Origin of the sequence: Photobacterium piscicola (assembly GCF_046058925.1) — a bacterium.
In the GTDB taxonomy this organism is placed as follows: Bacteria; Pseudomonadota; Gammaproteobacteria; order Enterobacterales; family Vibrionaceae; genus Photobacterium; species Photobacterium piscicola.
In genome coordinates this window covers 288,357-749,729 of record NZ_CP175535.1, presented here as the reverse complement: position 1 = coordinate 749,729, position 461,373 = coordinate 288,357, and the positions used below count along the sequence as shown (strand labels likewise).

Here is a 461,373-nt window from a genome sequence, read left to right as displayed (position 1 = left end):
GAATACGATCCAACCGCGTTCTCATCAAAAATTCCCTCAGTACATGTATTTTTATAATCGATAGCTTTTCTGTATACGGACTATAAATGTTTTTTTGCTATTAACAAGCTAGAACCTATCCGCAAAAGAGATAGATTAACTATTTGTCTAACAATTCCGAAGCCTTATAGCTGCGCTGAGTTACCATAGTTGACGACGATAGCATATTTAAATTCATGGATTGTTGTAACGCTTTTTTATCCGCCTGTAATAGCATGACTTGCTGGCGAAGTTGATCAATAACTAATTGAGAATTATGTTGTTTTTCAGCTTTCTCTTCTAATTGTTGAAATAAATCTTCAACGTCAAGCACACTTGTTTCGGTTCTATTTTTTGATACGATTAATGCTTGTTGTCGTTGCTCAGCCTCAATAGCAAGCTGTTTTACAAACGATCCCATTTCATCAGCAGATCCAACAAGACGATTAAATATTAATAAAAAAGAACAAATTTCTGCATCAGTAGAAAAATTGGGATAACGTATTTTATGATCTATTTCTGTCCATGCTTCTTCAAAAATAGTTCTCACTTGTACTTCAGTAAAAATACGTCGGTGTTGTAGTTCACTACCAAACACATAATGTAATGATCGATAACCTGCTGGATGTATTTTTACTGTAATATCTGCGGGTAATTCAGCCGACACTTCATCATCACCATTTCGAACATAATAAACCGGTGGCTCTTCATATTGCCACTTACTCATTAAATAATCATGAATAGCTAACCCATCATCTTTAAATAAATGTAGCGCACGTACGCCAATAAGATCAGTAACAATGGCGTCATAATTATACTGATTAATACCGAGATATTTAGCTTTAAACGTCGCACTATTAGGTTGTGTTTTTCGAACAATTTTCTCCATCAAATGCTGTGGTTTTTTCACTCGCCAACGAACAGAATGAACATGAGAACATTGCTGAATAATGCGTGCATATGATTCTGCGGTAACATTCAATGCCTCGGTTCGTTGTTCATGACACAAACCAATTGCTTTTAATGTCGACCATGAAATTTGGCTTGCTTGCCACTGCTGTTGACTAATTCGATTCTGGTAAAGAAACTCATCTTCTGTCAAAGAAGCAATACTCATGTTGACTCACTTATTGATAAATAACATTACAGATAAAAACGAACGAACAATTACTTATTGTTGTGTTTGTTATTTTAATAAATGCGTTAAATTATGCTTTTTACATATATTTTTCAACTTAATACGAATATTAAAATGATAACAAAGTTACCACTAATAATATTAAGACTGCAGTGAATAACTTGACCGAATAACCTGCTGGTAATACTCATCAATCGATGTGGCTAACGAAAAATGATAAAAAGCATATAGAGATACATTAGTATAAACTTCGTATTCACCGCGCTGGCCAAAATCAATATAAAGGCAGTCATTACTCACATCATGCCCTATTTTTTTTATCACATCAGAACTCACAATAAACCAATTAATCATTCATATTCACTCGTTATTATTTGAATAATTAATCATGCCAAAAACGTTATAACATACCTACTTTTTTTTGCTTTTCATCATTTTTGCAGCCAAAAACGGCACTTAACTAACGCTTCTCTCAGTTATACTAGTCACTTTAGGGCTGCTCACGTAAACTGACCGTATTATTTTGGTACTTAATCGTTTAGGAATTGAGTAAAAACATGAAACGTATTCCAACAAATATTATTACTGGCTTCTTAGGTGCAGGGAAAACGACCTCTATTCTTTCTTTGCTCGCTCGCAAACCTGAACATGAAAAGTGGGCCATTTTAATTAATGAATTTGGTAATGTTGGTGTCGATGGTGCTATTTTAGAACAGCAAGGGGCAATTATTAAAGAAGTCCCTGGTGGCTGCATGTGTTGTGTGGCAGGTTTACCTATGTCTGTAGGTATTAACGCATTACTCGCACAAAAACCTGACCGCTTATTGTTAGAACCAACAGGCCTCGGTCATCCCAAAGAAGTCATCAATAAGTTAACCTCTGAAAGCTACCGTAATTATGTTGATCTTCGAGCAACCATCACAGTGGTTGACCCTCGCCATTTTGCTGACAGTATTTATACTGATAACGCTAATTTCCAAGATCAACTTGCATTAGCTGATGTTGTTGTTGCCAACAAAATCGATCAGTGTGACGATTTTGATTTATACACATTCCAAACCGCAATGGAAAAAGCAGAGCCTAAAAAAGCCCTAATCGCAGAAGTAGATCATGGTCGTCTTGAACTTGAGTGGCTAGACATTGAACGTATAGAACGTCAGGCACAGCATAGCCACCACCACCATCACGATAATCAAATGGAACCATTGCCAGAATTAGAGCTCGCTCCTGGTCAGCAGTTTATTCGTAAAGAAAACCATGGTCAGGGTTATCACAGTTGCGGTTGGTTCTTCGCAGCTGATCAATTATTTGAATTTTCAAAACTATTTAGTCTATTTTCTAATCTTAATGCTAATCGTGTTAAGGCTGTAGTGAATACTGAAAATGGCTGCTTTGCCTTTAACGTGGTCAATCAAGTGGTATCGGTTAATGAACTCTCGCTAGAAGGCTTTGAATCACGCATTGAAGTGATCGATAGTGAAGTTCTACCGTGGGATGAACTAGAGAATATTTTATGTTCAATCACTGAAAACACAGTAGCTAAATAACCCTATTGATCCGTACTTATCGATTCATTGCTCATACCGATTGCAGTAATAGTGAGAAATTTTATCACTTTACTGCTAGGTTATAAAATAGAGCTCATAAAAAGAAGGGAGCACAAATGCTAAACCCTAATACTGCTAAAACCGTCATTGATCACGCGCTATTTCTTGGTGCCGATTTTGCTGAATTATTTGTCGAACATCATCAATCAAGTTCAGTCCAACTTATCTCGGCTGAAATTGATAAAGTTAACTCAGGCATTGATTTTGGCATTGGCATCCGCCTATTCTTTGGCCATAAAGTCCTCTACGGTTACACCAATAGCACCGATGAAGAAGAGTTAAAACGTGTTACTTCTTTACTGGCTGCAAAAGATAAACGCGACCAAATATTAACGGCGGGCTCTTTCGATTTAAGCCGTTATGACAATAAACATAGCTGTCAATTACCGCTAAGCCAAGACACCAATATGGCGGCTAAAATTGCCTTCTTACGCCAAGCGGATCAAGCTGCTCGCGCTGAAAACGAAAAAATCGCCCAATTTATCGGTAGTGTTGCACAACGTGAACAGCAAATTGAGATCTTCAATTCCGATGGCCTTCATATTGGCGATACTCGTCATTACACCCGTATTTCTGCTAATGCTGTTGCACAAAATGGTAGTGAGCAATCAACAGGTTACGAAGCACCTGGCGCATTTACAGGATGGGAATTTAACACCCATCTAGACGCACAAAAACTGGGACATGATGTGGCACAACAAGCCATGGTTAAACTGTTTGCTGACGCCTGTCCATCTGGTGAAATGCCTGTCATCATTGGTAACGGCTTTGGTGGCGTTATCTTCCATGAAGCCTGTGGTCACTTACTTGAAACCACTTCTGTTGCTAAAAAAGCCTCGGTTTTTTACGACAAAATGGGCGAAATGATTGCTAATTCTGTTGTTAGTGCTGTTGATGATGGCACCATGACCAATCAATGGGGTTCCATCAATATTGATGATGAAGGCATGGAAACCCAACGCACTCAATTGATTAAAGACGGTAAGCTAACTAGTTTTATGGTCGATCGTATGGGTGGGCTAAAAACTGGCTTTGAACGTACAGGTTCCGGTCGACGCGAGTCTTATAAGTTCGCCCCTACTTCACGAATGCGTAATACCTTTATTGAACCGGGAACAAGCACTCTTGATGATATGCTTGCGGGCGTTGAACGTGGTATTTATGCTAAGAAAATGGGCGGCGGATCAGTACAGCCAGGTACGGGTGAGTTTAACTTTGCCGTCCAAGAAGCATATTTAGTTGAAAACGGTAAAATCACCAAGCCACTAAAATCAGCCACATTAATCAGCACAGGCCCTAAAGTACTAAAAGAAATTAGCATGATAGGTAATGATTTTGCCCTTGCCGCTGGCATGTGCGGATCTGTAAGTGGCTCAGTGCCAACAACCGTCGGTCAAGCAGCATTGAAAGTGGATAATATTCTTGTGGGAGGTGGCAACTAATGACAGATCAAAATGCACTACAACAGGCCATCGATTACGTCCTTGATCGTGTTAAGGCACATAATGCCGAAGCTGATGTTATTGCAAATCGCAGTAACAATTTTTCATTAAAAGCCAACCAAGGCGAACTGGATGAATATAAAGTAACATCTGGTCAAGTCATTGGTGTACGAGTAGTTAAAGATCAACGTACGGCCACCAGTTACTCAGAATCACTTGATATCGCTAGCCTTGATTTAATGGTGAATAATGCGCTAATTAATGCTGAATATTCTCAACAAGATCCCCATCAGAACATCAGTTGTCTTGATAGCCGATTAGCGACAATTGAACCTGAAGTGTACCAGATAGAAACGGCAACTGTTGATGACAAAATTGCACTTGCGTTATCATTAGAGCAAGGTGTAGTGAGTAAGCCTAATGCGACCAGCGCACCTTACAATGGTTTTGCTGAATCAGATAGCCATGTCATTTTAGCCAACACCCAAGGCACATTATGCAGTCATAATGAACGTTCAACATATTGCTATGCTTATACTTTATATGAAAAAGATGGTAAACAAGCCATGCATGGTGGTATGTCATCAGGACGTTTATTTCATCAGCTAGATTCAACATATTGTATTAACCACGGCTACGACATGGCACAAGCACTATTAGATGGTGCTCCCATTGCCAGTAAGCACTACTCGGTAATATTTACCCTTAGTGCTTTGAGTAACCTCTTTTCTGCTTATGGCATGTGTCTATCAGGACAAGCAGCAATGAAAGGGATAAACCCTTGGCGTGATGCGCTTCATACTCAAGTTGCAAGCCCACTGCTAACTATTACTGATACCGCGTATGTAAATGGCGGCTTTGCAATTAAAGCATTTGATAGTGAGGGATTTGCAACCCGTGACACATTATTAATTGGTGAAGGTAAGCTTCAGAGCTTATTACACAATAGCCACACTGCGAGTTATTTTGGCATCGAGAATACAGCCAATGGTTCCCGTTCAGCCAAAGGTGGATTAGGTGTCGGTGGTTCTCATACCGTTATTCAAGCAGGCAGTAGTTCCGAAGCAGATATTACCGCTGGTGAATACCTTGAATTAGTTGAATTACAAGGCGTTCACTCAGGTGCTGATGCCGTAAGTGGTGACTTCTCATTTGGTGCTAGTGGTTTTCTCTGCCGTGACGGACAACGCGTACAAGCGGTTCGTGGTATTACTGTTGCCGGTAATTTCTACCAAATGATCAAAGAAATTGATGCCGTAGGAAACCAACTTGATAATGACTATAGCCGCAGTTTCTATGCTCCTAAAATACGCTTCTCTCGCTTAAATATTGCAGGGAAATAATACAATTTAACCTGATTAAACCTTACTGATGTTTTTCATCAGTAAGGTTTTTTTTTGCGCCAACTCAAATACTTGTCCATTATTATCGTTACAACTAACAATCCCTATTATTAGATTTAAAATCTTTCACAAAATGCGATAACATAGAAAAAACACCTAATAAGAATGAGAATAAGACCATGAATCTTACTGCCATTGCAACACTACAAATGAATAATAAAATGTTTGCTAACCCACGTCGTATTGCACTCTTAAAAGCCATTGATACAACGGGTTCTATCAGCCAAGGAGCTAAATTAGCAGGCATTAGCTATAAAGCCGCCTTTGATGCAATTAAAGATATGAACACCAGCAACGAACAACCGTTAGTTAACTGTGAGAAAGGTGGTAAAGGCGGTGGTGGCGCAACCCTAACGCGATTTGGTCAACGTCTGATCCAGATGTATGATCTGTTAAATAAAATTCAAGATATGGGCTTACAAGCGCTTAATGATGAAAATGCACCTCTTGATAGCCTGCTCGGCGTTATGAGTCGTTTCTCACTACAAACAAGCGCGCGTAATCAATTATTTGGGCATATTAGCGCCATTGAAACCCATGACCTATATGATGTGGTCACTATTGCGATTACTGAGCAGCATCAGATTCAAGCAACAATCACCCATGGCAGTACCTTGCGTTTGCACCTTAAGCCTAATAAAGATGTGGTGACATTAATTAAAGGGCCAGCAATTACGGTCTGTAGTGAAGAAAATCTTATTCATGGAAAGCGGGATCGGTTTGATAACCAATTGCTTGGTACACTTACCGCAATGAAACAAGATAAGCAATCAACTGAAATCACAATTAGCTTAACTGATGAAATTAGCATTTGTGCTTTCGTTGACAACCAAGATTTAATGGATGAAACGTTACGGTTAGGTATGCCTATTTACGGCTTATTTCATTCAACTCAGGTTATTGTTGCGAGTATGTGCTAAAGAATAAATTGATAATAATAACCTTATGCTCAAAGGAATGAGCTTATTATCAATCCTCATTTTATATCTTGTACACCCACACTACATTCACCTGAAAATGCATTGTAGTTAAAACCTTTTCTTATACAGTCAGTAAAACGTGCATAATCTTCATATTGCTGAACAACGATCAATCCGCAGGCAATAAAGACAAACGCTAATGTCGTCATATTCCACCAAATTTTTTTCTGTTTAAGTGAACATAAAAAAAAGGTGACGGATAATGGAACGCAAGCAATACTTATAAACCATAGTGTAGCCGATGAAAATATCATTATGAAATACCAGTAAAGTGCAATTTACGCTACTAGCATTTTAACGCTTTTTATTAATTAAACCTTCACTTTAATTTCAAAAATATACTAATTTTACCGTAAACTAACATAAACAAAGAAACATTGATAAATATGATGCTTATATAACCATACCCTTAGCGTGATAAATATAAAAAGCATTGCATCTATTAATATTAACAATCAATAGACACAATGGTTTTAAAACAACGCTTAATCATAATCAATCACTAAATAACCAGTCCACCATCGACTTTTAATACTTGTCCCGTAATAAAACTTGATTGTTTACTCGCTAAAAATAATGCGCAATTCGCAATATCTTGTGCTTTACCCATACGCTTTAATGGTGTTTTTGATGTCATATGATCAATCACCTTTTCAGGTAAGTCGACTGTCATTGGTGTTTCTATAAACCCAGGAGCAATACAATTTGCACGTACTTGTGCACCTTTACGCGCAAACTCTTTTGCCCATGACTTCGTCATTGCAATCACACCAGCTTTAGTGGCGGCATAGTTAGTCTGACCTATATTACCGTCGGTTCCCACAACTGACGACATGGTAATAATTGAACCACTGCCTGTTTGCATCATCGTAGGTGCAATCGCTTGGGTCATATTAAATACCCCTTTGAGATTAACATCCATGACTAAGTCCCAGTCAGCCTCTGTCATTTTATCGATTAAATTATCACGTGTGATGCCAGCATTATTCACTAAAACGTCAATATGCCCATATTGTTCTGTTAACTGCTTCACAGCATCTGCAACCCCTTGTCGATCACAAACATTAAGCTCTAAAGCGGTCACATTAGGAAACTGTTGTTCTAGATCCGCCATCATGCCCATATTCATATCACAAGCAATAACACGGGTTGCGTTTTGACGAGCAAAGGTTTCAACAATACAACGGCCAATTCCTTGAGCCCCACCTGTTACAAGACATACTTTACCTGCTAACATATTTTTCCCCTCTTTATATTTATTATCATCCTATTACACAAAGTAAAACTAAGTGCTTAATCTTCATTCTAGATAACTCTAGCGAGAACATTAGGCCTAATATCACAAGACACAATTGCATAAACAAGATAATCGCCATTATTACCACTATTACTAAGTGCAACACGAGGCATATTAGTATACTTTATTCATAGCTTATTTTTACTTTTAATTGTTGTCGTAAGGAAAACGATGCTAAATAAAATTATCTTTTTTCTGCATGTTGTACGGTGCCAATCTGTCACAGAAGCAGCAAAACAATATGGTATTTCAGCATCAGCAGGAAGCCGTTGGATCACTGAACTTGAAGAAATGATGGGCATCAGTCTGGTAAAACGAACTACGCGCAAAATTTCTGTCACACAGGCTGGACAACACTTATTTCAACGTTTCACGCAGATTAATAATCAAATCACCGATGTACTTAATGAAATACAAAACCTCAGCCAAGAAGATAGTGGCACCATAAAAGTCGCCTGTACTCCACTGTTTGCCAAGCATTATTTAAGTGTCATTATTGGTGAATACGTCAGTGATAACCCCAACATTAATTTTGTCGTTATTGAAACGGCTTTTGAAGTCGACAATGTGCATGAAGTTGATTTTGCGATACGCGCGAATGCGACTTATCGTGGTTTTCAAGATAAAGACAGTTTATTGGTAAAACGAACCCTATTCCGTGAGCCACTAAAAGCATGTTGCTCACCTGCTTATATTGTGCGTTATGGGCAACCCGTTATTCCTAACGATTTAAAAAATCATTTATGTTTATTTGCAACCACGCTTGTTGGTGGAAACCGTTGGATTTTTGAACAAGATGGAGAATATAACTCAGTACAGATTTCACGTACCGTCGAAGTTGATGACAGTGAAATTTTAAAAAGTATTGCACTTTCTGGTGGGGGAATTGCGTATTTGCCTTACAGCTTGATTCAAGAGGATTTACAGCAAAACAATTTAGTATCAGTGCTTAATGACTATATTAGCAGTGAGTTTGAACTGAGCTTATATTACAAACCCAGAAAATACATGCCAGCTCGCTGTGCTAATTTTAAAGAATATCTATTGAAACGCGTCGCAGACATTAACCTTAGCCGTAATGTAAGTTGATACCCTCAAAAAAAAGACATAAAAAAGCCAGACTTTCGTCTGGCTTTTTTTATTACGCTAGCGCAAATTAAGCGTCAGTGCGTGGCTTACGGTCGCCCGCTGGACGTGCTGCTGCACCATCACGGTTGCCACGGTAGCCACCACGGCTATCGTTGCCACGGTTGCGATCGAAACGACGCTCGCCACCGCGCTCACCGCCACGGTTGCCTTCGCGATTGCCGTCACGGCTACCACGATGACCAGTACGCTCACCGCCACGGTTACCGTCGCGATTACCTGTACGTGGACGATGTTCACGTAGTACTTCACCTTCAACAACAACTGCTTTAACGTCATTCTGGCGAATACGTAGTTTCTTCAGTTGTGCTGCAACTTCTGCTGTCATCTTTTTAGGAAGTTGAACAAAAGTATGTGAAGGAGCAAGTTTAATTGCACCGATGAACTCTTTGCTTAAGCCAAGTTCGTTTGCAATTGCGCCAACGATATCTTTAACTTGAACGCCTTGCTCACGGCCAACTTGTAATTGGTAAGTATCCCAATCAGCGCTGTTGAAAGTGCGACGTTCGCCACGCTCACCACCACGCTCACCGCGACGTTCGCCACGATCAGGACGGTCACCACGACGATCACTACCACGGTCATCACGATCACCACGACGCTCACGACGTTGTGATTCACGCTCGATAGCTGCGATCATTGGATCTGGACCTTTATAGAATAAAGGACGATTACCTTGTTGGCGTTGAAGAAGCATTGCTGCTAGTGTTGCTGCGTCAACATCGATTGATTCTTGTAGTTTTGCTACTAGTTCAACGAATGCATCAACATTTGTTTGTTCTTTCTGTGCAGCTAGTTCTTCACCTAAACGGTTTAGACGAGATGCAGCTACTAGATCACGTAGAGGAAGTTGGATTTCTTCCATACGAGACTTAGTAACACGCTCGATAGTACGTAGCATGCGGATTTGGTTAGTACGAACCAATAGGATCGCTTTACCTTCACGTCCAGCACGACCAGTACGGCCGATACGGTGGATGTATGACTCAACATCAAATGGGATATCGTAGTTGAATACGTGTGTGATTCGTGCAACGTCAAGGCCACGAGCAACAACGTCAGTTGCAACTAGAATATCGATCACGCCACGTTTGATATGGTCAACAGTACGCTCACGTAGCGACTGAGGAATATCACCGTGAAGTGCCGCAGCTTTAAAGCCACGAGAAGATAACCAATCAGCTAGACGCTCAGTATCTTGACGAGTACGAACGAATACGATTGATGCATCAGTATCTTCAGTTTCAAGAAGACGGCTCATTGCTTCGTCTTTCTCTACGCCTTTAACAACCCAAAATTGTTGAGATACTTGAGATACAGTACGGTTCTCACCTGCAACGTCAATGCGTGCTGGATCACGTAAGAAACGATCAACGATTTCTTTAACGATTGGAGGCATAGTTGCAGAGAAAAGTACACGTTGTGCAGTTTCTGGTGCTTGTTCCATGATCCAAGTAACGTCGTCAACGAAACCCATTTTTAGCATTTCATCAGCTTCATCAAGAACGAAAGTAGATACTTCGTCTAGGTGAAGTTGCTTACGTGAAATAAGGTCTTTAACACGACCAGGAGTACCAACAACAATGTGAGCACCATTTTTTAGTGCACGCATTTGATCAACGATTGAAGCACCGCCGTAAATTTCAAGAACCTTAAGGCCTTTGATATTTTGACCAAGTACTTTAATTTCTGCAGCAACCTGAATTGCAAGCTCACGTGTTGGAGCCATAACAATAGCTTGTGGCTTATGCTGAGAAAGATTTACTTTGTTCAGTACAGGCAACGAGAACGCTGCTGTTTTACCAGTACCAGTCTGTGCTTTACCAAGCGCATCCGTACCAGTTAAAAGTAGAGGTATTGACGCCGCCTGGATAGGTGTAGGCGATACGAAACCCATAGAGTCTAGTGCGGATAAAAGCGTGTCGGCCAAATCTAATTGGCGAAATTCTGTAACAGTTTCTTGCATTGGGATCCCAATATATGATCAACTTAAAAACGGGGCCCCTTTGCTACAGAGGGTTCTGCAACAGCAACCACTAGCACGGGCCTCGACTAATAGGGGGCGTATTGTGGGCTAATACTGGATAAAAAGCCAGAAAAAATTGAACAACGTCACAAAATAACTCACAAACAACCATTTATTGAACAAATAGTACATCTGATAAACATTTTAGAACTTTTCATCGATTACCAATTAACTATGTTGTTGAAAATAAGAGCAATAGTTAACCTCGCTACCAAACTTAATCTATTAAACTGAGTTTTGACATTAGATTAGGGTAATCTTTTATTAGCATTTTTATATTGCCGTTTTTTTTGTTCCTTCTTTATATAAGTGTTCTTTTTGATTTTTTATGCTTAGCGAGCACTCTTCGACAACACTCACCTTTAGTTATTGTTTTTTAATGAATTTAAACAAACAAATTAACATTGCTTTATATAAATTTAGTGCTACCAAAATATAAAAAAGCTATATATGCCGTTTTAAGGTTCTTTTCTGTTTCTAGCCGATATTTTCTTTATTATTTATATTTATCATCATATGTTGTTATTAAATATTTACTTTATGACACAAACTGCAAAATATGAAACGTAACTCATTGATTGTAAGATAAATCATGATGTAAGATGAAAATTAAAACAGTCAAATCTTGGTTTTAGATGACCAAAAACGTATAGTGTCTATGTCGATAATCTGAGACCAGACATAATGTTTCAAGATAACCCGCTGTTAGCACAGCTAAAAAAGCAAATACAAGAAACACTTCCTAAGAAGGAAGGTTACATCAAAGCGACCGATCGTGGCTTTGGCTTTCTAGAAACTGATAACAAAGAAAGCATCTTCATTCCACCGGTATACATGAAAAACGTTATGCACGGTGACCGTGTTATCGCCGTTCTTCGTACCGAAAAAGAGCGCGAAGTTGCTGAGCCACAAGAGCTTGTTGAACAATCTATTACACGCTTCATTGGCCGTGTAAAACTGATTCGTAATCGCCTACATATCATTCCAGATCACCCACAGTTAAAAGAAGCGATTAGAGCACGTGCCGCAAAAGGTATTAATCCCGAAACCTTAAAAGAAGGTGATTGGGTTGTTGCTGAACTAACTCGCCACCCTCTTGCTGGTAGTAATCAACCATTCTTCTGTGATGTCACTCAAAAAATCACTGACAGTAATGACAAAATTGCACCTTGGTGGGTGACACTTGCTCGCCACCAGCTACCTAATGCAGAGCCAGCACCACAAGATAGCTGGACCATGCTTGATGAAGGTATTGAGCGCCAAGACTTAACTGATTTGCCTTTCATTACTATTGATGGTGAATCAACCAAAGACATGGATGATGCCTTATATACTGTCGCTAAAGATGACGGTAGCTATGAAATCACCATTGCGATTGCTGATCCTACCTCTTACATTGCCGTTGGCGATAAGATGGATGATGAAGCGCGTGAACGTGGATTCACTATTTATCTTCCAGGCCGCAATATTCCAATGCTGCCACGTGAGCTAAGTGATGAGTTATGCTCACTTATCGAAAATGAAAAACGTCCAGTTCTATGCTGCCGTGTTTCTATCGATAATACGGGTGTTATTCAGAATGACATCACTTTCTTTGGTGCATGGATCAAATCTCAAGGTCGTTTATCTTACAACAATGTGTCTGATTTCCTTGAAAATGGCCATTGTGATGAATGGACACCAAGCGCTGTTATCGAACAACAAATCGTTGCTCTACAAGGTTTTGCAACGTTACGTTCTGATTGGCGCATGGCAAATGCCGTGGTATTCCCAGATCGTCCCGATTACCGCTTTGAGTTAAGTGAAGATAACGATGTTGTCGCTATTCACACCGACTTACGCCGTATTGCTAACCGCATGATCGAAGAAGCAATGATCACCGCCAACATTTGTGCGGGTCGTGCTTTACAAGAGAAATTTGCAACGGGTGTGTTTAACGTTCATAGCGGCTTCAATCAAGAAAAACTTGATGCTGCAATGGAGTTCATCACCAATGCAGAAGCACCGTTTACTAAAGAAGAAATAGTTACTTTAGAAGGCTTTAGTGCATTACGTCGTTGGTTAAACACGCTAGATAGCACCTATCTTGATAACCGCCTACGTAAATTCCAAGCTTACAGTGAAGTGGCTAATACACCTGCGCCTCACTATGCAATGGGTCTAGATGTTTACGCTACATGGACATCACCTATTCGTAAATACGGCGATATGATCAATCACCGTTTACTAAAAGCATTAATCACAGGCAATGAGCCAACACAAAAGCCTGATGATAATGTAGGTGATGAGATTGCTAATCACCGTCGTCACCATCGCATGGCGGAACGTGACGTGTCTGATTGGCTATACGTGCGTTTACTTAAAGATGCAGTGAAGAACGAAACCGTCTTTAAGGCTGAAATCTTTGATATTAACCGCGCAGGTATGCGTGTACGCCTACTTGAGAATGGTGCCGCAGCCTTTATTCCAGGTTCGCTAATTGTTGATAATAAAGAGCGTATTGTATGTAGCGGTGAACTTGGCATTATCAGCATTGATGGTGTTAAAGAATACCAACTAGGTGATACTTTTGAGGTGAAACTAGCGGAAGTTCGCGCAGCAACACGTCAATTAGTAGCAAAACCTGTACAACAGTACCCAGCACCAGAAGTAACATCAGTACCGGAACAAGCAACAGACGCACCACAAAAAGCATAACGATGTAAATCGGCTTTATAACAAAACAAAAGGCCAGTGAATGCTGGCCTTTTTTACATCTTACACACTATTATTCCAATATAAATAATTCATAGAAGTCAGCTCTCAATGTCAAATCATACTCCAGCAAGCGATAACAAAAAAAACAACGCGCCAGACCAATGCCAACTTATCGAACAGCAAGTAAAACAATGGCTTGAAGATGTCGTCATCGGCCTTAATTTATGCCCTTTTGCCGCAAAGCCTAATCGCAATAAACAAATTAAGATCTTTGTGAGTGAAGACGATAACGAAAATGATCTGCTTGAAACAATTTATATGCAGTTCAAAGAATTAGATGAAACACCACCCGAAACACTAGAAACGATTCTAGTGGTCGCCCCCTACTTATTTGAAGAATTTGATGACTACAATCAATTTCTTGATCTTGTTGAAGGCTTAGTGGTTCAATTAGGAAAAAGCGGCACCTATCAAATTGCCAGCTTCCACCCTGATTACTGCTTCTATGGTGCAGAACCTGATGATGCAGAAAACCTCACCAACCGCTCACCCTACCCAGTATTTCACCTTATCCGTGAAGAAAGCATGGCTAAAGTGATCAAGCACTACCCTAATCCAGAAGCAATCCCTGATCGTAATATTGAATGCGTTGAAAATTTAACGCCAGAACAAATGCGTCAGTTATTTCCTTATTTAATCAAATAATAGATCGCTTTTTCTTAACGTTATAACCTTAAACGTCGAAGTCATAAAATAGCGACAATATTCAATTATTGTCGCTATTTATTTGTTATCTTAATAGCTCATTACATCTTCTGCTTAGGGCTCATTGTTAAATGCTGTCATTGTTTCGTCTACACTCACCCAATTCACGCTTTATACTGCCCTTGCTTATCACTGCACTCATGGTTATTTGTTACCCTTTATTCACCCCTTTTGTAGTGAGCTACTCACAACTGTGGGTTAATCTTCCTTTTATACTACTGGGTGCGGTTATTATTCTCAGTAACAAACAACCTCAAGCGCAAAGTGGGTTTATTGCTATCGTTATGTTGGTTGCTTACTGCGTTATTTTATATTGGCTACAAACGTCATTAGCAAATACCGACACTAAGTTAATTTTTTGTTTGTTAGCGACACTATTACCCATTAATCTTTTATTGCTGCGCTTTATTACCCTACCTAAATTACTGTCTTGGGGTACTGCGGCATTATTGTTATTGGTGATGATTCAATGCAGTATTGGTGCAACTATCAGCTATTTTTATCATACTGATTTTGAAAACTGGCAACAGATCCACCTTTTTACCTATCACAATATTTCATCACTGCCGTTAATTTTAATTCTTTTTAACCTTGCTGTATGTTGTAGCACAGGAGCATTAGCCGTTAAATATCATCGTCGCATTGATCGTCATATTTTTGTATGCAGCTTATTAGCGACCACCACTTTTATTTTTTTTCATTATCCATTTATATCAAGCAGTGCTTTTATTCTATGCGCTGTATTTCTGTTAATTGATCTTGGTTATAGTCACTACCAACAAAGTTTTCGCGATCCACTCACTCAATTAGCAGATCATCGCGCCCTTGCACAAGCGCTCCCCCTATTACACCATGATTGTACGATTGTAGTACTAGATATTGATAACCCAACCGCCATCATTGATAAACATCACCCACAAGCGATAAGTGATATACAAGCTTCTATTGCCGCCATCTTAACGGAGCAAATTCAACTATCGCCACATCTCTATTTTGTCGCACAGCAATTTATTGTGATTTTTGAGCATAAAAAAATAACCGACTGTCAGGCCATAATAGAACAACTGCAACACGCTATTGGCTCAGAAAAACACACGATAGCGCCCATAATAATTGAACCTCAGCCACAACAAACAGCAACAAAAGTAAAAAAACCACGAAAAAAAGCCATCAAAGTCAGTGTTAGCGCAGGGATGTGTAGTGCGAATACCGAGCAAACAGCCGCAGTAGTATTACAACAAGCCATTGAGGTATTACGCATAGCACGCCAAAAGAAGAAAAAGCAGCAAATCTACATCGCAGAAAATAATGATGACACATTATGTTAACGATAAAGATCACATAATAAAAAGCCCGATAGAAATCGGGCTTACTAAGAATTTACGAGTATTGGCGTAAAATTAGTTAAGAGGAAAGCGCAAGAATAAAAGTAATGTTAGCGTTTTCAGCGGCCATACTCATGCTAACAACTACATTCACCGTTATTTATAGCACAATGTTCACACATAAACGCATCATTTAGTTAACAAGACACCGCATAGCCACTAATCTAAATAATATGAGCGAAAACATAAACCACTCGATAAAAACAGTACAATAAACACCTACTTATTTGCATCAATTCATTGTTTTACATTTTGGTATAAAATAATAAGAGGCAGTATTGAACCGTCACTTAATGGGAGGATTAAAATGAACAACCAAGATAGAATCGAAGATATGGAACAGAAAATATCTATTGCCTACCAAGAAGGTCATTTTGAGCAAGCAAAAGCCCTTGAAAAGACACTCAAGCGTGTTCGAGGTCATCATAATTTATACGATGAGAACGATCCATACTCCCTAGAAGGCCGAATATTTAACGATGACGAATAGCATATCAATGGATAAGTAAGGACCATCACCATTACTTATCCATTGCATACTTTATGACACATAAAAAACTCACTTTGATTTGATATTGAAGCAGCAAATCATCAGTATTCTGCAACACAGAAATAGACGATTGTTATGGTGTTTCTACTCCATGTCTTTTCTCATGCAAAATCACACCAGTATATAAATCCATCTCTAGTTCAACCGATTCACCTATTTTGTTACGCGCTTTCACTGCAATTTCATTATGCTTTCGTTCGATCTTGATCATTCTAAAATCATAATAACCGTCAGATTCAAGTTGCTTCATGGCACTCGGCACACTTAGCATATTAGCCGCGCTGGTATCTACAGGATCAGCATGAGTAATATAACTTTGTAATAAGCAACACATGCTACTACTAATAAATAACACCTTAACACTTCTGATCACTTGTCCCCCTTAATAGCACACTTGCTAAAGTTAACATTAACCTTCTCAATATTATCTCTCTTATGTGAGAAGCAAGAATTGCACCAATAATTATAAAATGACTTATCTGTTACTGTTATTTACCTTAGTGAAACTATTATAAAAAGCGCCTAATAATAAAAACAATAGCTGTGTATTCGCAAACTATGATATCAATAAAAATTCGACCAAACAGTGGCCTATAATAACTTATCGTCTCATGGTAATAAGTAACGATAGTGTCAGAACCACATCCATTACCGTTTTGGAGCATCATCAATTTAAAGGATAACATTATGTCAGAATTACATCGTATCGAAACTGATAGTATGGGTGACGTTGAAGTCCCACAAGACGCGTTATACCAAGCTCAAACACAACGTGCTATCAATAATTTCTCTATCAGCGATTTAACCATGCCAGATGCTTTTATTCAGGCACTCGCCTATGTAAAGCAGGCAGCAGCACGTACCAACCTTGAACTACAATTAATTGATGATAAAACAGCCCATGCCATTATTGACAGTTGCCAGCTAATTATTGATGGGGCTCACTCGGATCAATTTCCCATTGATATATTCCAAACCGGATCGGGTACCAGCTCTAATATGAATGTTAACGAGGTGATTGCAACACTAGCCTCACAACAATTAGGCATAACAGTCAGCCCTAATGATGATGTTAACCGTGGTCAAAGCAGTAACGATGCCATTCCAACAGCCATTCAAGTCAGTGCCGCTATCACTTGCCACCAGCAACTATTACCCGCATTAAAGCATTTAGAACAAGTACTAGCACAAAAAAGTCAGCAATTTAGTCATTGTGTGAAAACAGGTCGTACCCATTTAATGGATGCAATGCCGATTACACTAGGACAAGAATTAGGTGGATGGCAAAGCCAAATTGAACATGCGCGTAATGGTATAGAACAAGCATTAGACACCGTTTCTGCACTTGCGCAAGGAGGGACAGCTGTTGGTACAGGTATCAACACCCATCCGCATTTTGCAGCCATATTTACAAAAAACATTGCAATTGCAACCGCCGTGCCTTTTGCAACCAGCAGCAATTTCTTTTATAGCATGAGTAGCCAAGATGCTGTGGTTGCTTTATCGGGGCAGTTAAAAACCCTCGCAGTGGCAATCATGAAAATATCTAATGACCTACGTTGGATGAATTCAGGCCCTCTTGCTGGCCTAGGTGAAATTGAGTTAGAGCCATTACAACCCGGTTCATCGATTATGCCGGGAAAAGTAAATCCAGTGATCCCTGAAGCTGCGGCAATGGTGGCAGCACAAGTGATTGGTAACGACGCCACAATCACTGTCGCGGGTCAATCAGGCAACTTTCAGCTCAATGTAATGCTGCCAGTTATTACCTATAATTTACTGCAAAGCATTAGTTTATTAGCAACCACTGCCGTTCAACTAGCAGATAAAGCAATAATGACCTTCACTGTCCGTGATGAACATATCAAACAAGCATTGAGTAAAAACCCAATTCTTATCACCGCGTTAAATCCTGTTATTGGTTATTTAAAAGCGGCAGCCATTGCCAAAAAAGCCTATAAAGAACAACGTCCTATTATTGATATCGCAGAACAAGAAACAGATTTAAGCCGCACTGAACTTGAATCATTGTTAGATCCTAAAAAGCTTACCGAAGGCGGTATTGCGAAATAAGTTCCTTTTAATTAGAAATATAAAACATTGTTCAGTTTTGAAATGTTAGTATAATGAATGTTAGTCTTAAGCAATTAATCATTGCCGCTACTTGTCCATGTGTAAAACTGGATGTAACGTATAATATAAATAGACGCCAGTTCAACACCTTGTGCTGGGTATCTCTGACAAACAAAGAGCATTATTAATGAAAAAATTTGTTTTAGCCGCAGCTATCGCGTCAACACTATTTTTAGCAGGTTGTAGTGATAAAGTTGACGAGTCCACAATTACTAATGTTGTTCAAACAAGCCAGTACGAGCAGCCTAATCTAGGTATTACTGCAAAAACAACGCCTTTTGAAGTAAAAAACCTCAAGATTACTAAAGTATTGCTTGATACTAAAACAGACTACAAAGCAGAAGTAAGCTACGACTTAGTTGCAAATAAGAGCTTAGACGAGTTTAAGAGCTCAATGAAAGCACTTGCTGCTAAACCATAAGCACCAGCAGCAAATACGACCGATACTACTGCTGATACGACAAAAGATGATATGACATCAGCACTGCATACATTAAAAAATAATCTAGCAGCAGAAGTAATGGTTGTTGCATTTAGTGCTAAATACGGTGATTTCAAAGCAGGACAAACCGTTGATACGATTAATGAAACCGTATCAATGAAGAAAGTAAATGATCAATGGGTTAAAGATTAATTCTCTAACCATAAATCATAAAAAACCGCCTCTTTGAAGGCGGTTTTTTTATCGCTTTTATTTATAACTGTACTTTTTATTAAGTACTATAAATTAAAGCTCTTCTTTCAAGATCTTCATCAATAGTTATTTATCAATTGGAAATAATTTCCCTTCAAAAACAGTACCATAAATAGGAATATCTTTTAGCTTTTTCAACTCAACTTTATAAGGGTCTTGTTCTAAAATGGTAAAGTTTGCAATCTTACCTGTTTTGATACTACCCAAGTTCTGTTCTTGTCCCCAAGAGTAAGCCGCTTCAATCGTAATACCACGCAATGCTGCATCACGAGATAAAGCTAAATCAGGACGCACGACGTTCCCTGAGTTGGTAATACGTGTGGCAGCGCTCCACGCTAATAGTAATGGATCAGACGGTGCCATTGGTGCATCAGAATGAAGAGAGACTGATATGTTCTCTTTCTCAATGGTGGCTAAACGTACCATCGCATGAGCACGTTCTTTACCTAAACCAACCTCACCAAATTTTTCACTAAAACCTGTCACGTAATAAGGATTTACGCTAATAATTGCGCCAAGGGATTTTAGCTTCTTAATTTGTGCATCAGTTGAGTTAGCAAAATGAATAATGGTAAAACGGTGATCTTTACGTGGATATTCTGCTTGGCGCTTTTCTAAAATACCAATAAGCTTCTCAACCCCAAGATCACCATTTACATGTACTAATACTTGGTAATCATTTTCCCAGAAGATCTTGGTAATCGCTTCCACATCTTCTGGTGTTTGAATCCATTCACCATGATGTCCATCTTGATAGCCGTCTTTCATTTTCATTAATTGTGAAATGATCGCACCATCAAATAACAATTTAACTTGTTTATCAAAATAACGAACTTTACCCGTTTCTGGTAGTGTCGTTGTAATACGCTCCACTTCTTTTAATACACCCTCTTTTCCTTTTGTGAAATAAGGTGTTTTACTCTCAGGTGTAAAAAACGAATACATAGGTGTTGATTCACTGCCTAACACATCAAGATAAGTGTCAATCATATAATCAGGAATAAAAGCACCAGGCTCATTATAAGCCGTCACACCTTTTTGGTGTAACATGGTTACCATTTGCTTTAATCCAACAGTAAAACGTTCTTTATTGGCAAGATCTGTTGCAATGCGTGGTAATAAATAAATTAATGCGCCACCTTCTAAGAAATGTCCTTTCTCTAAATGAACTTGATCCGCGACTTCTTTTCCTAACTTATCTACGTCCGCTTGGTTTAACTTATATTTTTCAATAAAAGCTGAATTGACATAAAACTCATGCGCAGAGCGATGCCATACACCAATCGGACGGGTGCTTGAGATCTTATCCAACTCTTGACGTGATAATTCGCCATGGAAATAGTTATTAAAACCCCATGTCCATAATGTTTCATTAGGATCTTTTAATGCTTTTTCTTGAGCCGTTAGCGCAGCAATATAATCCTCATGATTGGTTACTGCTGGCCATGTTTTATTAGGTAACTGCCACTCTTCTGGCGCAATAACGGGCATGTTTAATGTCAATGCACCTAAAAATGGGTGTAAATGCTGTTCAATAAAGCCAGGCATTAGCACTTTGTCATTCAAATCTATCTTTTTAGAATCTGGATATTGTTTTAGTGCATCTTTCTCAGAACCAACATAAACAATTTTGCCATATTGACTCGTTACCACAGCTTCTGCTGTTGGTTTTGCCTTTTCCATTGTAATAATTGGACCGCCATAAAAAATGGTTGTCTCAGGTGTTGTTGATGGGGCAGCAAATGCCGAGAAAGAAATAACTGAAGATAAAAATAATAAAGACGAGGCTATTTTAGTCTGTTTCATACACATGATTTATCCTTAAATCTAACGTGTATTAAACATATACTATCTCATTCAAAAAAACGAATAATTAATTGATTTTAAAACATTGTTTACAGTTAATTATTCCCGTCTTATATTAAAGATGCCTGTACTATATTGCGTATGATTATTTATATTTAAAACTAGAGACAAGTGACAAACTCAGTTAAAGTTATTTATAGATAGATTAGTATTATAAGGAAGAATATACGATGAATCTTGCTCAAGCTGTATTGACTGTACCCTCACATATGGTACCTGGTGGTATGCCGCATCCAAATCTTAAGCAACTAGGGTTTAAAGATTTTGAGCGTTGTTCTATCGTCGATAAAACAAAGCTAACGCAATTTAAATTTTCAGTGCCCGCCTTAAATGCTACCGAAGACCAATTTGACGAAGCTATTGAGCAATTTATCTGGCTTTTTGCCAAAGGCACGCCTTATGTTATCGATAAAGAATTTAACGATAATACACCTGACAGCCACCACCGTTATTACTACACCAATAATAAACGTGTTTGCGAAGTAATCCGCTAATTATATCTGTTAATGGCCAATCTATCGTATTGATTTAGATTGGCCACCCCGCCTTAGGCCATTACAACTGTGCTAAGGTGCCATTATCAGATTGCATTCGTAGCCAATCACCGTCAGCTTTTAATAATAGTAGCGTGCCATCTATATTGACTGACTTTTCAGTTAAGTGATTAAGTTGATGGGTATTATTTCTAAATACACGCTTTAAATTTGTTCCTAAAAGCGTGTTCATATAATGTTGTAAAGCAGCGTCTTTTTGAAACACCACGGTGGTATTATCCGCTAATTGAATCTGTATTTGCTCAATATCAGTAACAACAACCTGCTGTTGTGCCAATTCAGAGGCAAGATCTAGATTATTAATACAACTCGTTGTAATAATCACTACAGTATTACTCATCGCCATTTCCTATTGAAGAGACATCTATCGTTAACGATAAATTACACCCACCACTACAAAAATAACATAAGATCATTTTTATATTGCATAACCCTGTAGTACTCAGAAAATGCTCGCCACGAACAAGTTACGTAATCAAATGTAGTAAAAACAACATCGGAACATCATAAAAGTGTCATCGTTATTTCCTACTCTGATGGCTAATTACACACTAACTATAAATATAACAACAAAGAAAGAAGGAATTACACTTGTCATTTACCACTCAGACGATAACCAATAACAACATAACGATGCCATCTTACCTTGCTATTTTTGACTTAGATGAAACCCTTATTGCAGCAGACTCAGCCCGCCTATGGAGCCATTTCCTTGTTGAGAAAGGGCTAGCGCCTGTTACATTACTCACACATGAAGCCACCATGATGATCGCCTATGCTAAAGGCACGCTAGATATGAACAGTTACATGACCACGACACTTGAACCACTAAAAGGGAAAAGTCCTAACGAGATAAAACAACTGGTTGATGACTTTATTCAAGACATTATTATACCAGCAATATATCCACAAGCACTTGATCGTATCGCATGGCATCGCAAACGAGGAGATCATATTTTGATTATTTCTGCGACAGGCGAGCATCTGGTAAAACCAATAGCAACCGCCCTTGGTATTGATAATGTTATTGCAATTGAAATAGAACAAAATCAAGGGGTATATACTGGAAAAACAACCGGAATATTAAGTTTTAAAGAAGGAAAAGTTGAACGTTTAAAGTTATGGTTACAACAACAAAAACACAGCTACAAAGGCAGTTATGGCTATAGCGATTCAATCAATGATTTACCATTACTTAGCTTGGTAAATAAGCCTTTTGCTGTTAATCCTGATCCAATATTAGCCATGCATGCTCAGATGCAAGAATGGACGATCATGGATTGGCGTCACGACAACAATATTCTTCGTTAACGGCGTTCTTCCCCTTTCGTTATATTAGCGCCCACCTTCTCAAAATAAGCAACACGATCACTATAAAAAACGCACAATAATGAGAGCCGATTGCTCATCAAACAATAAATAGTATCATTATGCTTGATAATACATTTATCAGTACCCATTTACAGATAGTAACAAACTAAATTAAATTTCTTGTAGCAAACTATAGATGTAGTACAGCGAACGTAATACAGTATTCGCGCATTCTATTTCGATTTACAAATTATGATGGTGTATTCATCACCTATTCAACATCGGTATGGGAATACTATAATTTGTGAATAATCTTATTTAGCAAGGCTGATGTTAGCGAAACGACCATCAACCAAGCAACGGTACACCCTACCACTGACAGGGTATTGAGAAGGTAATTATAATGACTCCACAAGAAAAAGAACTTATTCAAAGCGTTGCTGCTAAGCTTCAAAAAAGCCCTGAAAGCAAGAAAGATGCAGAAGCAGAGCAATTTATTAACACTGAAATTGGCGCACAGCCTGATGCTATCTACAAACTAACACAAGCGGTTCTTGTGCAAGAAATGGCATTAAAGCAATTAAAAGAAAAGAACGATTACCTAGAGAAAAACGCTGAATATTATAAAGAAGAATCAAACCGTGGCACCATGAGCCGTATGTTTGGTGGCTCTCGTCAAGCGCCTCCACAGCCTCCACAACCCCCTGTTCGCCAACCAAGTGCTTTTGGTGGTTTCATGCAAACAGCAGCGGGTGTCGCGGCGGGTATGGTTGCAGGCAGCGTGATCAGTAATATGCTGTTTGATGATAAACCAGCTGAAACAGCAGCGGCAGATCCAGCACCAGCAGCTGACGCGGCAACAGATACTTCAGCAACAGACACAGCACAGACGGATACAGCAGCTGACGCAACGACTGATCCACAAGCTGATAATGAAAGCTTCTTAAATGATGACTCAAACAGCTTCGCTTCTGACTACACCGGTGGTTTTGGTGATGCAGGCTTTGGCGATAACAATGGCGGCTTTGGTGATTCAGGCTTCGGCGGTGATGATAACGGCTTTGGTAACTCAGGTTTCGGTGACGACAGTGGTTTTGGCAACGACGACACCTTTGCTAACAATAGCGGTTTTGGTGATACCGACGGCGGCTTTGGCGGTGATTTTGGTGGCGACGACGACGATTTCTAATCGCTTTGTCCTGACCTACAACAAAGAGCGCTTATGCGCTCTTTGTTTATTATATAAGCCAGCTCTCAATCTCTCGCCATGCTTATTTCACCACCCTTCTGCTGCAAGCATTACCTCAGTATCCTGACACCAGCTTACAAAAAATATTGCGTTTATTTTAAAATTTCCATCGTAACGTTTAATACGCCAGTGCGAGGATTACCAATGGCTTTAAATGCAGAACTTGATAAATCAATCATACGCCCACGAATAAAAGGCCCACGATCATTAATAGTAACAATCACACTTTTATGATTACTGGTGTTGGTTACTTTTACTCTTGTACCAAAAGGCAATGTACGGTGGGCAGCGGTAAGCTTACCTTGATCAAAAATTTGTCCATTCGCTGTCTTTCGCCCTTGAAACATATTGGCATAAAAAGACGCTTTGCCATAAATCACCTTTGATGAAGATGTTGGTGCTGATATTTGTGTAACCTCTTTCTTATACTCAACAGGTTTTACGATCAACACTGGTCGTTGTGGTTCAACCTTTGCTGTTTTATCAGGTATATCTGATGTTGCACACCCAGACACTATAATCAAAAGAACCGAACTTAAACCCCAATTTCGTATCATAGACCTATTCATACTAATGACCTCCACCGAACATTATGATTCAGCTGTTTAGTTATACATCAATATAAAACAGCCAGTGCTTACTAAATTCTATCACCAAATGTACGTAAAAATGGAACGAATTAAAATTTACGATTTTTAAATAAAAAAAACCGACATTATTGATAATGTCGGTTACAAAAAGGAAATAATAAAACATACTGTTCTCGCACCATCTTTTATTTCTACGTCCATTGTAAAAATAAGCAATGACAATATATACAGAGCAAGCTGCATGCCAACGTCTATTTTTTAGTGATATAAATAAAATAGCCACTAATAATATCCATTACCGCCATTGTCATAGTATTAATATCCTTTATGCGAATATAATTTATATGTAACCGTGCAAAATGCATTGCATAACTCTGTGCATTATTGAAACAAGGTAAATATAAATTACGTAACTTTACCCTAGTCGCGCACCACAAAGCCTTTTAAAATGCCCGTTTTCAATCAATACAGATATATTTTATGTTTAAGTTATTAACGTCAATGCCACCATTGGTCGCATTATCAATTGCCATCATTTTTGAAGTCATTGCCACTTCGTTTATACCCAAAGCAGAGCAATTTACGAAACTGGTACCCAGTGTGATTATTATTACAGGTTACGCGATTGCGTTTTTCTTATTATCTGTCACCGTAAAAACCATGCCAGTGGGAATTGTATATGCAATCTGGAGTGGTTCAGGCATTGTTCTGGTCGCAACCATTAGCTATTTTGCTTATGGTCAACGCTTAGACTTACCCGCTATTATTGGTATTGGATTAATTATTGCGGGTGTATTAGTGGTTAACCTTTTATCAAAAACTGTTTCGCATTAACCCTCTCAATTAAACCTTTATCGTTGTTTTCATTTAAAACTAAACAGGAGAAGCCTTAACTTCTCCTCTGTTTTTAACACCAATACAGCAACCACCAACACCGTGGTAGTTAATACCCAATAGAAGCAATAACGTTATGTAGCCAGTGCTGCCCTAGTGGCGTAAATACAATAATAAAAACACTGATATTAATAAAAATTGTTAGCCATAAAATAGCTTTAAACGGTTGTTTTTGTGATTTATGCCGCAGGATTTTCTGCGCCCATAACGCACCAGGCCAACCACCAGCTAATGCTAATAAATGCAAGCTCGCTTCTTTGGTTCGCCATGCCTCTTTGCGTGCTGCTCGTTTATCATGGGCATACACAGCAAAAGTCACAATACTTAAACAGACATAACCAATTAATACCCAATACGGGCACTGAAATAACCATACACACAGGCTAACCAATCCAAGGAACAACACACTGAATCCTTGGGCCTTACTCATTGGAGCCGTATATTTATCTAACCCAGAATGAGGCTTAACAAATTCAACAGCTTGTGCAGCTTGCTTACCTTTATTATCCCGACCCAATTGATAATGTACACTTTCATTCACTCTAGGGTGGCTTTGGCGATCCACTAGTGCGCTGATATGAAAAAACACATTCTCACCACCCGTTTGAGGTTGAATAAAGCCAAAGCCTTTTTGATGATTCCATTGCACAACCGTGCCTTTATATTTCATGTTTTACCTATTGTTTTACACTGTAAACAGAACGAAGATTAATTAACGATGAATAATAGATAACACCATGAATTACTGATGCTTTATTATAACAATTATCAATGAATACTTTGTTTAATAACGGCTATAACGACATTACACTGCCGTAAACCTTTTTTTGCTATCAAGTTAATACTTTCATCATTAAAAATATCACAATTGTTGAGTGCAATTAAAGTAATGCATACAATAGCAACACACCCTCTTCCATTATTGTTATTAAAATAATTGTCGTAACCACGGCTTAATATTCATCTATACATCTCGTTAATTTGCTTATTGCGCCTTTCATCAAATTAGGTGAACCATGTTTAAACGCTTTGAAAATTTCACGGAAGCATTTCCCAAACAAGACCCTGAGCAACCACCACAAGGTATTATTGCTTTTTGTCGTTACTATAGCCGAGGCTTTGAAAAGCCATTGCTTATAATGGCAATCCTTAGTGCAACTGTTGCTATTCTCGAAGTTGTGTTATTCGGTTTCATGGGAAAACTGGTTGATTGGCTGACAGAAAGTGATCCACATACTTTTCTGGCTCAAAATGGTACGAGTCTGTTTTGGTTAGGGTTGGTTATTTTGGTCTTAATGCCAACACTGGTATTAATTTCATCATTAATTACCCATCAATCATTACTGGGTAACTATCCGATGTCAATTCGATGGTTAGCACACCGTTACTTGCTCAAGCAAAGTGTGTCGTTCTATCAAGATGATTTTGCTGGTCGTATCGCGACCAAGGTCATGCAAACCTCACTTGCGGTGCGTGAAACAGTAATGAAAACCGCTGACGTATTTGTCTATGTCTCGGTATATTTTACGTCATCGTTAGTCATTCTAGCCCAAGCTGACTGGCTATTAATGCTACCAATGTTATTTTGGTTAGCCGCTTATGTGTGTATTCAACTTTATTTTGTACCTAAACTTAAACACATTGCAGCAGAACAAGCAGACGCACGTTCAACCATGACGGGCTCAATTGTGGACAGCTACACCAATATTTCCACAGTTAAATTATTCTCTCACGATCAACGTGAAACCGAATATGCCGAAAAAGGCATGAAAGGCTTTTTAAGCACGGTTCATCAACAAATGCGGTTAGTAACAGGGTTTAACTTCTGTGTTCAATTAACTAACTATACCCTGCTGTTTGCTATTTCTGCGATCTCGATTTATCTATGGATGCACAGTGCAATTCAAGTGGGTGCGATCGCGATTGCTATCAGCCTTGCATTACGCATCAATGGTATGTCGATGTGGATCATGTGGGAAGTGGGCGCATTATTTGAAAACATCGGTACGGTTGTGGATGGCATGAAAACTTTATCAAAGCCAATTGCGATTGAAGATGCCCCTGATGCTAAACCATTAGATGTCACTCAAGGTGGTATTGAATTTGATGATGTTAGCTTCCATTATGGCGAAAATAAAGGCGTGATCAGCCATCTTAACCTCAATATTAAACCCGGTGAAAAAGTGGGTTTAGTCGGGCGTTCTGGCGCAGGTAAATCAACCTTAGTTAACCTATTATTGCGCTTCCATGATGTTGAAGGCGGACAGATACGTATTGATGGCAAAGACATTACCTCTGCCACTCAAAATTCGTTACGTTGTAACATTGGTATGGTTACCCAAGACACCTCATTGCTGCATCGCTCTATTCGTGAAAACATACTCTATGGCGCCCCTGATGCTGGTGAAGAACGTTTATTAGCGGCAACACATCAAGCACATGCCCATGAGTTTATTGAAACGCTCACCGATTCTTTTGGTAATGTCGGCTATGATGCTCAAGTGGGTGAACGTGGCGTTAAACTTTCAGGAGGACAACGTCAGCGAATTGCTATTTCACGGGTCTTACTTAAAAACGCTCCGATATTGATTCTAGATGAAGCCACATCAGCGTTAGATTCTGAAGTTGAAGCCGCGATTCAAGACAGTCTTAATAAATTGATGCAAGGTAAAACCGTCATAGCCATTGCCCACCGTTTATCGACCATTGCCGCGATGGATCGTTTAATTATCCTTGATAAAGGCCAAATCATTGAGCAAGGCTCCCATGCTGAGTTATTACAGCAAAATGGAATTTATGCACAATTATGGGCGCATCAGACGGGTGGGTTTATTGGCGAGCAGGATGTTTCTGACAGCGCTGATGATTTGAATCGGAATATATAGAGATATTACCACTACAATGAAGCCGCTTTTTTAGCGGCTTAATTAGATGGTCCGCCTCACTCTAAAGCCGCTAGGCTTTAGTTGTGAGTATCTAGAGAGGCGAACCATCATGTTAATTAAAGTACTTGGTATTGATTTAGGCAAAACTTCATTTCATCTAATTGGGCACGATTATGCGGGCCGTGAGGTATATCGCAAAAAATGTAACCGTGCTCAACTATTAAAAATATTGCTTCAACTTGATAAAACTACTGTTGCGATGGAATCTTGTGCTGGATCTCACTGGCTAGCAAGAAAGTGCCAATCTTTTGGACATAACACCAAACTAATCCCTCCTCAATACGTTAAACCCTATGTAAAAACTAACAAAAATGACTACATTGATGCTGATGCTATCGCTGAAGCTTCTGCTAGACCTTCAATGCGTTTTGTTAGTGTCAAAACTGAAGAATCCCAAATTTTATCTGCAGTACAACGTATCCGTTCTGGGTTTATTAAAGAACAAACAGCAACGATGTGTCGCATTGGTGCACTACTACTTGAATTTGGTATCAATTTTCCTCGTGGACACGCTGCCATGGGAAAATTATTTCAATGGCTTGCCGATAAAAATCACACCTTACCACCACTTTTGCTTCAAGAATTAGCTGTTCTTTATGAGCATTATCAATATTTACATCAAAAGATTGCTGAGCAAGATAAAAAGATAAAAGCAGTTTTGAAAGAATCAGAAATGGGTGAATTATTACAAACTATCCCAGGTATTGGACCGATGATTGCGAGCGCATGTTTATCAGAAGTACCATCACCAAAAGATTTTAAAAATGGACGACATTTAGCAGCATGGGTAGGCTTAGTTCCTCGTCAATATTCAACAGGAGGGAAATCCACACTGCTGGGTATCAGTAAACGAGGGAATAAGTCATTAAGGACATTATTTATTCATGGAGCACGAGCTTTGATATCAAGGCCAAAAATAGCTGAAGCTATTTTTGGGGATTGGATAACAGAATTATTAAAACGAAAACCATTTAATGTTGTAGTTGTGGCGTTAGCTAATAAGTTGGCAAGGATCGCTTGGTCAGTAATGGTAACTGGATTGCCATTTAGAAAACTAAATTAATCAGATTTGCATGTGTAGAGAGATAACAGAACGGTTAAACCACCAGATAAAGGACCTGATACAAAAAACAGTGATTATACACTTTCGGCTTTTTAAGGATTATCTGGCGCGGAGCTTATCGTGGAGATGAAGTTTAAGTAAGTTAACTTCAATTAAACTCCGAATACATTAGCGCAAACCAACCTCGTTATCGAAATTTGCACTTGCAATAACGAGGCGGACCATACATTTTTTATATGCTTTATGGTGATCACAAGTCAGCGTAGATCTCACTGACTCGAAGGTGGACAGAAACGAGTCAGGGATTTTATTAATTTAGTAATCTACGAATAACTTTAGTTATTGCAAATGTCCAATCAAGTGGTCAAATTCACTCGCCCACTACACGGCTAGTAATCCTGAAAATTTACAGGAACTCAGTTTTGATGAAGACAATAATTGGTTACGATGCAATTCGATTAATCTCTTTTTAGAAAGTACAAATATCAGATCAGCCATTCGACACATAGCATTCATTTTTCCTAAAAACGGCTGTATTTAACAGTAAATATATTTATACGCACTAATAATAAGCAGTGCTTTACTCCGTAAACATAAAACTTAATTCTTAATCGAATTTTCCAAACATTGAGTATCTGTTATAACCGCGTTATATACTTCTTCTTGATGTATGGCAATCTCTTTGTAAGCTGTAATACCAATAGATATAGCGGATAAAATAATTGCCATCGAAGAGAGAAAAACCGTCCACCTAAAACGCTTATGTTCCAGTCTAAGGTCAGCTAGAACAGATGCTAAGTATGGAAAGTGTATACATTTATTTTCATTGCCAACTTTGAAAGCAAAAAAGTGAACATTTGAACCATCATCTTGTTTATAGCCGTACTTTTTTTCTAAATGATAGTAAAGCCGACCAAAAACCACATCTCGATCTATACCAAAATGTTTAGCGATCAACTGGCAATCAATTGGGACGTATATTTTAGATTGGCGCTCCTTACTCTCTTCTTTGTCCCACTTTGCGTACGACTCGTAATAATAATTGTAAATGTAGTTTAACAACTCTAGATCTGTTGGTGTTTTTCTAGTTTTCATTCTAAATCTCAACATATTGATACATATAACATTAATATGCATTCTGACTTTTACGCAAAAGTATATTTATCAAATGAAGTTATACTAATAAGTTAAACTTATATATCATGATGTTAGTTCACATCTCCATTTTTTAATAAACCATGGGACAGCCATAATTTTTCACGAGGACTATCCATGATTTATTCAGCACGTGTTTGAGCATTACAAACACTAACGAAAATAATAGCTCTACAACACGTGAATAGTAGAGTTCCCTATCGCCCTCGCGGGCATTCACTGTAGGGAATAACGACATTTGAACACGGCATGTGTTGTTGAGAATGGCAGCAGCGAGAAAAAAAGTTATGTGCGTCCATAATTTCTCGATAATCTCTTACTTTATGGGACTGGAATATATTTGAATGTTTGTAGCCCTAACCGTTTAGCATTCTCTTTTGCTGCTAATTTACTCTTATAAGGAAAAACATCATGTGTACTAAGCTTAACTAATGACTTTTCAATTGAATCAACCATCCAGAGATTTCTAACGGTAGGCGGTGTCCCACCAAAAATTGTATAAGAAAGCACGCCTTCTTCATCTATTTCAGCAACAATTTTTGACTCAATGTAATTGAGCTCTACTTCTACAACCTCACCATTAGCTTTATAGAACTTTGGTAAACGATGGCCTGTAACTAATAAACATCTCATATTATGAATATCTCATGATCATATGCAGTAAATTTATTAATCATAAGTCACAACTGGGTAAATACATATTATCTCTTTAATTTTTAAAACTATTTTGTGATGATTTCCAAACATTTCTTAAAATGAAAGCAACATGCGGCAGCCATATTTATTTGAGGGCTACCATGATCTATTCATCACACGTTTGAGCATTACAAACACCAACGAAATAATAGCTCTACAACGCGCAAATAGTAGATTCCCTATCGCCCTCGCGGGCATTCACTGTAGGGAATGACGGAATTTAAACACGGCATATGTTGTAAAGAATAACGAAGTTTGAACGCAGGCATTGTTGTTGAGAATGGCAGCAGCGAGAGAAAAAGTTATGGGTGTCTATTATTTTTCTTCACATTACGATCAAAACTTAAAATAATTATACGGTAAACTATTAATTCTCATAAGATATTACTAATACAAGGTCACTTGGACTTGTCCAACACTTTGGATAGGTGTCAGCTCCGCGACACATACCCTTATTGTTATAATCCTGATGCTAACTCATACAAGTAAGCTTCCTATTTATATTCGAGGCTACAAAGCGCATATCTATATTTTTGAAGAACGGATGCCAAGGTCGTGGGGCAAGAAAGTAAAAGCAATTTCCGTATTCCCATACCAAGCACACCTCTCCAGATAAACCAGCATCATTGGCATAATACTGAAGCGATTGATTTAATTCATTTTGCTGTTGGCTGGACATTGATTGAACTCGAGAAGACACAGGCACGATGATCATATCTTGACCTTGCTCTCTAATATGTGCGACGTCGTATGTTTGGCTAGCCATTAATTACCTCATAAGACTATTAGCAGAAGCCATTAAGAAACATAGGACAGCCATAAATTTATGAGGACTAACCGTGAGCTATTCAACACGAGTTTAAGCATTAGAGAAGCCAACGAAAAAATAACTCTACAACGCGCGGATAGTAGATTCCCTATCGCCCTCGCGGGCATTCACTGTAGGGAATGACGGAATTTGGACACAGGTATGTGTTGTTGAGAGTGGCAACAGCGAGATAAAAGTTATGGGTGTCCATTATTGTATAATTCACAAGATATAGACATTAAAAAAACTAAAACACAATATATGGGGACTTAGCAACTAAAAATAGTGACCAATATCAGATTCAAAATATGCAACACATGTAACTGTATATGTACACAGCAAAAGCAATTGACCTTACTTTTATCAAGGTTTAATTTTCACTGTATACAATTCGTACAGGATAACTGAGGAAATAATATGCCTAATTATGGTGTCTCTGAGTTTTCATCAATATTTGTTACAACAGGTACACCAAAAATTACAAAGATTCATCGTATTGCCAATCGAGGTGAATACCAATTTTTCCGTGATTACTACCTACCTCTTCGTACTGCAATAAAAAGCCTTTTTATCCATAAACGCCATATTTCACATTTGTATGAAGTTGCTCGCAAGCAGAAAGACAATGGTAAAAAAGTTAACTTTGAAAAAGTAGCTAATAATTTTAAAGACTGGCAGTCCGGAAAAAATATTACTGCATATACTCCACCTCATGGCCATTTCAACTATCTTCAAACAAGTATCAACTGCAACCCTGAGCTAAATGTTGTTGTCAATGGTTTACCGAGGCTTGTAAAACTTCACTTCAATGCAAGTGATAGAATGACTCAAGAACGCGCAAACATTATTTGTTATTTAATATCTGACGTCATAAGTGACGATGACTTCACTTATTCAGTTTTAGACCTAGCCACTGGACAAGAGTTTTTCTTTAATGATAATCCAGATCGAATGCATCACAGAATCCAAGATGAGATTGAAGTAATACAATCACATTGGGCATAACCTCACAAACAAGGTTCCTACCAATGGCAAGGATGCCATTATCTCAATTACTCGAAACATAGGACTGCCATAATTTTTCACGAGGACTATCCATGATTTATTCAGCACGTGTTTGAGCATTACAGACACCACCAAAAATAATAGCTCTACAACGCGCAGATGGTAGATCCCCTATCGCCCTCGCGGGCCATTCACTGTAGGGAATGACGTCATTTGGACACGGTATGTGTTGTTGGGAATGGCAGCAACAAGATAAAAAGTTATGGGTGTTGATTTGTTATTTATATAAGAAAAATGCAATATCTCTGGTTTTACCCCTTTTTTATTTCATTATTTTAACTTTTTATTTTTAATGTTAAAAATTCCTTCTAAAATAAAGGTTAGCTTTTGAGGGAAGTACGCATAAAATCTTCCATGTTAAATACCGCCCATCGTGACGGTATTTTTATATCTGTTAATTACAGTGCACAAAAACGTCTTCTGGGCCAATTATTGCCCAGCTATATATTGTTGTATCATGACTTAAATCTAGATAAGGAGTATTTCATGAGTAATGATGTGATTACTGTTGGTAGTAAAACTACAACAGGAGGCGCTGTAATATCTGGTCATGATGGTGTTGTTATTAACGGGAAAAAGGTTGCACTTGTTGGAGACATCGCAACTTGCCCTTGTGGTAGTAAAAGTTGTCGAGGTCAAGGTCCCATTGTTGCCCAATCCCCAAGGGCTGCAAATGTGTTTGGTACAAATTTAGCACGAGTAGGCGATCTGGTTGATACCGGTTGTGGTAGCTGCTTTCTTAACACAAGTTCTCATCAGGTAAGCTTGAGCACATCCACTGCCACCAATTTAAATATGGGAAGTGGTGTCCACATTGGTAATGGCGTCCATATTAATGGTGGCGGTGTTAATTTCAGCTCCAATGTGAGTACCACAAACGCTGGAACTAATAACTCTGTTGCACCATCTCAATCTTCCTCTAGCAAAGCGGCACAGGCTGCTTACAATCTGACAGAAAAAGAATGGGATCAAGATTTAAAAAAACTAGCAAAAAATTATCAGTGGGATACTTCTCAGCAAAAAAATAAAAGTCTAGCAGTACTCATTATTGAAGAAGCAAATGAATATTTAGATTTGCTAAATAAGGATACTCATGGAGTACTTTCTACAGGGAAAGACTACACGGGCATATCGATGGGACTAAAAGGCGCTTACGATGTCGTAAAAGAGCTTAATGGTTTGGGAGCAACGGCTTCAGCCGTCAGTATCTACGGCGTTATGCATATTGTTATCGAAAACTACAAACCCCGATATTTAGATTTAGGTATTCGTTGGCAGAAAGCGACTCCTCAAATGCTAAAAATAGGTTATGCCCTAAATACAGTTAGTGGAAATGTTAATTTCTTAAAAGGGAATATTTATGTTGAGCTTGTGTTTAGTGGCGCAGTTAATGCTGTTGATTACATGTTACACGACGAAAAAACATTAGGAGAAGTCGTTGGAGAGCTATTTTCTGATGTTGCTAAAGGTGTTGTGGCGGGCGTAGTTGCTCAAGGATCTACTTTGATATTAAGAGCCGGATTAACTCTCGCTTTTGCCGCACCTCCGACAGCATTATTGCTTGGTTTCTTTGTCATAAGTGCATTCTATATTGGTAATCAGATATCCCAATTAGATGAGCAATATAACTACACCGACCCAATGAAAAAAGAAGTTGAGAGGTTAATTGATGAAAATTAGTCGTTTGAAGGCGTTTTTTTTCTTTTTAATTTTTTCATCACTTTTCTTTCTATCTATCCATGATGTTATGGGTGTTTTTGATGTTTATAAATTACTTAATGATAGGGTTATAGTGAGTGGACCAATCAACGATGCATCAACATTTGCTTTTGCTTGGTCAATGTTTGTTGCGTCTGTATTTATGATTATCTGTTTGATTACGGGGAAAAAACTTCTCTGGATACCCAAAATATTTCTAATCATTCTTGGGTTGATAACTGTATTAGCTTTCCTATTTGGTTGGAGAATAAATACAGCATTGAAAATAAAACTTCATGAAAAAAACTATATCGAGTGTATATCTAAACGAGAGCTTGCATTGAAATATTCAAGTCGTACTTACGTTCTACCTCCTAAAAGATGCGACTTTACTACACATAAGTAGAAATAATGTTAAATGACCGCCCTTTTGTGGCGGTTTTTCCAAGAAACATTGAATAGCCATATTTCTTTGAGGGCTAACCGTGAGCTATTCAACACGAGTTTAAGCATTAGAGAAGCCAACGAAAATAATAACTCTACAACGCGCGGATAGTAGATTCCCTATCGCCCTCGCGGGCATTCACTGTAGGGAATGACGGAATTTGGGTTGGGAATTCATTTAACCCATTATCCGTGATCTATTCACCACGTACTTGAGCATTAAAGAAACCAACGAAAACAATAGCTCTACAACGCGCGGATAGTAGATTCCCTATCGCCCTCGCGGGCATTCACTGTAGGGAATGACGGAATTGGGGCGCAGGCATTGCTGTAAGGAATAACGACGTTTGAACGCAGGCATGTGTTATTGAGAATGGTAGCAGCGAGATAAAAAGTTATGGGTGTCCATTATTTTATACGCGGGTAGTAGATTCCCTATCGCCCTCGCAGGCATTCACTGTAGGGAATAACGACGTTTGAACGCAGGCATGAGTTGTTGAGAATGGCAGCAGCGAGCGAAAAAGTTATGGGGGTCCATTATTTTGTGAGCATTGTTATACCTAAATAAAAGCCAATACCTTATTCACTTTCGACTAAGAGTATTGGCTTTATTTGTATGATGGCTGTTGCGGTTGTTTTAACGTTTACAGACCGTAAGATGCTAGCAAGTTATGGAAATACAGTGAGATACTTGCCCAAGTTCGAGTGAACCAGCCGCCTTGTTGAACGCTATTGAGCGCGACAAGTGGCTTTGATTGAATAACGTTGTCTTTATAGGTTACGGTAATTTCACCTAATTTCTCACCCTTATCAACCGGGGCTTTGATATCACGGTCAATTTGAAACTTAGTTACCAAACCTTTCTCATCAACACTAGAAGGAAGAACCAAGGTTAGTGGCTTATCAAGGCCTAAAGAGACAGTATCTTGTTTTCCTCCCCAAACGTTTTGTTCAGAAAGTTTGCTGTTTGCAGCATACAAGGTGTCTTGCTTGAAGAAATGGAAGCCGTAATTGAATAGTGCCTTACTTTGAGCCGCAACATCATTCAATGATTTTGTGCCTAGAACAACGCCAACCAACTTCATTGGGTTATTTGGTATCTCAGCAGAGCTTACCAGTGAGTATCCCGCAGCTTCTGTACTGCCTGTTTTCATGCCTGTCGCATATTGGTAAGTGAACAATAAGCGATTGAAATTTGGTTGACGGATATGATTGTATTCAAAATACTTTTGACTGAAAAAATGAAAGTATTGAGGGTAGTCGTTCATGATGTGCTGTCCAAGCAGCCCAAGATCATAAGCGGTTGAGAAATGTGCTGGCGCAGGCAGACCCATGACAGTTGTGAAATGGGTATTGTGCATACCTAACTTAACGGCAGTCGCGTTCATCATTGCAACGAATGAAGATTGCGAACCCGCTATGTAATTTGCCAGAGTGACAGCGGCATCATTGCCCGATTCAACAATGACACCTGAGATAAGATCTTTTACTGAAACAAAAGAGCCAGGCTTTAAGAACATTCTTGATCCACCCGTGCGCCACGCGACTTCTGGTACTTGTACTTTTGAGTCTAGTGAGATTACACCGTCAGCCAGTTTTTGCTCAACAATGTACATTAGCATTAACTTGGTGGTGCTGGCTGGGGCCATACGCATGTTGGCATCGTTAGCAGCAATAATCTGTCCCGTATTGGCATCCATTAAAATGAAAGCGCGTGCTTCAACTTGAGGTGAGAATATTCCTGCCTGAGCCCATTTTTGCACCAGTGTTTCTGGAATCCCATTATTGCCACCAGCTTCTACGGGTGCAGAAGGCACTTGTATATTTTCTGGAATACTGGTTTTTACATCAATAGCACCAAAGCTATTAAGTGGAGCTTGAGCTGCTTTGTATTGCGTTGCCGCGAAGTACTCACTATTAGGCATAGTATTCATTGCATCGTTACTAGGTGCGGCAAATACGGTACTGGAGGTAAATAATGCAGCGATGGTTGCTGCTAATGAAAGCTGTTTGATTATTATCATAAGAGTATTTAATTTACAGTTACTTACTAAAAGCGCGATATAAAAAAGCGACTAGATAGAATACTGACTTCGCTGAGTAATTAATGCCCTGCAGAGTCTATCCATCACGACCACAAAAATGGTGAGTGCTTTTTCGTTCTTGATCAGCGTTGCAATGACTTTGGTTACAAGTCGTATTTCTATAATGATGTTCCGATCATTATACCTATATGACCTTAATCCCGTTGATAGCTATACCCAAATGATGGTGCGTAAGTTCTGCTTTCTCTGCAGATCATTTGAACCTCATGTTAGTTATAGCCTCTCAATATATTGTCTATTTCCATCTTACCAGCAGATCCTTTATAGAAACCTGAACGGTAATGATGTTTATACTGAATAAAATTCGGCAAGTCATTCCTTTAGGCTATCACTTAGGTTTTGTGGGAAATAACGACATTTGAATACTGCCATGTATTGTAAAGAATACTGAAGTTTGAACACAGAAAAGCGTTGTAGAGAATAAAGGTCGTTAAATACCGCGTAAGAATAATAAAACGCTATAAAAATAAATGTATCTACAGAATCAAGAATTAAAGTAATCCACTAAAAAATCAATAAAAGCACGAATCCGTTGGGGTTGCTGTTCTGCGTCTTTATAGACCATATACATGGGTAATTTTTGAGTTTGATATTGTGTCAGTAATAAAACCAACGCACCAGATTGTAGCTCTTGTTCTACCATCCATCTTGGCATCGCCGCTATGCCTTGACCTAATTTAGCCATTTGAACTAACATCTCAGGATTATCACTTCTAATTTGCTCATTAACCTTTATTTTTACGACTTCTTTGCCTGTATTGAAACGCCATAGATTTGATGGTGTCGATAAAGAATAAGTTAAACATTTATGCTGACGTAAATCGTCGATATCAACAATGGCTGGAATCGTTTTTAAATAATCAGGAGATGCAAAGTACACCAATTCATTATCCAATAACCATTTGGCTTTTAAACCTGAATCTTTAAGGTAAGCAGCACGTATGGCTATATCAATATTGCCTTCAAGTAAATCAACAAATTTATCAGACACTGAAACATCAACGGTAACTTGTGGATGTAAATTTAAAAATTGATTAAGAGGCTGAGACAGTAATTGGGTGCTAAAAGCACTTGGCACTGAGAGCTTTAGTACCCCAGAAATGGTTGCCTGTTCTTGGCGTAAATTAGATTCAAAGCAATCCATTTCATGGGTAATATTCAACGCTAAACCTAAATATTGTTGCCCACTCTCAGTAAGGCTAATCGCACGGGCATGCCGATAAAATAAGCTTACGCCTACTTGTTTTTCTAACCAAGCGATTTTCTTACTTACCGCACTTTGCGTCGTATTGAATTCATTCGCTGCAGCGGTAAAACTCCCTAAATGAGCAACTCGAGTAAAGACTTTTAAACAATCAAATTTATCCACAACACATTCCAGTTTGGAATCATAATAAGCGAAATACTACCCTTCTTAATCTCCAATTGGAATGCTTTAATAAGCTTATCGTTTATCAAGGAGTTTTCATCATGCTATTTATTCAAGGTCTACTCATCGCATTTTTCTTATTTGCAAGTTCAGTTAAAATGTTTGGTTGGGTAAAAGTCATCTTTGAACCGCAATTGGCCTTTTTTCGTCGTTATGGACTTAACCGTAGCATAATGTTTATTGTCGGTATTATTGAAGCAACAGGGGCAATAATGCTGTTAATCGGAATGATAATGGTCAGCCCATTAATCAGCACTATCGGGGCTACTTTTATTATATGCGTATCAACGGGAGCAATGTTCTTTCACTTTAGATTTGATACCGTAAAAGATGCTATCCCTTCAATAATAACGTTAATATTATCTGTTATTGTCGCCATATCTATGATTTCAGGACCGATTTAACATCAGAAATTATATAAGTAAAAATAACCGAAAATTAATGTAGCTTATTATTAACGGTTATCAAAGCACCACTTAAATAGGTTTTATTAGGTTGGCTCAAATCAATCATCAAATCTGCAAGATCTGATGGGTGTACCCAAGTAGTAGGATCGGCATCAGGCATAACTTCACGATTTATAGCTGTATCAACAATCGTAGGTAAAACTGCATTTACACGCACATTTGATGATGCCCCTTCTGCGGCCAAGCTCTCTACCAATGCATTCAATGCGATTTTTGAAGCCATATAAGGTCCAAATCCTGCGGGTATATTACGTACAGTATCTCGAGCTGATACAAACATTAAGCAACCGTCACCTTGAGCCTCCATTAATTTAAACACTTCACGTCCAAAAACGAATGCGGTCATAAAATTAACATTAAATAGATCCACTACTTTATTAACATCAATATCTTTCCAGTAGCTCCATGTATATATTCCAGAACAATGAAAATAAGCATCAACATGGCCCAAAATATCAGCAGCTTTTGCTACCAATGTTTGACTTTGCTGTTCATCAGTCAGATCTCCCAATAAAACCGTAATTTTGCCCGAGTATTTACGTTCTAAATCTTTGGCTCTATTTTCATCACCAATGCGGCCAATCGCTACGATATGGGTTCCTGTCGCGGTCAGTTTTTTAATTAATTGTTGTGCCGTTACAGAAAAGCACGATGCAATAATAGCGGTATTTATAGAATTCATTTTATTCTTCTCTCAATTAATCAGAATCTGCATATTAATGAGAATAACCAAAGACATGAACCAACGTTCAGGCAATATAGTTTTGCTTTAAAAGCAATTATGTAAGCATTAATGTTTAAAAAGTGCATCAATAATATAAGATAAACATGTACTATCTTGGTGATGAACAGTATTTCGCCCCTAAAAAAATCAACTTTATTATATGAGTCATTAATATGAGCCTTTTCACTCGCCTTGCTTATTTCAATTGTGTCGTAGAACAAGGTTCCATATCCAAAGCAAGCCAAGTTTTCGATGTTCAACCCTCATCTATTTCAAGACAGCTTTCTGCTTTAGAAGAAGAATTAAATGTTCGAATATTAGATCGGACAACACGCAATGTTGGCGTAACTGAAGCTGGATTGGTATTTTATCAATATTCCAAACGTATCATCGCTGAATTTGACGAGGCGAAACGTGCGGTAAATATTGTGCACAACTCACCTAAAGGTCGACTTAAAATCAGTGCAACGGTGGCGTTTAGTGAAAGTAAAATACTGCCACTTTTACCTTTATTTAGAAACGCATTCCCTGACATAAAAGTTGAGATTGAAATTACTGAAAGGATCGTTGATCTAATTGAAGAAAATGTCGATGTCGCTATTCGTAGTGGTCGATTACCCGATTCTAATTTAATCGCTAAAAAACTCATGAATAATCATTTTATACTTTGTGCGAGTCCAAGCTATTTAGCACATCGAAGTATGCCTAAAACAGCCGCAGATTTAGCCCAACATGATTGCTTGATCTATGGATTTAAAGGTTGGCATAATTGGTATATCTTAAATAATAAACCATCAAAAATAGAGATTCCCTATTACATGGAGATCAACTCTGTTAATGGCCAAAAGCAACTCATATTAAACGGAGGTGGTGTCGCTCTACTACCACAATGGGCGATAGATGAAGAACTAAATAATGGCAAACTAGTACAACTGCTCCCTCAATCGACATTCAGTCCATGTCACTATGAAACAAGCACCTATGCGATTTATCAACATCGGCAATTAATCTCAAGTAAAGTACGCGTCTTTTTAGATTTTCTGACTGAACATTTTAGCTAAATGCTACGCTTAGACGGATATTTAACCTTTAATAACAATAACCCTACTTAGTTCCACATTTCATCACGCAAAACAACAATATCTTATTATAATTAATTAAACAGATGGTTAATAAACCTTAATCGTACATGAATGGAATTTTGTCTTAACACACCGAGAAGAAAATCTAATGTTGCAATAGCGTAACTTGAACCCTTTTCCAGTCAGACGTAACATGCGCACACCATTATTTAGAGAGGACACCGCTTTGAACACACCCAGTCGGTACTGGAATGAGATTTTTCCTCGTTAATCTGCCCTCTCTCGCTTTTGCATGTGAGTTGGCAATCTTTAACTGCCAGCATGCGCAATCCCTTATGTTCATTGCTTCTGTTTAAATCTTATTATTCCAGTTTTGTATTGGTAGATCCTGTATTTATCAGTTTCAAATCGTGTTTTAAAGTGTTCTTTATATCATCGCCATTAGTGGAGATATGAGACATGCTGAACGCATACACATTAAACGACCTACGTTTACAACGTTTAGATTTAGACGCCCAAGATCCTATTTCATCAGCATTATGGGTTGATCTCATCGAGCCCAATGAAGCAGAACGAGAACGCGTTCAAGAAGAGCTAGGTCAAGGTCTTGCTACACGTCCAGAACTAGAAGACATTGAAGCCAGTGCGCGTTTTTTTGAAGATGAAGATGGCTTACACATTCACTCTTTCTTTTATTTTGAAGATCTGGATGATTATGTAAGTAATGCGACAGTCGCTTTCACCATTCGTGATGGTCGCTTATTCACCTTACGCGAACGTGAATTACCAGCCTTTCGTCTTTATCGCATGCGTGCTCGTACACAACGTTTACAACAAGGCAATGCTTATGAATTATTGCTCGATCTATTTGAAACAAAAATAGAGCAACTTGCCGATGTTATTGAAGATATTTACAGCGAATTAGAATCGATTGGTAAGACCATTTTAGGCGGCAACAAACCCGGTGCTAATTTTGATCAGGCTTTATCACATCTTGCAAAACAAGAAGATGCGGGATGGAAAATACGCTTGTGTCTAATGGATACTCAGCGAGCACTAAGCTTTTTAGTACGCAAAGCGCGTTTACCTGAAATTGAATTAGAACAAGCTCGTGAAGTGTTACGCGATATTGATTCTTTGCTACCGCACAATGAATCTTTATTCCAAAAGGTTAACTTCTTGATGGATGCGGCAATGGGCTTTATTAATATTGAGCAAAACCGCATTATTAAAATCTTCTCAGTAGTATCGGTTGTATTTTTACCACCGACACTGGTTGCATCAAGTTATGGTATGAACTTTAAGTTTATGCCTGAGCTTCACTGGGAACTGGGCTATCCCTATGCATTAGGGCTGATGGTGTTGGCGGGGTTTGCACCTTACCTATTTTTCAAACGTAAGGGTTGGCTATAAGCCACTATTTATTCTTGCGACACGACTGATTGTTTATAAAAAAAGAACCCTACTTCAAAGCAGGGTTCTTTAGTATTTATCGTCAACCTTCACTGACTGACAGTCTAAAATAACTGTTATTTGCTAACCGTTATAATTGTGGGTTTAGACCTAACTTTTCTAACACTAGCTTAAAGTTAGCTTGACGCTCTTTCGCATTATGCACTTCGCCAGTCGAACAAACAGAATCTGGGCAACCACGGTTCACAATACCTGAAACATCATCAATAAAATCAGTCCCTTTTAAGCCACCATCAACGTACTTTTTCAATTCGTTATAGTAATTCCAATCTGCATATTGACCACCTTCATCAGAATATGCTTGAACCGATGTTACCCAGTAGAATAAACCTGCAATCCATTTGATTTCTTTGTTCTCTTCAGAGCTACAAATTAAGCCTGGGTTCGAACAGAAATCCAGATCAGCATACAATGGGTTTGCCGGTGGTGCTTCAACTGTTACGCCATCAATTGTTTGACCAATCGTTGCAGGATCAACATGTGAGCGACCTAAGTAATGGTTAAGCGTACCAAAGTTCTGGCGACCCGTAGTTTGAATAACACCACGTCCCCACCAGCCACAACCTTCAACACTTTCTTGGCTACTACCATCCCAAAGGAATGTACCTGCTTTTTGACCAACATACGTTTTACACGTATCGCGTTCCCACACTTGCTTTGAGGTATCCACTTTCTCTGGTACATCATTACAGTGACCACTGTTAGTCCAGCGACCAACACTGCCATTAACAAGCAAACCACGCTCTTCTAATACAGCATTAGGCGCTGCAAATACTGGAGCTGGTGCGCCATACCACTTAGCATGTGTTAACGCGCTCACTTCCATCTTGTTATCACGAGGACAAGAATATGCGTAATCTAAGCCTGAATTAGGGTTTACACCATAATCTGCATATTTCTGACCTAGCTGACCACAACTTGCTGACATCGGATAGTCTGCGGGTGCACCGTATTTAACTTCAGACCAGTTATTCTCATCACACGCATTGTAACGAATAGTTTCTTGCATGCTTTGAGCTAAGAATGCAGCAATCGCAACTTTGGCGTAAGTGATATTCGTTGCATCATCTGCTTCATCATTTAATAGCCAGAATTTATTACCTGCAACACCAATGTTATGCATTGCATTTAGGCCATCAAGGAAATCATCCCACTTATAAACGGTAGATGGAATCCACTGTGATTGTGGGGTTTCATAAAGGAACGCTTCATTATTCATTACATCAGCAGCGTTAGTTAATTCACGGTTAAGTGCTTCAATACGCGTTAACGAACCTTTTTCTAACTCTTTACCGACATAATATAGTGGCACTTTTGTTTCTTGGTAACGTTCAATTTGAGCGGTTAAGTTAGTGGTATTTTTATCAAACAATAGCGCAAAAACATTACTGTAAGCTGCTTTACGAATTTGTGCTTTATGTGTTGTATCACCCATAAAGTAGTTAGCGGCTTGATCTGTTGGTATATTCGCCAGCATAGCCGGTGTCTTTACGTAATCAGTAACTTGCTTCACATACTCTAACGCATTATGCCATTGATCACTTGATAATGGCGCTGTTGTACTTGATTTAGTAAACACAACAAAATCAGCTTTAGTTGCGCTATCAGCTTTATAAAGTGCTAACTTATCTAATAGATCAGCCGTATGATTAGACGCTGCATCCCATACTGACTGACGGCCTGAATGAGTATTAAAGGCAAAATCACCAATCGTTAAAGACCAACCAAATGTCGCTTCTGGCGCAAGTGTAGATACAATCAAATTGTACGCTTGTGCCCAGCCTTTTAGATCATTGCTCAGAGCATTGATAGCATCAATATCAACTTTGCTGCCCGTACTATCAACGGCTTTGATTAGTGCTTCTTTAACCGTAATATTTTGTGATGATAAAGTCTTATCTTGTATTGCCTTATCAAGCACATCACTACTGATAATAATCGATGCAGAATCCGTTTGAGTCGCTGTTTCAATCATCGATACAAACGATGCTGCTAGCTTATCAACATTGGTTAAATCTGCACTACTGCTTGCTTCAAAAGTTAATGTCGCAGGAGTCGTTGAAGATGGACTTGCAACGACAAATGTATTTGGCCAACCAGCAACTTCCAAACGAACAGGATCCATCGGGTTTGGTAGCGAAAGTAATGGCGCAGTGCCGGGCTCTGAACCATCACAGTTTAGGTGCAGCGTCCATGAAGCATCACTGCCTGGTGCTGTTTGCGTCCAGTAAATAGCAGAGTAAGCGATATTGTTATGAACCATAATGTCGCCCCCTGTCGCGTGATCGCCACGCGTCCAATCAGGGTAAACATTAAACTCTTCACATAATCCACCTGGTGGTGTTACTGGTGGCTCTACTGTTTCTTCTTTAACGGTAATAGTTAAACTTGTGTTTGAAGAAAGAGCTTGTGCATCCGTTGCAATAGCATTCAGGGTTACGCTACCTGTTTGAGTCGGCTGCCAGTCACAACTAAATGTACTTGCTACAGCGGCATCAAAGGTACAAATTTGTTGGTTATTCGCATTAACAACCAATGTCGTTAGATCTTTATCTGCATCTGACGCGCTAATAGAAATAGAAACTGTATCCGTTTTATTAACGGTTGAACCATTAGCTGGAGAAACAAAGCTCACCACAGGTGCGGTAAAATCTTCATTAGTTTCAGCGTCGATTTTCACAGAAACCGATTGCTGTTCTATTTTTTGGTTATTTTTATCAAACACAAAAACATTAATTACTGCACTACCCGCTTCATTTGGCGTCCAAGTTTGCGTGTAAAGCATATTACTTTGATCAATTGCTTTTTCTGCTAATTTAGTACTATTAACCCAAAACTCAACTTTAGATGCTAACTCACCCTCAATGTTGGCTTTGATTACAATCGCTTCATTAACCTTCAGCAACTGACCCGCCATTGGCGATAAAATAGATACTTCTGTTACATCAGGCTCAGGAGACGGCTCACCAGAACACTCAGTTAAAGCCCAAAACCATGAATCAGCACTTGGTGCTTCCCAAATACCTGGGTTATTTTGAGCAATAAAGCACTGGCCGTCATAGGAGACAACATCGCCATTTTTGACTTGTGTTGTGCCAGGAATGAAAGGAATAATACCGTCAAGATCTGGGTTCGGATTAGGTTCAGGCTCAGGATCTGGAGTCGGGTTTGGATTGGGCTCACCAGTACATTCAGCAGACTCCCAAAACCATGAATCAGCACTTGGAGACTCCCATATTCCAGGGTTATTTTTGGCAATAAAACATGCGCCATTATAAGAAACCACATCACCATTTTGAACTATTGTTTCTCCAGGAACAAAAGAAACAATACGAGCGTCAGCTGCATAAACATTACTACTAAGAATAGCGCTAAATAGAGCTGCTGTTATTTTATTTATTTTTTTCACTTAACTTCCTAAGTATGTCCACTCGTTTTAACAAATCTAAAGCTCTCATCCTCATAAGTACCGATTGTTGTATTCCATACAACTTACTTATATTTAGCCTTTGTTTTCACTAATGAAGCGTTACTAACCAATATAATTTTATACATTGTACAATTAAAAATTATAGCTATCACTAGATTAACTAATAGATTATGTAACAAACAGTTAAAGTGTTGCACTAAATGTAACAGCCGCTATCCATATCCTTTTTAAGCAATTATCCCTATCTAATAAAAGGCTTACGTGGAATAAAACGGGATTTTAAAATATCCTTTCAATTAATAATTGGTTTTTATTTTTAGTTAAAATATGAAATTATTTAATTTTTACTGCTGAATAATACATCTGACATCGATGCCAATTGCTTAATCTCATTTGATAATGAATAACGTATTATTAAAGATTAAAGCTTTTTGTCGGTTGGAAATGAGGTAACATAGTGCCATCACTGCTAACGTATTAGATAGCAATTTTCTGAATGAGATTAAGGTAAAATCAATGGATTACCAACATTACTATGAAGCTATGATCGAAATATTGGTTGATAATTTTGATACGGATATTGGTGAGTACAATGGTAAAATTGAGCTGTCTGTTGATGAATATAACGACAGTTGCACCATTGCCAAAGAATTTAATGTCGCTTATAACCCAGAACACACAGTATTAGAAGTGTTACAACAATCAACGCCTGAAGTCGCTGAAATAACATCTTATATTGTTTCAGCCCCTGCATTAGGTTGCCTTATTGATTATTTAGAAGATGAATTGATTGTTGATTTTGAAGATTAATCCTCTTCACTAACACCTTATTTTAAAAAGCTAACAGTTATTGCTGTTAGCTTTTTTATTAGCTCAATACTTATATAGCCACAATGACTATCCTTAGGCACATAGTTAATGTCTTACAGGTAAATTTATCATTAAAGGTCTTAATTATTATAAATATCAATTGAAGATTAATTTTTGTTCGATACCATAAGACAACCAACTACTCATAATTGCTATCCCATGACAAATAGCATAAGGCAAAGGATGCAGCCCAAAATCTATATCAAACTAGAAGGTATTACTTGGAAAGTGACCACGAATGGCCAATGGCTACCACTGAGTCCATCTGAAACGATTGATATTGAATTACCTTTCATTTGTGAGCACACACATTTTAACGATATTATCAGTATTCATTTTAATGAAAGCGAGATCTTGACGGACTAAGGCTAGCACATTTCCCCTAACTATCACTCAATATTCATACCGTACTCGCTGTTACTACAGCGGGTTTGAGAAAAAATAACATCTAACGCTTTTATATCCACAACGTCTTTATATATCCCAATGATTGATGTAATTAATCTCTTCACAGCACTAATAATGTAGCTAGCTTCTCTATTCACATACCGGCACCTAATATAAAAAGCTCACCTCTTATAATAACCATGACTTTCACATTTTCATGGATAAATTAATGTTAGATTCTGATCTTAAAATATCTCAATGGCGGCAACAACGTAAAAAAGGGCTATTTCATTTTATCATAAGCCATTATTTTTTAGGATGTTTAGGTTTCTTAGGAGGAAAAACACTGGAAAGATTATCATTCTCTGATGATGATTTAGATTTACTGTTCGCCAAAGAATTATTAATCACGTTTATGACTCTTAGCATTATAATTCCATTAGTTGGCCTTTTTTTTTGGTACTGGAATGAACGTAAATATCATCGCCATAATGAAACATACAATTCACATACTACCGAAAAAAAATCATGACTAAAAAAGGATTTTAATAATAAATACCCGACAAAAAATTGCTCTCGGACTAGGCTCAGGATTACTTATCGGTTCCGTTGCAACAGTATTGCCCACTTTTCAATTTGGTTGTTTTGTACTCGGATTAATCTTATTCAATTACGTTATTCTTACTAAGAAAAACTAACGTTTAGCAATAACAGCAAATTTATATTGGCACAACAATATCACAGGCATAACGCAGGCAGTAGTCGTAATAATATCACTTAACGTATGGTACTTCTGATACATCATTAAAGCGGCATAACCCACCATAGAAAGCACCATCCCCCCTCTTAATTTGGGGGTATATACAAGAAAGTAGCCAATAAAAACAAGCGCAATGGCGGTATGGGTACTGTAATCCAAATTAAATGCAGGCCAAATCCCCAACGCATTATCAAAAAACATAACTGCATAAATAAAAGCCGTTGAGAGCAAGACTCCACTCAGCGCGAATAACCCACTTCTCATCCCCTGCTCACGTCCTAATTGCACCATGCTAATAACGCATATAATGACGATCATTGGAGTATAAATATCAGCAACAAAAGCCCATTGTTCAAAAGTCATTATTGGTATTTTCCAAATAAATAATACCTATATTCACATAGATAATGAGGTATTTCATCTGTTTTAAGTGCGAGGTGCGAGGTGCGAGGTGCGAGGTGCGAGGTGCGAGGTGCGAGGTGCGAGGTGCGAGGTGCGAAAATTTAAGTTAACTTTATAGTACCAGTCAAATAATCAAGTTATTTAATAGGGTTGGTTTGGACATTAGTGGATTTGAACCCGCTTTTATTGCACCAATTAAATACATCACTATTTTATTCATACGAAAAAAAGCCAACATCTAAATGTTGGCTTTTTAAGAATTTGGCGGAGAGATAGGGATTTGAACCCTAGATACGCTATAAACGTATGCTGGTTTTCAAGACCAGTGCTTTCAACCGCTCAGCCATCTCTCCATGCGACGTATAATACAATTCACATTAGCTACTGTAAACTAAAAAACGGTCAACTGATTAATTTTAAAACGTTTTTTAATGTATTTTACCTAACAGATACAGTTAGATAACTAAAACCATTCATCTGTGGTTATTAAATGCACACTTTCTATATTTCTCTATTTAGCGTTGCTATCTTTATTTTCGTTATCTCAGTAGTGATCCGTTATAATAGAAATAGTTATCGCATTATTAGACTGAAAAACACATGGCAAACAAACCAGACTTTACGGAAGAAGAATACCAAGCTTTTGCTCAGCTAATGGATTCCTATAATCGAACCTTTGCAATTTCACTCACCACCCTCCTTTTGTCTATTCTAGGTTTTATTATTGCTGAAACTCAAATAGGTTACGCCATCACTGATACTATTCGATGGGTATTTGGCTTATTGGTTGTATTACCTTTAACGATTACCGTTATTGGCTCAAAACGGGATTTTAATAATTTGGCATTTAGCATGCTAAAAACAATTCTCTATTCAGCACTTAATGCAGTAAGCCTAATTACTATCGTTGCGCTGGTTTTTAACCTTAATTAACACTTCTCATCCTCTCCTCCATTTATTTGATTCCAATAATGAACCGCCAACTCACTGACGGTTCAAAATAAATAAACCACTAATACAATGATAATAAACAAATAAGTCATAACATGCATTTTAAATGACTCTTTTGCATTGACAGATATTTCTTCGAGGCATAACATGTATTCAAAATACAACTTAAAGCGTTAGAGGAATTTTAAAATGGCTGTTCATGTTAAAAACAATATTACTTGGGTTGGACAACGTGATTGGGAAGTACGTGATTTTCATGGCACAGAATATAAAACAACCCGTGGTACGAGCTATAATAGTTATCTAATTCGTGAAGGCAAGAATGTGCTCATCGATACCGTTGATCACAAATTCACATTAGCTTTCCTACAAAATTTAGAACAAGAAATTGATCTTAACGACATTGATTTTATCGTTATTAACCATGCAGAAGAAGATCATGCTGGTGCGCTAAGTGAATTAATGAGCCGTATTCCTAATACACCGATCTATTGTACTGAAAACGCAATTGACTCAATCGTTGGTCATCACCACCACCCAGAATGGAACTTCAATACCGTAAAAACGGGTGACACGCTTGATATTGGTAATGGTAAGGCATTAGTGTTTGTTGAAACGCCAATGTTGCACTGGCCTGATAGTATGATGACTTACATGACCGAAGATGCCGTTCTATTTAGTAATGATGCTTTTGGTCAACATTACTGTGATGAGCGTTTATTTAATGACGAAGTTGACCAAAACGAATTGCTTGATCAGTGTTTACGTTATTACTCAAATATTTTGACGCCATTTAGCCCACTTGTTACCAATAAGATTAAAGAGGTTCTAAGCTTTAACCTTCCAGTTGATATGGTTGCCACTTCACACGGTGTCATTTGGCGTGATAACCCAACTCAAATTATTGAAAAATATCTTGAATGGGCTAATCAATATCAAGAAAACCGTATCACTATTTTCTATGATTCTATGTCAAATAACACCCGTATGATGGCTGATGCTATTGCCCAAGGGATCACCGAAGAAGATGATCAAGTCATTGTGCGTATTTTCAATGTTGCTCGTCATGATAAAAATGAAATTCTTGCTAATATGTTCCGTTCTAAAGGGGTACTTGTCGGCTCATCAACAATGAATAACGTCATGATGCCTAAAGTTGCTGGCCTACTAGAAGAAATCACAGGCTTACGTTTTAAAAATAAAAAAGCAGGTGCCTTTGGTAGTTACGGTTGGAATGGTGGTGCTGTTGATCGTATTCACGCGCGTTTAACTGATGCTGGTTTCTTCACGACTATTGGTCTTAAAACCAAGTGGCGTCCAGATGGCAAAGCATTACAAGAGTGTCGTGATCATGGTAAAAAAATCGCTAAAGAGTGGGCTCAAAATGAACGCCCTTATGATCATTACACACCTTTCACTACCGAAGTAACGCCAGCAGCAACAATACAAGTCGCGATTGATGCTCCTGAAATAATCGAACAAGCAAGTGTTGTTGAAGTAGAGCCAACAACAGAGACGGCAGTTAAATGTTGTGCACAAGCTACAGGTGGTCAGAAAATGTTATGCACGGTTTGTCAGTGGGTTTACGATCCTGCACTTGGTGAACCAAATCAAGATGTTGCCCCTGGTACTGCTTGGGAAGATGTGCCAGATAGTTTCCTATGCCCTGAGTGTGGTATTGGTAAAGAAGTATTTGAACCTATTAACTAAATGAAATGAGAGCTAACAATGTCAAATCCAATTATTGTCATTGGTAGTGGCTTCGCTGCTTACCAATGGGTGAAATCGTTTAGAAAACTGGATCAACATACTGCTATTACTTTAGTGACGGCAGATCAAGGTGCTGATTATTCGAAACCAGAACTAAGCCATGTATTTAGTCGTAATCAACAAGCGACAGATCTTATTAAACAAACGGCTACTGAGTTTGCAGCAGAGCATAATATTGAATTAATAACAGAAACAGTTATTAACGAAATTAATACTGCACAACAATGGGTTTATTTTAATCAGCAACAATTGCATTATTCTTCATTAATAATTGCAACTGGTGCTACTTCATTTATACCAACATTTGCAGGTAATGCGACAGATAAAATCATCACATTAAATAGTCTGTCTGAATTACAACAAAATCAATCACAAATAAATGCCGCAAAGCATATTACTATTTTAGGCGCGGGTTTAATTGGTACTGAAATCGCGATTGATTTAGCCACCGCTGGTAAACAAATTACATTATGCGATAAAGCCGCTGCCATGATGCCCGCTTTACTGCCAGAATTTATTGCCGCAGAGTTGTATCAAATATTAAGTCAAAAAGAAATAGATCTTCAGCTAAACGCTACCATAAATGAAATTAATTCTGATGGCAAAAAGATGATAATTTCACAGCAAGGTAGAGAAGATATAAATACAGATATCGTTATTGCAGCGATGGGACTAGCACCAAGAATTGATTTAGCAAAACAAGCCGGAATCAGTACTAATCGAGGCATTATAGTTAATAATATGCTACAAACCTCCGCTAATAATGTATACGCTATTGGCGATTGTGCTGAAATCAATGGTAAAATTAGTGCGTTTATTCAACCCATCATGTTATCCGCGATGGCACTGGCTAAAACATTAGCAGGAACACCGACGTCATTATCACTACCACCAATGTTAATTAAAGCAAAAACGCCATGGTTGCCATTAAGTTTAGCGGGGATCACAACCGCTATGGATATCCATTGGCAAGTTGAACGAGATCATGAAGGATATATTGCAAAGGCACATACAGCAGATCAGACTCTTATTGGATTTATCGCTTCTCATAATAAACAAAAACAAGTATTTGCATTATTAAGACAATTACCGCCTGCATTATAAATGTAATGGCAAGCAGCATTATTGTTGTTTGCCATTTTTATACTTGATATATACTACTTACTATTGTTAATCATCCATTCTATTTTTATAACTATCAAACTTATCTATCGTTGCAATGTAATGACTCAAGCATTTCACCATGAGGTAAACCGTGGTACTCAATATGATAAGATCGCTTATGTTCATCAAGATTATTCTCTAAGTTTTTTAACATAAGAAGTGCCGTATTTCGACTACAAAAAAATGCATCGACAAAAGTAAGTAGTTCACCACACTTAAGTTTTATCAGACATAATGTCAAGGAAGGTAACTTATCAATCATTTTTTTTATGGAATCACTAGGATCATTACCAATTGCTGTTTTCACATCATAAATATGTATTTCTGGAAATAGTATTGTATCTTTAGCAATTTCTTGTTCAAATAAACTTTCTATAATAAAAGCCGCATCATTAATATGTACGGTTTTTATACATTCATCAAACTCAGATAAATAATTTATTAACTTATTGGGCTCTTTAATGAATGAATTAATACAATCTAATGTATCATGATGGCTATGATTAAAATTTTTCATCATTTTGTCCTTATATTATTCTTTCTATATTAAATACCTATATTTAATGAATTGATAGTAACTAAAATGGAAATTACCTTTAGAAAAAATAAAATATCAACGACACTAGTTGATAGTAAAAATTATTTTAGCAATAACAATACATAACCAATATTATCTACTGTGAAGTCTCTATTTGGCTTCACTCTACTGGACTTGAACCAGTGACATCTGAATTAACAGTCCGCTAATCTTCCAATAAAGAAGCACCAACTGAACTAAGAGGGAATTGTATGGTGGTGGATCAAGTACCCTGCACTGTCGCAACCTCAAAACCTAGCACCTAGCACCTAGCACACCAAAATCCAGACGTAAAAAAGCCCGCAATTTCTTGCGGACCTCTCTATTTGGCTTCACTCTACTGGACTTGAACCAGTGACATGTGAATTAACAGGCCGCTAATCTTCCAATAAAGAAGCACCAACTGAACTAAGAGGGAATTGTATGGTGGTGGATCAAGTACCCTGCACTGTCGCAACCTCAAAACCTAGCACCTAGCACCTAGCACACCAAAATCCAGACGTAAAAAAGCCCGCAATTTCTTGCGGGCTTCTCTATTTGGCTTCACTCTACTGGACTTGAACCAGTGACATGTGAATTAACAGGCCGCTAAGCTCCCCAATAAAGAGTACCAACTGAACTAAGAAGGAATTATATGATGGTGGGAGTTAGCTTCACACTCTCTCGCATTCTCGAAGCATCAAAATCCAGACGTAAAAAAGCCCGCAATTTCTTGCGGGCCTCTCTATTTGGCTCCCTCTACTGGACTTGAACCAGTGACATGTGAATTAACAGGCCGCTCAGCTCCCCAATAAAGAGTACCAACTGAACTAAGAAGGAATTATATGATGGTGGAAGTTAGCTTCACACTCTCTCGCATTCTCGAAGCATCAAAATCCAGACGTAAAAAAGCCCGCAATTTCTTGCGGGCTTCTCTATTTGGCTTCACTCTACAAGACTTGAACCAGTGACATCTGAATTAACAGTCCGCTAATCTTCCAATAAAGAAGCACCAACTGAACTAAGAGGGAATTGTATGGTGGTGGATCAAGTACCCTGCACTGTCGCAACCTCAAAACCTAGCACCTAGCACCTAGCACACAAAAATCCAGACGTAAAAAAGCCCGCAATTTCTTGCGGGCTTCTCTATTTGGCTCCCTCTACTGGACTTGAACCAGTGACATACGGATTAACAGTCCGCCGTTCTACCAACTGAACTAAGAAGGAATTATATGGTGGTGGGAGAAGGATTCGAACCTTCGAAGGCAGTGCCGGCAGATTTACAATCTGCTCCCTTTGGCCACTCGGGAATCCCACCGAAATTTAATGGTGCCGACTACCGGAGTCGAACTGGTGACCTACTGATTACAAGTCAGTTGCTCTACCTACTGAGCTAAGTCGGCACAAAATTTCGTTACATAGCATGTTAATATTAATCAACACTATGTCTTTATGTTGGCGGAGCGGACGGGACTCGAACCCGCGACCCCCGGCGTGACAGGCCGGTATTCTAACCAACTGAACTACCGCTCCAATTCTTTATGAAATTCAATTTAAATCAAACTTCTAGAATATGGCGGAGAGATAGGGATTTGAACCCTAGATACGCTATAAACGTATGCTGGTTTTCAAGACCAGTGCTTTCAACCGCTCAGCCATCTCTCCAATGCCGCGTATAATATAGTGCGACCCTTTCCTTGTAAAGCAATAATATTAAAAAGCTTTTTAAGTGATCACCGATTAATCAAAGCTTATTAATATCATTCAATTTGGTGTTTTATACAACAAACCACAAGCCAATATAATGGGGTGACTCGATTTCAAAAGGATCACCCTCCATAACAAATGACAGCAAGATCTCGCCAATAAAGAAGCACCAACTAAACTATGCCACTTCATGGTGGGATCTAGCACTTTACACTCTCGCAGCCTCGAAACTCGAAACTACATTGACTAAGATCCAGACGTAAAAAAGCCCACAATTTCTTGCGGGCTTCTCTATTTGGCTTCACTCTACTGGACTTGAACCAGTGACATCTGAATTAACAGTCCGCTAAGCTCCTCCAATAAAGAGTACCAACTGAACTAAGAAGGAACTATATGGTGGTGGATCAAGTACCCTGCACTATCGCAACCTCAAAACCTATCACCTAGCACACCAAAATCCAGACGTAAAAAAGCCCGCAATTTCTTGCAGGCTTCTCTATTTGGCTTCACTCTACTGGACTTGAACCAGTGACATCTGAATTAACAGGCCGCTAAGCTCCCCAATAAAGAGTACCAACTGAACTAAGAAGGAATTATATGATGGTGGGAGAAGGATTCGCTTCTTTATCATTCAACAGTTGCCAAATTTCAAACGTAAAAAAGCCCGCAATTTCTTGCGGGCTTCTCTATTTGGCTTCACTCTACTGGACTTGAACCTGTGACATCTGAATTAACAGGCCGCTAAGCTCCCCAATAAAGAGTACCAACTGAACTAAGAAGAAATTATATGATGGTGGGAGAAGGATTCGCTTCTTTATCATTCAACAGTTGCCAAATTTCAAACGTAAAAAAGCCCGCAATTTCTTGCGGGCTTCTCTATTTGGCTTCACTCTACTGGACTTGAACCTGTGACATCTGAATTAACAGGCCGCTAAGCTCCCCAATAAAGAGTACCAACTGAACTAAGAAGAAATTATATGGTGGTGGGAGTTAGCTTCACACTCTCTCGCATTCTCGAAGCACCAAAATCCAGACGTAAAAAAGCCCGCAATTTCTTGCGGGCTTCTCTATTTGGCTCCCTCTACTGGACTTGAACCAGTGACATCTGAATTAACAGGCCGCTAAGCTCCCCAATAAAGAGTACCAACTGAACTAAGAAGGAATTATATGATGGTGGGAGAAGGATTCGCTTCTTTATCATTCAACAGTTGCCAAATTTCAAACGTAAAAAAGCCCGCAATTTCTTGCGGGCTTCTCTATTTAGCTTCACTCTACTGGACTTGAACCAGTGACATCTGAATTAACAGGCCGCTAAGCTCCCCAATAAAGAGTACCAACTGAACTAAGAAGAAATTATATGGTGGTGGGAGTTAGCTTCACACTCTCTCGCATTCTCGAAGCACCAAAATCCAGACGTAAAAAAGCCCGCAATTTCTTGCGGGCTTCTCTATTTGGCTCCCTCTACTGGACTTGAACCAGTGACATACGGATTAACAGTCCGCCGTTCTACCAACTGAACTAAGAAGGAATTATATGGTGGTGGGAGAAGGATTCGAACCTTCGAAGGCAGTGCCGGCAGATTTACAATCTGCTCCCTTTGGCCACTCGGGAATCCCACCGAAATTTAATGGTGCCGACTACCGGAGTCGAACTGGTGACCTACTGATTACAAGTCAGTTGCTCTACCTACTGAGCTAAGTCGGCACAAAATTTCGTTACATAGCATGTTAATATTAATCAACACTATGTCTTTATGTTGGCGGAGCGGACGGGACTCGAACCCGCGACCCCCGGCGTGACAGGCCGGTATTCTAACCAACTGAACTACCGCTCCAATTCTTTATGAAATTCGATTTAAATCAAACTTCTAGAATATGGCGGAGAGATAGGGATTTGAACCCTAGATACGCTATAAACGTATGCTGGTTTTCAAGACCAGTGCTTTCAACCGCTCAGCCATCTCTCCAATGCCGCGTATAATATAGCGCGACCCTTTCCTTGTAAAGCAATAATATTAAAAAGCTTTTTAACTGATCACCAATTAATCAAAGTTTATTAATATCATTCAATTTGGTGTTTTATACAACAAACTAAAAGCTAATATAATGGGGTGACTAGATTTCAAAAGGATCACCCTCCATAACGAATGACTGCAAGATCTCACCAATAAAGAGTACCAACTGAACTAAGAAGGAATTGTATGATAGTGGGAGCTAACACTCTTGCGATCTCGATTCGTCAAAATACAAACGTAAAAAAGCCCGCAATTTCTTGCGGGCTTTTCTATTTGGCTTCACTCTACTGGACTTGAACCAGTGACATGTGAATTAACAGTCCGCTAAGCTCCCCAATAAAGAGTACCAACTGAACTAAGAAGGAATTGTACGATAGTGGGAGCTAAAACTCTTGCGATCTCGATTCGTCAAAATACAGACGTAAAAAAGCCCGCAATTTCTTCAGGGCTTTTCTATTTGGCTTCACTCTACTGGACTTGAACCAATGACATCTGAATTAACAGTCCGCTAAGCTCCCCAATAAAGAGTACCAACTGAACTAAGAAGGAATTATATGATGGTGGGAGAAGGATTCGCTTCTTTATCATTCACAATTAACAAATTTCAAACGTAAAAAAGCCCGCAATTTCTTGCGGGCTTCTCTATTTGGCTCCCTCTACTGGACTTGAACCAGTGACATGTGAATTAACAGGCCGCTAAGCTCCCCAATAAAGAGTACCAACTGAACTAAGAAGGAATTATATGATGGTGGGAGAAGGATTCGCTTCTTTATCATTCACAATTGACAAATTTCAAACGTAAAAAAGCCCGCAATTTCTTGCGGGCTTCTCTATTTGGCTCCCTCTACTGGACTTGAACCAGTGACATGTGAATTAACAGGCCGCTAAGCTCCCCAATAAAGAGTACCAACTGAACTAAGAAGGAATTATATGATGGTGGGAGAAGGATTCGCTTCTTTATCATTCACAATTGACAAATTTCAAACGTAAAAAAGCCCGCAATTTCTTGCGGGCTTCTCTATTTGGCTCCCTCTACTGGACTTGAACCAGTGACATACGGATTAACAGTCCGCCGTTCTACCAACTGAACTAAGAAGGAATTATATGGTGGTGGGAGAAGGATTCGAACCTTCGAAGGCAGTGCCGGCAGATTTACAATCTGCTCCCTTTGGCCACTCGGGAATCCCACCGAAATTTAATGGTGCCGACTACCGGAGTCGAACTGGTGACCTACTGATTACAAGTCAGTTGCTCTACCTACTGAGCTAAGTCGGCACAAAATTTCGTTACATAGCATGTTAATATTAATCAACACTATGTCTTTATGTTGGCGGAGCGGACGGGACTCGAACCCGCGACCCCCGGCGTGACAGGCCGGTATTCTAACCAACTGAACTACCGCTCCAATTCTTTATAAAATTCAATTTAAATCAAACTTCTAGAATTTGGCGGAGAGATAGGGATTTGAACCCTAGATACGCTATAAACGTATGCTGGTTTTCAAGACCAGTGCTTTCAACCGCTCAGCCATCTCTCCAATGCCGCGTATAATATAGTGCGACCCTTTCCTTGTAAAGCAATAATATTAAAAAGCTTTTTAACTGATCACCAATTAATCAAAGCTTATTAATATCATTCAATTTGGTGTTTTATACAACAAACCACAAGCCAATATAATGGGGTGACTAGATTTCAAAAGGATCACCCTCCATAACGAATGACTGCAAGATCTCACCAATAAAGAAGCACCAACTGAACTAACTGGGGATTATACGGTGGTGGGATCTAGCACTTACACTCTTGCAGCCTCGAAACTCGAAACTACATTTACTAAAATACAGACGTAAAAAAGCCCGCAATTTCTTGCGAGCTTCTCTATTTGGCTTTACTCTTCAGAGGTTAAACCAGTGACATGTAAATTAACAGACCACTAATCTTTCCAATAAATATCACCAGCAGAACTAAAAATATGGTGGTGGGAGAAGGATTCGAACCTTCGAAGGCAGTGCCGGCAGATTTACAATCTGCTCCCTTTGGCCACTCGGGAATCCCACCGAAATTTAATGGTGCCGACTACCGGAGTCGAACTGGTGACCTACTGATTACAAGTCAGTTGCTCTACCTACTGAGCTAAGTCGGCACAAAATTTCGTTACATAGCATGCTAATAAATAGCACTATGTCTTTATGTTGGCGGAGTGGACGGGACTCGAACCCGCGACCCCCGGCGTGACAGGCCGGTATTCTAACCAACTGAACTACCGCTCCAATTCTTTATGAAACTCGATTATATCGCATTTCTAGAATTTGGCGGAGAGATAGGGATTTGAACCCTAGATACGCTATAAACGTATGCCGGTTTTCAAGACCGGTGCTTTCAACCGCTCAGCCATCTCTCCAATGCGGCGAATGATATAGTTGGTGAAGCTAACTGTAAAGTAAAAATCGTAAAAAAAACATCAACTGCACTTTTATCAATCAATCATGACTAAAAACAATCAAAATAAGATCAATAAGCTCATAATCCTAGAATTTCATCTATATTTATCGATGATTTAATGATTAAGATTCACTAGAGTTACACAATAGATAACGATGTAAAAATCGTTACACAACATAATAGTTAAAATTTACATCCTTGTTACTTATTAATGATGCAGGTAAACTTAACCTCATTGTTACTCATTCTGGTCTTATAAATGATCACCATAAAAAACATCGCTGCTTTAATACTAATCTCTATAGCGATCAGCGGCTGTTGCCAATCTCAAGGTACAGTTATTCAAGCCCATGGTAATATTGAAACAACACAGAGTATTCACCGTTAACTACCCTTTCGAGCCCTATCACTAAAATCATTATTTAACTCAATAATTAATACTTTGATCTTGCTCCAAATTTAAATCAAAAAGCAAACGTTTGCTTTGTTGCGTATCACACTTCCATTCGATATATGCATTTGACATCATTAATTACTACATCAAGGTTATTCCTTGGGGGTATTTTATTCGCAGAAATTAATCTGTGAGTAAATCAAATGAAAAAAGAAATATTGGCGATTGCTATTTCATCCCTGCTTATGAGTAGCTTAGCTCATTCTGCAACTATTTATAAAAAAGATAATGGCGATAGATTAGATATCTATGGTGGCGCTGAAATTGGCGGAACCATTGTCACAAATAGAGATAAATCCCCTTTTGGCGACAAATCTAAATCCTATGTTGATGACTCTTTTGGAACTATTGGTATAAAAGGACAAACTAATAAATTTTATGCCAAATTAGAAATTGATGCAGAACGCACTGATTGGACTTATGAAAATAATTTTAGATTAGTCATTGATAAAGCTTATGTCGGATATTTCTTAACAGATAAACAAACAGTCGAATTTGGACGAACAGATACAGCCTATGATCACTATGATGCTTTTGGCGATTTCTCAAATGAATTAGCCGACGAAGTATCAGAAGCGGGAGATCAAGATAATACGATTAAATACCGTGGTGAATTTGGCGCTTTAAAAGTTGGAATTTCATATTCAGCAAAAGGTTGGGATTACGAACAAGACGCGCAATCAATGTATGATGAAAATGGCATATTTTTAGGGAAAAAAGGATCGTACGTAACTGATTCTCGAGAAGGTGAAGTTATAAATGGCTATGCTGGCTATTTTACTAACAATCTCACCATTATAGCTGCTGCTGAAACAGTCCATAATCGTGGTGAATTATATTCATTACACGGCAAGTATAAAATTAACAAATTTGCTATTGGTGGGTTTACCTCTTATTCCGACCGTGATGGTGTAAACAAAAATAGCATGACCTATGTATTATCGGGTTCTTACGACATTACAAGCCAATTAACAGGTTATATTGTAGGTAATATTTACAATGACGATAATAACGACAAAGATGACCAACATGTTGTCGTTGGTACGCAATATATGTATGCCAAGAATGTAAAACTCGTTGCTGAAGCTGCAATGGGGGGTAATACAGGTACACTAGGTTATTTAAAAGCATATTATTGGTTTTAAATAACATCAGATATTTTAACTCATTGAATGATAATTATATATTGTTATACACATGGAACGTAACTCATGAAAAAAAATATTTTAGCGATAATTATTGGTGCCACCATTTCATCATTTAGTTTTCAACTATGTGCTGCTGATAATCAAAATGAACTAAAAACATTATCCATTCAACAGATTCAAGGTAATGACGAATACTCTCCTGTTGACGGCATTGATGTTCCTAATAAACAACATGTATCCACTTACCGTTATAACGTTAAAGGGATTATTACTGCTATTCAGCAACACAATTTAGGTAAAGATCTGCAGCAAGGCTTTTTCATGCAAGCCATGACGGATAATAATCCTGCAACTTCTGATGGTATTTTTGTTCAAACAACAGCAATTAATAACTTAAAGGTAGGACAAGAGATAAACCTTACTGCCAGAGTTAGTGAAGATTATCATTGGACTAAATTAATTGATGTTGCAGACATCCAACTAAGTAAAGTTGATAATAAATTACCACCAGTAACCGTTTTAACATTTGATGATGCCAATAAATTTGATTTAGAACGTTACGAAGGAATGCTAGTACGCATTAATGAGAATTCAGATCTAAACGTCACAAAAAATTATGGTTTTGATTTTAATTCATATCGTAACAACATGTTACTTTCACATGGGACTGTAAACGTACACCCTAATCAAACACAAGCACCAACAACCTCTCATACATACCAGTCCAATGATTTATTAGTTATTGAGTCTTTTACCAAAGCTGCAAACGGTAATATTCCTTGGTACCCAACCTTTGGTAAAGATAACGGCACCGGAACAACTGATAATTATATTCGTATTGGTGATGTCGTTAATGGCTTAGAAGGTGTAATTGGTTATTCTTATGGTGATTACCGTTTCTATGTCACGAATAAAGCTGATACAAATACATTTATTCATACAAATGATAGAACCTACGCGCCAGAATTAAAACAAGGCGGTGATTTACGTATTGCTAGTTTTAATGTTCTGAATTACTTCAACTCTCCCTTTACAGGTGAAACTCAAAACCCGCTAAAACAAAATAGAGGGGCGACAACTCAAACCGAATTTGATCTTCAAAGCAGTAAAATAGCCAATGCCATTGTACGTATGAATGCTGATATTGTCGGTTTAATGGAAATTGAAAATAATGGCTTTCAATCGGATTCTGCCGTTAATGATCTCGTAACTAAAATTAATGATCGCATTAAAGATCCCACTGAGCATTATGCGTATGTAAAACCTAATAATGATGAAAAATTTGTTGGCGGTGATGCCATTTCAAGCCAAGTAATTTATAAACCAAGTAAAGTCACATTAGAGCAATACCGTATAATAAAAATGCCAGAGCAACATGCTCCTGAAGTTAAATATACCGATGAAAAAGGTAAACAAAAAATAGAAAGTGGTAGTAATCATCAACGTGATACTATTGCTCCAACCTTTAAAATCAAAGGTACAGATAAGACGTTAACCATCTCTGTTAACCATTTTAAATCCAAAGGTTCTACTTGCTGGGAAGATGTTAACACTGGAAAACAACTTGATGCAGATAAACAAGGCTCATGCGAAAACTTGCGGGTTGCTGCCGCAGAACATTTAGGTGAAGTATTAGCTAAAATTCCAGGATCTAAAGTTATTATTGGCGATCTAAATTCGTACGCAAATGAAGATCCTGTAATAATATTAACTAATCGTAATAATGTACCTAAAGATCATACTATCAAAGCTGCAGGGTATACCTATATTGGTGGTAATCAAGAAACTGGAACACCATTATATGGACCAGAAGGTAAAGTGATTAATAAAAGTTATGGTTACACTAATATCATCCGTCAATTACATCCTGATTCATACAGCTTCTCATATCAAAATAATATTGGTACATTAGATTATATTCTATTATCACCGGATCTAAAAAGTAAGGTTATCGATGCTAAAGATTGGAATATTAATGCTGGAGAAACTACGTTATTAGAATATGCAGATAAAAATAATTGCAATAAAGGCACATGTTCTCCTCGTTATAAAGATATTTACCGAGCATCTGATCACGATCCGGCTGTCATGGATTTAAAATTTACAAAACCAGTAAAAGATGAAACAAAAGATAAACACTCAGGCGGTTCAACAGGTTTAATGGGACTAATCTCCTTATTTGGAATATTTCTATTAAGAAAAAAGAATAATAAATAACCAATATAAAAAGAGGCTGAGTAAGCCTCTTTTTTTTGGAAAGTAATATTACTGATAATTCTAATAATTATTGATTTCTTCATACTTGCAATGTGATGCTTATCATAAAATCAAATCCTACATAGTGATGTAATCATGCTTCGTCTATTTTAGGATACTAATTACATGCTGAGTTCTACAAAATCACTTTCAATATCATTAAATAAAGCATGGATAAAACCTTTTCTTTATAAATCTGATGTTGAAAAAAGAATTCGTTCCTGGTTTGAAAAGTATAAAACAACCTGTATTCTTGAAATTGAAATAAAAGAAAAAATAATTTCAAGCCCTAAAGTTAGAGTTACAATTGAATATAATAAAATATCAAAAGACACTCATATTGATAGTGAAAAATTAGCAAATATGATTGAAGATCAACTATTCGATTTCTTTGAATATAGAAATATAATAACAATTGATGAAATCATTAAAAAAATACCATTCGAAGACTCACCACAAGATTATTGTCATTCATTAATAATGAAATCATTAAAAAAAGAAATAATTATTGATGACCAATTTAATTTATTGGATCTTAATCATAAATATCCATCAGAATATGATTTACATCGCTTAACTGACTTAAAAGTTGAACGGTTATTATTTCTATCACATATTATAAAATACAATATCAATGTGCATAATGCGTTAGCTATTTAATACACTCAACCACCATCAAATACAGACTAGCCTTCAACATTTTCTCATCTCGATGGTCGATATATCAAAGCCTCGTTATCATCAACGAGGTTATTCTACAACATACTGATAATCACTCCCCTATTACGCAAATTAAATACATCACTATTTTATTCAGACGCAAAAAAGCCAAATTCTTAACGGCTTTCTTAAATTTGGCGGAGCTGATTTGGGTATTAGAGGATTTGAACCCGCTTTTATTACACCAATTAAATACATCGCTATTTTATTCAGACGAAAAAAAGCAAAATTCTTAACGGCTTTCTTAAATTTGGCGGAGCTGATTTGGGTATTAGAGGATTTGAACCCGCTTTTATTACACCAATTAAATACATCGCTATTTTATTCAGACGAAAAAACGCTAAATTCTTAACGGCTTTCTTAATTTTGGCGGAGCTGATTTGGGTATTAGAGGATTTGAACCCGCTTTTATTACACCAATTAAATACATCGCTATTTTATTCAGACGCAAAAAAGCCAACATCTAAATGTTGGCTTTTTAAGAATTTGGCGGAGAGATAGGGATTTGAACCCTAGATACGCTATAAACGTATGCTGGTTTTCAAGACCAGTGCTTTCAACCGCTCAGCCATCTCTCCATGCGGCGTATATTATAGTGGTCAGTATTATCTGTAAAGGCTTTATTCTCTAAAGGAATTTAAGCGAGCGTTTATTACACTGATAATTGAATTTTAGCTGTTTTATCACACCATGACTATTTCAAAATGTTCGCTATAATTTAATTTAGCAGCCATTGTTACAATATTGATAAATAATAATATTACGATTTCAAGGAAGATCTGATGAATGTATTAGTTCTTGGTGGCACAGGTGGTATAGGGTTAGCGATCGTTCAACAATTGTTACTCATTAAGCCACATGCAAACATCCACGCGACATTTTTTCGCCACCAGCCTCAATATCAACATTCGCAGCTACATTGGCACTATTGCGATATTACACTAGAGAATCATATTGCAGCACTTGCAAAACAACTACCTCAACTTGATATCGTGATCAATGCTGTCGGTATGCTCCACACCACTGAACATCAACCTGAAAAATCTATTCAACAATTTGATGTGAATTTTTTCCAAACCAACATTCAAACGAATACACTACCCAGCTTATTAATTGCTAAACATTTCATGGCGGCATTAAAAACATCGTCACGCAGTTATTTTGTGACTATTTCAGCCAAAGTTGGCAGTATTGAAGATAATAAATTAGGTGGCTGGATCAGTTATCGTAGCTCAAAAGCCGCACTTAATATGGCTATTAAAACTATTAGTATTGAATGGCGCACCAAACTTCCCCATTGTTGTGTTATTGCTTTTCACCCTGGCACAACCGCAAGCCCACTCTCAAAACCATTTCAACGTAATGTTGCGCCCCACAAGTTATTTACGCCCACTTATACTGCACAATGCTTATTGAGCTTATTGGCACGACTCACACCACAAGAAACGGGGCAATTTTTAAGTTATGACGGTAACACCCTTCCTTGGTGATAGCTTTTAAGCATAAACAATACCGATAGAACACATTTTATATTATTATACATAATGTGAAATTCATCATAATATACAAGCTTATTAATGCTGTTATTTGCGTTTCTTAACCTCAATCAGTACCACTTATTCTCCTTGTTTATTGCGGTAGGTATAATGAAAAAACGTTCTGTTGGCTTTGCTATGACCATTTTAATTATTGGTAATTTGGTCGCTGTACTTTCTGATGCACTAATAAAAACCATGGGCAAAGATGCCGCAGTATTCCAATTTGTCTTTTTCCGCCAATTATCAGCGGTAGTGATCCTGCTTCCTTTTTGTTTACGCGCAACCAAACAAAGTTTTTTAGTCGGCTTAAAATGGCATTGTATGCGTGCTCATGTGTGGTTATTAGGCGCAATATTTATGGTTATTTCTTTAAATACGCTACCACTAGCGACAGCCAATGCTATTTTCTATGCTGCACCCTTGATCATGCTTCCGTTAGCCGTCATGGTTTACGGTGAAAAACTCAGTCATTATTCTATTGCTGCGGGGATCATCGGTTTTGCTGGCGTGTTAGTTATTGTACGCCCAACAGACATTAGCTGGGCAGCATTAGCCGCGCTCGTGGTTGCATTCACGATTGCTGTAAATAACCTTTTTATTCGCAAACTACCAACCCAACAAAGCGTAGCCCAAACATTGTTGCTCACAAACTTAATAGGTATGCCTGCATCACTCGCACTAGCATTATGGGAAAACAAACCATGGGATTGGTCACCTTTGATTACCGCCTCTGGTTCTAGTGCATTAATTTTAGTGTATGCCGCCACATGCGTAGTGGCTTATCGAGCAGCAGAAAGTAATAAAATCGCCAGTGCTGAATATAGCGGCTTAATTGGTGCCGTGATTGTCGGCTATTTCTTATTTAATGAAGTGCCAGATGTAACAACCTTAGTAGGAACAGTAATGATAATTGCGCCATTATTGTGGTTAGCTAAAGTTGAAAGAAAGCAGCATAAAAAAGATTCAATTCAAGCGATTGCTGTTAACGAATAATACAATCTTTCATTGCAGAACTTTCTGCATACAAAGGCTAAGACTCGGAATATGCTATTTTCAGCCACAAGTTATATGTGACTTTAACGTTACTTACATAGGATATCAGTAATGAAAAAAGCACTAAAAATTAATAATATTTATATCAATATGGAAACGATTGTAGCCTTTGATTTAAATTATAAAATAGATGGTCATCGAGCTCTATATCTATTAACAAATAGCACTGAATTGCCTTTTTTAGAAATTGAAGAAAACGATATAGCAACCGATGATGGTACTGACTATCAAGCTCAGAAAGTCATATCAAGTGAATATAACCGGATTAAGCGTGAGTTATGCGTTTATATGGGGATTGTTTTATAAATAAAAAAGCGATAGCCATTCGACTATCGCTTTTCATCTTGCATAATTTTAGATTACGATAAACTTAAACGAGTGCTTTATTAAATCCATCAAGGACGGCAACGGTATTATGGCCTAAGTCATCAACCGCGTAGCCCCCTTCAAAAACAAAAAGTGTTGGAATATTTAATAAGCCAATCATCCAACCAATATTTTGATAATCATTACGCATCAATTTAAAGTAACTAATAGGATCATCGGCGAAGGTATCCATACCCAATGATATAACTAACGCTTCAGGTTTATAGTCTGCAATGCGAGTTAATGCTTGCGCTAATACTGGCTCATACACCGACCAATCAGTTGTATGTAGCGGTAATGGCAAGTTTAGATTAAAGCCTAATCCCTCGCCTTCACCTTCTTCATCAGCAAAACCTAGATAATGTGGATAATCATAATCAGGATCGCCATGAATAGAAGCAAATAACACATCATTACGATGATAGAAAATACTTTGCGTACCATTGCCATGATGGTAATCAATATCCAGGACTGCAACTCGCTTCGCGCCTTGACGAATAAAGCTCTCTGCTGCAATAGCCGCATTATTAGCGTAGCAATAACCCCCCATCAAATCAGAAGCCGCATGATGACCAGGGGGACGACATAGCGCAAACGCGGCATGCTCACCTTGTTTAATTAAATCAACACCAGTTAGTGCACATTCAGTTGCAGCAACAATTGCTTTCCAAGATCCAGCAGTAATAGCAGCGGTCATATCAAAGCTGTAATACCCTAATCGACCTTCGATATCTTTTGGAATACGGTTACGTAAATGACGTGCAGGTGCAAAACAGTATGGCGACGCATCATGTACATCACCAAACGCTTCTACCCACTGATCCCAGCAGCTAGCAAGAAAATCAACATAATCATCAGTATGAACCCAACGCAGTGGCGCATCACCATAACTATTGGGTTCAACCATCGTAAAACCACCGTGGTTATTTAGCGCACTCAGCACCATGTCGGCACGTTCTGGTTTTTCAAAACACGGCGTCGCTTCACCATTTAAAAATTCAAAACGTACATGGTGCAAACGTTGTTTTTCAGTGTAGATAACTTTCATTATTTCTTTAACTCCATCCAGTAACGCTGGTAGAGTGCCGTCGCATCACCAACATCCGCTAGAAATTGACCTTTTTGCTTAATCGCTTTTGGTGGAAAGATAATCTCACTTTGACGAATAGTATCAGGAAGATTATTTAATGCTTCTAAATTAGGCGCAGCATAGCCAATTTCTGTGATAATTTTAGCTTGGTTCTCAGGCTTTAATAAGAAATTAATAAATTGGTAGGCCGCATCTTTATGCTGACTGGCTGCGGGAATAACCATGTTATCCATCCAGAAAATAGTGCCTTCTTGAGGATAAGCAAATTTAAGTGCTGGATTTTCATTTTCAGCACGTACCGCAGTACCGTTCCATTGCATTCCAACTGACACTTCACCAGCAATATAAGGAATGTGTGGCGCATCTGAATTAAATACTGCCACATTTGGCATCAATGTTTTTAATGTTTCATAAGCTTGTTTAATTTCAGCTTCATTACGGCTATTAACACTATGACCATTCATAATCAATGCCATGCCAAATACATCACGAGGATCATCAGTTAATAACACGTTACCTTTAAACTCAGGCTTCCACAGATCTTTCCAGTGTGTAATCTGGTGGCTATCAATGCGATCACTATCATAACCTAATGCAGTACTCCCCCAAACATAAGGCAATGAATATTGGTTATTGGGATCAAAAGGTTGATTTAAAATTGTGCTATCTAGTTTAGAAAATGCGGAGATCTTGCTATGGTCTAATGTTGCTAATAAGCCTTCATCAGCCATTTTAGACACGTAATAAGTGGATGGGAAAACTAAATCATACCCTTTACCGTCGATCATTTTGATCTTGGTATACATCGTTTCATTACTTTCAAACGTTGAATAGTTAACCTTGATATCGGTTTCTTTCGTAAACTGTGTCAATAATTCTGTTGGTAGATATTCTGACCAATTATAAATATTTAATGTTGTGTCAGCGAGAGCGGGTTGAGCAACGAAAGAGCTAAGTAGAAGCGATGCAAGTAGATTCTTTTTAAACATTTCACCTATTACCAATATTCAAATAAAGCTCGAAATAAGCTTTTCCAATTGACAATAACATAAATAAATTTAAGCAGTTATTTAGAAATTGTATGCAAATGCTACATAGATATGATGGCAATAATATAAAAAAAGACGCTAATGATTAAACAGTTAGCGTCTTATTAACTTAATTGCATTTGTTATTTTGGCTTAAGAATACCCCTTCGAAGGTTAGCTATTCTTATTCGCCTGCATTTGTTCAGCTTCTTCTATAAAGTTTTTCGGTGGCGGTGTCCAACCACGTTCTGATTTAGTGTGTTTATCTGTACGCTCTTGTTTCATCGCTTCACCTAACGTTTGTTCTAATTGTCTAAACAGCTCGACATAAGAGGCATTGAAACGATCTTCTTCGGTACTATCACGCCATGTTTGATACAACAACTCTTTACTCTTTGCTTCAGTCTCAACAAACATTTCTTTTTGTTGCTCCGCTCTAAACGGGTGTACGCCGAGCTCTTTTAAAGCTTGTGCACCCATCGCTAATGCCGAACGGTAGGTTTCACTAATAACATAATCAGCACCAGCACACCGTAATGAGTAATGATGACCTCTATCATAAGCACGCGCTAATACACGAACATGCGGGTAAGTCTGTTTAATATAGTGCACTAACTCTGTCGCACGTTCTTGATCGTCAATCGCGACAACAAACACTTTTGCATCTTCAATACCTGCGGTATGCAATAAATCATGTCGCGTCGCATCCCCAAAGAAGCTCTTAATATCAATTTGACGCATATTATCAATTTGAGTCACAGAGTGATCGAGTACCACGGTTTGCATGCCATTTGAGGTCAATAAGCGATTCACAATCTGACCAAATCGACCAATACCCGCAATGATGACTTTTCCTTGTTCATCAATTTCATCCGCTTCGCGTTCATTTTTAGCCGCACTAAATCGGGGTAAAATGACTTTATCAAATAATATAAATAACCCAGGGGTTAAGAACATCGACAATGCCACAACTAATGATAATGTTTGACCCAACTCAGCAGGTAATACATTGTTTTGGACGGTGTAGTTCAATAATACAAACCCAAATTCACCCGCTTGTGCCAAACTAAGTGCAAATAGCCATCTATCACTGCCTTTCACTTTAAAAACAAATGCTAATATTAGTAATACCAACGCTTTAATCAGCATTACACCCAAAGTTAATCCAATAATAGTGCCAAACTGATCAAACAAAATGCTAAAGTTAATACCGGCGCCAACAGTAATAAAGAATAGCCCCAGCAATAAGCCTTTAAACGGCTCAATATTCGATTCTAATTCGTGGCGAAATTCACTGTTGGCCAGCACTACACCCGCAAGGAACGTACCCAACGCTGGCGATAATCCAATTAAACTCATTAATGTGGCAATACCAATCACCAACATTAATGCTGTAGCTGTAAAAATCTCACGCAAACCAGACGCAGCAACAAAGCGGAATAGTGGTCGGCTAAGATAATGCCCACCAACAACAACTCCTGCAATGGCAAGGATCACCACAATGGCATATCCCCATCCGGGCAAACCTGCGACTAAACTCAGTTCTTCATGATGTTCAGCAGCGGTCGCCATGGTTGATTGTGCTTTTTCAACTAATTCAGGCAATGCCAATAGCGGAATTAATGCCAGCATCGGAATAACGGCAATATCTTGAAACAGTAACACTGAAAACGCACTTTTTCCGCCTTCAGTTTTACTTAACCCTTTTTCATTAAAGGTTTGCAATACAATCGCCGTTGATGACAATGAAAAGATCAAACCAATGGCTAAGGCATAAGTCCAACCAAGTCCTAATGCCATAGCGATTCCCATCACAACAGCCGCGGTCACCACAACTTGTAGTCCACCTAACCCCAATAAGCGATGGCGCATACCCCATAGCATTTTAGGTTCAAGCTCAAGACCAACGATAAAGAGCATCATCACCACCCCAAACTCAGCAAAGTGCTGAATAGTAGTGGTTTCACTGCCAACCAATCCAATTACAGGGCCAATAACGACACCGGCAATTAAATAGCCCAGCACAGAACCAAGCCCAAACCGTTTCGCAATCGGCACCGCAATCACAGCTGCGACTAAATAGATAAATGCTTGTAAAAATATTCCCGTCATAGCTACTCCGTGATCACAATATCAAGACTATGATTTAATTTTGATAATTTACTCGCAACGTCATAATCAAGCTTGTTCTCTGCTATTGCGATTAATACGCGACGCCAATTTTGTAGATGTTTGGTGATCCGTTGTTCTTCCGTAGCTGTGCCTGCACCAAATAACGCAAACGGAGCCAAAAACTCCATCCCCGTTAATTCAGCCATTTGTTCTAACGGCTGTAACAATTGTCGAATCGTAAAATGGTTAAAACCTTCTTTGCGATAACTTGATTCAGAGCCACCAGCAGTTAGCGCACAAAAGAATTTTTTACCTATTAATTCTTTACCTTCACTGCCATAAGCAAAACCATATTCCAACACCAGATCTTGCCATTCTTTTAATAACGATGGCGTGGAATACCAATACAATGGAAACATAAATACAATCACATCATGATCGCGTAACCGTTGCTGCTCTTTATCGATATCAATACGGAAATTGGGGTACTCTGCATATAAATCTACGGTAGTAACGTGATCAAAACCTTTAGATGCATTAAATAACGGTACATTGATTTCAGAACGGTTTTGTGACGGATGAGCAAATAGAATCAGCACTTTTTTTTGAGAAGCAGACATTATTTTCCTTATTATTGTTGTCTTATCATTGATAAATAGTACGCTAATAAAACATTATATTATAAAAATCTATCATGATTGCATATCAGCGATACTATTTAGACATACTACCGAATAAATCCTGCATTTTCATGAATTTTACTTGGCGGTAAACCAAAATACCGCTTAAATTCACGGCTAAACTGCGCAGGACTCTCATACCCCACCAGTCCCGCTGCAATATTAGCAGCCATACCTTGTTGTAAGATTAACGTCTTGGCATTATTTAACCGTATTTTCTTAATGTATTGCAGTGGTGGATCGGTCACGACCTGTTTAAACACTTTATGAAAAACAGACACACTCATTCCAGCCATTGCCGCTAACTCATGCACTTGTAATTTAGTATCATAATGCAATTGTACATAATCTATTACCGATGAAATTTTAGCTAACGCACTATCTTGTTCACAATATTGCGCTAATAAATACCCTTGATCGCCTTGCAGTAAATAATAAAACAACTGCCGAATCAGTGATGGACCAACAACCATCGCATCAAGAGGATCGTGCAATACTTCTAATAATTGCTCGACACTGCGATACATGCGTTCTGTCATCTTTGCGGTTGCCACACCACAACTGCCTTCATAATTAAATGGATATTGCTGCTCAGATTCAATCATGGTGACTAACTGACGAATAACAGTTAGATCAAAATCGATATTAATTCCAATCAATGGCTGTTGTTGTGAGGCAAAGGTCTCACAAACAATAGGATAAGGTGTCGTAACTAATAAGCATCGTTGTGGATCGTAATTAAATTGGTGTTGATTTAAATGACCAGTTTTGTGACCTTGAATAATAATAACAATACCTTGCTCATACATTTGTGGGCTATGTTTGTGATAACTATCAATTCTAAATAACCGTATTCCAGCAAGATTGGTGTCTACACGACCAGATTGATGCGCTAAGCCATAATACTCACATAACGAATAGGCCAAGGTAATTATGGATGTTGGTATGGTGGTCGGTTGGGATGCGGTTATCTTTGCAATGCTTCCACTTTTCATGGTTATCTACTCACAGAATCATTTCAGTCACCTTAGCAGACATTTACTATTAATAGCAGCAACAAAAGAGAAATAGGCAAGCATTAAAGAGAATTATGTATTAAGTAAATACGTATTATCCCCTAGACTGGAGACATCTAAGGTACTCAGTATCTGATAACTAAAATCATTATAATAATCAGCTCAGTTTGCTGTTCTAAGGAAAATAAAATGGATAAGTTTACCTATCAAAGCCCTACAAAAATTCATTTTGGTGAAGGTCAAATTGCTGAAATTGCCAATGACATTCCGAAAGATAAGAAAATCTTAGTTATCTACGGTGGCGGCTCAATTAAAAGTAACGGCGTCTATGAACAAGTTGCCGCAGCACTAACAGGCTTTAATTGGAGTGAGTTTTCAGGCATCGAGCCAAATCCACAATATGGCACCCTAATGCAAGCCGTTGCTAAAGTGAAAGCAGAAGGCTATGACTTCTTATTAGCTGTTGGTGGTGGTTCAGTGGTTGATGGCACTAAATTCATTGCCGCAGCAGCATGTTATGAAGGCGCAGATCCATGGGAAATTTTGCATGATCAAGCACCAATAACAGCTGCGTTACCTATCGGTTGTGTATTGACATTACCAGCAACAGGCTCTGAAACTAATGGCGGTGCTGTGGTTTCTCGTGGTCACGATAAGCTGTTCTTTGGCTCAGCATTAGTGAAGCCTACGTTTGCTATCTTAGATCCACAAACCACATTAAGCCTATCACCTCGCCAAGTGTCTAATGGTGTTGTAGATGCTTTTGTTCATACCATGGAACAATACTTAACTTTCCCTGTGAATGCTAAAGTTCAAGATCGTTTTGCTGAAGGTCTATTGTTAACGCTTATCGAAGAAGGCCCGAAAGCACTAGCAACTCCAGATGATATCGCGGTTCGTGCCAATATCATGTGGTCTGCAACGCAAGCGTTGAATGGCTTAATTGGTGTGGGTGTTCCACAAGATTGGGCTACACATATGATTGGCCATGAACTTACTGGTAACTACAGTATCGATCATGCCCGTACATTAAGCATCGTGCTACCTGCGGTAATGCAAGTTTGTCGTAAAGAGAAACAAGCAAAATTAGTTCAATATGCAGAACGCGTATTTGGTATTACTAACGGCACAACTGACGAGCGTATTGATGCAGCAATCGCACGCACGATTGCTTTCTTTAAAGAAATGGACGTTCCAACCTCACTGGCTGATGTTGAACTAGGCACTGCTGATATTGATGTATTAGTTGCTAGCCTTGAAAAACATGGCAGAACAGCACTAGGTGAACAAGGAAAACTAACGATTGCAGACAGCCGCAAGATTTTAGAAACCGCGCTGTAATCATTACCCAATATTATTACCATAAATAAACCATAAATAAAAAGGCTAGGTATTTTATATCTAGCCTTTTTATTGGGAACTTCAATATCACTAACCTTTTACTAACGGTTAGTGATAGAAGATATCAGCGGTTAAATTTACTGACAAGCAAAGCACTGCAATATCTTTAATTTGAAAACTATTACCATGTTCAATTAATTGCCCTTCATCTTTTAAACGTTTAATCGTTCTTGATAATGTCTCAGGGGTCATACCTAATTGCGTAGCTAATAATTTTTTTGTTATCGATAAGCTGATTTTATTATCTTTGGTTGATTGCTTTTTATATATCTCAGCCAGTTTCATCACAAACCGTTGATTCGCATTTACTTGCGTTAAAATATTAATCTCATTGACTAAACTATGAATTTTATTGGTCATATACTCCATAACGCTGACAGCAAGCTCTGGTGTTTGAGAGACTATTTTTTTTATATCAGTATGTTTATATATCGCTAAAACAGAATCTTGCTCTACCCTTGCCGTCATTGGGTATTGACGAGGTGACATAAATATCGCCATTTCAGCAATCACATCACCCGCAAGAAAAACATTGAATACCTTCTCTTCGCCATTAGGCATTAATCGATAAAGTGTCACTTTCCCTTTTTCAATTACGTACATACGATTAGCTTCTTTGCCTTGATGAAACAGTATCGTACCAGCCTGATAAAATCTTTTCTCTTGCAGTAATGCCAACGAGGCAAGTTGTGTTTTACTCATTAAAGAGATAATGGAAAAGTTCATCTTACCGTCCTCTACTTGATAATTATCAAGATGTATTTTAAATGCATCATTGTATGATAATGATTATCATTTTAGATTCAACCTTAGAAAGGAACTTTTTATGGATGACATTAGTGTAACTTTTCGCTGGATAAGTTTTATCTCAATACTTCTACTTTTTGTTCCTATTCTTTTTCATTAGGATACTAAAAATATGCCGAATAAACTTATGATGCCAGGTGAAAACCAACAACCTGAAAAACGACCAGGCCATTGGTTACTTGCGCAAATAGGAAAAACAGTACTCCGCCCAGGTGGACTATATCTCACCAATAAAATGCTCACTCAACTTAATATTACGACAAGTGATGATGTTATCGAATTTGCGCCAGGGGTTGGATTAACGGCACAAATAACGCTAGCGAAGCGACCTAAAACTTACATCGCAGTAGAGCAAAATGAGCAAGCAGCAGAAATTGTCCGTTCTTATCTCAATGGCGATCATCAAACCTGCCATATTAATAGCGCACAAGAGACTCAATTGGACTCAGAAATTGCTTCAATTGTATATTGTGAAGCAATGTTAACCATGCAAACAAGTACCCGTAAAAAGCAGATTATTGAGGAAGCCAATCGACTATTAAAAACTAATGGCCGCTTTGGTATTCATGAAATGTGCATCATTCCCAGTGATATTGATAGTAACAAACAGCGTTATATTCAAAAAGTATTAACAGAAACTATTCAACATCCAGCGAAACCACTTACTCCGAAAGAATGGGGGCAGCTTCTTAATGAGTGTGGCTTTGAAATAGAATATGAAGCGATTGCTCCGATGCATTTATTGGAGCCGGCTAGAATGCTGCAAGATGAAGGGGTTATTGGGTGTTTTAAGATTTTTAAAAATTTAGCCACAAAGCCTGATGTCAGAAAACGGGTTTTAAATATGCGAAATGTTTTTCGACAGCATAGTGATAACTTAGCAGCCATTACTTTTGTAGTTAAAAAGAAGCCATTAATTTAAATATATAGTTAAAAAAAGCCCCCCTATCATTGAATAAATAATAGGGGTTTTATTTAATATATTACTATTTAAGCAACTGCGAATTAAGCGGTGGTTTTAAAACATTGGCGGGTGACATCACCCCAGTATTCATCGTGATAAATGTCTTCGACAAATACTTCATTGGTGTAACTACCAATCGCGCGTCGCCAAAAAGCAATCGCATTATCAGCGCCTGCAATCTGCTTACTTTGCCATAGACCCGGCATCATATCAAATAGCGTATGGGCAAAACGTTGACCAGCTTTGTTCTTACGAAATACGGGTACAACGTAAAAATCACACACTTCGTAATGATCAACACTCTCGTTAGCAATAGCAGCTAATCCTGCGGGTTTACCTTCGATATACAATAAATAGCCAGTGACATTACCCTCAATTGGAGTGTCTAAAGCAAACTTACCCTCATCATCAGGCATTTTCTTCGTTAACGGTGAAAATTCAGCTTCATAAGCTTGAGTTAAATTTAAATAGATCGCTAGATTGCTGGTATTAACTTTTACTAATTCCACTGTGTATCCTTTTTTGTTGGTAAATCCTCGTCATAGAATACCGCATATAACAAAATCAAACAGCTTCATCTGCTCACGTCATAACATATCTGATCAATTAACATTCATATTCATCAAGTTCCTGATGCTTTATTTATTTAGTGACATACATCAAAAGCAAAAGCACAAAAACAACAAAACGAAAGATTTATATTTTCGAATAACTTCGAATTGTGACTTGAAATACAAAATATGATTTAAAAACATGTTTTCATAAAAATAAGAAAGAAAGTGAAAACCAAAATAACAGAGGTCTATATATGCCAAATATAGTGTTAAGTCGTATCGATGAACGTTTAGTTCATGGTCAAGTGGGTGTGCAATGGGTTGGATTCGCTGACGCAAATATTGTTGTTGTTGCCAATGATGAGGTTGCCAATGATGAAATACAGCAAAATCTGATGGAAATGGTTATTGCTGATGGTATCAGTATTCGATTCTGGACCCTTCAAAAAACAATTGAAACCATTCATAAAGCTAACGATAAACAAAGGATTTTACTTGTTTGTAAAACACCAACAGATTTTCAGCATCTTATTGAAGGTGGTGTACCCATTGCTGCGATTAATGTCGGCAATATGCATTACTGTGCCAATAAAAATCAAATAGCGAAAACAGTCTCGGTTGATAGCGATGATATTGCCGCGTTTCATTACCTTAAAGATCATCAAATTGCATGTTATATCCAAGGTGTTCCAACAGAAACAGCAACGGATATTTTTACTCTACTGTAAAAGGATAACGTCATGGAAATAGGATTTCTACAAGCAGTACTACTCGGTATTCTGGCCTTTTTCGCAGGGCTAGATTTATTTAATGGCTTAACACACTTTCACCGTCCCGTTGTTCTTGGGCCTCTTGTCGGACTGATACTTGGCGATCTTCAAACAGGTATTTTAGTTGGCGGTACTTTAGAACTGATTTGGATGGGATTAGCCCCACTCGCAGGCGCGCAACCACCAAATGTCATCATTGGTACTATCGTGGGCACAGCTTTTGCTATTACAACAAAGGTTGAACCCAATGTGGCCGTTGGTGTAGCAGTGCCTTTCGCGGTTGCCGTACAAATGGGAATCACTTTACTGTTCTCAGCAATGTCTGCCGTGATGTCAAAATGTGATCAGATGGCAGGAAATGCAGATACTAAAGGAATTGAAACTGTTAACTATTTAGCATTATTAGTGCTTGGGTCTTTCTATTTCCTATGTGCATTTTTACCTGTGTACTTTGGTGCTGAACATGCGGGAACTATGGTGCAAATGCTACCTCAACAACTGATTGATGGTTTAGGCGTTGCAGGAGGCATCATGCCTGCGGTTGGTTTTGCAGTATTGATGAAGATCATGATGAAAAATATTTACATTCCTTATTTCATCCTTGGATTCGTTGCCGCAGCTTGGCTACAACTGCCTATTTTAGCCATTGCCTCTGCCGCAACAGCGATGGCAATTATTGACTTCATGCGTAAACCCGAACCAGCACAACAAACTAAACCACAAGAGGATTGCGAAGATGGTATCTAATGCTCACACTCACCCTGCAACTTCTATTCCTGCCGAAAACCCTGATGTACGTCCAGCACCTGGTATTGGTGAAGATGAATACGAAGATAAAAGCACAGGCGCAGAACTCACCTCTGCTGATATAAACCGTATGGCATGGCGTTCAATGCTACTCCAAGCATCATTTAATTATGAACGTATGCAAGCTTCTGGTTGGCTATATGGCTTATTGCCCGGTCTATCTAAAATTCATACCAATAAAGCTGACTTAGCCAAATCAATGAAAGGTCATATGGGGTTTTTCAATACTCACCCATTTTTAGTGACATTCGTCATGGGTATTATTTTGGCAATGGAGCGTTCAAAACAAAACGTTAACAGTATCCAAAGCACGAAAATAGCCGTTGGCGCACCGATGGGAGGTATTGGTGACGCTATGTTCTGGTTAACTTTATTGCCTATTTGTGCAGGTATTGGTGCCGATCTCGCTTTGCAAGGCTCAATCATGGGGGCTGTTGTATTCTTATTGTTATTCAATAGCGTACATTTTGGATTACGGTTTGGACTCGCTCACTATGCTTACAAAATGGGGGTGGCTGCAATTCCAATGATCAAAGCAAATACTAAAAAAGTAGGTCATGCTGCCTCTATTGTCGGAATGACCGTTATTGGTGCATTGGTTGCCACTTATGTTCGTCTATCAACAACTGCTGAAATTGAAGCTGGCGATGCCGTTGTGAAATTACAGGCAGATGTACTGGATAAGTTAATGCCTGCATTTTTACCTTTGCTATACACCTTACTTATGTATGCCTTAGTCAAACGGGGTTGGAGTCCATTAAAACTTATTGGTGTAACAGTTGTAATAAGCATAGCTGGTCGTTTTAGTGGCATACTTTAAGGAATAAACCATGATATCTATAATTATTACAGGCCACGGCGCTTTTGCATCCGGTATGGAACAAGCCTTAAAGCAAATCATTGGTCATCAGCCTCAACTTATCTGTATCAATTTTTCAGAATCCATGAGCACTGCATAATTAGATAAAGAAATAAAAATAGCACTCAGCCAATTACCACTCGATGATGGCGTTGTTTTTATGACAGATCTCTTGGGAGGCACGCCTTTTAGATGTGCATCACTTCTCAGTCAGCATAATGAAAAGATAAAAGTATTAACGGGCACGAATCTACAAATGGCAGCAGAAATGCTACTTGAGCGAGATGAATATACTTTAACTGATTTTTGCCAACAAGCATTAGCATCAGCACATAGAGGAATAACAAGTTTAGATGAACAACTTCAGCAACAAAAGAAACCCAAATTAATTCCTGAAGAAGATGGTATCTAAAAACATTAAAAAAAGCACCGATAATTCGGTGCTTTTTTATAGTGACGGTCTGCTCTGAAATATATTTACTTCGTTTCCGGTAATAATTTGGTTTTAACTTGCTGAGATTTAGTTCCCGTCGCCTTCATAAACTGCGCTTTAAGATTATAACTGATGGTATTGGCGCGAATAATATTCCCATCTTGGGTTATTTTAGCGTTTTTCTTTAATACCATCATGCTATCAGAAGGAGTATAGATGCCATAACTCGATTCACCATTAATGACTTTGCCATCTTTCATTACACGTTTGAAGTGAGCAGGCTTGCCATACACTTCAATCGTTTTTAATTCTTTAGTTTTCGCATTAAGTTTAATCACCGCTTTATCTGCTTTAATGGTGATGCCACCTTGAACAATATCTACTTTGCCGATTAGTGTTGTCGTATTATTTTCAACATCAACATCTTGAGTAACAGATGATAATTGGATAGGTAGTGCTGTTTCTGCCGTAGCAGCCAAAACAGAGGTACTCAAAAGTAAGAGTAAAGTCGCAGTAAATAGCTTTTTCTTCATTATTTATTATTCTCATCATGTGATGCTAATTTTGCCACGATAATACCAAGGAATTAAAGACGCTATTGCTTCTCTTCTTACGCACTTAAAATATATCGCTCTTTTTATATTCTAACTTATTTTTACAGTTTTATCTTAAAGCTATTTGTTTGTTTCACTTCATGCCTTATCGCTAAATATATATTCCATATAATCAATACGTTATAAATACACACCAAATTATTGTTGCACATACAACAAAATAAGATTAAATTACATCTATTATTGTTGTATAGGTCACAAAAAAAATGAAAGAAAAATTTTATCAATACCTTATTTATAGCGTACTCACTATCATTGCGTGTTTTTCCCTCTTTTTATTGATTAGTGATAACATTGCGCCCTTTACCACTCAATCAACTTTATACCGTGCTGTTGCCAATATTTCACCGCAAGTTTCTGGTGTGATCACCAATGTGGCGGTTAAAAATGGCCAAACAATCGATAAAGGAAAGCTACTGTTTAACATTGATCCTGCCCCCTATGCACTTAAGGTGCGTCAGGCTCAAGCAGATTTAGCCCAAGCAGATCAAAACTATTCCGCACAAACACAGCAATTAGTCACTGCAAATCAGCTGTTAAAACAACGTCAATTACAATCACATAATGCCGCTATTTCACTCACTAGATTTCAGCAGTTAATTAATAAAGGCTTGGTAACTCATCAACAATTTGATGACGCACAAACACAAGCAGCAGTTGCAAATAGTGCTTATCAAGGTGCTAAAGCTGATGTACTACGCATAAAAGCCCTGCTTAATGGCAAATCTAACAATGCTGCAGTTGAATTAGCTCAGGCTAAGCTAGCTCAAGCTCAATTAGATTTAGCACATACCCATGTGATCGCCCAAACCACAGGCACAATCACCAACCTACAACTACAGGTGGGAAGCTATATTAATCAAGGTACGCCTGCTCTGTTTATCGTTAATGAAAACAATGTCTGGTTAAGCGCCGATTTTAATGAAAAAGGAATGACCCAATTACAACCTCAACATATGGTTTATATTGCGTTTGACGCCATTCCAGGCAAAGTATTCAAAGGTGAGATAAGCAGTCAAGATCGGGCTGAATTTGATGCTGAAAACCCCAATAACCAACTATCAACAGTAGCAAATGATAAAAATTGGATCCGTGAATTACAAAAAATTCGCACTCGTATTACGGTTAATGATCTTGATCCTGCTTTAATTTCAGGTGCCAGGGCCAGTGTTATTGTTCAAAGCAGTAACCCAATTATCAATACAATAGCGCAAATATGGATCAAGCTAGTCGCTATTTTTCACTATATTTATTAGTGAGTAAGGCATATGACATTTAATAAAAGTGATACCAATAATGCGTTACGAATTGCGTTAACCATCACCTTTTGTATGTTAATAGGTAAATTAGCCAATTTTAATTCGCCAGTTTATTTTGCACTTTATCCAACACTGTTAATGACCAAAGGGCGTCAATTTTCATGGGTTGGTATTGGCCGAATGTTCTTACCTACGTTTATCGCCGCTAGCACAGCGTTAATTGTTAGTAACTTATTTTATAACCATCCTTTTATTATTTGGACGATCAGCTTATTTTTCTTTGATTTTATGCGGCGTCGAGCCAATACGCCTGCAAAATTAAATCAATTATTAATGCCAACGTTTAATTGGATTTTAATCATTATTTTTGCTCAACATACTGATATGAATATGGCAATGAGGATCCATGAAATATTATTAGCAATGATCATTACCGCTGTAATAGCAAAAATAATGATAGGGCTATTTCCTATCACGGCCCAACAACAACCATTAACTCCTATGCCCATGTTTAATGTCAGTTATCGACACCGATTTATCACATTAACTTTACTGGGGATCAGCGTTGCGTTTCTTATGATCGTTGACTTAATTTCAGCCACATTTTGCCTAGTACCCGTTATTGCTGCGGTTACACAGTTAAACCGAACTAACTATGTAAAAACGGTAAAATTACGTTTTATCACTCAAATTGGAGGTTGTGTGATTGCTCTGATTTTTTCAGTTTTGATGATGGGACATCAAACCATTATTCCTTACTACGCTTTTATTCTTGGGGGGTTGATATTTGTTCTAGCATTGATGATGACTATAACTAACGGTATTGCGCGTGACATTCATGCTGATACCATTTTAGCGACAGTATTACCGATCCAACTCTATTTAGGAAATAATAGCTTTAATTTGAACAGTACCTTTCTACGCGGGTGGGAACTGGCGGTAACTTTAGGTATATTGTTTTTAATCCATTTATTAAGTTCGACCAAGAGATCCTAATGAATTCTGTTATTACTAATATACCTGAATTGGATAGTAGCCTAAGTTTTACCATTGGAATTACTTACAAACAATTTAGAACCATTGCTAATCAATCACTTAATTCAAAATTTGATATCACTTTAGAAATGCTAGGTGCATTACGAGTATTAGATCATTTAGGTGAAATACCTCAACAGACCGTCGCAGAAGCATTACAACGAGAGCGATCAGTAACAAAACGTTTAATCGATAACTGCATTAAACGAGACTTAGTTGAAGCAAAGAAAAGTGTCGATAATAAAAAAGCACGGTACTTGGTGCTTACTCCTAAGGGATTAACGGTCAAGCAGCAAGCTGATATTGTCATTAAAGCCATTACACTTGATTTTTATGCTCCCCTTAATGCACAAGAATGTGAACAGTTATTATCTCTTTGCCGTCGACTAGTAAAACCTGATTTTATTTTAGGCAGTGACAATTAATCTACCTAATAAAGCAATGAGCTGTTAGTACTCTATAGTTAACAGCTCAATACTCTTCAAATAATGCCCATATCTTCACCTAGATTCATTAATAGCTCTATGTTATAACATAACAAGAATATTGCTATTTACCAGAATTATTGTCACTCATCAAATGATAAATATGGAGCCTACTTAGATGCGTTTGAATGCCTTACCCTGTTTTATATTATCCATCGCTGCATTATTACCCCTAACCAGCCAAGCGCATCCCCACTCTTGGATTAATATGAAAACCTACATAGAGGGAAGTAGCACTCAAATTACAGGGTTTAAGATGGTATGGACATTTGATGCCATGACGACTGCTTATATGCTGGATGGCGAAGACATGTCGCCAGCAAACAAGCAGCAAACACTGAAAGATACAGCCCAATCAGTGATGGAAAACATGAAAAATGCGCACTATTTTACTTATTTTTATGATAATGAAACGCCAATTAAATACCATATTCCAGCCGGTGGCGAATTGGTTAAACCCCGCGCAAAAGCAACACTGACTTTTGAGTTACCTTTAGCAAAGCCAAAAGCTATCACCAAAGATTCGTTGAAATTATTAATTTTTGAGCCAAGTTATTATGTTGATATGTCATGGGGTAATAAAAGTGACATTATCCTTTCTCCAGAACTAGCAAAAACATGTCGGTTTACATTAGTAGAGCCAAACCCAACGCCAGAACAAGTAACTTTTGCCATGTCACTTCCAGCAGATGCTGATCCTGATAATCAATTAGGGCAAGTGTTTACGCAAACAGTAAAATTACACTGCGATATCAACACCACTGCGCCTTCCACCAAATAGTTTTAATTTAGGATCTATCCAATGAAATCCGACTATCATTCCCCTGTAGAGGTTGATAATAATCCTCCACTATCATCTTGTGCTCATCATCAATCGCATGAACACGCTAAAATTCATCCAACACCTGTCTCATGGTTAGCCCGTATAAGTGTGTTACTGCTGTTTGTGGCTAGTGGCTATATGTTATGGCAGCAATGGCCAGCACTACTGATGGAAAGTATTAAATGGCAACGCGATATTAATGGTCAGTTAAGTGATTTACTCTATGATGCACAACAAAACATAACCGCCGCTTATTCATTAGCAGGCTTGAGCTTTCTGTATGGTATTTTTCATTCGCTAGGCCCCGGTCATGGAAAAATGATTGTCACCACTTACCTCGCCACTAACCCTGCAAAAATAAAGGCCAGTTTAGTAATGACAGTGGTATCAGCATTTGTACAAGCGCTGGTTGCCATTACGTTAGTCAGTATTTTATTAATATTTTTTAAATCCTCAATGCGACAAGTCAACGATGCCGCAGATCAATTTATTAGCTATAGTTTTATGGCCATGCTGTTACTTGGAGCAATCGTTATTTACCGCAGTCTAAAACAGGCATGGCAACTTAGAATGCAACAACAGCACCATAACCATAACCATAACCATAACCATAACCATAACCATGGTAGTGAATGTGGTTGTGGTCATAAACACTTTGCTAGTGCAGATGAAATTAATAACGCGACCAGTTTACGAGAATATATTGTCATCATCTTCAGTATTGGTATCCGTCCCTGCACTGGTGCTATTTTAGTGTTGTTATTTGCTAATATGGTTGGACTGTATTGGCTTGGCGTTATAAGTGCAATACTCATGGCAGTGGGAACAGCACTGACCACATCAGCCATTGCATTATTGACCTTATCTGGTAAGAAAATCGTCAGCCGCTATTTAGCCACCAACGAACGCCAACGAACAATGACTGGTATTATTCTAAAATTATTCGGGGGCATATTGTTGGTGTTGTTAGCCATCATACTACTTAACGGTCACAGCTATGGTATGTCGCCCGTCTTATAATCAAAAGATACCCAACAGAGCGACTAAGTTGATCTAGAAAATAAAAAGGTTGAGTGGTGGTCACTTTCAATAAGAAAGAAATAACAATACACTCAACCTTTTTTATTGGCTCACATCAGGAGATTTAATCACTCAATCAACACTAACACCTTGGCGTCGATATTCACGTAAAATCTGCTGCTCTGCCACGGTCGATAAAATAAACATCATCACATACCCAAAACCCAGCGCCACAATAATTGCTACCACATTGGCAGTAAACAGTGCCAGCAGATAATAACTTACCACCAAAGTAACGATGCCACTTAATCGAATCATTAAACTCAATGTAAATTTACCATGAGCTTTGATATACGCTAACTGGTAAGCATTAAGCATCATGAAAATAAAGAAAATAGAGAAATGAAATAATACAATCTCTGCACCTTTATATTGTGTAGGGAAAATAAACCCAACAATATCTTTACCACCAATAAGCATAACTAAGAAAAAGCTCACACTCACAATGACAGCTAATCGGTATACCCAACGACGAATAGCACGTATTTGAGCATGCTCACCTTTACGTACACTTTGCGATAATTCAGGTAATACAAATCGATAGATAGGAAATACGAATAACATTGTCATATAAGTAAATATCGGTCTAACAACCACTTGAAAATCACCTAACTCATCTAAACTAAAATGGGTGATCGTTAGTAGAACCGCCGCATAAATCATTAAAATACTGGCTCCGGCTTCTAAAGATGCCGTGAAACTTTTGCGGACATAATTACGCATATTCGGATCAAGCTGCACCGTCGTTAACGGTTTTGTCGCTATCTGTTTTCTACGTTTCCAATACATGAAATGAGCAACAATCAATGAAGAAACCATTACACTATAAAAAAGAGAAGCTAACGCAGTAAAGTGTAAAATATAGTAACAACACACAAAGGTAATAACATTTGATGTCGGTTCAATCCATGTCACTTTATTTGAAACATCGTATAAACGGTACATAGCGATTAAATTGGTAAAGTATATTTTTAACCCCATACCAAAAATAACGCCAACCATTTCAAAATAGCCAACATTTATATGTAATTCATGTTTTATATAGGGTAAAACTAAGCCCCATGTAATAAGTACAACGATAATCAAACTGAAGCGGAATATATTGATAATATCATGATCATTGTGTGTCTGACTGTAAGTAACAACCATTGATGATCGAAAGCCCGTCATTAAAATTAATGATAATGACACAATATCAATAACACTATTAAATAGTGCTAAATCATCTTTTGCTACCCACTGTGCCAACCAAACTTTAAACAAAAAACCAATCGAAATACTGGCTAATGTTGCCCAAATACCCGCAACAAATGCTTTTTTTAATCGTGTCAATGTATCAACATCATCAACTAAAGGAATGGCCTGCGGCTCTTTCATACGTAATAACTGTAGAGAAACATATTAATATGATACTGGATTTTTCAAATGAGATCTAAAGCGAATAACGGATTTAATAATTACCGCTTAAAAAACATTATTATTAACTGATTTATAATGGTTTTATTTCACCAACTAACGCATAAATCATTTCAAATTCAACACAATATCGATCTAACTGATGTAATAAGAAATTTAGGTTTTTATTTAACCCATGACTCACACAATAACGAATCGTTTTTTCCGTGCCTTTGATTTTAAATCGAGCAATAATTAATCGATATTTTAATTGTTGGTGTGGTAATAAGAAAAAACCTACGAGGGAAGCCATCTTGAATCCAAAGAATAATATAACGTAATATCTCTCTGCATTCTAACAACTTTTAGAATATAATTAATAAGTTAAAATGAAATCAAAATTCTTAAAAATATATTATAAGTTCACCTAAATATTAACTTCGATATCAGCGTATTAAAATCATCCATTCAATTTTGGTTACAATTTATTCCATATTAAGTAAGATGTTCGGATTGTAATCATAACTATGGCTAGGTATAAGTAGTGCTTATTCTAACTATGAGAAACTTATGAAAATAATCCCCATCCAGACATCACATTGGCAGCAAATCGAATATATTCAACATTTAGCCTATGGCGATGATTTTTCAGAAACTATTGAAGTGTTAAAAAGCAAAGTTACAATATCACCACAAACATGCTTTGTATGTATCAATGAGCAACAGCATGTCCTTGGGTATCTCATTAGTCACCCTCATCATAAAGGTTCAACACCTAGGTTAGATCAATTAAGTACACCAATTGAGAGTAATCACCTACACCTACATGATTTAGCAATCATTACCTCGGCTCAAGGACAAGGATTACCAAAATTATTGCTTAGTCATCTATTTACTGTACTTGAAAATTTGGACTATCAGTCTATTTCATTAGTTTCAGTTCAAAATTCCGCAGCATTTTGGCAACGACATAATTTTAGTACTGATAACAACTTAACTACACCTATAAACTACGGTGATAATGCAATATGTATGTCTCGCTATATATAAATATATTTTATAATTATTATTTTTGAATTTTATATAGTAGTAATTCGGTTACGGCCATTATTCTTTGAATGATAAACAGCTTTATCAATATTTTTAAGCACCATCTCAATTTGATCATTTTGTGGTGAGAATGAAGTTAACCCGATAGAAACAGTAATATGAATAACTTGGCCGTCATATAAAAAAGAATGCTTATTCACAGCCCTTAAAATTCGATAACAGACATCTTCAGCATGAATGTTACTGGTTTTTTCCATAAATAAAATAAACTCTTCACCACCCCAACGAGCAATAACATCTGTTTTTCGTATGTTATTTGAACAAATACTAGCAAATACTTTTAATATTTCATCACCTGCATCATGTCCATAAGTATCATTAACCCTTTTAAAATGATCAATATCTAAAAAGGCAATACTATGTGTTGCTGTAATATTTGAAAAAAATATTTGCCTCAGTACGTTATTCATATACCTGCGATTATAAATATTAGTCAACTCATCAATAAAAATAGCAAGCTTCAATATGTTATTCGCATCATTCATATGACTATTCGTCAATAAAAGCTGCCGCTCTCGCTTGTAAATATAAAAGAAAAAAGACAACACCGTTAAATATAATACAATACGAATAATGAAATGCTTTTTCTCATTATACCTGTCATTTTGTATTGAAAACAACCAGTTACCATTAGGGACTGGTACATTAAAAACAGATATTGGCCCCTTTTCCATATCAATAATATTATCAAATATTGTTAACATTTCACCATCAGGATCAAACCCTTGAATTTTATAAGATAATTTTTTAAAAGGTAACTTATCACTGATACCTTGAAGATCACTAATCGCAATAATAAACCCTGTAAATTGGGACTTTTCATTAAAAATAGGTAATCGTAAAATAAAAGATAAACGATTATTTTGAATAAGTTTTATCGGTCCAATTAATGTAAGAGATTGATTATCAATTGATAATGAGACGCCTTTATGTCTGTTCTTTAACCGATTTAAGTTATGACCAACTGCTGAGTTATTTTTTGAATAAGGATATGTAAGTTGAATAATCCCCAATGGTGCAAATTGTAACTCAGAGACACTACTGTTGGTTGTCATAACCTCTTTTGCTAATATATTGAATTGAGAAGAATCATAATTTGTTGATTTAAATAACAAATTAAATGTTTTTAACGTAATAACCATATTATTGATTTCATTGTTAATAATCTTTGATACGTCTTGTTCAAAGACTAAATCATTTTTCTTACTCAATAGCTCAAATTGTTTTTTTTCATTTAAAAAAAACATTTCAACAACGATCAACGTTAACAATAAAGAAATAACTATTGCTACACTCGATGGGGTAATTTTTAACTTCATTATTAATACTTCAGGATGCATTAAAAACTAAGATGAAATCATCACATAGCTATTAGCTTATGTTTATAATTACATTCATATGCTTGTATCAGATATACTATCCCATATACAAGACAATGAATATAAAATACTACTAAAATACATATTTCGTTACAATTTAAACATATTATGATAAAACTTTAGGTGCGATATTCTTTAAAGACATAAAAATGCAGCATAATTTATAAAAATATAACTTTACATTAAATTCATTTATTGATGTTATTTTAAACAGTGAATATTAGATATCATACATTTTGTTCATATATTTGTACTAATTACACTAATTACCATGATTTCTATTGACCTCATAACAACAAATGTTTATTGTTTTCATATCAAGCGGATATCGTATAATGGTATTACCTTAGCTTCCCAAGCTAATGACACGGGTTCGATTCCCGTTATCCGCTCCAATCTTAATTTTATTTCTACTTGTTTTATTATTATAAGAACAATTATTCCTCTTCCTTCCTAAAATAGAACCTCTTAAATAATCATTAAATTTACTCGTACTCCTATATAAAATAAATCACCACTAATCTTATTAATAAGCAGTAATAGTATACTTATTTCGCCCTGTTTTTTTTGATTGATAAAGAGCATCATCAGCATATTTAAAGGCCTCAGATAATATAATATTACTAGATGATAAAAAAGATCCGATAGATATCGTAACATCTATATCACATATTTTTTGATCACTTACAGCATGTAGCAGCGCATTTAATTTTAAATGTAACCGAGTAATATTAACAATATCATCTACTAAAATAACAAATTCTTCCCCACCCCATCGAATCCCAATATCTGACTTATTAATAGTAGCCATAATTCGATGAGATACTTCAGTTAACACATAATCGCCCATTTGATGACCATAAGTATCATTTATTTTTTTAAAATAATCTATATCGATAATAATCAAACAACTGACAATACGATTATTATCATTAAAGCAATCTTTCCTATAAAATCCCGTTAGTTTGTCTTTTTTATTTTCATTGATATTCTTCCGTAAAAATAATATGAACTCATACACTACAGATAAAAAAGTAAAAACAACTAGACAGATTAATGAAAAAAACCAATAGCTTCTTTTTATTGGAATTTTCATTGCCTCAAAATATTTTTGTTTCGCTATAATATTATAAATAAAATCATCTATTTTTACTGTTTTATCTAACTTAAAGTTAGTCATATTTTTATGATTAAAATTTCTGAAAAAATCATTCAAAAAATCAGCCTTTATATCTAATAACAATATAGAATCTATTTTTCTTTCTAAATATAATGGATAATATATTGTTATTAATTTTTCATTTGTTTTACATTGAAAGAATGGTCCTTCAACTCTCATTGTTCTATATATAATTAAATTATAACGCTCTAAGTTACGTTTAATATTTTCTTTTTTTAATAAAAAATTAAAATATTGATTACCTATATTCTTTCTTTCATCTACTTTACTCTTACATTCATTTCTATATGGCTTAATGTACATATAATTAGGATAAACATTTGCGACAGACCATAAATTACCTTTAATGATGCTATTTTCGTTAATCATATAAAAGAAGTTATCAATCGTTTCAGAAATATCTTTTACTTTATTATCAATAGGTTGCTTATTAAAAATCAATAGCTCTTTGGAATTCTCACCTTTTATTAACTTAGAATTAAATACATTAATTTGATACGTATAAATCGTATCTGTTAAGTATCTAAAATATTCTTCAACTTCATTTTCAAGTTTGGCTTTTTTTATCGCTGTAAAATTAAAAGTAATAAAAAAAGAAACTAATAAAATCAAAAAAAATCTATACATTTTAATCATAATAACTCATATGTAACAATGAAACAAAATTACCATATTAATTTTTACATCTTTTCAATATGTATTGGTATACCCTAAAAATTATATTAATATAGGCTATTACCTATATTATCTAACAAATATAATTAAACGCATTAAAAACAAAACATTTAATTAACAATAACATTACTTGTAAAATATATATTATTGCCTTTATGATTAAGGTTAGTACGTATGTATTTTAACATTTCGTTTTTTAAAATAGATTAGAATTTAAGAAAATGATAAGGATTAATATGCATAAGCAATATCTTCCACATCTTTTTATCAAAAGTAATATAACTTCAATATATTAACTTAATAGAAAAACACCTGATTCTGACTAATAATATATTATTTATAAATTAATACCTATATCAATTTTACATATATTAAAACCAACCTTATCATAAAAATGAATTATACAAGCTAAAACAAACGCTTATATAATGTATTGTACTCTCTATTATTTTTCTTATCTGTTTATTATTCCAGCAATAAACGATAAATATTTCAATATAATGATAATAATATCAATTAACAATCTCATTATCAAAATACAGAAACCAATAAATGAAAAAGCGATATCAATATAATTAATATCGCTCTTGATCTTCATTTGATATGCAACGGCACGTGTAAATTAAAATATAGGTTCTGTTTTATTCCACGATTGCACAAATCCTTGAGCTGAAATCTTAAAATCTAATTCTGTTTTTTGGTTATATATATTGACAAAAATTTTATGAATCTTGACTGTTTCTGTATATTTAAACTGCGTAATTAAAAAAGCAAGTCCTTCATTTGTCGTGGGAGTATAAACCCAATAATTTTTACCATCTTTCGGTCTACGACAAATCTTATCCATTTCTACTTTTTGGCCATTAATCGTCATTAAGACAATTTTATCTAACCCATTTTTATTACATTGGCTCAAAAATCGCTCAAAGCCATTATTATTATACTTTGCCTTATAAAGCGAAAAGAACACTTTTTGTTGTCCCCTTTGCTCATCAATTAAAGACGATAAAACATAATGCCCATCAATCCCTGAAGAATTCCATTCTGATGCATTTGCATGAACAGGCAACATTGTGGCACAAGTCCAAGCAAACCAAAAAAATTTACTCATATTATTCCTTTAACATCAATAAAATAAACAATACCAGCACGACATTGTTTTATCCAAAATTAAATCTTATGGCATCAGTATTTAAAAAACATATCAATATAATAACGACTAATAAAATAATGAGAATAGTTAATGAAAACGAATCAGGCGCGATCACAAATATATATTCAACACTATTTAAAGCAGCATTATTTTTGCGATGAATGACAAAATTGAAAACGATAAACAAGGATACAAATCTTATTGCAATCGTATTCATTTATCGATTTGATAAAAAATAAAACCCCATCAAAAATACTTTTACAACATACAAGTATTGCTTATTAATACTAAAATGGCGCATAATACACAAATGGAAAAACAGACATCGATTTTATTTGATGATAGTCACACTATATACATATCGATGCATTAATTGATAAATGAACACCTTATCATTCATCTATAAATTATCTTTATTAAGTCGGTTATTGAATGTACACAAGTGTAATCAAAAATTTAGCTATTCCTTTAGGCTCACAGCCACAAGAAATATTGCAGAACAATTTTCTACAATTCATTGATGAGCATATCCATTTAAATGGTGATAGTAATTTCTTTGCTACATTAGTCTCAGCTCGTATACAGACGATTAATCACTTAATGCCGTTACAAACCGATAATCTATACCACTGTATTACTAGTGATTATGCCCAAGCTATAAATGGTGTAGTGCCACTGGAAGATCTTGCACCACATTATATTGAAATAGAAAAGCAAGCCATTTCGTTATTCGGCAATATTTTATGTTGTTGGGCTGAGTATGAGCATTACTGTATTATTCAACGGGTAATTAAATACCCATTAACAAAAAACAACCCACCACAGGTGGTAGATAACAATGATAAAAATATAGTGGAAGTTGTTGCTAACATAGAGAATGATACGCGCTTGTTTATCACGCCGTATTGTGACCTTCCAATGACGTTAAGTAATGCGATTGCATTAAAAACCATTGAAAATTTCGTGAAGAAAAAACAATGTTACGAACTACTTTATTTTTTAGCGCTCTCGGTTAATGGTGAATATATGATTCAATACTATTATGAAAAAAATACGTTGTTTCCCACCCTACTAACAACAACACATGTCTAGAGCATAATACATACAAAAAATGCTCATACTGATAATAGTACGAGCATCTTAATTTTCACTTACAGGCCAGTCCACATCGCAGCACCTGCGGCCCAAACTTCAACATAGTTGGCATTGCATCGAAACTTTAAATAACCACGATTATTATCTTTTTGATAATTAACATATACCCAACCACGGTTATCTTTCGACTTATTATCCACACTGTTATCAGACATTGCGCTAACGATATAATTTGTTTTAACAGCGATCCGTTGTTGACACATTTCAATATCTTTAACTGTCGGCGGTTGACGTGTTTCAGTCGTAATATCACAGCCGGCTAATAATAATAATGCGGTCACAAAAGCGTATTTTTTCATTGGCTACTTACGTTGTTTATCATCAAGATTATTGCTAATGAGAGACATAACGTAGGTGCACGCTTAGGCTCTGTTAGCTTGTTTGCGCGGGATTCTATAGATAAATAAGAAAAATGATAGTAATACTTTGTCTGTTTGGAAAAATTTTTGAACATTATCACTAATTAACTTTAATTCATGCTTATCGACAGATAATATTTAAAATGCTGCCTGTATATAAAATATATTTACAGCATTTTAAAACAAATAATATTCGCGAAATAATTACAGTTGTTGTCGGTTTTCGTTTAACCAATTAAACCATGCATCCATTCCTTCACCTGTTTTTGCTGACAGTTTAATAACTTGAATTGTAGGATTCACTTTACGTGCATTAGCAATACAATCATCTATATTGACATCAACATAAGGTAATAAATCAACTTTATTGATAATCATTAAATCAGCAGCTGCAAACATATTTGGGTATTTAAGCGGTTTATCCTCACCTTCCGTCACGGATAAAATCGCAACTTTAGAGGCTTCACCGAGATCAAAGCTTGCAGGGCAAACTAAATTACCGACATTTTCAATAAACAAAAAACCAGGTTCATTAATCGCAAGCTGATGATAGGCATCATGGATCATTTGTGCATCAAGATGGCAACCTTTACCGGTGTTAACCTGAATAGCAGGAACAGCGGTTGCTCGAATACGATCAGCATCGTTGCTAGTTTGTTGATCACCCTCGATCACAGCACAAGCACACTGATCTTTTAATGTCATTAATGTTTCAGTTAATAAGGTTGTTTTACCTGAGCCTGGACTTGATACTAAATTTAGTACTAATTGGTGGTTTTCAATAAAATGCTCACGATTATGTGCTGCTAATTGATTATTATTACCTAGAATATCCATTTCTAATGTTAATAACTGTCGTTGTGATACACCAGCAACATGCACTTCAGCTTCACCCTTACCATAATGTAAATCACCAGAATCTAAACACTCAGGTTGATGATCTGCATGATGATGATCATGACTATGGGCGTGGTGATGATCGTGGTCATGCGAATGTATATGACCCTTTTCATGCTCATGATGATGCCCATCCACATGTTGCTGCGGCATAACGCCCGCAGGCAATGTATAATGAACATGATGATGAACATCACCCTGATGGTGATAGTGGTGGTGAATCACAACTGATTGTGGTACTTCTGCCGCTAATTGATCGTTATGCTGGTGTGGATGTTCATGGTGATGATGATCATGGTGTTCATGAGCATATTCGTGAGAATCCTGTTCGTGAGAATGACCTTCAATTCTGCTATCACCGCAGCCGCATACGTTACACATATTATTCAACCTCGATATGTTTAATCATTAATTCTTCTCCAGTTTCAACATTAAGTTGATAACCGTGACAGCGCGGGCAACTCACCCCTCGCTCAGGAATTTCTACATGTTGCTGGCAATCTAAACACCATACACGAGCAGCAACAGATTCAATCTTCAATTGGGCGCCTTCCGCAATCGTGTCACGACAAGCAAATTCAAACCCTGTTGCTAATGCTTGAGGTTCAATACACGACAAAGTACCAATGGTCAGGGTTACACTAACAACACGCTTAAACCCTTGTTTCTCTGCTTGTTCAACCACGGTATCAACCGTATTTATACTTAGTGATAGTTCATGCATTTTAGTGGCACCTATGGGGTAATAGTTGAATCTAGTGGATGGTGAAGCGCATACCATAACTGTCCCGCTGCGATTGCACCGTCATTTGATGGCAGTTTTTCACCACAATATAACGGTTGCGATAGGACAGAGAACTGGTGATAAATTTGATCCATCAATACTCGGTTTTGAAAAACACCACCACCAAGAACAACTGCGTGGTGAGGATGTTGCTTCGCAATCGTGACAATCATTTTAGCAATAGCCATAAACACACTATGTGCTAAGCTATTAATCCATATTTGATGCTGTATATCATTGATTTCACCAACAAGCGGCACTACATGTGCAAATAATGGCTGCCAATCAAAGATACCGCTGTCTGTGATCTGAAAAGACAATGGAATATGGCATAGATCTTGTTTAGCCGCTTGTTCTAATAACAGCCCACATTGACCTTCATAATTAACCTTATCAATCAACCCAAGTAAGCAAGCCCAAGCATCGATAAATCGTCCCATTGATGAGGTATAAGGTGAACGACTACCACTTTGCCACAACCGATATAAATTATTGAAATAGCTATCATTCCAAGAAGAAAAAGCATTTAACTGCATCGCTTTAATATCATCAAGACAATAGCATTCAAGTAACATTGCAAATAATAGTCGTGCAGGCTCTTTTATTGCTTTTTCACCACCAAGAAGACGGAAAGGACGTAAATAACCGAGACGTTGATAGTCTTGGCACGATGCTAGTAACACTTCACCTCCCCAAACCGTATCATCATCACCTTGACCTGTGCCGTCAAAAGTAAAACCAATCACCGGTTTGGTTAAATTAAATTCAGCCATTACAGCCAAAATATGCGCATGGTGGTGCTGTACTTGTAATAAATTTAATGGGATTTTTGATTCAGAAATCAATTTCTTGGCGTAGATTGATGAAGAGTAACCCGCATGTTTATCGCACACAAGTTGTGGTGCCGTCACTTGATATAGCTCTTGTAACTCAGTCACAGCTTGTTGATAACGCTGCTCAGTATCAAGATTGTTAAGATCACCAATATAAGGTGATAAAACCCATTGTTGAGGTAAAGCTAAAGCTATCGTAGATTTTTGTTGTGCGCCTAAAGCTAATGTCATCGTCTCAGCTTTATGACCAAAATGGCTATAGGGCGCATAACCACGCGCCATACGTAGAGTACGTATTTTTCCACCAGCATAATGAACGACACTATCATCACAGGCATGAATAATGGAACGATTATGATCAAGTACACTATCAATAACCCCCCAAAATTGGTGTTTAATTTGCTCAATATCTGTCGCAATTGGCATGCCAGAAACATTCGCACTGGTCATGACTAACACGGCGGTTGCATTAATGTCAGCTAACGCGGTAAACAATAAATAATGCAAAGGAGTATAAGGTAGCATAACCCCTAAATAAGGCACATTAGGTGCAACATTCGCAGCAACACTCACACCAGACGGGGTGCCATGAATAGTTTGATATTTATGCATTAACACGATCGGGCGAGCCTGAGCATCCAATGCTTGCCACTCCATCGCATCACCAATGACTAATTGTTGTGCCGACGTAATATCTGCAACCATTACCGCTAATGGTTTTTGTTGGCGATGTTTAATATGGCGCAATTGTGTAACAGCATCAGGATTGGTGCCATCACAAACAAGGTGAAAACCACCTAATCCTTTAATCGCAACCACCGCCCCAGCTTGAAGACGTTTGGCTAATTGATTAATGGCCGCTTGCTGGGTTAATTCATCTGATACAGCGTTATCATGATAATCAATAAACCGTGTCCATGGTCCGCAAACTGCACAACTTATTGGCTGAGCATGGTAACGACGATCAAGGGGATTTTCATACGCTTGTTGACAATCATGACATAATGCAAAGCTTGCCATACTGGTTGCTACGCGGTCATAAGGTAATGATCGCGTAATACTGTAACGAGGGCCACAATGAGTACAATTGGTAAAAGGATAACGATAATAACGCGAAGTAGGATTCATAATGTCTTGTTTACAGGCATTACAAAGCCCTTGATCGGGAGAAACACACACTGTAGTACTATCACAATGCTGGCTTTTCTCGATACTAAATAATGTTGGCTTTTCTGCGTTGAACCATAATGATAATGGCATCACTGTCATTTGATCTATACGACTTAATAGCGGTGCTTGTTGCTGAAGTTCAATAATAAATTGTTCAAGGTTTTCAATCTTACCTTGAGCATCTATCTTGACGCCTTCTGAATCATTAATTACCCATCCAACAAGCGCATATTTCAGCGCCAGTTGGTAGACAAAGGGGCGGAAACCGACCCCTTGTACAATGCCGGTAATATGAATATATTGTCGTGCAAAGTTGTCTTTCACTGCGATTTTCCAGCTAAATTACGACAGCATTAATATGCCACCAAAGGCTGCCATAACAACACCAACTACACGCATTAAACGTTGGTTGATTGTTGATGTCATGACGAACTTACCTAATGCAATACCTGACACATGTAAGATTGCCGTTGCTACAATAAAACCACTGAAGTATTCCAGTGCTTGTGCGTCAAGCGGCATTTCCATGCCATGTGCCATACCGTGGAATAGTGCGAAAGCCATTACTAAGCCCGTTGCCACTTTCTCTGACATACGGCCACCAGCTAATAACATTGCCCCCATACCAATAACAGATAAAGCAATACCCATTTCAATGCCCGGTAATACCATGCCCGCAACACCTAATGCACCACCGATAACCATAATTCCAATAAATGCCATAGGTAAACGTGATACTGCTTTACCGCCCATTAATGCAGCTAATAGACCCACACCAATCATTACGGATAAGTGATCAAGACCTGTAAATGGGTGAACAAAACCGGTCATAAAACCCGTTGTTGTATGGGGACCTATGTGACCTGGGTGTGCTAAAACGAGGGGTGAAAAAAGAGTAAGCGCACTGGCAACAATATGTTTAAGTTTCATTTATTTTTGTCCTTAGTGTAATAGAATGAAAACCCGACCTAACGGGGATTTATTGCTAATGAATAATAAGCTTATTCATTAACATTAAATTCAATACCTAAGCGTGATTAAATCATTCCTATAATGCGCTCAGAATGCGTATAAGCATCTGCACGGCCATTACGACAATGACCCAATAACGTCAGGTTAAGTTTTTCCGCTAAATCAACGGCCATTTTGGTCGCTGATGAAATCGCTAATAATACTTCAACGCCTGCTGCCGCTGCTTTTTGAACCATTTCAAAACTGGCACGACTTGTGACCAATACAGCGCCACCGGTTAGCTGTTGTTGATGAATACACCCCACCAATTTATCTAATGCAATATGACGACCGACATCTTCAAAAATAGCAGCGACTTGACCTTGGTTATCGATATACACCGCAGCATGAGCAGAGCCTGTTAGTTGATTCAATTGCTGCTTGCGTAATAATTGTTGTAAGACAGGATCAAGATGACTTAAATCAAATTGCACCGATGACGGCACAGGTGCTAATACACGGCATACCGTTTCTAATTTTTCTTCACCACAAATACCACACCCCGTCAGCCCTGCTAATGAGCGACGTTTTTGCTGCAAACGTACAACACAACGGTTAGCAATGGTAACGTTAATATTGATGCCATCGCATGTGGGTGTCATCTCAATATCATGAATATCACGATGATGATCAATGATCCCTTCTGATAACGAAAAGCCAATCGCAAACTGTTCTAAGTCATTAGGCGTGCACATCATGACGGTGTAAGCAACACCATTAAAAGCAATGGCAACCGGCGTTTCTTCAATAATGTAATCAAGTTCATTGCAATCATTTTTGCCTTTACGGTAACGTACAATAGGACGTTCACTTGCATTACAAAACATCGATTCCGGTAACGCTTCAAAGGTGTTCAACATCTTTTTCCTTTACTTATCTATTACGATATTTATTTTTTATTTATAATATTCAATTAATTAAACGAAAATCTTGACTATTCAAACCCATTTTTTGCATGCGTGATAACAATGTAGTTCGCTTTAAACCCAACTGATTCGCCGCACCATTAGGACCTGCAATAACACCACCACAATGAATTAATGCATCGACTATCATTTGTTTATCAATCATCGGTGACGGTAATTTAACATCAGCGGGCAATACAACATCTTGTATCACAGGCTCGACTGGCGTAAGAGTTAACATTGATGGTGATGAAACCAATTCTTGGGTTGGCACGTTAAGCACATGACCTCGTGTCAAAATAACTGAACGTTCGATCACATTACGTAACTCACGCACATTACCGGGCCATGAGAATTGCTGCATAATATGCATATCTTCAACCGCAATAGAGGTAATATTTTTACCCATTTTTTTTGCTAACTCTCGCGTAAAATGTTTTACCAATAAAGGAATATCTTCTGCTCGTTCTCGTAACGGCGGAATCTCAATTGGAAAAACATTTAAGCGATAATACAAGTCATTACGAAATTGTTTTTGTTGTACCATGTCTAATAGGTTCACATTAGTCGCCACCACAATACGAACATCAATACTGATCAACTGATTTTTACCAACACGCTCAATTTCATTTTCTTGCAAAACACGTAATAATTTAGGCTGTAACTCCAATGGCATATCGCCAATTTCATCTAGAAATAGTGTGCCTTTATGCGCTTGTTCAAATCGCCCCACACGTTGAGTTACAGCACCTGTGAATGCACCACGTTCATGACCAAACAATTCACTTTCAAACAAACCACTCGGGATCGCCGCACAATTCATCTTTACCATGTCAGTTTTACTGCGATGACTCATTTTATGGATCGCACGTGCAATCAACTCTTTACCTGTACCAGATTCACCTAAAATTAATACGGTACTGTCACAGCTTGCTACTAATGCAACTTGCTCTAACACTTTATTCATCACTTCACTTTGACTAATAATGTCATCGAAAATAGCATGCTCGTCATAGCTCTCTTCAATGCTGATAAACTTAGTCTGTAGTCGATGCGGTGTTGCTGATTGATGCACTTTTATACTGTGTATAGCCAATGCAACACGGGCTGATATTTGCTTAAATAACTCAATCTCCGTCTGCTGAAATTGTGTTTCTACTGCCTTGACATAACAGATATAACCGATCGTTAACCCTCTAAATATCATAGGTATAATACAAGCACTTTTAGCCTGTGATGAAAAATAGGGACTATTATCATCATGGTTTAATTTATAAATATCAGCCGCAGTCAAAATAACAGCTTGGTTATTTTGAACCGCATTCTTAATCATACTGTCATCGGTAAAAAAATGGCATTGATAATCCATTTCACCATTAATATCAACATCACCACCAGAATATTGATTATAGTGGCCGTCTTGAGACTGTATAATTGATAGTTCATTCATTCCAAAACGTTGATATAAAAAATGCAATAATGAACCAATCAGTTCTTTTTTTGAACTCTGATTAATAACCGCATTTGTAATATCAACTAAAAACTGGAAATCTTTATGCTCATTACTTAATTGCTGAGTGAGCGATGATGCAATTTGATGTTCAAGAATATGTTCGATCATTGCAGCAACCATATTATTGAACAGTTTAAATTGTTTTTCTACATCATCATGATTAGGTAGACGAAGGTTAATATATTCAATAGCACCTAACTGTTGGTTTGCTATTAGTAGCGGTATTTTACAGTATGTTTGGATATTAGTGTATGCCGGATGAAGAGATAATTGAGGAAAAGTACGATAAAGCTCTTCACCATTAATGTAATGGCTATATTCACACGATACAACATGATGAAGACTTAAACTATCTTCTGAATAATCATAACGTTGGAACTCTTTATCTGCATTTTGATAATATAAAATTGATTGAGCACTTATGTCATCTTTTAAAATAATATTAACACGATCAGCATCGATAAATAATAAACGTTCATTATTTAGAAAATTAATCACACCTGAAATGTCATTTATAGACAATAATGCCTTAGAAAAGATCATTAAATCGCTTTCAAAGTTTTCCATGCTAACATTAACTCTTACTGATAATATGGCTCGAATAGCGAATAAAAATCCAAGCATTTATTATACAATTCTCAATCATTTTAATAACCAAGTATTGATCCATATCAATCAATAATTATTAACAACAGTATCTTTAAAATAAAACGAATAAAAATTAAAATATTTGAGCTGACAAATAAATTAAAACAATGATTTTTAATAACAAAAAACACAAGGAACCAAGATAAAAATAATCAATCTTTTATCTTGGAAACCTTATTTTCATTTATGATGCTATATATTGTATATCAAACATAACAAGTCTTATTTACACAACATTTTTATGCATTAGCAACATGGTTTTTCAAACGTGCTTTTAAATTACTGTATTCAGTTTGTACATAATTTTCAGCCCATGGCTGATCATCAATGTTCTCTACTTTAACCGCACAGTATTTAAATTCAGGCGTATTTGAAATAGGATCGACATGCTCAATGGTTAATTCATTACATGCGCCAATCCACCATTGGTATGTCATGTAAACCACACCTCTGTTTACACGCTCATTGTAGTTAGCACGCGAGATAACTTTGCCGCGACGAGAAGATACCCACACTAATTGTTGATCATCGATCCCCAATGCTTTGGCATCATTCGGGTGCATTTGCACATAACCAGGTTCATCAGCCAATGTTTGTAGTGCAGAACAGTTACCTGTCATTGAACGACAAGAATAGTGGCCCACTTCACGTACAGTTGACAATACCAATGGATATTCGGCATCAGGTTGCTCTAGCGGCGGACGCCAATCAGCACCAATGAAGATACCTTTACCCGAAGGTGTAGTGAACTTGTTGTCTTTAAATAAGTAAGACGTACCTGGGTGATCTTCTGTTGGACAAGGCCATTGTACAGATTTTAGATCAGCCATTTTTTCATACGTCACACCGGCATAATCAGGACATAACGCACGTAGTTCATCCCAGATTTCTTCAGTGTTATTGTACGACATAGGGTAACCCATGTACGTTGCTAACAAACTAAAGATTTCCCAGTCAGGTTTCACATTACCGGTCGGAACCACTGCTTTATAGAAGCGTTGGAAACCACGGTCAGCACTACTGTACACGCCTTCATGTTCACCCCAGCTTGTTGCAGGGAAAATAACATCCGCAAATTCCGCTGTTTGAGTCATGAAGATATCTTGAACGATAACCAATTCCATTTTACGCATAGTCGCGCGCATGGCGGCAAGATCAGCTTCAGTTTGTGCTGGATCTTCACCAAAGATATAAAACGCTTTACAAATACCTTCATCAGCCTTGTGGCCAACTTCAGTCAGACGGTAGCCCGGCTTACCTGAAAGCTCAACACCCCACGCTTTTTCAAACTTTTCGCGGTTTGCATCAATGTTTACGTCTTGATAGCCAGGGAATTGGTGCGGCAACATACCCATATCACAGGTACCTTGAACGTTGTTTTGACCACGAACCGGACCACAACCTACACCAGGACGGCCAAAGTTACCGGTTAACAGTGCAAGACCCGCTAAACCACGAACCACGTCAACTGCCTGACCGTACTGAGTAACGCCCATACCCCATAGAATCATAGCTTCAGGTGCCGCAGCGTAAGTACGTGCAGCCAAACGGATATCCGCAGCTTTTAGACCTGTTACTTCTTCCACTGTTTCTGGCGTGTAACGTGAAGCAATTTCACGGAACTCATCAAAACCTTCAGTGTTGTATTGTACGAACGCTTTATCGTAAAGATTTTCTTCGATAATCACATTTGCTAACGCATTAACAAGTGCCATGTTCGAGCCGTTCTTTAACGCTAACCATTGATCAGCAACACGCGCAGATTCGATCTTACGTGGGTCACATACAATAATTTTAGCGCCATTTGCACGGGCTTTTAAAATATGTCGTGCTACAACTGGGTGAGAATCAGCCGCGTTGTAACCGAAGATGAGTAAGCATTTAGTTTGTTGAATTTCGGGAATCGCGTTACTCATTGCGCCATTACCTACTGTTGTCTCCAGACCGGAGACTGATGGTGCGTGTCACACCCTAGCACAGTGGTCAACATTGTTGGTTCCGATCACCGCCCTTGCGAGTTTTTGCATCACATAGTTGGCTTCGTTACCCGGACCGCGGGCTGAACCTGTTGTCATTATCGCATCTGGACCATACTGCTTTTTAATTGCCATTAGCTTATCGCCGGCAAATTGAATAGCTTCGTCCCAAGACACGGCTTCTAAGGCTGACTCACGTGTACGGCGAATCATTGGTTGCTTCAAGCGTGGCGTTAATAAGTTGGTATCGTTGAGGAAATCCCAACCATAGTAGCCTTTCAAACAAAGTTGGCCTTCATTGGTACGACCCATTGCTGGTTCTGCTGCCACGACTTTGTTATTTTCGACAACCAACTTTAGTTTGCACCCAGTACCACAGTAGGGACAAACAACAATTGATTTTTTCATACTAACCTTTTTGGCTATAATTGTTATTAATGCGTATTTTAAACCAAGGGTTTATAACACTAACGAATGATTGCTACAGCATCATTGAGCGCTGCTGCTTCACGTTTTTGCTTGCTGGCTTCGGTCAATGTTTCAGGTTCAATAATCTGAATCGCGTTTGTTGGACAGACTTCCACACACGCAGGACCAGCATCACGATGGGAACACAAGTCACACTTTAATGCTTGAGACTGAGGAACCATGCGCTTAAATAACGACGCGCCTTTGGACTCTTCAACCATTTTAGTCACAACATTCATTGCGCCGAAAGGACAAGCGATGACACAGGTTTTACACCCGATACAACGTGACTGAATCACTTTCACATAACCATCTTCTAAAACGATGGCATTATTAGGGCAAACCTGAGCACAAGGTGCATCATCACATTGACGACACATAACTGGTGTTGTTACATGCGCATTTTTCACCAAGGTCAAACGAGGTGTAAATTCTACTGCATCAACACCAGTAAGCATTCCGTCTACTTGGTGAGAAACAACACATGCAATTTCACAGGTTCGACACCCAATACACAGATTTGGATCTGCAAAAACAAACCGGTTCATGGTCTATACCTTGTTAATGTCGATACATCACAGCATAGTGTTATGCTACGATACTTTATAAGCATTTATTGTACCAAAAATATCCACAAATCGAATTTATTTTTAAGCCAATGAAATATAGTTAAAAAAAAAGAAAGTGCGAGCACTGTCACGCTTTCTTTTTTTAGAGTGTCGATAATCACTTTCTATTAATCAAATCCATCGTCATTTTTCGTCAATACTATCGACACTTTATCGACACCGACTAACAGCGATTACTTAGCAATGCTCAAAACCACCCGATCCTTGCCATTCAGGTAAACGCTGATAAATAGTTTCAACCGCGGTTTGCACCATCTCAGTTAATGGAAATGAAAATGCGACAATCGCAGGCTGAATACCCACAAAAATAACCTCAGGCACAAAGGTTTTTAAATCATCAATCAAAAAATTGAGCGGTAAACTATGGGTCGAGACCACATACATATCGACAATAGTTTCTGGATCAATAATTCTCACTTCTCCCGCCTGTTCACCGATATCAGCCGCATCCACCACAATCACTCGTTGCGGTTGAGCTTTACGAATAAGGTGCAAACAATCTTCAGGCATCGAGCCGCCTTCAAGTACACTCCAGCCTGTAATCGGATTATCTTTGATCATTTTTGCTAATAAGGGTCCAGCGCCATCATCTCCCATCATGCTATTACCCACGGTGAGTACAATATTGCTGACAGACAAATCAACATCATCGTTAGAGACACTTTCGCCCATCACTGTTGACAAATTCACTTCCTGTAACATAGTTAGCGTATTCCTCGAATCATCATATACATGGTCGGTTCACGGTGAATATCCCCAAGCGCGGTAATAAAATCACGAGTCAATTGCTGTGATCGCGCATTTTGAGTTGAACTATCAATCCGATCAAACGCTAATGCCAGCATATTAAGATGTTCAGGATAAATGGTGATTTCACCAAACACAAAATAGCCTTTCATTTTATTAAATGCTTCACCGTCTTGTGGTAAGCCACTGATCCAATCTAGGTATTTATCACCTTCACATTCAATTACGGCCTTTAAACAATCGACCACACCTAAATGGTGACCGATCGCCAAACTGTAATACATGATCTGCTTAGCTTCTTCTGGCACATCATAGCTCTCATCAACAAACTTACGTCCTAAGGTATAAAAGTAGACGTGGCCTTGAAAATGACACGACTGTGTTAATTCCACTAAAGCAGTACTCATTGGTGACAACCTTCACACGATGCTTGACCTTGTTGTGTGCTCGGACATGCTTCTGAACCTGTTAATGCTGTCATGGTTTTTGATAGCAAAATATTCACGATTTCAGTAAGTCGCGGATCATCTTTAGTTGCAAGGTAAGCACTGATTTTTTGATCAACGTCATCGGCACTACAAGTAGCGAGTACATTCATAACGTCATCAGCAATACGTTGTCCTTGCACATAACCTGCAAGTACGCGTGCTTGACGCTCAATCATCACTTTAATATCCAATGGAATTTCAGTGTGTTTTAAACTTGCCTTTTGTACTTCAGGTTGATGCACTTTGGCTTTTAATTTTTGATCAAGTAAACCCAGTGCAACCGCAAACCCATAAATGGTCGCCGCGGGGGTCGGAGGACAACCCGGAATGTAAACATCTACTGGGACAATTTTATCCGTACCACCCCATACACAATAAAGGTCGTGGAAAATACCACCATCACAACCACATGCACCGTATGAAATCACAATCTTAGGATCAGGTGCTGCTTCATAAGCACGTAATGCAGGTGCACGCATAGCACGAGTTACTGAACCGGTATACAGCAAAATATCAGCATGACGTGGAGACGCTACAATTTTAATACCAAAGCGCTCGGTATCAAAAATAGGTGTCGTGGCCGCAAAAATTTCGATCTCACATGCGTTACAACCACCGCAGTCAACTCGGTATACATACGCTGAACGACGAATCTCCTTGATCAATGCATCTTTTAGCTTTTGGCTATTCGGTGGCAATTCAACAGGTACGGTTTGAGTGTGGGCTGTGCCGACTAATTGTTTAATACCTTTCATTACTTTTGATCCCCAAGGTAACGTAGGTGACTGACATTTTCGCTATCTAGCATATTGTTACGACGACGACATTCAGGGCATGTTTCAATTTGCTTACGGCGCTCTTGAAGTTGCTCACCCGTTACACCACTGTGTGCTAACGTATCTAAAACATATTCAAGTAACTTACGTGCCACAAATGGACGTTCACATTGACGACAATTTGCTAACGTAAATACCGCTTCATCATAAAGATCGGCTTTACTGGTTACCGCTAACTCAAAATTCTGAGTCAATTTAATCGCATGAGTTGGACACACTTCTTCACAACGGCCACAGAAAATACAGCGAGCGGTTGACAGTTCCCAACGACGAGTGCCCGCTTTGGCATCTGTTTCCATGATCAAAGCATTGGCAGGACAAGCGCGCGTACATGCACCACAAGATAAACACTGATCAGCGTCTAATTCTGGCTTACCACGAAAATCTTCATTCACTTCCATCGGAGCAAAAGGATATTTGGTGGTAACTGACCCTGTTTTTATTACCGTTTTTAATAACTTAAACACATGACCTCCTAAAGCTTGAATGGCGAGTTCTTGCGGTCAATGCTGTATTGCTCAATCGCTTTATAAGGAACTGTTTTACTACGTTGTTTTTTAGTATCAACAATAGTTACACGGTCAGTACATGAGTAACATGGATCTAAGCTACCAATGATTAACGGCGCATCTGCCACAGTGTTACCACGTAACATATAGCGTAATGTTGGCCAGTTAGCATATGTAGCTGCACGACAACGCCAGCGGAATAACTTCTGATTATCGCCGGTCATGCTCCAGTGAACGTTTTCACCACGTGGTGCTTCAGTAAAGCCCAATGCGAATTTATTCGGTTTATAGTCAAAGCCTTCAGTTAAAATCGCACCTGGTGGCAAGTGATCCAAACCGTATTCAATCACATTTAATGATTCAAACACTTCGCGTACACGTACCATTACACGAGAGAATACATCACCATTTTCCATCACTTGAATATCAATCGGTACGCTACCGTATGACTCTAATGATTGGCCATGCACAATACGCACATCACGGTTAAAACCACTCGCACGGATCAATGGACCTACAGGGCTGTAATCACGTGCAATTTGCTTTGATAAAATACCCACACCTTCAGTGCGGCTACCGATATTTGGTGTCGCAAGTAGCACATCCACCAGCTCAGAGAACTTCTGATGGACTTCTTTCACCATCGCAATACCTTGTACGCGCTGCTGTTTTAGAAAATCACGACGTACGCCACCAATTAAGTTCATGCCATATGTTTTACGGGCACCTGTTAGTAACTCAGCCAATTCCATGGTCTTTTCACGCACACGGAAAAATTGCATAAAGCCAGAGTCAAAACCAACGAAATGGCTTGATAAACCAATGTTTAATAAGTGACTGTGCAGACGTTCAACTTCAAGTAATACCGTACGGATCATCTTGGCGCGGAATGGCACATCAACCGATAATGCATTTTCAATGGTATTGCTGTAACCGACACTATGAGTAAAACCACAGATACCACATACACGGTCAGTTAACTGTGCCACTTCATGGTAACCCATGCGTGTTTCAGCTAATTTTTCCATACCACGGTGAACATAGAACATACGGTAATCCGCATCAACAATGTCTTCACCATCAACGAATAAACGGAAGTGACCCGGTTCATCCGATGTAATATGTAACGGACCCACAGGCACGATACGGTTGCTGTCATTACCCAGTTGATTATCAAATTGGTACGTTTCAGTTTCTGTTGTTGGTTGTGGACGCTGACGGTAATCCATTGCATCTTTACGCAATGGGTGCAGGTTTTCAGGCCAATCATCGGGTAGAACTAAACGACGTTCATCAGGCAAACCTACTGGGCGTAGACCGTACATATCACGGATTTCACGCTCGCCCCATACCGCAGCAGGAATGGTTGGAGTAATAGAGATAAACTCTTGGCTATTAGCATCAACTAAGACTTTTACCGTTACCCAGCTTTTTACTTCACCTTCCATAGAAAGCGCATGATAAACCGCAAAGTGACCATTAAGGCTACGTTCATCATTACCAAAAGTAACCGTTAACCAGCCGCCTTGATCGTAGTAAAGCCATTTCATCACCTCAACCAACGAAGTCATTTTAACGGTGATAGTCACTTGGTTTTCGGTCTGCCACTCTTCATCAATAATTGCGGATGGAAAGAAATGATTCACACCATCGACATAATTTTTACCAATACGACCCGCTTGTGGCTGCGAGTGAAATTGTTGAGATGTATTGTTTGTCATATCTATTACTTACCAACCAAAAATTAAAAATATCAGTGCCAATACAGCCACTAAAAACGCAGGGAAAATCGTACGGTGAATTTGAGTAAAACGTACACGTGCCATGGTGTTTTCAACTAAACCAGCAATCAAGAACACCACAAACAATTTAATCAACAAAATGATGGAAGCTGAAAATAAGCCACCAAAACTTAAGCTGCTTGCTTTACCCCAAGGAATGAAAATCGCAAGGAATAACTGTGCAACAACAAGTTGTTTTAAACCTAAACCCAATTTCACCATCGCCAATGCAGAACCTGAGTATTCTGTTACTGGGCCTTCTTGAAGCTCTTGCTCTGCTTCTGCACTGTCAAACGGCACTTTGCCCATTTCGATAAACAATGCAAACGCACATACAAGACCTGCAAGAATAACGGTTAATGGATGCTGCCAATGGTTATTCGCTAACGCGTGGCTGATATAACCTAAGTCAGTGGTACCAACACTTAACGCAACCACGACAATTGCAAGAATTAGAATTGGCTCAACTAAGATACCCAACGTCAATTCACGGCTACTACCGATACCTGCAAACATACTGTTTGAATCGATACCTGATAATGCGAAGAAGAAACGGAAAATCGCTAACAAGTAAATATCGGTAATAATGTCACCCGAAATTGGAAACGGTGACACTTGAGTAACGGTAGGCAGTGCCATGCCAATTAATAGCATTGTCACTACAAGTACCCATGGCATTATCCAAAAAATAAAACCAGAGTTTGCAGGTGCTACCGATTGGCGACGCAATAATTTGGCAATATCACGGTAATCTTGTAATACACCAGGCCCTTGACGCGAATGAATTTTAGCGCGAATAACACGAGAAAAACCCGTTGCCAGTGGCGCTAACATCAGCATTAAAATAGCTTGGACAATCGCTAAAACAATCCAACCCGCTGTTGGCATTTCAAGTGGGGACATTAGAGACTAACTCCTGAAATGAGAGGAACAAACAACACCACAATCACCACCGCAATAACGCAGAAGCGACACACTTTACGACTATCGAGTGTTGGATTTTCACCACCTTCACTTAAATGAGGCAATACAAAACGCTCAGTCAATGATGCTTGGCGGTTGTTATAAATAAAGCCAAACATATTACGCATCGGACGGGTAATACTTGCAGCAGAAACCGTCATACGTTGTTCGTATTGGTAACCACACGCCCAAGGATCACCTTGATGACGACGAGCAAGACGACGTTGACGGAAAGCATAAAGTAACGCAGCAGGTACTAAAGTTAATAGTGCCAGTGCAATAGCGATGATAGGTGTTGAAAGGATCGCTTGATCAGCAACCGCAGGATATACCGTTAAACCATGAGCAACCGCTAATGGTGTCATATTTAACATTGATGAAGCAATTGATGAGAAGTAAGGTGCTATCCATGGTGCACACACGCCTAATACCACACACAATATTGCCAGTGATGTGGTTGCGGTGATCATTGCAGGACCCACTTCTCGAGTATTGGCTGCGCGTTCTGTTTTAGGTGCGCCAGTAAAACAAATACCGTATACCTTCACAAAACACATACATGCTAATGCGCCCGTAAACGCAAGCATTACCATACCAAATGGACCAAAGACTAGGTTTGCAACTGTGCCAACTTTACCCATGCTAAATAGCGATTGGTAAATAAACCATTCTGAGACAAAACCATTTAATGGCGGCAATGCACAAATTGCTAACGTACCAATCAAAAATGCGGCGGCTGTTTTAGGCATTGTTTTCGCCAAACCACCCATGTCATCCATTTCTTTGGTATGCATACGAAATACAATTGAACCAGAGCCTAAACATAACAGGCCTTTGAACACTGCGTGGTTTAATAAATGATATAGACCACCAAGAAGACCAAGCAATGCTAATACTGGATGATGTGAAGCAATACCAATCATACTCACACCCACACCAATTAAAATGATGCCGATATTTTCAATAGTATGGTATGCCAACAATCGTTTGATATCGTGTTCTGCTAGTGCGTACATTACGCCAAGCACAGAAGACACTGCACCAAAGATTAACACCAAGAAGCCCCACCATAATTGGGTTGCGCCAAGAAATAAAATCGCAAACTTCAAAATACCGTAAATACCAATCTTAACCATCACACAAGAAATCAAGGTTGAGCAGTATGACGGTGCAATCGGATAAGCTTTAGGTAACCAGCCATGTAAGCCAATACCAGCCGCTTTAATACCAAAACCAACTAAGGCTAATAAGAACACTAGAGATGCCGTTGCTCCAGTAACAGGGTTATGCATGATGGCACTAAACTGATAACTATCGGCATGAGAAGCAACGATCATAAATGCCACTACAACTAAAAAACTGGCTGCATGATCAGCAATAAAATATTGCAAGCCTGCTTTTTTACTTGTCGCACTACCATCACTAGTAACAATTAACCAAGAAGCCAGTGAAATGATCTCCATAAATACAATAAAGACCATTACATTGGCTGACACCACAAGCGCTGTCATCGCTGCGGCAAAAATATTGAACAGGACATTAACCTTCCAACCACCTTTGCCGTAGTATTCTTCTAAATAGTTAATTGAATAAACTGAAGCTGCCATGGTTACGACTGAAATGACCACCACCATTAGTGCTGATAGCATATCCATACTAAACCAATGACTGATCGCCGCCGTCGCATCCGCTGTATCGAAACCCGAAACAATCGTGCTTACCCCTGCAATGATGCCAAACAATCCACCAAATGCACTGATTACTCCAGCAATACGTAAACTTTCTTGCTCATGTTTACGCCCCTGATACGATAAAATCGCAGCCACGGCATAACTAATTAAAGCAAAACAAACTAAAACTAATGGGCTCATCGTGTTACTGCTCCACCTTTGGCTGACGCTGAACTATCTGCCGCGCACACACGTTTAATATCACGTGTTTTCGCGATACTTGCTTCATCAATCAGGATTATCGCTTGCGTTGGACACACTTCAGCACACGCGGGTCCTTGTTCTCGAAAACCACACAAATCACATTTAACCGCAATGCTTTTTACTCCTGGTTCCCAAGCAAGAATATCTTGACCAAATGTACTTGGAATAGAAGTTGAAGGATTACTTGAACGGATAGTGGAAGGGATATAAGTATCGTAGCTATTTGCCATCGCAATAGGTCGACTACCATCAAATGCGATTGCACCAAAAGGACAAGCAACAGCACATAAAGTACAACCAACACACAAGGTTTCATTAAGCATGACACGATCTTGTTGCTTGGTGATCGCTTGTACTGGACATACTGTGGCACAAGGTGCATCTTCACAATGACGACACATCACAGGCGCTGTGGCATCATCAAGTTTAACCACGGTTAGGCGGGGATGGCTTTGCAGTCCTTGTTGTTTATGTACTGTCGAACAAGCTGCCATGCAGGTGCCACAACCAATACACTTCTCAGGATCTGCAATTACAAAGCTTTTCATTGTCTACCTAGTCAATCGCAAAAAAACCTATTAAAGCAAGAAATATGCCACACAAGTATAATTTGAATAATAACTATAATATCAAAAGCTTAAAAATACATAATAGTAAAAAAATACTTTCTTAGATAACAATATATTGATTGTGGTGCCGTCAGCGGTAACTTCGACACAGCCATGTCGACACACTTCGACAGTCGAGTGTCGAACCATCATCTTAAAGAGCGGCGTCTATATCAGAAAAAGTACCATACGAAAAAGCCCTCTACCTATATTTCACATAAGTAAAGGGCCTTTATTGATACTCTAGATAGGATGCTGCATGGTATTAACAACGTTGCTTGCTAACCTATATTTACCGTTATCTGTTAATGCCATGCTTTTAAAATAATGCGCTCATCATCATCACGTTTAACCCAACCATCTTTTTCCATTCGGTTCGCTAGCGGAATAGAATATTTACGACTGAGATCGGTACGATCTTTAATATCCGTCATGGTAATACGATCATGGGGTTGATGATCTGCAATTACCGCTTTCACAAGATCTAAATATACCCCCATATCAAAATAGATATTTTCATCAAGCGCGGTAATGTATTTTTGGTGGCTTAATTGACGTAACCACTTTTTACCACCGACAATTTTGACTTTATTTAACTCAAGCCCAGCTTTGCCAAACTGACGAATTTGATGCAGAATATTAAGCGCATCTTGAGGTAAATCGTCTTCATTATCACCTTGTCCAACACACCATTTACCGTAACTTAAATGCACTTTCTGTTGTTGCTTTAAACGCTGCATAATCAGTTCAATCACGGCGTCATTGATCCGTAACCGACTGCATAATTCCGTCGAAGCCATAGAGATACCGCCACCCAGTAATGTTTCAACTTGTTGCGATATATCTGTTAGCCATTGGTTGTCAAAACAAAATGGTGCAATAAATGTTTGTTGTTCCGTTGGTTTAAAATCAACGTCATGACATTCAAAATAACCTTGTAACACTAACAACATCTGTCGTTGTGACTCTGGCTGTAATTGATGCGGTAAATTATTTAGCACGTCATATAGACGGCGTTTTTGATAACCAAAAATATAATCAGTCCACACCACTTCTGCGCCATGCTGTAAACCACTGCCACCTTTTTGGATCATCGCCAATCGTTGACCAAATAATAATGGCATTGGTTTTTCAAACACTAATCGAGCTAGCTCAGTATTGGGGATATAGCTCAGACGTGCTGTTCCGTGCCATGTTCCCATCGCCACTTCCACTTGGCGTTGTTTTTTAACTTTTAACTTTGTCGCTGTTTTAGTTAATCGTACAATACATTGATCACGCAAGGTGATGTGTTGATTGATACCGGTAATCAACTGCCCTCTACCAATATCCTTACGGCCAACCCCTTTAACATTCACCGCGACACGGCATGTTGCTGAAACTGAGGTTAATTGCTGGTGATAAGCCTGAATTGATCGCACTGTCCCAACAAGGTTTGATGGATGACACCGTACTTTATCGCCAATCGCTAATTGTCCTTGCGCGAGTGTACCCGTTAGCACCGTACCAATTCCGTTAACAACAAACACCCGATCAATATACATCAGAGGATCTGTCGCAGGCTCAAGCACTGCAATATCATCACTGTTTGCTGGCGCGATAACTTTATGACGTGCAATGTTGACCCGTACGGTATCAATTAAAAGTTGGCGCAGCGCTTCAATGTTATCTTTCTTTAATGCAGAAACAGTCACAATTTCAGGTAACAACCCGCTACGTTCCATGACTTGTTCTAACACTTGGTCTTCTATTTCAGCTAATTGCTCTGCATTGACTTTATCGCGTTTATTAATACAAACAACAATATCTTCAATCCCCATCGCATGTGCAACATCAAGGTGTGAAGTGGTCATTGGCATCCAACCTTCATCGGCCGCTACCACTAATAACAACACATTTAAATGCCATACGCCCGCGACCATATTACGCAAATAACGTTCATGTCCTGGTACATCAACCACACCAATAGTATTGCCATGATCATCTTGAAAATGCGCAAAGCCTAAATCTTGGGTCATGCCTAATTGCTGCTCATGAGGACGGGCGGTGATCATGCCTGTTAACGCTTCAATCAACGCAGTTTTACCATGGTCAACATGCCCAGCAAGACCAACTACGGCTTGATATTGTGTCGATATTACCGCCATTATTTAGCCTCAGTATTTTTATAAGATTGAATATAACCGTCAAGTTGAGCAATAAAGTCGATATGATCGCTATCTAATAAAGTCGCGACATTTAATAGCAACTGATTACTATTAACATAGCCAATTATCGGGATCGGTAATTCACGTAGCGCATCTAAATGCAGTTGTGCTTTACCGGGTAAGGTAAGTTTAAGACCATAACAAGGATAGGTTTCACTAGGAATGGCACCGCCACCGACTTGCATCACCAGAGGAACAGCCTGAGCATAAGATTTCCATCGTAGCGCCCATTGTTGAGCTAACGTTTGACTCACTTTAGCGCGATCTAACGCCTGTTGCGCGACACCAAAAGCCGCAGGATCACGGTTAAGTTTCTGGACTAATAATTGCTCAAGCATGGATAAAACAATTCGTCCCGGACGGAAGGTACGCATCATCGGGTTTTTAGCTAATTGTTGGCAAAGTTTTGGGCACCCTGCAATAATGCCCGCCTGCGGTCCACCAATGATTTTATCACCAGAGAAACAGACTAAATCAACGCCCATTTGCAAATAGCGTGGTAATGACACTTCACTTTGGGCATATTGTTCAGACGATAATCCAGAGCCTTGATCGATCACTAATGAAACATGCTCAGGTAGGCGTTCAGCCACATCCTGAATATCTGGCGATTCAGTAAACCCCTGCATTGAAAAATTAGACTGATGTACCATTAAGACCATCGCAGTATTTTCAGTGATCGCATTAATATAGTCATCACTGGTGGTAATATTGGTGGTGCCAACTTCAACTAACTTACAACCAGAAAGGGCTAGAATATCAGGGATACGAAAACCACCGCCAATTTGAACTTGCTCACCGCGAGAAACAATCACTTCTTTACCCGCAGCCAACGCATGCAGCACTAAGTAAACTGACGCAGCATTATTGTTTACAATTACACAATCTTCAGCGCCAATCCAACTCTGGATCAAGGTCGGTAATAAACCATTACGATCACCACGTTTACCATCAGCTAATTTCAACTCAAGGTTGTTATACCCCGTATTAACTGCTTTAACGCTGTCCCAAATTTGTTCGTTAATTGGAGAACGTCCAAGATTGGTGTGCACTGCTATACCGGTAGCATTCATTACTCGTTGTTGGCGACGACGATATAACTGACGGCAACTATCAAGCACTAAGGCCATAATATCGAGATCATTAACACCTTGAGTTTTAAAATCAGGGTGCTGACGGATAGATGCAAACAGTTGACGCAGTGTATTAGTTACAACTGGGCGACTTAATAAGCGCACATAATCAGTTAAATCTGAATGCTGAAGAAGTTGTTCAATTTGAGGAAAACGGTAGTTGATTGTTGGAGCGAGTGATGCAGAAGGTAGAGCTGGCGATGTTATTGTCGTCACGATAAGTTCCTTGGCTGAATTGCAGACAACAGCACTCATACCCTAGCCCAAATAGGCAAAGTAACGAGTGTCAGAGGAACCATTTAAACGCGCGAAAAATGGCGGAAGAGGCAGGAATTGAACCTACCAAAGCTTATACAGCTCACATCGGTTTTGAAGACCGAGAAGGCCACCAGACCTCATCTCATTCCGAAATTCTTTTGCATCATAATGTAACTATCATCGTTATTATTTGATTTATATCAATTCGTAGCACAAATACCACTATACCAATAAAGTATTTATTTGAACGTGTAATATTTCATCATACAAAAGTTAAATTCCGTTATCATTATGAACAAAAAAAGCCCTACGCTACCGTAAGGCTTAAACAAAAAAGATAATATGTTTATTAAGTTATCTTACAACCCCATTATCTTGTAGATTTTCAATTAGAATATGTGTTAATTCTGAAATAATATCGTTCATGTTATTAGGATCAACAGACTCTGATGATGTTGACCAAATAGGCTTATGGCTTTTTGTATCAAACAAGGTAAATTCAACATTCACAAATTCATAAGAAACCGTATAACTGTCATCATAAATATAGCTATACGAACTATTATAGTAATTATGGAATGATAAACCGCTGCTATATCCACCATAGCCATTACCTGGATAACGAATATTTTTATCTTCGATGTTAACTAACTTCGCAACAAAAACTGTTTGGGTGCCATTTTTCTGAATATAACTCGATAAATCCGCTTTTGATGGTAATTTATTAGGGTATATTTGAGAACTCGATACAGCATTAACCCCCTTACTTTGTAATTCTTTAACCATATCATCTTCAAATATTCGTCTAACACGTAAATTATCTGACATCGCAACCACTAATGAGCTTTTTATCGGAACATTTGAATAATTTCTATCTACCCACGATGAGGTTAAATTACTAGAAGCACATGATGTTAATAACATTGTTAATATAAAAATAAAGATTGAACGCATAATACATCCCTTTAAGTTATGTTCTAAAATTAACAATAGTACAGGGATAGGAGAAAGCAATAATGAAAAAAATGATAGTATCAAGTTTAATAATACTTTGTGGTTGTAGTGCTGAAAACAATGATTCAAGTTTAACAAACGGGCCTGAATTAAACAAACCAACCTCTATTTCAAAAAATAAAGCACTACAAACACTCTCACCATTATCTCAATCAATATTAAAGATTGAAAACACAGAAACATCTAAACCTGAGAAGGAGAATGAAATAAAAAAAATAGAATTTATGGCAGAAGATGATCCTGATGCAATGATTTATTTAGCCGCATTGTTCGAAGAAGGTGAATTAGTCACAAAATCAGAAAAGAAAGCACGTGAACTCTATAAAAAAGCAGCGGATAAAGATCATCTTCTTGCTCGCTATTATTATGCATTAATGCTTATTGATGGTAGAGGCGGTAGTGCAGATTATAAAGCAGCAGAATCAAATTTATTAATTAACGTTAAAAATCAGCACGATCCATCTTCCTATTCATTAGGTTATTTATATTTCATACAAGAAAGACATCAAGATGTAATTGATATTTTAAGTAAAAACGATAATGCCAATAATGAATATTCAAATTATTTATTAGCCATTTCATATCTAGAATTAAATAAAAACACACAACAAGCGATTAATTTATTACATAACTCAGCTAAAAAAGATCATCCTTATTCTCATTTAGTATTAGGTGACATCTATCGCCGAGGACTCTATGACATCGAAATCGATACAGCAAAGAGTTTTAAACATCTTAATATTGCAGCAAAGCAAAATAATCCTAAAGCCTTATTTGATTTGGCTACATTAAGTTTGGAAAATTTATCACTTATTGAAAATGATATTAATATTGCAATAGAGCAATTAAAATCGGCAGATAAGAATGGATACCCTTCTGCCAGTTTTGAATTAGCAAAGTTATATGATCAAGGAGATCTTCTCGAACAAAATTTTGATAAAGCTATTTATTGGTATAAACGTTCAGCTGCTCAAGGAAATAATAGAGCAATGTATAATTTAGCCAGTATTTATATAAATGGCGATGGTGTCGATATCTCTATTGAAGAAGCAAAATATTGGCTTATAGAATCAGCTAAAAATGGTAATAATCGCGCTAAAGAGATTCTTCAAAACGGAGAATAAATAATTTTTATTGCATGATAATAAAAGCCCAATAATTATATTGGGCTTTTATAGTTTTACGAATAAAAAAACTTGCTTGATATAACATCAAGCAAGTATTGCCGTCACAAGTAAACGATAACTAATTATCAATACGAACACTAAATATGAGTTCTTCTGACTCACCAGGAGAAACACTTCCTATTGTTCCTATAATTGCGCCTGTAGAACCATTTGCAATCGTATTGATTGAACCTTTTGAAATACTCGGTAAAGACCCAACTACATTAAATGTTGTATAAGCGGGTGTGGCATCGGTTAAGGTCACGTTGCGTGCCTCTTCAATGGCGATATTCTCTGTTGTTAACCGATACATAATGCATTGACCAGGTGCAACAGCAAAATTGGTCGTCACATAAGTACCAGAATCTGATACACCATTACAATCTAAATCAGGTGTTTGTTCTTTCGTTACTTTCATGTTTGTATTTGCAACTGTTGTTGTATCGATAATTTGCAATGTGCCACAACTTACAGTGGTTTCGACAGTCGTAATATTATCCGTTCCCTGTGGTGTATTCGCAGGCACAAAGACCTTGATAAATAAGACCTTCTGAGCACCTCCAGCAAGAGAAGCCACTGACGTTATCGCATTATCAGCCCCTGTCAGTATATTATCGCTATCAGTATCTTCATAAATAACTGTAGAAAAACCAGCTTCTGAATTCGCTACAGTTAGCACAATATTTAAGAATTCATCATTGGTGTTATTGTTTAAAATATGTTTATACACAATGCTTCCACCAGCAAACGTTACACCATTTGAATTTGGCGGACCAAAGGCCAGACATTGATTATTATTATCAACAGTCACTGCATCATATTTAATGTCTTCTGCGCCAGTTGTTGGAGAAAAGACTTTAAAATAAACATCTTGAGTGGCAGATTCTGCGTCTACAGGAACGGTCACGTCAGCATAAACAACGACCGCATCATCAGGACCTAATACTGGAATATTGGTAATAACTTCATTCTCAGCATTTTTAAACACAACAGTCCAATCTGCAGGCATGGTGTTAACAGCAAAATTTGAGCCGCTGTATTGCAACTCATAACTTTCAGCTGCATCTGACTTATTAGTTACGTATAAAGTAAACCGAGTGGTTGCACCAGGTATTGCAGTATTTGTTGTAACAGCCGCAGCTTCAGGACCTGCACCATAACCACAATTATCGTCAACGGCATCACAGCTATCCTCAACTGTTAGCCCTGTTTCTGCTCTCACATTATTGGTTAAATCAACGGTACTCGCGACTATTTCTCCCAAACGATCAATAACAGTATTTGTTTTCGAGGTATCGTTTGACGATCTTGCACGCTTAACCGTCTGGTATGGTCCACCTATAGCTGAAGCAGGGAGCGTTGCAACCAATATGACTTTATATCCACACACTCCATTACTGTCAGTCACTAAGTATGATGGACAGGTTTCGCCTGCAGCAGGAATAACGCCGGTATCTGGATTACTGTCATTATCAGTATCTATTAATGGTGTTACACCATCACTTTTATATAAGAAGAAGCTAGTACCACTTGGAAATGTGGAAGATTCAATAGTGACATTAAAAATATCTTCATCATTACCCGTATTCCAGATGTAATTGGTAAAACTAACCCGTGCACCTTGCGAAGCAGACGCTACTTCAACAATCTCATGATTGGTGTCATCAAGTGCATCACAATTATTATCGGTACCAACATCACAGCCACCATTGTTAGCAATAACCGCATAATTAGACGTAATTAGAAATGGCACTCTATTGGTATTGGTTGAATCTAACTCACCTGCATCAACAGTACCGTTATTATCTTCATCAAAACCATAAATACCTTGGTTATACAATGTGGTTGCAGAAAGGCCTGAATCGATATTAATTTCAAATGTTATCGTTGCTGATTCATCGGCAGCTAAACCATCCATTACAAATTGAATTTCATCATTATCAGAACAAAGCCCACTCGGTGCAATACAAGTTGTAAAGAGTAAATCTTGATCGCCTGTTGTTTCACTTCCACCGATTGTTGCACCAGAAGCTGTGATTGTTGTTCCTGATAAACTCCAAGATACCGCGCCATTAAAACGCATCCCTTCGGGCAGAACATCCTTTAAAATCACACCATTAGTCTGTAACGGATCCATATCCGTAAGACCCACATTCGTGTATGTAAATGTTACCGTATGTGGCCCACTTGGTGATGCACCGACATTGGCACTTAATGCTTTTGAAATTTCAATAATCGGTAAATTAGTTGCAGTTACAGTATCAGTATTGGTCTGTGTTCCCACGCCACCATTTGCCACAGAAATACCATCAACACTCACCGCTTGGCTAGTTGCTGTCACCGTTAGCGCATCCGATGAATTAATTGTCGCTGCAGCATCAATATCAGCCACAATAACAAATTCAAAACTTTCACCAGCCGCTAGAGGACCAATTACAGAACCTGACGCTATTGGTGATGAACCAGGATCAGCAATACCATCGTTATTTTCATCAGGATAAATAGTTGCAGCACTAATAACAGAAGCAGGTATCACAATATCAAGTACAAAAGAATCGGTGTTATTACCGGTATTCGTTAATACATGATTGAATGTCACCGTTCGACCCGGTGCGCCCAACTTAGATTGATCATTAATCAATGTCAGTGCCGCAACAGGCTGAACAAGGGTTTCAACTAAATTAGATGTTGTGCTACGTAAAATATTGGCACTATCACGATACGTAGCACCAGCTTGATTTTTAATCACTGTACCAGATTCAGTCAAAGCCATTACAGCGAAACTGGCACTAGCAACAACGGTTATACCTATTTTGGCGATTCCCTTGAAGACATTCATATGAAGCTCCCCCTTCCCTATTGTGCACTAGAATGACTAGCCACTGCGTTGTATTGCATACTAACCGGGTTAAAATCAGCATCTAAAAGAATCAGTTGCGTACGGCGATTTACTCGATTACTTATTTTATTATTTGAAACAATAAACGGTTCCCTTGATCCTGAACCTAATGTCACTATACGGTGTTCAGCAAGCCCTTGACGTTGTAAATAATTTGCAACAACGTCAGCGCGTGCCTTTGCTAATTGATCGTTATATCCTGCTTTTCCTGAATTATCAGCAGAACCAATAACAGCCACATTTAATGTTGGATTAGATTGCAATAATTGTGCCGCTTGATCTAATGCGTGTTGTTGTTGTGCATCTAACGATTTTTTATCAAAGTCAAAATTAACGACGGTTGGCCAATAATGGCCATCGATAACCGTTGTTGTATTACCACAAGCAAGATCACCATAGTCGGCATAAATAGCTTCATTAGAAACACAGCCTGAAATCCCTACACTTAAAAATAATAAAGAAGTTGTTAATAATTTCATGATTACATTCCTCACCGCTATTCGCTTAACCAACCAAATAAGTCTTCATCAAGCTTAAACATCATTTCAAAGTAAAAACCTTGTAAGTTATAACCTTGTGGATCGAGGTCATTATCATCAAAACCTATTACGTTATAACCAATACCAGCACGTAGGTTTTTCATAACAAGATAATTTAAACCAGCACCGAAAGAATAACGGCGGCTATCAAACCAATCAGTACCTAACATGCCACCATGGACGTCGATATCCCAACGACGGTTAATATAATAAATTACACGACCATCAATAATTGTTGCTACAGAATCATAGTCTTGCTCATATTCAGTGAAATCCTCCCACTTCAGCCCAACACGTCCCGATATTGTCCAATCTGGCGATAGTTGATAATTCTGGTGGGTAGATAAAATATGTGCGGTACGCGTGCTGTCATTACGCTCTGTTTTCCACTCATAAGCACCTAACATATGGTAACGATTAGTTAATCTAGGACGATAAGCAAAACCTAAACTGAAATGATTACTCCATGTATTTTGTGCATTTTCTTTATCAATATAACGGTACTCTTCACGTACAAGCCCACTCCAATCTTGACTTAAACGCGTGACCCAAGCACCCAAAATTCCATAATAATCTTCAGTATCACCGTGACGATATTCTATACGGCCCGTAGTTTTATAATTAGGATTACGTACATCAGCTAAACCTAATGACACCGCAACACCAGAGGTTCCTTCGCCTTCAATAACTTCAACATATTCAATCGCAGGATCAACACTGATACCGGGAATTACTTCAAACCGACCACGATAACCATTAGCTAGCTCAAGGCTACGACCATCTGATGCACCACGTTGTCTAAACTCATTAAACGTACTACCACCATGAAGCCAATCAACATCGATACCTGCCGTAAATAAGCTTGTTGAACCACTGCCTAAATTACTAATGCCGTCTAAAGAATCAATATACTCATATTGGGTATATATGCTGGCTTGCTTATGTACTTTCCAATCCGCTTTTACATTAAAACGACGCTTGCTATCATGACCAAAACTCTGCTCATATTCAGTGTCTAACCGACCTGGACGTCCCCACAAACTAAATGTACGACCCAGCCCCACAATTGCGGTGGTATATTCTTCTGAATCTGTTTCGGTTTCATTTTTAATATAACGAGAGCCTAAACGTGTTACCCATTGAGAGCCCAAAATCTTGCTATCTACCGTTGCCCCAATAGACTGTTGTTTTTCTTTATGAGCTAAAGATTCAGAGTGACTGGCTTCAATGTTTAGGTTCATTAAGCCTGTTAACTTCTGACGATGGCGAAGACGAAGTTCTTGACGAGCTGGCGTTACACCACCAGTAGTATTAGTAAACCCTTCTTCTGCATAAACATATTCAAGCTCAGTCGCTGCTTGAGCGTGCCAATCACGATTAAGTCTAAGTTTATATGCCATACCATTTTTAAGTTTTTCCTGAGTATCAGTAGTTAACGTACTGGCACTTTCATCACCCTTATGGGACATACTCGCAACAGAAGCGGTTATTTGCGTTTTATTATCAAAATCATAGTTAACCCAAAGGCTACCAATGTCATAACCTTCAACATCATTGTCATTATATTCGTAGCTCAGACCGGCAAGTAAATAAGGGGTGAATAAATAAGAAAGTCTTGCGCCTGCAACGGTATAGGCATCACCATCACCATCCACATCATAGGCGACTCTCACTTTGATAGGATTGAGATTAGGATCGTAACTAGGAATAACACGATTAAATCGCATATCACCGGTGAAATAGTCAATGGTGTAGTCAATATAACGGGTTAATAACTGCTGATTTAGAACAAGACCAGTATTATCTCTGTCATACGTAACCAAAGTTACCGTATCAGAATGACGCACAATGCGTGTGTCTCCGATACTATAAAACATTGCAGTACCGTTACCATTAAACTCAATCACTTTATGTAAATCTTCAGGACGCGCACCATATAATTGTGCGGTAATTTTCCCATCGTTATACATACTATTGAAGCCATTAAGAATCTGACTTGTACGTCCAATATCAGACTCATCAGTTCCATCTGCGGTACTATAATCGCCCCACATTGCGAAATGGCGTTCTTTTTCAAGTTTCACATAGAGCTTACTGGTACTACGAGCATCATAACCTTTAATACTTGCATCACCTGGAATTGGGTAATAGCTGTCTGGTGATATTTCGCGATAAAATTCTTCATCAGACTTGTCACTGTCATAACTTAACGTTAAATGCATACCACCTTTAATATTACCTTTAATAAAGGCGGCGGCTCTTTCGTCATGACTATAGGTTTTATTTTCATAACCGTCTAATTGAGCAGGCGGTCTTTCTCCACTAAAACGGCCATAACGTCCGGTATAATTTACAATACCTGAAACAAATAACGGACGTTTAGCGGCAATTTGATAAAGTTTGATTTTGTCAGAGAAGTCTTCAACTGACGCTTGGATATTAATTTGGCCCGTATTTTCAGTACTGCGTAAATAAACGGTTTTTTCACCATTAATAACACGAACTTGATGACCCGTTTCATTCTCTTGAATATCAGGGTCTAACCAAGTATCACCTTGATCTGTATCTAGCGTTACAAAGTAAGTACCACGTGCCAAATTATTATTTTCATCGTACAACTTAATAATAACAGGAATAACAGAACGACCACCGTCAGCACGTAACACATCACCATCAGCGACAACACTTATACGTTTTGCAGACTTTGGATGAGAGAACGTTTTTCCTAAAACAAGACGCTCATTACCAAATGGATCCACCGTTTTAATTTCAACAACGTTATCACCATCGTCTAATGGAATACCATACCAACCAACAATTTGAGCATTCTCACGTTTATTAATAATACGTTCGCCTAATTGATCAACATTGATTGCATTACCATTAACATACAATGTTGGTTCAATATCACCTCGAATAACTGCAATGAAACGGCCATCATAGCTATAATCATTGGTTGGCCAATACCATGCCCCTGATTCTGCTTCTGCTCGAGTAATATTTTTTGCTTCATCTTCAGGTAATGGGATTGCTTCTTGTAGAATATTATCAATTCTAAACTTGGCTTCTTTAGGAATATTATTGTATGCCGTTGGTACAATTTCAGTTTTAATTTTATAAAGCGATAATGCTGTTCTCAAATCATTCAGCTTTTCTTGTGAATCACTAAAACCAAAACGAATAGATGATAATTTATCAGAGCTTGGATAAATATAAGCTTCATCTTGTACGGCTTTTGGATATAACAAAATCATCTTAGCTAGGTCACCTTCATCACCTTTACGTGACTCTAACGCATAACCTTTAAATACAGTTAAAGAGGAAGTAGATGCTGTAGTTTGAGATACATTATCAGCAGCAGTTGACGGTCCACTAATGACACCTGACTGTAACTCATCCGCTTTTAATGCTTTTGGTTTAGCGTCATATTGTAATCCTTTAAAATTCTCTGATGTTTTAAATAACCAATCACCATTTATATTAGTGTTTCTTTCTTTTAATTCTTGATAAACCGCTTCTTGATTTTCTACCGGACATGGCGCGACAAAATCAGCACGATGCATTTCACCACGTCGCATATCAACAAATCGAGAATCACCTTTTCCTGCATTACGTGTATCTGTTGGTTCTAATTCAATACCTAAAGGCAGGGTTTGTTTGTCAACTTTCATGACATGATTACCCGCCTTAACGCCGAACATTGAATACTGACCATTTTCATCAGTGATAACATAATCACCGGTTTCTAAATATATTTTCACTCCACCAATAGGCCACATCTGATTTTTCATAATGTCGTTACACTGTGCATCGACAAAAACCTTACCAAAAATAATGCCTCTCTCTGACATCACGCCCGTTTGAGTAACCTTAACTTGATATTTATCGATATTAGAGGTGATACGAGAGTCTGTAGTTCCACCAAAAGTTGCAGCATTAACATAAACCGAATTAATACCATCAGAATCCACGGCACCAGCAGTTAATTGAAGAACGTAAGTTAATTTATAAGTACCATTGTCAGGAGGCTGTGTACTTCCACTTAATGTCCCAATATCAAAACGGTAAGTATAAGTATCAATACGCACTGGATCTTTATAAGGTTGATCATTTAATCGAGTACTACCTTCCATATATTTGAAACCATATGGCATAGAATCATAAACTTGTGCATCAAATAATTGACTATCTGGTAGATGATTTTTAATGGTTACTGAATATTTAACGAAACTACCAATTTCTGCGTTATCTTTATCTGCATCTTTTTGAATCGTTAATCTACGATCTAAATTTTTCGGATCCAAAGGTATATCAAATGTATCAACCCGATCTCTAACAGTTATCGGGAATAAACCTGAATTTTCAAGATCTTCATTACCATATGGGCCATATGACATAGGCGCAACATTGTGAATGTTAAAATTCGCTAAAGTTGTATAAGCAGATGGCCATACATGTGTCTGTGGTGGCTCAACCGAAATATAATATTGATTACCATTAATGGGTGCTAACTTAGGAAATAACACACGACCATCAACATCTGATACCACTTCTGCAACAGGTACTAAACCATCAACATTAGGCACTCGTACTTTCGCCGTCGGTGCTACATTATTTTCTGTTTGATAAAACTTCACTATCGCATTTTCTACACCATTAAAATTGGTCGCATCAAAAACAACAAATTGAGGGCTGATATAAGCTAAATCGGTCAGAATAATTCTATTGTTATTTTGAGGGTCAAAGACTTCAATCACTAATTCATCATTCGGATTTGATTGAATCTCACAATCATCGGCTGTTGAACCGTTTAGATCAAAGCCTTTAAAATTAATTGTATTATCAATATTAGATAATAACTCAGAGCGACTGATTTCACCGGTACGCCATGGAATAGAGATATCATCTAAGCAATGATTACCATCAGGACGGATATAATTGTCTTTCGATGATACGGCATGGGCAGGGATAACACTTCTGAAAATACCTGTATTAGGCCCTGTTTCGGCAAATATCCAATAAAAAGAATCACCTTCAGTTGAACGTAATGTTACCGGATAATTGGAAGAACTTGGGCCAATAATATCAATTGTTGATGCATGTTCGTTTCCTTGAGGAAGGATAATTTGAGCATGAATACCATCAAATTTCGAATCAAACCCAGCTGAACTTGAATGATAATAAAAGTTTGTAGGAATAAAATGTTCAGGGTTACTATATAAAATTGTAAAGTCATTACTTTGGTCTAATACACCATCATTAAGAATTTCAAAATCAATTAAATTATCATCTTCTTTACCCACTAGCGTATTACATACTTCACCACTTCTAGATATATTTTCATCCGTTGAGGATAAATTAACTTCGGCTTCACTGTATATTTTAAACGGTTCAGTTCCACGTACATCATTAACTTGAGCATAATATGTAAAATGTCCTGATGTATTTGGCTTCATATAATCAGGTTTAACAAGGAATCCTATTTTTTCCACATTACCTGAACCATCCCAAGAACTGTACTCATACCAATCTAAATTATGGTTATCTTGTTCAAATAAAAAATTATTATTAATCCCAACTAATACAACACCACCATCAAAATTATATTCAGGAGAAATTAAAGTTATTGGTGAATGATCTTTAGCAGGCTGCCCATTAACTACTTTATCTTGTAATAAAGAAATATTAGCAGGAAGCTTTACTGAAATTAACACACCAGTATGGCTAACTTTAACTTGTGAGCCTGCTGTTTCTGATTGAACGACAATATTATACGGCAGTGCTGCCGATTCAGGCTTGGTGCGACCAACACTGGTATAATTGACTCTAAAGTCAATTTCAGAAAGTGATGTCACTTGTTGCTGACAAATAGGTGAATTTTCAATAGTTAAATTAACAATTGGTCCATTAATCACGATAATTTTAGTCGTGCTTATTTTTTCAACTGAAGAATCATTGACTGATGTAACAACAGCAGCAAGATCATAGAAGTCATTGTTTTTATCTGTTGCTGGAATCTCAACCGTATAAACAAGATTAATAAACTCACCTGGTTTTAGTTGATCAATAATATATTTACCATCACTATTTTTATTAAGCTCAGGTTCACCTGGATCATGAATACCATTACCATTAGTGTCAAAATATATCTTTATATTGTCTGCATTCGGTGATGTAAGATTCCCATTATCATCAGCTAAATTATTAACATTAATAATATAACTATCTTTAATATTACCAGTATTAGTTACTGTGTGAGGAATACTAACAATAGAACCAGGTGAAACATTTTTTCCTGTCTTATTATCTCCCGATGTATCAGGTGATAATGAAACATCATATACTTTTTCAACTTTAATATAAGAGATATTCGAAAGCACTCGAATATTCTCTCCAGTATTAGAGTCAAAATAAGTCATGATGGCCTGGTTCGTTATTTTCACACCAGCATTAGTTAACCCAAAAACAGTTGAACTCACGCTAAACAATATAAAAACAATTATATATTTAATTTTAGTTATTACATCTAAGAGGGCCATAAGCACTCTCCAAAGGCTAATAATTCAAAGATATGGATATAGGCTTATTGAACTTACTTGGCTTAATTAGTTTTAAATATAATTAAAATAAGCTCAATAAGCCCCCCTACTTGGTAGGGAGGGCTAAGTTCTATTTACTCTTAATCAATTTTCACTACAAAGTTACCAACCGCTTTGTCACCAGGAACAAGTGTTCCAACAGTAAAGGTAACAGTGTCACCGCTTACCGCACCAATAACGTCAGCACCTGTAGTACCATCAGGATTACATAAAGGACCTAAGTCATCAGTCTCTAAAGGATATGTTGCATCAGCAAGTGCCACAACAGTGCCTGAATCGGTCGTATTACGACAACTTACTAAGCTACCACCCGCTTCGAATTGAGAGTACTCAGTTAATTGGTCTGTAATAATCGTATTTAGAGCATCAGATGTACCTTCATTGACAGCAATCAGTTTCCAAACAACACACTGTCCAGGTTCAACTTTCGTTGTTTGCTGCTTCAAGAACGTCTTATCTGTATCAGCTACACCATTACAATCAATATCTAAATCAGCATACTTATAAAGACGAACCTGACCTTTAACAACCTCTGAATTATCTTGACCTTGAGCTGTCACCGTTGGATCAGTCGTTGATACTGCAGTAATTGTTGTTAAGTTATTTGTACCAGATGTGGCATCTGTTGGTGCAAATACAGTAACTTCCATTGGAATGGTTTCACCCGGTTCTAACGTTAGTGTTGGGACTGTATCTGAACCATCCGTTGCATCACACGTTACTTCTACATTAGCTGTAGAACCATCCGCCTGTTGTACAACAATTGGCGTCGTTACAGGAGCATCACATAAATTACCCACTTCAGTATCTGGCGTACCATCACCATCAGTATCGACAGTAATTGTATTATTAAATCCAGTCATATTATTGCTTGAACTTAAATCAACAGTTTCAGTTGTATTACCATTGTTACCTAACGTGTGGTCATAAGTAACACTACCACCTGGTTCGATTTGGTTGCTTAATGATGCAGGCGTAATATCAATACTTGCATCAGTTGCGACATCAAATGCTTCAACCTTACGGTTAACAGCGCCAGATACGGTTGACTCAGCAACCAATGAAATGATGTAATCTATATCGCCATCACTATTAGCATCAATTGCTGCTGTTTGATCACTATCAGCTAAAGCTTGAGTTGGATCAGATGGGATTGTAATTTCAGCGTTAACCCATAATACAGCACCTGCAGGAATGGTTGGTGTCGATGTAATAACTGCACCCGTTGCGGCAATATCTACCGTACCATCAGCATTTGTATCAATACCATTATGCTTGAATACAACAGTCCAACCTGTAGGTAATGCAGTTTCCCAACTTGCGCCGTTATAACTACCTTCTGCACTTAATAGGAATGAATCTGAACTACCGCCTTCATTAGCAATATAAATAGGTGCTATAACTGTTGAACCTAAAGGCTCATCATTAAAGACCGTTGCTACATCTGCGCTAGTAAGAACGCCACCCGCAAGAAGCACAGGATCGACATCTACAGCAGGATCAATAGTAGTAATTGGTGTATTAGCAATATCAACAGTAGGACCTGTAATATTATCTAAACGCTCAGTTTTACTATCAGTCTTAGTTGCATCATTGAAAGAAGTTGCCGTTGTTGTTGCTTCAAATGGTGTTGGAGAATCAGCAGCATCTGATGGCAGGTTGGCAACAACACGGAACAATGTCTCATTACAATTGACAGTAATACCATCAATAGTTACAGCGGCATCGATACATGTTGAAGGATCAACAGGCCCACTATCAGGTGTTACATTACCATTAGTATCAACAAGTTGCGCTGTACCATCAGCATTCCAATATTCAAATGTTGTTCCTGTTGGGAAGCTAACATTTGCAGTCGAAAGATCAAAGCTATCGGTGGTATTACCGTTATTAATGATCTTGTTATAGAAGAATACTTCACTACCAGCAGCAGCTGAATCTACTGTCTGAATATTATCATCAGTACCATCAGAATCACCACCACCAGACGTTCCTGTTTCAGTACCAGTATCAGTAATACCTACACCAGTAGTCGTCGTTGTCGTGGTTGTGGTTGGGTTTGATGGATCGGGACCTGCCGTTGTAGGATCTGGATCATTACACTCTCCAGGGCCATCAAACAGACCATCACCATTAAGATCTGAACACGCATAAGCGACGTTGCCTATTTCAGTATCACCTTCCATTGTTTCAGGAGAATATGCTACATAAAAAGTCATTGAAATGGTTGTATTAGAAGCTAATTGACTATCCACAGCATATACACCAGGTACTGCGGTATCGGTTGTATTACCGTTACTGTTAAGATCTAAGCCACCATCAATTTGATTTTCAGCGGTATCATTAGTGCCATCTTGGTCTAAATCAACACCATGTGTAGATTCATCAACTAAATTAGCAGCAAAAGCAATAGGTGTATCGCCATTAACAGTTAATAAACCACTGCTTGACGCGTTATACAACCCACCAGTGCTACTCGCAACATATACTGTTCCATCAGGGATACCATCAAAGATAACAATATCTTTAGCATCAGTATTACCCGTATTTGAAACAGTTACTGTATAACGAATTAAACTTAACTCTCGGTCTGTACCGCCATCACCATCTAAATCAATACCTAAAGCTGTTTCCGTACCAACATTATCTAAATGCGTTGCTGATTTAGTGATATTAACAACGGCATCATTTGTTACCGTAATTAATGATGCATTCGTATCATTTGCACCATCATTATTATCACCAATATCAGTTACAGAACCATCAATAGGAGCAAGTGTACCATCATGAGCTTCAGCCTCCAATGTGACACCAAGAGTATCACCCGGGACTGCCGTCGTAGGAATAGCGGCGCCAAGCATTAGATTCATCTGCTCGCCAGCATTTAAGCTAACAGTATCACCAGAAGTAAATTCTGTTTCACCTGCATCTGGCTGACCATTGTTATTTGCGTCATCAAAGAGTTTTAATGTTGTCGCATCAATCGTATCCGTTCCTCGAGTATCAGTTCCAGGTAGATTCTGCGAAAATGTCAATGTATAAGTATCTGCACCATTACCTGTATTAGTTAACACATAAGGTAGATATACTGTTTGACCAGGAGAGCCCGTTGTATTGGTATCCTGTCCAATCGTTGCACTATAAATCTGAGCAACAGTTACGACCGCTTCATTAGATGTTGCGGTGTAACTATTTCCTGATTCATCTTCATAGGTTACTGTTGCTAAGTTTTTAATATCAGTTCCGGCGGCAGTAGCTGCAAGGGCTTGGCTAGATATAGAACCTGCACCTACAGTTATGAGTCCCGCCGCAACCCATAAACTAATAGGTTTTAAATGCGTCTTCATAAAGTGGTTACCTTTTAAGGTCATTAATTTAATTACTTATACCCTTGCAAAAGCACAGGGCGGTACATTTACTTAACGTTTATTTAACTTCGATGCGATAAGCAAAAACTTGTTTTTCCTTAGCATTAATAGGTGTTAATGGTATCCAGCGAACTGCGGTATATTTTTCAGGTGGAATAATAACCTCAACTTTTTTTCCATCTTTCATTATTTCGCGTTTCACTGGCTCTTCTTCAAATGTTTTACCTCCATCAATACTAACTAAAAAATTCGATTTAATTTTTGTGTTACTTGTATTGGCAATATAAAAAGTATTTTCAGGAATAGGTCCTGTAATAATTAAGCCATTCAAAGGCTTTTCGCTATTATTTGTGTAAGTTAACTTATATTCGATTTTATCTTTTGGTACAGCTTTCTCTGCTTTTACTAATTTTTCCTCTCCTTTATCATTTACTTCAACTATATATGCATCCATTTTACTTACTAGTAAGTTATCATCTTCCGCATAAACAGAAAAAGACATCATCAAACAGCCAATCACTATCAATAATAAATTTTTCATATTACACCTCATCCTTTATGATCCATGAAATATATATAATGCGATAAGCATGCCAATAATAAATATTTTTACATCATTAAAAAACAATGAGTTAATCACATACGTTTATTTAAAAAGCAAAATAGAAAATTAATTATAATTTTGCGAATCATTATTTAAATGCAAAATAAAAATCAAATTTAAAAATATAACGTTATAAACATCGAACTATGGAATAACATTTTCAAAGTAACTTATATGCTACAGCGCATATCACACAAATAAAAAATCACTTTCAAATGCATTCAATATCAATTATTTACGCAAAAATAATCATTAAACATTATTGCTATATTGGATGATTTTATTAATTAACTCTTAATTAATAAACAAATGTTTCACAATTAAGAAATACTACATTTATCAATATAAAAAAATAACCATGTCGATATTTTATCGCATGGTTATTTCCTAAAATATTAGTCAATGCCAATATTATTTTATTTTTATTAAATAAATAGCTGTTCCTTGATCTCCTGGAGATAAAGTGCCCGCCATATTCCAACGTACTTCGCCTTCATACCCCACCACATTTGTTCCATTCGCAGTAACAGTTGTACAAGTGAGCGACGTTGGCACATTACCCGAGGTACAATCTATTGCTTGGGATAATTCAGTATAACTTGGCGTACTATCAAAAATACTTACTTCAGTTAGATCACCATCCCCTACATTAGTAAAGGTTATAACGTATTCCAATATATCCCCAGGACGGCCATTATTACTCACTCCAACAGCCGTTCCTTGAGTAATATTTCGGACCGTTTTTTCAAGCTTTAATTCTCCTGCACCACGGAATGTTGCTCTGACAGTATCTTTATCTAGCACTTGACGCGTAATGCCGTGTCCCGTACCTGCACTGTCGGTAAAGATCATATCTGCAGCTATATCATAGTGATATTGACCATTAAGCAGGGCATCCTCTGGTACAAAAACTTTACTGAGTAAACACACGGCTGTATTTCCACTGACAGCTATTGGGTTAACAATTTGAGCATCTGCACCATCAATTATTCCATTACAATTACTGTCAAGATAAAGCACAGCATTCCAACCGTCATTAGCAGGAGCAACCTCTGGATTTATAATGGAAAAGTTCACACTCCCTGCCGTAGCTGCGGTAAACTTATGTGGGAATAACACTGCTTTTCCGGGTTCAACTTCACTGAAGTTATCGGGCTCCATCCTTGGCTCGCGTACCTTACCAAAATCAAGACCACTGATATCATCCCCCGCACTGGCATTAACTGCCATCTGGCTATCAACCACACTGGTACTGACCACTTGTGGGATTGCGATAACATTGGCTTCACTGATATCAATCCAATCCGCTTGTTTAATCACATCAAGTAATAAGTTTTTACCAGAGAAATCAACTCCTAAAATAAATTTATAACTACCATCTCCCGATGTAATATCTGTGGCTATCACATCCCCCGTCGTCACCCCTGTAACACCAGCATCATTGAAAGTAACAGTGACAGTAAAATTACCTAACCCTACTTCACTGCCTTCTTGTATACCATCATGCGCTGCCGTTGCACCACCGACGCCATTATCTTCAAACACCACCCCACTTAAAACAATACGATTGAGCAATTCAAATAAATGATCTTCAACCTCACCATCAACGGCTGTACCATCAAAGGTATTACAACTGTTTGCGGCTGAGCATAAACGCACCCGCATCACGGTATTGCCGTTAAACCCTTCAGCGCTGGCGGCATCTAACGTTATCGCTATATTATTATTGCCCGCAGTGACCGCTTGATCGTTGATCAATAACTCATTGCTATCGGCAAAATCACCGTCATTATTTAAATCGACCCAAATACTTACAAAACCATTGCCCACCACTTGAATCGGTAATGTGGTGCTGGTTTCTACAATGATTTGAGCGGGTATCACTAAATCTTCATCATCCTGACCATGGGTATCATCGCCCGTTGCATCAGCTGATGACCATTGTGTGAATTCAGGATCCCAACGCGCTCCTAAATATAAATCAGCCGTCCCATCCAATGCCGCATCTAAATAAGCATGACTCGCGACACCATAACTGGCTGCAGCATCACCATAATCCTTGGAATCATAACAACCTGCACCATCATTACCTTGTAAACTGCCTTGATCAGATGCGGTTACATACTCCACTTCTTGCGTCATCACATTAATACGATACACGACAGCACGTTCATTAAGATCAATGGTTCCATCTTGGTTTGCATCATGATTACCACCATTTGTCATCGCATAAAGGCTGATCGCGTCATCCATCACTAACGCCCCAGCTTGCAATTTACCATTGGTATCTAAGGTTGGCTCTGCACCAAAATAAGTCAGCGCTTGTGCCGTCACTGCCCCCGTAGATAAATTCACGGTATAAAGATTATCACCATTGAGATCAACCAAATAGCCCAGCCCCGACTGACTACTGATAGCTAAATCAGCACCGACATCTATTGAACCACCACCATAAGTACCGCCCATGGTGGCAATATCTAACGGCACCGTCGTGAATGTCTGCGTATTAAGATCTATCTTAACCAATGAATCCCATGAGGTACGCCACACAATTAAATGGTTACCGTCGGCAGTGACATCCCCAGCGGTTGGCGAGCTTAAAACCGTTGAGGTCGAACTATATCCAGTATGACGCAGTGAATCTCCTGCGGAAAAATCAAAACTTTCCCCATCTTGTAAACGACGAATTGTAGTCGCTGATTCAGCACGAATTTCACCTAAATCAATAAAGCTGGTGCCTGTTTTATCCGTCACAAACAAATGATGAATACGATCTGCTTGTGACATATCGGTGAAAGTACCGTAAACCAAACCATTAATACGATTAAAACCAATTGCATTAATGTTAGCGGCATTTGTTTGATTGGTAATAGTGATCGGATTAACAATGTCAGTAAACGTCATCGGATCAACAGTAACATCGAGTGAGTTATAACTGTAATCCGTTGCGGCTATTGGTAAACGCGTTTGCACAATGAGATCACACTGATTATTCCCCACCAGATCTGATATCAACACCCGATAATCTTCGACTTCACCGTCATTCGCTAAGCCTACGGGGCTATCACAACCAACATCACTGCATAAACGAACCCGTAAATAACTGTAACCAACGACGGCACTCGCGGGGATCGGTACACTGTAATTATTATTCCCTATCGCAGCACTGGCATCAGCAATAATTTGCTCCCCCGTATCATCCCAATCCCCATCAAGATTAAAATCAAGCCATGCATATAAACGTTGTCCAGTACTGGTGCGCGCCGCATCTTCAACAACATTCACTGTAATATCAAGGTTTTCACCTTTCGTTGCTGATAAAACAAGTGAGACTCCATCTTCATCATCAAAATTATTATTGTCATCAGCAATCGCACCAATATTTTGCAGATCACCTAAATCGGCATCCCACAAATTGCCCATTCGCAAATCGATAAAGCCATTATCATCACTATCAGCCTGTACATGCGCCGCACCATCATTTTCATAAGTAGTGGTGTAGTTATTTATTCCAGTACCAGCCGTTGTATCAGGTGCGTCACCTAAATCACTCCCTAATACATTGGGCGCTTTAGTGAAACACCCTTTTTGAAGGTTATAGCCATCACCAGTACTACCTGTAAAACCAAACCGCACCATGTTATTACCAATATCATTACGAATATTACGAGTGAATTGACCCACCATGATGCCATCGAGATAATAAGTAAATTGATTGGTCGTTGGATCCCATTCAAATTGCGCAATATGATAGCGCCCATCTTCTAACTCACCTCCAGCAACAGATGTGGCAGGAATAAGGGTATTAGCAGCATCTGGGGTATAGATATCGCCGTTAAGATAAACGCCTGTATGGTCAATATATTGCCCCCCCACAGCATCATCTGTCGCACCAATATACGTATTATCAAAGGTATCAAATTCAAACACGACCGATGGTGAAACAGGCGTTGCACCAAAAATATCACCAACCCCTAATCCACCACCAAAAGCACCAAAGGCATTCAGATCTCGTGAATCCGCAGATAGCACAAACGTCATGCCATCAGCACCACTTTCAACTCCATTGGGACATCCGGTATTACAGGTTCTATCACCTAAATACACCGCCAGTTCGGCATACATAGGTTGATTCAAATCAATATAACCATAACTCCATAAATATCCTTGCTGATTGGTAGTATTAGGAGTCACAATATATTCACCATTTGCGGCCAAATAAGCATCACCGCCTTCAAATACAACTGGCGCTTCACAAATATTAGGTTGGACTGTATTCGAAATAATAGGGATTACTATGTCGGTATCATCTTCACCATTACCAAACCCGTTATTAGGGGTTGAATCATTGTCATTGATACTGGTTTCTATAATCTCGGCATTGATTGCAGGTGCTGTAAGTGACTGAGGAGCTAAACGGATCACCGCATAATCATTAAACCCTAATCCTATTGCACCAAGGTCTAATATACCTGTCACTGGATCATAAGTAGATATTTCGGTGGTACCATCACCTGCATACGCCTTAACAAAACTGTATCCAGCTGGAATAGGAAGCGTTACTTTAGTATTAAGTGCTACCGTTGCACCCATGTTCTCAATACTAACAACAACGTTAAAGGGAATACCTAAAGTTACATTTACACTAGGATCCATCGCTAACATTAATGCCAAATCACCCAGTGGTTTTAATGAAATTAAATGATCTTCAACTTCACCATCCCCTGCACTACCTGTTGGTTGATTACACACTTCACCGCTAGAACAAATACGTAAACGAACAAACGTATCCATAATTTGGACATCGGCAGGAACCGTAAAATTTAAGGTGCTATTGCCTGATGCATTAACTGTAACAGTCGCTGTTTCATCGTTATCGAAAACACCATCCAAATCAAAATCAATCCAACCATATAAATTGTCACTACCCGATGTCACCACAGGAACAGTCAAAGAGAGTGTATCTCCAGCCACGAGAATGGTTGGAATGGATGGCTGAGTAAAGCCATCTTCATCATCAGGGGTTACACCATTGGTATCGTCACCATCCGCAGTGGCGGTTGGTTGACCATCATTTTCATTATCTGGCGTATTGCCTCCTAAATATGGCAAACCAACATCTGTTTGGTGACGAGGTCCGTTATTAATTAGTTCAGTAAAGTATCCACTCGTTGTTGGCGCATCGGCCCAATCTAGTGGTACTGGCGCATATCGACAACGGGCACCATCATTGCCAGCAGCAGAGGCATTGGTTTGAGAGAACAGTGTCGCGGTATAGCTGCCAGCAGGTTTTGAGCCATCTAATACATCGATACGGTAGATTCGACCTGGGGATGGATTTTCTGAGATATACATATACCCTTGGTCGTCAAAATACATAGCACCATAAGCCACACTAGGGATCCCGGCCAATACACCTAATGACGTTCGAACACCTGTCGCTGGGTCAAATCGATATAACGTTCGAGAGCCATCGCTCGGCACAGAGTAAATAAAACCATCAACAGGGTTAAACGCAATATCAGCATAATTTAAACTCGTCGTCGGTAAGGTTCCAACTTGAGTTAAATAAGTTTCACTGTTTGGATTGGTATCAAATAAATAGAAATTACCGCCATTATGCGCATATAAAATACCGTTATCATCAATGTCACCATTATTAGCATTACTTGGCATGGTTGAATTAGAGAGGGGTAATGAATAAGTATTATAAGCACTGTCAAATAAGTTAAGCGTATTTGTTCCCTGTATTCCGGCCAATGTATTTGTCACCATAGAATAACCCACAGCACTACCTGCAGTTACCGGGGAAACAAGGGCAGTCACTTCTCCTGTTGCTAAATTAATGGCATTTAGAATAGTCGAACCAGAACCATTGCTTTGGGTCAAATACGCTGGAGTAGAACACACATCAAAAGAGCTTACAGCAAAATCAGCAAAGTTAACGTCAGTTACAGCACCAGCACTAACTGTCACAATATTTGCACTACTCGATTGATATGTGGCAGGATCGCCCATGGTTCCACCGACATAACTTCCAGTGCTAATATCAAGTGTTGGTGCTGTAGGGGGACAGGTTGGAGAGGCTATATTGGTTTCATTAATAGCTTCATAAACTTTATAATTTCCAGAAGCGGGTAATGAGATTAAATATGCTCCTGTAGTAGGATCTGAAGTCGTCGCATGACACAGCCCAGTTGCCGTATTATAGGCAACAACAGGAACGGCAATACCTAATCCCGTTTCGGTTCCATCTTTAATACCATTTGTTGCCGTACCACCACCACTTCCATCATCATTAAATATAAAGCCTGATATAGAGGGTGGAGGATCGAAAGTATAGGTACAACTAATATTTGAGCCGTTAGATAACGTAAATGGACTAGAGCAAGATAAATTATTAAGCGTATATCCAGCAGGCCCGGCCCAACTCAGAGTATAATTACTCGGAGTCATCGCTTTCGTTTCACCCGAAGTAAAATTGGTTGCAACACTGCCACTGTCTGTTGCTATTAAAGTAAAGTCACCAGGAACTGCACTGCCCCCGAGATTCACCACAGCATTTAAAGTTAAACTACCTTGAGTAAAAGCATAAGATTCTAAAATAAGTTTATCTAATGCTGCTCCTGATCGCCCACTGAAACCAGCAAGAGCTTGTCCTGATGGTGAAATCACTCGATTATAATATGTCCCACCATAAGCATACCCAGGACCAATAATTCCTGTTGATGGAGAAGCTGGAGCTGATGCAATTTCTAATTTATCTGTCGTTGTATTATAACTAACCGCTGCGCAATAAAGTCGGAACCACCCCATTACAGGCCATGTTGTCGTCTGAGCATCAACACCAACGACAGCTTGATTTGCAGGACAACTACCAGTAAATAATGTACCAGATTGCGGCCCCCCCCATGCAGTCACACCACTAAAATTCAATGTAGCTACGCCTGAGGAAACCATAATATTAGAACATCTGCCTCTCACGGCTGTACCATCAAGATTGCCACCTGAATTAGAATTATAAAAATCAAATCCTGTTATTAATTGTCCACTAGGGCATGTTATTGAAGAAAAAGGAACGCCGCCATTCCCTCCAATTTCTAGTAAATTACTTTGAAAATTTAATCCAACACCTTCAGCGGAATATACTTTAGTTACGCATAAAAAAATGCTAATAAAAAAAGAAAATATTAACAATGATCGTTTTATTAAAGAAAAAATAAACATACTGAGTCATCCTTTTTAATTAACACTACGTATTATTATTAAAATAATAAGTGATAATTTTACCTAGCAAGAATCATTCCTAATAAAAAACGGGCAAAATAACTACTCAAATAAAAATTATAATGCTTTTTGCAATTAATTATTTTTTTGATTCGCAATTATTTAATAATAATCCGATAAATAACAGTCCCCAGATCACCAGCAACTAACGTACCCGTCATATTCCAACGTACTTCGCCTTCATACCCCACCACATTTGTTCCATTCGCAGTAACAGTTGCACAAGTGAGCGACGTTGGCACACTACCCGAGGTACAATCTATTGCTTGGGATAATTCAGTATAACTTGGCGTACTATCAAAAATACTTACTTCAGTTAGATCACCATCCCCTACATTAGTAAAGGTTATAACGTATTCCAATATATCCCCAGGACGGCCATTATTACTCACTCCAACAGCCGTTCCTTGAGTAATATTTCGGACCGTTTTTTCAAGCTTTAATTCTCCTGCACCACGGAATGTTGCTCTGACAGTATCTTTATCTAGCACTTGACGCGTAATGCCGTGTCCCGTACCTGCACTGTCGGTAAAGATCATATCTGCAGCTATATCATAGTGATATTGACCATTAAGCAGGGCATCCTCTGGTACAAAAACTTTACTGAGTAAACACACGGCTGTATTTCCACTGACAGCTATTGGGTTAACAATTTGAGCATCTGCACCATCAATTATTCCATTACAATTACTGTCAAGATAAAGCACAGCATTCCAACCGTCATTAGCAGGAGCAACCTCTGGATTTATAATGGAAAAGTTCACACTCCCTGCCGTAGCTGCGGTAAACTTATGTGGGAATAACACTGCTTTTCCGGGTTCAACTTCACTGAAGTTATCGGGCTCCATCCTTGGCTCGCGTACCTTACCAAAATCAAGACCACTGATATCATCCCCCGCACTGGCATTAACTGCCATCTGGCTATCAACCACACTGGTACTGACCACTTGTGGGATTGCGATAACATTGGCTTCACTGATATCAATCCAATCCGCTTGTTTAATCACATCAAGTAATAAGTTTTTACCAGAGAAATCAACTCCTAAAATAAATTTATAACTACCATCTCCCGATGTAATATCTGTGGCTATCACATCCCCCGTCGTCACCCCTGTAACACCAGCATCATTGAAAGTAACAGTGACAGTAAAATTACCTAACCCTACTTCACTGCCTTCTTGTATACCATCATGCGCTGCCGTTGCACCACCGACGCCATTATCTTCAAACACCACCCCACTTAAAACAATACGATTGAGCAATTCAAATAAATGATCTTCAACCTCACCATCAACGGCTGTACCATCAAAGGTATTACAACTGTTTGCGGCTGAGCATAAACGCACCCGCATCACGGTATTGCCGTTAAACCCTTCAGCGCTGGCGGCATCTAACGTTATCGCTATATTATTATTGCCCGCAGTGACCGCTTGATCGTTGATCAATAACTCATTGCTATCGGCAAAATCACCGTCATTATTTAAATCGACCCAAATACTTACAAAACCATTGCCCACCACTTGAATCGGTAATGTGGTGCTGGTTTCTACAATGATTTGAGCGGGTATCACTAAATCTTCATCATCCTGACCATGGGTATCATCGCCCGTTGCATCAGCTGATGACCATTGTGTGAATTCAGGATCCCAACGCGCTCCTAAATATAAATCAGCCGTCCCATCCAATGCCGCATCTAAATAAGCATGACTCGCGACACCATAACTGGCTGCAGCATCACCATAATCCTTGGAATCATAACAACCTGCACCATCATTACCTTGTAAACTGCCTTGATCAGATGCGGTTACATACTCCACTTCTTGCGTCATCACATTAATACGATACACGACAGCACGTTCATTAAGATCAATGGTTCCATCTTGGTTTGCATCATGATTACCACCATTTGTCATCGCATAAAGGCTGATCGCGTCATCCATCACTAACGCCCCAGCTTGCAATTTACCATTGGTATCTAAGGTTGGCTCTGCACCAAAATAAGTCAGCGCTTGTGCCGTCACTGCCCCCGTAGATAAATTCACGGTATAAAGATTATCACCATTGAGATCAACCAAATAGCCCAGCCCCGACTGACTACTGATAGCTAAATCAGCACCGACATCTATTGAACCACCACCATAAGTACCGCCCATGGTGGCAATATCTAACGGCACCGTCGTGAATGTCTGCGTATTAAGATCTATCTTAACCAATGAATCCCATGAGGTACGCCACACAATTAAATGGTTACCATCGGCAGTGACATCCCCAGCGGTTGGCGAGCTTAAAACCGTTGAGGTCGAACTATATCCAGTATGACGCAGTGAATCTCCTGCGGAAAAATCAAAACTTTCCCCATCTTGTAAACGACGAATTGTAGTCGCTGATTCAGCACGAATTTCACCTAAGTCAATAAAGCTGGTGCCTGTTTTATCCGTCACAAACAAATGATGAATACGATCTGCTTGTGACATATCGGTGAAAGTACCGTAAACCAAACCATTAATACGATTAAAACCAATTGCATTAATGTTAGCGGCATTTGTTTGATTGGTAATAGTGATCGGATTAACAATGTCAGTAAACGTCATCGGATCAACAGTAACATCGAGTGAGTTATAACTGTAATCCGTTGCGGCTATTGGTAAACGCGTTTGCACAATGAGATCACACTGATTATTCCCCACCAGATCTGATATCAACACCCGATAATCTTCGACTTCACCGTCATTCGCTAAGCCTACGGGGCTATCACAACCAACATCACTGCATAAACGAACCCGTAAATAACTGTAACCAACGACGGCACTCGCGGGGATCGGTACACTGTAATTATTATTCCCTATCGCAGCACTGGCATCAGCAATAATTTGCTCCCCCACATCATCCCAATCACCGTCGAGGTTAAAATCTAACCACGCATAGAGACGTTGTCCGGTGCTTGTTCTGCCACTGTCTTCAACCACGTTGACCGTAATATCAAAGTTTTCCCCTTTGGTCGCCGACTGTACAAGCGTCACACCGTCTTCGTCATCCAAATTGTTGTTATCATCAGCAATTGCGCCAATATTTTGCAGATCACCTAAATCTGCATCCCAGCCACTACCCATACGTAAATCGATAAAGCCATTATCATCAGTATCAGCCTGCACATGCATCGCACCATCATTTTCATATGTGGTGGTGTAGTTATTAATGCCTGTACCAACCGTTGTATCAGGTGCATCACCTAAATCAGTACCCAGTACATTTGGAGCAGCTGTGAAACACCCTTTTTGTAAGTTGTACGCTTCACCCGTACTGCCCGTAAAGCCAAACCGGACTAAATTTCCGCCTAGCGCTGTCACCAAATCACGAGTAAATGAGCCAACAAGCACACCATCCATGTAGTACATCATGGTATTGGTGCTTGGATCCCATTCAAACTGGGTTATGTGATAACGTCCATCTTCTAATTCACCATTAGCAACAGATGTCGCAGCTATCAGCGTGTTCCCTGCTGACGGAGTATAAACATCACCATTTAAATAGACGGCGGTATGATCGATATGTTGGCCGCCAACTGCATCATCTGTGGCGGCAATGTAAGTGTTATCAAAAGTATCAAATTCAACCACCACTGAGGGAGCTATTCGCGTTTGTGTTGAGCCAAAGATATTAGCATTTCCAATGCCATCGACCCCTAAATACCCGCCAAGACCGCCCTGTGCGTTCAACCCCCGCGGGTCATTTGAGAGTACGAAAGTCATACCGTCACCGCCCGCTTCAATATTAAAAGGAGGCACCACATTGGCACTGCGATCACCTAGATACACCGCAAGCTCAATATAAAACGGTTGATTTAAATCGATAAAACCGTAACTCCATAAGAAGCCGTATTGATCGGTTGCATTAGGGGTTACAACGTACTCACCATTAGTATCAAGGTAAGCATTTCCAGCAGCAAAGGCACGAGGTGCATCACAGGTTCCCGGCTGTACGGTATTGGAGATAATTGGCGTAACGGTATCGGTGTCATCTTCACCATTGCCAAACCCATTATTAGGGGTTGAATCAATATCATTGATGCTGGTTTCTATAATCTCGCCACTAATAGCAGGGGCAGACAAATCTTGAGGTGCTAATCGGATCACCGCATAATCATTAAACCCTAATCCTATTGCACCAAGGTCTAATATACCTGTCACTGGATCATAAGTAGATATTTCGGTGGTACCGTCACCTGCATACGCATTAACAAAACTGTATCCAGCTGGAATAGGAAGCGTTACTTTAGTATTAAGTGCTACCGTTGCACCCATGTTTTCAATACTAACAACAACGTTAAAGGGAATACCTAAAGTTACATTTACACTAGGATCCATCGCTAACATTAATGCCAAATCACCCAGTGGTTTTAATGAAATTAAATGATCTTCAACTTCACCATCCCCTGCACTACCTGTTGGTTGATTACACACTTCACCGCTAGAACAAATACGTAAACGAACAAACGTATCCATAATTTGAACATCAGCTGGCACGGTAAAGTTAAGCGTACTGTTACCCGAGGCAGCCACAGCAACCGTTGCAGTTTCATCTGCATCAAAGACACCATTTACGTCAAAATCAATCCAGCCATAAAGGTTATCACTGCCTGATGTAACCACAGGAACCGTCAAAGACAAACTATCCCCACCGACTAAAATAGAGGGGATATTCGGTTGAATAAATCCATCTTCGTCATCGGGTGTTACCCCATTAGTATCATCACCATCAGCTGCCGTTGTTGGCTGACCATCATTTTCATTATCAGGCGTATTAGCACCTAAATATGGCAAACCAACCTCAGTTTGATGTCGAGGTCCATCTTCTGTCAATTCAGTGAAATAGCCATCTGAAGTCGGTGCATCAGCCCAATCTAGAGGTACTGGAGCATAACGACAACGCGCACCATCATTACCAGCAGCTGATGCATTCGTTTGAGAAAATAACGTCGCCGTATAGCTACCTGCTGGTTTTGAGCCATTCAATACATCTATACGGTAGATTCGACCTGGGGATGGATTTTCTGAGATATACATATACCCTTGGTCGTCAAAATACATAGCACCATAAGCCACACTAGGGATCCCGGCCAATACACCTAATGACGTTCGAACACCTGTCGCTGGGTCAAATCGATATAACGTTCGAGAGCCATCGCTCGGCACAGAGTAAATAAAACCATCAACAGGGTTAAACGCAATATCAGCATAATTTAAACTCGTCGTCGGTAAGGTTCCAACTTGAGTTAAATAAGTTTCACTGTTTGGATTGGTATCAAATAAATAGAAATTACCGCCATTATGCGCATATAAAATACCATTATCATCAATGTCACCATTATTAGCAGCACTTGGCATGGTTGAATTAGAGAGGGGTAATGAATAAGTATTATAAGCACTGTCAAATAAGTTAAGCGTATTTGTTCCCTGTATTCCGGCCAATGTATTTGTCACCATAGAATAACCCACAGCACTACCTGCAGTTACCGGGGAAACAAGGGCAGTCACTTCTCCTGTTGCTAAATTAATGGCATTTAGAATAGTCGAACCAGAACCATTGCTTTGGGTCAAATACGCGGGAGTAGAACACACATCAAAAGAGCTTACAGCAAAATCAGCAAAGTTAACGTCAGTTACAGCACCAGCACTAACTGTCACAATATTTGCACTACTCGATTGATATGTGGCAGGATCGCCCATGGTTCCACCGACATAACTTCCAGTGCTAGTATCAAGTGTTGGTGCTGTAGGGGGACAGGTTGGAGAGGCTATATTGGTTTCATTAATAGCTTCATAAACTTTATAATTTCCAGAAACGGGTAATGAGATTAAATATGCTCCTGTAGTAGGATCTGAAGTCGTCGCATGACACAGCCCAGTTGCCGTATTATAGGCAACAACAGGAACGGCAATACCTAATCCCGTTTCGGTTCCATCTTTAATACCATTTGTTGCCGTACCACCACCACTTCCATCATCATTAAAGACAAAACCAGAGATAAATGGATTAACCGTAATTGGATGGTCTTCTACTTCTCCTAAACCACCATTACCAAAGGAACGAGGATCTTCATCACTTCCAGTGACGCTGTCTGTTAAGATTTGATCACTAATTCGAACACGTAAATAATATTCATCCATTGATGATAATGCAGGTAAGGTACTCCACAACATAGATGTTCCAACATTTGAACTTCCAGTCGGAATAACGATTGGATCACCTGCACTCACACCAGCTTCAACAAACTCATCTTTATCAAACGTACCACTATTGTCCCAATCCACCCATGCATATAAATAGGCATCAGAGCCTGATGAATTATTCACTAACTGGTTATAAGAAAAAGTCGTACTGGTTTCATAGAGTTGAGTGATACCTAAAGAATCTTCATCATCAGTACCATCTAGATCATCGCCATCGGCATTGGTTGAAGGTAAGCCATCTAAGTCTGTATCAGGGGGGGTAGTTCCTACATAGATATCAGTAGTACTGGTATCATGAAATGGGCCATTGTCAGCTAAAAGCGTACGGTAGTTTCCTGTTCCAATACCTACACCTGAATCAGGAGCATCACCATAATCTGCAACAGCTGGAGTAGCCAGTTCAGTAGATGAAAACTCAGAAGATGCGCCTACATATGCAGCACCTTTACTACTAGTTTCAACAATCGAAATAACACCAATATTCATTCCATAATAAAGAGAAGTAGATATTATCGAACCTGAAAACGTACCATTACTTTGTCCAACTAAACTGCCAAGATATTTTGTACCCTCACCATAACTTTTTCCTGTTACCGTATTAAGATCAGACGTCGTTTCAACGGTACTCGTGTCTCCATCGCCTGAAACAACTTCATAAATTTGTATCTCGAATTCACGAACTGCATCTGTGGGATTACACATAATGCCATCAATAGTTAATGACGAATCTAGAATCGATACTGATGTTACAACAGGCGACATTTGACTACTTATCGCAGGGGAGGCATGGTTTGTCCGCAAATAACATCCGGTTGGATCGTTTGGATGAGGTTCTGTTTCTATTCCATCATGTTCAATGGCTGGTGTAATATCAATAGCCTGCCCACCATTATTTCCAAACTGATTCTTACTTATACGAACGCCATTATCAATATGGCTATTTCCGTACGCAATACCATCAACCTCAGAAGGCCCATTGATGATTTTATTACTAAGAACATCAGAATGAGAGGGAACCATCGAAATTTGAGCATATTGCACAGTGAGACTTATAGTTGCATAATCGAATGCACTGTCTCTACTGGCTATGCCTACGTGGTTTCCATCAAAAGTATTTTGGCTAATAACGGTAAAGCGATTTTGTGCGCCCGCATGAAAACCTGAGACATAGGAGCCTGATATATAGTTTTTTGAATATGTGATAGCATGTGAACCTCTATCACTCACAATCCCCACACCACCGGAATTTAAAATATGATTTTCAGTAACAACAAAAATAGTAGGATCTGAACCAGACATATTAACATATATTAAATCAATTGCAGCATCCCACAGATTAGAGAAGTAGTTACCTATAACTTGGCCTGAATGTCCAACCCTAGGCTGTGTAATGTTATCATTAACTACATAGCCACGGTATAATTGATTATTGGCAAGGCTACCATCAGGAAATACACCTATTACATTATTTTCAAAAATGAAATTTGGTATGCCATCAGAAAACATAGCAGGACCAGAAATATTGGAATCACCATCATTCGCATAAACCCCGATATTTTTGATGGTAATATTGCTCGCACCATTGGCAACTTCAATTGCACCACACCCATGCCAACTTTTAGTGTCATTAAGGCTACTCTGATAGAAGGACCGGTTACAGTTATTTACACCATGATTTATTGCTAAGTTAGGTGTATCTACTTGACGAATTGGAGCCGAATCCCAATCGGCACCAACTGTAGTAACAACACCTAACGTAGAGGTATCCAAATCACGTAATGTTATACCATCAGAAAAATCGTAAGCAATACCATCAATAGTTGTATTATCGTCAGTTATTCTTGGAAAATTAGACCAAACTCCAGGTGTTCTCTCATTTCTTACTTCCCACCAAGTGCCATTTGTTGTTAGAACAGTAGGTACAAAACGCATTGTATTTGCACCATTATAAGCATTAGCGTTTAATAAAAATTGCTGATAAGAGCCAACACCATCAAATTCTGTGTTTACAACCACATTAAAGCTAAAGCCAAAACTTAAATTGCTAAGATTATAATCAAGATACAACCCCGTAATATGCTCACGAGTACCAGCATCTGTTGTAACATCAGGCCCCGTTGCTGTTTTACCACCATAACAAACATCAAAACTGTGAGTGGCATTCGTGGTTAAAACACTCCCCCCAATACCATCCGCACAATATGATTGTATGGCAAAAGAAGTCGGGATTGTGCTTAGAGCCTCCATACCAATGGTTTGTTCTGCAACCAAGCCACCGCTACCATTACTGGCGGTTGTCGGTGCATCAGCAGCAACCCAATACATCGCATTCGCTAATCCAGTAAAAGAATAGCTACCATTAGCATTAGTGATATCTGTTGCAACAACGGTATCTCCGCTATCGGGTAAATTATCGCCATCATCTAGATAAATCGTTACAGTAATACCAGGTAAACCGCGCTGATCTCCAGAGTTATCATTTAAAGTAACATCACCATCAGTTAATCCATCACCAGTGATGTCCTCAAAGACTGTTCCTGTAACAGAGGCTGCTAATGCACTATTACTAATAAAAAAAAGTAATAAAACAAAAACATTTATTATATTCCATCCTTTGAACATAAACACCTCAAAGTATTAATAAAGAAAACATACCTATAATTATTCAACCATTACAATCCAACAATCTCATGTCATTTATATGGATATAATGGAACAAAGAACAACTAATAAAACCAAGCATCATCCATGCCAAAAAAAAACCATTTTAAAACAAGCAATATATTATGCTTATTTCAAAATGGTTTTTATTTTTAGAATATTTATTGCATAACAAAAATATCAAATTAGAGCTGTACTTTAATATTAACAAGAGCTGTCATACTTTTAAATATTCTGAGAACTACGATAAAATCAAAATGCCGATAATAAAATATTCAAACGCCCAACTGCATTAATTAACATTTTTCTATCAGGCTAACGAGTATTAGTTACTTAAGGAATGAATGTGGTGAGATTAATCACCACAGCATTCTTATATAAGCCATTTACTATTGAATGGAAGTAATGACTAATGCTAGCAATTAGCTAACATGAGTACTGTTTCCACTATTTGATAGTAACTTGATAAATAACAGTTCCAGTTTCACTAGGATTTAAGGCTCCGGTCATTTCCCAGCGTACTTCACCTTCATAACCCGCAATATTTGCACCATTTGGTGTTAATACATTACATGTTAAACCAGCAGGTAGAACACCAGAAGTACAATCAATCGCTAGATTTAAATCCGTATAAACAGGTGTAGTATCGAATATTGTGACTTCTGTTATTGGTCCACTACCCACATTGGTAAACTCAATAGAATATTCTAAAATATCACCCGGTTTACCGTCATTACTGGTACTTACACCAGTACCTTGAGTGATATTCTCGACTGTCTTATTGAGTTTCAACTCACCAGCACCCGCGAACGTTGCACGAACAGTATCAGTATCTATCACTTGTCGAGTGATTCCATGCCCTGTTGCAACACTATCCTCAAACGTCATATCCGCTTGAATATCATAATGATAAAGTGCATTTAATGGTGCATCAGCAGGAACAAATACTTTACTGATTAAACAAACACTACTATCACCACTTACAGCAACAGGGTTAACTATCTGACTATCCGCGCCATCAATTGAACCATTACAGTCATTATCTTGATACAGTATTGCACTCCAACCGTCATTTGCTGGCTCAGTAGAAATATTCATAACAGTAAAGTTAACACTACCTGCAGTTTCAGCTGTAAATTTATGGCTAAAGAGGACTCCCTTACCCGGCTCAATTTCAGTGAAATTATCAGGCTCCATACGTGGTTCTTTCACCTTACCAAAGTTTAAGCCTGTTAAATAATCGCCTGCGGCAGCATTAATTAACATCTGACTATCAATAACACTGGTATTGGTGACTTGAGTAAGCGCTGACACATCCGCTTCACTAATATCAATCCAATCAGCTTGTTTCACCACCTCAAGTACAAGATTTTCATTGGCAAGTGATACTGGGACGACTAATAGATAACCACCATCACCTGATGTCACTGTTGTCGCAACGATGTCTCCAGTAGTAAATCCACCAGCACCTGTACCGTTATAAATAGCACGCACGACTGTATTGCCAATACCAACTTCACCACCATCAAAAATACCATCATGAGCCGCGGTTGCGCCCGAGATACCATTATCTTCAAACACAAAACCACTGAGTACAATCTGATTAATTAACTCAAATTGGTAATCTTCTACTTCACCATCAGCGGCTTCACCTGTTGGTGAATTACACGTTGCTGCCGTACTACATAAACGGAAACGAACAAAGGTATCACCGTTATAACCTGCGGTCAGTCCTGCATCTAAATTGAAATCAAGATTCGTTGTGGCAGCTGTAATCAATTGGTCTTCAATAATCATCTCGCCACTATCAGCAAAATCACCATCGCCATTGAGATCAATAAATACATTTAAGAAGCCCGCAGCTTGTGGCACTGATACGGTGACTGGTGTAGATGTTGCAACCGTAATACTAGCAGGAAGAGTTACGCCATCTTCATCATCAGAAGCTTGAAGATCATCGCCTGTTGCATCAAGGGAGAACTGACTAACAAACTCACTGTCCCAATTAGCACCCAACGTGAGATCTTGATCGCCATCTAAGGCAGCATCACCATCATTGCCTGTATCAGAGTAATTATGGAAAGCATCACCGTAAGAAATAGGTGCATCACCATAGTCTCGTGCGTAGTAACAACCAGCAGCATCATTACCTTGAACCGAGATATCAATACCTTCAGTTACAAACATCAACTCACCAGTAATCACATTCAATTGATAAACCGCCGTCTTATCAATCAGATCGTGGGCATTATCACCATCGGTATCGTGATCACCACCATTAGCAAAGGCATAAAGCATAATACCATCATCCATAATAGTACCACCTGAACCAGCAACACCTGTATTAGCAACTGGAAGTAACCCGTTAAAGTTCACTGGATTGGTTGTTACAGCCCCTGTAGTTGGATTAATTTGAACATAATTACCACCAGATAAATCGATACCATATAACATGCCATCATTCAAACTGAATGAGAAGTCACCGCCAATGGTTGGCATTGACGATAACGAAATTGTAGTAAACGTCTGAGTATTTAAGTCAATACGAACTAGAGAGTCCCAATTACCATTCATCACATAGAGGTATTGGCCATCTGGTGATACGTCACCTCTAACAGGGAATGCAATGTTAGTACCACTGCCTGTACGAGAGAATATTTGATTATTGTTAAAGGTTGCAGAACCATTAGATGAATGGATTAACGTTTGCGGACCATCAGCTCTAATTGTACCCAGCGAAACAAACTCTGTGCCATCACGATCTGTAACAAACAGCATAATGTTTTCACCAACACTATCTCTATCAATAAATACACCATAGAACAGACCATTGAGACGATTAAAACCAACTGCATTAAAGTATCCAGCATTTGGATAACCATTCACCGTAATCGGACTCACAATATTATTGAGCTGAGCAGGATTGGTGGTTGGATCAAATTCTGCAAAATCATAACCACTGACATTATCGCCTTTAGTTTCAACAATAATGTCACAAGTGTTATTGCCATTTAAAATTGACACTAATACTCGATAATCTTCGATCTCACCATCAGGTGCTGGCCCAATAGGATCTGGGAAGACATTACCATCAGCATCTAGTGGCGTATTTGTTGTTGTATTAAAATCAGAACTAATACGTAAACGATAACCCACCACACTGTTACTGATATTTGCCCCAGAAGTACCCACATTATTCCATGTCAATGTTGCTGATGTTGCACCATTTGGCACGATAACCCATGCACTTTCATCATCATCAAATGAACCACTATTATCAAAGTCAATCCAACCAGATAAATACGCATCACTGCCTGTTGTATTTACCACAGGAACGGTTTGCGTCACAGTAGGACTTGATACATCGGCAGTAATTAATGCACTTAATACATCTTCATCATCAGGAGCAGTACCGTTATTATCATCACCTGCATAATCAGCATCTGGCTGACCATCATTTTCATTATCTGCCGCTACCGAACCAATATATAACCCTGTTTCTTCAGTTAAATGACGAGGACCATCATTAACCAACGTTGTAGGGTAACCAGTAGTTTCAGGCGCATCACCAAAATCTAACGGCAGTGGAGCGAAACGACAACGCACACCATCATTTTGGCTGGTTGCAGCATTTATCTGAGTGAAGTTGACTGCACTATAACCACCAGATGGAAGACTTGGGTCTGAAATATCAATTCGAACAATACGGCCAGGATTTGGATTTTGAGCTGCGTAGAAGAAGCCTTGATCATCAAAGTATACCGCGCCCCATCCAGTGCCAGTTTCGCCATTAATACCAACGTAACCCAAATTAATTCGCGCCCCTGTTACAGGATCAAACTTCACTAAATTTCCCGTAGGCGTTAAGGTATAAAGCATATTGTCGATAGGATTAATCGCCATATCAGCCATCACTGGAGCAGAAACTGTAATTTCACCAATTTGCTGTAAGTAAGTACTGCTATTTGGATTAACATCAATGCGATACATACTGGTGCCGCTATTATGCATCAGCAATAGAACACCGTTATCATCGATATCACCACTGTTATAGTTATTGATTGCCATCGTACTTCCTGTAATTGGTAACACGAAGGCAGATCCTGCACCATCAACCATTAAAACAGTGTCTTTATTTTTAATGTTATCGCCGATGAGTGTATTGGTAATAAAGTTATACCCCGTACCACCAAAGACACCAGTGCCTGTTGGCAGAACATCATCATATAACGGTGTTACTGTCCCCATAGCCAAATTAATACTAGTAATATCGGTTGGGCTATTACGCAACAAATAACCATCACTACTACAAGTTGGGAACGTCACAATCGTGAAATCAGCAAAGTTAACATCACTCACATCCGTTGTTAACGCAACTGATTGAATGTTAGGTGAGCTAGAATGGACATTGATTGGATCACCAATTGTCGCACCAGCATAACCACCAGCATTTGGATCTAGCGTTCCAATGGTTGGTGGACAGGTTGGATTAACTAAATCAGTTTCAAGTGCTGCTTCATAAACTTCATAGTTTCCACCAGGAATAGTCATTGAGTAAGCACCCGTTATTGCATCCGCTGTGGCAACAAAACACTCACTGGTTGTGGTGTTATAAGCAATCACAGGAACAGCAATACCAAGACCCGCTTCTGCTACATCTTTAATGCCATTTAAAGTTGGGGCGGTACTGCTGTCATCAAACACAAAACCAGACAGTTCAAAGCTACACACGGCAGGCGCTGTTGGTAATGTCGCAGTATTGATCACTTGACCATCGCCACCGTCATCGCCACATAATAACTGCCCAGAACATGTTGCAGTACCTGCACTGACATTAGCAGTAGCACCTGAACTATTAAAGATAGCTGCACCACCACCGCCACCAGCAGAGCGACCATGACCACCAGATGAACTTGCACCATTACCACCGACAGCATTAACGGTTAGTGTTGATAGAGATGCACCATCGGTGTTGTATAGCAATACAGAGCCACCCGCACCACCACCACCGGGGCTATCGCCACCAGCATTTGGTGAAGTATTACCATTGGCATTAATAGTACCTGTTCCTGTCACTGTATTAGCTGTGATATATACGATACCACCACCATCAGCGCCATCACGACCGACACCATTATTTTCTTGACCTGCACCGCCACCGCCACCAAGAGTTAAACGAGTAGGATCAGCCAGCCCAATACCTGTACCTGGTTCTCCCGGATAAAAACTGGTTGAACTTGAATAATTGCCGCCTCTACCACCAGGGCCAACGTTACCACCACCACCACCACCAGAATTAAAGTTACCACCACCACCAGCATTTGCTGGCGCGCCGATACCATTATCACCATCGCTATAGCCTAAACCACCAAGACTCACTGGGGTTCCTGCAATACCTTCACCCTTACCACCATCGATATTGGTTACAGCCATAACGTAATTAAGTCCGGTCGCAATACCATTGGCGGTATTTTTTGTACCACCACGGAAGCCTTTACCGTTAACGTCAATAATATTGCCATTAAGATCTAGAGTGCCATTAATATAAAGCGACACAATACCGCCACTAGAACCATCCCAGTCAGCAGACGTAACCGTGCCAGTTAAACGTGCATCTTCATACATTGGAATACGTACAACTTGGAAAGAACTATTTCCGTCAGTAGTAAAGTTATTCGTTAAATTTTCACTTAATACTAAAGTCGGATCGGTAAAGCTAGCCACTGTCGCAAATTCATATTGACCCGTTGTGCCGTAATCAACCCAACCACTGGCATACCCACCTGCAACACCATTACCATAACTATCGGTATTAGTGGTATCAATTGAGGCATTTTGCATCTGAATGATCATCACCCGATCACCTGGATTTAAGGTCTCTGTCGTATTACCTGTTGCCGTACCAAGCGTAATACTATTCGTGCCCGTTAATGCATTTGCCGTTACTGGGTAATAAGTATTAACCACACCCGTAATATCAACAGGTGTACCTGAAACACCTTCAATATTGCCAGAGTTCAAACATTGCGCTATCACTACCGCAGGGGTTATTGGTTGAATTGGTCCTTTTAAAATTGGAATTTGATGATCTTCAACTTCACCATTAATAGCCGTGCCGTTGTAATCATCAACAGTTAATGTTTCAGATGTAATACGCAGACGCATGTAGGTTTCAGTTGCAACAGTAGTGGTATTTATTGAAGGGAAACTTAATGACGCACTACCATCAGTAACTGCATCGGCATCAGTACAAGCAGCTAGAGCAAATTCACCACTATCAGCAAAATCACCATCAGCATTAAAGTCAACCCAAGCATAAACATTTGCACCCATATCTGCGGTGCCATTATGATCATTACAAATCACATCTTGAGTAAAGCTTGTAGCACCTTGAGATAAGAAACCAACCGTAGAGATACCATCTTCATCATTGATATTTAACGTATCATCATCGGTTGCATCACCATTATCATCAACACCGTCACCAAAGCCGTCACTATCACCGTCACCAATAACAGAACCCAAGCTTAATGTCGTATTACCAATGCGATGACGCGCACCATTACTAGTAAATAAGGTGTTATATCCTAAGGTTTCAGGCGCATCACCATAATCATAAGCAACATCAAGAATGATACGATGATCTTCAACTTCACCGTCATTCGCTACATCATGAGGCGTTGAACATACCGTTGTGGTTGAACAAATACGAACACGAACATAACTACCGCCATCAAGCACATCATTCGGTGTCGTAAAGGTTAATGTAACGTCAGTATCGTCATTCACTGCCGTAATACTCACTGGCGTTGCTGCTTCAGTCACCACATCAAACACACCATCACGATCAAAGTCTAGCCATGCATAAATAGTGGCATCAACATCAGTATGTACCCGTACCGTTAAGGTTTCTGTGCTACTTGGCTCTGCCGACATTACAGCCGGAATAGTTACACCATCCTCATCATTAACACCCGCGAAGTCATCATCTTGAGCAAGGCCATTATCATCGATACCATCCACAAAGCCGTTAGCTTCAGCATCCGTAGCATTGGTACCAAGGAAAATGGTTGCACTAGGAATATGCATTGGACCGATGCCCTCACCACTGGCATTAGTACGATCGGTTCCATAGGTATCTGGCGCATCACCTAAATCAAATGTACCCATGACAATAAGATGATCTTCAACTTCACCATTAGTGGCGATTCCACCCATTGACGATGTTGTTAACACATCATTAGTAATACGAATACGTGAATAGGTAACTCCTGCCGTTAATCCTGTTAGCCCTGTCCAATTAAAGACATATTGCACTTCTGAAGAGGCATCAGGTACGATTTGAATTTGCCCTTCGCCAGCCTCAAAGGTACCACTTTGGTCAAAATCAATCCAAACAGCGAGATAAGCAACTGATCCTGAAGTATTTGACGCTTCAACGGTAAGACTATAATCACTCGCATTAATGTTTATCGGTGAAATGACATTAACGCCATCCTCATCATCAGGAGAGGCATTGGTATCATCACCATCTGCCGTTGCTGTTGGTATACCATCAGGCTCACCATCACTGGCTTGATCGCCAAGGAATAACGACGTATCACCATAATGGAATGGACCACCGCTTCCCGCTAAGGTTAAATACGTATCTGGCGCATCACCAAAATCAACATTGTCTGACACCGAAATCGCATACCCTTCAACTTCACCATTGGTTGCCTCACCAATAGCGGTGCTACAGTCGGTAGTGGTATTACAAATTCTCACACGTATATAAACAGTATCACCGTTAGTTATCGCGGTGGTAATTGGCCATGTCAGCACTTTTATAGTATCAGTTTCACCATCAGCAACAGCGATAGTCTGCATTTCAGATGCTTCTAGATCACCGTTTTTATTCCAGTCAGCCCACGCATATACATTACCATCGGTACCCGTAGTATTGGTGGTAGTAACACGCACCGAATATTGAGTAGCGGTACTCGATAACGGTAATATCTCGACACCATCATCAGTATCACCATTGGCTGCAACCGTTGCATAGGCGTCAGTTTCACCATCTGGCGCCGTACCCATAAAGATATTGGCACCAAGTTGGTGACGAGGACCATCAAATTGGAAGGCTGTTACATAATCACCTGTCGCAGTGCCTGCCCCTGAATCAGGTAAATCATCAAAATCAAGCTCTGTATTTGAACAATTGCCATTCACATTGGCATCATCTGCTAACCAATTATTACGCGCTAAGAACGCACTTTGATCTTCGTAGTAGTCATACACAAAATCCATTAACGCTTGGTAAGGCGTAAGATTGCTTGAATAGTAATTTGGCGTGAAATAGAACTGACGCTCACCAGAACCAACCCATGGACCTGTATGCGTACGAGGATATCCATAACCACCCGTTGTGGTTGGATCGTATGGAATCAACCACGCCATCGCATCAACATTATTACAAGAGCCTGTTACCGTTGGCAGCGTATAAATCACACTACGATGATCAATACCTGTAATGGTTGATAGCGTACCCGTCGTTGCTACTGTTGCTTGGGTTGATAATGCACCAGGGCCATCAGATGGATGGAAACGAGGTAGTGTTGTTGGTCCTGAATACCCAGCAAAACCCGTTGCACTTGTACCTGGGAACCCTACTTGTTGTCCCATGTATGCATTGATACGGGTCGTGGTTGCATCAGCGAACGTATCACCTTCAACAAGAGACAGCAGTACACCACCTTGATTTCGGTAATCAAGTAACGCATCAATTTCAGCGGTTGTATCAGGGCTAGTTCCACCCGCTAGATCTGATTGATAAAGAATAAATTGATAATCACGTAACGTGAAATCAGTGGTAATATTATCTGTCGGAACAAGAAGATCGTAAGTTACATAACCAACCCCATAATTATTTTCCATGAGAGCAACAGTATTATTTGCCGTATTGGGTAATGTATATTCAATCGCACCTGAATCTTGTTGAATTAACATATGGAAGGTGACTTTATGATAATGATCTTCTATCTCACCATCAGTCGCTGCGCCTTGTGAGCGTTCATCAATGGCTGTCGCGCCATCATCAACTAAGGTATCGGTTGTTAAACGTAAACGAACATAACTATCACCAACATTACCGCCTTCGGCGTTAGATAGATTAGTCCAAGCGACACTAATTGGAAGATCCGTTGCACCATTAGCAACCGCAACGCTGGTATACTCATCAAGTTGGAATTCGCCATCTAAATCATGATCAACCCATGCATGCAGTGTTGCTGCACCGCCAGTGTTATTTGTTACCGTGGTATCAAATGACCATGTTGTCATTGACGGAGAAAGTACAGGGAAAGTAGGGGCAGTTTCATCAGCCGTAGCATTATTATCATCACCATCAGCTGCCACACTTGGTTGACCATCAACATCAGCATCAGCCGCTGTCGTACCTATATAAAGGTTTGTTGAAGGCGCATGATTGGCACCATTATTTGTAGCTAAAGTATGATAACCATCTGGGGCATCACCCCAATCTTGGGCGGTTAATACTGAGATTCTAAAGTCTTCAACCTCACCCGATGTTGCGGTGCCACCAGCATCAGAAACCGTTAAACCATCACTATTGGGCGCTAAACGTGCTCGTCCAAAATAATAGCCCGCCGTCACAGGTGTTAAACTGTTCCAACTAGGGTTATAAACAGTATTGGTTCCGTTTGAAGTCGCACTAATCACTTGCCCTTCAGCAGCATCAAAGACACCATTTTGATTCCAATCAATCCATACAATAAGATCCGCATTTGCACCTGTATTATTAAGTACATTTGCATCCAATGTATAACTGGTTGCGCTTAAGGCTAATGTCGGTAATGAAATACCATCTTCATCAGCAGTGGCTGTAATATCATCAAGTAACGCATCACTACTTCCATCAGCATCTTCACCATCAGTGGTTGCTGTACCTAAACGTAGCGTAGTACTAATAGGATGAATTGGACCACCGTCAGCAAAACGAACAAGGTATGAATCAGGGGCATCACCACCATCATATCGAACGCTATCACTCAATAAATAGTGATCTTCTATTTCACCATTTGATACGCCACCATAAGAACGAGGATCTTCATTAACGCCTGTTGCACTATCGGCTAATAATTCAGAGGTAATACGCACACGCATATAGCGATTTTGACCCGCGGCTAATCCTGTTGTTGCCGTCCAATCCAACTCTACAGAACTATTTGTTAAGCCTGTTGAGGTAACAATTGCGCCACCAGTACCAGTACCATTATCAACAAATTCATCACGATCAAACCGACCATTACCATCGAAATCAATCCAAGCATAAATATAAGCATCACTGCCTGTATTATTCGTCACCATAGCATTTGCACTATAGCTACCTTGGGTTGTGGTTAATGGTGGTAAAATTAAGCCATCTTCATCATCACTAGCTGCAAGATCATCGCCTGATGCTTGAAGTGCTATCGTCGGTGTTTGAGCATCATTATCTGCATCTGGTACTGTACCCATAAACAGATTGCTATCAACACCATGGAATGGACCACTATCTGATTGGGTTGTACGGTAATTATTAGCGCCGACATTCGCAGCCTCATCAGGTGCATCACCGTAATCAAACTCACCCACAAAGACCATGTAATCTTCAACTTCACCATCTAATGCTTGGCCAGCCCAATCATTAGCGGTGAGATCTGTCAGGTAGCTAATTCGAATACGTAATGCCATCGAGCCATTTGTTAAGCCTGAAATACCATTCCATGTTAATACTGCAGTTTTAACGCCATTAAAGTATGGAATATTATCAGTGCTAAATGGCGCATCGCCTGTCGTATCATAATTAATGGTTGATACAACTTCAGCAGCACTAAATTCACCATCTTGATTAGTATCAAGCCATGCGACTAAGGTTGCCGGATTACTGGCAAGTTCAGAGTTACGTAAAGTAACAGGCACACTATAAGAGGTGGCTGCAATCGCGATATTTGCTAATGGTTGAGATAAACCATTCTCATCATCACTGCCATTGTTATCATCCCCAGAAGCATCACTGGTTGGTTGACCATCTATGTCTGCATCAATCGTTGCCGTACCAAGATAAACGGTGGCACTATTGCTACGTCCGTGGAATGGACCATCACTGGCACTTAAGGTTTGATAAGTATCAGGCGCATCACCCATATCTTGATCACCAATATAGATTAAATGATCTTCCACCTCACCATCGCTGGCACCAAATAATGAACGAGTATCTTCTGCTGCCCCCGTATTGAGATTAGCCAACCCATCGGTTGTTAAACGGAAGCGAGTTAACGTAAACCCTGAAGTAAGGCCGGTGAAACTATTCCATGTAATATCAATAGATCCACTGGTTCCTGTTGGCACAATGACTTCTGCCACCTCATCTGAACCGAATTGACCATTACGATCCCAATCAATCCAGCCATACAACGTTGCATCTTGTCCGGTATTATTGGTGACATTAATCGCAGCAGTATAGCTACTAGGTACAGGTGAATTATCTAATGCACGTAATGTAACGCCATCTTCATCATCACTTCCGGTAGTATCATCTCCATCAGCCTTAATTGGGCCACTACTTGGATTAGCATCTGCTTCGCTATCAGGCACACTATTACCAATGTATATATCTGCATCAATAACATGATATGGGCCATCATCAGCTAAACGAGAGCGATAATCACCCGCTCCTCCCGCGGTTCCGACAGATCCATCTTCTGCATCACCAAAATCTAAATTACCAATATAAATTTGATGGTCTTCTACTTCACCATTAATTGCTTCGCCACCCCAGTCATTAGCAGTTAGAACAGAGTTAGTTAAACGTAGGCGCATATAGGTGCTACCTGCGGTTAATCCACTGATCCCTGTCCACGTTAATTGGGTTGTTGGGGTTGCACTTGTACTGGTATTGGTTGCATTTACAATCGAGGTTAATTCAGTAAACTCGCCAGCATCAGCAAAATCACCATCTTGGTTAAAATCAATCCAACCATATAAATGTGCATCACTGCCTGTCGCATTATAAAGAGGAACACCAACAGTATAGGTGGTATCTGCAACGGCTAAAATTGGGAATGGCGTAAGATCATCTGCATTTTCATCATCAATACCGTCAGTATCATCCCCTACCGCACCATTAGATGGCTGACCATCTTGGTCATGACCGTTATCATGATTATTACTTCTGATATATAAGTTAGCGGTATTATGACGATGGTAAGGTCCACCACTGGTATATAGAGTGTCATAAGTATCAGGAGCATCACCACCGTCATAGGTTTCTACTCGAATATAATAATCTTCAACTTCACCATCACCCGCGCCACCATAAGAACGGGGATCTTCAACTAGGGTGCCTAGTTCAGTATCGGCTAATAAATCGGTAGTAAAACGAATACGAATATAAACATCAGTGCCAGTAGCGATACCTGGGAACGAATTCCAAGTTAAGTTTGTTGTTGTGTTAGTGTTACCGGTATTAATTTCTCTAGGCTCAGCGGTATTACCACCAAAGAATTCATCACGATCAAATCGACCATTGCGATCAAAATCAATCCAAGCATACAGGTACCCTTTACTGCCACTATTATTGGTTACCGTCACAGGAATATTGTAGGTCGTATTGGTGTTGTTTAATGGTGGAATAAACGCGCCATCTTCATCATTACTGCCCGTAATATTATCACCTAGAGCAAAGGCAGTGGTTGGGTCATTGGCATCACTTTCACTATCGAGTAAAGCACCCATCAATATCGTATTATCGATACCATGATAAGCACCGTTATCACTCAGAGTGGTTCGGTAGTTATTAACACCTATGTTAGCCGCACTATCAATGGCATCACCAAAATCAAATTGACCAACATAAACGACATAATCTTCAACTTCACCACCTTGGGCAATACCACCCCAATCGTTGGCGGTTAAACTGGTATTAGCAACACGAATACGCAGCCCCATTGAACCTTGTGTTAATCCTGAAATACCGTTCCAAGTCAATGTCACTTTATTGGTTAAGTTATTACTGCTGGTTGGCAAATTATCAGACGCAAATGTAGCGTTACTAAATGGTGTACTTGTCGCAACGACATTTAGATCATCGACAACCTCATCTGCACTAAAGCTACCATCTTGATTGGTATCTAACCAAGCGACTAACGTTGCATTAGAGCCCGAGTAGTTGTAAACCGCAAGATCAACACTGTAGCTAGTAATACTGGTAGCAACTGTGGTCAATGGCTCAACTAATCCAGTCTCATCATCAACACCCGTATTATCATCACCTAATGCCGCTGCATCTGGGTACGCTTGATCGTCATCATCAATATTATTAGCACCTAGATACAGGTTACTAACATAGTAATGCGCAGGACCACCGCTAACAGGTAAAGTTAAGTATGAATCAGGCAAATCACCTAAATCAGTATTCTCTGCCGTGACAAAGAAGTCTTCTACTTCACCATCTTGAGCTGCACCTAACGAGCGCTCATCAACAGTTGCTGTTGCATCGCCATCAGTGAGTAGCTCCGTTGTTAATCGTAATCGTACCCCATAAGTTCTTGCATCTACTAATGCGGTGTCTGTCGTAAAGGTAACGGTATAAGTTTCTGTACCCGTACTGGCTGGAATGGTTATCACGCCATTACTTATCGCTTGCGTTGAACCACTGCTATTAATAGATGCCTGTGCAATCTCATCATTTTCAAAACTACCATCGCGATCCCAATCAATCCATGCATATAAATATGCGGTAGAAGTTGAACTATTTGTCACCGTAATATTGGTGTCGTAATTATCACCAGCATCTAAATCAGGTAAGGCAATATTCGCTAAGGCATTTTCATCATCAATCCCCGTGATATTATCACCTGTCGCATCTGTACTCTGAGGGGTTGCGCCATCAACATCAGGTGCTACCGTGCCTAGGTATAAATTAGGCTCAGCGGCAACATTATGATAAGGCCCACCAAAGGTTAGATTCGTTTGATAATTATTTGCCGCCGTTGCTGAAGAAGTATCGGGTAAATCACCTAAATCTTGACCACCGATTTGAATCATAAAGTCTTCGACTTCACCATCAGATGCACGACCACCAGTATCAGTTGCTGTTAATGGATCGGTCGTTAAACGGAAACGAATAAAGGTATTACCAACAGAAAGGTTTTGCATCTGATTTGAATCGAAAGAATAAGTATAAACACCATTCTGAGCCGTAGGAATAATATCAACTCGACCTTCAATTTCATCAAAAATACCATTACGGTTACTGTCAATCCAACCCGCTAGATAGGCATCATTACCGGTTGTATTACGTACTGTGAGCTCTAAGCTATGGCTTGAACCGTTAATCGGAATTGAAGTTAATGGCTGGCTGGTACCATTTTCATCATCACTACCATTATTATCATCACCAAGAGCATCAACAGACGCTAATACAATTTCATCACCATCAATAGTTGAAGTACCTAAATATAAATTGGTGTTATTAGTAATAATATGGTGTGGGCCACCAAGCAGTGGATCAACTAAATAGCTCGCAGGCGCATCACCTAAATCTTGTAAGCCAAAGAAAATACTATGATCTTCAACTTCACCACCCGCTTCACCACCTAATGAGGAAATATCACTGATTTGCCCCACTAAACGGTTAGTTAAACGTAAACGCACAAATGAGGTTGTGTTGTTGGTAACAGCAGGAATCGTCGCCCACTCAAGTTCTACAGGCGTATTACTTGATCCCGTTGGCACAACTGCAATTTGTCCTTCACTATCATCAAATTGACCATTTCGATTGAAATCGATCCACACCGCCAAGGTAGCAATATTACCCGTCGTATTTGTAACTGGCACAGTAATTTTGTATGAATCCATACCATTAAATAATGGCGGTAATGTAATTGGTCCTTCATCATCAGTTGCATCAAGATCATCGGCAGTTGCGGTTATATCTTGTAATGTTCCATCATCAATATCAGGCGCCGTATTACCAATATACAAACCATCTACGAATAAATGATAAGGGCCAAAATAGTTATAGAGTGTTTGATAGTTATTCGCCGCCGTTGCTGAAGAGGTATCTGGCGCATCACCAAAATCGGGATCGCCTACATAAACATAATGATCCTCAACTTCACCATTTTTGGCAATTCCACCCCAATCTGTCGCCGTTAAAATATCAGATGTTAAACGAAGGCGTAACGCCATATCACCTGTTGTTTGCCCACTGATACCAGCCCATGTTAACTGAGTCGTTGGGGCTGTTTGTGCTGAAGTATTGGTTCCATTAACAAGCCCTTCAAGTGAAGCAAACTCGCCAGCATCATCAAAATCACCATCTTGATTTAAATCTAACCAAGCATAAAGATTTGCGTCAGCCCCTGTTGCGTTATAAAGCGGAACCCCTACGGTATAACTGGTATCCGTCAATGTTAAAATAGGCAGTGGAACTAAACTGTCAGCATTTTCATCATCAGTGCCATCGTTATCATCACCATTTGCAGCAGCCGTTGGTTGTCCATCTTCATCATGATTATTATCATGGGTTGCATCTCGAATATATAAATTCGCATTGGTATGATAATGAGCTGGACCGCCGTTACTGTATGATGTTTGATAGCTTTCAGGTAAATCACCACCATCATAGGTATCGACACGTAAATAATAGTCTTCAACTTCACCATCAACTGCACCACCAAATGAACGTGGATCTTCCGTTGTTCCTGTAACCGCATCACTTAATAACTCACTGGTTAAACGAACACGCACATAAACATCGGTGTTATTAGCAATACCAGGGAAACTATTCCAATTAATATTGGCGACAAAATTAGACACGCCTGAATTTACAACTATCGGCGCGCCCGCTGCACCACCCGCAAATTCATCACGATCGAAACGACCATTACGATCAAAATCTATCCATGCATAAATATATGCATCACTGCCTGTATTATTGGTTACAACCGAGCGCACCCCATAATTAGTCACTGAGTTATGTAATGGCATAATAAAGACGCCATCTTCATCATCACCATTAACATCATCATCGTCACCCAATGCCAGTATCGCAGGTGCATTGGCGTCATTTTCTGTATCAGGTGCCGCAGCGCCTAAATAAAGATTATTATTCAGACCATGATAAGGGCCGCCATCATTTAACGTGGTTCGATAATTATTAGCTGCAACGCCATTTGTAGTATCTGGCGCATCACCAAAATCATAATCACCAATAAAGATTTGATGATCTTCTACTTCCCCATTAAGAGCAAAACCGCCCCAGTCACTAGCCGTTAACGTGTCATTAGTTAAACGAATACGGACATAAGTACTGCCTTGGGTTAAGCCACCAATACCATTCCAAACTAACTCAGTTGTCGGTGCCGTTTGATTTAAGGTATTGGTACCATTAATGATGTTTTCTAGTGAGGTAAATTCACCCGCATCAGCAAAATCACCATCTTGGTTAAAATCAATCCATGCATAAAGATTAGCATTAACGCCAGTTCCATTATAAAGCGGAACTCCTAACGTATATGTCGTATCTGAAACACCGAGCAATGGAATCTTTGTTAAGGAATCAACATCTTCATCATCAACACCATCATTATCATCACCATTAGCGCCTACTGTTGGCAAACCATCGGTATCATGAGCATCATCATGGGTTGCACTACGAATATAAAGATTGGCATTAACATGATAATGGGCAGGGCCATCACTTAGGTATAACGTGTCATATGAATCTGGCGCATCACCACCATCATAAGTATCAACACGAATATAATAATCTTCAACTTCACCATCTGTAACACCACCATAAGAGCGAGGATCTTCCGTTGTACCGGTTACTGAATCGGATAATAAATCAGTAGTAATACGGAACCGTGCATAAACATCAGTATTCACCGCAATACCAGGGAAACTATCCCAAATGGCATCAAGTGTGGCACTTGTTGTTCCTGTTGCTATTGTGATTGGAGAACCAGCCGCGCCTCCTACAAATTCATCACGGTCGAATCGACCATTGCGGTCAAAGTCAATCCACGCATAAAGGTAAGCATTAGCGCCACTATTATTGGTTGCTGTTACCGGAAGAGCATAAGTCGTTGCGGTATTGTGTAACGGTAAAATAAAGACACCATCTTCATCATCACCGTTCACATCTTGATCATCACCTAATGCATATATGGCTGGTGTATTAGCATTATTTTCAGTATCTGGCGCGGCAGCACCTAAATAAACAGCCGCATCTAAACCATGGTAAGCACCTTGATCATTAAAGTTAGTCCGGTAATTATTCGCACTCACTCCGTTTGCAGTATCTGGTGCATCACCAAAATCAAAATCACCAATAAATATTTGATGATCTTCAACTTCACCATTTAAAGCGATACCACCCCAATCATCGGCCGTTAAAATATCACTGGTTAAACGAATACGAACAAAAGTACTACCTTGAGTTAACCCTGAAATACCCGTCCAAGTTAATTCGGTTGTTGGCGTTGTTTGTGCTGAAGTATTGGTACTATTCACAAGATTTTCTAATGATGTAAATTCACCAGCATCTGCAAAATCACCATCTTGGTTAAAATCAATCCAAGCATAAAGATGAGCATCGGCACCTGTTCCATTATAAAGTGGCACACCTAAGGTATAGGTAGTATCTAATACCCCTAATAATGGAATACGCGTTAGAGAATCCGCATTTTCATCATCTGTTCCATCGTTATCATCACCATCACCATTTGGCGTTGGTTGGCCGTCGGTATCATGAATATTGTCATGAGTCGCATCACGAATATACAAGTTGAGATTATTGTGATAATGCGACGGACCATTGCTGGTATATAACGTATCGTAACTATCTGGCGCATCACCACCATCATAGGTATCAACCCGTAAATAATAATCTTCAACTTCACCATCAGTGGCAATACCAAATGAACGCGGATCTTCGGCAGTGCCTGTCGCTGAATCAGTTAATACATCAGAGGTTAAACGTAAACGAATATAGACATCAGTATTAATGGCAATACCAGGAAAACTATTCCATGAAATAGTGACGTTACCATTGTTGGTGCCTGTCGGTACGGTTATCGGAACTCCCGCTGAGCCACCAGCAAATTCATCGCGATCAAAACCTGTTGTACGGTCAAAATCAATCCATGCATAAATATATGCATCACTACCAGTATTATTGGTAACCGTAACAGGTAAATCATATGACGTTGCACTTGAATGAAGTGGAATTAACAGCGCGCCATCTTCATCATCACCATTGGCATCAAGATCATCACCATCGGCACTGTTGGCGGGATTATTCGCATCTTGCTCAGCATCAATAGCGGCACCGAAGAACAGTTGGTTGTTAAGACCATGACGAGGGCCATCATCGTTGAGCAAAGTACGGTGATTATTAGCAGCAACACCTACACCAGTATCTGGCGCATCACCAAAATCATAGCTACCAACAAGAACATAATGATCTTCGACCTCACCATCAGGTGCTGCACCGCCCCAACCTGTATTAGCTAACCCTGCGGTGGTATAACGTAAACGCAGTGCTGCATTACCATCGCTTTGTCCTAAAATACCCGTAAACGTTAATGTAATCGGTGATGATACTGTTGTACCTGTTGGTACTGTTACTGCAACATATTCTGCCGCTTCAAACTGGTTATTTTGATTCCAATCTAACCAACCATAAAGGTAAGCATCAACACCAGTATTATTACGAACTGGCACTTGTACAGAATAATTGGTCGCTGTTAACGGTAAAATAGGGGTTGGAGTACTAAAGGCATTTTCATCATCACTGCCAGTGAGATCATCACCATCCGCATTTGGCGTTGGTTGACCATCCCCATCACTATCAATAGTCGCATTACCAATATAGAGATTACTAATATTACTTAGACCATGATAAGGACCGCCACTAAGACCTAACGTATCAAAACTATCTGGTAAATCACCAAAATCTTGATCGGCAACTTGTAGAGCATAATCTTCAACTTCACCGCCATCAACATAACCATAAGAGCGTGGATCTTCAACAGCCCCTGTCACAGCATCAGTTAGTGCAACCGGCGATAAACGGGTACGCAAATATACCGTGGTATTATTAGTCGGTGGTGTAATTGTCCCCCAAGATAATGGCATCGCAGTTGCACTTACGCCGTTTGCAACAACTATCGCGCCACCTGGACCTGCACCATTTGAAATAAACTCATCACGATCAAATTCACCATCACGGTTCACATCTAACCATGCATATAAATAAGCGTCAGCACCAGAAGTATTCGTCACCGTTGTTTGCGTATTATAAGCCGTTGCACCACTGGTTAACGGTTGAATCAATAAACTGTCTTCATCATCAATACCGTCTGAATTATCACCTGATGCGGTGGTATTTTGTAAACCATCAACTTCGGTATCAGTTGCGTTTGCACCTAAAAATAAATCATCATCAATAGAGTGACGAGGGCCATCATCAGCTAACGTGGTTCGATAATTACCAGTACCAATTCCCACACCAGTATCTGGCGCATCACCAAAATCAATACTGATGATCACTTCACCATAGTCTTCAACTTCACCGTCAATACTTGAACCGTTCGGTGTATTACAATCACCAGATGAACATAACCGGAAGCGTGCATAGGTATTGCCTAAAATAGCATTCACAGGCGTCGTTATGGTATAAGTTGTCATACCAACGGTGGCAGTTGTATTACTAATTATCTGTTCGTTTGCATCATCCCAGTCACCGTCTCGGTTCCAGTCAATCCAGCCATAAACATGGAAGCTAGTACCTGCATAATCAGGATCTTTACCAATTGTAACCTCAATATCACGGTCACGATTGAGCACATAAATACCATTCGCAGTCACGCCATCTTCATCAGCAAGATCAACTAAATTATCACCATCGGCGATAGTAGTAGGCTGCCCATCAATATCAGTATCTAATAACACCCCTAAAAACAGATCGGGGTTATTATCAGTATCACCATCAATAACAATATGGTTGGCACCACCATTAGCTCTTAATGTTTGGTAATCACCCATTGCGGTTGACATCGATGTATCAGGTGCATCCCCCCAGTCTTTATTATCAACATCAACAACAATATTGGCACTAAATTCTGAAGTATCTTGTAATTCACCACTCCCACCCGTTGTCGTACGTTGAGCAATGACAGTAATTTCATCGCCAACATTAATGCTCGACGTTGCAAATAAACTATCAAACGTTGAACCTGATTGGCCCGTAATGCTGCCTAAATATGTTAAGCCTTCACCTGCATTTAACCCATCACTACCCAATTCACCGGTACCAACACTCGCTTTATAGACTTCAAAAGTAAATTCACCCGAGGCACACATATCACCAATAACACGTAGATTTGCACCTTCTAAAAAAGCATAAGTAATTTGTGGGCGAGCTAAATTATTATTGGCACCTGTTCCGGTGTCGTTATTACATAAATCAGTATTTAATGAAACGCCTTCACCCGTTGCGAGATTATGAAGGTCAATGGCATTATCAGTATTATTATCAAAACTATTTTTAGTAATTAAATACCCTTCAATATTGGTATTACCATCAATAGAAACCCCTGAATCACCATTATTATGAATAATATTACATTCGATTATCGATAGCTGACCACTTTGGAAATGCACTCCATTATCGTCCGCATTTTGAATGTCATTACTGGTGATAGTTTGGAATAAATCAACATTTGATGTATTACGTTGATATATTGCATCACTGGTTGCATCACGCATTATATTACCAGCGATATTAAGATAAGCAGGCACACCGTAACGAATATAAACATTGTGATACGGTGTTGCAGTGGTCGAGGTTGAACCCAATAATTGATTTTGTATTACTTGCCAATTAACAACATTGGTTTGGCTATTTAGATTATTTAAGGTGATATTATTATGCGCTGTTTTTATTGCGTTATAACGAATAATACCACTGTCACCATTAAGCGAGCCATTACCTGCATTTGCAATCGCAATACCCGCACACCCTAATGATGTACCACAGGTTTCTTGGCCAATAACCGCATCATTACCCGCAGGATCAATACCAATTAAGTTTTGCTCAATTAAGGTGTCAGTAATGCCCGCCGAGTAAATATTAATACCTAAAGAACCACCCGTCAGAGAGACATTTCGTACTGTCGTATTATCCGCATTAATAATTAATAATTCAGCGGCATAAGCACTGGCGTTAGTTGGCATATCAATTTGTAATTCAGGTTTTGCTAATGCAGGAATGGTTTCAACACTACACCCATCAGAGCTACCGACGGTTTGCACTTCTGAATAATTACCTGAATTTGAATCGATGATCGTTGTACCGTCAGCATTGCTGTATGCCGTACCATCAATGATAGTATTTGCGCCATTAGTACCCGATATTGTAGTTAAAGAGGTCGTTGGAGAAACAACCCACCAATCGCCAGCAGGATCAGTATCGTTTGCAGGAACTGTTGGTACAAAACGCATTTCATTAGCGCCAACAATTCTGTTGGCATTAATAATAAATTGATTTAAAGAACCTTGCGTTGATGTATTGGTATTAGTAACAACGTTATATGAGAAACCAAAATCAACATTGGTCTGATTGGTTGAAGTAAATGATAAATCAACCTTAGATATGTGTTCGCGCGTAGTTGAGTTGGTGGTGACATCAGCGCGATCGCCATCGATACCACCATAACAAGCGCCAGAAGTGGTTAAAGGTGTATCGCCTGAAGTTGCATCACCATTGCTATCACAAAAAGCATTAGTGTAGGTATTACTGGCCGCATATGTTTGTTCAGAAACCGCAGTGCTATTCGTCGGTGGTGCAGTTGCGACAAAATAGGTATCAATCGGTAGCTCAGTGAAAGAATAAGCACCACTTGAGGTAGTCACTTGCTGTAGATAAGTATCGCCCGCACTCGGCACGCCATCATTATCATCATCTCGATAAAGTCTTACTATTACTTCATTTGGCGTTACGCTATCAGAGGAAATATCACTATCACCATTTTCATCTAAATAAACTGTACCGCTAATATCAAAACAACCAATACAGAATCGATAATCTTCCACTTCACCACTATCAACTGTGGTTGAAATTGTTGACGTCGTTAATGCCGCATTTGAGATTCTAAACCGAGAGAAAAAATATCCAGTATTACTTCGATCTGCCACATCAACAATATAATCGACATTACACGTAAAGTTAGATCCTGATGTATTAGTACAATCTGCATTAGAAGAGCCTGCACCAGGGACCGTTATTGCGACACCTTCATCAGCTTGAAAGGCATTATCTTGATCCCAATCAACCCAGCCTACAAAAGTACGCGGTGAACCGGTATTGTTATAAACGCTAGCAGAAACTGAAACGGCCCCTGTGCCGGCATCAATTTCAGACTGAGGAAAGCCCGTTATACCATCATCAAAGGAATCTGCATTTGCTAACGTACTATTGCGATTTGCAGTTTCAAAATTGACATTCGTCCCAAAACGCAAATTAATTCCGGTTAAATCGACATTATGACGAGCGACACCATAACTACTTGGTGCATCAGTCGCTTCAAAGTTACACGCGTAGCCTGATGTATTTACTCTTACGCCACCATCATCACCGGCTCCAGCTGATGAACCACCAGAGGCTGGTGTTTGGGTCCCTTCAATTTGAATACTGGTAATCGATGTCATCCAAGAAGGTAATAATATTTGTGAACCATGTGAATATTGATCAAATCCAGTGACACCAACATTGCCGCCACCGCTTTGCATTGATGCGCCACCCTGAGCCGATAAGTTGGCTGTATTTTGACTATCATTTGGCGTAACTAATTGCGCTACTGTTGTCCCATTAACTTTTAATCGAATGGTAATAGATTCAGTGTAGTCCCCGCGTCCCGTCCACTGATTACCGTTGTTCCACCCCCAATTGGCACTAATAATTATTCGACCACCAGAGCCAGTACCGCCGGTTAAATTAGTATTATAAACCCCGATATTTCGAGTTCCCCAGCCATTACCGCCATCACCATCAAAATAATATTGTCCGCCTGACGTTGTCGGTGAGGCATAGCTTTGAGAACACTGTTGAGCTTGAGCAATCGAGGTGTTGAACAACAACCCACCACAAAAGCAAACAAGTATTAATACTCTATGGATAATTTTGATCTTTTCCATAACTCAACCAACGTAGTTAATCAGGGAACGAAATAGAATGCAAAAACCACGCCTGTTATTTAAACACATTTATTGATAGGTATTAATGAGTAGCGGAAGGTCTAAAATAAGCAGAGTATCAATTAAAGAAACATCATAAAAAACATATAAAATATACTTTTTTAAAATAAAAAAGTTATCGATTATTTATAATAAGCAATGACACTATTCTATGAAATAATGTCATTGTTTAATTACATATTTAATTTGCACGTATTTCTCGCAAATAGCGATAAATAGTATGAATAGAAATATCTAACCCTTTAGCAGCAATTTGTGCACTGTCTTTGAGATCAAAAACCCCCAAATCATGTAAGCGTGTCACAATTTCTCGGCTTTTCTTTGAAGGCGGAATAGAAGTATCACTGGTAACCTGCTCTCGAACATTTTCAATGGAGCTATGCATCATTTCATCATTATTACGAGCAAACGTTTCTGCAGTAACACCATGATCACAATAAGTACCAATTGTTGGCATTAAACTATGGATCATAGACTGAAATGGTGCATCTAAATCAAAGTTAACACAGAGTAAACCAATCGCTTGCTGCTGCTTATTACGGATAACAGTTGTTAATGAACGTAACATTCTACCGTCAGGCGCTTTAGTAATATAAGCGTCAGAAACATCTTTACCTTCATTTAATTTAACTAATGCAATATTAGTGATCGGCGCACCAACTTCACGTCCCGTAATATAGCCATTGGCAATCTTCATAATTGACGGATTACGCGCGTCTAAACAATGCAATAAGACTTCGGTATGCTCCCCCCACATTGCTGCAATCCCATCAACAATATTTTCCATGGCACGAAGAATATCATAATCACTTTCTGTCAATTCATGCATTTTTTCTACCTTTTCTAAGCATCAAACCCTTCAACAAACAGCATTATTATCTTATCAATATTTCAGCAGACATAATATCAATGATTACAGTATATGTGTTTTCTATTCGATATATTAATATCTTACCAATATACATCAAAATGATACCAGCATTATAAATGCTAATATTTTAGTGACCTATTGTGATTAGTATTATCATGACTAAAATAAAAAAATCCCGACCTAGGCCGGGATTATTTATTTAATTATGGAAGAACATTTACATATAAAGTAAACATTCAACTCATTAACTAAATTAGATAAAACGGATTTTAACCGCTTTAAGCTTATTACTTGAATCATCTAACGTAAATTCAACCATGCTACCAGATGAAGGCTGTGAACGACTGCAAACTTGAGACGCGTCAAAACGAATATCGCCACCAAGATCGCTAGTAATTAAACCAATTTTTTCAACTGGGTTGAAGCTACGAATAATACCTGTTTGTGAAGTCATAGTTTATATTTCCTTTACGCCCAAATATTGCTTTCTTATCAGCATTTATATTTGAGGCTATCAATTTGAGTTTAAATAGTTATATACCAAATAGTTAATTAACCTTGGTATAGAGCTTTACTCATTGACCTACTACTTCTTAACTATAAGATCACCCTTCTTATAGCTTTGCACTGCTACTACGTTTGCAACATAAACGGATAACAATGATTAGAAATGACATTGTGGTTTTATTTAAAACACATTAGGTCTGAGTAACAGACGAATCGAACATTAACGCCAAATTATGATGCTGTAAATATTTTTTTAATCAAAAACGATAATAATTTGTGGATAACCACTGAACAAAACAATAAACAACTGTTTTAAAACAAAAAAATAACCAACAAAAAAATAAATAAAAACACTGAATGTGTTCAAAAAACACACAAAACCACTAATAAAACATATTTCAATTACATTATTATTTCTATTTAACCTAAAATAAAAGAAATTATCATTCTTTGTTGAACAATAAATAGTCTGCATTTTTGAAAGGAATAATTACGATATAAAATGACTAGGTTTCTGATATCAGCACATGTAAAGTATACCAATATACACGATGGTTATAAGGAACCTCGATGAAAGGTATTCTATCAATACAGTCACATGTTGTTTACGGTCACGCTGGTAACAGTTCTGCAGTATTCCCTCTTCAGCGTATGGGCTTTGAAGTTTGGCCATTACACACAGTACAATTTTCTAACCATACTCAATACAAACAAGGTTGGACAGGTAAAGCTTTCCCTGCCTCTGATTTGATTGAACTCGTTAAAGGCATCAACAACATTGATCAGCTTAAAAACTGTGAAGCAGTCCTTACCGGATATCAAGGTAGTGCTGATCAATGTTTAGCCATTATTGATACAGTTAAAACAGTAAAACAACAAAACCCTAATGCTATCTATATCTGTGATCCTGTTATGGGTGATCCTGAAAAAGGATGCATCGTTGCTGACGGCATATCAGAACACCTTATTAATGATGTAATGCCACTGGCAGATGTTATTGTCCCTAACCAATTTGAATTGAGTCAATTTGTTGGAATGACAATCAATACATTGGAAGATGCTGTTAAGGCTTGTCAGCACGCGCTAACACTCGGCCCTAAAATGGTGTTGGTAAAACATCTTCATAGTTTATCTACTGATAAATTTTCGATGATGCTCGCAACAAAAGAGGGCTGCTATCTAGCACAACGTCCACATTTGGCATTTGATAACCAGCCTGTTGGTGTGGGTGATTTAATTTCAGCATTATTTACTGGCGGTTTATTGAAAGGTTGGTCAGCAGAACAAGCCTTTGAGCATGCTCACAATGCTTGTTATGCAGTATTAAAAGAAACCCACCGCCGTGGCGAATGGGAACTGCAAACAATCGCCGCTCAAGATGAAATTGTCGCACCGACTGAAATTTTTCCAATTACAGAAATTAAATAAATAACCAGTCATCAGATTATAAAAAAGCAGCTTATAAACGCTGCTTTTTTGTTTTTATTCTTTTAAATTACAATACATTACCATAATCATCAAATGAACGACGTTTTACAAGTGTCAGTGTCGTCGCAACAGAAAGCACACCGGATACAAATATTGCCACCATGATCACTAACTGGTATTTAACGGCGACCAATGGCATTGCCCCACCTAAAATTTGTCCCGTCATCATACCCGGTAGGCTCACAATACCTAACGTTGCCATTGAAGCTAATTGTGGCGCTAATGCCGCTTTAAAAGCCGTACGAATAAAAGGCTGAGCAGGGTTAGGTGCTCCCATCGTTAAATAATATTGATATTCTTGATGATTCTCTTTCAGTAAACTTCCCCAACGAGACAATGCCAACACATTCGCGGTTAAACTATTACCTAACAACATCCCTGCTATCGGGATCATATATTGTGCTTGCCACCACGGTGAAACTTGAATAACCCCCGCCAAAACCGCAGGTAATGCCACCGATAATGCAATAACTTGCCCACAAATAACGGCGGGGATCATGCGAAATAGGTTTACATCAGAACGTTTACAAATGGTGTAGCTGGCAAACAATGCCATGACGGTTAACCAAACCACGTTAAGGCTAAGACTTTGCCAACCAAATAATGTATGTAAATAAATCCCAACGACGGATAACTGTAAAGTCATCCGTAATACAGACATGATCAGTGTGCGACTTAATCCCAATTGCCAACGCTGAAATAAAAATAATGGAATCAGTAATAATAGGTAAAACCCAGCCATAGCTGACCAATGTAAATCGATAGTATGATTAATGGTTGCGGTCATTGGTCTATTCCTGATTCAATATCCATATTGTGTACCTGATCAGCTGTCGCAAGCCATACCGGATCATGAGAAACCGAAATACAGATAACATTTAATGCTTTTACTAATGAAATAATTTTATCTCTCGCCATAGGATCTAATGCTGACGTAGGCTCATCCATTAACCACACCGAACGTTGCATCATCACTGCTCGTGCAATGGCTAATCGTTGCTTTTCACCACCCGATAATAATACGACATCTTTATCAAGCTCAACTATCAGTCCTGCATCAGTTAATGCTTGTAAGCAATCAGATTCCGTGGGTTTTACATGAGGTGATTGCATTGCCTTCATATGCCAAGGCAATAGCAAAACCTCTAAGACAGTATCCGCTCCCATCACTGGTTGTTGTGGCAAGTAGCATATTTGTTGACGCCAAAATGGTAATGACCCACTATCAATACCTTGTTGCTGATAATTAAAAGAGCCATTTTGTGGCGCTTTAAGTCCAGCAATAACTTGCAATAAGCTACTTTTTCCACAGCCAGATGCACCCGATAACGCTAAATGCTGGCCGGGTAATAAATCAACTGTTAATGGGCCTAATTCTGCACTTTCAAAACCGGAACGTAATTGAAAGAAGCGTAAAGCATCACTAGAGATAGCAGTAGATATTGAAGATGAAATTATCATGGCAATTAACACAAATAACGATTGAGAATAATAAGTGTATAAAAACCAAAAAATTACTCAAATGGTTTACGTTAATGATCGCTATGAATCAGATCGATACAGGCAGTATCAATGATATAGATGGGAGAATTACATTTGATGCGTAAAATACAAATAAAAAAATACCGACATAATGTCGGTATTTTCAAAACTTTTAACGTAAGTGCAAATTAAGCAGCTTCAACGTTTGCAGCTTGAGGACCTTTCTGGCCTTGTTCAACGTCAAAAGAAACCTTTTGACCTTCAGCTAAAGTTTTGAAACCTTCGCCTGAGATAGCACGGAAGTGAACAAATACGTCAGCGCCGCCATTGTCTTGAGTGATGAAACCGAAACCTTTCTCTTCGTTAAACCACTTAACGATACCAGTTGATTTAGACATGACTGTCTCCAATATTTTATTAAATAATTCGCAAAATTGCGCAATATAGCCAGAAAAAGAATTATTTATAGTTTATGAGTGGAAAGCTTCATGACACTGGTAAAGCGTTACAAAGAAAGTTTTCTAAAACATAATGTTACATATAAATAGGTCTGAATTACAGGCCGATGTATATACTAATGAAATAAATTTGATTGTATAGCCTTTTTTTTAATTTTTAACGTTCTACAAACAAAAATTTTATTTTTTAATGCTTATTCGAGATATTATATGCTAAAAAAAGCTGATTATTTGCACTAAAAAGCATCAACACCATGAAAATATTAATATTTAAATTTACCACTTATACTTACATGCCAATAGAACCTCAACAAATAAATATGAACAGTTTTTTACTGACTGTCGTTTACTATTTAAATAATCCACAAAAAAGGCAATATGTAGAAACATATTGCCCATGATTTGATCTTAAATAACGCTTATTTCGTTGCGATACGATCGAGTGTGACTACTGAATACGATAGTGGGACTAATTGACGGCGAGTTTGTCCAACATAATCAATAAAGGCTTGTGCATCGGTATCACAATCAGTGTTTGCCGCTTTACAATCAGGCGCTTTACCTTGATAAATAACTTGATATTTATCACCCTGTTTTTCAATCTTTTTAACCTTGTAACCTACTAATTTTCCATTCACATCAATAAGATCGATACGATTAGAATGTTTATTTTGAGCAGTAAATATCGGAGTCCAGCCATCGTTACCTGTCGCATTATAATTATTAATCACGACATTGTAGGTTTTGTTATCTTGTAATGGTGTCCATACAGGGTGTTTTTCAGTACCCGACATCACATCAACACTGGTTAAATGACCCGCTTTATGTGCCTTGGTTTCATCAAAAGTATAACGAATATGACCGCCGTATGGGTATTTACCCGCATGTGCGCCTTCAGGTAGCGTCGCGGTGATTGTATCTTGTAATAATTGCTTAACCGTTGAACCTTTTAATGACAACACTGATAAGTAATTAGAAAACGGTAACATTTCTAAACGGACATTACCTTCACGGTATTCGCCTTCATTAATATTAGTACGAATACCGCCCGCACCAATTAGTGCAAAATCAACCTTTTTACCTGTTACTTTTTGAACTTGCGGTAAATTAGCCCAATAATACTGGCTTTCTGCAATTAATGGCGCAACGGCTGAACCATGCTTATCCGCTGCACCACTATCTCCAGGGCGACGCTCATGTATAATTTCAGTCGGTACTTGAGCGATGATGCTGCCATAGGCTTTTTCTACAGCAGGTTTGTATTTAGTATCGATTTCATGACGAAGCTGACTATCTTCATTAATAATAACGATGTTCTTTTGCTTAGCGATAAACTGTTCTACTTGTGCCGTTTGTGCCGCAGTAAACTTGTCTTGTGGTTTACGATCTGATTTATGATAAAACACATCGTTACTTAGTAGCGTATTATGCCCAGCGCAGTTGGTTACTTCACCTTGACTGTTAAAGCTAACATTTACCTTACCGATAGCTTCTGCATATTTTCCAGCTTGCACAATACAGGTTGACGCTTTGCCATTTGGATTTTTCACCATTTGTGCATAAGGACCAAAATTACTCCAACCGATATTCGTGAAATCGCCTAATAATGTATGAGAGTGACCACCAACAATTAAATCAATGCCGTTCACATTTTCGGCTAAAGCAATATCCGTTGCATTACCAATATGAGTTAATGCAATAACGTCATTAATCCCTTTAGATTTAAGAAAATCAACCGTTGATTGTGCTATTTTTACTTCACTAAGGAATTTCACATCCCCCGTATGAGGGGCAATATTTGGCATGTCTTGCAAAGATAAACCAAATACAGCAACTAAATTTTTATGCTTTGGTAAGTTATTAATATCTTTTACAACAGTCTTATGATCACCATCAAAGGCAAAAATTTGATAAGGTAAAATATTTGTCTGCCCATTGAAATTAGTATCATGGCTAACATCAACATTTGTTGCAATAATAGGGAAATCTAAACTACTCACAAAACGATTTAATTTTTGATTATTAAGATCAAATTCGTGATTACCTAATGCCATGCCATCTAACCCCATTTGGTCAAGAAGATCAGCATTCATCGCACCTTGGTTTATTTTAAAATACGCACTCCCTTGGAAAGCATCACCTGCATCTAAAAACAACAAACTCTGGTTATTCTTTTGTGCTTGCGCTTTATATTGTTTAACCATTGCTTGTAGGCGAGGATAACCACCAAACTCATTAAAGACTTCAACACCGTTCGCAAAAAAACTAGACTTCACAGGATCAAAATGCGAGTGAGTGTCGTTAATATGAGCAACAGTAAGTGTGAAAGGTTGATGTTGAACGGCAGGTGTTGTAACACATCCAGAAAGAGCTAAAGTGATCGATAGTGCGATAAGTGGCTTACTAAACATACGAAATCCTTACTACGTTGTAATCGTTTGCGCCGCAGCATACTCCACATTAAATTCCTTTTCAGCATTATACGTCAAAATAATATTCTCTAAATTTGAATTTTTATTTTGACTGATATAAAACGGCTTCTTCACTAAGAAACCGTTTCTATAGCAAATTTATTGCAACAATTTACCGTTATACTCACCAGTTAACGTTTTGAGATAAGCCGTAATTTTATCAATCTCATCAGGGCTTAATTTCACACCAACTTGATACAACGCCATATCATTTACCGCTTGCTCTAATGTTTTCGCACTCGCATCATGGAAATAAGGGGCGGTTAATGCAATATTGCGTAAAGTTGGCACTTTGAAGCGATGCATATCGTTGTCATCTTTCGTGACGTTAAAACGACCACTATCAACGTCAGTAATATTACCTCGATCACCAAAGTAGTCATCTTTAAGGCCCATGACTTCAAATGATAAGCCCCCCATCGCCTGACCACTATGGCATGTTTGGCACTTATTCTGTTTAAACAGCGCATAACCTTGTTGTTCTTTTGTTGTTAGCGCGGTTTTGTCCCCTTTTAGATATTTATCAAACCGACTATTTGGTGTAACTAAGGTTTTCTCAAACTCAGCAATAGCATTAGTAATACTGTATTCACTGATCCCTTTTTGTGGGTAAATAGCATCAAATTGTGCTTTAAGTGCGGAATCTTGATCTAATTTGTTAATAATATTCGCCCACGACCCGGCTCCCATCTCAATCGGATTCATCGGCGGCCCTCCCGCTTGAGCTTGTAAATCATTTGCACGACCATCCCAGAATTGATGAATATTAAACACAGAGTTAAATACTGTCGGGGCGTTAATCGGTCCTTTTGATCCATTAATTCCCGTTGAGGTTTTTAGGTTATCAACCCCGCCAGTTGTCAGACTATGACAAGTTGAACACGCAACAGTATTATCACCAGATAAACGGGTGTCATGATAAAGCACTTTACCTAATTGTACTTTCGCCTGATTCACTTTAAATGTGGCAGAAATAGGCTGCACAGCATCATTTTGATACTCACTGCTCACGAGAGGATCTGAATAATATTGGCGACGTTCTTGCTTAACCCAGTCTAATAAAGTATTGGTTTCTTGCTGTGATAAATCTGAACGCCAATGCATTAATAAAAATTGTTTAGGTGGCATCGCATGATCATTTAACACTGACTCAAGCTTGGCTAATTCAACCTGAGAAACAGGGGTATTATGCTGTACTTGCTCCATAAGCATCGAAATATTGAACTGACGTAAAGCATGATCAATATCACGTTGCATCAACTGTTTAGCCCCTGGAACATTGGCATAAAATGGCATTTCACTATTTTTTGTATGGCAGTACTGACAACCATTTTGGTTAAAGATATTAAAAGCTTGCTGTGAAAGAGGATCAGCTTTAACCAAATTTGTTTGAGATAAGTATTTTTTATGCAGTGTTTCATCACCTTGATCAACGGCATATACCGTTGCTAAATAACCGACGATACCCGCACTGATCGCACTCGCAATATATGATGACTTTTTCATGAAGATTCCCTATAAAGATATTTTGAGAGAAAATAATAGCTTCTAAGGAAGAGTTCAAAACGAAAAAAACGGATGCTTTAATTGAGGAATTCGATTAAACATTATTTTATACCAAAATTTAAAATATATCCTTTTAATATCATAAAGATAATAATCACCATTAATAATTAACAAATAAAGCAGCTAAATTTAACTTATGGTTTTATTGTTTTAGATCAATTACTGAAATATTCATTATTTACTGTTTAGTGCTATTTATTTTTAAATATCATCACCAATAAAACATCCATTTTTTTACTGTTTAAATAACAATTTATTAAACAGTAAAATAAAAGAGCAATGACAATAATATCAATGCTCTTTTTTCAAGATAAATACTTATTTTGTTATTTTAAGATCTGTTTTAGGGATACAACAACACGCTAATATTTTACCTTGCTGCCTTTCTTGCGGTAATAACGCAGGGACATCAGGCTGTTCAACCTGCCCCGAAGTTAAAGTTACTTTACACGCGCCACAAAAACCAGCACGACAGCTATAATTAATTTCAACACCCGCTGTCTCTGCTTGTTCTAATAACGTTTGCTGATTATTACCCCTAAAAATATGACCATCAATATTAAGCTTTACAGCTTGTTTTGGTGTTGATGATCCACCTAAAGGACCAAAAGCTTCTTGATGATAACGCGCAGGAGATACGCCCATTTTCAATAATAACTTTTTAGCCGTATCCATAAAGGCATTGGGGCCACACACAAACACTTGGCGCTGATCTAAATCGCTGATCATGGCTAAATGACTCAGACTTAGTCGCCCTGACTCACCTTGCCAATCTCGGCGTGGCTGACTAAGCACAATCCGTAAATCAAGTGATGTGTGCATCTTTTCAAGTTGATGTAATTCTTGTAGCGAGGGAATATCCGCTTCAGTGCTGCATTGATGATAAAACACAACATCACGAATATTATCGTTATCAGATAAATACCGCAGCATAGATAACATCGGCGTAATACCACTTCCCGCAGACAATAATAATAACTTATCAGTATGAATCCCTAAGTGGAAATCACCACCTGGTTTATCAGCAGCAAGTACATCCCCCACTTGAAAATGCTGATGTAACCAATTAGATATTCGGCCATCATCAATTCGTTTTACTGAAATAGCATAACGCCCAGGGCGAGACGGACTGGAAGATAACGTATAGTAGCGAGTAATAAACTCACCATTAATCTCAAGTTGTAACGGCAAATGCTGCCCTGGTAAATAAGGCGGTAACGGTAATTGCTGATGAGACTCAAACCAAAACGTTGTAAAATCAGCGGCAATGTCTTCTCGTTCAACGCAAGTAAGTAATAACTTAGTTTCAGCATTATCAACATAAACTTGTTTGGGTTGCGTTTCTAAAACTTCAATGACATCCCCTGCGCGAATCATACCTTCATTTAAAGCCACTAAATTTTGTCCAAAAAAGACATCTCCTGCCGCATCAGCGCGAAACGTCGCCATGGTTTTTAATGGTTCTTTTAGCGCATTAAACTCGCCAGTTAGTGGATCTACAGTTGTTAGAATACACCGCGCACAAGGTTTAACAATTTCAAACTCAACCTCACCAATGCGGATCCGTTTCCATTCATCTTCAGCAAAGGCATCAGTATTAGACACCACTAAATTAGTTCTAAACTGCGCCATGGTGTGATGGTCACGACTACGTTCATTTAACGCAGCCAATGAGGCCTCACTGATGACCAATAATGGATAGCCATCGGCAAAACTAACATTATGACCAATTTTTGAGCGTACTCGATTAGATTGTTGACCACAAAAAAGTAACTGCACCGAATGACCAATAATATCGCTGAACCATTGATTCGCGATCATCGTTGTTGTGTAAGCACTAAAATTATCATTCCACACGGTTGCAGATGCATCAACCATTGCAAAATCAGCATACTGTAAAACTAAATCGGTTTTATTTGGGTATTGCAGCACTAATCCTGTCATCGTTAGTGTTGCAGTGATTTTTACCATTTGTGGATATTTACGGGCAGTGATCATCGCACCTTCGTCACTCGCTACCATAAAACGACGATCAAAGGCTAACCCTTGCTTTTCTACCCAAGCGTGAGATTGTGTTAATGCTGCTGTCGATTTTACTGGATAAACATGTATCTGTGATAATGTCGGTACGACTAAGGATTGGCTCACGGGAATCTCCATATATAAAAACAATATTAACAAAACCTAGAGTAATTATTTAATATTCACAGACAAATAGACACCCTTATCATTATTAATGAATAATTATTTTTCGTTATGATAGTAATTTATTACGTATACAATTTTACAGCTTATGCTAAATTTATAAAAATTCCGTTTGTATTATTCATACTATCAATATTGTTATTTGGAGACGCTATGCCCCTTTTACGTTCTTTTTGGCGTTATATTACCCACTACTTTCCTAACGTTGGTTTGCGTCATCTGCATACCACGCTTGCTGGATTAATTATTCTTCAAATATTAAACAGTAATTTAGTACATATGACGCATGCTGGTGCCGTAAAAGTAGGCATGTCTAATACTATTTTCTTGTGGGTGCATATTATTCTTGGCTCATTAACCGTACTTGCTACCATTGGTATGATTATTTTCATGCTAACTAAACAATCATTTAGACAATTTTTCCCGTATCTTTTCGGTGATAATGCTGTTTTAAAAGATGATATAAAGCAGATAATAAAAGGAAAGTTACCTGAACCTCGAGAAAAAGGCTTAGGTAATATTATTCAAGGTTTAGGTATTGGTGCATTAATCTTAATTGAAACGGCGGCATTAGTTTGGCTAGTGTTATGGCTAAACCACTCTCCTTATGCCAACGAAGCACGTGAAATACATAAATCATTAACAGGGCTAATTGAAGCTTATTTAATTGGTCATGGCGGCATGGCACTACTGCATTTCTTTGTGGAACGTAAACGCTTTAGTTAATGTTTAGAAGAAAGAAATAAAAAAGACAATAAAAAACGCAGAGCTTCTAGCTCTGCGTTTTTATTTAAGGTTTATTTGGCTTTTACCGCCCAACCACAGGGTTGAGGATATATTCGTTTAATTATTTTTTTATTCTGTTTTTTAAGCAAAATATGACAAGTTTCGATAATTAAACCAAAGGCCATCGCAAAATACACATATCCTTTGTTCAAGTGAATAGCAAAACCTTCCGCCATTAACATACCGCCAAGCATAACCAAGAACAGCAGTGCTAATGTTTTTAATCCCGGATAGCGCATCACATAATCGTTAATTTTCTCAGCACATAGCACCATAATAACTGCTGACGCTAAAATAGCGGCAACCATCAGTGGAACTTCACTGGTTAAACCCACCGCAGTGATCACAGAGTCCATTGAGAAAACCGCATCAACCGCGACAATCTGCAATAACACTAATGCTATACCGGCTCTGACTGTGCTTGCTTGTTGCTGGTGAGCATGACTAAAGCACATCCACAATTCTTTTAAGCTTTTCGCTAATAAGAAAGCACCGCCACCAATCATGATTAAATCACGTCCAGAAAAATCATAATTCAGCACATTGACTAATGGTTGGGTTAACGACATTACCCAGCTAATAGAGAACACTAAACCAATACGCGCAGCAACAGCTAATGCAATACCAAGATTACGGGCCATTTTACGTTGATGTACAGGTAGACGTTCACAAAGTACAGAGATGAATACGATATTATCGACACCTAAAACCACTTCAAGTGCAAATAGGGTCGCAAAGATCATTAACGCTTCAGGTTGAAGGAATAACTCTAGCATTGAACAAACTCCATAGAAAAGGAGTTAGGAATTAAAGAACAACTCGAGGGGTCGTCCATATGTGTTTTGATACCTCAATAAAGAATGAAGCTATATTTGAGCAGTAAATACAGTAAATGAAAACCTCTCAAATGTAACCAAATGTAATGGGTTTTGTTTATAAAACCCGCCTTAGTATGTGACACTTATTGATGATGAGTTAATATTAAAAATGTTCACTAAGTGTATAAAATTAATAAATATGCCTACCCGTTCACTTTTGCCTTATATGCAAAAGTCTTTTAGTTTCATCGTTATTGCATAATAAACATCAAAGGTTCATATTATACACATCTTATTAATTTAATAAAAATATCCACCTAAAAGTAATGTAAAGGATTATTTATGGAAGTTACATTTTTAGGATATATAGCGTCAGCATTCATTATATTATCGTTATTGATGAAGAATATAAAATTACTCAGATATGTAAATTTATTAGGCTGTAGCTTATACGCTATATACGGTTTAATCATACAATCATGGCCTGTATTTGCTATGAACTTCATCTGTGTAGGTATTAATTTATATAGAATATATACATTAAAATATGAGAATAAAAAACTGAATAAGGAGAACTACTTATGATTTTAATTACAGGTGCGACTGGTCATCTTGGTCAATTAGTCATCAAAGAGTTGCTAAATAACAAAGCTGAGTTTGTTGCTGGTGTTCGTAATATTAATCAATACAATGGCCATCATTGTAATCTAGAATATATTGACTATGACAACCTCAGCGTAATGAAAAACGCATTTAAAAATATTGATACTATCATCTTTATTTCAGGTAACGCTGAAACCGAGCATAGAATACAACAACATCGAAATTTAATTGATGCGGCCAAACAAGAAAACATTAAACATATTATCTATTTAAGTTTTATTACTGTTACTGATCCTCATTCCAAATTTTCATTTACACGCCAACATATTGATACAGAGAGCTATTTAAAAGCATCAGGTATAAGCCATACTATTGTACGTAGTTGTTGGTATATGGAAAACATTAAAACAGAAATAATCAATGCATTGGACAATCAAGTTTTTATTGATAACTCAAACACAGGTAAAATAAGTTTTATTTCTCGACAAGATGTTGCAAAAGGCTTAGCTCAAATTGCTATTAATGTAAATCTACAAGATAGAATCTACACCTTTACTGGCTCCGCTGCGTATTCTATGCAGAATATTGTAGATTTAATGAATGCCAATTGTCATAAACAAATCAAATATACACTTTATTCTGATAACGATTATAAAAAACGCTTAATTGATGCCAAATTACCCGAATTCTTAGCTGAAGCGATCACATTAAACCGTGTTGATATTGATAATGGTGATTATGCATTTATCTGCCAAGATGTTAATTTTATTAATAAAAAATCACCATTAGATATAAGCGACTATATTTTTTCTATTTGTTGCACACATTAAAAACATAACAATAATTACTAACAAAAACAGCTACCACTTATCACTTGAAAATTGAGGAGGTTTTAATATAAATCTCCTCAATTTTTTTGTTGTCCTTAAATAATTATTGGTTATTTTTAATATTTAAATAATGATAAGTATCCAATCCCTTTATTGTTTCTGGTCTCGCACAACATCGGGCAACCCAATCAGTAATATTTGAATAAATACTCATATCAATGACGTCTTCAATATTATAGAAATTAATGATCCAAATAATCCACGGAAACATTGCAATATCTGCTATAGAATATTTATTATCAACAAGAAATAATTTATTATTAAGTTCACTATTTATATAATTAAGAACAATAATAGTTTCTTTTAAATATCGTTCACGTGGATAAGGATCAATAATTTTATCATTATGATAAGTAGAAAAATGCCCATAAGCACCAAAAACAGTGCCTTCTGTACTTGCTTGATAAAAAAGCCACTCTATTGTTTTTGTTCTACTTATTATATCGTTAGAAATAAAATCATTATACTTATCAGCCAAATACAATAAAATTGAACACGATTCTGCAATAACATTCGATTCTCCATTAGGATATTCTTTATCTATTAATACCGGTATTTTATGTCGGGGATTTACAGCTGAAAACGCAGCCGAAAATTGTTCGTTTTTAGTAATATCTATATTAACCAAAGTATAATCTAGTTTTAACTCTTCAAGTAAAATAGGTATTTTTATCCCATTAGGAGAGCCAATTGTATAAAGTGTAAGATTTGTCATTAATTCACCTGTTTTTATAATCATACAGTAATTTAATTAAATTTTTCTTGTATAATCATATTTTAATTTTAAAAGTATTATCATAGTAATAAATTATGATAGTATTTTGTCATTATTCAATTTCTTTAAGGATTAAGTTATGGAACTCGATAAACTCCTGATTAATATACGTCAATGTGAAATTTGCAAAGGTAAATTGCCTTATCCGCCAAACCCATTATTACAAGTTGGTTATAAAGCTAAGATATTAATATTAGGACAAGCCCCCGGAGAAAAAGCACATTTTAAAAATACATTATTTGATGACATGAGTGGAGAAAGATTACGCTCATGGTTAGGGGTCAATAATGACGATTTTTATGATAAAAACATCTTTAATATTATTCCTATCGGGTTCTGTTATCCGGGAGTTATTATCGTGGACGGTAAGCGAAAAGGTGACAAGCCTCCCCGCCCAGAATGCAGAGCAACATGGCATCCGGTTTTATTACCAAAATTAAATAATGTTGAACTGGTTATTTTATTAGGTAAATATGCGATAGATTATTATTTAGGAAAGAAAACGGCGGTTACTACCGAAGTATTCAATCAAAAAAACCGTGATAATAATATTTTTGTCATTCCTCATCCTAGCCCAAGAAACAATATTTGGCTTTCTAAAAATCCCGCATTTGAATCCACTATCCTGCCAATTTTAAAGCAAAAAATAGCAACAATTATTGATCACCACCAATAAAAAACACATCTTTAATATTGTAAAATATGAGTACAATCATTTTTGCTATCATTTATTTTTATTCCATTTAAGTTTATATAGTAAACATGCTAAAAAAAGAGGTATTAAATTATAATACCTCTCGATAATAACTATTGAAATATCACTTTAAATCAAAACATTATCTTACATCGGCAACTTTATTTTGAAATATTAACTTAACTAAAAATAGTGCTAATATAATGCCCCCTAGACTAAATAAAAGATCGCCAGGCATTCTAGCCCATACTAAATGTTGAACTAATTCACTGTGTATTACCTCAGGGCTACGCGCATACCAATAACCATGATTAATAACAGCAAAGAATTGCACAATACCGACGGGTAACAACGAAAAGACCAACATCGCACCTAATCCTAAATTCAGTGTCCAGAATACATATTTTAAAAGTTTTTCACTCCACAGTTTTCGCTTACTACTTATACCACGTAAACAAATAAGCATTAAGCCGATACCCAGCATGCCATATACCCCCATGAAAGAACCATGTGCATGAGCTGCTGTCGTATTAAGACCTTGAATATAATAAAGTGAAATCGGTGGATTAATTAAAAAGCCTAAGATCCCTGCCCCCACTAAATTCCAGAACGCAGTGGCAACAAAAAACATAATTGCCCAATGATAGTTGTGTATCCAAGGTGTTGTTTTTAAATAACGATAGCTCTCAACCGCTTCAAATCCGATCAGAGCTAACGGCACAACCTCTAAAGCAGAGAAGATAGCACCCCATGCAACAATGGATGTTGGTGTGCCTGCAAAATAAAGATGGTGCAATGTACCTAATAAACCACCCGTTAAGAAAATGATAGTGGTAAAGACCACAGCACTATTTGCAGTTTTCGCTCTAACTAAACCAAGACGTACAAACATAAGTGCAATCACAGATGTAGCAAAGGTCTCAAAGAACCCTTCAACCCATAGGTGAACCACCCACCAACGCCAATACTCAGCCATAGCTAAATTAGTATGTTTACCCTGTAATAGCCCTGCGCCATAAAATAGGCCAATTGCTACACAAGATGAATAGAGTACTAAAATAACCGGACGATCATTGCTGTTTTTAACCAAACTAGGATAAATAGCGGCGGTGACTAACGCTAACCAAACTAACAAACCAATAAATAGCAATATCTGCCATACACGGCCCAGATCAATATACTCCATTCCCTGATGACCAATTAAGAAACTGGTATCTAAATTGAAGTATTGTTGAATAGCGAACCATTCTCCAGCCATCGAACCGAAAACAATAAAGACCAACACAACCCATAACACGTTCACACCTAATCGCTGATATTTAGGCTCATGTTTTGATAGTGATGTCGCAATATAAAGGCCAGTGCCTAGCCATATTGTTGCGATCCAAAAAACAGCCAATTGTGTATGCCACGTTCGAGTTAAAGAATACGGCAATATTTTAGCTAACGGGATACCATAAAAGTCTTGGCCTTCAACAGAATAGTGCGCGGTAATTCCACCTAATACTATTTGTAGTAAAAATAATGCAATCGCCGTAATAAAATATTTACCAACAGCCTTTTGAGACGGTGTAGGCTTGATATTAATTAATGGATCTTGCGATGGAATAGCAGGAAGCGGGTCATGACGTAGCGCTGCTTGATACCACGCAAGGCCACCAATCCCCATTAAAAGTACAACAAGACTTAACACTGACCACACGATATTATCAGAAGTGGGTATATTGCCTATACTAGGATCATACGGCCAATTATTAGTATAACTGTAGTTTTCATTAGGGCGATTTGTTACCGCAGCCCAAGCTCCCCAGAATAAAAAAGCATTAAGTTCTTCACGATGTTCACGCGATGGAATGGTGTTATTTTTCATTGCATAATCTTGGCGAAGCTTATCTAAGCTTTTATCATTACCAAAAAGTTTGATGTTATGAGCAATAACTTCATCAATAGCCAGCCCACGATCGTTCGATATGGTGATCACTTTTGTTGTTGGATTAAAGCTATTCTGCCTAATCTCGTCTCTTATTTGCTGCTGTAAAAACGCTTGCTTAGGATTTGCTAACGTCGCATATAATTGCCCAAACTGTTGTTTCGCTAAGATGTTAAGCCATGCTTGATTCTCACGGTGAAGCCAATCCGCAGTCCAATCGGGAGCCACATATGAGCCATGCCCCCAAACAGATCCTAATTCATGCCCACCCATAGAGCGCCAGACTAACTCACCCTGCTCTATATCTTTTTTAGTGAAAATTACCTTACCTGATGTCGTTACGACTTTTGACGGAATCGGAGGTGCTTCTTGATATATTTCGCTTCCTAAACTTAATAAAACAGCAAAAGAGATAAAACAAATAGCGAATAATACTATTACACTGGCCTTTAATCTGCTCAAAATGGTGTCCTCTAAAATCAAAGTAACCACTTATAGGCATAAGCCATGCCAATAATTAACATTATGATTTAAATGCAATTTATATCAATAAACAGTCATAAAGACCAAACAGCTCATAGTACTAATGACACCAATACGGTTATAATGACATTATAAATACATGTTATGGGTAAATGAGGAAATAAAACCTAGGTATGTCTAATATTGTTAATAAAAATCATATAGTTAAACATTCAAAACGGGAAATAATAGGATTTTCAACGGCAGCAAAAAAGCTAAAACAAGATATAGAAATAGTCTCTAACAGTGAATTAAATGTTTTAATTCAAGGCGAAACTGGCGTTGGAAAAGAATTAGTTGCCGAAGCTATCCATCAAAAATCAAATCGCTTTTTATCAAATATGGTATATCTCAATTGTGCAGCCTTACCTGAAAATATCGCAGAAAGTGAACTTTTTGGACATATAAAAGGGGCATTTACTGGTGCAATAAATAACAGAATTGGAAAATTTGAACTCGCCAATAAAGGGACTTTATTTTTAGATGAAATTGGCGATTTATCACTAAGATTACAAGCAAAATTATTACGAGTACTACAATATGGTGATATTCAACGGATAGGGGCTGATACCGTATCCCATGTCGATGTCCGTATTATTGCAGCAACTAATGTTGATTTAATCAAAGCAATTGATAACCATACTTTTAGAGAAGATCTCTATCACCGCCTAAATGTTTACCCAATAATAGTGCCAACATTACGCGAAAGAATGACTGATATTTTACCTATCGCTGAATATATTTTAGAAAAAATTAAGCATGAATTAGTTCTTTATAAATTATATTTGACGCCTCACTGTATTCATTTATTAGAAAGCTATAGCTGGCCTGGCAACATACGTGAATTAGAAAATAGCTTATATCGAGCAGCATTAGTGGCTAAATTTGAACAATGTAATAAAGATATCTGCATACATGCTAACAATATTTTAGTGAATAATGAGACAGATCAACCTTTAACTAACGTGCCAATTGAAGAAAATATTAAAGATAATAAAACACATTTATCACTGCGTGAAGCTACTGAGATTTTTCAATATCAATATATAAAGAAAACACTGGCACAACAAAAAGGAAATTGGTCAAAATCAGCATCAGTACTACAAGTTGATTGCAGTAATTTACATCGACTTGCTAATCGATTAGGGCTCAAGGATAAATAAATTATTTGTCCGTCGATATAGAAACAGAAAATATTAAGATTCGCGCTTGAAAATAAAAACAACCTCAAGGATGAGGTTATCCACATAGATTATATTCATAAAAAATAACGCTCTGATTATTCCCTTCCATTGCGACAAAACCCACTTTTTGAAGTAATTTCTTCGAAGCCTCATTTTTTACATCTACACCGCCAATCAGTTTTTCAATCCATTGGTTATCACGACAATATTGAAGCAAACCAATCAGTAATTCACTACCGTAACCTTGATGCCAATGAGATTCAGCTAATAAATAACCTAAATGGGCGGTAGCAACATCTGATTCAGAAAGGAAAACAAAGCCAATAATCGAATCACAACCTTTATGCTTAACTGAGCATAAATGACTTTCTGATAACATTCTCATAAGCCAAGTTTCGGCTTCTGATGTAGTATTAATTTCATGAAAATACGGTGGTAACGATTCGACAACCGAAGCAGAGAGTAAACTAATAATCTCTGATAATAAGGTTGATTTCATTAATTCTGACATCGAATAAAAATCAATATTTACAACCTCAAGTCTGGTTGTCGTAAATGCTAGAGATGTAAATTTAGATTTATTTATCACACTGCCACCATAATGAAACAAAGACTCGACAACTTAACAACACAACTTTGGTACACAACTTTGGACAGCCAAACAACCCAACTTGGGACAGCCAAATATTTTGTTATAAAATAGAGCCCCTAAAAAAATAAACTATTCCATCAACAACAAACTCTTTTACTATAAAAATTACGGCTTGCTATTTATATTCTTTTTTAAATCAATGCTGTTTCCATATTTCAGGATCAACAACGTCTACAATCCTGACGGTTATTGCAGTATTTTTATCTGATTATAAGAAACTATATCTATTTAGGGTGCAACTGATGACTCGCTGATTTCCCTTTGCACCAATGCTCACCTACATGTTGTTTAAATGCACACATTCGGGACCATTTTCCGCTTACATTGGCATAATGTTCCATAAATTGTTCACTATGCTCAAACCAAGCATCAGGAGTTATTCCCAATAGTTGCAAAATCTTTGGTTGGCTAGATGCAATAAATCCTTTTTTATCGTTACGAATACAGCGACCAGTCCAATCAATAAGTTCGAGATAATCAACAAAAGCAAAATTAATCCCTGCTATTTTTGCTTGATGTTCAGCACCAACAAAGGGTAACAATTGAAAGTGGCCTTTATTTGATAGTGATCGTTTAGCGGAGGCTTTCAGTTGCTTATATTCACGAATACGCTGCTGAATTGAAGTAAAATCAGACTGTTCGAGTGATGGTGTAACGCCAGCCCTAATCGGATTTAAATCAACATATATCATGCACGATAATAATGCTTGTTTATCCAGTAGTGCTTGAGATTTAAACCGTCCTTCCCAAAACGCCCCTTTACATTGATCTTCTTTATTGGCTTTGCGGGCGATTTCTTCATTAAGGCAGCGCATAAACCAGCTAATACTGCCTAATCGTTGTTGCCATTCAGCCACTAAATTTGATAATGCTTGTTGTTTATCTGCGCCTATTTGCCCTTCTTTTAAGAAATCGACCGCAATAGGATGACCATTAAATAACTGTAACCAACGCGATATTACCGCTTCTTGAGTTAGCTTTTGTTGTTGCTCTGTATCTATTTTTAGCACCAAATGATAATGGTTACTCATCACCGCATAAGCACAAACATCAATACAAAAAACAGCTGCTAATTGTTTGATTTTATTTACTATCCAACCACGACGATGGTGATAGTTTTTGCCGTTATACGGGTCGTCGCCGCACAAATATGCACGCCGCACACAACGATTAATTACATGATAAAAAGGCGTAATTTGAGGCTCTATCAATTTCCGTCTTGAGATTGTCATTGGCTTTACCATAAGCAACTTGAAGCTTAAGTGTAGTTACTCATGGTTGATGTGCAAGGATATGGCTGTCCTTTATTTTTCTATCACGTGATCGAGCTTAAAAGACATCAATGAAATAGTAATTCTACAACGCGCTGATGGTAGATTCCCTATCGCCCTCGCGGGCATTCACTGTAGGGAATGACGTCAGGTGGTTTGTATTCACTATAGGGAATGACAGTGGGTGGTTCGCATTCATTGTAGGCAATAAATACCGGGGGAAGTTTGATCGTTATAGTAGAAAAATAACGGAGTGGGCAACAACAAAATAACGCCCATAAAAAAAGGCGCTGATAATCAGCGCCTCTTCATTAAATATTATCGAGTAGTGATACTACCGAATTGTAACCTTATTTTTTAAGGTCAAAACGGTCAGCGTTCATTACTTTAACCCATGCATTGATAAAGTCATTAGTGAACTTATCTTCAGCATCAGCACAAGCATATACTTCAGCGATTGCACGTAGTTGAGAGTTAGAACCAAATACTAAGTCAACACGTGTTGCCATCCACTTCTGCTCGCCAGTCTTACGATCAGTACCTGCGAAGATATCTTGGTCAACAGAAGTTGGTTTCCATACTGTTGCCATATCTAGTAAGTTTACAAAGAAATCATTAGTTAATGTTTCTTTACGGTCAGTGAACACACCGAACTCACTACGTTGGTAGTTGGTATCAAGAACACGCATACCACCGATTAGTACTGTCATTTCAGGCGCTGTTAGGGTTAGTAACTGTGCGCGGTCAAGTAGCAATTCTTCCATTGCAACTGTGTATTTTGCTTTTTCAAAGTTGCGGAAGCCATCAGCGATAGGCTCAAGAACAGAGAAAGAATCTACATCAGTTTGTGCTTGTGTTGCGTCAGCACGACCAGGTGTAAACGGTACAGATACATCATTACCTGCTTTTCTAGCAGCCATTTCAATACCAACACCACCAGCAAGTACGATTAAGTCAGCTAGAGACACTTCTTTTGCGAAGTTTGCCTTAATGCTTTCAAGTACAGTTAATACTTTATCAAGCTGAGCTGGTTCGTTCACTTCCCAATCTTTTTGAGGCGCTAAACGAACACGTGCACCGTTAGCACCACCACGCATATCAGAACCACGGAATGTAGATGCTGATGCCCATGCTGTAGATACTAACTCGTGTACAGATAAGCCAGATTCTTCGATTTCAGTTTTTAATGCTGCGATGTCTGCATCATTAACAACATCATATTCAACTGCAGGAATCAGATCTTGCCAGATGAACTCTTGTGTTGGAATTTCAGAACCCAAGTAACGAGCACGAGGACCCATATCACGGTGAGTTAGTTTGAACCAAGCGCGAGCAAATGCTGCAGCGAATTGTTCTGGGTGCTCATAGAAACGACGTGAAATTTCAGCATAAACAGGATCAACACGTAGTGAAATATCTGTTGTTAGCATTGTACCTTTGTGCATACCTTCGCCGAATGCATCTGGGTATTCATCACGGCCGTCTTTAGCGATCCATTGGTGTGCACCTGCTGGGCTCTTCTCTAATTCCCACTCATGGCTAAATAAGCTATGGAAGAAGCCAGTATGGTTCCATTCTGCTGGTGTTGTTGTCCAAGTAACTTCAAGGCCACTTGAAATTGTATCAGCAGCATTACCACTACCGTAGCTTGATGCCCAACCAAAACCTTGTTGTTCGATACCAGCCGCTTCAGGTTCTGCACCAACGTGCGCTGCATCACCAGCACCGTGTGTCTTACCAAATGAGTGACCACCAGCGATCAATGCAACAGTTTCTTCATCATCCATTGCCATACGAGCAAATGTTTGACGAATATCATCAGCAGCAAGTAGTGGATCTGGGTTACCGTCTGGACCTTCTGGGTTTACGTAGATTAGACCCATTTGAACAGCAGCTAATGGATTTTCTAGCTCACGTACTGCATCATCTTTTTCGTAACGAGTATCATCAGCTAACCATGTTTTCTCTTTACCCCAATAAACATCTAGCTCAGGTTCCCAGATATCAACACGACCACCGGCAAAACCGATTGTTTCAAAGCCCATTGATTCTAGTGCAACGTTACCCGTTAGGATAATTAAGTCAGCCCAAGAGATTTTATTGCCGTATTTTTGCTTGATAGGCCAAATTAGACGACGTGCTTTATCAAGGTTAACGTTATCAGGCCAGCTGTTTAGAGGCGCAAAACGTTGGTTACCAGTACTTGCACCGCCACGGCCATCAGAAGTACGGTAAGTACCAGCACTGTGCCAAGCCATACGAACAAAGAAAGGACCATAATGACCAAAGTCTGCAGGCCACCAATCTTGAGAATCAGTCATTAAATCACGAAGATCTTGCTTAACAGCTTCTAGATTTAACGTTTTAAATGCTGCTGCATAATCGAAATCATCACCCATTGGGTTTGATTTAGTATTATGTTGGTGAAGTAAACCTAATTTAAGCTGATTTGGCCACCAATCGCTTGGAGAGGTACCATTACCTGGATTAATTGAAGGATTAACCGCTTGTGTATGATTGAATGGGCACTTTGACATTATTATTATCCTAATTTTTCGTATGATTACTGATAATCATTAAACATCATATTTTGTATAAACATAGCCTAATCAAATAATATAGTAACGTTATTTTTGTGGGTAAATTTAAAATCTAATAAATTAAATTTATCACTGAAGTAAGTGGCTTGTTTATTCGTTAGGTATAATTTATAGCACTTAAAGAATTAAAGACAATACTCCCTATCTATCAATTCAATAGACAATAGTTATCAAAAATAAACACCCCGTATATTTAAAAATTTCATCGCCACCATGAAAAAATTAGCCCCCAATACATGCAGAGCTTAGGTAAACTAACATCTTATAATTAATGGTATTTTTGGATCTCATACCACAAAATACCATTAATATTTGGAAGGAAGATCTATTATTTATAATAATTAGGGATAATAATGAAAAAAACTTGGCTTACAATCGTAGCGTGTTTATTTACAGTGTCGTGTTCAACATCACCAACACCTGATTGTATTTATAATTGTGCACCATCAACGAATATTGGAAATAATAACAACAATAATAATTTCGGTGCACTCACTGAATCACAACGCCAAGCATTACTGAACTACTTTGAAAGCCAAGTTAAAAAACAATGGGGCGACGATAATTATTTACAGGCGGGTAAACACCGTTATGTGAAATATTTTGATGGTTATCGTACCCGTGCACACATTGATTTTGATAACGGCAAAATTTATGTTTCAACGGTAACTCAACATGCACCGCAACACACCCTTAAAAAAGCGATTGAAGAAACATTATTAATGCCCGCAGATCCATCTCAAGTTGACATCTTTAGTGATAAATCCATTCCACTTAATGGTAAACCTTTTTTACTAGGCCAAGTGAAAGATCATCAAAATCAAAATATTCAATGGCCTTGGCGTGCAGGTCAATATGCTGACTACTTAATTGCAAATAAATTGAAGACCCAACAACTCCAACGCGGTACAGCATACTATGTTGAAATTAATATGGTCGCAGATCACCTTGAGCAACGAGAATATCAATATGCTGATCTGATTCGTCAAGCCGCTAAGCGTTACGATATTGATGAAGATCTTATCTACGCTATTGTAAAAACAGAAAGTAGCTTTAATCCTTATGCCGTGAGCCATGCAGGGGCTTATGGATTAATGCAGGTCATTCCTAAAACAGCAGGGGCTGATGTATTTAATCTGGTAAAAAATAAACCTGGGATTCCAACTAAAGAATACTTATTTAATCCAGCCAATAATATAGATACTGGAACAGCGTATTTTTATATTTTAAAAAATCGTTACTTAAAAGAGGTTCAGCACCCCACTACTAAACATTACACTATGATTTCTGCTTATAACGGTGGCACCGGTGGCGTACTGGCAACCTTTGATACCGACAGAAAACAGGCGATGGTGGATCTTAACCAGTTACAACCCAATCAAGTTTACTGGGCGTTAACCAATAAACACCCCAAAGCAGAAGCTCGACGCTACTTAGAGAAAGTACTCAATTTCCAAAAAGAATTTGAAGCAATGTAATGGATAGGATATGACATTACGATAACAATAAACTCATTGTCTATGTATACTGTATAAGCATACCTTTTTGATGTAAGTATTTAGGGATAAAATATGATCATTCTATTAGTACTATTCATTATATCGGCATTAACACTGGTTATTTCACTGCGTTTATGCCGATTTAACGATAGTCCGAACGAACAATCAGTCAATACCACACCAGCGTCACCACCGCCGATATTAGAACAAAAACAACAAATATCGGAACAATTATTATAATCAAAGTTAAACACACACAATGCTCAAGTGTGTGTTTATATAATTTCTCAGCCCAAAGCTATTTCATGATTTTAGCTTAGTTAAGTTCCGCAATTGCAGGGCGAATATAACCGTTATTGCGCTGTAAAAGTGCTTTCGCTGTCTCGCTATCAATCCCTGTTAATACCATCACAATCGCTGTTTTACAGTGGCCATCACATGCATCTAAGGCTACTTCTGCTTGCTCACGATCACATTCCGTCGCTTGCATTACAATCTGCTTTTGACGTTCAACTAATTTAGCGTTGGTCGCTTCTACATCTACCATCAAATTGCCATAAATTTTACCCATTCGAATCATTGCGCCAGTTGTAAGCATATTAAGCACTAACTTTTGGGCAGTGCCCGCTTTCATACGTGATGATCCAGTTACAACTTCAGCCCCCACAACAGGCGTGATCACAATATCAGCAGCAGTCGTCATTGGACTTTGAGGATTACAACTTACACAAGCGACAGTCGCCCCCACAGAACGCGCATACGCCATTGCCCCTAATACATACGGCGTACGTCCACTGGCAGCAATACCAACAAGTACATCTTTGGCAGAAAAATGGATGGCTTTTAAATCATCAGCGCCCATTTCAACATTATCTTCTGCATTTTCAACTGCTTTTAAAATCGCTTGATGGCCACCTGCAATTAAACCGACCACTTGTTCTGGCGCACTGCCATATGTCGGTGGACACTCACTTGCATCAAGAATACCTAAACGGCCAGACGTACCTGCACCAATATAAATTAACCGTCCACCTTGTGAAAATGCAGTAGCGATAGCATCCACAGCTTGAGCAATCGCAGGTAATGTTTGCTCAACAGCCAATGCGACTTTTTTATCTTCATTATTGATAACTTTCAGCATCTCTAACGTTGATAATGTGTCTATCGCTTCACTGGCATTATTGCGGCTTTCAGTAACTAATTTCGTTAAATCAATTTGCATGGTAACGCTCTAAAATCAATAACATTAGTGATAGCATAACGTATTCATGTTGCGATTAAATAATAATTTCACAATCAAGCGACGCCCGAGCAACAGATAAATACAAAATCATCATACTTTTATTTATGGCTATCGATTATGCTAATAGCATCACCTCAATACCAACCAAACCTATGACGATTCTTGCTAATATTGCCAATATCAAATCACAGTTATCACCTAGCGCCCAGAAAATTGCAGCTTTAATATTACAACACCCAAAATCCGTGGTAACGCTGTCATCGCAGCAACTCGCACAGCAAGCTAATGTTGGTCAATCAAGCATCGTTAAATTCACGCAAAAGCTAGGATTTAAAGGGTTTCCAGCGTTCAAAATGGCAATGATTGAAGAATTGGATCGTCAACAAGCCATTGGCAGTGATCCGCAACAGCTACCCAACCAAATTAGCCCCAATGATAGCGTTATTACTCTCGCGCAAAAATTAGCACATCAAAAAACTGATGCCATCATTGAAACGACAAATGCCATCGATGAAGCCTCATTTCACCATATCATTGCGCTATTTACCCAAGCGCAGCGGATTCAATTAATCGGTTTAGGTGATGCTGCAGGGATTGCGAAAGATTTTAGTACTAAATTACTGACACTAGGCATGGCAGTAATTACACAACAAGAGCCCTCACTTCAGATCATCATTACCCGCACACTACAGCCAAGTGATATGTTGTGTGTCATTGGTGAAGAGATCCACCAACCAGAGATCATTCAGGCTACACACCAGGCAACAACGAAAGGTGTACCATTAGTGACCTTAACTTCCCACGACTCCAGCACATTGCGACAAGTTGCACAATTTACACTGGATACCTTAGCGGTAAAGACATCAATGTGTAGTCATACTCAAAAATACAATTATTCAATTGCATTACAAGCAGCACAACAGACCTTAACCGATCTATTATTTATGGCTCTCGCGCAACAATCGCTTAAAAACTCGCCAACGAATAATCTTTAATCGTTTTTAAAATCAGCACTACGCTATTTTTTTGTTAAAAACGCGAAAGTTATGCATTTATAACCATGAAAATACGAAAAAAGAATGGAACCACAGACATTGCGAAATGTCACACTGTATAATGGCTTTCATAAATAACGCTCCAGCGATAACAAAAATAAAAGTAAAACACCATTTTTACGAATAACCGCTGCTGGATTTATCTTTCATGACTACGGATAGAAACTGAATAAGTAATGACTCAAGATACCCCCCAAACAACCCCAGTTGCCCATAAAAAAAAGACCGTAAAAAAAATGGCCTTATGGGCAATGATCGCATTCTTAACGCCCATCATCACCGTATCTGGCGTATTAGCTTATGGCGTTAAACTTGATCTGAGCTCACATCGAAATGAAATTAATCAATGGCTAACCAAGACCCTTGATAGAAAAACAGATATCAAAGGAAATATGGCTGTCACCCTGTCATTTAGCCCAGAGATTGAATTAAGTGATGTTACCATTGCGAATTTAACATCAATGCCATGGCAGCCCATGCTAAAATCAGGCTATATTGCAGCCAAAATTTCAGTATTGCCATTATTAAAAAACACACTGAAAATTGATTACATTAACCTTAAAGATATCTCATTAAACTTACTACGAGATCAACAAGGTAATGAGAATTGGTTGTTTAATCAGCCGACTACATCACCCAAAAACACCCAATCATCGTCACTTAAATTAATTTTAAGTAACAATATTACCGCAGACAAAATTCGTCTTAATTATGAAGACCAAGTTAAAGGAACCTATTACAGTGGTTATCTTGATCACCTTGCGCTAACCAAACCAGATAAATGGTTATTAGTCGCTAAAGGCGATGCTATGGGCAGTGAATATAACCTTTCACTGACGGGCGATTTACAAAAACTAATCAATAATCAACATGGTCAATTATTTGCCAAAGGCAGCTTTGCAGGTGCTGAAGTCGATATTGATGCCAACATAACCCCATTTAGTAGTGGTGATGATTCAACGGCTAATATCAGTTTACAGTGGAAAAATACTAACCAAATTTCAAACCTCTTAGATCTTGATTTAAAGCATGTTGCCCCTTTATCGATGACTACTGAACTCAGTGCATCCAATAAAGGTATTGCTTTTGAAAATATTCAAGTACACAGCCCTATTACCTCTGCTGAGGGATATATTAATGTTCGTTTTGCGCAAAATGCTCAACAGCTAAACATTATTAATGGCAAGTTAGATATTCCCATTATTGATCTTCGTCCATGGTTACAACCTCAGCCACAAATGATGCGTGGCACAATGTATGCGGCAGCACCACCACCGTCACCATTACAAAAAGCATTAGATCAATGGTTAGTAAAAACCCAAACTCATTTCGCCTTAACCATTGGTAAAATCAAAGGTCTTGGTACGCCTGTTAACACGATTTCACTTAACATTGATGGTGAAAAAGGCAAATTATCTGCACCAATGGCAGCCAATATTGCTGATGTTGCTTTTAAAGGCAATGCCCGTATTAATGCAACGCAATGGACATCAAAAGTAGATGTTACGTTAGGCGCTAAAGATTCACCATTAGGTGAAATGGCTGGTTGGATTTCAGGCTTACCCAATGCAACGGGACACCTTAAAAATGCGCAACTGAAACTCACAACGGAAGGTACTAAATTACAACAATGGTTAGATAACAGTCAGCTAGGACTTACTATCAGTCATGCTAATGTCAATTGGGGGGCAAAAGCGTCATTTGCCATTGATAAAGCACAATTACATTCCGGAATGTCACAGCCGTTCAGCTCAAATATTAACGGTAAAATCATGGATATTCCGGTCAAGATTACTGCCAAAGCGGGCACATTAGCCGATATTATTAATCATCGCACTTGGACACCATCACTGCACTTCTCAAGTCCAGTTTTAGATATAAAAGCACAAGGTAAGTTAGTCAATACTGACTGGCAGCAAGGCAGTTGGTTTGACATTAACGTTCACAGTAATGACGTTGGAAAACTAAGTCCATGGCTCAATACTCGTGAAACCATGCACGGTAAACTTAATTTCAAAGGTAAGCTAACCAATAACGGTCAATGGCTGGATCTTGATATTCCTGATATCACGCTACTTAACAGTCAGGGTAAATTAAATTTACAGTGGCAATCTTTACACGATCAGCCATTTTTAAAATTAAATAGCCAATTCAATACACTTGATTTTACTCAATTAAGTCAGTTTATTAATAAGACCAGCTTACCTAAAGTAGAACAAACGGTCCCTACCCAAGGCGTTAATCTTGATGTGCCTATTCTGAGTAACAAAATTATCATTGCAGATGCCGATGTGAATTTACGTGTTAATAAAATGCTGTGGGCACAACAGCAAGTTGATGATATGGCATTTAAAGGTCAAATCCGTAACGGTAAACTCAGTACATCACCGTTTAGTGCGCGTTATGCAGGCAGTGTTTATAACGGTGATATTGCCTTTGATATTAATAATCAAACCATTAACTCACAGCTACATTTAGCGGTAAACAAACCTAATATTGGCCGTATTTTACATCAATTTAATATCGTCAATAATCTCGGTATGAGCTTAGATAGTGCCAAACTTACTGTTTCATTATCAGGTCGAACATTGTTAGAGTTAATGGAACAAGCAAAGATAGATGCTCAACTCAATGGTGGTAAATTAAGCCTATCAGACAGCTACACTGGTAAAGCATTTGATATCGCATTGAACCAAGGCCACTTTATTACAGGGCCGAATACGGCGACTCATCTTACCCTTGATGGACAAGCGGCCAATAAACCCGTAGCAATCACGCTTAATTCAGTATCATTGAAGCAAGCCAATGATGGCCGTAAGTCAATTCCAGTTAAACTAAATGCCAATATTGGTGACATTACGTTTGATGCTCAATCACAGGTTGTATTACCGATTGATCCTAAAAAACTGAATCTAATCTTTGAGGCAACGACCCCAAACTTAAACCGCTTTGATGATTTCACTGGCATAAAATTACCCCCTTATGGACCCGTAAAAGTCGCCGCATCATTATCAATGGATAATATCGGTTACCATCTGCGTGACATGTTAATCAAGGTTGGTAGCAGCACCCTTAAAGGCCATGGTGACTTTTTACCACCGCTTAAAGGTGATGGTCGTCATCGTCCTGATATTAAATTGGCACTTAATGCACCGTTTATACAGATCAACGATTTCAAGCTCAAAAATTGGCAAGCATGGTTACCTGCTAACCAAAAAAACCATAAGCTTACCGTTAAAGATCAGCCCGTAAATGTTATTAGTCCGCAGGGATTAAATTTATTCAATGCTGATTTTAAACTAAACGTAGGCAATGTACGTTCAGGTAAAGATTGGCTAGGTGCAGGTCAATTGGATTGGACCTTACATAATGGTCTATTAACGCTGAAACCATTACATATTCAATTACCCGGTGGTGATATCAATATTGATGGTTCTGTTGCGCCTAAAGGTGATAAATTTGCTATCAAACTCAATGGACTGGTGAAGAATTTTGATTACGGCATTATCGCCCGCCGTATCGATCCTAAAACTGATATGCACGGTAAGATCAGTGCTAAATTTGATTTAAGCAGTGTTGCTAATACACCAGAAAGCTTAATGAATAATGCCAATGGTTTTATTGGGTTTGCGGCATGGCCTAAAGCCTATCAAGCTAATCTTATCGATCTGTGGGCGGTGAGTTTAGCTGATGCCGTATTACCCACCTTTACCACCAAAGATAACTCGGTACTTAACTGCGTTGCTGGCGGATTTAATATCCATAATGGCGATATGAAACAACGTGATTTATTACTTGATACCTCACGCATTCAAGTACATGGCGCATTTGATGCCAGTTATAAGAAACATGACTTTAACTTGTATCTATCACCACGATCTAAAAGAGCACAAATATTTAGCCTTCAAACCCCTGTAGAAGTGCATGGCACGTTTGAGAAGTTTAATCTTGAAATACCGCTCTCTGCCATTTTTGAGACCTCAATACGGTTTACAACCAGCCCTGTCGTCGCCCCTTTACAATGGCTATTTGAAAAACCTATTGCAGCAAATGGGAGCGCGGAATGCCAGCGAATTTGGCAGGCCCAATAAATTGTTAACCTAAAAAATACTCAATACTTAACATTAAAAGATGGATTTATAATCCATCTTTTTTTTATTTTGTTGTTTTAGAATAAAGAATCCCAATCTTTACTATGATGTAATAAAGACATCAAATATATTGTCATTCCATCATCAGCATCGACTAGGTTATTATGAATTCAAAACTCGATAATGTACTACTTAACATAGCCCTTAACCTCAGCGCTAACCTTGCGAGTAAACAGCATTATCAACATCTCATTGATGGTATCGATCAAGTCTTTCCCTGTGATGCCAGTGCACTCTTTATATTGGATAAAGAAGGTCTATTAACACCGGTTGCGGTTAAAGGTTTATCCCCTGCCGTATTAGGACGACGCTTTTACCCTCAAGCCCATCCGCGTTTAGAAGCAATTATGGCCAGTAAACAACCGGTCCGGTTTGATGCCGATTCACCATTGCCCGATCCTTTTGATGGCATTTTACTTAATGAACAACAACCCATTGATATTCATGATTGTTTAGGTTGCAGCTTGTATGTCGAAGGTCAATTAGTTGGAGTATTAACGTTAGATTCCTTAACCGTTGGCGCATTTGATGACATTGAAACCGTTGCTATTGAAACCTTTGCCGCTTTAGCAGCGGCAACATTACGTAATATTGCTCAATTTAATGCACTTAAAGATCAAAATAAAAAGCAAAAATCACTAACAAATACACTGATCCAACAAGCACGTTTACAACAAGGTGAAATGGTCGGAATCAGTGCCGTTATGCAACGATTACGAACTAATATTGCCACCGTTGCAAAGTCTGATTATGCAGTGCTTATTAGTGGTGAAACAGGAACGGGTAAAGAACTGGTCGCTCATGCTATTCATGCTCAATCTGCACGTGCTGATACACCAATGATTTATATTAACTGTGCCGCATTGCCAGAAGGATTAGCGGAAAGTGAGTTATTTGGTCATGTAAAAGGGGCATTCACCGGCGCAAATAGTCATCGAGCAGGTAAATTTGAATTAGCTGATGGTGGAACATTATTTTTAGATGAAATTGGCGAATTACCTTTAATTTTACAAGCAAAACTATTACGGGTGATCCAGCAAGGTGAATTACAACGTGTCGGCAGCGATCAACATTTACACGTTAATGTACGGATTATCGCCGCAACTAACCGACAATTAGAGACAGAAGTCGAACTTGGTCACTTTCGTGCCGATTTATATCACCGCCTTAATGTCTTTCCTATCTTTGTGCCTTCCCTACGTGAACGTCATGATGATATTCCCGTACTCGCTGGTTATTTACTTGAAAAAGTGCGCCATCAATTTAATATCCCTAATCTACATATTCATCCAAAAGTATTAAGTATGCTTGAAGCGAAGTCATGGCCGGGTAATATTCGTGAATTAGAACATACACTTACCCGAGCAGCATTACGTGCCATACAAGATGAACAAAAGACCATAACTAATCAATATTTTGATTTACCACCAACCACTGATGTTAAAAACACATCGCGATTTTTCCCTGAACAATCACAACCAATGCGGCAATTAGTTGAAGATTATCAAAAACAGTTAATTGAACACACGCTTGAAAAAACAAACAAAAATTGGTCAAAATCGGCAGAATTTTTACAAATGGATCGCGGTAATCTCTACCGAATGGGGAAAAAATTAGGTATTAAATAACAACGCCACCAAACCAACGATGTCATATTCACAACAGTTATGATGTATTTATAACATCATCGATAAATAAAAATATAAAAAAATCAATTAAAAACAATAATATAAAAAGTGGCACGGTTAATGCTATATGGCGAGGAGATAATATTTATAATTAGATAATCAAACGCTGGAGCTTTTTCATGTTTTGTATTCAATGCGAACAGACAATAGAAACACCCATTAAAAAAGGCTGTTCTTACGCCGCAGGTATGTGTGGTAAAACGGCTGAAATTTCAGATCTACAAGATGTGTTAGTTTATACCTTGCAAGGGGTATCATACTGGGCGGATCTTGCACAAAAGTTTGATATTGTTGATGATGAAATTAACCATTGGGCACCACGTGCATTCTTCTCGACCTTAACCAATGTTAACTTTGATCGTGATCGCATTCTAGCGCTAACAAACCTTGCTGCAAGTTATAAGGCACGTTTAACACAAGCCGTAACAGCAGCAATGACACTGACACAACAGCCATTACCGACCCTACCCGCAGTGGCTACATTTGAATTACCCGATAATATTGACGCTATCTTAGCGTTAGCGCCACAAGTTGCCGTTAACCGCGGTTATGAAACTATCAATGAAGATGTGATTGGCTTACGTTTATTGTGTTTATATGGCCTAAAAGGCGCAGCGGCTTACATGGAGCATGCGCGTGTATTAGATCAAACTGATAATGCTATTTATGCACAATATCATCACATCATGGGCTGGTTAGGTACAGATCCTACTGATCTAAATGCATTACTTGAGTGTTCAATGGAAATTGGTCTGATGAACTACAAAGTAATGGAAATGCTTGATTTAGGCGAAACCAATACTTTTGGTCATCCAGAGCCTAGCCAAGTAAACGTTAAACCAATTCAAGGTAAATGTATTTTAGTTTCAGGTCATGACTTGCACGATCTTGAAAAGATCCTGCAACAAACTGAAGGCAAAAATATTAACGTTTATACCAATGGTGAAATGTTACCTGCCCACAGCTACCCTGAACTGAAGAAATACCCTCACTTAGTGGGTAACTACGGTAGTGCTTGGCAGAACCAACAGATTGAATTTGCCAATTTCCCTGGCGCCATTGTGATGACATCAAACTGCCTAATTAACCCTAATGTAGGTCAATATGCAGATCGTATCTTTACACGTAGTATCGTGGCATGGCCTGGTGTGGCGCATATTGAAGGTGATGATTTCACTAAAGTTATTGATTGTGCATTAGCATTAGATGGCTTTCAGCACACTGAAATCGAACATATGATCACGGTTGGCTTTGGTCGTAATGCGCTAATGGCAGCCGCTCCTGCTGTTATTGATCAAGTTAAACAAGGTAATATTAGTCACTTCTTCCTTGTTGGTGGTTGTGACGGTGATAAAGCAGAACGTAGTTACTTTACTGATTTTGCAGCACAAGTTCCTCAAGATTCACTAATCTTAACCTTAGCTTGTGGTAAGTACCGCTTTAATAAAAATAACTTTGGCGACATTAACGGTATTCCACGTTTACTCGATGTAGGCCAATGTAATGATGCTTATTCAGCAATTCAGTTAGCCCTCGCATTAGCGAAAGAGTTCGATTGTGGTATTAACGAATTACCACTGACATTAGTGTTATCTTGGTTTGAGCAAAAAGCGATTGTGATTCTACTGACCTTGTTTGCACTAGGCGTTAAAGGTATTTATACCGGTCCAACAGCGCCTGCATTTTTAACCGATAACCTGCTGGCTATTATTGCTGAAAAATTCGATATGCGTCCGATCTCAACCCCTGAGGCAGATCTTAAAACTATCTTAGGCGCGTAATCTTACACGTATAGTATTGACGTATAACATTATTGCCCCTGTTGTTTATATAAATAATAGGGGCTTTATTCATTCATTTCGATTTTTTATAGGCATGATAATGTTAGAAAAATGGCACAATCACCAACCAGAAACCTTTGTTTGTATTAATAAATGGCAACAAACACCAGACACTGTAACCATCGAATTACAACCTCAGGTTGGTGCCAAAGCCATTGATTTTAAACCGGGACAATTTGTAAGTTTAGGCATTCATATTGGTGATGAATTACTTTTTCGAGCCTATTCCATTAGTTCAACACCGCTGCAATCAACCTTAGAACTCACGATTAAACGGGTGGATGGCGGCAAAGTATCAACTTACCTTGTTAACACTCTGACCATTGGCGATAAAGTACAATTATTAAAGCCAACAGGAGAATTTAACTGTGTTGATCACCCGCCAGAAAATCAAAGTGTATTATTGATCAGTGCAGGTTGCGGCATTACCCCTGTCTATTCCATGGCAAAATATTGGCTTGAACATAACGCGAATATTGATATTTGCTTTATTCATGTTGCCAAAAGCGCCCCACAGACACTCTTTTTAGATCAACTGATTCAATTAAATCATGATCATCATCACTTCAATTTACAGTTACTCTTAAAAGATAAAGCAAACACAGAGTTTCACCAAGGTCGATTAGATAAAATATGGCTAGAACAGCTTACGCCTAACTTACATCAACGAACGGTTTATTTATGCGGCCCTGAAGGGTTTATGGAAGATGTCAGTCAATATTTACAACAACTTGAATTTAATATGGCGCAATTTTTTCAAGAAAGCTTTACACCTATTGCCGCACCAGTCGCTGAAGTAACCACGCTAACTGCAGAAACAGCCACAACCGAATTAACCTTAACTGTTCCTGCTTTTGGCAAAACAGTAACGGTTAATCATGGTGATAACTTAGCAACCGCACTTGAAAATGCAGGGCTGCCAATTCTTGTTGCTTGTCGCAGTGGCGTTTGTGGCTCATGTCGTTGTAAAGTGACACCAAACAGCGTCAACTCCAGTAGTGATATGACATTAACAGCTGCAGATATTGAACAAGGCTATGTTCTTGCTTGTTCATCAACCTTACTTGATAGCACTGACGTGAGTTTTTAGTAATAGCGAGTACCGCTAAATAAAAACCCGCATATTCGCTCTCTATTTAATCGTAAAGATAGAGAGTAAATGCAGGTTTTTTATTATCTATTATTTGCAAATAAGGTTAAATTTCTTTCATCGCTGAAACGACTGATGGATCATTAATCAAGTTAAATAATAGGCTTTTAGCCGCTGTTCTCTGCGCATCAGACAACACTTTCTTTGGATTTTCTCGCGATTGAATCAGAATATTTGTAATGAATTTGCTGTTTGTGCCAGACAACTCATAAACAAAACGTAGCGTATCAAGCAATTCAGCCTGCGGTAAACTATAAACAGCCATTTCACAGCTAAGACCATCCATCGCAAGGAAGTTATTCACTACCGCCTTACGCTCAGCCTTAAATATTTCTTTTGCTTTAAACCCATCAATAAGTGCTTGCACTCTTTCAGCGATAGCAACAGGTACTTCCATTGTTTTAGTTTCATAAGTCATTATTGCTTCCCCTGTTTGTGTTCAGTTCTTTTATTAATATACTATTTGTATATCCCATAAGCACGAACGATTATGAATACTCCAAATCATAGTGTTATATTAGGCTTTGTTCTAAAAACTAACACACAAAATCAATCAATAATTGATACAAACAGCCATTGTTTTAATATTTTGTGATTAAGTTTTTTTAAAAAAAGACAAAAAGATGTGTACATCAGCAACACAGCTGCTATTATCCGTCTCGCTCTGTTGTTTAAGAGTTATTAAATGCAACACCAAGTAACAGTTAAACTAAAAGCTACAGTGACGTTTTCGTTTTGTATCTCTGTGTTTCCCTTGTATTGGCAGTAACATTAATAATTTAACCACGTAGCACATCGCATTTTAGCGGTTAATTAATCTCAACTAATAAGGGACATCTCATGTCTAACAAAACAACTGGTCTAGTAAAATGGTTTAACGAAGAGAAAGGTTTTGGTTTCATTACTCAAGACAACGGCGGCGCTGACGTATTCGTTCACTTCCGTGCTATCGCTTCTGAAGGTTTCAAAACTCTTGCTGAAGGCCAAAAAGTGTCTTTTGAAGTAGAGCAAGGCCAAAAAGGTCTTCAAGCTGCAAACGTTGTAGCTCTATAATTTATCTTTTTTGATAAATGAAAAAAATGCTGGCTAAGGCCGGCATTTTTTATGCCTGTTATTTGGCATTTATAAAAAGAAAAAGCCAACAATTCTCTCGTCGGCTTCAATATATATTATTTACAGCACATCATCGTTCACATCACGAACTATCGGCGCAGGGAATTAAGTTTACTTTGGACTAAACCAAAGACAGTATTTGATGGATAAAAACCGTGTTCAGCTTCAACACCTACAGCATTACCTGTAAATATTTCAATCGCTTGTGAAACATGATTAATCGCCCAAATAGTAAATTCACCTTTTTCAACTGCGTCAACAATATCTTTACGTAACATTAAATTATGTACATTTGACTCAGGAATAATCACCCCTTGTCCTGGCGTTCTCCCTTTGATGCCACACACATCAAAAAAGCCTTCAATTTTCTGATTCACACCACCGATTGGCTGAGCTTCACCAAACTGATTCATTGAACCTGTGATCGCGATATCTTGCCGTAATGGTAATCCAGAAAAAGCAGAGACTATCGCACACACTTCCGCCATGGATGCACTATCACCATCAACACCACCATAGGATTGCTCAAAGGTCAGATGGGTGGTTAATGGTATCTTAGCTGTTTTACCAAACACGGACGCTAAGTACGCCGATAAAATCATCACCCCTTTTGAGTGAATATTACCGCCTAATTCAGCACTGCGTTCAATATCAAACACTTCACCACTACCATAAGCCGTTGTCGCGGTAATACGACTCGGTGCGCCAAACTGATAATCAGAGGTCGCAATCACCGATAGCGCATTTACTTGCCCCACCGCATGTGAGTGAACATCTAACAAAGTAGTTCCGGTTACGAAACTTTGCATCACATGATCTTTTAAACGACTAACACGCAATTCTTGATTGAGCATCGCTTGTTCAACATGACTGCTGCGAATCATAGTGGCATTAGATGCTCGCGCAACGTAATTCGTTTCACGCAATAAATTGGCAATATCCGCTGAATGTAACGATAACTTATTTTGATCTTCCGCTTGGCGTGAACTGTATTCAATGATTCGCGCAATAGCCTTACGATCACAATGCAGCATATCGTTATCATGAACAATACTGGCGATAAAACGTGCATAATGCTCTTCTGAGTCATCATTACGCGGCATATCATCTTCAAAATCAGCCGTTACACGAAATAGCTCTTTAAACTCAGGATCATAATGTTGTAATAATTGATAAGTTTGATAATCACCAAACAAAATAATTTTCACATTCAGCGGAATGGCTTCTGGTTCTAATGAAATGGTTCCAGACAGTGTCACCTCTCGTTCAAGTGAGCTTAAGTTTAGCTTTTGTGCGCGTAAAGCACGTTTAAGGCCATCCCAAACATAAGGACGCTCAAGCACTTTCACCGCATCCATCATCAACACGCCACCATTAGCACGATGAAGACTACCCGCACGAATTAACGAAAAGTCAGTAAAAACAGTGCCTTTATAAGTCGCATTCTCCACATAACCAAAGATGGAATGATAACTTGGGCTTTCTTCAACTTCGACAGGAAATTTACAGATATCAGATTGATGTACCAACACGTTAACTTGATAACGACGCGGCATTTTTTTATCCAATGAAGCATAGGCGAGTGCCACTTGTTCTTCATTTTCTTCTAAGAAAATATCAATGTTATCTAAAATATCTGCATACATATCCGCTAAATAAGCTTTTACATCGACAACTTTTTTATATTTGAGCTGCAAATCTTTAATGCAATGACCCACAACTTCTTGAGCAATATTTTCATCCAGCTTTTGCTGTTTATCTGAATATTGTTCTTCCCATTCAGTCAGTTTTCGCACAATGCCACGTAGCTCAACTTCTAAATCATTAATGGTATTTTCAAACGTTTGCTGGTCATCAGCCGATAATGCCGCAAAGCTATCTTCGCTATGGGGCTCTTTACCGTTCATCGCCACTAATTGATAATCACCTTGGGTTGTGATTGAAACGCTAATACCGCGTTCTTCTGCACTTTTCGTTAATGATTTTAAGGTGGTCTCTTGTTTTGAAGCTAATTCTGATTTTAATTTTTCAGCACGCGAATAATAAAGTTCATTATCAAACGCTAAAGGAAACGCTTTTACTAATCGCTTCATTAGATTTTCAATGTCTTTTTTAAAGCTACACCCTTCCCCTGCGGGTAATTTTAGCACTTTCGGGCAACGTGTATCTCCAAAATTAGACACATAACACCAATCATACAGTGCATGACTATTACCATTTGGCTCATGTCGATTTAGATAACGCATCACCATGGTACGCTTACCTAAACCATTACGACCAATGGCATAAATATTGTAGCCTTTCTCTTTTATCGACATCGCGAATTCAACAGCATGTTGAGCGCGTTCTTGTCCTACTATTTCATCTAATGGTGTAAGGTGCTTGGTTGACTTACACACATCACTCAATCCGTTTAGGGCTGCAACTCGATACAGCTTGTCACTGGTTAGAGGCGCTAAAGGCATAATCGATCCCTCTCATTTATGACACTTATTCTAAGTTTACGCACAAATAACTGACTATTAGGTGATAGAAACTATATTTAGTGCGAAAGATCTCACTATTACACTGATTTTGCTTTAATTTTAACCAAAAAAAAGCCCAATCCAATATTTGTATTACTACAAATACCACATTGAGCTTATTTTTTATGCTTTATATCAACTACATGGTCAAAAGAGACCTCTAGCCTATGCTTGCCATCGCACCTTTACCTACACCTTCGTAAGCAAAAACATCCAAACGATCAGTTGCCGTTAATTGTGGCTTAATTTGCTCTGCAATATAGCTAGCAAGTAACTCAACGGTAGTGTCTGTGGCTAAAATTTCCGTCACTGATTTAGCAATCGCTAATTCAAATTCCCCTTGCGGCGCGGTATAACGAAAACCGTAATGGGTATCATCATTAATATTAACAGCACTGCTTAGCGTTAATTCGCTAACACTGATCACATCTTCTTGTGACCCTAAATAGATATCATGCCAGCGTTGCGCCCATTGCTGTTCTAATTCAGCATTGCGTTGACCATTAACCACTAACTCGACAGGTGAGCGGTGACCGTGAGCAATGCGTTGACAATTACCATCATGTTTTTTCAAGCCGTGGCTGTAATGATAAAACGCGCCGTCAATCTTTTCGTGACGTAAGGTTATTTCTAATCCTTGCACATTACTAGGTAAATGACCCAACAATAATTGCTGTACATACTCAGTCACACTTTCAATAGTGATTGCATCTGTATCAATAAAGCAAAAAGCTTGCTCAGGACTATGCAGATGAATAGCGTGCTGATCACTGACTAAATCAACCGTCATATAATCCGCTTTCGTTGCTGCGGCCTGAATAGCGGCAGAGGCTGAAGGGATCAATAATCGGTGATCAACATACTGATCAACAAGTTGCTTAATTTGTTTTTTTACGCGACTGAAATCAAGCACCATGCTCATTTCATTCAACTCACCCGACATCACCACATCAAGGATCCAGCTTTCACCCACCATTCCCCGTTGTGGACATAAGTAAGATGCGTCAATTACAGTGAGGTCTCTAACGAATAGCTTCAAGGTGAAGTCCTTTATTGATAATGGTTGTCGTTTACTAGGGGAATGCATTATACGCGGCTCAACGAGTGAGTAAACCTTCAGTTTTCTTACCCTTTAATAAAATGTCCCAGTACAGTGATAACACCCTTATATTGTCGTGATAGCCACACTGGAACATCAACAAGCCATGCTTTAGAAGCGATAATTTAATGAAGCATAACCTGTTAGCACACTTTTTATTTGTGACGCGGCTTTATTAGATGACCATGGTTTAATATCTTCACCTTGAGTCGCGGTATTACGCATCCCCATTTCGGCTGAAATATGATTTGAAATTCGCCAAGCCACACCCGCTTGAACACCAAGCACCTGCCCAGATTGACTATGCGAGCCATAATTTTGGCCTTTAAGATCTGCGGTCATGTACCCTAAATGCGCACCGATAAATGGATTAATCGCCTTGCCTGCACGGAAAAAATAATCGGCATTTAAAAGGTGTAATGTCACATCAGTTTCAATTGCCTTAGCACCCTCAAAATCAGATTGAGTACTCATTTTTTGCCAACTGTAATAAATACGGCCAGAGCCACCCGCGGTATAAAAACCAAGATCGACACCAATAAATCCAGCGGCATCAGGTGCTGAAAAACGATTGATCAGCGTTGTGTTATTACCATTAACACTACCCGCAGTCATGCTGATATCACTGCTACCGCCAGTTAAACCAACAAAGTAATGAGTGCTATCATCAAATTTAACTAACGGGATCGTCGAATTATTATCAGTAACAGGTTGTAATACAAAAGGTTCAGCAGCTTGAGCTGAGGTTGATAATAATAGCGAGGTGAACGCACTAATAATAAGTGTTTTATTGTTCATGACTTAGCTTTGTCCTCTTATTGTTATAGTAATGACATTATATCAATGATATTTAATGTAAATTTTCATTTTTATCATACCTGAATAATTGATCAATCCCGAGTAATAACATCACAACTAATAACCATAAATACTCTTACATTTATATTGCTAACACTAGAATAGGTTATAAAACTGAAAAATAATTATACCAATTAGAGATATTTAAAAGTGATATTCATCACAAAATAAAGGCAACTTTCCCCGTATAACAGATAAATTACCCATTTAACTAATGAATAAAATGAAAAAAATACCGTTTTTAGCATCAGCGATAACCACAGCATTGACCGCTGTTATCGCGTTTCCAGCAAGTGCTTGTACAACTATTCTTGTCGGTAACCAAGCCACAACTGATGGTTCTTACATTATTGCTCGTAATGAAGATTACCAAGCCACTAACGCTAAGCACTTTGTTTTCCATCCAGCAGAAAAAATGCAACAAGCTGACTTCCATGGTAATGCCAACAACTTTAGCTACCCAGCAGCTAAAAATGCATTGCAATACACCTCAATGTCAGACTTTGACACCAATAATAAGAGTATGGGCGAAGTTGGTTTTAACTCAGCAGGTGTCGGTCTTTCAGCAACAGAGACCATTTATAATGGCGTTAAAGCACTAAAGGCTGACCCATATATTACTCAAACAGGGATTGGTGAAGATGCCATTGAAAATGTGATTTTACCCCGTATTCACTCTGCAAAAGAAGGCGTAGAGTTACTTGGTAAAATCATTGAAACTCAAGGTGCAGCAGAAGGCTTTGGTGTGGCATTTGTTGATAATACGGGTATTTGGTATTTGGAAACGGGCAGTGGTCACCAATGGATGGCTGAAAAAATTCCAGCTGATAAGTATTTTGTATCCGCTAACCAAGGCCGTTTAAGTACCTATTTACCAAATAACCCTAATTACATGGCATCGCCAACATTAGTCAGCTTTGCCGAGCAACATGGTTTATACAAATCAGAAGCAGGCAAACCTTTCAACTTCCATGCAGCTTACTCACAAGACACACCTAACGATGTAACATATAACTATCCACGAGTGTGGACTTTGCAGCATATGTACACTCAAGGATTAACCACCAAGATCGACCAAGGTACTACTTTCCCTGTATTTCTAAAACCAACCAAGAAACTCAGTGTTGCCGATGTTGAACAAGGCTTGCGTAATCATTACCAAGGAACATCTCACGACCCATACGCAACCCAAAACCCTAAAGAAGCTTACCGTCCAATTTCGGTATTCCGTACTCAAGAGTCACACGTATTACAAGTACGTCCAAATTTACCGACTGCTATTGGTGATGTGGCATACATCTCGTATGGCATGACAGCACTTGGCGTTTACTTACCTTATTACCAAGGCATGACAGAAGTGCCTCATGCATTAACTATTGGTACAAATAAAGCCGATAGTGCTTCTGCTAACTGGGCTTTCCGTAAACTACAAACACTTGCGATGACGAACTGGAAAGTATTCTCTCCAATCGTACAAACCGCTTATCATAAGTTTGAAGTACAAACAGCATCAAAACAGCGTGAACTTGAGAAGAATTACCTTAAAATTTACAAGCGCCAGCCTAAAAAAGCACAAGCGTTAATCAATGATTTTGAGAAAACAACGGTTGCTGATGCATTAGCCTTAACCGAACAATTAACTAATACATTATTTACTCAAATGACCTACACCACCGATATGACATACCATTTCGAAGGTGCGTAATCATTAATGATAGCGTTAATTAACCAACATTAAGCGTCGCTTTATAACAAGAAGATCACTCAGAGATCTTCTTGTTTTTTATCTATCGTTCTGCTTCGTTGGTCACGAGGGGGGTTAATATTCGTTTCATACCATAATAAACGGCAATCATTGGTAATAGTAAAATAACAATCGCGATCCCATAGCTGATACCAGCTGGCACCCCCATTCCCCAACCTAATGTAAATGCTATTCCACCAATAGCATCCTTTATTGTATCTATAAATGAGTATTGGCTAATAAGCAAAGGTAGCCATGGTAAAATCAAGATACCAACGCCAATACTCACTATTTTTATTTTAATACCTTGTTTTAACATATGCACCTCACATTTGAACGGTGTTTTATTGTTAATTAAAAAACACCATTAAGCAACAATATTTCAAGTCACATTATTATTTCAAAATAATTAACTGACTTAGTGCTTAATTATTACAATTGAGTAAAAGTAATTTAAGTATTCATCCAATTATCATTGATTCAATATTGATTATAATCAGTGCCACATAACAGCAATACCGTTGCTGTTATTCAATCGACTTTCCTGTGTATTTCTACTTGCTTATCAGCAAATATTTCCCATTGGAGGGCACAATGAATCAACAACGCGCAGAGAATCTTTATTATTATCTTAGAGAACAAAATACACCACAAAAAGAAATGAATGTGGTGATCAAACAACTTATTGAAAATTATAACATTAACTTATATCCACTCGATCGTCGTTACCGTGCACGTATCGGTTATTCCCCTAATCGTTATGACATTAATAGCTATGGTACCGCAGGATCACGCACTATGAATCAAACTCGTGGCATGCAAAAAACACAATAAAAAATCATAAAAAAACCCCAATAATTGATTATTCAACTATTAGGGTTATTGCTTAATAATCAGTATGTTGCCACTTCATTATTTCAGACGATCAACAATAAGTGGCACTAAAGATGTATAAGCATACCAAGTTGCCGTAGCAATGATTACGGTCCATACAATGCGAGAAACCCATTGTGTTCGTTGCATATGGCGCGAAGGATCAGGTTCACCACAATGAGGACAGAAATGTGCACGACGAGATACCGTACCATCACAAGCTGGGCAATCAGTCAAACGCTTAGAACGAGACTTTGTCATAATTTCAGTCGCTATGTTGTCATCACCAGCATCTGAGCGCGATGCGGGTTGGCTAAAATCAGGGGTATTCGCCGGTGGCGCTTTATGCCCAGAACGTTTTTCTGCATGTAAAGAAAATGATAATTCCGGTTTATTGGTATCATTATCATCATCAAGAGCAGAAAATTCAGTTGTCTTCACTATCATTCACCATTTGATTAATTTCCGTACGCATAATACGCAATATTAAGCCAATAATCTCCATTTAAGCTGATATTAGTACGCTAATAGTACTACACTGCAAAAATTAATCAGATATCATCTGATGAGCAAAAATCGCGATTATGCTAAAGCGTCGATAAATAATCATTTCTACCCTAACGTTTAACAAAGCTATGCAATGAATTAATTCACCCCCATCAGGGTTTTATATTTCGTAATGGCTTGCTGGCAAAAATCGCGTTCGTCATCGTCTTCAATATTATTGGTTAATTCAGCAAAAGCCTCATACCCTACTTTGCCATTTTTTACTTTCCATACCGCATAAGACGCTTGCTTATCTAACTCGATACGCATTCTTTCGCTATCTGACAATTGGGTTAAATTATACATATTATTCTCAGCCTACTTTTTTGTTAATTCTACCCAAGATTCGAATCAAGAAGAACCCTTTTCAAACTTGATTATTGCTATGCCTATTTTGCGCTTTAAAAGCAATCTATTGACACTTTTACTTATGTAATCCATTACATTTTAAAAAATGCCTATTTTTTAGCGGTAAAGAATAAAAACCACCAATTAAAAACAAACCCATTATTTATTATAAGGTTAAATATTATTACGCACATTTTTACACTTAATCAAACACAAAAAAGAAAACGATACCCTTAACACTTTCAACAGATTTGGTAATCAACGGAGCTAAAATAATAAAATAGCCTTAATTTTGTGACTTAGATCTCAAGATCTGAATATTTTATTCCATAAACTACTACCATAAATTGAAGCACAAACTCTGCTTCTGATAACTCATAAACCTAGGAGCTCTTCATGGCTACTCCACATATCAATGCCGAAGTTGGCGATTTTGCAGAAACAATTTTAATGCCTGGTGATCCACTACGCGCACAGTTTATTGCAGAAACTTACCTAGAAGATGTAAAGCGTGTATGTGATGTACGCGGCATGTACGGTTTCACTGGTACTTATAAAGGTAAGCCAGTATCAGTAATGGGTCATGGTATGGGCATTCCATCATGTTCTATTTATGTACACGAGCTAATCAAAGATTTTGGTGTTAAAAACATCATCCGTATTGGTAGCTGTGGCGCTGTTCATGATGATGTTAAGTTAATGGATGTTATCATTGCAATGGGTGCTTCAACTGACTCTAAAGTTAACCGCATTCGTTTCGCTAACCACGATTTCGCGGCTATTGCTGACTATCATTTATTAGAAACAGCAGTAAACCAAGCACGCGCACAAAATGTTGCAGTTCGTGTTGGTAACGTATTCTCTGCTGATTTATTCTACAGCCCAGAAGTTGGTCTATTTGATAAGATGGAACAACTAGGTATCCTTGGTGTCGACATGGAAGCGGCTGGCATCTACGGTGTTGCAGCAGAGCTTGGTGCTAAAGCACTGACTATTCTAACAGTGTCTGATCACATCAAACGTGGTGAGAAACTAAGTGCAGAAGCACGTCAGCATTCATTCAATGAAATGATGAACGTAGCGCTAGAAACGGCAATCAATCTATAATCTGTTACTGTGGTCATAGACCATTTATAATAGAAATTCGATATAAAGTGGAAAACGTATCTTTGAATATATTTTCCACTTTTTTATACCCGCTAATATTTAAAATATTCAATAATTTGATAATGCTAACAATATCTCTATATCATTATTTCACTTAGGTATAATTACGTTTTCTTAAACCGCAACTAGGCAATGCTCTATGACTTCATCCTCACTATCCACGACGCTGGATCAGTTGCCACCTGCTTGCGATAATATTCAGCTAAATTATTGTAAAACTGTCGCCTGTGCTAATTTTAGTCGTACTGATCCTAATTTATATGTACTACAAAACAGCAATCTCCAACGCCCCGTGCTTATCTGCCGTGAATGTGGTGCTTTTCCGCCTGTCATCAGTAATTATGATGTGGTCGCTGAAAAACAACGCTTAAAACTAGAACAAAATAGTGGTTTAGCCGCTTGTTCAAATAAGCACTGTCCTCATCATGGCTTACCTGTTCTCACCTATCGTCAGCATTATCATGCTTTTGGCTTTAGTGGCGAACGTCAACGTTATCGCTGTCGAGCCTGTCACCACACCTTTGTCGATCCTTGGTCGAGCAGTAATAACAAACACCAGTTACAACAAAAATTATTGGCATATTTATTTACGGGTTATACCGTACGGGAAATTTGTCGACGTTTGGCGATGAACCCAAAAACGTTTTATGATCAACTGAATAATATTGCGGCACGTTGTCGTCATCAATTAACCATTTTTGATGCCCGTTTAGGTAAACAATCACAAGCTCGCCAACTAGCAACAGATCTGACCCCATTGCAGCCTCAAAGTAATAATGGCGTATTATGGGTAGCAACCGCTGAAGTTAATTCAGGCTATGTGATAAGCCAACACGTCAATTACCAAACACAATCCGTAGCCACCTCGGTCACTCATCATGATGCTTATTGCAATGGAACCCGTTTTATTGCCCCTCATAACGACCATTATCCATCAAGTGCAGCACCGTTATCACAAGGTCTACTGGCCCATATTGATACCACTTATCGCCATATTTTAGCCCGTAAAAATATGGAGAACCCACTTAGTGCCCAAGTCAGCATTAATTACCCAGCTAAAGGCTGTCTAGTTCGTCCTCAATATACTGTATATAGTCACTTTTTATACTTGCATGAATTGCTCAATCACAATACGTCGACCTTAGCCGTGTTTATGCCGCAAGAAACGTTATTACGTTCAGCGTGTTTATCTATTTTTATTGACCGCATAAATAACCATACTATTGACCCACTTTATGTAGTTGAAGATCAGCAATGGCAACACGAACAACAGGTTGAAAAAATTGATATCGTATTAATGGGATGGTGGCGAGATCGGTGGGCATTTAGTCGTAATAAAAGCGGAAATAAAGGCATCTGTCATCTTGGTGGTAATAAAAAAGATCAACAACGCTGGTTAACGATTGCCACTCATCGTGCAGCAACGGCTTATCAACAACGTTTTTATGATCAATTTAACCATATGATTAATGAGCCACGACGTAAACTGCGTCCCGCCAGCTTATTACCATTATTGGACATTTATCGTGCTTGGCATAATCTTTGCCATCAAAATAAAGCCGGAATAACCCCAGCTCAAACGCTGGATTTAATGTCTTCACCAATGACACTTGAACAGCTATTGCGGTAACAGTGTTGCTGTATATTTAGAAGGAACATCAGTGTCATCAGGTAATGATACATTTTCTAATTGAACACTATGGATGCAGATCGTCTACACAAAACTTCATTTAGCCACCATTCTTACAAAAAAAAGCTCGAACTAAAAAATTCGAGCCTTTGTTGTTTTAACTGAGTGGCAATTAGACGTTAGTACACTTCACACCAATCTGATTTCATGTCGATCAATGTCCAGTCACCTCTAGAATTCGCTTCATCTAATGCTTTATCGAGTTTACCAACATGGGATTTACGATCGTACTTCCACTCACGCTCAGCATCAGTATGGTGAACAATCATTGCCATTGAATTTGGTTGGCTCGTTGCCCATTGCATCATCGCTTGATCACCATCTGAATTACCCACCGCTAAAATAGGCTTCTTACCTATAATATGCTGAATATTAGTGACCTTTCCGGCTTTATCATCAATGGTCAAAATAGATGCATCTTTAGTAACCGTCGGTTTACCATCGTTGTAGCTATAGTTATATTTAAGCGCGCTACCAATGATCTGCTCTAAAGGGATGTTGTAAGCTTGTGGCGCCCATGCCCTCATAAAATCAACGCCGCCACCCGACACAATGTAAGTCTTAAAGTCATGTTGCTGCAGATAAGTCAGCATCTCTTTCATTGGCTGATAAGTAAGAGCAGTATACGCTTTGTTAAAGCGTTTATCTTTTGCGGCCTTCAGCCATTGTTTAACTTCTTGTTGGTATTGCTCAACCGTCATACCAGAATGGGTCGCCATAATGATTTTCAATAACCCTTCTTCACCACTACCAAGAACACTCTCAATATCTCCTTCAAGTACAAACTTAAATGGTGCTTGCGTTTTCCACTCTGGGTGCTCAGACGCCATCTCTTTTATACGATCTAATGCAAAGGCAAATTGAAAGTAATAAGGCTTTTCCGACCACAGCGTGCCATCGTTATCAAACACAGCGATACGATCCTCAACCGCGACGAAAGTCTTGGATTTGGCTTTAGTGGCTTGCTCCACAAAGTCTACAATAGCGGATTTACTCTCACGATCTTTCCAAGAAGGGAGCAATGTAGCATCACAATCTTTAGCAAAAGCTGAGAAAGAAAAGCTTGATAAAATCGCGACTGACAAGAGAGTTATTTTATTCATAGCACCACCACGCTGTTGAATGAATTGCTGAGGTTAATTACATTGATTCTAGTTCGTTGAAGCTGATTTTCCATTTATAAACACTATAACCAATGTTTATATTGCTATTAAAACAGCCGTATTTAGCAGTATTGATCTAACATGCACTACAAGCTCGCAATGTACATAAAACAGAAAAATAAAGACTATTATTGTCCATCAGTATTTCTGGCACCAAAAACACAGCAAGAACTTTTTTACTCCTATTGATAAAAATAACTGTACAAAAAACGTACAGCTGTTATTATCAGCCTCGTTTTGTTGTTCAGGACGTTATTAAATGCAACACCAAGTCACAGTTAAACCTTCAGCTACAGCAACGTTATCGTTTTGTACTTCAGTGTTTCCCTTGTTTTGGCAGTAACATTAATAATTTAACCACTTAATACATCGCATTTTAGCGGTTAATTAATCATCTATATAAGGGGCATCACATGTCTAATACATCTACTGGTTTAGTAAAATGGTTTAACGAAGAGAAAGGTTTTGGTTTTATTACTCAAGACAACGGCGGTGCTGACGTATTCGTTCACTTCCGTGCTATCACTTCTGAAGGTTTCAAAACTCTTGCTGAAGGCCAAAAAGTGTCTTTTGAAGTAGAGCAAGGCCAAAAAGGTCTTCAAGCTGCAAACGTTGTAGCTCTATAATTTATCTTTTTTGATAAATGAAAAAATGCTGGCTAAGTCCGTAATGCATGTGAGTTAAGATAATTTACGCTTCCTTGAAGGCCTAGTCGCATAGCGACTAGGCCTTTTCTTTACTGCCCTTGGATAACTTCTTTCCTGCCTTTCTGGTAGTACAAAGCTTTCTGCCATATCAAGTATATATCTCAATATTTCAGGATACCGACCAGCTGCAACCGCTGGTAATAGTTGAAGTTGGCTTGTTAAGAATATCGAGGCTTGCTTAAAGCCTATTTGATACGGCATGACACTTTTTAATGAGTATGCCATTTGGCACATCATGAACCGTAACAAGTTATAAGCTAATAACATTCCCCATAATTCTTGAGTCACTAGCGCTGGCGTTTTGCTTCTTAAGGTTATCGTTCCTTGTAACATATATTGTTTCATTTCTCGGTAACCCAGCTCAATCTCCCAACGGTGGCTATAAAGCTCTGCAATATCAGCGCCTATATAACGTTTGGGATCGGTCATTGACGTTAATAATTTCACTTCGCGACCTTTGATCGTGGTTGTCACTAAGCGTGCTTCCATTGTCACGGGCGCATCAATCCACTTTTTTCGAGCTTGTGGCGACAAGGTTAACTCTATGAGTTCTTGGCCTTTACCTAGCTTTCTTAACGTTTTGTATTGGGCGCCTTTACGTAATGGGATAAGCCAATGCCTTTCTTGCCCCGTACTTTGCCATTTATGCAGTAAGCCTAAGGCGTAAAAACCACGATCAAACAGCGTTAGGCTATGATCTGGCGCTTTTTCAATGAGTTGGGCTGTTAAATCAACCTCACTGACAGAAACAGAATCAAATGCAGCGCTATTTAAAAGGTGGCTAGTTAGTTCCATATGGCAAACCATACGCACTTGAGGATAATCGGATGTTGTTGTTTTATTGCCTGTTCTTGAAAATGCTTGGTCATTTTCTTTTGTGTCTGGCGTACGCCAGACAACACCATCGACAGCATGCAATGTGAGACCATGCCAATCCGGATGAGGTGTTTTCTCATGCCACAACTGTTGTGTTTTATTAAAGACAGCTTCTACTGGTTCATGCCCTAATTTCTTACGAGCATGAATCACAGCACTTGGGGCAACAAATGGCTTTTTTCCTGGTAATAGGATGTCTAATTGAGACACCACTTTGCTCATCGACAAATGTCGATAAAGTGACATACCAACGACACTCCAAACCATTAACTCCATTGGTAATCTTCGTTTTCGAATAGTTGTAACACCTGTATCTAGAAGGCATTGGTCAATAAGTGTTGGACAAAGTAAGTCTGATAAGCCGTTTAATTTATCAGCTGAGAAGGCATGTATCTGTTCAAGTGCTTGTCTTAAAAACATAAAAAAATCCAAGTGCATTAAATACACTTGGATTTTTACACATCTACAGGATCGTTCAACTGATCATTTTGGGCTTAACTGATCAGCATTAGGCTAAGTCCGGCATTTTTTATATCTGCTATTTAGCCCACCTTCACTATTATCACTTAACTCCCCCCTACATTAGTAAAGCCAATACCAACCCATTATTAAGTGAATAAGGTTTAAAACGTATTACCCCATCTATCGTCCTTTTCAAAAATTCACGGTAGAGGATGGTGAAAAAAGACTTTAAATGCAGTTAGTCATATTTTTTTGATTGCTATTATGTAACATTTATTCCGCCTTATTTAATAAACAATTAACTTATACATCATTACCACCACGCGCAAATGATCAATAACCAGATCAAATGTTCGACTCGTGAAAAGTAAAAAAACACATATAGTTCATAAAAAAAGCCTAAATAAAATTTGAAACCGCTTTTATTGCGATCTGAATATGATTTATTCCCATTTTAAATTGACAAAAAAGCCAAAAAAGACAATTATCAATCCATCAAATGCTCCAGTGCATTCCATATGCTCACTCTGTGGGTTAATGGTCATCATTAATGTACTTAGAGTAAGTATTAATTCTTTTGAACATGGTGCCATTTAAGGCTATAACTAATGCCATCATGACATAAGCCCTATACATAAGGTCGATAGATATGAGCACAAAATTAGAACAACTACGCGCACTAACTACTGTTGTTGCTGACACTGGTGATATCAAAGATATCAGCAAATACCAGCCTGAAGATGCTACAACAAATCCATCATTGATCTTAAAAGCGGCACAAATTGCTGAATACGCTCCTTTAATTGACCAATCTATTGCTTATGCAAAAGCACAAAGCAATGATAAAGCACAGCAAATCCAAGATACTTGCGACATGCTTGCAGTAAACATTGGTAAAGAAATCCTAAACGTTGTTCCTGGTCGTATCTCAACTGAAGTTGACGCACGTCTTTCTTTCGATACTGAAGGCAGCGTAATTAAAGCACGTCACCTAATCAAACTTTACAACGATGCTGGCATCAGCAACGATCGTATTTTGATTAAACTAGCGTCTACTTGGGAAGGTATTCGTGCAGCTGAGATTCTTGAAAAAGAAGGCATCAACTGTAACCTAACACTTCTATTCTCTTTCGCTCAAGCACGTGCATGTGCTGAAGCTGGCGTATTCCTAATTTCACCATTCGTTGGTCGTATTATGGATTGGTATAAAGCGAAAGAAGGCCGTAGTTTTGAAGCGCAAGAAGATCCAGGCGTTATCTCTGTAACTAATATCTACAACTACTACAAAGAACACGGTTACAATACAGTAGTTATGGGCGCAAGCTTCCGTAGCATTGGTGAGATTCTAGAGCTAGCAGGTTGTGACCGTCTAACTATCAGCCCACAACTTCTTCAAGAACTTGAAGATGCAACTGGTGTTGTTGAGCAGAAACTACTTCCAGCAACAGAGCTAAAAGCACGTCCTGCTGCTATGACTCACGCTGAATTCCTATGGGATCACAACCAAGAAGCAATGGCAGTTGAGAAACTAGCTGAAGGTATTCGTAACTTCGCAGTAGACCAAGGCAAACTAGAGACAATGATCGCAGATCGTCTTTAATCGCTAAGCACTATTTCAAAAAGCGGCTCCTAGAGCCGCTTTCTTAATTTAAATTTACTTAATATTTTGGTGGAAACACTATGGAACATAAAATGTTAGCTAACGCTATTCGTGCTCTAAGCATGGACGGCGTACAACAAGCAAATTCAGGTCACCCAGGCGCACCTATGGGTATGGCTGATATCGCAGAAGTTCTTTGGCGTGGTCATATGGACCATAACCCACAAGACCCTAAATGGGCAGATCGCGACCGTTTTGTATTATCAAACGGCCACGGCTCTATGCTTATTTACTCTCTACTTCACCTAACAGGTTATGACCTATCAATTGACGATCTTAAAAACTTCCGTCAACTGCATTCAAAAACACCAGGTCACCCAGAATACGGTTACGCACCAGGTGTTGAAACAACCACAGGTCCTCTAGGCCAAGGTATTACTAACGCTGTTGGTATGGCGCTTGCTGAAAAAGCAATGGCTGCACAATTCAACCGTGAAGGTCATGATATCGTAAACCACAACACTTACGCTTTCATGGGCGACGGTTGTATGATGGAAGGTATCTCTCACGAAGCATGTTCTCTAGCAGGTACGCTAGGTCTTGGTAAGCTAGTTGCTTTCTGGGATGACAACGGCATCTCTATCGATGGTGAAGTTGAAGGTTGGTTCGCTGACGATACAGCTATGCGCTTTGAAGCTTACGGCTGGCACGTAATTCGTAGCGTTGATGGCCACGATGCAGCAGCAATCAATGCCGCTATTGAAGAAGCAAAAGCTGAAACAGCTAAACCTACTTTGATCTGTTGTAAAACAATCATCGGTTTTGGTTCACCAAACAAGGCAGGTTCTCACGACTGTCACGGTGCTCCACTAGGCGCTGAAGAAATCAAAGCAGCACGTGAATTCCTTGGTTGGAACCACGGTCCTTTTGAAATTCCAGCAGACATCTATGCTGAGTGGGATGCAAAAGAAGCAGGTAAAGCAAAGCAAGCATCTTGGAACGAGAAGTTTGCAGCATACACAGCGGCATTCCCTGAGCTAGCGTCTGAGTTTACTCGTCGTATGAACGGTGGTCTACCTGCTAACTGGGAAGCTGAAACAAGCAAAGTTATTGCTGATCTGCAAGCAAACCCAGCTAACATTGCATCACGTAAAGCCTCTCAAAACGCACTTGAAGCATTTGGTAAACTATTACCTGAATTCATGGGCGGTTCTGCTGACCTAGCACCTTCAAACCTAACCATGTGGTCTGGTTCTAAGTCAATCACACCAACAGATGCTTCAGGCAACTACATTCACTACGGTGTTCGTGAATTTGGTATGACTGCAATCATCAACGGTATGGCACTACACGGTGGTTTCGTTCCTTACGGCGCAACATTCCTAATGTTCATGGAATACGCACGTAACGCACTACGCATGGCTGCTCTGATGAAAGTTCAGAACATTCAAGTGTACACACACGATTCAATTGGTCTAGGCGAAGATGGTCCAACTCACCAACCAGTTGAGCAAGTATCATCTCTACGTCTAACACCAAACATGAGCACATGGCGCCCATGTGACCAAGTTGAATCTGCTGTTTCTTGGAAATACGCGATTGAACGCAAAGATGGTCCAACATCTTTAATCTTCTCTCGTCAAAACCTAACTCAACAAGATCGTACTGCAGAGCAAGTAGCTAACATTGTTAAGGGTGGTTACATCCTTAAAGATTGTGCTGGTAAGCCAGAGCTAATCTTAATTGCAACAGGTTCTGAAGTGGGTATCGCAGCAGAAGCATACGCAGAGCTAACAGCCGCTGGTCGTCAAGTACGTCTAGTTTCTATGCCTGCTACTGACTTATTTGATAAGCAAGATGCTGCTTACCGTGAAAGCGTATTACCTGCAGATGTTACTGCTCGTATCGCTATTGAAGCAGGTATTGCTGACTTCTGGTACAAGTATGTAGGCCTTAACGGTCGCATCATCGGTATGACAACATTTGGTGAATCAGCGCCTGCTGAAGAGCTATTCAAAATGTTCGGCTTTACTGTTGAAAACATCGTTAACAATGCTAAAGAACTACTAGCATAAGTTAATAGTTAATAAGAACCGTATTTGTTGTTCTTAAATAACGAATCTAAAAATGGTCTAACAAATGTTAGGCCATTTTTTTATCTGTTTTTTATGACCTAAGTGTTACTTCATAAGTATTGCTTCATAATCATCCGCAAACAGTCATTATTTTCTCGTTATTTAAACGGAATCCACTCCCCAAAAAATAATTTCAACTAATATCCACAATAAATTTCACCTTGTTGAAAGACAAAAGGCTACTTACTGTATGATAAAAACTATCAAAAATTAACCCGACATTCATTTCTTAAGCATGATATTTTTAGAATTGAGTTCTTTATCACTATGATTACGAGCCTTTAGTAGTAGCACTCGGTGCTACTTTTTACATTCATTTTATAGGTGACTATTTAACATTTACTTCACCCTGTTCATCGGGTGGATAGAATATTTGACTATAAATCTCACTAATCATAATAAATAGCTATTACTTAATGTTAATACCTTTTAAAAACAAATAACTGCTTTGTTTACTCCACAAAAAAGCAATTATTATTAATAGCTATGTTTCCATTTTTATATACTAATATAATAATAAAACTCTATGTTTAATTAAATATCTACATAATGATTTTTGCTTCTTATACCCATTTTAAATATTCAGCAATTATCAAAAATAAAATATTTGATTATAAAAAAGTATATTGTTCAAATTTAAAATAAGCGTAAATTAAACCCCATAGACAGACACAAACTTATTATTAACGCTGTTTATTGAAGGATTAAGAATATGAGTCATAATAGCCAAGAACATCAAGGTTCTCAAAAAGGTCATCAACATACAGCTGAAGCTGAACATGTGAAGATGGAACGTCGTTACGGTGAAGAAGTAGAACACAAACATGACCGTGACCACCATGAAGTACGTGACCATGAAAAAAGCCACCCACACACTCAACATGGTGGCGATCCTGTAGGTCATAAACACTCAGAACAAACTCATGGCGACCGTCATGAACATGACGAACACCGTCATCACAAAACTAAAGAGCATGATCATAAAGAATCATCTCGTGAACATCACAAAACTTCAACTAAATAATTAATTATTTAAGTTTACGTTTTTATTCGTGATATTTTAAAAGCCGATTTAATAGTGGTAATAGTTTTATTATCCATTTAAATCGGCTTTTGTTTTTTATTTTAATACCAATGTTTTTTAAATAAAAATTTATTTTATATTTTATTTAATAAATACGGCGATATAAAGTCAAAAACCTCTTGCTCACACAAACCAACACTTACGTCAATTCCTGCCTGTTTTAACACATCAATACCTTTACCACTATTTCGTGGATCAGGATCAAGGGTAGCAACTACGACTCGCTTTATCCCTTTTTCAACCAAAGTATGTGCACAAGATGGTGTTCGACCAACAAACGAACAAGGTTCCAAAGTCACATAAGCGGTCACATCGTTAAGTGGCGATGCATAATTTGCTAATGCCATCGCTTCTGCATGATGACACCCCGGTGATTGCGTAAAACCTTCACTCACAATTTCCCCATCTCGCACTAACACACACCCAACAGGTGGGTTAGGACGACAAGCTGGTAATGCTTGATGTGATAATGCTAATGCACGCTGCATAAAGCTGATTTCTTGCGCTAAATCTGTCATAACAACTTCACTTTAATAATCACAGAGTATCTATTCTATACCGAAATCAGGCCAACCGTTATGTTGAAGCCATGAATGATAAATGAATCAATGACTCACCCTCAATTCAGGTGCCATAGGTTTAAATACCCGTTCTGAATAACATGAGGTTTTTCATGAAACGATTAATAATAACGTTAGCATTATCGCTAGCACTGCATTCATTCTCAGCATTAGCATCAATGCCAACCACCGCCACACAACCCCCGTTAACGACTCAACATATGATTGAGTATATAGATCATACTCATCAACTAACGGCTGCAGAAAAAATTCAAACCGACGTAGTAAGTTCAATCAATACTAATAACTACTTACAGATCAATTCCCATAAAGATCCGCATTTAGAACAACGAGAAGTTATACTGCGTCCTAAGAAAAAATACACCAGTCACTATCAAAGCCATAGTTAATATAAATAATCATTAAGATAATGAAATATTGTCTTTTTCTCTAAATACTCTATTCGCCCAGCTTAATATTGCATCAATCAACTGGGCGAAATTGCCTTTTCTGCATCTTTGACAGGTAAAATACCTTATACTCATCATTTATATGCTTTCTAGCTGTAATTGTTGAGAAATTAAGTAAAAAAATAGCGCCTACAGCATTAATTCATTTAGGGTTCAGAAAAGCTATGTTTTGATACCTATTCGCCAAATAAGCCAAGTGCCTGGCACTTATTAAAAATAAAAGAACTGACGAGTATTATGTTTACGTTTAAAACGACAGTACTAACTAATTTTGTAAACTATCGCCTTATTAGCCTTTTGGGGCTATCAATTATCACTACTGCTGCCGTATTATCAATTAACACCACATCATCAACACGCCATAATGAAATACAACTGCCTTTAATTACTAATCCTCAAGTTGTATTAAATACTCTAAAACCAGCCGCAGTGATCAAAAACATTATATTGCCACCTACTTATGAATATGAAGTAAAACAAGGCGATACACTGAGTGAAATTTTTTCTCGTTTAAATTTGCCACAATCAGATGTCAAAAACATCATGGCTGCAGATTTAAATAGCTTACAGATTGATAACCTACGTCCCAATGATATTTTACGATTTTGGGTAACAGACACAGATCATCGATTAAATAAACTCCAACTGCAATTTAATGTCGCGCATACGATTGACTATACACGAGATAAAAATAACGACTTTGATGTTAAAGAAGTGACCTTACCCGGAGTATGGCGTGAAAAAGTCATCAATGGTGATATTAGTGGAAGTTTTAGCCTTTCAGCGAGAAAAGCGGGTCTAAGTAACAGTGAGATCAGTGAAATCATTGCTATCTTTAAAGATAAGTTGAATTTTACACAAGACGTAAAAGCAGGTGATCGTTTTGAAGTTGTAAGTAAGGCCAAATATGTCAATGATCAAGCAAGTGGTGATACGGAACTTCAGGCAATTCGTATTTACACCAAAAAACACCAATATTCAGCTTATTTAAGCAGTGATGGTAATTTCTATGATCAAAATGGTGAAAGCTTACAGCGCGCATTTTTACGCTATCCAACAACGAAACGGTTCCGTATTAGTTCACAGTTTAACCCTTATCGTCGCCACCCAGTAACAGGACGTATTCAACCTCATAACGGGGTCGATTTTGCAGCCCCAACAGGAACACCGGTATTAGCGACCAGTGATGGTGTCGTAACTCGCGTGACAAATCACCCTTACGCTGGTCGTTATGTGGTAATCAAACACAGTGCTAATTACAGTACCCGTTATCTGCATAATAGCCGCATCTTGGTCAAAGTCGGTCAACGTGTAAAACGCGGTCAAAAAATCGCATTATCTGGTAGAACTGGACGTGTTACTGGCCCTCATATTCACTATGAATTGTTAGTACGTGGCAAACCTGTTAATCCATTAACAGCGAAGATTCCACTAGCCGCATCGGTTTCACATCAACAAAAGAAAGCCTTTGAGCTTGATGTGGTGCAATACAACCGTTTAATGCAGCAGCCATTGCCACCGAAAGAGAGTGAGATTCAAGTCGCGAGCAACGAACCAAAAGATTCGTAATTACCCTATAAAAGGCATTGTTGACCCACAGCAATGCCTTTATTAAACATCACTACAACAGATCCCTTTCACCTTAGATACACTCTGATACATTTATGTTACTTAAAATTCAATTAAACGTGATATTGTTCCTGTTTTAAAATGGATTTAATGATTATTCTCAGACTGTTATAACGCAGTGCCAATACGAAAACATTAATTAATCGTTATCTCTCAATAGCCCATATACAGGACGTATCTATGGCCACAAAAAATATCCCGTTTGAATTTGCAGATCTTATGGTTGAACCGGGAAGCCATGCCAATTGCGAACTTGAAATTGCTCGCCTATATACTCACTCCCCATTATCAGTCTCTGTTGATATTCTGCATGGAAAACATCCAGGCCCAGTATTACTGATCAATGCTGCTATTCATGGTGATGAGCTCAACGGTATTGAAGTTGTACGTCAAGTTATTGAAAAAATAGATTTATCAAAACTACACGGCACTATTATTGCGGTACCTGTCGTTAACGTGTTTGGCTTTATTCATAAATCACGTTATCTTCCAGATCGCCGAGATTTAAACCGTTGTTTTCCAGGCGCAGAACGCGGTTCCATCGCAGGCCGTATGGCGTATCAATACTTTAATCAAGTTGTACGCCGAGCTACTCATGTGGTTGATTTGCATACCGCCGCTATTTATCGTACAAACTTACCACAAATTCGTGCAAATCTTGATAACCCACAAGCAAAAGCAATGGCAATGGCATTTGGCTCTCCGGTAGTGGTTGACGCCAGCCTTCGTGAAGGCTCATTACGTGCCGCAGCCGAAGAATTTAATATTCCCGTGATCACCTTTGAAGCAGGTGAAGCACTTCGCCTTGATGCCCATGCCGTTGGTTCAGGTGTACAAGGTGTATTAAAAGTAATGCAGCACTTAGAAATGTTACGTACGAGCCGCAGTAAAAAAATAGTAGAGCCAATGGTGCCAAAGGCGACACGTTGGGTACGTGCTGATTCTGATGGCTTACTACGCTCACACGTTGCATTAGGTGAAAAAGTAGATAAAAACCAAGTTATTGCGACGATCAGCGATCCTGCTGGTAGCAATCAAATAACAGTGATTGCACCACAAGGTGGCATTGTCATTGGTCAGCAAACACTACCACTCGTGAACGAAGGTGATGCTATTTTCCACATTGCGTTTTTTGAAGAACCTGATGGCTTAGTAGAAGAGCAAGTTGAGTCTTATCTTTACGATGCGATTGAAGAGCTTGATGATGATTTAAAATGGGGCATGACCAGCTAATACATCATTATCATTAAAAGATGTCTATAAATAAAGTACAAACAAAAAGAGAAGCATTATTAGCTTCTCTTTTTTATGGTATTTATTTTGTAACTTACTGTTTATTTGCATGTTCGAAGTAATTGCTGATATTTTTCAGGTGTATCAATATCATGATAAATACCACTTGATGCATCTAACTGTAAATATTGCTCTTCACCTGTTTGCAATACTTGCTTCATTTTCGCCGTCGTCGGTAAAGCTAAAATTCGAGGAATTAACGCAGCATCAATTAAAACGGGATGCCCTGTTTGTTGCTTATTACCAGGAAACACTACGGCAGCATGACGCATTTGCGATAACAACGAAAATACCTGCGGATTGATACAAGGCATATCGGCATGAGTAATAAAAAACCATGAACTGGTTACCGCTGCAATTCCCTTTTGAATAGAGCTTAACATGCCTTGTTGATAATCAGGATTCACCACCACAAGAATATGTGGCTGATGTTGGTATTGCTGTACCAATTCATCGGCGCGATAACCGGCAACGACTATTACTTTTGAACAAAAGACCAAGGCGTGTTCAATAGCAATATCGAGTAGTGTACTGTCACGATAAGGTAGTATAGGTTTCCATGCCCCCATTCGTGATGACAGCCCCGCAGCCGGTATAACACAATCAACCATGGTGATAATGCCATGAATCACAGTCAATGCCGTTTTTTACTGCGATAACTTCTGCGATCACGGCAATGGCAATTTCAAACGGGGTCTTACTACCAATAGCAATCCCAATTGGCGCATGTAATCGTGCTAATTGTGACTGTGTATATTCACCAATTCGCATTAATCGTTCACGACGACGAGCACTGTTCGCATGTGAACCTAATGCACCAATATAAAACGCATTGGACTCTAATGCTCCCATCAATCCCATGTCATCAACACGAGGATCATGGGCAAGTGCTAACACTGCGGTATAAACATTGGTATAACGCTCAACAAAAGCATCCGCAGAGCACCATTCAACATCAATGCCCCCTTCTGCCGCTGTCCAACGCCAACTTTGACTGTAATTTTCACGAATGTCACACAATCTTACAGTAAATCCCGCTCTCACGGCTAACCGTGCAACCTCTTCACTGACTTGGCTTATACCCAATAATAGTAATTGCCAATGTTGCTGGTAATGCACCGTTAACCAGGGGGAAGGATATGGCGTAGTATCTGTACCACTGACAATATTACGTTGCTCTGTCTCAATATTAATAGCACGAATAAAGGCAGGCGTTTGTTCCGCTGCCGTTAACCAACTATCGACTAAATAACAATCATCAGGGTATAAATGTTCAATTAATAAAGAGATGTGACCACCACACGGCAGTTCATATTGGCTACCATTTGCGGCTAAATGGGTACCATAATCAAACACTTGTAGTGGTTTATCTAGCTCATGTTGTTGAATTAACTTCATAAAAGCATCTTCAATACACCCGCCGGATACCGATCCTGAGCGAATGTCACCATCAGTAGCAAATAAAGCGCCAACAGGACGAGGAGCCGATCCATAAGTGGACAAAATAGTACATAACCACACTGATTTCCCTTGGTGTAGCCATGTCTGACAATCTAATAATACGTGTTTATCTAAGGCATTCATAAGTCGTCTATCACTTTGTTTACTATAACAACAATACCGAAGTTAGCCTGCAATAATGCAGGCTAATCTTAAGCTTAATCGTTAGCTAATTGCTTTTTAACTGCCGCGACTTGCTTTGCGGTGGTCGTTGTTACTTGTGAAGAAAAACGTTTATGCAGATACGTTATCAAATCAGCCATTTGTTGGTCATTTAAGCTATTTTTATATCCAGGCATAGCATAATAAGTTTGATTCTGACTGTAACTTTGTCGCTCAATACCATTATTTAACACAGCTACCGTATTGAAAATATTACTGTTTGCAATAGTCGCATTATTTTCTAACGCAGGGGCCACATTTGGTGTCCCCTGACCATTTTGACCATGGCAACCAGAACACTTATCCATATAAATACGGTATCCTGGTAGTTTAATATCAAATTGTGATGTAACAAGTGACGTTAACTTAGGTTGTGCCACAGCCGATTGTGGTGGTTGTGTTTGATTCAATAAATAACTGGTTATTGCAGTAATATCATGATCGTCCAGTTGAGTTAGACTATGTTTCTCAACGATGAACATATCATTAAACGCAGTGCCTTTCGGTGATTGTCCTGTTTTTAAGAACTGGGCTAAATTATTAAATGTCCAATGTTCTTGAGCAAGATTTTTTGAGGTAATATTAGGCGCATTAAGATTATTAACTACCGCACCTTCTAGTGCGTGTTGTTGCTCCGTTGCCATCATAAAATTACGCGGAGTATGACACTCACCACAGTGGCCTAATCCTTGCACTAGATATTTACCACGATTCCATAATGGCGTTTTATCCGCGGTAGGTATAAAGGTCGGTTTATCAAACGCGATAAGATTCCAGACTTTTAATCCCATACGAATATTGAACGGGAAACCAATGCCATTTTCTCTATTCGGTTGAGTCGCAGGTTTGGTTTGCATGAAATACGCATATAACGCGTGCATATCGTGATCGTTAATGCGGTGATACGACGTATAAGGCATCGCAGGGTATAAATTACCTTTAGGTGCAACACCATTACGCACCGCATCAACAAATTGCTGATAACTATAATTACCAATACCGTGCTGTTTATCACTACTAATATTAGTTGAATATAAGGTGCCAAAAGGTGTGTCAAATGCACGCCCACCACCATAAACTTGACCACTATCAATAGTATGACAACCACTGCAATCACCCGCAGCCGCTAAGTATTTACCTTGCGCGATCAATTGTGCCATGTTTTCGGATAATGGCGCTTGTGTATCCGTTGATTCGGCTTGTGCATACACTGCGCCGCTACTTAATAATAAACCACAAATGGCACTGATTTTTAAACTCGGTTTCATTTGACTAACCCCGGCTGTGACAGTACTAAATCTCGCAAACCAACATAGTATTTATGGTAACCAGAACAACGGCAAATATGTTTTTTTAATGCGTTTTCAATCACATCTTCAACCTGTTCTTTATCGACAGGTTGCTTGGCTAATTGCTCAACTAATACGGTTGATTCATTAACAAAACCAGAAGTACACCAACCACATTGAAAAGAAAAATGATCCACAAATGTTTGCTGTACTGGGCTTAATGCTGTGATCTGCCCCATTAAATTACGTTTTGCGTGACCTTCGACGGTACGCAGTTTTTTGCCGTTAAAATTACCAACACCATTGATACAAGTACGTTCCGTATGCGAGCCACCATCGGCATCATCCACAATGATAGAGCAGGCGTGACAAACACCAATACCACAACCAAACTTAGTACCAGTTAACCCTTGATATTCATGAAGAAAATCAATCATTTTCACTGATTCGTCAACATCAACTGGACCGATAACATTACCGTTAATAGTCATTGTTACAGTGATCATGCGAGTGCTTCCTTAATATCATTTGCGGTTACAGGTAAGTGGTAAAAACGTTTATTAGTAATTTGGTAAAGTGCTTCAGTAACAGCCGCGACAATTGGAATCATCACCACTTCAGCAATACCTTTGCGCTGATCAGAGTTATTAAATGGCGGCAAAATAGTATGATTCATTTGCCATACACCCACATCTGTCGCTAATGGCACCTGATAACGATTGAGGTTCCAAGTACCATTACCTGGACCTTCTTCACCTGGTGGTAAGTATTCGTGCAATACATGCCCAATCCCCATCACCAAACCGCCTTCAATTTGACCTTCAACCAACTCTTTAACGATCACTTTACCTGCATCAAGCCAAGTTTGAGTGGCAACAATTTCAACTTTACCTGAGCCTTCTTCAACCGCTAATTCGACCAAGACTGCACAAGGGGCGTAATACACCACCATTGCATTATTTAAAACAGTCGCTGGATAGTTAACATTGCTACGATCTAATAAATGCCAGCCATCACTGGCCATTAATTTTTTCTTATTCGCATTAGCACCATGGCCATATTTCACTGCCATTGCATCTAATTGATACGTTTTTGTCTGTCCTTCAACAGTGAAATCTGCATCCACCCAGCCCCAACGGTTAAATGTATGCACCATTGCACCGGCCACTAAACCTTGCTGATGAACATGCCGTGCTAACATATCAAGAGGTAATGGCTCCATCCCTTTAGCACTTAACTTACCATCAACCCAAACAGCATCTTCCATTGCACCAAAATCTATCGCAGCCAGATCACCGCTGTAATACAACTTAGTCCAAATAGCTTTTGCCGCAGGCCATAATCCGTATTCAAAAATTACTTTCGCTGCATTTTCTGTTGCTTTAGATTGGAAATAAGCCGACGTTGATGCAGACGATGCATAAGGAATCGTTGGTGTCCAACGTGGATTTTGTTGCATTTTATCTTGGTAGGCTTGACTCATCGTAAATGGTGATTGAGTATTGATCATCTGTAACGGATCCCAACCATGCACTTCAGCAAGATTGACAGCGTCAGCAGGACGACCAAAATAACCAGCCAAAACAGCAGCTTGCGATGTTTGTACGCCAGTGCCGATTTCCACCGCAGAAATACCCATCACTAAACGACCGTTTTTATCCATTTCAATATAAGTTGAAGGTGCATCATCACCCGCACCATAATCTTTAGTACAAATGGCAAAACCCGTACCAAAGCGTTTATTTGGATATTTCGCTTCATAGGTTTTACGGCGTTGTTCACGCTGAGTCCACATTTCATGCTGCTGTGCTTGTTTTAATATTTCAGCATAATGTTCAGTGCTGGTTGGTACCGCACCTTGAGTATTCAATTGGCCCGTTTGGATCGTATTACGAAGTCTTAAATCAATCGGATCAATATTGAGCAATTGTGCAGCTTCATTAACCATCATTTCCATGGCAGACATTGTCTGTAACGTACCAAAACCACGCATAGAACCTGATGCGGGGTTTTCAGACACATTGGCAACAGCGGTAATATCATTTTTAGGGAAATAATAAATTGACTGCAATGCACTCGCGCCGACTTCAGCAACAACAGAGCTGAAGTTTTCACGTCCACCGCCATCAAGATCCATGTAACTCACAATCCCTTGAAATTTACCGGTTGTTTTATCAATCGCTAATTGATTGTGCATCTTAAAAGGATGACGTTTTAAACCTGATTGAAACTGTTGAAAGCGATCGTTTGCCATACGTACAGGATGTTTACTGTACATCGCAGCTAGTAAGCCGTAATAAGGCAAGATAGAGTGATCTTTACCACCAAAGCCACCACCAATAAACGGGGAATGCACAACCAAGTTCTTCACTTTGCCAGCAAGAGGACCATTGTTAAGCATCTTGGTTGCAAAACCAAAGAAGTTAGCTGGAGATTGCGAAGACGGAATGGTGTGCATGGTCTGAGTTTTAGGATCAAACCACCCATTAAAGCATTCTGGCTCTAAGAACATCGGATCAATAAATTGAGTCTGATAATTACGATCTAACACAAAATTATTATCATCTTTTAAGCTTGCTTTAATATCGTCAGCAACCGCCATTTGTTGCTCTAATGCTGTACCGAGATGATTGGGTTGTGGCCAAAATGGTTTATGATCAACATAATTAGGGAAATTAACACCATTTTTTAATGCGCTGTATTTGTCAGGCAATATACCTGCCGCATTACCTTGTTCACGAGTAATTCGCCACACGCCCCACGGATCTTTTTCTGCGGCAACTAACGGTTGTTGTTTACCATATTTAATAATTTCACTATTAAACTGCAATATACCTTTAGCGCGATGATAAGTGATAAAGTCATCAAAAATAAGTAGCATGACGGCTTGACCAATATAGTCAGGCATTGCACCTTCAGTAACCAACATATTAGTGCCATAAAATTGTGGTAATTCAATCTTATCTTTGGTTAATGTTGATCCAGTAACAATATTACTTGGCTGAGCATTTGCAGGTAATAAACTTAAATCAACACCTTGATAAATACGATCAGCACGATCGGCACGAATATAAAAAGCCCATGACTGCTCACTTGGCCAACCGTCAATATCGGTTGATCGTAAATCACGTCCATACACTTTTTCACCCGTCACTTTAGCAATAGCATCACTTCGAAAACGTACTTTAAAATCAGATTTCCAAGATGATGCTAATTCAGGAGCAACTAAACTATTACTCCCATCTAAATTAAGATTAAATCGGGCTAAAGCGGGGACTGTATAAACGCAGATACCAGCAATAATACCATGTTTAATAAAACTCCTTCGCGAAAGTTCCATTGACATGATTAACTCCTTTAACGTTCTCGTTATAATTTTTATATTATTTCAAATCTAAAATTCTATTTCCTGCTAAACCATTACTAATGGAATGGTCATTAACAAAAAATAAGAATAGCGAGTTAAAATTACTATTTACGCAAAATAGATATACCTAGTATTGCGTATTTTATACTTCCGCATCATATACACAACAATGAATTAAAACCAAAAATATGAATACTTATTTAAATTAAATAAAGACAACATAAAAACAACAACAAGGTTTACATTCGATAATTTTTTTTGCTAAACAGACAATAAATAAACTATTTTCACAACGGTAAAGAGATCTTTATTCAAAAAACAACAAGTTTCAAATTAATATTGATTTATAAGTTATCAAGTTAGTCTATTAAAGTATCGTCATTTTTATGACGCTCAAACCATATATAATAAAAAAGGATAGGTTATTAAACCTATCCTTTTTTTATCTAGTAACAAATTGATTAATTTTTATATCAATGACGGTATGATTCATAAAGGAACCAGACACGACGCTCTGTTTCATCAATCCAATTATCAATCATACTCACTGAAGAAAAATCATTACGTTCATCACATAAAATATGTGCGGCACGAAGTTCAGCGGCTAATTGTTTATTATCTTCACACAACTCAGCAAGCATATCTGCGGGCTCAACATAGTCAGCATCATTATCTAAAATGCGCTGCATACGAGCAATTTCACCAATTGAACGAATAGTACGACCACCAATTTTACGTGCACGTTCAGCAATATCATCAGTCATTGCAAATAACTGAGTACTTTGCTCATCTAACATTAAATGGTAATCGCGGAAATGCGCACCACTCATATGCCAATGAAAGTTTTTGGTTTTCATATAAATCGCAAACACATCAGCTAAAATTGCAGTTAATGCGCCACTGATCTCTTTAGTCGCGTCTACACATAGATCTGTAGGTGTGGCTAGAGGACGAATGAGATGTTGTTTAGCATCTTCAATTTGAACTTCATTCAAGATTGTAGTACTCATCGTCTTATCCTTAGTAATAATTTTGTGAACATCATTACTATAGGCTGTTTGATTTGTATGACAATAGTGAGTACCAGCAGATAAATGCAACCTAATTTTACTTTCTTCTCGATTAATAGTATTAGTTTTAATTCAGTATAATTATAAGCATTTCTATTTTTTTGAAATGATAATTAGATAAAATTTGCTTAAATATAGCCAGCTGTTTACCCTCTAAAAACAGACACCTCAATAATAATGATATAGGTAACACAATGGACAATTCATTTGGATACGCAATTGGTACTCCGGGAATAAAATGGAGCGCCACAGAAAAAGCTGCATGGTTAGCACAAACCACCATTAAACGTAGTTACCTTGAGCAAGTTGTTTCCCACATTCATACTTTAAGTGAAAAATTCGATGTTGAGCAATATGGTGCACTGTCTTACTCACCTGAAAAATATCCACTATTTGTCATTAAGACTCGCCATTGGGATAACGCAAAACCAACGATCTTAATCACGGGGGGTATTCATGGTTATGAAACTAGTGGTGTCCATGGTGCATTAACGTTCTTGGCACAAAAAGCACAACAATACAGTACTGATTTTAATATTATGGTCGTGCCTTGTGTAAGCCCATGGGGATATGAAACGATCAATCGTTGGAATCCTAATGCAGTCGATCCAAACCGCTCATTTTATGCAAATAGCCCAGCAGAAGAATCTGCCGCATTAATGAAGCTCGTTCAAGCCCAGCATACACATTTTCTCGCTCACCTTGATTTGCATGAAACCACTGATAGTGATGAAAGTGAATTTAGACCAGCGCTTGCCGCACGTGATGGTAAAGAATATATCGCCGATATTGTACCTGACGGTTTTTATGGCGTCGGCGATACTGAAAACCCACAACATGACTTTCAAAAAGCCATTATTGATTCAGTGCGCCATGTTACTCACATTGCCCCCGCTGACAATGATGGTAATATTATTGGAGAGCCAATTACCCAAGAAGGTGTGATTAATTATCCACTAAAAGCATTAGGTTTATGTGCTAGCGTAACTGACGCTTTGTATACTTCAACGACTGAAGTTTATCCAGATAGCCCTCGTGTTACAGATCAAGAGTGTAATATGGCCCAAGTAGCGGCCATTATTGGTGCTCTTGAATATTTAAAACACCACCAGTCGTAAGCTCTTTTTTATCCACTCTAAAACGCGCTATACTGATTATTTAGTGTAGCGCGAAGGTTTTTATTATGTGCACTTACTTCAATACGATGGATTCCCCCATTGGATGCTTAACACTGTACGCTACTGACCATGCGTTAACAGCTATCCTCTATCAAGATCAAACACCGCAACCTGAAACAGCAACCTATATGCCACAACACCCATTATTAGTTGAATGTGAACAACAATTACAACAGTATTTCACAGGGACTCGCCAACAATTTGATTTACCATTGGCACCTAAAGGCACTGATTTTCAGCAACGTGTGTGGCAATCGTTATGCACAATCCCATATGGTGTGTGCTGGAGTTACCAGCAACTCGCTATCTCAATTGGTAATATTAAAGCATGCCAAGCTGTTGGAATGGCAAACAGTAAAAACCCGTTATCCATTGTCATTCCATGCCACCGCGTTATTGGTAAAAACGGTACATTAACTGGCTATGCTGGTGGATTAGATAAAAAACAAACACTGTTGGCTTTAGAGCAAGAGCACGCCTAATTCCAACCGATAATCCAAGTTTGGTCATTTTTTAAATCATGCCAATCAATATCATACAGTTTATTTGTCATTACAGCTTGAATAACACATTTTTCTACTTGCTGATTTTCATTAAATAATACTGTAACTATCTCAAAATGTTTTTCTTTATTATCTACAACCACTTTCGTCCATTTGCTATGAAGTAACGCTTTGGGATTCACTGGATTCGTCATCATTAATTTCCTGACTGAACATTCGTTACTACCCTAACATGCTCACGCTGTAACATACATGCTTGCTCACGTAAAATCTCCGTCAAGGAATCTAGCCGTTGAACCACTATTGATGCCTGATCAGTAAAAGGCAAATCGTCACCATTAGTCACTAAACATGATGGCATATTTGCGCGAAAAGCAGCTTGTAAATCATAAATATAATCACCAACATAGAGTATATTTTGTGGTGCAAGTTGCCACTGTTGAGTAATATCAAGTAAGGCATCTGGTGCGGGTTTTGGTGGAAAATCTTCACGTGAAACAATACGATCAAATTGCAATTGATGGTGCTCTATCTTCAGTTTTGCCGCTTGAATACAGTTACGTGTGACCACTGCGGTAGGTATATTTTGCTGACGAAGATAAGATAGTAAAGCGTGACAGCCGGGCATAATAGATGACTGACGAGCATCTATAATTTCATGTTCGATGACTTTATCTTCGAGCTGCTTACGGTGAGTTGCATCGGGAATATCAGCAATATATTGCAATAGATCGATATCTGCTGCGCAGCATAATTGTTGGCGTAACCAATCAAAATCTAATGCTGAACTTACAAGTGTGTTATCTAAATCAAAAATAACACCACTGATCATATTGTAAGGGATTGGGGTATACATGCCATTCTCCATCATCAATAACGCAATAATAACAGTGTATGAACATATGCACTTGGTGGCAATTATTGACCTTTAATTCAGCGAGTATGATCACGTCTTATGTTATACCTCAAGCTACTTAATAAAACAGTAGCTTGAGATTAAGGTTAAAATCGAATCAATCAATAATACTCACCTTCGATTGCTCATAACGTAACAGATACACTTTTGCTTGTGGTTTGCCCGTGCCATTTTCTCCCCCCACCATCAGGACCCCTGCTGGAGTAGAAAAAGATGCACCATAGGCTAACCCTTGTGGCAATTTCGTGGACGCTAACGCCCATTTACCACCACGGTAAGTATAAATATCCTCACTCCAATGTTTACTTAAACCATCATGAGCAAACCAATCACCTTGATCAGCTTTTGCTCTTGCACCAATAAAATTAGCGCCACCAGCAACAATTAATGAACCTTGATTTATTCCTGCATAAGCGCCAGCAACACCTTCTTGTAATTGACCATTAGCAGCATCAGGTAAAGGTGCTAATGATTGCCAATTAACGTCATCCCCTTTAATGGTCACTGTTTTCACTATTGGTGTGCGTAAACCGGGTTTAATCTCACCACTGATTAGAGTAATGCGATCTTTATCCCCAACCAATGCTGCCCCACAATTTGCTAAATACGGACTGTTGCCTTTTGTCGACCAAGTATTGCTATCGGTATGGTAAATCTGAATAGCTTGATTCCAATGATAAGATTCAGGTGCGCGATCCATAAAATCAGTGACAGTTTGTTGCCATTTTTGGGGTTCGGCTTGTTTATCAATGGCAGTAATAGCACTCAAATATTGATCAAATTGCGGCTTATTATAACCACCAAAAATAGCAATTTCGGTTTGATTAAGAGGATAAGCCGCCGCTCCTAACAGACCCACTGGTGTTTGTGTATTTTGCTTACTCCAAGTGTTATTTTGAATATCGTAAACATAGACGCTATCAAAAATAATGGGAGATTTATCGGTTACCGCAGCTTTACCCGAGCCTGAAAAAATATAAATTTTTCCATTAACCGCCGCCGCCGTTGCTTGATCGGTTATCGGGCCAATAAAATCAGCTAATTTTTGCCACTGAGGCTGACGACTTGCTGTGTCCATCATATAAAATGACTGACCAGCAGTGCCTAGGCCAACATAAACAATATTATCAGCTTGCGCACTAATGCCATTTTTGATCGGTTGCGGTAAATCCGGCCACAATTGTTGTGCAGTAACGCTAGTAGATAAAGACAATAAAGCACACACCATTGCGAATCGAGTACATGATTTTTTCATAACATCTCCCATCAATGCTAATCATCAATACAATCACATCAAGTAGCTACTCACACAAACATTGTTGATGAATTTTAATCACCACTTTTTTAATCATCATTGGGGTCGTAATAACGCACCCTGGTTTATGTGGTTGCTGTGGAAAAATGGCTAAAAACATACCCGGCTTTAATAATAAAGAACTGGTATTTGGCATGGTTTCAACTAACGCAAAATCATTGTCATGATCATAATCAGTTGCAGGAATGCAGTCAGTTAAATTGAGTGACACATCTATACGTTCTTCACCACTGATTAAGTATTGAAAATCAATATATTGTTGATGAACCTCTCCTTGTTTAGCTGCCGCAGCTTGAGTTTCAAAACTCATCACATTAGCAAAAATACGATCACCATCTATCTCATAGCGGCCATTCTCTAACTGTGCTAGATCTTGTGTATTTATAAAATTTATCGCTTGTTGAAAAGCCGCAGGCAATGCATGTAACGGCTGTTTAATTTCACCAAAAATCATTTTCTTATCCTTTTATAAATAAAAAGCGGAAAAGCATCCGCTTCTCCGCTTTGTTTTAAGTTTATTATTCAGTCACTATATTCAGTTCTTCAGCTGACTTACTTTTAAATAATGGGGCCGTGATAAAGCCCACGATGACCACCATTAAAGTACCAATCACACCATAGAAGAAGAAGTTCAGGTCAGTAAAGCCACGTACAATTAACACAGCAACAACCGCAGCAATCACACCACATAATGCACTACCCGCATTAGCGCGGCGAACAAAGATGCCCAACATAAACAGACCAGTCATAGGACCGCCCATTAAACCGATTAAACTATTAAATGCATCCCATATTTGACTTTCATTACTTTTAATTAAATAAACAGAAGCAGCAACACCTAAAATACCAGCAATAATCGTTACAACTCTTGCCATGTTAAAGCTCTGCTGCATATTTTTTTCTTCGCCAAACCGGTTATAGATATCTACAGTGTAACAAGCAGAAATACTATTTAAACTGCTTGAAATACTTGATTGAGAAGCTGCAAAAATAGCCGCAATAATTAACCCTGCAATACCCGCAGGCATTTGAGAAATCACGTAAAACGGTAGAATACCTCCTGTATTAAAATTCTCAGGTATCAATTGTGAATTTTGACTATAAAAAGCATATAGCGCAGAACCAATAGCAAAGAAGAAAATAGGCACACAAGCAACTAACTTAGCATTAGTGATCAAGGTCTTTTTCGTTTCTTCAATAGAATCAGTCACAATGTAGCGTTGTACTACATCTTGGCTCGCAGTAAATTGCTGTAAACTAGCAAATAAGAAACCTATAATTAATACAGGTAAGGTACTTTCAGTCCAACTCCATTCAAAACTTGAACTTGGGAAATATTTATCTTGTTCAGCACTTAAACGGAATACCTCAGTCACACCGCCATCAACATGAAAACAAATAGTAACAAAAATGACAACTGCAGCGACGGACAGCATAATACCTTGAATCACATCCGTCCAAATAACCCCTTCAATACCGCCAAGGAAGGTATAAACAATACATAACACACCGATTAAAAATACGATCGTCAGAGGATCAATATGTACAAATGGCATTAATGCAAGTGCGGTTAAATAGGTAATAATCGCAATGCGCCCAATATGAAATAACATGAATGACATACTGGCAAACAAGCGCATCTTAATATCAAAGCGACGTTCTAAATATTCATATACTGAGGTTAAATTGAGTTTTCTAAAAAAGGGAATATAGAAATAGAACACTAACGGCAGAATAAGAATAGCCACATATTGGCCAACAAGGAAAGTCCAATCCGAAGTGTAAGCCTTGGCAGGAATAGACATAAAAGTAATCGAGCTTAATGTGGTTGCAAATACACTAATTCCCGCCGCCCAACCTGGTATTCGGCCTCCAGCTTTAAAATAATCATCTGCTGATTTCTGACGGCGAGCAAAATAAACACCAACCAACATGACACCAATTAAATACGCGAACAATACGATGTAATTGATCGTACCAAATGCTTGAATTTCCATATAAGCCTCACCATTTAGGGGTTGAGAGAAGATAATTAATTTCTATATATGATTTTCTTGTCGTGCAAACCAATGAGCTGCACCTAACAAACCTGCATCACCACCTGCCTGAGCGGGAATGATATGAGGTCGATAAAGTTCTGGTTTTTCATTTAGATATTGTTGAATATATTCACAATAATGAGGTGCAAGACCCACACTGCCGCCAATAACCACCGCATCGAGATCTAAGCTAATTGTGAGGTTGGCAATTAATTCTGCGACTGCAGCGGCTGAAGAATGAATAATACTTATTGCATCTTCATTACCGTCAAGTGCCAGTTGATAGACCTGTTGCCCATTACATGGACGCTTAAATAAGGCACTACCAAGTTCACCTATCGCGGTACCTGAGGCCACTTTTTCTATACAACCTTGACGACCACAACCACACACAGGGCCATTAGCATCAACAACCGTATGTCCAATATGACCACTAATACCCCGAGCACCCGTTTGTAATTGTTGATTCAACACTAATCCACCACCGATACCGGTAGAAATAGTAATAAACAACATGTTGTGAGTATTGTTATTAGGCGTTAGCGAAATAAATTCATACCATGCCGCGGCTTGGGCATCGTTCATTGCATATGTCGGTAATTTTGTAATACGCTGAATATCATCAACTAATTCAAATCGATTTAAACCGCCTAAATTAGCGGGATTTAACGCTGTCAAAATACCGTTATTAATGATTCCCGTAGAAGCAATAGCAACAAAATCAGCATTCACGATAAACGGGGTTAATAAAGAGACTAAGGCTGCTGAAAACACCGCGGGCTGTTGTGACTGAGGCGTAGCTATTTGATGACGATCTATAATCTGGTTAGTTGCACAATCCACTAGTGCCGCAGCTATTTTTGTGCCACCAATATCAACCGCTAAACAAACACTCATGCAATATCCTTAACTCGTAATTGATCTGCGGTTGCAGCAGTATTTACCGCTTGTTTAAACCATTCGCAGATATGTTCAATACGCGTAATTGCCGAGCCAACAGTGACGCAGTTCGCTCCCGCAGTCATTGCTTTAGCTGCTAATACTGGTGAGTTATAACGCCCTTCAGCCATCACAAAATAACCACGTTGGTGTAAAGCCATGACAAGCTCTAAGTCAGGTTCAGCAGGCACCTCACCTTCGGTATAACCTGATAATGTTGAACCAATAATGTCGGCACCTAATTGATGGCACATATCCCCATCAGCCAACGTTGCACAATCAGCCATTGCTAAACATCCATGTTGATGAATAGCATTAATTAAATTTTCAACTGTTTCTGGACGTTGGCGTTGCGTACCATCAATCGCAATAATGTCAGCACCAGCTGCAGCAAGATCAGCAACATCTTCTACAAAAGGTGTAATTCTTACTGCTGAGTTATTCAGATCTCGTTTAATAATACCAATAATAGGTACAGCCACATGTGGACGTGTTGCTTGTAAATTTGCAATACCTTCAATACGTAAACCCGCAGCACCACCTAAAACCGATGATTGCGCCATTGCCGATACAATCTGAGGCTGATCCATAGGGCTATCATCAACAGGCTGGCAAGAAGAGATAAAACCATTATTTATATGTGCAAGAAGTGTTTGTGAACGCTTAACCATGATCGTTAGCTCCAAAAATATCAACGTTATGAAGTTTGACTCCATAATGTCGATATCATTGGAGTGACGCAATAATGAACTTTTTAAATAGAGATATATTGCACACTCTTTGCCTAAAATAACCTCAAAATCACGATGTAAATCACAGTTAAAAATAATCAATTCGTTGTGATTAATGTTTAATGAATAACCAGTAAGGCTGCTTTACCCCCATAAAAAAAGGCCACATTTGAATGTGACCTTAATAGTATTTCTGGTAAAGTTTTAATCTAGCGCTTGGGTTGTTTTATACTTCTGCTGCCGTGTATGTTGAGGATTGTCACGAACCAGCAATGTATAAAGCATATCTAATACAAACAGTTGCGTTATTTTAGTACCAATAGAATCCCCTTGCAGTTGCCCCTGACGATTACCATTAATTAATACATAATCAGACAATTCAGCCAACGGCGATAATGGATTATGCGTCAGCGCCACAGTAATTGCGCCACACTCTTTGGCCAATGCTAACGCTTTAATGGTTTCTTTTGACGTTCCGGAATGACTAATACCAATCGCAACATCATCACTGTTTAATAATGCAGCTTTCATATACATAAAATGATTATTGGTTAACGCATCGACATCAAATCCAATCCGCATAAGTTTATTTTTCGCATCTTCTGCAGTAATGCCAGAGGACCCCACGCCAAAAAAATAAATCCGTCTTTGTTGCTGTAAAGCACGAGCCACCGCTTCTAATTCAGAAAAATCTAATAAATTTAATGTTTCACCTAAGACATTATTGATCGTCTGTTGTAACTTTCGACCGATATGTTCAGCATCATCATCTGCGGTTAATTCGGTATCAAGCATGTGCTTCTCAGTATCATGAGGTGTTGCAACCTCAATCGCTAACTTCATCTTAAGATCTTGAAAACCTTTAAAATGGAGTGCCCGACAAAAACGAATAATACTGGCTTCGCCAACGTTAGCTTGCTGAGCGAGTTCTGCAATTGAAAGTTCAGTCACAGGTTGAGGTTGTGCTAAAACATAATCAGCGATTCGACGTGCCGATGGTGTCAAGCTATCACGTAGACTACCTAACGTATCTAAAATTTTACCCACTTGAATTGCATCTGTTACCGCATTCATACGTTATCCTTGCCATTCTTCAGCTTAGGTGGCGATCTTTATTGTATTATCATTATGAAGTTTTACTCCAAAATCAAATCCAATCATCATTTCAATCCAAAATAGCGATAAAAAATATTTTATAAATTTAAAAAATCAATTAATAGCAATAGATCACAGTTTCTATTAAAAGCCCTAAAAGTCGTTTCTTTTTTATTGCCAACCTAAATATCACTTCGTATGATAAAGCAACTCCATAATATTTTTATTTTAGAAGTAAAACTTCACAACAAGGATCTGAGACATGGAAAAGCTAACAGGTTTAATTGCAGCCCCTCATACGCCATTTCTAGCTAACGGTGAAATTGACTATGTCGCCATTGATGCTATTGCTAAGCATCTTATTGATACCAATATTGTGGGTGCTTATGTATTAGGTACGACGGGCGAAGGTATTCATTGCTCTGTGGCAGAGCGTAAAGCAGTTGCAGAACGGTGGGTACAGGCAAGTGCAGGTCAACTAAAACTGATCATTCATACTGGCGCGTTAAGTATTGCCGATACACTAGAGTTAACTCGTCATGCCGATCAATTAGACATCTATGCAACTTCAGCTATCGGCCCATGTTTCTTTAAACCCAATAACGTTACCGATTTAGTTAATTACTGTAAAGCAGTTGCTGACGCTGCTCCTTCTAAAGGATTCTACTACTATCATTCAGAAATGAGTGGCGTAACGGTTGATATGGAACAATTCTTAATTGCTGCTGATAAAGTGATTCCAAATCTATATGGGGTTAAATTTAACAGCACCAATTTATATGAATACCAACGTTGTTTACGTGTTTGTGATAGTAAGTTTGATGTACCATGGGGTGTTGATGAGCATTTCCCTGGCGCATTAGCGGTGGGAGCAATTAGTGCTGTTGGCAGTACTTACAATTATGCAGCGCCTCTTTATCACGACATGATTAATGCTTTTGCTCAAGGTGATCATCAAACGGTGATCAATAAAATGGACAATGTGATTGCACTTATTCGTGTCTTAGTTGAATACGGCGGTGTCGCGGCAGGTAAAACGGCAATGATGCTACATGATATTGATGCAGGTAACCCACGCCTTCCATTACGCACATTAACAACCGAACAAAAACAAGATGTTATATGTAAAATGCGTGATGCCATTTTAGTGGCTTAGTTATTTTTGCTCATATAAAGAAGCCAGCAAATAATTGCTGGCTTCTTTATTTACAGTGTGAATTAAGGCCAATATTACAGTTCAGTATCAATTGGGGTTGAGCGATGAGTATATTCAATATAAAACAAAGTGACAGCAATAAAGGAGGTTAATGCCAATGCTGGAAATAATGAATATTGGGGAATTGTTTGCATTATAAACCCGCCATTCATTGCACCTGAAATCAAAGAACCCCATAAACACAGGTATTGCATCAACCGTTTACGATCACCTTGCCCAACAATTGCCAATGCCAATAGACGACCAATATTAACTAAATATCCAGTCGCATACGTAAGAGGAATTGATTTTTCTATCGTTAACCGTAATGCGATATTTTGCATCCCCATGCCATAACACAGAATAAAATTAATCGCTAAAAAAGGCAGATAAGACTCCATGATAATGGCAAATATCAGCACAACCGAAACGGAAGCCATCACCACACCTCGGTAAAATCGACGCCCAGATAAGGCAATTAATTCGCCAGACATGGAGCCGATAATAAAAATACCCAAGATTGCAATATAAATGGCTGCTTGAGGGCAATCATGATAACTCAGCATCATTCCCATATGAGTCGAATTACCACTCATAAAAGAAGCAAACACGCCATCCTTTAGATGTAAAAAACCAACCGCATCAACAGTGCCAGCAATAAACAATAACAAATATGGCATTAATGATAAAAAGAACCGCCTTTCATTTAACATTTACTCTGCATATCCGACTATATTTCCATATTATGACTATCAGTAAACCCTTAGCACTCTATTAATCAAAGAGGCTATTTACCCTTGCTAATCGCTATTGTAACCAAATATTTCAGCATAGCTAGCAACTTCAGTTTAGTGACGCAAATCACATAATAAAAATAAAAATCTAACCCAATATTATTGGATTTTGATACCAATGATCAGTAAAAAAGGCAGAAGGATGCTATTTTTTGCATTCAAAACAAGGAATTAAAAAACTTAATCGTTCGCATTATATTAATGCAATATTTTGACGTTATTTTATTTAATAAAGAAAAAAATAAGACAACAACAAGCAGAAAAAAGAGGTTAAGAGAGTAGCGACCAAGAGATCATCAATAAAAATAATAAAAGGTGCAATAACATTATGCTGATTTACTGTTATTACACCCTTTGATTTAACTAATTATGCATTTAACATATCAAGCGCAATAGCTTCGGCAACTTTAATACCGTCGATGCCTGCAGATAAAATACCACCCGCATAACCTGCACCTTCACCACCAGGATATAAACCTTTAGTATTAATGCTTTGGAAATCTTTTCCACGTTTAATTTGTACAGGAGAAGATGTACGCGTTTCAACACCGGTTAACATGCTATCAGCATGTGAGAAACCTTTAATCTTTTTATTGAACGCAGGCAATGCTTCACGAATCGCTTCGATAGCATAATCAGGCAAACTGCTGCTTAGATCAGTGAACTTAACATTTGGCTTGTAAGACGGTTCAACATCACCCATTTGGCTAACTGTTTTACCCGCTAAGAAATCACCCACACATTGTGCTGGCGCATCATAGCTACTGCCACCAAGAACATAAGCATTACGCTCTAGCTTACGCTGCAAAGCAATACCTTGCATTGGATCATTAGCAAAGTCTTCAGGTGAAATACCGACAACAATCGCACTGTTAGCATTACGCTCACTACGTGAGTATTGGCTCATACCGTTGGTTACTACTGACTCAAGCTCAGAGGTTGCTGCAACCACAACGCCACCAGGACACATACAGAAACTATAAACTGAACGGCCATTTTTACAGTGGTGAACCAATTTATAATCCGCAGCACCTAATAAAGGATGACCTGCATTTTTACCAAAACGTGCAGCATCAATAGTTTCTTGTTTATGCTCAATACGGAAACCAACTGAAAATGATTGCGCTTCAAGGTGGACACCTTTGTCATGTAACATCTTAAAGGTATCACGCGCACTGTGGCCAATCGCTAATGCAACGTGCTTAGATGGAATTACTTCACCAGTTGATAAAGTAACGCCAATAACTTGATTATCTTCAATATTTATTTCTTCAACGCGAGTTTCAAAACGAATCTCACCGCCAAGTTCAATAATTTTACGACGCATCTTCTCAACCATTGTTACCAATTTGTAGGTACCAATATGTGGCTTACTTAGATAAATAATTTCAGCCGGTGCGCCCGCTGCAACAAATTCTTGCTTTACTTTAAGACCCAGAAAACGAGGATCTTTGACTTGACTGTATAATTTACCGTCAGAGAATGTACCTGCGCCACCTTCACCAAACTGTACATTTGATTCAGTGTTGAGTTCACGCGTACGCCAAAAACGGAAAGTATCTTTTGCACGTTCGTGTACTGATTTTCCGCGCTCTAGAATAATAGGCTTAAATCCCATCTGCGCCAAAATAAGTCCAGTAAATAAGCCACATGGCCCCATACCAATAACAATTGGGCGCTCGGTGATATTTTCAGGCGCTTGAGTCACATATTTATAGCTTGTATCTGGTGATGCTTTCACTTGGTGATCGTTAGCAAACGTCGTTAGTAATTGCTCTTCATCAACGTCTTTTAAAGTGATATCTACAGTGTAAATCAGATAAATATCATTTTTTTTACGGGCATCATAACCACGTTTAAAGACATGAATATCAACTAGTTGGTCTTTATTTATCGATAACTTGTTGATGACAAAATCATGTAAAGCTACTTCACTATGATCTAACGGTAATTTAACTTCATTAATACGTATCATTAAGTCCACTAACTCGATTGGGAATGCAATAAAAATATCTCGGAGAGAATAAACCTAGCCGCAGATGATGGTAGATTTATACCTTAGCCAAGTATTATCTCACAGACTTTAGTGTTTATCCCAATATTTGCATTATATTCGCCTCGAAAACATCACGATAAAAAAACAAAAAGATACCTAGAATCAAAAAAGGCTTATGCCATATGATATAAATATCGGCATAAACCTTATTTTTTAATAACCTATAATAAATTAATAGCTATTATTTCACTAACTGACAATGACCAAATGTTTGCGGGTTGTGAAAGTTAGGTTTAGGTGTTTTGGGATCGATCCATGTCATCCAGCCCATATCCAACTTGCCATCGGCTTGTTGAGAGAACTCTGCCCGCATTAAAGCACACAATAATTGCGTTTGTTGTTTATCCTGCCATAGCGCTAAATCAGTCAATGTTTGCAGTGGTAATTTACCTTCCACAACATAACCGCTATCAGTTAAACTTGCTTTGGTTTCTAGACCTTTCCATGTCCAATGACTGTCTAACGATGCGCGTTTTTTATTGGTCATATCATAGCTTGCTTCTGCACTAAACACGCGCGCTTTAGGATCAATTTCCATGGTGTAATAACGGGATAAGTTAGCATCTTTCGCTAAGAAAATTTCAACCCGATCAGAATCTAAAATTGCTCGCTCAGGATCAGTCCCAATAGCGACATTTGCATCTGTAACTGTGTATTGAAAATAGAGTGAATCTGCATTCCACACCGCCTTAAATTCCGTTGTAGGTGCGGGTGTATCACGCCAAGGAAAGGTAAAATCAGTTAACACTTGGGCTGATTTCCATTCATTATCATGAGCGATACCATCAATAACAGGGGCAACCTTGGTATAATTAATGTTATATACCGCAGCAACAGGTTCAACTGTTGGAGTCACTGTTTCAGCAACCACATGGTAGCTTGTCATACTCGCAGTCACAGCAGCAGCTATGATGACTAACTTATTCATTACAATATCCTTATTTATCGTTTTTCAACTAATCCGCAATGAAGTATAAAAAAGCCGACCTGACGAGCAAATCGGCTTGACGTTACCTAGCTTTCACCAACTTACATTGACGTTATTTTTTTATTTATGACACTAAATCAGCAACAGCGGTGGCTGCTAATAAAAACGCCCCAGCACCGTAGTCAATATTATGTTCAAAGGCGACATCACGTGGGTTAAACGCAGGTAATTGTACCCAACCCATCATGCCGTTATCGTGAATACAGGTTTGTAAGGCCGTCCATGAAGTCTCAACCACTGGCATGTAGATATCAGCGTCAAGGTGACCTTGCTTAATACCCCATGCTAAGCCGTAACAGAACAGCGCTGTAGCACTGCTTTCTGAGGCAGGGAAATTTTCAGGATCGAGTAAACTTGTACGCCAAAAACCATCCGCTTGTTGATATTTAATCACTTCAGCAGCCAGTGAGGTAAATAGCGCCAAATACTTTTCACGCTGTGGGTAATCGGCAGGCATACGGGCTAATAAGCGTGGCACTGCGGCTAATACCCAGCCAATGCCACGGCTCCAGAATACTTTATTACCGTTAGCTTCACGTAATTCACCACCATTACCATCAGGAATATAACGATAATCACGGTAGAATAGCCCTGTTTCAGGATCGAGTAGATGCTCAACTGAATCCCAAAATGCAGTATTCATGTAATCAAGATACTTAGGATCACCTGTGCGTTGGGTTAATGCAGCAAATGCGGGCGGTGCCATAAATAATGAATCACACCACCACCAATCTTTACGACCCGCTTGTGGGCTCTCAACCATAAGATCTAACGCTTTAATGGTTGGCTCTAACGCTTCAATTTGATCAATTAATGGATAAACATCAAGGTAGGCTTGGCAGCAAATATGATCATCAGCAAAACGATCATTAGGCCCAGGACGAAAACCGGTATGGAGAGTATAATTCATTACCCCATCAAGGTATTCATTATCATCCGTTGCTAGCCACGCTGCGGAGACACATGACCAAAATACGCCACGTTCCCAATCCGTATCTTTAATAAAACGGGTTTTACCGCTGCGACGAATCACACTGCGAGTCTGGTGTTGTGCTTGGTAACGATAAACACGCTTCATTGCCGTTAAAATCGTTTCTTTTGAACCTAATGCTGCCATGAACTGCTCTCCTTAGCGTGCTAACCAACCACCATCTACCGCGATGGTGTAACCATTAATGTAATCACTCGCACTTGATGCTAAAAAGACTGCAGGTCCTTCAAGATCAGACGGTAATCCCCAACGATTAGCAGGAATACGCTCTAAAATTGCCGCGTTGCGATCTGCATCGGCACGAAGTGCTTCGGTGTTATCTGTTGCCATATAACCAGGAGCAATTGCATTAACATTAATATTGTATTCAGCAAGTTCAGTGGCTAATGCTCGGGTTAGACCCATAACTGCAGATTTACTTGCGGTGTATGACGGTACGCGAATACCCCCTTGGAAAGATAACATTGAAGCGATATTGATGATCTTGCCGCCATTGCCTTGCTCAACAAAACGTTTAGCAACCGCTTGGGATAAGAAGAACAGGGTCTTTTGGTTAATGTTAATCACATCATCCCAATCACTTTCAGAAAATTGCAGCAGATCTTGACGACGAATAATACCAGCATTGTTAATAAGAATATCAACATGACCCATCACTTCTACCGCTTCTGCAACAATGCTTTCAAGCTTATCTTGCTGCATAAGGTTGGCGGTGATGTAATGGAATTTACGTCCTAATGCTTCAATTTGTGCTTGGGTTTCAGGCGCTGCTTGATGACCAATACCCACAATATCAGCCCCTGCTTTTGCAAGTCCTAATGCCATACCTTGACCAAGACCTGTATTACAACCAGTCACAATCGCAACTTTACCGCTTAAATCAAACATATTCATCGAGTTCTATCCTTGTAAAGTAGCACCAACAATAGCCAGCACTACTTGCTAAATAAATTAACGCTTAACGGTGAAAAACTAAGGCTTATTTAAGATCGCTCATCGCGACATGATCCATATCGTGGAAGGTTTGGTTCTCACCTACCATGCCCCAAATAAAGGTATAAGACGCCGTACCCACACCAGAGTGAATTGACCAACTTGGACTGATCACTGCTTGCTCATTACGCACCACGATATGGCGCGTTTCTTGAGGCTCACCCATGTAATGGAACACGATGTTGTCTTGGCTCATATCAAAGTACAAATACACTTCCATACGACGCTCATGGGTATGACATGGCATGGTATTCCACAAGCTGCCAGCAGCCAGCTCAGTCATGCCCATTAATAGTTGGCAGGTTGGTAACACAGAAGGATGTAAATACTTATAAATCGTGCGAACATTACAGTTTTCTTGGCTACCAATTTGCTCTGGAGATGCATCTTCACGGGTAATTTTACGGGTTGGATAGCTGTGATGAGCAGGCGCACAATTTAAATAGAAACGTGCAGGTTTATCGGCAACGACACTTTCAAAACGAATATCTTGTGCGCCCATGCCAACATAAATAGCTTCGCGTGAGCCAATTTCAAAAGTCTCACCATCAACAATCACTAATCCTGGCGCACCGATATTAATCACACCTAATTCACGACGTTGTAAAAAGTAATCAACACCAATCTCTTTACCACCTTCAAACACAATAGCCGCAGTCGTCGGCACGGCCGCACCCACAATAATGCGATCGATATGGCTATAAGTAAGATTAATTTCACCGGCTTGAAACATATTTTCAATTAAGAATTGCTCACGAATACCCGCAGTATCTAATTGCTTGGCATGCTGACTATGAATTGGTTGACGAATTTCCATGAAAAACCTCTTAAATCATTACATTATTCAGTATCCATACCATCAAAATACGGCATAAATACTGACGAATTATTGCTATTGATGCGATGTTGGGTAATACCACTCACCGTCAATTAACGTTGCTTGAATTTCAAATTGCGTATTAAGCACGGTAAAGCTGGCGTTGTAGCCTGTTGCTATCGCACCTAATTGATGATCAATGCCTAAATATTTTGCAGGCACAGCGGTTGCCATCTGAATCGCTTCCCACTCAGGAATATTGGCTAACATAACCATATTGCGAATGGCTTGATCTAAACTACACGTGCTTCCTGCCAAAGAGCCATCATCAGTACGCGCTTCACCATTGGTCACGTTAACCATCTGCGCACCAAGTTGGTACTTGCCATCATCAAGGCCACCAGCACGCATACAGTCAGTAATTAATGCCATGCCTTGATAGCCTTTGATACGATAAGCAAGTTGCATCATCACCGGGTGAACATGAATACCATCAGCAATCAGTTCAACTAGCATATCGTGATAAAGCACCGCCCCTGCACAACCGGGTTCTCGATGATGTAAGCCACTCATACCGTTAAATAAATGCACACCACAATCCGCTCCATGTTGGTGCGCTTGGGTTACTTGTTCAAAATTGGCATTGGTATGTGCTATCGAAGTTTTAATGCCGTTATCGGTTAACCATTGAATCGCTTCATTAGCGCCGTCATACTCTGGTGCTAACGCAACGCGTAATAATGAATCTGCAGCCACTTCTTTTAATTCTGCTAACGCCACAATGGTTGGCGCGGTTAAGTATTGAGTTGGGTGTGAACCACGGTGAGTTGCAGTAAAATAAGGTCCTTCAAGAAAGCTACCTAATAACGTGGCACCTTGTTGTGGCTGCTCACAGTAATTACGCACCACCTGTAAAGCCGAAACAATATTCTGCCACGGTGCGGTAACGGTTGTTCCAACCCATGCCACTACGCCTGTAGCAGGTAATGCTTGAGCTATGGTTTGTAAAGCTTGTGGTGTTGCATCCATAACATCAGCGCCTGCACGGCCATGAATATGAATATCGATAAAACCAGGGACTAATGTTTGATCTTCTAATTCAATCACTTCACAATCAAAAGGTCGGCTATCAGTAACGCATTCAACCTTACCGCTATTCACTACAACATAGTGGTTATAACGGATCCCTGTGGGGGTGAATATACGCTGTGGATGAAGTGCAAAACGCATAATTACAGTCCGTCTTCACATTCAAGTTCAGCTGATTGCGTCATCATATTATTAAGCTCACGACGCATGTCTTTCATGCATGACATACCAATATCAAGCAAGGTATCAACAAGATCGGTTAGATCAGCATCATCACGCTCAAAGGCAGCATTGGCGATCATCGGTAAATTCGCACCACCAATAAGTTCAACATTAGGGGTGTCCATCACAATAGCTAGGGCGCGATTGGCAGGAGAACCACCAGGAATATCAGTTAAAAACAACACTCCATCACCGCTATCCACATCCGCAGCCGCTTGGCGTAAAGCCTGTTCTAGCTCATCGGTAGACATGGTTTCAACAAAATCTACATATGTCATTTGTTCTTGCTCACCCGCGATAGCACGAACAGCCGACTCCATACCTGATGCAAAGTTAATATGCCCTGAAACAACGATACCAATCATGATTCTTTCCTTGAATATAAGGGGGGAACGATGCCCCCCTTGAGACTATTGATAATGACAAATATCAATACAAAACAATTTATTAACTACAAAATACCGATTAGATGGCCTATTACACCTGCCGCTAGTGTGCTGAAAATCAACACTGGAGGCTTAGCCCAGAATCCTGTACCTTTCACCATTTTAAGCATGAAGAACACCAGCATCAGTGGCAGAATATTCGGCATCACTTTGTCAAATAATGCGGTCTGTAAATCCACCACCTTCCCTCCCAGTTCGAGGCTGAGGGTGGTCTGCACCTTGATAAAGGTCGCGGAAAGCGCACCAATAACAAAGATACCCATAATATTGGCGGCTTTTGCCAATTTCTCGGTTGAATCGCTCATGTTAACCATCGCGGCAGTACCCGCTTTGTAACCCATGAACATCAAGCCAAAGTAAACCGCAAAGTGAACAATTTGGTATAAGAAGAAGAACACAAATGGACCAGCAATAGACCCTTCCATTGCAATTGACGCACCTAATGCAAGCGTTAATGGCATCAATGTCATGTGGTCGATAGCATCACCAATACCACCTGTTGGTCCCATTCCCGCCACTTTCATTACGTTAACGGTTGATGGTTTTTCTTTGTTCTCTTCCATCGCAATTGCTGTACCTAATAAGAAGGTAAACAGCTTAGGTGAAGCATTGAAAAACTGCAGATGGTTCTTTAATGCTTTCGCCAAATCCGCTTTATTATCACCATGGATTTTCTTCAGTGCAGGAATAATTGAGTAAGCAAAACCACCCGCTTGCATACGTTCAAAGTTGAAGTTACCTTCCATGAATAAACCACGGATTGCACACATCCACAGGTCTTTCTTGGTGATCACTTTTTGTGGCGTGGTATCTTCATATGCATCGATATCATCAACCAAATTGATATGTTCTTGCGTGTTTTTATCGCGAAGTGTTCCCGCTGTGATATCAGATGCCATCTTCAAATTCCTCTGCTTGGTTGTTAGAGCCGCCGTTGTTTGAACCGCTAAAGAAGTAGTACAGTGCTGCAATTGAAGCACCGATTATTGCAACCGCCATAATGGGTAGTTTTAAGTAAGTTGTCATAACGAAGCCAATAAAGAACACCCCTGCCACTTCTTTTGACCACATGATTTTCAACAACATCGCAAAACCAATCGCAGGAACCATCTTGGCACCAATACCTAAGCCTTCTAATAATGCTTTTGGTGCATTTTCATCAATCCAAGTTGCTGCATGTTCACCAAAGTAAACTGTGATAAAAGCGACGAAGGCATACAACAATGCACGTAATGAGATCGTTGTAATCAGAAGCTTATCAATACCAGCAGAATCACCACGCTCTGCAAAGCTATCAGCTTTACCCATTGTGAATGATGTCATTGCAAAGAAACCGATAACCAACATCTGCATCATTACTGCAATCGGCATACCTACGCCCATTGCCACTTCTGCTGATTGACCCGTCATCACTGCAAACGCAACCGCAGCAATCGTACCCATTGTTACATCGGGTGGCTGAGCACCCGCATTAGGCACTAGACCTAACCAAGCAAGTTCTAATGTCGCACCTGCAATCAAACCAATTTGCATATCACCCATGATCAAGCCCACAACTGGACCTGTAATAAGCGGACGGTGAATATTCAATGCAACATCGTATTTATCGATACCGCAGAAAAATGCCCACACCGCTACTAACGCAGCTTCTAAAAACATGATTTATTCCTTTTTACACGTTTGGCGTTTGACTATCGCGATTTAAGCAGCGCTGGTAGCCAGTTCAAGTACATTGATTGGTTTCTGATCAGGCGTATTTTGAATGGTACAAGTTACCCCTTTTGCAACCATGCGTTCAAAAGCATTAATATCTTTATCATCAACGGAAACTGTCTTATGAATCTGACGCTTACCTTCGTGGTAGTGCATATTACCGACATTACAATGGGCAATGGGCACACCACCTTCAACTAACCGAGCAACGTCAGTTGGGTTATTACATAAAATAAAAATCTTTTGTTGAGGAGAAGCCTTACCGATGACATCAATTGTTTTTTGGATTGAGAAGAAACGCACTGCGTATTCCCCTCCCGCTGATGCTTTCATTCCAGCTTGCATAAAAGCCGCGTTAGGACCATCTGCTGCATCGTCATTAGCCACTAAAATAAGATTAGCGCCTGAATGTTTACCCCAAGTAATACGAATTTGACCATGTAACAAACGTTCATCAATTCGTGTCCATACAATATTTGGCGTTGTCATGACTGTTCTACCTTTCGTAATTATTTAAATTAATTAGATAAATCGTGAATAGTAACTCCTTGTACTACACGGTTTACTTCACCAGTAGGACATGGGTTATCAGGTGTATTTCCTAACGCTAGCGCACGATGAAAAGCATACATTTGCGCATATAGCATATAAGGGAAAAGTAATTCGATGTCCGTTGCGGCTTCCATGCTAGAAACGCGAATAACATCAGCACGTGTTTCAATCTCATCCGCTTGTGCTGTAATCGCTACCACTTGCGCAGCAATATTATCGCGGCAAATTTCAGCTAACAGATCAAGGTCATATTTACGGGTATATGAATCGTTACTAATGAACACCACAATCATCGTGTTCTGATTAACAATCGATTTTGGTCCGTGGCGGAACCCTAATGGCGAATCGTATGTAGCGACAACTTTGCCAGCGGTTAACTCAAGAAGTTTCAATGCCGACTCTTGAGCTAATCCTTGTAAACCACCACTGCCTAAATAAATAACCCGCTCTAGTTTCTGATCAGCAGTATCCTTTATTTGGCTATTCAAATCTTTGATCAAACCCACAGAACACTTACAAATGCTTTCGATTTCTTTCGTGTAATCGTTGCCATACATTAAAATCGAAAAAGCAGCCAGCATCATTGATGAAAAACTTGATGTCATGGCAAAAGATTGATCATTGGTCTCGGCTGGCATCAGAAGTGCAAGTGATTGCTTATCATTGTCGCAACACTTGTATAACTTTCCATCAGCATTACAGGTCAGTACTAAATGAAAACATTCGGTTAATGTTTGATTGGCAAGTTCAACCGCAGCCACACTTTCAGGGCTATTGCCAGAGCGGGCAAACGACACCAATAACGTAGGAATATTTTCGGCAAAACACTGCTTAGGATTAGAAACAATATCAGTGGTTGACATCGCTTCAACGCGACGTTGTAAACGCTGAGTCAACCCTAACGCTAATGAACGTCCGGCAAAGGCAGACGTACCTGCTCCCGTTAAAACGATGCGCAGATTTGGGTAACTATAGACATGGTCCATAAAGTGCTTAATTTGTGGTTCACACTCACGCGTAATTGCAGCTGTTTGCGCCCAACAAGCGGGTTGTTGATTGATTTCTTTCGCTGTCCAATAACCAGATAAACGTTCTAATTCAGCGACTGAATAACCTAAATATTGTTCCATGTGTTTAAACCTCTGCGATTAATTTTTCAGTACATGCTTGAGAGTAAGCACGTAAAACTTGACGAATAGTGTCTAATACCAACGCTTTAGGGTCTGATGAGATTAAGCCTTCACGCAGATGTTGAAATTGCTGTGGCATATATTGACTAAGAAGGGGTAACGGAATATCAACTCGAGATAAATTTCTAAATAAGGTTGCTTGGGCTTGATTAATCACACTATCAGGCCAGTAATAACGCATGCGATCACTAAAGCTAAAGCAACGTGAGAAGCGTTGCTCTGATTCGTTACCATGATAGTATTTTTGCCAATGCTGTGGCGCTTCACACATTTGTGCTTCAATGCATTCTCTTAAATTTGAGCAATGCGCCTTAGGAATAATTTCAGCTTCTATTTCACATAAATTAAATAACGCTTCGCGCATAGCAAAAGTTAAAGCTGGGCCCACTTTTAAAATTGCAAAGTGGTCTTGTACTAATTGACGATAAGCGGCATGAGTTTGATAGTCTGTCGAGTGCGCTTCAAATACCATATGGGGAAAATTATCAACCACGCCACTTAATTGATTCGCTTTCTCTGGGCAATAATCAATAACACCAGTATGATCAAATTCAACCCCAGGTTGCACCACTAAACCAACCACACGCGCCCAACAATCGGCAATACCAGCCTCAGTAAATGCACGTTGATGAGTTTCGATTGTTTTCATTGCGGCTTGCGGAGAGGTAACTTCAACAGTATTTAATGTTTCAGCTGCGCCACCAGGTACAGGAACTTCAGTACCAATGACATACACTAAATCACTATAGCCAAAAGATGCTATCGCTGTTTTTTCAGCTATAGCCCCCAAACGAGCGGCACGTTCAGCAACGATATCATCAGAAAGAGGCATCGGATCATCAGCACAAGACATGCTGCAATCGAGGTGGATTTTCTTAAAACCAGCAGCAACATAAGCAGCAATTAAATCATCGGCATTCACCATCGCATCAGTTGCAGTAAGGTGTTGCCAGCGATTAGGGCCTAAATGATCGCCACCTAAAATAAGATTTTCGGTAGGAAAATTGAATTTTTCAGCCATGGCTAATACAAAGTGACGAAAATCAATGGGTGTCATTCCGGTGTAACCACCAAATTGATCAACTTGATTTGACGTCGCTTCGATTAATAAAACTGAATTGTCGTCCAACGCTTGAGAAAATGCCGCTTCAATAACCAGCGGGTGTGCAGAGCAAACAGCATAAATACCATTGTTGCCGCCTGCTTTATGACGTTGAACGAGAGTTTGTAGCGTGTTCATTCATTAACTCCACAATCATCATCTGTGATGTGATCATGGAGTTAAGTCAGTCAGTGCTCTTTTTCGACAATAATAACTTCTACTTTCATTTCACGAAGACCAGCTAAATAATCTTCAGGAATATCTGCATCTGTTACTAAGATATCAATATTTCCAAATTCACGAATCATGTGACAGCTACGTTTACCAAATTTGGTTGAATCAGCTACCGCAATCACTTGTTCAGAAATTTCACACATTAAACGATTGAGGCTTGCCTCTTGTTCACTGTGCGTAGTGATACCAGCTCGCAAGTCAAAGCCATCGACCCCTAGAAAAACTTTATCAAAACGAAAGTTCTTAAGGCCGGCTTCTGCTAGTGAGCCCGAAAAAGATAACGCTTCTTTACGAAGTACGCCACCTGACATTAACACTTCAACACCGGGTGCTGAAGCCAACTCCATAGCCACATCCAGACCATTAGTCATGACAACAACATTTTCCATGCTTTTTAAGCTGGCTGCGATTTCACGCGTTGTTGTCCCTGAATCTAAAATCACAGTGTCACCATGATGAATAAGCTTGGCAGCAGCTTGGCCAAGGAGAGATTTAACTCCCGCATTATGCCGACGCTTTTCATGAATAGTTAATTCAGCAATCACACCTGAGTTAGGAATTGCTGCACCATGAGAGCGCACAACATAACCATTCTTTTCCAAGAAGCTCAGATCACTGCGAATAGTGACACTGGATACATTAAATTTTTCAGCGAGATCCTCGACACGGGCTTTTCCTTCTAGATTCACCACGTTGACGATTTCCATTCGCCTTTCAATTGCACTTTTCACTTTTGTCTCCTTGTGAAATCAACCAAAATTACTTTCACTTGATTTCGAAATAAGCTTACACCTAAAAAATAAAGCCACAATGCACTAAGACAAAACTTTTGATCTCTTTCACATTCTTTCGTTATCTTTCATTGGAACTTATGCATACTTGCGTAAGTGTTTCTATCATATAGAACGAAAGTCAATAAACCAACCATTCATCCTTTCAATTTATAAAATAGAGCTGAAACTCCATAATATTTACTGCAATAAAACAAGTAATTACATTATTTTACTTTCACTTGCTTTTTATGTGATCGATTACACAGTCACCAAGCTTTCGTTAGCTTACGATACGAAGCAAATCAAAAACACATAATCCAATCGTTTATATTTACTATTAATAAGGATTCGTTGATGTCTATCTCACGTAGAGGATTACTGAAAGGTATGGCAGCCAGTGGCGCTGTTGCTGCAACCTTATCAGCCGGCTATACCCAAGCTGCAACTGCACCAACGTTAAGCTCGAAGAAGTCATTAAAAAAGCCCAATTTAGTCATTATTTTTCCTGATGAGTTTCGAGCTCAAGCATTAGGTTTTATGCAGCAAGATCCATCAATGACCCCCAACATTGATAAATTTGCGCGTCAAAGTGCAGTATTACGTCAAGCAGTCTCTAATTTTCCACTCTGTACGCCATTTCGTGGCATGTTAATGACCGGACAATACCCTTATCGCAATGGTATTCAAGGTAATAGCCACACCGGTGTTGAAGGTCAATTTGGCGGTAAAGATTTTGGTATCGAACTGAAGAAAAATACCCTTACATGGTCTGATGTGCTTAAAAGACAAGGCTATAGCATGGGTTATATTGGTAAATGGCACTTAGATGCGCCACAAGCTCCGTTTATCCCTAGCTACAATAACCCTGCTGAAGGACGTTATTGGAATGATTGGACAGCTCCAGATCGTCGCCATGGTTTTGATTTCTGGTATGCCTATGGCACCTATGATAAACACATGACACCAATGTATTGGACCAATGATACGACCCGCGATAAACCTCTACGAATCAACCAGTGGAGCCCTGAACACGAAGCTGATATCGCAATTAAATATCTACGTAATGAAAATGGTCAATACCGTAAACAAGATCAACCGTTTACGCTTGTGGTTTCGATGAATCCACCACACTCACCTTACGATCAAGTTCCACAAAAATATTTAGATCGCTTTAATGGAAAAACATCTCAGCAATTAAATACTCGTCCTAATGTGCAATGGGATAAAGCCTACCAAGAAGGTTATGGCCCACAATTTTTCAAAGAATATATGGCGATGGTCAATGGGGTTGATGAGCAATTCGGGCGCATTATTGATGAGTTAGATCGCCTCAATCTTACTGAAGATACTTTAGTAGTGTTCTTCTCTGATCACGGCTGTTGTATGGGTTCAAATGGTAACCCAACCAAAAATGTTCATTATGACGAAGCAATGCGTATTCCAATGATTTTCCGTTGGCCGGGTAAGCTTAATCCACAGCAAAATGATCTGTTATTTTCAGCACCAGATATTTACCCAACCATGCTTGGTTTAATGGGAATGGAAGATTTGATCCCTGATACCGTTGAAGGCACTAACTTCGCCAATACATTGCGTGGCGTTGAGGGTGATAGTAAACCGACCTCTCAATTTTATACATTCATGCCTTATGGCGGTCAATCATATGGACGTCGCGGCATTCGCTCGCAGCGCTATACCTTAATGATTGATAGAAAAATTGGTAAACCACTGACTTATGTGCTGCACGACAACCAAGTAGATCCATACCAAATGGATAATATTGCAGCCACCAACCCAATGCTTATCGACAAGTTAATTACTGAAGAATTAATGCCATGGCTTGAGCACACTGGCGATCCATGGCGACCAACAACCGTACCTGCACACAGTGCGAATGCTTATTTATAGCAGTAGTAATAACAACGCGTAATACCACTTTTTATTATTAATTTTACGCTTTCTCTATTTAATAGAGAAAGCGCAACAAAACTCATACTAATTAAGGACAATCTATGAATACCATCACTAAAGTAATCCTTGCGACTACCCTTTTTTCCGCAACCAGTTTTAGTTATGCCAATGATTACAAAACAACGATTGAGTATCGTCATGAGTACCGTGATGGTACCAACCGTCATGGCGATCGTATTAAAGCATTTTTAGATACGGGTAAGAATATTGGTTTTGAATTAGACGCGCGTTATAACAATGACCAGCAAAATACCATGTTTGACGGCATGACAATGAATGGCTCTGAGTTTTCAGCGTTTTACTACAAAAAGCTCAGTGATAATATCGTTGGTATTGGTGGTCTTTCACTTGATTTTACACCTGATGGTCTGGTCTATGTTCCTTACGCACGTTTAAACTACCGCTTTGATAACGGTATTCGTGTTCAGGGTCGTTATAAGTGGAAATTGTGGGACTACAGCATGAATAATGCGGCGGGTGAGTCTTACGTATCAAAAATTCAAGAAGTTGATCTATGGTTAGGCTACAACACCAATAATTGGGATTTCCAATATGAATTTCAAATTTGGAAAGAAATGGAAAGCGCAGCTCAACCACAATTTGATAATAAAGACACCAACTACCTACATAATTTCCGTTTAATGTACACCTACAAAACAGTAGAAGGCACAATGTGGCGTCCATTCGTAGAAGTGGGTAATGTTAGCCAAAGTCGAGTAACAGACAATCGTCAAACTCGTTACCGTATGGGTATTAAATACACATGGTAATAATCTAAACTAATAACAAACAAAAAATGCCAGTGACTTATCATCACTGGCATTTTTATTTTATAGGGTTTAGGTTTTTAACTGCTATAAATTAATGAGTTGATTTTCCACGGATCTTATTCACGATAGTGACAACAATCACCACGATAGTACCCGCAATCACACCCACAACGCCATTCAATAACGGTGTCATAATACTATGAGAACCAGGAAAAACAACCAATTGTGCTACATGTTCTACCACTGTGTGTATTTGTGGAATGCTATGAACCACAATCCCCCCTCCCACTAAAAACATCGCAATAGTACCAACAATCGCTAATGTTTTCATAAGGTAAGGTGCAACATTCACTAATAGCGAACCAAAGCTACGCTGTAAGCCTGCGCCTTTGCTGTGATTAACCAGATACAGTCCTGCGTCATCCAGCTTTACAATGCCAGCAACTACACCATAAACACCCGCAGTCATTACAAACGCAATTAAACTCACCACTATAGCTTGGGTTAAAAACGGGTGATTTTGTACAGTTCCAAGTGCAATCACAATAATTTCAGCCGACAAAACAAAATCAGTTCTTATTGCACCTTTTATTTTGTCTTGTTCATAAGCGACCAAATCAATCTCTTCGGTTACTACTTGTTCCTGCGCTTGTTGTGTTTCTTCATCACCATGAGAAAATAATTTCTCTGCAATTTTTTCTACGCCTTCAAAACATAGAAATAAACCGCCAAGTAATAACATTGGCATAATTAACCATGGTGCAATAACGCTAATTAATAATGCCGCAGGGACTAATATTAATTTATTTTTAAATGAGCCTTTAGCAACGCCCCAAACCACAGGTAACTCTCGCTCAGCGCGGACACCAGATACTTGTTGGGCATTGAGCGCCAAATCATCACCTAATACGCCAGCGGTTTTACGTGCAGCCACTTTAGTCATTAATGCAACGTCATCAAGAACGGTTGCGATATCATCAAGTAATGTTAATAAACTTGCGCCAGCCACTGCATACTCCTTTCTCAGAATCCACTCGATTCTATTATTAATAATTTTATAGGTATAAATATAACAAACATGTTAAATGCATTATTTATAACTAATGCTTACAATTATATACTATTTATTTCTGTTACTTTTTAATAAAAACGGCTTGTCATTACATCAATAATTTACATCGACAAATTGTTAATAAATTAATCATAACCGTTATTTAATACGCTATTTATATCTCAAGCGGCCTTTCCCAATATGGGTATTTAATCGCAATAATCATCTTTCATGATAACGATAAATCTTTTTTGTTTGCGCTAAAAACGATTCAATTGTCTAATCGCAACGCACCCATCATTGGTTTGAGGTGTAGACTGAGATTGCATCGGGCATTCTTATTCCCTGTCATACTGTGCTTGTTGTAACAGCACTACCTTTAAGGGTAATGACAATGAAAACTCTCGCAGCATTATACTCGAGGGCTTTTTTTAGCCTCAATAAAGTATGCGATAACGCAATAACTAACGCCAAACCTAATCAATCAAGAAGAACATCCCGCTTGTTCATGACTTGCAATGATGATTCCAGCTCAGGTAGTCCCAGAAGCTTGTAATTGAAAATGCTATACGCTCTTTGTGGCGTCATTAGATTTCAATAACAACATACTTTTATTCTGACCATTATCGCGTCAGGCATCACACTATTTCGATATTTACTGCAGCCACGCAGGGATGTTTATCATCTGTACTTTATGGCTGGCGTATTTTCGCTCAGGAAGAGATTAAACAATGAGTGATTGGACAATTAATAATGCCCGTAATGTTTACAATACACCTTACTGGGGTCAAGGTTACTTTGATATAGCGCAAGACGGTTCTGTTATCGCCCGTCCCGATGTTAATAACCCAACCAATACTATTGGGCTATCACAACTTGCTGATGAATTAATTGCGGCAGGCGCGTCATTGCCAGTGTTAGTTCGTTTTCCCGACATTCTTCATCATCGCGTTGACAGCCTCTGCGGTGTTTTTAATCAAGCCATTGAAAATTATGGCTATCAAGGTGATTACCTTGCGGTTTATCCAATCAAAGTTAACCAACAGCAAGAAGTGGTTAGCGAGATTTTAAAAAGCCAATATGCCAAACAACAACGTCAATTAGGTTTAGAAGCAGGCAGTAAGCCAGAGCTTATGGCTGTGCTTGCCATGGCACAAGAAGCAAGTTCGGTGATCGTGTGTAATGGCTACAAAGATAGAGAATACATTCGATTAGCTTTAATCGGTGAAAAGCTAGGTCACGAAGTTTATATCGTGCTAGAAAAGCTCTCTGAACTAAACATCATCTTACAAGAAGCAGCTGAGCTTGGTGTAACACCTCGCTTAGGTATTCGTGCTCGTCTTGCCTCTCAAGGTAAAGGCAAATGGCAAGCTAGCGGTGGTGAAAAATCTAAATTTGGTTTATCTGCATCACAAGTATTAACTGTTGTTGACGCTCTACGTCAACGTGACATGCTTAATTGCTTGCAGCTATTGCACTTTCATTTAGGCTCACAAATCGCCAATATCCGTGATGTACGCAATGGTGTTGGCGAAGCTGGTCGTGTTTATGCTGAACTTAAAAAATTAGGTGCTGGCATTTCTACCGTTGATGTGGGTGGCGGTTTAGCGGTTGATTATGAAGGAACACGTAGTCAAAGTAGCTGTTCAATGAACTACAGCATCAATGAATATGCAAACAATGTAGTCTATGTTTTAGGTGATATTTGTAAAGAATACAATATGCCTATGCCGCGTATTATTTCCGAATCAGGCCGTAATCTAACCGCTCATCATGCGGTTTTAATTACCGATGTAGTGGGTATTGAAAGTTACAAAGTAGAATCGATCAATCCCCCCGCTGAGGATGCTCCGCATATTTTGCATAATATGTGGCGTTCTTGGAAAGAATTAACCGAACATACCGATCACCGTTCATTGGTTGAGCTTTATCATGATAACCAAAGTGATTTAGCTGAAGTTCACTCTCTCTTTGCCGTTGGCATGATCAGTTTTATTGATAGAGCATGGGCTGAACAAGTCAGTTTACGTTTATGTCATGAATTAGCTCAAACACTGTCAACCCAAAACCGTGCTCATCGACCACTGTTGGATGAATTACATGAACGTTTAGCAGATAAGTTTTTTGTAAACTTTTCTCTATTTCAATCATTACCAGATGCATGGGGCATTGAGCAAGTATTCCCTATTTTGCCATTAAGTAATTTGAATAAAGCCCCTGAACGCCGTGCCATTATTCTTGATATCACCTGTGATTCCGATGGCACAATTGATCAATATGTTGAAAACCAAGGCATAGAAAGCACCCTACCCGTACCAACATGGAGTGATGAACAGCCTTACCGTATCGGTTTCTTTATGGTTGGCGCATATCAAGAAATTTTAGGCGATATGCATAATTTATTTGGGGACACCGATACTGCTGTTGTGCGTTGTACTGCAGATGGTCACTATAATATTGAGAAAATAGATCGTGGCGATAATGTCGGTGATGTATTACGTTATGTACACTTAGATGCTAATGAATTCTTACGTCAATATCAGCTAATGGCAGAGCAACATCTTGCTGAAAATGAACGTGAAGCAATTCTTAAAGAACTGGCCGATGGGCTTGAAGGATATACCTATCTAGAAGATGTTCGCGCTATTTAAGACTAAAAACTTAGTCGCCCTATTTTAGAACACCCTATTACTATAAAGGTAGTAATAGGGCTTTTAGTGGGCCTTCCGCCCTATATTGTTGTTGGAGAAAACCATGGCAACACTCGCTAATTACCCAGATTATTCTTTATACGCCAACGCTTTTGGCTTTTTACGTCAACCATTAGATTTTTCGCCAATGTCCTCTGATGCTGACGTTATTATTACTGGTGTACCGTTTGATATGGCAACCACGGGTCGTTCTGGTAGTCGTATGGGACCGGGTGCAATACGCCAAATTTCAACCAACCTCGCATGGGAAGGTAAACGTTGGCCGTGGAATTTTAGCCTTTTAAAATCAATTAAAATTGCCGATTGTGGTGATTTAGTATTTGATTGTGGTGATGCTGGTCAAATGTGTGAGCGCTTAGAAGCTCACGCAAGCGGCTTATTAGAACAAGGAAAAACACTGCTTACTTTTGGTGGTGATCATTTCATTACTCTGCCGTTATTGCGTGCTCATGCTAAACACTTTGGCAAAATGGCATTAATTCACTTTGATGCCCATACCGATACTTACGATCAAGGCAGTAAATTTGATCATGGCACGATGTTCTATCATGCACCTAACGAAGGATTAATTGATCCGACACATTCGGTGCAAATTGGTATTCGTACCGAACACAGTGACAAACTAGGTTTTAATGTTATCTCAGCCGACACCGCCAACGATTGGAGTGTGGCGCAGATTGTTGAAGAGATAAAAGTGACCGTTGGTAATATGCCAGTTTACTTAACGTTCGATATTGATTGCTTAGATCCGGCTTACGCACCAGGTACAGGTACGCCTGTTTGCGGTGGAATAACATCAGATAAAGCGCTAAAAATCATTCGTAGTTTACAAGGCATTAATTTGATTGGTATGGATGTGGTTGAAGTATCACCTGCATACGATCATGCCGATATTACAGCATTAGCAGCCGCAACTATTGCCACGGACTTATTGCATCTTTGGGCGACACAGAAACAATAAATCATGCAATATGATAGTCACGTAATAGGGTAGCTACGTAATAACATAAAAAAATGCCAGTATTTTGATGATTAAAAATACTGGCGTTAATTTATAACTCGATTAAGAGTGGCTATAAAAACAAAATACTGCCCCAAATAATAGCCACCAGCACTAACGCAACAAAGACCGCAGCCGAGCCAATATCTTTTGCTCGACCACTTAATTCATGACGTTCAGGCCCAATACGATCCACTACGGCTTCAATCGCTGAGTTAATCAATTCAGCAATAACAACAATAAATAACGAGCTAATCATCATTAATCGTTCAATTTTTGTTACTGGCATAAAAAATGAAATAACAGTCATCACAACTAATAAAATACTTTCTTGTCGAAAAGCTGCTTCATTAATCCATGCCGCCTTTAAACCTTGTATCGAATATCCCGTCGCATCAATGATACGTTTTAAGCCCGTAGCACCAGGTTTCATCGTTAACTCTCTTTATTTTTTATTATAAGTAAATAACTCACTTGCGGTAAATAATACCCTTTGAGCAATGAAATAAAAGCAAAAATAGTCTTACTGCACTTTTTACTTATTATTTCGTCAAAAAGCCCTATTGCCGACACTGAGCAAATATATCTAATTTAGCATCGTAAACTTTTGTTTTAACATCCATCATCCCCAATAATGAATGGAACAAGTTATCCTGTGAAAAACCACCAGCCGTTGCTTCACGTTGTAAACATTGACGATTTATATGCTGGCTGTGTTGATAAGCAGGTGACAACCATAAAATTAATGGCACCGTCGTTTGTTCTTTTGGCGCAATGGAATACGGCAACCCATGTAAATAGACCCCATCTTCACCTAATGATTCACCATGATCTGCCATATAAATCATGGCAGTATTGGCTTTACTGTCATCTTGTTTAAGTATATCAATCACACTGCTTAAAATATGATCGGTATATAAAATCGTATTATCGTAGGTATTTGTCACTTGCTGACGACTACACTCTTGCAAATTACTGGTATTACACGTTGGTTTAAATATTTTAAATTCAGGTGGATAACGGTCATCATATGTTGGACCATGACTACCAATAATATGCAAAACAATAAATGTATCTTGTTTGGCATCATCAATTTGTGCCTGCAAATTTTTAAGTAAAACCGCATCATAACAAGTATCATCATGGCAAAGCTTAGGATCAACATCTGCATTAATAACAACATGCTTCACCCTATCGCACACCCCTTTACAACCACTATCATTGTCTTTCCAAGACACATCAATACCTGCACGTTGTAAAATATCCATGGCGGTATCTTGATGACGTGCAGTGATAGCATCGTAATTGGCTTTATTCATCACAGAAAACATACAAGGTAATGATACTGCAGTTGCCGTACCACACGATTTTACATTTAAAAAACTAATAACATTACGTTGAGATAAACCTGGGTTAGTCTCTCTAGCATACCCATTTAATGAATAATTCATTGAACGAGAAGCCTCCCCAACGACCATTACAACAACATTATGTTTATCACCTTGATGGGTATTTTGAGCATCTAATCCAATCTGAGTAAATGGCATTTTAGCTTCAATGAGCTGGTATTTAGTGTAACGGAAAGTGGCTGAAATATAATTGGTTGGATTAATCAGCGCTTTAATTTCAGAGTGGTTGCGTACTAATGACGCATAATCTTTATAATAACCCGCGGCAATAACAACAATAACTAATAACGAAATAATAATACTTAAACTACGAGCAATTAATTCTTTTACTACAGAACGATAAATAACCTTAATTCGACATAATATAATTATAGGAAAAAGAGCAATAACAACAATCCATGCAAAACCAGCCATAGAAAAATAACTGTTCGCTTCGGCTGAGTTTGTTTCAAATACATTAACAATCATGCCATAGTCAAAATACGCCCCATAGTTGTACATGGCATATGTCGCTAAGCTTGAAAAGAAAATCATTATTACGAGTAATGGTCGTTGTATCCATGGCCATAATAATAGATTAAAAATAATGTTTAATGCTGCAATAATAAACAGTGGAATGGTCGCAATAAAAACCACATCATTAGTGCTGCTTTTTAGAAATAATTCACTTAAATGTTTCCATAAAGCAATGTTTTGTATCGCAGCAAAAAAGACAGCAACGAGTAATATATATTTGATGCTGGTTAAACGAAATTTCATTATGGAGTATTCCTAATATTTCATAACGATCACATAAACTACCAGCACATTTGTGGTGAAAAACCGCTGGTAAGCATAAAGCCAACCGTGGCTATCATTGTTCCATTTAAGAGCGATGATTATGCCTATAAAGATAACTAATAGACATGCATCTAAACAATATGGTTTGAAGCATTAATGAAAACATAGATTGATATAATAGTAGCTCATTTTTTTATATTTATGAAAACTGTTACACTAAAAGCAGTAAAGGAGAATACTGTGAATACACCTCAACCTATTGATAAACTTGCTTGGCTTCATATTGACCAACGAAAATTACTGGCTGTACGTTCATATGGAAAAGCACTCTATTATATTCCTGGCGGAAAACGTGATCCTGGTGAAACGGATGCTCAAGCATTAATACGAGAGATACAAGAAGAGCTATCGGTTGATCTCGTGCCAGAATCGCTATGTTATGCCAATAGCTTCCAAGCGCAAGCCCACGGTAAAGCACAAGGTATAATGGTTAACATGACTTGCTACTATGCTGAATATAACGGCGATCTATTACCAGCCTCTGAAATTGAAGAAATTCGATGGATCAATACTAATAATACCGACATTAGTTCAAGTGCAACATTAATGATCCTCGCATATTTGAAAGCACAAGATTTAATCGATTAATATCCGCCAAATTCCGCTATTGGTCATGATGAAATCATCTATATAAAAAACGCCAATACACAAATATGTATTGGCGTGATTTAAAGGATACAAGGGGAAAAGTACCCTGCTTCTACTCAATAAAGCTTGATTGCCTTATTTTAGAAAATCATTGTAAAGCATGTATAAATGCGCTGAACTCCAAGAGAAATTATTTGCACCTTGTACGGCTCCCGTTTCTGGGTTGTAGTTCTCTTGAATTGGTCGATCTAGAGTAAGCCCTTCTGCATTTTTAAATAACTTATTAACCATTTCATTCGCTTGATCAGTATAACCATAGTTCGTCATACCTTTTACACCAAAGTAGAATTGATCAACCCATACACGACCACGCCAATAAATATCTGCCCCATAAGCCGGGTTATCTTTTGCTGCTGTACCTAATGGCACTTTAGTATTAAATTTCGTGGTATCCATCATATTGTTCACAACAGCAGCGGCAGTCATATCATCAGCCGCACCATTAAACAATGGTGACCAACCTTCAGCCCCCATGCCACGCGCAACAATCGGGTTACCCGCACAACCATTATTTAATTGCGCCGCTTCAGTAGGATTTATATTAATGTCATAGTAAAAACCAGTGCGACTATCAAACATACACTGATTAATGTAGTTTTTCGTTTCCACTGCTTTTGCAGTAAAATCAGCCGCAGCCTCATTACGGCCTAATGCAGTCGCAATTTGTGCTAAGAATTTATTATCACTGTACCAATATGACGCTTGGTCAACAGATTCTTGCATCAGTGAATAACCCACTAACTGACCACTATCATCACGGTTTTCACTAAACTTAACCTGCCAATCTTTCTTCGCTTGGTTTAATTTAGCCGTATTATCGTCCGTCGTATTGGCGTACGTTACTTTTTCACCATCCACAAGGTACGAATTATCAAACCCATGCTGTTTATGAGCATAGCGACCGAGTTGATCAACAAGTGCAATTTCATTAAGGTCTGTTAAACCTTGAGCATCAGCAATCGTGTCAATAAAACCAAACACTGCAGCATCATCTCGCCCAGACTCCCATGATGCCGCTGTTTGTGCAGGACTATGGATATCAATATAATTAAATGATTCTAATAATTTATTATATTCAGTAATGCCTTTAGCTTGAATCCAGTTATCAGGATCAGCCGCCGTTTTATATTCATAGATTAACTGACCATCTTCGGTTGTATGTGCAGGATCAACCGCAGCACCATACTCAGGAATACCGTTATTATTGGTGTCACGTGCTGTTAACCACCAATTATGGTAATCAACTAATTTAGGGTACATCTCTTCCAACCACGCTTGAGCATCATCAGCGCGGTTATATTTATCTTTTAAGGTTGTATAAACTTCCCACACCGCCCATGACGCTAATGATGGTTTAGTATTACGTTCATTCCATGACTGCGAATCATTCATTTCAGTTAAACCAAGCGCATCACCACGCTCTTTAGACATGTTCATACCAACCACATCCAGTAGATAGCCTTTATCATAAGGACGTAATATATCATCGGCTTTTACTTGATGTTCAAACACAGTACGAATGTTATTCATCGCTAAATCAGGGTTAAAATGTGCCATCGCATACGCTTGTTTCCAGGTATCCCACGGCCATGTTAAGTTACCAGAGAACCAACGTGCAGTTACTGATGGTGTCACCGTATCGTAGCTAACAAAACCAGCAGGGCTACGCCAGTTACCCGTTAAGGTTTCTATCGCTTTAACAGCAACGCGCTCTTGTTCTGAGGTCGCATTTTTATTAACAAGACCATTAGTTAGATAGTTTTCCCAACGGGTAGTGCTTGCGTTGATGTAATGGACTGGGTTAGACAAAATATCTTTAACAATTGGCTGTTCTTTTTGCCATTCTGCTGCGGTCAGCGTATGACTAAATACGGTATAAATAGTTTTATTAGCAACAGCACCAATATTAGCCACTGATTGGTACTCTAAACCATTAATATGGGTGTCTGCGGTGATGTTACGCTGAATATTAAACGCAGAAGATCCACTGGTACGCACCATCCATGAATCACGTTCTTTACCAAAAGCAATATCAATGTCACCGCTATCATTCGATGTCATTACACGGGTCAAATTAGGTAATTGTTCAGCAACCGTAGACTTGTATTTAGGATCAGGTTTACCATCTTTGGCATAATAACCGTCAACCAGTTTACCGTCCCACACGAGTTCTAAATTTTCACCCGTCGTATTAGTAATAATCGTTTCAACAATCGATGAGCGTGAAGATACAAACTGTAACTTCATTTCAACTTTAATACCGTCGGCTGTCATTGTTTGAATTAATGCGCCCGGAATACTATGAGCCTCCGCGCTAAAATCTACTGGCTGACCTGCTTTTAATATTGATAACTTATCAAAGTATTCGGCGACAGAGGTATTATATTCTTCAGTAATAGCTGTCGCACCAAAGCCACCTTTATTTTCAGGGTGTGCTTTTAAATCCGGTAATAAATGCCCATGCCATGCACCGTCATCATGCAGTGGTGTATACGCCATATGACCACCGACACCCACTTCAGCTAAATGTTGAGGTGTCCCAGTTCGATCAAGAATATTCTTAAATTTCAATGCTATCTGTGGTTTGTCTTTCTCTTCACTGATTGAATTTACATTATCATCAGTATTACACCCAGCAGTAAACATTAACGAACTCACAGCCGCTGCTAATAAGGTTTTTTTTGCTACCGTCGATTGTTTAATCATTTAAAATCCCCCGAGATTTAATGATGAGCTGCATCTTATAATTATTCGTACAGCTATTTTTTTATGGGCAGAATACAACCCGTACTCTGCAATTACGGTGGATAATAAAGGTAAAAAAAACAACTAAAATTGAGGTAAATCACGTTTATTATTTTACTAAAATAGAGCACAAAAAAATGACAGAAACATTTTGTAACACTTTTTATTAAAAAAAGAGCTTATATAGGAAGGAATATCACACTATAAAAATAAGACCTAAAAGGAATAAAAAATTCAATTATTAATAAGCTTATAAAATAAGCGTGAGGCTATTATTTATCCTGAAAATCATGTGATGCTGATACAAAAAATCAGTTCAATAAAGAAGATGAATGCGATCCTCTATCCAAAAAAATAATAACACCCCCCAAAAGCACTTTATGTAACTTTTGTAACCATTTTTAGTAAATAACGTAACAGTTAAACAATCATTTTTTTAATGAAAATGTGAAGTTCATCACTGGCAAAAATGATCACCAACGTACAACTATTACGTTTATTTTATATATTAGTTATCTCTGTGACCGTTTTTATTGAAATACATGCTATATAAAAAATAAATGCCGAGTATTTTACTAATACTCGGCTTTAAGATAAAAACATAATGATGTCTATCTATTTAGTAAATTTCATTGATATCAACATCATAAATTACGACGTTTGTTTAGTTCTTCAATTACTGACTTCGGTGCTACTTTTGCTAGCTCCACGATACATGCATTCGCTTTTTCATTACCATGTCTAATATAAATATCACACAAAGCATACAGTTGTTCTGGTGCACCAGAAATCAAATAGGCTTTTTCAAATGATGCGATCGCTACAGTTACATCAATATCTTGATGTAACACACCATTAAGATACCAATAATAGCTATTATTATTCGCCAACGAAGTGGCTATTGTCATTGATTCAGCCGCTGATTTTTTTTGCTTTAAACGCACTTGAGTCAATGCTTTTGCATAATATAGACTCGCATCTTTTGATAATTGCTTAGTGGCTTTATTTAAAACAACCAAAGCCTCTTCATCTTGATCTTGAGCACGATAATTATCAGATAAATTCAGCCAAATTTGGCTATTTTGCGGATCACGTATGACTAATTGTTGATAAATAACGTCTGCTTTTTTCCAGTCACCATGCCAACGATAGGCATCAGCCATTAACAACTGCTGCTCCGGTTGATGCTGCAAATACGCGACAAGATTCTGATATGGCGCTTCCATTTTATGTTTCTGATCGGTACTCATCGCCGAGTAATTACGTAACAAATTTACCGTAGCAGCCCGACGAACACTTAACTCTGGATCATTTAAAAGTGGTGCAAGCAGACGCCACCGATGTTCAAATTTATATAAGTTTGCCCCTGTAATTGCGGCTTGACGAAGAACAGGGCTCGGTTCTTTCAAAGCACGAGCAACAGCAACTAAACTGTTTTGATTAGGATATTGAGCTAATTGGCGCAGTGCTTCAGCGCGTTTTTCAATCGTTTCATTTTTATTTTGAGCAATATATGCAAGTTGTTGTTCTATTGGCATATTCTGAACTTGATTTGCAGCTGTCGCATCGATGGCAGCATAGGACGGAATAGAAAAGCTCAACACTCCCATTAATCCTATCACTGCATATTTTTTTATCGTATTAGTCACTGATAACACTCCATACTATAACCGTCTTGATCTACCGCTATTAAGCAGAGAAAAATATTAAAATTTAGTATGATAAACAGCCGCACGTTGTGCTTGTAATCGCTTGGCATCACTGTATTTACCTTGCTGCACCGAATGTCCTAACATATTCAATATATAAGCAATTGATTTATCTGCATGAGCAAAGAATTTTTGCCAACCCGCACATAAATAATTTAACCCCGGCTCACCGTCTTTGGTCTTTATGAATCGATTTTTAGGACACTCACCATGACAAGCAAACTTATACTCACACTGTTGGCACTGTGTTGTCAGCGTTTTCGCTTTTGCAAACCCAAATTGTTGTTGCTTACGGCTATAAGCCAATTCATCTAATTTCTGATGGTGAATATTGCCAATTTTATATTCAGGATAAACGTAGTGATCACAAGAGAACACATCACCATTGTGTTCCATTGCCAAACCTTTGCCACAAATTTCACCTAGCGTACACAATGGGTTTTTTCTCCCCATCCATGTCTCCACACTGGCCTCAAAATATTGAACAAACACTTTACCTACATCGTTCTTCGTCCATTCATCAAACACAGCAATTAAAAAATCACCCCATGCTTGATCTGACACGCACCAAGGTTCCATTATTGATTGCTTATTACCGGGTATTAAACGTTTATCACCTTGACACAATTGAGCACTAGTCTGTTCCGTTTGAGGCGCAACAGTTCGAAAACTTTTTTGTTCAACAATTGGAATAAACTGCATTTGAGGTGATTTAACCACATCGCGTAAGAAACGGTACACGTCAAGAGGGTTGCGGCTAGTGAGATTATTAACACACGTTAATGTGGCAAATTTCACACCATATTGATGCAATAAATCTACCGCTTTCATCACTTGCTTAAATGTGCCACGACCAGCTTTATTGGTACGATACGCATTATGTAATAACTCAGGACCATCAATACTCAGTCCGACCAAGAAATTATTTTCCACCAAAAACTCACACCATTGTGGGGTTAATAATGTGCCATTGGTTTGAAGGTCATTGGAAATAATAACGCCTTCAGGTTGATATTTTTGCTGTAATACCACAATCTTTTTAAAATAATCCAAACCTAGCAATGTCGGCTCACCACCTTGCCATGAAAAAATAATTTCAGGGGTGTTTTGACCTTCAATATACTGCTGAATATAGGTTTCTAGCGTGGCATCATCCATTTGTGGAGAACACCCTTTTTTGTAGTCAAGTAAGTCTTCTTTGCTCAGATAATAACAGTAAGTACAATCAATATTACACACAGCCCCAATGGGTTTGGCCATAACATGTAATCGCTTCGAGGCTTTACCTTTGTACTGAGGACCTTGAGTAATAATCATTCTAATTCCTATCTTATAACAAATTTAATAATACAAACTCGTCTAATATTTTTATCAATTTAAATAACAAAACAAGTTCTAACATCATAATAAACAAAAAGAACATACAAATTAGTTATATGTATTATTCCAATTTAGAAAGTTCTTTCACTGTATGATAAATGGTCAATCATTACTGTTGAGAACATCATGTTTAGCACTTCTTTTTTGCCCACTATCAAAATATCATTAATGACAATGTTACTAAGCTCACAGCTAATAGGTTGTGCTGAAGCGCCACCGCACCCAATTGCTCAAGCGATAGATCACAATATGGTTTATGTCAGTGGCGGTAGCTTTTTAATGGGATCAGATTCAAACCAAGCTAAAAAATCAGAAAAGCCGACGCATGCTGTTACTCTCAATGATTTCTATATTGCTAAGTTTGAAGTCACCCAACAATTATTTGAATCGATCATGGGGTCATCTTTAAGCTATTTCCAATCCCCCAATATTCCGGTGAACAATTTAAGTTGGCAACAAGCCAATTATTTCATTAAAAAACTCAACCAAATCACAGGTGAAACATACCGATTACCAACGGAAGCTGAATGGGAATATGCCGCGCGCGGGGGTCAATTAAGCCGAGGTTATATTTACAGTGGATCTAATAATATTGAAGATGTGGCGTGGTATTCAAAAAATGCAAAAAATAAGGCTCATCAAGTTGGAATGAAACAGCCCAATGAACTAGGGTTATACGACATGACAGGCAATGTCGGAGAATTTGTAAGTGATGCTTATGATGATAATTTTTATCGTTATTCTCCACAAACTAACCCAACAAATTCGCGTCAAGAAGCCAGTGGGTTAGCCCATAAATCAGTCCGTGGTAGCAGTTTTTCTTATAACGCCAAAGAGTCTGAAAACTACCGTCGTGATTTTGCAAGCCAATCTATCATCATGTCAGATATAGGACTACGTTTAGTAAAAGACGTAAAAAAATAACACGCTCCCCGCGTATATTGGCAAGGAATCCATCATGAAATATAAAATATTATGTTATATAACGCTCACAAGTGCGTTACTTATTCCAATAACCTCTCTCGCAGCCCCGCCAAAACCTAAATTGGTAGTACAAATTACGGTTGATGCACTAAGAGGTGATTTACTTGAACGCTATAAAGCCAATTTTGGTAACGATGGTTTTCGTTATTTAATGGATAATGGCACTTATTATACCAATGCATATTATCAACACGGCAATACTGAAACCATTGTCGGCCACGTATCTCTCGCTACGGGTGCTCCCCCGAGTGTTCATGGCATGGTGGGTAATGTTTGGTACGACCGTAATAAAGAACGCTTGGTTTATAATGTCGAAGACGGCAATTACCAAATGTTAAACGCCGGTGCTGGCGTCAATAAAGCAACAGAAATAGATCCTACCCAAAAAATAGCCACCAAAGATGGACGATCACCAGATCCAATTCTGGCGACAACGTTTAGTGATGAATTAGCAATTTCAAATAATGGCGTATCGAAAATATTTTCAGTATCAGTAAAAGATAGAGGCGCTATTTCATTGGGAGGCCACCTAGGCAAAGCCTTTTGGTTCTCAAAAGCACAATCAGAATTTGTTACCAGCAATTATTATTACGATAAATACCCACAATGGGTAACAGATTGGAATCAACAAAAACTGGCTGATCAATATTCAAATACACGTTGGGAGCTCTCTCTTCCCCCAGAGAAATACACGGTTAAAGAGAGCAATCCAGACTATAAAGTTGACCTCGATGGGTTTAAACGCACTTTCCCTCACCCATATAGCTCAGTCGACAATAAATATTACAGCACCACGCTAACAGTAAGCCCTGCGGGTGATGAACTCACCGAGAACTTTGCGAGCACATTATTAAAACAAGAAAACTTAGGCAAAGGGACGTTTCCTGATTATTTATCGGTAAGCTTTTCATCTAACGATTATGTCATTCACATGTACGGCCCGACGAGCTTAGAAACAGAAGATAACTTAATTCGATTGGATAAAACCATTGCCAAGCTTTTAAAGAATATTGATCAACAGGTTGGATTAGAAAATACCCTGATTGTTTTATCTGCCGATCACGGTGCATCAGAAGCACCAGCGGTTGTTAATGCATTAGGGGGCCACCAACCAGCCACCTTTGATCAAAAACAATTAATCTCCCCTCAATTACTGACACGTTTAAAAACTGAATTTAGTTTAGGAAAGGATGCCATTCGTTTGTATGCTCAGCCTTATATTTACCTAAACCATAACGTCATAAAAAAGAAAGGCGTCTCGCTTGAAAAAGTTCAGATGGTGGTTGCAGAAGAACTGTTAAAAATAAACGGAATTGCATACGCCGTTACCAGTACTGATATAGAGAAAAACCAAGTACCGAATACGCATACTATGCAGTTGGTTAAAAATAACTATCACCCAGCACGTTCAGATGATGTCTATATCGTCTACCAGCCACGAAACTTTATCAATGACATGGATGGCTTAACTATCGCCTCTACTCATGGTTCACCGTGGCGTTATGACACCTATGTACCGGTGATCTTCGCGGGATACAATATTGATGATAAACAGATTAGCCGTGAGATCACGCCCTATGATATTGCCCCGACACTATCAAGTATCTTAGGCATTACACAACCTAGCGGCGCAACAGGACAGATATTAACGGAAGTGATCAAAAACTAACTTCTGAAGTTATATCAACCTCGTAAATAACAATAAAACGCTTTAAATAACAAAGCAGCATTATTCAGTTAATGCTGCTTTTTTTATTTGTTGTCTTAACCATCGATGACCACTATCAGCAGTACGACTTGGATGCCAAATCGTACATAAATCATGTTGTTGACCATCAAACGGTAAATCAAGCGCTTTCAATTTATAATACGCACCTAAATCATCAATCGCAGATTGTGGCAACATACCAATCATATCTGTTGAGCCAATAATAGGCATCATTTCAAATGCACCAGCCGCTCTTATAACAATATTTCTTGCCTCAAGTTCACCAATATCATCCGCATTCAACAAACTACTACGACTATGCCACCGTGAGGCTGCAACATGCTCTTCACTTAAAAATTCAGCTAATGAAATAGAATCACCAATACGAGGATGATTTTCACGACAAACAACCCGTAACCTTTCGGTATAAATAACTTCAGACTTTAAAACTGTACGTCCACGAAGGGCTAAATCAATGACTAAGTCATAGCGCTGTAAGCGTAAATCAGATTCAAGATCTTCAGTAAATTGAGGATGAACTTCTAACGCAATATTAGGCGCACATAACCGAATTTGTTGCATTAACTTAGGTATTAATGAATAACTCACGGTCGACACAACCGCGATAGAGAAAATACGATTCGATATTTTAGGATCAAATTCTCTCGATGCAGACAAAGTCGATGTGAAATTTTTTAATGCAGTCGACATTGCAGGGTAAATATCAGTAGCAAAGACTGTCGGTTCTACGCCTGTGGTATTACGATGAAATAAAGGATCATTATAAATTTCACGTAACCTTTTAAGTGCTTTACTGACCGCGGGTTGGCTAACATTCATTCGTGATGCGGCTTTAGATAGATTCTTCTCTTCATAAATAGCCACAAAAATAGGTATAAGGTTAAGCTCTGTACTTTTCATAAGGATTGATATTACTAATCTAATTAATATTACTGTATAACGCAGCCAAGAAGAGACAACAGCTCCATCTCATTTCTGTGTTAATGCTCTTTATTTTTCTTATATTTTGTACGTTGTTTGTTCAAATGAGGGAAAACAGGCTTGGGCTTACACTTTGCACGAATAGCATTCAAACCTCGCCCTGATTGAGTAATCTGTTGCCATAAAAACAGTGATAACTTTTTTGTAATACCGTGCGATTGAAACTGAGTTGCATCTTGTTGCCAATCGACAGTGTCACAGTATTGCTTTAATTGTAACTGATCGTTATGACGTCTTAATGCACGGTAAAGTAACACTCTCACTTGGCCCCACCGTTGATGCTTTATTGCTTTTGCATAGATAAACCAAGCCGGTAACGGGTGTGTTTTATAATAGGCGACGGTTTTAAACGCTATCATCACTATCGCCACAATAGCTGTTACTAATGTGACCAACCAATGCCAATATTGATGCAACCATGAACTGACTGTATGAGATACATGAAAAGATTGCCCTTCAAGCTTAATAGTTTTTAAAGTTTGAGTCTCAGTATCCCACCACGTTAAATGAGTAGCAGGAAAGCTTACTTGCCCCCCATTTTGAAGTACATAAACAGTCGATTCTTTTCGTTCAGAAAAATAATCACCACGGGTTTGTGAATCACTTAATTGATTGGGTTGAGGATATATTTGATAATCCGCAGTCGCTATTGGTTGAATCAGTTTTGGAATCAGCATTGCTAAGGTATTTGACCCTTTTACAATCAAGGTACGCGTGATCGCATCTCCTGCTTTTAATTCAGGGTTAGATTGACTCCATTGCTGCTCAACCGAGAAATCTCGCCCTGAAACCCATACCGATTGATCACTTAATAATCCTGATGGAATAATAGCGGAGAACGCCTGTGGTTCGGTATATAAAACCCCTGTGGCATTGGTTGAATTAGGACGTGACACTTGTACCGTTACAGCCGTTGAGGGCACCACAAAATGTCCCTCAACTTGAGGATATAATGTTATTTCCCAACGTTGATGGGTCCAGGTAATCCCCTCTTTTTTTTCGGTAAAATTCATCGCTAATTGATTGCGCTGTTTAGCCACCACATTGGGTATTTCAATCGGTGCGATTCGCGTTCCACCAGTAAACCATCGCGGTGTAATCACTTCGATATAGAGAATAATCTGTTGATTAACGGCATAGGTTGGCGTCTTACTGTCTTTTGTTTTGTGAATATTCTCTGTATCACTTAACCATGTTTTTATTGTCACTTGATCTGATTTATCAAGCATATTGGCCGTGCTTGCTTGTGCATTAACACTTATCGACAGCAATGTAAGCATAACCAAAATATAGACAACGTAGCGCTGAAAATAATGGGGAGCATTATAGGGGGGCATTATTTAATCTCCTCATTAGGCACATCTTTTATATCCACTGATTGCGAACGAAGCTGCAATTGAAATTTAGCACGTAAAAAATACTTAGGATCAGCTTCTACGCGACGTAACCATTTATCAGCCAGTGCTTGACTACCTAATATTTCGTTCGCATTAAGCGTCTCTTTTGCCATCATTGCAGCATCCACTTTTTCATCAGCGCCATCCCCTGTTTTAGGCTTATCATCACCTAATTCAAACGACTCTTCAGGACCATCAGTGCTGCCTTTTTGGCTTTCACTGATACGATTTACTTCATCAACGATGCCTTGCATAATGGCTAAATTGTTCTCGACCTGTGCTTTTAATTCCGTTTCAAGTTCACCGCTATCAAGCAATAACTGATAAAGATCACGCGCAGCAACATATTCTCTTTGCCTTGCGAGGGCATTCGCAGCATTAAAAAGACTTTGGGGTGTTTTTACTTGTAAAAAAGTACTGTGAGATAATTTATATTCACCCGCATAATAATAAGCGATGCCTTTTTTAAGAGGATCTTGATAACGCTTTGCTGCGGTTAAATAATCAAATTGATTAAAATACCATTGCCCTTGTTGATCCGGCGTCAACCAAATATTCATCCACCAATGTACTGTTTTATCCCACATCGTCACATCGGCTATCGGCTCATTTGTAACCGCTTTTAGGCTTACGGTTTCCGCATAAGTGATCGTTGAATAAAAACTTGGAAACACAATAGCGGCCACTAAACACCACTTGACTAACCACCCTTTTCTAAACCATAACAACATCAATAACATCACGGGAAACAGCAAAAAATACCCCATGTCTTTCCATGGCATTGCAGATTCATTATTTAACTGCATATGGCGTTCAATATTACGGTTAAGTGCCTTGATATCACTATCATCAATGGTCACTTCCACTACGCTCCCTTGCGTGTTTTTTGCGAGGGACTTAAGTGATGCCAAATCAAGAGGTTCATTACTGATGCGGTCTTTATTGCCCGCCGCTAACACCAATAATTGATGAGGACTGACGGCAAAATAATCTTTAAACGCTTCAATTGTTACCGAATTAACGGCGTCAGTAATGAGCAATACCGTACCTACATTTTCAGTACTTAGTTGCGGTTCAATTAACGCTAGCGCTGTTTCGGCGCTCTTGCCTTTTACTGGCATAATATCAGGCTGAATCGCCGCTAAAAAAGGCGCAAAAACAGCATCATCTTTGGTTAATGGCATCGCTAAATGCGCTGAACCTGCAAAAACGACTAATCCAGTTTTCCCCCCCTGACGTAATGCAATTAAATCTCGAATCTTTTGTTTCGCACGTTCTAAGCGATTAGGGGCAAGATCTTTTTGTAACATAGATTCACTGTTATCAAGCACAATCAATAAAGCGGCTTTATCTTCCCCAAAAGGTGAAGCTTCACGTTCCCATGTTGGACCCGCACACACAATAATGGCCACCAGCATGGATACACTTAACAACTTCAGCGGTAATTGTTTTTTCCAACCACTATCACCAATGGTTAAAACTTGACGCAAATGTTGCGGTAGTTGTTGCTGCCATTCATTGTTTGAATCTTGTTTCCAGCGTAAATAAATCACAATGGACAAAGGAACCAAGAGCAATAACCACCATGGGCGAATAAAATGAAAATTATCGACAATTTGTTGCCACATCAGGGAATTAAACATGTTTTTCTCCTGAGTGTAGCGTGGTTTTATTTAACGATGGTGTCAACTGTCGCCTCATCGTTGCAACCCCAAATCCAAACAGATACATCACCACAATTAACATAATTGGATATTGATGAACCGACTTTTTAGGTCGATATGTGGTGCTTTCATATAACTGTGGCTCTAATTTACCAATTGCCGCATAAGCTTGTTCTAACTCATTTCGATTAATGGCTTGAAATGCTTGCCCTCCAGATACTTCCGCAACCCGATTAATCACATCCATATCTAATGCTTTCTCACCAACTGTTGTAGGATCCCCCATAGCAATCATATGAATACGAACATTTTTAGCCGCAGCAACTTTAGCGGCATCAATCGGCTCAACATAGCTACCAGTATCATTACCATCAGTTAATACAATCGCGACTTTCTCTCGGGGTTTCTCATTTTGGTGTTGGGAGTCAGTTGAAGTAGAAAGTTCAGCAGATGCACTTTGTTCAAACACTTTAATCGCGAGCCCGATTGCATCACCCAAATGGGTACTTTGACCAGCCATTGCCACATCAGTTTGATTTAAGAGTGCTAACCATGCTTTTTGATCGGCTGTAAACGGTGTTTGTACAAATGCTGCGTCACCAAATAAAATCAGCCCTAAGCGATCTCCTTGACGCGTTGTTGCAAAATCAGCTAATACTTCTTTCGCTGCATCTAAGCGCGATATTTTTTGAATACCGCCATTATCAGATGCTGTTTTTGAGACAAAATCTCGCTCAGCCATTGAACCGGATAAGTCTACAACCACCATCACATCTCGCCCTAGACTTTCTCGTGTTTGTGGTGGTCCTAAAATAGTCGGCTTAGTTAATGCAAAAATTAATAAGCACCATGAAATAATAAGCAAGGCTTTTTGCCAATAACTGGCTCTTAACTGACCTGCCCCCTCAGACGGTACTTCATCTAACGCTTGGACTAGCACATCAAAAAAAGGCACTTTTATCGCTGATTGACGGGTGCGATAAGCGGGAATAAACCAATAAATAATAATCGGTAATGGTAATAGCCATAACCAATATGGATTCACTAACTCCAATTGACTAAACAACATTTTGGCCTCCATTTTTCTTTAAATGAAGTTCACCATGTTCGACTAACCATTGCTGGCATAATGTCATTAGTGCTGATAATTCTTGCTTGGATAATAGACACTGTTTTTGCACCAAAGACCGCATCCACTTCTGACCAAGATCATCATTAAAGAGTGTAGTTTGTGGTGAGCGATACTCATCTAAATCATTGAGGAATTGGTCACCAAAAGTATTGTTTTTTTGAGGGTTAAGATAAATTAATACCGCCTTCATCACTTCAAATACATCTAAAGGCCATGATAATGGCATACTGGTGCTATTTATTGAGGCTTGCATGACGCTCATCAGAGCCATTGCTTCTCGGCGGTAACGGTTATTCCACCACAACCTAATCGATTGAATAACATAATATAAAGCAACAACAATCAAAATAGCCGCAACAATTTTCCAGCCAATAGTTTGAGGAAACCAGCTCACATGATCAGGTATTGTCACCTCACTCATATTTCTTAACATGTAATTACTAGGTGGCGCATGAATGCTCATTATCGGCCTCCAATTGCACGTTTAAATTGTTCAAGATGATGACCCGACGTATCTGCTTCAATCAATGGCATCCCTTTTGTCGCCATCAGTTGAATTAATTGCTCTTTCTTTAAATCTTGATGTTTACCTAAGCCTTTATTGGCTAAGTCAAACCGCTTAGCATCACTTAAATTAAGTTGATACGATCCATCCCCCACCACCCAATGGCTGTATTGCGATGGAAACTGAGATTCAAAAGGATCAGAAATTAATACCCCTAATACATCATTATGTTTTTGTAGATGTTTCAGATGGGTAATTTCATCAACCGTGGCTCCATGCCAATCACTTAAAATAATGATGGTGGCTTCTTTGAGTTTCAAACGACCTAATAACGTAACAAATTGAGTAAATCCAACCTCATAGTTATCATTACTGCTGACATCAAGCGATTGATTCACATCAGACAATAGCTGTAATCGATGCAGCAGATCAGCTTGAGATCGCTTTGGCTTTAACCAATGTATTTGATGAGGGGTATTAATAATAAAACCAACGCGATCGCTGTCTTTAAGAATACGCCATGCGGTCAATGCCGCTAATTCTGCGGCAACCACAGATTTCATGGTATCAATGGATGAAAAGAACATACTACTGCGTTGATCGACACAAATAATAAAATTACGATCTTTCTCTTCGGTATATGAGCGAACATGGGGTTTTCCCGTTCGCAGCGTCACCTTCCAATCAAGATTACGAATGTCATCCCCTAATTGGTAATGTCGTAACTCTTCAAAATTTAACCCCCGTCCTCGAAAAATAGACGAATGGCGACCCGACAACGCTGTACCTGCTTTTAAATTGGGTAATAAACTGAAAAATCCCGCTTGAGATTGTAATTTAATTAGTTGGCTATATTCACAATGAATACGGCTATCTGTGCTTTTTTTACTCATAAAAAGCCCTACCCAATAACAACATAATCCAACAATTCATCTATCACTTGTTGTTGAGTCACACCATCAGCTAATGCGTCATAGCTCAACGTAATCCGATGTCCTAATACCGCGTGCGCCATTGCTCGAATATCATCAGGTTCAACATAATCTCTCGCTTGTAGCCATGCATAAGCACGGGCACATTTGTCTAATGCAATTGAAGCGCGAGGACTTGCTCCCACCTCTATCCAACGAGAAAGTGACGATGCTAAATAACGTTCAGGTTTGCGCGTTGCCATCACTAACGCCACAATATAACGTTCGCTAATTTCAGATATTTCCACCAGCGCAAGCTCAGCTCGTGCTTGCATCACAATGGAGGGATCTAATTGAATATTGGTATTAGTATGATTTTTTGTAATCTCAGCGGTTAACTTAGGATCGGTTTCTTCACCGCGCACAAGACGAATAATCTCAAGTTCAGCGTCATCATCAGGGTAATCAACGCTGACCTTCATTATAAATCGATCCATTTGCGCTTCGGGTAGTGGATACGTTCCTTCTTGTTCTACGGGGTTTTGCGTTGCTAACACCATAAAAAGTTCTGGTAATACGTGCGTTTTATCACCGACGGTTATTGTTCTTTCTGCCATCGCTTCCAATAACGCCGCTTGAACTTTTGCGGGTGCGCGGTTAATTTCATCAGCAAGCACAATACTATTAAAAATAGGTCCTGCTTGAAAATGCAATTGCGGTTTACCATTTAATTCTTGATAGACTTCAGTTCCTGTTACATCGGAAGGCAGTAAATCAGGCGTAAATTGAATTCGTCCAAATGAGGTCTGCAAATTATCCGCCAATGACTTAACTGAGCGTGTTTTTGCCGTGCCGGGTAATCCTTCAAGTAAAACGTGTCCCTGCGTTAATAACCCAATAACAAGTGCACGAACCACATCGGATTGACCAATCACCGATGCCTCGACTTGAGAGATAAGCGTTGTAATAGCCTGTTGAGTTTGATTCATGTTTTCTCCTTATGCCCACTTACCTGATGATTGACTACGTATTATCTTAATCAAATCCGCCATAACTATTGGTTATAGACCTCATCAATAAAGCCGTTTTTTGAGTGCATCAATGACATTTTTAGGGGCGTATTGTTCCAACTGAGTAATACAGACTTTTGCTTGTGATGATTTCGCTTTTAACAACAGATCACACTGGGCAAATAAATGTTGCGGATTTGCACTTAAACTGAACGCTGTTGCTAATGCAGTTGCTGCTTGATTGGTATTACTCTGTTCTAGAGAAAGACCATAAACATACCAATATTGCGCATTTTGAGGATCAACGGCTGTCGCTTGTTCAAAATAAGTGGATGCTTGTGCTTTGTCGTTTAGGCGTAGTAATGCAAGACCTGTGCTATAGCGTAATACCCCAGATTTAGGTTGCGCGGTGATCCCTTGTTGCATTAATTCAATACCTTTAACTTCATTGCCTTGCGCTCGATATAAATCAGCAAGATTGACATAGCTATTAACAAAATAAGGCTCAACTTTTATTGCCTTTAAATATGCCTGTTCTGCCTTTTTAAATTCTCCCTGAGCACGATAAACATTGCCTAAGTTCGTCATTCCAAAGCCTCTGTCGGCATTAAATAATTGAATTTCAATGTACTCATCTAATGCTGGAGATAACTGTTCTCGCTGTAATGGGTTCCACTCTGGCCAATATGCCGCTAATGCTCCTGCCGCTTCCGTTCGCACGCCAAGTACCTTATCGGTTAATAACGGCGATAATATCTGCCACCGATCGTAAGCTGAATATCCAGCGGAGCCTTGAATTGCGCCTAAACGTATTAATGGATCGTCATGTTTTATCGCCCGCCCCAAAGCTACGACCGTATTCTTACTTGGAAAAGCACCTAAGCGCTGTAATGCTGAACCACGAATGATCCCCGCTTGTTTTATATCTTGAGCGGTGTAAGACAGTGCATCACCTGCGCCTCGATAATTAATATCTGCGGCATAAAATGCGACCGCAAAATGTTGTTGATTTCGATAAGGTGAATCAGGGAACCATTGACCAACGTGTTTATCTGCCCAAGCATCATCTTGTTGTTGATGACATTGAGTACAGACATTGGGGGTACCAATATTTTTACTTAAATCAGGACGGGGAATTTGCCAACTATGATCACGCCGTGCGTCCACTCCCATATACGTCGTTTCAGGCATATGGCAAGTGGTACATTGTGACGCTTCCGTGTTTGCTTTATGAAAAGTATGTTTTTCGGGCGTATATTCAGATGCTATATGGCATTGACTACAGACGGCCTGCTCAGGAATCTCTAATTTGGTTGAATGCGGATTGTGACAGTTGGTACAAGTTACCCCTTTTTCAGCCATTTTTGACTGCATGAAAGAACCATAAACATAATCTTCATCATAAATCTGACCATCATTATGGTATAACTCAGACGTAATTAAGCTCGGCAAATAACTGTCTAGCAGTGAACCTTTAACGTGGGCTTGGTCTTCATTTAATTGCACTCGACGACTATGACATTGCGCACACACCGTTATTTGATCTGTAAGTTGAATTTCTTTGGGCTGCAAAGTTGAATGCCCTTCTTTAAACACCCATTCTTTGACAGACTTACTTAAATCACGTTCAAAACCATAATGAGCCGTAGTGTTTTTTTGCTCACTTTTAGCCCATGAAATATGATCACTGGCAGGCCCATGACAAGCTTCACAACCAACGTTTATTTCAAACCATTGGGTGTTATAAGTATTCGTTTTAGCATCATAATTTTTCTTAACATCGGTAGAATGACAATCTGCACACATGAAGTTCCAATTCTGGCCAGTGTTAGTCCAATAAAACGCGTCTGTATTTTCCATTTCAGGATAAAGATGATACCAACGCTGTCCTCCTTGCTCTTGCGCTCTAGCATCCCAAGCAAATGGAATCAATTGAATACGTCCATCGTCAAATTCCACCATATATTGCTGTAGTGGTTCAAAGCCAAAAGTATAACTAATTTTATAATCATGAAACTGGTTATCAGGCCCTTCAATATTGACCCAATATTGATCGCCTTTAGTAAAAAAACGATTCACTTTGCCTTTAAATGTAAACGTTACATCATTAAAATCACCCAACACACTGTTTTTATCAGCGTGTTTCATCGCCATGTCATGATCAGACCCTTGCCATGCCTTAACTTGATCGTTATGACAATCAATACACTGATCACTACCTACAAAATCCGCAGCAAAAGCCGTTGATGTCAACATCATTAGACTTATCCATACTTGGCAAAAAATAGCGAATACTGTTTTATCAATCATATACATCCTTGTATTGATATTAACTAACCCTTTGTATTTAAAATATATTATAGCGATACTTCAGATATAGCTTATATCGGATGAATTTTCCATTTACATTAGTCTTTATGTGAATAAAAGCGGCTTATTCTAGAATGAAAATGGGCCCCGAAGAGCCCAAATATTAGTCAATGCTTAATTACTTATTATGCGGTTGTTGAAGTTTTTCCATTACTTGATCCAAACTAAAACTTGCCGCTTTTTGACGTGGTGGAAACTCTTTAAAGGTTTCTAGATATTTGCCTACATACGCTTGTGCCGGAACAAACATATACGCGTGATCTAATAACCAATCATAGTAAGTATTTGACGTCACATCAGCCACTTCATATGGGTCCATACGTAAATTAAATAGTTTAGGCACACGTAAGGTCACAAAAGGTTCAGCCCAGATTTGAAGAGTACCTTTCGCGCGTTGCTCCATGAACACGGCTTTCCATTTGTTATAACGCAGCGCCGCTAAATCACCATCATCGGTAAAGTAGAAGATTTCATCACGACGTCCTTTGTCTTCTTTTCCTGTTAAATAAGGTAAGAAGTTATAACCATCAAGATGGTTTTTAAAACTCTTATTACCGAGTTTAGTGCCATCTTTTAGCTCTTCTTTAATCTTGTCATTACCTGCTGCGGCTGCAAATGTTGGTAGCCAATCCATGTGGTGCATAATTTCATTGGATACAACACCAGGCTGAATCTTACCCGGCCAACGAACCATTGCAGGAACACGGTATGCGCCTTCCCAGTTGGTATTTTTCTCACTACGGAACGGTGTTGTACCCGCATCTGGCCATGAGTTCATATGAGGGCCATTATCAGTTGAATAAAAGACAATGGTATTATCTTTAATGCCTAGCTTATCTACCGCTTTTAATAATTCACCAACATGGTTATCGTGCTCAACCATACCATCAGCATAATTACTGATACCGGTTGAACCTTGAAGCTCAGGCTTCACGTGGGTTCTAAAGTGCATACGAGTTGCATTCCACCACACAAAGAAAGGTTTATCCGCTTTCACTGCCCGTCCCATGAAATCAATCGCGGCAGCCGCCGTTTCATCATCAACCGTTTCCATACGCTTACGGGTTAATGGGCCGGTATCTTCGATCTTACCGTCAGCATAAGAATGGATGACACCACGAGGGCCAAATTTTTTGCGAAATTCTGGATCTTTAGGGTAATCAATATTTTCAGGTTCTTCCTCTGCATTTAAGTGATAAAGATTACCAAAAAATTCGTCAAAACCATGGTTTGTAGGTAGCATTTCATCTTTATCACCGAGGTGATTTTTACCAAATTGCCCCGTCATGTAACCTTGAGGTTTAAGTACTTCAGCAATGGTTGCATCTTCGGCTTGTAAACCAATATCAGCGCCAGGTAATCCGACTTTACTTAATCCAGTACGAAGCACCCCTTGCCCAGTAATAAATGTAGAACGTCCAGCGGTACACGATTGCTCACCATAATAATCGGTAAACATCATTCCTTCTTTGGCAATACTATCAATATTAGGCGTTTTATATCCCATCAGACCAAAGGTATAAGCACTAATATTAGATTGCCCAATATCATCGCCCCAAATAACTAATATATTTGGCTTTTCTGCTGCAACAGAATAGCCAGAAGCGCCCATCAAAACGGCCGCTAAAATACTTAATCGGCGTTGAGTTCCCTTTCTAACTGTCATATAAACTCCTGTATACACGAGTAAAAAACACCTTTAAATGTATAGCTCAGAGAGTACATTTTAGCTAACATGAATTAACACACAGGTCACATTTAACAGCGAAAAAATGCAACAAATAACGCCGTTACTGACAATCTTATTAATATCAACAAAATAGATTAGCAATATCCTAAGTACCTATTAAAAATAAACTTATATCACCAAAACATGAGATAAAGCTCTCACTTTTCAGCAATATCATGCTCATCGTAAAAACATATAAAACTAATAAAAATCAATATGTTAATAGAAATAATAACTTTTGGTTATAACGCCTATAAAGCGACGCATTTTTATTACTCACTTAGAGTACCTAAAATTAATCGCAACTAATGGGACTTATGCATGGCGAATCACCTTAATAAAATTGCACTTAGTATTGGACTACTTGCCGCGTCAGGATCAACAATGGCTGCATCTCAACCGAATATACTTGCCATTTTTGGTGATGATGTCGGTTATTGGAATATCAGTGCTTATAACCAAGGCATGATGGGATATAAAACCCCCAATATTGACAGAATAGCTAATGAAGGGGCACTGTTTACCGATCACTATGGACAACAATCTTGTACCGCTGGACGTGCCGCCTTTATTACAGGTCAAGAACCTTTCCGTACCGGTTTGTTAACTATCGGTATGCCTGGATCGGAGCATGGCATTCCTGATTGGGCACCAACTATCGCTGATCTATTAAAAGATCAGGGTTATATGACGGCACAATTTGGTAAAAACCATTTAGGCGATCAAGATAAACATTTACCAACCAACCATGGCTTTGACGAATTTTTTGGTAATCTTTATCACTTAAATGCCGAGGAAGAACCTGAGACCTATTACTACCCTAAAGATCCAGAATTTCATAAAAACTATGGCCCTCGTGGTGTAATCAAATCCTATGCTGACGGTAAAATCGAAGATACCGGACCAATGACACGTAAACGTATGGAGCATGCCGATGAAGAATTCCTAAGTTCTTCTTTGGCCTTTATGGAAAAAGCCGTTAAAGCTAATAAACCATTCTTTATCTGGCATAACACTACACGTATGCACGTTTGGACACGATTGCAAGAAAAATACCGTGGCGCATCAGGTGTCAGCATTTATGCAGATGGCATGATGGAACATGATGATCAAGTGGGTATTTTATTGGATAAACTTGATGAGCTCGGCATTACTGATAATACTATCGTTATTTATTCCACCGATAATGGCGCTGAAACAGTAACGTGGCCTGATGGCGGTGCTACACCATTTTATGGCGAAAAAGGCACAACATGGGAAGGCGGTATGCGTGTGCCTCAGTTAGTACGTTGGCCGGGCACAATCAAACCTGGAACTAAAATTAATGAAATGATGGCACACCAAGATTGGCTTCCAACCTTACTTGATGCTGCTGGTGTTCCAGATGTAAAAGAAAAACTGGCTAAAGGCTATAAAGCCAATGGCAAAGAATTTAAAGTTCATATTGATGGTTACGATTTCAAACCACTATTTGAAGGCAAAGTAGATAAAGGACCACGTGAATCACTGCTTTATTTCACGGCTAATGGTGAGTTAAATGCTGTGCGCTGGAAAGATTGGAAACTGAATTTCGCCGTAATGGATGGCAATATCTCAAATGCCGTTCGTCAATCACCAAACTGGCCTCAGATTATCCATCTACGTGCAGACCCATTTGAAAAAGCGCCTCATGAATCTGGAATGTATCTACGTTGGATGGCTGACAACATGTGGTTATTCGTACCCATGCAAGACGTATTAAGCCAATTCTTTGAGACCCTGCCTAATTACCCAATGCAGGTAAGTACCCAAATGAATCCTGCTGCCATCAACGCTGAGTCACTTGGATTAAAAGCGAAAATGCAGCAATTAGATAAGCTGCAACAACAAATGGAAAAATTAAACATTAAGTAGTTAATTACAAACAATAAAAAAGCACCATTTCGGTGCTTTTTTTATTTTATCGTAAAAAATAACTGCTATGCCGACTCTTTAACTAAAGCGACAATCGTCCATCCCGCTTTTGCTTCTTGCGTTGAAGTGACGGTAAACGGAACAAGATTTTGCTTTAAATCAATCGCAAACAATGGAATAAGTGATGAACCTTTATACTGCTGAAAATAATCTTCCAGTGTAAAGTTATCACTTAATTTAGTGTGTTTAATTTCTCCACCTTGGTTAATTAAACTCGCCAATTTTTTATAACTGATATCATCGCCAAATAGAACCGATCCGCTGTGAGCTTGAGTCGCAGAGTGCTTCTCTAGGCCACTATTATGCCGACGACCATTTAAACGAAAAATATTACGTTGTCCAAAATCTGTTTCATAATGGCTGGCGGCAACTGCATTAAAGTGTTTATCTGGAGTAAGTGCTAACAAATGGCCCACCCCAATTAAATCCAAATATTCATCAGCATGACTAGAGACCGCATTACCATAATAGGTTTCTAAACCGGCCATTCGAGCTGCGCGAATATAATCCCAGTTAGAATCAGTCATCACCACTCGACAATCGTATTTTTTAAGCGCTAATCCAATTTCTCGCGCAACATCATTAGCGCCAACAATTAAGAAGCCCTTTGGTGATGGTTCAGCAACCCCTAATAAACGAGCAATAGGACGAGCAGTTAAACTTTGTAGTACCACCGTGCCGATAATCACCATGAAAGTCAGTGGTACTAACAGTTGAGCTCCAGCAACACCATCATCGATTAATTTCAATGCAAATAAAGCTGAAATTGCTGCGGCAACAATACCTCTAGGTGCAACCCAAGCTAAAAATAATTTTTCTTTAAATGCTAACTGACTAAACATTGTCGAAATAAAAATAGACGCAGGTCTTGCAACTAATTGAATCACCACAAATAACGTAATAGCCCCCCAACCTAATGCATGGAAATCAGCCAATTGAATACGGGATGCTAGAATTAAAAATAACCCTGAGATTAATAAAATAGTCAGGTTTTCTTTAAAGTGAAGAATATGGCGAATATCAACATCTTTTGCATTAGCAAGCCACATACCCATAACGGTAACAGCTAATAATCCAGCTTCAGATTCAAGCACATTCGCGCCAGCAAACACGCCCAACACAACGGCCAATACAGCAAACGGTTGTAAATATTCTGGTAAAAGATGATTACGCAGCACATAAGCGATAAACCACCCCGCTACAGCACCAATGACGAGTCCAACCAACAGCATTAAACCAAAGACTTCAAGGCTGTGCATTTGGCTACTAGAAACAATAAACTCGTATACGATCACCACAAAGATCGCCCCAATAGGGTCAATCAATATTCCTTCCCAACGTAAAATATTGGCAAGTTTAGCTTGTGGTCTTACTGTCCGTAATAAAGGCACTATCACTGTTGGCCCCGTTACAACAGTCATAGAGCCAAACAAGAACGCCAATGACCAACTGAAATCTAATAAATAGTGCGTTGCAATACTGGTAATAACCCATGTAATAATCGCACCAATAGTAACAATACTTTTTACGTTTTTTCGCACCGTTTTTATTTCAGCAAAGTTTAAGGTTAGGCTCCCCTCAAACAAAATTACGGCCACGGCTAATGAAATCAGTGGAAACAGTAAATCACCAAACAGAATATTAGGGTTAAATATGCCTGTCACAGGGCCAATTAATAAACCAGCAATAAGCAATAATAAAATCGCGGGTAATTTCATACGCCATGCAAGCCATTGACATCCAAGCCCTAGTACCCCAAGGCCTGCAATCGTCAATCCAATCATTTCTTGATGCATAAATGGATACTCTTTAAAAAATACAACACAAATAGCAGCACGATGTCATCCCCTTAAATCATTAGCTTGAGAATGCTAATTTAGAGACAATGTATGCACATACGCTACAATTAAATCACAATACAGATACAATAAACTAGCAACCATTATGATTATTCTGTTTTACAATAACAAAAAAGCCGATGGTGGCTTTATTTACAAAGCACAACATCGGCATAATTATAATGGTTATAAGGGCTGGTATGTCAGTTAACGTAGTTGACGTGAACGGAAGTTACGACCTTTAATACGACCTTTTTCTAATTTTTGTAAAGCCTCACGAGCGACCTCACGTTTAACTGCAACATAAGCACAGTGATCAAATACATTGATCTTACCCACAGCTGCGCCCGCAATACCTTTATCACCCGTTAATGCGCCTAAAATATCACCCGGACGTACTTTTTGCTTCTTACCGCCATCGATCATTAACGTGATCATTTCAGGACGGAAAGTCGGTTGATCTAATAAATTACCGGCAGGTAAAGCTTCGCCTTCAATGTCACGATCAAGATAATCTTCAAGTAATTTAACTTTGTAATGCTCTTTATCGCTAAATAATGAACATGCAATACCTTTACTACCCGCACGACCAGTACGGCCAATACGGTGAACGTGCACTTCTGTATCACGTGCTAAATGGTAATTAATTACCATATCAAGATTATCAATATCTAAGCCACGAGCTGCAACGTCAGTCGCCACTAGGATTGATTTACTTTTATTAGAGAACAGAACTAAAGTACGGTCACGCTCACGTTGTTCTAAGTCACCATGCAATGCAATAGAACTGAAGCCAAAGTCTTCTAAGTCATCAGACATCTCTTGTGCTTCACGTTTGGTGTTACAGAAGATCACACATGATTCTGGACGATGCTGATTCAATAATAAACGCACAGCATCTAAACGCGCTTCATTACCACTTACTTTGTAAAAGTGCTGTGAGATACTGCTATCGTCATGGCTAGATTCTACTTTTACTTGCACTGGGTTTTTCATGATGCGCTTTGCAATAGAAGCAATTTGATCTGGGTAAGTTGCACTGAATAACAATGTTTGGCGATCACTTGGAGCGGCATCAATAATCACGTCTAATGAGTCTTGAAAACCCATTTCTAGCATACGGTCAGCTTCATCAAGCACTAACGTGTTTAGCTCATCAAGGCATAAGAAACCTTTTTGAACATGCTCTTCAATACGACCAGGCGTACCCACAATAATGTGCGCACCGTGTTCTAATGAACCAATTTGAGGTCCAAATGGCATACCACCACATAAAGTCAGCACTTTAATGTTATGAATAGCACGCGCTAAACGACGAATCTCTTTAGCCACTTGATCGGCAAGTTCACGTGTTGGACATAATACTAACGTCTGTACACGGAAACGTTTTACATTAAGGTTATTTAATAATCCTAAGCCAAACGCTGCGGTTTTACCTGATCCTGTTTTACCTTGAGCAATGACATCCTTGCCATCAATAATAAGTGGAAGACTCTGAGCTTGAATAGGTGTCATTGCTTCATAACCTAAAGAGTCTAAGTTACTCAATAGATCAGAATGAAGATTTAAGGTAGAAAATGCCGTCTGACTCAAAATGATGTCCTGTAAACGTCAACATACCCATCTCACCGTAAAAAGAGGTGTCGATATGCTGTTTAATATAAGGTTGCACGCTATAACACATGCATAAGGGCTGCGACACTAACAGCTAATGACTACGCTGACAATGCTATAAATAAACACGCTTATTTTAGCAAACATAATTTATTTTTGAAAATGCTACCACAGCAGTCCTAATTAGCACTGGCAACCCATCAATAATCCCCCTTTCTTGGCTGACGTTATCCCTGTTACGTATTATAAAATCGCGGCTCATATATACCCGACCAATTTAGTCGGGTATGCTGTTTTTCATAAACGTTATCGATTATTACGCCCAATAAAAACAAGGAAATATCATGAGTCAGTATGTTGTTTGTGCTCTGTATAAATTTGTCGATCTAAAGCATTATCTTACATTGCGTCAACCCATGCAGGATCTGATGGAAAAGCATCACATTCGAGGCACCTTATTACTGGCAAGTGAAGGCATTAACGGTACTGTTGCCGCTGATCGTAAAGGCATTGATACATTATTAGCATGGTTAAATGCTGATGCCTCCCTCGCAGGTATTGTTTATAAAGAGTCACTTTCGAATTCTCAGCCGTTTAATCGTTCTAAAGTAAAGATCAAAAAAGAGATCGTAACGCTAGGCATTGAAGGGATTGATCCTCGCCATGTTGTAGGCACTTACGTAAAACCCAGCGCATGGAATGATCTTATTGCCGATCCTAATGTATTGGTTGTAGATACTCGTAATGATTATGAAGTTAAAATCGGAACATTTAAAGGCGCAGTTAACCCCAATACCAACACATTCAGAGAATTTCCTGATTATGTTAAAAAAAACATGGATCCGACTAAACATAAAAAAGTCGCGATGTTTTGTACTGGGGGGATCCGTTGTGAAAAATCCACTGCATATATGAAACAACAAGGCTTTGAGGACGTTTACCACCTTGAAGGTGGCATTTTAAAATACCTTGAAGAAGTTTCACCACAAGATAGCTTATGGCAAGGTGACTGCTATGTATTTGATGGCCGCGTCGCTGTAAATCATCAATTAGAACAAGCTGATTATGATATTTGTAACGCGTGTCGATTACCTATTACCGTCGCAGACAAACAATCGAATTTATATGAACAAGGTGTAAGCTGTCCTAAATGCCATGGCCACCACTCTTTGCAACAACTGGCACGATTTAGAGAACGTGAAAAACAGATCGCTTTAGCAATAGCACGCGGTGAGCAACATATTGGTGCTGAAAGTAGCTACCATAAAACACTTCGACGTACAGAAAAGTTGGCTCGAAAAAAAGAACAACGAGGCCAAGATTAACCTCAGTTAATGCAAGTTAAGTTCACTACGTGAAAAATTGCACAACCTACGTTGCTGTGCGATCATAATATTATCGATTTGAGATATCGCTACTCTACCAACGTCTATTATTATTGATGGGTAGAGCAGCTGTGATCCCCTTTACAGCAGGAATTAACCTTTATGAGTCAACAAGACAATGACCTCATCAAAGCAAGTGAAAATAACTTACAAAATGAATTTAATACTCCCCAATTTCAAATTGCTCGAGTACTGAGTATTACATTTAATGTCATTCTAATTCTTGCTCAAATAAAATTACTCAAAGACCACGAAATTGATATAAAAACCTATGGTGTTTTCATTTTTTGTAATATCAGTATATTAGTTAATATCCTTGCACCAAGGCTAACAAAATTAACACTAAAACAAGTAGGTAAGTACACAGCAATACCAACTATCATTAGTGTGTTTTTATTTCTTAGCCAAACCTTCGCTTAGATAGACAATAAATATCTGATTAATCACCTAACGAAATTAAGTGATTAATCAGCTATTGAGTAAAACGATAACAATTAATATTATAACGGTTATTCTCTTTTACTCTTTCCTTTAATAAGCTTTTATATCAAATTTTAATAGCATTCGAGGTAACACATCATCAAGGTTTTGCACATCATTATCATTTAATTCAATGAGATTGAATCCATACTTTGTATACAGATCTTGTTTTATTTTCTTACGACTAGCATATTTAGGATCATCTTCTAATCCCCAAAATTCGATATATACCTTGCCAGTTGGAAGATAAAAATCACAATATAAATCTTCTTCAATCGGTAATTTTCGCTCATAGGCATGTACTATACCCGCCATATATAGCCAATTATCAATCAGCATTTCAGCTTTAGAGCGAACATAATGACCATCAGCGGCACGGTGTTTCGCTTCAAATTTTTGTCTAAAGTTAGATACGGAATTATCGGTACTTTTAACCTCTGCATTTATGCCTGTAATTTCATTAACAGAATGCAGTAAACTGCTATTTTTTAGTACTGTTTCATCCCATATTACATAGGGGATACCCGTACGTGAGTCTTCTTTTTGAACACCACCTAATCGAGAGCCAGATTGACTGACTTTCCAACCTTTTACCGCTTTATTGATCCAGCCTAATTCATCAAGTATTTAGTTTATCTTCTGTGATGATAATTTAAAATGGGTACTTATTTGAGTTGCTGATAGTTTTTTCCCATCAAACAATGGCGTAGTAATAATTTCTAATGCTTCAAGCCAAACGATATACTGTCCAAACTGAGATGATTGTTTATATTCCCCTTGTGCGGCTTTACCAATATCTGTTAACAACCATTCTTTATTATCACGAATAATATAACCAGCTTCAGCTAACTCACTAAATAAATTCTTAGCAACCAACCCCTTTGCTTTTGCTAACTGCGACGTTGATATTTTAGATGTCATCATACTCATCACCATAGTTAAATTTATAATAATATTAACTTTAGTGACCAATAGTTATAAGTAAAAAATACACTAATGTCACTTTCAACATGCATTCACTATAAAATTAGAGGTGTATCAAAAATATGACTATTTAAAATCCTAAATAATATGTGTTTTGATAATACATATTATTCCCTGACGCTCACAAATACTCATTCAAGGCCAATGAGTTATCTAATCTCATGCTTTTTACCACCGTTAATTAATAGATTAAATATAAGCTATCTTATTTAAAATTCACCAACATCAAAATTAAACCTTTATCACACAAATAAATACCCAAAAGGTATTTATTTATAAAATGGTGATTTTAATCACAAAACGTATTCCTTATAAACCTTATTGTAATCGCAAATGAGAGCGCTCTCATAACCAATCAAATCACAAAAGGCATTGAAATGAAAAAGATTTTACTTTGTTGTGCAGCAGGTATGTCAACCAGCATGTTAGTTAAGAAAATGCAACAAGCTGCAGAAGAACGTTCATTAGCAACGATGATTAATGCTATTTCGATTGCTGATATTGAAGATCATTTACCACAATATGATGTGGTATTACTTGGCCCTCAAGTTAAATATGAACTGGCTCGAATTACAGAACTTGCAACACCATTAAATACACCCGTTGCTGTTATTAATATGATGGATTACGGCACCATGCGGGGCGATAAAGTATTAGATACAGCCTTAGCTTTAATTGGTTAATTTATACCTCTTCTTTATTTTTATTATTTTAGTATCAATACAGCACGGCTTATACCGTGCTTGTAGGATTTATTATTGAAAGGAGTTCACTATGGGCCTTTATGTTTCGATGATGAACATCGTTGAAAATAAAATAGCACCCATTGCAGCTAAAATTGGCGGTCAACGTCATATTATAGCCATTCGTGATGGTTTTATTTCAGCCATGCCTTTTTTAATTATTGGCAGCATTATGTTAATTGTTGCTAACCCACCTTTTGATGCTGATACTCAATCATCTTTTGGTCAATGGTGGCTCCATTTCGCAAAAAGTAATTGGGACATAATTACTATGCCCTATTTTATGACAATGGGGCTCATGGGCATTTTTGTCAGTTTAGGGACCGCATATAGTTTAGCTAAATCATATAAATTAGATGGCCTAACCGCAGCGATGTTATCATTAACCGCTTTCTTATTGGCTGCCGCACCACAAATTCAAAATAAAATGTCGATGGACTTTCTTGGTGGTGAAGGGGTATTTACCGCAATAATTTGTGCATTATGGTCTGTTGAGTTAATTCATTTATTAAAAAAATACAACATCACTATCAAAATGCCAGAGCAAGTACCACCAGCGATTGCACGTTCATTTGAATTATTGTATCCCGTTATTGGTATTATGATCACGGTGTACCCTATTAGCTTATTCTTACAAAGCCAATATGGGTTATTACTTCCAGCGGCAATCATGCAACTGTTCCAACCGTTAGTCGCCCTCGGTGACACCCTACCCGCAATCTTAATCGCTTTATTAATTGCTAACTTATTATGGTTTGCAGGGATTCACGGTGACAATATTGTAACCGGCCTTCTTAACCCTATTTTTATGGCAAACCTTGCCACTAATGCTGCTTTAATGTCAAAAGGCATGGATACCACGCAAATACTAACCGCCCCTTATTGGTCATTTTATATTTGTGTTGGCGGGTCTGGTTCAACATTAGTCTTAGCATTCCTTTATCTTCGTAGCCGCTCCATTCATTTACGTACCATTGGTAAACTTAGTGTTATCCCTGCCATCTTTAATATCAATGAACCGCTAATTTTTGGTTCCCCAGTAGTAATGAACCCATTACTTTTCTTCCCATTAATTATTGTTCCGATGATCAATGCAACTTTGGCTTATTTTGCTCTGCATTTAAATCTCGTTCAAAAAATGATTGCAATGGCACCATGGACAACGCCTGCTCCTATTGGCGCAATGATTTCAGCTGCTTGGGATTACCGCGCATTTATCTTAGTTATTGTACTGATGGTGATTGATACCGTTATTTGGTATCCATTCTTCAAAGCATATGAAAAACAATTAGTTGAACAAGAAATCGACACGACGCCTGCTATGGCTAATGCCTAAGTATTACATTGTTATTAAAGGAAATATCATGGATATCGAACAAACTATTATGGAATTATTGGTCACAGCAGGCAGTGCTCGAAGTGCATCATTAATGGCCATTCAAGCCGCAAGAAAAAATGATTTTGAACAAGCACAACATTTCATCGATGAAGCCAAAGCAGCCATTAATCAAGCCCATAAAATTCAAACAAATTTAATTGGTCTTGATGAAGGCGAAGGCAAATTAAAAGTGACCTTAATCGTCGTCCATGCTCAGGATCATTTAATGAATGCCATGGTGATTCAAGATTTAGCACAAGATTTTATTGAATTGTACCGTCGTACTTCTGCTTTATAAGATAAGGAATAACAACATGAACACAGCAAAAATTGCCATTATTGGTGGCGGCAGCAGTTATTCACCTGAACTTATTGAAGGTATTATTCAACGTTGGCAACAAATCCCATTGCATGAGATCGCATTAGTTGATGTTGAAAAAGGCCACAATAAAGTAGAGATCATTGCCGCATTAACACGTCGAATGTTAGATCATAATGGGCTCTCAGATGTTACCGTCAGCGTGCATTTTTCCCCAGATGAAGCCATCAAAGGTGCTGATTATGTTCTAACCCAATTTAGAGTCGGTCAACTACCTGCACGTGCCGCTGACGAACGGTTAGGGCTGAAATATGGATTACTAGGACAAGAGACTACAGGCGTCGGCGGCTTTGCTAAAGCCTTACGTACTATTCCGGTTATGCTTGATATTGCGAAAAAAGTGGAACTACTCGCGCCAAATGCATGGATCATTAATTTTACTAATCCAGCAGGTATTGTTACCGAAGCAGTCTCACGTTATAGCAATGCAAAAATTATTGGATTGTGTAATGTTCCCGTCACTATGCACCATATGATTGCGACCATGCTGAACGCTGATTATAACGATGTACAGCTGCGTTTTGCAGGTCTTAACCATATGGTCTGGGCACACGAAGTGATGTTAAATGGCGAAAATGTAACGAGTAAAGTAATTGAGATGCTTTGTGATGGTGCAGCTCTAACAATGAATAATATTAAAGAAGAACCTTGGTCGCCTGAGTTTTTACGCGCATTAGGAGCAATTCCATGCCCTTACCATCGTTATTTTTATCAAACACAAACTATGTTACAAGATGAAATAAAACAAGCAGCTAATGAAGGTACTCGAGCAGAGCAAGTCATGAAAGTGGAACAAGAGCTATTTGAGTTATATCAAGATCCTAATCTTGATCATAAACCAGAGCAACTAAGCTTCCGTGGTGGTTCATTTTATTCAGAAGTTGCGATTGAACTTGTTTGTGCTATCCACAATAACTTAGGCACACGATTAGTGGTAAATACCACCAATAATGGTGCAATTATCGGCTTACCTGATGACGCCGCCATCGAAACAGATTGTATTATCGATAGCCAAGGCGCTCATCCCTTAGCCTTTGGACATTTACCTGATTCAATGCATGGATTAACCCAACAAATAAAAGCGTTTGAACGGTTAACTATTGAAGCCGCCGTTCATGGCAATAAAGAAGCGGCATTATTAGCATTAGTCACCAACCCTTTGATTGGCGATGCGCAATTAGCACAACCTATCTTAGACGACATACTTCGCATTAATGCTCAATACCTACCTCAATTTTCTCACTAACGATATGTATAGGAATGGCTTATTATGAGTCATTCCTATTTAAAAAAGATAATTTATGGTTACATTAGAAAATGTTGCAGCCCATGCAGGCGTTTCTCGCGCAACAGTATCGCGAGTAGTAAATGGTGACAGTAACGTTAAACTTGCTACTCGCCAACGAATAGAACAAGCAATTAGCGATCTTGGCTACAGCCCTAACCCTGCCGCTCGTGCGTTAGCATCCAGTCAAAGCCAAACCTTAGGCTTAGTCACTACCTCCTATCTTGGTGGTTTCTTTGGCATGTTAATGAATAATGTCCAAACAGAAGCCGATAAAAGCCATAAACAATTACTTGTCACACAAGGGGGAGGAACCGCAGCCAATGAGCTCAAAGCGATCACTAAATTATATAACATGCGCTGTGATGGTTTAATATTACATGTGCGCTGTATGACTGATCAGCAACTTATCGATTTATCGCAAACACATGCTTTTATTTTATTAGATCGACTCGTAATGGGCCTAGAAGCTCGCTGTATTAGCTTTGATCATCACTTAGCTAGCACACTCGCTACCCAATTTCTTATCCAACATGGCCATCGTCATATTGCTTGCATTAGTGGATCACAAACTCGCACCTCCAGTCGATTACGCTATCAAGGATTTATCGATACTATGGCGGCTGCAAAACTAACACCTATCGCCTGTATTTCCGGTCAATATGATTTACCTAGTGGCTATGATGCGTGCAATCAATTGCTTCAACAGCCTCAGCGGCCAAGTGCGATTTATTGTTGTAACGAAGAAATGGCGTTGGGGGCATTATTGGCGATATCTGAATATGGGTTACGCATTCCTGATGATATTTCATTAATTTGCTATGACAGTGGCGAACGAGCAGCATTTGTTTCACCCAAATTAACCAGCCTTCATTTTCCTATTGCAGAAATGGCAACCATGGCAACAAAATTATTAATTAATCCAACCCGCATATGTGCTGCTTTTGAGCCTACTATTATTGATCGGGACTCAGTGAAATGTCTTCCGCTATCAACGAATTAATCAGACAACCTCTTAAATAAAAAGCAGTAATAATAAACTATTACTGCTTTTTTATTTAATCCATCAATGGCTTATTTATCAATAGTAAAAGTAAAGAATTGACTGGTGCCATTATCATTGTCACTCACGATGTAACCACTCGCTTTTTTATTTGTTTGGGTTTCAATCGCAATAGATTCCGCTTTTGTAATAATCGCTTTACCGTTATTTTTTAGCTCTTTAGTATAGCCAGTTAAATCAATTGATGATTTATTTGCTAAGGCTTTCAATGGTAATACACCAACAAAACTCCCCTGAATCGCGCCATCGCTGATGCTGCTATTATTATTACCTTCAACGGATGCAGTAAACAGCATGCTATCAGCATCTTTCCAATAATCGGCACCAGAGAAGCAAGCCTGTACACCATTAATTTTAGGCAATTGAACTTGATATACTTTTAAAGAAGGCAATGCTTGAGTTTTACCTTCTAAATAAGACATTAATTCATTTTTATCCATTGTGAAAATGGCATTTTTACCCTCATTACCTCTATTAAAGATAAAGATTTCATTACCAGTGCTCGCAATACCTTCAATATTGATTTTTTCTTGTTGAGTAAAGTTTGCTGCTTTATGCAGTTGAGCATATAAGTTAGACAGTGACAGTTTTTGATTTTCACCGCCATTGACAGGCATCAAATAAGCTTGCTCACGTAATACGGCTTTACTACCAGAACCCATCACTAAGTAATAAGGCTTATTAAGGTAATTAACCATTGTCATTGATTCAAAATCAGGCTTTATTTTGTAATTAATACGATTTTGTTCATTAACAGGAAAATGCTCAATCAATGTTTTGTTATTAATTTTAAAATCGTTATTAACACTAAATAGCCAAGGTGAATCATCACCTACAACCATGATTTTACCATTATTCACAACCATGCCAGAACCTGAAGAAAGATTATGATTAATGGTTGAATTCGCAATATCAAATGTAAATGAATGCGATGAATCAGCTGATGGTGAACAACCTGTAACAAGTAATGTTAGAGCGCTAAGAATACTAACTGTTGCTATTTTTTTGATATTCATTGGTATTTACACATTGAAATATTTGAGAGTAAAAAAATATTACGCTCATAATTCTAGCAAAAAAAGATATGCAAACATATATTCTATAAAACGCACTATAAAATAGCTTTAAAATTTAGTAATAAGCAAAATTTTAATACTAAAAATAATAATTGTATCTATATTATGTTTTGTTAATTAATTGAATTTTAAAAATATTATTGTTATCAATGCCAATATATTCACAAATAAACCCGATTATCAGTATAAATATTCTTTCTGGTTCTATTTTTATTCAATCTGTTTGTTTTTAACACAACTAGAGGTTTATCACCAAAAATAGATCTATATTGCGATGTTTTTTATCATTATAAAATGTATAAACGCCAACAATAAAAAGAGTAACCATAATAAATGATTACTCTTTTTTATAGGATCTTCGTATAACGGTTACCCTAAATAATTAATGACGCACCGGTTTTGCTAGCCATACTAATGGAATCAGTAATAAACATAAGATCCCTGACAACCAAAATAAATCGACCGTTGACATCATATAGGATTGCCGAGTAATGACATTATTCACCGCATCAAGGTTATTGCCCATTGAATGAATAAACTGACTGACTTGATGATTAGCAACCGTAAATCCTTCTGCAATACGTGAATGGTGAAATTCCATTCGTTGATCCCACATCGTAGTAACAATTGATGATGAAAAACTACCAAATAAAGTCCGGAAGAATGTTGATAACGCGACCGCATTAGCTATTTGATCAGGTTTAACACTATTTACAATTAAATTTTGCAGTGGCACAAAAAAAGCCAACGTTGCCGCACCCTGAATCAATTGTGGCATCATAATATAATCAAATGAAGCCGCTAAATTATAAGTACTTCGCCAAAATCCAACCACAGAAAAAATCAAAAATGCATAAGTTAAAATATAACGAATATCTATTTTTTGAACTAATTTACCAATAATAGGCGCACTCACAACCGCTAAAATACCGACGGGTGCTGTCGCATAACCTGACCATGACGCGGTATATCCCATCACCCCTTGTAACCACAGCGGTAACAATACTGTAGAGCCAAAGTAAACCATATACCCTAAGCTCATCACAATGACCGCAATCGTGAAATTTCGTTGGGTAAAGAAGCGAAAATTTACCACCGGGTTATCATGATACCATTCCCAAATGATCATACAGCCCCAAGAGAGAACAGCGACAAATGTTAATCCTAGAATTAAATTAGATTGGAACCAGTCATGATCTTTACCTAAATCAAGCATCATTTGTAGGCTACCCGCCGCCACCACTAATAGCCCAATTCCCATATAATCGACGCTTTCACGTTGGATTTTTGTTTCTTTACCTTTGAGTAGAAAAAACACTAACGCACTCGCAATAATACCGATGGGGGCATTAATGAAAAATATCCATGACCACGAGTAATTATCAGTTAGCACACCACCTAAAATTGGCCCCATAATAGGCGCAACAACAACCGTCATTGACCATAACGACATCGCTAAACCGTGTTTTTCTCTGGGGAAATTTCGCAATAAAATACTTTGTGATAACGGTGCTATCGACCCAGAAATAGCCCCTTGAATCACGCGGAAAAAAATCAACATTTCAATACTGCTCGACATGCCACATAGCATCGATGCAATAACAAACCCCATAGTGGCAAAGATAAATAATTTTACTTCACCAAAACGACGACTTAAAAACCCCGTCATTGGCATTGATATCGCATTTGCAGCACCAAACGCGGTGATCACCCAAATACCTTGATCGGTTGATACACCAAGATTACCCGCAATAGTTGGAATCGCGACATTGGCAATTGATGTATCTAAAATCATCATGAAAGTTGCCATTGATGTCGCTAAGGTAATCAATAGCAGTTTAACGCCTTTTAGTGGCACAGATTCATTCATTACATCACCTAAGCTTTAATAAGGCGGTTAACAAATGTCTCTACTTTGTTATCAACAACAGCCAAGCGTTCGTTCGTAGTCTTCTGTGCACTTTCATTGGCGGTAAACACAGCATAATCAAACGGTTTCGTCACTGTCGTTTTGGTGTCAACGGTCACTGTCATTGACATACCAACACGTAATGGATGTTGTTTAATTTGTTGTGAATCAATGTAGATACGGACAGGTACACGTTGAATAATTTTAATCCAGTTACCTGTCGCATTTTGAGCAGGAATCGCTGAAAATGCACTACCCGTACCAGCGCCAATACCCGCTACAACACCGCTATAGGTATATTTATCACCATAAAGATCAGACTTAATAGTAACGGGTTGTCCTTGCTGCATATTATGTAGCTGTGTTTCTTTAAAATTAGCTTCAACCCAAACATTATCTAATGGCACGATAGTCATTAGTGCTTGGCCTGCTTGAATTTGTTGACCCACTTGCACACTACGATTAACAACCATACCGCCTTTAGGCGCATAGATAGTGGCATTTTGTTGATCAAGGTAAACATGACGTAATTGCGCAATCGCCATTTGAACTTGAGGATTATCTAAAATGTTTTCTTGCGGCAATAATGTTTGTAGCGCTTGTAATTGTTTATTTAATGCAATTAAGTTTTGCTCTTTAATCATGACCGTATTTTTAGCATGCGATAACACTTCAGCTAATACTGAGCCATCTTTATCGCCCCCAATTCGACGCTTATAATCTTGCTTCGCTTGGGCTAACATAACTTTTTCTGCTGCTATTTGTGCTTTTAACTGCGCTATTTTCAAATAATTACTTTGTACATCGCGAACCGTATTTTTAAGGTTAGCTTCCGCTTGTTGTTGCTTTAATAACAATGGATTACGATTCAAGGTGACAAGCTGCGCACCTTGCTTAACTTGTTGAGTATCATCAACGTTGATGGCATTAACCGTGCCAGCCTCTTGTGCCGTGATCATTATTCGCTGGCCTGCAACATAAGCATCATCTGTACTTTGTGAGGTAGTCGGCATTAATAAATACGCAGCGCCTGCGGCTGCAATAACAATAAGCACAAAAACACTCATAATAGTATTGCGCTTTTTTTTAGAAGTAGAATTAAGCGGTTGATTTGTCATATTGAATCTCATCTTATTTATTGTGCTAGGTGACGGTAGTTTATTGTTAAGCGTGATAACCACCACCGAGGGCAACAATAAGTTGTAATTGATTTTGTAACGTGGCGTTATCAGCATTCGTGGTTTGAATAACCTGCTGATGCCATTTTATTTGTGCATTATTCATTTCTGAAAAGCTGGCTAATCCACGTTGATAGCGATGCTTAAAAATCATATAGGCTTGCTGATATTGCGTGGTTGATGCCACGGTAAGCGCTTGTTGTTGTAATGCTTCTTGTAAATTAACAATCGCATCAGAAGCTTGTTTTACAGCCGTAAGAACAGATTGGTTATAAACCGTCACTGCTTGATCATAATGAATATTTGCCGACGCATAATTAGCATCACGTACGCCACCGTCATAGAGCGGTAAGGTCGTGGCAATGGTTGCACCACTTAAAAACAGATCGGCTGGGTTCATCGAAGATAATTTTTGAAAAACGCCCATGACCATTAAATTCATATCAGGATAATAAGCTGCTTTAGCTTGTTTTATTCCTTGTTGATTCGCTTCAACCAACCATTTATTCGCAATAATATCCGCGCGACGCCCCAATAAATTCATTGGAATCGTCGTCATGGTATTCAATTGATTTATTGGGTGTGCATTTGGCGTTAATAGCGTTCCCAGTTGCTCTGGCGTTTTAGCTAAATATAACGCTAATTGGTTTTTTGCTAATTGCTGTTGAGTAACCGTCATTGAAAGCTGTGCTGATAACTTATCAAGATCGCCTTGCTGTTGAAATAATTCAGCTTTGCTTGCGAGACCACGTTTAATTTGATCGCTAATAACGGCTTTTTGCTTATTCGTTTCACGCAACAACAGCTGAAGATTTTGCTCTAAGCGATAATTATTCTGTAAAGTAAAATAACTACTGCTAATAGCCGCAGACAACAGTAACTTCGCTTGTACCGCTTGCGCTTCTAATGATAATTTTTGATTGGTTGCAGCAGCAATGATTGCCTTATTTTTACCCCAAAAATCAAATTGGTAAGAAAAAGAAGGCAGCAACATTCCTAATGCTGAATATTCTGCATTATGAGGGGATAAAGAATCTAAATTTGCCCCTATTGCCCCACCACTAATATTGAGATTTACGCTTGGTTTATCACCCGCTTGAGCTAAAGCAACCTGCTGAGTGGCTAATTCAATACGCTGTTGGGCTTGCTGTAAGGTTAAGTTATTCGTTAACCCTAATGTAATTAATTGGTTTAATTGCGGATCATTAAATTGAGTCCACCAATCCGTTTTTATGTCGCTAAGATCACGCTGATATAAATGAACTTGTTGGGCGGTTAGTAGTGAATGATGTTGTGGTTCAGAGGGTGGAATCATACTACATGCCGATAATAGCAACACCGCCGCCAAAGAAGATGCGGTGCGAGTGATATAAAATGCTTTCATTTTTCGTCCTAAATTACTTTATGGTATAAAGTATAAAGTGGAATCGATTGTTGTTATATACACTACAAAGGAAAAGACTGTTGCAGACAAAAAACAATAAAATTGGCTTTGATTTAAACACGATCGCAATATTCGCACGCGTAGTTGAACGCCAAAGTTTTACGCTAGCGGCGACTGAATTAGAATTAACAAAATCAACAGTAAGCCGAAAAATTGCAGAATTAGAACGTTATTTAGGAATTAGATTATTAACTCGCTCAACACGCCAATTAGTGTTAACAGCGGAGGGAGATACTTTTTACCGTTCTTGTTCACAGATTCTAGACGTCTTAGAACAATCTGAACTTGAAGTCACCGCGAGTCACGACCTAGTCTGCGGCACCTTAAAAATGGTCATGCCCGTAGAGGTAGGAAAAGGCTTTTTTGGCGATTGTATAAAAGCATTTATGGCTTTACATCCTAACTTAAAAATACATCTTGAATTATCAAACCGTAAAGTTGACCTTATTAAAGAAGGCTTTGACGTTATGATACAAGTTGGCGAAATTGAAGATTCATCATTGATCGTCAGAACGTTCCATCATTCAACACGAGTCTTAGTAGCAAGCCCTCAATACATAGCACAGTACGACTTACCCCAAAGCTTGGCCGATTTAAAAGCGCCTCATCAACAAATTAAAATGATCAGTAGTGTTCGTACGGGGAATAAAAATGTATTAGAAGGCCTACCTTATCGTTTTAAGGTCAATACACTAAGCGCCGCATTAGATCTCTGTTTAGATGGTTTTGGAATTACCTACATTCCAGAATTTTTGTGCCGTAATCTTATTACTGAAGGAAAATTGGTCCATATTTTACCCAGCCTTTATGCCTCACAAGTTCCTATTCCCATCAGTTTTATTTATCCAGAACGCGATTTAATGCCTCGACGGTTACGTGCATTTATTGATTTTACAATCACACGTTTCCAAGATGAAATTCAGCGACGTAATCAGGAAACAGCTAATCATTCCAAATAAAGCATGTTATTAACGGAGGGGTTATCAAAGAGTAATCTATTTATTAATATCAATGACCATAATACTATTTTAAAGGCGTCATAATGGCTCCTTTAAAATAAGTAAAATAAAAACAATCAAACTTTGCATAGATATACGTATATTGACGTCGCTTTACATCGCAATAGGTAACATAAAGCTATCGTTTATATAGGCACAAAGTCATGACAACAACTCGCAATTTTATCTGGGCAATGATTGCCACAATATCAGCCTTTTGGTTTGCGATGGAACCGCAATTATTTACTTCAACCAATCTCTTTGAATGGCGATCTTCCATTATTCAATACTCCGGCATTTTATCTTTGATATTAATGTCCATCACTATGATATTAGCCATGCGTTTATCTATGGTTGAGAACTGGCTTAATGGCATGGATAAAGCTTATCGAGTACACAAATGGTTGGGTATCAGTAGCATCGCACTCGGTATCTCACACTGGTTATGGTGCCAAGTTCCTAAATGGCTGGTAATGTCTGGCGTATTAACAAGACCGGTTCGTCAGCATAATTCAAAACCAGCGGCAACTGAGTTTAGTTGGAATGCGTGGGTCAATAATTTACATGGCTTTGCTGAAAATATTGGGGAGTGGGGATTTTATTTACTATTGGCCTTACTGATGATCTCACTATGGGCCACGGTAAAATATAAACCCTTTAAATTATCACACCGCCTAATGTCAGTTGCCTATTTACTTATCGTTGTTCACTCAGTATTACTACTCAAGCATGCTTATTGGGGAGAACCTATTTATTACCTCACATTCGGCTTTGCTTTTATTGGCTCTATTGCGGCAATATATAGTTTATTGGGTTTTGTCGGACGCAGTAACCGCCACGCTGCTGTTATTGTCTCGACGCGTTATTTTCCACAAGCTGAAACAATGGAATTAATATTAAAACCAAAGAGTGCTTGGCAAGGACATACAGCAGGACAGTTTGCATATTTACGGTTTGGTAATGAAGATCCACATCCATTTACCATTGTTTCAGGCACTACCGACCCTGAAATACGTTTTTTAATTAAAGCCTTGGGGGACTTCACTACGGGATTGTACGAACGGGTAAAAATAGGTGATGCAGTAATGGTTGAAGGTCCCTATGGCCGTGTTAATTTCGACCTTAGCAAGCCACAAATATGGATTGCTGGTGGTGTTGGTATCGCTGCTTTTTTCGCTACCTTAGAAACACTTAAAGGAAAAACGAACAATCCTCAAATAGATTTATTTTATTGTTGTCGAGGTGTTGATAATAACTTAGCTAATGAGTTGTACTCTCTGACACAGCAAGCTGGCGTAAGGTTAAACGTAATAGATACCCTCCATTCACCACGATTAAATATCGACGACATCGCAACTCAATGCGATAACGTAAATGATTATGATTTTTACTTTTGCGGGCCAGAAATCTTTTCAAAAACATTAAAAAAAGAGCTCGGTGCACGCTCCTTTGATATTGAGAAAAATTACCACGAAGAATTATTTGTGATGCGCTAAAAAACACATAAAAGAGATGACATATTCCTGCTATATATATCAATAATATGGCGGCAAAGGTAACGCGTCTCTTTTATTTACATCGTGTAATCACATATTCTATAAATAATGAAGCTATGTTTTTAATTATCTCGATTTCATCATCATCAATATAAGTCTCAAAATAGATATAACATAATAAATTGATATTCACGGCATCTTTTTATTTCAAACAGTTAACATAATAACAACTATTAATGGTTACTGATAAACAATCAAATAACATTTAAAATACAACAATGCGATTAAGATCTAACTTATTATTAAAGTAATTTTTGTTAGTTATTTATAAGATAATCATCAGCGTTTTTTTACTTCAATTAATAAATAATTATTCCATCTGTCTTTATCAATGAGAACAATATGGAATATATTTTTACACTATGTATAGTTGGGCTTGTCGCCTACTCAATGTTAAAAAAATTCAATCCCCAAGCAACATTAATTACCGCAGGCTTATTGTTGCTGGCTTACGCATCCATATCAGGAATTGCACCTGTACTTGCCGATGGGAAGACGCAAGGCGCACTATTTTTTGACCTCTGGCAACGTTTTACAGAAATCACCAATACCCGTTTAGGCAGTGTCGGTCTAACACTTGTCTCTATTGCTGGTGTTTCAACCTATCTAAACCACATTGGCGCATCTCAGGCATTGGTGAAAGCCACATCTCGCCCAGTTATGGCGGTAAAAAATCCTTATATCCTGTTGATACTCGTTTTAATATTTGTATCTCTAATGTACGTATTTATTACTGGTGCAACATCGTTATCATTACTCTTAATGGGCACACTTTACCCAGTATTACGTAATGCGGGTATTAGTGCGAAAACAGCCGTTGCTACTATCGTTATTCCAACAGCATGGGAATATGGCCCAGGGCAAATTAATGCGGTTATTGGTGCCAATACAATCAATGTTGAAATCATGGATTTTGTGGTAAACCATCAAACCATATTTCAAGCAATGCTACTTATTTTAATTCCTTTGGTTAACATTGTATGGCAACGTCATTGTGATCGTATTGACGGTTATAACCCATCAGAAGATAGAGGTAAATATTTAGAAACGCTAGAAAAACAACATGATGACAATGATATAGTACCTAAATTTTACGCATTGCTTCCCGTCTTGCCTTTTATCTTTTTATTTGGATTCTCAAGTATGGTAATGCAATCTATTACCATGACAATTCCAATTGCGATGATGTCAACAATCAGTATTTGTATCGTAATAGAAGCAATAAGATTTCGTTCAATTCAACGTGCCTTTGATAATTTTGAAGCGTGGCTAAAAGGCACCGGAATGATATTTGCGAGCGTATTAACGTTAATGATTGCGGCTGAATATTTCTCTGCGGGTTTAACTAATATTGGCGCTATCAACACACTCATTGATACCGCAAAATCATTTGATCTTGGTCCAAGCGGTATTGTTATTGTCTTTTCTGGCTTTATTTTATTAACCGCATTTATTACCGGTTCAGGCAATGCCCCTGTAATGGCTTTTATTCCTATCGTACCTCAAATTGCAACTAACTTTGGTGTTAATCCCCTACTTCCATTACTGCCTATTTTATTTGCAGCGGGCATTGGCAGAACAATGTCACCAGTTGCTGGGGTCATTATTACCGTTTCAGGCATGGCTGGCCTAACACCGATTGATGTTATTAAGCGTACCAGTGTTCCGATGTTAAGCAGTATGGTGGTTGTGTTAATCATGGCGGTTATTCAATACTCTTAATCGCCTATTAGCCCCATAATAAAAAATGATTCCCATCACATATGGGAATCATTTCTTCATTTAAATTCACCAAGAAATAATGCAAGCTCCACACTCTATAATCACAATATTACAGTCAGCAAAAATAGTTAAAATAAGGCTGCGCTGACAATCGTTTTTAAATCAAAAAGTCATCTTTCCTATTCTAAATTTCTTTATAATATTTAGCTGCTTTATCAAGCACATCTAATGCCTGTTGCTTAGATAGTACACCTTGAATATCAACCTTTGCACCAGCACCTTTATAATTAGAGAACCATGTATCAATGATTGTTAATACGCCAGGATATTGCTGCTGTAATTGCTTTATAGAATGAACATTCTTAAATGGTGATTGCTCAGTTACAGGAACCGCAATTAATTTATCATCTTGTTCACCGCCATCTAGCATTTTAAGACCACCAATTAAGCGAACTTGTGCGACACTTCCTTGCACCATTGCCGAGCCAAGCACTAACACATCTAAAGGATCACCATCGCCACCTAAAGATTTAGGTAATGCTGTATTAGGAATCGTGCCATAGTTACTTGGGTAACCAAGATAATGCACAATCCGTGGTTGGCCATTTTTAAACTCCCAATTAATCACTGACAACTTTACTCACTTCCCATTTTTCATTGCTTCCAGTAGGAATTTCAATGATGGCATTAATTGTTCCATTGTTATTTTTCGCGGGCGTTGCTGACAAATAATCTTGATCGGCTTTAATTGTATAAGTATCAACTTTTGAAAAGTTTGAGTCAGCAAACGCTGATGAACAACTAAGTAGCAGACTAATAAACGCAATGTGATTTTTCATGAGTAATTACATATCCATTAAATAAGTTAACTTATCTTCTTGTAATTAAATGAAAATAAAATGACATAATTATGACGTTTTAAAGTACTTTTGTTAGACATAGCTTCGTGTAAGTGATGGGGATAGAGAATGCATTGTTATCACCTCTTGGTTCAATTTAAGTTGGTTACGTTGATTGGTTTGTTATAGATGGTTTCTTAAATACTACAACGCGAGTTGAGGGGTAATGTAGACTGGTTTCGCTGGGGTATACCTAAAATGACAGCTAGCATCCATCATCATTTATATTATTTAGTGTTCAATGAATATATGCATGGGCAAGATCTTGCTCGGCGGGCAATAACTTGCTTGATTTAGGCAATAACTTGCTTGATTCTGATGCTGTTTTTTTAAATGCATTAATATCAGTAACTTAAGTTTTGGCATGATATGTGCTTAATTAGTGTGTTTTCGTAGTTATCTCTACGTTTTTCTAATTAAACTAGGACATTACAATGCCAACTCCATGTTATATCTCTATCCAAGGTCAAACTCAGGGCAACATCACTGCGGGTGCATTTACTGCTGATTCTGTGGGCAATATTTACGTTGAAGGCCACGAAGACCAAATGCTGGTACAAGAATTTAAGCATACTGTAACCGTGCCAACTGACCCACAGTCAGGTCAACCTGCTGGTCAACGTGTTCATAAGCCTTTCAAATTCACCGTGGCATTGAACAAAGCCGTACCGCTAATGTATAACTCATTGGCTTCTGGTGAAATGCTGCCAACGGTTGAGCTTAAGTGGTACCGCACTTCTGTTGAAGGTAAGCAAGAGCATTACTTCACAACCACATTAACTGATGCAACGATTGTGAATATCGACAATCAAATGCCACATTGCCAAGACTCAACCAAAGCTGATTTTACTCAGCTGATTGAAATCTCAATGGCTTACCGCAAAATTAATTGGGATCACACAGTTTCTGGCACATCAGGTGCTGATGACTGGCGTGCACCGTTAGAAGCGTAAGTATCAAATAATTATTGCCCGCACTGCCATCCAGTGCGGGCTTTTGTCGTTTATGCCTGTGCTAAGGCATTCATTCATCGCTTTAGCATAGGTTTAATAGAGGTAACATCATGGCACAACAAACAGGATTACAATTTACCTTTACCGTTGAAGGACTTGATGCGTCAACATTTGCTGTGACTAAATTTGAAGGCAACGATACCTTGTCTTTGCCTTTTTCTTTTACAATCGATTTAGCCAGCCGTAACTCAGGTTTAACGCCGCTTGAAACCATTGATCACAATGCCGCTCTGACGGTTTGGCAGCACGGTGAATTACAACAGCAATGGCATGGTATTGTGCGCCAATTTTCTCAAGGCGATACCGGCCACAGCCATACAATCTATCAAGTTGAATTTGTGCCCCCTTTGGCTCGGTTAGCGCTGCGTCAAAATAGCCGTATTTTTCAAACGCAAACGGTGCCTGAAATTATCTCTATCTTGCTGCAAGAAATGGGGATTAATGATTATAGTTTTGCGATCAGTCGCCAATTAGTACAACGTGAATATTGCGTGCAATACCGTGAAAGTGATTTAGCCTTTATCGATAGAATTGCCGCAGAAGAAGGGATTTTTTATTACTTCAATCACGACAATAAGAAAAACACCCTTATTTTTAGTGATGATACTCAACATGCTGTCAGCCTCGCTGAGCCTCTGGTGTACAACAGCCGCAATGGTGGTAGCAGTAACATACCGTTTATTCGAACCTTTGCGCGTAATACTCAAATTCGTTCATCATCAGCCCAGCTAAAAGATTACAGCTTTAAAAAACCGGCTTATAGTTTCTTGCAAACATCAGCAGCTAAAGAAGCGGCTTATCAACAAACCACGTATGAGCACTATGATTACCCAGGTCGCTATAAAGACGATGCAAGTGGTAAACCTTTTGTGCAGTTTCGAATTGAATCACTTCGACGCGATGCCCAAACCGCGAATGCCAAAAGTAATGTGCCCACTATTCTTCCCAGCGTAAAATTTACGCTGCAAGAGCATGATGATGACAGTTGTAACCGTGACTGGTTGATCATTGCCGTCACCCATGTTGGTACTCAACCCCAAGCATTAGAAGAAGCCGGTGGCGAAGGCGCAACAACCTATAATAATGAGTTTGTTGTCATTCCCGCTCATCGTCCTTGGCGCCCGCCGTTTAATGCCAAACCCACCGTTGATGGCCCACAGATCGCGATGGTTGTTGGGCCTGAAGGTGAAGAAATTTATTGTGATGAATTTGGACGAGTCAAACTTCAATTTCCTTGGGATCGTTACAGTAACAGTGATGATAACGCCAGTTGTTGGGTGCGAGTTTCACAAGGTTGGGCAGGTAGCCAATATGGTATGGTTGCCCTGCCTCGTGTAGGCCATGAAGTGATTGTCAGTTTTTTAGAAGGTGATCCTGATCAACCGATCATCACTGGCCGTACTTATCACGCCACTAATCAGCCCCCTTATGAGTTACCTGCCCATAAGACCCGCACTGTTTTACGCACTGAAACCCACCAAGGTGATGGCTATAACGAACTGCGTTTTGAAGACCAAGCAGGCAAAGAAGAAATCTACGTTCGAGCGCAAAAAGATGTCAATGTCTTAGTTGAAAATGACCGTACCGACAACATTAAACATGATTTACACCTTGATGTAGAAAATGAACGCTTTAGTCATATCAAAGTAAATGATCATTTAACGGTTGATGGTGAAAGTCGTCAGCATGTTAAAGGTGACTCTACCCTCACCGTTGATGGCAACCTACACATGAAACAAGGTAAAGCCTTGTTACTCGATGCGGGTAATGAAGTGCACTTAAAAGCAGGCAGTAAAATTGTTATTGAAGCTGGTGCGGAGTTAACCCTTAAAGCTGGCGGTAGCTTTATCAAAATTGATGCATCTGGAGTGTCAATATCAGGAGCTGCAATTAACCTCAATTCAGGTGGCAGCGCTGGAAATGGTAGCGTTGCCAGTGGCAATATGCCTATGCTTCCTAATGGTATTGAACCTGCAATACCACTAAAGCCTACGACATTACCAACCTATACAGCAATGCTTCAACAGAACTTCATGCTTAAACCATGTAAAAAGGAATAACACAATGAAGTTAATGATCTTTGACCAATGGTTGCAAGAACAAAACCAGCTTAAAAATAAGATTTATGCTATCGCTGATCCTCAATCAATCGATAAACCCCATATAGTATTTTGTCAATCTGGAGGCATAGACGGCGAGCCACTCATGAATCCAAAAGAGCTGACCAATCCAGAAGATGGCCCTTGGTTATTGCCCGTTAACGCGAAATTTTTAGATTGGTGGCAACAAAATGAACATGGAGATAGTGGTATCTTGATTTCTACTAATTCTCATCATGAAGATCTTCGAGCACACTTTGCCAGCTTATTTCAAGCAATAATGTTGGGCGAAAGTGTTTTTTTTCCTTTCTATAAACCAAGTTATATCGCAGCAATATTACCGCGCTTGGAATCAGAGGAAATAACTTTGTTTCTCAGAGATACTAATGTCTTACTTCGACAAAATGGACAATGGGAAAATTGGGAATCAGAATGTATTTTTACTCAAGCTCAACCTTTCAAACCAGAAATTAGTGAGCCTTGGTGGGTAATAAAAGAACATCATCTTGATATGACACCTAATATTCTTTTGCTAACACAGAATGTAGAAAGTTGGTTGTGGCAAAATCATCCTTCTCTCATGCAATCTAGAGTAGAGCAAGGAATGCCTCGTTTTAAAGCCGCATTTCAAACAAATTTCACCGCATTAAAACCCATTGCTTTATCTCTAGATAAAGCAATGACCATACAAGAACAAACGCTAATGGCAAGTGTGGTGACAGCCTATAACAGCAGTGAACAAATAACACCTAAAATCAAAAAAAGCATCACTGAGCTTAAAGATGATGAGCTGTTATTTGGGCTAAAAACTGTATTTAATCAATTACAAGGACTCGCATAATGGCAATTGAAATGTATAACTACTGCGTATTATGTAATCCGGAAGAAAACTGGTTAGAAGTGGAATTTCGTAGTGAAAATGACGAACCTATTAACAAGTTAAAAGTTACCATTACTAATCCTAGTACACTCCAAACACATAAAATGATAACTAATAATGGATATTGTTTGTTTGGTAATATTGCCGCTGGAGAATGGGTGATTAGTGTTGAAACCGACAATCTACTTGATATTGTCGAGCAATACTCTAGTCGTAAAGAAGAAATATCGCCAGTCAAAAAAAGAGCCGATAAAGAGCTAGGAGCCGCGCATAAGAACTCAAAAAAATATAGCGTAGTAAGTATTGGTGACTTATGGCAATCACCACCAGAAGATGAATTTTTAATCGAAAATCATGCGCCAATCATGAACAATTATGATGATAGCACCAAAGGTTTTAGGGCATATCACAACACAACATTTGTATTAGAAATTAAAGCTCTTCGCAGCTATATTCCCATGATTGTCGACACTGATGATTTTAATTTAGTGAATAGCTATACCTTCGCATTATTATCACAGCTAGCTTATGCCAGTGATAAAAAAAGTGAAGATAAACCATCAAGTACAGACGTAGCAGGATGCTTAAATATAGTAATTAAACAATTAAAACTAAGACAAAGGCCTTCGCAATCGAGCGTACAAAAAGTTGATTGGATATTACAAGAGGTCCCTTATAGCCAAGCATTAAAATATAAATATTACACCAATACCAATATTGGTGCGCAAGGGTATCTTTTATATAACGATGATATTGCTATCGTGGGAGTAAGAGGAACGGAAGCTTCTTGGGAGGCTCAGGCAGGGGGCCCCTCAGATAAAAATACGCTATCCATTAATAAAATTAAAAATGGCATTGATGCCATACTCAACTCTCCGGCTATTCAAGATGGTTTGCTTAGCGATTTAGATGCAGCACAAATTGCTCCAGCTGAGTTTGGAGGGACTTCTGTTCATCGCGGTTTCTACCAATATGCAATGGCGTTAATAAAGCCACTAAAAGATAATGAAAATCTAATAGAACACAAAAAACTGTATGTATGTGGCCATAGTTTAGGTGGGGCGGCTGCGTTACTTTTAAGTGCTCGCTTTAAAGATACGTTTATATACGAAAATTTGCGTCTGTATACCTATGGTATGCCAAGAGCAGGAACAAGAACATTCGTCGAACGGTATAAAGATATTCTGCACTATCGCCATGTAAATAATCATGACTTAGTGCCACAAGTACCGATGGTATGGGCAAATACAGATATTACAGAGGGCTTTGGAGCATCTGATATTTTTAGTAGTGGTGTCACGCTAGGCCAAAGGATGTTGAAGGATGACGATAATGACAATTACCTTCATCACGGTAAATTATCTCAATTATTTACATATGATACACCTAATCAAGTGCTGCTGACGCCAAGGCAAACCCAAATTACTATGCTCGATATGGCCAAGCTTGCAACTAATGATTCTGTTTCCTTTATTGCAGGTTTAGGAGATGCATCTATTGTAGAGCATTTTTTAGGACATTATATTCCAAACTTACACAAGCAACTAAAAGCACTTAGTCAAGAGTCACTATATGATAATTACCAAGATGCGATTAATTATTTAACAGATAAAATAAATACTCAACAACAAGCATACTTGAAAGTAGAGCATGCGTTATACAATATGAGAAACACCAATTCATTAGGCGACTACGCTCTAAAACAAGAAATAGCGTTACATAACAAGTTACTGAACAATTATCGTCGCGTAAAACAAGAATTAACCAATATTATGAATAACCCCGAACGTTTACCATTGAGTAGGTTATTACTAGCAAGCCAAGTATTACCGGACGATATCAAGGAGCAACTTCAATGAGGAATGTAAGAAAAAAAAGCATCTTAGCTATTGGTTTAGCTATTGGTTTAGTGATTGTTGGTTATTGGTATTATCAAGACTCTCAACCTCAAGTTTGGGGCGATGAGAATAATGAATCATATATCACTATAAAGGGAATAAAACCTGCCGATGCCAAAGTGGATGCTTGGGCGATTTTTGGAGCCAGTGGTAAAAATTGCAAAGCAAAAACGTGGAGTGCCGCTTCTGGTTGGTCTGATGGTGCCAATGTAAAATGGCATATCACACATAATTTCTCGACTAACCCAGAACAGTATGAGTTGCGTATTCCCTTTCAGCAATACCATGATTCTTTTGACTGTGATGTAACTTTAGGGGATATAACGGTTGAAGCAAAAAATCCACTCGATACAGATGGTTTTGCTAAGTTACGAATTTATCAAGCGGGTAATGATTATGATGATAAGCCAATCAAGCTTGATTCTAAAATTAAGGCCAAAAGATGCAATGTCGTTAGGAATAATTACAAAGATGGTACGTGGGAAGACTATATCACCTGCGTAATCTTTGCAGATAACGTTAATTTAACAAAACGAGAAAATATCGGTTATAACACTGTATTTTTTGACTTTTCAAAATTCAAAGATGATACCGCAATTCACTACGATATTTTAGCGGGTAATGATTATCGTAGTACGCCATTAGAGCCCCTGAAAAATAAATAATGACCCCTTATTTTAGCTTTGCTTACGAGTAAAGCTTTTTTCTTTGTTTTAATCTTTTGCAACAAGCCCATAAGTCGCAGATGGCAATGCTTAGAATAATAACGACGTTTCAAATGATTGATTTACGGTGTAATGAAAAGTGCTTAAAAAGCTTTATGGATAACGACCTTATTCAGCAGACGGTGGGGTAGCCCATCATCAATTTTATAAGGACGATGGCAGTATCGCTCTTCGTGAAGTTTTCGAATGTAAACAAGGACAGTAAATGAAAATTATCATATCAGCAGGGTTACTTTGCCTTTTACTGGGTGGATGTGGCGTGATAAATAAAGAGCGAGTACCTGATGAGGTTCCTGATTGGACAGTAGCTTATACCATGCCATCATTTTATCCAGTGAGGGTCACAAAAGCCTATGGTATTAATAAAACAGAAGACTGGACTTCTATTTTACATACTCATAGTCAGTTTATGACGGTCAGTGGCCTTAAACGCGTGAAAGAGTTTCTACCCAATTATGATGGTTATGGAATGCCATTAAGAAGTTTTTCTACAATCGCCTACTATGAACAAGTAAGGTACACCAATCACTTACCGGATAAACTTGTACTTTATTGGACATCCTTGTTTGATGCCAAATTTTATATCACAGAACTAAATGTCACGCCAAAAATGAAAGCGCTGATGTATAAAAAACAAAACCGAATTGAGTCTGATGGAATAAATCGTTCTTGTTATCAAAGTCAGTTTGATTTTGGTTTTCTACCTAATGGCCAAGTAAAAGTATGGTTAGAGGGGTGTGGTAAATATACTTATGTCACAGAGTTATCTCCCATCGCGACACCTAATACTGATTATAATGGGAGTACTTATTCTGATCATAACCAGACTAGAAACTCTGTTTTAAACAGAGCTAAAAAAGCCAATGCAATACTAGTCCCTATCCCTTGGAACAAGGTAAATAAGATATATACATCGAAGAATTATACTGTAGAGCAACTTCATTAATAATGGCTTATCGCCTTGCAGCTTTCTGTGAGGCGGTAACTATCTCACCGAGCATGTTAAGAGATGATGATAGTTTCTGGTTAAATTTAACGTGTCACTACGGTATTAGATTAGCAAAAAGTTGGTAATAAATTCAGTACACGATATAAATCACTGTTATTAACTTGTTTATAAATATCTAGTTAGATCGACGTATTTAATCACCAACTTAACATAACATCTGTTATATCTACCAAATTTATAAATTGCTGAATAACCTTGTTTTTTGATTATCTCGCAAATTGTGTCCAGCGTGATAATTTAGGATTGAGTAACATCATTAATAAAATAACAACGTCATATTAAAATTTATTTGAGGTGACTTTCTTAGGATAAATAATGTGCATCCTCCTGCTATTGGAAATGATGATTACCATGATGGTTCATCATAAATTAGTTTTGTAAATGATGTAATACAGGATGAGAGAGCTATTTTTTTGGGGTCTGCCTAATAGCTGACCTGTTAATCAGCGGTGCTGATATCCTTTAAAATAATCAAAAAATAACATTTTAATTTGTGCATCTAAATTTAATAGTTATATATTTTATACCGACAGCCCTTATATTACGTTAATCTACGTAGTTAAAACTGCTGCCAAATATCATGAATAACAGGTAATGTTGATACCATCAATAATAATGACATCGATATGTTAAACCAACGTAAATAAATAGGTTTTTCGAGATAACAGCGAAGAAGTGAACTAAACAATAACCAGACACCAACGCAAGGAAACAATATAAAAAAAAATGTAGCCGCGATTATCAAATTTTGGGATATATAGTGCTCACCTACAGTGGTAAATGCTGAGATTGCCCCAATAGCAACAACCCATGCTTTAGCATTCACCCATTGAAATAACATCCCCTTCATAAACCCAAACTGTTTTGTTTGCTTGTTGACCACCTCAATTCTACTGCTTCTAGCTATTAGCCCAGCCAAATAAAGCAAATAAGCTGTACCAGCAATTTTTATGGTCAACGTTAGATGAGGAAATAGATCAAATAATTGACTAAACCCTAATCCGACTAGTAAGAGCATTATCGTAAAACCAAGACTAATCCCTATTAATAAAGGCAAACTTTTTCGCACACCAAAGTTAAGACCGGATGTCATAACCATTATATTATTAGGACCAGGAGTTACCGAAGAAGAGATAGCAAATAATGCAACAGATAGTACATACTCCAAACTTATTTCCTCTTAATTTTTTAGTTCTTACTATTCATTAAACAAAATCATTTATATCAATATATATCGAACATTAAGTTGATATGATATATGCACAAAATTCTTAGCAAAAGGAGCACCCAAATTTATATAAATGATTTTAGGGGATATATCGTAATAGTTAGCCTATCTATACAAACTAAATTTCTTGGTTACCTCTCGAATTACTTCTGTTTCGCCAAATAGGCATATTCCTAAGTAATTCATTTCTAATTCTGGTGTTTCCTTTGTCTTGGACTGCTGCACTGTTGAACCACCTTCAATCATGGTGTGGGTAAAAACGGTGAATTTAATTCCTCGAGCAATAGCTCCTTCTCTTACCTTCCTAATTTTATTTGAGTTGTCTGCTTTCAAAACGATAAATGGGTAATGAGATACACTACTATGTAGGTTGTTATCCAGATCCGTATAGTCAACATAGACCGCATCATCGGGCGTCAGCAAGTTCGACAAGCCGACGCTAATGTGACCAAGAACATTGGCTGCACGCCCAACATCCATTTTTTATTTAGAATCGCAACAAATCGTTTTTCCGTTTCATCTGATAGATTATTCATTGATTGACCTTATTAGTTAAAGTATGGCTCATCTAATTGTTATATATACTATATATAGCTTTACACGAAATGTGCTTGCGCATATTGTGGTGATTAAACAAATAACACAATAAAAGTGACGTATGGATAGTTATAACGAAAGAATCTTGCAAGAGTTAACTACGAATGGAAAAATCACAAATGCAGAACTAGCACAAAAGATAGGCTTATCTGCATCTGCATGCTTGCGCCGCGTTCAAGAATTAGAGAGTAAAGGAATCATTAAAGGGTATCGTGTAATACTTGATTACAAAGCACTTGGTCGCGGCTTTGTTGCGTACGTTACAGTCGGTCTTTCTACACATACAAGTGAGGCACAGAAAAGTTTTGAAAAAGCCATTTCGCTATCACAAGAAGTCGTGGAATGTCATAATGTAACGGGGAGATTTGAATACCTATTACGTATAGAAACTACAGATTTAAAAAGTTACAAAGAATTTCATTCTAACACCCTTGGAATGCTCCCTCACATTGCAATGATTACAACTCATGTGGTTATGGAGTCGACCAAGGATGAACGAGCATAATCAGGTAATATGTGTAACTTTTTATATCCATCTATAGTTTTAATATGCAAAATAGCACGTTAATCAAATTCGTTGTACAACGCTCAGTTCTGTCCAATACAAAGCAAAATTATCACAGTTAGAAACATTGATCATTTTCTGTTTGGATTTTGAAAGTTACCCTAGAAATAAGAGTCGCTTGATGTATACAAGCGATCCCACAACAACCATATCGACGAACATCCCTATTGATTCAATATAATATCTGTTACATCTACTAAATTTAGAAATGCCATATTGAACTATTTTCAAATCATAGGCTTTTCTATGAACTGGAATCAATAAATGTTGCTCACTATGGCTGCAAATAAATTAAGCCATTTCTATCTTATGTTGTTATCTTTATTCAATAACACTTAGAAAATAACATTATTATCTAGCTCAAGATAAGGTGATGAAAGTGAAATTACTTTAAGTCTCTTACCTGAATCAACTTGTACATCAACACTAACGACGTGATTATAAATCAAGCAATAATTACAGGTTAATTCCACTTGCTCATACTCAAATTCACAACCATTAGCACAAAGCCAACCTTTTTGTTGTACTGGAATAATGGGAAAACGTCGAGAAACAACAACAGATAGCAATTGTGTTGTTATATCCATTGTAAAAGATGTTATACAAAAAGTGTTTAATGAATATTCCCCGTTAGCATTTAGCCCTGTAACAGTGGTTTCAAATCCATCTGATACTTGTAATAATATCGATCCTTCAAGCTGCACTTTTTTCATTGCCAGTATTTTCTCTATCATCTCCATTTCCTTTCTTTCATTTTTTAATCACGAAAAATACCTTAGCGAGCGAATTAATCGTTACGCTATTCTCGGCACTTTCGCAATGACCTTGTCATAATGACCATTGTGTCAATGTTGATTAACTACATGTTAAATAAGAAAATAATCATGTTTCATCTCTTTTTATATTAAATAACAACAATAAAGAAGGAATAGATGGTAGATTCGTAGGCAGTGTTGTTACTGGGTTAACAACAAGAGGACTTCGATAACTTGACGCAATGGTCATAATGACAAGTTTTAGATAACTTTAGGTTTATTTCTTGGAATCGATGTTTTGAACGATTTAAATACCGCTCTGTCATTGATAAATTGCCTTTGCCATGGCCATGACCAATCCAAATGGATGCTGCAAAAACATCATTCATTAAGGTTGCAACTTTCTGAACCGCTGATTTTCGGCAAGAATGCAATCCTAATTTAATATCTTTTAATTTATTTTTTAATGAATAACTTATTTTTTTTATTACGTTGTAAACACTTTGTCTGGATAAAGGCTTATCTTTGTTTGTGATTGATTTATTACGAATGAGTTCATCTCGAGGAAATAAATATGTACGCCCTTTGTGTTTTTTTAATCGTCGAGAAAGCATTTGTTCTATAGCTTTAAATGATGAAAAATCGATTTGCCGAGAGTGGGATGGCAAGGTTCTTCTTAAAGAATTGTAAATTTGAGGTTTTTCTTTATCGTAGTAATGCTGTTTTGCTTTTTCATAAGCAACACCCAATTGATATTCTTCTGCTATAAAACCCAACTCATCTAGCGAAGTTGCCAACCTGATAATCAACGATGCGTTTAGGTCGACCATGTGTTTTCGTAGCCATTGCCTCCCTTTTATATTCCATTGTTTATCAAGGTGCTGGTTAACTTTTCTGGTTAATTTCGCTTTGTCGGCTTTTGTATTTGATAATGTTATTCTTTTCTCTTTTAAATTGATCTGTGAAAATTTTAACTCCCTACATTCTATATTTCTCAAGCCAAAAGTGACACAAAGTAGAAACATATCAAACCAAAAATTATCTATTTTTTTCGCTTGCTTTAAAAACTGAGGAATTAATTTATCAGGGATTGCATCAACGGCTAAAGTTCTTTCATTCATCTTAAACTCTCCTAACGGTATTCAATATCACATATTTAAATTTAGCCCATTTATCTATTTTTAGACATTATTATACCGCTACTATAACTGCAGATTAAAATTAGTTCGTTAATTTGAGGTAATACTTGTTGTGACTAAATGGGACTTGAACTAGGGATAAATACAGAAATACTGGACACCCATAACTTTTTACTTAGATAGTGTCATTCCAAAAAAGAATGCGGGTGATGATGATAAGAAATCTACCCACAGTGTGTTGAGTTTTTAAAGTAAAGATATGGCTGTCCTATGTTTAGTCCAGACGTAAAAAAGCCCGCAATTGCTTGCGGGCTTCTATATTTGGCTTCACTCTACTGAACTTGAACCAGTGATACTCGGATTAACAGTCCGCCAAGCGTCTAATAAAAAGCAACCAACTAAGCTAAGAGGGAATTGTTTGGAGCAAGCAACGGGAAGCTAACCCACATCACCTATTATTTTCTCCAGACGTAAGAAAGCCCGCAATTGCTTGCGGGCTTCTCTATTTGGCTTCACTCTACTGGACTTGAACCAGTGATACACGGATTAACAGTCCGCCAAGCGTCTAATAAAAAGCAACCAACTGAGCTAAGAGGGAATTATTTGGAGCAAGCAACGGGAAGCGAACCCACATCACCTGTTATTTTCTCCAGACGTAAAAAAGCCCGCAATTTCTTGCGGGCTTCTCTATTTGGCTCCCTCTACTGGACTTGAACCAGTGACATACGGATTAACAGTCCGGCGTTCTACCAACTGAACTAAGAGGGAATTGTTTGGAGCAGGTAGCGGGAATCGAACCCGCATCTCAAGCTTGGAAGGCTGGAGTAATAGCCATTATACGATACCTGCGATGTATCTTTACAAATTATGGTGGTGGGAGAAGGATTCGAACCTTCGAAGGCAGTGCCGGCAGATTTACAATCTGCTCCCTTTGGCCACTCGGGAATCCCACCGAAATTTAATGGTGCCGACTACCGGAGTCGAACTGGTGACCTACTGATTACAAGTCAGTTGCTCTACCTACTGAGCTAAGTCGGCACACTAATTTCTTTTTTTACTACCAAGTCGAAACTTGATAACTAAATATGGCGGAGAGATAGGGATTTGAACCCTAGATACGCTATAAACGTATGCTGGTTTTCAAGACCAGTGCTTTCAACCGCTCAGCCATCTCTCCGTAAGTGCGGTAAATATTATAGTCATCTGCTGTATCTGTAAAGCGAAAAAACACAAAAAAGTTCCAATCAAACAAATTTTAACCGTAAAGTCTAAAATAAAAACATTTCACTGATTGTAATAGCCTGTTTTTTACGTTTATAACGTCATATTGATAATTATAATCATCGCTAAGTACAATCAGATACGTTTTTTTATCACATACAATTGTAATTTCATTCAAATGTTAACCAAAGGCAACGTTAATTATTACTCGTACACAGCTCGCAAATATATAAATAGTGGAACTATTAGCCTATATAATACTAATTTTTGTCATTTATAATTTTTTATGTTGATCAATAAAGCCTTAAATATGTCAATCGATATTAAAAGAATAACCCCACATAAATCATTTATCATGCGAATATAAAAACCCAATTAATTAATATTAGTTATGTTTTTAAGTGTATTTCATAAACAAAACTTGTATCTGGGTTGTCTTTATATCGTCGAGTGTTAACATATTTTAAAGATTACTATCAACTCAATATAAAGAGATTTACAGTGTACCTATCTATACAATACTTACGGGCTTTAGCAGCAATAATGGTGGTTATTGCTCATTCAAACCATAAGGCAATGATTTACAACATCGATCTTCTGAATTTCGTCAAAATTGGCGGAGGCGGGGTTGATCTGTTCTTCATTATCTCAGGTTTTATCATGTGTTTAACTGTAGATAGAAATCGACAATCCTTTACTTCATTTATGAAATCCCGTGTAATACGTATTGCACCTTTATATTGGATTTTAACTTGTGTCGCTTTAACCATTTACTTAATTAATCCGGCCTTAGTCAATTCATCGTCTTCACATTCAACGTCTATATTCTCTTCTTTTACTTTAATCCCTAATGGACATCCATATTTAATCAATAATGCATGGACATTAAGCTATGAATTCTTTTTCTATTTAATCTTTGCTTCCTTCTTATTTTCTAAAGACAAACAAAAATTATTTACATCGATTGCTTTAATTATTTTAGTGATTGTAGGTCTTATATTCCCACCTGCACATCCAAAATGGGTTTTAAACCCAGCCACATTTATTACAAATCCAGTTTTAATCGAATTTGTACTAGGCATCGTTGCATATAAAATCATAACTAATAAAATGATTTCAATGAAAATGGCAGCTATAGCAACAATAGTGGCATTGATATTACTGATTGCTCATAATTTTGATTGTTCACTTTTACCTACCTCATTAGGTCGTGTTATTACCTATGGTATTCCAATGTTCCTATTATTTATTGGGTTCGTTTCTTTAGAATCAAAAATGCCAAAAATTAACCTACTATATCAATTAGGCATGTCATCATATGCACTATATCTAGTACACCCATTTATTATTTCTGGTGTTACGATCGTAATGCGTAAGCTAGGCCTGATCAATATTGGCCCACTTTATGTAACAGCATTAGTCGTTGGTAGCGCCATTGCTGGTTTCTTATGCTATAAATTTATAGAAATGCCAATTGACCGCTTCTTAAAAACAAAGATCAAAAATAAACCAGTTACTGCATAACAAAGTAAGTCATACCATCACAGGGGCGTTTTCTACGCCCCTTTTTACTTTTTTGAATCAAAGATAATTATCTTATGCCTGCTTTGTTTATAGAATGGATGAATTTTTTAGGAAGTTTACTCACCTTTATTCACAATTTACTTGAGCTATTTCGGTGATTTCTCGTCAACATCAATAATAAATCATAACCAATTGATTAATATTAAATTTACATTGTAAATAAGCATAAATTAAAGTTAAAAAAATGGCGTTTCTATTAAGTTAATAGAAACGCCATTTCTAAATTTCACTACCATATTGGTATTTATGCAAACTTCATTTCTCCATTATTATCAAGATAAAGTGCCGCTTTCTCTTGACTGATCAACTGTGCTGCATAAGACGGTGTAACTGCACGTAATTCACCTTTCGTTGATAAGAAAGTTCCTTCCCAAGCTTGATCGCGGTATGTACCTGACTCTAAAATTTCAATAACGACTTTCATGGTTAACCTCAACGTTTAATAAAAATAGAATAATGAAAAAACCCTAAGGCAACTCATTTTTTTTAAATCTACCAGTATTAAATTAATTGTCATCCCATGTAAATTGCAACGTTAGATACACAAATAGAGAGCATGAAAAACCATTCTTCGTTAATTACCTTCTAAAATGCGTTAGCGTTTCTTTTTATGCTTAGTCACCAACAACAAAATAGCAATAACATATTGAATTTAAATAATATATATTTAAATTCGCATTATAAATACGATCCGATATTATTTAAACTCAGCATTGATAACCTATCAATGTACTGAGCAACAATGATAACCACAGATCATGTAAAGCAAGTTTTCATTTTTGATCAATACAACAGACCAAAATTGGAAGTTAGCTATTTTATTCAATAAAAAAACCCGCGTTTAGTACGCGGGTTAATGATAACAATATAATTTTATTCGCTTAAATAGCCCAACCGCCAGCGTAGAACACCACTAATGCGATTGCGATAATAACCGTACCAATATTTAATCGTTTAAAATCACCAGACACAACGCGACCAATAACCAAACTCACAAAACCAAGCATAATACCTGTAACAATATTGCCTGTTAGCACAATAAAGACGGCACATAACAACCCAGATAACGCATCAACAGAGTCGTTCATATCTAGCTTGCTCACATTACTTAGCATCAATAAGCCTACATACATTAAAGCTGGCGCAGTTGCGTAAGCGGGAACTAAATAGCTTAAAGGCGCTAAAAACAGCATGAGAACAAACAAGAGTCCAACCGTTGTTGCCGTTAGACCTGTTTTACCACCGGCAGCAGTACCCGCAGCAGATTCAATATAAACAGCTGCTGGAGAGCCTCCAACAAAACCAGCAAAAATACTACTTACTGAATCGGCAGTTAACGCTTTACCGCCACTAATGATATTGCCACGTTCATTCAATAAATTAGCTTGGCCTGCCACCGCTCGAATCGTACCTGTCGCATCAAAAATAGCCGTCATCACTAACGCAAGCACTGTCGGTAAGATCACGGGGTTAAGCGCACCCATAATATCTAAAGAACCAACTAAAGAGCCTTCACCACCAAATGTAGGCAGTGCAAACAAGCCATGGTATTTCACATTAGGATCGAAAATGAGACCAAAAACTGAAATAGCAATAATGACGAGCAAAATACCGCCAGGTACTCGACGTTTTTCAAGACCTATAATTGCAGCCAACCCTACCAATGACATAATCACAGGCAATGACATAAAATGGCCAAAAGCCACCGGTAAGCCTGCTTGTGGATTCTTGATAACCAAACCCACACCATTAGCGGCAATCAATAATAAAAATAGTCCAATACCAATACCTGTACCATGTGCAATTCCTGTCGGCATATTTCTCATGATCCAACCGCGAACACCCGTCACAGTGATCAGCGTAAATAGAACCCCCATTAAAAATACAGCACCAAGAGCAACAGGAATGCTGACCCCTTGTCCAAGTACTAAGCTAAAAGCAGTAAAGGCAGTAAGCGATATCGCACAACCAATGGCCATTGGTAATCTCGCCCACAGTCCCATCAGTAATGAACCAAAAGCTGCAACTAAGCAGGTTGCAATAAAAACAGCACTTTGATTAAAACCAGCCGCACCTAACATGCTTGGTACAACAATGACTGAATATACCATTGCTAAAAAGGTCGTTAACCCAGCGATAATTTCTTGTTTAACACTGCTACCACGCTCAGATATTTGAAAATAACGATCTAAGCCGTGCGCTGGTAAACTTTGGGTATTGGATCTATTGTCAGCAGACATGATGTCTTCCTATAATTTTCTAGTTTCAAACCGTCATCACTGGCCATAATTTATTACTGCGCCAACGCAAACGTTTACGTTTTCAAAAAAAAGAAAAGGCTGAAGTGATTATCTTCAACCTTTATATGATCTCTACCTGAGGATGATACCTAAAAAGTAACCTCTACCGCCACTAGAAACTACTTTTTTTTGCCTATTTAAAATAACAGACTTACAGTTATCATAAAAATCCCTTATCGCCTTAATGAAAAATACTACCAAAAAAACCGTGATCTACGCATCATATATTCCACCAGTAATCTAATTAATAGTAATTAATTCTATTTAATCCTACTATAAGTAATGATTATACAATTTTTTTCTTTACAACTAGACGTATACTCAGCAGCACGAACAAAAAAAGACTATTAGCTGATTATTGACTCTGCAAATATCTCAATTTGCTTTATCCATAATTTTTGACTCTTTATATAGAGCGTTAGGTGATTGCAATGAAACATACACTTTGGCCTGCATTTATTGATGTTGTAAAACGCGATGTTGTACCAGCTCTTGGCTGTACTGAACCCGTATCCGTTGCATTAGCAGCAGCAATTGCCGTAAACAAACTTAATATTAATCATCAACAAATTACCGGAATTGAAGCGTTCGTATCGGCTAATTTAATGAAAAATGGTATGGGTGTAACTGTACCTGGTACTGGAATGGTCGGGCTAGAAATCGCCGCAGCGACGGGTGCTATTGCAGGCGACAGTCAGGCGCAATTAGAAGTTCTCAAAAACCTTACTCCTGAAGATGTTGCTATTGCAAAAGCGATGCTTGATAAGAAATTAGTAACCGTTAGTGTTGCGAATGTCAGTAATATTCTGTATTCCAAAGTCACCGTCTTTAGTGGCGATCGCTCTGCAAGCGTCATCATTGCAGATACTCACACTCATATACTTGCAATAGAAGAAGACGGAATAACAACTTACATTGCTGATCCAAAAAATACGACTCACTTGGCCAAAGAAAAAGTTAATACCAATCCTTTCACTGATGCTTGTGCTCAAGATATTTTTGACTTCGCAACACAAGCACCATTAGCAGATATTAGCTTTATTGAGCAAGCTTACCAACTCAACAATGCACTTTCGATTGAAGGCTTAGCGGGTAACTATGGCCTTCAAGTGGGCGCAACTTTTCAGCGTAATATTGATCGCGGCTTGCTATCATCAGGGCTATTAACAGACGTATTACTACGTACTGCAGCAGCTTCTGATGCTCGAATGGGTGGCGCCATGAAACCGGCGATGAGTAATTCAGGTTCAGGCAATCAAGGTATTGCTGCGACTATGCCAGTGGTAGTCGTCGCTGAATTTATCAAGGCGACTAACGAACAATTGATTCGTGCTTTAATGCTGTCACATTTAATGGCGATTTATATTAAAAGCCATCAAAACAAATTATCTGCTTTATGTGGTGCAACAACGGCATCAATGGGTGCTGTTGCTGGTATGACATGGCTACTCGGTGGCAATATTCAACAAATTAGCGCAGCAATCAACAGTATGATTGGTGATATCGCAGGCATGATCTGCGATGGTGCAAAAACCAGTTGTGCAATGAAAGTATCGTCATCTGCAGGCTCTGCCATAAAATCTGCATTAATGGCACTTGATGGCTTTAGTGTTACAGGTAATGAAGGTATTGTTGCAAACGACGTTGATAGTACTATTCGTAACCTTTCAGCGTTAGCGAATGGTTCAATGACACAAACTGATGTTCAGATCCTTGATATCATGATTAATAAATAACCATACATACCGCTAACTTGTGGATAAATCCTCTAGATATATAGATAAAGCCAGATAACTCAGTTGCTTTTTTATTATAATCTAGAGGACTATATTTTCTTATTTACTAGATCATAAGAAAAAAACAGTAAAAATAGCATTTTCCCACCTCTTGATATTCTTTTTAGTTATAAAATATTACTTCTGGTTATTTAAAAGCCACTATAATAGCGTGATAATTCCCTCCATAAACAGCGTAAACACTATTAGGCAAACCACTTTATTGACGTAAATAAATCGCCCTATCCTACCTTTGTCATAACGACATTGAGTGCGTTTTATCTATCAGATTATTCTGATAAGTGGTTCTAAAATATTTAAATAACATAAAGTTAAAGCCAAATGCATGAGCCATAAGCACTCTTTTTAGCTTCTCTTTCGTTATAATTTAGTTGCTTTATATTGCTAGAAAGACGCGAACTAGATTGGCGATCCTGCCACCAAAATAATAAGCCAAACACTGTGTTTAGGTTAATCATTCAAGGCTGATATTAATATGAACCAAACAGTCAATAATTCCCCTTCTACAGCGAATACGCCTCTGCATATTCGTGCCAATATGACACAAGAACAATGGCAACAAGCAATTAAATTTGACAATGTCGACATCGGTTGGATTGTAATGAGTATCGGCATGGCCGTTGGTGCAGGTATTGTATTTTTACCTGTCCAAGTAGGGGTTATGGGATTATGGGTATTTTTACTTTCAGCTGTAATTGGTTATCCAGCCATGTACTTATTCCAAAAGCTCTTTATCAATACTTTAGCTGAATCAAAAAAATGTACTGATTATCCTGGTGTTATTTCTGGTTATTTAGGTAAAAATTGGGGAATTGCGTTAGGTATTCTTTATTTCTTAATGTTAGTGATTTGGGTCTTGGTCTATGCATTAACCGTGACCAATGATAGTGCCTCATATCTACATTCTTTTGGTGTAACGAAAACCCATCTTAATAATAATATTTTTTATGGATTAGCACTGATTAGCTTACTCAGTTATATCGGTTCAAAAAGTGAAAAAATCTTATTTAAAATATCCGGTTTTATGGCCGTCACCGTCTTACTGTTAGTCGCCGTTATGGGGGTATTATTAGTCCCTCAATGGAGCCTCGCCAATATTACTCCCGTTGAAAATTGGGGCTTAATGTTGAAAAATGCCATTATTACATTGCCATTTACCCTCACATCAATTCTGTTTATTCAGTCATTGAGCCCAATGGTTATTTCTTACCGTTCACATGAAAAATCCATTGAAGTTGCACGTTATAAAGCCACTCGTGCAATGAAAATTGCATTTACTATTCTCTTTGTAATCGTGTTTTTCTTTGCAGTATCGTTTACTTTTGCCATCAGTCAGACAGAAGCTAAACATGCGATGGAATTAAACATTTCAGCCCTCGCAATGATTGCACATTACTTCCCTGGTAGCTCTGCAACCATTGTTGGTATCGTGATCAATATCTTTGCCGTTGTGACTTCATTCTTTGGTGTTTTTCTTGCCTTTAAAGAAGCCTGTCGCGGTTTAGCCATGAACCTACTTGAACGTAAATTTGACCCAAGCAGTATTAATACCAATTTGGTGAATAAGCTTACCACTGTATTTATTATTTTGATTGCGTGGGGTGCGGTTGCTTTAAACTTACCGATTCTATCGTTTACATCAATCTGCTCTCCAATATTCGGTATTGTAGGTTGTTTAATTCCTGCCTATTTAGTGTATCAAGTACCACATTTGCATCAATATAAAGGCACAGCAACAAACCTTATTATCATCACTGGTATCTTGCTCTGTATCTCGCCGCTATTAGTGTTTATCTAAATCGTCACATCCTTATAAAAACGTGACGCTAAAAAAATGCCGCAGTATTCACTGCGGCATTTTTATTTATATATTTGAGATGCAATTGTTTGTAATTATGCCGTAACCGCTTCGACAGATTTTTTTATTTTAGCGCGTTTTTGTGCCATTGCCACACCTGATAACACCATAATGCCACCGATATAATGATAGCTATGTAGTTGCTCTCCTAACATGACGCTCGCAATACCTGCCGCCATGATAGGTAATAAGTTCATGAACATTGCGGTTCTATCTGCCCCTAAACGCTCGATACTTTGCATCCACAACCAAGGCGCCAATACTGATGCCAATAATGCCGCATACAAAATTAAAGGCGCAGCGCTTGCTGTAATAGCCATACGATGGCTGCTCAATAACAAAGGAGTTAGCATCATCACTGCAAACAGGCATTGAACATACACTGAGTGCCAGTTTGAAATCGGCATTTTCCAGCGTTTTAGTAACACGCAATATAACGCGTACACCACCGCTGCAAGCAACATTAGTCCATCACCTTGCTTAATTCCCTGACTGATCAAATTAGTAATATGACCATGGCTTAACATCAAAACCAACCCACTCAGTGATAACACGGCACCAATAAGCGCAAATGGTGATAAACGTTGGCCAAGTAATGGCACACTTAAAAACATACTCACTAATGGGACGAGTGAAATAATTAATGCAATATTTGTCGCACTCGTCGTTGCAGCAGCAAAATACCCTAACGACTGATTCAATACCATACCAAGTAAAGCTAAAAAAGCTAACTTGCTTAAATACGGTTTAATAATAGCTCGTTCACGCCAAACAGACTTAGCTAAAAAAGGGGTCAGCGCAACTAAAGCAAAAAACCAACGATAAAACGATATAGCACCGGGATCGATAACACTAAATGCCATTTTGTTGACAATCGCATTTCCGGCCCAAATCGCCACAGTAAAAAAAGGTAATAAATAGAACATCTTCAGCCTTAGATAAAACAGTTATTTCAAAGAGAGACATTGAAATAGAGAACAACGCTATTTTGTCACTTCCTATAAGAAATATATATTCGCAACCAGACATAGAAAATGCTTAGTCGGACATTTATTAATGAAAATGATAAAACCCTAACCACCTTACTCTGTTGTCACAAGTAATATGCTTAGGGTTTTAAATTGAAGACTATATGTGAGTTAGCGACTGATTATTTATCACTCGGCAATGACTCTTTTTCACAGAACATAGTTGCTGCTAATCGCGCAAGATTGTAAGCATCAACATAGCCTGAATGTTGACGTCCTTCCCAAGCCACACCGGCAATCTCCATTGCAGCACGTTGCCCTAAACGCTTATTGGTAACATGACGTTGTAATTTAAATAATGTTGCTAAATTTAAATACTCACGAAAAGGCTCTTTCAATTCTTTTGCAGCGCACTCTTTCTTTAAAATACGGTCATCATGACCCCAAGCACCATAAATCTTATGCCGACCACCAAATTTTTGTTCAATCGAACGTAAAATAGTCGCTAATGGCTTACCATTTTTTTCAATTAGCTCAGGTTTAATCCCAGTTAATTCGGTGCAAAATGGTGAAACTTCATCATGTTCAGGTTTTACATAATGCTGTGCTCGTCGCACAATACGGCCCGTATTTAGATCCAGTTCCGCCACCCCAATTTCGATGATTTCACCAGTACGCGATGTGCGGCCATCATTCCAACAACACATTTCGAGGTCAAAACAGACAATACGATCAAAATTCATTAAGCTATCCAAGAGTTACGGGGTAAAACGGGCGCAGATAATACCATTTTGTCACTTCAGGTTCATCCTTGAACCCCAGATTATTATCTTCAATATTACATCACTATCTGCGATACAATTTTATCAGCCCCTTGCTGCGTCGCATGATGAGCATCATAGTATAACGGTTGTGAGTCTTGAATCGCATAACAATTACGATCATCACAAAATTCTTTTGTAGGATCAATAAAATGCACATTGCTTGGATAGTGAGCCTGCTGGAAATGCCGTAAAATATCCTTATTTCGCTGCTGATAATATGCAAGGGAAACAGATTTTACATCATTAACCGTATTACTAACCCAATAATTTTCATAAAATAATTTACTAATACTACGCCCCATTTCAGGCTTAGGTTTTATCACGTACACATTTTTTTTGGTTTTAGCTAATTTCAATACTAACGCATCAAACGATGTTAATATTCCTGCATATTCCGACATTTTTTTATGTGATAACCGAGGGTATATTCCTCCATTTTCACCATATAAACCCGCTGAATAACGATGAATCAAAACCACATTTTGGATCTGCTTATTTTGTAAAATATAGTCAGCCGCTTCATTATACCAACGAGAGCAAGGGCTAAAATCATTACCTTTTCCATAAGAAGGAATACACCCTGCGAAACTAAAATGTTTAACACCTTGATCTGTTGCTTTTAAACGTTGGGCTAACGCATAACTAATACTGATCGCATGGCTATCGCCAAGCACAGCCCAGTTAATATCATGCCCATAATACTCACATGCTTTAGTTGGATCTTGATAATCATAAATATGACAATTCACTCGATTAGGCGTCGATTTAATATCTTTTACGATGTTATTTACACTAACTGGAAATCTATCAACAGCAAAACCATTATTTTTAAATACTATCGCAGCAGCTCCCCCCACAATAACAATTAGCCATAAAGGTTTACTCATGGTTAACTGACGTAATAATGATGGCGATTTAAGCGCTACTTTGCGATTTTCAATATAGGTATAACTCAAATAACCCAAGACTATTGATACAGGTATCCCTATAAATTCAAAAAAAGGTATTGATAAATAATAGCCCACCACAACAATTGGCCAATGCCATAAATAGATTGAATATGACCATGTACCTAGGCGCTGAAAAATAGCGTTATTAAAGAAACCACCTTGATAATTAGCCACAATAATAAGAAAGGCACCTTCAACAGGCATCAAAGACAAGTACCCCGGCCACATGTCTTTTTCGCTCATCGTACTATAAGCAGCAATAATCAGCATGACGCCTAACCACTGGCAATACTTCTGATTCTTTTCATTGAGCTGAATCGGATATAAATAGGCTAAACCGCCTAATAGCATCTCCCAACCACGCGCTGGCAATAAAAAATAAGAATACGTTGGGTTTTGGTAGCTCACATACACATTAAATAAAAAGCCACAGCCCGTAACAATTAACAATACTCTTTTTATGCTATTGAAATTTAATATTTTTTTTAGAATAACCAATAAAATTGGATAAATAATATAAAATTGCCATTCAACAGAAAGCGACCAGGTATGCAATAACCATTTTTCATGAGATGTTGCATCAAAATATCCAGACTCTTTAAAATAAAAAATATTGGAGATAAAGCCACTACTGCCTGCAATGTGCTTACCCAATATTCGATAATCTACAGGGGTTAAGTAAAACCAACCTAATATTAATAAAACGCTGCACACCACCATTAATGGTGGAATGATACGATTCGCACGTGCAATATAAAATTGAATAATAGAAAATTTGTTATTATCTATCCCTCGAAAGATAATACTGGTCATTAGAAAACCAGAAATAACAAAAAACACATCAACCCCAGCAAAACCACCGGGAATGCGGATCCATGGTGGATTGAAGTGATAAAGCACTACCGCAATAACTGCAAGGGCACGTAAGCCATTAATATCGGCTCTAAATTTCATAATATTCCTATACAGCTAACATATTGATGACGCTGAAAAATGAAGAACAAGAAAATAAACGATAACCTTAATTTTAATGTCATAAAAACAACAAATTTGACAATTACTAACAATATTTAAAGCTCAAACAAACAACATGCATATGTATAAAATATAACATCAGCACTAAAGGTGCTCATGGGTTATGCTCTTTAGGAGGGATATTGATATAACTAAGAAATAAACCGCATCATAAAAGCAATTACTTATCTCAAATTGTTTCTTTCTTCTCTCTCTTAGTGGCTGATATACTTAATACTTAATAACATCATTTGGATTCATAATGACCATTATTTATAACCCAATTATTGACAATAATAATCCACCTGATGATATATTTTTTGTTCATGAAGTTTTTGAACCTGACACCAGTACCCTCTACCATAGTCATTACTGGGGTCAACTACATCTTGTTACTAATGGTATTATTGAACTGAGTACTCACAATAATCGTTTTTTAGCACCGCCTCGTTATGCATTGTGGATACCAGCTATGATTGAACATAAAAGTTACATTCGTCGTAGCCTTAATTATTGTTCAATGAATGTGTGTTCACCGTTATCCGATCAACTTCCGGCTTATCCATGCTTACTTGAAGTCACTGATGTAATAACCGCTATTATTGAAGATCTGCGCCAACGTCAGATTATGGTTGCAACAACCGAGCAAGATAAACGCTTAATCACAGTATTATTTGATCAGGTGCTATTGTGTAAAGAACACGACCAATTTCTGCCCACCAGCGAAGATAAACTATTACAACCGATCCTTATTGAGTTAGAGCATAACCCAACCAATAATTTATCACTCACCCAGTGGGCACAACAGTTACATACCACAGAGCGTACATTGGCACGTCATTATAAAAATAAATTAGGCATCAGTTTTACTGAATGGCGACAGCGACGTAAATTTATCTATGCATTACATTTACTGCGCCAAGGCATGTCAGTCAACGAAACGGCGTTAACATTAGGCTATCACCAAGCCTCCCCCTTTATTACCTTATTTAAAAAATATGCAGGTGCCACGCCAGATCAATATCGATTACGGTTAGATTAATCCACCTTCATCAAACGCTTATAGCACTTAAGTCCCCTATAATTCCCTGCATAAAGCGCTTTTCTTGTTACTGCAACCAAAAATAAACACTATCAGCGCCTGTTCTGTGCGCTAGATCTCCTTATCTTGACCTTCAACCTGAGAGTTAAATCACATCTCATTTGGCTGGTTACAAATGTCCAGTAAATGCGCGCTTTATCCCATATCGAGAATAGCTTCTGCCACCCATAATAGCTCCAACAAAACGGCTTACTGCCATCTTAAACCTGTTATGTTCTTGTCCTTATCCGTGGCCAACATCGTCATAACGAAATGGAGTTATTCTTATGAAAAACCAATTATCGCAATTAAAGCGGCACCTCTTAACTGGTACTAGTCACATGCTACCTTTCGTTGTTGCGGGTGGTGTATTACTTGCCTTATCAGTAATGCTAGGTGGTAAAGGTGCTGTACCTCAAGGTGTTTTCCTTGAAGGCCTTTGGGACATGGGTATCGCAGGTTTCACATTATTCGTACCAGTGCTAGGTGGCTACATTGCTTACTCTATCGCTGACCGTCCAGCACTTGCTCCAGGTATGATTGGTGCTTACCTTGCAAACCAAGTTAACGCCGGTTTCATCGGGGCAATCATTGTTGGTTTCATTGCAGGTTACGTCGTACTACAACTAAAACGTATTCCGCTATCTAACAAACTAAAAGCCATCTCAACCTATTTCATTCTTCCTATCGGTGGTACGTTCATTGTTTCAGGTCTAGTTATCTGGGTTATCGGTGCTCCGATTGCAATGGCAATGGAAGGCATGAACACTTGGCTACAAGGCATGGCTGGCACCTCTAAAGCTTTCTTAGGTGCCATTCTTGGTGGTATGACAGCCTTTGATATGGGTGGTCCAATCAACAAAGTTGCTACTCTATTTGCTCAAACACAAGTTGGTACTCAACCATGGTTAATGGGTGGTGTGGGTGTTGCTATCTGTGTACCACCACTAGGTATGTTCCTTGCAACTCTATTATCACCTAAGCGTTACTCTGATGAAGAGCGCGAAGCAGGCAAAGCGGCTGGCATCATGGGCTGTATCGGTATCACTGAAGGTGCAATCCCGTTCGCTGCTGCTGACCCAGTACGTGTAATCCCGTCAATCGTTGTCGGTGGTATCGTTGGTAACGTTACTGCATTCTTGTTCGGTGTCCTAAACCACGCTCCTTGGGGTGGTCTGATTGTTCTTCCGGTTGTTGATGGTCGTATCTTCTATATCGTGGCTATCATTGCGGGCTCTGTAACGACGGCACTCATGGTTAACTTCCTTAAAAAGCCAATTGCAGACCGTGAAGAAGATAAAGCACAAGCTGCTGCATCTGATGACCTAGACCTAAGTTTTGATTAATAACATCGCATTCATTTATCAACGCGTTAATCGCATTAAATAACAAATTTGGAGATTCACATGAAATTATTAGCTATCACTTCTTGCCCATCTGGTGTTGCACATACATACATGGCTGCTGAAGCACTAGAAGTTGCCGCAAAAGCAAAAGGCTGGGATGTTAAAGTTGAAACACAAGGCTCTATCGGTATCGAAAACGAAATCACCATGAGTGAAGTCGCTGACGCTGATATTATTATTCTGACTAAAGATATCGCCATTAAAAACGAAGAGCGTTTCGCAGGTAAGAAAATTGTCCGTGTAGGCGTGGCTGATGCAGTAAAGAAAGCACCACAAATCATGGATAAAATTGAAGCGCATTTAGCTCAAGCTTAATCATGCGATAAGGCACAATTAAATGTGTGCCTTATGATTTACCCCTCAAATAAAGCCACCTTAGATCACGTTATTTAAGGTGGCTTTTTATATAACAGCTAAAACAGCCTCATCATCAAAATAAACTGGCATCAAGATAACAAATTCAAGAGCATTATATCGCAATCAACCACCAGCTAACTGATAATACTCATATTCATACATATAGTGCTTTTTTAGTGGTCTTTAGTCATTCATCAGTCCACGTCCATACTGAATAACAATAAGTAGACGCAAGACATGCATAATATTTTTATTGATTTGCTTGATAGTGCCATTTCTGATTTTGAATCTTTAAATAACATTTGGTTTGCTGGTGACTCGTTACCACCGCTAGAATCAAGTTATCAAGTTAACTTTCCACGACTTGAACTGGTATTTAAAGGCCGTTATGCCAATACCTTTGATAATCAACAATCAAATGTAGCAGATATCACTCTTGGCGTTGGCGAAGCATTATTCATTCCTGCCAATGCATGGAATAAACCAGATTGGCAACACGAGTGCTCAGTATTAAGTTTATTGTTTGGCAAGAGTCAACTTGGCTTTAGCTTGGTCAGTAAGCGAGAAAATGAAGACGGATTTTATGATGTGCAAAAATACAGCGTACCGCAACGCAGTAGCCATGCTATCGATCATATTCTCAATGCCTTATCAAGCTTAACCCATGAAAAGAAAAAACAACCTGCTGATAAATTTCTATTAATAGCTTTGCTGTGTTATTGCAAAGACATGCTTGAAATGCCAACGGCTGACTGTACCCGTCGTAGCCAAGATTTATTTAAAGGCATCTGTATTTACGTCCAAGAAAATTTTCACCGTAATATTAACCGTAATACGGTTGCTGAAAGGTTTAATATCTCACCCAATCACCTCTCGCGCTTATTTCGCCAAGAAGGCCATATGCGGTTTGCCGATTATATCGCTTGGGTACGTTTAGAACGGGCTAAATTCATGCTAAAACGCTACAACTTCCGTTTAGAAGAGGTGGCAAATCGGTGTGGTTATCATGATTCCAATTACTTTTGTCGTGTTTTTAAACGTAAAACAGGCAAGACACCAACAGAATACCGAGTGCATTAAAAAATAAGGCAAACAACTGAATATTTATATTCTATATTTGCCTATTTCTATTAAAGCGAATAAGCATAAAATTATCCGCTTTAATGGTTTATTACATCAATGAAAAAATCACTGCAAGCCTTGATCGTTCTTTGCGCATGTAACATTAGCTTCTCTGCTTTTGCTAATACAACATCGGCCATGGAATCACCATTATCAATTCCATTTTCTCAGCAGATCCATAGCTATCAATATTCTGGCGTCGTTAATAACGATGTTACTAATGACTTCAGTTTCTATGGTCATCAAGGCCAGAAAATCACTACCTTAGTAACAACTGATAGCGCGAAATTATGGGTGACAATTAAGCATCCACAGATGAAACAAGCGGTCGACATTTCAGCTATTTCAACTAACCCTAATCAGCGCGATACTTATACTTTACCTTTTACTGGTCAATATCATCTTAGTATCGGTGAATATCACGCCATCAGTGAACGTAACTCAAGCCAAAACTACACGCTAAAAATCACTTTGAATTAAAGTTTATAGCCACTTAAAACAAATGACATTGAAATCAATAAATCTCGATGTCATTTGTTCATCAAACATAATGACAAATCATCCCCGCCAACTATATCCTCAACCTATCACAGAGTATTTAACACGGTCACATATCCATCAATTGGGTACATAAGTCCAGTTACAACGCCTTTTGTCCACTGCTAATTTTTTAACGAGCGTAATACACTCTTACTTTATTCGCGCAGTTGACAGGAGTCTCACGTGTCGCATATTTCATTAGATGGTCAGTGGCTACTCACTTCCCCACAGCATTCACATATTTCTATTCCATGCTCACTGCCTGGCGATGTACACTCAGCGCTCATTCAAGCGGATTTACTGCCACAACCTTATTTCGGTTGTAATGAAGAATTAATTCAATGGGTCGGTGAAAGTGAGTGGCAACTAACAACAGACTTCACACTCACAACCGAGCAACTAACTGCAACCGCCATCGATTTGAATTTATCGTTTGTTGATACCATGGCTATCGTTAGCATTAACGGTACTCAGGTATTAACCTGTAGCAACATGTTCCGTCTTTATCAGGTTAATGTTCTGCCCTACCTACAACAGGGTGTAAATCACATCAGTATTGCATTAGCGCGTAATGATAGTGAAGCACAACGACGTGCAGAAAAACTACCTTTCCCCGTGCCATGGGCGGTCGGTAATAATCAAATTCCACACATGAATACTCTGCGTAAAACCCAATGTCATGCTGGCTGGGATTGGGGCATTTGTTTATTATCAACAGGGGTATATAACTCGCTAACACTCACCCCTGTTTATGACACTCGCTTACACCATGTTAGAACCCAACAAGCATGGCTACCCAATGGCGATTGTGAAGTCACAGTTAACGTTGATTGCGAAGTACTGAAGGACGGCGCGGAGCAAGCACTTGAAATTAACTTTGATAAGCAAGTACACACTATCGCTATAGATAATATAAAAAATGGCATTCAAACCGTTACCACCACTATTATCGTAAAAGATCCACAGCGCTGGTGGCCTGCAGGTTATGGCGAGCAACCATTGTACCCATTAACGGTTACGCTTAATAATCACACCATCACCAAAAAACTTGGACTACGTGAACTCACATTAGATACACAAACCGATGCTATTGGTAGTGCAATGACATTTGTGGTTAATGGCAATGCGATCACTGCCAAAGGTGCCAATTGGATTCCACTCGATGCCCTACCTAGCCGTCAAACTCCTGCACGTTATCGTCAACTATTAGAAGATGCAGTTGCCGCTAACATGAATATGATCCGTGTGTGGGGCGGTGGCATGTATGAGCATGATATTTTTTATGAGTTATGCGACGAACTCGGATTATTAGTGTGGCAAGATCTGATGTTTGCTTGCGCCTTGTATCCATCAACCCCAGAGTTTTTAGCTGATGTTGAATTAGAAATTGTTGACCAAGTAAAACGCCTAGCAGATCACCCTTCACTGGCATTATGGTGTGGTGATAACGAAGTCATTGGCGCGATTGGTTGGTATGACGAATCTAAACACAATCGTGAAAAATACGTAGTGAATTACGACCGTTTAAACCGCATGCTGCAACAAGTAGTTGAACAGTACGATCCTAGCCGTCGTTTTTGGGCAAGCTCACCGTGTAATGGCGAACTCGATTTTGGCGATGCATGGCATGACGATAACCGTGGCGATATGCATTTCTGGGATGTATGGCATTCAGGTAAATCGTTCGATGCCTACCACAGTGTTAAACCACGTTTTTGTTCGGAATTTGGTTATCAATCATGGCCATCTTTGCCAACGGTAAAAACCTTCGCCGACAGTGAAGATTGGAATGTCACCTCGCCGACATTTGAACAACACCAAAAGAACGGTCGTGGTAATAGCATTATGACCGAAATGTTTACTCGCTATTTCCGCTTTCCCGTTGGTTTTGCCAACATGTTGTATTTAAGCCAAGTACAACAAGCAATCGCCATTAAAACAGCGACTGAGTTTTGGCGCGCCCATAAACAACATTGCCGCGGTATTCTCTATTGGCAACTCAATGACTGCTGGCCGGTGAGTTCATGGTCAAGCATTGAATATACTGGGCGTTGGAAACAACTCCATCACCACGCAAAACGTTTCTTTGCCCCTGTGATGGCGACATTTATTCAACAGCCGCAACAACCTCTAACACTGCATGTGGTTAATGATCATCATCAACCAATGCCAATTAGCGGAACAGTGATCAAGGCAGATTGGCAAGGGAATGTCCTTGCCACATGGCAGCTAGACACCCAATTAGCTACCGACAGCAGTGACATTGTATGGCAAACAGAAGACATCTTAACCGCCACTGAAACTAAACAAGTGTTTTACCATGTAAGCTTAACCTGCGCTGATGGCAGTGTGACTGAAAATACGTATTACCCATGCTTGTTTAAACACGCACAACTACAAAATCCAATCATTAACACAGAATGGCATCAAGACAACGATACTATTTGGCTAGAACTCGACACTGACTGCCCGGCATTATTTGTTGAACCACAACTTGAATGCCAAGGTCGTTTTAGTGATAGCAGTTTTACTTTATTACCAAGTCATATTACAGGCACGAAACATCGCCTTTATTATATTGGTGATTGTGATCTTAATACATTAAAACAGCATTTAACCTTATATCACCTTCGAGGAACCTATTAGTTTATAAAGCTTTCACAATAATATAAATAACAGCAACAGATACGCATATTTTTATATGTGTATCTTGTTACGACTGTTATTTATTAATAAATACTATCTATTTTCATCATGTTTATACGGAATTTATCTTCTCACATTTATAATAAGGAATTTTCATGATCAGAAATAAAGCCCATACTTTAGCGCTAATAACACTAGCGACATTGTGTGCTTCAAACTCTTTTGCTGCTGAAAAAAATCAATTAACGATTGTGGCTGATTTTTATCCCACCATGATCCGTAACTTTAATCCGTACTTAGCGACAAATTTACGTACCACAACCGATTTTATTTATGAGCCTTTAGTTGTTTTTAACCAAATGCACGGCAATAAACCGGTAATGCGGTTAGCGAAAAACTACTATATGTCTGACGATTTGATGCAAGTCACATTTGAAATTCGCGACGGCGTAAAATGGTCAGATGGAACGCCATTTACCGCTGATGATGTAGTGTATTCATTCCAACTTATTCATGATAAACCTGAGCTTGATCCGAAAAGCATGGATCGCTGGATAAAAAGCATCCATCAGCAAGATAACAAGGTTATTTTTGAATTAACTGAAGCCAATTCTAATCTTCCATTTGAAATTGCTTCGATCCCTATTGTGCCAAAGCACATTTGGAAAGACATTGAAAAACCTGAATTATTTACTAATGAAAACCCAGTAGGTTCAGGCCCATTTACTAAAATCGATACCTTTACACCACAGCTTTATGTGCAATGCCGTAACCCTAATTATTGGGATAACGATAACCTAGAAGTCGATTGTTTACGCGTACCGCAAATTGCCAATAACGATCAGCTATTAAATAAAATCATTAAGTCAGAACTTGACTGGACCAGTGCCTTTATTCCTGATGTTGATGCACTGTATGCCGCTCGAAATCCAAACCATAAATACTGGTATCCTGCAGCAAGTACCCAAGCTTTTATGATGAATTTTAAAACGCCGCACCCAGGTAATAATGAAGCGATCAATAACCTTGATTTCCGTCGCGCGTTATCAATGGCTATTGATCGCCAAAAAATCATTGATGTCGCTTTTTATGGCAACGGCATCGTTAATGACTACGCATCAGGCTTAGGTAAAGGCTTAGAATTCTGGGCTGATAAAGATATTTACAACCAATACAAAGGCTTTAACACTTACAACATTGATAACGCCAAAGCATTATTAGCAAAAGCAGGCTTTAAAGATATTGATGGTGACGGTTATGTAGAAACGCCTACAGGTAAAAAGATAGAAATTGCAATTCAATCTCCAACCGGCTGGACTGATTTCAACAACACCGTACAACTTGGGGTTGAGCAGTTACAAATGGCAGGCGTTGATGTCAAAGCCAAAACCTCTGATTTTGCGGTCTATAACCAAGCCATGACCAATGGTACTTATGATATGGCTTACACTAACTATTTTAACGGTGCCGACCCTTATCGTTACTGGAACAGCGCCTATCATTCTCGTTATCAAGAAGGTGCGAGCATGCCACGTTTTGCAATGCACTTCTTTAAAAATGCTGATTTAGACCAGTTACTGGATAATTTCTACAAAACTGCGAATCAGGATGAGCAAATGGTTATCGCCCATAAGATTCAAAAAATTATTGCCGAAAACCAAATCACGATTCCAGTCATGTCTGGCGTTGATGTGTACCAATTTAATGAAAGTCGTTATACCGGTTGGTGGAGCACAGACAACCCTAAAGGTCGTCCTTTAGCATGGGCGGGCGTTCCTGAGCGTTTATTACACGTATTAGATTTAAAACCAAAAGCGTAATACCAACCATACCGTTATCTTTTGATAACGGTATTTATTTCGCTGTGATATCAGCCCAAATATATAAAGCTACCGTTATTTATTTAACGATCGCTTTCAATATTTAGTGCTTATTAAATCAAATATCTTTATTAGGAATAAATACGATGGGCTTTTTCTTTCGTCGATTATCATTTTATTTTGTCGCGTTATTATTTGCAGCCACATTAAACTTTATATTGCCTCGCGCCATGCCTGGTGATCCCGTTACGATGATGTTTGCTAATGCTACTTCACACGTTAGCCCTGAACGTATTGAAGCCATGAAAAAACTGCTTGGCTTTGTTGATGGCCCTTTATATGAAAAATACTTTTCTTATCTTGCCAATATATTTACCGGACAATGGGGAACCTCCATTAAGTTTTATCCATTATCGGTTAATGATCTGCTTGGTAGTGCCATTGGTTGGTCATTATTTCTAACCGGAACTGCGGTTGTTTTATCGTTTTGTATTGGCTCAGTAATGGGTATTTTTGCCGCTTGGCGTCGTGGCAGCTATTACGATACATTTATTTCGCCAAGTACGCTGGTGGTGCAATCTATCCCGTCAGTGGTTATTGCGATGCTGGTGATGTTCACCTTTGCCATTGGCTTAGAATGGTTCCCGATTGGCAATGCTTACACCTCTGGCACTACGCCTGATTGGTCAAGCTGGGCATTTTATAAAGATGTCATGTATCACGCTGCCCTGCCGTTGTTATGTGCCACTGTCAGCCAAATTGGTGGCTTTTTAATTAGCATGCGTAACAACATGATTAACTTGCTTAATGAAGACTTTATCACCATGGCAAAAGCCAAAGGATTAAGCGAACATCGCGTGATTTTTAACTATGCCGCTCGTAATGCCATGCTGCCAAGCGTGACCGCACTATCAATGGCCTTAGGTACTGCAATCAGTGGCCAGTTAATTGTGGAAATGATCTTTAACTACCCCGGTCTTGGGACTGTGTTATTAAACGCTATTCACGCCCGTGATTACCAAGTGCTTCAAGGACAATTATTACTGATGACCTTATTTATGTTGTTTTTTAACTTTATGGCCGATCTATTAATTGTGCTGTTAGACCCACGTCTACGTAAGGGAGATCGATAACATGAAAGGTATTATTCAATTATTAATTCGTAACCCTAAGTCATTAACTGGACTCTGTATTTTAGTGGTATTTGTATTAGCGGCTCTGTTTGCGCCAATGATCACTAACCATGCACCAGATAGAGGAACAGGCAACCCTCATGAATACCCAGCTTTTGTAGTAAAAGCCGCGCAGAATAATCCTGATGGTTGGATAGCGAAAAACTTAGCCACCAATAAACGTACCTTATTAATGTCAAAAAAAGCTGATCATATTTTAGGGACTACCCGCATGGGGCGTGATGTGTGGTCGCAATTAATTTATGGCGCACGTACTTCACTGGCCGTTGGTTTAGGCGCAGGTATTTTAGTGTGTTTTCTGGCAACCTTAATCGGTGTTTCAGCTGGATATTTTGGCGGTAAAGTTGATGAAATTTTAACGGCTGCCATGAATATCATGTTGGTGATTCCACAATTACCGTTGCTATTTATTATTGCTGCGTTTATTGGTCAGGCTGGGCCATTTACGATAGCGATTGTGATCGCCATTACTTCATGGGCATGGGGTGCGCGAGTGGTGCGTTCTCAAACGCTATCTTTACGTGAAAAAGAATTTATTCGTGCCGCAGAAGTATTAGGTGAATCACCGTGGCGCATTATTGCCGTTGAAATTCTGCCTAACTTAATGTCGATTGTTGGTGCTAGTTTTATAGGCTGTGTATTGCTCGCGATCATGACTGAAGCCAGCTTATCGTTCCTTGGTCTTGGTGATCCAAATGCCATCAGTTGGGGTGTGATGTTATATAACGTTCAAACCTCATCATCAATGTTGATTGGCGCATGGTGGGAAATACTTGCACCGTGTATGGCGCTTATATTTATTGCTATCGGTTTATCGTTATTAAACTTTGCCGTCGATGAAATTGCCAACCCTCAGTTACGTTCTCACAAAGGCATGCGTCGTTGGCAACAGCGCAGTGATGCAACCCTTATCGATACTCAAACCGAAATGCCTCACCCTATCGCTGATGGTGGAATCAAATAATGAAGAGTAACCCATTAACTTTAACTTTAACTTTTAATCGTGAGCATCAATGCGATCAATTAACGCGAACGCTTCATCTGACCTTGAGTAAACATTCAACATTAACCGTTAACCAAGATGTGAGTGATTTTAATGCTGAGATCAGTAAGCGCGTTATTGCTGTTGCTGATATTCAAGATGTTGGCTATTTAATCGCGACTACATTTACGCAAGCCACCACGCTTCAATTGTGCATTGATGCCGATATTGCCGCTCGTTTTGAACGTCAGCAATGGCTGAAATGGCTCTCTTTTGGTTTAGCGTTATCAAATTATCATTATCGTCACACTAACAGCTCATTATTAACCCCAACACTGGCAGATTTCACCTTATTGAATGCTGATGCTAGTGATAACACAGCGTTTGAAAATGGTAAAATTCTTGCTCACAGTCAATTGATTGCACGCGAGTTAACCAATAAACCGGGAAATATTCTGTATCCACAATCCTTTGTCGAAGCTGTAGAAGCATTAGCGATTAATAACATTAAGTTATCTTATCTCGATGATGCAATGATGCTTGAACAAGGCTTTGGCGGCTTAATGAGTATCGCCCAAGGCAGTGATCGCGAAGCACGCTTGTTATGCCTCGACTATCATCCTCAAGATCCCAAGTTTACCGTCGCTTTAGTCGGTAAAGGCGTAACCTTTGATTCCGGTGGCATCAGCATTAAACAACCACGATACATGAGCACCATGAAAGTCGATATGGGCGGTGCAGCGGCGGTTGTTGGTGCACTTAATGCTATTGCACAACTGCAATTACCTATTCGAGTGATTGGCTTATGTGGCTTGGTTGAAAACATGCCGTCAGGTAAAGCCATTAAACCTGGTGATGTGGTAACGATGCTTAATAAAACCAATGTTGAAATCATCACTACCGATGCCGAAGGACGAATGGTGCTAGCGGATGTATTGCACTATGCTCAGCAGCGCTACCAACCAGATTATTTAGTCGATATTGCAACCTTAACAGGTGGTACTGGCATTGCTCTTGGTAAAGCCTATGCGTCATTAATGGGTAATGATAATAATTTCATTACGAGTGCTCAAACAGCAGGTCAAGCATGTTCTGAACCGTTATGGCCGATGCCGACGGGTGGCATGTTTACCACCGCACTTGAAAGTGACTTTGCTGATCTGCGCCACGGTAGCGAAGAGCCTGACGGTAGCCCATGTGTTGCAGCTACCTTTTTAGAACACTTTATTCAACCTGATCAAAAATGGATCCATATTGATTCAGCCGCAATGTCACTGGGTATGAATCACCGTAAAATTTACCCGAAAGCCACAACGGGCTACGGCACTTTATTATTAACCGAGCTTTGCCAACAATTGATCTTGCAAGATCGGTTGCACCAATAACAAGGACGTTGAACATGATCTTATTAGCAAACTCAGAAGCCTACCCAGGCATTGAAGCATCAGCACGTCGCCTGCAAGCAGGTGAAGAAGGCTTACGGGCTTTAGTTGAAGGCATTAAGCTGGTGGAATTGGATCCACGGGTGCGTACCGTGGGCTATGGCGGCTGGCCTAACGTATTAGGCGAAATGGAATTAGATGCATCGGTAATGGACGGTGACAGTCTACGTACTGGCGCTGTTGGTGCATTAAAAGGTTACATCCACCCAATAGAAGTCGCCTATAAGGTAATGACCGATCTCAACCATGAAATTTTAGTTGGTGAAGGTGCGGCTATTTTTGCCAATGAAATTAATGCGGTTGCTGGTAACAATCTTATCGAAGATTCAAAGCAAGTGTGGTGGGAAAAGCTAGAGCAAGCCATGACACCTGAGCAACAAGCGGCATTTCCTAATGTGCCTCTTGCGCCATTATCAAATAATGCCACCGATCCTGAACGGGTACGTGACACTACCGTCTTTTTAAGCAGTGATATTAATAACAAAATTACTGCAGCCACGTCTACTTCTGGTTGGGCATGGAAATACCCTGGTCGGTTAGGTGATAGCCCAATTATTGGTGCTGGCTCTTATGCTGACAGTCGTTACGGGGCTTGTGCGTGTACTCACACCGGGGAAATGAGTATTCGTTGTTCAACGGCTCATGCGGTAGTGTTATATATGAAAATGGGCATGACCCTTGATGACGCTGTGTATGAAGCAATTCGCGATCTTGATTATCTAAAAGATGGCTATACTGAAGGCGTTACTATTCATGCGATAGATTGCCACGGTAATCACAAAGTGGTGAGTTTAAATTGTCCGGGTAATATTACTTATTGGTTGTGGCAAACGGGCATGGATAAGCCAGAAGAGCGCCAAGCTGAAGTGATCATGACTAAGTAATTATTCTCACAGAAAAGAGAACACAGTGACACTAAGATCAACAACACCCTGCTAAGATCATACTTATAGGGTGTTGTTATATAGCAATGGTCATTTCATTATTTACATTTATTAAGTACAAATCCCCACAGCTTTTGCCATATCACATCAAGTTGATTATAAGGTACATAATCATAGCGAAAGGCTTTACTATCATCTTCTGCAATACTTTTTACATACTGCTTATTATCGGTAGTGACAATTTTCGTAAAACCACGCGTATAAGGCGACACTTCACGTTCAAGAAAACGTAAAGCTTGGCGAGGATCCGTCGTCACTTTTATAATATCAGGATGATGAGATAAGCCATGAGTGATCTTCAACTTAAACCTTGTCATTATTGCTGTCCTTGAAACGATTGAGATACTCAACAACCGTGAAAATGGAAATATAATAAAGAAATTTAAATAAAATATACTCGCTCTTGTTTCTTTTAAATATCAGCAATATGTTTCAATTTGTATGAAAGATAGGAAGTTGTAACAAAGGCTATCATCAAAGAATAAACAACGAAGTATTATTAAAAATAAGGCAATCATAGCGGGTTTAATCTGGCAACTGACTAATCCTGAATTCAAATGGAAACACTTTTCCCTTAAGATCATTCTCCATATCTGTGCCAATAAAACAAACCCCGCCCCCAATAAAGGGCGCGGGTTTTGTTATTCTTAAAGGTAAGTTAACGCACTATTTCCAGAATAACAGGGAAAGCTTGAAATTTAGGAGCATCTTCAAAATCATCGATATACTCTTTTTCAAAAGTTTCATTCAACTGTATTAATATACTTTCAATAGCCGCAATTTTCTCTTCAGGGATAATACAAGCAAAAAACTTTTCTTTCGTATTAATAAAAGATTTACAACTTTTGTAATATTCAAAATTCACATAGCCATCAAACAAACACTGACTTTTATGTGGTATAGAACGAAAGTTTGTCATCGTAAATGACATCAATGCTGCGCCGCCAGCCCCCACAAATGCCATCGGTCCAATGAATATTGCCGCAAACACACAAATAGCGCAGCCAACCCATGCCGAGCGTCTTACTATGGTATAAGCAATTTCTGGAATGATTTGTTCTTCTGTTGAGTACATCCCGTACTGATTTATCGCATAATAGTGGCGTTTGTCTGCATTAAGTAAATAGCGATACCAAGGGCTCAGAATAATAGCATTCAAGGTAAATATCCCTGCCACTATTAATCCAGTGCTATCACGTAAAAAAAACAAAGTAATCCAACCGATAAGGACTAAAACTAAAAAAATACCATAAGTTGTTTTAGTTCGGCTATGATCAGGATTAATTATCAGCTCCCACTCATAGACAGGAGTTGTGGCGTAGAGGCGTTCAATTTGTTGTTCTTTATCAAGTATTTCCATTACTTTAATCCTGTTGTAGGGAGTTTAAGGCCAGCGATACCGTTAGGATTGATAATCACGTCTTCGGTTTTTTCTAAATCAAACGTTCCCGTTTTGTTTAAACGCCCTACGTAACTTTGGCAATTATGTGTCCATGCTCTGTCGTAGTTTATCGCAACAACAACAGTATCACCTTCATCATGGGTCACAGGAACTGCAATATAAAAGACACCGTTCGCCGTTTTCTTCCGTTTAGCTTGAGTGACATCAATCATCACTTTCCGCGGTTTATTCATTTCTTCTTGGATAACGTGAGGAGGCGCATAACTCAAATTTATATTTTTAGACTTTTTCTGTACAACGATTTTTAAATCGTAATGTTGCTTCTGTAGTGGTACATTAAATTTGGCCACCTACTCAGAGGTGATATCATCACCTCATAACATGGATAGGTGACATTATGACAAAGCGTACAAGACGATTATTTAGTGCTGAATTTAAGCTTGAAGCAGCACAATTAGTTCTAGAACAAAATTACTCAGTAACAGAAGCAGCCCAAGCAATGAACGTGGGTAAATCTACGATGGATAAGTGGGTTCGACAGCTTAAAGAGGAGCGCCAAGGAAAAGCTCCCAAAGCATCACCAATGACGCCTGAACAAATTGAAATACGAGAATTAAAAAAGAAGTTAGCGACACTTGAAGAGCATAATGAAATATTAAAAAAAGCCACCGCTCTCTTGATGTCAGACTCATTGAACAATTCTCGTTAATCGAGAAACTCAAGAAGAGCCACAGCATAACAACGTTATGCAAAGTATTAGGTGTTCATCGCAGTAGCTATAAATATTGGCAGAGACGGCCAAAGTTTATTTCTATTGAATTGATTAAACTTCGTTGTTTAATCAAAGAGGTACATGCAGCTAGCAATGGTTCTGCTGGGGCTAGAAGTATTGCCGGTATGGTTACTGCTCAAGGCATCGCCTTGAGCCGATATCGTGCATCTAAGCTAATGAAAGGCCTTAATCTTGTTAGTTGCCAATCGCCGAAACATCGATACCGTAAAGTAAAACAGGAACATATTGCGATTCCTAATCACCTTGATCGTCAATTTGCGGTTACATCACCAAATCAAGTTTGGGTCGGTGATGTGACCTATGTTTGGACTGGAAATCGTTGGATGTATCTTGCTGTAGTTATCGATCTATTTTCGAGAAAACCTGTTGGTTGGGCGATGTCTCTATCGCCTGATAGTCGATTAACAGGTAAAGCACTTCTGATGGCTTATGAATCACGAGATAAACCTAAAGAGGTTATGTTCCACAGCGATCAAGGTAGTCATTATACAAGTCGCTACTATCGACAATTATTATGGCGATGCCAGATTAAACAAAGTTTATCTCGTCGGGGAAATTGTTGGGATAACGCACCAATGGAACGTTTCTTTAGAAGTTTAAAAACAGAATGGGTTCCAAATGTTGGCTATCGTAGTTTTGCTGAAGCAAAACACGAAATCACTCGATATATTATTGGCTATTACAGCCAATTAAGGCCTCACCAATATAATGGCGGATTAACCCCTAATGAATCTGAACGATTATATTGGTTAACCTCTAAAACTGTGGCCAGTATTTGTTGACCACTACATTCTCATCATCGAAGAGATAAGAGGGCAAATATATATCGACATTCTTTTTAGTCAATTCGATCTTAGGCTTCCAGATGATATTTTCTAGCTCCATTAACTCTTGTTCTGGTGTTTGTATTTTTGGTGATTTACCCCAAGTTGAACCTTTTAACCACTTTTGCATTTCATCGCGGTGAAAATAATTATACAGAAAGGTATTGGTGGCTGATGAAATCCATGACATTCTCGAAATGCTTACATCGTCACTTTCTTTCTCTATCGAGCGACAGAACCCAATAAAAACCGCTCATAAATAACAAGCGGTTATTGATATTTGTATGCGCTCTTTTAACGCACTATTTCCAGAATAACAGGCCGAGCTTGGAATTTAGAGTCTTTATATAAATCAACAAACTCTTCTTCAAAGGTGTCGTTATATTGTTTGATGACATCAATAATTGACGTTAATTTACTTTCTGGAATCATTAAATCAAATCCATAATGGTAATTCGTCGTGCATAATTCGTATACAATTCCATCAATATGATCTAGTTTGGCGTAACCATCAAACAAACACTGACTTTTATGGGGTACAGAACGAAAGTTTGTCATCGTAAATGACATCAATGCTGCACCGCCAGCCCCCACAAATGCCATCGGTCCAATGAATATTGCCGCAAACACACAAATAGCGCAGCCAACCCATGCCGAGCGTCTTACTATGGTATAAGCAATTTCTGGGATGATTTGTTCTTCTGTTGAGTACATCCCGTACTGATTTATCGCATAATAGTGGCGTTTGTCTGCATTTACTAAATAGCGAAACCATGGACATAAAAAAGCAGCTCCTAATATTGGTACAACTGAAAATGCACCAGAGTCTGTCAAAAAAAATATCACACTAAGTAAAATAGAAAACAAAAGAAAGAAATATGTCATTTGTGTTCGAAAAGATATTGGATTAACAATTAGCTCCCATTCGTAGACAGGAGGAGTGGTATAGAGGCGTTCAAATTGTTGTTCTTTATCAAGTGGTTCCATTACTTTAATCCTACTATAGACAGTTTGATACCGACGGCGCCGTTAGAGTTGCTTATTGCGTTTTCGGGTTTTTCTAAATCAAACGTTCCCGTTTTGTTTATATTCCCTACGTAACTTTGGCTATTATGTGTCCATGCTCTGTTGTAGTTTATGGCAATAGCGACTGTATCTCCCTGATCATACTTAACAGGAACCGAAATATACGTAACATTCGTTGCTGTTTTCATTACTTTTGCTTGAGTAACATCAACCATCACCTTCGATGGTTTTTTCATTTCTGTTGCAATGTCAGCATAAGAAGTACTCTTCTTTTTATTTACCACGACTTGTAAATCGCAATGTTGCTTCTCATCATCGAAGAGATAAGAAGGCAAATATATATCGACATTCTTTTTAGTCAATTCGATCTTAGGCTTCCAGATGATATTTTCTAGCTCCATTAACTCTTGTTCTGGTGTTTGTATTTTTGGTGATTTACCCCAAGTTGAACCTTTTAACCACTTTTGCATTTCATCGCGGTGAAAATAATTATACAGAAAGGTATTGGTGGCTGATGAAATCCATGACATTCTCGAAATGCTTACATCGTCACTTTCTTTCTCTATCGAGCGACAGAACCCAATAAAAACCGCTCATAAATAACAAGCGGTTATTGATATTTGTATGCGCTCTTTTAACGCACTATTTCCAGAATAACAGGCCGAGCTTGGAATTTAGAGTCTTTATATAAATCAACAAACTCTTCTTCAAAGGTGTCGTTATATTGTTTGATGACATCAATAATTGACGTTAATTTACTTTCTGGAATCATTAAATCAAATCCATAATGGTAATTCGTCGTGCATAATTCGTATACAATTCCATCAATATGATCTAGTTTGGCGTAACCATCAAACAAACACTGACTTTTATGTGGTATAGAACGAAAGTTTGTCATCGTAAATGACATCAATGCTGCGCCGCCAGCCCCCACAAATGCCATCGGTCCAATGAATATTGCCGCAAACACACAAATAGCGCAGCCAACCCATGCCGAGCGTCTTACTATGGTATAAGCAATTTCTGGAATGATTTGTTCTTCTGTTGAGTACATCCCGTACTGATTTATCGCATAATAGTGGCGTTTGTCTGCATTAAGTAAATAGCGATACCAAGGGCTCAGAATAATAGCATTCAAGGTAAATATCCCTGCCACTATTAATCCAGTGCTATCACGTAAAAAAAACAAAGTAATCCAACCGATAAGGACTAAAACTAAAAAAATACCATAAGTTGTTTTAGTTCGGCTATGATCAGGATTAATTATCAGCTCCCACTCATAGACAGGAGTTGTGGCGTAGAGGCGTTCAATTTGTTGTTCTTTATCAAGTATTTCCATTACTTTAATCCTGTTGTAGGGAGTTTAAGGCCAGCGATACCGTTAGGATTGATAATCACGTCTTCGGTTTTTTCTAAATCAAACGTTCCCGTTTTGTTTAAACGCCCTACGTAACTTTGGCAATTATGTGTCCATGCTCTGTCGTAGTTTATCGCAACAACAACAGTATCACCTTCATCATGGGTCACAGGAACTGCAATATAAAAGACACCGTTCGCCGTTTTCTTCCGTTTAGCTTGAGTGACATCAATCATCACTTTCCGCGGTTTATTCATTTCTTCTTGGATAACGTGAGGAGGCGCATAACTCAAATTTATATTTTTAGACTTTTTCTGTACAACGATTTTTAAATCGTAATGTTGCTTCTCATCATCGAAGAGATAAGAGGGCAAATATATATCGACATTCTTTTTAGTCAATTCGATCTTAGGCTTCCAGATGATATTTTCTAGCTCCATTAACTCTTGTTCTGGTGTTTGTATTTTTGGTGATTTACCCCAAGTTGAACCTTTTAACCACTTTTGCATTTCATCGCGGTGAAAATAATTATACAGAAAGGTATTGGTGGCTGATGAAATCCATGACATTCTCGAAATGCTTACATCGTCACTTTCTTTCTCTATCGAGCGACAGAACCCAATAAAAACCGCTCATAAATAACAAGCGGTTATTGATATTTGTATGCGCTCTTTTAACGCACTATTTCCAGAATAACAGGCCGAGCTTGGAATTTAGAGTCTTTATATAAATCAACAAACTCTTCTTCAAAGGTGTCGTTATATTGTTTGATGACATCAATAATTGACTTTAATTTACTTTCTGGAATCATTAAATCAAATCCATAATGGTAATTCGCTGTAAATAATTCGTATACAATTCCATCAATATTGTCTAATTTAGCGTAACCATCAAACAAGCACTGATTCTTATATGGTACAGAACGAAAGTTTGTCATCGTAAATGACATCAATGCTGCGCCGCCAGCCCCCACAAATGCTATCGGTCCAATGAATATTACCGCAAACACACAAATAGCGCAGCCAACCCATGCCGAGCGCCTTACAATGGTGTAAGCAATCTCAGGAATTATCTGCTCACTTGTTGAGTACATCCCATACTGATTTATCACGTAATAATAACGCTCGTCTGCACTTACTAAATATCGATACCAAGGAGTCATAAAAACCCCAACAATGACTGGAACTAATGCAATCCAACTAGGATCAGACCAAAATAATAATGCACCTCCAAGAGCTGAAACTAGAAATAAGATAAATGCTCCTCCGATTCGTTTACTATTTGGATTAACAATTAGCTCCCATTCGTAGACAGAAGGAGTCACATAGAGGCGTTCAAATTGTTGTTCTTTATCAAGTGGTTCCATTACTTTAATCCTACTATAGACAGTTTGATACCGACGACGCCGTTAGAGTTGCTTATTGCGTCTTCGGATTTTTCTAAATCAAACGTTCCCGTTTTGTTTATATTCCCTACGTAACTTTGGCAATTATGTGTCCATGCTCTGTCATAGTTTATGGCAATAACAACAGTATCACCTTCATCATGGGTCACAGGAACTGCAATATAAGAGACACCGTTTGCCGTTTTCTTGCGTTTAGCTTGAGAGACATCAATCATCACTTTCCGCGGTTTATTCATTTCTTCTTGAATGACGTGAGGAGGCGCATAACTCAAATTTATATTTTTAGACTTTTTCTGTACAACGATTTTTAAATCGTAATGTTGCTTCTCATCATCGAAGAGATAAGAGGGCAAATATATATCGACACTGTTTTTAGTCAATTCGATCTTGGGCTTCCAGATGATATTTTCGAGCCCCATTAACTCTTGTTCTGGTGTTTGTATTTTTGGTGATTTACCCCAAGTTGAACCTTTTAACCACTTTTGCATTTCATCGCGATGAAAATAATTATACAGAAGGGTATTGGTGGCTGATGAAATCCATGACCTTCTCGAAATGCTTACATCGTCACTTTCTTTCTCTATCGAGCGACAGAACCTAATAAAAACCGCTTATAAATAATAAGCGGTTATTGATATTTGTATGCGCTCTTTTAACGCACTATTTCCAGAATAACAGGCCGAGCTTGGAATTTAGAGTCTTTATATAAATCAACAAACTCTTCTTCAAAGGTGTCGTTATATTGCTTGATGACTTCAATAATTGGCGTTAATTTACTTTCTGGAATAATTAACGAAATCAATGAATGTTCTGTTCTTAGAAGATAATCATTTGCACGATAGTTTTTTAATATGGCAGATGTATCAAACAAACACTGACTTTTATGTGGTATAGAACGAAAGTTTGTCATCGTAAATGACATCAATGCTGCGCCGCCAGCCCCCACAAATGCCATCGGTCCAATGAATATTGCCGCAAACACACAAATAGCGCAGCCAACCCATGCCGAGCGTCTTACTATGGTATAAGCAATCTCAGGAATTATCTGCTCACTTGTTGAGTACATCCCGTACTGATTTATCGCGTAATAGTGGCGTTTATCGGCACTTACTAAATAGCGATACCAAAGGCTCATAATTACAGCCATAAAAGTAAACATTCCTGCAACAATTAAACCAGTATTATCTTGTAAGAAAAACAGCGTAATCCAACCAATAAGGTTTAAACCCCAAAAAAAACCATATGCTACTTTAGTGCGATTACTATCAGAATTAACAATCAATTCCCATTCGTAGATAGGAGGGATGGCATAGAGACGTTCAATTTGCTGTGCTTTATCAAGTGTTTCCATTATTTTATCCTGTTGTTGGAAGTTTGATACCGGCTACGCCGTTAAGGTCAATAATTACGTCGTCGGTTTTTTCTAAATCAAACGTTCCCGTTTTGTTTAAACGCCCTACGTAACTTTGGCAATTATGTGTCCATGCTCTGTCGTAGTTTATCGCAATAACAACAGTATCACCTTCATCATGGGTCACAGGAACTGCAATATAAAAGACACCGTTCGCCGTTTTCTTCCGTTTAGCTTGAGTGACATCAATCATCACTTTCCGCGGTTTATTCATTTCTTCTTGGATGACGTGAGGAGGCGCATAACTCAAATTTATATTTTTAGACTTTTTCTGTACAACGATTTTTAAATCGTAATGTTGCTTCTCATCATCGAAGAGATAAGAGGGCAAATATATATCGACACTGTCCTTAGTCAATTCGATCTTAGGCTTCCAGATGATATTTTCTAGCCCCATTAACTCTTGTTCTAGTGTTTGTATTTTTGGTGATTTGCCCCAAGTTGAACCTTGTAACCATTCTTGCATTTCATCGCGGTGAAAATAATTATACAAACCCGAGAAGATTAGGTAGGCAATACCTGCATAAAATAAAGTACTGACCATCCAAGCTGCAACAATTCCACCAATTGCAATATCTGTGGCAAGATATATTAATTGAGCAACGGAAACAGTACCTTGAGCGACTAAAGCAAGTCCCTTACCAACTAATAGCGTTTGTTCAAAAAAATCATCCGATTTTTGAATTTGCTTTACGGTTAAATAAGCTTCAGAACTGGCTGCAAACAAACCAAAGATAGCGGTTACTTTCGCCGCGGCCGCAAAGCGTTTTATCACTACTTGTTGATTAAGGTGCTTACTGGAGGATTCAGCGAAAGCATTTTTCACTGACAATGTAACAAGTTCATTAGCAATTACTTGTGCATCACGCACCACTCCTGTAAATGCAGAGAGGGTCCACGATATCGTTGATGCCAATTCGATATACACATCGGCTTGCTCTTGGGTAGAACTCGCACTATTAAGTTTAGAGACCACTTGCTTAGACACAACCGATAAATTCCAAAGGTTGCAAATTGCTGCGAATCCACCAATAACAGTGCCTGCACCGTTAATACTTTCCATTGATTGGCCAATACGAGAACGAAGCCCTACAATTGACGCAGTCAGTTTCTCACGCACCGCAGTATTCATGGCCTCTGTTTCAAACGTGATCAATAGTGGCATTTCTTGTGCGATATGATTTGCGATTTGTTGTTTTGTCTTCGCCAGTGCATTACGCATTGCGGTTGTATTCTGGGAATGTAACTGACCAGATTGACGCTCTGCTTGTTGAAGAAAGGGGGTTAACGTCTTATTAAACTTCGCCAATTGCGTACTATAATCTGAAGAAATTTGAATTTTATTCTCTTTGCTCACTAAACTTCGAGCGACAATAAGCTGTAGTCCAGAATCCACCCCATTTTTACTTGAAAAATGGTATGGAAACAGACTATCCATCAGTCCTTCCCAAGCTGAACGGCTTGCCTTTGAAAATGCGCTTATTGCAGCAACGAGTGTTGCCTTTATCGCATCATCGGTGTCAGGAATACGTCCATCAACAAGCCATCCGTAGCTTTCACCAAGACGAGATACCATATTGGTAACATCACTTGAACTTGAAAGTGAGACCGCATCATACGATATTTTCTTATGGATCACAGATTGAAATTCAGGGCTGTAATAATAAGGCGCCAGTGCCAGTAGTGACTGTTTTTGGGCGGCTTTCCAATCCTCTGATACAGCAGTCATTAAAGGAAATAATTGTGAGAACAATTGATTAAGGAAGCTTTGTCCCTGTTCACTTTCAATATCAATACCGACGCGTAATGCATCTTCTCCCAATGATATTAACGCATTGTCGAGATCTTCAATTAACGGTGCTGCTTCACCTTCTAGTTTATCTAGGTCGTTATACTTATTGGTGAGGAACGTAGACATTAGCCCCCAGTTGATTTCACCAATATTTTTTTCTCTACTTTTGAAGTGTTCAATATCTTTATCTGTTGGAGTGTAACTATAAGTATTTTGGAGTGTATTTAGTGCAGCGCTACGTACCGTCTCAGAAGATAAGGCATTAGCAGCAAAAGCTTCACTCCCATATTGTGTTTGACTCAGTGGGAATTGATAGCGTAAGTACTCATTTAAAGCAGCCTCAAACTTTAATGTCTCCAATGGACTGTCTTTTAGTTTATTTTTCAATGCCATTGGCGCAGTTTTTGGGTCATAAGGTACACGTGCAATAGAACGGGTAAACTCTGACATCAGCAGTTTGTGTTTATCTGTATCACTACCAAAGATGTATTCTTTCTGTGCTTGAAATGTGCCTAATTTCAACGCAATGTCGGTAATATCAGCCAATGGATCTTCTAGCGCAATGAATAAACCCTCATCAACATTAGCATTTGGAAGGGCTGCTTGATAAGTCGGGGCTGCAATCGCTGTTTTAGTTCGACTAAACTCACCCTCTGACGTAGACGTGTCTGCCTCTAATGGTGTCGAGGTGATTGAAAAACCATTAATGATATCTTGACTAGCAGAGCCAATATCAGCCACTGAAGACTCAAGATTTTTCGCCATTCCAGCATGAGGCCCATTCATTCTCCGTTTAAATGCCGAGATGTTTAACGGCCGCATCCATTTATTACGGTATTCATCCTCATTACTGAATAGCGTAACAATACGTGGAGTCCAAGCTTGATGCGCGTAGCTAAGCCAAATTGTATCATCGGAATCATAGGTTAAACATGATGCACAAGTACCGCCTTCATGTTGAGCCTTAAAAATTTCACCTTCAATTTTATAAGTATGAAGTACTTTCAGTTTTTCACTAAACACATACAACCAACCATCACGAAGCTGACGAAGCATATAGTGTTGATGAAGTTTAAAGGTCGGCTTCCAATGAGTTCCGTCAGGTAATGAATAAGAAGGTTTTTCTCCCATTGAACCATCAATAGCATACCGAACCGGAATAATACCGACTTCTGTAGCTTGTAGCGGACAGGCTCCCGCGGGTGAACTAGGGCTAGCTGATCCACCAATTTCTGCGGCATTATAAGCATCACTTGACATGAGAAACCTCCTTATGGGCGAGTTCATCAGCTTTTGCTACTCGCATTGACGGTGTTTGCGCTGATGGTGTTTCTAATAATTGCTTGATGTGAGGGTAGCGATCAGTCTTCAACACATTCTCTCCGAGTAATGCGAGAATATTAAAAAAATGAAGGACATCAGTATCTGTTTCAAACTGCATATCATGGGCATTTTGCACCCATTCCTTTATCCAAAGTAAAGGATAATTGTGTTGTTGAAGCGCCTCAGGAAAGTAAGTACTCAAATGTTGATGTACTTTTTCGACGGTATTACGACGAGTGATATCACCTAATTGTTTCCACTGTTGATCTGATAAGTGATAGGCCTTAGGTTTCTCTCTAATGTCTATTTTTTCGTCATGACAAAGAGAAATCCATCCCTCGCGGGTTGGCAACCAAGCTTTGGATATAGTAGCCCATATGTGACATTCTTGATCGTTTAAGATCACATTCATTGCCTCTGGTTGGCCAACTTTACAAAAAACCTTAGAGCCATATGGCGAAAGAACCTCAAAGAAGTCCGATAGTATGGTGGCAAGCTGGTCGATATTGGCATCACTACTAATGATATATCCCACATTTGCCTGATTATATTGAGTAAACCAAGACATTGCGGTTGGTGTTAGCTTAATGATGAATGGTGATACTTCTCTTAATGGTAAAAAGCGTAACGGGCAAATAGCTTGAGGTTGCAAATCTTGTTGCAGTAATAACAACTCAAGTTTTTCAATTTGGCTACCATCAAGAATAAGAAAACACGCTTCATGACTAAGAATGTCAAAGTCAAGGATCGGCTTAGGGAGTTGAAGGCTAAAACTCATTGTGCATTCTCCATACACACTTCACAAACGGGTACTTTTCCCTTCATGGCCTCAAGTTGCTGCGGCCAATTTATGAGTGTTATTGCAGCTAATGCCACGGCAGCTTCAACCGCGCCGGGTAATAACGGCGAAATACCCGCATAGTCAGAGCCGTTGCCTGCACTACCACCGGAGTTTAAATTCACTGCTGCCCCGACTAATGACACACCCGACGCGTCTATTTTGATAAAGCTACCGCCTGCTTTTAATGTAATTTCAGCACCAGCTTCAATCACAACTTTATTACCGGCTTTAATATGAATCTCATTCCCCGCATCGACTAATATCGCTTTACCCTGTTTAAGATGTAATGTGCCGTCGATCATCAATGTTTGATCACCTTTAACATGGTGGCAACTTTCACCATCAACCGTTAAATGATCATTTACTTTGATATGACTAAAGCGTTCATTTTCTACATCAAGGTGTAAATCATGTTTAATGTTGTCGGTACGGTCATTTTCAACTAAGACATTGACATCTTTTTGCGCTCGAACGTAGATTTCTTCTTTGCCTGCTTGGTCTTCAAAACGCAGTTCGTTATAGCCATCACCTTGGTGGGTTTCAGTGCGTAAAACAGTGCGGGTCTTATGGGCAGGTAATTCATAAGGAGGTTGATTAGTGGCGTGATAAGTACGGCCTGTGATGATCGGTTGATCAGGATCGCCTTCTAAAAAACTGACAATCACTTCATGACCTACACGAGGCAGGGCAACCATACCATATTGGCTACCCGCCCAACCTTGTGAAACTCGCACCCAACAGCTGGCGTTATCATCGTTGTTACTGTAACGATCCCAAGGAAATTGAAGTTTGACTCGCCCAAATTCATCACAATAAATTTCTTCACCCTCAGGCCCAACAACCATCGCGATTTGTGGGCCATCAACGGTGGGTTTGGCATTAAACGGCGGACGCCAAGGACGATGAGCGGCAATGACAACAAACTCATTATTATAGGTTGTTGCTCCTTCGCCGCCGGCTTCTTCTAATGCTTGAGGTTGAGTACCAACATGGGTGACGGCAATGATCAACCAGTCACGGTTACAACTGTCATCATCATGCTCTTGCAGCGTAAACTTTACGCCGGGAAGAATAGTGGGCACATTACTTTTAGCATTCGCGGTTTGGGCATCGCGTCGAAGTGATTCAATTCGAAACTGCACAAAGGGCTTACCACTGGCATCGTCTTTATAACGACCAGGGTAATCAAAATGCTCATACGTGGCTTGTTGATAATCCGCTTCTTTGGCTACTGAAGTTTGCAAAAAACTATAAGCTGGTTTTTTAAAGCTGTAGTCTTTTAGCTGAGCGGATGATGAGCAAATTTGAGTGTTACGCGCAAAAGTTCGAATAAAAGGCACGTTACTGCTACCACCACTGCGGCTGTTGTAAATCAGAGGCTCAACGAGACTGACAGCGTGTTGAGTATCGTCACTAAAGATAAGAGTGTTTTTCTTATTGTCGTGATTGAAGTAATAAAAAATCCCTTCTTCTGCGGCAATTCTCTCGATAAAGGCTAAATCACTTTCACGGTATTGTACGCAATATTCACGTTGTACCAATTGGCGACTGATCGCAAAACTATAATCATTAATCCCCATTTCTTGCAGCAAGATAGAGATAATTTCAGACACCGTCTGTGTTTGGAAAATACGGCTATTTTGACGCAAGGCTAACCGAGCCAAAGGGGGCACAAATTCAACTTGATAGATTGTATGGCTGTGGCCGGTATCGCCTTGAGAAAATTGGCGCACAATACCATGCCATTGCTGTTGTAATTCACCGTGCTGCCAAACCGTCAATTTTGCATTGTGATCAATGGTTTCAAGCGGCGTTAAACCTGAGTTACGGCTGGCTAAATCGATTGTAAAAGAAAAAGGTAAAGACAAGGTATCGTTGCCTTCAAATTTAGTCACAGCAAATGTTGACGCATCAAGTCCTTCAACGGTAAAGGTAAATTGTAATCCTGTTTGTTGTGCCATGATGTTACCTCTATTAAACCTATGCTAAAGCGATGAATGAATGCCTTAGCACAGGCATAAACGACAAAAGCCCGCACTGGATAACAGTGCGGGCAATAGTTATGTGAGACTTACGCTTCTAACGGTGCGCGCCAGTCATCAGCACCAGATGTGCCAGAAACCGTGTGATCCCAATTAATTTTGCGGTAAGCCATTGAGATTTCAATAAGTTGAGTGAAATCAGCTTTGGTTGAATCTTGGCAATGTGGCATTTGATTGTCGATATTTACAATCGTTGCATCGGTTAACGTAGTTGTGAAGTAATGCTCTTGCTTACCTTCAACAGAGGTGCGGTACCACTTAAGTTCAACCGTTGGCAGCATTTCACCTGATGCCAATGCGTTGTACATCAACGGAACAGATTTGTTTAATGCCACAGTAAATTTAAAAGGTTTATGAACACGTTGACCAGCAGGTTGACCTGACTGTGGGTCAGTTGGCACGGTTACGGTATGCTTAAATTCTTGCACCAGCATTTGGTCTTCATGGCCTTCAACGTAAATGTTACCAACAGAATTAGCAGTGAATGCATCTGCGGTGATGTTGCCCTGAGTACGACCTTGGATAGAGATATAACATGGAGTTGGCATTGTAATGTCCTTAAAAATATTGGAATTTCATTACTTTTAAAGCAACTTCCATACCACATCAAAAAACAACAATAACACATTGAATTATAAGTAAATAAAAATAAAAATAATGATTCAACTAATACTCTGAGCAAGTTATTGCCCAGGATCGAGCAAACTATTGCCTAGCGAGCAAATTATCGCCCACATTTACGCTTAGCAATATAAACACCAAATCAAAAGCATAAAAAAGGCCAAGTGCTATGCACTTAGCCTTCATTAAAAATCATCAACCTATTTTAAGACGATATATTTTCATTTAATTTTCGTTAATTAAAATATCGCCTGCAATGCTTGCTTCTTATCACCTGTCATCACAAAACGTAATTCGCCACCGGCTTTGATATCACTGTGTTTAAAGGTTAGGTTAGCACCTAGCTGTTGACCATTAATGGTGACTGACTGCACATACTTATTCACTGGGCTATTATTGTCAGCCACAATGGTAAATTCACCGCCTTTCACATCAATCGCAACCTTATCAAACAATGGACGACCAATTGAATAAGTAGGATCGGCTGGCGTCACTTGGTAAAAGCCTAAAGCACTCATGATGTACCATGCTGACATTTGGCCGACATCTTCATTACCAATCAAACCTGTCGGTTCAGTGGTATAGAACTGATTCATTATTTGATCTAAATATTCTTGTGCTTTCCAAGGCTCATCAGTCAAATTATATAAGTATGGAATATGGTGCGATGGCTCATTACCATGCATATATTGACCAATATAACCGGTTAAATCGGGCAGTTCTTCACCAGTATTTGAAGAGCGAGCAGTAAACAACTCATCTAAGTCTTCACGGAATGATTTTTCAGGTGTCATATCCGGTTTATTTTGAGCAACATCAGCAGCATAAATTTCTTGCTTTAGACGCTCAAAATCATGCATTGGCTGGAACTTCCACTGCCATGCATTACCTTCAGTAAAGGCAAATTCATCAACAAAATACGGATCAAATGGCAATAGCGGGCATTGCTCCATTGCTTCGCTACTACCATCCGTTTGTACCACATCTATCATCACACATTCATCTTTGCGCGACTCATCAATAGGCTGATTAAATTGTGATGCGGGTTTATTCGGACTAACACTTAATGGGTGATTCTTCGGACGTAAGAAGCCACTAACTTTATCCCAATGCTGCAACCAGTTATCAGCACGGCTTAAAAACTCGTCTTGCAGTTTTACATCACCTGCCATACGCGCAATTTCTGATACTGCCCAATCACCATAAGCAAACTCTAAGGTATAAGATGCTGAGTTCCAGTAGCCATGATGAACATATTTATTTTGTTCATAAACCTTCACTTGCACCACATTTGCAGCACCAATGTTTTGATCGTCAGTCCAATCTGGAAATTCACTTTTCTCATGATAACGCGCGGTGAATTCTGCCGCCTCTAATGCATCTTGCGCATTCACCTTTAAATCCTTTGCCATTGCATCAGCAATAATTGAAATGGCCGGAAAACCAATCATCGTCCCCGTATAATGGCCTTGTAATTCCCACTTAGGTAACATACCGCCATCTTTATATTTACGAATTAAATCATTGGCATATTCTGTCGCGCGTTGTGGATTAATGATAGTTTGTAGGGGATGGAAAGCACGGAAAGTATCCCACATTGAATACACTGAATAGTTAGGTGTATCCCCTGCATCTTTGATTTCTTGGGTTCGCATTGCACGATATTGACCATCCACATCTTGGAAAATCATTGGCGCAATAGAAGCATGGTATAACGCGGTATAGAAAATCTGTTTTTGATCTTCAGTGCCACCTTCAACCTCAACCTTGGCTAACTCGTTATGCCATGCCTGTTGAGATTGGGCTAGTACAGTATCAAAGCCCCACGCAGGTACTTCTGCACTAAGGTTTTTCTCTGCGCCGTCAATGCCCGTAGGAGATAGACCCACTTTTAATTCTAATGGTTGATCTGTCGGTGCAAACTCTAAATAAGCAATGGTTTTAACCGCTTCAATATTATCATTATTTAATTTAACACTCGTTTCAACCCCATCAATTAATGCGGTTGCTTTCACAATCGGTTGATTAAATTTAGCATAGAAATAGACATGTTGATTGTTTGCCCAACCATCTGAACTACGTTGACCTCGAATAGTATATTCATCAATTATTTCAATATTACCGACAGTGGTACGATTACCCCAACTCTTATTTAGAGTATGATCTAAGTCGAACTTAATAAATGGAGTAGTCCCTTCAGCGAAGGTATATTTATGATAACCCACACGTGCTGTTGTGGTTAATTCCGCTTTTATATCACCACGATTTAATTCAACAGAATAATAACCCGCTTCTGCAATTTCATTCGCTTTATCAAAGGTATTATAAGTTGCGTTATTTTTTTCAGTAAACGGTAGGACAAGTATATCGCCTAAATCAGTAATGCCAGTACCACTTAAATGAGTATGTGAAAAACCATACACTGGAATATCTTGTTGCTTGCCATGATCAAAATAACCCGCAGCCGAACCCCAACCATCCATTTCAGTATCAGGGCTTAGTTGCACCATTCCCGATGGATATACCGCACCAGGAAAAGTATGGCCATCAGCACCAGTACCAATAAAAGGGTTTACATATTGTAAATATACGTCTGAAACTGGAGTAATATTATCTTTAGATACCGATGTATCATCAGAATTACAACCAACTAACCCCATCGCTAATGCAATAGAAAATGCTATTGGACTCAGTTTATTTATCATTATTATCGACCTATATTATTGATAGTTGGGTAACGAGTTAGATAAATATCAACTCACTTTACATTCGATTAATAATAAAAATAAACACTCTATTTAAATAGTAGCAAAAAAGAACATTTACTGGATTTTTATCACCAACTTATATTTTAGTGACATTGCTTCAACGTAATAATCAATAATATTAATATATAAAAAAGCAGCCATTAAATATAAATGACTGCCGATTATTTTCTTTATTTAGTTAATTAACTCTAATTATTCAATGAATGAAGCTTGCATAGCCTGAGATTTATCACCTGTCATCACAAATTTAAGTTCACCACCTACTTTAAATTCGGAGTGATTAAAGAACAAACCGTTATCTAACTGCTTACCATTAATTGATACCGATTTTATATACATATTATCATCGGCATTATTAATCGCTTTAACGGTAAAGAAACCGTCTTTTACAGGTAAACGTACTTCATCAAATAATGGCCGTCCAACAGTATATATAGGTACTGCTGCGTTAACTTGATAGAAACCCATTGCAGACATCACATACCATGCCGACATAGAACCAACATCTTCATTACCAATAATGCCAGCAGGTTCTGCAAAGTACATTTCATCTAAAATATAATCGACCACTTCTTGGGTTTTCCAAGGTTCCGCGGTCCAATTATAAAGGTATGGAATATGATGCGATGGCTCATTACCAAAGGCTACTTGGCCAATCATTCCCGACATATCGGCTGTTTCTGTACCTTCACTACCGGCGGTAAAGGTCGCATCTAAGTTTTTCGCAAACGCAGCTTGCCCACCCATGACCTGTTGCAGACCTTTAATATCATGCGGTACAAACCAAGTCCATTGCCATGCATTACCTTCTGCATAAGGACCTGATTCATGAGCCGTATTATACGGATCAAATGGCGAAATAAACTCACCATCAATGGTTAATGGACGCATAAAACCAGTTACGCCATGCTTGGCATATTCAGTTGGATTGTTATCAAAGTAACGTTCAAATGCTTTTGATCGCGCTAAATATTGTTGCTCAATGTCAGTATTACCCGCAGCTTTAGCAATTTGTGCAATAGCCCAATCATAAAATGCATTTTCTAAGCCGTAAGATACCGACTCTTTAATATTTTCAGCATTTTCATTCGCGACAGGTACAAAACCTTGTTGCTGAGAAAATTTGATGGCATCAGGTAGAACTCGTTTTAATACATCAAGATCCCACTCTTGCGCTAATGTTGCATAGTTATCATAAGTGGATGATTCAACCGCAGCTTGCAGTGCTTGTTGTTTTTCTTGTTGCGTAAATTCATTCGGAAACTTGGTGATTGCATCAGCAATAACAGCAACCGCGGGATAACCAATCATGGTGCCTGTTTCATCCCCTAGATGTTCCCACTTAGGCAATAAACCACTTTCCCGCCATTTCTGAACCATATTCTTGGCATATTGAACGGCACGTTCAGGCTCAGTAATGGTTTTTAATGGATGTAACGCACGGAAAGTATCCCATAATGAATACACCGAAAAGTTTGGTTGTTCAGACGTTGCTTGACCATAAGCAATAGAATATTCACCTTCGCCATTACGAATAGAACCTTTACCCATACCTCTAAATTCACCACTGACATCTTGATGCACTTGAGGGGCTATTTTTGTATGGTAAAGCGCAGTATAGAAAATTTCTTTTTGCTCTGGCGTACCACCTTTCACATCAAAATTTAATGCTCGTTGCCATTTTTTAACGGCACTGGCGCGAGCTTCATCAAATGACTGATGAGCTTCTGCATCATGGTTTGCTTTAGCACCATCAGCACTCACGGCAGAGATTGCTACCGCAGCATTTACAACTTGGGTATCACCAGCTTCAAATTCAACATAAGCGGTAACGTCCGCTTTAGTACGCTTCACTGGTTTACCCGTTTCATCATGAAGTAACACTGATGCATGCTCGGCAGTTAATCCATCGACAGGCTTACCGTTAGCCAGAATAACAACGTTCTTGATTTTTTTATCAAAGGTCGCATAGAAGAATATTTTTTGATTTTTAGCCCATCCAGAAAAATGTGCGGCATCTCTTTCACCCGTGATCGTATAACCATCATCACTGACCGTTAATTGATTACGTAATGACGTAGAGCCCCAATCACTGTTTAATATAGAATTTAAATCAATTTTTAATTTCTGATCAGTATCTTGAGGATAAGTATAACGATGGAAACCAACCCGTTCAGAAGCGGTTAGCTCAGCTTTAATATCATTGTCTGCAATTTCTACGCTGTAATAGCCAACTTCAGCATGTTCAGTTGTTTTATCCATTTTCACTGAAATAGCGTTACGGTAATCATCATTATCTTCGATATATTTTTGATTATCTTCAGTAAACGGTAAAAATAGAATATCGCCTAATCCCCCCATACCAGTACCGCTTAGGTGAGTATGAGAGAAACCAAATAACGTATCTTTATCGTAATGATAACCTGATGAAGAATGCCACCCCATCAATTCAGTGTCGGGTGAAAGCTGCATCATACCTTCAGGTACCACTGCCCCCGGAAAAGTATGACCATTAAAGCCAGTACCAATAAATGGGTCGACAAATTTAGTGTTACCCGTTAACTCAATCGCAGGTTGATCTTTATCTGGCACAATGGTCGTATTATTTATCGTTTCGTTATTACACCCAGCTAATACTGCTGCGACCATCAGTGCCAAAGGCATTATTTTCATTGTCGACATATCCATTCCCTAGCTTATTTCGTTAGCTGTAGATTGTTATATCGACAACTACGATTGAAAAATTCTAACTGAATTATCAATAAACTTAGTGATAGGATATATAGGATTAATTACGCATTCACTGGCTTTTTGTAACCGCAATTATTCGCTGTGACATAACGCATATTCCTTTAAAGCTCTCTTTGGACTCAATATCACAGTTTTATTTTTCTTGCATAAAAAGTAGTTAATAAAGTTTAAGGTAATAGATTTTATTGAAGAATAAAAAAACGGCCTAAATTAAAAGCCGTTAAAATTAAAAGTTTTTAATCACTAGTTATATTTATTAATGGTTAGCTAATTGTTGCTCAACAAGTGTCTGCCAAAAATTAACACCATCCATAAGAATATTATCATTAAAATCATAATATGGATTATGCAAAGCAGTGCCGCCACACTCCCCCACACCATTACCAACTAAAATATAGCAACCTTTAGCTTCTCTAAGCATAAAAGAAAAATCTTCACTAATTGTAAAAGGCTGACAACTACCATTCACTTTATCAACACCTGCCACAGTAATAGCAGCATTAACTGCATGAATTGTTTCTTGTGGCGTATTAATTGTAGATAAAAAACTATTATTAAATTTAAATTGATAGTCAACTCCTGCAGACATGCATTGACCAGCAACAATGCGTTCAATTGCAGCTTCTATTTTATGCAAGGCAGAATCTGTAAAACTACGAGTATCTCCTTTAATAGTTACTCGTGATGGAATCACATTAACAGTACCATTTGTAGCAAATTCTGTAACAGAGATAACAGCCGTTTCATCAATAGCACTAAGGTGACGGGAAACAATTGTTTGTAATGCCACTACAATTTGGGAACCCACAACAATAGGATCAGTCCCCATATGTGGCATTGCAGCATGTCCACCAGTCGCAATAACTTCTATTTCAAAACTACTCTCACTTGCCATTAATGAATGCGGACGAGTAACAAAGTGTCCCGCAGGGATCCCCGGTAAATTATGCATTGCATAGATAGCATCAATATTCCAACGTGTAAATAAACCATCGGCAATCATAGCCTTAGCTCCAACGCCATGCTCTTCACCTGGTTGGAAAATAAAATACACCGTGCCATCAAAGTTACGTGTTTTTGCTAATTCATGCGCAGCACCTAATAACATTGCAGTATGACCATCATGACCACAAGCATGCATAACACCGTCATGAACAGAACAGTGAGCAAAAGTATTTTTTTCACAGATATGTAATGCATCCATATCAGCACGAAGCCCAATAGATCGTTCACTATCACCACATTTTAAAATACCAACAACACCTGTTTTTCCAATATTACGGTGTACTTCTAAGCCAAACTCTTCTAACTTTTCAGCAACCATTGCAGATGTCATTTCTTCCTCAAAGCCGAACTCTGGATGCTGATGAATATGATGGCGCCACTCTATAACTTTAGTATTAATGGTCATTACTGTATTCCTTTAGTAACACAAGCGCAGTCGTTATCTATTATCGACTGCGCGTTAATATTTAATTATGCTTTTTGAGGTTTTAATTTTTTTGATAATATTTCTGGCGATGTTTTTGTTTCAAACTTTGTAAACACATAAAGAGCAACAACAATAATAGAAACAATAATTGATTTACTTAAATGCATTTCTTCACCTAATGTCAATACTGCGACGACATAACCCACCAAAGGCATTAAATTCAAAGCCATTGTTGCTTTTTCTACTCCGATAATCTTAAAAGAATAAAGCTGAATCAAATAACTACCACCAGAAATTCCCATACCTAAAAAAACTAATAGAAATAATAATGTTGAGTCAGATAATATAATTGTAATTTGAGACAAATCTAAGCCCATTGTTAATGATACAATTAGCCCTAAAATAGCAACAGATATATATTGATATAGCATTGAAACAACTGAACCATATTTTTCAGATAAACTTGCTCTTAAATGTGCAGTCCATGCAAGAGATAGCATTGAACAAGTAACAAAAACATATCCAAGAAGTGGCGTACCATGTTTTACTTCATTCGTAGGACCAACACTCATCGCATAAATACATAATGCAGAAACTATAAAGGCTCCCCATTGAATTTTATTCATTTTAAAATTCATAAACATCATTCCAAAAAATACAGTTGCGAAAGGCTGCATCCCTTGAATAACACCATTTTCCGTGGCACCAATATGGGATAATGATAAAAAATTAAATAATGAAAAACAACCCTGACCTATAATTCCACATAATGCTATTTTTAAAAAATCTTTCTTTTCTATTTTTAAATTTGAACCTAAATCTTTACTTAACATTTTATTTTTTGACGTAAAGAAAAATATTATAGATAAACCTAAAACAGCGGTTACATATCTAAAAAAAACAAGCGTTAATGGATCTATAGCCATTGCAAGTGGTTTTGACACCACACCTGTCACCCCCCAGATAATAGCAACAGATATAGCAGCAACCCATCCTAGAAATATATTATTTTTACTTATATTCATAATACGTCCTTATATTTTTCATTCACGTCAATAGAAATAAAAGATGTAAAACACCTTTTATTACATTATTTTTATATTTTATTTAATTATAATTAGTTCAGGTTCAGCACGTTCAGAAAGCCATTCCGCACCATTTTCAGTAATGACAATATTTTCTTCATGAACCATTGATTTACCAGGGGCGTAAACCATCCCCGGTTCTAAAGTCATTACCATTCCAGGTTTTAATAATGTATTGTCTGTTGCCGTATTTGATGGACGTTCAGTTAATTCCATTCCTAAACCATGGCCTAAACGACCAACGTCATTACCTAATGCACCATTAGCTTCTAGTACTGACCACATTGCATTATAAATATCTGATGTTGTCGCGCCTGGTTTAACCGCTTCAAATCCTTTGGTTGTTGCATCATATACAGCACGATAAGCTGCTTTAGTTTGCTCACTTGCAGAACCAAAAGCCCAGTTACGATCAAAATCAGAGAAATAACCATCGCGTACTGCACCAGTATCAATAATCAGTACATCACCATCTTCAATAACACGATCAGTTGGTCCCATAATAATGCTGTCATAGCCATCGGGGCCTGAGCCAGCAATAATATATGGGCATTCATCAGCACCTTCCATCAACATATCAATACGGAAACGTTTACAAATTTCACGTTCTGTCATTCCTGATTTAGCATATTCAGGAACCTTGGCAAAACCAACATTCGTAATACGACAAATTTCCTTTACCTTTGCAATTTCAGCTGCAGATTTAACTTGACGAATTTCATGCATCGGCAATGATGCATCAACAAATGTTTTTTTCACTAATGTCGTTAACTTAAGGTAATTATTAACAGGCATACGTAGATGAGATTCAATACCTAATGTCGCACCAACACGACCAAAACGACAAGGTAATGAATTTAAAAAGCTGGCAACAAGGCTAATTCCATCATCTTCTGGTCGAGGCGATGGCCAAGTAATAATATTATCAATCCAAGTCCCCGCCATACCACTTGCACCTATCTCTGGAATGATAGCAGTAGGCTTACCTTCAGCAGGAATAATTAAGAACCAAGGACGAGTTGGGCTATGCCAAAATTGAGTATGAAAACCTGTAAAATAACGAACATTTGGCTCTGTGGTTAATAGCATTGCATCTAATTTCAACTCACGCATAATCTGCTGCGCTTTCATTGTACGTTGTTCAAATTCCGCGACTTCAAAACCACGCATTAAATAGTCGTTCATTACCTTATTCCCTATTACATTCAGTCTTTTTAATTACAACTTGTCTATACAAGTTGCAATAAAGTTAACGATTGTTGACGTTGATAAGGAGTTTACGTATTTAAATGCAAAATAATGTGACCAAACCACCATAGTTAACTTTTGTGACCTTAAGTTTTGACTTTTGAATTAAATTGGTGATAAAAGTCAACTTTTGTAAACTTTAATGATTAAAATTATTGCCTATAGTCTAAAAATAGCTTCTTATAGTTCACGAATTTAGATTTTAGAGTTGATATAGACTCTTCTTTACATCAAACTTAAGTCAACTTAAGTTAACCAAAGTGCGTAATGATGAATAAAAAAACAGCAAATTCACAAGTAACAATATTTAGTGAAAGAGACAAAGAAATTTTATGTTCTTATTTTCGACTCGCCGATACGATTGCTGATTTTATTGGGCCTCATAGTGAGGTTGTTATTCATTCATTCGAACATATTGAAAAATCAGTCGTTAAAATTGTGAACGGTCATCATACAGGAAGAAAACTGGGTTCGCCGTTAACAGATTTAGGATTGAGAATGCTCAGCGCATTTGAAAAAACAGGTGAAGTAACACCAAAAAGCTACTTTACTCAAAGTAAAGATGGCGCTTTACTTAAATCAACAACATGCATGTTGATGGGAGAAAATGAAAAACCTATTGGTATGTTCTGTATCAATATGAACCTATCTTTTCCTTTCCCTGAAATAATAAAAACACTTATGCCTGATATGAATCACCCCAATATTACTGTGAGTGAAAATTTCAGTGCGAGTGCTAATGATGTTATTGATCATGCTTTAGAACACGCCATTATTGATGTTGAAAACGATACCTCTATAAATCTAAAAACAAAGAATAAAACGATAACGAAAATATTGTTTGAAAATGGCATCTTTGAATTAAAAGAAGCAACAGCAATAGTTTCAGAACGATTAGGTATAACTCGACACGCTATTTATAAATATTTGCGTGAGTTTAAATCATAAAAAGAGATAAATAATGAAAACTCAAATACACACAGATTCAGCGCCTGCAGCAATTGGTCCATATTCTCAAGCATTAGCATTTCAAAACATTGTGTTTACTTCAGGTCAATTACCTCTTGATCCTGCGACAATGACATTTGCAGAAGGTGGCATTAAAGCACAAGCTCGCCAATCTCTAACGAATTTAAAAGCGATTTTAGAACAATCAGGTGCATCAATGGATAGCGTATTAAAAACAACATGCTTCCTTTCTGATATGGAAAATTTTGCTGCATTCAATGAAGTCTATACTGAATTTTTTGGCACAGAAATGGCACCAGCTCGCTCATGTATCGAAGCTGCCCGGTTACCTAAAGATGCTCTTGTTGAAGTAGAAGCAATTGCTTTTATTAATAAGTAAGCATTTATAAAGGCAAATAGAACCCGCCATTTGCCTCTTTCTTCTACGTATTTATTATAAAGTGAACGCCATGCTAAACGTATCAGCTAACCGACATTATAACGGTAATAAAAGTGTTTTATTTACTCAGAAAATAGCTCAAGAAACACGTGCTTTTCATCAACAAATTGAAGGCTACAGTCCAACACCATTAGTTTCATTGCCTCACTTGGCTGCTTATCTTGGTGTTAAAGCGATCCTAATAAAAGATGAATCAAAACGCTTTGGTTTAAATGCTTTTAAAGTACTTGGTGGATCTTATGCATTAGGTCGTGTTTTAGCTGAACATTTAAATATTAATATTAATGAAATTGATTTAAAAACAGTCGCTAATAAATTAAAGCAGCCATTAGTATTTACAACTGCAACAGCAGGAAATCATGGAACAGGAGTTGCTTGGGCCGCTAGGGAAATGGGGCAAAAAGCGGTTGTTTATATGCCAAAAGGCTCCCCCCAAGCAAGTGTTGAACGTATTCAAGGATTAGGTGCTGAATGCATCGTTACAGATGTTAATTACGACGATACAGTGCGTTTAGCCAATAAAACAGCTGAAGATAATGGTTGGATGCTGGTTCAAGATACAGCTTGGGATGGTTATGAACAAATTCCCACTTGGATTTCTCAAGGTTACATGACAATGGCAGATGAAGCGATTGATCAGGCGGAGAATGCCAACGAAGGCTTACCAACTCATGTCATGCTGCAAGCCGGTGTTGGTGCAATGGCGGGGGGAATATTAGGTTACTTAGTGGATCGTTTAGGCTCCGAAAATATAAAAACGATTATTGGTGAACCATCAGCCGCTGATTGCATTTACCGTTCAGGGAACAAGGGTGAAATGGTTAATGTAACAGGGGATCTATCTTCTATTATGGCAGGTCTTGCTTGTGGCGAGCCCAATCCAATAACATGGCCAATTTTACGAGATAGTAGTCATACATTTATCTCAGCAGAAGACAGTATTACTGCTTTAGGTATGCGTATTTTAGGTAACCCACTACAAGGTGATAACTGCATTGTTAGTGGTGAATCTGGCGCATTATCAATGGGTATTCTTTATCAATTAATGACAACAGAATCAGGAAAAACTGAAGCTAAAAAAATGGGCTTAAATAAAGATGCTGTGGTTATGATCTTTAGCACTGAAGGTGACACCAATCCAATCCGTTATCGCCGTATTGTTTGGGAAGGTTGTAATATCTAATCAATAACATCAATAAATAAAAAACCCTCTAACCTATAAGCTAGAGGGATTCTTTTTTTAGCGTAAAGCCATCATTGCTGCTTCATAATTAGGTTCATGTTTAATCTCAGCAACGCGTTCACTGTAAGTCACTTGACCATCTTCATTTAAAATAATCACAGCACGCGCAGCTAAACCTTTTAATGGCCCTTCATTAATATTTACACCGTATGCTTGGGTAAACTGAGGCTCACGGAAAAATGACGCTGTTTTAACATTTTCAAGCCCTTCTGCAGCACAGAAACGACTTGCAGCAAATGGAAGATCGGCTGAAATACAAACTACAACCGTATTATCAACATCCGCCGCCATTTTATTAAACGCGCGTACACTCATCGCACAAATAGGCGTATCAACACTTGGGAATATATTTAAAACAACCTTCTTTCCTTTAAGTGAACTCAGTGTCAAATCACCAAGATCTGCACCACAAAGTGTAAACTCTGGTGCGGGTTGTCCTGCTTGTGGGAATTGACCTAATACTGATAATTTTTTGCCTTCAACAGTTACTGACATAACATTCACCTTTTTATTCTTTTAAATTATTTTTGTATTTAAAGAGCCAAAATATACTGTGCTACTTTTATCGATATAACAACCATTAAAAATTAAATACATACGTCAAAGGGATGTTTATAATGACGGATAACGTATAACCCACAAATAAAAAGTGGCTTTATTGTTAATAACAAAAAGATAACTCAATGATAAAAAACAAGAAAATATTATAAATTCAATACATGGACAAAGATAACTATCAAAAGTAAAGAGAATGATAACTATTATTAAAACAGAAATATTATATTTAGTTTACGCTGTTAATAAACATTAATTTTCACTCATCCTCTTAGCGTAACGTTCTAAACATAATCAATAAAGACTAGAGACTAAATATAATGAAAATCAGCGATAATACGAAAAAAAACGCGATATGGCTGGTATCGAGCCTTATTTTGATCAATATAATAGTGTGGGTAATTGCTGTACTTGCCTTCTATCAACACCCTGCAATGCTTGGTATGTCGCTATTAGCATGGTCCTTAGGTTTACGCCATGCTGTAGATGCTGATCATATCGCAGCAATTGATACCACCACTCGAAAAATGATGGAACAAGGTAAAAAACCCATCACCATTGGTACTTTTTTCTCGCTAGGCCATTCAACTATTGTAATGCTAGCCGCGGCAGCCATTGCGTTAACCGTTGGTACATTTAAGTCAAAAATCCCTTTTATCAGCGATATTGGCGGCATTATAGGTACTAGCGTTTCTATTTTATTTTTATTAATTATGGCCTATATCAACCTTAGAATTTTTCTTTCAGTCTATAAAAAATTCAATGCTTATAAACAAGGTATTCGCCCAACAGATGCGGATTTAAATATTCAATTAACCGGTCCATTAAATAAACTTTTCCATTTTTCATTCAAATTTATCAATAAAAGCTGGCACATGTATTTTATCGGTTTTCTGTTTGGCTTAGGCTTTGATACCGCTACTGAAATCACCTTATTAGCACTATCAGCAACCAATGCCTCTCAAGGAATGAATATCTGGTTAATTATGATCTTCCCGGTCTTATTTACTGTCGGCATGTCGTTAATTGATACTCTTGATAACCTAGTAATGCTTGGCGCCTATGGCTGGGCATTCTCAAAACCATCACGTAAGCTTTACTACAACATGACCATTACAGGTATTTCTGTGATCGTGGCATTGATCATTGGTGGCTTAGAAGCATTAAGCGCCATTGCATCAAGTTTAAAATTAAGCGGCTCGTTTTGGGATGGCATTAATACCATGACCGATCATTTTGGTATCGTCGGTATTGGAGTCATTGCGATATTTATTGGCTGTTGGATACTGTCTATTATTAATTATAAGCTACGCAGTTACGATAAACTTGATCAACCAATTTAACCTATTAAATTAAAAATAAGAGGCCGTATTTTTAATGGCCTCTTATCTAAACCTAATAATAGAATTTCTCTCAACTTAGATATTTTCACTTCAAAATACCGCTTCACTATCATAATCAAAAATATCTCGATTTATTTATCATATAAAAACAATAACTTAATACAGAAAAGAACAAACAAGATGACAATGATTATCATTTAGCTTGAAATCAACCACCAAAGGTGTATTATTTATACATCTTTTAAAGCGTTAGCGGAGCGTACTTATGAGCCATTTAAGAATTCCTAAAAATTGGACAATTCAACGGTCAACAGCATTTTTTACTAAGGACAATGTACCGCCAGTACTCTTGTCACATCACAACACGGCTAAAGATGTCTTTGGTCAACTCTGTGTAATGGAAGGGCAAGTGGTTTATTACGGCTTTGCTAATAGCACCGCAACAGAACCAGAAGTGCGTGTAGAAATAAATGCAGGTCAATTTGCCACCAGTCCACCTCAATATTGGCACCGTATTGAATTATCGGATGATGCTCAATTTAATATTAATTTTTGGTCTGATGCAGATAAGAAAAACGAAGTCTTATTTTCAGGTAAAAAATAGAGAAATAAGTATATGCAGAAAGCTCTCATTATATGTATTGAAGGCAATATTGGCTCAGGTAAATCGACTTTATTACCTAAACTCGCAGCAATGCTACAAGCCGTCACTATTTTAGAGCCCGTAGATACAGATCCAGAATTTCAACGATTACTAGGATTATTTAGCTGTGATCCATCAAATGTTAATGCTCGCAATAACTTTCAGTATTACATAACAACGCAACGATCTAATTTATTAAAAAACTTAAATCCTAATAAACGTTACGTTATTGAACGATCTTTATTAAGTGATCTCGTATTTACTCATGCTTGCATGTCAAACTACGAAAATACCGTTGAAGATGCCGCCAAACATATGGATTGCTATAAACATTTAATTGCTAAAATCCACGACTACCCAACAATCGATTATTGTATTTATTTAAAAACCAAACCTGAAATTGCTTATCAACGAATGCGAAAAAGAGCTCGCCCTGAAGAAATGACCTTATCATTACGTTATTTGACTGATCTGAGTGCATTTCATGACGCCGTATTACCTCAAGCTTGTCATAAAATGGGAACGACATTAATCGAAGTTGATTGGGATAATCCAAATGCGATGGATTTACTAAGAGTTAAATTATCTGGCTTGAATTTAGAATAATTATATTATGAAGATTAAGTAATATAAAATTAAGAAATACATCTATTATTATCCTTCTCCCGATTTCATGTAATAACTATTATATGAAATCGGAGCTACTGCCTTTAACCTCAATTCATCGCGTAAAATTCAAAAATATACCCACCAGAAAAATCACTATAAAAGCAGAAATTTAATTTACCTTCATGATTAGTCACCTCACATGATCATTAGAATATAAAAATAACCAGAAGCTCACTTCATACTTAAAAAATTATTAACGCTTATTGGGATTTTATCTATATTCCAACAAACTACCGACCATCTCCTTTTACCACGTCAATCATTACAAAATAGTAATAATCTTTTTCATTTTAACGTTATTGTTTTGTTTTTGGTAATTGTTAATATACCTCCATCGAAACGCAAACAGCGTTGACAAACAATTATAAATATAAGGTTATACGACTCATGAAAACAGTTATTAAAGCAATTATCGCTACTTCTTACACTGCATCTGCACGTGATGGCGCATTCACAGGTAATGTTAGTTTCAACAACAAAGCTAATAACACTGTGGTTGCAAGACATTATGCGGTAAATGGTACTACTGACAAATCACATTCAGGTATTGTCATCACAAACAAAAACACTCAGATGACGTTTGCAGAAAAACTACTCTCTGCAGCGGATAAGTAATAGTTTTGCAGTAGGAAATTACACTTCACGTACAATTCTATTATTACTTATAAGTAAAAGTGTTTTGGTTTTATATTTATTGTTACCAAAATAACAAGGTGTAAAATAATCATATCGACACCAATCATAACCACTAAGTTCGATATGGCATATTACATCATCAGTCGTTTATAACATGACATCAAATAAATTCAGACTTATGGCTATCGCGGTAAGTCATTATAAATTAATCAATAATTATCGGAGCTTTACTATGAGCAATGTATTTTACATGCCACCTGTCACCTTAATGGGTCCTAATGCAATTCAATCTCTAGGTGCTGAATTAGCGTCAAAAGAATTGAAAAAAGCACTTATCGTTACTGATGGTGTGTTAGTTGAAGTGGGTCTGGTTAGTAAGCTAACAGATGAGCTAACAACACATAACCTTGATTACGTTATCTATGATGGTGTGCAACCTAATCCAACAGAGAAAAATATCGAAGATGGTCTTGCCCTATTGGCTGAAAGCAAAGCAGACTTCGTGATTTCATTTGGTGGTGGTTCATCACACGATACAGCAAAAGGTATTGCGTTAGTTGCAGCTAACGGGGGTCATATTCGTGATTACTCTAAAGGTGTTCACTTATCGAAAAAACCACAACTGCCATTGGTAACAGTGAATACAACAGCGGGTACGGCATCAGAAATGACAGTATTTGCGATCATCACTAACCAACAAGATCAAACTAAATACCCAGTAGTTGATAAGCACTTCACCCCTATTATTGCCGTTAACGATTCAGAACTAATGGTCGCAATGCCTAAGTTCCTAACCGCAACCACAGGTATGGACGCATTAACTCACGCTGTTGAAGCCTATGTTTCAACCGCTGCAACACCAATCACGGATGCATCAGCCATCAAAGCGATTGAGTTGATTGTTAATAACTTAGAAACAGTAGTAAGTAACGGTCAAGACCGTGCAGCTCGTGATGCAATGCAGTACGGTGAGTACTTAGCGGGAATGGCATTCTCAAATGCTTCTCTCGGTTACGTGCACTCAATGGCGCACCAATTAGGTGGTGTTTACGACCTGTCACACGGCCTATGTAACGCTATTCTACTTGCTGAAGTGTCACGCTTTAATGCTAAACAAGTACCTGAGCGTTTTGTTGATATCGCCAAAGCAATGGGGATTGATACGGCAACGATGACACAAGAGCAAGCGGTTAACGCAGCCCTTGAAGCAATTGATGGTTTATCAGCAGCAGTTGGTACTAAACAACGTTTAGCAGATCTTGGTGTTACAGAAGATAAGCTCGCATTTATGGCACAAAACGCCCTAAACGATGCATGTTCTTTAACTAACCCGCGCAAAGCTAGCCAAGAAGAAATCGTTAATATCTTTAAAGCACGGATGTAATTATTCTGACTATCAGTGATTACAGGCTTTAATAAACAAAAGACCACTGATTTATGATTAGTGGTCTTTTTATATTATTAATTTTCTTAAATGATTATTTTCCCAAGCTAATACCTTACATATTGTTATCCTTTATAAATTAGAAGTATATTTCCCTCACATACACGCCAAAAAAAATAACACCAACCAAAAACATACAAATATTAAATATATTATTTTTTAAAAGTAATATATTTAATATTTCATTTCAAATCGCCAGCCATCATTTTTAATAAAATTGAAAACAAACATTTAATTAATAGTAAACAAATAACCATACCAACGCTTACAAATAAATTGTAACATTGTTATATATAGAATAAATAAAGGTTTAAAAACAATTATAAAAAAATCCACATCCAGTTTCATATAATTATATTTTGTATTTTATAAGGATATTTTCACGATGAATACTTTAAAAAAAATAAACTTCCAAATAATTCCTGTTCAAATTTTTCTTTTCGCCTTTTGGTTTAAAAATGGATTTATTGATAAGTTTTTTGGTGTAACCATTGCAGCATTCAACCCAACAGAGTCCAATAAAGGCGACTCATGGGCTGGGTGGGAATCATATATAACAGGAGGCTGGAATAAATCAGAGGTAGCACACACACTGTTTACTCCTGCATATGACATTTTATTTCCAGTCATAATTTTTCTTCAATGTTTACCTGCTGTTATGATTATAATTGCTATACTAAAATGTGAGTTTATGCATAATGAAAATAATGACTTCACAAAACGAGCAGCGACTACATCACTATTCGTAACCAGTGTTTTACTCTTTAGTCAAACCATTGCGGGATCATCTGATGGCCAGTATCTATGGCAATTATTAGGTCTAGGTATGGTTTTAATTATGTATATAAAAGCGATTAACAAATCATAAGATTGATTTAAAGCCTCTACTATAGGGGCTATTTTAAATATAATAACTAACGCTTAGTTGTAAACAATCTTATTATAAACCGTTTAACCTAATAAATATTTATTCAGATTATATAAATTAATTACTATATAAGAATATTAACTTGTATTTATTTAATAAAAAAAGCCTACTAATTTTAGTATCAACAGGCTTTAAGTCTTCTAATATTAATACTCAATATTTATTTAACTAAACAGAAACTACTGTGTCATTACTTCAAAATTACTGATCCCAAAAATACCTTTCACATCATGATCACCAAGCTGTTTATTCATTTCCTCAAAGGTACGCTCAGGATTGAGATCGTTAAATAATTCAGGGCGAATCCATTTAGCGAAATATTCAAGAGCAACAAGATTATAAGGCGAGTTGTAAAACGGTTTATAGACAGCGTAAACATCCTTAGTTTGGAATGCTTTGGTTGCTTTTAACCAATCACGAGACATCAGCAATTTAGTTTGATCTGTTATAGCCTGAGTGTTCATTGCATAACCTAATGGAATGCCATGGGTCGCTTTACCTGTTTTCTTCTCAATCCACCCTGCTGACTGCATAATATAAACATCCGTATTGGCGGTAATGATTGTTTCCGGTGACATTACTCCTTTATGTGCCCCTTTTAATGGCTTTGTTGCAATATTTTCAGCTTTTAATAGAGTAATAAAATCACTCATATTGCCACCAGAATAGGTATCACAGCAAGATTCAAAGGTATAGCCTGCTGCCGTTTCAAGAAAGACATTTTTTGATTTAATTTCAGGATGTTGTGCAATTACATCCTTAATATGGTTTAAGTGTTTAAGGTAATAATCAGAGAAGGCTTGACCTCGTTGCTGCTGGCCTAATGCAGTTGCAACAGTGGTCACTGAGTTTAAAGTATTGGCAATAGTTTTTTCACGGAAATCAGCAGTGATCACCTGAATACCTGCCGCATCTAGCTTGTTAATCAATCCCGTTGACTGGGCTTTTTTAGCACTATCTAAACCAATAATCAGCACATCAGGTTTAGGTTTCATGTTAATAAAGGCTTCAGCATCAAATTGCCCTTTACTGATTTTACCAATGCTATGTGCCTTCGCTAACGACGGATAACGTTTAAGGTAAAGATCATACATGCTAGGGGCTGAATTTTTCATATCATCACGCATTGCGACTAAATGCTTACCAGCGTCTTTACCGTAAACGATTTCTAATAATGGAAAGTTACGGGCTGTGCCCAGTGCAATATACTCAGGTTGATGATCTAACGTAATCGCGCGACCAGTAATATCGGTGACCGTCATTGGATAATCTGCGGCAAAGGTAGAGCAAGAAACAATAGCGCCAAGAGCTATAGTTAACGTCTTTAAGCGAGTTTTCATAATAAAACCTTTTGAGAGTTAGAAGTCGTAACGAATACCAATCATTTCTTGTACGTCGTTCTTTATAGTGTCGACATTAATGGCGGCATAGGTTCTAAACTGACGATTCCACCTTGCGGTAATATCAACATTGGCCGCACGAGTGTCATTCGCATTCTCAAAATTCAATTCACCAAATCCGATAGTCGCGGTATATATTGAACTGAATTTATACGCAGCGACAACATCATAACCGTTACCCGTTTCACCCTTAACCTTCTGTTTAGTATACAAAGTACCAAGATATAATTTATTTAATTGATAACCTAATCCAATATCAAATTGTTGTTTTGATTGCCGTTGAACTTTAGTTTGCTTGGCAAAACCGATCGCAGTAGTGAATCCAGTATCGCCGATTGTTTGAGATCCGGCGACAGAGAAACCATGATCAAAATCACCTTTTACTTTACCTTCAGCTCCAGCATAGTTTGCGCTTAAAGTGGTTCCGAAGTCGTTGGTATAAGTAGTAGCAATACTGTTAGCGATACGCTTACCAACTTTAAATTTGTCAGCGGCAATCGCACCATAGAACGCTTGAATATCGGTAATATCTGTAACAACACTCATAGCACCATCTGTCTTACCATATACAAGAGTTGCATAGCCATTATCTAAAGCGGCTTTAATACCAACATATAAGTGACGTGTTTTTTCTGATTCAGCTTTAAATTCTTGTTCAAAAACACCAATACCGTTAATAGTATCTGTTAGTTTCGTCTCACCCGAAATCTTAACTCTCGCTCGACTTAAATCGCTAATATCATGATCTGCATTTTCAGATCGCGCTTCAATTCGACCACCAATATTTAATTTTGAATCGTCTGTTTTATAAATAGTTGCCGCATTTATGGTGCCACTTGCTGTTGCCAGACATAACAACCCCAGAGCAAGTTTATTGTTATTAATCAAAAATCACCTCAGTCAATTAAGCATCATTTGATGTTACCTTTCGGTAAAAGAGAATGAGAATAATAATCATTTAATAATAGTTGTCAAATTTTGTTCGCCTTTTTTTATTCTTTAAAAGGATATTTATTCACTAGAGGAATGAACATTTAACGAATTTCAATCGCATAATTTTATACATTTAAACACTGGGGGCACATTCGTATCGTTAGCACTAACAGTAAGAATTACATCATCCACCAGCGAATATTTGATGGCAAATACGCCACAAAAAAGGCGAAATAATAATATGGCAGAATTACTAATAACCCCATAGCTTAAAATTATTTAATTCAATAAGATAGTTCTGATAATTTGAATATTAACTGATAAAAAAAACCAGATAGTCACTAGAATGAGCGTTAATAAACGCTGTTATTTTAAGAAGAGAAACGGGAAATGAAATCGAAGAGAAGGACTGCCTCGTAAGCTAATTGTTCAGGATTAACTTAACGAGGCACAAGATTTTCGTAGCCAAACAAATTTATTATGAATCATAAGGCTTAACAATATCGGTTGTTTTATTTTGTGGCATTGGCCTCATAATCTACGTTTTTTTATAAAAAAAATCCGAACACTCCATTGAGTTGTTCGGATTTTAATCATATAAAATCAATATCTAATCTAAATTTATTACGCTTTTGCAGCGTGTTTATCTAAATATTCTAAGACAAGTTTACGATCAGCTGCATTTAAACCCGCACGAGGGAACATACTTTGTGTGATCCCTTCCCACTGTGCACGAGTATGTGCTGATGGATTAGGTGCCGCATGACACATAGTACAACTTGCATAGAAAATTTCTTGACCACGACTGATCTTTGGTGCTTTTTTACCTGCATTTGCTTTATGAAGTAATGCAATACGACCATCGATATTAAGATCAACCATAGGTAAAATAGAACCATCATTTGGTCCTGTTGGTTGTTCGATCATTGGTGGTTCATAGGCTTTATTTGGTGAACATGGATCGGTACATTTTTTATAATATGCTAAACAAGTATTCGCACTTGTACCTTGGCTTAGTCCGCCACATGATTGATCCGATGTAATAATATTAATCTGACCACTATTACAACGACCTAATTTATCAAGTTGCATCCATGCGCCTTCATGTAGACATGCTACGCCTCGACGAACTTCTTTTGATAATTTAGCACCACACAGTAATGCACCACGATCATTGTGTAACTCAACCAAATCACCGTCTTTAATGCCTTGAGCATGCGCATCTTGATCGTTAATCAATAAGTACTGACGTCCATCAACACACTCATAACTATTGGTATCTGCGTTTGCCATTTGTGAGTGTAAACGCATCCAAGGATGTGGGCTCAAAATATGCAATTGCCCTTCTTTAGCATTACCTAAAAACTCGAACGGTTGCATATAAGTCGGTACTGGTGGGCAGTCATCCAACTTCATTTTAGCGATAGATTCACTGTATAGTTCGATTTTACCTGATGGCGTATGTAATGGGTGTTTCTCTGGATCATCATAGAATGCACCATGACGTTGCCAGTAATCTGCTTTTTCTGGGGTTGGCATAACAGTAACGCCATCTTTCCAGAATTCATCAAACGGTTTAATTTTCGCAGCAGTTGATGACTCATAAGCTGTTTTCAGCAACGTCATCATATCTTTACCCGTAGTATATTTATCTTCTACGTGGAAAATCTTCGCTAAACGGCGGAAAATCTCATAGTCATCTAGACTTTCACCATAAGGTTCAATCACTTGCTGCATAGCATAAACTTTATTATTACTGTATGTGCCACCAGAAGTAATATCGACCCGCTCTAAAGCACTGGTTGCTGGTAAAACAATATCAGCAAATCGCGCTGACGCACACCACCATGTATCTTGACAAACATAAGTCTCAACTTTGTCATTCATTGCTTTGATTAAAGCATTAAGATTTTGTTGGTGTGAGAACAGGTTATTACCTGAGTTGTATACCATTGATATATCAGGGAATTTTAAAGTTTGACCATTATAAGTAAATGACTTACCAGGATTACGTAACATTTCAGACTGAAGTACAACCGGACAACCTGCAGAAATAGGATTAAAGCCTTGACCTAATGTTACAGGTAATGATGCACCTGATTGTGGCATACCGCCGTTACCATAGTGCCAGCTAAAACCAAAACCTTCGCCAGGTTTACCAATTTTACCCGCCATTGCTGCAAAGTTAATAATCGACCAGTGGATCATCTCACCGTGATCAGCTCGTTGAACGGCCCAACCTGCTGCAATTTGGGTTTTTTTAGATTTAAATAATACGGCTAACTTTTTAATTTCATCAGCGGGAATACCCGTAATTTTAGCTGCCCACTCAGGTGTTTTAGCTACGCCATCTTGTTTACCTAATAAGTAATCAAGATATTGCTCATAACCTACAGTATATTTTTTCAAATATTCAAGATCTGCTAATTTTTGATCTTGTAAATGGAAAGCCATCGCATTAAATAGTGCAGTGTCAGTACCTGGAATAATTGATACCCATTCACTGTCTAAATTATGATCGGTCGTGGTACGTTTAGGGTTAATGGAAATAAACTTAATCCCTTTTTGTTTCCATTTAAGCCAATGGCTTTGCATTTGATGATCAGCAACACGGAATTCAACACGGTTGGTTTTCCAAGGATCACTACCCACTAACACAAATACTTCAGTGTTTTCTTCAATAACAGGCCAAGCTGTTTGTGGTGAATATACTTCCATATCACCGACAATGTGCGGCAAAATAACGGTTGAAGCACCCGCAGAATAGTCACCGATAGTGGTGCTACAACCACCAATTAAATTAAAGAAACGACCTTGAACAACAGGTGGGCGTAATAAGCCTGTATTTGACCAACCATCATAAGATGAGTCAAAAATACCTTGGTTACCTTTGTTTTCAATTGTGTGCAGAATAGCACTGGCTGTTAATTGTAATGCAGTGTCCCAACTTACTCTAACAAACGGTTCTTTACCGCGTAATTCAGGTTTTGTGTCACCACCTAAATTTTCTAAATATGATTTACGCACCATTGGATATTGGATACGTGTTTTATTGTAAGTTCGGCTTAATAAACCTTCTAATAACATTTCAGTTGGCAGTGGATCAATTTCTTTACGAGGTTGAATACCAACTAATTTACCGTCTTTTACTACACCATAGAAAGGTCCCCAGTGGCTTGCACTAGGAATTAAAATTGTATCATCAGCAAATGCAAAGTTAGCGGGGAATAGTGTTAAACCATTTGCTGCAATAGCCGTGGCGATAGCTGATTTTAGAAAGTTACGACGAGAAATAGGCATAATATCTCCAATTGCCATTTATATTCTAAGCGCCTTGAAAATAATGACATTAAACGCATTGAACTCAATACTTATTAATGACAATAAATTACTTGCCGTCAATCATACTTATTAACAATGCATAATCTATCAAATATTTTTAATAGCTTTATTATTTTATTTATATATGTGGATATATCATGAATACTACGCTTTATTTCAATTTAAAATAAATCTTAAAATAACAAACACTGATTCTATAAATGGATTCATAATCAATACAATTTTTGATATTGATTATGATTTGAATATTAAAAAGAGGAATAAAAAAATCCCACGGTAGTTAACCGTAGGATTTGAAGAACAATAACTATAAATAATTTTTATGCTAAAAAAGCATAACTCTTTATCGAGCACCAACAGGTAGTGATTTCTCGTGTAAGAACTCACCAATTCCAGTATCTGGTGGTGTAGAGTCAGCGGCAGCACCCCACTGTTTATTTGGTGTATCACCCATCGTAAACACTAGGTCACCACCGTACATAATCTCATCATGAGTAAGATAGGTACGATTAAACGTCTTACCATTAAACGTTGCGTTTTGAATAAAGATATTTTCACGACTCACGTTCTTTGCGACCACATTAAACGACTGTCCGTTGCCCACATCAATGGAAGCAGTTTCAAACATCGGTGTACCAATTTCATAAATACTGCCTGCATTCACTGGATAGAAACCTAGCGCACGGAACACAAACCATGAAGAAAGCGTACCAAAGTCATCATTACCACAAATACCATCAGCAGTGTTGTCGTAACAAACATTAGTTGAGGCTGCAATCGCCGCTTGAGTCTTCCACGGCTGACCCACGTAGTTATACAAATAAGACACATGCAGATCAGGTTCATTACCTTGTACGTGTTGACCTACGTTACCAGTATTAAAGACAGGGAACTGGTTATCACCCGCATTACGATCTGGATATGTTGACCAATACTCATCTAAACGTGCCGCAAATAATTCGCCCTCTTTTGCTTTAGGGTTAAACTTACGATCCGCTTGAGTCATCAGATCTTTTAGACCATGAATATCATGTTGTACACTAAAGAAGTATTGCCAACCGTTTGACTCTGAGAATGCCCAGTTAAACATGTCAGGACGCCAATCTTTACCAGCATTTCCACCTGTTACAGGATCTGTCCAGTTCTTATCAATAAATTGGCCATTATTATCACGCGCTTTAAACCACCCTTTCCACGGTGTATTTGCTTCGCCACCAAAATCGAACTGTGCTTGCCAGTTATTTGAGCGATTAGCAAATTCGGTATAACGTGGATCATCTTCGCCAAACACCAAGGCAATGGATTTTGCAATCATCCAATCATTCATTGAATATTCAAGGGAATATGACGCTGTCCATGAATCTTTAAAAGGTGAGTGCTTACCGTATGAGTCCGTTTCTGTATCATGGAGCTGTGCTGGCACCCAACCATTTTTTTCATATTCTTTAATCCATGACACACCTTGGCTCGTTTTCCCGCGTGCATCCGTTACCATGGCGGTAATTAAGCGCGCTTTAATATCATTTTGATCTGCCTGACTAAAACCAAGTTCTGTCATTCGCGCATCAAGGATGCCTTTTGCCAATACATCATAAATAACCGGGGTTGAGTGCATCCCCATCATCATGCCGGTTTCATTACCTTTAAATGTCCATTCAGGTAAACGGCCTTTACGAGATTCGCTCGCAGTACCCGCCGCATCAAGAGGCGTAAATTCTTCTTCTGCATAAGAAAGCATTGATAACACAACATCCGCTAATGCATTAGGGGTAAAGATTGATGCTAGTGGTTGTACATTACGGTAAGTATCCCACAGTGAGAATGTGTCATAACGAGTAAAGTCAGCTTTACCATCATTGTTGGCATCGGCTAAACGAACATCATCCACTAATGGCGCTTCTTTACCCCAAGATGGACGACCATTTGGATAAGCATTACGACCTTGGAATGCACGGTAATATTTACCATCAATATCTGAGTGCGTTGTTTGACCTAGGAAAGCATGGTACATCGCAGTATAGAAAGTTTGCTTGTAGGTTTCATCACCTTCAACTTTTACTTTACCCAGTAATGCTTCCCACTCATTGGTGGCTTCTAAACGTACATCATCAAAGTTTTTATTATCAACTTCAGTTAGATTCAAGAACGCTCCCGTTAATGGCGCTTTATTGGTGCCATCATTACCAATCGCAGTACTTGATAACGCCAATTTTGCTTCAACGGCTAATCCTTGTTTTTCAGTATCAAATTCAACATAAGCGCGAGCATATTGATATTTACCAAACACATCACGATCATTAACCGCATCATAGGTTTGAGAGCCTTTAATTGACCCTATTTCAGTAAAGTCAGCTGGCGCATTAACGTATTGTTTGGTCTCTTTATCATAATAAGCAAAACGGACATTTTTGATCGGTTGATCAAACTCCATCACAAAATATTCTTTCTGAGAGGCTGCCCAACCATCAGATAAACGGTGGCCAATCAAACGGTTATTTTCTTTATCCCAACGAATAAAAGAATCAGAAGTGTAATCCCAGTTAAGCTTAAATCCGGTATTAACGATAATTTCAGATTTTGTATCGCGTGGGAACGTATAACGGTGCACACCAACACGATCAGACGCTGTCAGTTCAGCAGTAATGTCATAGTCAAGCAACTCAACCTTGTAGTAACCCGCGGTCGCCTGCTCATCTTTATGTTTAAAATGGGATGCTTCTAAATTGAGGGTCGCTGAACCTTCATTGATCATAAAGTCTGAACGGGAGTTAATTGGCATTACCAGAATGTCATTTAAGTCCCCAGCCCCCGCGCCAGATAAATGAGTATGAGAAAAACCACTGGTACGAGCGTCATGATAATAATAGCCAGAAATATACTCCCAGCCATTAGAGCCATTATTCGGGGACAATTGCACCATGCCATTAGGGGTAGTTGCACCAGGGTAAGTATTACCTAAATTACCAGTCCCTATAAATGGATTAACGTAGCGGGTGACATCCATGCCCGATAAATCAACCGGAATATGAACCCCCATATCAATAACTGGGTTTTCTGTACTTGGTTTATCATCACAATCACCGTCCCCAGTCGGTGGACAAACGGGCTTATCCCCTTCGTCAACAGGAGGAAGAGTGCCATCACCATCAGGGACAGTAACATTAACATCAATATTATGCGTGTCGTCATCACAAGCCGTTAAACCCAATGTAGCAGCAATAACAGCCATTGAAAGTAGGGTACGTTTGAATTTCATTTCAAATCCTTTTCTAATTTATATATTATTTTTTAACACTGTTATTAATAGTCATTAATAAAAAACCATTAGCGACCACGCTGAAATAGACAGTATTTAAGAAATAAATAAAACAATGTAATTTAAACCCACCGTTTAATTAATATTGAAACGTAAATATCAATGATGATTAAACAATGAATGATATAAAGAAACGAACAGTATTAAGAGGCAGACAAATATAATCAACTTTGTCTGCTTCAAATATAACTAATATTAATTTATTTAATTGTTGGCTTTTTATTGGTCATCACAAAGTGTAATTCGCCACCAGCCATAATTTCACTATGAGCAAAAGTATAATGATTACCCAAGGGCTTTCCATTAATAGTGACCGATTCAACATAGATATTATCAGGGCTATTATTTTCAGCCGTTATCGTAAATTGACCGTCATTAATATCAAATTTCACTTCATCAAACAGTGGTCGTCCAATAGTATAAATCGGTGCGCCAGGATTAACTTGATAGAAACCTAATGCGCCCATAATGTACCAAGCTGACATTTGACCTACATCTTCGTTACCAATTAAACCCGCTTTGGTTGGATGGAAAAATTCTTTCATTGCCTGATCGACATATTCTTGGGTTTTCCAAGGCTCTGCCGTCCAGTTATACAAGTATGGCACGTGATGATCAGGTTCATTACCCATGATAAATTGACCGATATAACCTGTCATATCCCCTTGAGAGGTATCAGCTTTATCATTTGCAGTAAATAACGCATCTAAGTTCTGTAAGAAACCTGCCTCACCGCCCATGGTTTGTTTTAAACCAGCGATATCATGCGGTGCAAACCAACTCCATTGCCATGTATTCCCTTCCGTGAAATCTTGACCACGATGCTCGGCACGGTAAGGCCAGAAAATATCAAATGATTTAGCATCATTAATATCACAACCCTCAGGTAACGGCGTAATTGGATCGCCTTGACCGTCAATGGCACATGATGGATAGTTATTTACCCATGAACCATCATGATTTTTAGGGCGCATAAATCCAGTTGCACCGTATTTAGCATATTCAGCCTTATTGAGATCAAAGTAAGGCTTATAAGCTTGTGAACGTTCTATATAACGTTGATATTGAGCATCATCACCTGCTAACTTAGCGATTTGGGCAATACACCAATCGTAGTAAGCATTTTCTAATCCGTATGACACCGATTCATTGACTAATTCATCGTATTTATCTTGGGCGATACCACCATCTTGAGGTTTTTTCTTAGCGTCCGCTGGCACATACCCGTGTTGCTCAGCATATTCACCATGACGGGTCATGACCGTAAAACGTTTATCACCATTCCACGCATCTTTATAAGGCACCCAATTTTGTGTAATAGTTAAATCAAAGTTAGCTGACACATCTGCCGCTTTAAGTGCTAATTCAAAATCTTGTTGAGTAAAAGCATCAGGGTATTTCACCATTACATCGGCAATCACAGAAACCGCAGGGTAACCGACCATTTCACCGGTGTAATCAGAATGCAATTCCCACTTAGGTAATACACCGCCAGTTTTAAATTTATTCATCAAATCATGGGCGTATTCAATTGCACGTTCTTTATCTATAATGGTTTTAAGTGGATGAGCAGCGCGGAATGTATCCCACATAGAATACACTGAATAGTTAGTAAAATCGGCATCAGCTTGATGGACTTTGCCATCCATACCACGGTATTTACCATCAACGTCTTGATACACAAACGGCGCGACATAAGTACGGTAAAGCGAAGTATAGAACATGGTCTTATCGGCTTGGGTTCCCCCTTTAATGGTGAATTTATTTAACACCTTCGCCCATTGCTGTTGGTTGTCAGCCACAACCTCATCAAAATCATAACCGTTGTCGTCAGCTTGTAAGTTGGCCATCGCACCATCAATACTGGTACCAGAGATGGCAATCTTAACCGTGATAGGCTGATCACCGTCACCAAAGTTAAGGTGGGTCACCACATCACGTACTCGATCACGTTTATCGCCGTAACCTTGATAATCGGCTAATCCAACTTCTGTTGCAGCAGTTTGCTTACCTTCAACATACGCCATGTGACCACTAAACGGTTCTGAAAACTCAGCATAAAAATATACCGTTTGCCACTGACCCCATTCATTACTGGTACGCGCCCCCGCAATAGCATTATCTGCCACTTTTTTATAATAAATACTGCGAGAGTGATTACCGTATTGTTCGAGTAACTCATGTTGTAAATCGATCTTTACTTTACGATCGGCACCCGCTGGAAAACTATAGCGCTGAAAAGCAACTCGATCCGTTGCTGTTAATTCAGCTTTAACTTTTGTTTCAATAAGATCAACCGCGTAATAACCCACTTTTGATATTTCAGTTTGCTTATCCATCGTAACAGCGGTTGAGTGAAAACCGGTATAAGGTAAGAATGCAAAATCATTAAGATCCCCTTTACCTGCACCCGAAATATGGGTGGTGCTAAATCCTGATAATTGATTTAAATAGTGATGATAATCAGATGGTGATCCTTTCCCTTCCCAATTCGTCGGATTCCAGTTATCAGGGCTTGGTTGGATCATACCTTCAGGGGTTACAGGGCTAGGATTAACATTGCCTAAACCATCCGTGCCAATCAAAGGATCAACATAGTTAAGTACCGCTAATGTTGGCAGATTATCGTTTTTATCCGTTGATGATTGGGTTGAATTATCATTATTACAGCCGACAAGACCAACAGAAAGAGCAATTGCTGCTGCGACGATTGACAGTTTAAACATGGTTTTCTATCCCTATTTTTTAATTGCACCACACTCTTACTGAGCAAGGTTGATATTATTAAAACAATTGGATCAATAAGATTAAATAAAATCACTATTCGTTTTATTTACTCAGTGTCATTTAACTTAGTTATTGACTCGCATTATTAAAAATAAAGAATTATGGCGATATAGGATAAATTACGCATTCACTGTATATTTGTAACAACACCTAATCGCTGTGAGTAGGCTCTCATTGTTATATTGCGATATTTTGACTCAATATCACAGTTTGCTATTTTTGTTTAAATATAATTAATGACCATATTTAATTTATATATTATCAAACATCATCATTATTATTTAAAGAAGACTGCGTGATATCACATAAAAAACGATTAGATAGAATAGTGCTATTAAAGTGATATTTATCCACTATTTATATTTTTAATTTAAGTAATAATTAACCCAGCGTTTAAAATATAAAATATTGTCATTATTTTCCCGAACAATGACCTTTAGCAGCATGTAGTCCCCCGCTCATGCTGCCTTTTTATTATTACGTGATGACAACCGCTCTTGTATTTATTCATCTTTTCTTCTTAACACCACATTCTAAGCACTATCAATTAATAATAATGCTGTCATTCTTCCCTTAATAAATGCAGCCAACCAGCATCAACGTACTATTACCTTTCAACACCCAACGCACAAAAATGCTAATCATTACTGAGAACATTCACCAAAAATGCAATGAGATCCTTATCACGGTTGGTTATTACGGTTACAAATGTCCTATAAAAGCGTCGTTTCTCTTCTATCTTGCTCTCTATTAACTGCTTATATTTATGCCATTACCCTAGCATTACATTATCTAACAGCAGGAGAGACATATGAGAGTTGTCGCGATTACCGCATGTCCAACAGGGATTGCACATACCTACATGGCAGCCGACAAGCTCACTGAGACAGCGAAAAAACTCGGGATCACAATAAAAGTCGAAACCCAAGGAGCAATGGGAGTAGAAAATCGCCTCACCGACCAGGATGTTGAGCGTGCTGATATTGTTATCCTCGCAGCCGATATTAATGTCGAGCAAAGTGACCGTTTTACAAAACATCGCTGTCTAGAAGTTTCTATTCAAGATGCATTGCAGCATCCACGACGTATTTTTTCTCAATGTCAGCAACTGTTGTTAGCTCACCAATAACATTAAATAAATTTAAGGCGTATTATTTATGACTCACCAATTTCAGTTTCAATGTGTATTACCTAATGGCATTCATGCGCGTCCAGCAAACCATTTAGAACAACAGTGCCGTCAGTTTGAGTGTCAAATTACGCTAACCAATCACCGCACTAACAATTCAGGTGATGCAAAAAGTGTTTTGGCATTAGTGGGTACAGATACGCTATTAAACGATAACTGTACCTTAAGCTTTGATGGTGCAGACAGTGAACAAGCATGTCAGACCCTTCAAACTTACATTGAACAACAATTTCCACATTGTGATGAAGCATTAGAAACGTTATCGGATGAGAGCGAAATCGTGTTACCGCAATCATTATTACGCCACCAGCCCCATTTGATCACCGGTAAACGTCTTGCCCCAGGTATTGGTTGTGGTGTACTCGTTGCAATGAGCCAAATTGATCCACAGCAATTTGCGACAACAACCCACGATAACAATGAAGCCCAACGTTTTGAGCAAGCACGAGCACAAGTTAGTACTCACTTAAATAACACCATTGCTAATGGTTCACACCATGAACAAGAAATCACTAGTGCGCATTTAGCCATCATTAACGACTCAAGCTTCATTGATGGCGTAACAACACTGCTAGCAACCCATTCAACGGCTAATGCTATTTTGGCAGTGATGGAAAAACTGTGTCATCAACTTGAACAGTCAGCAAGTAGTTACTTACGTGAACGCGTACTGGATATCAAAGATGTATCAATTCAACTATTAACCGCCGCTTACCCAACAGTACTTGATAACCAAGCTGAATTTTCACTCCAGCTACCAAGTATTGTGATCGCCAACGATTTAACCCCAAGTCAATTTTTAGGGCTTGATAAAGCGTTACTGCAAGGCTTGGTGTTAACCCATGCTGGTAGCACTTCACACACCGTAATTTTGGCACGTGCATTTAATATTCCAACCTTGTCAGGGATTGAAATTAAAGACTGTGCGGCGGCATTAAATCATCATGTTTATGTTGATGCTCAGTTAGGGGTACTGGCTATCGAGCCTAGCAATGAAGTTAGTGGTTACTTCGATCGTGCCATCACATTGGCGAATACACTTAAACAACAGCAAAGTCAGTATGCCCACCAGCAAGCAGCCACTCAAGATGGTCACACGATTGAGGTCGCTGCTAATATTGCCTGTTCAGTCGAAGCGGATAATGCGTTTGCACAAGGGGCTGAAGGAATTGGTCTGTTCCGCACTGAAATGCTGTTTATGGATCGCCAGCAAGCACCCGATGAAGAAGAGCAATTTAATCATTACCGTGAAGTATTAACCGCCGCCAATGGTAAACCAGTGATCATTCGTACCATGGATATTGGTGGCGATAAGCCCATTGATTACCTCGCCCTACCCCATGAAAATAACCCGTTCTTAGGTTACCGCGCGGTACGTATTTACCCGCAGTTCTTGGCACTGTTCCATACCCAATTAACCGCGATTTTACGTGCATCAGTGCATGGCAAAGCCAAAATCATGATCCCGATGATTCAAAGCATTGAAGAGATCCGTTGGGTTAAGCAACAACTAGAAATCGTTAAGCAACAACTGACAGCACAAAATATTGCTTTTGATGCTGATCTGCAACTGGGCATCATGGTTGAAATCCCATCAGTGGCATTTATTGTTGATTTATTCTGTAAAGAAGTCGATTTCTTCAGTATCGGTTCAAACGATATGACCCAATATTTATTAGCGGTTGATCGTGATAACGCCAGCGTATCAAAACTGTATAACAGCTTAGCCCCTGCTTTCCTACGCTTATTGAAGCAAGTAGTTACTACTGCGCATACTCATGGTAAATGGGTAGGCTTATGTGGTGAACTTGGCGCAGACAGTAAAGTATTACCATTATTAGTCGGTGCAGGTCTTGATGAAATAAGCATGAGTGCCCCCAAAATTGCGGCGACCAAAGCACAGTTGACCGAAATTAATTTTGCAGATAGCCAAACCTTATTTGCAGAAGCATGTGAGTGCGCCACCATTGAAGAAGTTGAAGCATTACTTGAACAACGTCATGCTCAAGCACAAGTTAAACCAATATTAGTTCAGCAATGTGTATTTAAAGCCGCCGATTTTGCTAACAAAGAAGAAGTGATCCAAGCGCTAGTTGGTAACTTGGGTATTCAAGGCCGTACAGATGAAGTGTATAAGCTTGAGGAAGATATTTGGGCACGTGAAGCCGTATTCTCTACTGGTTTAGGACATGGATTTGCAATTCCACATACGAAGTCTGACCATATTCATCATTCTAGTATCAGTATTGCGCATCTCGATAAACCGATTGATTGGATGTCAGATTCTGGTGAAGTTGATTTTGTTATCATGCTAACCCTAAACAAAGACCAAGGTGATCAACACATGCGTATCTTTGCCGGGCTTGCACGTAAACTTATTCATGAAAGTTTCCGTGACAGTTTACGTCAGGCTGAATCACCTGAAGCCATTATTGCCATTATTACTGAACAGATTGGCTTATAATTTAAACGTAAGCTTATCAATATAAAGCTCCTCTCTTGAGGGGCTTTGTCATTTTAAACCTCGATTCAAATTATCAACTCCCCTGTTCTTTCCGCTTAATACCTAAAAATGACCAAGATCTCATTTAAACATAGAGAGCGTTTATTGGTTATTTTATAGCAGCTTTTAGCTAGTTCATTCGCTCAAAATCATCAATTATTGTCATTAATAAATAATTAGCATTTCCCTTAATTACTCCCCCCGCCTAAATATAAGGAAAGAGTAATGCAAACAGGTTATTGGGCAATTGATGCTTTTATTATTGCCAATATTATCCTCTGGATCACGGTGACAGGTATTTTTATCTATCAACAACATTCCGGTGGTGGATCATTGGTAAACCAATCAAATAGTACCCATTCAAGGAGTAGAAAATGAACCCTAAAACGCTTGGATATACCACGATGATTGTTTCTGCCACCCTTATGGGTTGTGTTGGCTTGTTCTCACGTAATATTAATACCAGTGGTGATGTCATTGCATTTACACGGATGATCGTCGGTGCTATCTGTATTTTTGCCATTATGCTCTACCAAGGTAAAGCGCAACAATTAAAAAACATAACCCTGACCCCTGCCGTCATAACCAGTGGCGTCTGTTTAGGATTATGCTTAGCCGCATATGTCTCCGCCACCCAATATACAACCTTAGCCAATGCGGTATTTTTAATTTATACCGGCCCTGTTTTTTCAACTATCCTCGCTGCGATATTCTTAAAAGAAAAAATTTCAGCCCTGACTGCATCGATGTTAACCGCAGTATTTATTGGCTGTTTGTTTATTATCGGCATTATCAGTTATAACCCTCACACTGGGTTGACGTTATCGCTGTCGTTTTCTAAAGAAAATATGATCGGGGATATTCTGGGATTAATGTCAGGTATCGGCTATGGCTTGTATTTATTCTTTAGTCGTTACCGTACCGATATTGGTTCAGACTCGCGTTCATTATTTAACTTTTCATTTGGTGCGATAGCCATTGCGATTTGCTTTATCATTAATCCCCCATCATTAGCAGCAATGGATGGCACCTCATGGCTATGGCTACTATCAATGGGGTTCTTTATTGGTTTTGGCGCACTATCATTATTAACCATTGCCGCTAAACATTTAAAAGCAGCGGAATTAGCCTGTATATCTTATTTAGAAACGGTTGTCGGTGCAGGACTGGGGATTTTAGTCTTTAGTGAATCATTAACGGTTTTACAAGCCATTGGTGGCGTATTGGTGATTGGTGGTGGTATGGGAGAGATAGTGATTAATATCATCAAGAAACGGGCGTTATCTCATAAACCGCTACCACAATCATAAGGTGATGCTATGCACACTTCACTCAATTGGGGGCTACTCCTAGTAACCGTAACAATTATGGTTGCTTTAGCTCTGTACAGTAATAAAGTCATGCACAGCAGCAAGGGGGAAGGTGGTTTTTTACTCGCCGCAAATTGCTTAGGCCCTTTTATTGGTGCCTCAACCATTGTTGCGACTGCATTCTCTGGTTGGGGATTCATGGGCTCTCCTGGGGTTGCGTATAAATATGGTGCGATTGAATTATTGGGCAATTTCTTCTTTGCCCCCGCGATGATTTTAGCGGTACTATTTTGTGCGCGCTTTTTACACCAAAAGGCCCAAACCATGGGGACCTTGACGATTGCGGAATATATTGCAGCCAGTCATGATGGCCCTCAAAGTATCAAGCGAGTAACCCAAGCTTTCTGTGCCATTATCACTATCGTACTGTTACTGATTTTCCTTGTCGGCCAAATAAAAGCATTAGGGCTTTTAGCAGGACCATGGCTGGGTATTAGCCATACCACCGCCTCATTAATTATGGTGGCGATTATTATTATCTACACATCAATTGGCGGGCTTGCTGCAGTTGCTTTTACTGATACGTTTATGGTGTTAGGTATGTGTTTATCAGCCATTATTATTATGGTGACCATTTTTACTGATCTGCCACCCTCTATGTTAATCGAGCAACTAAACGCCATCGATAAAAATTTATTAGCGCCACAAGATTCAGGTCCTTATGGAAGTAGCCGCTGGCATGTATTAATGGTACTACCGTATGCGTTTATCTATAGTGCAACTCTGCCCTATATGTCAGTACGGTTTATGGCTTTTGCTAATACCACTAAATTACACCATGTTGCAGCTTATATGACTCCGATGGCGTGTTTACTTAGCCTGGTTCCTATCGTTGGCTGCTACATTCGCGTAAAAGTACCAACCCTAACAACGCCTGACGATGCTATGCCCGTTTTTCTTACTCAATTTCTATCACCTTCATTATCAGCAGTGGTGACTTTGTTCATTTTATTTGCCATGAAATCAACCGCGAACTCAGTATTACATGCAATATCTGGTGCAGTTTCTCATGATTTACGTCAAGCATTGTGGCCCCAATCATCACTAACAGCAAAACAGTTGTTACTACTCAATCGTAGTGCAGTACTCGGACTTGGCACTCTCGGATTTATTATCATGCTGTTTGCGCCCCCGTTTATGCTTTCTATGTTAGCAATTTTAGGATCAGGAACATTAATGGCAGCATTAGTTGCACCAACGTTATTAGCCCATTGGTTACCTGGTAATATTTACGCCGCATTGAGCGCATTAGTGATTGGTTTTTTTAGTGGCTGCCTACTGTTTGTTGAATTTCATTTTGGCTGGGTTGAGGCACCGCTTTATGCTTCATTTTTAGCTTGTTGTAGTTATGCGCTGGTGGCTAAATGCTGCCAATATCAATTCATAGCCAATCATCTTCGACACCTATAACGAAGCAACAAGAGAATAATTTCCCCGTTATTCTCTTGTTATTAGGGCGCAATCGAAGCACTGGTTTGCCAATGATGTAATTGCTTTTGTAATTGCCCTTGTATTGATTGAGATGTATCGATATTTTCCCGTAATGATAAATGATTCACTCGATAATGCCGCGGTGTTACATGTAATAACGTTTTAAACTTTTCATTAAAATTTGATAATGATGAAAATCCGACTTCAGCACCAATATGTGCAATAGTCCAATCTGTTGAGACTAAATATCTTGCTGCTTGTTTCACCCGCTGTTCAATTAAGTATTGTCGAAACGTCACCCCTAGATGAGTATGGAAAAAACGTGAAAACGTACTTTCCGCCATGTGTAATTGCTGGGCGACAATAGTAACAGTTAATGGCTCAGCAAGATTTGTCGCAATATATTGCAATACAATATCAACCCGATTTTCGGTTCTTTTGGTGGTAGAAAAAGTAATCGGGTGGCTTTCTAAGCATTGCTGCGATGGTGTTTTCGTTAACTGATCCAGTAGCATTAATATATTCAGTAGCTGCTTAAAATCAAAGGAGTTTTCTATATTATCCATAATTTCAAATACAGTTTCTAACCCCCCACTATCAAATAACAAACCTTGTTTCGCATTATCCAGCATGTTTTTTATATTGGTAAATTGAATACTATCAATAAAAGTTTGCCCTAAAGCATTTAAACGAAAATGCAGTACGTCTCCCGCACTGTCATTATTATTTAGCGCTTCACCACTTATTTTAAATGGATTGAATGGTGCGATTAAGACTAGCTGTCCAACAACTAATGGTATATCAGTGGAGGACAAATAAAGAGTGCCACCATTTTTTTGGGGGCGAATCAATATATAATCAGCTCCAAAAATAAACTGTTTATTCTCAATCAATGGCTGTAAATCGAACATTAAAAATTTAGGTGTATTTGCAATGACCCTTTGATACATAACCTACCCTCCTTGAATCACTCCATTATTACAATTTTATGCTATAGAGCTAGATGCTTTAGTCCAAAGTGAGCGGCTATTCACTGGCACGATATAGTCTTTTTTAAATTATGTGATATTCCATCGAGCTTTTTAAGTAATAACTGAAATGAGCATATTCAGAGTGCCATAAAAATCGGTCAGAGCCATTGTTATGTGTTATCCCCACTAAAAAGTGATAACAACCGCTATAAATACCATCATCAGCATATAATCGACATTTATCGGCATAACTTCGCTATAAAATCAGTTTTAAAGGCGCATTATAAAACCATTGAAGAGCACAACTCATGATCTTCAACAGCGAGAGGCAGCGACATAACACATTGTTAAATAGAAGAATAAATATTCGTTATCGTAAGTAAAACTAACAATGTGCCAATACACACTGTTTCAATACAACTATTCGTTCTCATGGAGAATTTGCAATGAGTATTTCAAACGATTTTTATCCAAATGCTTCTTTACCGCTTGAGCGCAAAGAATCAGGTGTGCCTTATGTTAGACCGGGATTACATGTCGAGTCTTATAACGATTTTGATCCTCTTCGTCATGTTATTGTTGGTATTGCTGATAACCAACATATTCCAGAAGCTTGCCCCGCTAGTAATGAAAAGATCCCTGCTGATTCACCAATGCGTGGTAGTAAAGCAGGTCGCCGTACTCAAGAGTCCATTGATCGTGCAAACGAATGTTTAAATGGTTTTGCGCAGATCCTTGAAAACCGTGGCATCATTGTTGACCGTCCAGGCGCCGTTGACTGGCATGATCGTATCAATACTCCCGATTTTTCAATCAGCTCAGGCTTTGGTTGCATGCCTCCTCGTGATTGCTTGCTTACTATGGGTAAAAGTATTCTAATGGCACCCATGAGCTTTAGAAGCCGTTATTTTGAATATTTGGCATACACTGATCTTCTTCGTGAATATTTTGAATCAGATCAAAAATGTATGATCGAACAAGCACCACGCCCACGTTTATCTGACGATAGTTTCCGTATGGATTATGTTGCTGCTTATGAATATTTATCTGATGAAGAAACAATGGCGCGTTCATTAAATAAAGAATACAGCACCAAAGAAACAGATATTTTATTTGATGCCGCAGATGTCATGCGCTTAGGTAAAGATATCTTTGTTCAACATGGCTTAACCACTAACTTAGCCGGTATTCACTGGATCAAGCGTAAATATGAGCCAATGGGATACCGTATCCATACATTAAGTTTTGCAGATAATCACCCAATTCATATTGATGCTACATTCTGTCCTTTACGCCCAGGTCTAATGTTGCTTAATCCACATCGGCCATTATTTGCCGGCCAACGTGAAATTTTTGAAAAGAATGATTGGCAAATTGTTGAAGCCGTTAAACCTGCATGGGATAACCCACCACCACTTTGTTATTCAAGTACGTGGCTATCAATGAATACATTGATCATTGACCATAAAACAGTGTGTGTTGAAGCCAGCGAAAAAGCACAAATGGAGCAATTTGATAAACTCGGCTTTAACGTTATTCCGGTTGATTTACGTGATGCGTATGCTTTTGGTGGTGGTTTACACTGTGCAACGGCTGATGTATGGCGTGAAGGTAAGTGTGAGGATTATTTCCCTAATCAGTTTAGTGGTTCACATAATATTGAGCATTGGGAATACTAAATAATCATCCTATTATTCGCCCTTTATTAATTACTATTATTAAGGGGCGTTTTTGTGCGTGTATTCAATCAAATTAATAACAAAAAAAAACGAGCCTCAAGAGACTCGAAAAAATCATATAATACTTTTAAATATTTTATTGTTAATCTATTTATATCCATATAAACAGAGAATAAATAAATAAAAGCAAAAAGTGTATCGCTAACGATTATCAACTAAATTCACTTTAATTTGTCAAATATATGTAAAGTATTAAATGGATATTCACAATTGAATATCCATCGTTAATAAATAAACATTAATACATTTATATTTACAATGTCCCTCCGAGTGAAAGGTAGAATGAGCTTTCACCCGTGGATGTCTGACCATAACTTAAATAAACAGGCCCTAAAATGGAATCTACGGCAACATACACACTGCCAGCAGTAATCGCACTGTGCCAACTCATGGCTGATGTGCGATCCCATACGCCACCTTTTTCAAGTGAACCGCCAACATATACCGGAAACTTAAATGCTCCAAAATTATTATCAATAACACGATAACGGTATATTAAACTGGTTAAAGCACTATAACGACCATTTAACTCATAACGATGATAGCCCGATAAATTAAATAATCCTCCAAGATCTTGAGCGTAGATAGGTAATAAATTATCAGCATCTGAACCAGCAGTTTTTATTGAAAATACCATTGTATGTTTATCGTATGTGAATGGTTTAATTATCGATAAATTATAATATACCGTGTCACCAGACTCTGATTCACCTGACGTTGGTCGACGTAAGGTATTACTATAGCCAATCTCACCATTTAAATAAGAACCATAAGATGGAAAGAAGAAGCTATCTAAATCATCATAAGTAAGATCTAAATATGGTCCATATAAATCATAGTTTTCTTTACTATCCAATGCTGATACCGCAATACTACCTGTTTGACCTTTATACCCTAATGTTAATGCTGCCCATGGTCTTATATTCCATCCCATTTCAGCGTAAGCATTAGTTTGATTATATTTCGCATCAATATTTTTTAGATCTTCTGTATTTAAATTATAAGCATTAAAATTATCAAATCGACGAATTTCATTACTCGTTGCAGCGCCAAAAGCAGTAAAGAAATGTTGTTGATAATCTATCGGAAAATATAGTTCAGTTGAAATATCCTTCCAACTCCCCAGTTTCCACTCAAGTAACCACTCTCCACCTTTATCGGTAAGATCAGTATAAATATATTGTGCGCCAAAAGAAAAATCAGATCGGCTTTCAAAATCATCTTCAAACGCCAGTGTAAAGTTTAAGTATCCAGGCCCCCAAGATTTTTCATTAATATCCATCACTAAAATATTTTTATTATCTTTTTGCTTTATTGAATAATTAATTCGACCATAGATATCTTCACTCTGTAAGCGTTTCACAGATTGTTCTAATTCATTATTAGAAATCACTTTACCTGTTTTTAATTCTAGTTGTGCTAATAATGTTTTATCCGGTAAATTAGTATTATTGATGATTTCAATATCATCAATAAAATATGAGTCATGTGCAGATAATTTCACTCGTCTCATATTTTTTTCTTTATTATATTTAGCATAATCAGAAGTTGATAATTGATAGCGTAATAAACGAGGAAGTGATGCTTGGGCTATTTTCCGTCCCGCTTGATAAGCCTGATCTAATTTATCAAAATCAGCTGCAGTCATAAAAGAAACATTGGGTTGTAAATAAATATCATTCGGCTTCATTAAGCTTTTCTGATAGTCAGCACTGGCATTAGTCATAAAGGTCGTTAACTGTGACACAATATTTAAAGCGCTATCTAAATCTTTTTTAGGCATTAAACTATCACGTAAATCCACCGCAATAATAACCTCAGCGCCAAGCTGCTTTGCCACATCAACAGGCATATTATTAACGACCCCACCATCAACAAGTAACTTACCATCGAGGTGAACGGGTTTTAATGCGCCAGGCACCGTCATTGATGCTTGCATTGCAGTGGCTAAATTACCAGAGTCAATAATAACAGGGGTTACCTTCGTTATATCCGTCGCAACACTGCGGTATGGAATAGCGAGTTGATCAAAGGTTTTTAATGCCGGTAAATTAACGGTAAGTTGGCGTAAAATAACAGCGAGCCCTTGGCCTTGAAATGCACCAGGGCGAGATTTAAACTCACCATTAATATCCAAACCTAAATCAGTATGTAACTGATAAGTATCGCCTTGTTTCTTTCTTCGTAACGATAGATCATTACGACTAGCCCTATCGATATAACCCGTATTCCAGTTAATATCAAATGTTCGTTGTTTAACTTCGTGAGCAGACAGCCCCATGGCATACATGCCACCGACATAGGCTCCCATACTCGTACCAGTCACAATATCAACTGGAATACGATTTTCTTCAAGAACTTCCAGTACGCCAATATGGGCCGCACCCTTTGCACCACCGCCACTAAGCACTACACCAATTTTAGGACGCTCAATAACAGGACGATCTGCTGTTGCAGCATAGACATTAACAGTTGATGTACTCACAAAAATACAACATAAAATACTGCTAAAATTCTTTTTACTAAACAACATCGTCTAACTCCGCTAACAATAATACTTAGTATAACGTAATACACATCAAAGTATTACGTGTTAACCCTTTAGCAGTATTAAAACAAAAAGAGCGTCGATAAACACGCTCTTTCTCTATTCAGCTATCACTATTTATGTTTTAAATTCCTTTTGCGACATCATCTAAGGCTGTTAATACTTGATCGGTTATATGACCTTCATGAACCAATTTACATACTTTTCGACGAACGGCTAAACCTGAAATTAAGCGTTCAATGGATAAATGGCGTTCATCTTGACGGCTATTGTACAGCTCAACCGTTTTACTGAGCGTTTCATAACTAACACGCTCCCCTGCGACATGAAGCCAATCAAGCTTCTCTAAATACCCCTGACACTCTTCTGTAATCGTAGTAGCTGGATGACCAGTCATTGCAGACAACGCCGTAATACTACGTTGTAGCGCCTCAGAAGAGGTATATTTAGATAAAACGATAGTAAGTTCATCTGCATTTATTTCAACTAAATGCTTACGCAGCTTAATACGACGTCCTAACCGCCCTCGAGGTCGAGGTTCTTTACGTTGGATTGGTTCAAATTCGCCATCAATAATCGCGGATAACTGATCTAGTGCTTGTTTAGGCATAATCTCATTACGTAATGGATTTGGCATCGTTGGTGCCATATTACGTTTGCCTTCATTAGTGGTTTTCGCACGAGAATAACGAATAACTTCTTCAGCATCAGATTTAATATCTATTCGATAATCTGTATAACGTTTATCAACATCATCAGCCGAAATCGTTAAATGATAACCCCATAAATTAACCGCAAACATCGTCTCTGTCACTTTACCTTCTGCCAGTTTTTTTAATTCACGAATAATATCTGAAGAAAAACGACGCCATTCAATATTTCTAGCAAGTTTTTGATTCAATTCACTTAATAGCATTGAATCAACAACACGACGTGACATGCGGCTTCTAAAAAACGTGTACAGTTGAAACACTAAAGTATGTTGACGTAAAATCTCTGGTGGGAACAAGAAGAAATAATCACGGGTGAGTAATTCATCAAAAAAGGAAGGTTCCCACACTAAAATATACAAGTTAGGTTTGATGCGAATCTCACCATCGTCACCTTCTTGAGGCGCTTCTTCTGATGCTGTGATCGTACGAGCAATAAATCTAAACCGATCACTTTTAAAACCTTCTGGCATATTTTCACTCAGCCAACGACCGGTTAATTCATGCAACTGAAAATCTGTAAATTCGATACGATCAATACTTTCGCGAATAGAATCACGAGCAGGGCCACTGTCTTTTTTACCACGTAAAGCTAAAATATCAGTGATATAAACAGGGGTTTTATTTGCCATTGAGCGGAGTTGGATCTCATAATCCGCAAGATGATGATCGTGATATTGTACGGTTAGCGTAAACAATGCAAATAACGTCATAAGATCATCAACAGTCATGATCGATTTTGAAGATCGTGTTTCAATGATCGCTTTAGTGCCACTGATCGCAACCATTGCTTTTTGATAACTTTTCTTTGTTCGTGGTGGCGCTAAAGCTTGATCAATAATACCAGCCCAACTTGTTGGCGATACCACAATTTGATCAGCTTCATCTGGCATCGATGGTGGAGTACCTAAACCATATTCAGTCAATAAGCGACGGTTAACATGATTTTGGGCTAATGCCTTAGACCGCTTTTGTTTTTCACGTTGCTTAAATTGATCTGATAGTAAACTACCAGTACCAAGCTGAGAGATGAGTAGTGCTGGATTAATAAAGTGATGCAGCATAGTTTTACCAGCAAGGCCTTCTTCAAATCGCACTGGCTGTTGATTAAATAGCCCAACACTGACAGCTGCCCGTAAACGTTGCTGAATAGCAGCGCGGGTTAACTGGCCTTCTGTTGCTTCAATAAGTTCAGTTGTTGAAACCATACCATCTTGGCTTGATAAGCCACGTAATGAAATTAAATTCAACAGTTCGATAATACTTTTGGTTACACCTTTAAAATGCTGGTATTGGGGTAACCAATCAACCAAATTTGCAGGGATCACAAATAAATGACCATCTTTGTGTGATCTTGGCGCTTCGATCAATATCTTATCAATCGGATTTTTTTTAGTATTTCGAACGGAATTCATTTGTCATTAGCCGTAGAAGCATCATCTTTCCGTAGAGATTAATAGAAAAAGATCAATAAATAAAGTTTTTTATTTAAAGATTTTAAAACTGATCTTTATGATTAAATCTGATCTTATTGATTATATGATCTAATGATCAGGTGAGAAAATTCGTTGTAACTGTATGTTTATAATAATTATTATTTTACAGGCAGTTGGAACGATGATCAACAGAAGTACAGAAACATGATCATATAGCGCTAGAAAGCATGATCATCATAGCACTGGAAAGATGATCATTATAAAGCTGAAAACATGATCATAATAATAATGAAAGCATGATCATCATTGATTATCACCTTTTCCACAAAGTTATCCACAACTAAGATGTGAGAGTACGTATTTATTGGTGTTGATTGTTATTTTCAGTGTTATCGATAGCCTTTTTTTACTGGAAAGATGATCATGTTGGTGTGTTTTCAAGTTTTTGGGGCATATTTATGCTTGTATTGCTTCTCGCAAATGCTTTTTTAAGTTGAATTGACACTTAATTGAGATGACATTCAACGTAAACCAATGTGGATTTGTCATGTATCCGCCATTGGATCAATGATCATCGTGTATTTGGTGTATTTCAATTCTCCATATTGAAGAAATTAAGCGGTTGTTTAGTAGATTTTAAATGACAGCTATGAAGCCCCAACCCTTATTGAATCAGCGTTCCCCGTAGTTTATCTTCAATTTTACATGCTTCCGTGTTGTTAACTCAATAATTGTGATCATTGAACTTTATCTTGATCATTTTTCCGCTATTAAGTGAGTCTAAAAGTACGGTTTACAGGTCTATATTAGCAATTATCTTTGCTTGATCATCGTTTCATCTTTTGTTCTTCTTTGTTGGAACAATGATCAAGTAATCATGAGCTTTTATGAATTCACTGAATATGATTTCAGGTTGTTTTTAGTGTTATTTTGCTTTTTTTTACTTTTTACTAATGAAATTGGGTGATTTCACTAGCAAATAGAATAAAATCTTTCATCGACTCTTTTTTATATTGAAATGACATTATCCGTAAATTATCACTATTTTTTCATTGTTCCGTTAATAATGCAGATGAGTTGAATTTACATTGTAAACTTGTGACACTGTAACAGTTTTGCGAAATGGGTTTAATGAGGTAGATTAGGTTGGATTTTTGAGTAGATTGAAGTCTAAAAACCTTATTTTTTTATGCTTTTTGCATTAATCGATGTTTTTTAGTTGAGATTGGTATCACATGTTTTTGTTCAGCTTTTTATTGTTTACAGTGTGTTTTATTGTACAATAGAGGCAGTCTATTATCATGGCGAAGAGTACTAATGAATAGGGAACAGACGATACAAAATTTGCTCAATATTGCAGAGCAAACTAAACAAGTACAAGCGGATCGTATTGAAATTGTTTTAGAAGAGCGTCGCGAGGAAGTTTTTCCACCAATGTCAAAAGCATTAATGGAAACGCGCTCAGGTTTAACTCGTCGCAAGTTAGATGATGCAATTTCACGTATGGAAGCGACTGGGCATCAATTTACAAAAAATAAAGCAAATCACTATTCAATTACCCTTGAAGAAGCACATCAGTTGATGGAGTCAGCAAAAAAGCCTGCTTTTTATCAACGAGAAGGCGCTGGACGTAAACCTTGGGTGGTGAATGTCCAGAATCAGAAAGGTGGTACTGGAAAATCGATGACAGCGGTGCACATCGCTGCTTGTTTAGCCTTAGATTTAGATAAGCGTTACAGAATTTGTCTTATTGACCTTGATCCTCAAGGATCGTTACGTTTATTTCTTAATCCATTGATTAGTATAGGTAAACAAGAGACTATTTATTCAGCAGTGGACGTAATGTTAGATAACGTGCCGGAAGGTGTGTTAACGGATAAGCATTTTGTAATGGATAATGTGGTAATGCCAACCCAATATCCGAATCTTAAAACCATTGCAGCTTTCCCTGAAGATGCGATGTTCAATGCTGATGCATGGCAAGATTTGGCTGTAAATCAAGATCTTGATATCGTGCGTTTACTTAAAGAAAAAGTGATTGATCCGATTGCTGATGAGTTCGATATCATCATGATTGATACGGGTCCTCATATTGATCCATTAGTTTGGAATGCAATGTATGCATCAAATGCGTTGATCATTCCTTGTGCTGCTAAACGTTTAGACTGGGCATCAACCGTTAACTTCTTTCAGCATTTACCCACTGTTTATGAGATGTTTCCAGAAGATTGGCACGGATTAGAATTCATTCGTCTGATGCCAACGATGTTTGAAGACGATAATAAAAAGCAAGTTTCAGTATTAACCGAAATGAATTACTTGTTACGTGAGCAAGTAATGATGGCGACAGTACCACGAAGCCGCGCTTTTGAGACATGTGCAGACACTTATAGCACTGTTTTTGACCTTACTGCGGCTGAATTTGAAGGCGGTAAGAAGACCCTTTCTACGGCTCAAGAAGCCATTCAGCGTGTTGGTCTTGAATTAGAACGTGTTATGCACAGCCACTGGGCAAACTTGAACGAGGAGTAATTGACAGATGGCAATTAAAACTACAGATCTTAATGCACGTTTATTTGGTAAAGCCGATAAACGTCGTGCGACCAATGTTACAGAAGCACAAACAGCAGCCCGTGATAAAGCCGCTGTGATTGAATTAGCTGTTGCTGGCGAAGATACTGTTGCTTTTGAATTAGTAAAAGTAAACGCAGATGATATCAGCACACAAACGATCGTTTTTGCTGAAAATGCGCGTGAGCAAGCTTTTTTAAATGAGCATGCTCTTGCTGATATTTTAGTAACGTTAAAAGATCGTGGCCAGCAATATCCCGCCGTTGGTCGTTGGCTTGATGATGGTCGTATTGAAGTATTAGACGGTAGCCGCCGTCGTATGTCTTGTATTATTGCTCATAAAGATTTTCTAATTTATGTCGCTAAAGGCATCAATACTGAGCATGCTAAATTTTTGTCCGATGTTGCGAACGCGCATAAGCCATTATCTTTATTTGAACGTGGTAAAGAAATGCAGTCGCTGTTAGATACTGGCAAAGTTGCTGATCAAAAAGAACTGGCTAAGTATTTACAGTGCAGTGAAGCATTAGTGAGTGGTGCACTAAAAGCTGCAAGTTTACCGATGGAATTATTGATGGCTTATCCTAGTGTGGGTGAACTTGGTCGTCCTACTATTGTTAAACTTCACCGTATTTTCTTTGGTTTAAATCACGAACAACAGCAACACATGATTGCTGATTTGAGCGGTGATAATGCAGCATTGTGGAAGACGATTAACGCACAAGGCATTAGCCGTATTACGCGTGAAGTAACAGGTAAATTAGAACAATTAGGTGAGCAATTACATCCTAAGACAGTGATTGAGAAGCCAACATCGCAAGATTTAATTAAGGGTAAAGTCTCTTATATGCGTGATGGTGATAAGTTACAGCTTAAATTGAAAAAGATGAGTGATCGTCAAATCAATGATGTACTGGCTTATTTAAATGATTATCTAAAGTAACGTTTATTTTACTTAATAAAAGCCACGCAATTATGCGTGGTTTTTTTATGCCTGTTGTGGCTGTGTTATGATCTGTAGGTCATTTATTTATGGATCTATTTATGTCGGCGCAGTTAGATATTTTCTTCGCTCAACTTCAGCAACAATTATCACACCATTTTTGTCGTCAGTTAATTGTCTTAGAAGGCGATTGCGAATGGGCAACGACAATGGCAACTGTTATTGGTAAGCACTTTTCACAACGATTATGGGCTGGGGATAATGCGCCAATGTCATTTGTGCCTTCATCTCTTAAACAGTCAAAGCAATGGCTTGGGCAAGAATTTGATATGGTGGCTATCAACGCATTAGATGGATTGAATGCAAATACACTCGGTGCACTTTCTGGCACCGTTAAAGGTGGGGGTATTCTTGTTATTATTACGCCACCAACATGGCGACTTGCTAATATTAGCTCTCATTTTTATCATCGTTTAGGTCGTTTGTTTTTAGAGCCTGAGGTTATGCTTATTCAGCAGTCACAACCTGTCGAGTTCTTATCTTTAGCTGTGATACCTGATGACTTATCTTCTTCTCAAATATTTACGGATGCTAATGTTCAACGAGGGTGTTTAACTGCAGGCCAAGTAGACGCAGTGGATGCGATTATTAAAGTTGTGACCGGCCATAGTAAACGTCCATTAGTGTTGTCTGCTGATCGTGGTCGAGGTAAATCGGCGGCGCTTGGTATTGCTGCTGCTGAATTATTACAAACACGAACAATTAAAATCGCTGTTACGGCTCCTTCTTTTGCTTGTGCGGATACGGTATTTAAACTTGCTAAATTACGCTTAGCAACGGCGCTACAACCACATCGACATCAATTACATTTTGGCGCTAGCCAGTTAGAATTTGTAGCCGCTGATGAAATAGTTAACCGCGCATCAGAATTTGATTTTATTATGGTGGATGAAGCTGCCGCTATTCCAGCATCTATCTTAATGGCGTTACTTTCTCATCATAATCGATTAATTTTTGCGACGACTATTCATGGTTATGAAGGCACTGGGCGTGGGTTTGAAATTAAATTCAAACAACAATTAACAATTAAAATGCCACAGTGGCGCAGTTATCATTTAGAACAACCTATTCGCTGGGCTGTAGGCGATCCGCTTGAAGCTTGGATTTTTAAAGCGTTGTTATTATCCGCCGAAGCCCCGAATTGTACTGCGCTTGATGTTGGTTCTGATGTCGCTGCGATTGAATATTCTGTGTTACCGACCTCTGAATTAGCGGCTAATGAAAACTTATTAAACCAACTGTTTGGTTTATTGATTAACGCCCATTACCAAACCTCGCCCAATGATATTCAACAACTGCTAGATGATCCTGAACTATCACTGATTGTTGCGTTACAAGCGAAGACAATTATTGGTTGTTGTGTTGTGTCTAAAGAAGGTGGATTTGATGCTGAACTTGCACAATTAGTGATGCAAGGTAAACGTCGTCCACAAGGGCATTTATTGGCTCAATCCTTAGCGGCTCATTTAGGTTATGCGATTGCGGCCGAGCAGCGTTGTTATCGTATATTACGTATTGCTGTTGCTGATAGTTTTCAACAACAAGGTATTGGTACCCATTTGGTGGACGCTGTTTTACAACAAGCACAGAATGAAAACATTGACTATATCGGTACAAGCTTTGGTGCGGCTAATGAGCTTGTGGATTTTTGGTGTCATTGTTCATTACGGCCGTTGCGGTTAGGAATCACTAAAGATGCAGCGAGTGGTCTCCATTCTTTATTGTTTGTTAAACCGTTATCAAGCGCTGCGTTATTATGGTTTGATGAGGCGGTTGCTTTGTTCAGTGCATCTTTTATTTGCCAGCGAGTTGAACAATTTAGTCAGCTTGATAGCCAATTGTTTTTTAAATTATATTCTCAAAATGTTCAGCAACCATTGAATTATGGCTTATCACAGATACAGATTGAACATCAGCTACAAACCTTTATTCAAGGTGGACTTGGTTATGATGTCGTGGTTGCTAGTCTTGAAAGTTGGCTCTCACAGTATTTGTTGCAAGATGATTGTGCTTGGAATGATGATGTCGGCTTTGCGGTAGCTAAGATTTTGCAAAAACAAACTTGGTCAGCGGTGGGGGAGCGATATCATTTAGCCAGTCGTAAAGTTGCTCAGCAGCATTTACGAAATATAGTTGCTCGTTATTATTCTTTATCTTCTCAAGTTTATTAGAGGTTTTTCATTATGCAAATTCAAGTTGATACACATACACATACATTATCCAGTGGTCATGCTTATAGTACAATCATTGAAAATGCCCAAGCTGCTGCGGCAAAGGGATTAAAAATGTTTTGTAATACTGACCATGCTTCTTTAATGCCTGGTGCTCCTCATTTCTGGTATTTTGCGAATCAACGTGTCCTTCCTCGATTTCTTGAAGGTGTCGCTGTTTTACGTGGTGTTGAGGCAAATATCAAGAATACTGCGGGTGAGGTCGATCTTGATAATACCGTTTTAGCGAAATTAGATTGGGTGATAGCGAGTTTGCATGAGCCCGTTTTTAAACCGATGACGAAAAGTGATCATACTGAAGCATTGATTAATGCAATACAGTCAGGCGTGGTTGATGCGATCGGTCACCCTGGAAATCCTAATTATGATTTCGATTTTGAAGCCGTCATTCGTATTGCCGCTAAGAATAATGTGTTAGTTGAAATCAATAACTCATCATTGGGCCGCTCTCGTGTTGGTAGTGCACCTCGATGTGAAGATATTGCTGCACTAGCAAAAGAACTTGGGGCTCGAATTACGACAGGGTCTGATGCTCATTTTGCGGCGGATGTTGGTAACTTCTCAAGCATTAAGACTTTGTTAGCACATGTTGATTTTCCGCAGGAATTAATTGTGACTCAATGCCCTGAAACATTCTTAGCATTCTTAACTGAGCGTGGAAAGTCTGTTGCTGAACAATATGAAAATCATAAATGGTGATCAGATAATGTTTTGGTTTACAGTGTAAACTGAGACTTAATTATATTTACAGTGTAAATCGTCATATTAATTTACACTGTAAATATTATAATTCTAGCCAACAACTACAGCCAACAACTACAGCCAACAACTACAGCCAACAACTACAGCCAACAACTACAGCCAACAACTACAGCCAACAATTACAGCCAACAATTACAGCCAACAATTACAGCCAACAATTACAGCCAACAATTACAGCCAACAATTACAGCCAACAATTACAGCCAACAATTACAGCCAACAATTACAGCCAACAATTACAGCCAACAATTACAGCCACAGCCAACAATCACAGCTAACAACCACAGCTAACAACCACAGCTAACAACCACAGCCAACAACCACAGCTAACAACCACAGCTAACAACCACAGCTAACAACCACAGCTAACAACCACAGCTAACAACCACAGCTAACAACCACAGCTAACAACCACAGCTAACAACCACAGCTAACAACCACAGCTAACAACCACAGCTAACAACCACAGCTAACAACCACAGCTAACAACCACAGCTAACAACCACAGCTAACAACCACAGCTAACAACTACAGCCAACAACTACAGCCAACAACTACAGCCAACAACTACAGCCAACAACTACAGCCAACAACTACAGCCAACAACTACAGCCAACAACTACAGCCAACAACTACAGCCAACAACTACAGCCAACAACTACAGCCAACAACTACAGCCAACAACTACAGCCAACAACCACAGCCAACAACCATAGCTAACAACCATAGCTAACAACCATAGCTAACGACCATAGCTAACAAGAAGGGGAGTTGGGATAATAAATAAAAAGTATATAGAAAAATATACTATGCAGCAAATTGCTTATTGGTGCGTTGGGGGGATAATCATTTACACTGTAAATACACCAGGAGGATAGTTTCGTGTCTGAGGTGAAATTGGAATTTACACTGTAAAGTGATAAAAGGAAAAGTCTATTTACAGTGTAAATAGACTTCATCTGTGGTTTGAATTTACAGTGTAAATGATTTATGCAGGTTGAGTGTGTTTATCCGTGATAAATCCTTGATAGCCTCCAACAAATAATTCAGATAGCCGCTCTAATTGAGTTTCTGTTTCTACTCGTGTTGCGATCACTTTAATATTAAGACTGTGTGCAGTTCTACAAATTGAAGATAATACAGTTGATTTAGTTTGATCATTCAGTTGGTGGGTGTAGACGTAATCGATTTTTACGTAATTAGGTTGTAACTCTTTTAGGTAAGTTAAAGATTGAAAATTACGACCGTAGTTATCAATACCAAACCCAAACCCGTATTTACGAATAATAGAGCATAAAATACCAGCCGCATCTGTATGCCTGATACAGCTTATTTCTTGAATTTCAAAAAATAACCGAGAGCTGAGTAATGTGTTTTTTTGTAATAAATTATCTAACCACCTAATAAAGCTTGGATCGTTAATACAGCTGTTGGTGATATTTATGGCGAAAGGACCACTTGTCCTATCGGCATTTAATTTATTTATGATCGTAACAATAACGTGTCTGTCAAACCAACTACCTATTTTTAAGTCTTCTATCGCACCTAAGAACATACCTGCTGAATAGTAGTTATTGTTTTTCTTAATGGCGGTAAATACTTCATAATGATAATTGATACCATTTGATAGGGTGGCTGGTTGATATTTGTAAGTAAATAAGTCTTCACTGATGGCTTCTTCAAGTAATGCTTTCCATTGTTGCTTACCTAGTGTGGTTTGATTATTTATATCTTTGATTATTGCCACTGATTCATGAGGCATTATTTTGGCTTGAGTTAATGCATTATCTAGCTGGGTTAATATCTGACTTGGCGTACTTTTGTTGTTATTGAAGACTAAACCAATAGCAACATTGTCATTAATGGTGTTAGTACTTAAGTCATTAAAGACGTTTATTAATGATTTACTATAAAGCGTAAGTTTTTCAATGGATATATTAGGGATAAGAACTGCAAATTCATCTTTAGATAAGCGAGCAAGTGTTGCATCGTTAAAGATTAAAACTTCATTTAATCGTGTTGCTATTGTTTTGACTAATTCATCACCTTGTTTGAAACCTTCATTCTGATAGCACTCATTAATTAAATCTGTTTGAATTAATCCTAAACCACCTTTATGTGATTCATTCAGCCATGAACTGAGTTGATGAATAAAGAAACTACGGTTCCCAAGCCCTGAAATAGTATCAAGATAAGCTTGTTGCCTTAATTTCATTGCTTCATCTGCTTGGTTTTTAAAGTTTGTGTCTAATTGATAACAAATTTTATTAAAAGATCGCACAATAATGGCTAAATCTGATTCATTCGGTATTGATAGTGGTGCTTGATTTAAATTATCTATTGTTTTAGCGCGGGCAGTTAACCGAGCTAATGCTGAGAAGTTCTTTAAACAAATAACATAAACTAACAAACTTGAGATAAGCGCAATCAGTATATTTGATAGTACGGTTCGCGTGCTTATTTGCCATAATTGTTGGTAATTAAGTATGGGTTGTACTGTTATTGTTAATAAACCAAGCGATTGCTTTTCATGTTCAATTATTCGTTGTTCCGTATGGGATGGAATCGTAAAAATATATTGAAACCAAGCTGGTGAATGAATCGGCGATATAACGTTATCTTGACGGATAAGTTGGCGCGCATCGGCAGATGTCAGGTTTATTTGGCTATAGCTATCATTTGAAAACAGATGATTAACAATGGCTAATAATTTTTTCTCTTGAGTATTTGACATCATTGGAACATTTAGCTTTGTAAGAGCTTGAGGTAGTATAACTAAGGCTCTATTAATATCTGTTTGTGATGCGACGATATGTTGATGTTTTAATGTGGAATAGCTTGAATAAAGTTGTTGTGCAGTCACTGCGCTAACAACTGAGCAAACTAACACGGTTAGGCTAATAACTTGTCGTTTGAAAAGTGTCATAATTTGAGCACCAAAAAAAAGTTAAGTGCAGCACTCAGCGAGTAAACAGTTGATAAAGAGATGCTGAATAAGAAGATATCTATTTGATATAATTTATCAAAACTAATCGATATGCAGTTGATTGTTTGTCAACTAAAGTTCTTTTTCGCTAAATGTGTCTATTTCTTTATGCAATAAATATCCGTTTGCAATCTAGAAGTGTTTTTTGTTCAATTATTTATGATGACGTAACGATTTATTATTAAGTATTTTAAAGTAGGAGAGAGAAAATGGACTTAAGTGATATTCGCCGAGAATATACCAAAGGTGGTTTACGTCGCGATGATTTACCAACTGACCCCCTCGATTTATTTAATAAGTGGCTTCAACAAGCTGTTGCTGCCAACTTACCTGATCCGACTGCAATGACGATTGCGACGGTAAATGCTGACGGTCAACCATTTCAACGGATTGTTTTATTAAAAGATGTCGATAATGAAGGTTTCATATTCTATACAAATTTAAGTAGCCGTAAGGCTGAACAATTGCATCTAAATAATAGAATCAGTTTACATTTTCCCTGGCATATACTTGAGCGCCAAGTCCACGTTACTGGCTATGTAGAGCAACTATCAACACTTGAAGTAATGAAGTATTTTTCAAGTCGTCCAAAAGAAAGTCAAATAGCCGCTTGGGCGAGTAAACAAAGCTCTCGTTTGTCTGCACGTCAGGCTTTAGAAGGTAAGTTTTTTGAATTAAAGCAGAAGTTTTCGGCGGGGGAAGTTCCTCTTCCTAGTTTCTGGGGCGGATATAGAGTTAAATTCCAAACGATTGAATTTTGGCAAGGTGGTAAACATCGTTTACATGACCGTTTCATATATTCCCGTCATCAAGATAATGATTGGAATATTGAACGTTTAGCGCCATAAGCTAATGAATTAGCAGAGTAATCTATACTCTGCTAATTTTATTAATATTCACGTAATATGATAGATTGTTGTGTCTTCAACATACTTTCTGGAATATGAGAACCAAAGCCAGCATCAAGCGCTAATTCAATTAACTCACCTTTTGAATTAGCATTGAATTTATCTCGTAGGCGAACAACATAGTTTTCTACTGTTTTTACGGCTAATTGTAATGTTTTAGATATATATTGTGGTTTCTTACCGTACAGCAGTAAAAATAACACTTCTGATTCGCGGGTATTCAATAAAATATTTACGGGATGATGATTGAAATGATGACTTTTTTCTTGCTGCTTAATCGCGTCAGTTCGACAGAGCCAATGTCCAATTTCAAGTAGAGATGTATCTTTTAGTTCTATGCCTGAGAAAATGGTACCAATAATTTTATTATTATTGTCTCGCCATGCCGTTTTTGTAAATAAATGTGCTCGCCAAGACCCATCCGCATAAGGATGTATATCAAGAATGCGTAACCGTTTTTCGGTCGTCATTACTTGCAAGTCTTGTTGCTGAAAGATATATGCATATTTAGCGCTTAAATGGGGGATATCAAAATCCGTGAAGCCAATACAATCAAGTGGGTTTTTAAATCCTATGATTTTGGAGTATTCCTCATTTACATAAACAAAAACTGAATTTATATCTTTACAACCCCAACAACCAGGTAATTGGTTTAATATATCTAATGAGGGGTGAGTACTGTGAGTGTCCATTTCTTATGAGCTTTATGTCTATTATTAATAGTAATTTTCGTTAATTGTAATGAGTTTATTACATTGGGTAAATCTATATAGTATGTAATGCTCAATTTATAAGCGAAAATTTATTGAATAAAAAAAAGCCGATCATAGAGATCGGCAAAAACAAGACGTTGACTCCTAAGAGTATAATCCTGTACGACGTGTAGAAGAGATAATCAATAAGTGTTGTAATTTGATATCACATATTACAACCCTTATCGATTTTATCCTTACGGATAATTATTAATATCTCCCCAGTGCTGGGTGAAATATTAATGTAGCAACTATATCTAAGCCGTTGATAACAAAATAGGGGGGAAATCACCCGTTGACATTTGTTAATTGTATTGATATGCGTCCGTGATTGTATGTTATTTAAGTCATTTGAGGGGGCCAAATGAGCTTTTTACCAAAGCCTAAACTATTGTCAGTCATCTTCAGCATCGTCAATTTTATTTCCCAAATTGGTGCTGAAATAAATTTTGCTGTAGGAAAAATATTGTAATAAAGATTCTTTGCTCGCTTTTCTTCTTTATTTGTTAGTTTTTCTATATAACCTTTAAATTGGATACCTTTTATATCAATTATATTCTTTGGCTGAGGTGCTATTGTGCCAACGATATTCTTATTTAGTATCATTAATTGACTGTGATGGCTTTCTTCACTTGTCATAATAAATAGAGACATTTTATTTGAATCAAAAATATAATAACAATGAGCACACCATAAGTCAGACGGACTATTTGTGCATAGCGTTAATAAATAATTATTTTTTATAAAATCACATATATGTTTGGTTTCATTCACTATATACCTCGGCCTATTGATTAAATTAAAATATTAGGAAAAAGAAATATTTTTTAATTTATTTACACTAATAAAAATGAATAATTATACATAATTGACTTTATCGTTTATTTCACCAGAGGGCAATAATCCTTCTTCTCCGTGAATGGAACGATGATCAAGGCTTTGATAAGTGTTTTGAAGGAAGATTGTGTTTGTTTTTTTTAACGTATTGTTTATTAAAGATTTATTATTATGTTTATGTGGCACTAGTGTCAATAAATGACTATTTTACAATGTGCTAATCATATATTGAACGGGTTATTTTAATTGAAGTAACATTCTCCGTAAAAAATCCCATCTTGATCATCGTTCTGTTGCTGAGGTTATGAGCTTTTTCTTAAAAATAAGACAATGAATGACTAATGAGACAATAAAATCATAAGTAATAAAGTTGTTATTTAAGAAATAAGAGGCAAAATTATGTTGAAGTATCTACGTGATTTTTCTGTTTTTTTTATATTAAATATAACCAGTTATACTGTTTTAGCATCAATTTCTCATGATGTGGTTTTAACAAAAACCGTTACCAATATTACGCAGCAGAGTGAAGCATCAACATTGATTGATGCCAAGCCTGGTGATGTAATTGAATACAATATTTATGTCGCTAACAGTACCTATAGTGCTATTTCTAATATTAATATTTCTGCTTCTGTCCCTCATTTTACCACTTTAGCTACTGCTATTGATTGCAATGATGGCAATTTACCGTCTGCGCTAAGTTGCCAAATCTCGACGCCTGATGGTGTTAATGATTATGGATATCAAGGCGGCATTATTTGGCAATTATCTGGCAAGCTTGAGGCTGGTGTTACGGCTCATGTCAGCTATCAAGTAACGATTAAATAATTGAGCCTCTGTTATTTACCGTATAGCAAATTATGTTCTCGTTATAGCGTATGATTATCAATAAAGTGCTGTAATATTTGTAGGCTATTCGGTGAATGGGCTTGTTCTGCAACTAAAAAATCATAAATAGCATTTTCATGGTCAGCAATTAAATTAAATAATTCGTGGTATTGTTGAGCATTATCAGATTGCTGTTGATAGCGTTGCTGGTAAGGGGCAACCCAAACAACCATCGTATCAATGAGTGCCGTCCATGGCAGGTGAATCCATTTATTAGCATCCTCTATACCTTGTTGTGCCATCTTTTGATCGTAATCTGGACATGTTATCCCTAAAGGTATTAATGCAAGTTTCAGTTCTTTAGCTGTTATAATTTCAACCTCTAATAAAGCCTGCCATTTGTTGTTATGGCGAGGGTCACTATACTGTTCAATAAATGTGGTAAAAAAACTAATACCATAAAGCTCACCTAAGTAAGCATTGTGTAACTGATTAAGTGTCATAGTTAATCCATTATGATGAGAATTTTATCTATAATATGCTGTTTTGTGGTGAATGTTGAGTATCAAGGAGATGAGATATGGCGTTGAGTATTTTTCCATCTTGGATTGGCGGTTATGAAATTAAGCAACATATTACTAATCCTAATATAGAAGTGGGTGATTATAGTTACTATTCAGGTTACTACCATCAACATCATTTTGAAGATCAATGCGTTCATTATTTGCTAGGGGATAAATCAAGTAATGAAGTATGGCAATCGGGTATTTTTGGTGAAGTCGATAAGCTTATTATTGGCCGTTTTTGTTCAATTGCCAGTGGGGTTGTTATTATGATGGCTGGGAATCAAGGTCATCGACATGATTGGATCTCATCATTTCCATTTGATTTTGCAGAATTTGGTGATGGGGTAAAAAGTGGCTTTGAACGAGCGGGGAATACTGTTATTGGTAATGATGTTTGGCTTGGCGCTGAATGCGTGATTATGCCGGGTGTTACTATTGGTGATGGGGCCGTGATTGGAACACGAGCAGTGATTACTAAAGATGTCGAACCATATTCGATTGTTGTTGGTAATCCAGGACGGTGCGTTAAAAAACGATTCACCTCATCACACATCAAGCAACTACTTGAAATGCAGTGGTGGTATTGGTCACAAACACAATTGAAAGCAGCAATGGCGATAATGTGTAGTGCTGATATCGATCGTCTTTACGATTATTATATAACAATGGATAACCCGTCAATAGATGAATAATTTGTTATTCATTATTAAAAAAGCGAATTTGTTTGTGACCGGTAATGTTTTCTTACTATTTAGTATTCGCTGCGAGAATGCATAACTGATAACATTATTTTCATTAAGTCTATACTCTCTTCCAATTGAAATAATGTTGCTTAATATGATGCTTATTTGAACTTTTTGATTGATATGTCACATATTACTCCTAGTGAAAGCTTGGAATATGAAAAAATTCACATGTGACATTCAACTTAATTTGATTAAATGGTGCGGATTTATGCGAATTAAATCGATTTTTAGTCTTTAAATTGATCTAAACCAGTAAAATTTAAATTTTTAAGTGGTTTTTGAAACAAAAGTTGAGACATTAAAAAAAAATTGAGTAGTATGGGTTATAACATACTTACTGAGTTGAATGATTATTACGCGCATTGAACTGAGTAAATATAAAACTGGATGTTGTTAATAAATCCGAAATTCGCCCTTAAATATTCTGATGAGATAACCATGAGCAATTCTTTAGTTCTTGTAATCAATTCTGGTAGTTCTTCACTTAAATTTGCATTGATTGATACGGTAACCGGTGAAGCTACGTTAAGTGGTCTTGGTGAGTGTTTTAATCTTCCTGAAGCCGTTGTTAGTTGGAAAGTGAACGGTGAAAAGCAAGAATTCAAACTTAATGGCCTTAACGGGCATCATCAACAAGCAATTGATCGTATTGTTGCTTTAGTTGATGAACTTGGTATGAAAGACGACATCGTAACAATTGGTCACCGTGTGGTACATGGTGGAACTAAATTCAATTGTACTGTTCATGTTGATGATCAAGTCATGGCTGATATTGAAGCGTTGAGCGATTTAGCTCCGTTACATAATCCTGCCCATGTATTAGGTATGCGAGCAGCAGCAAAAGCTTTTCCAACATTGTCACAGTTTGCAGTGTTTGATACCGCTTTCCACCAGACGATGCCAGAAAAAGCATACACCTATGCAATTTCTAAAGAAGTGTGTCAGCAATATAATATTCGTCGTTATGGTGCACATGGTACAAGCCACTATTACGTTACTCGTGAAGCGGCAAAACGCATAAATAAACCTGTTGAAGCATCAAGCTTTATTTCAGTTCACCTTGGTAATGGCGCATCTGTATGTGTGGTTAAAAATGGTGAGAGTATTGATACTTCAATGGGTTTCACCCCGCTTGCTGGTCTTATGATGGGAACGCGTTGTGGTGATATTGATCCAAGTATTCTTGAGTATTTATTGAAGAAAGGTTGGACGCAAGAGCGTTTACATGAAGAACTAGTGAGTAACTCTGGTTTCTTAGGGGTTTCAGGTTTAACCAGCGATTGTCGTGGCATTATTGAAGCGATGGAAGCGGGTAATCATGACGCTAAACTTGCGTTTGAAGTTTTCTGTTACCGTGCGGCAAAATACATTGCTTCATACATGGTTGCATTAGATGAATTAGACGGCATTATCTTTACTGGTGGTATTGGTGAAAACTCTTTACCTGTACGCCGTGAAATTATGCGTTTATTGAAAATTTTTGGATACCGTGAAGACGTTGCTGGTAATGAAGCTGCACGTTTTGGCGCTGAAGGTATTATTAGTCAGGAAAATACACCATTAGCAATGGTGATTCCGACCAATGAAGAGTTTGTGATTGCACAGCAATCGCTAGCACTGCTAAATGCTGAAGCATAAGTAGTTGCAAACCACCTTAGACGGAACGCTAAGGTGATATTCTGAAGTGGAACGCAGAATATAGTGAACAGGAAAACGGCTTTGGGCATATGCTCAAAGCCGTTTTACCTTGTAATAAGCATATTCATGCTCTAGTTTTTAATCCATAAATGTAAAAAGAGAAACAAATAAAAGAAAGATCAATTGTGACTATGATCACAAACATGACGGGTTTTCATCGTATACAGTGAGGGAATATTTTATGCGTTGGATAGCTGCTAATGAAACAATCTTCTTCAACATATCCTAATAACAAAGACACAACAACATCAGCGACAAGTGCTTGCACTACAATTTTAGTGGGTAATCAAGTCACCATCGATGGATCTTTTATTATTGCTCGTAATGAGGATCATGAAGCGATCAACGCTAAACTCTTTAATTTTCATCCAGCTGAAGCCTTACAACGTCAAGATTTCCATTCCATCGGATCTATGGGGAATAATTTCACCTATCCAGCAGCTAAAAATGCGCTGCAATATACTTCAAACTCTGATTTTGATACCAATGGTACTAGTTTTGGTGCGGCTGGATTTAATTCTGCTGGCGTTGGTATGACAGCAACGGAAACGGTGTTTAATAATGCACAAGTGTTAGCCATTGATCCCTATGTTATTGCCACCGGTATTGGTGAAGATGCGATTGTGAATGTTATCTTGCCGCGAGTACATAGTGCGCAAGAAGGTGTAGCTTTACTTGGTCATATTATTGAAACGCAAGGTACTGCTGAGGGGTTTGGCGTTGCGTTTGTTGATAAAGAGGGTATTTGGTATTTAGAAACCGGTAGTGGGCATCATTGGATGGCGGCTAAAATTCCAGCAGATAAATATTTTGTTTCTGCTAATCAAGGTCGATTAGTTGATTATATTGCCGATCATCCCGATTTTATGGCTTCTGCTGGGTTAGTTGAATTCGCTAAAAAACACCAATTACCGTCGGCTGAAAATCGTGGTGTCTTTAATTTTCATTGTGCTTATTCTCAAGATATTGAGCATGATAAAACATATAATTACCCACGGGTATGGACATTACAACACCTCTATACTGATGGTCTAACAACTAAAATAGATCAAGGCGCAACGTTTCCTGTTTATTTAACACCTAAGTATAAACTGAGTGTATATGATGTCATGCTAGGTTTACGTAACCACTATCAGGCGACGGATCATGACGCTTATGCTCATTGTAATCCTAATGATTCTTACCGTCCGATAGCTGTTTTTCGTACTGAGCATTCTCACGTATTACACGTTCGGCCCCAGTTACCCATTGCGATTGGTGAGGTACAATATATAGCTTATGGAATGACGGCACTTAGTGTGTATTTACCTTTTTATCAAGGCATGACATCTGTACCTGAAGTACTCACGATTGGTGAAAATACAGCAGATAGCCATTCTGCATATTGGAAGTTCCGTAAACTACAAACATTAGCAATGATGGATTGGAATAAGTTTGCCCCTGTTGTGCAGCTGGCTTACCATGATTTCGAGCAACAAACAGCCCATAAACAGCAGCAGATGGAAGCTGAATATCTAGCGTTGTATGTTCTTCATCCTCAACAAGCAATTGAACGTATTAATACTTTTGAACATGAAATATTAGCATTAGCGCTAGCATTGACAGAAGAATTAACCAATGAATTGTTTACGTTATTAACGATTGAAACGGATAAGTTATATAATTTTTCTGGGGCGTAATAAACACAGAGACATAATTTAAAAGACCACTGTCATTCATAATGAAGTGGTCTTTTAGGTTAATGTTAACGTCTAAATAGGCCGTTAAATATTAGCAATCGCGATTTGCTCATCACACCAGCGATAAGTTATGTCGAGCGTTGTTGTTTGGCACCCTTGGCATTCTTGACTACAGGTTTTCATCACTTCACAACGTTCTATTTTTCCTCTTTTAATTAAATCATCAAGTAAAATTAATAGCCATTGTGGTTCACTGTCAAATTGCTGGCTGAGTTGAGTCAGTGAAATAATCCTTGCTGTTCGCACGGCATTTCTTATTGCAATTAAGGATACCATTAGTGACAGCCTCCACTTTTATGTTGTGGGACTGTGGTTGGAATTGACATTTGCCAGTCAACTTTGTGACTTAAATAACGAATCCCAATAATGAAGCTAGTGACGAGTAATATTGCAAAAACTACCCAACCGATGGTGGCGGTTGGATGTGCCATAAAGGTCGCGCTTTGGTAAAAACTGATAGCTAATGCATAAGCCACTGCGATTCCCCAGAAAGTAGAAAACCAAGCCCAGTTGCGTCCAATTTCTTTAGCAATAACCCCGATGGTTGATACGCAAGGTACATATAATAAAACAAAGATTAAATATGCGTACGCACCGACCATAGATCCAAATTGATGCTGCATTTGCCCCATAGCTGTTGTATTCATCGTGCCATCAGCTTCACTGGCTTTGATCGGGTTTTTCAATGTGGTTAATGAAAAACTATTCACGACACCATTAATAGTATCTTGCCATGCGGTTTTTAATTCTGCGGATAAATTGAAAGATTGGGAACCGTTAATAAGCTGCTTATTGGCTAATTCAGCGCTATAAAGGGTGTTAAGTGTACCAACAACGACTTCTTTAGCTAAGAAGCCTGTTAATAAGCCAACACTTGCAGGCCAATTTTGTTGGTTGACACCAAGTGGCGATAACACGGGTGTGACCCAACGACCAATATCTGATAATGCAGATTGTTGCTGTTGTCCAGGTTCAATAACTCGACCAGAAAATGTAATGCTATTGAGTGCCATCACAATCATACAAATGGGAATAATTAGTCGACATGCTTTGACTAAAAAGCCACGAAGACGGCTCCAGCTATGGATTAAGGTCGTTTTAACACTAGGCACATGGTACGTTGGTAATTCCATGATAAAAGGTGATGGTTCGCCGGTTAATAACGTTTTCTTTAATATAAAACCCGTTAGTACTGCCACTAAAATACCTAACAAGTAGAGTGAGAACACGATCAAGCTGCCCATACCTTGAAAAAAAGCAGCAGAAAAAACGCCAAAAATAGCCAGTCGAGCACCACAAGACATAAAAGGCGCCATCATTGAGGTGAGAATACGGTCTCTTGGTGTTTCAAGCGTACGCGAAGCCATGATTGATGGAATATTACAACCAAAGCCAACAATGAGTGGCACAAATGATTTACCGGGTAAGCCTATTGACTGCATCAAACGGTCGATAACAAAAGCCGCTCGCGCCATATATCCACTGTCTTCTAATACAGAAAGATATAAGAACATTAACCCTATTTGAGGGATAAAAGGCATTACAGTATTGATACCGCCGCCAAGTCCCTGTGATAAAATGGCTGTTAGCCAAATAGGCAAACCGAGATATTGGCATAGCCACGCTGTACCGTGAATGAAGATTGCAGCTGAACCTTGATCAAAAATAGGTTGGAGCCCACCACCTATATTAATTGCAAACCAAAACATTAAATACATGACGAACAAAAAGATCGGTAACCCTAAATAACGATTCAACACTATTGAATCGATCCATTGAGTTAATTTGTGTTGAGTCGCTTGTTCATGGGAAGCACATTGATTGACGAGAGTAGCGACAGTTTGATAGCGAGAGTCGGCAATTAATAAATCAGCATGTTCATGGTATGTTTGATAAAGTGTATGTTGGTAGTGTGTTACACGATTTGGAATATTCGTATTAATTACATGATGTTGTGCTGAAATATCTGATTCTAGTAATCTTAATGCCAACCATTCTTTATTGTTATCTGCAATTAATGTATCAGGGATATCGGCTGCTAATTGTGTGATAGCTTGATGTAACGGTGCTGGAAACTTTGTTTTAAATTGAGATAACTGAGGCGTAATAAGTTGTTTTTCTATTGCTGCTTTTAATGGCTCGATACCTTTATTTTTATTGGCAATTAAACTAACTACAGGGCAACCAAGTTGAGCGGATAATTTTTCACTATCAATAAGAATATTTTTTTGACGGGCAATGTCTAGCATATTAAGTACAACCAGACAGGGCACATTCATTTCAAGTAATTGTAATGTCAGATAAAGGTTTCGCTCAATATTAGCGGCATCAACAATATTAACCACAAGATCTGCTTCACCACTTAAAATATATTCACACCCAATTTGTTCATCAAGTGATCCTTGTTCATCAAAGGAACTCATAGAATAAATACCCGGTAAATCTATCACCGTGATAGTTTGGTTGTGGTAGTGATAAACACCTTCTTTTTTATCAACGGTTACACCCGCCCAATTACCTGTACGTTGTCTTGAACCAGTTAAAATGTTAAATAATGTGGTTTTACCGCAGTTTGGGTTTCCCAATAAGGCAATACTATTTGCCATTATTATTTCTCCGAACAGAATATGATAATAGAAAGAAATCACTAATTAAATGTGAGATTAAAAGTATATTAATGTTATTAATTTTATAATGAATTATAAATGTAAATAAAAATCAATTACATTTATATCGGGCTTGATAGCTATCGTCAAATATTATTTTTTATTAGTGAGTAAGTCTGTAATTTTAATTATTACCATTTAACAATAGTGTTAACTTTTATATATTAATCATAAGTTTATTTTAATGATATTTTATTGTTAGTACGAGAAACTATATGCTTCTTAATAACAAGTAAGTGTAATTATATCGATAGTTAGAATATTTATCTGTTGATATTTAAGGCTGTTGTAAATGGAAATGGTAACCTAAAATTACATTATTGAAATGTCATGATGACTCGCCTTTAAGATAAGTCTTATGACTTCAGAAAATCACTCTTTAAGATAAATGGCCAATAAATGACTCAAATGTTATTTTTTATCATTATCTTTGTGATCTGATTAATATTTAGTAGCGGTTATATGCTACTGAAAACGAGAGTTCTGGTTTATTATCACTGTGTTTATAATCAGTATGTGAAATGTTTATATGTGGTTTGAAAGCAAGAAAAAAGCAGCTGTTGTGGATAAAGAAAAATTAATTTCTGAACTTCACGAACTTGTTTTAAAGCAATATAGTCAACATGATATTAAGTTAATAAAAAACATAACGTCAAAAGGTGGTATTGAGCTACATTTTGCTGTTGCTGGTGAAGATGTACTTCAGATGAGTATTGAATCATCTAATGTTTAATTTTTTATCACTAAAATCAGCCATAAGATATTTATGGCTGTATATATAATTTTTTGCTCTATTGTGTTGATTGTATATTTATATCGGTCGAAATTATCTCTCTTTTTATACTCAGTAACTGGTTTGTTACAATGTATTTAGATTGAATTAGTTATTCTTCTTCTATCTATGTTAATTGTCAGTGCTTAAATATTACAGTGCTATGTTAATAATTATTAATTGTATTGTGGGTATCATTATTAGTGTTGACGCTTTTATATAAAAGGGGGTTAATATTTTAACTTAATACTGCGCGTGGTATTCCTGTGCATGTTAAGGCAATTAAAGCATAAAAAAGCCGAGCCGATAATTCGGCTCGACATTTAGTATTATTTTTATATCGTTAAATGAATTCGATATAAGGTGAGTTAAAGTTAGTTAAATTAGGGAATATTGATAGTATTTGTGCTTCAGATAAACCAAGCCAACGGCATAATGAAGCATTGACTTGGTCTGCTGCAATTGTTGGAATAATACGACCATTATTATAATTATGCTGGCTATCGGCGGTTAATTGCGGCCATTCACCATAAACAGCTTTACCACGCACGGCACCTCCCGTTACGATTTGATGTCCCGCCCAACCATGATCAGTACCACTGGCATTTGCTTGTAAACGGCGACCAAAATCAGACATGGTGACACACGTCACTTGATCATTAAGGCCAGAATCTATCATATCAGTGTTAAAAGCACTTAATGCATCACTGACTTGTTTCAGCAGTTTAGGATGATCCCGTTGTTGGAATTGATGAGTATCAAAGCCATTTAGACCAACAAAGAACACTTGCTGTTGTTGGTGCATATCGTCACGTGCTTTAATCAGACGACTTACCATACTGAGTTGTTGAGCTAAATCAGATTCAGGGTAAGTTTCGCTATTAGGGTGTTTGGATAGAATCGTTTTAATGGCTTCATTTTCAGAAACATTACGAGACATTGCACTCGCATAGTTGCGCATATAAATGTTGTCATATTGACGTTGTGTGAAGTGAGAGAAATACCCGTCAAGGCGCTGTTCTTCATTCCAGCCTGAGTATGTTCCTGCACCTTTACCATTAATAACTGTTTGTTGCGATTTTTTGTTTCGTAGTAATTTTTGACCTTGGTTTACTGAAATTAGGGGGGATAAACTGCCAGTAGCACCAAGCATATCCATCATTTTTCCAGCCCAACCATAAGCATCACCTAGGTTTTCAGCACCCAATTGCCATAGATCTTGTTGTTGGTTATGTGCCATCAAAAATTGTGGCAATGTGACACGGCGATTACTTATATCATCGCGAGTTGTTGGTTGAACTAACTGACCAGAGTTAATAATGGCCGCTGCATTACCTGATGCAAATAATGGTAATAACGACGTCATATTATTATTAATACTTAGTGGTATACCATTAGTCGTGGTTAGATTTAGATCACTTAACTGATCTTTATTTAACTTCATTTTTGGTCGAGCAGCTTGGTAATCCTGATAAGCAGCACATCCAGGCGTTGGTACGATCATATTATAGGCATCATTACCACCCAAGAGAAAGACACAAACTAATGCTTTATTCGTATTCTCTGATGATTGACTATTGTTTGTTGGTATTATTGATGATGCCAGTGCTGATGTGGATAAAGTAGTTGCACTAACAACGGCCGTGGTTTTTAAAAAATGTCGACGTGATAATTTCATTTTAATTAACCTTCACAAAAGAATTCAGGAGCCGTTGTTGCAATGTATATAGCATTAAGATAACGGGTTCTGAGCTGGTAAGGCGCAGAGTGGCTTGATAACGTTTTATACATATAGTTTTGAAGGCTTTTTGACATTAGACCGCCGAAAAAACGTTCATTAATTAGTGCAACATATTCAGTGGTGCCCATTGAAATGTCATGAAAATCAGTTCGATCCCAGTGCCATTCTTTATAGTCAGTTTTGTTCCATTTTAAGAGGTTGTACCATATTCTATTATGCGTTTTGCGCATAATGTCAGCGGTTATAATGGTAAACTCAGGAGCGGTAAGACCTAAGTCAGCAATTTCACCTTGAGGGGCATCTGTTGGTTTATAAAAATTAAACACCGTTTCAGCACTCAATGCTGCTTGACCATAAGTTACTTCAGCCCATTGGGTGTCCCACCAATGATCTCCTGCAGCCTGCATGTTAAGCGCACGTAATTGGTTCGCAACCACAATTAAGGGTTCTTTTAGTAAGCCAAAATGTTGATGTTCACCTTGGGTTCCCTGTCCAGCAGCATTGGCTAAGCCAGCAAAAACGTCAGGATCGGTTAATACTGCTTTAATTGTTGCTTGTAAATCGCCACGAATGCCGTTGCCATTATCAATAAAGACTTCAGCTATACGCTTTATATAATTACGATTGGGGTTACTGGTTACAAATCGTTTAATCAGGTGTGTCGCAATAAATACAGGGGTATTATTGTGGTTAAACAGCATATCAACTACCGCATCAAGATCTTGATGGATATCTTGTCCTGCAGGGAAATGTGTGCCCATAACGATTTTTTCATCCATATCATGTTGGCTATTATCTGCCAACATTGGATTGATCCAGTCATGTTGCCAATGAGGATAATTGATATACCAGCCACAAAGTAGACGTGACATGTTTTCAACATCATCTTGATCATAAGTGGGAATTTTATTGCCATTATCATCAAGAATCGGCTCACCATAATTATTAAGCTGCCATAATCCTATGGTGAATAATTGCATGCATTCACGTGGAAAATTTTCATCAGGAAAAGTATTGTTTTTGGGATCGTGTTTTTTACTGCCTGATAATGTTAAATATCGACCCATCATTGGGCTAATTGTAACGGCTTTAAATAAATCACGAAAATTACCAAATGCATGTGTAACCAGCATATCGTAATAATTCGCTAAGCCATCATTTACCGATCCAACCCCATGGGAAGAGACAACAAATAATTGACTTAATGCATAAGCCATACGTTGACGAAGTTGATCTTCACCTGTAACTGTACATTGCCACCATATACCTTGGCGCATGTCGTCTTGTGGATGACTGTAACTTGTCGTGTTAAAAAGGGCTTTCAGTTTTGGTAAATGATAAGTAGGCGGTATTGAAAATTGGTCATCAAACCAAGCATCAAAGCCATTTTTTTGGAGTTGATCTATTTGTCCTTTTTTAGGTCCGAACGAACCACGATAAAGAAATTTTGCGCATTGACGGCGGTCTGCGCTGTATATTCTAGTGTCTGTCATAATTATTCCAGTTGATACTTATTTTGTATCAATCTTATTAGTGAAGTATATGGATTCTTTCGAGATGATAATACTATATATATTTCACTAAGGAATGGATGCCTTTAAATGCTGACATATAACTGACTTTTTGTACTAATATATGGGCGGATATTAATGGTTACTATAAGTAGATCTTAAAATTAGTGCTGTTGATCATTTTTTATTTATATTTTAGGTAGGTGCTCTAATGCTTATGCAAAAGGGTTTTTTTTATATTAGCTCCTTATTAACTAAATTATTAATTAGAATAATAGCTCTATTTGTCTTTTTATGAATAATAAAAAACCCTCATAATTTATTTAATTATAAGGGTTTTTTAATGTCATTAATATTATTAATGTGCAGCAGGTTGCTGTGCTAGTTTTCTTATTTTAATTTCTTCAAATAAAGCAACAAGTGCCATTAATACACAACAAGCAATTGCAGCAGCTTTAATTGCCGCAAAGGTACCAGTCCAACCATCAAGGCCAAAGAAAGGGTTACCTTCAGCAATATAACCAAGACCAATTTTTGCAAATGAGTCACCAATTAGGTAAGCAAACGTACCTTTAACCCCGTCAGCTGCCGCTAGGCCTTGTTTTGGTACAAAACCGATTGCTGCAACACCAATAAGAAGTTGAGGTGCAAATACTAAGAAACCTAAAGCAAATAGTGATGCTTTATAAGCAAAAATAGAGTCTGCGTGTTGGTAGTAACCTAGAGTAAATACAATACCGATCAAAGCAACACAAGATACAGCGCCACGACGACCATTAAATAAGTCTGACAGTAAGCCCCATAAACAGGTACCGACTAATGCTCCAATTTCAAACATGGTAAAGCCGGAGTTTGCAACATCTTTAGAGAAACCTAAAATTTGGTGTGCGTAAACTGTTGACCATTGGTCGATACCGCTACGTACGATATAAAGGAAGACGTTTGCAAAACAAAGGATCCAGATAACTTTATTAAAGAGAACATATTTCTTAAAAATTTCCATTTTAGTTAATTTGTTTTCTTTAACTGCATTATCTTCTTCTGAAATTGGTTCTTCGAAAATTTCTTCTACAGTACCTAAACCATAAGCTTCTGGGCTATCGTTGCCCATAAAGAAGCCGATGATCGCAATAATGATAGCGATAACGGCAGGGAAGATGAACATCCCTTTTACATCGCCACCAAAAAAGTAATCAGCACCAAACATAGCTACAGCGGCTGCTAATGCACCACCTGCGTTATGTGAGATGTTCCAGAAGCCAACACCTAGACCACGACGATTACGTGGAGTCCAGTTAGTAATAGTCACTACTGAGTTTGAACCACCACCTGACTGGAAAAAGCCTGATGCCGCATAAAGGATGGTCATCATAATAAATTGGCTAGAACTTGGTCCCATGACTAAGCCCATACCCAGAATACAAAAACCTGATAATAGGAGACCTAAAGGAAGAATGTTTTTTGCATTCTTACCGCCAGACCAATAGTTTAAAACTGTTTTACCAACACCATAAGTGATTGAAAATCCAAGGCCGATAGTACCAAGCTGAGTTAAACTCATGCCGTAGTCAGAAATCATATCATTCTGGGCAATATTGAAGTTTTTACGGACCAAATACATGGCCATATAACTAACGAAAACTACTAAATAGGACTTTAGAAAAGGAGAAAACCAGAGTTTACGACGTTCTTTTGGCGATAGGTCAAGCGTGGGTTTGCGGACTCGTTGAAGTATTGATAATTCCATCGGTTGAATCTCGTTAGGGCTTAAATCAGATTTGTACTGAATAAGACAAATCACTATGGCGAGACCATACCGATGATACACTTAAATGGATTAAGAATTTTTCCTAGTTTTTTTATGGAATTTTAAATCTCAAAGTTAGATCACGTTTTTTGATATTTACAGTGAAATCTTTGGTTGCATTTTTGGTGTGGCAATGAAGGGTTATTTAACTCTTTCATTATGATTGTGTTTTTATAGAAATCAATAAAATAATATTAATTTATTGAAAATAGTATGGGGTAAAATAATTATAGTTAATTAGATTGTAACTGAATTATTTTTCTTCTTTTCTATTTTAAACTAGAAAAATAATATTGATAATAAAATTAAAAACACAGTGCAAATAAAATTATCAATAATTTAAATGAAAATTCAATTTATAGTAGAGGATGGTTGGTTGTTATTTTTTTTAAAATACTAGGGTATTGATTGTCTTTGTAAATATAAAAAGAGAGCGCTTATTGTTAGTGATCTTTGATAAAGATCACATCTTTAAATTTGCCTATTTTCGATTTATCTACCATAGTTTAATTAACCTGAACTGAGATATATTATCGAGCTTACGGAGGAAAGAAGCTGTTTTCATCTAACTTAGGGATTCAGGTTCCGGTTGTTATTAGTAGACCTATTCAACCCGTTATTAATAGCAATCAAGTTGCAACGCGTAACAGTAAGTGAAATACGTAAAAGCTTCTAAGGTAACACTCTTAGTTGTTAACAATTTGGATAGTAATACCGTAAAAATCTTGCTTCTTCGTCAAAATATCGGTCCATACATAGTTATCGGACACGCCAAGCTCAACGTAATGAGTGACGAAGCGTAACAAACTTGATGTGCTGTGTAAGTACATTAAGTGCAACATCCCAGCCGCACTTGTATAGTGCGGCTTTTTTATTTTCTGTCGTTTATTGTTGAAAATATTATGGTATTGATATTTAAATATAAATTAATGTTATCCACAAAAAAAGTGGGTAACTATTTTATGTTAGTTAATCATGACTGTTATTGTTGCAATGTCATATTGAGTAAAGATCTGGCCTTAGTAGCTGAAGCGGCGGCAATAAAAGTGCATAGTAACTAAACAGTCGTGTGCTAATTGACGTAATATTGAATAAGGAATTTTAGATGTTAACGATGATTGATATTGGCATTGATAATGCGGTTGCTTTTACGTTATCAGGTAAAGTAACAGAAGATGATATGAAACGTGTGTTAATGGATGCAGAGGCGAAAACAGTCGATCATGGTGGAATTGTGATCTATGAAGAAATTGAAAGCTTTTCTGGAATTGAGTTAGCAGCAATTGTCGAGGAATTGAAATATCTTGTTCATGCCGGCATGAAACATATTAAGCAAGTTGCTGTGGTTGCTGATGCGAGTTGGATTGAAAAAGTGGTTAAGGTTGAAGATGCACTATTTAGTGATATCGACATTCAATACTTTACTTTTGCTGAAAAACCACAAGCGATCACGTTCTTGCAGTTACAATAAATCTTATGTAACTAAAAATCCCCCTTGGTATCAGTAGTCAAAACACTTATGACAGTACCAAGGGATCTTGTTATAAACGTTTAAAAATCAATGAAGTATTAATGCCACCAAAGGCAAAGTTATTACTCATGATATAGCGACAATCAATATTTCTACCTTGACCTTGAATATAATCAAGCTCACCACAGCGTGGATCTGGAGTGTCTAGGTTGAGGGTTGGATTAAACCAGCCATTGTTCATCATTTCTATGCTTAGCCATGCTTCAATTGCACCACAGGCACCAAGTGTATGACCAAAATAACTTTTTAAGCTACTGATCGGGGTTTTATTGCTAAATATATTGGCTGTTGCTTGGCTTTCTGCAATGTCACCTTTTTCTGTTGCTGTGCCATGCGCTGAAATATAACCGATATCTTGTGGTTGTAGTTGTGCTTGCTCTAAGGCCATTGCCATACATTGTTGCATGGTTTGTTGTTGTGGCTGGGTTATATGGGTTGCATCACAATTGGTTGCAAATCCAACCACTTCAGCAAAAATTGTGGCACCTCGATTGACTGCATGTTGGTATTCTTCTAATACGAGAGAGCCGGCCCCTTCACCAATGACTAATCCATCACGATCAGCATCGTATGGACGAGGGGTCATTTTAGGAGCCTCATTTTTAAGGCTGGTTGCAAAGAGGGTATCAAACACGGCTGATTCTGTTGGACATAATTCTTCTGCACCACCCGCAACCATCACGGTTTGATAGCCATGTTTGATCGCTTCATAAGCATAACCAATCGCTTGACTGCCAGAAGTACAGGCACTACTGGTCGGAATCACACGTCCTCGTAATTCAAAAAATAAGCCCACATTCACTGCTGTCGTGTGTGGCATCATTTGAACATAAGTGGTTGCAGTGATCTCTTTGGTGGTTTTTTCGTTAAGCATCGTGCCAAATGCACCAATAGCAGGAGTGCTACCAATGGATGATCCGTATGCAATACCTGTACTGCCATTGGTGAGAATCGAATCACCAATTAAACCAGATTGAATGAGGGCATTTTCACTGGCGACTGTTGCTAGTTTTGATACTCGGCCCATTGCTCGTAGTTGTTTGCGGGTATAATGCTTAGGCACCTCAAAATCGGCAATTGGAGCAGCAAGTTTAGTATTTAAGCCATCATAGTCAGCGTAATCATCCATATAGATCACTGCATTTTGACCTTCACGCAATTTTTTCTCGATGGTTAACCAATCGTGTCCCAGTGCAGTGATGCCTGCCATTCCGGTGATAACAACGCGACGGTTCATACTAAACCTCCATTAATAGAAATAACTTGGCGGGTAACATAAGCCGCAATATCAGACATTAAATAACTGACTAATCCTGCGACTTCTTGTGGATCGCCCATACGACGTAAAGGCACTTGTGGTAATGCATGCTGTTTGACTTCTTCTGCAACCATGCCGGTGTCTATTAAGCCTGGAGCAACACAGTTAACAGTGATTTTACGTTTAGCAAGTTCAAGCGCGAGTGATTTTGAAGCACCAATAATACCAGCTTTAGCCGCACTGTAATTGGTTTGTCCACGATTACCCGTCATTCCTGATACTGAAGACAGCGTTACAATGCGACCACCTTGGCGCAGTTGTACCATTGGCATCACACATGGATGAAGCACATTATAAAAACTATCAAGATTAGTATGAATAACGCCATCCCATTCTTGTTCTGTCATGGCTGGGAAAGCCGTATCGTGGGTAATGCCTGCATTACTGACCACACCATAGTATGCACCATGAAGTGCTATATCTTGTTCAAGATGTAGACGGCATTGTTGGCGATCACTGATATCAAACTGAATGATTCGCCCCTGACCACCGGCATTAATAATGCTTGTAAGGGTTGATTCTGCACCTGCTTGATCACGCATATAATGTACAGCAATAGTAAATCCATCTTGTGCAAGTTGGATGGCGATAGCACGCCCAATACCTTTACTTGCTCCCGTTACCAGTACTTGTCGGGTCATGAGTTACTCCTATTTATTTAGTGGTAAGCAGGGTTGTTATCTTTTCTGGGGAGGGAAGATACGCATTGAGTTGACTGCTGGCAATGGTTTGCTGTTGATTGACGATAGTACAACTAAAAACAGCCATATTATCATCTTGAATTAAGCGTTCTGCATAAATATCAAGCACACAGCCTTTATCAAATTGTGGCCACTCACTGTGATAACGGCGGCAACCTAATAAAAATCCAATCGGGGCGGGTTTGCCTTGTTGCCATGCATGATAACCCGCCCAAGCTGCAATAGTTTGGGCCATTAATTCAATACCCACATAACCCGCAACACCTTGGCGCTGGTTATCAAAAAAGAGATGATCTGATTTGATTGTGACTTGGCAATGCACATTTTCTACCCCAACACTGATTAAATCATTAATTAATATCATTGGAGTATCATGAGGCAGTAATTGTGCCAATGGAGGAGTATTAGTCATTAACGTATCCAAAAATTAAACTGATGTTATTGCCACCAAAAGCAAAGGAGTTACTGAGGACTGCCGATGTTATTAGAGGTTGAGATCGTTTTACGAGTGTAATCGGCAGTTGTGGATCTTGGCAATCATCATTGATTTGTACAGGTAACGGTAACTGGTAAGCCAGAATATACCAACAAATAGCTGCTTCTACAGCACTGGCTGCACCAAGTGTATGTCCCGTTAAAGGTTTGGTTGAACTGACCATAACGTGGTGACCAAATACTCGCGCAATGGCTTTTGCTTCCATAGCATCATTCAACGGTGTTGCGGTGCCATGAGCATTAATATAACCAATATCATTTGGTGTTAACCCTGCATCTGTTAATGCATTTTGCATTGCGATTTCTGCGCCATGACCATCTGGGTGTGGGGCTGAAATATGATATGCATCAGAGCTATCGCCGCCGCCTAGAAAAGCAATATTTGATTGTTTTTTGATTGATGATTGCTGTTTTTTATCCTCTTTAGCAGGTGTGAGTGCTAACAACATAAAAGCTGCGGCTTCACCAATATTAATCCCATCTCGATTCATACTAAAAGGATTACAACGTTTAGAAGAGAGCGCATCTAAACCATGAAAACCATTAAGTGTTAGGCGGCATAAGGTATCTGCACCACCAACAATGACGGCATCGGCTAGTCCAGATTTGAGGAGGCGTTTAGCCGATAAAAAGCTACGGCCACTGGAAGAACAAGCGGTTGATATGGTGTAAACCAATCCGGTTAAACCAAAATAATCAGCAATGAATTGCCCCGTATTCGCTGGTTCTTGTTGATGATAATGATAATCCTCAGGCAAGTGACCTTGTGCTGCTAATTGTTCTAATGCGTGTTCGCCATCACTGATCCCTGAGGTTGTTGTACCAATGATCACGGCGATACGATCAGCGCCATATTGGATAATCGCTTGCTGTATTTGGGAGCTTATTTGTTGTAATGCTGACAGTGCAAGACGATTGTTAGCCGTATTTTGATGTGGATATTGTTGCTCATTTATGGCAGCTAATGGGGCTGTTACTTGGCCAATAACCGTTTCACTGTCATCATTAAGCCAACCAGAAATTGTGCGCATGTCTGGGCTAGATCCTTGCACTAAACTGTGCTGGATTTGTTCAGCTGTTGCCCCGAGTGCAGAATGAAAACCACAGCCGCGAATATAGACTGGGGTTGTGGTTTGATTATTTTTCATAAAATCTCATACCGAGGTTATTGACGCTGATAGTGTAATGTTTTTATGGTGATGGTGTAATTAGGCTGGTAATGGGTAAACGTAATCGTTCCCGTTAATTGATGGATGTTTTGATAATTAATTTCAGCCACTACGACACCCTTATTGTTGATAAGTTGACGTTGGTGTGAGGTTTGTTTTAATTGCCAGCCTATGTGTTGTAACGGTTGTTGCCATGCATCAAGTGGCCATAAGGTGATCATCATATTGAACAATACTTGTTTAGGATCGGGTAGAGTAGAGCCTAAGCCTGGCATCACATACGTTGTAATATGTTGGTCAGTATAATCTAAACTCAGAATCCGTGAGCCCCATGATGAAAACCCGGCAAGAGCTAATGCTTGTGGCGTAACTTGTAATTGCACGGGTAACTGATGGCTGGTTTGTTGCCATGTTGCAGTGATCAATTGACTAGCGGTGAGCGAATAGCCTAATTGCGCTGGGGTTGGTAAGGTCACTAAGGTATTGGGCGCAATATTGACTTGATTTGGTTGTGGCACCTGTATGGTTGTACACCCTGAGACTAATAATACGCTCAGTAACCCTATTAGCCCGTGATAACTAAGACGATGAAGGCAGTAATGTTGCATGTTATTTGGCTCCTCTATGTGATGTTGTGTTTGATATGGCTGAGGATGCTGGTGTCATAGCTAATGGGGCTAATAACCATGCAATAATAATCCCTGTGAGAACGGTAATACCAAAACTATGAATAGCTTGAGTGGCACTTAATGCTAATAGTCCAAACGAGAGTACCGTGGTTAATGCCGATAATGTGATAGCCAATAAGGTTGAACGACGATGGTGATTGTTGTCAGTGGATTTTAATTCTGCAAAAAAGAGACTGTAATCAATTCCTATCCCCAAAATTAAGATCAGTGCCAGTAAATTAAACAAGTTTAATGGTGTTCCACTAATACTAGTGATTGCAATACCTGCACATGCTGCTATCAATGATGGCGTGATCATTTGTAGCCCTTTTTTGAGCCCATAGCGCCATCCTAATAATAAGAAAATTGCGATGGTTGCTGCAATTAATAGCTCAGTGACTCGTTGTCGGTATTGTCCAAAAAGATGTGATACTTCATCGGCTTTATTGAGGTAGCTAAGTTGGCTATCTTGCGCGACCAATTGTTTGATGACATCAAGTTGATTGACACCAGAAAGCAAAATAACCGCACCGTATACAGACGATTGTGCTGATTGAATCTGACCAAGCCAAGTAAAGCGTAGTGGTTTAGATACTGGTGATGCTAAATATTCAGCAATCGTTAACGGCTGAAAGGTGGCGCTAAATTGTGGTGGGTGACTTAATTTGATTTTTTTATCTAGCTCTGGACCTTGCTGTTGATATAAGTGTTTCACTAACTCAAAATTGTGTTGTTGAGTTGCAATTGACGGTAAGTAATGCCCGATACTTTGGTAGCTATCAAGTTTGTGAGTCGTTACTAAGGTATTGAGTTGCTGGTCGACAATCGCTAATTTAGTTAATAGATCTTGTGCTGTTTTAGCTTTAACTAATAGCATTTGTTGGCCACTGCTAACTCCCGTGATCGCTTTAATGGTTGTTTCTTGTTGCTTGAGTTGTGCTGGTAGTGCTTGAAGCTGGCGAATATCATCATCATAGCGAATATGAAATAGTCCTAGAATAGAAACGACAGCCAATATTGATGGTATGCACCAGCGCACAAACGGTTGTTGCCACAGTTGTAACCATGCATTGAGTAATTGCCGACAAGGTAAAGGTCGTGGTGAACACGGTTTTGCGGCTAAAGTGGGATACCAACACACGACGGTTGCATAAGCGGCAGTAAGCCCAATTGCTGAAAATAGTGACAATTGTTGTAACCCAGGGAAAGGTGCAACTAACATGCCGAGATAACCAATCAAGCTGGTGATTAGCCCTAAACTAATCGCTACAAAAATATGTTTGAGCCCTTGGTGTGGATCCCAATCATTTGCTGCGGCTAATCTATCAGTGAGATAGTGAAAAGCATAGTCAATCGAGACTCCAATCAGGCTAGCACCAAACACTAAACTAAATAAGTGTACTTTACCAAAAATGGCGACAGTACCGACAAATGCCGCAACCAAACCACAGCTGATTGACAATAATGCTAACACTAAAGGTAATGGGCTTCGGTAGATGACTACTAATAAAATAATGATCCCTAACAACGACCCTAAGCCGATAGTACTGATTTCTTTTTCAGCGCTTTGTGTGCCATGCGCCGCATAAAAAATAACGCCAGTATGCAAGATATCTACTTTATTTGTTGCGGTAGAATAGTCGTTAATGATCTGCTGTTGTAATTGGTTAAGTGCGGGTAATTGGTGTTGCAATTTAATACTGTACGGCGAGCCTGCGAGTTCAGCCGTGATCAATGCGTAATGACGCTGCTGATATTTTGTAGTTAAAAAACCGTGATCAAGATTGAAATGACCACTTTGAGCGCTTAATTGAGTTAAATAATCACGAAATAATAAAAAAGGATCATGTTCAAGCTCTGCACCAGTAACGCCAGAAAACGGATTATACAGTGCCTGTAATACTTGGGTTATTTGTTGTTGAGGCTGCTGTGTTAACCGTTGTTGTTGTTGTGGCGTTAACAGCTGAAACCGTTTGGGGTAATAAAATTGCGCCCATGCTTGTTGTTGGCTATGACTCATTTTTGCATTAATAGTTGTAAACAAGCCTAGTTGAGTTAGCTGGTGACTAAATTGTTGTGCTGCTGTCAGCATGGTATCGCGACTTGAGCTACCCACTAAAAATACCACCTTATTGCTCATGCTGGTGGCGATATGATCAAAAGCTTGTTGTGCTGCTGGATCTTGGTCATTTTGTGGTAACAAAGCCAAAATATTCGTTTCGATTGGCAACTGCTTATGCGCTGTTAATTGATAACCGAAGCTAACAACTAACAACAGCATAATGAATAACCATAAACGGCTAAGTTTAGAATTGGAAAACACGTTGTTCTTCTGTGGTTAATGTTGATGGTGTTGTACGTTGATGACTAAATGTAATCACAGTTTTATCACCACGAATTTCAGCCAAAGTAAGTTGATTGATAAATTTCCCCCCTTGTAGTGTGATGGTGGAGAAGACTTTATTTAAAGGAACCTGCTTGGGGGTTAATACCAATTGCCACTTATTCTTCTGATCCGTTGTTGGTGTTAAGGTCGTCATGGCTAAATTAAATTGTTGATCTAATGCTGACGTATCACCGTTAAACAGTGCCAGAAATATATGGCTAAAATAAAATACCATGGGATTTTTATCCGCAGTCATAACCTGCGGAGGTTGATCATCAAATTGTTGACTGAGTTTATCTTGGGTTAGCACTAATGATACTGCCATTGGGGCTGTTTGATGCCACCATAAGCCGTGGTTAGCGGCAATAATAAACGTACCATTAGATATTAGTGGTTGGTTAAACATCGCCATGGTTCGACTTTGATTAAAATCACCACGAACAATTTTGGTGGTAGAAAGGGTTTGTTGAAGATCGCTTAATGTCATGGCTTGTGCTGATAAACTGGTTAGAGCTAATAACAGACACAATATCGTACCTTGAGTATGTTTTTTTAAACGAGTGAATATTAATAAATTAGTGCTCATCATGCCAAGCCTTTATTTTATCAGTAAAAATAGAAGGAGAGGCTAAGCGCATTTCTCCTGTTTCTATGCTAACAGCCACTTGCATTGTGTATGCTTTTGTCATTCGAGCATTGGTTTGTGCATCATAAATAACATAATCAACCCGAAGTCGGTTTTCCCATTCAGTAAGGGTGGCTGTAATACGAATACGATGATCAAAAGGCACCGGCTTAACGTATTTTACCCGCGTATCAATAATCGGCCACAGATAACCAGAAGCTTGCATTTGGTGATAGCTATAATCAATTTTCTCCATTAATAAACATCGAACTTCTTCAAAAAAACGGAAGTAGTTACCGTGATAGATAACCCCCATTGGATCGGCATCTTGAAAAGCCGTGGTTAAGGTAAGTTCTGCGGTTAATAATGCCGGTGAAGTATCTTGACGCATAAATGATGTCATCCGTATGAGTACAATGATAAACCAGAGGCCTTAAACAGTGCTCAAGGCCTCTGATGATCAAATCTGAGTTAACAGATCGTTAGCGATCAATATAATGACCAATGTTGTTGTTGGATGCGGCTGATAAAAAGACGCAAGTCGTGCTCTAACGGACGGTCTTCAGTTACAAATTTAAATTCAGCCAATACCGCTTGTTGCATTGCTTGTAGTGCTGGGCTGATGTTGGTATCTGTTAGTTGTTGATCGCGCTTACGTAATTCAATTGCTTGGGTTGCCGCCAATAAGGATGCCGCTGTTACTTGTTCTGTCAGTTGTAATACTCGTAAACAATCACGAGAAGCAATTGTTCCCATACTGACTTTGTCTTGGTTATGACATTCTGTTGAGCGAGAGAACACACTAGCTGGCATGGTGTGTTTTAGTGCTTCTGCTGTCCAGGCTGAAATACCAATTTGAACCGCTTTAAAGCCATGATTTATCGGTTTACGCTCGCCGGTTGCTCCGGTTAGGTTAAACGGCAGTCCATTATTGAACTTGTAATCCATTAATTGTGCCATTTGGCGATCAAGTAAATCAGCAATATTAGCCACCGCTGTTTTTAGCGTATCCATAGCCATTGCAATATGACCCCCGTAAAAATGCCCACCGTGAAGGACACGTTCGTTATCACCATCAATAATAGGATTATCATTGGCGCTATTAAGTTCATTTTCAATCATCTGGCGTAGCCATGGCAAACTGTCTTGCAAAACCCCAATCACATGAGGTGCACAACGTAGAGAGTAACGATCTTGTAAGCGATCACTGTTACGTGGTGGACGCTCCGCTTGCAGATCTGAGCGTAACCAACTTGCAATTTGTTGTTGGCCTGGATGGGGTTTGACGGCAAATAAAGCTTCATCGAAATGGAAACCATTACCTTGAATACCAACCGAGACCATTGCAGTAATTTTGGTCGCCAATTGCGCTAAATATTCTGCACGTTTATAAGCAATACAAGCCAACGCTGTCATCACTGAAGTACCATTCATCAACGCTAAACCTTCTTTCGGCTTGAGTTTAATAGGTGTGATGCCTAGCTCTTTAAATACATCGGCAGTAGGGCATATTTTTCCTTGATAAATAACTTCACGCTCACCAATTAATGCTGCGGCAAGGTATGATAATGGCGTTAAATCCCCACTGGCACCCACTGAACCTTCTTGAGGAATTCGAGGGCTAATATCATGATTGATGAGAGTCACAATTTGGTTGAGTAATGGATGACCAACACCTGATACCCCTTGGGATAGTGAACATAATCGGGTTGCCAGCACGGCACGTGCTTGTTGACGATCAAGATCTTCGCCTAAACCACAACCATGAAAACGGGTAAGATTTAGGGGAAGATCATCGACAAGGTGAGTTGGAATCGCCACCGTGCAAGAGTCACCATAGCCTGTGGTTACACCGTAAATAACCCCTTCTTCTTTTAATAGTCGTTCTAGAAAGGCAACGCCTCGATCTATTTTGCTAGTAAAGGCACTCTCTGTGTTCATTTCAGCAGTGGCACCTTGGCTAATGGCGACCACATCTTCAATAGTGAGTCTGTCTGCACCAAAGCGAATGGTTTGTTGCGGTGTTGTCTGCGAATTATTTGTCATCTTTTTTTCCACTAAGCTGCCAAAAGTTAAAAAAGTTATACCACTGTAATGGTGCTTGTAAGGTGTAGTGCTCAAGGCGGATAGCATAGTGCTCAACAACCGTTTGTAAATCGGCATTACGAGTGGCGCGTGGCAAAGTTATTTGCTCACTGAACAGTTCAAAATATACATTAAAATGAGGGGTGGCTTGGCTGTCATCACGTAACCCAAATAATAGGTAAACAGGGGTTTTAAGTACAGATGCTAGTATAAAAGGACCTTGTGGAAACGGTGCTTTTTCCCCAAGAAAATTTGCCCAACTGACTCGTGTTTCATTAGCAACGGAGGTGCGATCGCCAACGATAACTACCCATTCACCACGTTCAACTTTTTGCTGAAGCATGATTGCAGTATCGGCGCCGAGTTGATTAACATGAATTAGATTGAGATTTGAGTCTGGATTAACGGCTTTAAGAACACTATTAAAATGTGCCGCGTGCTCAGTAAATACTAATGCATTAATTTTAATATTTTTATGCCGTTGACTGAGTGCTCGACATAATTCTAAATTACCCAAATGCGCGCCAAGGATCACCACGCCTTGATTACTGGCAACAATATTATCAAAGTGATGTTGACCATGAATGGTGAGGTTATCAGCATTATAATCGCCTTTCCAAGCGGCTAACTTATCGAGTGTTGTGTGTCCAAACGACAATAAGTGCTGATAGGGGGTTAGATTTTCAGGTAATGACAATTGTTGCTGTGCGGCAAAATGTTGTAGTTGCTGTAAATACTGTGAGGATGCCTGACGGGCTGTCTTACTGGTTAAATAATAATAACCAATTACCGGTTTTAATAACTGATTAACGACTTTGCGCCCTAATAAACGATAGATAGCCAATAACAGTTTGATTCCTAATACGGTGCCGCGCTCACCTCGGCTTGACCAGTGCTGTGAGTGAGATTGATGCCGTTTTAATAATCGAGGAATACGTGGCAGCATTCCTAAAAATAATTTGGTGTGCATCCAACTAATTTTGATGTTATCCCACAGGGCATCAAAATGTGAAATACCGCCTTCAGGATAGATAACTTTTGTATCAATAAACTTAATATCGCCGTTATTCCAATAGAATCGCACCATGATTTCAGTATCAAACGCCATTCGATGGCTGAAATTATAGTGGTTTAAGACTTGTATAATGGGATCTATGGGGTAGCAACGAAAACCACACATACTGTCTTTGATAGTAAATGATAGGGTTTCGATCCAGACCCAAAAATGAGTAATATAACGTCCATATAAGCGTGATTTAGGAACTGAATCATCGTAAATCGGCTTGCCAGAAATAAGTGCCGTTGAATACTGATGTGCTGTAACCAATAATTTATTAACAGCGGTTAAGTCATGCTGGCCATCTGCATCTATTTGAATGGCATGGCTATAATTTTGTTTTGCCGCATGTTTAATAGCAGCCATTACTGCATAACCTTTGCCCTTGTTGTGGGGTAAGGTGATGACTTCAACTAAGGGATTTTGTGATAGCTGCGTTAGAATATCTTTAGTTATAGCATCACTGCCATCATCAACCACAATAATGGGATAAGCAAAAGTTTGTAATGCATCAATGATAGCTGGCACAGTGTGACCATGATTATAACAAGGAATAATAAAACATGGATGGAACCAACTCATGCGGCTATCCCCATGGTTATTTTACCTGAAGAGTGAATGATGGTTTCATTCTCCGGAGTGAGCGAGCTAAAGTTAAAGTGTAATTTTTGTTTATCAGCAACCCACTCTAATGTCAGAGTGATCGTTGTATTGGGTAAAATAGGTTGTTGGAATTTAATGACATCCATGCCTTTAAATTCAGTCGGCATATCACTGAAATAATGGCTTGCAAAGTGAACTGCCCAATCAATTTGACTGACTCCCGGTAATAGCGCAAATGTTGAAAAATGGCCTTTAAAATCATCTAAATCATGATCGACACATAAGGTAATAACCGCATGATGATCAACAATATGGCTGCTAAGTAAGGTTGGTGCTTTTCTGTTCATTAGTCATTATTACTTATTAGTTATGGTCATTAAATAGGTGTTCAAGGTCGCGAATAAGACGTTTACCTTGGCTATTTAATGGAATCTCTGCAATGGGACGAAAACGGCGGGGAATCGCTATCGGTTCTATCCATTGGCGTAATTGTTGGCGTAATAGTAACCAAAATTTCCCTTTCCCAATCTGATTAAGCTGTTCCATACCCGAAGTTGTAAGTGTGATCACCGCGGCGATATGTAATCGTTGTTGTTGCTCTAGCGGGAATACGGCGGCTTCATCAATCCATGGCAACTGGCATAAACGTTGTTCAATTTCAGTTAATGATATGCGTTTTTCTTCTATTTTGATTATGCGGTCTGTTCGGCCTTTAAGTTCAAAGTGATCATTGTCAATGAGTACGCAGTGATCACAGGTTTGATACCAGTGCAGAGGATCAACAAAAGGAGAGCATATTTTTAAACACTGTTCTGCATTTAGAGCGATATTAACTACCGTAAATCGTTGCCATGGTGTTGTTGATTGTTGTTGTTGGCGATAACCAATGCCTCCTGTTTCGGTACTGCCGAATACTTCAAAAGGAAGTTTGCCAAGTAATTGTTGGCAATGTTGAGCCGCTGCTAATGCTAATGGTCCCCCCGAAGAAAAAATAGCGTTATAGGGAGCTGAGGTTACATCAGTATGTAAGCGCTTTAATAATGCAGGGCTACTGATTAAGACTTTATTGGGTGCTGCTTGTGCCACCACTTGCTCTGGATAGTCGAGATTAAAACAATCAAAACTACGACCACGGCATAACGGCCATAACACTCGAAATAGTAGACCATAAATATGTTGATGAGAGACGGTGCTACAAATGTGGCTCTGTTGTAATTGCGCACCCCAAATAGCCTCAAGTTGTGCAATTTCGTTATCCAGTAAATCTAACGTTTTGACAATAGCTTTGGGTATGCCACTTGAACCGGAAGTAAACAATGTCAGTTCGGTATCAGCAAGGGCTAATGGTGGAAAGACCATGTGAGATAATGATATTTGTTCTTGAGTATTGAGCAAGGAGCCAATATTGATGGTAGTCACTGATGAAGGAATGTGTAGTTCCTCATCATGTAGCAAGATATCAAAATGAGTATTTAATTCAGCCAGTGCTGCGGGCTGATGATTACTGGGTAAAATAAGTTGTTTTTTAGCATAAATTACCGCCATAAATGCAACTGCAAACAAATAGCTGTCGTGGCAACAAAGTGCAAAACGCGGCTGTTCAATTATGGCTAATTGTTGGCTTAAACTAAAAACATGGGCTCGAAATTGAGGCCATGAATATTGTTTTGTGCCATTAAATGCCACGTGAGTGAGATGATGAGTAGGGCGCTGCATTAAGGTCGATAATGATGTTAACGTCGAGGGTGTTATTGCTGTATGCATAGCCGTTCTCGTGTGCTATTAATGAAAGTTTGTGCTTACTTACTGTTGGTGTTTTTGTCTAAACCATTGCCGACATAGCCATTCGATTCCAAACAAACTGCCAGCAAAAATATAGCTAATAAAGCCATTATAAAATGTCCAGATATGTAATGGCATAAAACAGGTTATGAATGCAATTGCTCCATTGATAATAAAAAACACACACCAGATTTTAGTGACATTGCGAGTATAGCGTACGCCACTTGGTGGTAGGTTAGGTTCTTGCAGGCGTGCTAATCGCTCAATTAAGCTTTGCTGTTGCCACAAGCTACTGCTGAACAGTCCTAGCATCAATATATTGACGATAACAGGGTAATAGAGCAATAGTCCTTGCTGGCGAAATAATGTCCCTAACAGGATCAACGTAATACCAACGCCACCACTTAACCAGCCAATATATTTTAGCTCTTTGAGTTGCGTCTGCTTGGCTGCAATAATGCGAACAATAAAAAATACCGCCAGTAAAGCGCCAACCGTGGTTATTCCCCAACGGTTAATACCGTAATAAACAGCCATGGGATAAGCTATTAGGGCTAAGGCTGACAGTATAGTTAGCAGACGCATCACCATTATTCAGCCTTGAGTAAATCAGCAACCGCTATAACGACATCATTGACAGTACGAACATTTTTAAATTCATCAGGTTGGATTTTCTTACCTGTGAGGTTTTGTAAGCGAACAACAAGGTCAACCGCATCAATACTATCGAGATCTAGATCTTGGTAAAGGTTTGATTGTGGTTGAATGTCATTGGCATCAAGTTCAAATAGTTCAACTAAAAGGTCTTGGATTTGGATAAAAATCTGGTCGTTATTGATTTGAGTCATAATGATTACGCTTTGTTCTGTGAGATGTAATGAGCAAGGTTAGCCACTGACGCGAAATGTTGGCGCGTATTGGTGTCATCTGCATCAATAACAATATTGTATGTTTTCTTAATTGCCAGCCCAAGCTCTAAAGCATCGATAGAATCGAGGCCAAGTCCATCATTAAAAAGTGGTGCATTGGTGTCGATGTCATCAACGCTAATATCTTCTAAATTTAATACATCGATAATCAATGTTTTTAATTCTGTATATAGTTGTTCCATATTACCTGCTTGTTATTAATGGTTAACGACAGCATAAATAGTTGTCACACATGAGTTGGAAAAATAGCACGGGTTAAATATTGATTTAATTGCCGAGCTGCTGCTGTTGACGATCGGTTTTGGTTTAAAAATGACGCTGTATTAATTTCGTCTTTTATTTCAATTAAAAATAATGGCTTATGATTCGGTACTTGATACCATTTTTGCTGCTTAGTTAAAAAACTGGGTGTAACAGTAATGTGCACAACCCGAATATTAACCTGACTGCGAATGGCTATTTGTGCTGCTCCACGCTGTAACTTTGGCGTTATTAAGGGCGTAGTGCGTGTGCCTTCAGGAAAGACCAATAACACATTCCCTTGCTGTAAGCGCTGATTACATGTCTCTAACAATAATTCTGGATCTTTATTGGGAATATACCCCGCAGCTTTAACAATACCTTTAATAAAAGGGTTATGCCAGATTGTTGCCTTCACTAAGCAATCACACTGGGGTAATTGTGATGCTAATAAAACATAGTCAATCAGGCTGGGGTGGTTAGCAACGATTAAACATTGTTTATCTGCTTGAAGTGCTGCTAAATTTTCAAAGCGATAATCAATAACACCTAAAAAACGCATCGTACGACAGAAAAAATTAAAGGTACGTTGAATTGTCGTTTGTACTTTGATCTCTCGTTGTTGTTGCGGTGTTAGTAAAGTAATGACCGGAAAGACGATAAAAGTCAGTACCAGAGCACCTAATCCGAATAAGCTGAAACATCCAGCAGTTGCAATAATACGCCAGCTCTTATTGAGTCGTTGTGGTATTGAGAGTGTTTTCATTATTGATGCTGCCATTGCCACTGTTGTTTTTGCGCATTAATAAACCATTGGCTATCTTTATTAGCAAGATGTTTGATAACGGTGAGTGTCTGCGGATAACAATCGACACCATGATGATGTTCACAGATAGCGGGTGACATTGGTTGCCAGCATAGTTGGCTATTGTTGCCGTAAGATATCACCATTGCTAATGCAAAAAGTGGGTATTGATATTGTTCAAATTGTTGGTATTCATTTGGTAGAGGTTGATCATAATCAACCACCAGAACACGATGATCTGGATGCTCATTGAGGTAACATGCAACTTCAATCAATGCCATATGAAGAGTATTTTCACCACCGGTAAGTGATGTAACGGCAAGAGGTTGTTTGGTCGCAATAGTATATAAGCCTGCCGCGGTATTATGTACCGACTGTGAGAAAGCAATCGGTGATGCATCATCACCGTTGATAATGTCTTTAATTAAATTAACGGTGCGGTGTAATTCCCCATGACGGCTGGAAAAAACAATATAATCAACCGTCGTTTTCTCAGTGATCGTCATTGCTGCTTGAAGCGCTAATTTACTTATAGGGCTCATACGTCGACGTATCATTGGCGGGATTTTATCTGCTGCTGGTGGTTGAGCATGTAATAATTGAGGGTGGTTAGCCCATGCTTGTTCGTCTTCTTGTAAGACTAAACCAGGAGTAAGTGCAATCCAGTGGTCAATATTGAAGTGAATTGTATTCATAAGCTCCACATAAACAACAAAACAATCAGAATGATGAGTATAAATAAAGATAACTATTGATAAAGTTTATCATTAAATCAATCAGATAACTGTGTATTTTATGATCACATATTTAATATTTTAGAATTTATTGATATTTATATTAGTCGTTTTTCTTAGGTTACTGATATATGTGTAATTATTAATATTGTTTGTTTTAAAACAGTGTCTATCAAAAGCGGCTAGTTAGAATAACCGTTGAATTTCCTTCTCCTTAATTACAGGTGTCGCGTGAGTCACTTTACTAAAGATCCATATAATGCATTAGCTGCAAAAACGGAAGCTCAAAAATTGGCTTTTTCGCCGATTGTTTTTCATACCGCACGTACGTTACGCGATTTAAATATACTACAGGTATTGGATAATGCAGGCAAAGATGGGCTAAATGCCCTACAAATTGCAGCAGCAACACAAGTCTCTGAATATGGTGTAAAAGTATTATTAGATATGGCGCTTAGTGCTCATATTGTGATTTGGCAACAGAATAAATACTACTTAGCTAACCTTGGCTATTTTCTATTACATGATGGCATGACCAATGCCAATATGGATTTTACCGCTGATGTTTGTTATGCCGCAATGATGCACCTAACAGATTCTATTCAACAAGGAAAACCAGCAGGGCTTAAAGAATTAGGGGATTGGTCAACTATCTATCAAGGATTATCGCAATTGCCTGAACAAGCCAAACAAAGTTGGTTTGCATTTGATCATTTTTATTCTGATCGTTCATTTCCGTTGTTACTCGACAAAGTATTTACTCACCCACCAAAGCGAATCTTTGATATTGGTGGTAATACTGGCAAATGGGCATTGCAGTGTTGCCAGTACAATAAAGATGTAGAAATGACGATCATTGATTTGCCTCAGCAGATTGCTGTCGCTCTTGAAAATGCTAAACAGGCTGGATTTTCCGATCGTATTAAGGGATATCCTGTTGATATGCTTGATCGCACTCAAGCATTACCACAAGGTGCTGATGTGTGGTGGATGAGTCAATTTTTAGATTGTTTCTCCCCGATGGAAATTTTAAGTATTTTACGTCGAGTAAGACAAGCAATGAGTCATGATGCCAAAGTTTATATTCTTGAATTATTCTGGGATGCGCAACGCTATGAGGCTGCATCTTATTGCTTAAATGCCACTTCGTTATATTTTACTTGTTTAGCGAATGGTAATAGTCGATTTTATCGTAGTGAAGATTTTCTAGAGTTAGTGACAGAAGCCGGCTTTATCGTTGTTGAACGTGAAGATGATATTGGCTTAGGTCATACGTTGCTCACGCTACAAGCAGGACAAATTTAGCGAAAGGTAAGGGTAGCAATTGTGAAGCAGAAACAGCGTACGCAAGTGGTTATTATTGGTGCTGGCCCTTCAGGTTCAGTTGCTGCAGCGTTATTACATCAGCAAAATATTGATGTCATTGTTGTAGAAAAAAGTACTTTTCCTCGGTTTTCAATTGGTGAAAGTTTATTACCTGCCTGTATGGATGTGATTGAACAAGCAAAAATGTTGGATGCTGTTACTGCCGCAGGATTTCAATATAAAGATGGGGCTGCATTTCGTTATCAAGATCGCTATACCGCATTTAATTTTAACGATAAATTCACGTCTGGTATTGGGACAACCTATCAAGTCCAGCGTGGGGATTTTGATAAGGTTTTAGCTGATGAAGCTGTTGTTCAAGGTGTTGAAATTCGCTATCAACATACTGTGGACGCCATTGAATGTTTAGCTAATAAGTCAGTGCTTACTATCGTGGATGAGCAGCAACAAAAATACACAATAGATGCTGATTTTGTATTAGATGCCAGTGGTTTTGGGCGTGTACTACCGCGATTGTTGGGATTGGAAAAGCCTTCACATTTACCCTCAAGGCAGGCGATATTTTGTCATATAACCGATCATATTGATGCTGACCTCTGCTTGGTTGAATATGACCGCAACAAGATTTTAATTTCAGTGCACCCTCACTCGGCTGATGTTTGGTATTGGTTGATCCCCTTTAGTAATGGCACTTGTTCATTAGGGGTCGTTGCTCCACCGCATTGGTTAGCAAAATACGGTGGTGATCCACTTATGGTATTAAAGCAGTTAGTCATTGAAGAGCCAGGGCTTGCGAATGTGTTAGCACATGCTGAATATCCTCAAGTGGCTTCTACTATTGGTGGTTATTCTGCTAATGTGACGCAATTGGCTACGTCAAATTATGCCTTATTAGGCAATGCTGGGGAGTTTTTAGATCCGGTCTTTTCTTCTGGCGTGACTATTGCGATGAAATCAGCGCAATTAGCGGCTGGGGTGTTGGGACGTGCTTTTGCTGGCGAGAATATCGATTGGCAACGTGATTATGCCGAGCCTTTGATGTTAGGCGTTGATACATTTAGAACTTACGTTGAAGGGTGGTATTCAGGTGAGTTACAAACCGTTATTTTTCATCCCAACCCTGACCCTAAAATTAAGCAAATGATTTGTGCCATTTTAGCGGGCTATGCTTGGGATACTCATAATCCTTTTGTTGCGCAATCACAGCGTAGATTAGCGGTTGTTGCTGCTATATGTGCTGATAATATTAAATAGTGTTACAAGCCGCTACATGTCAGTTTTTAAAGGTCAATGTAGCGGCTTTTTATCTGTGTTTATTAGCGAACCATATCAAGATACAGGTTTTCAACTTTAGTACGTGCCCACTCAGTTTTACGTAAGAATTTGAGGCTTGATTTGATACTTGGATCATCATTAAAGCAACGAATGTTAATTCGAGCTCCTAGTTCATTCCATCCATAATGCTCGACAAGCTCTATCAATACTTTTTCTAAGGTAATGCCGTGTAGTGGGTTATTTTTTTGTGTCATGGTATATGCCGTCTGAGTGACTAATTTAAAATATTGAGTTATTCGCTGTTAGTGTAACTGACAATGGCCTGATCACCCAGCGTCGTTTTAAGAGTCTTTGGTGCTGGCGAAACGAAAGGATGGTAACTTCAATATAGAGCAAGTGTGCTAATACTGTCTTTAAGTGAATCAAAATATTTTTATTAATAACCAGTCTTATTCAATCGCATTATTAATTGTAAATACCCAAATAACGCCAGCTTATATTTAAAAGAGTATGGGTTCGTCTTTTAATATGGTGCTTATTATACAGTGGGAGCAATATTTTGTACTCCGCCATTGGTGGCAAAATAAAGCGTCAACTTAAGTGATTTAATAAGATTGTAATAATTTAATTGGCGGATGTTTATTTATGCCATTGATTTTTTTTCTTCTTTGTAGAGCACATTTTTGGCAGCCGCTGCCTGCCAAATGGTTGGTTGGTAATTGACAAAATTGGCCATGAATACTGCAAATAATAATGCCTTTCGTTCGCATGTTTTGATATTCAAACAATGAATAGTTATACCGATTACCATGAATTTTTTTTGCATCAACGATAAATTGTTTTGTGGTTTTTTTATGGCTGTTTTTTGCACATTTTGGACAGCCACTTCCGCGTAAATGTGCATCTGCACGTTGAGTGAAAATACCATGAATAAGACAAGTTATGTCTATTTTTTGAAGTGCGCTGGTATAGTTTATATTTGAATATTGATAACGATGAAGGTGAATAGCATTGGCTTTTTCAATGTAGACAGCTTGTGAGTAATGATACGACGAAACACATTTAGGACATCCTTTTCCTGCAAGATGTGCATTAGGACTTTGTGTAAAGTTACCATGAATACGACAGTGAATGATCCCCTTCTGTAAAGTTCCACTATATATAAATTCCTCATAGGTATATTTGCCACCATGAAGTACCGTAGATCGGCTAATAAAGGTTTGAATGTCCATTTTTAACTTACCAGAACAAGCAGGACAGCCATGCCCTGCAAGATGAACATCCGGCCTTTGTTCAAAACTCCCATGGATAGGGCAAGTAATAATACTTTTCGTTTTGGCGTTTATATAATCAAAAAAAGCATAACTATACCGTTGCTGGTGGCGTTTTTTTGCTTTTTCAATAAAAATAATATTCTTGTTTTTCATTATATTTTAGTTTCTAAATGGTATTTTTTTGATTGTTTTTTGTTACTAAAATGATTTTTTAAATAGTGGTTACTTTTTCTAATTTAAATAAGTAATTATGTAATGGCAGAGAAAACAACGTAATTTTCAATCAGCTATGTTAGTTAACTAATATTCCTATCTGTAAAAATAAGTTAAAGATTATTAATGGTTAATTATGCTGATTTTGCACATTATAATGTAAATGTTAGGTTGCAACATCAACCACCAAAAATGGTAATCA

General features: G+C 38.4%; 345 protein-coding genes, 34 tRNA genes and 4 pseudogenes (1 of these 383 cut by a window edge). 147 read left to right on the top strand and 236 right to left on the bottom strand.

The features are described from left to right. The 3 genes from ACJZU6_RS17925 to ACJZU6_RS17915 all read right to left on the bottom strand — a co-directional run. Positions 1 to 25 carry the beginning of a PACE efflux transporter gene (locus ACJZU6_RS17925; RefSeq protein ID WP_408900988.1) on the bottom strand. 398 nt of this gene lie to the left of the window's left edge, so 25 of the gene's 423 nt are visible here — the first part of the coding sequence; its start codon is at positions 23 to 25; its stop codon lies off the left edge, out of view. Positions 26 to 139: 114 nt separating this feature from the next. Next, complete coding sequence (locus ACJZU6_RS17920) at positions 140 to 1,135, bottom strand: RelA/SpoT domain-containing protein (protein WP_408900987.1); 996 nt, start codon at positions 1,133 to 1,135, stop codon at positions 140 to 142. A 162-nt stretch (positions 1,136 to 1,297) separates the two neighbouring features. Further along, the gene (locus ACJZU6_RS17915) at positions 1,298 to 1,510 is read right to left on the bottom strand and encodes a KTSC domain-containing protein (protein ID WP_408900986.1); all 213 of its coding nucleotides are present in this window, start codon (positions 1,508 to 1,510) and stop codon (positions 1,298 to 1,300) included. A gap of 203 nt (positions 1,511 to 1,713) precedes the next feature. Between ACJZU6_RS17915 and ACJZU6_RS17910 the strand changes: the two genes are divergently transcribed. The 4 genes from ACJZU6_RS17910 to ACJZU6_RS17895 all read left to right on the top strand — a co-directional run bounded on the left by ACJZU6_RS17910 (position 1,714) and on the right by ACJZU6_RS17895 (position 6,528). Continuing rightward, positions 1,714 to 2,703, top strand: coding sequence for a GTP-binding protein (locus ACJZU6_RS17910; RefSeq protein ID WP_080156195.1), 990 nt, complete (start codon positions 1,714 to 1,716; stop codon positions 2,701 to 2,703). Between the two features lie 116 nt (positions 2,704 to 2,819). Further along, positions 2,820 to 4,205, top strand: coding sequence for a TldD/PmbA family protein (locus ACJZU6_RS17905; RefSeq protein WP_107276527.1), 1,386 nt, complete (start codon positions 2,820 to 2,822; stop codon positions 4,203 to 4,205). Next, positions 4,205 to 5,548, top strand: a complete 1,344-nt coding sequence (locus tag ACJZU6_RS17900) for a TldD/PmbA family protein (RefSeq protein ID WP_080156197.1) — start codon at positions 4,205 to 4,207, stop codon at positions 5,546 to 5,548. The genes ACJZU6_RS17905 and ACJZU6_RS17900 overlap by 1 nt, the downstream gene beginning before the upstream one ends. A 179-nt stretch (positions 5,549 to 5,727) precedes the next feature. Next, positions 5,728 to 6,528, top strand: coding sequence for a TOBE domain-containing protein (locus tag ACJZU6_RS17895; RefSeq protein ID WP_080156198.1), 801 nt, complete (start codon positions 5,728 to 5,730; stop codon positions 6,526 to 6,528). A gap of 56 nt (positions 6,529 to 6,584) precedes the next feature. Here ACJZU6_RS17895 and ACJZU6_RS17890 read toward each other — a convergent pair whose 3' ends face one another. After that, entirely contained in the window at positions 6,585 to 6,737 is a 153-nt protein-coding gene (locus ACJZU6_RS17890; RefSeq protein ID WP_158258944.1) for a hypothetical protein, read from the bottom strand. A 353-nt stretch (positions 6,738 to 7,090) separates the two neighbouring features. After that, positions 7,091 to 7,825: a beta-ketoacyl-ACP reductase gene (locus tag ACJZU6_RS17885; protein WP_080156199.1), complete on the bottom strand. Its 735-nt coding sequence runs from the start codon at positions 7,823 to 7,825 to the stop codon at positions 7,091 to 7,093. 231 nt (positions 7,826 to 8,056) lie between these two features. On the opposite strand from ACJZU6_RS17885, the gene ACJZU6_RS17880 reads away from it, so the two are divergent. Continuing rightward, positions 8,057 to 8,974, top strand: coding sequence for a LysR family transcriptional regulator (locus tag ACJZU6_RS17880; protein ID WP_080156200.1), 918 nt, complete (start codon positions 8,057 to 8,059; stop codon positions 8,972 to 8,974). A 67-nt stretch (positions 8,975 to 9,041) separates the two neighbouring features. Here ACJZU6_RS17880 and ACJZU6_RS17875 read toward each other — a convergent pair whose 3' ends face one another. Further along, on the bottom strand, positions 9,042 to 10,997 hold the full coding sequence (locus ACJZU6_RS17875; RefSeq protein ID WP_080156201.1) for a DEAD/DEAH box helicase: 1,956 nt from the start codon (positions 10,995 to 10,997) through the stop codon (positions 9,042 to 9,044). A 744-nt stretch (positions 10,998 to 11,741) separates the two neighbouring features. Here ACJZU6_RS17875 and ACJZU6_RS17870 point away from each other — a divergent pair. The 4 genes from ACJZU6_RS17870 to ACJZU6_RS17855 all read left to right on the top strand — a co-directional run bounded on the left by ACJZU6_RS17870 (position 11,742) and on the right by ACJZU6_RS17855 (position 16,394). Next, the gene (locus ACJZU6_RS17870) at positions 11,742 to 13,754 is read left to right on the top strand and encodes an exoribonuclease II (protein ID WP_327766854.1); all 2,013 of its coding nucleotides are present in this window, start codon (positions 11,742 to 11,744) and stop codon (positions 13,752 to 13,754) included. Between the two features lie 108 nt (positions 13,755 to 13,862). Further along, complete coding sequence (locus ACJZU6_RS17865; RefSeq protein WP_107276525.1) at positions 13,863 to 14,459, top strand: DUF1415 domain-containing protein; 597 nt, start codon at positions 13,863 to 13,865, stop codon at positions 14,457 to 14,459. A gap of 131 nt (positions 14,460 to 14,590) precedes the next feature. Further along, a complete protein-coding gene (locus ACJZU6_RS17860) occupies positions 14,591 to 15,847 on the top strand; it encodes a GGDEF domain-containing protein (protein ID WP_408900985.1) in 1,257 nt (418 codons plus the stop codon). Between the two features lie 391 nt (positions 15,848 to 16,238). After that, the gene (locus ACJZU6_RS17855) at positions 16,239 to 16,394 is read left to right on the top strand and encodes a hypothetical protein (RefSeq protein WP_235865784.1); all 156 of its coding nucleotides are present in this window, start codon (positions 16,239 to 16,241) and stop codon (positions 16,392 to 16,394) included. Between the two features lie 133 nt (positions 16,395 to 16,527). Here the strand turns inward: ACJZU6_RS17855 and ACJZU6_RS17850 are convergent, their stop codons facing one another. Then, the gene (locus tag ACJZU6_RS17850) at positions 16,528 to 16,827 is read right to left on the bottom strand and encodes a PepSY domain-containing protein (protein WP_235865786.1); all 300 of its coding nucleotides are present in this window, start codon (positions 16,825 to 16,827) and stop codon (positions 16,528 to 16,530) included. A 314-nt stretch (positions 16,828 to 17,141) separates the two neighbouring features. Between ACJZU6_RS17850 and ACJZU6_RS17845 the strand changes: the two genes are divergently transcribed. The 3 genes from ACJZU6_RS17845 to ACJZU6_RS17835 all read left to right on the top strand — a co-directional run bounded on the left by ACJZU6_RS17845 (position 17,142) and on the right by ACJZU6_RS17835 (position 19,221). Next, positions 17,142 to 18,527, top strand: a complete 1,386-nt coding sequence (locus ACJZU6_RS17845; protein ID WP_408900984.1) for a class II fumarate hydratase — start codon at positions 17,142 to 17,144, stop codon at positions 18,525 to 18,527. Between the two features lie 187 nt (positions 18,528 to 18,714). Further along, on the top strand, positions 18,715 to 19,008 hold the full coding sequence (locus ACJZU6_RS17840) for a hypothetical protein (RefSeq protein WP_408900983.1): 294 nt from the start codon (positions 18,715 to 18,717) through the stop codon (positions 19,006 to 19,008). A gap of 51 nt (positions 19,009 to 19,059) precedes the next feature. Next, positions 19,060 to 19,221, top strand: a complete 162-nt coding sequence (locus ACJZU6_RS17835; RefSeq protein ID WP_408900982.1) for a hypothetical protein — start codon at positions 19,060 to 19,062, stop codon at positions 19,219 to 19,221. Positions 19,222 to 19,347: 126 nt separating this feature from the next. Here ACJZU6_RS17835 and ACJZU6_RS17830 read toward each other — a convergent pair whose 3' ends face one another. Continuing rightward, the gene (locus tag ACJZU6_RS17830; protein WP_408900981.1) at positions 19,348 to 21,087 is read right to left on the bottom strand and encodes an amidohydrolase; all 1,740 of its coding nucleotides are present in this window, start codon (positions 21,085 to 21,087) and stop codon (positions 19,348 to 19,350) included. Positions 21,088 to 21,317: 230 nt separating this feature from the next. On the opposite strand from ACJZU6_RS17830, the gene ACJZU6_RS17825 reads away from it, so the two are divergent. Continuing rightward, the gene (locus ACJZU6_RS17825) at positions 21,318 to 21,641 is read left to right on the top strand and encodes a hypothetical protein (RefSeq protein WP_327766847.1); all 324 of its coding nucleotides are present in this window, start codon (positions 21,318 to 21,320) and stop codon (positions 21,639 to 21,641) included. A gap of 61 nt (positions 21,642 to 21,702) precedes the next feature. Here the strand turns inward: ACJZU6_RS17825 and ACJZU6_RS17820 are convergent, their stop codons facing one another. Continuing rightward, complete coding sequence (locus ACJZU6_RS17820; protein ID WP_408900980.1) at positions 21,703 to 22,041, bottom strand: hypothetical protein; 339 nt, start codon at positions 22,039 to 22,041, stop codon at positions 21,703 to 21,705. Between the two features lie 251 nt (positions 22,042 to 22,292). Between ACJZU6_RS17820 and ACJZU6_RS17815 the strand changes: the two genes are divergently transcribed. Both ACJZU6_RS17815 and ACJZU6_RS17810 read left to right on the top strand, forming a co-directional pair. Then, positions 22,293 to 23,012, top strand: a complete 720-nt coding sequence (locus ACJZU6_RS17815; protein WP_235865788.1) for an HAD family phosphatase — start codon at positions 22,293 to 22,295, stop codon at positions 23,010 to 23,012. A gap of 403 nt (positions 23,013 to 23,415) precedes the next feature. Then, entirely contained in the window at positions 23,416 to 24,201 is a 786-nt protein-coding gene (locus ACJZU6_RS17810) for a DUF2076 family protein (RefSeq protein ID WP_080156211.1), read from the top strand. 152 nt (positions 24,202 to 24,353) lie between these two features. On the opposite strand, the gene ACJZU6_RS17805 is transcribed toward ACJZU6_RS17810, so the two are convergent. Further along, positions 24,354 to 24,818: a septal ring lytic transglycosylase RlpA family protein gene (locus ACJZU6_RS17805; protein WP_199190788.1), complete on the bottom strand. Its 465-nt coding sequence runs from the start codon at positions 24,816 to 24,818 to the stop codon at positions 24,354 to 24,356. A gap of 534 nt (positions 24,819 to 25,352) precedes the next feature. Between ACJZU6_RS17805 and ACJZU6_RS17800 the strand changes: the two genes are divergently transcribed. After that, on the top strand, positions 25,353 to 25,685 hold the full coding sequence (locus ACJZU6_RS17800) for an SMR family transporter (protein WP_199190789.1): 333 nt from the start codon (positions 25,353 to 25,355) through the stop codon (positions 25,683 to 25,685). A 109-nt stretch (positions 25,686 to 25,794) separates the two neighbouring features. On the opposite strand, the gene ACJZU6_RS17795 is transcribed toward ACJZU6_RS17800, so the two are convergent. Then, positions 25,795 to 26,415 (bottom strand): DUF1294 domain-containing protein, encoded by a 621-nt coding sequence (locus tag ACJZU6_RS17795; protein ID WP_408900979.1) that lies wholly within the window; start codon positions 26,413 to 26,415, stop codon positions 25,795 to 25,797. A gap of 346 nt (positions 26,416 to 26,761) precedes the next feature. Here ACJZU6_RS17795 and ACJZU6_RS17790 point away from each other — a divergent pair, with 346 nt between their 5' ends. Both ACJZU6_RS17790 and ACJZU6_RS17785 read left to right on the top strand, forming a co-directional pair. Beyond that, a complete protein-coding gene (locus ACJZU6_RS17790) occupies positions 26,762 to 28,630 on the top strand; it encodes an ABC transporter ATP-binding protein (protein ID WP_408900978.1) in 1,869 nt (622 codons plus the stop codon). Positions 28,631 to 28,736: 106 nt separating this feature from the next. Further along, the gene (locus tag ACJZU6_RS17785) at positions 28,737 to 29,753 is read left to right on the top strand and encodes an IS110 family transposase (RefSeq protein ID WP_408900906.1); all 1,017 of its coding nucleotides are present in this window, start codon (positions 28,737 to 28,739) and stop codon (positions 29,751 to 29,753) included. A gap of 600 nt (positions 29,754 to 30,353) precedes the next feature. Here the strand turns inward: ACJZU6_RS17785 and ACJZU6_RS17780 are convergent. Further along, entirely contained in the window at positions 30,354 to 30,848 is a 495-nt protein-coding gene (locus tag ACJZU6_RS17780) for a hypothetical protein (RefSeq protein ID WP_408900977.1), read from the bottom strand. Positions 30,849 to 31,229: 381 nt separating this feature from the next. Then, positions 31,230 to 31,541, bottom strand: coding sequence for a hypothetical protein (locus tag ACJZU6_RS17775; RefSeq protein ID WP_408900976.1), 312 nt, complete (start codon positions 31,539 to 31,541; stop codon positions 31,230 to 31,232). A gap of 1,288 nt (positions 31,542 to 32,829) precedes the next feature. Here ACJZU6_RS17775 and ACJZU6_RS17770 point away from each other — a divergent pair. The 3 genes from ACJZU6_RS17770 (at position 32,830) to ACJZU6_RS17760 (ending at position 35,581) form a co-directional block, all read left to right on the top strand. Continuing rightward, positions 32,830 to 33,417 (top strand): hypothetical protein, encoded by a 588-nt coding sequence (locus ACJZU6_RS17770; protein WP_408900975.1) that lies wholly within the window; start codon positions 32,830 to 32,832, stop codon positions 33,415 to 33,417. A 546-nt stretch (positions 33,418 to 33,963) separates the two neighbouring features. Continuing rightward, complete coding sequence (locus ACJZU6_RS17765; protein WP_408900974.1) at positions 33,964 to 35,157, top strand: PAAR domain-containing protein; 1,194 nt, start codon at positions 33,964 to 33,966, stop codon at positions 35,155 to 35,157. Continuing rightward, positions 35,147 to 35,581, top strand: a complete 435-nt coding sequence (locus tag ACJZU6_RS17760; protein WP_408900973.1) for a hypothetical protein — start codon at positions 35,147 to 35,149, stop codon at positions 35,579 to 35,581. The genes ACJZU6_RS17765 and ACJZU6_RS17760 overlap by 11 nt, the downstream gene beginning before the upstream one ends. Before the next feature lie 682 nt (positions 35,582 to 36,263). On the opposite strand, the gene ACJZU6_RS17755 is transcribed toward ACJZU6_RS17760, so the two are convergent. Continuing rightward, positions 36,264 to 37,643: a D-alanyl-D-alanine carboxypeptidase family protein gene (locus ACJZU6_RS17755; protein WP_408900972.1), complete on the bottom strand. Its 1,380-nt coding sequence runs from the start codon at positions 37,641 to 37,643 to the stop codon at positions 36,264 to 36,266. A 565-nt stretch (positions 37,644 to 38,208) separates the two neighbouring features. Beyond that, positions 38,209 to 39,093: a LysR family transcriptional regulator gene (locus ACJZU6_RS17750; RefSeq protein ID WP_080156251.1), complete on the bottom strand. Its 885-nt coding sequence runs from the start codon at positions 39,091 to 39,093 to the stop codon at positions 38,209 to 38,211. Between the two features lie 101 nt (positions 39,094 to 39,194). On the opposite strand from ACJZU6_RS17750, the gene ACJZU6_RS17745 reads away from it, so the two are divergent. Continuing rightward, positions 39,195 to 39,557 (top strand): DoxX family protein, encoded by a 363-nt coding sequence (locus ACJZU6_RS17745; protein ID WP_107276509.1) that lies wholly within the window; start codon positions 39,195 to 39,197, stop codon positions 39,555 to 39,557. Positions 39,558 to 39,591: 34 nt separating this feature from the next. Here the strand turns inward: ACJZU6_RS17745 and ACJZU6_RS17740 are convergent, their stop codons facing one another. Continuing rightward, positions 39,592 to 40,302 carry an SDR family oxidoreductase gene (locus ACJZU6_RS17740; RefSeq protein WP_107276508.1) on the bottom strand — a complete coding sequence of 237 codons (711 nt, stop codon included), beginning with the start codon at positions 40,300 to 40,302 and terminating at the stop codon, positions 39,592 to 39,594. 215 nt (positions 40,303 to 40,517) lie between these two features. Here ACJZU6_RS17740 and ACJZU6_RS17735 point away from each other — a divergent pair, with 215 nt between their 5' ends. Both ACJZU6_RS17735 and corA read left to right on the top strand, forming a co-directional pair. Next, positions 40,518 to 41,405: a LysR family transcriptional regulator gene (locus tag ACJZU6_RS17735; RefSeq protein ID WP_408900971.1), complete on the top strand. Its 888-nt coding sequence runs from the start codon at positions 40,518 to 40,520 to the stop codon at positions 41,403 to 41,405. 480 nt (positions 41,406 to 41,885) lie between these two features. Beyond that, positions 41,886 to 42,839: a magnesium/cobalt transporter CorA gene (corA, locus tag ACJZU6_RS17730; RefSeq protein ID WP_080156255.1), complete on the top strand. Its 954-nt coding sequence runs from the start codon at positions 41,886 to 41,888 to the stop codon at positions 42,837 to 42,839. A gap of 130 nt (positions 42,840 to 42,969) precedes the next feature. Here the strand turns inward: corA and ACJZU6_RS17725 are convergent, their stop codons facing one another. Continuing rightward, positions 42,970 to 46,308: an Ig-like domain-containing protein gene (locus ACJZU6_RS17725; RefSeq protein ID WP_408900970.1), complete on the bottom strand. Its 3,339-nt coding sequence runs from the start codon at positions 46,306 to 46,308 to the stop codon at positions 42,970 to 42,972. Between the two features lie 537 nt (positions 46,309 to 46,845). On the opposite strand from ACJZU6_RS17725, the gene ACJZU6_RS17720 reads away from it, so the two are divergent. From ACJZU6_RS17720 to ACJZU6_RS17710, 3 genes are all read left to right on the top strand, one after another. Beyond that, entirely contained in the window at positions 46,846 to 47,139 is a 294-nt protein-coding gene (locus ACJZU6_RS17720) for a hypothetical protein (protein WP_080156257.1), read from the top strand. Between the two features lie 243 nt (positions 47,140 to 47,382). Continuing rightward, on the top strand, positions 47,383 to 47,565 hold the full coding sequence (locus ACJZU6_RS17715; RefSeq protein ID WP_080156258.1) for a hypothetical protein: 183 nt from the start codon (positions 47,383 to 47,385) through the stop codon (positions 47,563 to 47,565). Positions 47,566 to 47,815: 250 nt separating this feature from the next. Next, positions 47,816 to 48,118, top strand: a complete 303-nt coding sequence (locus ACJZU6_RS17710; protein ID WP_408900969.1) for a hypothetical protein — start codon at positions 47,816 to 47,818, stop codon at positions 48,116 to 48,118. A 162-nt stretch (positions 48,119 to 48,280) separates the two neighbouring features. On the opposite strand, the gene ACJZU6_RS17705 is transcribed toward ACJZU6_RS17710, so the two are convergent. Together ACJZU6_RS17705 and ACJZU6_RS17700 are read right to left on the bottom strand one after the other, a co-directional pair. Beyond that, a complete protein-coding gene (locus ACJZU6_RS17705; protein ID WP_408900968.1) occupies positions 48,281 to 48,709 on the bottom strand; it encodes a hypothetical protein in 429 nt (142 codons plus the stop codon). Positions 48,710 to 49,010: 301 nt separating this feature from the next. Beyond that, positions 49,011 to 49,101: transfer RNA gene (locus ACJZU6_RS17700), tRNA-Ser, on the bottom strand. 247 nt (positions 49,102 to 49,348) lie between these two features. Between ACJZU6_RS17700 and ACJZU6_RS17695 the strand changes: the two genes are divergently transcribed. The 3 genes from ACJZU6_RS17695 to norW all read left to right on the top strand — a co-directional run bounded on the left by ACJZU6_RS17695 (position 49,349) and on the right by norW (position 52,573). Continuing rightward, on the top strand, positions 49,349 to 49,681 hold the full coding sequence (locus ACJZU6_RS17695; protein ID WP_408900967.1) for a hypothetical protein: 333 nt from the start codon (positions 49,349 to 49,351) through the stop codon (positions 49,679 to 49,681). 207 nt (positions 49,682 to 49,888) lie between these two features. Further along, the gene (gene norV / locus ACJZU6_RS17690; protein WP_408900966.1) at positions 49,889 to 51,409 is read left to right on the top strand and encodes an anaerobic nitric oxide reductase flavorubredoxin; all 1,521 of its coding nucleotides are present in this window, start codon (positions 49,889 to 49,891) and stop codon (positions 51,407 to 51,409) included. A gap of 18 nt (positions 51,410 to 51,427) precedes the next feature. Beyond that, positions 51,428 to 52,573: an NADH:flavorubredoxin reductase NorW gene (norW, locus tag ACJZU6_RS17685; protein ID WP_408900965.1), complete on the top strand. Its 1,146-nt coding sequence runs from the start codon at positions 51,428 to 51,430 to the stop codon at positions 52,571 to 52,573. A gap of 100 nt (positions 52,574 to 52,673) precedes the next feature. Here the strand turns inward: norW and ACJZU6_RS17680 are convergent, their stop codons facing one another. The 25 genes from ACJZU6_RS17680 to ACJZU6_RS17560 form a co-directional block, all read right to left on the bottom strand. Beyond that, complete coding sequence (locus ACJZU6_RS17680) at positions 52,674 to 53,153, bottom strand: hypothetical protein (protein ID WP_408900964.1); 480 nt, start codon at positions 53,151 to 53,153, stop codon at positions 52,674 to 52,676. A 173-nt stretch (positions 53,154 to 53,326) separates the two neighbouring features. Continuing rightward, a tRNA-Asn gene (locus tag ACJZU6_RS17675) sits at positions 53,327 to 53,418 on the bottom strand. 521 nt (positions 53,419 to 53,939) lie between these two features. Next, positions 53,940 to 54,029: transfer RNA gene (locus ACJZU6_RS17670), tRNA-OTHER, on the bottom strand. Between the two features lie 311 nt (positions 54,030 to 54,340). Then, positions 54,341 to 54,416, bottom strand: a tRNA-Asn gene (locus tag ACJZU6_RS17665). 6 nt (positions 54,417 to 54,422) lie between these two features. Further along, a tRNA-Tyr gene (locus ACJZU6_RS17660) sits at positions 54,423 to 54,507 on the bottom strand. A gap of 9 nt (positions 54,508 to 54,516) precedes the next feature. Further along, positions 54,517 to 54,592, bottom strand: a tRNA-Thr gene (locus tag ACJZU6_RS17655). A gap of 53 nt (positions 54,593 to 54,645) precedes the next feature. After that, positions 54,646 to 54,722, bottom strand: a tRNA-Asp gene (locus ACJZU6_RS17650). A 41-nt stretch (positions 54,723 to 54,763) separates the two neighbouring features. Next, a tRNA-Ser gene (locus tag ACJZU6_RS17645) sits at positions 54,764 to 54,854 on the bottom strand. A 1,114-nt stretch (positions 54,855 to 55,968) separates the two neighbouring features. Then, a tRNA-OTHER gene (locus ACJZU6_RS17640) sits at positions 55,969 to 56,058 on the bottom strand. A 290-nt stretch (positions 56,059 to 56,348) separates the two neighbouring features. Beyond that, a tRNA-Asn gene (locus ACJZU6_RS17635) sits at positions 56,349 to 56,424 on the bottom strand. Between the two features lie 6 nt (positions 56,425 to 56,430). Then, positions 56,431 to 56,515 (bottom strand) — tRNA-Tyr (locus tag ACJZU6_RS17630). Positions 56,516 to 56,524: 9 nt separating this feature from the next. Beyond that, positions 56,525 to 56,600: transfer RNA gene (locus ACJZU6_RS17625), tRNA-Thr, on the bottom strand. Between the two features lie 53 nt (positions 56,601 to 56,653). After that, positions 56,654 to 56,730: transfer RNA gene (locus ACJZU6_RS17620), tRNA-Asp, on the bottom strand. 41 nt (positions 56,731 to 56,771) lie between these two features. Then, positions 56,772 to 56,862 (bottom strand) — tRNA-Ser (locus ACJZU6_RS17615). 695 nt (positions 56,863 to 57,557) lie between these two features. After that, positions 57,558 to 57,647 (bottom strand) — tRNA-Asn (locus ACJZU6_RS17610). 98 nt (positions 57,648 to 57,745) lie between these two features. Further along, positions 57,746 to 57,835, bottom strand: a tRNA-Asn gene (locus ACJZU6_RS17605). Positions 57,836 to 57,933: 98 nt separating this feature from the next. Further along, positions 57,934 to 58,009 (bottom strand) — tRNA-Asn (locus ACJZU6_RS17600). A gap of 6 nt (positions 58,010 to 58,015) precedes the next feature. Then, positions 58,016 to 58,100, bottom strand: a tRNA-Tyr gene (locus ACJZU6_RS17595). Positions 58,101 to 58,109: 9 nt separating this feature from the next. After that, positions 58,110 to 58,185 (bottom strand) — tRNA-Thr (locus tag ACJZU6_RS17590). Positions 58,186 to 58,238: 53 nt separating this feature from the next. Then, positions 58,239 to 58,315 (bottom strand) — tRNA-Asp (locus ACJZU6_RS17585). 41 nt (positions 58,316 to 58,356) lie between these two features. Further along, positions 58,357 to 58,447, bottom strand: a tRNA-Ser gene (locus tag ACJZU6_RS17580). Between the two features lie 433 nt (positions 58,448 to 58,880). Further along, positions 58,881 to 58,965 (bottom strand) — tRNA-Tyr (locus ACJZU6_RS17575). 9 nt (positions 58,966 to 58,974) lie between these two features. Next, positions 58,975 to 59,050, bottom strand: a tRNA-Thr gene (locus tag ACJZU6_RS17570). A 50-nt stretch (positions 59,051 to 59,100) separates the two neighbouring features. Continuing rightward, positions 59,101 to 59,177, bottom strand: a tRNA-Asp gene (locus ACJZU6_RS17565). 40 nt (positions 59,178 to 59,217) lie between these two features. Then, positions 59,218 to 59,308, bottom strand: a tRNA-Ser gene (locus ACJZU6_RS17560). A gap of 300 nt (positions 59,309 to 59,608) precedes the next feature. Between ACJZU6_RS17560 and ACJZU6_RS17555 the strand changes: the two genes are divergently transcribed. From ACJZU6_RS17555 to ACJZU6_RS17540, 4 genes are all read left to right on the top strand, one after another. Then, positions 59,609 to 59,737 carry a hypothetical protein gene (locus tag ACJZU6_RS17555; protein WP_268877578.1) on the top strand — a complete coding sequence of 43 codons (129 nt, stop codon included), beginning with the start codon at positions 59,609 to 59,611 and terminating at the stop codon, positions 59,735 to 59,737. A 209-nt stretch (positions 59,738 to 59,946) separates the two neighbouring features. After that, the gene (locus ACJZU6_RS17550; protein ID WP_107276113.1) at positions 59,947 to 60,948 is read left to right on the top strand and encodes a porin; all 1,002 of its coding nucleotides are present in this window, start codon (positions 59,947 to 59,949) and stop codon (positions 60,946 to 60,948) included. A gap of 66 nt (positions 60,949 to 61,014) precedes the next feature. Further along, positions 61,015 to 63,168, top strand: coding sequence for an ExeM/NucH family extracellular endonuclease (locus tag ACJZU6_RS17545; protein WP_408900963.1), 2,154 nt, complete (start codon positions 61,015 to 61,017; stop codon positions 63,166 to 63,168). Positions 63,169 to 63,333: 165 nt separating this feature from the next. Continuing rightward, the gene (locus ACJZU6_RS17540) at positions 63,334 to 63,867 is read left to right on the top strand and encodes a hypothetical protein (protein ID WP_080156270.1); all 534 of its coding nucleotides are present in this window, start codon (positions 63,334 to 63,336) and stop codon (positions 63,865 to 63,867) included. Positions 63,868 to 64,414: 547 nt separating this feature from the next. Here the strand turns inward: ACJZU6_RS17540 and ACJZU6_RS17535 are convergent. Next, positions 64,415 to 64,505, bottom strand: a tRNA-Ser gene (locus tag ACJZU6_RS17535). A gap of 204 nt (positions 64,506 to 64,709) precedes the next feature. Between ACJZU6_RS17535 and ACJZU6_RS17530 the strand changes: the two genes are divergently transcribed. From ACJZU6_RS17530 to ACJZU6_RS17520, 3 genes are all read left to right on the top strand, one after another. After that, on the top strand, positions 64,710 to 65,417 hold the full coding sequence (locus ACJZU6_RS17530; RefSeq protein WP_408900962.1) for an SDR family oxidoreductase: 708 nt from the start codon (positions 64,710 to 64,712) through the stop codon (positions 65,415 to 65,417). Positions 65,418 to 65,573: 156 nt separating this feature from the next. Next, positions 65,574 to 66,458, top strand: coding sequence for a DMT family transporter (locus ACJZU6_RS17525; protein WP_408900961.1), 885 nt, complete (start codon positions 65,574 to 65,576; stop codon positions 66,456 to 66,458). 111 nt (positions 66,459 to 66,569) lie between these two features. After that, positions 66,570 to 66,824: a hypothetical protein gene (locus ACJZU6_RS17520; RefSeq protein WP_107249944.1), complete on the top strand. Its 255-nt coding sequence runs from the start codon at positions 66,570 to 66,572 to the stop codon at positions 66,822 to 66,824. A 64-nt stretch (positions 66,825 to 66,888) separates the two neighbouring features. Here the strand turns inward: ACJZU6_RS17520 and ACJZU6_RS17515 are convergent, their stop codons facing one another. The 5 genes from ACJZU6_RS17515 to ACJZU6_RS17495 all read right to left on the bottom strand — a co-directional run bounded on the left by ACJZU6_RS17515 (position 66,889) and on the right by ACJZU6_RS17495 (position 72,789). Then, positions 66,889 to 67,932, bottom strand: coding sequence for a histone deacetylase family protein (locus ACJZU6_RS17515; RefSeq protein ID WP_107276109.1), 1,044 nt, complete (start codon positions 67,930 to 67,932; stop codon positions 66,889 to 66,891). After that, positions 67,932 to 68,963, bottom strand: a complete 1,032-nt coding sequence (locus tag ACJZU6_RS17510; RefSeq protein ID WP_408900960.1) for a PotD/PotF family extracellular solute-binding protein — start codon at positions 68,961 to 68,963, stop codon at positions 67,932 to 67,934. Before ACJZU6_RS17510 ends, ACJZU6_RS17515 begins: the two co-directional genes overlap by 1 nt. Positions 68,964 to 69,176: 213 nt before the next feature. After that, positions 69,177 to 71,114, bottom strand: a complete 1,938-nt coding sequence (locus ACJZU6_RS17505) for a monovalent cation:proton antiporter-2 (CPA2) family protein (protein ID WP_408900959.1) — start codon at positions 71,112 to 71,114, stop codon at positions 69,177 to 69,179. A gap of 2 nt (positions 71,115 to 71,116) precedes the next feature. Then, a complete protein-coding gene (locus ACJZU6_RS17500; protein ID WP_080156278.1) occupies positions 71,117 to 71,734 on the bottom strand; it encodes an NAD(P)H-dependent oxidoreductase in 618 nt (205 codons plus the stop codon). Positions 71,735 to 71,841: 107 nt separating this feature from the next. Beyond that, the gene (locus ACJZU6_RS17495) at positions 71,842 to 72,789 is read right to left on the bottom strand and encodes an AraC family transcriptional regulator (protein WP_080156279.1); all 948 of its coding nucleotides are present in this window, start codon (positions 72,787 to 72,789) and stop codon (positions 71,842 to 71,844) included. Between the two features lie 210 nt (positions 72,790 to 72,999). On the opposite strand from ACJZU6_RS17495, the gene ACJZU6_RS17490 reads away from it, so the two are divergent. Then, positions 73,000 to 74,151 carry an iron-containing alcohol dehydrogenase gene (locus ACJZU6_RS17490; protein ID WP_408900958.1) on the top strand — a complete coding sequence of 384 codons (1,152 nt, stop codon included), beginning with the start codon at positions 73,000 to 73,002 and terminating at the stop codon, positions 74,149 to 74,151. 108 nt (positions 74,152 to 74,259) lie between these two features. Here ACJZU6_RS17490 and ACJZU6_RS17485 read toward each other — a convergent pair whose 3' ends face one another. Beyond that, positions 74,260 to 74,937, bottom strand: a complete 678-nt coding sequence (locus ACJZU6_RS17485) for a Crp/Fnr family transcriptional regulator (RefSeq protein WP_408900957.1) — start codon at positions 74,935 to 74,937, stop codon at positions 74,260 to 74,262. Positions 74,938 to 75,130: 193 nt separating this feature from the next. Between ACJZU6_RS17485 and ACJZU6_RS17480 the strand changes: the two genes are divergently transcribed. Further along, a complete protein-coding gene (locus ACJZU6_RS17480) occupies positions 75,131 to 75,940 on the top strand; it encodes a methyltransferase domain-containing protein (protein WP_107276106.1) in 810 nt (269 codons plus the stop codon). Positions 75,941 to 76,023: 83 nt separating this feature from the next. On the opposite strand, the gene ACJZU6_RS17475 is transcribed toward ACJZU6_RS17480, so the two are convergent. Beyond that, positions 76,024 to 76,491 carry a GNAT family N-acetyltransferase gene (locus ACJZU6_RS17475; protein WP_080156282.1) on the bottom strand — a complete coding sequence of 156 codons (468 nt, stop codon included), beginning with the start codon at positions 76,489 to 76,491 and terminating at the stop codon, positions 76,024 to 76,026. 299 nt (positions 76,492 to 76,790) lie between these two features. Here ACJZU6_RS17475 and agaV (ACJZU6_RS17470) point away from each other — a divergent pair, with 299 nt between their 5' ends. The 4 genes and pseudogenes from agaV (ACJZU6_RS17470) (at position 76,791) to agaF (ACJZU6_RS17455) (ending at position 79,384) form a co-directional block, all read left to right on the top strand. Then, positions 76,791 to 77,264 carry a PTS N-acetylgalactosamine transporter subunit IIB gene (agaV, locus tag ACJZU6_RS17470; RefSeq protein ID WP_080156283.1) on the top strand — a complete coding sequence of 158 codons (474 nt, stop codon included), beginning with the start codon at positions 76,791 to 76,793 and terminating at the stop codon, positions 77,262 to 77,264. A 12-nt stretch (positions 77,265 to 77,276) separates the two neighbouring features. Continuing rightward, positions 77,277 to 78,053 (top strand): PTS N-acetylgalactosamine transporter subunit IIC, encoded by a 777-nt coding sequence (agaW, locus tag ACJZU6_RS17465; protein WP_080156284.1) that lies wholly within the window; start codon positions 77,277 to 77,279, stop codon positions 78,051 to 78,053. Further along, positions 78,043 to 78,933: a PTS N-acetylgalactosamine transporter subunit IID gene (gene agaE / locus ACJZU6_RS17460; protein WP_080156285.1), complete on the top strand. Its 891-nt coding sequence runs from the start codon at positions 78,043 to 78,045 to the stop codon at positions 78,931 to 78,933. The genes agaW (ACJZU6_RS17465) and agaE overlap by 11 nt, the downstream gene beginning before the upstream one ends. A gap of 10 nt (positions 78,934 to 78,943) precedes the next feature. Further along, positions 78,944 to 79,384: pseudogene (agaF, locus tag ACJZU6_RS17455) on the top strand (PTS galactosamine/N-acetylgalactosamine transporter subunit IIA). Between the two features lie 65 nt (positions 79,385 to 79,449). On the opposite strand, the gene lptA reads toward agaF (ACJZU6_RS17455), so the two are convergent. Further along, positions 79,450 to 79,938 (bottom strand): lipopolysaccharide transport periplasmic protein LptA, encoded by a 489-nt coding sequence (gene lptA, locus ACJZU6_RS17450; protein WP_080156287.1) that lies wholly within the window; start codon positions 79,936 to 79,938, stop codon positions 79,450 to 79,452. Between the two features lie 287 nt (positions 79,939 to 80,225). Here lptA and ACJZU6_RS17445 point away from each other — a divergent pair, with 287 nt between their 5' ends. The 5 genes from ACJZU6_RS17445 (at position 80,226) to ACJZU6_RS17425 (ending at position 84,641) form a co-directional block, all read left to right on the top strand. Next, positions 80,226 to 81,275 carry an HlyD family secretion protein gene (locus tag ACJZU6_RS17445; RefSeq protein WP_408900956.1) on the top strand — a complete coding sequence of 350 codons (1,050 nt, stop codon included), beginning with the start codon at positions 80,226 to 80,228 and terminating at the stop codon, positions 81,273 to 81,275. A gap of 12 nt (positions 81,276 to 81,287) precedes the next feature. Beyond that, the gene (locus ACJZU6_RS17440) at positions 81,288 to 82,274 is read left to right on the top strand and encodes a DUF2955 domain-containing protein (RefSeq protein WP_408900955.1); all 987 of its coding nucleotides are present in this window, start codon (positions 81,288 to 81,290) and stop codon (positions 82,272 to 82,274) included. After that, positions 82,274 to 82,738 carry a MarR family transcriptional regulator gene (locus tag ACJZU6_RS17435; protein WP_327766811.1) on the top strand — a complete coding sequence of 155 codons (465 nt, stop codon included), beginning with the start codon at positions 82,274 to 82,276 and terminating at the stop codon, positions 82,736 to 82,738. Before ACJZU6_RS17440 ends, ACJZU6_RS17435 begins: the two co-directional genes overlap by 1 nt. Before the next feature lie 178 nt (positions 82,739 to 82,916). Further along, positions 82,917 to 83,579, top strand: a complete 663-nt coding sequence (locus ACJZU6_RS17430; protein WP_408901517.1) for a DUF1007 family protein — start codon at positions 82,917 to 82,919, stop codon at positions 83,577 to 83,579. Positions 83,580 to 83,600: 21 nt separating this feature from the next. Further along, positions 83,601 to 84,641, top strand: coding sequence for a nickel/cobalt transporter (locus tag ACJZU6_RS17425; RefSeq protein ID WP_408901516.1), 1,041 nt, complete (start codon positions 83,601 to 83,603; stop codon positions 84,639 to 84,641). 132 nt (positions 84,642 to 84,773) lie between these two features. Here the strand turns inward: ACJZU6_RS17425 and ACJZU6_RS17420 are convergent, their stop codons facing one another. Beyond that, on the bottom strand, positions 84,774 to 86,078 hold the full coding sequence (locus ACJZU6_RS17420; RefSeq protein WP_080156293.1) for a hypothetical protein: 1,305 nt from the start codon (positions 86,076 to 86,078) through the stop codon (positions 84,774 to 84,776). Between the two features lie 112 nt (positions 86,079 to 86,190). Next, entirely contained in the window at positions 86,191 to 86,409 is a 219-nt protein-coding gene (locus ACJZU6_RS17415; protein WP_327766807.1) for a hypothetical protein, read from the bottom strand. A 257-nt stretch (positions 86,410 to 86,666) separates the two neighbouring features. On the opposite strand from ACJZU6_RS17415, the gene ACJZU6_RS17410 reads away from it, so the two are divergent. Then, positions 86,667 to 87,146: a GNAT family N-acetyltransferase gene (locus ACJZU6_RS17410; RefSeq protein ID WP_408901515.1), complete on the top strand. Its 480-nt coding sequence runs from the start codon at positions 86,667 to 86,669 to the stop codon at positions 87,144 to 87,146. A 29-nt stretch (positions 87,147 to 87,175) separates the two neighbouring features. Here ACJZU6_RS17410 and ACJZU6_RS17405 read toward each other — a convergent pair whose 3' ends face one another. Beyond that, positions 87,176 to 88,525 carry a diguanylate cyclase gene (locus ACJZU6_RS17405; protein WP_408901514.1) on the bottom strand — a complete coding sequence of 450 codons (1,350 nt, stop codon included), beginning with the start codon at positions 88,523 to 88,525 and terminating at the stop codon, positions 87,176 to 87,178. 381 nt (positions 88,526 to 88,906) lie between these two features. Between ACJZU6_RS17405 and ACJZU6_RS17400 the strand changes: the two genes are divergently transcribed. Next, positions 88,907 to 88,980 (top strand) — tRNA-Gly (locus ACJZU6_RS17400). A gap of 131 nt (positions 88,981 to 89,111) precedes the next feature. On the opposite strand, the gene ACJZU6_RS17395 is transcribed toward ACJZU6_RS17400, so the two are convergent. Together ACJZU6_RS17395 and ACJZU6_RS17390 are read right to left on the bottom strand one after the other, a co-directional pair. Beyond that, positions 89,112 to 90,401 (bottom strand): GGDEF domain-containing protein, encoded by a 1,290-nt coding sequence (locus tag ACJZU6_RS17395; protein ID WP_408901513.1) that lies wholly within the window; start codon positions 90,399 to 90,401, stop codon positions 89,112 to 89,114. Positions 90,402 to 91,062: 661 nt separating this feature from the next. Beyond that, entirely contained in the window at positions 91,063 to 91,551 is a 489-nt protein-coding gene (locus tag ACJZU6_RS17390) for a hypothetical protein (protein WP_080156298.1), read from the bottom strand. Positions 91,552 to 92,025: 474 nt separating this feature from the next. Here ACJZU6_RS17390 and ACJZU6_RS17385 point away from each other — a divergent pair, with 474 nt between their 5' ends. Then, positions 92,026 to 92,685, top strand: coding sequence for an acyl-homoserine-lactone synthase (locus ACJZU6_RS17385; RefSeq protein WP_107276096.1), 660 nt, complete (start codon positions 92,026 to 92,028; stop codon positions 92,683 to 92,685). 59 nt (positions 92,686 to 92,744) lie between these two features. On the opposite strand, the gene ACJZU6_RS17380 is transcribed toward ACJZU6_RS17385, so the two are convergent. From ACJZU6_RS17380 to ACJZU6_RS17280, 21 genes are all read right to left on the bottom strand, one after another. Continuing rightward, positions 92,745 to 93,047 (bottom strand): hypothetical protein, encoded by a 303-nt coding sequence (locus tag ACJZU6_RS17380; RefSeq protein ID WP_080156300.1) that lies wholly within the window; start codon positions 93,045 to 93,047, stop codon positions 92,745 to 92,747. Between the two features lie 264 nt (positions 93,048 to 93,311). Further along, the gene (gene hypB / locus ACJZU6_RS17375; RefSeq protein WP_408901512.1) at positions 93,312 to 94,385 is read right to left on the bottom strand and encodes a hydrogenase nickel incorporation protein HypB; all 1,074 of its coding nucleotides are present in this window, start codon (positions 94,383 to 94,385) and stop codon (positions 93,312 to 93,314) included. A gap of 1 nt (position 94,386) precedes the next feature. Continuing rightward, the gene (gene hypA / locus ACJZU6_RS17370; protein WP_297478967.1) at positions 94,387 to 94,728 is read right to left on the bottom strand and encodes a hydrogenase maturation nickel metallochaperone HypA; all 342 of its coding nucleotides are present in this window, start codon (positions 94,726 to 94,728) and stop codon (positions 94,387 to 94,389) included. Positions 94,729 to 94,739: 11 nt separating this feature from the next. Then, positions 94,740 to 97,115, bottom strand: coding sequence for a carbamoyltransferase HypF (gene hypF, locus ACJZU6_RS17365; protein WP_408901511.1), 2,376 nt, complete (start codon positions 97,113 to 97,115; stop codon positions 94,740 to 94,742). 18 nt (positions 97,116 to 97,133) lie between these two features. Further along, positions 97,134 to 97,721 (bottom strand): HupE/UreJ family protein, encoded by a 588-nt coding sequence (locus tag ACJZU6_RS17360; RefSeq protein ID WP_080156304.1) that lies wholly within the window; start codon positions 97,719 to 97,721, stop codon positions 97,134 to 97,136. Between the two features lie 107 nt (positions 97,722 to 97,828). After that, entirely contained in the window at positions 97,829 to 98,662 is an 834-nt protein-coding gene (fdhD, locus tag ACJZU6_RS17355; protein WP_199190760.1) for a formate dehydrogenase accessory sulfurtransferase FdhD, read from the bottom strand. Between the two features lie 49 nt (positions 98,663 to 98,711). Further along, positions 98,712 to 100,787 carry a sigma 54-interacting transcriptional regulator gene (locus ACJZU6_RS17350; protein ID WP_408901510.1) on the bottom strand — a complete coding sequence of 692 codons (2,076 nt, stop codon included), beginning with the start codon at positions 100,785 to 100,787 and terminating at the stop codon, positions 98,712 to 98,714. Between the two features lie 320 nt (positions 100,788 to 101,107). Then, the gene (gene fdhF, locus ACJZU6_RS17345) at positions 101,108 to 103,252 is read right to left on the bottom strand and encodes a formate dehydrogenase subunit alpha (RefSeq protein ID WP_080156306.1); all 2,145 of its coding nucleotides are present in this window, start codon (positions 103,250 to 103,252) and stop codon (positions 101,108 to 101,110) included. A 59-nt stretch (positions 103,253 to 103,311) separates the two neighbouring features. Next, positions 103,312 to 103,860: a 4Fe-4S dicluster domain-containing protein gene (locus ACJZU6_RS17340; protein ID WP_080156307.1), complete on the bottom strand. Its 549-nt coding sequence runs from the start codon at positions 103,858 to 103,860 to the stop codon at positions 103,312 to 103,314. A 258-nt stretch (positions 103,861 to 104,118) separates the two neighbouring features. Continuing rightward, complete coding sequence (hycI, locus tag ACJZU6_RS17335; RefSeq protein WP_080156574.1) at positions 104,119 to 104,613, bottom strand: hydrogenase maturation peptidase HycI; 495 nt, start codon at positions 104,611 to 104,613, stop codon at positions 104,119 to 104,121. A gap of 32 nt (positions 104,614 to 104,645) precedes the next feature. Next, positions 104,646 to 105,095: a formate hydrogenlyase maturation HycH family protein gene (locus ACJZU6_RS17330; RefSeq protein ID WP_408901509.1), complete on the bottom strand. Its 450-nt coding sequence runs from the start codon at positions 105,093 to 105,095 to the stop codon at positions 104,646 to 104,648. Continuing rightward, positions 105,092 to 105,931 (bottom strand): NADH-quinone oxidoreductase subunit B family protein, encoded by an 840-nt coding sequence (locus ACJZU6_RS17325; RefSeq protein WP_080156309.1) that lies wholly within the window; start codon positions 105,929 to 105,931, stop codon positions 105,092 to 105,094. Before ACJZU6_RS17325 ends, ACJZU6_RS17330 begins: the two co-directional genes overlap by 4 nt. Next, the gene (locus ACJZU6_RS17320; protein WP_080156310.1) at positions 105,931 to 106,479 is read right to left on the bottom strand and encodes a formate hydrogenlyase complex iron-sulfur subunit; all 549 of its coding nucleotides are present in this window, start codon (positions 106,477 to 106,479) and stop codon (positions 105,931 to 105,933) included. The genes ACJZU6_RS17325 and ACJZU6_RS17320 overlap by 1 nt, the downstream gene beginning before the upstream one ends. An 8-nt stretch (positions 106,480 to 106,487) precedes the next feature. Then, positions 106,488 to 108,242, bottom strand: a complete 1,755-nt coding sequence (locus ACJZU6_RS17315; RefSeq protein WP_408901508.1) for an NADH-quinone oxidoreductase subunit C — start codon at positions 108,240 to 108,242, stop codon at positions 106,488 to 106,490. A gap of 9 nt (positions 108,243 to 108,251) precedes the next feature. Beyond that, on the bottom strand, positions 108,252 to 109,205 hold the full coding sequence (locus ACJZU6_RS17310) for a respiratory chain complex I subunit 1 family protein (protein WP_107276090.1): 954 nt from the start codon (positions 109,203 to 109,205) through the stop codon (positions 108,252 to 108,254). After that, a complete protein-coding gene (locus ACJZU6_RS17305) occupies positions 109,205 to 111,136 on the bottom strand; it encodes a proton-conducting transporter membrane subunit (protein WP_408901507.1) in 1,932 nt (643 codons plus the stop codon). Before ACJZU6_RS17305 ends, ACJZU6_RS17310 begins: the two co-directional genes overlap by 1 nt. Then, positions 111,133 to 111,747 carry a 4Fe-4S dicluster domain-containing protein gene (locus ACJZU6_RS17300; RefSeq protein ID WP_080156314.1) on the bottom strand — a complete coding sequence of 205 codons (615 nt, stop codon included), beginning with the start codon at positions 111,745 to 111,747 and terminating at the stop codon, positions 111,133 to 111,135. The genes ACJZU6_RS17305 and ACJZU6_RS17300 overlap by 4 nt, the downstream gene beginning before the upstream one ends. A 365-nt stretch (positions 111,748 to 112,112) precedes the next feature. Beyond that, entirely contained in the window at positions 112,113 to 113,954 is a 1,842-nt protein-coding gene (gene selB, locus ACJZU6_RS17295; protein ID WP_408901506.1) for a selenocysteine-specific translation elongation factor, read from the bottom strand. After that, positions 113,954 to 115,363, bottom strand: a complete 1,410-nt coding sequence (gene selA / locus ACJZU6_RS17290) for an L-seryl-tRNA(Sec) selenium transferase (protein ID WP_408901505.1) — start codon at positions 115,361 to 115,363, stop codon at positions 113,954 to 113,956. Before selA ends, selB begins: the two co-directional genes overlap by 1 nt. 99 nt (positions 115,364 to 115,462) lie before the next feature. Continuing rightward, positions 115,463 to 115,554 (bottom strand) — tRNA-Sec (locus ACJZU6_RS17285). A 205-nt stretch (positions 115,555 to 115,759) separates the two neighbouring features. Next, complete coding sequence (locus tag ACJZU6_RS17280) at positions 115,760 to 116,359, bottom strand: hypothetical protein (protein ID WP_080156317.1); 600 nt, start codon at positions 116,357 to 116,359, stop codon at positions 115,760 to 115,762. 62 nt (positions 116,360 to 116,421) lie between these two features. On the opposite strand from ACJZU6_RS17280, the gene ACJZU6_RS17275 reads away from it, so the two are divergent. Beyond that, positions 116,422 to 117,543 carry a hypothetical protein gene (locus tag ACJZU6_RS17275; protein ID WP_408901504.1) on the top strand — a complete coding sequence of 374 codons (1,122 nt, stop codon included), beginning with the start codon at positions 116,422 to 116,424 and terminating at the stop codon, positions 117,541 to 117,543. A 121-nt stretch (positions 117,544 to 117,664) separates the two neighbouring features. On the opposite strand, the gene ACJZU6_RS17270 is transcribed toward ACJZU6_RS17275, so the two are convergent. The 10 genes from ACJZU6_RS17270 to ACJZU6_RS17225 form a co-directional block, all read right to left on the bottom strand. Further along, entirely contained in the window at positions 117,665 to 120,424 is a 2,760-nt protein-coding gene (locus tag ACJZU6_RS17270) for a hypothetical protein (RefSeq protein WP_408901503.1), read from the bottom strand. Positions 120,425 to 120,441: 17 nt separating this feature from the next. Next, positions 120,442 to 120,963 (bottom strand): OmpA family protein, encoded by a 522-nt coding sequence (locus ACJZU6_RS17265; protein WP_408901502.1) that lies wholly within the window; start codon positions 120,961 to 120,963, stop codon positions 120,442 to 120,444. A 17-nt stretch (positions 120,964 to 120,980) separates the two neighbouring features. Further along, a complete protein-coding gene (locus ACJZU6_RS17260) occupies positions 120,981 to 127,442 on the bottom strand; it encodes a hypothetical protein (RefSeq protein WP_408901501.1) in 6,462 nt (2,153 codons plus the stop codon). A 260-nt stretch (positions 127,443 to 127,702) separates the two neighbouring features. After that, positions 127,703 to 130,969, bottom strand: a complete 3,267-nt coding sequence (locus ACJZU6_RS17255) for a beta strand repeat-containing protein (RefSeq protein ID WP_408901500.1) — start codon at positions 130,967 to 130,969, stop codon at positions 127,703 to 127,705. 79 nt (positions 130,970 to 131,048) lie between these two features. After that, on the bottom strand, positions 131,049 to 131,531 hold the full coding sequence (locus ACJZU6_RS17250; RefSeq protein ID WP_080156322.1) for a DUF11 domain-containing protein: 483 nt from the start codon (positions 131,529 to 131,531) through the stop codon (positions 131,049 to 131,051). 474 nt (positions 131,532 to 132,005) lie between these two features. Continuing rightward, on the bottom strand, positions 132,006 to 138,821 hold the full coding sequence (locus ACJZU6_RS17245) for a GEVED domain-containing protein (protein ID WP_408901499.1): 6,816 nt from the start codon (positions 138,819 to 138,821) through the stop codon (positions 132,006 to 132,008). A 158-nt stretch (positions 138,822 to 138,979) separates the two neighbouring features. Then, positions 138,980 to 147,733: a GEVED domain-containing protein gene (locus tag ACJZU6_RS17240; protein ID WP_408901498.1), complete on the bottom strand. Its 8,754-nt coding sequence runs from the start codon at positions 147,731 to 147,733 to the stop codon at positions 138,980 to 138,982. 486 nt (positions 147,734 to 148,219) lie between these two features. Next, on the bottom strand, positions 148,220 to 171,019 hold the full coding sequence (locus ACJZU6_RS17235) for a GEVED domain-containing protein (RefSeq protein ID WP_408901497.1): 22,800 nt from the start codon (positions 171,017 to 171,019) through the stop codon (positions 148,220 to 148,222). A 241-nt stretch (positions 171,020 to 171,260) separates the two neighbouring features. Next, on the bottom strand, positions 171,261 to 171,908 hold the full coding sequence (locus ACJZU6_RS17230) for a transcriptional regulator (RefSeq protein WP_408901496.1): 648 nt from the start codon (positions 171,906 to 171,908) through the stop codon (positions 171,261 to 171,263). 295 nt (positions 171,909 to 172,203) lie between these two features. Beyond that, positions 172,204 to 172,404, bottom strand: a complete 201-nt coding sequence (locus tag ACJZU6_RS17225; RefSeq protein WP_036792228.1) for a hypothetical protein — start codon at positions 172,402 to 172,404, stop codon at positions 172,204 to 172,206. Positions 172,405 to 173,027: 623 nt separating this feature from the next. On the opposite strand from ACJZU6_RS17225, the gene pdxY reads away from it, so the two are divergent. Continuing rightward, positions 173,028 to 173,885 (top strand): pyridoxal kinase PdxY, encoded by an 858-nt coding sequence (pdxY, locus tag ACJZU6_RS17220; RefSeq protein ID WP_045035465.1) that lies wholly within the window; start codon positions 173,028 to 173,030, stop codon positions 173,883 to 173,885. Positions 173,886 to 173,952: 67 nt separating this feature from the next. On the opposite strand, the gene ACJZU6_RS17215 is transcribed toward pdxY, so the two are convergent. The 6 genes from ACJZU6_RS17215 to ACJZU6_RS17190 all read right to left on the bottom strand — a co-directional run bounded on the left by ACJZU6_RS17215 (position 173,953) and on the right by ACJZU6_RS17190 (position 182,082). Next, a complete protein-coding gene (locus tag ACJZU6_RS17215; RefSeq protein WP_327779510.1) occupies positions 173,953 to 174,732 on the bottom strand; it encodes an ABC transporter permease in 780 nt (259 codons plus the stop codon). Further along, entirely contained in the window at positions 174,729 to 175,406 is a 678-nt protein-coding gene (locus ACJZU6_RS17210) for an ATP-binding cassette domain-containing protein (protein ID WP_408901495.1), read from the bottom strand. The genes ACJZU6_RS17215 and ACJZU6_RS17210 overlap by 4 nt, the downstream gene beginning before the upstream one ends. Before the next feature lie 209 nt (positions 175,407 to 175,615). Then, entirely contained in the window at positions 175,616 to 175,825 is a 210-nt protein-coding gene (locus tag ACJZU6_RS17205) for a cold-shock protein (RefSeq protein WP_080156329.1), read from the bottom strand. 479 nt (positions 175,826 to 176,304) lie between these two features. Next, positions 176,305 to 178,296: a bifunctional metallophosphatase/5'-nucleotidase gene (locus tag ACJZU6_RS17200; RefSeq protein WP_408901494.1), complete on the bottom strand. Its 1,992-nt coding sequence runs from the start codon at positions 178,294 to 178,296 to the stop codon at positions 176,305 to 176,307. 159 nt (positions 178,297 to 178,455) lie between these two features. Beyond that, positions 178,456 to 179,862, bottom strand: a complete 1,407-nt coding sequence (locus tag ACJZU6_RS17195; protein WP_408901493.1) for a cytochrome-c peroxidase — start codon at positions 179,860 to 179,862, stop codon at positions 178,456 to 178,458. 378 nt (positions 179,863 to 180,240) lie between these two features. Then, positions 180,241 to 182,082, bottom strand: coding sequence for an MOSC N-terminal beta barrel domain-containing protein (locus ACJZU6_RS17190; RefSeq protein WP_408901492.1), 1,842 nt, complete (start codon positions 182,080 to 182,082; stop codon positions 180,241 to 180,243). A 198-nt stretch (positions 182,083 to 182,280) separates the two neighbouring features. On the opposite strand from ACJZU6_RS17190, the gene ACJZU6_RS17185 reads away from it, so the two are divergent. After that, entirely contained in the window at positions 182,281 to 182,853 is a 573-nt protein-coding gene (locus ACJZU6_RS17185) for a cytochrome b/b6 domain-containing protein (protein WP_408901491.1), read from the top strand. Positions 182,854 to 182,924: 71 nt separating this feature from the next. On the opposite strand, the gene ACJZU6_RS17180 is transcribed toward ACJZU6_RS17185, so the two are convergent. After that, the gene (locus tag ACJZU6_RS17180; RefSeq protein ID WP_045035459.1) at positions 182,925 to 183,689 is read right to left on the bottom strand and encodes a TerC family protein; all 765 of its coding nucleotides are present in this window, start codon (positions 183,687 to 183,689) and stop codon (positions 182,925 to 182,927) included. A gap of 623 nt (positions 183,690 to 184,312) precedes the next feature. Between ACJZU6_RS17180 and ACJZU6_RS17175 the strand changes: the two genes are divergently transcribed. Further along, positions 184,313 to 185,164: an NAD(P)H-binding protein gene (locus ACJZU6_RS17175; protein WP_408901490.1), complete on the top strand. Its 852-nt coding sequence runs from the start codon at positions 184,313 to 184,315 to the stop codon at positions 185,162 to 185,164. A gap of 103 nt (positions 185,165 to 185,267) precedes the next feature. Here ACJZU6_RS17175 and ACJZU6_RS17170 read toward each other — a convergent pair whose 3' ends face one another. Beyond that, positions 185,268 to 185,939, bottom strand: a complete 672-nt coding sequence (locus ACJZU6_RS17170; RefSeq protein WP_408901489.1) for a glutathione S-transferase N-terminal domain-containing protein — start codon at positions 185,937 to 185,939, stop codon at positions 185,268 to 185,270. A gap of 139 nt (positions 185,940 to 186,078) precedes the next feature. Between ACJZU6_RS17170 and ACJZU6_RS17165 the strand changes: the two genes are divergently transcribed. After that, complete coding sequence (locus tag ACJZU6_RS17165) at positions 186,079 to 186,675, top strand: uracil-DNA glycosylase family protein (RefSeq protein WP_045035455.1); 597 nt, start codon at positions 186,079 to 186,081, stop codon at positions 186,673 to 186,675. Positions 186,676 to 186,835: 160 nt separating this feature from the next. On the opposite strand, the gene ACJZU6_RS17160 is transcribed toward ACJZU6_RS17165, so the two are convergent. Then, a complete protein-coding gene (locus ACJZU6_RS17160; RefSeq protein WP_080156337.1) occupies positions 186,836 to 189,085 on the bottom strand; it encodes a nitric-oxide reductase large subunit in 2,250 nt (749 codons plus the stop codon). A gap of 194 nt (positions 189,086 to 189,279) precedes the next feature. On the opposite strand from ACJZU6_RS17160, the gene ACJZU6_RS17155 reads away from it, so the two are divergent. Next, a complete protein-coding gene (locus tag ACJZU6_RS17155) occupies positions 189,280 to 190,308 on the top strand; it encodes a sigma 54-interacting transcriptional regulator (RefSeq protein ID WP_408901488.1) in 1,029 nt (342 codons plus the stop codon). A gap of 76 nt (positions 190,309 to 190,384) precedes the next feature. On the opposite strand, the gene ACJZU6_RS17150 is transcribed toward ACJZU6_RS17155, so the two are convergent. The 3 genes from ACJZU6_RS17150 to katG all read right to left on the bottom strand — a co-directional run bounded on the left by ACJZU6_RS17150 (position 190,385) and on the right by katG (position 194,789). Beyond that, positions 190,385 to 190,918, bottom strand: coding sequence for a GNAT family N-acetyltransferase (locus ACJZU6_RS17150; RefSeq protein ID WP_408901487.1), 534 nt, complete (start codon positions 190,916 to 190,918; stop codon positions 190,385 to 190,387). 287 nt (positions 190,919 to 191,205) lie between these two features. Next, entirely contained in the window at positions 191,206 to 192,213 is a 1,008-nt protein-coding gene (locus ACJZU6_RS17145; RefSeq protein WP_408901486.1) for a transposase, read from the bottom strand. A gap of 389 nt (positions 192,214 to 192,602) precedes the next feature. Next, entirely contained in the window at positions 192,603 to 194,789 is a 2,187-nt protein-coding gene (katG, locus tag ACJZU6_RS17140; protein ID WP_408901485.1) for a catalase/peroxidase HPI, read from the bottom strand. Positions 194,790 to 195,205: 416 nt separating this feature from the next. Between katG and mltC the strand changes: the two genes are divergently transcribed. Both mltC and ACJZU6_RS17130 read left to right on the top strand, forming a co-directional pair. Next, complete coding sequence (gene mltC / locus ACJZU6_RS17135; protein WP_327769781.1) at positions 195,206 to 196,330, top strand: membrane-bound lytic murein transglycosylase MltC; 1,125 nt, start codon at positions 195,206 to 195,208, stop codon at positions 196,328 to 196,330. 93 nt (positions 196,331 to 196,423) lie between these two features. Next, positions 196,424 to 196,591, top strand: a complete 168-nt coding sequence (locus ACJZU6_RS17130; RefSeq protein WP_159447936.1) for a hypothetical protein — start codon at positions 196,424 to 196,426, stop codon at positions 196,589 to 196,591. Positions 196,592 to 196,667: 76 nt separating this feature from the next. Here the strand turns inward: ACJZU6_RS17130 and murQ are convergent, their stop codons facing one another. Next, a complete protein-coding gene (gene murQ / locus ACJZU6_RS17125) occupies positions 196,668 to 197,573 on the bottom strand; it encodes an N-acetylmuramic acid 6-phosphate etherase (protein WP_327769780.1) in 906 nt (301 codons plus the stop codon). A gap of 125 nt (positions 197,574 to 197,698) precedes the next feature. Between murQ and ACJZU6_RS17120 the strand changes: the two genes are divergently transcribed. The 5 genes from ACJZU6_RS17120 to ACJZU6_RS17100 all read left to right on the top strand — a co-directional run bounded on the left by ACJZU6_RS17120 (position 197,699) and on the right by ACJZU6_RS17100 (position 207,419). Continuing rightward, positions 197,699 to 198,589, top strand: coding sequence for a MurR/RpiR family transcriptional regulator (locus tag ACJZU6_RS17120; RefSeq protein WP_327779502.1), 891 nt, complete (start codon positions 197,699 to 197,701; stop codon positions 198,587 to 198,589). Positions 198,590 to 198,825: 236 nt separating this feature from the next. Then, entirely contained in the window at positions 198,826 to 202,740 is a 3,915-nt protein-coding gene (locus ACJZU6_RS17115; protein WP_408901484.1) for an AsmA family protein, read from the top strand. A gap of 164 nt (positions 202,741 to 202,904) precedes the next feature. After that, positions 202,905 to 204,428, top strand: coding sequence for a nitric oxide reductase transcriptional regulator NorR (gene norR / locus ACJZU6_RS17110; RefSeq protein ID WP_408901483.1), 1,524 nt, complete (start codon positions 202,905 to 202,907; stop codon positions 204,426 to 204,428). 179 nt (positions 204,429 to 204,607) lie between these two features. Continuing rightward, positions 204,608 to 206,269, top strand: coding sequence for a hydroxylamine reductase (hcp, locus tag ACJZU6_RS17105; RefSeq protein WP_408901482.1), 1,662 nt, complete (start codon positions 204,608 to 204,610; stop codon positions 206,267 to 206,269). Between the two features lie 100 nt (positions 206,270 to 206,369). Further along, the gene (locus ACJZU6_RS17100; RefSeq protein ID WP_408901481.1) at positions 206,370 to 207,419 is read left to right on the top strand and encodes a 2Fe-2S iron-sulfur cluster-binding protein; all 1,050 of its coding nucleotides are present in this window, start codon (positions 206,370 to 206,372) and stop codon (positions 207,417 to 207,419) included. Between the two features lie 106 nt (positions 207,420 to 207,525). Here ACJZU6_RS17100 and ACJZU6_RS17095 read toward each other — a convergent pair whose 3' ends face one another. Further along, positions 207,526 to 207,897, bottom strand: a complete 372-nt coding sequence (locus ACJZU6_RS17095) for a hypothetical protein (protein WP_080156360.1) — start codon at positions 207,895 to 207,897, stop codon at positions 207,526 to 207,528. A 422-nt stretch (positions 207,898 to 208,319) separates the two neighbouring features. Between ACJZU6_RS17095 and ACJZU6_RS17090 the strand changes: the two genes are divergently transcribed. Next, a complete protein-coding gene (locus ACJZU6_RS17090) occupies positions 208,320 to 208,532 on the top strand; it encodes a cold-shock protein (protein WP_005372751.1) in 213 nt (70 codons plus the stop codon). 149 nt (positions 208,533 to 208,681) lie between these two features. Here the strand turns inward: ACJZU6_RS17090 and ACJZU6_RS17085 are convergent, their stop codons facing one another. The 3 genes from ACJZU6_RS17085 to ACJZU6_RS17075 all read right to left on the bottom strand — a co-directional run bounded on the left by ACJZU6_RS17085 (position 208,682) and on the right by ACJZU6_RS17075 (position 213,014). Further along, positions 208,682 to 211,057, bottom strand: a complete 2,376-nt coding sequence (locus tag ACJZU6_RS17085; RefSeq protein WP_408901480.1) for a Lon protease family protein — start codon at positions 211,055 to 211,057, stop codon at positions 208,682 to 208,684. Between the two features lie 220 nt (positions 211,058 to 211,277). Next, positions 211,278 to 212,156, bottom strand: a complete 879-nt coding sequence (locus ACJZU6_RS17080) for a 6-carboxytetrahydropterin synthase (protein WP_080156362.1) — start codon at positions 212,154 to 212,156, stop codon at positions 211,278 to 211,280. Positions 212,157 to 212,327: 171 nt separating this feature from the next. Further along, the gene (locus ACJZU6_RS17075; RefSeq protein ID WP_080156363.1) at positions 212,328 to 213,014 is read right to left on the bottom strand and encodes a hypothetical protein; all 687 of its coding nucleotides are present in this window, start codon (positions 213,012 to 213,014) and stop codon (positions 212,328 to 212,330) included. Between the two features lie 283 nt (positions 213,015 to 213,297). On the opposite strand from ACJZU6_RS17075, the gene ACJZU6_RS17070 reads away from it, so the two are divergent. Then, positions 213,298 to 214,779 (top strand): C69 family dipeptidase, encoded by a 1,482-nt coding sequence (locus tag ACJZU6_RS17070; protein WP_107276057.1) that lies wholly within the window; start codon positions 213,298 to 213,300, stop codon positions 214,777 to 214,779. Between the two features lie 82 nt (positions 214,780 to 214,861). Here the strand turns inward: ACJZU6_RS17070 and ACJZU6_RS17065 are convergent, their stop codons facing one another. Next, complete coding sequence (locus ACJZU6_RS17065) at positions 214,862 to 215,137, bottom strand: hypothetical protein (RefSeq protein WP_080156365.1); 276 nt, start codon at positions 215,135 to 215,137, stop codon at positions 214,862 to 214,864. A gap of 275 nt (positions 215,138 to 215,412) precedes the next feature. Here ACJZU6_RS17065 and ACJZU6_RS17060 point away from each other — a divergent pair, with 275 nt between their 5' ends. Further along, entirely contained in the window at positions 215,413 to 215,652 is a 240-nt protein-coding gene (locus tag ACJZU6_RS17060; protein WP_080156366.1) for a hypothetical protein, read from the top strand. 78 nt (positions 215,653 to 215,730) lie between these two features. Here the strand turns inward: ACJZU6_RS17060 and ACJZU6_RS17055 are convergent, their stop codons facing one another. Further along, positions 215,731 to 216,138: a hypothetical protein gene (locus tag ACJZU6_RS17055; protein ID WP_327766741.1), complete on the bottom strand. Its 408-nt coding sequence runs from the start codon at positions 216,136 to 216,138 to the stop codon at positions 215,731 to 215,733. A 198-nt stretch (positions 216,139 to 216,336) separates the two neighbouring features. Continuing rightward, entirely contained in the window at positions 216,337 to 216,543 is a 207-nt protein-coding gene (locus ACJZU6_RS17050) for a DUF3283 family protein (RefSeq protein WP_080156368.1), read from the bottom strand. 438 nt (positions 216,544 to 216,981) lie between these two features. Here ACJZU6_RS17050 and deoD point away from each other — a divergent pair, with 438 nt between their 5' ends. Together deoD and ACJZU6_RS17040 are read left to right on the top strand one after the other, a co-directional pair. Beyond that, entirely contained in the window at positions 216,982 to 217,692 is a 711-nt protein-coding gene (gene deoD, locus ACJZU6_RS17045) for a purine-nucleoside phosphorylase (protein ID WP_045035434.1), read from the top strand. Positions 217,693 to 217,891: 199 nt separating this feature from the next. Further along, positions 217,892 to 219,382 (top strand): lactate dehydrogenase, encoded by a 1,491-nt coding sequence (locus tag ACJZU6_RS17040; RefSeq protein ID WP_408901479.1) that lies wholly within the window; start codon positions 217,892 to 217,894, stop codon positions 219,380 to 219,382. A 179-nt stretch (positions 219,383 to 219,561) separates the two neighbouring features. Here ACJZU6_RS17040 and ACJZU6_RS17035 read toward each other — a convergent pair whose 3' ends face one another. Next, entirely contained in the window at positions 219,562 to 220,545 is a 984-nt protein-coding gene (locus tag ACJZU6_RS17035) for an HAD family hydrolase (RefSeq protein WP_408901478.1), read from the bottom strand. A gap of 473 nt (positions 220,546 to 221,018) precedes the next feature. Here ACJZU6_RS17035 and ACJZU6_RS17030 point away from each other — a divergent pair, with 473 nt between their 5' ends. After that, the gene (locus ACJZU6_RS17030) at positions 221,019 to 221,231 is read left to right on the top strand and encodes a cold-shock protein (RefSeq protein WP_408901477.1); all 213 of its coding nucleotides are present in this window, start codon (positions 221,019 to 221,021) and stop codon (positions 221,229 to 221,231) included. A 54-nt stretch (positions 221,232 to 221,285) separates the two neighbouring features. Here the strand turns inward: ACJZU6_RS17030 and ACJZU6_RS17025 are convergent, their stop codons facing one another. Continuing rightward, on the bottom strand, positions 221,286 to 222,608 hold the full coding sequence (locus ACJZU6_RS17025; RefSeq protein WP_408900531.1) for an IS4 family transposase: 1,323 nt from the start codon (positions 222,606 to 222,608) through the stop codon (positions 221,286 to 221,288). 691 nt (positions 222,609 to 223,299) lie between these two features. Here ACJZU6_RS17025 and tal point away from each other — a divergent pair. The 3 genes from tal (at position 223,300) to ACJZU6_RS17010 (ending at position 227,409) form a co-directional block, all read left to right on the top strand. Next, on the top strand, positions 223,300 to 224,250 hold the full coding sequence (tal, locus tag ACJZU6_RS17020) for a transaldolase (RefSeq protein WP_080156371.1): 951 nt from the start codon (positions 223,300 to 223,302) through the stop codon (positions 224,248 to 224,250). Between the two features lie 80 nt (positions 224,251 to 224,330). Then, positions 224,331 to 226,325: a transketolase gene (gene tkt, locus ACJZU6_RS17015; RefSeq protein ID WP_080156372.1), complete on the top strand. Its 1,995-nt coding sequence runs from the start codon at positions 224,331 to 224,333 to the stop codon at positions 226,323 to 226,325. Between the two features lie 772 nt (positions 226,326 to 227,097). Continuing rightward, the gene (locus tag ACJZU6_RS17010; RefSeq protein WP_408901476.1) at positions 227,098 to 227,409 is read left to right on the top strand and encodes a cation diffusion facilitator family transporter; all 312 of its coding nucleotides are present in this window, start codon (positions 227,098 to 227,100) and stop codon (positions 227,407 to 227,409) included. Positions 227,410 to 227,543: 134 nt separating this feature from the next. On the opposite strand, the gene ACJZU6_RS17005 is transcribed toward ACJZU6_RS17010, so the two are convergent. Further along, a complete protein-coding gene (locus ACJZU6_RS17005; protein ID WP_107276638.1) occupies positions 227,544 to 227,987 on the bottom strand; it encodes a bifunctional diaminohydroxyphosphoribosylaminopyrimidine deaminase/5-amino-6-(5-phosphoribosylamino)uracil reductase RibD in 444 nt (147 codons plus the stop codon). Between the two features lie 155 nt (positions 227,988 to 228,142). Here ACJZU6_RS17005 and ACJZU6_RS17000 point away from each other — a divergent pair, with 155 nt between their 5' ends. The 3 genes from ACJZU6_RS17000 (at position 228,143) to ACJZU6_RS16990 (ending at position 231,361) form a co-directional block, all read left to right on the top strand. Further along, a complete protein-coding gene (locus tag ACJZU6_RS17000; protein ID WP_408901475.1) occupies positions 228,143 to 228,439 on the top strand; it encodes a hypothetical protein in 297 nt (98 codons plus the stop codon). A gap of 297 nt (positions 228,440 to 228,736) precedes the next feature. Continuing rightward, positions 228,737 to 230,068, top strand: a complete 1,332-nt coding sequence (locus ACJZU6_RS16995) for a peptidoglycan DD-metalloendopeptidase family protein (RefSeq protein ID WP_408901474.1) — start codon at positions 228,737 to 228,739, stop codon at positions 230,066 to 230,068. Positions 230,069 to 230,308: 240 nt separating this feature from the next. Then, complete coding sequence (locus ACJZU6_RS16990) at positions 230,309 to 231,361, top strand: succinylglutamate desuccinylase/aspartoacylase family protein (RefSeq protein WP_080156377.1); 1,053 nt, start codon at positions 230,309 to 230,311, stop codon at positions 231,359 to 231,361. Between the two features lie 101 nt (positions 231,362 to 231,462). Here the strand turns inward: ACJZU6_RS16990 and ACJZU6_RS16985 are convergent, their stop codons facing one another. From ACJZU6_RS16985 to ACJZU6_RS16960, 6 genes are all read right to left on the bottom strand, one after another. Then, positions 231,463 to 232,032 carry an NTP transferase domain-containing protein gene (locus ACJZU6_RS16985; protein ID WP_408901473.1) on the bottom strand — a complete coding sequence of 190 codons (570 nt, stop codon included), beginning with the start codon at positions 232,030 to 232,032 and terminating at the stop codon, positions 231,463 to 231,465. After that, positions 232,025 to 233,005: an XdhC family protein gene (locus ACJZU6_RS16980; protein ID WP_408901472.1), complete on the bottom strand. Its 981-nt coding sequence runs from the start codon at positions 233,003 to 233,005 to the stop codon at positions 232,025 to 232,027. The genes ACJZU6_RS16985 and ACJZU6_RS16980 overlap by 8 nt, the downstream gene beginning before the upstream one ends. Before the next feature lie 74 nt (positions 233,006 to 233,079). Further along, complete coding sequence (locus tag ACJZU6_RS16975) at positions 233,080 to 234,351, bottom strand: c-type cytochrome (RefSeq protein ID WP_408901471.1); 1,272 nt, start codon at positions 234,349 to 234,351, stop codon at positions 233,080 to 233,082. After that, entirely contained in the window at positions 234,348 to 234,878 is a 531-nt protein-coding gene (locus ACJZU6_RS16970; protein WP_408901470.1) for a (2Fe-2S)-binding protein, read from the bottom strand. Before ACJZU6_RS16970 ends, ACJZU6_RS16975 begins: the two co-directional genes overlap by 4 nt. Next, positions 234,875 to 237,718 carry a xanthine dehydrogenase family protein molybdopterin-binding subunit gene (locus tag ACJZU6_RS16965; protein WP_408901469.1) on the bottom strand — a complete coding sequence of 948 codons (2,844 nt, stop codon included), beginning with the start codon at positions 237,716 to 237,718 and terminating at the stop codon, positions 234,875 to 234,877. Before ACJZU6_RS16965 ends, ACJZU6_RS16970 begins: the two co-directional genes overlap by 4 nt. A 494-nt stretch (positions 237,719 to 238,212) precedes the next feature. Then, positions 238,213 to 238,749, bottom strand: a complete 537-nt coding sequence (locus tag ACJZU6_RS16960) for a Dps family protein (protein ID WP_408901468.1) — start codon at positions 238,747 to 238,749, stop codon at positions 238,213 to 238,215. Positions 238,750 to 239,003: 254 nt separating this feature from the next. On the opposite strand from ACJZU6_RS16960, the gene ACJZU6_RS16955 reads away from it, so the two are divergent. Both ACJZU6_RS16955 and ACJZU6_RS16950 read left to right on the top strand, forming a co-directional pair. Then, on the top strand, positions 239,004 to 239,927 hold the full coding sequence (locus ACJZU6_RS16955) for a M14 family metallocarboxypeptidase (protein WP_107276644.1): 924 nt from the start codon (positions 239,004 to 239,006) through the stop codon (positions 239,925 to 239,927). 65 nt (positions 239,928 to 239,992) lie between these two features. Further along, on the top strand, positions 239,993 to 240,469 hold the full coding sequence (locus ACJZU6_RS16950; RefSeq protein WP_080156385.1) for a methylated-DNA--[protein]-cysteine S-methyltransferase: 477 nt from the start codon (positions 239,993 to 239,995) through the stop codon (positions 240,467 to 240,469). On the opposite strand, the gene ACJZU6_RS16945 is transcribed toward ACJZU6_RS16950, so the two are convergent. From ACJZU6_RS16945 to ACJZU6_RS16910, 8 genes are all read right to left on the bottom strand, one after another. Continuing rightward, on the bottom strand, positions 240,466 to 240,687 hold the full coding sequence (locus ACJZU6_RS16945) for a TIGR02450 family Trp-rich protein (RefSeq protein WP_235865806.1): 222 nt from the start codon (positions 240,685 to 240,687) through the stop codon (positions 240,466 to 240,468). The genes ACJZU6_RS16950 and ACJZU6_RS16945 overlap by 4 nt on opposite strands. Beyond that, positions 240,687 to 241,346: an HAD family hydrolase gene (locus ACJZU6_RS16940; RefSeq protein WP_080156387.1), complete on the bottom strand. Its 660-nt coding sequence runs from the start codon at positions 241,344 to 241,346 to the stop codon at positions 240,687 to 240,689. Before ACJZU6_RS16940 ends, ACJZU6_RS16945 begins: the two co-directional genes overlap by 1 nt. A 157-nt stretch (positions 241,347 to 241,503) precedes the next feature. Continuing rightward, on the bottom strand, positions 241,504 to 242,661 hold the full coding sequence (locus ACJZU6_RS16935) for an N-acetylneuraminate epimerase (protein WP_080156388.1): 1,158 nt from the start codon (positions 242,659 to 242,661) through the stop codon (positions 241,504 to 241,506). 46 nt (positions 242,662 to 242,707) lie between these two features. Then, positions 242,708 to 243,175 carry an N-acetylneuraminate anomerase gene (nanQ, locus tag ACJZU6_RS16930; RefSeq protein WP_080156389.1) on the bottom strand — a complete coding sequence of 156 codons (468 nt, stop codon included), beginning with the start codon at positions 243,173 to 243,175 and terminating at the stop codon, positions 242,708 to 242,710. 64 nt (positions 243,176 to 243,239) lie between these two features. Then, entirely contained in the window at positions 243,240 to 244,718 is a 1,479-nt protein-coding gene (locus tag ACJZU6_RS16925; RefSeq protein ID WP_080156390.1) for a sodium:solute symporter, read from the bottom strand. A gap of 42 nt (positions 244,719 to 244,760) precedes the next feature. Further along, entirely contained in the window at positions 244,761 to 245,657 is an 897-nt protein-coding gene (locus ACJZU6_RS16920; protein WP_408901467.1) for an N-acetylmannosamine kinase, read from the bottom strand. Continuing rightward, positions 245,654 to 246,370 (bottom strand): N-acetylmannosamine-6-phosphate 2-epimerase, encoded by a 717-nt coding sequence (locus ACJZU6_RS16915; RefSeq protein ID WP_408901466.1) that lies wholly within the window; start codon positions 246,368 to 246,370, stop codon positions 245,654 to 245,656. The genes ACJZU6_RS16920 and ACJZU6_RS16915 overlap by 4 nt, the downstream gene beginning before the upstream one ends. A gap of 264 nt (positions 246,371 to 246,634) precedes the next feature. Beyond that, positions 246,635 to 247,504: a MurR/RpiR family transcriptional regulator gene (locus ACJZU6_RS16910; protein WP_408901465.1), complete on the bottom strand. Its 870-nt coding sequence runs from the start codon at positions 247,502 to 247,504 to the stop codon at positions 246,635 to 246,637. Positions 247,505 to 247,787: 283 nt separating this feature from the next. Here ACJZU6_RS16910 and ACJZU6_RS16905 point away from each other — a divergent pair, with 283 nt between their 5' ends. Further along, complete coding sequence (locus tag ACJZU6_RS16905; protein WP_408901464.1) at positions 247,788 to 248,681, top strand: dihydrodipicolinate synthase family protein; 894 nt, start codon at positions 247,788 to 247,790, stop codon at positions 248,679 to 248,681. Between the two features lie 74 nt (positions 248,682 to 248,755). Here ACJZU6_RS16905 and ACJZU6_RS16900 read toward each other — a convergent pair whose 3' ends face one another. From ACJZU6_RS16900 to agaR, 14 genes are all read right to left on the bottom strand, one after another. Then, on the bottom strand, positions 248,756 to 249,433 hold the full coding sequence (locus ACJZU6_RS16900; protein ID WP_080156395.1) for a YoaK family protein: 678 nt from the start codon (positions 249,431 to 249,433) through the stop codon (positions 248,756 to 248,758). A gap of 448 nt (positions 249,434 to 249,881) precedes the next feature. Further along, a complete protein-coding gene (locus tag ACJZU6_RS16895; protein WP_408901463.1) occupies positions 249,882 to 251,489 on the bottom strand; it encodes an NAD(P)/FAD-dependent oxidoreductase in 1,608 nt (535 codons plus the stop codon). Between the two features lie 262 nt (positions 251,490 to 251,751). Beyond that, positions 251,752 to 252,498, bottom strand: a complete 747-nt coding sequence (locus ACJZU6_RS16890; protein ID WP_408901462.1) for a carbohydrate-binding family 9-like protein — start codon at positions 252,496 to 252,498, stop codon at positions 251,752 to 251,754. 124 nt (positions 252,499 to 252,622) lie between these two features. After that, positions 252,623 to 253,675, bottom strand: coding sequence for a glycoside hydrolase family 105 protein (locus ACJZU6_RS16885; RefSeq protein ID WP_408901461.1), 1,053 nt, complete (start codon positions 253,673 to 253,675; stop codon positions 252,623 to 252,625). A gap of 12 nt (positions 253,676 to 253,687) precedes the next feature. Further along, positions 253,688 to 254,443, bottom strand: a complete 756-nt coding sequence (gene kduD / locus ACJZU6_RS16880) for a 2-dehydro-3-deoxy-D-gluconate 5-dehydrogenase KduD (RefSeq protein ID WP_080156399.1) — start codon at positions 254,441 to 254,443, stop codon at positions 253,688 to 253,690. Between the two features lie 85 nt (positions 254,444 to 254,528). Further along, positions 254,529 to 255,359 (bottom strand): 5-dehydro-4-deoxy-D-glucuronate isomerase, encoded by an 831-nt coding sequence (kduI, locus tag ACJZU6_RS16875; protein ID WP_107276654.1) that lies wholly within the window; start codon positions 255,357 to 255,359, stop codon positions 254,529 to 254,531. A gap of 75 nt (positions 255,360 to 255,434) precedes the next feature. Beyond that, positions 255,435 to 256,589, bottom strand: coding sequence for an N-acetylglucosamine-6-phosphate deacetylase (nagA, locus tag ACJZU6_RS16870; RefSeq protein WP_408901460.1), 1,155 nt, complete (start codon positions 256,587 to 256,589; stop codon positions 255,435 to 255,437). Positions 256,590 to 256,591: 2 nt separating this feature from the next. Then, a complete protein-coding gene (gene agaF, locus ACJZU6_RS16865; protein ID WP_080156402.1) occupies positions 256,592 to 257,035 on the bottom strand; it encodes a PTS galactosamine/N-acetylgalactosamine transporter subunit IIA in 444 nt (147 codons plus the stop codon). An 86-nt stretch (positions 257,036 to 257,121) separates the two neighbouring features. Further along, the gene (locus ACJZU6_RS16860) at positions 257,122 to 258,015 is read right to left on the bottom strand and encodes a PTS system mannose/fructose/sorbose family transporter subunit IID (protein ID WP_107276656.1); all 894 of its coding nucleotides are present in this window, start codon (positions 258,013 to 258,015) and stop codon (positions 257,122 to 257,124) included. After that, positions 258,005 to 258,775 (bottom strand): PTS N-acetylgalactosamine transporter subunit IIC, encoded by a 771-nt coding sequence (gene agaW / locus ACJZU6_RS16855; protein ID WP_080156404.1) that lies wholly within the window; start codon positions 258,773 to 258,775, stop codon positions 258,005 to 258,007. Before agaW (ACJZU6_RS16855) ends, ACJZU6_RS16860 begins: the two co-directional genes overlap by 11 nt. A 42-nt stretch (positions 258,776 to 258,817) precedes the next feature. After that, entirely contained in the window at positions 258,818 to 259,318 is a 501-nt protein-coding gene (gene agaV, locus ACJZU6_RS16850) for a PTS N-acetylgalactosamine transporter subunit IIB (protein WP_080156405.1), read from the bottom strand. 29 nt (positions 259,319 to 259,347) lie between these two features. Continuing rightward, entirely contained in the window at positions 259,348 to 260,511 is a 1,164-nt protein-coding gene (locus ACJZU6_RS16845) for an SIS domain-containing protein (RefSeq protein ID WP_107276657.1), read from the bottom strand. 4 nt (positions 260,512 to 260,515) lie between these two features. Then, positions 260,516 to 261,811: a tagatose-bisphosphate aldolase subunit KbaZ gene (gene kbaZ / locus ACJZU6_RS16840; RefSeq protein ID WP_080156407.1), complete on the bottom strand. Its 1,296-nt coding sequence runs from the start codon at positions 261,809 to 261,811 to the stop codon at positions 260,516 to 260,518. A 50-nt stretch (positions 261,812 to 261,861) separates the two neighbouring features. Next, complete coding sequence (gene agaR / locus ACJZU6_RS16835) at positions 261,862 to 262,638, bottom strand: transcriptional repressor AgaR (RefSeq protein WP_080156408.1); 777 nt, start codon at positions 262,636 to 262,638, stop codon at positions 261,862 to 261,864. A gap of 396 nt (positions 262,639 to 263,034) precedes the next feature. On the opposite strand from agaR, the gene ACJZU6_RS16830 reads away from it, so the two are divergent. Together ACJZU6_RS16830 and ACJZU6_RS16825 are read left to right on the top strand one after the other, a co-directional pair. Continuing rightward, positions 263,035 to 264,588 (top strand): sulfatase, encoded by a 1,554-nt coding sequence (locus tag ACJZU6_RS16830; RefSeq protein ID WP_408901459.1) that lies wholly within the window; start codon positions 263,035 to 263,037, stop codon positions 264,586 to 264,588. A gap of 104 nt (positions 264,589 to 264,692) precedes the next feature. Then, positions 264,693 to 265,421: an oligogalacturonate-specific porin KdgM family protein gene (locus tag ACJZU6_RS16825; RefSeq protein ID WP_080156410.1), complete on the top strand. Its 729-nt coding sequence runs from the start codon at positions 264,693 to 264,695 to the stop codon at positions 265,419 to 265,421. A gap of 91 nt (positions 265,422 to 265,512) precedes the next feature. Here the strand turns inward: ACJZU6_RS16825 and ACJZU6_RS16820 are convergent, their stop codons facing one another. Next, complete coding sequence (locus ACJZU6_RS16820; RefSeq protein ID WP_408901458.1) at positions 265,513 to 266,430, bottom strand: DUF808 domain-containing protein; 918 nt, start codon at positions 266,428 to 266,430, stop codon at positions 265,513 to 265,515. A gap of 773 nt (positions 266,431 to 267,203) precedes the next feature. On the opposite strand from ACJZU6_RS16820, the gene speA reads away from it, so the two are divergent. Both speA and speB read left to right on the top strand, forming a co-directional pair. Further along, positions 267,204 to 269,123 carry a biosynthetic arginine decarboxylase gene (gene speA / locus ACJZU6_RS16815; protein WP_107276661.1) on the top strand — a complete coding sequence of 640 codons (1,920 nt, stop codon included), beginning with the start codon at positions 267,204 to 267,206 and terminating at the stop codon, positions 269,121 to 269,123. 103 nt (positions 269,124 to 269,226) lie between these two features. After that, the gene (gene speB, locus ACJZU6_RS16810; RefSeq protein ID WP_080156413.1) at positions 269,227 to 270,144 is read left to right on the top strand and encodes an agmatinase; all 918 of its coding nucleotides are present in this window, start codon (positions 269,227 to 269,229) and stop codon (positions 270,142 to 270,144) included. Positions 270,145 to 270,256: 112 nt separating this feature from the next. Here speB and ACJZU6_RS16805 read toward each other — a convergent pair whose 3' ends face one another. Further along, positions 270,257 to 270,616, bottom strand: a complete 360-nt coding sequence (locus ACJZU6_RS16805) for a diacylglycerol kinase (RefSeq protein WP_080156414.1) — start codon at positions 270,614 to 270,616, stop codon at positions 270,257 to 270,259. A gap of 127 nt (positions 270,617 to 270,743) precedes the next feature. Beyond that, complete coding sequence (eptA, locus tag ACJZU6_RS16800) at positions 270,744 to 272,351, bottom strand: phosphoethanolamine transferase EptA (protein WP_408901457.1); 1,608 nt, start codon at positions 272,349 to 272,351, stop codon at positions 270,744 to 270,746. A 261-nt stretch (positions 272,352 to 272,612) separates the two neighbouring features. Between eptA and ACJZU6_RS16795 the strand changes: the two genes are divergently transcribed. After that, complete coding sequence (locus tag ACJZU6_RS16795) at positions 272,613 to 273,020, top strand: NUDIX domain-containing protein (RefSeq protein ID WP_235865809.1); 408 nt, start codon at positions 272,613 to 272,615, stop codon at positions 273,018 to 273,020. Positions 273,021 to 273,155: 135 nt separating this feature from the next. Here the strand turns inward: ACJZU6_RS16795 and ygjK are convergent, their stop codons facing one another. The 3 genes from ygjK to ACJZU6_RS16780 form a co-directional block, all read right to left on the bottom strand. Then, complete coding sequence (gene ygjK / locus ACJZU6_RS16790) at positions 273,156 to 275,786, bottom strand: alpha-glucosidase (protein WP_408901456.1); 2,631 nt, start codon at positions 275,784 to 275,786, stop codon at positions 273,156 to 273,158. A 683-nt stretch (positions 275,787 to 276,469) separates the two neighbouring features. Then, positions 276,470 to 277,474, bottom strand: coding sequence for a tetratricopeptide repeat protein (locus tag ACJZU6_RS16785; protein ID WP_241956897.1), 1,005 nt, complete (start codon positions 277,472 to 277,474; stop codon positions 276,470 to 276,472). 57 nt (positions 277,475 to 277,531) lie between these two features. Next, the gene (locus ACJZU6_RS16780; protein WP_107276664.1) at positions 277,532 to 278,851 is read right to left on the bottom strand and encodes an anaerobic sulfatase maturase; all 1,320 of its coding nucleotides are present in this window, start codon (positions 278,849 to 278,851) and stop codon (positions 277,532 to 277,534) included. A 231-nt stretch (positions 278,852 to 279,082) separates the two neighbouring features. On the opposite strand from ACJZU6_RS16780, the gene ACJZU6_RS16775 reads away from it, so the two are divergent. Together ACJZU6_RS16775 and ACJZU6_RS16770 are read left to right on the top strand one after the other, a co-directional pair. Then, complete coding sequence (locus ACJZU6_RS16775) at positions 279,083 to 279,838, top strand: formylglycine-generating enzyme family protein (RefSeq protein ID WP_408901533.1); 756 nt, start codon at positions 279,083 to 279,085, stop codon at positions 279,836 to 279,838. Between the two features lie 34 nt (positions 279,839 to 279,872). After that, positions 279,873 to 281,567: an alkaline phosphatase family protein gene (locus tag ACJZU6_RS16770; RefSeq protein ID WP_408901455.1), complete on the top strand. Its 1,695-nt coding sequence runs from the start codon at positions 279,873 to 279,875 to the stop codon at positions 281,565 to 281,567. A 60-nt stretch (positions 281,568 to 281,627) separates the two neighbouring features. Here the strand turns inward: ACJZU6_RS16770 and ACJZU6_RS16765 are convergent, their stop codons facing one another. The 9 genes from ACJZU6_RS16765 to ACJZU6_RS16725 all read right to left on the bottom strand — a co-directional run bounded on the left by ACJZU6_RS16765 (position 281,628) and on the right by ACJZU6_RS16725 (position 293,263). Beyond that, a complete protein-coding gene (locus ACJZU6_RS16765) occupies positions 281,628 to 282,527 on the bottom strand; it encodes a LysR family transcriptional regulator (protein ID WP_080156420.1) in 900 nt (299 codons plus the stop codon). Between the two features lie 80 nt (positions 282,528 to 282,607). Next, positions 282,608 to 283,945, bottom strand: coding sequence for a hypothetical protein (locus ACJZU6_RS16760; RefSeq protein ID WP_408901454.1), 1,338 nt, complete (start codon positions 283,943 to 283,945; stop codon positions 282,608 to 282,610). Beyond that, positions 283,945 to 285,648: a vWA domain-containing protein gene (locus ACJZU6_RS16755; protein ID WP_408901453.1), complete on the bottom strand. Its 1,704-nt coding sequence runs from the start codon at positions 285,646 to 285,648 to the stop codon at positions 283,945 to 283,947. The genes ACJZU6_RS16760 and ACJZU6_RS16755 overlap by 1 nt, the downstream gene beginning before the upstream one ends. Continuing rightward, complete coding sequence (locus ACJZU6_RS16750; RefSeq protein ID WP_107276668.1) at positions 285,641 to 286,738, bottom strand: VWA domain-containing protein; 1,098 nt, start codon at positions 286,736 to 286,738, stop codon at positions 285,641 to 285,643. Before ACJZU6_RS16750 ends, ACJZU6_RS16755 begins: the two co-directional genes overlap by 8 nt. Continuing rightward, positions 286,728 to 287,264, bottom strand: a complete 537-nt coding sequence (locus ACJZU6_RS16745) for a DUF4381 domain-containing protein (RefSeq protein WP_408901452.1) — start codon at positions 287,262 to 287,264, stop codon at positions 286,728 to 286,730. The genes ACJZU6_RS16750 and ACJZU6_RS16745 overlap by 11 nt, the downstream gene beginning before the upstream one ends. Next, a complete protein-coding gene (locus tag ACJZU6_RS16740) occupies positions 287,264 to 288,199 on the bottom strand; it encodes a DUF58 domain-containing protein (protein ID WP_408901451.1) in 936 nt (311 codons plus the stop codon). The genes ACJZU6_RS16745 and ACJZU6_RS16740 overlap by 1 nt, the downstream gene beginning before the upstream one ends. 8 nt (positions 288,200 to 288,207) lie before the next feature. Next, complete coding sequence (locus ACJZU6_RS16735) at positions 288,208 to 289,206, bottom strand: MoxR family ATPase (RefSeq protein ID WP_080156426.1); 999 nt, start codon at positions 289,204 to 289,206, stop codon at positions 288,208 to 288,210. A gap of 84 nt (positions 289,207 to 289,290) precedes the next feature. Beyond that, entirely contained in the window at positions 289,291 to 291,486 is a 2,196-nt protein-coding gene (locus ACJZU6_RS16730; protein ID WP_408901532.1) for a tetratricopeptide repeat protein, read from the bottom strand. Positions 291,487 to 291,715: 229 nt separating this feature from the next. Next, a complete protein-coding gene (locus tag ACJZU6_RS16725; protein WP_080156428.1) occupies positions 291,716 to 293,263 on the bottom strand; it encodes an arylsulfatase in 1,548 nt (515 codons plus the stop codon). A gap of 384 nt (positions 293,264 to 293,647) precedes the next feature. On the opposite strand from ACJZU6_RS16725, the gene ACJZU6_RS16720 reads away from it, so the two are divergent. Further along, positions 293,648 to 295,219: an arylsulfatase gene (locus tag ACJZU6_RS16720; RefSeq protein WP_408901450.1), complete on the top strand. Its 1,572-nt coding sequence runs from the start codon at positions 293,648 to 293,650 to the stop codon at positions 295,217 to 295,219. A gap of 65 nt (positions 295,220 to 295,284) precedes the next feature. Here ACJZU6_RS16720 and ACJZU6_RS16715 read toward each other — a convergent pair whose 3' ends face one another. After that, on the bottom strand, positions 295,285 to 297,075 hold the full coding sequence (locus ACJZU6_RS16715) for a cation:proton antiporter (RefSeq protein ID WP_408901449.1): 1,791 nt from the start codon (positions 297,073 to 297,075) through the stop codon (positions 295,285 to 295,287). 249 nt (positions 297,076 to 297,324) lie between these two features. Further along, positions 297,325 to 298,710 carry an ATP-dependent RNA helicase DbpA gene (gene dbpA / locus ACJZU6_RS16710; RefSeq protein ID WP_080156431.1) on the bottom strand — a complete coding sequence of 462 codons (1,386 nt, stop codon included), beginning with the start codon at positions 298,708 to 298,710 and terminating at the stop codon, positions 297,325 to 297,327. 365 nt (positions 298,711 to 299,075) lie between these two features. Between dbpA and ACJZU6_RS16705 the strand changes: the two genes are divergently transcribed. Both ACJZU6_RS16705 and ACJZU6_RS16700 read left to right on the top strand, forming a co-directional pair. Then, on the top strand, positions 299,076 to 300,056 hold the full coding sequence (locus ACJZU6_RS16705) for a rhodanese-related sulfurtransferase (RefSeq protein ID WP_408901448.1): 981 nt from the start codon (positions 299,076 to 299,078) through the stop codon (positions 300,054 to 300,056). 162 nt (positions 300,057 to 300,218) lie between these two features. Further along, the gene (locus ACJZU6_RS16700) at positions 300,219 to 300,536 is read left to right on the top strand and encodes a fumarate hydratase (RefSeq protein WP_080156433.1); all 318 of its coding nucleotides are present in this window, start codon (positions 300,219 to 300,221) and stop codon (positions 300,534 to 300,536) included. Between the two features lie 111 nt (positions 300,537 to 300,647). Here ACJZU6_RS16700 and ACJZU6_RS16695 read toward each other — a convergent pair. Then, positions 300,648 to 301,517: pseudogene (locus ACJZU6_RS16695) on the bottom strand (glycerol kinase). 440 nt (positions 301,518 to 301,957) lie between these two features. Here ACJZU6_RS16695 and ACJZU6_RS16690 point away from each other — a divergent pair. The 5 genes from ACJZU6_RS16690 (at position 301,958) to ACJZU6_RS16670 (ending at position 306,368) form a co-directional block, all read left to right on the top strand. After that, positions 301,958 to 302,263: a PTS sugar transporter subunit IIB gene (locus ACJZU6_RS16690; RefSeq protein ID WP_080156435.1), complete on the top strand. Its 306-nt coding sequence runs from the start codon at positions 301,958 to 301,960 to the stop codon at positions 302,261 to 302,263. 91 nt (positions 302,264 to 302,354) lie between these two features. Beyond that, positions 302,355 to 303,659, top strand: a complete 1,305-nt coding sequence (locus tag ACJZU6_RS16685; RefSeq protein WP_080156436.1) for a PTS sugar transporter subunit IIC — start codon at positions 302,355 to 302,357, stop codon at positions 303,657 to 303,659. 28 nt (positions 303,660 to 303,687) lie between these two features. Beyond that, a complete protein-coding gene (locus ACJZU6_RS16680) occupies positions 303,688 to 303,999 on the top strand; it encodes a PTS lactose/cellobiose transporter subunit IIA (RefSeq protein WP_080156437.1) in 312 nt (103 codons plus the stop codon). A 16-nt stretch (positions 304,000 to 304,015) separates the two neighbouring features. Continuing rightward, complete coding sequence (locus tag ACJZU6_RS16675; RefSeq protein WP_408901447.1) at positions 304,016 to 305,326, top strand: 6-phospho-beta-glucosidase; 1,311 nt, start codon at positions 304,016 to 304,018, stop codon at positions 305,324 to 305,326. 55 nt (positions 305,327 to 305,381) lie between these two features. Continuing rightward, positions 305,382 to 306,368: a LacI family DNA-binding transcriptional regulator gene (locus ACJZU6_RS16670; protein ID WP_408901446.1), complete on the top strand. Its 987-nt coding sequence runs from the start codon at positions 305,382 to 305,384 to the stop codon at positions 306,366 to 306,368. 71 nt (positions 306,369 to 306,439) lie between these two features. On the opposite strand, the gene ACJZU6_RS16665 is transcribed toward ACJZU6_RS16670, so the two are convergent. The 4 genes from ACJZU6_RS16665 to ACJZU6_RS16650 form a co-directional block, all read right to left on the bottom strand. Beyond that, complete coding sequence (locus ACJZU6_RS16665; RefSeq protein WP_080156440.1) at positions 306,440 to 307,444, bottom strand: DUF6929 family protein; 1,005 nt, start codon at positions 307,442 to 307,444, stop codon at positions 306,440 to 306,442. A gap of 442 nt (positions 307,445 to 307,886) precedes the next feature. Then, entirely contained in the window at positions 307,887 to 309,374 is a 1,488-nt protein-coding gene (locus ACJZU6_RS16660; protein WP_080156441.1) for a DHA2 family efflux MFS transporter permease subunit, read from the bottom strand. An 8-nt stretch (positions 309,375 to 309,382) separates the two neighbouring features. After that, positions 309,383 to 310,531 carry an HlyD family efflux transporter periplasmic adaptor subunit gene (locus ACJZU6_RS16655; protein WP_408901445.1) on the bottom strand — a complete coding sequence of 383 codons (1,149 nt, stop codon included), beginning with the start codon at positions 310,529 to 310,531 and terminating at the stop codon, positions 309,383 to 309,385. 46 nt (positions 310,532 to 310,577) lie between these two features. Beyond that, complete coding sequence (locus ACJZU6_RS16650; protein ID WP_107276678.1) at positions 310,578 to 311,975, bottom strand: efflux transporter outer membrane subunit; 1,398 nt, start codon at positions 311,973 to 311,975, stop codon at positions 310,578 to 310,580. 80 nt (positions 311,976 to 312,055) lie between these two features. Here ACJZU6_RS16650 and ACJZU6_RS16645 point away from each other — a divergent pair, with 80 nt between their 5' ends. The 3 genes from ACJZU6_RS16645 (at position 312,056) to dcuC (ending at position 316,311) form a co-directional block, all read left to right on the top strand. After that, on the top strand, positions 312,056 to 312,994 hold the full coding sequence (locus tag ACJZU6_RS16645; RefSeq protein ID WP_080156444.1) for a LysR family transcriptional regulator: 939 nt from the start codon (positions 312,056 to 312,058) through the stop codon (positions 312,992 to 312,994). Positions 312,995 to 313,197: 203 nt separating this feature from the next. Beyond that, a complete protein-coding gene (locus ACJZU6_RS16640; RefSeq protein WP_408901444.1) occupies positions 313,198 to 314,529 on the top strand; it encodes a ferric reductase-like transmembrane domain-containing protein in 1,332 nt (443 codons plus the stop codon). A gap of 402 nt (positions 314,530 to 314,931) precedes the next feature. Then, positions 314,932 to 316,311, top strand: coding sequence for a C4-dicarboxylate transporter DcuC (gene dcuC / locus ACJZU6_RS16635; RefSeq protein WP_080156446.1), 1,380 nt, complete (start codon positions 314,932 to 314,934; stop codon positions 316,309 to 316,311). 184 nt (positions 316,312 to 316,495) lie between these two features. Here the strand turns inward: dcuC and ACJZU6_RS16630 are convergent, their stop codons facing one another. Together ACJZU6_RS16630 and ACJZU6_RS16625 are read right to left on the bottom strand one after the other, a co-directional pair. Then, a complete protein-coding gene (locus ACJZU6_RS16630) occupies positions 316,496 to 316,939 on the bottom strand; it encodes an inorganic diphosphatase (protein WP_408901443.1) in 444 nt (147 codons plus the stop codon). Beyond that, the gene (locus ACJZU6_RS16625; protein WP_408901442.1) at positions 316,932 to 317,150 is read right to left on the bottom strand and encodes a hypothetical protein; all 219 of its coding nucleotides are present in this window, start codon (positions 317,148 to 317,150) and stop codon (positions 316,932 to 316,934) included. The genes ACJZU6_RS16630 and ACJZU6_RS16625 overlap by 8 nt, the downstream gene beginning before the upstream one ends. Positions 317,151 to 317,644: 494 nt before the next feature. On the opposite strand from ACJZU6_RS16625, the gene ACJZU6_RS16620 reads away from it, so the two are divergent. From ACJZU6_RS16620 to ACJZU6_RS16595, 6 genes are all read left to right on the top strand, one after another. Beyond that, positions 317,645 to 318,163: an Hcp family type VI secretion system effector gene (locus ACJZU6_RS16620; protein ID WP_408901441.1), complete on the top strand. Its 519-nt coding sequence runs from the start codon at positions 317,645 to 317,647 to the stop codon at positions 318,161 to 318,163. Positions 318,164 to 318,273: 110 nt separating this feature from the next. Next, positions 318,274 to 320,283 (top strand): type VI secretion system Vgr family protein, encoded by a 2,010-nt coding sequence (locus ACJZU6_RS16615; RefSeq protein WP_408901440.1) that lies wholly within the window; start codon positions 318,274 to 318,276, stop codon positions 320,281 to 320,283. 4 nt (positions 320,284 to 320,287) lie between these two features. Continuing rightward, the gene (locus ACJZU6_RS16610) at positions 320,288 to 321,163 is read left to right on the top strand and encodes a DUF4123 domain-containing protein (RefSeq protein ID WP_408901439.1); all 876 of its coding nucleotides are present in this window, start codon (positions 320,288 to 320,290) and stop codon (positions 321,161 to 321,163) included. A gap of 5 nt (positions 321,164 to 321,168) precedes the next feature. Beyond that, positions 321,169 to 323,061: a lipase family protein gene (locus ACJZU6_RS16605; protein ID WP_408901531.1), complete on the top strand. Its 1,893-nt coding sequence runs from the start codon at positions 321,169 to 321,171 to the stop codon at positions 323,059 to 323,061. Then, complete coding sequence (locus ACJZU6_RS16600; RefSeq protein WP_408901438.1) at positions 323,058 to 323,765, top strand: hypothetical protein; 708 nt, start codon at positions 323,058 to 323,060, stop codon at positions 323,763 to 323,765. Before ACJZU6_RS16605 ends, ACJZU6_RS16600 begins: the two co-directional genes overlap by 4 nt. A 265-nt stretch (positions 323,766 to 324,030) precedes the next feature. Beyond that, entirely contained in the window at positions 324,031 to 324,771 is a 741-nt protein-coding gene (locus tag ACJZU6_RS16595; RefSeq protein ID WP_408901437.1) for a DUF2931 family protein, read from the top strand. Between the two features lie 622 nt (positions 324,772 to 325,393). On the opposite strand, the gene ACJZU6_RS16590 is transcribed toward ACJZU6_RS16595, so the two are convergent. Together ACJZU6_RS16590 and ACJZU6_RS16585 are read right to left on the bottom strand one after the other, a co-directional pair. Further along, positions 325,394 to 326,002: a LysE family translocator gene (locus ACJZU6_RS16590; protein ID WP_408901436.1), complete on the bottom strand. Its 609-nt coding sequence runs from the start codon at positions 326,000 to 326,002 to the stop codon at positions 325,394 to 325,396. 165 nt (positions 326,003 to 326,167) lie between these two features. Continuing rightward, positions 326,168 to 326,598: pseudogene (locus ACJZU6_RS16585) on the bottom strand (DUF2000 domain-containing protein). Between the two features lie 122 nt (positions 326,599 to 326,720). Between ACJZU6_RS16585 and ACJZU6_RS16580 the strand changes: the two are divergent. Further along, positions 326,721 to 327,164 carry an Lrp/AsnC family transcriptional regulator gene (locus ACJZU6_RS16580; RefSeq protein WP_408901435.1) on the top strand — a complete coding sequence of 148 codons (444 nt, stop codon included), beginning with the start codon at positions 326,721 to 326,723 and terminating at the stop codon, positions 327,162 to 327,164. 395 nt (positions 327,165 to 327,559) lie between these two features. Here ACJZU6_RS16580 and ACJZU6_RS16575 read toward each other — a convergent pair whose 3' ends face one another. From ACJZU6_RS16575 to ACJZU6_RS16540, 8 genes are all read right to left on the bottom strand, one after another. Next, positions 327,560 to 327,958, bottom strand: a complete 399-nt coding sequence (locus tag ACJZU6_RS16575; RefSeq protein ID WP_146144498.1) for a hypothetical protein — start codon at positions 327,956 to 327,958, stop codon at positions 327,560 to 327,562. A gap of 230 nt (positions 327,959 to 328,188) precedes the next feature. Next, entirely contained in the window at positions 328,189 to 329,100 is a 912-nt protein-coding gene (locus ACJZU6_RS16570; RefSeq protein WP_408901434.1) for a hypothetical protein, read from the bottom strand. Positions 329,101 to 329,625: 525 nt separating this feature from the next. Next, a tRNA-Asn gene (locus tag ACJZU6_RS16565) sits at positions 329,626 to 329,717 on the bottom strand. Between the two features lie 93 nt (positions 329,718 to 329,810). After that, positions 329,811 to 329,886 (bottom strand) — tRNA-Asn (locus ACJZU6_RS16560). Between the two features lie 6 nt (positions 329,887 to 329,892). Next, positions 329,893 to 329,967, bottom strand: a tRNA-Gly gene (locus ACJZU6_RS16555). A 19-nt stretch (positions 329,968 to 329,986) separates the two neighbouring features. Next, a tRNA-Tyr gene (locus ACJZU6_RS16550) sits at positions 329,987 to 330,071 on the bottom strand. A gap of 9 nt (positions 330,072 to 330,080) precedes the next feature. Beyond that, positions 330,081 to 330,156, bottom strand: a tRNA-Thr gene (locus tag ACJZU6_RS16545). Between the two features lie 48 nt (positions 330,157 to 330,204). Continuing rightward, positions 330,205 to 330,295: transfer RNA gene (locus ACJZU6_RS16540), tRNA-Ser, on the bottom strand. Positions 330,296 to 330,840: 545 nt separating this feature from the next. Here ACJZU6_RS16540 and ACJZU6_RS16535 point away from each other — a divergent pair. After that, the gene (locus ACJZU6_RS16535; RefSeq protein ID WP_080156451.1) at positions 330,841 to 331,863 is read left to right on the top strand and encodes an acyltransferase; all 1,023 of its coding nucleotides are present in this window, start codon (positions 330,841 to 330,843) and stop codon (positions 331,861 to 331,863) included. Between the two features lie 304 nt (positions 331,864 to 332,167). Here ACJZU6_RS16535 and ACJZU6_RS16530 read toward each other — a convergent pair whose 3' ends face one another. Together ACJZU6_RS16530 and ACJZU6_RS16525 are read right to left on the bottom strand one after the other, a co-directional pair. Beyond that, positions 332,168 to 332,347 (bottom strand): hypothetical protein, encoded by a 180-nt coding sequence (locus ACJZU6_RS16530; RefSeq protein WP_408901433.1) that lies wholly within the window; start codon positions 332,345 to 332,347, stop codon positions 332,168 to 332,170. A 457-nt stretch (positions 332,348 to 332,804) separates the two neighbouring features. Then, positions 332,805 to 334,163 carry an NCS2 family permease gene (locus ACJZU6_RS16525; RefSeq protein WP_107276802.1) on the bottom strand — a complete coding sequence of 453 codons (1,359 nt, stop codon included), beginning with the start codon at positions 334,161 to 334,163 and terminating at the stop codon, positions 332,805 to 332,807. Between the two features lie 491 nt (positions 334,164 to 334,654). On the opposite strand from ACJZU6_RS16525, the gene ACJZU6_RS16520 reads away from it, so the two are divergent. Both ACJZU6_RS16520 and ACJZU6_RS16515 read left to right on the top strand, forming a co-directional pair. Continuing rightward, on the top strand, positions 334,655 to 335,959 hold the full coding sequence (locus ACJZU6_RS16520) for a serine dehydratase subunit alpha family protein (RefSeq protein ID WP_408901432.1): 1,305 nt from the start codon (positions 334,655 to 334,657) through the stop codon (positions 335,957 to 335,959). 535 nt (positions 335,960 to 336,494) lie between these two features. Next, positions 336,495 to 337,817 carry a hypothetical protein gene (locus ACJZU6_RS16515; RefSeq protein ID WP_408901431.1) on the top strand — a complete coding sequence of 441 codons (1,323 nt, stop codon included), beginning with the start codon at positions 336,495 to 336,497 and terminating at the stop codon, positions 337,815 to 337,817. Positions 337,818 to 337,912: 95 nt separating this feature from the next. Here the strand turns inward: ACJZU6_RS16515 and ACJZU6_RS16510 are convergent, their stop codons facing one another. The 3 genes from ACJZU6_RS16510 to ACJZU6_RS16500 form a co-directional block, all read right to left on the bottom strand. Further along, on the bottom strand, positions 337,913 to 338,803 hold the full coding sequence (locus tag ACJZU6_RS16510) for a DMT family transporter (RefSeq protein WP_408901430.1): 891 nt from the start codon (positions 338,801 to 338,803) through the stop codon (positions 337,913 to 337,915). A 224-nt stretch (positions 338,804 to 339,027) separates the two neighbouring features. Then, positions 339,028 to 339,588, bottom strand: coding sequence for an exonuclease domain-containing protein (locus ACJZU6_RS16505; protein WP_408901429.1), 561 nt, complete (start codon positions 339,586 to 339,588; stop codon positions 339,028 to 339,030). 95 nt (positions 339,589 to 339,683) lie between these two features. Then, positions 339,684 to 341,573, bottom strand: coding sequence for an acyltransferase family protein (locus tag ACJZU6_RS16500; protein ID WP_408901428.1), 1,890 nt, complete (start codon positions 341,571 to 341,573; stop codon positions 339,684 to 339,686). Positions 341,574 to 341,895: 322 nt separating this feature from the next. On the opposite strand from ACJZU6_RS16500, the gene ACJZU6_RS16495 reads away from it, so the two are divergent. The 11 genes from ACJZU6_RS16495 (at position 341,896) to ACJZU6_RS16445 (ending at position 355,106) form a co-directional block, all read left to right on the top strand. Next, positions 341,896 to 342,675: a helix-turn-helix domain-containing protein gene (locus tag ACJZU6_RS16495; protein WP_080156459.1), complete on the top strand. Its 780-nt coding sequence runs from the start codon at positions 341,896 to 341,898 to the stop codon at positions 342,673 to 342,675. Between the two features lie 326 nt (positions 342,676 to 343,001). Then, a complete protein-coding gene (locus tag ACJZU6_RS16490; RefSeq protein WP_080156460.1) occupies positions 343,002 to 344,060 on the top strand; it encodes a PTS fructose transporter subunit EIIC in 1,059 nt (352 codons plus the stop codon). Between the two features lie 60 nt (positions 344,061 to 344,120). Beyond that, positions 344,121 to 344,435, top strand: coding sequence for a PTS fructose-like transporter subunit IIB (locus tag ACJZU6_RS16485; protein ID WP_080156461.1), 315 nt, complete (start codon positions 344,121 to 344,123; stop codon positions 344,433 to 344,435). A gap of 279 nt (positions 344,436 to 344,714) precedes the next feature. Beyond that, entirely contained in the window at positions 344,715 to 345,557 is an 843-nt protein-coding gene (locus tag ACJZU6_RS16480) for a helix-turn-helix transcriptional regulator (protein ID WP_080156462.1), read from the top strand. 99 nt (positions 345,558 to 345,656) lie between these two features. Further along, positions 345,657 to 346,079 (top strand): hypothetical protein, encoded by a 423-nt coding sequence (locus ACJZU6_RS16475; protein WP_408901427.1) that lies wholly within the window; start codon positions 345,657 to 345,659, stop codon positions 346,077 to 346,079. 243 nt (positions 346,080 to 346,322) lie between these two features. Continuing rightward, the gene (locus ACJZU6_RS16470) at positions 346,323 to 348,785 is read left to right on the top strand and encodes a glycoside hydrolase family 2 protein (protein WP_408901426.1); all 2,463 of its coding nucleotides are present in this window, start codon (positions 346,323 to 346,325) and stop codon (positions 348,783 to 348,785) included. Between the two features lie 155 nt (positions 348,786 to 348,940). Beyond that, positions 348,941 to 350,605, top strand: coding sequence for an ABC transporter substrate-binding protein (locus tag ACJZU6_RS16465; protein WP_408901425.1), 1,665 nt, complete (start codon positions 348,941 to 348,943; stop codon positions 350,603 to 350,605). 146 nt (positions 350,606 to 350,751) lie between these two features. Continuing rightward, a complete protein-coding gene (locus ACJZU6_RS16460) occupies positions 350,752 to 351,738 on the top strand; it encodes an ABC transporter permease (RefSeq protein ID WP_408901424.1) in 987 nt (328 codons plus the stop codon). A 1-nt stretch (position 351,739) separates the two neighbouring features. Further along, a complete protein-coding gene (locus ACJZU6_RS16455) occupies positions 351,740 to 352,762 on the top strand; it encodes an ABC transporter permease (protein ID WP_080156467.1) in 1,023 nt (340 codons plus the stop codon). Beyond that, positions 352,762 to 354,165 (top strand): M17 family metallopeptidase, encoded by a 1,404-nt coding sequence (locus tag ACJZU6_RS16450; RefSeq protein ID WP_408901423.1) that lies wholly within the window; start codon positions 352,762 to 352,764, stop codon positions 354,163 to 354,165. Before ACJZU6_RS16455 ends, ACJZU6_RS16450 begins: the two co-directional genes overlap by 1 nt. Positions 354,166 to 354,179: 14 nt before the next feature. After that, positions 354,180 to 355,106 carry a N(4)-(beta-N-acetylglucosaminyl)-L-asparaginase gene (locus tag ACJZU6_RS16445; RefSeq protein WP_107276789.1) on the top strand — a complete coding sequence of 309 codons (927 nt, stop codon included), beginning with the start codon at positions 354,180 to 354,182 and terminating at the stop codon, positions 355,104 to 355,106. A 98-nt stretch (positions 355,107 to 355,204) separates the two neighbouring features. Here ACJZU6_RS16445 and ACJZU6_RS16440 read toward each other — a convergent pair whose 3' ends face one another. From ACJZU6_RS16440 to ACJZU6_RS16430, 3 genes are all read right to left on the bottom strand, one after another. Continuing rightward, complete coding sequence (locus ACJZU6_RS16440) at positions 355,205 to 355,483, bottom strand: hypothetical protein (RefSeq protein ID WP_107276787.1); 279 nt, start codon at positions 355,481 to 355,483, stop codon at positions 355,205 to 355,207. A gap of 341 nt (positions 355,484 to 355,824) precedes the next feature. Then, entirely contained in the window at positions 355,825 to 356,526 is a 702-nt protein-coding gene (locus tag ACJZU6_RS16435) for a hypothetical protein (protein WP_107250133.1), read from the bottom strand. Next, positions 356,526 to 356,801 (bottom strand): hypothetical protein, encoded by a 276-nt coding sequence (locus ACJZU6_RS16430; RefSeq protein ID WP_408901422.1) that lies wholly within the window; start codon positions 356,799 to 356,801, stop codon positions 356,526 to 356,528. Before ACJZU6_RS16430 ends, ACJZU6_RS16435 begins: the two co-directional genes overlap by 1 nt. 148 nt (positions 356,802 to 356,949) lie before the next feature. Between ACJZU6_RS16430 and ACJZU6_RS16425 the strand changes: the two are divergent. Further along, positions 356,950 to 358,143, top strand: a pseudogene (locus ACJZU6_RS16425) (IS3 family transposase). On the opposite strand, the gene ACJZU6_RS16420 reads toward ACJZU6_RS16425, so the two are convergent. The 17 genes from ACJZU6_RS16420 to ACJZU6_RS16340 all read right to left on the bottom strand — a co-directional run bounded on the left by ACJZU6_RS16420 (position 358,118) and on the right by ACJZU6_RS16340 (position 379,224). Continuing rightward, positions 358,118 to 358,375: a hypothetical protein gene (locus ACJZU6_RS16420; RefSeq protein ID WP_408901421.1), complete on the bottom strand. Its 258-nt coding sequence runs from the start codon at positions 358,373 to 358,375 to the stop codon at positions 358,118 to 358,120. The pseudogene ACJZU6_RS16425 and the gene ACJZU6_RS16420 sit on opposite strands and share 26 nt — an antisense overlap. 104 nt (positions 358,376 to 358,479) lie before the next feature. Then, entirely contained in the window at positions 358,480 to 359,172 is a 693-nt protein-coding gene (locus ACJZU6_RS16415; protein WP_408901420.1) for a hypothetical protein, read from the bottom strand. Further along, on the bottom strand, positions 359,172 to 359,741 hold the full coding sequence (locus ACJZU6_RS16410) for a hypothetical protein (RefSeq protein ID WP_408901419.1): 570 nt from the start codon (positions 359,739 to 359,741) through the stop codon (positions 359,172 to 359,174). Before ACJZU6_RS16410 ends, ACJZU6_RS16415 begins: the two co-directional genes overlap by 1 nt. A gap of 104 nt (positions 359,742 to 359,845) precedes the next feature. Continuing rightward, positions 359,846 to 360,550 (bottom strand): hypothetical protein, encoded by a 705-nt coding sequence (locus ACJZU6_RS16405; RefSeq protein WP_408901418.1) that lies wholly within the window; start codon positions 360,548 to 360,550, stop codon positions 359,846 to 359,848. Beyond that, positions 360,550 to 361,137, bottom strand: a complete 588-nt coding sequence (locus tag ACJZU6_RS16400) for a hypothetical protein (protein ID WP_408901417.1) — start codon at positions 361,135 to 361,137, stop codon at positions 360,550 to 360,552. The genes ACJZU6_RS16405 and ACJZU6_RS16400 overlap by 1 nt, the downstream gene beginning before the upstream one ends. Positions 361,138 to 361,241: 104 nt before the next feature. Then, positions 361,242 to 361,934 carry a hypothetical protein gene (locus tag ACJZU6_RS16395; RefSeq protein WP_408901416.1) on the bottom strand — a complete coding sequence of 231 codons (693 nt, stop codon included), beginning with the start codon at positions 361,932 to 361,934 and terminating at the stop codon, positions 361,242 to 361,244. Then, a complete protein-coding gene (locus ACJZU6_RS16390; protein ID WP_408901415.1) occupies positions 361,934 to 362,461 on the bottom strand; it encodes a hypothetical protein in 528 nt (175 codons plus the stop codon). Before ACJZU6_RS16390 ends, ACJZU6_RS16395 begins: the two co-directional genes overlap by 1 nt. Positions 362,462 to 362,625: 164 nt before the next feature. Beyond that, on the bottom strand, positions 362,626 to 363,324 hold the full coding sequence (locus ACJZU6_RS16385) for a hypothetical protein (protein ID WP_408901414.1): 699 nt from the start codon (positions 363,322 to 363,324) through the stop codon (positions 362,626 to 362,628). 4 nt (positions 363,325 to 363,328) lie between these two features. Then, positions 363,329 to 366,436 (bottom strand): toxin VasX, encoded by a 3,108-nt coding sequence (locus ACJZU6_RS16380; RefSeq protein WP_408901413.1) that lies wholly within the window; start codon positions 366,434 to 366,436, stop codon positions 363,329 to 363,331. Then, on the bottom strand, positions 366,426 to 367,277 hold the full coding sequence (locus tag ACJZU6_RS16375) for a DUF4123 domain-containing protein (RefSeq protein WP_408901412.1): 852 nt from the start codon (positions 367,275 to 367,277) through the stop codon (positions 366,426 to 366,428). Before ACJZU6_RS16375 ends, ACJZU6_RS16380 begins: the two co-directional genes overlap by 11 nt. Continuing rightward, positions 367,274 to 369,301: a type VI secretion system Vgr family protein gene (locus ACJZU6_RS16370; RefSeq protein ID WP_408901411.1), complete on the bottom strand. Its 2,028-nt coding sequence runs from the start codon at positions 369,299 to 369,301 to the stop codon at positions 367,274 to 367,276. The genes ACJZU6_RS16375 and ACJZU6_RS16370 overlap by 4 nt, the downstream gene beginning before the upstream one ends. A 110-nt stretch (positions 369,302 to 369,411) precedes the next feature. Next, positions 369,412 to 369,930, bottom strand: a complete 519-nt coding sequence (locus ACJZU6_RS16365; protein ID WP_080156474.1) for an Hcp family type VI secretion system effector — start codon at positions 369,928 to 369,930, stop codon at positions 369,412 to 369,414. A gap of 312 nt (positions 369,931 to 370,242) precedes the next feature. Then, a complete protein-coding gene (locus ACJZU6_RS16360) occupies positions 370,243 to 372,708 on the bottom strand; it encodes a GH92 family glycosyl hydrolase (RefSeq protein WP_408901410.1) in 2,466 nt (821 codons plus the stop codon). A 255-nt stretch (positions 372,709 to 372,963) separates the two neighbouring features. Next, positions 372,964 to 375,453 carry a GH92 family glycosyl hydrolase gene (locus ACJZU6_RS16355; RefSeq protein WP_408901409.1) on the bottom strand — a complete coding sequence of 830 codons (2,490 nt, stop codon included), beginning with the start codon at positions 375,451 to 375,453 and terminating at the stop codon, positions 372,964 to 372,966. Positions 375,454 to 375,778: 325 nt separating this feature from the next. Beyond that, positions 375,779 to 376,933, bottom strand: a complete 1,155-nt coding sequence (locus tag ACJZU6_RS16350; RefSeq protein ID WP_080156477.1) for a M20 aminoacylase family protein — start codon at positions 376,931 to 376,933, stop codon at positions 375,779 to 375,781. Between the two features lie 65 nt (positions 376,934 to 376,998). Next, positions 376,999 to 377,979 carry a DMT family transporter gene (locus ACJZU6_RS16345; protein ID WP_408901408.1) on the bottom strand — a complete coding sequence of 327 codons (981 nt, stop codon included), beginning with the start codon at positions 377,977 to 377,979 and terminating at the stop codon, positions 376,999 to 377,001. Between the two features lie 78 nt (positions 377,980 to 378,057). Then, positions 378,058 to 379,224: a Xaa-Pro peptidase family protein gene (locus ACJZU6_RS16340; protein WP_080156480.1), complete on the bottom strand. Its 1,167-nt coding sequence runs from the start codon at positions 379,222 to 379,224 to the stop codon at positions 378,058 to 378,060. Positions 379,225 to 379,557: 333 nt separating this feature from the next. Between ACJZU6_RS16340 and ACJZU6_RS16335 the strand changes: the two genes are divergently transcribed. From ACJZU6_RS16335 to dpaL, 3 genes are all read left to right on the top strand, one after another. Next, positions 379,558 to 380,235 (top strand): transcriptional regulator, encoded by a 678-nt coding sequence (locus ACJZU6_RS16335; protein WP_080156481.1) that lies wholly within the window; start codon positions 379,558 to 379,560, stop codon positions 380,233 to 380,235. Positions 380,236 to 380,248: 13 nt separating this feature from the next. Next, a complete protein-coding gene (locus ACJZU6_RS16330) occupies positions 380,249 to 380,635 on the top strand; it encodes a RidA family protein (RefSeq protein ID WP_163920914.1) in 387 nt (128 codons plus the stop codon). Positions 380,636 to 380,705: 70 nt separating this feature from the next. Beyond that, entirely contained in the window at positions 380,706 to 381,878 is a 1,173-nt protein-coding gene (gene dpaL, locus ACJZU6_RS16325) for a diaminopropionate ammonia-lyase (protein ID WP_408901407.1), read from the top strand. A 57-nt stretch (positions 381,879 to 381,935) separates the two neighbouring features. Here the strand turns inward: dpaL and tpx are convergent, their stop codons facing one another. Then, positions 381,936 to 382,433: a thiol peroxidase gene (tpx, locus tag ACJZU6_RS16320; protein ID WP_080156484.1), complete on the bottom strand. Its 498-nt coding sequence runs from the start codon at positions 382,431 to 382,433 to the stop codon at positions 381,936 to 381,938. Between the two features lie 437 nt (positions 382,434 to 382,870). Between tpx and ACJZU6_RS16315 the strand changes: the two genes are divergently transcribed. The 6 genes from ACJZU6_RS16315 (at position 382,871) to ACJZU6_RS16290 (ending at position 388,096) form a co-directional block, all read left to right on the top strand. Then, positions 382,871 to 383,836, top strand: a complete 966-nt coding sequence (locus ACJZU6_RS16315) for a HoxN/HupN/NixA family nickel/cobalt transporter (protein ID WP_408901406.1) — start codon at positions 382,871 to 382,873, stop codon at positions 383,834 to 383,836. Positions 383,837 to 384,101: 265 nt separating this feature from the next. Then, positions 384,102 to 384,440, top strand: coding sequence for a DUF1971 domain-containing protein (locus ACJZU6_RS16310; protein ID WP_297482209.1), 339 nt, complete (start codon positions 384,102 to 384,104; stop codon positions 384,438 to 384,440). A gap of 12 nt (positions 384,441 to 384,452) precedes the next feature. Continuing rightward, the gene (locus tag ACJZU6_RS16305; RefSeq protein WP_080156487.1) at positions 384,453 to 385,085 is read left to right on the top strand and encodes a deoxynucleoside kinase; all 633 of its coding nucleotides are present in this window, start codon (positions 384,453 to 384,455) and stop codon (positions 385,083 to 385,085) included. 450 nt (positions 385,086 to 385,535) lie between these two features. Next, a complete protein-coding gene (locus tag ACJZU6_RS16300) occupies positions 385,536 to 385,763 on the top strand; it encodes a hypothetical protein (RefSeq protein WP_408901405.1) in 228 nt (75 codons plus the stop codon). 253 nt (positions 385,764 to 386,016) lie between these two features. Beyond that, positions 386,017 to 387,168 carry an iron-containing alcohol dehydrogenase gene (locus ACJZU6_RS16295; protein WP_408901404.1) on the top strand — a complete coding sequence of 384 codons (1,152 nt, stop codon included), beginning with the start codon at positions 386,017 to 386,019 and terminating at the stop codon, positions 387,166 to 387,168. A 445-nt stretch (positions 387,169 to 387,613) separates the two neighbouring features. After that, a complete protein-coding gene (locus ACJZU6_RS16290; protein WP_408901403.1) occupies positions 387,614 to 388,096 on the top strand; it encodes a hypothetical protein in 483 nt (160 codons plus the stop codon). A 239-nt stretch (positions 388,097 to 388,335) separates the two neighbouring features. On the opposite strand, the gene ACJZU6_RS16285 is transcribed toward ACJZU6_RS16290, so the two are convergent. The 5 genes from ACJZU6_RS16285 to ACJZU6_RS16265 all read right to left on the bottom strand — a co-directional run bounded on the left by ACJZU6_RS16285 (position 388,336) and on the right by ACJZU6_RS16265 (position 399,873). Further along, entirely contained in the window at positions 388,336 to 389,496 is a 1,161-nt protein-coding gene (locus ACJZU6_RS16285; protein WP_408901402.1) for an ABC transporter substrate-binding protein, read from the bottom strand. An 18-nt stretch (positions 389,497 to 389,514) separates the two neighbouring features. Then, positions 389,515 to 390,444: a porin gene (locus ACJZU6_RS16280; protein ID WP_408901401.1), complete on the bottom strand. Its 930-nt coding sequence runs from the start codon at positions 390,442 to 390,444 to the stop codon at positions 389,515 to 389,517. Positions 390,445 to 391,113: 669 nt separating this feature from the next. Continuing rightward, positions 391,114 to 393,789 (bottom strand): molybdopterin-dependent oxidoreductase, encoded by a 2,676-nt coding sequence (locus ACJZU6_RS16275; protein WP_408901530.1) that lies wholly within the window; start codon positions 393,787 to 393,789, stop codon positions 391,114 to 391,116. A 385-nt stretch (positions 393,790 to 394,174) separates the two neighbouring features. Continuing rightward, positions 394,175 to 397,087 carry a GH92 family glycosyl hydrolase gene (locus tag ACJZU6_RS16270; RefSeq protein WP_408901400.1) on the bottom strand — a complete coding sequence of 971 codons (2,913 nt, stop codon included), beginning with the start codon at positions 397,085 to 397,087 and terminating at the stop codon, positions 394,175 to 394,177. Positions 397,088 to 397,347: 260 nt separating this feature from the next. After that, entirely contained in the window at positions 397,348 to 399,873 is a 2,526-nt protein-coding gene (locus ACJZU6_RS16265; RefSeq protein WP_408901399.1) for a GH92 family glycosyl hydrolase, read from the bottom strand. An 872-nt stretch (positions 399,874 to 400,745) separates the two neighbouring features. On the opposite strand from ACJZU6_RS16265, the gene ACJZU6_RS16260 reads away from it, so the two are divergent. The 5 genes from ACJZU6_RS16260 to ACJZU6_RS16240 all read left to right on the top strand — a co-directional run bounded on the left by ACJZU6_RS16260 (position 400,746) and on the right by ACJZU6_RS16240 (position 406,406). Continuing rightward, positions 400,746 to 401,063, top strand: a complete 318-nt coding sequence (locus tag ACJZU6_RS16260) for a PTS fructose transporter subunit IIB (protein ID WP_065193308.1) — start codon at positions 400,746 to 400,748, stop codon at positions 401,061 to 401,063. A 28-nt stretch (positions 401,064 to 401,091) separates the two neighbouring features. Then, a complete protein-coding gene (ptsP, locus tag ACJZU6_RS16255) occupies positions 401,092 to 403,587 on the top strand; it encodes a phosphoenolpyruvate--protein phosphotransferase (protein ID WP_408901398.1) in 2,496 nt (831 codons plus the stop codon). Positions 403,588 to 403,851: 264 nt separating this feature from the next. Continuing rightward, positions 403,852 to 404,004: a hypothetical protein gene (locus ACJZU6_RS16250; protein WP_158258953.1), complete on the top strand. Its 153-nt coding sequence runs from the start codon at positions 403,852 to 403,854 to the stop codon at positions 404,002 to 404,004. Beyond that, complete coding sequence (locus ACJZU6_RS16245) at positions 404,001 to 404,936, top strand: DMT family transporter (RefSeq protein ID WP_080156494.1); 936 nt, start codon at positions 404,001 to 404,003, stop codon at positions 404,934 to 404,936. The genes ACJZU6_RS16250 and ACJZU6_RS16245 overlap by 4 nt, the downstream gene beginning before the upstream one ends. A 9-nt stretch (positions 404,937 to 404,945) precedes the next feature. Next, positions 404,946 to 406,406: a sodium:solute symporter gene (locus tag ACJZU6_RS16240; protein WP_408901397.1), complete on the top strand. Its 1,461-nt coding sequence runs from the start codon at positions 404,946 to 404,948 to the stop codon at positions 406,404 to 406,406. Between the two features lie 41 nt (positions 406,407 to 406,447). Here the strand turns inward: ACJZU6_RS16240 and ACJZU6_RS16235 are convergent, their stop codons facing one another. Next, on the bottom strand, positions 406,448 to 407,377 hold the full coding sequence (locus tag ACJZU6_RS16235; RefSeq protein ID WP_408901396.1) for a helix-turn-helix transcriptional regulator: 930 nt from the start codon (positions 407,375 to 407,377) through the stop codon (positions 406,448 to 406,450). A 467-nt stretch (positions 407,378 to 407,844) separates the two neighbouring features. On the opposite strand from ACJZU6_RS16235, the gene ACJZU6_RS16230 reads away from it, so the two are divergent. Then, positions 407,845 to 409,077 (top strand): serine/threonine protein kinase, encoded by a 1,233-nt coding sequence (locus tag ACJZU6_RS16230; protein WP_080156497.1) that lies wholly within the window; start codon positions 407,845 to 407,847, stop codon positions 409,075 to 409,077. Between the two features lie 313 nt (positions 409,078 to 409,390). Here the strand turns inward: ACJZU6_RS16230 and ACJZU6_RS16225 are convergent, their stop codons facing one another. Both ACJZU6_RS16225 and ACJZU6_RS16220 read right to left on the bottom strand, forming a co-directional pair. Beyond that, complete coding sequence (locus ACJZU6_RS16225) at positions 409,391 to 411,670, bottom strand: patatin-like phospholipase family protein (RefSeq protein WP_408901395.1); 2,280 nt, start codon at positions 411,668 to 411,670, stop codon at positions 409,391 to 409,393. A gap of 139 nt (positions 411,671 to 411,809) precedes the next feature. Then, positions 411,810 to 413,810, bottom strand: coding sequence for a replication initiator protein RctB domain-containing protein (locus tag ACJZU6_RS16220; RefSeq protein ID WP_080156499.1), 2,001 nt, complete (start codon positions 413,808 to 413,810; stop codon positions 411,810 to 411,812). A 1,338-nt stretch (positions 413,811 to 415,148) separates the two neighbouring features. On the opposite strand from ACJZU6_RS16220, the gene ACJZU6_RS16215 reads away from it, so the two are divergent. The 4 genes from ACJZU6_RS16215 to ACJZU6_RS16200 all read left to right on the top strand — a co-directional run bounded on the left by ACJZU6_RS16215 (position 415,149) and on the right by ACJZU6_RS16200 (position 420,335). Continuing rightward, positions 415,149 to 416,363: an AAA family ATPase gene (locus tag ACJZU6_RS16215; protein WP_080156500.1), complete on the top strand. Its 1,215-nt coding sequence runs from the start codon at positions 415,149 to 415,151 to the stop codon at positions 416,361 to 416,363. Between the two features lie 7 nt (positions 416,364 to 416,370). Next, positions 416,371 to 417,345: a ParB/RepB/Spo0J family partition protein gene (locus ACJZU6_RS16210; RefSeq protein WP_080156501.1), complete on the top strand. Its 975-nt coding sequence runs from the start codon at positions 416,371 to 416,373 to the stop codon at positions 417,343 to 417,345. A 101-nt stretch (positions 417,346 to 417,446) separates the two neighbouring features. After that, positions 417,447 to 419,576, top strand: a complete 2,130-nt coding sequence (locus tag ACJZU6_RS16205) for a tRNA(Met) cytidine acetyltransferase TmcA (RefSeq protein ID WP_408901394.1) — start codon at positions 417,447 to 417,449, stop codon at positions 419,574 to 419,576. A 12-nt stretch (positions 419,577 to 419,588) separates the two neighbouring features. Beyond that, positions 419,589 to 420,335 carry a phosphatase gene (locus ACJZU6_RS16200; protein WP_080156503.1) on the top strand — a complete coding sequence of 249 codons (747 nt, stop codon included), beginning with the start codon at positions 419,589 to 419,591 and terminating at the stop codon, positions 420,333 to 420,335. A gap of 1,051 nt (positions 420,336 to 421,386) precedes the next feature. On the opposite strand, the gene ACJZU6_RS16195 is transcribed toward ACJZU6_RS16200, so the two are convergent. Further along, complete coding sequence (locus tag ACJZU6_RS16195) at positions 421,387 to 423,324, bottom strand: EAL domain-containing protein (protein WP_107275974.1); 1,938 nt, start codon at positions 423,322 to 423,324, stop codon at positions 421,387 to 421,389. 269 nt (positions 423,325 to 423,593) lie between these two features. Here ACJZU6_RS16195 and pdxH point away from each other — a divergent pair, with 269 nt between their 5' ends. Beyond that, positions 423,594 to 424,232, top strand: coding sequence for a pyridoxamine 5'-phosphate oxidase (gene pdxH, locus ACJZU6_RS16190; protein WP_080155412.1), 639 nt, complete (start codon positions 423,594 to 423,596; stop codon positions 424,230 to 424,232). Between the two features lie 41 nt (positions 424,233 to 424,273). On the opposite strand, the gene ACJZU6_RS16185 is transcribed toward pdxH, so the two are convergent. Then, on the bottom strand, positions 424,274 to 424,984 hold the full coding sequence (locus ACJZU6_RS16185; protein WP_080155413.1) for a helix-turn-helix transcriptional regulator: 711 nt from the start codon (positions 424,982 to 424,984) through the stop codon (positions 424,274 to 424,276). Between the two features lie 402 nt (positions 424,985 to 425,386). Continuing rightward, the gene (locus tag ACJZU6_RS16180; protein WP_080155414.1) at positions 425,387 to 425,818 is read right to left on the bottom strand and encodes a YhbP family protein; all 432 of its coding nucleotides are present in this window, start codon (positions 425,816 to 425,818) and stop codon (positions 425,387 to 425,389) included. 462 nt (positions 425,819 to 426,280) lie between these two features. On the opposite strand from ACJZU6_RS16180, the gene ACJZU6_RS16175 reads away from it, so the two are divergent. Then, on the top strand, positions 426,281 to 426,709 hold the full coding sequence (locus tag ACJZU6_RS16175; protein ID WP_080155415.1) for a hypothetical protein: 429 nt from the start codon (positions 426,281 to 426,283) through the stop codon (positions 426,707 to 426,709). Positions 426,710 to 426,750: 41 nt separating this feature from the next. Here ACJZU6_RS16175 and ACJZU6_RS16170 read toward each other — a convergent pair whose 3' ends face one another. Further along, positions 426,751 to 427,212, bottom strand: a complete 462-nt coding sequence (locus tag ACJZU6_RS16170) for a hypothetical protein (RefSeq protein WP_408901393.1) — start codon at positions 427,210 to 427,212, stop codon at positions 426,751 to 426,753. Positions 427,213 to 427,289: 77 nt separating this feature from the next. Here ACJZU6_RS16170 and ACJZU6_RS16165 point away from each other — a divergent pair, with 77 nt between their 5' ends. The 3 genes from ACJZU6_RS16165 to ACJZU6_RS16155 all read left to right on the top strand — a co-directional run bounded on the left by ACJZU6_RS16165 (position 427,290) and on the right by ACJZU6_RS16155 (position 431,398). Next, on the top strand, positions 427,290 to 427,967 hold the full coding sequence (locus ACJZU6_RS16165) for a CatB-related O-acetyltransferase (RefSeq protein ID WP_080155417.1): 678 nt from the start codon (positions 427,290 to 427,292) through the stop codon (positions 427,965 to 427,967). A 492-nt stretch (positions 427,968 to 428,459) separates the two neighbouring features. Continuing rightward, a complete protein-coding gene (locus ACJZU6_RS16160) occupies positions 428,460 to 429,659 on the top strand; it encodes an acetate/propionate family kinase (RefSeq protein WP_080155418.1) in 1,200 nt (399 codons plus the stop codon). A gap of 260 nt (positions 429,660 to 429,919) precedes the next feature. Continuing rightward, complete coding sequence (locus tag ACJZU6_RS16155) at positions 429,920 to 431,398, top strand: C69 family dipeptidase (protein WP_408901392.1); 1,479 nt, start codon at positions 429,920 to 429,922, stop codon at positions 431,396 to 431,398. A gap of 84 nt (positions 431,399 to 431,482) precedes the next feature. Here ACJZU6_RS16155 and ACJZU6_RS16150 read toward each other — a convergent pair whose 3' ends face one another. Next, positions 431,483 to 431,734 carry a FeoC-like transcriptional regulator gene (locus ACJZU6_RS16150; RefSeq protein ID WP_408901391.1) on the bottom strand — a complete coding sequence of 84 codons (252 nt, stop codon included), beginning with the start codon at positions 431,732 to 431,734 and terminating at the stop codon, positions 431,483 to 431,485. Beyond that, positions 431,734 to 434,064, bottom strand: a complete 2,331-nt coding sequence (feoB, locus tag ACJZU6_RS16145) for a Fe(2+) transporter permease subunit FeoB (protein ID WP_408901390.1) — start codon at positions 434,062 to 434,064, stop codon at positions 431,734 to 431,736. The genes ACJZU6_RS16150 and feoB overlap by 1 nt, the downstream gene beginning before the upstream one ends. A 589-nt stretch (positions 434,065 to 434,653) precedes the next feature. Here feoB and ACJZU6_RS16140 point away from each other — a divergent pair. Next, positions 434,654 to 434,857: a hypothetical protein gene (locus ACJZU6_RS16140; protein ID WP_080155422.1), complete on the top strand. Its 204-nt coding sequence runs from the start codon at positions 434,654 to 434,656 to the stop codon at positions 434,855 to 434,857. 382 nt (positions 434,858 to 435,239) lie between these two features. Here ACJZU6_RS16140 and ACJZU6_RS16135 read toward each other — a convergent pair whose 3' ends face one another. From ACJZU6_RS16135 to uhpT, 3 genes are all read right to left on the bottom strand, one after another. Beyond that, a complete protein-coding gene (locus ACJZU6_RS16135; protein ID WP_107275969.1) occupies positions 435,240 to 436,574 on the bottom strand; it encodes a DUF1501 domain-containing protein in 1,335 nt (444 codons plus the stop codon). 5 nt (positions 436,575 to 436,579) lie between these two features. Beyond that, positions 436,580 to 438,130: a DUF1800 family protein gene (locus ACJZU6_RS16130; RefSeq protein WP_408901389.1), complete on the bottom strand. Its 1,551-nt coding sequence runs from the start codon at positions 438,128 to 438,130 to the stop codon at positions 436,580 to 436,582. Positions 438,131 to 438,506: 376 nt separating this feature from the next. Then, positions 438,507 to 439,895, bottom strand: coding sequence for a hexose-6-phosphate:phosphate antiporter (uhpT, locus tag ACJZU6_RS16125; protein ID WP_080155425.1), 1,389 nt, complete (start codon positions 439,893 to 439,895; stop codon positions 438,507 to 438,509). A gap of 1,165 nt (positions 439,896 to 441,060) precedes the next feature. Between uhpT and ACJZU6_RS16120 the strand changes: the two genes are divergently transcribed. Continuing rightward, complete coding sequence (locus ACJZU6_RS16120) at positions 441,061 to 441,426, top strand: STAS/SEC14 domain-containing protein (protein ID WP_080155426.1); 366 nt, start codon at positions 441,061 to 441,063, stop codon at positions 441,424 to 441,426. 70 nt (positions 441,427 to 441,496) lie between these two features. On the opposite strand, the gene ACJZU6_RS16115 is transcribed toward ACJZU6_RS16120, so the two are convergent. The 17 genes from ACJZU6_RS16115 to ACJZU6_RS16035 form a co-directional block, all read right to left on the bottom strand. Further along, positions 441,497 to 442,723 carry a beta-ketoacyl-ACP synthase gene (locus tag ACJZU6_RS16115; RefSeq protein ID WP_107275968.1) on the bottom strand — a complete coding sequence of 409 codons (1,227 nt, stop codon included), beginning with the start codon at positions 442,721 to 442,723 and terminating at the stop codon, positions 441,497 to 441,499. Then, positions 442,720 to 443,445: a 3-ketoacyl-ACP reductase FabG2 gene (locus ACJZU6_RS16110; protein WP_080155428.1), complete on the bottom strand. Its 726-nt coding sequence runs from the start codon at positions 443,443 to 443,445 to the stop codon at positions 442,720 to 442,722. The genes ACJZU6_RS16115 and ACJZU6_RS16110 overlap by 4 nt, the downstream gene beginning before the upstream one ends. A gap of 13 nt (positions 443,446 to 443,458) precedes the next feature. Then, positions 443,459 to 443,917 (bottom strand): hotdog family protein, encoded by a 459-nt coding sequence (locus ACJZU6_RS16105; protein ID WP_408901388.1) that lies wholly within the window; start codon positions 443,915 to 443,917, stop codon positions 443,459 to 443,461. Continuing rightward, complete coding sequence (locus ACJZU6_RS16100; RefSeq protein ID WP_408901387.1) at positions 443,910 to 445,148, bottom strand: beta-ketoacyl-[acyl-carrier-protein] synthase family protein; 1,239 nt, start codon at positions 445,146 to 445,148, stop codon at positions 443,910 to 443,912. The genes ACJZU6_RS16105 and ACJZU6_RS16100 overlap by 8 nt, the downstream gene beginning before the upstream one ends. A gap of 17 nt (positions 445,149 to 445,165) precedes the next feature. Next, on the bottom strand, positions 445,166 to 445,777 hold the full coding sequence (locus tag ACJZU6_RS16095; RefSeq protein WP_080155431.1) for a DUF3261 domain-containing protein: 612 nt from the start codon (positions 445,775 to 445,777) through the stop codon (positions 445,166 to 445,168). A 1-nt stretch (position 445,778) separates the two neighbouring features. Beyond that, complete coding sequence (locus ACJZU6_RS16090; protein ID WP_408901386.1) at positions 445,779 to 448,118, bottom strand: MMPL family transporter; 2,340 nt, start codon at positions 448,116 to 448,118, stop codon at positions 445,779 to 445,781. A 25-nt stretch (positions 448,119 to 448,143) separates the two neighbouring features. Continuing rightward, positions 448,144 to 448,812 carry an outer membrane lipoprotein carrier protein LolA gene (locus ACJZU6_RS16085; RefSeq protein ID WP_408901385.1) on the bottom strand — a complete coding sequence of 223 codons (669 nt, stop codon included), beginning with the start codon at positions 448,810 to 448,812 and terminating at the stop codon, positions 448,144 to 448,146. Then, the gene (locus tag ACJZU6_RS16080; protein WP_408901384.1) at positions 448,799 to 449,239 is read right to left on the bottom strand and encodes an acyl-CoA thioesterase; all 441 of its coding nucleotides are present in this window, start codon (positions 449,237 to 449,239) and stop codon (positions 448,799 to 448,801) included. Before ACJZU6_RS16080 ends, ACJZU6_RS16085 begins: the two co-directional genes overlap by 14 nt. Before the next feature lie 98 nt (positions 449,240 to 449,337). Then, positions 449,338 to 450,894, bottom strand: a complete 1,557-nt coding sequence (gene hutH, locus ACJZU6_RS16075) for a histidine ammonia-lyase (protein ID WP_080155435.1) — start codon at positions 450,892 to 450,894, stop codon at positions 449,338 to 449,340. Beyond that, on the bottom strand, positions 450,884 to 452,572 hold the full coding sequence (locus ACJZU6_RS16070; protein ID WP_408901383.1) for a glycosyltransferase family 2 protein: 1,689 nt from the start codon (positions 452,570 to 452,572) through the stop codon (positions 450,884 to 450,886). Before ACJZU6_RS16070 ends, hutH begins: the two co-directional genes overlap by 11 nt. Beyond that, the gene (locus ACJZU6_RS16065) at positions 452,569 to 452,940 is read right to left on the bottom strand and encodes a 3-hydroxyacyl-ACP dehydratase (protein WP_080155437.1); all 372 of its coding nucleotides are present in this window, start codon (positions 452,938 to 452,940) and stop codon (positions 452,569 to 452,571) included. The genes ACJZU6_RS16070 and ACJZU6_RS16065 overlap by 4 nt, the downstream gene beginning before the upstream one ends. A gap of 16 nt (positions 452,941 to 452,956) precedes the next feature. Continuing rightward, positions 452,957 to 454,357 carry an AMP-binding protein gene (locus ACJZU6_RS16060; RefSeq protein ID WP_080155438.1) on the bottom strand — a complete coding sequence of 467 codons (1,401 nt, stop codon included), beginning with the start codon at positions 454,355 to 454,357 and terminating at the stop codon, positions 452,957 to 452,959. A gap of 39 nt (positions 454,358 to 454,396) precedes the next feature. Further along, positions 454,397 to 454,960, bottom strand: coding sequence for a hypothetical protein (locus tag ACJZU6_RS16055; RefSeq protein ID WP_080156504.1), 564 nt, complete (start codon positions 454,958 to 454,960; stop codon positions 454,397 to 454,399). Positions 454,961 to 454,965: 5 nt separating this feature from the next. Next, positions 454,966 to 455,223: an acyl carrier protein gene (locus tag ACJZU6_RS16050; RefSeq protein ID WP_107275963.1), complete on the bottom strand. Its 258-nt coding sequence runs from the start codon at positions 455,221 to 455,223 to the stop codon at positions 454,966 to 454,968. Positions 455,224 to 455,228: 5 nt separating this feature from the next. Further along, the gene (locus tag ACJZU6_RS16045) at positions 455,229 to 455,486 is read right to left on the bottom strand and encodes a phosphopantetheine-binding protein (RefSeq protein WP_080155440.1); all 258 of its coding nucleotides are present in this window, start codon (positions 455,484 to 455,486) and stop codon (positions 455,229 to 455,231) included. Between the two features lie 44 nt (positions 455,487 to 455,530). Next, positions 455,531 to 456,310, bottom strand: coding sequence for a lysophospholipid acyltransferase family protein (locus ACJZU6_RS16040; RefSeq protein WP_408901382.1), 780 nt, complete (start codon positions 456,308 to 456,310; stop codon positions 455,531 to 455,533). Then, positions 456,310 to 457,044, bottom strand: a complete 735-nt coding sequence (locus ACJZU6_RS16035; protein WP_408901381.1) for a beta-ketoacyl synthase chain length factor — start codon at positions 457,042 to 457,044, stop codon at positions 456,310 to 456,312. Before ACJZU6_RS16035 ends, ACJZU6_RS16040 begins: the two co-directional genes overlap by 1 nt. A gap of 270 nt (positions 457,045 to 457,314) precedes the next feature. Here ACJZU6_RS16035 and ACJZU6_RS16030 point away from each other — a divergent pair, with 270 nt between their 5' ends. Both ACJZU6_RS16030 and ACJZU6_RS16025 read left to right on the top strand, forming a co-directional pair. After that, complete coding sequence (locus ACJZU6_RS16030) at positions 457,315 to 458,388, top strand: methyltransferase (RefSeq protein WP_408901380.1); 1,074 nt, start codon at positions 457,315 to 457,317, stop codon at positions 458,386 to 458,388. Positions 458,389 to 458,409: 21 nt separating this feature from the next. Continuing rightward, the gene (locus tag ACJZU6_RS16025) at positions 458,410 to 459,663 is read left to right on the top strand and encodes an NAD(P)/FAD-dependent oxidoreductase (RefSeq protein ID WP_408901379.1); all 1,254 of its coding nucleotides are present in this window, start codon (positions 458,410 to 458,412) and stop codon (positions 459,661 to 459,663) included. A gap of 62 nt (positions 459,664 to 459,725) precedes the next feature. Here the strand turns inward: ACJZU6_RS16025 and ACJZU6_RS16020 are convergent, their stop codons facing one another. Further along, on the bottom strand, positions 459,726 to 459,938 hold the full coding sequence (locus ACJZU6_RS16020; RefSeq protein ID WP_065167185.1) for a VF530 family DNA-binding protein: 213 nt from the start codon (positions 459,936 to 459,938) through the stop codon (positions 459,726 to 459,728). A 351-nt stretch (positions 459,939 to 460,289) separates the two neighbouring features. Then, the gene (locus ACJZU6_RS16015) at positions 460,290 to 461,111 is read right to left on the bottom strand and encodes a hypothetical protein (RefSeq protein WP_408901378.1); all 822 of its coding nucleotides are present in this window, start codon (positions 461,109 to 461,111) and stop codon (positions 460,290 to 460,292) included. Between the last annotated feature and the right edge of the window lie 262 nt (positions 461,112 to 461,373).

Coding starts and splice junctions, on each gene's coding strand:
- ACJZU6_RS16890 (WP_408901462.1), bottom strand. CDS start 252,498: ATGAATAAGTTAGTCATCATAGCTGCTGCTGTGACTGCGAGTATGACA.
- ACJZU6_RS17210 (WP_408901495.1), bottom strand. CDS start 175,406: ATGATAATTTCATCTTCAATATCTACTGCTATCTCTAGTGATGCTTTA.
- ACJZU6_RS16570 (WP_408901434.1), bottom strand. CDS start 329,100: ATGAATGAAAGAACTTTAGCCGTTGATGCAATCCCTGATAAATTAATT.
- mltC (WP_327769781.1), top strand. CDS start 195,206: ATGAAAAAAACTTGGCTTACAATCGTAGCGTGTTTATTTACAGTGTCG.
- ACJZU6_RS17060 (WP_080156366.1), top strand. CDS start 215,413: ATGAATCAACAACGCGCAGAGAATCTTTATTATTATCTTAGAGAACAA.
- ACJZU6_RS16370 (WP_408901411.1), bottom strand. CDS start 369,301: ATGGCACAACAAACAGGATTACAATTTACCTTTACCGTTGAAGGACTT.
- ACJZU6_RS17540 (WP_080156270.1), top strand. CDS start 63,334: ATGCTGAGTTCTACAAAATCACTTTCAATATCATTAAATAAAGCATGG.
- ACJZU6_RS16085 (WP_408901385.1), bottom strand. CDS start 448,812: ATGATGAGCACTAATTTATTAATATTCACTCGTTTAAAAAAACATACT.
- ACJZU6_RS17440 (WP_408900955.1), top strand. CDS start 81,288: ATGACATTTAATAAAAGTGATACCAATAATGCGTTACGAATTGCGTTA.
- ACJZU6_RS16450 (WP_408901423.1), top strand. CDS start 352,762: ATGAAGAGTAACCCATTAACTTTAACTTTAACTTTTAATCGTGAGCAT.
- ACJZU6_RS16260 (WP_065193308.1), top strand. CDS start 400,746: ATGAGAGTTGTCGCGATTACCGCATGTCCAACAGGGATTGCACATACC.
- ACJZU6_RS17240 (WP_408901498.1), bottom strand. CDS start 147,733: ATGTTCAAAGGATGGAATATAATAAATGTTTTTGTTTTATTACTTTTT.
- ACJZU6_RS17905 (WP_107276527.1), top strand. CDS start 2,820: ATGCTAAACCCTAATACTGCTAAAACCGTCATTGATCACGCGCTATTT.
- agaW (WP_080156404.1), bottom strand. CDS start 258,775: ATGTTTTTAGAAGCTGCGTTAGTAGCGGTGTGGGCATTTTTCTGCGGT.
- ACJZU6_RS16490 (WP_080156460.1), top strand. CDS start 343,002: ATGAAAAACCAATTATCGCAATTAAAGCGGCACCTCTTAACTGGTACT.
- ACJZU6_RS16420 (WP_408901421.1), bottom strand. CDS start 358,375: ATGTCATGGATTTCATCAGCCACCAATACCTTTCTGTATAATTATTTT.
- ACJZU6_RS17195 (WP_408901493.1), bottom strand. CDS start 179,862: ATGAAAAAGTCATCATATATTGCGAGTGCGATCAGTGCGGGTATCGTC.
- pdxY (WP_045035465.1), top strand. CDS start 173,028: ATGAAAGGTATTCTATCAATACAGTCACATGTTGTTTACGGTCACGCT.
- ACJZU6_RS17005 (WP_107276638.1), bottom strand. CDS start 227,987: ATGACAGATTTAGCGCAAGAAATCAGCTTTATGCAGCGTGCATTAGCA.
- ACJZU6_RS16405 (WP_408901418.1), bottom strand. CDS start 360,550: ATGGAAATACTTGATAAAGAACAACAAATTGAACGCCTCTACGCCACA.
- ACJZU6_RS17395 (WP_408901513.1), bottom strand. CDS start 90,401: ATGATTAAAATGTATAGATTTTTTTTGATTTTATTAGTTTCTTTTTTT.
- nanQ (WP_080156389.1), bottom strand. CDS start 243,175: ATGATTTTTGGTGAAATTAAACAGCCGTTACATGCATTGCCTGCGGCT.
- ACJZU6_RS16990 (WP_080156377.1), top strand. CDS start 230,309: ATGGCCACAAAAAATATCCCGTTTGAATTTGCAGATCTTATGGTTGAA.
- ACJZU6_RS16465 (WP_408901425.1), top strand. CDS start 348,941: ATGATCAGAAATAAAGCCCATACTTTAGCGCTAATAACACTAGCGACA.
- ACJZU6_RS17745 (WP_107276509.1), top strand. CDS start 39,195: ATGCTATTTATTCAAGGTCTACTCATCGCATTTTTCTTATTTGCAAGT.
- ACJZU6_RS16430 (WP_408901422.1), bottom strand. CDS start 356,801: ATGAATAAACCGCGGAAAGTGATGATTGATGTCACTCAAGCTAAACGG.
- ACJZU6_RS16720 (WP_408901450.1), top strand. CDS start 293,648: ATGGCGAATCACCTTAATAAAATTGCACTTAGTATTGGACTACTTGCC.
- ACJZU6_RS16385 (WP_408901414.1), bottom strand. CDS start 363,324: ATGGAAACACTTGATAAAGCACAGCAAATTGAACGTCTCTATGCCATC.
- ACJZU6_RS16365 (WP_080156474.1), bottom strand. CDS start 369,930: ATGCCAACTCCATGTTATATCTCTATCCAAGGTCGTACTCAGGGCAAC.
- ACJZU6_RS16525 (WP_107276802.1), bottom strand. CDS start 334,163: ATGTCTGCTGACAATAGATCCAATACCCAAAGTTTACCAGCGCACGGC.
- ACJZU6_RS17260 (WP_408901501.1), bottom strand. CDS start 127,442: ATGACTTATTTTGACTCTAATACTGGAGAGAATATTCGAGTGCTTTCG.
- ACJZU6_RS17805 (WP_199190788.1), bottom strand. CDS start 24,818: ATGATACGAAATTGGGGTTTAAGTTCGGTTCTTTTGATTATAGTGTCT.
- ACJZU6_RS16070 (WP_408901383.1), bottom strand. CDS start 452,572: ATGAGTTGGTTCCATCCATGTTTTATTATTCCTTGTTATAATCATGGT.
- ACJZU6_RS16390 (WP_408901415.1), bottom strand. CDS start 362,461: ATGCAAAAGTGGTTAAAAGGTTCAACTTGGGGTAAATCACCAAAAATA.
- ptsP (WP_408901398.1), top strand. CDS start 401,092: ATGACTCACCAATTTCAGTTTCAATGTGTATTACCTAATGGCATTCAT.
- hypB (WP_408901512.1), bottom strand. CDS start 94,385: ATGTGTAACGTATGCGGCTGCGGTGATAGCAGAATTGAAGGTCATTCT.
- ACJZU6_RS17895 (WP_080156198.1), top strand. CDS start 5,728: ATGAATCTTACTGCCATTGCAACACTACAAATGAATAATAAAATGTTT.
- ACJZU6_RS16830 (WP_408901459.1), top strand. CDS start 263,035: ATGTCTATCTCACGTAGAGGATTACTGAAAGGTATGGCAGCCAGTGGC.
- ACJZU6_RS16685 (WP_080156436.1), top strand. CDS start 302,355: ATGGGCCTTTATGTTTCGATGATGAACATCGTTGAAAATAAAATAGCA.
- ACJZU6_RS17230 (WP_408901496.1), bottom strand. CDS start 171,908: ATGCATGAATTGACAGAAAGTGATTATGATATTCTTCGTGCCATGGAA.
- ACJZU6_RS17735 (WP_408900971.1), top strand. CDS start 40,518: ATGAGCCTTTTCACTCGCCTTGCTTATTTCAATTGTGTCGTAGAACAA.
- ACJZU6_RS16775 (WP_408901533.1), top strand. CDS start 279,083: ATGACAATGTTACTAAGCTCACAGCTAATAGGTTGTGCTGAAGCGCCA.
- ACJZU6_RS17800 (WP_199190789.1), top strand. CDS start 25,353: ATGCCACCATTGGTCGCATTATCAATTGCCATCATTTTTGAAGTCATT.
- ACJZU6_RS16380 (WP_408901413.1), bottom strand. CDS start 366,436: ATGTCAAGTGATGCTTATAATGCCGCAGAAATTGGTGGATCAGCTAGC.
- ACJZU6_RS16060 (WP_080155438.1), bottom strand. CDS start 454,357: ATGCATACAGCAATAACACCCTCGACGTTAACATCATTATCGACCTTA.
- katG (WP_408901485.1), bottom strand. CDS start 194,789: ATGTCAAAGTGCCCATTCAATCATACACAAGCGGTTAATCCTTCAATT.
- ACJZU6_RS16080 (WP_408901384.1), bottom strand. CDS start 449,239: ATGCGTCAAGATACTTCACCGGCATTATTAACCGCAGAACTTACCTTA.
- ACJZU6_RS16995 (WP_408901474.1), top strand. CDS start 228,737: ATGTTTACGTTTAAAACGACAGTACTAACTAATTTTGTAAACTATCGC.
- ACJZU6_RS16505 (WP_408901429.1), bottom strand. CDS start 339,588: ATGAATTTTGATCGTATTGTCTGTTTTGACCTCGAAATGTGTTGTTGG.
- ACJZU6_RS17265 (WP_408901502.1), bottom strand. CDS start 120,963: ATGAAATTATTAACAACTTCTTTATTATTTTTAAGTGTAGGGATTTCA.
- ACJZU6_RS16165 (WP_080155417.1), top strand. CDS start 427,290: ATGGCGTTGAGTATTTTTCCATCTTGGATTGGCGGTTATGAAATTAAG.
- ACJZU6_RS16460 (WP_408901424.1), top strand. CDS start 350,752: ATGGGCTTTTTCTTTCGTCGATTATCATTTTATTTTGTCGCGTTATTA.
- ACJZU6_RS16040 (WP_408901382.1), bottom strand. CDS start 456,310: ATGAAAACACTCTCAATACCACAACGACTCAATAAGAGCTGGCGTATT.
- ACJZU6_RS16175 (WP_080155415.1), top strand. CDS start 426,281: ATGTTGAAGTATCTACGTGATTTTTCTGTTTTTTTTATATTAAATATA.
- ACJZU6_RS16950 (WP_080156385.1), top strand. CDS start 239,993: ATGTGCACTTACTTCAATACGATGGATTCCCCCATTGGATGCTTAACA.
- ACJZU6_RS16245 (WP_080156494.1), top strand. CDS start 404,001: ATGAACCCTAAAACGCTTGGATATACCACGATGATTGTTTCTGCCACC.
- ACJZU6_RS17035 (WP_408901478.1), bottom strand. CDS start 220,545: ATGAATAAAATAACTCTCTTGTCAGTCGCGATTTTATCAAGCTTTTCT.
- ACJZU6_RS16700 (WP_080156433.1), top strand. CDS start 300,219: ATGAGTCAACAAGACAATGACCTCATCAAAGCAAGTGAAAATAACTTA.
- ACJZU6_RS17775 (WP_408900976.1), bottom strand. CDS start 31,541: ATGAGATGTTTATTAGTTACAGGCCATCGTTTACCAAAGTTCTATAAA.
- ACJZU6_RS17385 (WP_107276096.1), top strand. CDS start 92,026: ATGTACACAAGTGTAATCAAAAATTTAGCTATTCCTTTAGGCTCACAG.
- speA (WP_107276661.1), top strand. CDS start 267,204: ATGAGTGATTGGACAATTAATAATGCCCGTAATGTTTACAATACACCT.
- ACJZU6_RS17280 (WP_080156317.1), bottom strand. CDS start 116,359: ATGCGTTCAATCTTTATTTTTATATTAACAATGTTATTAACATCATGT.
- ACJZU6_RS17550 (WP_107276113.1), top strand. CDS start 59,947: ATGAAAAAAGAAATATTGGCGATTGCTATTTCATCCCTGCTTATGAGT.
- ACJZU6_RS16740 (WP_408901451.1), bottom strand. CDS start 288,199: ATGAGTAAAAAAAGCACAGATAGCCGTATTCATTGTGAATATAGCCAA.
- ACJZU6_RS17300 (WP_080156314.1), bottom strand. CDS start 111,747: ATGAAAAGCTTTGTAATTGCAGATCCTGAGAAGTGTATTGGTTGTGGC.
- ACJZU6_RS17130 (WP_159447936.1), top strand. CDS start 196,424: ATGATCATTCTATTAGTACTATTCATTATATCGGCATTAACACTGGTT.
- ACJZU6_RS17510 (WP_408900960.1), bottom strand. CDS start 68,963: ATGTTTAAAAAGAATCTACTTGCATCGCTTCTACTTAGCTCTTTCGTT.
- ACJZU6_RS17425 (WP_408901516.1), top strand. CDS start 83,601: ATGAAATCCGACTATCATTCCCCTGTAGAGGTTGATAATAATCCTCCA.
- ACJZU6_RS16745 (WP_408901452.1), bottom strand. CDS start 287,264: ATGAGCATTCATGCGCCACCTAGTAATTACATGTTAAGAAATATGAGT.
- ACJZU6_RS17920 (WP_408900987.1), bottom strand. CDS start 1,135: ATGAGTATTGCTTCTTTGACAGAAGATGAGTTTCTTTACCAGAATCGA.
- ACJZU6_RS16690 (WP_080156435.1), top strand. CDS start 301,958: ATGAAAAAGATTTTACTTTGTTGTGCAGCAGGTATGTCAACCAGCATG.
- ACJZU6_RS17120 (WP_327779502.1), top strand. CDS start 197,699: ATGGCTATCGATTATGCTAATAGCATCACCTCAATACCAACCAAACCT.
- ACJZU6_RS16345 (WP_408901408.1), bottom strand. CDS start 377,979: ATGAATATAAGTAAAAATAATATATTTCTAGGATGGGTTGCTGCTATA.
- ACJZU6_RS16135 (WP_107275969.1), bottom strand. CDS start 436,574: ATGAAATTATCACGTCGACATTTTTTAAAAACCACGGCCGTTGTTAGT.
- norR (WP_408901483.1), top strand. CDS start 202,905: ATGAATTCAAAACTCGATAATGTACTACTTAACATAGCCCTTAACCTC.
- ACJZU6_RS17270 (WP_408901503.1), bottom strand. CDS start 120,424: ATGAATGTCTTCAAGGGAATCGCCAAAATAGGTATAACCGTTGTTGCT.
- ACJZU6_RS16020 (WP_065167185.1), bottom strand. CDS start 459,938: ATGACACAAAAAAATAACCCACTACACGGCATTACCTTAGAAAAAGTA.
- ACJZU6_RS16965 (WP_408901469.1), bottom strand. CDS start 237,718: ATGTCAATGGAACTTTCGCGAAGGAGTTTTATTAAACATGGTATTATT.
- ACJZU6_RS17525 (WP_408900961.1), top strand. CDS start 65,574: ATGAAAAAACGTTCTGTTGGCTTTGCTATGACCATTTTAATTATTGGT.
- ACJZU6_RS16335 (WP_080156481.1), top strand. CDS start 379,558: ATGAATAAAAAAACAGCAAATTCACAAGTAACAATATTTAGTGAAAGA.
- ACJZU6_RS17555 (WP_268877578.1), top strand. CDS start 59,609: ATGATCACCATAAAAAACATCGCTGCTTTAATACTAATCTCTATAGCG.
- ACJZU6_RS16650 (WP_107276678.1), bottom strand. CDS start 311,975: ATGAAAGCATTTTATATCACTCGCACCGCATCTTCTTTGGCGGCGGTG.
- ACJZU6_RS16515 (WP_408901431.1), top strand. CDS start 336,495: ATGAACCAAACAGTCAATAATTCCCCTTCTACAGCGAATACGCCTCTG.
- ACJZU6_RS16760 (WP_408901454.1), bottom strand. CDS start 283,945: ATGCCCCCCTATAATGCTCCCCATTATTTTCAGCGCTACGTTGTCTAT.
- ACJZU6_RS17245 (WP_408901499.1), bottom strand. CDS start 138,821: ATGTTTATTTTTTCTTTAATAAAACGATCATTGTTAATATTTTCTTTT.
- ACJZU6_RS17310 (WP_107276090.1), bottom strand. CDS start 109,205: ATGTCCCCACTTGAAATGCCAACAGCGGGTTGGATTGTTTTAGCGATT.
- ACJZU6_RS17095 (WP_080156360.1), bottom strand. CDS start 207,897: ATGACTTATGAAACTAAAACAATGGAAGTACCTGTTGCTATCGCTGAA.
- ACJZU6_RS17915 (WP_408900986.1), bottom strand. CDS start 1,510: ATGATTAATTGGTTTATTGTGAGTTCTGATGTGATAAAAAAAATAGGG.
- ACJZU6_RS16105 (WP_408901388.1), bottom strand. CDS start 443,917: ATGACTAATACTCCTCCATTGGCACAATTACTGCCTCATGATACTCCA.
- kduI (WP_107276654.1), bottom strand. CDS start 255,359: ATGGAAATTCGTCAACCAATTCATAGTCAGCATGCCAAGCAATTAGAT.
- ACJZU6_RS16475 (WP_408901427.1), top strand. CDS start 345,657: ATGAAAAAATCACTGCAAGCCTTGATCGTTCTTTGCGCATGTAACATT.
- ACJZU6_RS16270 (WP_408901400.1), bottom strand. CDS start 397,087: ATGAAATTCAAACGTACCCTACTTTCAATGGCTGTTATTGCTGCTACA.
- ACJZU6_RS17205 (WP_080156329.1), bottom strand. CDS start 175,825: ATGTCTAAATCAACTGGTATCGTTAAGTGGTTTAACGAAGAGAAAGGT.
- ACJZU6_RS16110 (WP_080155428.1), bottom strand. CDS start 443,445: ATGACCCGACAAGTACTGGTAACGGGAGCAAGTAAAGGTATTGGGCGT.
- ACJZU6_RS17435 (WP_327766811.1), top strand. CDS start 82,274: ATGAATTCTGTTATTACTAATATACCTGAATTGGATAGTAGCCTAAGT.
- ACJZU6_RS17860 (WP_408900985.1), top strand. CDS start 14,591: ATGCTGTCATTGTTTCGTCTACACTCACCCAATTCACGCTTTATACTG.
- ACJZU6_RS17190 (WP_408901492.1), bottom strand. CDS start 182,082: ATGGAGATTCCCGTGAGCCAATCCTTAGTCGTACCGACATTATCACAG.
- fdhD (WP_199190760.1), bottom strand. CDS start 98,662: ATGTTGAACACCTTTGAAGCGTTACCGGAATCGATGTTTTGTAATGCA.
- ACJZU6_RS17010 (WP_408901476.1), top strand. CDS start 227,098: ATGAGTCATAATAGCCAAGAACATCAAGGTTCTCAAAAAGGTCATCAA.
- norW (WP_408900965.1), top strand. CDS start 51,428: ATGTCAAATCCAATTATTGTCATTGGTAGTGGCTTCGCTGCTTACCAA.
- ACJZU6_RS17515 (WP_107276109.1), bottom strand. CDS start 67,932: ATGAAAGTTATCTACACTGAAAAACAACGTTTGCACCATGTACGTTTT.
- ACJZU6_RS16975 (WP_408901471.1), bottom strand. CDS start 234,351: ATGAAACCGAGTTTAAAAATCAGTGCCATTTGTGGTTTATTATTAAGT.
- ACJZU6_RS16115 (WP_107275968.1), bottom strand. CDS start 442,723: ATGAACCGTCGCGTTGTTATCACCGGAATGGCAGGCATCACTGCACTG.
- ACJZU6_RS16825 (WP_080156410.1), top strand. CDS start 264,693: ATGAATACCATCACTAAAGTAATCCTTGCGACTACCCTTTTTTCCGCA.
- ACJZU6_RS17890 (WP_158258944.1), bottom strand. CDS start 6,737: ATGACGACATTAGCGTTTGTCTTTATTGCCTGCGGATTGATCGTTGTT.
- ACJZU6_RS17180 (WP_045035459.1), bottom strand. CDS start 183,689: ATGCTAGAGTTATTCCTTCAACCTGAAGCGTTAATGATCTTTGCGACC.
- ACJZU6_RS17910 (WP_080156195.1), top strand. CDS start 1,714: ATGAAACGTATTCCAACAAATATTATTACTGGCTTCTTAGGTGCAGGG.
- ACJZU6_RS17865 (WP_107276525.1), top strand. CDS start 13,863: ATGTCAAATCATACTCCAGCAAGCGATAACAAAAAAAACAACGCGCCA.
- ACJZU6_RS17390 (WP_080156298.1), bottom strand. CDS start 91,551: ATGAGTAAATTTTTTTGGTTTGCTTGGACTTGTGCCACAATGTTGCCT.
- ACJZU6_RS17025 (WP_408900531.1), bottom strand. CDS start 222,608: ATGTTTTTAAGACAAGCACTTGAACAGATACATGCCTTCTCAGCTGAT.
- feoB (WP_408901390.1), bottom strand. CDS start 434,064: ATGGCAAATAGTATTGCCTTATTGGGAAACCCAAACTGCGGTAAAACC.
- ACJZU6_RS16575 (WP_146144498.1), bottom strand. CDS start 327,958: ATGATAGAGAAAATACTGGCAATGAAAAAAGTGCAGCTTGAAGGATCG.
- ACJZU6_RS16015 (WP_408901378.1), bottom strand. CDS start 461,111: ATGAAAAACAAGAATATTATTTTTATTGAAAAAGCAAAAAAACGCCAC.
- ACJZU6_RS16100 (WP_408901387.1), bottom strand. CDS start 445,148: ATGAAAAATAATCAAACCACAACCCCAGTCTATATTCGCGGCTGTGGT.
- ACJZU6_RS16185 (WP_080155413.1), bottom strand. CDS start 424,984: ATGGACACTCACAGTACTCACCCCTCATTAGATATATTAAACCAATTA.
- ACJZU6_RS16200 (WP_080156503.1), top strand. CDS start 419,589: ATGCAAATTCAAGTTGATACACATACACATACATTATCCAGTGGTCAT.
- ACJZU6_RS16665 (WP_080156440.1), bottom strand. CDS start 307,444: ATGAATATCAAAAAAATAGCAACAGTTAGTATTCTTAGCGCTCTAACA.
- ACJZU6_RS16250 (WP_158258953.1), top strand. CDS start 403,852: ATGCAAACAGGTTATTGGGCAATTGATGCTTTTATTATTGCCAATATT.
- ACJZU6_RS17430 (WP_408901517.1), top strand. CDS start 82,917: ATGCGTTTGAATGCCTTACCCTGTTTTATATTATCCATCGCTGCATTA.
- selB (WP_408901506.1), bottom strand. CDS start 113,954: ATGGCGGTAATATCGACACAATATCAAGCCGTAGTTGGTCTTGCTGGG.
- ACJZU6_RS17740 (WP_107276508.1), bottom strand. CDS start 40,302: ATGAATTCTATAAATACCGCTATTATTGCATCGTGCTTTTCTGTAACG.
- ACJZU6_RS16655 (WP_408901445.1), bottom strand. CDS start 310,531: ATGACAAATCAACCGCTTAATTCTACTTCTAAAAAAAAGCGCAATACT.
- dpaL (WP_408901407.1), top strand. CDS start 380,706: ATGCTAAACGTATCAGCTAACCGACATTATAACGGTAATAAAAGTGTT.
- ACJZU6_RS17415 (WP_327766807.1), bottom strand. CDS start 86,409: ATGGCTTCCCTCGTAGGTTTTTTCTTATTACCACACCAACAATTAAAA.
- tpx (WP_080156484.1), bottom strand. CDS start 382,433: ATGTCAGTAACTGTTGAAGGCAAAAAATTATCAGTATTAGGTCAATTC.
- ACJZU6_RS16520 (WP_408901432.1), top strand. CDS start 334,655: ATGAAACATACACTTTGGCCTGCATTTATTGATGTTGTAAAACGCGAT.
- ACJZU6_RS17530 (WP_408900962.1), top strand. CDS start 64,710: ATGAATGTATTAGTTCTTGGTGGCACAGGTGGTATAGGGTTAGCGATC.
- eptA (WP_408901457.1), bottom strand. CDS start 272,351: ATGAAATTTCGTTTAACCAGCATCAAATATATATTACTCGTTGCTGTC.
- ACJZU6_RS17755 (WP_408900972.1), bottom strand. CDS start 37,643: ATGATAATAATCAAACAGCTTTCATTAGCAGCAACCATCGCTGCATTA.
- ACJZU6_RS17215 (WP_327779510.1), bottom strand. CDS start 174,732: ATGACCGCAACCATTAATCATACTATCGATTTACATTGGTCAGCTATG.
- ACJZU6_RS16985 (WP_408901473.1), bottom strand. CDS start 232,032: ATGGTTGATTGTGTTATACCGGCTGCGGGGCTGTCATCACGAATGGGG.
- agaW (WP_080156284.1), top strand. CDS start 77,277: ATGGAAATAGGATTTCTACAAGCAGTACTACTCGGTATTCTGGCCTTT.
- ACJZU6_RS16265 (WP_408901399.1), bottom strand. CDS start 399,873: ATGTTTAAACTGTCAATCGTCGCAGCAGCAATTGCTCTTTCTGTTGGT.
- ACJZU6_RS16045 (WP_080155440.1), bottom strand. CDS start 455,486: ATGGAACAACTATATACAGAATTAAAAACATTGATTATCGATGTATTA.
- ACJZU6_RS16205 (WP_408901394.1), top strand. CDS start 417,447: ATGTCGGCGCAGTTAGATATTTTCTTCGCTCAACTTCAGCAACAATTA.
- ACJZU6_RS17705 (WP_408900968.1), bottom strand. CDS start 48,709: ATGACTTTTGAACAATGGGCTTTTGTTGCTGATATTTATACTCCAATG.
- ACJZU6_RS17050 (WP_080156368.1), bottom strand. CDS start 216,543: ATGTATAATTTAACCCAATTGTCAGATAGCGAAAGAATGCGTATCGAG.
- ACJZU6_RS16735 (WP_080156426.1), bottom strand. CDS start 289,206: ATGAATCAAACTCAACAGGCTATTACAACGCTTATCTCTCAAGTCGAG.
- ACJZU6_RS16955 (WP_107276644.1), top strand. CDS start 239,004: ATGGACAATTCATTTGGATACGCAATTGGTACTCCGGGAATAAAATGG.
- ACJZU6_RS16150 (WP_408901391.1), bottom strand. CDS start 431,734: ATGGTATCCTTAATTGCAATAAGAAATGCCGTGCGAACAGCAAGGATT.
- ACJZU6_RS17520 (WP_107249944.1), top strand. CDS start 66,570: ATGAAAAAAGCACTAAAAATTAATAATATTTATATCAATATGGAAACG.
- uhpT (WP_080155425.1), bottom strand. CDS start 439,895: ATGGAATTATCAATACTTCAACGAGTCCGCAAACCCACGCTTGACCTA.
- ACJZU6_RS16235 (WP_408901396.1), bottom strand. CDS start 407,377: ATGTATCAAAGGGTCATTGCAAATACACCTAAATTTTTAATGTTCGAT.
- ACJZU6_RS16770 (WP_408901455.1), top strand. CDS start 279,873: ATGAAATATAAAATATTATGTTATATAACGCTCACAAGTGCGTTACTT.
- ACJZU6_RS16615 (WP_408901440.1), top strand. CDS start 318,274: ATGGCACAACAAACAGGATTACAATTTACCTTTACCGTTGAAGGACTT.
- ACJZU6_RS16945 (WP_235865806.1), bottom strand. CDS start 240,687: ATGATGACGAATCCAGTGAATCCCAAAGCGTTACTTCATAGCAAATGG.
- agaF (WP_080156402.1), bottom strand. CDS start 257,035: ATGATTGGTATCGTTGTTTCAGGGCATATTAACTTTGCATCAGGTATG.
- ACJZU6_RS17505 (WP_408900959.1), bottom strand. CDS start 71,114: ATGACGGGAATATTTTTACAAGCATTTATCTATTTAGTCGCAGCTGTG.
- ACJZU6_RS17330 (WP_408901509.1), bottom strand. CDS start 105,095: ATGAGTACTGCTTTAGTGGAATTAACACAGTCGTGTCATTTTCAAGGC.
- ACJZU6_RS17765 (WP_408900974.1), top strand. CDS start 33,964: ATGAGTAATGATGTGATTACTGTTGGTAGTAAAACTACAACAGGAGGC.
- ACJZU6_RS17480 (WP_107276106.1), top strand. CDS start 75,131: ATGCCGAATAAACTTATGATGCCAGGTGAAAACCAACAACCTGAAAAA.
- ACJZU6_RS16905 (WP_408901464.1), top strand. CDS start 247,788: ATGGAAAAGCTAACAGGTTTAATTGCAGCCCCTCATACGCCATTTCTA.
- ACJZU6_RS16915 (WP_408901466.1), bottom strand. CDS start 246,370: ATGGTTAAGCGTTCACAAACACTTCTTGCACATATAAATAATGGTTTT.
- ACJZU6_RS17090 (WP_005372751.1), top strand. CDS start 208,320: ATGTCTAACAAAACAACTGGTCTAGTAAAATGGTTTAACGAAGAGAAA.
- ACJZU6_RS17000 (WP_408901475.1), top strand. CDS start 228,143: ATGAAACGATTAATAATAACGTTAGCATTATCGCTAGCACTGCATTCA.
- ACJZU6_RS17845 (WP_408900984.1), top strand. CDS start 17,142: ATGTCAGAATTACATCGTATCGAAACTGATAGTATGGGTGACGTTGAA.
- ACJZU6_RS16225 (WP_408901395.1), bottom strand. CDS start 411,670: ATGTTGTTTAGTAAAAAGAATTTTAGCAGTATTTTATGTTGTATTTTT.
- ACJZU6_RS17780 (WP_408900977.1), bottom strand. CDS start 30,848: ATGAAAACTAGAAAAACACCAACAGATCTAGAGTTGTTAAACTACATT.
- ACJZU6_RS16065 (WP_080155437.1), bottom strand. CDS start 452,940: ATGAACAGAAAAGCACCAACCTTACTTAGCAGCCATATTGTTGATCAT.
- ACJZU6_RS16480 (WP_080156462.1), top strand. CDS start 344,715: ATGCATAATATTTTTATTGATTTGCTTGATAGTGCCATTTCTGATTTT.
- ACJZU6_RS16920 (WP_408901467.1), bottom strand. CDS start 245,657: ATGAGTGTTTGTTTAGCGGTTGATATTGGTGGCACAAAAATAGCTGCG.
- ACJZU6_RS16725 (WP_080156428.1), bottom strand. CDS start 293,263: ATGACAGTTAGAAAGGGAACTCAACGCCGATTAAGTATTTTAGCGGCC.
- ACJZU6_RS16765 (WP_080156420.1), bottom strand. CDS start 282,527: ATGAAAAGTACAGAGCTTAACCTTATACCTATTTTTGTGGCTATTTAT.
- ACJZU6_RS16220 (WP_080156499.1), bottom strand. CDS start 413,810: ATGAATTCCGTTCGAAATACTAAAAAAAATCCGATTGATAAGATATTG.
- ACJZU6_RS16275 (WP_408901530.1), bottom strand. CDS start 393,789: ATGCCTATTTCTCGTCGTAACTTTCTAAAATCAGCTATCGCCACGGCT.
- ACJZU6_RS17825 (WP_327766847.1), top strand. CDS start 21,318: ATGAATCTTGCTCAAGCTGTATTGACTGTACCCTCACATATGGTACCT.
- ACJZU6_RS16600 (WP_408901438.1), top strand. CDS start 323,058: ATGAGGAATGTAAGAAAAAAAAGCATCTTAGCTATTGGTTTAGCTATT.
- ACJZU6_RS16530 (WP_408901433.1), bottom strand. CDS start 332,347: ATGAAAGTCGTTATTGAAATTTTAGAGTCAGGTACATACCGCGATCAA.
- ACJZU6_RS17185 (WP_408901491.1), top strand. CDS start 182,281: ATGCCCCTTTTACGTTCTTTTTGGCGTTATATTACCCACTACTTTCCT.
- ACJZU6_RS17875 (WP_080156201.1), bottom strand. CDS start 10,997: ATGCAAGAAACTGTTACAGAATTTCGCCAATTAGATTTGGCCGACACG.
- ACJZU6_RS17405 (WP_408901514.1), bottom strand. CDS start 88,525: ATGAAGTTAAAAATTACCCCATCGAGTGTAGCAATAGTTATTTCTTTA.
- ACJZU6_RS16230 (WP_080156497.1), top strand. CDS start 407,845: ATGAGTATTTCAAACGATTTTTATCCAAATGCTTCTTTACCGCTTGAG.
- ACJZU6_RS16495 (WP_080156459.1), top strand. CDS start 341,896: ATGACCATTATTTATAACCCAATTATTGACAATAATAATCCACCTGAT.
- ACJZU6_RS17820 (WP_408900980.1), bottom strand. CDS start 22,041: ATGAGTAATACTGTAGTGATTATTACAACGAGTTGTATTAATAATCTA.
- ACJZU6_RS17715 (WP_080156258.1), top strand. CDS start 47,383: ATGCAGCCCAAAATCTATATCAAACTAGAAGGTATTACTTGGAAAGTG.
- ACJZU6_RS16095 (WP_080155431.1), bottom strand. CDS start 445,777: ATGCAACATTACTGCCTTCATCGTCTTAGTTATCACGGGCTAATAGGG.
- hutH (WP_080155435.1), bottom strand. CDS start 450,894: ATGACAAATAATTCGCAGACAACACCGCAACAAACCATTCGCTTTGGT.
- ACJZU6_RS17790 (WP_408900978.1), top strand. CDS start 26,762: ATGTTTAAACGCTTTGAAAATTTCACGGAAGCATTTCCCAAACAAGAC.
- ACJZU6_RS16130 (WP_408901389.1), bottom strand. CDS start 438,130: ATGACAGACACTAGAATATACAGCGCAGACCGCCGTCAATGCGCAAAA.
- ACJZU6_RS17695 (WP_408900967.1), top strand. CDS start 49,349: ATGGCAAACAAACCAGACTTTACGGAAGAAGAATACCAAGCTTTTGCT.
- ACJZU6_RS16730 (WP_408901532.1), bottom strand. CDS start 291,486: ATGATGTTGACATCAACGGCTTTTGCTGCGGATTTTGTAGGTAGTGAT.
- ACJZU6_RS16925 (WP_080156390.1), bottom strand. CDS start 244,718: ATGGAAATTCAAGCATTTGGTACGATCAATTACATCGTATTGTTCGCG.
- ACJZU6_RS17165 (WP_045035455.1), top strand. CDS start 186,079: ATGGAACTCGATAAACTCCTGATTAATATACGTCAATGTGAAATTTGC.
- agaV (WP_080156283.1), top strand. CDS start 76,791: ATGCCAAATATAGTGTTAAGTCGTATCGATGAACGTTTAGTTCATGGT.
- ACJZU6_RS16290 (WP_408901403.1), top strand. CDS start 387,614: ATGAATACTTTAAAAAAAATAAACTTCCAAATAATTCCTGTTCAAATT.
- ACJZU6_RS16055 (WP_080156504.1), bottom strand. CDS start 454,960: ATGCGTCTGCTAACTATACTGTCAGCCTTAGCCCTAATAGCTTATCCC.
- ACJZU6_RS16120 (WP_080155426.1), top strand. CDS start 441,061: ATGTTAACGATGATTGATATTGGCATTGATAATGCGGTTGCTTTTACG.
- ACJZU6_RS16090 (WP_408901386.1), bottom strand. CDS start 448,118: ATGCTGTTGTTAGTTGTTAGCTTCGGTTATCAATTAACAGCGCATAAG.
- ACJZU6_RS16755 (WP_408901453.1), bottom strand. CDS start 285,648: ATGTTTAATTCCCTGATGTGGCAACAAATTGTCGATAATTTTCATTTT.
- ACJZU6_RS17085 (WP_408901480.1), bottom strand. CDS start 211,057: ATGCCTTTAGCGCCTCTAACCAGTGACAAGCTGTATCGAGTTGCAGCC.
- ACJZU6_RS17115 (WP_408901484.1), top strand. CDS start 198,826: ATGACTCAAGATACCCCCCAAACAACCCCAGTTGCCCATAAAAAAAAG.
- ACJZU6_RS16895 (WP_408901463.1), bottom strand. CDS start 251,489: ATGATACGTATTAATGAAGTTAAATTACCGTTAGATCATAGTGAAGTA.
- ACJZU6_RS17490 (WP_408900958.1), top strand. CDS start 73,000: ATGGATAAGTTTACCTATCAAAGCCCTACAAAAATTCATTTTGGTGAA.
- ACJZU6_RS16610 (WP_408901439.1), top strand. CDS start 320,288: ATGAAGTTAATGATCTTTGACCAATGGTTGCAAGAACAAAACCAGCTT.
- ACJZU6_RS17770 (WP_408900975.1), top strand. CDS start 32,830: ATGCCTAATTATGGTGTCTCTGAGTTTTCATCAATATTTGTTACAACA.
- ACJZU6_RS17380 (WP_080156300.1), bottom strand. CDS start 93,047: ATGAAAAAATACGCTTTTGTGACCGCATTATTATTATTAGCCGGCTGT.
- tal (WP_080156371.1), top strand. CDS start 223,300: ATGAGCACAAAATTAGAACAACTACGCGCACTAACTACTGTTGTTGCT.
- agaE (WP_080156285.1), top strand. CDS start 78,043: ATGGTATCTAATGCTCACACTCACCCTGCAACTTCTATTCCTGCCGAA.
- ACJZU6_RS17420 (WP_080156293.1), bottom strand. CDS start 86,078: ATGAAAGAGCCGCAGGCCATTCCTTTAGTTGATGATGTTGATACATTG.
- ACJZU6_RS16845 (WP_107276657.1), bottom strand. CDS start 260,511: ATGGAACAATATTTAGGTTATTCAGTCGCTGAATTAGAACGTTTATCT.
- ACJZU6_RS17840 (WP_408900983.1), top strand. CDS start 18,715: ATGAAAAAATTTGTTTTAGCCGCAGCTATCGCGTCAACACTATTTTTA.
- ACJZU6_RS17870 (WP_327766854.1), top strand. CDS start 11,742: ATGTTTCAAGATAACCCGCTGTTAGCACAGCTAAAAAAGCAAATACAA.
- ACJZU6_RS16410 (WP_408901419.1), bottom strand. CDS start 359,741: ATGTCATGGATTTCATCAGCCACCAATACCTTTCTGTATAATTATTTT.
- ACJZU6_RS16500 (WP_408901428.1), bottom strand. CDS start 341,573: ATGAAATTTAGAGCCGATATTAATGGCTTACGTGCCCTTGCAGTTATT.
- deoD (WP_045035434.1), top strand. CDS start 216,982: ATGGCTACTCCACATATCAATGCCGAAGTTGGCGATTTTGCAGAAACA.
- ACJZU6_RS16670 (WP_408901446.1), top strand. CDS start 305,382: ATGGTTACATTAGAAAATGTTGCAGCCCATGCAGGCGTTTCTCGCGCA.
- ACJZU6_RS17495 (WP_080156279.1), bottom strand. CDS start 72,789: ATGAAAAGTGGAAGCATTGCAAAGATAACCGCATCCCAACCGACCACC.
- ACJZU6_RS16170 (WP_408901393.1), bottom strand. CDS start 427,212: ATGACACTTAATCAGTTACACAATGCTTACTTAGGTGAGCTTTATGGT.
- ACJZU6_RS17070 (WP_107276057.1), top strand. CDS start 213,298: ATGAAAAAAATACCGTTTTTAGCATCAGCGATAACCACAGCATTGACC.
- ACJZU6_RS16595 (WP_408901437.1), top strand. CDS start 324,031: ATGAAAATTATCATATCAGCAGGGTTACTTTGCCTTTTACTGGGTGGA.
- ACJZU6_RS16940 (WP_080156387.1), bottom strand. CDS start 241,346: ATGTATACCCCAATCCCTTACAATATGATCAGTGGTGTTATTTTTGAT.
- ACJZU6_RS17030 (WP_408901477.1), top strand. CDS start 221,019: ATGTCTAATACATCTACTGGTTTAGTAAAATGGTTTAACGAAGAGAAA.
- kduD (WP_080156399.1), bottom strand. CDS start 254,443: ATGAATATGTTTGATTTAAGCGGTAAAGTTGCGATTGTGACTGGTTGT.
- ACJZU6_RS16885 (WP_408901461.1), bottom strand. CDS start 253,675: ATGGCAGCATTAGGTTCAAAAGAAACGATTTTAACGGCAATGAAGCGT.
- ACJZU6_RS17350 (WP_408901510.1), bottom strand. CDS start 100,787: ATGGAAAACTTTGAAAGCGATTTAATGATCTTTTCTAAGGCATTATTG.
- ACJZU6_RS17235 (WP_408901497.1), bottom strand. CDS start 171,019: ATGGAAAAGATCAAAATTATCCATAGAGTATTAATACTTGTTTGCTTT.
- ACJZU6_RS17830 (WP_408900981.1), bottom strand. CDS start 21,087: ATGAAACAGACTAAAATAGCCTCGTCTTTATTATTTTTATCTTCAGTT.
- ACJZU6_RS16160 (WP_080155418.1), top strand. CDS start 428,460: ATGAGCAATTCTTTAGTTCTTGTAATCAATTCTGGTAGTTCTTCACTT.
- ACJZU6_RS17810 (WP_080156211.1), top strand. CDS start 23,416: ATGACTCCACAAGAAAAAGAACTTATTCAAAGCGTTGCTGCTAAGCTT.
- ACJZU6_RS16360 (WP_408901410.1), bottom strand. CDS start 372,708: ATGATAAATAAACTGAGTCCAATAGCATTTTCTATTGCATTAGCGATG.
- ACJZU6_RS17410 (WP_408901515.1), top strand. CDS start 86,667: ATGAAAATAATCCCCATCCAGACATCACATTGGCAGCAAATCGAATAT.
- ACJZU6_RS17880 (WP_080156200.1), top strand. CDS start 8,057: ATGCTAAATAAAATTATCTTTTTTCTGCATGTTGTACGGTGCCAATCT.
- ACJZU6_RS17145 (WP_408901486.1), bottom strand. CDS start 192,213: ATGACAATCTCAAGACGGAAATTGATAGAGCCTCAAATTACGCCTTTT.
- pdxH (WP_080155412.1), top strand. CDS start 423,594: ATGGACTTAAGTGATATTCGCCGAGAATATACCAAAGGTGGTTTACGT.
- ACJZU6_RS17100 (WP_408901481.1), top strand. CDS start 206,370: ATGTTAGAAAAATGGCACAATCACCAACCAGAAACCTTTGTTTGTATT.
- hycI (WP_080156574.1), bottom strand. CDS start 104,613: ATGGGCGAAAGTGTCTCTAACGATGATGTTGATTTGTCTGTCAGCAAT.
- ACJZU6_RS16310 (WP_297482209.1), top strand. CDS start 384,102: ATGAGCCATTTAAGAATTCCTAAAAATTGGACAATTCAACGGTCAACA.
- ACJZU6_RS16435 (WP_107250133.1), bottom strand. CDS start 356,526: ATGGAAATACTTGATAAAGAACAACAAATTGAACGCCTCTACGCCACA.
- ACJZU6_RS17500 (WP_080156278.1), bottom strand. CDS start 71,734: ATGTCTGCTTCTCAAAAAAAAGTGCTGATTCTATTTGCTCATCCGTCA.
- ACJZU6_RS16155 (WP_408901392.1), top strand. CDS start 429,920: ATGAAACAATCTTCTTCAACATATCCTAATAACAAAGACACAACAACA.
- ACJZU6_RS17545 (WP_408900963.1), top strand. CDS start 61,015: ATGAAAAAAAATATTTTAGCGATAATTATTGGTGCCACCATTTCATCA.
- dcuC (WP_080156446.1), top strand. CDS start 314,932: ATGGAATATATTTTTACACTATGTATAGTTGGGCTTGTCGCCTACTCA.
- ACJZU6_RS16580 (WP_408901435.1), top strand. CDS start 326,721: ATGGATAGTTATAACGAAAGAATCTTGCAAGAGTTAACTACGAATGGA.
- ACJZU6_RS17720 (WP_080156257.1), top strand. CDS start 46,846: ATGGATTACCAACATTACTATGAAGCTATGATCGAAATATTGGTTGAT.
- ACJZU6_RS17835 (WP_408900982.1), top strand. CDS start 19,060: ATGACATCAGCACTGCATACATTAAAAAATAATCTAGCAGCAGAAGTA.
- ACJZU6_RS16215 (WP_080156500.1), top strand. CDS start 415,149: ATGAATAGGGAACAGACGATACAAAATTTGCTCAATATTGCAGAGCAA.
- ACJZU6_RS17710 (WP_408900969.1), top strand. CDS start 47,816: ATGTTAGATTCTGATCTTAAAATATCTCAATGGCGGCAACAACGTAAA.
- ACJZU6_RS17055 (WP_327766741.1), bottom strand. CDS start 216,138: ATGATAGTGAAGACAACTGAATTTTCTGCTCTTGATGATGATAATGAT.
- kbaZ (WP_080156407.1), bottom strand. CDS start 261,811: ATGAACACGCTACAAACTCTCGTTCAACGTCATAAAGCAGGCGGCAAC.
- hypA (WP_297478967.1), bottom strand. CDS start 94,728: ATGCATGAACTATCACTAAGTATAAATACGGTTGATACCGTGGTTGAA.
- ACJZU6_RS17175 (WP_408901490.1), top strand. CDS start 184,313: ATGATTTTAATTACAGGTGCGACTGGTCATCTTGGTCAATTAGTCATC.
- ygjK (WP_408901456.1), bottom strand. CDS start 275,786: ATGATTAAACAATCGACGGTAGCAAAAAAAACCTTATTAGCAGCGGCT.
- ACJZU6_RS16715 (WP_408901449.1), bottom strand. CDS start 297,075: ATGCATCAAGAAATGATTGGATTGACGATTGCAGGCCTTGGGGTACTA.
- ACJZU6_RS17680 (WP_408900964.1), bottom strand. CDS start 53,153: ATGATGAAAAATTTTAATCATAGCCATCATGATACATTAGATTGTATT.
- agaV (WP_080156405.1), bottom strand. CDS start 259,318: ATGACAACGCCAAATATTGTATGGACACGAATTGATGAACGTTTGTTA.
- ACJZU6_RS16240 (WP_408901397.1), top strand. CDS start 404,946: ATGCACACTTCACTCAATTGGGGGCTACTCCTAGTAACCGTAACAATT.
- ACJZU6_RS16305 (WP_080156487.1), top strand. CDS start 384,453: ATGCAGAAAGCTCTCATTATATGTATTGAAGGCAATATTGGCTCAGGT.
- tkt (WP_080156372.1), top strand. CDS start 224,331: ATGGAACATAAAATGTTAGCTAACGCTATTCGTGCTCTAAGCATGGAC.
- ACJZU6_RS16960 (WP_408901468.1), bottom strand. CDS start 238,749: ATGAGTACTACAATCTTGAATGAAGTTCAAATTGAAGATGCTAAACAA.
- ACJZU6_RS16285 (WP_408901402.1), bottom strand. CDS start 389,496: ATGAAAACTCGCTTAAAGACGTTAACTATAGCTCTTGGCGCTATTGTT.
- ACJZU6_RS17855 (WP_235865784.1), top strand. CDS start 16,239: ATGGAACAGAAAATATCTATTGCCTACCAAGAAGGTCATTTTGAGCAA.
- ACJZU6_RS17315 (WP_408901508.1), bottom strand. CDS start 108,242: ATGACAAACAATACATCTCAACAATTTCACTCGCAGCCACAAGCGGGT.
- ACJZU6_RS17900 (WP_080156197.1), top strand. CDS start 4,205: ATGACAGATCAAAATGCACTACAACAGGCCATCGATTACGTCCTTGAT.
- ACJZU6_RS16620 (WP_408901441.1), top strand. CDS start 317,645: ATGCCAACTCCATGTTATATCTCTATCCAAGGTCAAACTCAGGGCAAC.
- ACJZU6_RS16935 (WP_080156388.1), bottom strand. CDS start 242,661: ATGAAAAAATCATGTACTCGATTCGCAATGGTGTGTGCTTTATTGTCT.
- ACJZU6_RS16455 (WP_080156467.1), top strand. CDS start 351,740: ATGAAAGGTATTATTCAATTATTAATTCGTAACCCTAAGTCATTAACT.
- murQ (WP_327769780.1), bottom strand. CDS start 197,573: ATGCAAATTGATTTAACGAAATTAGTTACTGAAAGCCGCAATAATGCC.
- speB (WP_080156413.1), top strand. CDS start 269,227: ATGGCAACACTCGCTAATTACCCAGATTATTCTTTATACGCCAACGCT.
- lptA (WP_080156287.1), bottom strand. CDS start 79,938: ATGAAGAAAAAGCTATTTACTGCGACTTTACTCTTACTTTTGAGTACC.
- ACJZU6_RS16210 (WP_080156501.1), top strand. CDS start 416,371: ATGGCAATTAAAACTACAGATCTTAATGCACGTTTATTTGGTAAAGCC.
- ACJZU6_RS16375 (WP_408901412.1), bottom strand. CDS start 367,277: ATGAGTTTTAGCCTTCAACTCCCTAAGCCGATCCTTGACTTTGACATT.
- ACJZU6_RS16295 (WP_408901404.1), top strand. CDS start 386,017: ATGAGCAATGTATTTTACATGCCACCTGTCACCTTAATGGGTCCTAAT.
- ACJZU6_RS16625 (WP_408901442.1), bottom strand. CDS start 317,150: ATGAAAAATCACATTGCGTTTATTAGTCTGCTACTTAGTTGTTCATCA.
- ACJZU6_RS16675 (WP_408901447.1), top strand. CDS start 304,016: ATGAACACAGCAAAAATTGCCATTATTGGTGGCGGCAGCAGTTATTCA.
- ACJZU6_RS16640 (WP_408901444.1), top strand. CDS start 313,198: ATGACAACAACTCGCAATTTTATCTGGGCAATGATTGCCACAATATCA.
- ACJZU6_RS16350 (WP_080156477.1), bottom strand. CDS start 376,933: ATGACCATTAATACTAAAGTTATAGAGTGGCGCCATCATATTCATCAG.
- ACJZU6_RS16510 (WP_408901430.1), bottom strand. CDS start 338,803: ATGTTCTATTTATTACCTTTTTTTACTGTGGCGATTTGGGCCGGAAAT.
- ACJZU6_RS16750 (WP_107276668.1), bottom strand. CDS start 286,738: ATGTTGTTTAGTCAATTGGAGTTAGTGAATCCATATTGGTTATGGCTA.
- ACJZU6_RS17255 (WP_408901500.1), bottom strand. CDS start 130,969: ATGAAGACGCATTTAAAACCTATTAGTTTATGGGTTGCGGCGGGACTC.
- ACJZU6_RS17305 (WP_408901507.1), bottom strand. CDS start 111,136: ATGAGCCCATTAGTTTTAGTTTGTTTTGCTTTAATTAGTTATGCCGTG.
- ACJZU6_RS17200 (WP_408901494.1), bottom strand. CDS start 178,296: ATGTTTAGTAAGCCACTTATCGCACTATCGATCACTTTAGCTCTTTCT.
- ACJZU6_RS16660 (WP_080156441.1), bottom strand. CDS start 309,374: ATGAATGAATCTGTGCCACTAAAAGGCGTTAAACTGCTATTGATTACC.
- ACJZU6_RS17885 (WP_080156199.1), bottom strand. CDS start 7,825: ATGTTAGCAGGTAAAGTATGTCTTGTAACAGGTGGGGCTCAAGGAATT.
- ACJZU6_RS16980 (WP_408901472.1), bottom strand. CDS start 233,005: ATGAATGCCTTAGATAAACACGTATTATTAGATTGTCAGACATGGCTA.
- ACJZU6_RS16440 (WP_107276787.1), bottom strand. CDS start 355,483: ATGACAAGGTTTAAGTTGAAGATCACTCATGGCTTATCTCATCATCCT.
- ACJZU6_RS17155 (WP_408901488.1), top strand. CDS start 189,280: ATGTCTAATATTGTTAATAAAAATCATATAGTTAAACATTCAAAACGG.
- ACJZU6_RS17445 (WP_408900956.1), top strand. CDS start 80,226: ATGAAAGAAAAATTTTATCAATACCTTATTTATAGCGTACTCACTATC.
- ACJZU6_RS16860 (WP_107276656.1), bottom strand. CDS start 258,015: ATGGCATCTGATATCACAGCGGGAACACTTCGCGATAAAAACACGCAA.
- ACJZU6_RS17250 (WP_080156322.1), bottom strand. CDS start 131,531: ATGAAAAATTTATTATTGATAGTGATTGGCTGTTTGATGATGTCTTTT.
- ACJZU6_RS16395 (WP_408901416.1), bottom strand. CDS start 361,934: ATGGAACCACTTGATAAAGAACAACAATTTGAACGCCTCTATGTGACT.
- ACJZU6_RS16485 (WP_080156461.1), top strand. CDS start 344,121: ATGAAATTATTAGCTATCACTTCTTGCCCATCTGGTGTTGCACATACA.
- ACJZU6_RS17275 (WP_408901504.1), top strand. CDS start 116,422: ATGAAAAAAATGATAGTATCAAGTTTAATAATACTTTGTGGTTGTAGT.
- ACJZU6_RS16050 (WP_107275963.1), bottom strand. CDS start 455,223: ATGACTCAAATCAATAACGACCAGATTTTTATCCAAATCCAAGACCTT.
- ACJZU6_RS16910 (WP_408901465.1), bottom strand. CDS start 247,504: ATGAATGCGGTAACAGATGCAATTCAAGTGGGTAAAATTTTAGATACG.
- hcp (WP_408901482.1), top strand. CDS start 204,608: ATGTTTTGTATTCAATGCGAACAGACAATAGAAACACCCATTAAAAAA.
- ACJZU6_RS17170 (WP_408901489.1), bottom strand. CDS start 185,939: ATGACAAATCTTACACTTTATACAATTGGCTCTCCTAATGGGATAAAA.
- ACJZU6_RS16330 (WP_163920914.1), top strand. CDS start 380,249: ATGAAAACTCAAATACACACAGATTCAGCGCCTGCAGCAATTGGTCCA.
- ACJZU6_RS17340 (WP_080156307.1), bottom strand. CDS start 103,860: ATGAACCGGTTTGTTTTTGCAGATCCAAATCTGTGTATTGGGTGTCGA.
- ACJZU6_RS16195 (WP_107275974.1), bottom strand. CDS start 423,324: ATGACACTTTTCAAACGACAAGTTATTAGCCTAACCGTGTTAGTTTGC.
- corA (WP_080156255.1), top strand. CDS start 41,886: ATGCTGAACGCATACACATTAAACGACCTACGTTTACAACGTTTAGAT.
- ACJZU6_RS17225 (WP_036792228.1), bottom strand. CDS start 172,404: ATGACTTCACAAACAGGTATTATTCGTAGCTTCAACCCAGTTGAAAAA.
- ACJZU6_RS16415 (WP_408901420.1), bottom strand. CDS start 359,172: ATGGAACCACTTGATAAAGAACAACAATTTGAACGCCTCTATACCACT.
- ACJZU6_RS16340 (WP_080156480.1), bottom strand. CDS start 379,224: ATGAACGACTATTTAATGCGTGGTTTTGAAGTCGCGGAATTTGAACAA.
- ACJZU6_RS16445 (WP_107276789.1), top strand. CDS start 354,180: ATGATCTTATTAGCAAACTCAGAAGCCTACCCAGGCATTGAAGCATCA.
- ACJZU6_RS16705 (WP_408901448.1), top strand. CDS start 299,076: ATGAGTCAGTATGTTGTTTGTGCTCTGTATAAATTTGTCGATCTAAAG.
- ACJZU6_RS16140 (WP_080155422.1), top strand. CDS start 434,654: ATGTGGTTTGAAAGCAAGAAAAAAGCAGCTGTTGTGGATAAAGAAAAA.
- ACJZU6_RS16355 (WP_408901409.1), bottom strand. CDS start 375,453: ATGTCGACAATGAAAATAATGCCTTTGGCACTGATGGTCGCAGCAGTA.
- ACJZU6_RS16035 (WP_408901381.1), bottom strand. CDS start 457,044: ATGAATACAATTCACTTCAATATTGACCACTGGATTGCACTTACTCCT.
- ACJZU6_RS16780 (WP_107276664.1), bottom strand. CDS start 278,851: ATGATTATTACTCAAGGTCCTCAGTACAAAGGTAAAGCCTCGAAGCGA.
- ACJZU6_RS17760 (WP_408900973.1), top strand. CDS start 35,147: ATGAAAATTAGTCGTTTGAAGGCGTTTTTTTTCTTTTTAATTTTTTCA.
- ACJZU6_RS17485 (WP_408900957.1), bottom strand. CDS start 74,937: ATGAACTTTTCCATTATCTCTTTAATGAGTAAAACACAACTTGCCTCG.
- ACJZU6_RS17360 (WP_080156304.1), bottom strand. CDS start 97,721: ATGAAACTTAAACATATTGTTGCCAGTGCGCTTACTCTTTTTTCACCC.
- ACJZU6_RS17040 (WP_408901479.1), top strand. CDS start 217,892: ATGACTTCATCCTCACTATCCACGACGCTGGATCAGTTGCCACCTGCT.
- ACJZU6_RS16300 (WP_408901405.1), top strand. CDS start 385,536: ATGAAAACAGTTATTAAAGCAATTATCGCTACTTCTTACACTGCATCT.
- ACJZU6_RS16900 (WP_080156395.1), bottom strand. CDS start 249,433: ATGTTAAATGAAAGGCGGTTCTTTTTATCATTAATGCCATATTTGTTA.
- ACJZU6_RS17065 (WP_080156365.1), bottom strand. CDS start 215,137: ATGTTAAAACAAGGTATTAAAATAAAAATAGTGAGTATTGGCGTTGGT.
- ACJZU6_RS16805 (WP_080156414.1), bottom strand. CDS start 270,616: ATGAAACCTGGTGCTACGGGCTTAAAACGTATCATTGATGCGACGGGA.
- ACJZU6_RS17325 (WP_080156309.1), bottom strand. CDS start 105,931: ATGAAAGGTATTAAACAATTAGTCGGCACAGCCCACACTCAAACCGTA.
- nagA (WP_408901460.1), bottom strand. CDS start 256,589: ATGCGTTTTGCACTTCATCCACAGCGTATATTCACCCCCACAGGGATC.
- ACJZU6_RS16680 (WP_080156437.1), top strand. CDS start 303,688: ATGGATATCGAACAAACTATTATGGAATTATTGGTCACAGCAGGCAGT.
- norV (WP_408900966.1), top strand. CDS start 49,889: ATGGCTGTTCATGTTAAAAACAATATTACTTGGGTTGGACAACGTGAT.
- ACJZU6_RS16400 (WP_408901417.1), bottom strand. CDS start 361,137: ATGTCATGGATTTCATCAGCCACCAATACCTTTCTGTATAATTATTTT.
- ACJZU6_RS17075 (WP_080156363.1), bottom strand. CDS start 213,014: ATGAACAATAAAACACTTATTATTAGTGCGTTCACCTCGCTATTATTA.
- ACJZU6_RS16970 (WP_408901470.1), bottom strand. CDS start 234,878: ATGATCACTGTAACAATGACTATTAACGGTAATGTTATCGGTCCAGTT.
- ACJZU6_RS17795 (WP_408900979.1), bottom strand. CDS start 26,415: ATGAAATATAAAGGCACGGTTGTGCAATGGAATCATCAAAAAGGCTTT.